The sequence below is a fragment of the Helicobacter pylori genome (assembly GCA_008032955.1).
Classification (GTDB): Bacteria; Campylobacterota; Campylobacteria; order Campylobacterales; family Helicobacteraceae; genus Helicobacter; species Helicobacter pylori_DC.
Genome location: CP032046.1, coordinates 576717 through 1038089 on the forward strand (window position 1 = coordinate 576717; position 461373 = coordinate 1038089).

Genomic DNA, 461373 nt, shown 5'->3' on the forward strand with positions numbered 1-461373 from the left:
TCGCCCATAAAATTGCAGAAAGGCGCGCTAAAAAACCCTTCAAAGACGCTAAGGATTTGAGCGAGTTTTTAAGCTCTTTTTCTAAAAATAAAAAAATCCACCCAGCAACATTAGTGTTTCAAGCTGTTCGCATAGAAGTCAATAGCGAATTAGAAGAATTAAAAGAGTTTTTACAATGCGCTAGAAACCTTAAGGGGGCGATTTTATGCGTGATTTCTTTTCATTCTTTAGAAGACGCTTTAGTGAAAAACGCTTTCAAAGATTACGCCAAAAATTGCATTTGCGATCCTTCAAGTTTCAAATGCGCTTGCTCTAACAATCACGCCTTAGGTGCAATTTTAACCAAAAAACCCATCACTCCAAGCCCAGAAGAAATTAAAAACAACAGGCGTTCACGAAGTGCTAAAATGAGAGTTTTTAAATTCAAACCATGAACAAGTCAATGAGTAAGCCATGAGTATAAAAAACCATTCTTCAAATGAAGAAGAACGCTTTATGCGCATAGAAGAGGACGAAAAGAAAGAATTGTTTGCTGGAACTGCAAATGAAAATTCGCACGGCCTTTCTTTAATGGCTTTAATAGGGGTATTGGTTTTTGGGGGCACGTTTTTAGCTCTGTTAGCGCCTAAAATCTATTTAAGCAATAATATTTATTATATTAGCCGTAAAATCAACACCCTAGAAGATCAAAAACGCCTGCTTTTAGAAGAACAACAAATCCTAAAAAACGAATTAGAAAAAGAGCGTTTTAAATACTATATAGAAAATAGTGAAAATATTGGCGATATTGCGTTTTAATAAAAAAAATGCCAGAAAACATTTTTTAAACTAAATATAAACTAAATATAAACTAAATATAAACTAAATATAAACTAAATATAAAAAAACTTGCGTCAAGCAAGGTCTCTTATAAAGCGCTCTTAGGGGGCATTAAGTGCAAAATATCCCCCTATGCCATGATTTTACTATCAAACAAAGCAACTAAAACCCCTTTTTTTAGAAAAATTAAGGGGGGGGTTAAAGGTTTTGAGTGCCAAGTTTTTATTAAAAATGGCCTAATTAACGCTAAATTAGCCCTAAAACAAACGCTTGTTTTTAAAAATTTGTTTCAATTTAGATGTAAAGACCCCTTTAAACCCTTGATTTTTAGGAAAAACCCCTCTTAAATAGTATAATAGAAATTCCAAAAGCCTATAAAAGTTAATCAAGGAGCAACCATAAAAAATATTCACTTCGCTTTTGTTATTCAGTATATAACACAACACTAACATCAGATAAGGAAATATAGATGAAAAAAACGATTTCAGCGTTGTTTTTATCAGCATGTATAGGGTTATCGTCTGTTCATGCAGATAACGCTTTGATTTTACAAACAGATTTTAGCCTAAAAGACGGGGCCGTCTCGGCGATGAAAGGAGTCGCTTTCAGCGTTGATTCCCATCTCAAAATCTTTGATTTAACGCACGAAATCCCCCCGTATAACATTTGGGAAGGCGCTTACCGCTTGTATCAGACCGCTAGTTATTGGCCAAAAGGCTCGGTATTTGTGAGCGTAGTGGATCCTGGCGTAGGCACTAAGCGTAAATCGGTGGTATTGAAAACTAAAAACGGCCAGTATTTCGTCTCGCCGGATAACGGCACGCTGACTTTGGTGGCGCAAACTTTGGGGATTGATAGCGTGCGTGAAATTGACGAAAAAACTAACCGCTTGAAAGGTTCTGAAAAATCCTATACTTTCCATGGCCGTGATGTGTATGCTTACACTGGGGCGCGTTTGGCTTCTGGGGCGATCACATTCGAGCAGGTCGGGCCTGAGCTTCCCCCAAAAGTCGTTGAAATTCCTTACCAAAAAGCGAAAGCCACAAAAGGGGAAGTGAAAGGCAATATCCCGATTTTGGATATTCAATATGGCAATGTTTGGAGCAATATCAGCGATAAACTGCTCAATCAAGCAGGGATCAAACGCAACGATACAGTGTGTGTAACTATTTTTAAAGATTCTAAGAAACAATACGAAGGGAAAATGCCGTATGTCGCAAGTTTTGGCGATGTTTTAGAAGGCCAGCCGTTGGTCTATTTAAACAGCTTGTTGAACGTTTCCGTGGCGCTGAATAGGGATAATTTCGCGCAAAAATATCAAATTAAATCTGGAGCTGACTGGAATATTGATATAAAGAAGTGCACTAAGTAAAGCGCTTTTTAGAAAATTAAGGGGAGTTAGAGATTTTTAACTATCAAACTTTGATTAACACAGCCTAATTAACGCTAAATTAGCCCTAAAACGAACGCTTGTTTTGAAAATTTTGTTTCAATATGAAACACTAATCCCTTGTAAAAACTTTAAATTGTGAAAAATAAATAAACCATCCCCTTAAATTGTATAATAAAGGCGCTATAAACTAAAAAGAGATAACCATGAGAAAACTATTCATCCCACTTTTATTATTCAGCGCTTTAGAAGCGAACGAGAAAAATGGCTTTTTCATAGAAGCCGGGTTTGAAACTGGGCTATTAGAAGGCACGCAAACGCAAGAAAAAAGACACACCACCACAAAAAACACTTACGCAACTTATAACTATTTACCCACAGATAGCGTTTTAAAAAGAGCGGCTAATTTGTTCACAGACGCTAAATCCATATCACAATTAACATTTTCATCCTTATCCCCTATTAAAGTATTGTATATTGGTGGTAAATTAACTATAGAAAATTTCTTACCTTATAATTTAAGCAATGTTAAACTGAGTTTTACAGACGCTCAAGGCAACACGATTGATCTAGGGGTGATAGAGACTATCCCCAAACACTCTAAGATGGTTTTGCCTGGAGAGGCATTTGATAGCCTAAAAGAGGCGTTTGATAAAATTGGCCCCTATACTTTCTTTCTTCCAAAATTTGAAGCCACTAGCACTTCTGTTTCTGACGCTAACACGCAAAGAGTGTTTGAAACGCTCAATAAGATTAAAACAAATCTGATAATGAAATATAGTAATAAAAATCCAAGCAATTTCAACACTTGTCCTTACAATAATAATGGTAATACCAAAAATGATTGTTGGCAAAATTTCACCCCACAAACCGCAGAAGAATTCACCAATTTAATGTTGAACATGATCGCTGTCTTAGACTCCCAATCTTGGGGCGATGCGATTTTAAACGCTCCTTTTGAATTCACTAACAGCTCAACAGATTGCGATAATAATCCTTCAAAATGCGTAAATCCCGGAGTAAATGGGCGTGTTGATACTAAAGTCGATCAACAATATATACTCAACAAACAAGGTATTATTAATAATTTTAGAAAAAAAATAGAAATTGATGCGGTTGTTTTAAAAGATTCAGGGGTTGTAGGGTTAGCCAATGGATATGGTAATGATGGTGAATATGGCACATTAGGAGTAGTGGCTTCTGCTTTAGATCCTAAAAAACTCTTTGGTAATGACCTTAAGACTATCAATTTAGAGGATTTAAGGACCATTTTGCATGAATTCAGCCACACTAAGGGTTATACTCATAACGGGAACATGACTTACCAAAGGGTGCCAACCGGTCAAAGTGAAAATGGCAAACCAAAAGATTCTGATGGCCTCCCTTATAATGTGTGTTCGCTTTATGGGGGTCAAGGTCAGAGCGCTTTCCCTAGCAACTACCCTAATTCCATCTATCACAATTGCGCGGATGTCCCAGCTGGGTTTCTAGGGGTAACGGCAGCGGTTTGGCAGCAACTCATCAATCAAAACGCTTTACCGATCAACTACGCTAACTTAGGGAGTCAAACAAACTACAATCTAAACGCTAGTTTGAACACGCAAGATTTAGCCAATTCCATGCTCAGCACCATTCAAAAAACCTTTGTCACTTCTAGCGTTACCAACCACTATTTTTCAAGTGCTTCACAGAGTTTTAGAAGCCCTATTTTAGGGGTTAACGCTAAGATAGGCTATCAAAACTACTTTAATGATTTCATAGGGTTGGCTTATTATGGCATCATCAAATACAACTATTCTAAAGCCCTTAATCAAAAAGTCCAGCAATTGAGCTATGGTGGGGGGATAGATTTGTTGTTGGATTTCATCACCACTTACTCCAATAAAAATAGCCCTATAGGCGTTCAAAGAAACTTTTCTTCATCTTTTGGTATCTTTGGGGGGTTAAGGGGCTTGTATAACAGCTATTATGTGTTGAACAAAGTCAAAGGGAGCGGCAATTTAGATGTGGCTACTGGGTTGAATTACCGCTATAAGCATTCTAAATATTCTGTAGGGATTAGCATCCCTTTAGTCCAAAGAAAAGCTAGCGTCGTTTCTAGTGGTAGCGATTACACGAACTCTTTTGTTTTTAATGAAGGGGCTAGCCATTTTAAGGTGTTTTTCAATTACGGGTGGGTGTTTTAGGGTGAGAAAGAAATTGATAAAAATAATATTTTTTTAAATAAAAGCCTTATTTTTGTCTTTTTTTCGTATAATAAGATTTAAGTTAGTATGATAGTGGTGCGTTAAGATTTTTCAATCTTGTGCGATAAAATCAACGCTTCTTAATAAGCTCATAGTTTTAAACATTCAAAATAGTATAAATAAGGAAAGTCATGTATGCGGCTCATCCTATTAAACCCCTAAAAGCCCCTAAACTCAAATCTCAATTTTTAAGGCGTGTGTTTGTGGGTGCGTCTATTAGGCGCTGGAATGACCAAGCATGCCCTTTGGAATTTGTGGAATTAGACAAACAAGCCCATAAAGCGATGATTGCGTATCTGCTCGCTAAAGATTTAAAAGATGGGGGTCATGACTTAGATTTAGATCTTTTGATTAAGTTCTTTTGCTTTGAATTTTTGGAGCGCTTGGTTTTAACCGATATTAAACCCCCTATTTTTTACGCCCTCCAACAAACGCATAGTAAAGAGTTAGCTTCCTATGTCGCGCAAAGTTTGCAAGATGAAATCAGCGCGTATTTTTCTTTAGAGGAACTCAAAGAGTATTTAAGCCACAGACCCCAAATTTTAGAAACTCAAATTTTAGAAAGTGCGCATTTTTATGCGTCTAAGTGGGAGTTTGATATTATTTATCATTTTAACCCCAACATGTATGGCGTGAAAGAAATTAAAGATAAAATTGACAAGCAACTCCACAATAACGAGCATTTGTTTGAAGGGCTTTTTGGGGAAAAAGAAGATCTGAAAAAATTGGTGAGCATGTTTGGGCAGTTGCGTTTCCAAAAGCGCTGGAGTCAGACCCCAAGAGTGCCGCAAACCAGTGTCTTAGGGCATACCTTATGCGTGGCGCTTATGGGGTATTTGTTGAGCTTTGATTTAAAAGCTTGTAAAAGCATGCGGATCAATCATTTTTTGGGCGGGCTTTTCCATGATTTGCCCGAGATTTTAACCCGAGACATTATCACGCCCATCAAACAAAGCGTTGCAGGGCTTGATCATTGCATTAAAGAGATTGAAAAAAAGGAAATGCAAAACAAAGTCTATTCCTTTGTGTCTCTGGGCGTTCAAGAAGATTTGAAATATTTCACCGAAAACGAGTTTAAAAACCGCTACAAAGACAAGTCTAACAAAATCGTTTTCACTAAAGACGCTGAAGAATTATTCACGCTTTATAACAGCGATGAATATCTTGGGGTTTGTGGGGAGCTTTTAAAGGTGTGCGATCATTTGAGCGCGTTTTTAGAAGCTCAAATCTCTCTTTCTCATGGCATTTCTAGCTACGATTTAATCCAAGGAGCTAAAAACCTTTTAGAATTGCGATCCCAAACGGAATTGCTTGATTTAGACTTAGGAAAGTTGTTTAGGGATTTCAAATGATGAACTATAAAGAATTACTAGAATTTAACGATTACGCTATGGATTTGACTATTCGCATGGCTCATCATAGCACCGCTATTGAAAACAATCCTTTGAGCCTTGCTGAAACCATAAGTATTTTAACCACCGAATACATTCCTAGAGAAATGCCCCAAAGAGCTTTCTTTGAAGTGAAAAACTATCAAAACATGCTCTTCTTTCTGTTAGAAAACCTGAATAAAGGACAAAGCGTTGATAGTTTTTTTATAAGAGAGTTGCATGGGATTTTAATGAATTTTTTACTCCCTAATAAGGGGGCTTTCAAAACGACTGATAATACCATTTTAGGAGCTAGTTCTGAAATGACCCCCATTTTCAAGCGTCTATGGCTATGAAAGAATGGTGCTATAATCTCAATCATAAGATGAAGACCTTACAAGATAAAGAAGAAAAACTAAAAGCCATTTTAGAACAACACATTTTGTTTGAAAGGATACACCCTTTTAGGATGGTAATAGTAGGGTGGGCAGAATGCTAATCTTTTATAGCGCTTTAGAGCAAAACTTAATACCATTTGTGATCACTAAAGAGCAAAAAGAGGCTTACATTAAGGCTTTAGACACGCACAATACAGAAAGCTTATACCAACTCGCTAAAGTATCCCAAGAGTTTGAATTCACACGCATACAAGGGCAAATGATACTCAATAAGAATAAGCCCTAAAATCATGGTTTTCAAGCGCGCATCAAATAGAGCCTTTTCCTTTCGCTTGAAGAAGCGATGTTGAGCAGTTGGCGGTATTTGGTGATCGTTCTTCTTACCATTTTCAAATGGAATTTTTCTTCAATGAGTTCTAAAATCTTAGCGTCGCTCAAAGGCTCTTTTTTGTCTTCATTTTTAATCAATTCTAAAAGATAGTCTTTAATCACAGCGTTTGAAGTCTCGCTATTGTCTAAGGCGATGCTAAAGAAATGCTTAATGGGGAAAACCCCCCTTTCGCATGCCAAATATTTATTAGAAATGGCCCTTGAAATCGTGCTTACAGAGTGGTTAAATTCATTGGCTAAATCCAATAATTTTAAAGGGCGTAATTCCTTGCCCTTAAAAAAATCGTATTGATATTCTAAAAGCATCAGGCCGATTTTATAAATCGTGGCTTTTCGTAAATTTAGTGCATCAATCAAATCTTTGGCTTCTTTTAATTTTTCTTTTAAATAATCGCTATCCTTAAAGCGATTTTCTTCTAAACTGATTGTTGGGTAGCTCTCATCGTTCAAACGCACAATCATTTCATTATCCACTTCTAAAATAAAAAGCTCAGGAATGACTTCTATTTCTTTTTCTAAAAACTCAATGGCTGGGGGGTTTTTAAAGGATTTTAAAATCTTTAAAGCCTTTTCATAATAAAAATCTTTAGAAAATTCATGGTGTTTTTCTAAATTTAAAATGATTTTTCGCGTTTCTTCATAAAGCTCGTTATTGTCCAATTCCCTACCCTCTAACTGGAATAAAAAGCCCTCTTTCATGTCTTTAGCGCCAATGCCAGCGGGATTAAGGTAACTAAAACGCTTGCGCACTTTTTCATAAACTTCGCTCTCTACCCCTAAAATCTTAGCCCTTTCTTCAACGCTTTCTTCAAAATACCCTTCACTATCCAGCCCGCTGATAATATCCATAGCGATTTTTTGAGAGGTTTCAGTGGGAAAGAGAGGGGGAATGATTTGAGATTCTAAAGTTTCAAAAAGGCTTTTAGATGCGATTGTAAAATTTTCTAAATGATCGCTGCTCTTTTTAGCGCTAAAACGATCGCTAAAATTTTTAATGCGTTTGTTTTCAATTTTGATTAAAAGGTTATCTAAAGCGTTTTGTTTCAACACTTCTTCTAAATCTTCAAGCTCGCTTTGTAAAATGGGGAGCCACCCTTTTAAAGTAGCGTTTAATTTGTTTTTAGGGCTAAGGTTTGCGCGTAAGATCGCCATGTCTATACCTTAAAATTTTCCCCTAAATAATACTTACGCACCAAAGCGTTTTCATAAATTTCATTAGCGTTCCCACTCGCCAAAAGCGTGCCGCTTTTAATCACATACGCCCTATGGCACACGCTCAAAGTCTCTCGCACATTGTGATCAGTGATCAACACACCAATGTTTAATTCTATCAAGCTTTCAATGATTTTTTGAATGTCAATCACCGCGATCGGATCCACGCCCGCAAAAGGCTCATCTAACAGCACGAATTTAGGGTTTTTCATTAAAGCCCTAGCGATTTCTACGCGCCTTCTTTCTCCCCCACTCAAGCTCATGCCCTTGCGCTCTCTTATGGCTTGGATATTAAAAGCGTCTAGCAAGCTTTCCATTTTTTCTTCGCTCTCTTTAGAGTTTTTAAAAGTGCTCTCTCCTGCTAGGGCCAGATTCTCTTCCACGCTCAATTCTTTAAAAATGCTAGATTCTTGGGGCAAGTAACCTATGCCTAAATTAGAACGCTTGTGTAAAGGGTATTTAGCTAAATTCACATCGTTTAAATAAACGCTCCCCCCACTAGGCTCTAAAAGCCCACATATCATATAAAAGGTGGTGGTTTTACCCGCCCCATTAGGCCCTAAAAGCCCCACCACTTCGCCGCTTTTCACTTCTAAAGAAACATCTGAAACGATTTTGGTTTTTTTAATCTGTTTGTTTAAATGCTCTGCTTTTAAAATATCCATTCAAGAGACCCTTTAAGCGATCTTTATCGTATAAAAACGGCTAGTTGGTTCGGTTTTGATTTCCACAACCTTAATAGCTAAATCGTATTTTTTTAAAATTTTTTCTAATTTTTCATCGCCCCATTCCACAAAATGGATCCCCTTTTCTAACAAACACTCCAACATGCCAAGCTCCAAGCAAGCCTTTAAATCGCGCATGTAAAAATCGTAATGGAACACGCTCTCGCTATAAGCATGCATCAAGCTAAAGGTTGGGGAAGTCGCTTGAATGTCTAAACCCAAATGTTTCAAGCACGCTTGAACTAAGGTCGTTTTACCGCTCCCCACAACGCCTTTTAAAAGCACCACCCCCTTAAAATCATCTTTTAAAATTGCAGCCGCCACTTTGTCTAGCTCGTCTAAATTCGCTCTCATAACAATTCCACGCTTTTGATTTCAAACTCACTCTTAATCTCTTCAATGAGGTTAGAATGGTTAGCCATAAATTCTTGCAAGGCTGTAGGGGCTTCTTTGGGTTGGATTTCTTGAACCTCTTTAGTATCGTTTTCTTGAACCTCTTTTTCTTTAATCTCGTTTTTTTGAACCTCTTTTTCTTTCGTTTCAGCCGTCGTTTCGGTGGTTGGTTTGGGTGAGATTTTTTCCCTTAAAGAAGAGATTTTAAATTCTTTTACCTCTTCTAATGGAGTGCTTTTATTTTCCAAATGATGTTTTAAAGCGATTTTGATATTTTCGCCCTTGCCAAAAACCCCATCAACGATACTTTTTACGATTTTAAATCGTTCTCTTAAAAGCTCTTTATCCTTATCAGCGGCTAAAGACTCCCAAGTCAAGGTTTTAGTCTGGCTGTCAAAATCAATGAAACGGATATTTTTTTCAAACACCGCCCCTAACTCGTAATTGCGCTCATAAACCAATGTTTGAACTTGTTTGAAAAGGTTGTGAAAAATGCGATCTTTAGCTGAAAGCATGGGAGTTTGCGGGGTTTCTGCGTTCTCTTTTTTTCTGTGTTCTCTTTTTTTTCTGTGTTCTCTATTTGTTCTCTTTGTTCTCTTTGTTCTCTTTGTTCTATATTTTTAAATTCTTGTTTAGGGGCGTTAGCGTTTTGGTTTAAGGGCTGAAAAGCACTTTCTTTGGTTTGCTCTAATTCCAAAATCGCATCGTCTAGGGCTTTGAGTTTCAAAGCTTCTTTGAATTTCATTTTCAATAACAACAGCACAAAACTAGCATTTGCCCCTTCTTTTAAAAGGCTGAGACTGCTCATAATGATTTTAAAAAAGCGCTCTATCAAAAGAATGGAATAAGTATCAGGGCTTAATAATTTCGCTTTCAAAAAAAGCATCATTTCTTCTAAAACGCCCTCGGTTTCATAATTTTCTAAAATGGCATAACGCTCTTGCAATCGCGCTTCATCTTGGTTGATTAGGCTTTGGAAAAAATCTTCTAAAACGCTTCGGTCAATCGCTCCTAACATTTCAGCCACTTTGCTTTCTGTGATAGCGTTATCGCAATAATTGATGGCTTGCTCTAAAAGAGTGATCGTGTCCCTCAAACTCCCTTGTCCGCTGTGAGCCAGTTTTTCTAACGCGCTGTTTTCATAGCTCACTTGTTCTTTTTCTAAAATGGTTTTCAAATGAGAAATAACAGAATTTTCAGGGATTTTTTTAAACCTGAAATGCTGGGTGCGGCTGAGTATGGTAGCGGGCAATTTCAAGGCGTCTGTTGTCGCTAAAAGGAATTTCACATGGCTAGGAGGCTCTTCTAAAGTCTTTAAAAGCGCGTTAAACGCTTCAGTGGTGAACATATGCACTTCATCAATGATAAAGATTTTATAACGCCCAAAGCTTGGTTTGTAGCGCGTTTGCTCTATGAGGTTACGGACATCATCAATCCCCCTATTAGACGCCCCATCCATTTCTATAATATCTATATGGTGGTTGTTTAAAGCGCTCTGGCATTGGATGCAAGTATCGCAAGGCACAGCTTTTGGCCCTTCTTCACACATCAAAGCCCTAGCAAAAATCCTAGAAGAGCTGGTTTTGCCTGAACCTCTTAACCCGCTGAATAAATAAGCGTTAGCCAAACGCTGGTTGTCTAGGGCTAAAGAAAGCGTTTTAGCTACGCTCTCTTGACCGACTAGCTCGCTAAAATGTTTGGGGCGGTATTTTAACGCTAAAACTTGCATATTGATTGTAATCCTTAAAACTCATTTAGGAGTATTGTAATGCAAAATGACTTAAAACTAGTCCCTTTTTAGGTTTTGCTCAATAGTGCTAAAAAATCCCTGAATAAAGTAACGCTGAGCGTTCCCATGATAGCGGTTACAAAGAGATTCACCCCCATAAAAATTTTTTGGTTGTTTAAAAGTTTGGAGCCATAGCGTAAGGATAGGGTGCATAACAATAAAAGCCAAGAAAGAGCCGCTGATAAAGTGCCGGCTAAAAAGACAAATTTTTGCACTAAATCAAAAGACAAAGCGCTCGCGCCAATTAAAAACACCATTTCCAAATACACTTGAGGGTTGAGTAAGGTAACGCCTAAAGTGAATAATAAGGTCTTTTTTAAGGATAATTTTTTGGGGGTTTGGACTTGCTTTTTTTTAAAGGTTTGAAAAAGGGTTTTTAAAGCTAAAAAAGCGTAAAATCCGGTAAAAACTGCCCCAAATAAATTCAAAAACAAGCTCAAATAAAGGTTTTTAGCGAAATAAGCCCCCACGCCAAACACGCCCATGCTCATCAACACAATATCGCACATAAAACACAGAGCGCAAATCAAAAACACATAATTCCTAGCCATGCCTCTTTCCACAATAAACAAGGATTGCGCCCCCACCGCCGCGCACAAAGAAATCGCTAAACCAAAACCTTCTATAAAAACCACAAACATCTTGCTTAAATCCTTTCACTCAAAATAAACCAAAAACTACCAACGCCATGCAAACCAATCATTCAAAATGGTATTTTAAAATTTTAGGGTTTAAAACGACCTTTATAAATAAAAGTTAAATGATGACACAATGGCTATATAAAATTAAAAACCCCATTTTTTAACGCTCTTAGAGGTGTTTGAGAATAAATTAAAATTAACATGGTAGAATTCCAAAATTTGCTGTCGTTGTGCGGCAAAAATTTAGACAACAAGGAATTGGGAATGAGAAGGAGTTTGGCTTTTTGCCTATCAGCTTTGCTTGGATTACAGGTTTTAGGCGCTAGAGACTTTTCGCAACTTAAAAACGAGGAGCTTTTAAAATTAGCAGGCACTCTGCCTTCTAATGAGGCGATTGATTATCGCATGGAAGTGTCTAAACGCCTTAAAGCTTTAAAAGCTGAAGACGCTAAGAAATTCCGCGCGAATTTCAGCCGGATCGCTAGGAAGAATCTTTCCAAAATGAGTGAAGAGGATTTCAAAAAAATGCGTGAAGAAGTGCGTAAAGAATTAGAAGAAAAAACCAAAGGTCTAAGTGCTGAAGAAATTAAGGCAAAAGGGCTTAATGTGAGCGTTTGTAGCGGTGATACGAGAAAAGTTTGGTGTAGGGCTGTTAAAAAAAAAGACGAACATTGCTCTCCTAAGTGAGATAAAATTTAATTTAAAAGGATAAAAAATGAAAAAAGCGTTGAAAATACTTTCTGTTAGCGCGTTGCTATTTGTGGCTTTGAACGCCAAAGATTTCAGCAAAACGAGCGATGAAGATTTGGCTAAAATGGCTGGCGTTGTCGCTCCGCAGGATATTGTGGATTACACAAAAGAGTTGAAAAAGCGCATGGAAAAGATGCCTGAAGACAAGAGAAAGGCGTTCCATAAACAATTGCATGAATACGCGACTAAAAACACAGACAACATGACCGTAGCGGATTTTGAAGCCCGCCAAAAAGCCGTTAAAGAAGCGCTTAAAAAAGGCAATATGGAAGACATGGATGATGATTTTGGGTTGAGATCATGCAAGCATGGAAAAAACATAAACACCATAAACATGGTGGTCATGATAAACATGGCAAAGGGCATGGCAAAGAACAAGGCAAAAAAGATCACGATCACAATGATCATGGCGAAAATGAGAAATAAAGCTTAAATTACACCCCTTTCTCTATCAAAGCTTCAAATTCTTTAAGCAGAAATCCTAAACGCTTTTAGCGTTTGGAATAAGTGCGTTCTATTAAGCGTTATCAAAATTCTGTTCCCATTAAACACTGATGATAAAATTCAAAAAATGGTTTCATTATTACAAAAATTAACACTCTAAAGATAAATAGTTAAAAAATAACCCAAAATCCTTTTTTTTTTTTTTTTGAAATCCAATAAATTTATGCTATAATTAAACGCATTGTAAATAAATTCTCATTTTGATACATTTTTACAATAAAACATTACTTTAAGGAACATCTTATGAAAAAAACGAAAAAAACGATTCTGCTTTCTCTAACTCTTGCGGCGTCACTCTTGCATGCTGAAGATAACGGCGTTTTTTTAAGCGTGGGTTATCAAATCGGTGAAGCGGTTCAAAAGGTGAAAAACGCCGACAAGGTGCAAAAGCTTTCAGACTCTTATGAAAAATTAAGCAGACTTTTAACCAACAATGATGGCTCAGGCTCAAAGACAAGCGCGCAAGCGATCAACCAAGCGGTTAATAATTTGAACGAACGCGCAAAAACTTTAGCCGGTGGGACAACCAATTCCCCTGCCTATCAAGCTACGCTTTTGGCGTTGAGATCGGTGTTAGGGCTATGGAATAGCATGGGTTATGCGGTCATATGCGGAGGTTATACCAAAAGTCCAGGCGAAAACAATCAAAAAAATTTCCACTACACCGATGAGAATGGCAACGGCACTACAATCAATTGCGGTGGGAGCACAAATAGTGATGGCACTCATAGTTTTAGTGGCACAAATACATTAAAAGCAGACAAAAATGTTTCTCTATCTATTGAGCAATATGAAAAAATCCATGAAGCTTATCAGATTCTTTCAAAAGCTTTAAAACAAGCTGGGCTTGCTCCTTTAAATAGCAAAGGGGAAAAATTAGAAGCGCATGTAACCACATCAAAGTATCAACAAGATAATCAAACTAAAACGACAACTTCTGTTATTGATACGACTAACGATGCGCAAAATCTTTTGACTCAAGCGCAAACGATTGTCAATACCCTTAAAGATTATTGCCCCATGTTGATAGCGAAATCTAGTAGTGGAAGTAGTGGCCAAGCTACTACAAACACCCCTTCATGGCAAACAACCGGTGGTGGCAAAGATTCATGCACGACTTTTGGTGCGGAGTTTAGTGCCGCTTCAGACATGATTAATAATGCGCAAAAAATCGTTCAAGAAACCCAACAACTCAGCGCCAACCAACCAAAAAATATCACACAACCTCATAATTTCAACCTTAACACCCCTAGCAGTCTTACAGCTTTAGCTCAAAAAATGCTTAAAAACGCGCAATCTCAAGCAGAAATTTTAAAGCTGGCCAATCAAGTGGAGAACGATTTTGACAAACTTTCTTCAGGCCATCTTAAAGACTACATAGGGAAATGCGATGCGAGCGCTATAAGCAGCGCGAATATGACAATGCAAAATCAAAAGAACAATTGGGGGAACGGGTGTGCTGGCGTGGAAGAAACTCAGTCTTTATTAAAAACAAGCGCCGCTGATTTTAACAACCAAACGCCTCAAATCAATCAAGCGCAAAACCTAGCCAACACCCTTATTCAAGAACTTGGCAACAACCCTTTTAGGAATATGGGCATGATCGCTTCTTCAACCACGAATAACGGCGCCTTGAATGGCTTTGGCGTGCAAGCGGGCTATAAGCAATTTTTTGGAGAAAAGAAAAGATGGGGGTTAAGGTATTATGGTTTCTTTGATTACAACCACGCCTATATCAAATCCAATTTCTTTAACTCGGCTTCTGATGTGTGGACTTATGGGGTGGGTAGTGATTTATTGTTTAATTTCATCAACGATAAAAACACCAACTTTTTAGGCAAGAATAACCAGATTTCAGTGGGGCTTTTTGGAGGCATCCAACTGGCAGGGACTTCATGGCTTAATTCTCAATTTGTGAATTTAAAAACCATCAGCAATGTCTATAGCGCTAAAGTGAATACGGCTAACTTCCAATTTTTATTCAATTTAGGCTTGAGAACCAATCTCGCTAGGCCTAAGAAAAAAGATAGCCATCATGCGGCTCAACATGGCATGGAATTGGGCGTGAAAATCCCTACCATTAACACGAATTACTATTCTTTTCTAGACACTAAACTAGAATATAGAAGGCTTTATAGCGTGTATCTCAATTATGTGTTTGCTTACTGAATGGTTTAAACCCTCTTTTTTAAGGGGGTTTAGAAAAATCGCAACATCAAAGCTTTTATCGTTGGTGATAAAATCTACAAAACTAACGGCGCGACAACAAACCCTAACGCCACGCTCAAAAACACGACTAAAACCCCAGGGATCAAAAACGCATGATCAAACACATAACGGCCCATTTTGGTGGTGCCGGTATGATCCATAGCGATCGCTCCTAGTAAAGTGGGGTAAGTGGGTAACACAAACAACGCCGAAACGCTCGCAAACGAAGCCACGATAATATACAAATGCTCGGTATGATTAGCGCTAATGCCTAAGGCGGTGATCACGCTTGGGATGAGCGCTTTAGAGGTGGCAGCCTGCGAATACAAAAGCATGGAAGCCAAAAAGAGCGCTACGGCTAATAAAAACGGGTAATCTGCGATCAAAAAAGAAGCGTATCGCTTGATTTCATCTATATGATTGCTCACAAAAGTATCGCCTAACCACGCCACGCCTAACACGCACACGCACGCTTGCATGCCAGATTTAAACACGCTTGAATGGGCGATTTCATTAGCGTTGATCTTACAAAAAATCACAATGAGAGTCGCCACGCTCAGCATGAAAGACACGATCGCTTGATCTCTGCCTAAAACCACCGGGCTAACAAAAGCGATATTTTTAGAAATCGCACTCGCATAAAAAACGATCGCTACAACCCCACCGATAAAAATCCACAGCGATAATTTCGCGCTTTTTGAGGTTTCTTTTTCTTTTTTCATCATAGGGGGCGAAATTTTGCCCGCTTTCAAGCGTTCTAAATAATGCGGATCGCTGTCTAACTTTAAATTAGTAAAACTCATCACAAACGCTGTGAGCATGCATGCTAAAAAAGTCGTAGGGATCCAAACCATTAAAAGGGTGAGGTAATTTGCCCCTAAAGGCTCTAAAATACCGCTCATAAACACCACCGCCGCGCTCACCGGGCTTGCGGTAATGCCCACTTGACTAGAAACTACCGCTAAGCTTAAAGGCGCTTTGGGCTTGATGTTTTGGCTCTGGCTCACTTCCACAATCACCGGGATCAAAGAAAAAACCGTATGCCCGGTGCCGGCTAGTATCGTTAAAAAATACGCCACGCTTGGCGCGAGGTAGTTGATTTGCTTGGGGTGTTTCCTTAAAATTTTTTCAGCGATTTGGACTAAATAATCTAAGCCCCCCGCTTTTTGCATGGCACTTATAGCGCTAATGACTGCCATGATGATTAAAATCACATCAAAAGGGATTTTGCCCGGATTTAGCCCCAAAAATAAGCATAAAATAAGCACGCCCAAACCCCCCGCATAGCCCACTCCCAAGCCCCCTAGCCTTGCCCCTAAAAAAAGCGAAAAAAGTAACACTACAATTTGGAAAAAGGCATCCACCATTAACCCTTTTTAAATTTATTTTAACAACGATTCACTATACTATAAAATCTTTTAAATTTCAAAAGGTAGTCTATGATGAGAATGTTTTTGAAATTTTTGATTCTTTTACTTTGTTTGAAAGGGCAAGTCATGGCTCAAAATTTACCCACCATTGCTTTACTGGCGACAGGGGGGACGATTGCAGGGAGTGGTGCGAGCGCGAGTTCGGGTAGTTATAAGAGTGGTGAGTTGGGCATCAAAGAGCTTTTGAAGGCTATCCCTAGTCTCAACAAGATTGCTCGCATTCAAGGGGAACAGATTTCTAACATCGGCTCACAAGACATGAATGAAGAAATATGGTTCAAGCTCGCCAAACGCGCCCAAGCATTGCTAGACGATAGCCGTATTCAAGGCGTGGTCATCACGCATGGCACGGACACTTTAGAAGAGAGCGCGTATTTTTTAAACTTGGTTTTACGCTCCACAAAACCGGTCGTGTTGGTAGGAGCGATGCGTAACGCTTCTTCTTTGAGCGCGGATGGCGCTTTGAATTTGTATAACGCGCTGAGCGTAGCGATCGATGAAAAAAGTGCGAATAAGGGCGTGTTGGTGGTGATGGACGATACTATTTTTAGCGCTAGAGAAGCGATTAAAACGCACACCACCCACACTTCCACCTTTAAAGCCTTAAATAGTGGCGCGATAGGGAGCGTGTATTATGGTAAAGTGCGCTATTACATGCAACCTTTAAGAAAACACACGATAGAGAGCGAATTTTCTATTTTAGAGCTAAAAACCCCCTTGCCTAAAGTGGATATTATTTACACGCATGCTGGCATGACCCCCGATTTATTCCAAGCGAGCCTGAAATCGCATGCAAAAGGCGTTGTGATAGCCGGGGTGGGTAATGGGAATGTGAGCGCTGGGTTTTTAAAAGCGATGCAAGAAGCGAGCCAAATGGGGGTGGTTATCGTTCGTTCTAGCAGGGTAGGCAGTGGTGAGGTTACTTCAGGCGAGATTGATGACAAGGCTTATGGCTTTATCACAAGCGATAATTTAAACCCTCAAAAAGCTAGGGTGCTTTTACAACTCGCTTTAACCAAAACAAATAATAAAGAAAAAATCCAAGAAATGTTTGAAGAGTATTAAACGATTCTCTTAGATTACCCAATTATCAAAGATAATTGGGTGATTTGGTTTATTTTGTTTTTGACTTTATTTTCATCAAATATTGATAACTATCAAAATAGATTTGATGAAGCTCCCCCTATTTTAAAAAGGAGATTTTTTAATAAGCAAACACATAATTGAGATACACGCTATAAAGCCTTCGGTATTCTAGCTTAGTGCCTAGAAAAGAATAGTAGTTGGTGTTAATGGTGGGGATTTTAATGCCTAGTTCAATGCCATGTTGCGCGGAATGTTCGCTGTCTTTTTTCTTAGCTGTAGCGAGATTGGTTCTCAAACCCAAATTGAACAAGAATTGGAAATTAGAAGTATTGACTTTCGCGCTGTAAGGGTTATTGAACGCTGTTAAATTCATGTATTGAGAATTAAGCCATGTAGTCCCTGCTAGTTGGATACCACCAAAAAGACCCACAGAAAGCTTGTTGTTCTTTCTTGTGATGCTATCGTTGATAAAATTCACTAACAAATCGCTCCCACCGCCATAAGTCCATACGTCAGAAGACGAGTTAAAAAAGCTGGATTTGATGTAGCCGTGGTTGTAATCAAAGAAACCGTAATACCTTAACCCCCATCTTTTGCTTTCGCCAAAGAATTGTTTATAGCCCACTTGAACGCCAAGCCCGTTCAAAGCGCCGTTATTGTTTTGAGAGCTGATCATGCCCACTTTTTTAAAGGGGTTATTGCTCATCGCCGCTAAAGCTTGGTTAAGATTGGATTGCTGCTCTGGGTTGATTTGGTAGTTGTATTGGCCCGCTGCTGGGGCGTTTTTATCGTAAGGTAGCGTAACAATGTCTTTTGTATTGACTTGGTTATAGGGGAGTTTAGAAATCTCTTGGCTTAGATTATTAGCGTTGCTATAGGCGGTTACAATGTTTGCTTGATTGGATTTTAGGTTATAAACATCTCTAGCCACGCTTAAAGCTGAATCAATCCGATTGCCATAATAACTCACATTGTTTTTAATCGTTTGAATCTCTTGGTTCAAATTCACCTCCTGTCTGTAAGGGTTAGTAGGAGTTTGACCTGCATTGGGTATTTTCAAATAGGCTTTCTCTAAATAACGATACTGTTCTTTAGGGATAGAACTAAAGAGATTGAAAATATCTTGAGCGTAAGAGATGACTTGCTTTTGGTTTTGAGCGAGATTGTAGATGTCTTTAGCGAATTCAGGGTTTGTTTGAGATCCTGTAGCTTGAGCTTGCAAACTAGCAGATAGGGTGTGGTTACTTTGAGAAAGCGTAACCGCTTGTTGCAAGATAGGTATCATCGCCTTGATGTTGTTAAACACCGCATATTGCGTTGGGTAATCAGTGGAATTGATAGCACCGGACGCGTTTGAAACACCACTGATGACGATATTTTTCCACATCATAGCAGTCCTAGTGTTTGCGATTAGATCCATAAGCTGTTGCGCCAAGTTAAGAGCGTTGCTTACGGTTGAGTTTGGCGAGCTTGATGATGAGCCTGTTGTGACGCATCCGGATAAAGCGCAAAGATTGTTCGCTTTAGTGGTAGCGTTTTGTTGGGCCGCTTGGAGATTTTCAGCGAGTTTTTTCATCTTGTCGTAAGTGGTTTGATCCATAGCGCAGTTTTCAATTCCTGTGCAGTTTTTGGTAATCGTTTTAAAAGGAGGGTTACCCTGAACGCTAGCGGGTTGTTTAGTATCCTTATTGACCACAAAAAAAGTGAAGTAGTTCCCCGCATAAAGACTCCAAAAACCCAATACCGAAGTGATAACGGCTTGCACGGCGTTAAAGATGGGCGATTGGGTGGTGCTGTTATAGTTGTTGTTGGTAAAGCTTTTCAAATCGTTTAAAGAGCTATTGACCAGCTCAATGTTGTTGGCGTTTTGAATGCTTTGCTTCAACGAAGCCACTTGATTTAAATACTGACTCAATTGTTCGTATTTGTCGTTCAAATTTTTCAATTCGCCGGTGTTTTTGACCATTTGCACCGCTTCGCCGATTTGATAGCCCACGCCCACAAAAAAGCCGTTGTCTTCAGCGTGGAGCGATGATGCCACAAGCGAGAGAGAGAGAGAGAGTAAAAATCGTTTTTTCATAAAATGTTCCTTAAAGTAATGTTTTTGTTGTAAGAATATCATGAAGTGATAATATATTTACAATTAACCTAATTTTACTATAAATTGATTGGATTTCAAAAAAAAAAAAAAAGATTTTGGAGTATTTTAACCTATTTATCTTTGAAGCGTTGATTTTTGTAACGATAAAATGATCTTTTGGATCTTATCATCAACATTTAATGGGAACGAAGCCACACTAAAACAAGAACGCATAACTGACAAAAACTTCTTTATTCCTAAAAACGCTGAAGTTTTGTCGGATCGTTTGTTGCTGCCACACATTGCTAAAGCCGAAGTTTTTCCAACTTTGCGCGCTCAAGCTGTAATAAGGGATTTTTAGCCCCACATTGAAGCGGTTGTGTTTGCCTATATACAAAGAGCCTCCAAAATTCACAAAAAACCCCCCACCCGCTGCAAAAAATTTATCATCTTGTTGCGTGTTTTGGTTTTGATAACTAGGACTCCATAGCACAGCGTATTCCACCCCACCCCCACCAAACACGCCTATTTTAAAAAACAGCATTTTTTCCGTTTTTAAAGCGAGTTTTAAAAGGGTGTCTATAGGGAGATTGACAAACACGTTCACGTTCAAACCAAACGCTATGAAATGCCCGTTATCAAAAAGGAAGTTTTGAGGGCTTGGGGTTTTTTGCAAATTCAAAGAACTTTGAGCGTTTGAAATAGGATCGTAGGTTTTAATCGCGCTTGGGTTGTAATTCGCTTGGGATAAAAGGGTGTTACCCCCCACTTTTTGACCCAATTGTGCTTTAGCGTATTCTATATCCCCCCACACCCTTAAGCCTAAAATATGGTATTTATCAAAAGCTATTTCATCGCCTATTTGCCCGGTATAAGACAGGTTTTTACCCCCCTTATAATGGGCTTCTAGTTTCTCGCCATAACACACGCTGCTAGGGCAAGTGGGGTTGTCTTTATAGGCTTGTTGCCACATGCTTGTGCGCGTATTAGCCCCTGTGCCTAGCCTAAAACCCAAATAAATGTGGTTTTTCGTTTTAAAAAAAGGCGTTTTTTCAGCGGCATTGCCCCACAAAACCCCCAAACTGGTTAAAAAAATGAACGCTTTCAAACGCTTTTTTGATTCAATTCTACCCATAATGGCACTTCACTTTGTAACGCTTCTTGATTAAAAAATCCCTCTATGCTCTCTCGCATGCTCTTTATTTCTGTAAGGGTATTGACGCAATTACGAAACGCGCTCGCTTGCATCTCGCCCTTAGCGTAAGCATGCAAGTTCTTCCTAAACATCACTACCCCCCTATCCCCATAAAACTCCACCATTTTATCAAAATGTTCTAAAACCAGGTCTTTTTTCACGACTGCGGGTAATTCGGTGGTGTTGTTTCTGATTTGCCAAAATATCCATGGGGCTCTTAAGGCTGCTCGCCCTATCATTAGCCCATCAGCTTGCGTGATTTGCAAGACTTCAAAGGCTTTTTTCACGCTGTCAATTTCGCCATTGGCTATCACAGGCTTTTTTAAAATCTTTTTCATTAAAGCGATGCTTTCATAATCTATTTTGTCTTTTTGATATTTGTCGCTTCGTGTCCTCCCATGCACCACCACATAATCCACCGGCGCGTCATTTAAGGCATGAGCGATTTCTTTGGGGATTTTCTTTTCAAAGCCTAAACGCACTTTCACGCTTGTGATCTTTTTATTCGTGTTTTCTCTGATGATTTTTAAAAGCTTCACCAAGTGGTTTAAATCCTTCAATAGCCCGCTCCCGTTACCATGATTAGCCACTTTAGGGGCAGGACAACCGCAATTAAAATCAATCCCACTCACATGCTCTAAAGCGTTGATTTTCTCCACCGCTTCTTTGACTACGCCCTCTTTAGAGCCTGAAATTTGTGCCATGAAATGATCTTCTAAATGGGATTTTTCCAACATTTTAGAAGTTTTATCAAACGCATACACTAACGAATGCGAGCTCACCATTTCGCTTGTGGTAACATCCACGCCAAATTTTTTCACCACGCTCCTAAAAGGCAAATCCGTATAGCCTGCCAAAGGGGCTAGAAAAAGCCATTTTTTATTCTTAAAGTCCATTCATTCTCATATCAAAGTTTTTTGCTGTATTTTGACACAATCAAGGTTAAAAAGCGCTTTAAAAACTTATCGCTTGATTAAAATGAAGCTCTTTTATAGATCCATTAAACTCTGTTTAAAACGGGTTAAAAAATCATGCGTTGGTTGTTTTAAAAACTCTGCGTATAAAACAGGCCGTAAGCGTTTAGGGATATTCAACCGCCTAGCCCTGTCTTTAAAATCCTTTGGCATGCTTAAAGTTTTTGGGGGTTTAAGGGCGATGAACGCATGCTCTTTGTCGCTTTCAATGATGAATTTTTGAGCGATTTCTAAGCTAAAAAAATGGCGTTTGATTTCTTCTTTTTGAGAAAAGCTCAACACATACCCCTTTTGCTTTAAGATTTTATCCACCATAAACAGCGCGTTTTGCGAACGCTTAAAAAAAGTGATCCCATGCCTTTGTGAAACAGGCATCAAAGGATAAAGCCACTCTTTTTCTTGATCCAAAAATTTAAAACTTTGGATAATGCCCTTAGAATAATGTTGCATCAAGGCGTTAGCGTAATGTTTCCTGAAAAAATTGCGTTTGAATTTTAAAGAAGAATTAGAATCATCTTCAAAAAATTCCCAATCTTTAGCGAGCGTTTTAAGGGTGTCTTTAGGGGTGTAGAGTAAGGGGCGAACAATCGCATAAAACCCTCTTTTTTCATAAGCTTGAAAGCTTAAAAGCGTGTTTAATCCGGCTCCTTTGCTTAGTTGCATCAAAAACCATTCCAGCCTGTCATTCAAATGGTGCGCTAAAATCAAATGCTTGTAAGAATGCTCTTTGATTAGGGTTTCAAAAAAATCATAACGAACTTTTCTCGCTTGCATTTCAAAATTGCGTGCGATTTTTGGGGCGTGATGGATGTAGCATTTTTTATGGTGTGTTTTTGCGAGTGTTTGAGCATGTTGGATGATTTCAAGGCGTTGTTTTTGCGTGTTATAATCCACTAAAGCGATGTCAAAAACGATATTTTCTCCAACTAAAAGAAAAAACAAGCAAGTGGAATCCAACCCACCCGAAAAACCCAATAAATTTTTCCCCTCTCTTAAAGGCTCTAAATAGGGTTTAAAATCTCGCACTGTCAAATCGGTGCTAAACGCATGCTGAATGGGTTGCGCTTTTATGAAGTTTCCTTGTGGGTTAAAACGCCTTTGAGTAAGCTTGCGCCTTCTATGCCTAAAATTTCATTCCTGAGTTTTTCCACTTCATTCAAACCTGGAGCTTTTGTGTGGACGGCTTCGTTGCGGATGTTTTGAATAAGGCTTAGGCTTTTTGAAAAAGGATAATTGATGAATCTTTTTAAGTTTTCTTCTAAATGGCATTGGACTTTTTCGTGTCTGAGTAAAAATTTAACGCTCCCAAGATTGGGCTTTTGAGTGAAAAAATCTTTAAGCGTAAAAGATTTTCCTTGGACTTTATAAGCTAAATCATAAAGGCTGGGATCGTTTTTGCAAGCCTTTAAAAGAACTTGTTTAGCAAAAGTATAAATTTCGTATTCTAAGGTTTTGGAGTATTTGACGATGATGCTGGTAAAATCATTCAAAAGATCGTTTTCGCTTTGTAAAAGCTCTAATTCGGCATGAATGATGTTATTGATGCTGTCAGGGTGTAAGAGGTAAAAAAGCCTTTTGCCAAAAACAAAACGCATGAAATTTTCTTGCATGGTTAAATATTCTTTGCTTTTATACACGCTCAGATAATGCTTTTCATCGCCTAAAAAATAAGAACGCTCTTCTTTTAACTTTACCGGCAAAGGATAGACGTAATTATTCCCATAAATGGCGTAAGTGTGGTTGTTTGGGGCGATGAAATTGGCTAAAAATTGATCCCTTAAAAGGCTAAAATCTTCCCTGGCTAATTCCCTTAAATCGCTGATAACAAAAAAGTCTTCCACTTCCAAATTTTTTTCTTTATAGTAGCTAGGGATCAAACTCTCATCAATCTCTTTAGAAACTTTTATCACCTTAGCGGCAAATAAATTAGCGTAATCGGTCAAAAAAAGCTGCAAAAAATTTTTTTCATTAGTGGCTTTGTAAATCTCTTCTAAGGAGTCGTGCTTTTCTTGATTGTTGAGCTTTGATCGGATTTTACCAAAGCCCACTTGGGATTTTTCCTGTAAAACGCTTAAATGTTGTTGGATGACATCTTGTTGGTAGTAAGGGTTATAAAGGATTAAAAGGTGGTTCATGCCTTGTCTTACTTTAAGATTTCTTTAAGATTTTGCTTGATCTCGTCAGGATTTTGCTCGTATTCTTGGATGAGATCTTTTAAAATTTCAAACAATTCGTTAAAATCTTGCGGGTGCTCTTTTTTAAACTTCACTACCAAATCCAAAGTCTTGCCCGCATTACTTGATGGATCGTTTTCGCCCTCAAGAGCGTTTTTTATATCCCAAATCATATTGGCAATGCGAGTGCTTTGCCCAGGGCTTGAAATGCGTTTGCATATAAAACCTTTGAATGCGTTGGCAAGCTTAAAAGATGCGCAAATTTTAGAAAACATCGCCTTTCCTTATTGAAATATTTAAAATACCGCTTACTAGCCAAAAACTAGCAAGCGTTCTAGCGTTGGCGCATTCGGTATTTTAACACAAATTCAGTTCATTCCTCTTTTAGGCTCAACTTCTATGAAATCTTCGCCCTTGATGAAATCTTCGCCGGTTTGAATCCACTTTTCCAGTCCTTGAGCGCACTCTTGCGTTTTTTTAACATTTTCTTCGCATTCTTGAATGCATTTTTCTAGTTCCAACGCCATTGGGAAACATGTTTGTTTGAATCTGGTTTCATCGTTGATGAGATTCAAGATTTCTTGTTTTTGTCCGTCAAAATTAGATTCCATTTCTCCTTTAGCTTTTTTAAGTTTTTCTATTTTTTGGCTTTCTTTCCAAGAATCCCACACTTCAAAAGCAAGACCGATAAGCGGTAAACCTTTGTTTATGCTGCCTGCCAAGTTTACAGCGCCCCAAGGTTTGAATTTAAAAGCCAAATCTACGCCCACAAATTTTCCCACAGCCGCTATCCCATCTCTAGCCAGTTTGATGTTAGTTGCATTGATAAAACCGCTTTGTTTTAAAAGATCGATTCCAATTTTCCCCAATGCTCCGGCATGCTTTTCAAAAAAACTCATATCGGCGTTAAAACCAGTTTCAATTTTAGTAATTTCATTTACAATCCCTTGCGTTTGTTTTTCAAATTCATTTTTGACTCTTGTTTCCATATTGATATATTCATCGCCTATTTCTCTAATAATAAAATCGTTAAAGGTTTCTAGGCTGGTGCCAGAAAGTTGAAGGATGAGATCGCTAAAATACCTTATTATAAATTCTCTTAAATGAATGCGGGCTTGAGAAATTTCTTTATTTAAATCTTGAATGTCCTTTCGCCTTTTTTCAAGCGTTTTATTCAAATATTCCATTTCTCTATTAATATCTTGCAACGCTTGTTTTGCGGGCGGCATTTGCCTATGGACCACATCTTGAATGACGCTTTTTTTGGCTTCTTCTATAATGGTTAATTTCCCGCCATTTTCTTTAATCTTTTTTTGTGTCGCGTCTTGCAAGGCTTTGATGTGTGAGAGCTTTTGAAACTCTTCTTGATACTTTAGCCAGTGTTCCACCCCCAAATCAAAAGGGTTTGCCGCAACAGCGACAATAATCAAACTTTCTTTTTCTTCTTCGCTTAAAGAAATGAGATCATCCAGTCGGCTTTGGATGTTTTCTTTTTTGATCTTAAATCTTTTGTTGCAATCTTCTTCATCTTCAATATCCGCTTCTTCATCAAAACGGCTGATGACAAATATCGTCCTGGATAAAAGATTGAGCGTCCTAAAAAACCAGTTCAAATCGTCCTTATGGCTTTCTTTGATGGGGTTTGACGGGTTGAGCGCGTATAAAATGAGATGGGCTTCGCTGATATATTTTTTGGTAATATCTTTATAGCGTTCTATTTTGCCGCTATCAGTTATTTTTTCTTTAAACCCAAATAGTCCCGGGGTGTCAACCAGCTCCATTTCATTATCTATATCATAGAATTTAACTGCATCGCTGGATTCTTTGTGGTCTATCTTCATGCTCTCATCCAAGCGATCGATCCACGCTGCCGCTATGGATGTTTTCCCACAAGAAAAACCTCCCACTAAAGCCACTTTCAGTTTTTGACCAGAAACATCTTTCATCGCATTACGGATCTTGTCTTTGAGAGACTCTTCAACCTTAATGCCGTATTTTTCCCTAGTATGGACAAAATCAAGTAATTTTTGAAGAATTTCTTGATTCCTCTTTTGGTTTCTTTTAAATTGTTCTAGCGTTTCATTCATTGCACGTTCCTTTGTTTTTTAATGTGGTTTTGATGCGATTATCTAAGTGCCATAAGTCTTCACCGGCCTTTATTAGCCCTTCCCTCATGCGCTCGTAACAAACAATAAGATCGTTAAAACTGGCTTTTAAATTCTCAATCATTTCAGATGCGCCTTTTTTATAACTTTCAATGCGGCTTTTCACATTCTCTGCAATTTTTTCACAAGCTTCATCTAACTTCTCATCCACTTTTTTTCTTTGTTGGGATTTTTTATAGTCTGAATCAAAAAAACTCCACACTGATTTAACTATCCCAATTGCTCCTAAAACCAATCCTCCAAATAGTGCAAACTCACCTAATCCAGGTGCCGCTAAAAGCAGAGCCAAACCTCCTATTGAAGCGAATAAGCCTATTTTATTAATACCGCTATCAATATTGAAACTAAAATCAAAACCACTATCAAAACCACTATCAATGTTGATGCGATCTAACATTATTAGAGAATCTTTAATCCTCTCTTCAAATTGTTCAATATCTTTTTTCATCTCTTCAATGAATCGTTCCTTGCATTCATTAAAGTGCCGTCCTGTGTTTTTACGCAATTTTTCAGCTCTTTGTTTGTGCTCATTTTCAAAAATTTCTTCACATTCCCCATCTTCAATATTTTTGTTAATATGCACATACATTTTTTCTCTCAAGTCAGATTTAAATTGATCGATTTCGTGGAACGCTGAATTGGTTAAATTTAATATAAATTTTTCTGTAGAACGATCCAGATTATAGCGGGCTTCTTGTTGGTGTTCTTGTGCTTCTTTAATCATTGGATCGATCCGTTTTTTAATCGTGGTTTTTATCGCTTTTTGCAATTGTTCTACCACTTTTAAGGCTTTATTGCAGTTGGATTCTATGATTTTTTTGCGTGAGTTTTCAAGAAGCACTTCGGTTATAAATCCACCTAATTGTTGGAAACGGGATTTATACAATAACCATTCTTCCGTTTTAAAAAAATCTAAAAATTTTTGTTTGTTTTTGTAAAAATCACTCTCTGGCAGCAACGCCGATGAAAGACCATAGAAAGCCATTTGAGCGCTGACTATTTGATGCCCCATGTAGTGTTTGCCTAAAATGTTTTTCATTTCTTTATTTAAAATTTTTAAGCTTTCTTTTTCGCTTCCATCAATAAGCCCATCTTTAAAAGCTCTTGGATTGTTAATCGGTTTGTTGTAAATCGTCCATACCTCTGTTTGCAAATCGAGTTGTTTTTGGATTTTTTCAATCGTCCCTTCTTTTCCCTCTTCTCCTTTTTGCGGAGGAGTGGGCTTTTTGGTAACATAAAAAATAGCATGGGCTTTTTGCGTTGCGTTAGAAATCTGATCAATCACTTTTTGTTCGTCGCCTTCTATCCCTGGAACATCCAGCAAAGTAAAGGTTTTGTTGCCGTGCTTGAGGGTGTAAGATTTGGTTTCTGTAGTGAAATCGCTCCTCCCATCGCCTATGATCGCTCCATCTTGGAATTTTTCTAGCTCCAAAAGAGCATGCCCGCTGCCTCTATGATTTTTCTCTGAATAGAGTTGCCTGAAGCACTCTTGTTGATCCATTTTACTTCGTTCTTTAAAAAACAGCCTCAAGCATTCAATGAGGGTTGATTTCCCCGCATTGGTTTCCCCATAAAAAGCTAAATTTTTCCCACTCTTCATTATTTTTTAAACTTTCAAGCTCTTTTAAACTTTCAGATTCTAATTTTTGAAACACCTTTAACGCTTCTTGGTTGGATTTTTTTAGTCTTTCATTTTCATTATCAGTGTTTTTAAAAATATTTTGGAGATTTTCAATGCTGGCTTTCACATCAAGATAAATGTTTTTCATTTTTGCATGCCTCAAGCGGATTTTTCTCGGGCATTTTAACAAAAAAAACGCAAACCCCCACGCTCCAGCTACGCTATAGCCACACTTTTAGCCTTATGGCTAACTTTTAAAAAGGGCTTAAAACCTTAGCGAGTAAGATATTGTCTTTAAACGCACTAGGCACAATCGTGTAATGCCCGGGTTGTAAAGGGGTGGTTAAGGCGCTGTCATTGATTAAAATTTCCCCATCCACTTCAGGCGCCCACCTGAGATCCCTTGCTTTGTAAAAATACTCGCCCTCTTTATTCTCCACTAACGCCTTAATAGGCTTATTCAACAAAGCCTTAAAAGAATGGTTTTGGTGTTTTAAAGCGATTTTATTCAAGGCTTTAATGCGGGCGTTGATGATTTTTTAGGCACTTTCTCTAAAGAATAGGCATGCGTGTTTTCTTCCGCGCTGAAAGCAAAAATATTCAATCTGTCAAACTGGAACTCGTCTAAAAACGCGCTCAATTCTTCAAATTCGCCCTCATTTTCTTCTGGATGCCCTACAATGATCGTGCTTCTTATAAAGCTTTCCTTAACCTGTTTCATGGCATCTAAAAGCTTTAAATGGTGCGCTTGGCTGGAGTTGCGCCGCATTTTTTTAAGCATGGAGTCGCTGATGTGCTGGATGGGCATGTCAAAATAATTTTGAAAAATAGGCGAGTCTTCAATCGCGCCAATCAGATCTAAAGTGGTGCTAGAGGGGTAGAGGTATAAAATACGCGCGCTCTTTAAGGCTTGCTGTTTGTCAATCGCTCTAATGAGCTGGATCAAGCCGTCTTTTTGCCCCTTATCGTATAAAAATGAGCTAGAATCTTGAGCGATAAAAGTCATATCTTTATAGCCTTTAAGGGCTAGATCTTCTACTTCTTTTAAAATGGAGTCTAATTCCCTGCTTTGCAATTTCCCCTTAAAGCTAGGGATAGCGCAAAAAGAGCATTTTTGGTTGCAACCCTCAGAAATTTTAACATAAGCATGCACGCTCGATCCCGTGATGATGCGCACGTTATAATGCTCGCTTAAAAACACTTGCTCGCTGAACTGGTTTTGTTTTTTAGCGATCAAAATATCAATCTTGTCATAATCCCCCACGCCGGTAAAAATATCCACTTCAGGGATCAACTCTTTGATTTCATCTTTATAGCGCTCGCTCAAGCACCCGCTCGCAATCAAAATCGCCCCCTCTTTTTTGTCTTTGGCGGCGTTGAGAATGGTTTGGATACTCTCTTGTTTAGCGCTTTCAATAAAACCGCAAGTGTTGATCAAAATCACATCAGCGTTTTTAGCGTCATCAGTGAGCGTGTAATTATAAAGCTTGCCTAACATCACCTCTGAATCCACCAGGTTTTTAGAGCAACCTAATGAGATCAGGCAGAGTTGTTTGTTTTCTTTAACTTGCATGTTAATGGCTTTTTAAGTTTTTCAAATCCACTTCCCAAAAGAAATCAATCCATTCGGGAGCGTCTTTTAAAAACGCGTCGGCTTTGTATTTCGCGCTTGTCTTTTGGAACAAACTCGCGCTATAAAACTTTTTATCAGGGTGTTTGTCTTGCAACACTTTAAGTACCGCTTCTAAAGAATTACCGCTATCTACGATTTCATCTACCACCAAAATGGTTTTTAAATGATCTTTAATCGTGGGGGTATTTTCAATTTTTAGGGCGTTTTGTCGGTGGGTGGTGTCATAAGAAATCGCATTGATGCCATAAACTTCCCTTAAATCCCAGTGCAAACTCAAAAAATGCGTCAAAGTCATGCCCCCTCGCATCACGCACACAAGGGCTTCTGGGATACCACAAATTCGCTCCACTTGTTTAGCTAACTCCAGGCTGTCTTTTAAAAAGGCTTCATAAGAATAATGCATTATAGTCCTTAAATTTCGTAATATTGCTTCAAAAAGGTTGTATTCGCCGCACCGTCAAATTCCCTTAAATCCAAATCGTTTAAGGCTAATTCTAGGGCGTTTAAGGCGTAAGCGCTTTTATAAACAGGAATGATCCCCATGTGGTTGATGCGAATGAGCGCGTCTTTATAAGGCTCTTGTCCGCCCGCAAATTGCACCTGGTATTTTTCTTTTAAAAGGTTTCTTAATTCTTTGGCATGCTCGCTAACAATCGTTGTCATGCTCAAGCTCGGGCTTTTAGGGAAAATCTTTAAACCGAGCGCTAAAACGGCTTTTTGAGTGGCTAAAGCGACTCGTTTAGTCTCCTTATAGAGCACTTCAAAGCCCCCTAAATTCCGCACCAATTCAAAATAGCGCTGCAACCCTAAAGTGTGTAAAATAGGAGCGGTGTAGCTCGTGGTGTTATTCCTTTGGTTTTTCAATTCGCTCTTCAAATTGAAATAAAACCCCACATCGCGTTCTTCTATACGCTCAATTGCATTCTGGCTCAATGCGACTAGGCTCATCGCAGGAGGCAGCATGAACGCTTTTTGACTCCCTCCAATGAGTGCATCCACATGCGTTATTTCTAAAGGCTCAACCCCTAAAGCGGTGATCGCATCTACTATCACAAAAACATTCGGGTTAGTTTCTTTGATCGCTTGAGCGATTTTTTCTACAGGGTGTCGTAACCCCCACTAGACTCGCATGCTTGAATGCAAAACGCATCAATGTTGGGGTTGGCTTTAAGCGCGTTTAATATTTTATCCACTTGAGCCGGCGTGTCCCATTCATAGACTAATTCATGAGCTTTGATAGAATGGGCTTTAGCAATCTTGCCAAACCTTTCGCCAAACTTGCCCGCATTAACAAAAAGCAACTCTTTTTGACACAAGGAAAGAACGCTCGCTTCCATAGCCCCCGTCCCGCTGCTGCTTAAAAGCAAAACTTCTTCTAAACCGGTCATTTTTTTTAAATTTTCTCGCACGCTTTGGAAAATCTTTTCAAAATCTTTAGTGCGGTGGTGGGGCATTGGCTGAGAAAAGCTTGATCGCATCTCTTCGCTAATAGCTACAGGGCCTGGAGTGAAAAGCAACATTTTAAAATTAACCTTTAATTTTTAAAGAGAATTTAAAAGGTATCATACTAAAACGCGCTTAAAATTAAGCCTTATTGTTTAAGAAAATCGCTTTTTAATGCAAATAAAATGCTAAAATGCCATGATTTAAAAAGAATTTAAGGCAATGATTGGATAAATTTAGTCTTCGCACGTGTTTTTTAACCCTTTTTTTTAGCGGGTATTCTAAAAAAGCTCCAGGAACGATAGGGAGTTTAGTGGCGTTGTTATTAGGCTTACCTATTTTATTTTTTTCGGCTAACACTTTGTTTTTAGGGGCGATTTTTGTTGGGCTTATCGCTATCGCTCAAATAGACAAGGAAGAAGAAGAGACTAAGAGGCATGACAGCTCTTACATTGTGATAGACGAATTAGTGGGCATGTGGTTGGCGATGGCGATTAGCGGGTTATCGTTAGCGGGCGTGGTTTTGAGTTTTATCTTTTTTAGGATCTATGATATGACTAAGCCCTCACTCATTGGCAAAATAGACAAAGAAGTTAAAGGGGGCTTAGGGGTTGTGGCTGATGACGCTTTAGCGGGTGTTTTAGCCGGATTGAGCGCGTTATTAGTCATCCATATTTTGGGATTTTTCAATATTAAATTTTAATTTTAAGAAAATTCAAAAGCCTTTTTTTAGGTAAATATAGATAGACTTGATTGCAATCGTTTTTAGGGAGTTTGATCGTGGAGTTTTGCGTTTTATTTGGTGGGGCGAGTTTTGAGCATGAAATCAGTATTGTGAGCGCGATCGCGCTTAAAGGAGTGTTAAAAGACAGGATTAAACATTTTATTTTTTTAGATGAAAACCATCATTTTTATTTGATTGAAGAATCCAACATGCATTCAAAATACTTCGCTCAAATCAAAGAAAAAAAATTACCCCCTCTAATCCTCACACACAATGGCTTGCTTAAAAACTCGTTTTTAGGCGCTAAGATAATAGAATTGCCTTTAGTGATCAATCTTGTGCATGGGGGCGATGGCGAAGACGGGAAATTAGCGAGCTTGTTGGAATTTTATCGTATCGCTTTCATAGGCCCCAGGATTGAAGCGAGCGTGCTGAGTTACAACAAATATTTAACCAAACTTTACGCCAAAGATTTAGGGGTAAAGACTTTAGATTATGTTCTTTTGAATGAAAAAAACCGCGCTAACGCCCTGGATTTGATTGGGTTTAATTTCCCTTTCATTGTCAAGCCCAGTAACGCCGGAAGCTCTTTAGGGGTGAGCGTTGTGAAAGAAGAAAAAGAATTGATTTACGCTTTAGACAGCGCGTTTGAATATTCTAAAGAAGTCTTAATAGAGCCTTTCATTCAGGGAGTGAAAGAATACAATTTAGCCGGTTGCAAGATCAAAAAGGATTTTTGTTTTTCTTATATTGAAGAGCCTAACAAACAGGAATTTTTAGATTTCAAACAAAAATATTTGGATTTTTCACGCAATAAAGCCCCTAAAGCGAATCTTTCTAACGCCCTAGAAGAACAATTAAAAGAAAATTTTAAAAAACTCTATAATGATTTGTTTAGTGGCGCGATCATCCGTTGCGATTTTTTTGTCATAGAAAATGAAGTGTATCTTAATGAGATCAACCCCATTCCTGGCAGTTTGGCCCATTATTTGTTTGATGATTTTAAAACAACGCTAGAAAATTTAGCGCAATCGTTACCCAAAACCCCTAAAATCCAAGTTAAAAACTCTTATTTGTTGCAAATCCAAAAGAATAAATGAATGGCTAAACGCAGTATCGCTTATTTGGATAGCGTTTTTGACATTTCCTACACTTTTATAGACCACCATAGCCCTTTAAACGCCTTGTTTTTGCATGGCTGGGGGAGCTCTAAAGAAATCATGCAACAAGCGTTTCAAGGCTGTTTTTTGGATTACAATCATTTGTATGTGGATTTGCCCGGCTTCAATCAAAGCCCTAACGATGAAAAAGTCTTAGAGACTAAAGATTATGCTAATATCATCAATTTATTCTTAAAAAGCGTGGGTAAAAAAGCGCATGTCGTTTTTGGGCATAGCTTTGGAGGGAAAGTAGCGATCTTGTGTGAAAACGAACGGATTGTTTTATTGAGCAGCGCGGGGATCTTAGAGCCAAAACCCTTAAAAGTGCGTTGTAAAATCCTTTTAGCTAAAATCTTTAAAAAATTAGGCTTGAATTTAGGGTTTTTGAGGAGTAAGGACGCTATGGGGCTTAATCAAGCGATGTATGAAACCTTTAAAAAAGTGATTAGCGAAGACTTTAGCGAGCATTTCAAACGATGCGAGAAGGAAGTTTTATTATTTTGGGGTAAAGATGATAAAGCAACCCCCTTAAGCTCCGCTCAAAAAATGCAAACCTTATTGAAAAAGAGCGCGTTATTCGTTTTAGAAGGGGATCATTTCTTTTTTTTAAACCAAGCAAAAGAGATTGAAAAACTAGTGGAGAATTATCATCATGCAAAGTCTTAGTTGGCTGAATTTAGCGTTTCGTTGGCTCTTTATAACAGGGCTTGGCTATTATATGATGACTTTATTGCAATGGTATCATTACAGCGTGTTTAGGATCTTAACCAAGCACCACAAAATGCGTTGGCATGGGATTTATTTTCTCTTGCCTTTAGGGGTGTTTATCCTATCGTATGCTTTCAAAATGCCGTTTGTTTTTGATTTCTTTTGCGGCGTTGTTCAAATGCCCATGCTCATTATCTGGGCCAAACGCAACGACAAGCCTTTAGTTTTCACGCCAAGGGTGAAGCGCTTTTTTATTTTCTTATTACTCTTTTTAATCTTGCATGAAATCTTAAACACAGAATTAGCCCCTTTAAATGGGATTTCGCTCGCACTGGGCTATTTGTGTTTATTTATATTCGTTTTGAGCGCTTCTTTAATCTTTGAAAAAGTCCTATCCAAGCAGTATTTGCAAACCGCTAAAGACAAAATCGCCTCTTTAAAGAATTTAAAAGTCATCGCCATTACCGGAAGCTTTGGGAAAACCAGCACCAAAAATTTCTTGCATCAAATCTTACAAACCACATTCAACGCGCATGCAAGCCCCAAAAGCGTCAACACCCTTTTAGGCATTGCGAACGATATTAACCAGAATTTAGATGATAAGAGCGAAATCTATATCGCTGAAGCCGGGGCAAGGAATAAGGGCGATATTAAAGAAATCACCCGCCTCATTGAACCGCACCTTGTTGTGGTCGCAGAAGTGGGCGAGCAGCATTTAGAATACTTTAAAACTTTAGAAAATATTTGCGAAACTAAAGCGGAATTATTGGATTCCAAGCGCTTAGAAAAAGCCTTTTGTTACTCTGTGGAAAAGATCAAGCCCTATGCCTCTAAAGATAGCCCTTTAATAGATGTTTCTAGCCTGGTTAAAAACATCCAATCCACTTTAAAAGGCACTTCTTTTGAAATGCTTTTAGATAGTGTTTGGGAAAAATTTGAAACGAAGGTTTTAGGCAAATTCAACGCTTATAATATCGCTTCAGCCATTTTAATCGCTAAGCATTTAGGATTAGAAACCGAAAGGATCAAACGGCTTGTTTTAGAACTCAACCCTATCGCCCATCGTTTGCAACTTTTGGAAGTGAATCAAAAAATCATCATAGACGATAGCTTTAATGGGAATTTAAAGGGCATGTTAGAGGGCATTCGTTTAGCGAGCTTGCATGAGGGGCGTAAAGTCATTGTAACACCAGGATTAGTGGAAAGCAATACAGAAAGTAATGAGATTTTAGCCCAAAAAATAGACGGGGTTTTTGATGTCGCTATCATCACAGGGGAGTTGAATTCCAAAACGATTGCTTCCAAATTGAAAACCCCTCAAAAAATCTTACTCAAGGATAAGGCGCAATTGGAAAATATCTTACAAGCCACCACGATTCAAGGCGATTTGATTTTATTCGCTAATGACGCCCCTAATTACATTTAGGAAATGAACATGCAACATTTATACGCTCCTTGGCGCGAAAATTATTTGAAAGAAAAAATTAAGAGTTGTGTCTTTTGTGAGATTTCTCAAAACCCCACAAAAGATCCAGAAAACAGAGTGCTTTATAGAAATAGCGATCTCTTTGTGGTGATGAACGCCTACCCTTATAACCCGGGGCATTTGTTGATCATTCCTCATGAGCATCAAGCGAGCGTGGAACTTTTAGATCTGAATACTTGGCTGAACATGAATATATTAGTGCCTAAAGTGTTAAAAGCGTTGTATGCTTATGGCGCTCAAGGGATCAATGTAGGTTTGAATTTGCACAGAAACGCCGGAGCAGGGATCCCTGAGCATTTGCACATGCATTTAGTGCCTAGGTTTTTAGGCGATAGCAATTTTATAAGCGTTATCGCTCAAACTAGGGTGTGCGGGATTGATTTAAATGAAACCTATCTTACCTTAAAAAACTTATTAGAAAAGGAGCTTGGTTGAAAACAAACGCTTTTAGTTTGGGTGCGCTACAATTGATTTTAATTCATTTTAGGGAGTGTCAGCGATGAAGGCGCGTGGGTTTAAGGCAAAGATGCGTGGGTTTAAGATTTTTTCAGGGAGCGCTCACCCTGCATTTGGCAAAGAAGTGTCAAAGCATTTAGGCTTTCCCTTATCCAAAGCGGTGATTGGGAAATTCAGCGATGGCGAAATCAATATCCAAATCAGCGAATCGGTGCGCGGTAAGGATATTTTTATCATCCAGCCCACTTGCATGCCTGTCAATGACAATTTGATGGAATTGTTAGCCATGGTAGATGCTTTAAGGCGCAGTTCGGCCAATTCTATCACAGCGGTGTTGCCGTATTTTGGCTATGCCAGACAGGACAGAAAAGCGGCTCCACGAGTGCCTATCACGGCTAAAATGGTCGCTAATTTGATGCAAGAAGTGGGGATTGAAAGGATCATTACGATGGATTTGCATGCCGGGCAAATCCAAGGCTTTTTTGATGTGCCGGTAGATAATTTATACGGATCTATCGTCTTTAGAGATTATATCCGCTCTAAAGCGTTAAAAAACCCTGTGATCGCTAGCCCTGATGTGGGTGGGGTTACAAGAGCTAGGTATTTTGCCAATCAAATGGGCTTAGATTTAATCATCGTGGATAAGCGCCGTGAAAAAGCTAATGAAAGCGAAGTGATGAATATTATCGGCTCAGCAAAGGAGCGCGATGTGATTTTAGTGGATGATATGATTGATACCGCAGGCACGATCTGTAAAGCCGCTTTGGCCTTAAAAGAGCAAGGGGCAACTTCTGTCATGGCGTTAGGCACGCATGCGGTTTTGAGTGGGAATGCGATCAAGCGCATTAAAGAAAGCGCGTTAGATGAAGTGGTGATAACTAACTCTATCCCTTTAGTTCAAAAATGCGATAAAATCACCACTTTAAGCGTAGCACCCTTATTTGCGGAAGTGATCAGAAGGATTTATCATAACGAAAGCGTCCAATCGCTTTTCACTTAAAAAAGGAATAAAAAAGCGGGAGTGGTGGATTCTGTAGGACTTGAACCTACGACCAATCGGTTATGAGCCGAGCGCTCTGACCAGCTGAGCTAAGAATCCAAAATTCCCAAAGGATGGTTTGCTATTGTATCCAAAAATATAGCGAAAAGCAAGCAGGTTTTCTAGGATTGCAAACAGGATCATAAAAGTGATAAAACTGCTCCCCCCATAGCTGAATAAAGGCAAGGGAATCCCCACCACAGGGGCTAACCCTAAAGTCATGGCGATATTCACGCTGGAATAAACAAAGATTAAAATAGAAATCCCAAGGGCTACAATCTTTAAAAACCAATCGCTGTTGCTCTCAAACAGATAAAAAAATAAATGCAAACTCAAGCCTATATAAATCGCAAAAAGCAACATAGCCCCTAAAAACCCGAAACGCTCCACGAAGTAAGCGAAGATAAAATCGCTCGTTGCAATAGGCAAGAATTTGAATTTGGTTTGCGTGCAGGCCTCTTTAGATTTGCCTAAAAACCCACCGGAACCTATGGCGATAATGGATTGCATGACATGGTAATTAGGTTTTTCAGAAAGAAAGTCTGCGATGCGCTTTTTTTGGTAATCATGCAAAAAATGATAAGCGATGGGCGAAGCCACTAAAAGAGCGATAAAAAGAGGGAGCCACACCCTAGTCCTTAAACCCACGATAAGTAAAATCCCAAAACCCATGATGAGCACAATAAGAGCCGTGCCTAAATCAGGCTGTTTTAAAATCAAAGCCGCTGGTAAGCAAATGTAAAAACTAAGCTTTAAAAACATGCCCCAATCATAGCCCTTAAAAGGAGGCGGGTTGATTTTAATCAAATGCGCTAATAACAAAAGGATAGCGATTTTCACGGGTTCGCTGGGCTGTAAGGTGATAGAGGTAAAGGGAATGACTAGCCATCGTTGCGCCCCAAGCTTACTCGATCCCATAAAATCCACTAACGCTAATAAAATAACGCACGCCCAATAAAACACAAAGAGCCACCGATCGAGCTTTCTGAAAGGGATAAAAAACACTACCCAAAAGAGAAGAAACCCTATCGCATAATAAACCCCTTGCTTCAAGCTCAAAACCGCGCTGCTCTCAAAAATCAATAAAAAAGAAACCACCAACAAGGGAATAATAAACACAAAAGGCAAAAGATCAAAATGCATCCAAATCCTTTTGTCTAATGCCATGCGTTTTTCATAACCCCTAATCTTATTGCGTTAATTTTTTGATTGTATCCAAGTTGAGATAATTCTCCTTAAAGAGAGAAGTTATCATGCCAACTTCATCAGGCAATTCGACTTCGCCCGTCTCATCATTAAAGCACTTTTCTAGCACTTTCAAATACGCAAACCCAATGCCTTCTGTGATAACAGCAGCGGTTGCGCCCCCTGCAACACTCCCCACAACAGGAATGAATTTAAGGAAACCATTAACGAGCGTTCTCCCCACTTGCGCGACAGCGGTTACGCCTAACAATCCTGCGACCAAACTCGCGCCCACAGATTTATCCAAATCCATCCCAAAAGCGTCATTCATTTTATAGATCATTCCTGCTTGAATGGGCGCAATAGCGAGTGCATCGCTAAAAGGTATGGGGATAAGCCCAGCCGCTCCTGCAGCTCCTGATGCAACATGGATAATGGTTTTACATTCCTCTATCATGGCCTGTTTTCTTTCTTGAATCTTAACTTTTTGAATACTCAAGAAATGCCTTCTCTTATTTTTTTCAGCGTCTGAAAGGTATTTTTTCGTTTCATCTACCAATTCTTCTAAACCTTCAACAGGGACTTTCAACCCCCTAAATGAAAAGGCAACCGAATTGACCCTCACATAGGCTCTGACAAAACCTTTAAACCCCCATTCTTCGCCTATGATCTCTTTAGTTTCTTGGACAAACGCATCGCCGACTTCGGCTTGAGTGTGTGTGAAAACGACAATCGTTGGGATATTCCAACTTTTAGTGAAGCTTAATAACTCTCTCTCTCTCTCTTGAATCCTACCAGAAGTCTCTTTAACGCACAGATACGCCACATCAATGGCTTCTTTTTCGCTAAGCGTTTTAAAAGAATCTTCCATTTCTTTTTTAATGCTTTGCATGGTATCGTGGTAATCTTTACCTTCAATGCCTTTGGTGTCCCATAAAATCAAGCCCTTCTGTTCATCAATGTATTTTTCAAGGTGCTGAGTGATGGGTTTTCCTACGCCTGCTTTAGCGATTTCTTTACCAAAGAGAGCGTTAATGAGCGAGCTTTTACCACTCCCAGTATACCCCATAAGCAAAATATTCATCATTGGTATCTGTGTTGTTTTTTTAATATTGTCATACAATTCATTAAAAATGATTTGAGCCACAAAATGTTGGCTCACCGATTATAGCGTATTCAAATAATGAAATAGGATTTTTTTAAGGTTTTGAGTAGAATAATGGTTTTTAAAAATGCAAAAAAGAGTTTGAATGCAAAAAGTTTTCATTGCCCCTACCCATTACAAACGCATTGATGAATTTTTAGCCAAAGAATTGCAAATTTCTAAAAACCAGGTATTGAATTTGATTAAAGAGGGGTTAGTGTTTTGTCAAAAAAAGGAGGTGAAAAAAGGGGGGCTAGCCTTAAAAGAGGGCGATGCAATCACGCTTTTAACGCCCAAAATCGCGCCCAAACCCTTAAAAAAAGAGCTTGATTTAGAAATAGAAGTCATTTTTGAAGATGAAGATTTGTTGGTGTTGAATAAGCCCCCTAATCTAGTCGTCCATAAAGCCCCAAGCGTGAAAGAGCCTACTTTAGTGGATTGGTTGGAATCTAAAAATTACGAGCTTTCTAATCTTGGCTTAAAAGAGCGCTACGGGATTGTGCATCGTTTGGATAAGGACACGAGCGGAGGGATTGTCATCGCTAAAAACAATTTTACCCATGTTTGTTTGAGCGAGCAACTCAAAACCAAAATGATGGGGCGCTACTATATCGCCTTGCTTTCAACGCCCTTAAAAGAAGAAAAAATGAGCGTGGAATGCTATTTGACAAGAAACCCTAATAACCGCTTAAAAATGATAGCGCTCAAAGCGGCTAAAAAAGAAAAAAGCCGTTATTCTAAAAGCGAATTTACTAGCTTGCTGACTTCTCAAAATGGCATGGATTTGATAGGGGCTAAATTGTTCACCGGGCGCACGCACCAGATCAGAGCGCATTTAGAATATTTGAACAGACACATCATAGGCGATAACCTTTACGGGCTTAATGGGGCGCTTTCTAAAGAAGAAATAAGAATCATGCTGCATGCCTATTTGATAGAGTTCAAACACCCCAGAAGCGAGCAAAAACTGCACTTTAAAGTTCCCCTATTAAAGGATATGTTAGAATATCTTAAAAAAGTTTTTGACAAGGAGAATTTAGATGAGGTCTTGGATGAAGAAAAAATACTTCACGCTTTTATTGCAAAGTAGTGTGGTATTAGCGGTTTTTATAGGGTGTTCTTCTACCAGGAATCATACTTTTTCAGCCCTTAATAATCAAGAAAATACAGATACTAATCTTCCGGTAGTCCATTCCATTAAAACGATTAACGATGTGAGTTCAGTGGGCTTTGAATGGCCTAAAATCGCTGACACTTATGACATTGATGGGTTTATTTTGTATCGTTTGAAAAAAGACTCCAAGCTTAAAAGAATCGCCACGATTAAAAACCCTTATGCGACCCACTATTATGATGAGGGGTTAGAAACAGAGAGTTCCTACACTTACCAATTAGCCACCTACAAGGGCGATAAAATCTCTAACCTTTCAGAACCCATTTTAGTAAAAACCTCCTTTATCAATCCTGTAGAAAGCGTGTTTGCAAGCCTTGAATACCCTAAAAGCGTGAAAGTCTTTTGGAGCCCGCACCCAAATCCCAGCGTTTCAAGATACATCATTCAAAGGCAGAATAAAGACGGCAAATTTTTAAATGTAGGGGCTGTGAAAAACCGCTTATTCGTGGAGTTTTTTGATAAAGATTTAGAGGATGGGAAAAAATACCGCTACCAAGTCATTGCTGAAAATTTCATGGGGGATAAATCCAGGCCTAGCATCATAGTGGAGGGGAAAACCAAAGATTTACCCAAAGAAATCGCTAATGTTAGAGTGAGCCAAAACCTCACACGACACATTGAATTGAGTTGGGATAAATCTTCTCAAGCGGATGTGGTAGCTTATCGCATTTACGCTTCCAATAACCGCAACGATAAATACAAATTCATCGCTCAAACTAATAACACTTCCTATGTGGATAAAATAGAAAAAGACAACCTCACTCGTTATTATAAAGTCGTTGCCGTAGATAAAACGCATCTTGAAGGGGCATTACCCAAAGAGCCTGCAATGGGTGAAACTGCTGATAGGCCCGAAGCCCCTATCATCACTAAAGGGACTATTCAAGACTCTTCAGCTTTCATTCAATGGGAAAATAACCCAAGCGCTAAAATAGCCACTTATGCGGTGTATCGCTTTGAAGCCAATTCTAAAACCCCTTTGCGCTTTGGGAATATCACCAAAAACCAATTCGTGGATAAGGACATGAAAGTGGGTGTGGCTTACCGCTATCAAGTGGTGAGCGTGGATAAAGATGGTTTAGAGTCGCACCCAAGCAAAGAAGTGCGTTTGTTTTTAGAGCGCTAAAAGGGTTTTAATGCCCCATTTTTTAGCCAAATTAGATTCCAAACCTTTAGAATACCCAATAACAAATGGGGATTTTTGTTTTTACAGGGAATTTTTAAGCTTAAAACACCCCACTAAAAGCTGTGTGCATGCGAGTTTTAAGGATGATGTTTTTTTATTGCAAAAAATCCGGCGAGAGGGTGATTTTTTGATCAAAAGCGAAAAAGCGACGCCCTTAAAACGAGAGATTTTAAAACAAGCTTTAAGGATTTATTCGCAATCTTTTGAAGTCATTTCGCATAATTTGCAAGAAAATTCTAAACATGCGAGCGAAAAAAAAGCCCTTGATTTAGAAACTTTTGAAGATTTTATCCAAAAAAATCAAGCCCCTATTTTAGCCGAAATTGGTTTTGGGAGCGGGAGGCATTTGATAGAATTAGCTAAAAACAACCCCACTAAAACATGCTTAGGGATAGAGATTCACACCCCATCTATCGCGCAAGCGTTAAAGCAAATTGAGTTGTTGGATTTGAAAAATCTGCACATCTTGCAAGGCGATGGCCGTTTGGTTTTAGAGAGCATGCCCAATCACAAGTGCGAGAAAATTTTTGTGCATTTCCCTGTGCCATGGAATGAGAAAAAACACCGCCGAGTGCTAAGCGAAAAATTTTTAAATGAAGCTTTAAGGGTTTTAAAACCTAGAGGGTTTTTGGAATTACGCACCGATGATGGCCTTTATTTTGAAGACAGCTTAAAATTAGCCCTAAAAAACCTTAAATGCGAGATAGAAATCAAAAAAAACGCTCAAATCCCGGTGGTCAGCAAGTATGAAGCACGTTGGAATAAACTCAAAAAAGATATTTATGATTTAAGAATTTATTCTTTAGAATCGAATGAAACCCCTTTTGATAACCATGCATTTGATTTTTCTTTTGATACAATAACAATGAGTAAAAAGAGCGTTGGAGCGATTTTAAAAACCCCAAAAATCATCAAAGAAGGGTATTTTGCGCATGTTTGTAATATTTATGAGAATAAGGGGGATTTTTTAGTGGAATTGAGTATGGGGGATTTTGATTGGCCTGTGCGTTTGTTTGTTTTATTGGCAGAAAATCAGATTTTTTACCTCAATAAAAGCCCTTTAAAAACCTTAAACAACCACAAAGCGCATCTTTTGCTCCAAAATATCCTAAGCCAAAAGGGAATTGGATGAGTGTGATCATCGCAGCGAACAATCTGTGCTTGCAATACCAGCAAAACGAACCGGTCATTAAGCATGCTAATTTACGCATCAAACGCAAGGATTTTGTGTTCATTTCAGGGCCTAGCGGGAGCGGTAAAAGCACGCTTTTGCGTTCGTTCTATGGGGATTTAAAACTTTTTAGCGGTAAATTAGAAGTTTGCAATATCAACATGAATAACGCTTCAAAATCAACGATTTTGGATTTGCGTAAAAATATTGGCGTGGTTTTCCAAGATTATAAATTGATCCAAGATTACACGATTGAGCAAAACATCAAACTACCGATGGTGATTTGTGGCGTTAAAAAAGAAGAATGCCACTTGCAGCTAGAAAAACTTTTAGGGCATATTGATTTACGCCATAAGGCTAACCGCTACCCCAAAGAGCTCAGTGGGGGCGAACAACAGCGAGTGGCTATGGCTAGGGCTATGGCGAACTGCCCTGAACTCATTTTAGCCGATGAGCCTACCGGGAATTTAGACGATTATTCTAGCGATAAAATCTGGAGCCTGTTAAGGGGCATGAACACGCAATTAAACGCTACGATCGTGGTGGTTACGCACAAATTCCCTAAAAATTTTAGCGCTTATCACCGAAAATTTTATATAGAAGATGGGGAAGTTTATGAATACTCTTAAAAAGCATTTAGCCTTTATCATTCCCCTAGTAGCGTTATTGTTTAGCTTGGAGTGTGTGTTGTTTATCAATCAAGCCATAGAACAAAAAGAAAAAAAATTGATTGAAGATTATTCAGTCGTGTTAGCCAGCACGCAAAAATTAGGCTTGGAATTGTTGCGCCAAAATTTTAGCGAAATCATAGCGTTAAAAGAAATTGATCCCAATTATTCTTTAGAACCTCTTCAAAAAACTTTAGGTACAGACGGGCTTAAGGAATTAAAAAAAAATTTACCCTTTTTTTATTCTTTACAACTTTCCACATTCCCCACTCAAGAGCGTTTAGAAAACATTAAAGAAAAATTACTCAAAATCCCTGGCGTTCAAAAAGTTGAAGTCTTTGCCAAAACTTACATGCAAGTGTATGATCTCTTGAGTTTTATTAAAGCAGCGGTCTATATCTTTGCGTTAGTGGTCTTTGTCTTATCGGTTTTATTGATGTTTAAGCAAGTCCGCATCTGGATCTATCAATACCATGAGAGGTTAGAGATCATGGATTTATTAGGGGCTTCAGTGTCTTTTAAAAACGGGTTTTTGTATAAAATAGCTTTAATGGATTCTGTAATCGCTAGTTTTTTAGCCCCCATGCTCATGCTCTATACCACTTCGCAAAAAGGTTTTGAAAAAACGATGGATACTTTGGGTATTATAGGAGACGCGTTTGTTTTAAACCATTTTTTATGGGGACTGCTTTTTAGCCTTGTGGTCTCATTTGTTTCTGTTTTACTTGTAGCTTGGAGGACTAGACATGTATAAATTAGGGGTGTTTTTGTTAGCCACCTTACTATCAGCTAACACGCAAAAAGTGAGCGATATTGCTAAAGATATCCAGCATAAAGAAACCCTTTTGAAAAAAACCCATGAAGAAAAAAACCAACTAAACAGCCGTTTGAGTTCTTTAGGCGAAGCGATCCGCTCTAAAGAGCTTCAAAAGGTTGAGATGGAGCGCCAAATGGCCGCCTTAAAAAAGAGTCTTGAAAAAAATCGTAACGAAAGTTTGGCTCAAGAAAAAGTCCTAACCAACTATCGCAAGTCTTTAGATCATTTGCAAAAACAACGATCGTTTTTACAAAAGAGGGTGTTTGATACGCTTTTAGAGGATTTTCTTTTTTCACAAGCCCTAAAGGGGCAGAATTTAGCCTCTTCTAATGATGTGATTTTACAAGTAGCGTTTGAAAACTTGCACCAAAGCACTCTGTCTAAAATGTCGCAACTGAGCCAAGAAGAAAAGGATCTCAATACGCAAGCTTTAAAAGTCAAAAGCAGCATTCAAAAAATCTCATCTGTCATAGATGAGCAAAAAACTCGTGAAGTAACCTTAAAATCCTTGCAAACCGAACAAAATAAGCTCATTTTGAGCATGCAAAAAGATTATGCGATCTATAACCAACGCCTAACCCTTTTAGAAAAAGAGCGCCAGAATTTAAACGCCCTTTTAAAACGCTTGAATATCATCAAACAAAACAGAGAAAATGAAGAAAAAGTCAGTTTGAAAAGATCTTCTCAAGCTTTAGAAGTCAAACAAGTGGCTAGCTCTTATCAAAATATCAACACCACGAGCTATAACGGGCCAAAAACGATCGCCCCTTTGAACGATTATGAAGTGGTGCAAAAATTTGGCCCCTATATTGATCCGGTTTATAATTTAAAAATTTTTAGCGAGTCTATTACGCTGGTGTCAAAAACCCCAAACGCTTTGGTGCGTAATGTTTTGGACGGGAAAATCGTGTTCGCTAAAGAAATCAACATGCTTAAAAAAGTCGTTATCATTGAGCATAAAAACGGCATCCGCACGATTTATTCTCAACTGGATAAAATCGCCCCCACCATTAAAAGCGGCATGCACATCCAAAAAGGCTATGTTTTAGGGCGCATTGAGCAACGCTTGGGTTTTGAAGTTACTATGAGAGAAAAGCACATTAACCCCTTAGAACTCATCGCACGCAATTAAACAAATCATTTTTATTGCCGATATTGGCTAAAGAGCTTATGCAAACAAAGAAATCATTATACTTGTAGGCATGGAAAAATTTGGAGGTTTTTATGGTCAATAAAGTTCAAGGGATTGGGATTCCCACATCTCACACAAGCGTTCAAACAACCCCCACAAAAAAGATCAGTCGCACAAACACTATAAACACTATTGATGAATCTAAGACAACAATAGACCCTGATCAATACAAACCCAAACTAGAATTATTGAGCGAGCGTCTGAATGAAGAAATGAAACGCATTGGCACGGATATTAATTTTAGTTATAACGATACGATTAAAGGGTTAGTGGTTTCAGTCAAAGACGCTAATGGGGATAAGGTGATAAGAGAAATACCCTCTAAAGAAGCCGTGGAGCTTATGCAAAGAATGCGCGATGTGATAGGCATTATCTTTGATAAAAGAGGCTAAACATTAGAGGTAAAACATGGCAATAGGTTCATTAAGCTCATTAGGGCTTGGCAGTAAGGTTTTGAATTACGATGTGATTGACAAGCTTAAGGACGCTGATGAAAAAGCTTTAATCGCCCCACTAGACAAGAAAATGGAGCAAAATGTTGAAAAACAAAAAGCCCTTGTAGAAATTAAAACGCTCCTTTCATCTCTAAAAGGCCCGGTTAAAACGCTTTCAGATTATTCCACTTATATCAGCCGAAAAAGCAATGTTACAGGCGATGCGTTGAGCGCGAGCGTGGGGGCTGGCGTGCCTATTCAAGATATTAAGGTGGATGTGCAAAATTTAGCGCAAGGCGATATTAACGAACTAGGGGCGAAATTTTCTTCAAGAGATGATATTTTTAGCCAAGTGGATACCACGCTCAAATTTTACACGCAAAACAAGGACTACGCCGTTGATATTAAAGCAGGAATGACTTTAGGCGATGTGGCTCAAAGCATCACAGACGCTACCAATGGCGAAGTGATGGGCATTGTGATGAAAACAGGAGGGAATGACCCCTACCAATTAATGGTGAATACCAAAAACACTGGCGAAGACAACCGGGTCTATTTTGGCTCACACCTCCAATCCACGCTCACTAACAAAAACGCCCTTTCTTTAGGGCTTGATGGAGCCGGGAAAAGCGAATTGAGTTTGAATTTAAAGGGGGCTGATGGGAATATGCATGAAGTCCCTATCATGCTAGAGCTCCCTGAAAGCGCTTCTATCAAACAAAAAAACACCGCGATCCAAAAAGCGATGGAGCAGGCTTTAGAAAATGACCCTAATTTTAAAGATTTGATCGCTAATGGGGATATTTCCATAGACACTCTTCATGGAGGGGAATCTTTAATCATTAATGACAGGCGTGGGGGAAACATTGAAATTAAAGGGAGTAAGGCTAAAGAGCTTGGGTTTTTGCAAACCACCGCCCAAGAAAGCGATTTGTTAAAAAGCGCTCGCACGATAAAAGAGGGTAAATTAGAAGGGGTGGTTAGTTTGAATGGCCAAAAACTGGATTTAAAAGCCTTAACCAAAGAGAGCAACACTAGCGAAGAAAACACAGACGCTATCATTCAAGCGATCAACGCTAAAGAAGGCTTGAGTGCGTTTAAGAACGCCGAAGGCAAGCTTGTGATCAATTCTAAAACCGGAATGCTCACCATTAAGGGCGAGGACGCTTTAGGCAAGGCCAGTTTGAAGGATTTGGGTTTGAGCGCTGGCATGGTGCAATCTTATGAAGCTTCGCAAGACACGCTTTTTATGTCTAAGAATTTGCAAAAAGCGAGCGATTCACAATTCACTTATAATGGGGTGAGCATCACGCGCCCCACTAATGAGGTCAATGATGTGATCAGTGGGGTTAATATCACTTTAGAGCAAACCACAGAGCCTAATAAACCTGCCATTATCAGCGTGAGTAGGGACAATCAAGCCATTACAGACAGCCTTAAAGAATTTGTCAAAGCCTATAATGAGCTTATCCCTAAATTAGATGAAGACACGCGCTATGACGCTGACACTAAAATCGCTGGGATTTTTAACGGCGTGGGCGATATTCGTGCCATTAGATCCTCTCTTAATAATGTGTTTTCTTATAGCGTGCATACGGATAATGGGGTAGAAAGTTTGATGAAATACGGGCTTAGTTTAGACGATAAGGGCGTGATGAGTTTGGATGAAGCTAAATTATCAAGCGCATTAAATTCTAACCCTAAAGCGACTCAAGACTTTTTCTATGGGAGCGATAGCAAGGATATGGGGGGCAGAGAAATCCACCAAGAGGGCATTTTTTCTAAATTCAATCAAGTTATCGCTAATCTCATAGACGGAGGGAACGCTAAATTAAAGATTTATGAAGATTCCCTAGACAGAGACGCTAAAAGCCTGACCAAAGACAAAGAAAACGCTCAAGAGCTTTTAAAAACCCGCTACAACATCATGGCGGAGCGTTTTGCGGCTTATGATAGCCAAATCTCTAAAGCGAATCAAAAATTCAATTCCGTGCAAATGATGATCGATCAAGCAGCGGCTAAAAAGAATTAAAAAAACAGAGAGTCATCAATTTTAAAGGATAAAGGAACATTATGCAATACGCTAACGCTTATCAAGCCTACCAGCATAACCGAGTGAGTGTGGAATCCCCAGCAAAACTCATTGAAATGCTTTATGAAGGGATTTTAAGATTTTCTTCGCAAGCCAAACGCTGTATTGAAAATGAAGACATTGAAAAAAAGATTTATTATATTAATAGGGTTACGGATATTTTCACGGAGTTGTTGAATATTTTAGACTATGAAAAAGGGGGGGAAGTGGCCGTGTATCTTACAGGCTTATACACCCATCAAATCAAAGTTTTAACGCAAGCCAATGTGGAAAATGACGCGAGTAAGATTGATTTGGTGTTGAATGTGGCTAGGGGGTTGTTAGAAGCTTGGAGGGAAATCCATTCAGATGAACTCGCCTAATGCGTTATTAGATTCCTTTAAAATCGCTCTTGTTAAAAAAGATTCTAAGCAGGCCTTTTCATTGATAGAGTGCCTTTCTTTAGAGCAAATAAAAAGCTTGGATTTAGATGCGCTTTTAAGCCTTAAGGAAATGATAGCCCAAAGCATTGAACTATTAGAAAAAGAAAAAGAAGAACTGCAATCACAAATGCATAAGGCTAAGAAGATTCAAAAATTTTTGTCTTAGATTTTTTAAACTACGATACAATAAAAGCACTATTTTTATTGAAGGCTAAAGATTGTCTGAACCCATAGATAGATTCACGCGCATAAGGTGGTTGTTTAAAAACGATTTTGAAAAAATCCGCCAACAAAGGGTTTTAATCTGTGGTGTGGGGGGCGTTGGGGGCTTTGCGCTAGACGCTTTGTATCGTGTGGGGATAGGGCAAATCACCATCATTGACAAAGATGTGTTTGATGTTACCAATCAAAACCGCCAGATTGGCTCAGAAAGGATAGGAGAATCTAAAGTGTTGGTGTTGCAAGATCTCTATAAAGGCATTCAAGCTTTGAATTATCGCATAGATGAAGCGTTTTTAAATTCATTTAATTTTAGAGATTATGATTACATTTTAGATTGCATGGACGATTTGCCTATTAAAACAAGCTTAGCGATAAAGTGTCAAAATTTCGCTTACGGGAAGTTTATCAGCTCTATGGGGAGTGCGAAACGCTTGAATCCTAAACACATCCAAGTGGGGAGCGTGTGGGAAAGCTATGGCGATAAATTCGGGCGTAAATTTAGAGATTTTTTAAAAAAAAGCCGCTTTAAAGGGGATTTTAAAGTGGTTTTTAGCCCTGAAGTCCCGCATTGCATAGAGCTTGGGAGTTTTAATGCGGTTACGGCGAGTTTTGGCTTGCAAATAGCGAGTGAAGTCGTGCAAGACATTATCAACAATGAAAGGCAATGAAATGAAAGATTACGAAGACGAATTGGAAGATTTTGAAGAAGAAGAAGAATTAGAGGGCTTTGAAGAAGAAGATGAAGAGTATAATGATTATAAGAATGTCTATGATGATGACGATTATGAAGACTATAACTCTGATTATGAAGAAGAGTGAAAAATGATTTATGCAGGCGTTCTCCAGCATGCTTATTGCGGCTCTAGAAAAAAAACCATAGAGCATACAGCCAACTTGCTTGAACAAGCGCTAAAAAAACACCCTAAGACCAATTTAGTGGTGTTGCAAGAATTGAACCCTTATAGTTATTTTTGCCAGAGCGAAAACCCTAAATTTTTTGATTTGGGCGAGTATTTTGAAGAAGATAAGGCTTTTTTTAGCGCTTTAGCTCAAAAATTTCAAGTGGTGCTTATCGCTTCTTTATTTGAAAAGCGCGCTAAAGGGTTGTATCACAATAGTGCGGTTGTGTTTGAAAAAGATGGATCAATCGCTGGAGTGTATCGCAAAATGCACATTCCTGATGACCCAGGGTTTTATGAAAAATTTTATTTCACGCCGGGGGATTTGGGCTTTGAGCCTATTATTACAAGCGTGGGCAAATTAGGGCTTATGGTGTGCTGGGATCAGTGGTATCCTGAAGCAGCAAGGATCATGGCTTTAAAAGGGGCAGAAATTTTAATCTATCCTAGCGCGATAGGGTTTTTAGAAGAAGATTCTAACGAAGAAAAAAAGCGTCAGCAAAACGCATGGGAGACGATCCAAAGAGGGCATGCGATCGCTAATGGCTTGCCTTTGATTGCGACTAACAGAGTGGGCGTAGAGTTAGATCCTAGCGGCGCGATTAAGGGGGGCATTACTTTTTTTGGCTCTAGTTTTGTGGTGGGGGCTTTGGGCGAATTTTTGGCTAAAGCGAGCGATAAAGAAGAGATTTTGTATGCAGAAATTGATTTAGAACGCACCGAAGAAGTGCGCCGAATGTGGCCGTTTCTAAGAGACAGACGCATTGATTTTTATAACGATTTGTTGAAACGCTATGGGGATTAGAGATTATTTTAGAAAGGATTGACATGGTAGGTGTAATTTTTTGCGCTAAACAAGTGCAAAAGTTCTATCATTTTTGCGCGGTATCTTTATTTTAACAAGGAGCAAAAATGCTAGAAAATAGCTCTATATGGAGCAATCCTGCCTTTGTGGCCATCATTTGCATGTGCGTTCTTAGCCTTTTAAGGCTCAATGTCATGCTTTCTATGATTAGCGCGACTCTCATAGCAGGACTTATGGGAGGGCTTGGAATCACAGAGAGTTTTAATGTAATGATAGACGGCATGAAAGGCAATTTAAACATCGCCTTAAGCTACATCCTTTTAGGGGCTTTGGCGGTAGCGATCGCTAAAAGCAACCTCATTAAAGTCGCTTTGAGTAAGCTGATAGGCTTAATGGATTACAAGCGATCCACTTTTTGTTTTTTGATCGCTTTCATCGCATGCTTTTCGCAAAATTTAGTGCCGGTGCATATCGCTTTTATCCCTATTTTAATCCCCCCTCTTTTGCATTTGATGAACCGGCTAGAATTGGATAGAAGAGCGGTCGCTTGCGCTTTAACCTTTGGCTTGCAAGCCCCCTACTTGGTGCTTCCTGTAGGGTTTGGCTTGATTTTTCAAACCACTATTTTAGAGCAATTAAAAGCTAATGGCGTGAGCACCACCATAGCGCAAATCACGGGAGTGATGTGGATAGCAGGGTTAGCGATGGTCGTTGGGCTACTTTTAGCGGTATTAACGCTATACAAAAAACCCAGGTGCTACCAAGAAAAATCTTTTAATATAGAAGATTACGCCTCGCTTCAATTAAACTACCATGACTATTTGACTTTTATAGGGATTGTCGTGGCGTTTGTGATCCAATTAGCCACCGATTCGATGCCCTTAGCCGCCTTTTTAGCGCTAGCGATCATCTTATTAGGCCGTGGTATTAAGTTTAAAGAAACAGACTCGCTTATGGATGATAGCGTGAAGATGATGGCGTTTATCGCTTTTGTGATGCTAGTGGCTAGCGGGTTTGGAGAAGTGTTGCAAAAAGTGCATGCGATAGAGGGCCTAGTGAATGCGATCACAAGCGTAGTCCAAGGGAAGCTTTTAGGGGCTTTTTTAATGCTTGTTGTAGGGCTTTTTATCACTATGGGGATAGGGACTTCTTTTGGCACTATCCCTATCATCGCTGTGTTTTATGTCCCTTTATGCGCGAAATTAGGTTTTAGCATAGAATCTACGATTTTACTCATCGGCATAGCCGCAGCTTTAGGCGATGCAGGCTCACCGGCTAGCGATAGCACCATGGGGCCCACTTGCGGGCTTAACGCAGACAACCAACACAATCATATCTATGACACATGCGTGCCGACTTTTTTAGTCTATAACCTCCCTTTGATTGTTGTTGGAGTGGTTGGAGCGTTACTATTAGGCTAATTTATCAAGTTAAGAAAATCTTTTCTTTAGCCTTACCCTCTGGAATCAATGCCTTTTTAGATGTGTTGGTGGTCGCACTCTCGGTTTTTTTTGTGGGTAAGATTTCGCACCATCACATTGTGGCTTTAGGGGTGGGTTTGCAATTTTTGATGCTTTTTTATGGCATCAACACGATTTTATACACCGGCACTAACGCCATTCTTTCTAGGCTTGTGGGAGCTAGGGATTTTGCTCAAATCAATAACGCCTTTTCTAGTATTTTCATAGGGGCGCTTGTCATCTGTTTAGGCGTGCTGTTTGCTTCTTATTTTTTGATTGAGCCTTTTTTAAATTGGATGCAATTACAAAATCCTTCGCGCCAATTGACGCAAGATTATTTAGAAGTCTTAGTTATCGCGCTACCGAGTATTTTTTTAAAAAATGTTTTAGTTTCAGCGCTCGCTAGTTTTTCAGACACCCTAACCCCCTTTATTGTCAAAATCATCATGGTCATCGCATGCATTTTTTTGAATCAAGCCTTGATTTTTGGGGATTTTGGTTTTAAAGAAATGGGGATTGTGGGCTCTGCTTTAGCGAATGTGGTTGTCTCTTATTGGGAATTACTCGCGCTTGGTTTTTGGATACAAATTAAAAAAATCCCTTTAAAATTTAAAATAACCTTTCATTTTTCTTTTTTAAAAACCATGTTTAGAGTGGGTTGGCCGGCCGGGTTTGAGCGCTTATTGAGTTTGTTTTCTTTAATCCTCTTATCCAAATTTGTAGCGAGCTATGGGGATAAGGTGTTAGCGGGCATGCAAATAGGCATCAGGGTTGAAACCTTTTCGTTCATGCCCGGATTTGGGTTTATGATTGCAGCGATGGTTTTAACAGGGCAAAATTTAGGAGCGAACAAGCCAAAGATCGCCACAGAATACGCGCATTTGATTTTAAAAATCTCTATGGGTTTAATGGGGGTTTTAGGGATTGTTTTAGTTTTATTCGCTAAAGAATTTGCGAGCCTTTTTTCTCAAGATGAAGAAGTCTTAGAAGTGGCGCGATCTTATTTGATCGCTGTGGGTCTCTCTCAAGCCCCCTTAATTGGGTATTTTGTGCTAGATGGAGTTTTTAGAGGGGCTGGCATTTCTAAAGTCTCACTATACATTAACACCCTAAGCTTATGGGGGTTAAGGATCATGCCTATTTACTTGCTTTTAATTTATCATTTTAAGGTGGAATTTATTTTTGTAGTGATCGCATCAGAAACTTTTTTGCGCTCATTCATCTACTATAAAGTTTTTTCTAAAGGCATTTGGAAAAGGTGCGGGAAAAAGGCTTAATCATTGCTTGAGCGTAGCGGTCGTTTTGAAACGATTTTCTCGCACCACTTGCACGCCCACTTCACCCACATACTGAGCGCTCTCTTCTATTTTTTTAGCGATCTTTCTGGCAATAATAGGCACTTGATTGTCCCTGACTTGGTTGGATTTGACAATCACTCTTAATTCTCGCCCGCTCTCCATCGCATACGCCTTTTCCACCCCATCAAATTCTAACGCGATCTCTTCTAAAGCTTGCATGCGTTTAGCGTATTCTTCATCGCTCTTTCTTCTAGCCCCAGGACGCCCTGCTGAAAGTGCATCAGCCGCACACACGCTCGCGCACTCTACGCTCTTGATCTCTTCATGCCCATGGTGGGCATAAATCGCATTGATCACAACCGGGTCTTCTTTATGGCGCTTGCACACCTCAACCCCTAAATTCACATGGTCTCTCCCAAGCTCTTGGGTGAGTGCTTTACCAATATCATGCAAAATACCCGCTCTTCTGGCGAGCTTTTTATCCCCTCCAAGCTGTTCTGCAATCAAGCCGGCTAAAAGAGCGACTTCTTTAGAATGCTGTAAGGCGTTTTGCCCAAAACTGGAGCGATAACGCATTTTGCCTATTAAAATTTTAAGCTCATCTTCCATAGCCCCAAGCTCTAATTCTAGCGCCACGCTCTCCCCTTCAGAAAGCAATTCTTTTTCCATGTTGCGCGCGACTCTATGATAAACCTCTTCAATCCTGTTAGGCTGGATACGGCCGTCTTCTATTAAAATTTTAAGCGTCTCGCTCGCTACTTCACGCCGATAAAGATTGAAACTGGACAAATACAATTCGCTGCTACCTTCGCTAAATTCTATATCCACCCCACTGACCTTTTTAAACGCTTCAATATTTTTCCCATCTTTGCCTATCACACGACCGATATAATCTGAGCAAGGCAAAGCAATGCGAGTTGTTAAATTCTCTGTCGCATAATTACCCGCAAAACGGGCTGTTGCTTCCGCTAAAATGGCATACGACTTTTTCTTGCCCTCTTCTTTGGCTTCTTTTTCATAACGCTTGATTAACGCGCTTTTTTGGGCTTCTAATTCTTCTTCTAATTGCTCTAAAATCATGCTTTTAATTTCATCTTTAGTATAAGCCATGTAATTGAGCATCGCATCTAGCGCTTTGGCTTGAGCTTCTTTGCAAACAGCGCTCTGTTTTTTAAAATTTTCTTTTTCTTGTTCTAAAATTTGGCGTTCTTTTTCAAGCTCTTGTTTTTCCTTTTCCAAATAGCGTTTTTCATCTCTTACAAATTCTTTGTGCTGCGCTTCTAAATGCTTCAAATGCGCTTCTTTTTTTTCAAAATGGGTTTGAAGTTGCAAATTTTTGTTTTCGTATTGTTTCTGCAATTTGCATTCTCGGCTTTTCATGCGTATCTCTTCAGCTTCCACAAAAGATTTCGCTTGAAACTCCATTAATTTGGCTTTAGCTGAAGCGCCTTTTAAAATGGTTTGCCCTCTAGCATAATAGATCTTTTTCATCACATAATACATGATTAGAGCGGTAATCAAACACGCTACTAAGACTTCTAATGAAATGTAAATTAACCCGCTGCTCATAATGTTTCCTTTTATTATTCTTCATAACGATACGAGCATTCATATAAAGATCCGCTTCAATGTCATAAGCGTTTGTAAGAACACCATTAGCTAGAGCTAATTCCCTACTCACAAACACGATTAAGGGGCGTTTTAGCCGCCTTTTGAATAATTGGGGCAAACTCCTATCATACATGCCTAGCCCAAAACCCACGCGCCTAAAGCTTGTATCCATCCCTAAAATCGGCACGACAATACAATCTAATTCCCGCTTATAATAACGCGACAAACTCGGCTCATCAAACCACCCCAAACGCCTTAAGGGCAACCTAAAGGGCGCGATAGTAAAACCCTCTTTAGAAAAATGAGTGCCTTTTTTGATGCTTTTAGGCAACCACACGCGCTTATTTTTTTGTCTTAACCTAAAAATCAAAGGCCTAATGTCAAGCTCATGCCCTAACGGGCTATACAATAAAATATTTTGATAATCTTTGAGTTTCAAAAATAAAAGCTTGCAAGCCAGTTTATCCTTGACTGCTTTATCTTTGGTCGGTTTAGCCCTTTTCAAGCGTTCTTTACAAAAATCTCTAAAAATCGTTTTAATGGTTATAATCCTTAAATTTTAGACTTACATTATAGTATAATTTTAGGTTATTAGTTACCATTTTATTATTCTTAAGGATGTGTTTATAATGAGAATTAAGGCTTATTTTTTGCGTTTTATCGCGCTGGTTTTGATTGTTTTGTTGGGTTTTAGCGCTTGTAAAAATTCTCAAAAATCTCAAGATTCTCAAAACAATACCACCCAACAAGATAGCCCTAAAACCTACACTGCTATGGATTTGAATAACCAAGAATACACCATTACAGGCGATTTAGATTCTCTAAATATCAGCCCGGATTCCAACACCCCTACCCTATTAGTTTTAAGCACTTTAGATAATTCTTTAAAAGATTACGCCCCCAGCTTTAACATCTTAAAAAAAACTTTTAAAGATCGTTTGAGGGTGCTTATTTTACTCAATAAACCCTATTCAAGCGATGCAATCAAAGATTTTAGCGTGCGTTCTCAAGCTGATTTGATGATTTTAAACTCTAAAGATACCGCTCTTTTTGATCATTTAAAGTATGATATTTTAAACCATTCTTTTAACATGCTCTTATATCACAAACACCAATTGATTAAAATGTATCAAGGGATCGTGCCAATAGAAATGCTCCAATTTGATATTTCCAATTTAAAGGACTGAATTTAATGTTTAATTTTTTCAAAAAAATTGTCAATAAAATTAAGGGTGAAGAGGTTAAAGAAAAAAAGCGTGAAAATATTCCTAAAGAGGAATTAGAAGAAATTTTGATTGGTTTTGACATCCAATACGATTTGATAGAGAACTTGTTACAGCATTTAGGCGATTTAGTTACGCCCAAGCAATTAGAAGTCGCTTTGTTGCGTTTTGTGCGTGGGGAAAGCTACTATGATAAAACCCGCCTAAAGACCATCACCACAAAACCCTTAGTGCATCTCATCGTGGGGGTTAATGGGGCGGGTAAAACCACAACGATCGCTAAATTAGCCAAGCTCTCTTTAAAACAGCATAAAAAAACGCTTCTTGGGGCAGGCGATACCTTTAGAGCGGCCGCAGTCAAACAGCTGCAATTATGGGGTGAAAAGCTTAATATTCAAGTCATTAGCGCCAAAGAAGGGAGCGATCCAAGCTCTCTAGCTTATAACACCATAGAAAGCGCGATCGCTAAAAATATAGATGAAGTTTTTATAGACACCGCCGGGAGGTTACACAACCAGACCAACCTTAAAAACGAGCTTTCTAAAATCGCGCGCACCTGCTCTAAAGTTTTAAAAGACGCCCCCTTTTATAAATTCCTTATTTTAGACGGCACGCAAGGGAGTTCTGGGCTAACGCAAGCGAAAATTTTCCATGAGACTTTGGCGCTAGATGGCGTGATTATGACTAAGCTTGATGGCACTTCTAAAGGCGGAGCGATTTTAAGCGTGCTGTATGAGTTGAAATTACCCATTCTTTATTTAGGAATGGGCGAAAAAGAAGACGATTTGATCGCTTTTGATGAAGAACGCTTTATAGAAGACTTGGTTGATGCGGTGTTTGTGGAACAATAAATTAAAAATTATTGATTAATAATAACCCTAAAACTTATATCCATGTGGTTTGCTTCTTGCAAAGCGTTACAAACCTCTGCGTTTTTGGCATAAAACTCCTTAAGCGGGATGTGGGGATAAAGCTTTTTGCGCGCTTCATCAATCCTGCAAATTAATGGGCGGGATTCATAAATCTTGCACAGATTGGTTTCTGAATCCAAAAACTTGCACACCCCATTGCCCGCATCAAACCCAATAAGCTCAATAATTCCGGTGATATTTTTACAGCAAAGCCCACAAGAGGTGCAAGGGAAGCGATCAGGCTTTTCTTGTGATCCTTTCATCTTTTTATATTCTCACCTTTAAAGCCCTTCATCTTTCAAGCCCCCAAGCGATCCCTTTTCGCAAGTTTTTAAGACCTTTTTGATTGGATTGGATCATCGCCACATCATAATGCCTGCTTTTTTGCCCGCTTTCTAGGGCATTTATCTGATTTCGCATGAGATTGAGGGCGTTTTGTGCTTTTTTATTAAGTTTTTGGTGTTTGTCCATGATAGGCACTTTCAAAAAGCGCTCAAACTAGAGAGCGTTGAAACGGTAACGCAGAACTGATCTTTTTCTTTTTGATTGTAAAGAGAGGTATCGTAGTGATGCTTTTTCATCGTGGCGATGGCGTCTTGAGAAAGCGAGAAGAACAGCGCATCAAGTTTTGCGATCTGCTTAGTGAAAAGATCTGCCATTTTCCTAACGGCTTGAAGATTATCAACTATTACATCTGCTTTTTTGACAGCTACTTCAACTTGAGAGAGATAAGCTTTGGCATCGTCTCGCTTTTTTTCCATTTCATCAGCACTCAAAGCTCCCAAGATAGCGAGTGCAGGTCCGGCTAAAAGCCCCATACTTCCAACTATACCTCCAGTAGCCAAACCAAATCCCACAGAGAAATTTCCCACAGCATTTCCAACGACACCAAAGATATCAAAGGAACTCATCTTGAGATTTTTATCAATAATTTTTAGTGTATCTGACACAGAGAGTTGGATATTTTCCATGCTATCTTTTTTGTTGCTAAGTTCAAATCCTTTTAATTGATTAAAATGGTGCGAAAATTCTGAAATTACTTGATTTCTAATATAACACTTTTTCTCTTCAAATCTCGCAAGAGCAAACTCGCAATCAGAAGCCACAGCTTTAATAACTTCTTCTGCTTCCTCTAGCAAATCATTGTCTTCATTGATATACTTAATATATTCATTGGTCTCTTCGCTGAGAATGTCTGCATCAACTTTTTTTTAACTCCGTATCCTGCTGCCGCTAGGGCTAGCCCTCCTAAAATGAATGGTAATGGCATGTTTTATCTTTTATGTGTTTATGATTTTTTTAAAACTTCTAGATTTTCATCAATGCTTTTTTGAAGCTCAGCACGCATGGTTTTCTTTTGTTCTCTTGATAAATCGCTTGCATCAATAAGATCTTCATGGCGGTAGATAAGGCTGAGCGTTTGACCAATATCAATAATTTCTTCAATAACGCCATCTTCAATCCCATGCGTTCTAGCGGCTTGTGCGAATTTCTCACGATCTCTTTGACTGAAAGAACCACCACTTTCTAACGACTTCAGCACTTTGGTTAAGATCACATTTTGACCCATATCTTTTTGTTCTTCCATGATTTCTCCTTTAAATTTCTATTTTTCCACCATTATTCATGAGTTCCAAAAATTCTTGGGTATTATTAAACAAGGGCTTTTGACCTAGTCTTTCTTGAATCTTATTATTGACTCCTATGGCCAAATCCGCATTTCCTGCATAAAGCACCCTCTCAAGATTATTAAAATTCTCATTAAAGAATTTTACATTCCCATGAAAATATTGCTTAAACACTTCCTTAAATTGATTGCGATAGATCTCTAACAGCCTAATACTTTCACGGCATTCTTTTTCAATCTCTATACGCCTTTGGCGCGCCAATTTAGCCTCTTTTAGAGCATCTCGCAAATTTTCACAGAGAGTTTTGCTCAGTAATGCCCCCACAAAATTTCCAATTATCGCTCCAACTCCAGGAATGGGGTGAATGTTTGACCAACAACTGCCATAGCTTTTGTGCCTAAAATTTTCGTGCCAGTGTGTAACAAACGACAAGAAAGCTCATCATCATCGATCTTTTGAGAACCATAGTCAATGAATATCTTATAACATTCTATGCCAGTTTTTTCTAAGTGCATCACACCTTCTAAGTCTCCATCAAAACTTTGGATTGTTTCGTTTGGACTATTTGAAACCATGTCTTTAAGAAAGGCTGCTCTACCATAGCTAAGAACCACATCCTTTGCATCATTCATGGCTTGATCGAACGCTTCTTTGGAATCCTTGCCATTTCCAACATATTCATATAAATTCATCAATAATAATGGTGCAAATTTTATAAGCATTTTGCTCTCTGTAATATCCACCCCTGCTTCATGAGAGCTTTGTAACGAAATATTTTGCATGTTTTCTAACATGAATTACCCTCTCTTTAGCGGTGTTAATAGGTGAGTTTTAAAAAAAAGCGAGAGATTTTGGGGATTTTAAAAGGTTTAGGGTAGGCTTATAAGTAACCCCCCCCCCCAGAAAAGCTAGAAATAAAAAGACTAGGACTAAAAAACGCTAGGACTTTTTCCATAAAGACCTCCTTATTGTTCAATCCTAGCCACTATAACCAAAAATCCTAAGCAAACCGCTTTATTTTTAATAAAAAGGTTTAAAATAATAAATATTTTCCCTACCCCCCTGTGTAATAAAACGCCCTTGTGGGAGTTTCGCTGTTTTTATCATTCCACATGTTTTTTTCTGGTTTATTGATGACAGATTGCTTTAAAAGCCTTTTTATATTTTTTGTATCCTTATTCATGATCGCTTCTTTAGCGTCTATGGCGTCTTGATAGTATAAACATGGGCAAATCTTGCCATCAGAAGCCAAGCGGATACGATTGCAAGATTGGCAAAAATCATCGCTATGCGGAGCGATAATGCCAAATTGATAGCCATTTTCTAGCGTGTAGATTTTAGAAGACCCTTGTTTGGGTTTTTCTGTCTCCATTATTTTGTATTTTTGAGCGATCAGATCTAAAATTTCTTCCTCTTTCAAGCCTTTAACCAAACTTTTAGCATGCGTATTTTCCATAAATTCAATGTAGCGGATTTGTATGCGCCTGTTTTTCGCGTATTCTAAAAGATCTAAAATTTCATCATCATTAACGCTTTTCATCACAACCGTGTTTAATTTGAGTTTTAAACCCACTTTTAAGGACTCTTCAATCCCTTCTAGCGTGTTTTTAAGAGCGTCTTTTTGAGAGATTTTTAAAACCCTATCGCTTTTTAAAGAATCTAATGAAACATTCACCCGTGATAACCCGGCGTTTTTTAAATCCTTAGCCATTTTTTTGAGTAAAAAACCATTAGTGCTTAAAACTAACGCTACTTCTTTATTGTAAGCGTGCAATTTAGCGATAAACTCGTCTAAACCCTTGCGTAATAGCGGCTCCCCACCCGTGATTCTAATTTTTTTAACGCCCTCATCAATAGCGATTTTAAGAAATTCTAAAACATTATCCAAAGGCAATAATTCTTCATCATCAAAAAAATCTAATGGCGTAGCGGGCATGCAATACTGACACCTGAAATTGCATTGTTTGGTTACAGAAACCCTAATATAGTCAATAACCCTATTAAAACTATCTACTAACACTCCCTTTATCCCTTATGCTCTTTATTTAAGCTTTTAGTGTAACATAATAAACAATGACTTAACAACATTAAACATGGATAAATCTTTTGAAAAACCCTATCATTGATAACATTCCTTGCGTTTTATTAGCTGGGGGCAAAAGCTCTCGTTTTATCATTAATAACATTCAAATCAATAAGGCTCTCATGCCTTTAAAATCGTATTCTAGCCTTTTAGAATACCAATACTCGCGCCTTTTAAAACTTTTCAAACAAGTCATTATCAGCGCTAAAAAATCGTATGAACTAAACGCTCCCTACCTTTTAGAAAAAGAGAGCGATCTTTTTTCACCCCTTTTTGGCATTTATAACGCTTTTTTAACGCTACAAACCCCTTATATTTTTTTTATCGCCATAGATGCGCCTTTAGTGTCCTTTGAAAGCATTAAAACTCTTTGTGGGATTCAAAACTTTAGCGTAGTCTATGCTAAAAGCCCTGCAAAAGAACATTATTTGATTTCTTTGTGGCATCAAAGTATCCTTAACGCCCTTAATTACGCCCTTAAAACGCAAAATTATCGCTTGAGCAATCTTATCAAAAACGCCTCTTCAACCGCTATCCATTTTGATAAAGAAGAAGAATTTTTAAACCTAAACACCCTAAAAGACTATGAATTAGCCGTTCAAATTTTAAAAGAGGGATCAAATGGCTGAAGAAGAAAAAACCGAACTCCCTAGTGCGAAAAAAATCCAAAAAGCCAGAGAAGAAGGCAATGTGCCTAAGAGCATGGAAGTGGTGGGGTTTTTAGGGTTATTGGCCGGGCTAATGAGTATTTTTGTTTTTTTATATGGTGGGTGGATGGTTTTAGCGAAATGTATCGCCATGTGTTGAAAGATTTTTCCCTAGATTTTAATAAAGAAAGCGTTCAAAAGCTGTTTAACCAATTGGCTAAAGACACTTTTTTATTGCTTTTACCTGTTTTAATCATTTTAGTGGTGGTGGCGTTTTTATCTAATGTCTTGCAATTTGGTTGGCTCTTTGCCCCTAAAGTCATTGAGCCTAAATTTTCTAAAATCAACCCTATCAATGGCGTCAAAAACCTTTTTTCTTTAAAAAAGCTCCTTGATGGGAGTTTGATCACTTTAAAAGTTTTTTTAGCTTTTTTCTGGGGTTTTTCATCTTTTCCTTATTTTTAGGGGAATTAAACCATGCGGCTCTTTTGAATTTGCAAGGCCAGTTATTGTGGTTTAAAAGCAAGGCGTTACTGCTCATTTCTTCGCTTTTATTTTTATTCTTTGTCTTGGCTTTTATAGATTTAGTCATCAAACGCCACCAATACACCAACTCTTTAAAAATGACTAAGCAAGAAGTTAAGGACGAATACAAACAGCAAGAAGGAAACCCAGAAATCAAAGCCAAAATCCGCCAAATGATGCTAAAAAACGCCACGAATAAAATGATGCAAGAAATCCCTAAGGCTAATGTCGTGGTTACTAACCCTACCCATTATGCCGTCGCTCTCAAATTTGATGAAGAACACCCTGTGCCGGTGGTGGTGGCTAAAGGCACGGATTATTTAGCCATTAGGATTAAGGGTATCGCTAGAGAGCATGACATAGAAATTATAGAAAATAAAACGCTCGCTAGAGAGCTTTATAGAGATGTGAAATTAAACGCTACCATACCAGAAGAATTGTTTGAAGCCGTGGCGATTGTCTTTGCTCAAGTGGCTAAATTAGAGCAAGAACGCCAGAAACAAAAGATCATTAAACCTCTTTAAGATTTTTTAAACCCGCTTTTAAGCCCCAAAAAAGACACTCAATCAAAGACACTCAAAAAACTTTAACAATCCCTACTTGAGCTTTAAACTTGATGCTCCAAGCGCCTTAAAGTGTTATGAATGTATTCTAAAAGCCACCCTAACAGGCCTAAAAAATAAAAACCCAATCGCATGCCATAATATTCTTTAGTTTGAATGAACATGCTAGAACACAGCACTACCACGCTAAGCCCCACAATCAAAATAAGCGTGTTAGCGTATTCATACAACCCAAAAAGGCGTTTGTGGTAGATTAAAACCAGTATCAATAAAATAAGAGCGAGTGTAAAAAGGGAAAAATCCACGCAATCAGACACGCTTAAAAATCTAAAACTCTGTAAAGAAGAAGCAAAAACCCACACGATGCAAATATTCATAGAGGGCAAGAAAGATTGCTTCATGCTAGCCCCTAAAAAACGCCACAATAAAGTCGCTAACAGCGCAAAATAGAAAAGATAAAGCACGATTAAAGAATCTTTGATAGGAAAATTCCAAGCGTAGAAAGAAAGGCATAATATCCCTATGCAAGCGCATTTTTGGCACGTGAGGGTGAAAGGCTTTAGAATAAGCACAAGCAGATAAATTAAAGAAACGCCTATTAACCCCAAGTAATCTAATTTGACAATGAAATCATAAACATGGTTTTCAAACAAAAAAAACAATTGCGAAAAATCATCGCTGAAATGCGAAAGCAACAAAGTTTCCACATTGAACAAAAACAACAAAAAAAACAATGAAGAAAAAACGACTTTATGCGTGTGTATTTTTTGATAAAAATTCATCTACAACCTAATCATTGCCTAATCATTCTTGCTGAAGAAACTATCAATGCCATCAGCAATGCCCTTAGCCAAGATTTTTTGATACGGTTTGCTTTGGATGCGTTTAGATTCTATCGCATGGGAATTATAACCAATTTCTATTAAAATTGAAGGCATTAAAGCCCCGGCCAACACCCAAAAAGGCCCCTCTCTCACGCCCCCATCCACCACATCAGGGTAATTTTTGCGGACACTTTGGAGCATGCCGTATTGCACATCAATCGCCAGTTTGTTAGAAACAATCAATCGCTGCGTGTTTAATGAATTTAAAAGCAAGCTTTTAGAAAAATAATCCATCAAATTCACATCGTCTTTATTTTCTTGCTCAGCCACTTTCCTAGCCCTTTCGCTCCTTGCGGTGGATAAAAAATAAGTTTCTATGCCATGAGCGTTAGAAGTGGAGCGTTTAGGGATGGAATTGGCATGCACTGAGATGAATAAATCTGCACTTTTTTTGTTGGCCAATTCCGTGCGAGCCACTAAATCAATATAAATGTCCTTATCCCTTGTCAATAAAACGCTATAACCTCTTTTTTTAAGCTCTTTATGCAAAAACTTCACCACTTCTAAAACAATGTCTTTTTCACACACTAAATTCGTGCTCATCGCCCCGCAATCTTTCCCCCCATGCCCGGCGTCTAAAACGATCTTTTTGTGTTTTTTGCGCTTGGTTTTGATGGAAGCATCATTTTTTTCTGCTATAAAGACTTGGTTCTTACTCTCATTTTCCGCTTCTTTTTTAGGAATTTCTTTTTTAGGAATTTCTTTTTTAGGAATTTCTTTTTTAGGAATTTCTTTTTTAGGAATTTCTTTTTTAGGAATTTCTTTTTTAGGAATTTCTTTTTTAGCGCTCCTTTCGTTCCATTGAAAATGCGTGTGTTTTGAGCGCGCATGCTTAGTTGGTGTTTTCTCTTTAACCTCTTTAACCTCTTTTTTAATAGATTTAGGGGCAGGTTTTGGCGCTTGGTGTTTTGGAGTCCGGTGTTTGGGTGGTTTTGGCGCCATTTGATGCCTTATTAAGGGCTTTTTCTCCACGATAGAAACATAGAGCTTGTCTTTAAGGATTTTAACTTCATAAGTCATCTTAGGAGCATGGCTAATGACCACTCGCGCTAATTTAGGGCTAAATTGCGCGATCGTGATAAACGATTGTTTAGAAAATTGGTAATGCTTTTTAGGAATGGTTAAAATGGCTTCTAATTCCAAATAACTCTTGAAATTTTTGAGCGAAACTTCTTTGAATTTTTTAATTTCTTGATTGAACGAGATTTTAACACTGCTAGAGCCAAAAGGCACAATGTTGATAATTTTAAGGGTTGTCGCATAAGCAAAATGCAACCAAAAAAGACATGCAACAACCCCTAACCTCACAAGCACTACAAATTAACCCTCTGTAAGCTCTTTAATCAATTCATGCACGCTGATAATTTTATCCACTCTATAGCCATTAGCCCCGGTAAAATAAAGCCCCTCTTCTCTGTTTCCTAAATAACCGCGCCCCAAGCCATCAGCGATGCAATAGCCCACCTTTTTAGCCTCTTCACCCCTGTTACAAGGCGTTACACAATTGCTCACGCATGCGATTTTGGGCGCGTTACCCTCTTCAATGCGCTTGATCACTCCCGTATTAATAGCCCTAGCCGGATAGCCTACAGGCGATTTAATGAGTAAAATATCTTCTTTTTTGAGCGTGGGCAAAAGATCGGCATACACTTTGGCGTCGCATTCTTTCGTGCCTAAAAAACGAGTCGCCATTTGCACCCCACTCGCTCCAAGACTTAGCATGGTGTCTATATCCTTCCTGTCCCAAATCCCCCCAGCAGCGATAATAGGGATATTCCCCCATTCTTTAGAAGCTTCCACGACTTTAGGCACTAAGTTTTCTAATCGGAATTCTTCTTTGAAACAATCTTCGTATTTAAAGCCCTGATGCCCCCCACTCAAAGGCCCTTCCACAATGAATGCGTCCGGGATTCTTTTATAGCGATCGCTCCATCTTTTACAAAGGATTTTTAAAGCCTTCGCTGAAGAAATAATAGGGATGAGCGCCACATCGCTAAAATCCTTAGCGAATTCAGGCATGTTAGTGGGCAAACCAGCCCCTGTAATAATGATGTTCGCTCCCGCTTCACAAGAGTCCCTTAAAACACGGCCATAGTCATTGATAGCGTATAAAATATTCGCCCCCAAAGGGTTGTTCCCACAAATTTTCCTAGCGTTTGCAAAAATCTCATTCAACGCTTTTTTGGAGTAAAAATTCAAGGCTTCAAAGGGTTTTTTAGCCACAATCCTTTCTACAAAACGCATGTTTTTATAATAACCAGTCCCTACGGCTGAAATCACTCCTAAAGCCCCTTCTTTGGCAACATTTCCAGCTAGTTCATCCCAGCTAATCCCCACACCCATGCCCCTTGAAAGATAGGGAATTTTATGGTGTGCTTACCGATTTTTAGCGGTTTGAGTGTTGATACCATAGCTCTTTCCTTAATATTAGTTAATATTTAATTTCATAAATCTTTTCTTACCAAGCTGTATAACATAATTTCCTTTAACAAAACGATAACTCTCATTTTTTATCACTTCTTGATTAATCTTTACCCCTCCCCCTTGAATATCACGCCTGGCTTGTGAAGTGGATGGGCAAAAGCCAATCTGTTTTAACACATCTAAAATCCCAACCCCTTCATCAAAATCGCTCTCTGATAAAATTTCAGGCAAAAGGTTTGCACTAAACACTTTAGAAAATTGCTCTTTAGCCTTGAATGCTTGATCATTATCATAATAACGAGCCACGATTTCACCAGCGAGATCCTCTTTAACGGCTTTAGGGTGTAAGGTTTGGTGTAAAATACCATGTTTTAAGTCTTCAATTTCTTCTAAAGTCTTAGCGCTCAAAAGGGTATAATAGCGCCACATGAGATCATCGCTCACGCTCATGATCTTCCCAAACATCGCGTTAGGCTCTTCAGTGATCCCCACATAATTCCCCAAGCTTTTACTCATTTTTTGCACCCCATCAAGCCCCTCTAACAAAGGCATGGTGATGACAGACTGCTCTTTATTCAAGCCGTAAGCTCGTTGCAAAAAGCGCCCCACCAACAAATTAAACTTTTGATCATTGCCCCCAAGCTCAATATCCGCACCCATCGCCACTGAATCATAGCCTTGCAACAAAGGGTATAAAAATTCCACGATGCTAATGGGGCGGTTTTCTTTATAGCGTTTAGCAAAATCGTCCCTTTCTAGCATTCTAGCGACTGAAAACTTCGCGCACAATTCTATCATGCCCTTTGTGCCTAAAGTATCCAACCAAGTGGAATTAAAGCACACTTCGGTGTGTTTTTGATCTAAAATTTTATAGATTTGCTCTTCATAAGTTTTAGCGTTTTCTAAGACTTGCTCCCGGTTTAGGGGTTTTCTCGTTTCATTTTTCCCCGTAGGATCGCCTATCATAGCGGTAAAATCCCCAATCAAAAACTTAACCCTAGCCCCATATTGCTGCAACAAAGCCAATTTTTGGATCAATACCGTATGCCCTAAATGCAAATCGGGAGCAGTAGGATCAAACCCGGCTTTAACGATAAAGCGTTCATTGGTTTCATAATATTTCCTAACCAGCTTTTCAATATATTCTAATCCAATGATTTCATTAGCGCCTCTTTTGATCTCTTTTAAGGCCACACTGATTTTTTGTTCCATGTTTATCCCTTAATTAGGCTTATTGTAGTTCATAAGCGTCATCTAGACTGGATAATTCTACAATCCTATCCTGATATTTGCGATTGATTAAAGCCCTCATCCAATCCGCCTTATCCGTGGCTATTTCAAAACTCACTTCGCAATGGCTAGAATATTTGTCCTTATAGCCTAAGTAAGACACGCCCACAATATTGCATTCATTCCTGTTTAAAAAAGTTAACAAACCCGCTAAAACCGACTTTTTTTCGCCTAAATAAAACATCATTTTATAAATCGTTCGATCCCGCTTGTGCCATTCTATATAAACCATAGGCGCTTTAGCGTCCACTTCCGCTATCGCTTTTTTGCAAAATTTATGATGCGCAATCGCCTTTGGATCTTTCAAATCCGTTACAATCGCAATGATTTCATCGCCGTATTTAGGATAACAACAATCATTCAACAACACCTGTTTGATTTCTAAAGCGTTGCTTGAACAAACGCTGAAATGTTCTAATTCCTTACACTGCCACTGCCGGTTTGGGGTTAAAAAATTCAAAACATTGGTTTTAAAACCCAAATACCTTAAACCTCGAGTCCATAAACTCATCTCTTGGTATTCTAAAATCGCATCTTCTTTTAAAGAAAACACCTTATTTTCAATTTCTTCAGTGAGTTTGGCTAAATTCTCAAAGCTTTTCATCGCTTCTGTTAAGGTAATCTCCACCCCGCAATCTGTTAATTTTTCTTCAAAGTTTTTATAATCTTTTAAATCCACATCTTCAAAAACAGAACGCCCAAAAAAAGTCGCTAAAATATTAATCATGCTCTTAGTGTCAATTTCTTTCAAGCGGTTTCTTCTTTGGATGCGCAAATGGTTTTTAGCCTTAGAAGTTTTAAGCTGATCCATCCAAATGAAACGAGGTATTATTTTATCGCCTTTAATGATTTTAACCACATCTCCGCTTCTTAATTCTTGATTGAGTAAGGCTTTTTTACTATTGATATAAGCGTCCGTGGCTTTATCGCCCAAATCGCTATGCACCATGTAAGCGAAATCTAAAGCGATCGCTCCCACCGGTAAGGTGTAAGTGTCCCCATGAGGCGAAAAAACGACAATATCTTCACGATACAAATCGTTCTTAGCGAGTTCGTAAAATTCCTTAGGGTCGTTTTTTAGATCGCTGTCATGGTATTTAAAATTTTGCAACCACCGCATGCCCTCATGATGATCTTCATTATCCACGCCCCCAGCTTTATACTTCCAGTGGGCTGAATTACCATACTCCGCCCCCATATGCATATCAAAGGTGCGGATCTGCACTTCATAAACAGAAGATTCATCAAAAATGGTCGTGTGTATCGTCTTGTAACCATTTTCTTTGGGCAAAGCGATGTAATCTTTAAAACGAGAGACAATGGGTTTGAAATTCAAATGGATAATCCCTAAAACTTTATAGCAATCAATCGGGTTTTTCAATAAAATCCTAATGGCTAACAAGTCCAAAATTTCATCAATATTAACCGCACCCTTTCGTTGCATCTTAAGATAGATAGAATAGGGGCGTTTCACCCTTGTAACGAGTTTAAAATCCGAATGGCTAAACCCGCTATCAAAAAGTTTTTTTTCTAGCTTGCTCGCAAAAGCGTTGAGTTTTAAGAGCAAAGACTGCTTGTTTTTGTGCAAATATTCCTTGATATTTTTATATTCTTCTGGATAAATATAATAAAAGCTCTTATCTTCTAATTCATTTTTGATTGAAGACATGCCCAATCGGCTCGCTATGGGAGCATACACCGCTAGAGTTTCTTTAGAAATACGCACTTGCTTGTCATGAGGCAAGGCGTCTAAGGTGAGCATGTTGTGCAACCTGTCGCTAATTTTTACCACTAAGGCTCTTGGATCTTGTATCGCGCTAATTAAAATCTTTCTAAAAGTGAGCGCTGAAACCACCATTCTGGGATCTTGAGAGCTCACGCCTAACTCTTCTTTCCTGATTTCAGTGATTTTAGTGAGCGCATCCACTAAATTAGCCACATCTTGCCCAAATTCTCGCTCAATCGTTTCAATCTCACAAGGCGTGTCTTCTACTACATCATGCAAAAGTGCAGCGCACACCATCGCCTCATCGCCCCCACAAAACGCTACCAAGCTTGCCACACAAATAGGATGGACAATATAAGGCTCGCCGCTTTTTCGGTATTGCCCCTTATGGCTTTTGGTCGCTAAATTTAGGGCGTTTTCAATTTTGGGCGTGAAATCAATTAAAGTCCTTAAGATTTCAATGCCACCCTTTGGGGTCGTAACTTTTTTAATAACATCCAAAATCCGTAAGAATCCGATATCAACGGATTTATCAATTTCGTTCATCTATCCTGTCTATATCAATTTTCCCTTCAGCGATTTCTCTGATGGCAATATCCACTAACTTATGACGCTTAGGGTCCATATTCACTAAAGTTTTGGCTCCGGCGTTTAATTGCTTCACACGAGCGAAAACTAAATTATCTAGCATGTAGCGGTCGTTCCCAATATTTTTTAAGGCTTGAGCGACTAAACTCTCTGTTCTCTCTTTTTTCAAACTGATCCTTTTATTTTGAACTCTATCCAATTTTAAAGGGCTTATTTTACCATAGAAAACACGCCTTGTTGGTGCTTGATCACTTGCAATAAATTCCCTTTTTTGAACATGTTACACACCACAATGGGGAGCTTATTGTCTTTAGCTAAAGAAATAGCGGTATCGTCCATCACTTCAATATCCCCTATCAAGGCATCGTTATAGCTTAAAGTGTCCAATTTTTTAGCGTCTTTGAATTTGTTAGGGTCTTTGTCATAGATGCCATCCACTTTAGTCGCTTTAATGATTAAATCCGATCCAATTTCAATCGCTCTTAAAGTGGCCGCCGTATCCGTAGTGAAAAACGGGTTTCCCGTGCCAGCGCCAAAAATCACCACCCTACCCTTTTCTAAATGCCTAATCGCTTTTCTGTAAATGTAACTTTCACAAATCTCTTTGATTTCAATCGCGCTCTGCACTCTTGTGTCTAAGCCGATATGCTCTAAAGCTTCTTGCATCGCTACCGCATTAATCACGGTGGCTAACATGCCCATATAATCCCCACTGGTGCGCCTGATAATCCCCCCTTGAGCCGCGCTAACCCCCCTAATGATATTGCCTCCACCAATCACAATACCCACTTCAATATCGTTTTCCACTAAGCTTTTGATCTCTTTAGCGATGTGATCTAACACATGAATGTCAATCCCAAACTGGTTGTCCCCAGCTAACGCTTCCCCAGAAAATTTCACCAAAACCCGTTTGTTTTTTATCTTTGCTTGCATGATCCCTTCTTAATTAATTAATAAAATTTTAATAAAACTTGTGATTGTAACCTAATCTTGCTTAAAAACACCCTTTCTAAATTTTAAGCCTGCATTCTCAGCGAATCGCTAAAACCGCTTGGGTTTTTGAATGCGTTTGAACAACAATTCACGATAGAACGCTTTAAGGCCCGATTGTTCCTTTTTGCCTAAAGTGTAGTAAATTTTTTGCAAGTAGTTTAGAATGTCTTGGCGTTTCAAGTTGGTTTTCAAAGCGGCTTCTTTAAGGATGTAGTAAGGGATTTTTGTTTTTTGATGTTTGAAGGCTAAAGACAAACGCTTGTAAAAATCCTTGTTTTGATAATAGCACAAACGCCCAAAAACAAACGGCAAGCGTTTTTTTTCATACCACAGAGCGGCTAAATCTATAAAATCTTTTTTGGGGTTGGAATAATAAAATTGCAGCGCTTTATTGCCGATTAAAACTTCGCCTTTTAACCCTAACGCTTTAGAGAGGGCGTTTGAAGAAGCGCTTTCTTTATCAAAAGCATTTTCTCTATTTACAACCAACACGCTTAAAACTTCCTTATAAGCGACAATGCCTAAAGAATAAGAACAAAGAGCGAATGGATAGCCAGCGATAGAAGAAATAAACCCCGCATCAATGCGCCTGAATAAAAAACTCTCATTGAGTTTGGAGGGGTAGGTTTTTTTAAGCCGCAAGAATTGCTTGAAATAACAAGGGGTGGGGTAGGATTTGATAAACACATCAAAAGGGAGCATGTTCAAATAATCAATTTTACCAAAACGCACTTAAAATCCTTTTTTGCATCGCATGGTAGCTAAAGTTTCTTACAACTTAACTAAAAGTAAAAAGAGTTTTGTTATCATGGGGCAAATGATTAGGGCATTAGCAAATAATGCTATTCAATAAAGGAGAAATGATGAAAGATTTTTTAGAAGATTATAAAAAAAGCGTTTTAGAAAGAGAAAGTGAGGGTATTCCGCCACTCCCCTTAAGCGCTAAACAAGTAGAAGCTGTCGTTGAGATTTTGATGAAAGATCCCACAAACGCTGCTTTCGCTAAAGAATTACTCATTCACAGAGTGAGCCCTGGGGTTGATGAGGGGGCGAAAGTGAAAGCGGAATTTTTAGCCAAATTGTCTCAAAAAAAACTAGAATGTGCACACATTAGTGCTTTAGAAGCGACCACTCTTTTAGGCACGATGCTTGGGGGGTATAATGTAGAGCCTTTGATTATGGGCTTAGAAAGTCAAGACAAAAACATCGCTAAAGAGAGTGCAAAAGCGTTAAAAACCACTCTTTTAGTCTATGGATCGTTTGATAAAATCGCTGCAATGAGTAAAACTAACGCTCTGGCTAAAGAGGTGTTAGAGTCTTGGGCGAACGCCGAATGGTTTTTGAATAAAGAGCCTTTGAATGAATGCATTGAAGCGTGCGTGTTTAAGATTGATGGCGAAACCAATACCGATGATTTAAGCCCAGCGAGCGATGCTTTCACACGAAGCGATATTCCTTTACACGCCAAAGCCATGCTAAAAAACAGGATTGAAAATTACGAACAACGCATCAAAGCCATTAAAGCTAAAGGCGTTCCTGTAGCGTATGTGGGCGATGTGGTTGGCACAGGAAGCTCTAGAAAAAGCGCGACAAACTCTATCATGTGGTATTTTGGTAAGGACATTCCTTTTGTGCCTAATAAAAGGAGTGGGGGCATTGTGATTGGGGGGGTGATCGCTCCGATTTTCTTTGCGACTTGTGAAGATAGCGGGGCGTTACCTATTGTGGCTGATGTTAAGGATTTAAAAGAGGGCGATAGGATTAAAATCTATCCTTATAAAGGCGAAATCACGCTGAACGATAAAGTGGTTAGCACTTTTAAATTAGAGCCTGAAACTTTATTAGATGAAGTTAGGGCTTCTGGGCGTATCCCTTTAATCATTGGCAGGGGTTTGACTAATAAAGCGCGTAAATTTTTAGGGCTAGGCGAATCGGAAGCGTTTAAAAAGCCAGCCGCTCCTAAAAGCGACGCTAAAGGCTACACTTTAGCCCAAAAAATTGTAGGCCATGCTTGTGGGGTAAAAGGGATCTTGCCTGGTGCTTATTGTGAGCCAAAGGTTACCACCGTGGGCAGTCAAGACACCACAGGGGCGATGACCAGAGATGAGGTTAAAGAATTAGCGAGTTTGAAATTTGATGCACCTTTTGTGTTGCAGAGTTTTTGCCATACCGCCGCTTACCCAAAACCTAGCGATGTGAGTTTACATGCAACCTTGCCTAGCTTTATCACTCAAAGAGGCGGTGTGGCGTTGCATCCGGGCGATGGCGTGATCCATACATGGCTAAATCGCATGGGATTGCCTGACACTTTAGGCACAGGGGGGATAGCCACACCCGTTTTCCTTTAGGCATTAGTTTCCCGGCAGGGAGTGGGTTAGTCGCTTTTGCAGCGGTTACAGGCACGATGCCATTGAACATGCCAGAATCCGTGTTGGTGCGTTTTAAAGGGGAAATGAATCCTGGGATCACCTTAAGGGATTTAGTGAATGCGATCCCTTATTATGCCATTAAAAAAGGGTTACTCACGGTGGAGAAAAAGGGTAAAATCAATGTCTTTAACGGGCGTATTTTAGAAATTGAAGGCTTGCCTGATATTAAAATGGAGCAGGCTTTTGAACTAAGCGATGCGAGCGCAGAAAGGAGCGCGGCAGCTTGCGTGGTGCGTTTGAATAAAGAGCCGATGATTGAATACTTGAAATCCAATATCAAGCTCATTGATGAGATGATTGCGAGCGGTTATGAAGATAAAGAGACTTTGAAAAAACGCCGAGATGCGATGCAAGCTTGGGTGGATAAGCCGGTGTTGTTAGAGCCAGATAGTAACGCCCAATACGCCGCTGTCATTGAAATTGATGTGGCAGAAATCACGGAGCCTATTTTGGCTTGCCCTAATGACCCTGATGATGTCGCTACTTTGAGCGAAGTTTTAGCGGATACGACCGGCAAAAGACCGCACGCTATTGATGAAGTGTTTATTGGCTCTTGCATGACGAATATCGGGCATTTCAGAGCCTTTGGTGAAATCGTTAAAAACGCCCCCCTAGTCAAGCGCGCCTTTGGGTAGTGCCACCCAGTAAAATGGACGAACAAGAGCTTATTAATGAGGGCTATTATGCGATTTTTGGGGCTGCCGGGGCAAGGACTGAAGTCCCAGGCTGTAGCTTGTGCATGGGCAATCAAGCGAGGGTTAGGGATAATGCGGTCGTCTTTTCTACTTCCACGCGCAATTTTGATAATCGTATGGGCAGAGGGGCTAAAGTGTATTTAGGCAGCGCGGAGCTTGGGGCGGCGTGTGCTTTACTAGGGAGAATCCCCACTAAAGAAGAATACATGAATTTAGTGAGCGAAAAGCTAGAAAGCCAAAAAGACAAGATCTATCGCTACATGAACTTTAATTTAATGGAGAATTTCAGGCTCTAGTTTTGTTTTCATTAAAAGGGGCGATCCCTTTTATTTGACTATGGCTGAGTGTTGAGAGAGGATAAAAAAGGAGAGTGGCGATGAAAAAAATCGTTGTGAGTTGGTGTGCAGCATTGGCTTTTTTGAGTGCGGATCCAGTGCAAGCCGATAAAGCGATCAGTAATGCGGATTTGATTAAAGAAATAAGGGATTTAAAAAAAGTCATCAGCGCGCAAAACACTGAGATCAACAATTTAAGAAAAGTGCAAGAAGTGTTGTCTGGGCAATTAGTGGATATGCGTAAGGATATATTAAGCACTAGAGATTATTGCATTAGCTTAAGGCCTTATATCTATAATTGGCGCTAGAGAATCATCAAAACATGAGAGCATGTGCCATTCAATGATGCAATCCTTTAATGGTTGAAAAATTAAAGTTGGGGGGTTTGGTTCTCGCTCTATTTCCTTATAATTGGGATTTTACAGAGTTTGAGTGTTTAAAAGCACGTTTGATCCCCACACGCCTTAAAAAAATCCTCTTGTTGGATTGTAGGGGTAAAATCAGTCTCTTTGTTAGGGTTAAATATTCTATAATAAAATTTTAGGAAATTCAGTTTAAAAGATATTAAAAAATGCTATACGCCTTAAGAAAAAGATTTTTCAAACGCCTTGCGCTGATTGTTTCCACTTTTTGTGCGATAAGTTTGAGCGCCAAAAGCTATCTGTTTTCCCCTTTGCCCCCAGCGCACCAGCAAATCATTAAGACAGAGCCTTGCTCTTTGGAATGCTTGAAAGACTTGATGCTGCAAAATCAAATCTTTTCTTTTGTGTCTCAATACGATGACAATAACCAAGATGAGAGCCTTAAAACTTATTACAAGGACATCTTAAGCAAACTCAACCCCGTATCCATCGCCTCTCAAACCCCAGCTAAAGAAAGCTATGAGCCTAAGATTGAATTAGCGGTTTTACTGCCTAAAAAGGTGGTGGGGCGTTATGCGATTTCGGTGATGAACACCCTTTTAGCGTATTTGAACACCAGAAACAACGATTTTAATATCCAAGTCTTTGACAGCGATGAAGAGAGTCCTGAAAAATTAGAGCAAACCTATAAAGAAATTGAAAAAGAAAAATTCCCTTTTGTGATAGCCTTATTGACTAAAGAGGGCGTGGAAAATTTGCTCCAAAACACCACCATTAGCACCCCTACTTATGTGCCTACGGTGAATAGAGCGCAATTAGAAAATCATGCCGATCGTTCTTTAAGCGAGCGCTTGTATTTTGGGGGGATTGACTATAAAGAGCAATTAGGCATGCTCACGGCTTTCATTAGCCCTAATTCGCCCGTGATTGAATACGATGATGATGGCCTAATAGGCGAACGCTTGAGGCAAATCACGGAGTCTTTAAGTATTGAAGTCAAACACCAAGAAAATATTTCTTACAAACAAGCCACCAGTTTTTCTAAAAATTTTAGAAAAAATGATGCGTTTTTTAAAAATTCTACCTTGATTTTAAACACCCCTACCACTAAAAGCGGTCTAATCCTTTCTCAAATAGGGCTTTTAGCATACAAACCCCTTAAAATCCTTTCCACACAAATCAATTTCAACCCCTCTTTACTCTTACTCACCCAGCCCAAAGACAGAAAAAATTTATTCATTGTCAATGCCTTGCAAAATAGCGATGAAACGCTTATAGAATACGCCTCCTTACTGGAGAGCGATTTAAGGCATGATTGGGTGAATTATTCCAGCGCGATAGGGTTAGAAGTGTTTTTAAACACGCTAGATCCGCATTTTAAAAAATCTTTTCAAGAGAGTTTAGAAGACAATCAAGTCCGTTACCACAATCAAATTTATCAGGCTTTAGGGTATTCTTTTGAGCCAATAAAAAATGGAAGCGAAACAAAAAAAGAATAATATTTAGATAATTATTTGAATACTTTCATTTTTAATAGGTTTTTTAATAAAATTGGAATACGATACGAGCGAAAATTAAACAAAGGTTATTCTGTGTTAAAATTTCAAAAATTACCTCTATTGTTTGTTTCCATTCTTTACAATCAAAGCCCTTTGTTGGCTTTTGATTATAAGTTTAGCGGGGTAGCGGAATCCGTTTCTAAAGTGGGGTTTAACCATTCCAAACTCAATTCCAAAGAAGGCATTTTCCCTACAGCCACTTTTGTAACCGCCACAATCAAGCTTCAAGTTGATTCCAATCTGCTCCCTAAAAACATTGAAAAACACAGCCTAAAAATAGGCGTTGGCGGGATTTTAGGAGCGCTCGCTTACGATTCCACAAAAGCGCTCATAGACCAAGCCACGCATCAAATCTATGGCTCAGAACTTTTTTTCATGATGGGGCGTTGGTGGGGGTATTTAGGCAACGCTCCTTGGAAAGACTCTCGCATAGAATCTGACGCTCACACTCGTAATTATGTGCTGTATAATTCCTATTTGTTTTATTCTTATGGCGATAAATTCCACTTAAAATTAGGGCGTTACCTCTCTAACATGGATTTTATGAGCGGTTATACAGAGGGTTTTGAAGTAGAATATAAAATCAAACCTAAGGTGGCGTTAAAATGGTTCAGCTCTTTTGGGAGGGCGTTGGCTGTGGGGCAATGGATTAGGGATTGGTATGCCCCTATTGTAACTGAAGATAACAGAAAAGATGTTAATGACGGCATCCATGCGGTGCAACTTTATTTTTCTAGCAAACATGTTCAAGCCACGCCCTTTTTTTATTTTTCACCTAAAACTTACGGAGCGCCCGGGATTAAAATCCATATTGATAGCAACCCAAAATTTAAAGGTTTAGGGTTACGATCTCAAACCCTTATCAATGTGATTTTCCCTGTTTATGCTAAAGATTTATACGATGTGTATTGGCGTAACTCTAAGATTGGCGAGTGGGGTGCATCGCTTTTAATCCACCAACGCTTTGACTACAACGAATTTAACTTTGGCTTTGGTTATTATCAAACTTTTGGCAACGCTAACGCAAGGATTGGCTGGTATGGTAACCCGATCCCTTTTGATATAAGAAATAACAGCGTTTATGGTGGGTTTTTTAGTAACGCTATTACCGCAGACGCTGTTTCTGGATATGTCTTTGGTGGGGGGGTGCATAAAGGGTTTTTATGGGGTATTTTAGGCAGATACACTTATGCCACCAGAGCGAGCGAAAGATCCATTAACTTGAACTTGGGTTATAAACGGCATTCTTTTTCAGCGTTGATGTGAATTTAGAATACTATGTGGTCAGCATGCACAACGGCTATAAATTAGACGATCTTATCGGCCCTTTCAACAAAGCCTTTAAGGCTGATGCGCAAGACAGGAGCAACCTTATAGCTAGCGTGAAGTTCTTTTTTTAAACCCTATCAATTAGGCTTGGTAGAATTGAGCCATTGCTTTTGGAAATCAATGGATTTTCTCAATTCGGCTTCTAGTTGGGCTAAAACATCTTTTAAGGGCTTAACATCAATCAAATTATCTTGCTTGAAAGAATCTAGCTGTTTGTCAATTTGCAAAGCGGCATCTAGCGCGTCTTGGGGGAATACCGGATCGCCTAAAGCCTTTTTAATCGCTTCGCCGATTTCAATCGTTTCAGAGCCTTGATGATCTTTTAAGTTAGGATTATTTTCTTTATCCTTAGGCTTAGGCTCTAAAATCAAGCGCAAATGTTTGATTTTTTCATGCAAATCGTTAAGATCTTTTAAGTGATCGGTATTGCGCCCCCTATCAACCGCTTTTTCTAAAAGCTTATCGCTCAGGCTTACCAACTGATCGCTTAATTTAATGCTGTTAGCTTGAGCTTCTGTCACTTCATCAATATCAATCGCTGCTAAAGCGCTCACAAAATAAAAGGGCAACGCCCACCTTCTAAAACGAGAGAAAAACTTCTGCATTTACCTTCCTTAAATACGCTTAAAAATGATACTTTTTAATATGGTGGAGCTGTGGGGAATCGAACCCCAGTCCAAAAATCTTGCCCTAAACACAAACTTCTACAATGCTTAGAAAATTGGTTGGTTTTTTAGCCTTAAAACTAACTCTGGTCCAACTTTCTAAAACCTTGAGGTAGTTTCAAGAGTTCTTGTTTCTTAGTTTAAAAGGCGAACCACCTTTTAAAAGCGTCTAGCTTAAGGTTATGGAGTGATTAAAACGCTAGAAATTCTAATCAGTCCAGCTCCAAAAGGAGATTAACTCACGCAACTTTAGCGTAAGCTGGAGCGTAATCTGTGTTGTTTACAGTTATTTTTGTTGCTGTTTTACAAGCAGCACTTGGCATGCTGTCTGTGCGACAAGAAATCTGTCGAAATCCAAGTCAGCCCCATAATTTTAAAAGCTTGTCTATTTTAGCCAACTTTTGCTAACAAAATGCAATGAGTATTCAAAAATCATTGGCGCACAATATCAATGTTTTCATCTTTAGGCTTAAAAACAAAGGTTTCATTAGCAATGGTGGGGTTAATTTCTGTTTGAGAAAAAGTGATCGTAACAAGATTGTTCATTCCATCTTTAAAATCCAATGAAAAAGGCTTGCCGTCTTTGAAGATCAAACGATAAGTGGTTTTGTTGATAGTCGTTTTAAAAGAGCCGTCATCTTGCTTTTTTAAGCGCTTGAGAATGGTGAAAAAATCCGTCTTGTCTTTTAAGGGCGTGATAGTCGCTTGAAACAAATTAGGCTCATAAATCACCACTTCTTTATCGTTCATGTAAATTTCTTTTTTTAAAGGCTTTTCATAAACCCATAAAGCCCAATTGGGGGCTTTAGCCTTTAAAACCCCGTAATAAACTAAAGGCTTTTCATTTTTTAAAACCTGCTTGAAATTCGCGCTAAAACTTTGCAAATGCTGCAAAACCTCTTCTTCTTTAGAAAGCGTTGAAGGATTTTTAGCGTAAGCAACGCTCATAAAAATCAAAACCATTAAAATCTTTAAAAAAGCTTTCATTATCCAAACCTTAAAACAATCTCTCATCTTTAATAAAACCCTTTATTTTACATGACTTTTATTTTATCCATGCTAAAATGGGATTAAAAACTGACGCTTTAATAAAATAAATAAGATTAAAGCACTCTTAATAAGGTTATTACTACTATGATAAAAGCAATAATTGGAAAAATCATTGGCACCAGAAACGATCGCTGGATCAAACAATACAAAAAAAAAGTCCTAGCCATCAACGCCTTAGAGCCTACTTATGAAAAAATGAGCGATGATGAGCTGCAAAACGCTTTTGAAGAATTAAAAAAACGCGTGCGATCCACAGAAAAAGATTTGCAAGAAAAAACCCTTTTAGAAGTCCTACCAGAAAGTTTTGCAATCACCAGAGAAGCGAGCAAAAGGATCTTAAAGATGCGCCATTTTGATGTGCAACTCATTGGGGGCATGGTCTTAAACGATGGCAAAATCGCTGAAATGAAAACCGGCGAGGGTAAGACTTTAGTCGCTACTTTAGCGGTGGCTTTGAACGCTTTAAAGGGCGAGAGCGTGTATGTAATAACCGTTAATGATTACCTAGCCCATAGGGATTCTAAAGAAATGGAGCCGTTGTATCATTTCTTAGGTTATAGCGTAGGCACGATCACTGCGAGCGTGCGAGACGATGATGAACGCTTGGAAATTTATTCTAAAGACATTGTTTATGGCACTAATAATGAATTTGGCTTTGATTATCTAAGGGATAACATGAAATATTCTTTAGAGCATAAGGTGCAAAAATCCCATGCATTCGCTATTGTTGATGAAGTGGATTCCATTTTGATTGATGAAGCCAGAACCCCTTTAATCATTTCAGGGCCTGTGGATAGGCGCATGGAAAATTACAACAAGGCTGATGAAGTCGCTAAAAGCATGCAAGTGGAAGTGGATTTCACCATAGATGAAAAAAACCGCGCGATTTTAATCACTGAAGAGGGGATTAAAAAAGCCGAAAACCTCTTTGGCGTGGATAATTTATACAAGATTGAAAACGCCGCCTTATCGCACCATTTAGACCAGGCTTTGAAAGCGAATTACCTCTTTTTTATTGATAAAGATTATATTGTAGCCAATAATGAAGTGGTGATTGTGGATGAATTTACCGGCCGCTTATCTGAGGGGAGGCGCTTTAGTGAGGGCTTGCATCAGGCTTTAGAGGCTAAAGAGGGCGTGAGCATTAAAGAAGAGAGCCAAACCTTAGCCGATATTACTTTCCAAAATTATTTCAGGATGTTTTCTAAACTCGCTGGCATGACAGGCACGGCTCAAACCGAAGCCACAGAATTTTTAGAAATCTATAATTTAGAAGTGGTGTCTATCCCTACTAATTTAGCGATCAAGCGCAAAGATTTGAACGATTTGATCTATAAGAGTGAAAAAGAAAAATTTGATGCCGTGATTCTTAAGATTAAAGAATTGCACGATAAGGGACAGCCGGTTTTAGTCGGCACGGCCAGCATTGAAAAGAGTGAAACCTTGCACGCTTTACTCAAAAAAGAACGCATCCCTCACACCGTTTTAAACGCCAAGCAACACACCAAAGAAGCTGAAATCATCAAAGACGCCGGGCTTAAAGGGGCGGTTACGATTGCGACTAACATGGCAGGCAGGGGCGTTGATATTAAACTCACTGATGAAATTAAAGAACTTGGGGGGCTGTATATCATTGGCACTGAAAGGCATGAGAGCCGCAGGATTGACAACCAATTAAGGGGGCGAAGCGGGCGCCAAGGCGATCCGGGAACAAGCCAATTTTATTTGAGTTTAGAAGACAATCTGTTACGCATTTTTGGGAGCGATAGGATTAAGGGGGTGATGGAAAAATTAGGGCTTAAAGACGGCGAACACATTGAATCAAAGCTTGTTACAAGAGCGGTGGAAAACGCGCAAAAAAAAGTGGAGAACTTGCATTTTGAAAGCCGTAAGCATTTGTTGGAATACGATGATGTCGCTAATGAGCAACGAAAAAGCGTGTATAAATTTAGAGATGAATTATTAGATGTCAATTACGATATTAGCGCTAAAATCGCTGAAAACAGAGAATACGCGCTCAATCAAATCTTTTCTAAACTCAAAGCCTTTGACCATCAAAACCTGTCTGAAGAGGAACTTTTAAGGCTTAAAAACATCTTAAAAGAAGATTTTAACGCTCATGTTAGATTAGAAGATTTAAAAAAAGCCTCCCCTATTGAAAATTTTGTCGCTGAAAAATTAAAAAGCGATTATGAAAACAAAATGAAAGTTTTGGATAGCGAACAAAGAAGCCGGATTGAGCGCATCGTGTATTTGCAGATTTTAGACAACGCATGGCGAGAGCACCTTTACACGATGGATAATCTCAAAACCGGTATTAATTTAAGAGGTTATAACCAAAAAGACCCTCTTGTAGAATACAAAAAAGAGAGTTACAACCTTTTCTTAGAACTCATTGAAGACATTAAAATAGAAGCGATCAAAACCTTTTCTAAGATCCAGTTTGAAAATGAGCAAGATTCTAGCGATGCGGAGCGTTATTTGGATAATTTTAGCGAAGAAAGAGAGCATGAGAGCGTAACTTACCGCCATGAAGAAGCCTTAGATGAAGATTTGAATGTGGCCATGAAAGCTTTCGCTAAAACCCCTAAAAGAAACGAGCCTTGCCCTTGTGGGAGCGGCAAAAAATATAAAGATTGTTGCGCTAAAAGCGGGCCTAAAAAGGGCTTATTTGCCAAATAGATCCTTAATCTTTTTCCTTATCAAGCGTTATTTGCGTTTTGATAAAAGCCAGCCTTTTATTAGTATCACTGCTTTGTTAGCTTTTTTTGGCGTGGCGGTTGGCGTGATGGTTTTAATTGTGGCTATGGCGATCATGAACGGCATGAGTAAGGAATTTGAAAAAAAGCTTTTTGTGATGAACTACCCCTTAACGCTCTATACCACAAGCCCTTATGGGATCAGCGAAGAAGTGGTTCAAGCTTTGGAAAAAAAGTTCCCCAATTTGCTTTTTAGCCCCTATTTGCAAACCCAAAGCCTGATTAAAAGCGCGCATTCCATGAATGGTGGCGTGGTGTTTGGGGTTGATTTTTCTAAAGAAAGGCGCATCAATGAAGTTTTAAACGACGCTTTAAAAAACATTAATGAAAACGATCTCTTCAAAAACCCTTTTAATTTGATCGTGGGGAAAAGCTTGAGATACAGCTTGAATTTAGATCTCAATCAAAAAGCCGATTTGTTTTTCACCGAGTTAGAGCCAACCGGTCTCACGCTCTCCCCTATCATGAAACGCTTTACTATCAAAGGCGATTTTGATTCAGGGCTAAAATCCTATGACATGAGCTACATGTATGCTAGCCTTCAAACTATAAGCGCGATCAGGAGGTTACCTTTAGGGCTTTATGATGGGGTGCATGTCTATTCTAAAACGCCCATGAAGGATATTGAAAATTTACGCAACGCTTTAAAAACCATCAACCACCATGGCATAGGCATTGAAGGGTGGTGGCAACAAAACGGGAATTTTTTCTCGGCTATGGAATTAGAAAAAAGAGCGTTATTCATTGTGCTCATGCTCATTATCTTAATGGCGTCTTTGAATATCATCAGCTCGCTTTTAATGGTGGTGATGAACAGGCGTAAAGAAATCGCCCTACTCTTTAGCATGGGGAGCAGTCAAAAAGAAATCCAAAAAACCTTTTTTTATTTGGGTAATATCATTGGTTTAGGCGGTGTGGCGCTTGGGGTGGTTTTAGCGTTTATAAGCATGTATCTTTTAAGCGTGTTCCCTATCATCTCGCTCCCAACAGATGTCTATGGCATCAATACTTTGCCTTTAGATTTGTCTTTAATGGATTTTACGCTCACTCTCATAGGCTCTGTGATTATCGTAGCCCTTTCTTCTTATTACCCGTCTAAAAAAGCTTCTACTATTGACGCTTTAAGCGTGTTAAGGAATGAATAAATTAAAAAATTAAATAATATTGAGATGAAATAAGGCTTTGAGTGTCTGTATTTGACTAACAAAGAAAAATTTTATTCTCAAAATTAAAAAAAACCATAATATTATGCTAGTATTAACGCACGACTTAGTTAAGAATTAACTTTGCAAGTCGGACTTCGTAGCAAAAAGGACGGAAGATGAACAGACTGATTAGATGTTTAAGATCTGTAAGAAAAAATTTTCTTTGAATGGTGTTGGCTTACTCTATTTAGAATTTTTGGTTTATACTAAAGGTTAAACATGAACTACAAAGTTGCATCTGCTAAAAATATCGCAACGCTTCTTTTTTTATTCTCTTCTCAAAGTGAAGCTCTTGATTTGGGTAAAATCGCTAAAATTAAAGCGGGTGCTGAAAGTTTCTCTAAAGTCGGTTTCAATAACAAACCTATCAACACTAATAAAGGGATTTACCCTACCGAAACCTTTATGACGATTATGGCCTACATGCAAGTGGATTTTACGGAGCTCTTGCCCAAAAGCGCTACGGCTAACGGGCACCATTTAGACGGGAGCCTTGGGGGTTGGGGGGGTGCTGTGATTTATGATAGCACTAAGGATTTTATTAACGAAGTTACAGGAAAACCCTATGGGGCTATGACGTGGAACTACGTGGGCTATTGGGGCGGTCTTGTAGGGCAAAAACCATGGGCTAGTTGCGGGTTAGCCACAGGGAATTTGACCCAAGGCCAATACGATAAGATGACTCAAGCTGAAATGACGCAGTTGTCTAATCAAGAAGCTTTAGCGGCTTCCACTTGCGCAAAAACCTATGCCGATCACACCAGAAACTATGTGATTTATAACGCCTACTTGCGCTACAACTACAAGGATATTTTTGAAATTAGGGGCGGGAGGTACGAATCCCCAGCGGATTATATGAGTGGTTACAACCAAGGCTTGGACATGACCTTAAATTTAGGGAATTTCAAATTCTGGTGGTTTAGCTCTTTTGGTCGTGGTTTTGCCTATAATGAGTGGCTTTATAATTTCTATTCGCCTAAAACCTACACTCTTAAAAACGGGCAAACCATAAACCCTGGGGTGCATGCCTTTTATATCATTTGGAATTACAAGGGTTTCAGCATTCAGCCTTTCGTCTATTTTTCACCCTTTAACGAATACGACCCCAACTTTACGATCACTTATGATAGTAACCCCACTTTTACCGGATTAGGGTTTCGCTCTCAAACCGATGTTACCGTGCTTAATCCTTTTTACGCTAAAAGATTTTGGGACACCTATCAATTTGGCATGCCGGCCGGTAAAAACGCGCACAGCTTGATGATCAAACAAAAGTTTGAATGGAATGAATACAATTTTGGTTTTGGGATTTATAAATCCTTTGGGAACGCTAACTGGATGATAGGCTACCATGGTAACCGCTTGGGCTTTGACTTTTGGACGAACACCGTTTATGCCAACACCCTTAACTCTTTGTCTTACATGATGGACGCGAACGCTTTCACCGTGTTTGCCTTTGGCGGTGGGGTGCATAGGAAATTCCTTTGGGGTTTATTAGGGCGTTTGACTTATGGGCCTAGGGCGAACGAACAAGTCTTATCGCTCAACTTGGGCTATAAATTCACTAAAAATTTCTCAGCCGACATTAAATTTGAATATTATAATGTGTTGATGCATCAAGGCTATAAAATGGGGTGGAACGGGCCAAAATTAGACAGCCAGCCTGCCACCGATCAAGACAGGAGTCATATTTTCACCGAAATCGTGTGGAAGCTTTAAAACCTCTTTAAATAACAACCCTTTAAGGGTTTGTTAAAACGCCTAGCAAAAAATAGCCATTAAAAACCACTCTATCGCCTATTTTAGGGCTTGTTTTTAAAAAGCGTTGGAATTTTAAACTTTTTTTATTACGCTACGGGCATTTTTGGCTCCGCTATACTAAAACTTTTTAAAATGGGCTTTTTTGCTTTACGATACTATGATTTTGTATAAATGTAAAGCAAAAACAATAAAATAAATCAAATAAGCCAATGTCAAATAAGGGGCTATAATTTTAATCCTAGTAGCTTCTTGGTTTTTGGTTGCACTTTTATCCATGTTATTGCTTCGCCTAGCTCACTTAAACCTAAACTAATAAGGTAATGGAGTAATCTAATAGCGAACTCGCTTTGTTGAACTCCAAGATACCCAATGTCTCTTAATATTCGCCTATTAGTTTGGCATGCGTTTTGAACTTTTGGTATTCTAGTGCTAGTGAATTGATATTTGATTATGTTGTCAATAAGCAAGGTATCATCTTTAGGGATAGATTTAGCTTCCATGAATAAAGGAATAAACAATAGATACTTATTCGCCACTAAACAATAATCGCCTTTAATGTAGAAATCGCTACACTTAATCGTAATAATCTCACTGCTTCTAATTGGGGTTAAATTGAGTAGCTTAACAAATAAGCGTTCATAGGCACTGAATTGTCTATCTCTTGTCTCCTTTGATAAAGCACCAATAAAATTATTGATATACTCTAGGCTGTTTTCATTCTCTAGTATATCACTGATTACCCTTTTATAACCACTAAACATTTGGCTTACTTTTCTTAACTTAATCTCTCCCTTTTTAATCCTATTTATAAATAGGATTAATAAGTCGGTATCATCGCCTAAATGCTCGTCTATGCCACGCCTTTGTGGGTGGTATTTTCTTAACATTTCTTGTTTTGCTATTTGTAAAAAATCATTGAAGTCTCCAAACGAAACATCGTATTCTGGGTCATCTTTTGAGGCGATCGTATTTAACAGGCTTTGTGTGGGTTCTTTTTCTTGAGAATGTTTTTGGGCTAAAACCTGTCTGATCGTTCGTTCTTGCAATTCACACTCTTGGATTTTTTTTATCGCTTTATTTTTATCCCCTTCTGCCTTAAGCAATTGTTTTTCAATGGAGTTTAAAAAATGTTGCAGTTGCTTTTCATTGTATTGCGAGTAATCTGTAATAACATTTGGCATATTGAACTCCTTTTTAATAAGTGATAGTTAGTGCAACTTGTTTTGATTTTAGTGCAACTTGTCATAACCTTTAGCACTATTTGCATTGATTCTTTGCCCCTCAATCAAAAAATCGCACGCATTACAAACGCTTTTTTATTTTATCTCTCCCCCTTTTCTTGTCGGTAAATATTTCAAATTCTTGTAAAAAACGCCTTTAGCCTTTTTTAACTTCTTTGTGTGGGGTTAGGGGTTTGAAGGTCAGTAGTTTTTCTCGGTAATACTCGTATTGCTTTTTCCTGGCTTTTATTTCAGCCGGGATACCGGCTAATAAATCGGTGGTTAAAGCCAAAAATTGATCCAAAACCTTAACGATCTCTTGTTGGATCTCTAGAGGTGGGATGGGGATTGTTATTTTTGAATAGCGAGAAATCCACTGCCTTGTATGTTCCCCACTGATATTATAGGGAATAGTTTGCATGTAAAAAAAGATAAATCTGATGTTAATTGTAGGATTTTTTGGGAGTAAGATTTTCATAGCGCTTGATTTTACTTTGAAAGGGAAATCAACCCATTGGGTCGCTGTTGTGAAATCATCAAAGATGATAACCGGAGAGCTTTTACTCGCTTGATAAATATTGTCTTTTTCGTTTGTATAACCTAAAATAAAGGTTTTTCCTGCGGTTAAAACGGGGGTAGGATAACTTTTATCAAATTCTTTACTCGTTACGCAATATTTATTGGGTTGATCATACTCTAGCACCTCCCCCAACTTCCTAAACCCCACCCCCTTAGGCGCTAGAGTTTGGAGTAAGGTTTTTAAGCGTTTAGGGTAGGTTTTGGCGCTAATGTTTGCGTCTTTGTGGCTTTGTTTGGTGTCTTTAAAGTCTAAAAGCATGTTTTGGTAATACTGGTATTGCTTTTTTCTCGCTTTTAATTCTGTGTTTAATTCTGTGTTTAATTCTGTGAAAGCGTCCAAAATCGTAACGATCTCTTGTTGGATTTCTAGGGGCGGGATGGGGATGGTTATTTGCATAATGTTATTACTAGAAATGCTATAAGGTATAGCGCTTCTATTTGAAATAGAATATAAATAATTTTGCATGTTTGTTAATACATAATAAAGGTATCTATTGATTAGGGTTTCTTTTGGAATGACAGAAAAACAAACATCATTTGCCCAAAACTTTTGATTTTGCCAATTGACAAATCCGGCAGTTCCGTATTGAGCTATAGTAATTGTATTTTCCTCTCTGTTATATTCATTTAAATATCCCATAAATCCTATTCCACCAGATACAACGGGATATTTTCCTTTATCTAGTATTTCTTTTTTTGTAACCCTTTTACCTCTAATTATTTCACACACCTCCCCCAACTTCCTAAACCCCACCCCCTTAGGCGCTAAAGTGTGGAGTAATCGCTCTATTTTATGCATTTGACCCCTTAAGCTTCTAATTCTTTGATGATTAATTCAAGGCTTTAAGCCCTCATCGCGCGCATGGAGTTGGCTAAGGCTAAAAGCGTAACCCCCACATCGCCAAAGACCGCTTCCCACAAGCTCGCTACCCCCATAAGCCCTAGCACGATAAAAACGGCTTTAATCCCCAAAGCGAACAAGATATTTTGCCAAATGATGCTTTTAGTTTTTTTAGCGATCGCTAAAACTTTCACTAACGAATTTAAGGAGTCGTTAGTGATCACAATGTCTGCGCTTTGCTTGCTCAATTCTGAGCCTTTCCCCATGCCAATCCCCACATCAGCGCTCGCTAGAGTCGGAGCGTCATTGATGCCATCGCCTACAAAAATCGCCGGGGCTTTATAGCGTTCTTTAAAAGTTTTAAACACGCTCGTTTTTTCTTCAGGCAACAAGCTCGCATAATATTCACAGCCTAGAGTTTGAGCGATGCTCTCAGTCGCGCTTTTTCTGTCCCCGCTCAAAATGCAAAAATTTTCTATCCCTTGCGCTTTTAAATCCCTTAAGCACTCTATGGCGTCATCTTTAATCTCATCGCTAATGACGATATAGCCCACATAAGTTTGATTGAAAGCCACATGCACGATCGTGCCGTTTTCTGGGGAAGGGCTGTGCGCGATATGGAATTGATCTAGCATTTTTTCATTCCCTGCGATGATTAAATCCGTATGGCATTGCACTTTAACCCCCATTCCGCTCACTTCTTCGTAATTTTCAATGTCATGCTGGTGCTTATCGTCCTTTAACATTTCTTCGCATGCTTTTTGAATGGATAAAGCGATCGGGTGCGTGGATAAAAGCTGCGAACAAGAAGCGTAATGCAAAACTTCTTCTTTAGAATACCCGTTTTGCGGCACAATATCTACCACTTTAAAAACGCCTTTAGTCAAAGTGCCGGTTTTATCAAAGGCGATGCTTTTAGCTTGGGTAAGCACCTCTAAAACATGCACGCCTTTCATTAAAATACCCTTTCTGCTCGCCGCTCCCACGCCCCCAAAATACCCTAAAGGCACAGAAATCACTAACGCGCAAGGACAGCTCACCATTAAAGCCACAAGCCCCCTATAAATCCACTCATCAAAGCTCCCCATAGAAAACAAGGGCGGTAATATGGCAATCATTAGCGCAATGAATAAAACGCTTGGGGTGTAGTAGCGTGAAAATTTAGTGATGAATTTCTCGGTTTCGCTCTTTTCATTCGTGGCTTGTTGGACCAAATCCACCACTTTAGCGATAGAAGAATCTCTATACATTTTTTCTACTTTAATTTCAAGGACCGCTTTTAAATTCAAGCTCCCCCCTAAAACTTTAGAGCGTTCGCTGACATTAACAGGCATAGACTCCCCACTCAACGCCCTTTCATCTAGCAAGCTTTCGCCCTTAACTACCACGCCATCAACAGGCACTTTTTCGCCAACTTTCACCACCACAATGTCATTGACTTTTAAATCTTCAGGCGCAACGCTCACTAGCGCATCGCCCTTTTTCAAATAAGCCAAATTAGGAGCGACATCCACTAAAGCCTTAAGGGATTTTTTAGAGCGAGCGATAGCGAGTTTTTGCAAAAATTCGCCCGCTGAATAAAACACCATAATAGACACACTCTCTTCATAAGCCCCCACGCAAAAAGCCGCAATAGTCGCAATGAGCATCAAAGCGTTTTCATCAAAAAATTGCCCTTTCCTAAGCCCACGAAACGCCCCTAAAATCACATCTTTACCGCTCACTAGATACACTAAGGCTAGCACCACAAACACCGCTTTTTCAATCAAAGGGCTAGGGTTTAGGTGTAAGATTAAAATCGCGCCTAAAAAGACAGCGATCGTAATGATGAGTGGGGTAAAACTCAAGGGCTTTTCTGCGGCCTCTTTAAAAGACAGGCTCAAATGCGGTTCGTTTTGCTTGATGAAAGCCTTAACTTTTTCAAAATCGCTCGTATCCAAAAACAGCTTACTGGTGCTGAAATTGATTTGAGCTTTTTTCACATAGTCCAGTTTGTTTAAATCCCTTTCTAATTTAGCCGCGCAATCAGGGCAATCCAAATTGTGAATGTGGTATTCTTGCATTTTCTCTCCCTTATAAAAATCCTTTTAAGAAATCTTTCTAAAACTCAGCGCTTTAAGCATGTGAGATTTTTCTATATCCTCGCAAGCGTTTAAATCCGCAATCGTCCTAGCGACTTTTTTGACCTTATTGACAGAACGCATGGACAGATTAAACCTTTCAACCGCCTGCTCTAACAATTTTTGCGCTTCAGTATTTAAAAGGCAAAATCGTTCGATCTGCTCTTCATTAAGCTTACCATTAAAAGTGCTCTGTTTCCTTAACTTTTGCTGTTTGAAAGCTAATAACACTAATTCATGCATCTCTTTTGAAGTCCAAGAATGCGACGGCGTGTCTTTATAATTCCCCTCTTCCATTTGCACAAACAAATCAATCCTGTCCAAAAAAGGCTCGCTCAAGCGGTTTTTATACTGCGTGATTTCTCTGTCTTGGCAACGGCATGCTTTGGTGGCGCTGAGTAAATTCCCGCACAAGCAAGGGTTTTGAGCCCCTACAAATAAAAAAGAGGTGTCGTATTCAATCTTGCTATGCACTCGTGAGATCACTAATTTATTGTTTTCTAAAGGCTCTCTCAAGGCTTCTAAAATATCCTTTTTAAAATGAGGCAATTCATCAAAAAAAAGCATGCCGTTATGCGCTAGCGCGATTTCGCCAGGTTTTGGCTCTCTTAAAGAGCTTGAGCCTAAAATGCTGGATTTTGAAGCGCTTTGGTGAGGGTTTCTAAAACTCCTTAAAGGGTAATAGGCGCTGTCTTGCTCGCTTAAAATGCGTAATTTTGTCGCTTCTAGGATTTCATTCAGGCTTAAGGGAGGCAAGATATAACGCATGCGATTAATGATCATGCTTTTCCCACACCCTGGACTTCCCTCTAAAATCAAGTTATGAAACCCAGCGCTAGCGATCAAAGCGGCTTCTTTAGCGACAGCTTGCCCCTTAACTTCTTTAAAATCTAAGGCATAGGCGTCTGAAAAATAATACTCTTTATCGTTCAATTCTATCGTTTTAAAGGGTAGTTTTTTCGTGTGGGTATCTGCTTTGATTTCAGGGTTTTGCAAGATTTCTAACGCTTCTTTAAAATGCTCCACAAAAAAGCATTGCAAATTAGGAATGAGCGAAAAAAGTTCTTCATTAGCCTTAGGCGCAATGACTTTAGCATGGGGGTGCTTAATGGCAATGTCTAAGAGCATGGGGAAAATGTTAGAATTGGGTTTGATCTTGCCATCAAGCCCTAACTCCCCAAAAGCAAACCATTCTTTAAAAGCCAACTCTTGTTTTTGCAAAGCGATTAAAAGAGCGATAGGCAAATCAAAATGGCTCCCGGATTTAGGCAAATCTGAAGGCGAAAGGTTGATGGTGATTTTTAAAGGCGGGAAAGTGAAATCGTTATTTTGTAAAGCCGATTGGACCCGCTGCTTGGCTTCTTGGATAGAGTTATTAGCCAGGCCTGAAATCACAAACGCCGGCAAAGCCCTTGTGAAAGTCGCTTCCACAGCCACGATTTCAGCCACCCCCCTTTGCATGGTCGCGCAAAATATCGTGTTGATCATGGTTGTTACTTGTGTTTTTGTTTTTTTTGCAGCTCTTTGAGTTCTTTTTCAAATTTCTTACGCTTCAAAATGGATAATTTATCCACGAATAACACGCCGTTGAGGTGATCTATCTCATGCTGAATGGCTACCGCTAAAAGTTCGCTAGCTTCTAAGATTTTCACTTCAGCGAAGCGGTTTTGATACTCTATCTTAACCTTTTCAAAACGCTCCACCTCTTCATAAAACCCCGGCACAGACAAGCACCCTTCCCTATACATTATCGTCCCTTTAGTTTCTATAAACTTAGGGTTAATAATTTCTAGGCAATCCTCTTTGTGTTGCACGCCGTCTTCTTGCGGGAGATTGATAATGAGCATCCTTAAAGGCAAGCCCACTTGAATAGCGGCTAACCCTATCCCCTCACTAGCGATCATAATCTCATGCATGTCGTCTAATTGCTGGTGGAGTTTTGAATCAAAAGAAACGACCTCTTTAGAAATCGTTCTTAAGATTTTAGAAGGGTAATGGATAATCTCTAATAACGCCATGCAATCACTTCACATTTTTCTGCAACACTTTATCAATCAAGCCATACTCTTTAGCTTCTTTAGCGCTCATATAAAAATCCCTGTCCGTGTCTTTAGCGATTTGCTCCAAACTCTGCCCTGAGTTTTGAGCCAAAATAGAATTCATTAAACCTTTAAGCCTAAGGATCTCGTTAGAAATGATTTCAATATCGCTCGCTTGCCCTTGAGCCCCCCTAAAGGCTGGTGGATCATAATCCTTGAATGGGGCAGTGAAAAGCGCTTGCCCTTAGCCCCACAGCTTAGTAAAAACGCCCCCATAGAAGCCGCTTGACCGATGCAAATCGTGGAAACATCAGGGCGGATAAAATTCATCGTATCATAAATGCTAAGACCGCTTGTTATCACCCCACCGGGAGAATTGATATACAAGCCAATGTCTTTTTCAGGGTCTTCAGCTTCCAAAAACAAGAGTTGGGCTACGATAGAAGACGCCACGCTGTCATTAATTTCACCGCTCAATAAAACAATGCGATCCTTTAAAAGGCGCGAGTAAATATCATAGCTGCGCTCCCCACGATCGGTATTCTCTATTACATAAGGAATGTATCCCATCATCTCTCCTTTTTAGCCGTTTAACCCGCTTGAGTTTTTTGAGCGTTGGGCCTCATCTTTTCCAAAATTTCTTGTTGCTCTTTAGGCAGGTTTTTATCCAACAAATAAGCCAACACCCTATCTTCAATCATCGCCATTTTCACCGCCGCTAACATGTTATTTTTGCGGTATTGCTCAATGAGATTTTCTGGGTTTTGCCCTGTCATCATCGCTTCATAATACAAAGTTTGAAAGACTTCATTGTCATGCACGCCAATTTTTTCTTCCTTCGCTAAAGCGTCAATGATAAAAGTGATTTTCACGCTTTTTGTCGCATCATTCCTAAAGCCCTCACGCTTTTCTTTGGCTTTTTCTTGACTTTCTTGTAAGGATTTGACTTCTTCAGCTTGCATGGAATAAAGAGCGTTCCTGAATAACAAATCCATTTCTTGCTCTATGATCGTTTTAGGCAAATCAAAAACAATCTTTTCATCTAAATTTTCAATCAATTTTTCTTTCAGCTCTTCGTTATAGAGCCTGGCTTTATTTTCTAAAAACAACTGCCCTTCAACCCTTTCTTTTAAAAGCTTTAAAGTCGCATTCTCTTCATTGGCTAGCACGATTTTAGCGAGTTCGTCATTGATTTCTAACGCTTCACGCGCTTGAATCTGGTGCAATTTCACTTTAAAAAGGGCTTCTTTGCCGGCTAAATGCTCTGCGTGGTATCCGCTAGGGAAAGTCAAAGAGAATTCTTTTTCTTCGCTAGCTTGCATGCCTAAAAGAGCCTTTTCAAAATCTTCTAGCATTTGCTTACTGCCTAAAATCAAACTGAAATTCTCAGCCTTGCCCCCTTCAAAAGGTGCATTATCTATAAAACCTTCAAAATCAATCGTCAATTTATCGTCGTTTTGAGCTTTTCTTTGAGCGTCAGTGTCCACAAATTTCGCGTAATCTTTAGCGAGCTGTTTCAAACGCTCATTAATTTTTTCTTCATTGGGGATTTCCACTCCCACGCTAGGCACACACTCTTTGATCTTGTCTAAAACAATCGTGGGTTTTAAGCCGATGTCCGCTTCTATTTCAAAATGCGTGTCTTTTTTTTCAAATTTAGTGAGATTGGGGCTGCCGATGAGATCCTTATTTTCAATCCCTAATTCCTTAAAAGCGTTTTTTAAAACCTCTTGAATCATTTCTTCTTGAGCGTCTTGATCAATTTGGGCTTGATAACGGGTTTTCACTAAACTAAGGGGGACTTTACCTCTTCTAAAGCCATCAATTTTAACTTTTTGGGCGATTTTTTGAGCGATTTTATCATAACGCTTTTCTAAATTTTCAATGGAAGGTTTAGCGCTCAAACGGGCGTTAGCGGTGTCAATCTTTTTCACTTCAAGATTCATTTTTTTCCTTAATGGTTAAAAAATTAAATTTTTGTATCATTATAGCTTAATTTGTTTTAATTCTAGTTTATAAAAAGCGGTTTTAATTCTGGTTTTCAAAAATTTAAAAAACTAAAAGTCATAAGTTGAAGTGAGATAGACAGAAATATTGCGCTTGAAATGAAGGGTGTATAAAGGGGTTTTAAAATAATCATTGGTTAAAAAAGGGATGCGTGCACCAAATTCTATCGCCCAATTCTTATACCTTGAAAAGCGGTAACGATACCCCACATTCAACATCACTTGAAACATGTAAGGGTGATAAACGCTCAAAGGATCTTTAGCCCACTTTTTAAAAATCTTTGTTTCATAAAACCAGGTTTCGCCCACGAAATTCATCCCTAAAATCAGCGTCCCAAAAGCGCGTTTGTATAAAAAGTCAGCCCCCACGCCATAAAAAATAGCGTTGATAAAAGTCTCTTTTCTTTGCAACTTTTCTCTATAACTTTTAGGGATTTGCGAACTCTCCCTCAAACTATCGCCTAATACGCCTTTATTTTTAAGAAAAAACCCATAAGCGTAATCCAAAGAAATATAGAAGCGGAAACCATAGCGCTCTTTTTTAGGAAAAAATTGTTTATAGCCATAAATCAAACTGACTTCAGCAAAAGGAATGTCTCGGTATTTTGAATGGTTTTCAAATTTTTCCCTACTCTGTAGCCATGACATTTGCACCACGCTTGTGCCATAATAATGGGAGCTTTTGTCTATGTTAAAAAGTTTTCTTTTGGGCTTTTTAGGCTCAGTGAAACATGGAGGGTGGGTTTTACCCCTTAAACACTTCTTGGCTAAAAACCGCTGGTATCCTAGATCTTCTTCTTTGGCGATCGTATAAGTAACCAGATCATCAGCCCTTAAACACACGCTCAAAAAGAACACTAAAACACCCCCTTTAAGCAGTTTGTTCAAGCGTTCTTTATCTTATGCGTATTTGTTTTTATCGGTTTCTTTTGCCTTTTAATTCCTTGGCGTCTTTTTGATAAGATTCTAAATTCTTTTGAGTGAGCTTTTTGTCTATTTCTTGCATGATATTTGCAAAAATCTTATTCAAAGCGCTCTTGATCGCATCATTAGAATTATCCGTTCCCTTAACCATAGTGCTAACTAACCCTCCGCTATGGCTTGAATGGGTGGTTTTTAAGAATTTTTCTTGAATGTCCAACTCGCTCAAATCCATCGTAAAAGAATCCAAAGATTCCCCACTCATAGGCTCTAGTATGGTAACCTTAATAAACCCAGCCGGGATTAAAACCCCTTCCATTTTATCCAAACCAGTGGAGAATAATAACCCGGGTTCTGATTTTTTCTGTATGGTTCTTTTAGGATCGGGGCGTAAAACAATTTCGCCATTCATAGCAACCGCCAAATACCCTTCTTTTTTTTGCGCAAAAGAAAAATCGTCTTTATCGCTACTATCCACATTGATAACCTTGTAGCCCTGATTTTGCAAGATCTCTTCAACTTTAAGCGTGGTTTGATTCTTGAATTTGTTTTCATACTCTTTAGCAATATTATCGCTGTATTGGAAAGCTGGCCTTAAAAGCAAAATCTTTTCATCTAACGCTTGAACTTTCTCGCTAGCTGGATGGTAATTCAATTTCAAAGCGACTTCATTGGTTTCAATAATATGCGGACTGCACCCCACTAATAAAGCCACCACGCTTGCGCCTAAAAGGCATTTTTTCCATGCAAAATCCTTAAAATGACCATTTGTTTTCATCGTTCTATCCTTGATTGTAATATTTCAGACTTCTATAACAACAAACCCGAAGCAACCAACACGCTTTTGTTGTCAAAATGTTATTTTACCCTAACATCTTTAGATTATTAGTCTTTTTCTATTTTTTAGCGTTATAATCCCCACTTTTGCCTCCACTTTTATGCTCCAACATCACACCGCTAATTGTCATGCTCTTGTCAATGGCTTTCACCATGTCATAAATGGTTAAAAGCCCTATGCTCACACTCATTAACGCTTCCATTTCTACGCCCGTTTTAGCTTGAGTTTTGACTCTCGAATAGAGTTTAAAACTGCAAGTCTCTTTTTCTTCTAAAATATCAATATCCACCCCATTGAGCATGATTGAATGGCACATGGGAATGAGCTCGCTTGTCTTTTTAGCCCCCATGATCCCAGCAATAATAGCAGTCTGTAACACCGGACCCTTTTTAACGCCATGATTGATAATAGCGTCATAAGCCTCTTTATTCATGCTGATACGACCGCTCGCTAAAGCGATTCTTTCAGTGGTTTCCTTATCCCCTATATCCACCATTTTAGGCTGATTTTCTCCATTCAAATGAGTGAGCGGCATTTTTTTATCCTATTGTTTGGGGCGAAACGCTTGAATGTTTTTTTCATTCACTTGCATGTAATTCCCTAAAATCAAATCCACGCAATAAGGAATCGCTGGAAAAACCGCTTCTAAGCATTCTCTAATGCTTTTTGGCTTACCAGGAAGATTAATGATCAAACTCTTATTCCTAATGCCAGCGCTCTGGCGCGATAGAATCGCTGTAGGCACATATTTTAAACTAGTCATTCGCATAAGCTCTCCAAAACCAGGAAGCATTTTTTGGCACACTTTTTCTGTGGCTTCTGGGGTTATGTCTCTTAAAGCAGGGCCTGTGCCTCCTGTCGTAACGACTAGATCGCATTGGTATTCATCGCACATTTTAATCAGCGATTTTTCAATCAAATCCCTTTCATCAGCGACAATTTCATAATGAAATTCTAAAGGATTGAGCAGATATTCGCTCATCACTTCTTGTATCGCTTTCCCGCTTAAATCTTCATAAATCCCTTTTGACGCTCTATCGCTCGCGCTCAAAACGCCTATATGAATCGTTTGCATTTGAACTCCTTTTTAAGCTAAAAGCCCACTCCCTTTTAAAGGGTGGCTTCTTTCTTTAGCGTAAATGCGTTTATTATCAATCAAATCGTATTTCCAAATAGGAGCGTTACGCTTAAAATCTTCAATAAAATTTTCGTATAGTTCTAAAGCATTTTTTCTATTCTTTCCCATTAAAACGCATAAAAATGAGCTTTGTCCTATCAAAACATCGCCCAAGCTGTGCGCCATTTTTAACACCACGCCCAAATCTTTAGCTTTATGGTGCCATTTTTCAAACCAAGTCTTTAATAGCGCTTCATAAATATCAAAACTCAAGCCTTGAATGTTACCCTCTTTTCTCACAATCCCCACAAACACACAAAACGCTCCAAAGTTTTTCGCGCAAGCTTCCTCTTGATAGGCTTTTAAAAGCTCGCTAGTATCTAATGCCCCTTGAATGATTTTTAACACCTAGCCCCCACAAACACACAAAACGCTCCAAAGTTTTTCGCGCAAGCTTCCTCTTGATAGGCTTTTAAAAGCTCGCTAGTATCTAATGCCCCTTGAATGATTTTTAACACCTAGCCCCCACAAACCGGTGGCAACAAACTTACCACATCGCCATCTTTTAAAGGTGTGTTTAAATTGTCTATTAAATGATCATTAAGGGCTATCGCGCAAACGCCCAACCACTCTTTTAGGCCCTCTTTTTCTTGTAAAATCGCTCTTAATTCCTTTAAATCATTCGCTTTGATGAAAAAATTTTCTTCTTTTATGGGTCCAAAAAATCGCACTTCTATCATTATCTTACCCCTATATTGTGCCCTTTAAAGCATGTTTTTAAAATATTTTCAAAATCTCTTTGAAAAGCGCTTTTAGTTTTCACAATAAATGCCCCATTTTGAGCTTTTTGACTTCCAAATACCCTTGATTATGCTCATTAGCGCACACGATCAAGCTCTCCCTTGTTACTTCAGCGTATTTTTCTAAAGCGGCGATTTTTTTAGGGTTATTCGTGAGCAAGCGCATTTTTTTAATATGGTAATATTCTAAAATCTCACCCGCAACACTATAATCCCTTTCATCGTCTTTAAACCCTATCATTTCATTGGCTTGAATGGTATCATAGCCCTTATCTTGCAAAGCGTATGCATTGACTTTATTAAATAGCCCTATCCCACGCCCTTCTTGGCGCAAATAAATCACTAGCCCCCTTCTTTAGAAATCCTTTCTAACGCCATTTGCAACGCCCCTCCGCAATCGCATTTTTGAGAGCCTAGAGCATCACCCGTTAAGCATTCTGAATGCAAACGCACTAAGGGGTTTTGAGAAAAATTAGGGGTGAAAATGACTAAATGATCTTTAGAGCCATTAGAACCCTTTTCTCTAAAACACTGGATATAAAACTCCCCAAATTGAGTGGGTAATTTGGCTTGGTTAGAGACTTCTAATCGTTTCAAGGATACTCCTAAAATTAGTTTTAAAAACGCGTCTTTTAAAAAAAGGTATTCTATCAAAACTCTTTATAATTTTCTTAAATTTTAAGCTCTTAAAATTTGTAAGTCAAATTCAAACCATTGGGGCTTAAATTAGAGCGGATTTCATGTTTATTATAAATCCCTAAAGCTTCCCCAAGCCCTAAATCCCTAATGATAAAACCGATAGGATCCATAAGAGCGATAACTAAACGCCCTAAAAATAAAGAGCCAAAAAGCTTGCCTTCATTGCGTTGGATATAGCGCGTGAGCTGGTAAAACCCTTCCCCTAAAATGGAGCCTAATAAAGGCGTGATCACTAGATCCTGCCAGCTAGGCACTTCCACAAACGCTTCCAAGCCATATTCCCAAAAAAGCGTGGAAGTGATAAAAGAAAAAAACGCTGATGCCATCCAGCCAAACCCAGCCATGCGCGGTTGCATATAATACATAGCCCCAAAATAAGGGTGCAAAATTTCATTGAAAATAAAACTATCGTTGTCCAGTTTTGGCCCCATGCGGACATTTTCAAACCAACTTTTGACGCCAAACTTTTCTTTATCCCAATTCGTTACGCTCTCTGGCATGAGATACAACCCCACAATCCCTATCACCAACGACACGCCCAAAATCCCGATACTTGTGCCTAAATATTTCCAACGGCTATTTGGGGCATAAGGGATCGTATTGCTCTTTTTAAACTTCTTTTTAAAGTGTTGCCAAATAAGATTTTTAGGGCTTCGTTTGAGCGTTTCTTCTAATTGGATGCTGTTAGCGTTTAAAAAACTACAGCCCAACCCCCAAATAACCACGCAAACCATCCAAATCTTTTGGAAGGTTTTTAGGAATATTTTCAATGATATTTTTAGGAATATTTTTAATGAAATCAGCATAAACTCTATTATTACTCTCATCAGGTTGCAAACTTTATTGCTTGACTTAAAAAGAGTTTATTATACCTTAAAAACATTACAACACATTCAATGAAATTGAACAAGCTTTAAAGGCTAATCGTTTCTACAAGCTTAAGCCCAAACCCGCTCAAAGCCTTATACTGCCTGTCTTCACAAGAGCTTAACAGCCTAAAATCCTTTATCCCTAAATTTTTTAACACTAACGCCCCGATCCCAAAATCTTTAACGATATTGTTTTGTTCAGAATGGGTGTTCATAAAGATCAAATAACCCCCTTCGCGCTTTAAATATTCTAACGCTTTAAAAAACACTTCAAACGCGTCAGTCGTCAAAAAATCAAAATCCTCTTTGATAGGGTGGAAACGCACTAAAGGGGCCAAATCATGGGTTTTTGCGCCTTTAAATTTAAAAGCGTAATGGTTTTTTTGCTGGTGGTCTAAAAAAGTGTAGCATTGCGTTTGGTGTTTTAAAAATTCTCTTTCTTCTTGGCAAAACATTTTCAGCAAACTTTCATTTTCCAAACGATAGCTAATCAAATCAGAAACATAGAGGGTTTTAAGATTATGTTTAAGGGCAAAGTCGCTCAAAAATTTATCCCCTCTCCTCGCCATAGATCCGTCTTCTTTCATGATTTCACAAATCACGCTCACGGGTTTTAATCCAGCTAATTTGCACAAATCCACGCTCGCTTCCGTATGGCCCGTGCGCGCTAACACGCCTCCATCTTTTGCAATCAAAGGGAAAATATGCCCCGGGCGCACAAAATCGCTCGGTTTGGTGGTGTCTTTACACAACAATTCAATCGTTAAATGCCTTTCAAAAGCAGAAATCCCGGTTTTGGCTTCTTTAGCGTCAATGGAAACCGTGAAAGCGGTCTCATGGTTAGAATCATTCACGCTAACCATAGGGGTAATTCAAATTTTTTCGCTAAATCTTTGGTTAAAGATACGCAAATCAACCCCCTAGCATGCGTGGCCATGAAATTGATTTTCTCAGGAGTAGAAAAAATCCCGGCTAAAACCAAATCCCCTTCATTTTCTCTGTCTTCATCGTCCATGACAATAAGCATTTCGCCATTTTTATACGCTTCTAAAGCTTCAGTAACTCTTCTTAAGATCATTCTAACTCCCTAGTTTTATTCAATAATATTGAGTTTTATAAAAAAAAGAAATATAGCATGTTTAATAACGATTATTACTTTATTGCTTTATTTAGCAAACCGCATTTAGCAAACCGCTAAGCCTTTAAATCAATTGAATGAAACTCCCCCTATCATGCAAGAAATGCTCAAAGACTTATTCTAATGTTTGCCAATTCTGATTAATTTTGGGCTATACCTAAAAACTTTATCCAAGATTTTAACCGCGCTTTTATGCAAAAAACGGCCAATCCTAATGCTTGAGGGTAATCTTTTAGGCCTTTGTTTTTCTGTGTTGGAATTTTGAGCGTTCATCCCGTCGCAAGCGATCGCAAATTCTTCTAACACATAGTTTTTGACCCCATGCCAATAATGCCTATCCATCACGCAATCTATAGGCATCACCCATTCTTTCGCGCTGTATTTCAATAATTTTTGCGCGGCTTTTGGGGCTAAAACATACCCTTGAGTGCCAATGCCATCTTTAAAATTCAAGATTTGAGAAACCCCTTTAATGGGAGTTTTTTGTTTAGCCACATTTTCTTCTAAATGCATCAAACGGATATAGCCTAATTCGTTGATGTGCTGGCGGCAAAATTCCAGGCTCTCTTTAAAACGCTCTTTTACAATAATATCATCTTCTAAAATACAGATCGCTTCATTGAGTTCTATGCATTTTTGCCACAAGGAATAATGGCTCGCATAGCACCCAAGCTCCCCAAACCCCATCCTCTTCCCGCAATGCTTGATCGCATGAAAGAAATTTTTTAACGCGCAAGGGGGGTGTTTTTTATTTTCACAAAAAGCCAATAAATCTTCAACCATAAAAGAAGGGTGCAAATGCTCTAAAATCAAGGGGTGTAATTGAGTGGGAGAGATTTTAGAATAGATCGCATCAAAGATTTCATAAGAGATCCCTTGAAGTTTAAGGCTCTCTAAAAGGGGGGTTATATGAGTTTCTTTTAAAGAAAAATTTTGACAGGTTTTGGGGCTTAAATGAATAATAAAAACACGCATGTTAGCCTTAATTCTTAATACAAATAAAATCAATATCAAACAGACTTACATTCTAGCGCAAATTTTAGTAAAATACGCACCATGTTAGATGATGTTCCTATTACCATTCAAAAAAGTAAAAAAATCAAAACCCTGAGCTTGAATATCACGCCCTCTTTAGAAGTGATTCTAAAAATGCCCAATTCTTGCTCTCAAGACAGAGCGAGCGCTTTTTTAAAAGAACAAGAATCTTGGCTAAAAAAAACCCTTTCAGCCATGCAAGAAAAACACTCGCTCTTGCACGCTAACCTAGAAAAATATAAAAACAAAATCCTTGTGTTTGATGAGATGAAAAACGCCAACGATTACACCCTAACAGATCTTAAAAAAATCTTAAAAACTTATTTGGAGCAAAAACTCCCTTTGATCGCTCAAAAAATGCAAACTTCATACACCCATTTCAGCATTAGAAACAACGCTAAAGTTTTGGGGAGTTGCTCCTATCATAACCGCTTGAGTTTCGCTCTTTTATTGGTTTGCGCCCAAAAAGAAGCGATTGATTATGTCATCATCCATGAGCTCGCCCACACGATCCACAAAAACCATTCCAAAAATTTCTGGCGTTGCGTAAAAACCTTTTGCCCTAATTACCGCGCTCTAAGAGATCATTTAAAACAAAGGGTTGTTTTTTATACCCAACTGCTCAAGCCATTACAGCCATAAACGTTAAGCCTTAAAAATGATAGCTCACATACGCTGTGATGCTTCTGGGAGGCGCGGCTTCTTTACCATTAGGGCTAGTGCCTATCCCGCTAAACCAATATTTCATGTTAAAAATGTTATTGATTTGCAAGCTCGCATTGACGCTTTGATTTTTGCGTTCCCACAAAACGCTAGAAATTTGCAAATTCCACACCCAATAGTACGGCGTCATGCCCGCTGTTTTGGTGGTGATAGCCCCATTTTTAATCGTGGGCGCGTATTCTGTAAAAGGCACGGTGTTTAACACATCGCTATAAGCACGGCTATAAAAGAAAGAGCTCAACCCAATCGTAGTTTTAGCGTAAGTGTAGCTCGCGTCTAAAATGAATTGGTGCGGGCTGACAAAAGGGAGTTTTTTGCCAAAAATATCTTTTTTAGGCCCTTTAGGATTGGCAGGGTTAGTAACCATCGTATGGCTTGTGATATTAGCGTCTATAAAAGTGTAAGCCGCATGGAAATTAAGCCCCCTAATTGGCGTGTAATACAATTCCAACTCCACGCCTTGCGATCTCGCATTGACCGGCTCTCTGTTGTCCCCATAGCGTCCGGTAAAATAATTATTCGCAAAAATCACAAAATAATTCGCGTTAAAACTCACTTGGTTGTTAAAATAATATCTTGAGCCGCCTTCCATGACATTAAAGATTTGAAAATAATCCGTGCTTGTGCCTGTAAAATTACCAATATTGCTGAATTGGGGCGGGATGTAGCTTCTTTGATAGTTGAAATAAAACAACCAATCCTTAATGGGTTTATAGCCGACATTCACTGCTGGATTCCATTGGTTATAACGATCTTTAATGGTTTTTCCTGTTTGACCTTCTTTAAAAGGGGGAGCGTCTTTTTTTTCATAATTTAAAAAAGTGTATCTCAAGCCAGGCGTGATCGTTAGCATGCCGTTATTGAAATTGATTTCATCGCTGGCATACACAGCGGTATAATTGTTGAAATTATTGAGTGAAGTTCCTGCATCAAACCCACTGCCATTATTAGGCACGCTAGGGTTTTTCCTGGTGGTGGATCGGCGGTATAAATCTTCAGTTAAAAACCGCATTCCCATATTAAAAGTTTGTTTGACTTTACCGGTATTGACAACGAGATTGAGTTTTGGCTCAAAAGCATTCACCACGAAGCGGCGGATATTGTCAAAAAATTGCCAACAAGGGCTATTCGTGTCGCTATAAGAATACAGACCGCAATTAGGGTTAGTCGTGCTAATTTCTCCTTTTCCTTTAAAGGGTAAAATCTTATTTTGACTGCTCATATACACGCTTTGGTATTGGTTAGAAAACCCAAAATCCCTGCTCATGTCATGCGTGAAATAAGTGAATTTAAAATCGCCCCCCACTTTCCTATCCGGATCGCCAAAATAATTTTGATACACGATCCCAAAGCGCTTGGCTCGCCCTCCATCTTGATTGTCAGGGCGCTCGTTGATGAAGCGGTTATAGGCATAATCTTGCGCGCTCAAAGTGCCTGGATGGTAAGAATTGTATTGATAATACTGGTAATAAGCTTTAAAAGTGTTGGTCGCATTAATCTTATAAACCGCATCCAACAAGTAGTTTTGCACCTTTGTGGGGCTGTTTTGCCTGAAACCTTGCCCATTAATCCAATTGCCTTGGGCGCTAATGCCTATATACTTACCCAACATTCCAGCCGTTCGCCCATAAGTGTTAAACAGCATTTGGTTTCCTAAGGTTTGGGCTAAAGGCTTGCCTTTTTCTTTGGGATCTACAAAACCCCCTGTGGATGATCGCCCCCAAAAAGTGATCCTTTCAGCCGCTTGATTTTCCCACTCTTTAGGGATTTCTTTAGTGATGATATTCACCACGCCTCCAAAAGTGTTAGGGCCGTATTGGACGCTCGTGCCACCCTTAATCACGTCAATCCTATCCACTGACTGGAAAGTTACAGGGAAAATCGCCAGTTCAATATTAGAATACGGCGCGCCATAAATGGGGATACCATTGACTAAAATCATGCCCGTATTGCTATGCCCGTTACCTCCTCCACCAAAACCGCGCACCGAAATTTTAGGCAGCACGCCTGTGCCTGTAGCGTCTCTGATTTGAATCCCTGGCACATTTTGCAAGGCGTTTTCAATATTCAAATTACCCGTTTTTTTGAGTTCTTTGTTGGAAATCACCGTGCGAGAGCTTGTGGAATTACGCACTTCTTCGCTTTGATATGAAAGCGGGGCGCTGGAACTGAATTTTTGCTCAGTGGTTGTAACTTTTTTTAAAAAATGGTGCTTATCTTTCGCGCCCACCAAAAAGTTAAAAGACAAAAAAGTCAAAGCACCCAACGCTAAAAAATAAGGGGTTTTTACCCTCAAATAACCATTCATTATGATAACCTTTCTCATTTAATTCAAACCGATGCATACTATAATAATAATTATTATAATTAGCTTAAGAATTGAAAATTAATCTTATTTATTTACAATTCGTTATCAAAACGATTTGAAAAAGGTTTTTAGTGTTTTTTATTTTTTGCAAACAGCTGCTAAGCGTTTTTTAAAAACAGAATGTTACGGGAGTTTTGAATGCGTTATTTATCAATTTGACGAAGAAACCATCACGACCGCTATCGCAAAACCAGCATCATGGCTGATGCTTGCACTCAAGCTTTGGATATTAAAATAATCCATTTTTTCTTTAGAAAGAGTGATTAAGGGAGCGTTTTTAGGGTTTTTAGAAATTTTTATATCCAAAAAGCTCAATTCCTTACCAATGCCTACTTGAAGGGCTTTAGAGCAAGCCTCTTTAAGTGCGAAAAACCCGGCGATACTGCTGGATTTATCCTTGCATAAAACAATCTCACTTGGCGATAAAAAACGCTCTAAAAACTTCATTTCAAAGCGTTTTACGCACTTTTCTATCCTAGCAATAGAAACAATATCTATGCCAATCATTTAAAATTATTGGATGATAAAATCAGTGAAAAAGACATTTTTAATAAAGCCATCAATCAAAAACGAATTCAAATGGCTCTTAATTTCATCTTTAAGCTTGTTTTTGCCCTTGTTAGTAACCACTTCTTCCACGCTTTTAGACGATAGAATTTCTATAATCGTGTCTTTAATCGCTGTGTCCTTAACCTTGACTTCATTTAAAAGCTTTTCATTACTCAATTCTAACGAGATAGAAGCCTTAAGGTAGCGTCTGCCATTTTGAGAGACCAAATTCACCGCAAAAGGCGCATCAATCGCATACAAAGGCCCAAGCACCAAGTATTGCTGGATATTAGAGCCTTCTTTGGCCTCTTGATTTTTGTTCGCCATAGGATTAGCTTGAACTTCTTGGGTGTTTTTAGAAGCGTTTTCTTTAGATTCTTCCTTATTCCCCATAAGCAGCATGATAATCACCCCTACCAATAAAAGCATCACTAACACGCTTCCAATAATGACAAATAAAAGGGCTTTGCTTTTTTTGGGAGGTTGTTGCGCGGTATTTTCTTGTTCTTCTGCCATGCCTATTCCTATTGAAAATAAGTTAAAGTGGTTTTTCCAAATTTTTTCTGTTTGATTATAGCTAAAGTTACAAGACTTTTAGGCATTTCATGCACGCTTTCATGCTCAAAAACCGCTAAAAGATTTTTTGGATTAAAGCGTTTCAATAACATTTCTAAAGCTTGAAAACACTTTTCATAAATCCCTAAAAACCCGCTTGTTTCAAAAGGAGGATCAAAATAAAGGATATTCAAAACGCCATTTTTTAAACACAGCGTGGGCAAAAGCTTGAAAGCGTCATCTAAAAAGGTTTGAATTTCCATTTCCTTTTTTAAGCGGTTTTTAAAGAGGGCAATATTTCTAAAAGCGTGGCATAAGCGCTTTTATTTTGCTCAAAAAACACCGCGCTTTTAGCCCCCCTACTCAACGCCTCTAAACCCATAGAAGCGCTGCCTGAAAACACTTCTATAAAATGCGCTCCTATAATTTCTGCTTGCAAGGTGTTAAAAAACGACTCTCTTACGATCGCTTTGGTGGGGCGCGTGCTAGAAACATTAGGCAAATTCAAGCCTAATCCCTTACAAGCCCCCCCAATAATCTTAAATTTTTTTACTGGCTGATGATTTGGCATAATTTGTGGGTGTATTCTTCTAGCAATTGCTGGATCTTTTGCTCTTTAGAAAATTGGATTTCTTCGCAAGGTTTTTCGCTCGTCTTTAAAGTGCGATAAAAATTTTTTACATCTTCTTTCACGCTCTGTTTAGTGAAAGGCTTTCTTAAGCGCTCTTCTATAAAGCATAGGGGCTTATTGGTTTCTAGCTTTTCATTATCGCTTAAAACAAGATCGCAAACTTCCACAGGAGAAAGACAATCGCTCAAATAAAATTCCAAACTCCTTTGAATCAACAAAGACTTGCAAGAAAGAAAAATTTTCAAAAAACCCCCTTTATCCCATCAATAGGCTTAAATTTTTTCAAATTATAGCAATTCTTTCTTTTAAGCACCAATACTAAATAAATAAATTCAAAAAGTGTTTCATTTTGTAAAAAAAAGAATGTTAAAAATAAAGTTTAATAACATCGTTTTTTTTTTTTTTGTACAATGCTCGGCGAAGGTAAGAGCAAAAGGCATATTATATTTATTCCTTCCTTCTTTACTATAACTTATAATAAACTTTTTCATTAAAATGTCCTGACGCTCTTACCTTCTTACCTTAATTGAGAAAGCAAGTTAGCCTCTCTCAACTTTTCACACAAATTAATCTTGAAAGCTTTAATAGTAAATGCTTTAATATTCTAAAATCCAAGACACCAATCCCCCCCTTTAAAAATACGAAAATACGCAAACTCTTTATTATTTAGATTGTAAAAATGCTTTACATTTTATTTTTTTTTTACAAACTCTAACGCTTTGAAACGCTCCCCCAAGCCCCCAGGGCTAATTAGGGGCTTGATTTTAGCCGCTTCTTTTAAATACCTTTCATAACTCACGCTCTTTGAAAATGTTTCTAACAATCCCATAAGCCCCATATCCAGCAAAGCGTTAGCCTGCGATTTAAAGAATGAAAATTGCGCGTGGTGTTTTTCAAGCAAATTGCGCACCAGAGAAAAATTGACATCATAAGTCAAATCGCTTTGCTGATACAAAGAAGCCAGATGGTTTAAAATATCCTTAAAATCCAGCGCTTGGTGGTTTTTAAAAGCCCTTAAATGCAAGTCCTTTCTCTCTGTTTCATCGCCATAATCAAAGCTCAAAAACACCCAAGAAGAAGCCTCGTTCAATTTTTCTAACAAATTTTTAATGAAAGCCTCTAAAAATAACGGCGCACACCCTTGTTTTAAATTCAAATTTTTAAGAAGTTCTTTAGTGGGTTCATCAATACCGCCCCAAACGCCCTGATGATCATGAGTGATAAAAAGCATTTGATTGTCTTTAATGATCTCGCAAGCGAATGCGTCAAACAATTCATTAGAGATAACAAACGCGCTTTTTTCTTTAAAATCAAGCTCTTCTAAACTGCAACTACTCAAATCCAATTGTGTGGCTTGTTTAAAAATAATTCGTTGGAGTTTTTGCAATTCCTTTAAAGGCTCACAGCTGACAAACTCGCATTTTTCCATTACGCCCACGCTCAAAGCGTTTAAAAAACTGGCTATATCGCTCAAAAAATGCCCATGATGAGAGCCAATTTCTACAATTTTTAAAGGCAAAAATAATTTTTCTTCTTCTAAAAGCCTAATGATATAAAACGCAATAGCACCCCCAAAAAACTTACTCAAAGACACCGAGGTGTAAAAATCCCCTTTTGGACCGATTAGTGCTTTTCTGTAATACCCCTTCTCTCCATAAAGCCACTCTTGCATGTAATTCCCAAACGAACGCACGATTTCCCTTTTATTAAACTCATCTCAACCAACAATAAGAGACCGCTATTCTAGTCAAAATCGCCTTATTTTTGCGCTATGATATTATAATTATAATGACTTTTTAGGCTAGTTTGAAGGGAGTTTAGAGTTTGGAAATTTTAAGGCGAGAGTGCGGGGCGGTGGAAGAAAACGCTTATATTGTGAAGCTTTCTAGTGGGATAGATTTTATCATCGATCCCGGATTTTCTAGCAGCGAATGGGTGTTAGAAAACGCCAAAAACCCTAAGGCGATTTTAATCACGCATGGGCATTATGATCATGTATGGGATAGCGCTCAATTGTCAAAAACCCTTAAAGACACCCCCATTTACGCCCCAAAAGACGATGTTTTTATGCTAGAAAATGATATTTTCCATTTAGGCATGCCGGTTTTTAGCCCCAATTTTAGCGTGCCTTGCAATAAGGGTTGCACCACTTTAGAGATAGCAAACACCACCATTAAATACTGGCATTTTCCCGGACACACGCCCGGTTGTTCCATCATAGAAATAGAAGGGGTGATTTTTAGCGGGGATTTTATTTTTTATCGCAGCATTGGCCGTTATGATTTCCCTTATTCTAATGAAAAAGACATGAAAGAGTCCCTATTAAGGTTTCAAAATTTAGATTTTCCTAAAGACGTAGAGATTTATCCAGGGCATGGGGATAAAACAAGTTTTTTTGCCGAAAGAGAGCATTCTAAAATTTGGGTTTCAAGGATGGCTTAATTGTTAAGCCGGCTAGACAAAGAGCGTTATTTGCGCCATATCATGCTAGAAGATGTGGGCGAAGAAGGCCAATTGAAGCTTTTAAAATCTAGCGTTTTAGTCATTGGAGCCGGGGGGCTTGGATCAGCGGTTTTGATGTATCTGTGTGCTGCTGGGGTAGGAAAAATAGGCATTGTGGATTTTGATGTGGTAGATATGAGTAATTTGCAACGCCAAATCATCCATTCACAGGATTTTTTAAACCAACCTAAAGCCTCTAGCGCGAAAGCGCGCTTAAAACGACTCAATGCGGGTATTGAAATAGAGGCTTTTGAAGAACGCTTTAAGGCTCATAATGCTCTTTCTCTCATAGAACCTTACGATTTTATCATAGACGCTACAGACAATTTCAACGCTAAATTTTTGATTAATGACGCTTGCGTGTTAGCCCAAAAACCCTATTCGCATGCTGGGGTTTTAAAATACAGGGGGCAAAGCATGAGCGTTTTACCCCATAGCGCATGCTTAGCGTGTGTTTTTGATAAGCCCCCTAAAAAGGGATTAAATCCTATTTCAGGGCTTTTTGGGGTCTTACCCGGAGTTTTAGGGTGCATCCAAGCGAGCGAATGCCTTAAATATTTTTAGGGTTTGAAACTTTACTTATAAATACTTTACTTATAGCCGATATTAAAACGATGGATTTTAAAAAAATTCAAGCACCCAAAAACCCTGAATGTAGGGTTTGTGGCACGCATAAAATCACGCATTTACAGGATTATGAAATTTAGATTAAGGGGTAAGTTTTGGATTTATCAACCATACTAGGCTTGGTATTGGCGGTCGCTTCTATTTCGTTAGGCGATATTTTAGAAGATGGTAACCCGTTGCACATTATCCATTTGAGTTCAGTCATTATCATCGTGCCTACTTCGCTTTTTGCCGCCATGACAGGCACGCATGCTCGTTACGTGAAAGCCGCTTACAAAGAAATAAAAATTGTTTTTTTAAACCCTAAAATCAATTTAAACGAAACCATTAAAAATTTAGTGGAATTAGCCACTCTGGCTAGAAAAGATGGGGTGTTGAGTTTAGAGGGGCGAGTGGCGCAAATTGAAGACGATTTCACCCGTAACGGCTTGTCTATGATCATAGATGGCAAGGATTTAAAATCCGTTAAGGAAAGCTTAGAAATCAGCATTGAAGAAATGGAAGAGTATTACCACGGCGCCGCTCATTATTGGGAGACGGCCGGTGAGACCGCTCCTACTATGGGGTTAGTGGGGGCGGTTATGGGGCTTATGTTAGCCTTGCAAAAACTAGATAACCCGGCTGAAATGGCAGCAGGGATCGCTGGGGCATTTACGGCTACTGTTACAGGGATTATGTGTTCTTATGCGATTTTTGGCCCTTTTGGGCATAAGCTCAAGGCTAAGTCTAAAGACATTATCAAAGAAAAAACCGTTCTTTTAGAGGGGATTTTAGGCATCGCTAATGGGGAAAACCCAAGGGATTTAGAAAACAAACTCTTAAACTACATCGCTCCCGGTGAGCCTAAAAAATCTCAATTTGAGGGCTAAAGATGGCTAAGAAAAACAAACCCACCGAATGCCCCGCCGGTGAAAAATGGGCGGTTCCTTATGCGGACTTTTTGTCGTTATTGCTCGCGCTTTTTATCGCTCTTTATGCCATTTCAGCGGTCAATAAATCCAAAGTGGAAGCCTTAAAAACCGAATTTATTAAGATTTTTAATTACGCCCCTAAGCCAGAGGCGATGCAGCCGGTTGTAGTGATCCCCCCTGATTCAGGGAAAGAAGAAGAGCAAATGGCGAGCGAAAGCTCCAAACCGGCTTCGCAAAATACCGAAACAAAAGCCACTATCGCTCGCAAAGGCGAAGGCAGTGTTTTAGAGCAAATTGATCAAGGCTCTATCTTAAAGCTCCCCTCTAGTTTGCTGTTTGAAAACGCCACATCAGATGCTGTCAATCAAGACATGATGCTCTATATTGAACGGATCGCTAAAATCATTCAAAAACTCCCTAAAAGGGTGCATATTAATGTGAGAGGTTTTACAGATAATACGCCTTTAAATAAAACCCGTTTTAAAAGCCATTATGAATTAGCCGCCAATCGCGCTTATAGGGTGATGAAAGTCCTTATACACTACGGCGTGGATCCTAACCAATTGTCTTTTTCTTCTTATGGCTCTACCAACCCTATCGTGCCTAACGACTCCCTAGAGAACAGAATGAAAAACAATCGTGTGGAAATCTTTTTTTCAACCGATGCGAACGATTTGAGTAAGATCCATTCTATTTTAGATGAAGAATTCAATCCCCACAAACAGCAAGAATGAATCGCATGAATAAAAATTATCTTTTAATCTTTTTGTTGTTAGCGAGCCTTATTGCTAGAGAAAAGGACGCTTCTTCAAACCTCTTTGATTTGATTGATAAGGGGATCAACAGAGAACAAGAATTAAAAGAGCAGGAGCAAAAAACACGCTTAAAACTGGCTCAAAGCCCTTTAGTGGCTTTAGAGATTGTCCCCCAAGAAACGCCCTATTTAGAATGGCAAGGGGCTAGGGAGTCGTATTATTTGAAAGTGAGCGCTGTAGTGGAGAGCGTGGTTATTTTAAAGATTGACATCAATCAGGGGCGTTCTTGCTCGCTCTACCCCACGCCTAAAAGCGTTTCTTTAGTGAGGAATCAAAGCGTAGCCTATGAAATTTTATGCGAAAACCAGCCGCTATGGATAGAAGTGAGCACCAATTTAGGCAAACGCACCTTTCAGTTTTAACCTACAACCAACATTAAAGAATGCCTTTAGCATTTTAAAACCCCTTTATTCAAATAAGTTTGGTTATAATGCCAAGCATGGGCGTTTTTAAACAATTGATCAAAGAATTGTATGAATGGTTGCTCCATTCTATAGATGTGGTTACGCAGCATTTAGTTGCAATGGTGGTGAAGTGCCCAACCGCTAAAGACGATTGGGCTTCCTAGGCTGATGTTGCCCATAGGGAGAGTTTGGTTCTCACTCTGTGTCCCTATAGTAGGGATTTTACAGAGTTTGAGCTCCAACGCATTCCCTATAGGTCTCACACATCATATCTCCAAAGGCGTAACTTTGCACACTTCCTACGCTAGATACGAATGTATGGGGATATGATACCATGAATTGGTAGCATTCATCCCAAACACTAAAGATATTTGGGATTTCTGCTAAGGAGTATTAAAAATAAGCATGGTAAAATATTTGGTAAAAGAATTTCATGATCGCTTCATTTACTTTATAGACTTGCTCGTGCAGCATTTTATCATCGTTGTGCTTTCTAGTCTTCTCGTGCTGGTGTTTGGGGTTTTGATTGGGGTTTTTGTGTTTTATAACTCAAAGGCCAGGGCGTTCTTGCTCCCTGTGGTGAATTTCCTCTACACCATCCCATCGCTGGCGTTATTCGCGTTATTCATTCCTGTGATTGGGTGTATGAAAGCTATTACTTCTCATATTTTTTCAAATATTCTATGACTTTCTCTAAAAATTTTGGATTATCTTTAAATCTGCCAAGTCCTGTGTTACAACTATCGCAAATCCACTCTCTGCCCCAACCTGTGTCGTGATTGTGATCGCGTACTAGATTTGCTGTAACGCCAACTATACTTCGCTTTTCACAAATAGGACAGGTAAAAACACTTCCTTTAGGTGGTGCAATTTCATCCATTTTCTTTTTCTCTGTGGAAGATAATTTCACACCATCAATATTTTTTCGGCATTCTCTGCAACTTGGACGAGTAGTTTTTCTACCTTTGGCATCTGTTTGGTTGACTTCAAAGCCATCTATGTTTTTTAAAATATGGCAAATATTACATATCTTTTTATCATAGCCCTTACCTGTCCTATAAATATCTATCACTTCTAGCTCACTAAAATCAACCCTTTTTAACTCATTAAGTCCGATAAATAGCACTATTGCAGTTTTTCCATTGATAGCTCTAATGACACCCACAGAATTTGGTACAATATTACCTAATTGATTTTTTGCGATTACAAAATCATCATTTTTTAGCATACGAATAAGCCTTGTTGATATTGTTGTAATCTTTTTTGGGCTATTTGTATGTATTCTTTGCTTATATCTACGCCTATGAAATTTCTATTGTGCAAAAACGCCATTTTGCAAGTCGTACCCGAGCCACACATAGGATCAAAGACTATATCTCTCTCATTGCTCCAAGATAAAATATGATCAAGTGCTAACTGCTCTGGAAATATAGCCGGGTGATTAAAGGCGATTTTGTCATTTGTGCTACCGCCTAGTCCGACTGCATAATGCCAAATGTTGTTTTTTGTTTTTTCTTTTTTGAGTTCTTTTAGGATCTTATTGTTTTTTGCATCTGCACCTTTATTAGTGACAAGCATTTCCATTCCATTTCTTGCAGTGGGTTCTTTTAATGGATTGAAAGTTTTTGGCTTTCCTTTGGATAAGACAAACATATATTCATACGCATTTGTGTAAGCATTTGAGCGCATAAAGGGCGTATTTTTCTTTGCATAAATCATCACATCGTGCATATTAAATCCTATTTGCTGAAAATACAATGCTTGTCTAAAACTAGTAAGGCTTTTGTTACCGTTTTTGATTTTATCACCCACAATCCAAACAACAACACCACCTCTTTTGATAACCCTAAAAATCTCATTAGCAATGTTCTCAAACGCAAAAGTATAGCCTTGATAATTTCTCAAATTATCATAAGGTGGCGAAGTGAGAATCATATCAATGCTTTCATTTTGTAATTTGTGTTGCATAAAATTCACACAATTATCTACATAAAAATTATTTAGCAATGATTGTATGTTTGGTTTGATTTTAGCGGTCATACTATGAGCCTTTTATCAAAATTACACCATTCTAACATATAAATATTTAAAATGTAGGAAAAATAGGTAGGATTATATTTTTGCAAATTTTTCACAAAAATTTTTGCGATTTTTTATGCGAAAACCAGCCGCTATGGATAGAAGTGAGCACCAATTTAGGCAAACGCACCTTTCAGTTTTAACCTGCAACCAACATTAAAGAATGCCTTTAGCGTTTTAAAACCCCTTTATTCAAATAAGTTTGGTTATAATGCCAAAAATGGGCGTTTTTAAACAATTGATCAAAGAATTGTATGAATGGTTGCTCCATTCTATAGATGTGGTTATCCAGCATTTGGTTGCTATGGCGTTAAAAATAAGCGTGGTAAAATATTTGATAAAAGAATTTCATGATCGCTTCATTTACTTTATAGACTTGCTCGTGCAGCATTTTATCATCGTTGCGCTTTCTAGTCTTCTCGTGCTGGTGTTTGGGGTTTTGATTGGGGTTTTTGTGTTTTATAACTCAAAGGCTAGGGCGTTTTTGCTCCCTGTGGTGAATTTCCTCTACACCATCCCATCGCTGGCGTTATTCGCGTTATTCATTCCTGTGATTGGGGTGGGGTTAAAAAACGCGCTTTTGGTGTTGGTCTTATACGGCTTGTTACCCATTGTCCATAGCACTTATAACGCTTTAAAAGAGGCGCGAGAAGAGGTCATTAAGGCCGCTATTGGGCTAGGGTGTAACCCCAAAGAGTTGTTTTTTAGGGTGCGATTCTTGCTCGCTATCCCCCAAATTTTAGTGGGTTTAAGGATTGCGGTGGTGATGTTAGTGGCGATGGCTGGGATTGGAGCGCTCATTGGGGCTGGGGGCTTAGGGCAGGCGATTTTTAGAGGGCTAAACACGCAAAACACCACGCTTTTAGTGGCTGGCAGTTTGATCATAGCTCTTTTTAGTGTTTTAGCGGATAAATTTGTGAGCGTCTTTCAGCATGAAAACGCTTTGCAACGCCTATTTTCTCAAAACGCCACCCAAAAACAAAAAAGAAGAGTTTATCTTAATTTAGCGGTGTTTCTTTTTTTATTGCTAGCGAGCGCTTTATGGCTCATTCCTAGAAACGCCATAGAAGAAAAGCCCTTAGTCGTAGCGACAAAACCTAGCAGTGAGCAGTATATTTTGGGCGAGATTTTAAGCCTTTTGTTAGAAAAACACCATATCCCTATCAAGCGGGCGTTTGGCATTGGTGGGGGGACGATGAATATCCATCCGGCATTGATTAGGGGCGATTTTGATTTGTATGTGGAATATACTGGCACCGCTTGGGTGAACACGCTCAAAAACCCTTTGACACAAAAAGTGGATTTTAAAACGATTAAAAAGCGTTATGAGAAGGAATTTAATCTTTTGTGGGTGGGGCTTTTGGGCTTTAATAACACCTATTCTTTAGCGATTTCTAAAGAAGACGCTCAAAAATACGCGATTGAAACTTTCAGCGATTTAGCCTTTCATAGCCCCAATTTTGATTTTGGAGCGGAATTTGACTTTTTTGAAAGAGAGGACGCTTTTAAGGGCTTAGTGAAAGCTTATCGCTTTCATTTTAGAAGTTTGCATGAAATGGATATTAATTTGCGTTATAAAAGTTTTGAATCCCATAAGATCAACGCTTTAGATGTCTTCACCACAGACGCTCAAATCAAAGAGCTGGATTTAAAGGTGCTTAAGGATGATAAAGGGTTTTTCCCTAATTATCAGGCCGGTATTGTTATAAGAAAAGAAACTATAAAAAAGTATCCTGAAGCACTAGAAATCTTAGAAAAATTGGATTCAAAAATTAACGATGAGACGATGCAGGATTTAAACTATCAGGTGGAAGTGTTGAAAAAAAGCCCTAAAATCGTAGCTAAAGATTTTTTAGAAAGATTAGGGTTATAAGCATGAAAGAAATCGTCAAAATAGAGAATGTGTCTTTTAACTACCACAATCGCACTGTTTTTAAGGATTTTAATTTAAGCATTGAAAAAGGGGATTTTTTATGCGTTTTAGGGGAGAGCGGGAGCGGTAAAAGCACGCTTTTAGGCTTGATTTTAGGGCTTTTAAAACCCAGTCTGGGGAGCGTTAAAATCTTTAATGAGACCCTTTCAAATAACGCTTTTTTACGCCAAAAAATAGGCTATATCGCTCAAGGCAATTCCTTATTTTCTCATTTAAACGCCATGCAAAACATGACCTTTTGCCTTAATTTACAAGGCATAAACAAACAAGCCGCTCAAAAAGAAGCCAAAGCCTTAGCGTTAAAAATGGGGTTAGACGAGAGCCTTATGGATAAATTCCCCAATGAATTGAGCGGGGGGCAAGCCCAAAGAGTGGGCATTATTAGGGGGATTATCCACAGGCCAGAACTCATTTTATTAGATGAGCCTTTTAGCGCTTTAGATAGTTCCAATCGTAAGAATTTACAGGATCTCATCAAAGAGATACACCAAAATTCTTGCGCTACTTTCATTATGGTAACGCATGATGAGGAAGAGGCGCAAAAGTTAGCCACAAAAACCCTAGAAATCAAAGCCCTTAAACAAGGGCAATGATTTTAAGGCTCGTTTAAAAATTCTGGCGTGGTGTTGTTGGTGGGCGTTTGCATAGAAGAATTAGAGCTGTTTGAAGTTTTTTTAGCGGGTTTTTCATTGAATGGGGGGGCTTTATAGCCGCAAGCTTGAATCGTTATCGCTACAAGTATTAAAAAGCATGTTAAGATCGGTTTATGGAACAAAATATTTCTCCTTACTCATTCAAAAAAAGTCTTATAAAAAGCTTGAAACCCTTTTGAAACTCAAAAAGCTTAAGGTTTTTATGCCTTTAAGTTTACAAGAAAATTTGCTTTTTATCTTCATAAAAGATTCTAAATTGCTTTTTGCGTTTAAAGATCTTTGGGCTTCTAAGGAATTTAACCAACGATTCGCTAAAGAAATCAGCCGTTTTTTAAACACGCAAGGGCATGCTTATGGGTTTGATGAATTTAGCGCGTTAGAAATTTTAGGTTATGTGCCTAAAGACGTGCTGGAAAAAGCCAATTTTTATGCCCCCATTAAAAAACAAGCCCGTTTTTTTCGCCCTAGCGCTTTAGGGTTGTTCCATAACCCCATTAAAGACGCTCGTTTGCATGAATGTTTTGAAAAAGCGCGCGCTTTGATCCACTACCAACGAAGTTTTTTTGAGGAATGAATGGCTGATTTATTGTCCAGTTTGAAAAACCTTTCTCATAGCAGTGGCGTGTATCAATATTTTGATAAAAACCGCCAATTACTCTATATCGGTAAGGCGAAAAATTTAAAAAAGCGCATCAAAAGCTATTTTTCTGTTCGTAATAATGAAATCACGCCCAATCCTCGCGCAAGCTTACGCGTCCAAATGATGGTCAAACAAATCGCTTTTTTAGAAACCATTTTAGTGGAAAACGAGCAAGACGCTTTGATTTTGGAAAATTCTTTGATCAAGCAGCTCAAGCCCAAATACAATATTCTTTTAAGAGATGATAAAACTTACCCTTATATTTACATGGATTTTTCCACTGATTTCCCTATCCCTTTAATCACACGAAAAATTTTAAAACAGCCTGGCGTTAAATATTTTGGCCCTTTTACGAGTGGGGCTAAGGATATTTTGGACAGCTTGTATGAATTGCTCCCGTTAGTTCAAAAGAAAAATTGCATTAAGGATAAAAAGGCATGCATGTTTTATCAAATAGAGCGTTGTAAAGCCCCATGCGAGGATAAAATCACTAAAGAAGAGTATTTAAAAATCGCTAAAGAATGTTTAGAAATGATTGAAAATAAAGACAGGCTCATCAAAGAGCTTGAATTAAAAATGGAGCGCCTTTCTAGTAACTTGCGTTTTGAAGAAGCCCTCATTTACAGGGACAGGATTGCAAAAATCCAAAAAATCGCCCCTTTCACTTGCATGGATTTGGCCAAACTCTACGATTTGGATATTTTTGCTTTTTATGGCGCAAGCAATAAGGCGGTGTTAGTGAAAATGTTTATGCGTGGGGGTAAAATCATTTCTTCTGCGTTTGAAAAAATCCACTCTCTCAACGGGTTTGACACTGATGAAGCGATGAAACAAGCCATTATCAATCATTACCAATCGCATTTGCCTTTGATGCCTGAACAGATCTTATTGAGCGCTTGCTCTAATGAAACGCTTAAAGAATTGCAAGAGTTTATCTCTCATCAATATTCTAAAAAAATCGCTCTTAGCATTCCTAAAAAAGGCGATAAGCTAGCTTTAATAGAAATCGCTATGAAAAACGCTCAAGAGATTTTTAGCCAAGAAAAAACCTCTAATGAAGATCTGATTTTAGAAGAAGCGCGATCGCTTTTCAATTTAGAGTGCGTGCCTTATAGGGTGGAAATCTTTGACACAAGCCACCATTCAAACAGCCAATGCGTGGGGGGAATGGTCGTGTATGAAAACAATGCATTCCAAAAAAACTCTTACCGGCGCTACCATTTAAAAGGCTCTAACGAATACGATCAAATGAGCGAATTGCTCACCAGAAGAGCCTTAGACTTTGCTAAAGAGCCACCGCCTAATTTGTGGGTGATAGATGGAGGGAGAGCGCAATTAAACATCGCTTTAGAAATTTTAAAAAGCAGCGGGAGTTTTGTAGAAGTGATCGCTATTTCTAAAGAAAAAAGGGATTCTAAGGCTTATCGTTCTAAAGGGGGCGCTAAAGACATTATCCATACGCCCAGCAATACTTTTAAATTGCTCCCTAGCGACAAACGCTTGCAGTGGGTGCAAAAATTGCGCGATGAAAGCCACCGGTATGCGATAAACTTCCACAGATCCACTAAACTTAAAAACATGAAACAAATCGCTCTTTTAAAAGAAAAGGGCATAGGAGAAGCCAGCGTGAAAAAATTATTGGATTATTTTGGGAGTTTTGAAGCGATAGAAAAAGCGAGCGAGCAGGAAAAAAACGCCGTTTTAAGAAAACGAAAATAAAGGAAAAACATGAAAAAAAGATTGAATATAGGACTTGTGGGTTTAGGGTGCGTAGGGAGCGCAGTCGCTAAAATCTTACAAGAAAATCAAGAAATCATTAAAGACAGAGCCGGTGTGGGAATTGTGATTAAAAAAGCGGTGGTGCGAGACGTGAAAAAGCACAAAGGTTATGCTTTTGAAATCAGTGATGATTTAGAAAGCTTGATAGAAGATAAAGAGATTGATATTGTCGTGGAGCTTATGGGTGGGGTGGAAGCGCCTTATCTTTTAGCTAAAAAAACTTTAGCCAAGCAAAAAGCCTTCGTTACAGCCAATAAAGCCATGTTAGCGTATCACCGCTATGAATTAGAACAAACCGCTAAAAACACCCCCATAGGCTTTGAAGCGAGCGTGTGTGGGGGTATCCCTATTATCAAGGCTTTAAAAGACGGCTTGAGTGCTAATCATATCCTTTCTTTTAAAGGGATTTTAAACGGCACGAGCAATTACATTTTAAGCCAGATGTTTAAAAATCAAGCGAGCTTTAAGGACGCTTTGAAAGACGCACAGCATTTAGGCTATGCGGAATTGAACCCTGAATTTGACATTAAAGGCATTGATGCGGCGCACAAATTATTGATTTTAGCGTCTTTAGCGTATGGTATTGATGCGAAATTAGAAGAAATCTTGATTGAAGGCATTGAAAAAATAGAGCCAGATGACATGGAATTTGCAAAAGAGTTTGGTTATAGCATTAAACTTTTAGGCATCGCTAAAAAACACCCAGATTGTATTGAATTAAGGGTGCATCCAAGCATGATTAAAAACGAATGCATGCTCTCTAAAGTGGATGGGGTGATGAACGCTATCAGCGTTATAGGGGATAAGGTGGGCGAAACTTTGTATTATGGGGCTGGGGCTGGGGGAGAGCCTACCGCAAGCGCGGTCATTAGCGATATTATAGAAATCGCAAGGAAAAAAAGCTCTCTAATGCTAGGCTTTGAAACCCCTCAAAAACTCCCCCTAAAACCCAAAGAAGAAATCCAATGCGCTTATTATGCACGCTTGTTAGTGAGCGATGAAAAAGGGGTTTTTTCTCAAATTAGCGCGATTTTAGCTAAAAATGATATTTCGCTCAACAATGTCTTACAAAAAGAAATCCCGCATTCCAACAAGGCTAAAATCTTATTTTCCACGCACACCACCAACGAAAAGTCTATGCTGAACGCCCTTAAAGAGCTTGAAAATTTACAAAGCGTGTTGGATACCCCTAAAATGATCCGTTTGGAAAATTGAATGCGTTTTTTGAATAATAAACACAGAGAAAAGGGCTTAAAGGCTGAAGAAGAAGCTTGCGGATTTTTAAAAACGCTGGGTTTTGAAATGGTAGAGAGGAACTTTTTTTCACAATTTGGCGAAATTGATATTATCGCTTTGAAAAAAGGGGTTTTGCATTTCATTGAAGTCAAAAGTGGGGAAAATTTTGATCCCATTTATGCGATCACGCCGAGTAAATTAAGAAAGATGATTAAAACGATCCGCTGTTATTTGTCTCAAAAAGATCCCAATAGCGATTTTTGCATTGACGCTCTTATTGTGAAAAATGGTAAATTTGAGCTTTTAGAAAATATCACTTTTTAGATTTTTATAAAAAATCAATGCGGTTTCATTAACATTCTTAGGATAAGATAGTTCTCGTTAATCAAAATCATAGAATAATTAGGAGTAACCAATGAGTCACTATATTGAATTAACTGAAGAAAATTTTGAAAGCACCATTAAAAAAGGGGTTGCGTTAGTGGATTTTTGGGCGCCATGGTGTGGTCCTTGTAAGATGCTATCCCCTGTGATTGATGAATTAGCTAGCGAATATGAAGGTAAGGCTAAGATTTGTAAAGTCAATACCGATGAGCAAGAAGAATTGAGTGCGAAATTTGGTATTAGAAGCATTCCTACGCTTTTATTCACAAAAGATGGCGAAGTCGTCCATCAGTTGGTGGGCGTGCAAACTAAAGTTGCTTTAAAAGAGCAATTGAACAAACTTCTAGGCTAGTAGCCATGATAGATTGTGCGATTATTGGAGGTGGTCCTGCAGGTTTGAGCGCGGGGCTTTATGCCACTAGAGGCGGTGTTAAAGACGCCGTTTTATTTGAGAAAGGAATGCCTGGAGGGCAAATCACTGGCAGTAGTGAGATTGAAAACTATCCGGGCGTTAAGGAAGTGGTGAGCGGGTTGGATTTCATGCAACCATGGCAAGAGCAATGCTTTCGCTTTGGCTTAAAGCATGAAATGACCGCTATTCAAAGGGTTTCTAAAAAAGGCTCTCATTTTGTTATTTTGGCAGAAGATGGCAAGACCTTTGAAGCTAAGAGCGTGATTATCGCTACCGGTGGTAGCCCTAAACGCACAGGCATCAAGGGTGAGTCAGAATATTGGGGTAAAGGCGTGAGCACTTGTGCGACATGCGATGGTTTCTTTTACAAAAATAAGGAAGTAGCGGTGCTTGGTGGAGGCGATACCGCCGTAGAAGAGGCGATTTATCTAGCCAACATCTGCAAAAAAGTCTATCTCATCCACAGAAGAGATGGTTTTAGGTGTGCACCTATCACTTTAGAGCATGCTAAAAACAATGATAAGATTGAGTTTTTAACCCCTTATGTGGTGGAAGAAATCAAGGGCGATGCTTCTGGCGTATCTTCTTTAAACATTAAAAACACAGCCACTAACGAAAAAAGAGAATTAGTTGTGCCGGGGTTTTTTATTTTTGTGGGTTATGATGTGAATAACGCTGTGTTAAAACAAGAAGACGGCTCTATGCTATGTAAATGCGATGAATACGGCTCTATTGTCGTGGATTTTTCCATGAAAACGGATGTTCAAGGCTTGTTTGCGGCAGGAGATATTCGCATTTTTGCCCCTAAGCAAGTGGTTTGTGCTGCAAGCGATGGCGCTACGGCGGCCTTAAGCGTGATTTCTTATTTAGAACACCATTAAATCAAGCTTATAGCCCTAGATTTAGGGTTATGAGTTCTCGCTTCAAACATTCATTGGATTTTCAAAACTTGTAAGGTATTTTAGTTTTTTGTTTAGTTGCAATGCGATTTCGTTCTCTTGCTTTGTTTTAATTAAATATTGATCACAAAATTTAAAAACGCTCAAAACATTTTTTACAATCAATATAATAAAAGAACTTGTTTAATCAAAAAAGCGCTCCTTAGGGGGTTGTGGGGATTTAGTTGGGGGTTGTAGGGGGGAGAACTATTTTAATACCCCCTATTCTCTTAAGAGTTTTATTGTAAAACAGAGCCTAAAAACGATATACTCTATTAAAAATTATGGGAGTCTAAGCTTTGCGTGTTTTTATCATTTCTTTAAATCAAAAAGTGTGCGATAAATTTGGTTTGGTTTTTAGAGACACCACGACTTTACTCAATAGCATCAATGCCACCCACCACCAAGCGCAAATTTTTGATGCGATTTATTCTAAAACTTTTGAAGGCGGGTTGCACCCCTTAGTGAAAAAGCATTTACACCCTTATTTCATCACGCAAAACATCAAAGACATGGGGATTACAACCAATCTCATCAGTGAGGTTTCTAAGTTTTATTACGCTTTAAAATACCATGCGAAGTTTATGAGCTTGGGGGAGCTTGGGTGCTATGCGAGTCATTATTCCTTGTGGCAAAAATGCATAGAGCTCAATGAAGCGATCTGTATTTTAGAAGACGATATAACCTTGAAAGAGGATTTTAAAGAGGGCTTGGATTTTTTAGAAAAACACATCCAAGAGTTAGGCTATATCCGCTTGATGCATTTGTTGTATGATGCCAGTGTGAAAAGTGAGCCATTGAGCCATAAAAACCACGAGATACAAGAGCACGTGGGAATCATTAAAGCTTATAGTCATGGGGTGGGGACGCAAGGCTATGTGATCACGCCCAAGATTGCCAAAGTTTTTTTGAAACACAGCCGAAAATGGGTTGTTCCTGTGGATACGATAATGGACGCTACTTTTATCCATGGCGTGAAAAATCTGGTGTTACAACCTTTTGTGATCGCTGATGATGAGCAGATCTCTACGATAGCGCGAAAAGAAGAACCCTATAGCCCTAAAATCGCCTTAATGAGAGAACTCCATTTTAAATATTTGAAATATTGGCAGTTTGTATAGTCAATAATAAAAATACTAAAGAGCGTTTTAAAATTTTAGTTGTCCTTGTTTGATTAGAACAAAACCAGTTTTTAATCGCTTTTAAGAATGGATTACAATCTTTAAATGGATTTTAAAAGGGTTTTTAACCCCTTTTAGCTTCTATAAGCAATCTAAATAAGACGCATTAAGAAAATGAAGTGCATCAGAAAATTATTTTCTAATTTTCTAATGCTTTAAGATTAAGACTTTTTAGGATTGGCTTCGGTTACCCTAATCGTTCTGCCCATAAAATCCGTATTATCCAATTTAGCAATCGCTTCGCTAACGCCCTCTTCTTGCATTTCTACAAAGCCAAAACCTTTAGGTTTCTTCGTTTCTCTGTCATAAATCAGCTTGACATTAAAAACTTTGCCAAATTGACTGAAAAGCTCCTTAACTTGCTCACTGGTAGCGCTATAAACCAAATTCCCTACATAAATGTTTTTCAAGATAAAATTCTCCGGTAAAAAAATGACGACACACCCATAAGAATATGAAAAAGTTATAAAAAGTAACACTTCTAAAACCCAAACACATCCAAAACAGAAGTATGGTGGATTTTATCTAATGATTGCTTAAAAAATTATAAAAGCTATTAAAATTGGGTATTGATAATAAAATACGAAAGAGCTTACACGCAAGCGGTAATTTTAAAAAGCACTATTATAAGGATATGGGGAGCATGGTTTCAAAATTACCCCCTATCTTTTAAAAACTTTACCATGAAGCAAAGTTTAAAACACCATATCAAAGCCAAACAAGGACGCTTTATTTAATGCCCTTCATCGGTTAAAACAGCCCCTGCCAGATACACATAAGTAAGGATCATAAAAACAAAAGCTTGTAAAATCCCCATAAAAAACAACACCATAAAGGGCGCTACAGGAACCGCCCAAGGCACTAATAAAAGCATGATGAGCAAGAACATGTCATCGCCCTTGATATTCCCAAACAAACGAAATGATAAAGACACGATCCTAGAAAAATGCGAGATGATCTCAATAGGGAACATGAAAGGGGCGAGCCATTTCACAGGGCCTGCAAAATGAGCGAAATACTTAAAAAAGCCCTGCACTCTAATGCCTTCAAAATGGTAATAAAAAAACACAATCAGTGCTAAAACCAGCGTAAAGCTCCAGCTAGCCGTAGGGGATTCAAAGCCAGGAATGATGCCTATCATGTTGGAAAAAAGACATATAAAGCGATCGTGCCTGCTAGGGGGAAGTATTTGCGAGCCAATTCTTCGCCTATAATATCCTTAGCCACGCTCAAAATCGCGCTAATGATGCTCTCATACACATTCTGCAAACCCATAGGCACCATCTGCATTTTGCGCGACGCGCCAAGCGAAATGAAAAACATCAAAACCGCTGTCAAAACGACAAAAAACCCAGTGATAAAATCATGATTGGAGCTAAAAAAATTAGCAATAGTAAATACTCTGTGTTCCATGAAAAAGTTTCTCTAAGCCTTATTGAAAATTTCCTTAATTGTAGCAATTAAGCTTTAAAAACTCATTAAATCAAGCTTTTTAACGAGTTTTTTAACGATTTGTCTTGTTTTCTTTTAAAATTCACCCATAATAATTAGGGGCTTCTTTGGTAATATCCACGCCATGCACATGGCTTTCTTTTAACCCCGCGCTAGTGATTTCTACAAATTCAGCGTTTTGATACAATTCCAAAATATTCTTCGCCCCCTGATACCCCATAGAAGAGCGTACGCCCCCTACTAATTGGAAAATCATATCCGAAACCCTACCACGATAAGGCACACGCCCTTCAATGCCTTCTGGGACTAGCTTTTCACTCGCCACGCCCTCTTGAAAATACCTATCAGAGCTCCCTTTAGTCATAGCCCCAATGCTACCCATGCCCCTATAGCTTTTATATTGCCTCCCTTGATAGATCATAAAATCCCCTGGAGATTCTTCTGTGCCAGCGAGTAAAGAGCCTATCATCACGCTTGATGCCCCTAAAGCTAGAGCCTTAGCCACATCGCCTGAATAGCGGATCCCTCCATCGGCAATCACAGGAATATCAAATTTAGACGCCACTTCCACGCAATTATCAATCGCGCTCACTTGGGGCATTCCCACCCCGGCCACAATCCTAGTGGTGCAAATGCTTCCTGGCCCAATACCCACTTTAATAGCGTCCGCTCCCGCGCTAATCAAATCGCTTGTAGCCTCTTTAGTCACCACATTCCCCACAATCACATCCACTACCAAGCTTTTTTTAATCTCTTCTAAGGTGTGTAAGATATTGGCTGAATGCCCATGCGCGCTATCTAGCACCAACGCATCCACCCCCGCCTTAACCAGCATTTCAGCCCTATCCAACTGCCCCACTCCAATAGCCGCCCCCACTCTCAACCTCCCAAAATCATCTTTATTAGCCTCAGGGTATTCAATGCGTTTTTGAATGTCCTTGATCGTGATCAAGCCTTTTAAGACATTATCTTTATCCACAATGGGCAATTTTTCAATCTTATGTTTGTGCATCAAATCGCTCGCTTCATCCAAGCTAATGCCCACATGAGCGGTAACTAAAGGCATTTTAGTCATCACATCGCCCACTTTTTTACTCAAATCGGTTTCAAAGCGCACGTCTCTGTTGGTTAAAATCCCAATCAACAACCCCTTATCATCTACCACAGGCACGCCTGAAATCTTGTAATTATCCGTTATGACTTTAGCGTCCGCTAGCGTCCTGTGCGCATGGATAAAAATAGGATCATTAATCACCCCGCTCTCGCTTTTTTTAACCTTAGTGATTTCTTTAACTTGCGTCTGAATATCCATGTTTTTATGCACGATGCCAATACCCCCAAGGCGCGCCATAGCGATAGCGGTTTTATGCTCTGTAACCGTATCCATAGCCGCGCTGATAAAGGGGATATTCAAACTAATGTTTTTGGTCAGGCGAGACTTTAAGCTCACATCTTTAGGTAAAACGCTGGATTTTCTAGGCACCATCAACACATCTTCAAAAGTCAAAGCCCTTTGTAAAATTCTCATTTTCTATCCTTAATCTAATTTTAAATCTAATTCTTGCTCTAAAGCGTAAGAAATATCTAAAAGGCTTTGCTCATCAAAAGCCTTAGCAAGGAATTGCATCCCTATGGGCAAGCCTAAAGGATCTTTAGCGACCGGTAAAGAAAGGGCCGGCAAACCGCTCAAATTCGCCCCAATCGTGTAAATATCGCTCAAATACATTTCTAAGGGGCTTGCATGGTAATTGAATAGATGAGCGGTCGTAGGGGCTACAGGGGTGAAAATCAAATCCGCTTCTTCAAAAATCTTGTTGTATTGCTCTTTGATCATCAAACGCATTTGCTGGGCCTTCAAATAATAAGCGTCATAATACCCACTGCTTAAGACAAAATTCCCTAACATGATGCGCCGTTTCACCTCATCGCCAAAACCTTCACTGCGGCTTTTGAGATACAATTCTTTCAAATCTTTAACATTTTGAGCCCTCCTCCCATAACGCACCCCATCAAATCTGGCCAGATTCGAACTCGCTTCAGCCATGCTGATAATATAATAAATAGAGATTTGATAATGCGAATCCAACATCTTTTTTTCCACAACCTCATGCCCCATTTCTTTCAAGACTTTAAGGGTGTTTTCATAAGCGAGTTGCACTTCATTGCTCGCGTCTTTAATGTGATCCCTTAAGATAGCGATTTTAAAGCGTTTGTCTCTGTTAAGGTTTTTAAAGGTTTGCGTGGGTTTGAGATTCGCGCTCGTGGAGTCCTTGCTATCATACCCGCTAATAGCGTCAAATAAAATAGAAGCGTCTTCTACATTTTGCGTGATAGGCCCGATTTGATCAAAACTAGAGCAATAAGCGATCAAACCATAACGGCTCACCCTCCCATAAGTGGGCTTTAACCCCACGCACCCGCAATAACTCGCCGGCTGCCTGATAGACCCGCCCGTATCGCTCCCTAAAGCCGCCACCGCTAAGCCACCCGCCACGGCTGCTGCGCTCCCTCCACTGCTCCCCCCAGGCACTCTGTTTTTGTCTCGTGGGTTTTTGGTGATCCCATAGCAACTAGACTCTGTGGTGCTTCCCATCGCAAACTCGTCCATGTTAGAAAGCCCAAACCCTGCCATGCTGTTTTGGTGCAAGTTTTCAATCACGCTCGCATGATAAGGGGCGACATAGCCTTCTAAAATCTTACTGGAGCAAGTGATTTCCCACCCCTTAACGCTGATATTGTCTTTAATGAGGATTGGCACCCCCTTAGCGCTAGCGCCATTAAGGCTAGGGGCTTTAATGTAAGCGTTCAAATCTGAAGCTCTAACCTTAGCGTCAATTTCGTTTTTAAGGGTTTCTAATTCATCTTGGGATAAAGAAAGGGCTTGTTTTAAAGTGATCATGTTTTTAGCCTTACAAAAAATTTAATGGTAGTTTAACATGCTTAGGTATAAAACGAGCTTATAAGAGCGTTTTTAAAAAGCGTTCAACCTGCTTATTCAAATCTTTTAAACTGGAGCTGTTGTCTATAATGTAATCGCTCATGGCGCGTTTTTGCTCTATATCCATTTGACAAGCTAAGCGCTGCAAAATTTCAGATTCTTTGAGTTTGTCTCGCTCTAAAAGGCGCTCAATTTGTAAAGCTCTTGGTGCATAGATTAACACCACCTTACTCACAGGATAGCGTTTTTTACCCCCCACTTCAAAAAACAAAGGGATATCTAAAAAATACGCTTGATGATTCTTCTCTAATTCACAGGCTTTTTTAAGCATGCATTCACGGATTAAGGGGTGCAAAAAATCTTCTAGCCATTTTAATTCATTAGGATTTTGAAACACGATCGCGCCAAGTTTTTTTCTGTTTAAAATATCTTTTTCTAAAATATCTGATCCAAAGTGTTGGGCGATTTCTAGCCGATGCTCTTGCAATAATTGGTGGGCGATCTTATCCGCATCTAGGATCTTATAGCCTTGCGATTCTAATATTTTAAGGGTGGTGCTTTTACCAGTGCCTATCCCCCCTGTGAGAGCGATAGCGTTTTTTAAGATCATTTTAAGATTTGATATTGTCTTTAAAGACTTCTTGTAAATTTTTAGGCAAAGCGAATGCGGCCCTATGAATGTCTTCGTTATAGTATCTCACGCTTTTTAGCGCTTCTATTTTTGGCGTCATGAGATCTTTTAAGGGGTGGGTTTTAAAAGAAGCGTAAATATAACCTTTATTGCTCAAAATCCTTAAGGGCGCTACAAAAGGCATGGCAACAGAAAAAACTCCGCCCATGTTTTTAAGGGCGTTTTGCATGCTCACATGCTCTAATAGTGGGTGTTTGGCTACCGAAATAAACACCCCATCTTCTTTAAGCATTCTTTTTAAACCATCTATTTTATGAATATCCGGCTCTTGTAAGCAAAGAATCAAATCGTATTTTTTAATGTCCAAATCTAAGAGTTGTTTAGCGTGCGTGAAATTCTTGTTGTTTTTCACTTCATGGAAATGGGGGAAAAAACTAATGAAGCTATCCAAAATCTTTTCATCCGCTTGCACAAAATCTATACGCGTGTCGTATTTAAAAAGCTGGTGGGCTAATTCCAAATCAAACCCATCCACAATCAAAACTTCTTCAAGCTCTTTCTTGGTGCAACCCCCCATATGAGCGAGCAACTCGCTTTCAATGTGCAAAAAATTCTTGAATAATAATTGGCGGTTAAGCATCGCAATTTCACCAAAATCCTTAGATTTAAAAATCTCTAAGATATTATGCTCGCTTCTAACATCTAATAATTTCGCTTCTATGGTGTATTCTTTACGCAAATACGGCGTGATTTCTTGGGTGATCCACATAAACATTCCTTAGCTTACTTTTTAATAATATCCATGCCTTTGAAACGCTAACATGCTAGCTAAAAAATCTAAATTGTCGTAATAAACGCCCTAACTTTGGCATTCTAAAAAAAGTTCCGTATCGCTCTTAAAGCGCTCTTTTTTAAAATCCAAATCAATACTGATGGCTTTATGCTGGCTGTCTAATTTATCGGTTGAATGCTTTTTTAACACCATTTGACACTTTGAAATCTCAATGGCGTCTAAAGCCTTATCCCCTATCGCCCCTATCGTATAAAAATCATCGCTCTTTTTTTCTAAGAGAAAGGATTCATAAAAGGGCCTTAAACTCAAATCGCTGTCATTGGTGGTATAAACATACGAAGAAATCTTGCCCTTAAATTGCGCGATTTGCGTTTTAGTGTCATTAAAAGTGAAAGTTTGGATCTGGCGATCTTTATCGTTTTGATCTTTTAAAAAACGCTTCAAGGCTTTGGATTGGATTTCTATCAACCATTGATCCCCTTCTTTACTCATCATAATATCCCCATCCTTTAGGGGGTAGAAATTTTGTTGGGAATATTCAATGAGTTTTGGATCTTTTGTTTTTCTTTTCGGTTTGTAAAGGAACGGGTTTTTTGTATCGTTATTGGCAGTGTTGTTATTAGACTCATTTTGGTATAAGGGCGGGTTTTTTGTATCGTTGTCGCTTGGCTCATTCAATAAAATCACAGAAGTTTCAGGGTTAAAAGAATTGTCTTCATCTTTAGTCAGTTGGAAAAAAGCGTTTCTTTCCTCTATAGGCTGATACACCATGTTTTGTAAAAAAATCGTTTCGCTAAAGACTTCATAATCCGAATCCACATAGCTGGGGCGTTTAGAGCCGTCATTTTCTTGCTCTTGGGCTTTTTTTTGCAATTTGATAAAGCTCTCTTGCGAGCAAGCTAAAAAGCATACTAAAATCATTATTACCACGCCTATTTTTTTGACTAAAAACAATGCCAGACCCTTATTTAAGCTTTAAATAACTATAATATTGTAATCTAATTTTGATTAAATTGAAGCGATAAAAAAGATGAATACAAGCCATAAAACTTTAAAAACCATTGCGATTTTAGGCCAGCCTAATGTGGGGAAAAGCTCACTATTTAACCGCCTGGCTAGAGAAAGGATCGCTATCACTTCAGATTTTGCAGGCACTACACGAGACATTAACAAACGAAAAATCGCATTGAACGGTCATGAAGTGGAATTGTTAGACACAGGGGGCATGGCTAAAGACGCTCTTTTGTCTAAAGAAATCAAAGCCCTTAATTTAAAAGCCGCTCAAATGAGCGATTTGATTTTATACGTTGTGGATGGCAAGTCTATCCCTAGCGATGAAGATCTTAAGCTTTTTAGAGAGGTTTTTAAAACCAACCCTAACTGCTTTTTAGTGATCAATAAAATTGATAACGACAAAGAAAGAGAGCGAGCTTATGCGTTTTCTTCTTTTGGCATGCCAAAGAGTTTTAATATCTCCGTTTCGCACAATAGGGGCATTAGCGCATTAATTGATGCGGTATTGAACGCGCTGAATTTAAACCAAATCATAGAGCAAGATTTGGATGCGGATATTTTAGAGAGCTTAGAAGCCTCTAATAACGCTTTAGAAGAAAATAAAGAAGAAGAAATCATTCAAGTAGGCATCATTGGGAGGGTGAATGTGGGCAAAAGCTCGCTTTTAAACGCGCTCACGAAAAAAGAAAGGAGTCTTGTCTCTAGCGTGGCTGGCACGACTATTGACCCCATAGATGAAACCATCCTCATAGGCGATCAAAAAATCTGCTTTGTGGATACCGCTGGCATCAGGCATAGGGGTAAAATTTTAGGCATTGAAAAATACGCCCTAGAACGCACGCAAAAAGCCTTAGAAAAATCCCACATCGTGCTTTTAGTTTTAGACGTGAGCGCTCCTTTTGTGGAATTAGACGAAAAAATTAGCTCTTTAGCGGATAAACACTCTTTAGGCATCATTCTTATTCTAAACAAATGGGACATCCGCTACGCCCCTTATGAAGAGATCATGGCGGCTTTGAAAAGGAAATTCCGCTTTTTAGAATACGCCCCTGTGATCACAACCAGCTGCTTAAAAGCGCGCCATATAGATGAAATCAAGCATAAAATCATAGAAGTCTATGAGTGTTTTTCCAAACGCATTCCCACAAGCTCACTCAATAGTGTAATCGCTCAAGCCACCCAAAAACACCCCTTGCCAAGCGATGGAGGGAAATTAGTGAAAGTGTATTACGCCACGCAATTTGCCACCAAACCCCCTCAAATCTCTCTTATAATGAATCGCCCTAAAGCCTTGCATTTCAGTTACAAACGCTATTTGATCAACACCTTAAGGAAAGAATTTAATTTTTTAGGCACGCCTTTAATCCTTAACGCTAAAGATAAAAAGAGTGCCCAACAAAATTAAATTTTTTATGCGTTAAACCCCCTTAAAAAAGCGTTTTTGCTTGATTTATCTTTAGGATTTGATTATAATTACCGCTCAATCAGTCAGGCTAAGCACTAAATCGCTTGGTTTTGGCATCTATTAGAAAAGGGGTTATCCACATGAACAAAGCGGAATTTATTGATTTGGTTAAAGAAGCGGGTAAATACAGCAGCAAAAGAGAAGCCGAAGAAGCGATCAGTGCCTTTACTCTAGCAGTAGAAACAGCTTTAAGCAAGGGTGAGAGCGTGGAATTGATTGGTTTTGGCAAATTTGAAACCGCAGAGCAAAAAGGCAAAGAGGGTAAAGTTCCAGGAAGCGATAAAACTTATAAAACCGAAGACAAACGAGTACCTAAATTCAAACCCGGCAAAATCCTTAAACAAAAAGTTGAAGAAGGCAAGTAAATTTGATCCACTCAGCAAGGGGCTTATCAATAAAGTTTCTTGCTTTCTTATGTCCTTGTAGCTCAGCTGGATAGAGCGTATGATTCCTAATCGTAAGGTCGTGGGTTCGAATCCCGCCAAGGACACCACTCGCACTATTTCTACTACCATAGGGATTTAAAATAGTCGTTGTTTGTGTTTTTGATGAAAAAGGTTGGTAATTAAAAGAACTTAAAAACTCTTTTTGAATCATTTTAAAAATTTAACCTTATCCTTAAAAAGCACTCAAAAAAATATTTTATTTTTCATCTTATTTAAAAATATTCAAAGCATTTTTTACAATTAAAAAGATCTTGCAAAAAGCAAGCGATAACCTCTTAAAAAAGCGCTCTTTAAGGGGGTTTTAGTTGTGGGTTGTAGGGGAGGATTTTTCAAAATGCCCCCTATCCTATTAAGAAAATGGGTTTAAAAATCAAACTTAAAAAATGAGTTTTATCGTAAAATAAAACCTCAAAACGATACAATCAAGCCATTAAAATCCCTTTTTTAAAAAATTGAGTGATCCCTATTAAAAATTTTAGGAAAGCCAAAAAATAAATCATAACCCCCTAGACTTTAAACTTAAAGCTCACTAGCCTTATAAGATTAGTTAAGAATATCCGCATGACAAATCCATTCAAAAATGATATAATAGACTTGATGAACTCATTTTAAGGAAATGCCCATGCGTTTGCACTCTGCCTTTTTTGGTATTAATTCGTTACTTGTCGCCACTCTTTTGATAAGCGGTTGCAGTCTCTTTAAAAAGCGTAACACTAACGCCCAGCTAATCCCCCCTTCAGCTAATGGCTTGCAAGCCCCCATTTATCCTCCAACCAATTTCACCCCCAGAAAGAGCATTCAGCCTCTCCCAAGCCCACGCTTTGAGAATAACAATCAGCCCATCATTAGCTCTAACCCCACTAACGCTATCCCTAACACCCCCATTCTCACGCCTAATAATGTCATTGAATTGAACGCAGTGGGCATGGGTGTGGCTCCAGAATCCACCATTTCGCCCTCTCAAGCCTTGGCTTTGGCCAAGCGGGCGGCTATTGTTGATGGCTACCGCCAATTGGGTGAAAAAATGTATGGTATTAGGGTGAACGCTCAAGACACCGTCAAAGACATGGTTTTACAAAATTCCGTGATTAAAACGAGAGTCAATGCTCTCATTCGTAACGCTGAAATCACTGAGACCATCTATAAAGACGGTTTGTGTCAAGTGAGCATGGAGCTTAAATTAGACGGCAGGATTTGGTATCGTATTTTGAGCGGAGCGAGAGGATAAACTCTCTTACTCTGTAATCATGCGGTATTTTAGAAGCGCTTTTTTATTATTTTTCATGACGCTTTTTTTTGTCTCTTGCTCTAAGCACCCTTTTTCTAAGCAAACCCCCAAAACTAGGGAGCAAATCAGACAAGAAGAAGCCAATAAAAAAGAGAAGAGACTTTGAACGCCTTGCGCCAATTCAGGCTCATTTACATTAACACGCCGGTTTTTCGCTTTTATGATTACGGCACGATCAAAACCGATAAAGACCACAATACTGAAGTAACCCTTTATAAGCTCAGCCAAAAAGTGGGCGATATTTACATGACTAAACGGAGCATTTGTTTTAGCCAAAAATGTTCGGCCAAATGGATTGCTGCAAGGGATTTGTTTGGCAAGGTGAGCTATGGGGATTTGTTTGATGATATTGTTTTAGGGAGGGATATTTTTAAAGGTTTAGGCAAGCGCCACCTAACCCCTGAATATGTGATCCAAAGGTTTCAAAAAAGCGGGGAAATTATCCTTTATGAAAGAAAAAATGGCCTGATTTCTTTCCAGAATTTGACTCAAAAAATTGCTATTAGGATTGAACCCTATGAGCCTTCTTTGCAAGATTTAGAAGATAATGAAAACGCTGACAGCGAGCTCCAATGAAAAACTTTTCCCCACTTTGTTATTTTAAAAAGCTCAAAAAACGCCATTTAATCGCTTTGAGTTTGCCCTTGCTTTCTTATGCCAATGGCTTTAAAATCCAAGAGCAAAGTTTGAATGGCACGGCTTTAGGCTCGGCGTATGTCGCTGGGGCTAGGGGCGCTGACGCTTCCTTTTATAACCCGGCGAATATGGGCTTTACTAACGATTGGGGTGAAAACAGAAGCGAATTTGAAATGACCACCACCGTGATTAACATTCCGGCCTTTAGCTTTAAAGTCCCTACGACTAATCAAGGCTTGTATTCAGTGACGAGCTTAGAAATTGATAAAAGCCAACAAAATATTTTAGGCATCATCAACACTATAGGGCTTGGCAATATCCTTAAAGCGCTTGGCAACACGGCCGCTACCAATGGCTTGCAACAAGCTTTCAATCGTGTTCAAGGGCTTATGAATCTAACCAATCAAAAAGTCGTAACCCTCGCTTCATCGCCTGATGCTCAAATCGTGAATGGCTGGACGGGAACGACTAATTTTGTTTTACCCAAATTCTTTTATAAAACGCACACGCATAACGGCTTCACTTTTGGGGGGAGTTTTACCGCTCCTAGCGGGTTGGGCATGAAATGGAATGGTAAAGGGGGGAATTTTTGCATGATGTTTTCATCATGATGGTAGAGCTTGCCCCTAGCATGAGCTACACTATCAATAAGCGCTTTTCTGTGGGCGTGGGCTTAAGGGGGCTTTATGCGACCGGGAGCTTTAATAACACCGTTTATGTGCCTTTAGAGGGCGCTTCGGTTTTGAGCGCGGATCAAATTTTAAATTTACCCAACAATGTTTTTGCCGATCAAGTGCCAAGCAACATGATGGCTTTATTAGGCAATATTGGCTACCAACCGGCGCTTAATTGCCAAAAAGCCGGTGGGGATATGAGCGATCAAAGCTGTCAAGAGTTTTATAACGGCTTGAAAAAAATCATGGGCTATAGCGGTTTAGTGAAAGCGAGCGCGAATCTTTATGGCACGACTCAAGTCGTGCAAAAATCTAACGGGCAAGGCATATCGGGGGCTATAGAGTGGGTTCGAGTTTGCGTATCTTTGATCATGGCATGTTTTCTGTGGTGTATAATTCTTCAGTTACATTCAACATGAAGGGCGCTCTAGTGGCTGTCACAGAGCTTGGCCCTTCTTTAGGGAGCGTTTTGACTAAAGGCAGCTTGAACATCAATGTTTCACTCCCCCAAACCCTAAGCCTAGCCTACGCCCACCAATTTTTTAAAGACCATTTAAGAATAGAGGGGGTGTTTGAGCGCACCTTTTGGAGTCAAGGGAATAAATTTTTAGTAACCCCTGATTTTGCAAACGCCACTTACAAGGGCTTGAGCGGAACGGTGGCTTCACTAGACTCTGAGACGCTTAAAAAAATGGTAGGCTTAGCGAATTTTAAAAGCGTGATGAACATGGGGGCTGGCTGGAGGGACACCAACACCTTTAGATTAGGGGTAACTTACATGGGCAAAAGCTTGCGTTTAATGGGCGCTATTGATTATGATCAAGCTCCAAGCCCCCAAGATGCGATAGGCATTCCGGATTCTAATGGCTATACCGTGGCTTTTGGGACTAAATACAATTTTAGGGGCTTTGATTTAGGCGTAGCGGGGAGTTTCACTTTTAAAAGCAACCGCTCCAGTTTGTATCAATCCCCAAACATTGGGCAATTGAGAATCTTTAGCGCCTCTTTAGGCTATCGCTGGTAAAACATGCTAGACAATCAAACGATTTTAATCACCGGTGGCACTGGGAGTTTTGGCAAACGCTTTGCGCGTAAAGTTTTAGGCACCACCAACGCTAAAAAAATCATTATTTATAGCCGAGATGAATTAAAGCAAAGCGAAATGGCAATGGAATTTAATGATCCTAGGATGCGTTTTTTTATCGGCGATGTGAGGGATTTAGAGCGCTTGAATTACGCTTTAGAGGGCGTAAATATTTGTATCCATGCCGCCGCGCTCAAGCATGTGCCCATCGCTGAATACAACCCCCTAGAATGCATTAAAACCAATATCATGGGCGCGAGCAATGTGATTAACGCATGCCTAAAAAACGAAGTGAGCCAGGTCATCGCCCTAAGCACCGATAAAGCCGCTAACCCCATTAACCTCTACGGCGCGACAAAATTGTGCAGCGACAAGCTCTTTGTGAGCACGAATAACTTCAAAGGCTCTTCTCAAACGCAATTTAGCGTGGTGCGTTATGGTAATGTGGTGGGGAGTCGTGGGAGCGTGGTGCCGTTTTTTAAAAAATTAGTCCAAAACAAAGCGAGTGAAATCCCCATTACAGATATTCGCATGACACGATTTTGGATCACCTTAGATGAGGGGGTTTCTTTTGTGCTTAAAAGCTTGAAAAGAATGCATGGGGGTGAAATTTTTGTGCCTAAAATCCCCAGCATGAAAATGACTGATCTCGCTAAAGCCCTAGCCCCCAATACCCCTACTAAAATCATAGGCATTCGCCCGGGCGAAAAACTCCATGAAGTAATGATCCCTAAAGATGAAAGCCATTTAGCCCTAGAATTTGAAGACTTTTTTATTATTCAGCCCACCATAAGCTTCCAAACGCCTAAAGATTACACGCTCACCAAACTCCACGAAAAAGGCCAAAAAGTCGCCCCCGATTTTGAATACAGCAGCCATAATAATAACCAATGGCTAGAGCCTGATGATTTGTTAAAATTATTATGAATTTTTTAGAAGATTTATTTTACCCCTTAAGATTGTTAGAAAACAAGCGCGTTTTATTGCTCGTGAGCGGATCTATTGCGGCGTATAAATCCCTAGAATTAACGCGTTTGTTGTTTAAAAGCGGGGCTAGTATCCAAGTGGTGATGAGTAAGGGAGCGAAAAAATTCATCAAGCCCTTAAGCTTTGAAGCTTTGAGCCACCATAAAGTCCTGCATGATCGTAATGAAAAATGGTATTACAACCACCAAAACAAATTGCACCATAACCACATCGCATGCGCTGCTAGCACTGATTTACTCATCTTTGCCCCTTTAAGCGCTAACAGCCTGTCTAAAATCGCTCACGCTTTAGCGGATAATACCATCAGCGCAACTTTTTTAGCTTGCGCTTCCCCTAAAATCCTAGCCCCTAGCATGAACACTAACATGCTCAATTCCCCTATCACTCAAAGTAATTTAAAACGCTTGAAAGATTCCAACCATATTATTTTAGACACCCAAAACGCCCTTTTGGCATGCGATGCTAAAGGCGACGGGGCGATGGCTGAGCCTTTAGAAATCCTTTTTAAAGCCGCTCAAACGCTCCTAAAAGACGCTTATTTTGAAAACAGAGAAGTCATAATCATGGGCGGCGCAAGTATAGAAAAGATTGACAGCGTTAGAATTATTAGCAATCTTTCTAGTGGGATTCAAGCGATCGCTTTGGCCCTAGCGTTATATTTTAAGGGAGCGAAAGTGACTTTGATTGCATCAAGCTTCCCCACTCCTTTGCCTAAAGAAATCACAAGCGTTTTAGTCAGCGACACCGCTTCTTATGAAAACGCCTTAAATAACGCCGCTAAAAACTTGCAAAAACATGCCTTAAAACCCCTACTCTTCAATTTAGCCGCCATTAGCGATTATTTGCCTAAAACTTCTTTTAACCATAAGCTTAAAAAAAGCGAACTGGGCGAAACCCTAAACATTGAATGCGTTCAAAATAAGGATTTACTGGCTTCTGTCAATCCTAATCAATTCGTTAAAATTGGTTTTAAAGCCGAAGACGATCAACAAAACGCTATCAAAAACGCTCAAAATCTTTTAAAACCTTTTCAAGATAACGGCAAGGATTGCTCTGTGGTTGCTTTGAATCTCATTAAAGATTCACGCCCTTTTGGCTCATTAGAGAATGAATTGTGGCTTTTTAGCCATAAAAAAACCCAAAAAATCCCTTCTATGAATAAATTAGAAGCGAGTTTTAAAATCCTTGATTTTATCAAAGACAACGCCCTTTAATGCTAGAAGCCCTAAACGCCCTAAACCAGCTTAACGTCCTTCATTCCAAAAACGCCACGCACCATTTTAACGCCACTTTACCCATTCTTTTAAAAGTGCTAGAAAAACAAGATAAAGATCTTTTTCTTTTGCAAGTGGGTAATAAAATTATCCCCACCAAAAGCGAACAGGAATTGAAAATCAATCAGCCTTATTTTGCGACTATGCAAAAAAATCAGCTGGGCGATATTGTGCTTAAAAATTTAGTGCCTGCCCCAAAAATCTTAGACGCATTAGACGATTTGCCCGCCCTTGAAATGAATAAATTAAAAGAAATATTGAGCGCCAAAGACAACACCCCTTTAAAAGAATACAAAGAGTTTTTGAGCGAAAAATTAGTCCATGCTAAAAGCTCGCAAGAGTTTTTGAATACAGCCAACATGCTTTTAAGCTTGCAATCGCAGGTTTTAAGCTTTGTGGTTGAAAACGAACGCAAAAAAGCCTTTTTGCAAGTGAAAGCCAAAAAACAAAGCGTTGATTTTTACGCTCTGTATCCTAACTTGGGCGAAATTGGCGGCGTTATTTATCTAAAAGAAAAAGAAAAACAACTTTTTTTAAAAACCACCCTCCAAAGGACCAAAGAGGTTTTAAAAGAGGCTCAAAACACCCTTTTAGGCTTTTCTTTTGTGGAAATTGTGTGCGAAAAAACCCCCATGCTTTTTGCCTTTGAAGAGCGTTTATTGGACACGCTAGGGTAGAAAAATTTTCATTGCAAAATTTTAGAATTTCTCATGCATTGTTTAAGAGTTTTCCAACCGCTAAGGCTTTATCTTTGGCTTGCGTGATCGCGCTAATGACTGCGATACCGCTGAATTTTTGCAATTTTGAAGCGTTATCTGTCGTGATGCCCCCAATCGCTATGAGGGGTTTTTTCACCCCGCTATCGTGTATTTTTTTTAAAAGATTGACGCCTACAACTTCTTTAGCGTCTTTTTTAGATGGTGTGGGGAAAATAGGGCCTACCCCTAAATAGGCTACGCCGTCTAAATGGCGCGCTTTTAGGGCTTGCTCTAAAGTATTGACGCTCAAACCTATAAATTGGTGCTTTTGGCATAAAGTTACTACCTCTTCTATAGCCATGTCCTCTTGCCCCACATGCACGCCATCAGCCTTTAATTCTAGCGCGAGTCGCACCTCATCATTAATAATAAAAGGCGCGCCGTATTTTTGGCATAATTTTTGACACTCTAGGGCTAATCGTTTGATTTCAACAGGATCTTGTAAGGCTAAATCGCCTTTTTGACGGAATTGAAACGCTGTGATTTTAGATTGTAAGGCTAATTCTAAAGTGTCTAAAAGCGCGTTTGTCCTATCGCCTTTTATGTGGTAGAAATCTTGCGAACCAGCCACAAACATGAGTTTCAAACAATCCGCATCAAACATGCTTTTTAATGCTCCACAAATTCAAAGGCCCATGCCCATGCCCAATGTTTAAGGGGTTTTGAATGATGATAGTTAAAAGCTCTTTAGCCTTTGTGATAGCGTTTTTTAAATCCAGCCCTTGAGCGAGTAAGCCCACAATCAAGCTAGACAGAGTACAACCCGTGCCATGCGTGTTTTTGGTGTTGAATCGCTTGGCGTTTAAGACAAATTCAGCGTCTTCTAAAAACACCCAATCGTTGCTAAACTCCCCTTGAAAATGCTCTGTATGCCCCCCTTTAATCACAGCGTTTTTAACGCCTAAATCCCTTAAAACACCCATCGCTTTTGAAGCGCTTTCATCGTCTCGCGCTTGAACGCCTGTGAGCGCATAGACTTCAGGGAGGTTAGGGGTTAGTAAATTGGTTTTGGGTAAAAGGCGTTTTTTTAAGCTTAAAATCGCCTCTTCTTCTAAAAGCAAAGCCCCATTCTTTGCCACCATCACCGGATCTAAAACGCACAACCCAAAATCGCATGTTTTTAAAGTGTCCGCCACGCATTCAATGATTTGAGCGTTGCATAACGCCCCCATTTTGAACGCCTTGATAGAAAAATCATCTCTAATGGCTAGGATTTGCGCTTTCACGCTCTCAACGCTCAATGGATACACCCCATGCACGCCCTGTGTGTTTTGCGCGGTGATGCAAGTGATCACGCTTGTCCCAAACACGCCCAAAGTTTGAAACGCTTTCAAATCGGCCTGTATCCCAGCGCCCCCACCGCTATCGCTACCAGCAATGCTTAAAACTTGCGGATAAACTTTCACAACTCTTCCTTAATAAGGCTATTTTCTAACTCTATGGGCAAGCTTAGAGCGTCTAAAAAATAAAACAAGAACGAACCATTGGAGCCGTTATTTTCTAACGCTTTTTTTTGTGCATTAAAAGCGGCTTGTTTATAGAAAGCGCAAAGTTGCACCATAGAATCTAAGGGGTCTTTTTTCAAACTCAAAAAGCTCGCGCACGCTGTGGCATGCAAACACCCAGCCCCTGTAATTGCAGTCAAATACTCGCTCCCCCCAGTAATACTCAAAACTTTTTCCCCATCGCTCACGTAATCTGTTTTGCCCGTCATCACCGCTATCACAGAATACTTTTGAGCCGCTCGTTTGACAATTTCTATAGGCGTGGCGGAATGCTTGGAATCTAACCCCTTACTTTCGCAAGAAATACCCACTAAAGAGCCTAATTCGGCAGCATTGCCCCTAAGCACGCTAATCCCTTCGCTTTCTAAAAACTCTAAACTTGTGTTATAGCGCAAAGCGCTCGCTGAACACCCCACAGGATCTAACACGATGGGTTTATTCAAAGCCTTGTAACGTTTGATCGCCTCTTTAGCGCATAAAATGGTGCGTTCATTGAGGGTGCCAATATTAATAGCGAGCGCGTCAGAAATTTTTGCTAAATCGGACATTTCAGCGATCGCATCGCTCATTAAAGGCGATGCCCCTAAAGCTAACAAACCATTAGCCACAAATTGCGCCACCACATAATTGGTGATATTATGCACTAAAGGGCGTTTTTGGCGTAATTCCTTTAACATAACGAACCTCCTTAAATTTTTTTTATTTTATACAAAAAATCCATTGAGCGGCGCTGTTTTTGAAATTTAATATAAAAGCGTTCAACAATGAACTATTTTTCATTCACCTCATCTTTTTTGACCCCATTTTTCTTAAATACAGCACTAGTGAGATCACAAAAGCAGTGGAAAAAACGAGAAAGGCTTGCGGCGACTTTTTCTTTCACCTCTTGATAGTGCGAATTTTTGCCAAATCTGGAGGGTTTTTCTTCAATGATTTCAGGGAATTTTGTCCCGCTGAAATTGATTTCACCCCCACTAAAGGCATGCTGCATGAACGAATAGGCTTTTTCTTCATTCAAGCGGTTTTCTTTTATGATATTTTGGAATTCCTCTTCTCTTTTTTGGTGGATATAGTTTTGAAAATACGCATGGACTTCTTCATCTTTGTTGTATTTGTCAATGAAACCCATGATCAAATCTTTTTTATTCCTTAATTCTATGCTGGAGTTAAGGATCGGCTCTATTTTAGTTTTAACGCCTTGAATTTCTAGATCAGGCTCTTTAGCGTATTTTTCAATCAAGTTTAAAATGTAGTCAATATTGACTTCCACTTGCTTGATGAGTTCAATTTCAAAAATCAAATCGTCGTTAATCTCTTCTTTATCCCTCCCTTTTTCTGATCTCATTGCATCGTAAAAATCAAGGTATTTGCTTTGATAGTCTTGAAAATCCCTTGGGTTGATGTGATCGTCTTTGTTGAAATTTTCAAAGCTGTTTAAAATATTTTCCAATTTCAAAATCTTGCCAAAAAGCTTGATGAAATCCTTTTTCTGGCTTTCTGAAATGATTGGCTCTTTTAGGGGAAACTCGGTCAAAAGCCTTTTGATCAGGCGCTCATAGCCCTCGTATTCTTTATGATTATCCGCATAGCCTTTCAAATAATCTTCATATTTTCTTAATAGCGCAATAGACCTAGCGTCCTTGTTGCCAAAAAGCATGAGCGCGTCATTCAAATCCTGCTCCAAATCCCTAAAACACACGATATTCCCATGCGTTTTAACGCTATCTAAAATGCGGTTTGCGCGCGAGAAAGCCTGGATTAGCCCATGGTATTTGAGGTTTTTATCCATCCAAAGGGTGTTGAGCCTTGTAGCGTCAAACCCGGTCAAAAACATATTAACCACCATTAAAAGATCGATTTCACGATCCTTTACTTTTTGAGAAAGATCCTTATAATAGCTTTGGAATTTTTGATCCGAAGTGTCAAAAGAAGTTTTAAACATTCCATTATAATCCGCAATCGCGCCCTCTAAAAAATCCCTTGAGCTTTTGTCTAGCCCGTTAGCGCTTTCATTGTTTTCATCTTCTAGCGCTTCAAGTTCTTCATTAGCGCTATAGCTAAAAATGGTAGCGATTTTAAGGTCGTGTTTTTCTTCTTTAAAAGCCCGGTAGTATTTTTTCAGCGCTTCTATACCAGAGCATGCCAGAATGGAATTGAATTTTTTATTTTTAGTGGCTTGATTGAAACGCTCTAAAATGCATTTAGTAATTTCTTTGATCCTCCTAGTATCCAAAAGGGCGTTTTTTTCATCAACCGCTCTAACCTTGTTATCTATAATGCCCTCTTTAGCTTTAATGGTGTTGTGGTATTCCACTCTAAAGGGTAAAACATTTTTATCCCTGATCGCATCAATAATGGTGTATTGGTGGAGGCATTCCCCAAATTTCTGCTCTGTCGTGCCTAAAGGGTTGTTTTTATCGCAGTTCTGTGCAAAAATGGGCGTGCCTGTGAACCCGAAAAGGTGGTATTTTTTAAACGCTTTAGTGATGGCTTGATGCATTGAACCTAGCTGACTCCTGTGGCATTCATCAAAAATCATCACAACTTCTTCATTAAAGATCGCATGCCCTTTAAGGTGGGATTTAACGAATTTGTCTAATTTTTGGATCGTGGTGATAATGATTTTAGCGTTAGGGTTTTCAAGCTGTTCTTTTAAAATCTTGGTGCTTGTGTTGGAATTGGCGCAATCTTTTTGGAATTTATCGTATTCTTTCATGGTTTGATAGTCTAAATCCTTCCTGTCCACCACAAACAAAACTTTTGAAACGCTCTCTAATTCTTTAGCCAACGTTGCGCTTTTAAAGCTCGTTAAGGTTTTACCGCTCCCTGTCGTGTGCCAGATATAGCCTTGACTTTTCTTATAAGTTTTACTATTTTGCGCGGCTTTGATTTTTTCTAAAATCCTTTCAGTTGCCACGATTTGATAAGGCCGCATCACCAATAAAACCTCATCGCTTGTGAAAACGCAATAGCGCGTTAAAACATTCAAAAGGCTGCGCTTTGCAAAAAACGACTTGGCAAAATCCATTAAATCCTCAATATTACGATTCTTGCTGTCCGCCCAATAATTCGTGAATTCAAAAGTATCGGCTTTATGGTTTTTTTCCAGCTGGGCTATTCTTGTGGTGTTTGAATAGTATTTAGAGCTCGTGCCGTTACTGATAACAAAAATCTGCACGAAATCAAAAAGCCCATCTTCTGCGCTAAAACTATCCCTTTTATAGCGCTTGATTTGATTGAACGCCTCTCTAATCGCCACGCCTCTTCTTTTCAATTCCACATGCACTAAAGGCAAGCCATTCACAAGGACGCTCACGTCATAGCGGTTCTCATATTTCCCCCCTTTATTGCTGTATTGCTGAATCACTTGCAGAGCGTTTTTATGGATATTTTTCTTATCAATGATTTTAATGTTTTTGGTTTTTCCATTCTCAAGGGTGAGATTAAAAATCGGATCTTCTTGGATTTTTCTCGTTTTAGCCTTATAATCATCGTTTTTATTAGCGATGAATTGAGAATAAAGAATCTCCCATTCCTTAGGCGTGAAATGATGATTATTAAGCTTTTCTAACTGCTCTTTTAAATTGTCTTTTAATTCTTGTTCTTTGTGGATTTTTTTAAATTCATAGCCTTGTTTTTGTAAAAGCTTGATAAACGCCCTTTCTAGCTCTGCTTCGCTCTCATAAGCGCTTTTTTTTCATTATCGCTATGATACTCAGCCATCACGGTGCTTTCATTGCTTTCTGCAATAATCTCATAATTCATGCCATTCCTTTTAAAAAATATTTCAAATTCTTTTTATAAGGGGATAGGGGGGTATTTTGCGATAATACCCCCCTTAACCCCCTTAAGATCCCCCTAACCCAAGAAGACCGCTTTTTTTCAAGAGGCTATCGCTTGCTTACGCAAGCTCTTTGTTATTTAGTGGAGTTAGGGGTTTGAAAGTCAGTAATTTTTCTCGGTAATACTCGTATTGCTTTTTCCTGGCTTTTATTTCAGCCGGGATACCGGCTAATAAATCGGTGGTTAAAGCCAAAAATTGATCCAAAACCTTAACGATCTCTTGTTGGATCTCTAGAGGTGGGATGGGGATTGTTATTTTTTTTAAATTTTCTTGGTTGATTTTTGGCGGAGTTCCAGCAACACAATAGCTAACATCTATCGTTTGTAAATAAAAATACAAAAACTTTAATTTTAGTTCATTTTTTGTTTGAAGCACATGAGCATGATTGTTCACCCATATTTTTCCGCTTGCCCAATTCACAACAGGAGTATTATCCTTATTGATAACGCTCCCATCTTCACCAACTAGCACAAAATCCCCATCAAAAATATAGCTATCAATATAATCTTGAATTCCATTTGCTCCATAATAAGGATAAATTCCCGGATTTCTTTTATTTTTCGCAATTGGGATACGCCGATTATCTAAAATTTCACACACCTCCCCCAATTTCCTAAACTCCACCCCCTTAGGCGCTAAAGTGTGGAGTAATCGCTCTATTTTATGCATTTGACCCCCTTTAAGCTTCTAGCTCTTTAATAATAAGATCAAGGCGGTTCCTTAAAGCGCTCTGTTTTTCCACGATTTGAGAAATTTCACCATTAAGCGCCTTGATGTCAATGATTTCTTTCGTGTCTTCTTGCTCCACATAGCGGTTCACCGAAAGGTTGTAATCGTTTTCTTGGATTTTCTCTATATTGGCTAGAGCCGCAAAATGCTTGATCGCTTTCCTTTCAATATAGGTTTGCAAAATCTTTTCTCGGTTGCGCTCTTTGAGTTTGTTTTTCTTACCCTCTTTGAGGAATTCCTTACTCGCATCAATAAAAAGCGTGGTGTCGTCTTTTTTGTTTTTCTTAAGCACTAAAATGCAAGTGGCGATATTCGTTCCAAAAAAGAGGTTTTCAGGTAAAGCGATCACGCAGTCAATGAAATTCTCTTTCACTAAATACTCTCTGATTTTCTTTTCGGCACCGCCTCTATAAAGCACCCCGGGAAATTCCACGATCGCAGCAGTGCCGCTATTGGATAAATAAGAAAGCATGTGCATGGTGAAGGCGAGATCGGCGGCGTTTTTGGGCGCTAGCACGCCGGCTTTGCTAAAACGCTCGTCATTGATTAAAATAGGGTTGTTATCGCCCACCCATTTAGTGGAATAGGGAGGGTTGGAAACGATCGCATCAAAAGGCTCATCGTCTTCATGCTTGGGGTCTAAAAGCGTGTCCCCTAGCGCGATGTGGAATTTAGAATAATTGATATCATGCAAAAACATGTTGATGCGGCAGAGGTTGTAAGTGGTCAAATTGATTTCTTGCCCAAAATAGCCTTTTGAGACGTTTTTATCGCCTAGCACTTTAGAAAATTGTAAGAGTAAGCTCCCGCTCCCACAGCATGGGTCATAAACTTTATTGACACTCTCTTGGTTGTGCAGGGCGATTTTAGCGAGCAGTTCGCTCACTTCTTGGGGGGTGAAAAATTCCCCTCCGCTTTTGCCGGCGTTGCTCGCATACATCGCCATTAAATATTCATAAGCGTCGCCAAAAACATCGATCCCGCTTTGTTGGTAGTCGCCTAATTGCATGCCCCCTATGGCTTGAAGGATTTTAGTCAATTTTTCCACCCTATTTTGATGAGAGCTCCCTAACTTGTTGCTATTGACGTCTAAATCCGCAAACAAGCCTTTGACGTTTTCTTCTGATGGAGTGTTAAGGCTGGATTTTTCTATTTCGTTAAAAATATTTTGTAAGGTTACATTGAGATCTTCGTTATTAGGCGCGTTTTTTAGCACGTTACAAAATAAAGCGCTTGGCGGGATGAAAAAGCCTTTTTCTTCAATAAGGTGTTCTCTTGCGCGCTCGGCCTCTTCATCGCTTAATGAAGCGTAATCAAAACTCGGATTGCGCTTTCGCTCTTCTTTATTGATGTAATCAGTCATGTTTTCTGAAATGTAGCGGTAAAAAAGAATGCCTAAAACGTATTGCTTGAAATCCCAGCCATCCACTGAGCCTCTCAATTCGTTCGCCACTTTCCAAATGGTGTTGTGCAATTCGTTGCGCTCTAATGACGCTTGGTTATTGTTTGGGTTGTTTTCCATGATATAAGCCCCTTTTTTGTGTTTTGATTGGCGGTTTTGTTTGGCGTTGGGCGCGCACCCTTTAAAGGCTTCATTATAGCAAAGAATATTATTTTTTTATCCAACTAGCGCGAAAAACTCCGTCCTTTAGGGCGGAGATGTAAGCGTTTAGCTGTTGGGCTATTTGAACATTGTTTCACCTAGATCCATTCGCTTTTTAGCGCGTTCTACTTAAAAATCAAAGTTAGCTAATTTAATGCGGTGTTTCTTGCTCTTGTATGTATTGCTTAATCATCTCTAAAGGCACGCCCCCACAACTCCCAGCGAAATAACTAGGCGACCATAAATGCTTCCCCCACAAACTAGCTTCAACGCTTTTGAAATGGTGTTGTCTAGTCAAACGACTGCTAACGCCTTTTAAAGAATTGACTAACTTACTCACGCTCACTTTTGGAGGGTAGTTGATAAGCAAATGCACATGATCGCTCCCCCCATCAAATTCTACCAATTCGCTCTCAAAGTCCTTACACACTTTGGCAAACACCGATCCTAAAAAATCTATCACTTCCTTATTGAACGCTGAACGCCTGTATTTAGTAACAAATACCAAATGCACATGCATTAAAAAACACAATGTCTTCCGTGTCTCATATCATCAATTTTTTTCATAGACCTATTTTAACAAAAAGATGTTAAAATACTTCTATGAAAGTCAATAAGGGTTTTAAATTCCGCTTGTATCCCACTAAAGAACAACAGGATAAATTGCAACACTCTTTTTTTGTCTATAATCAAGCTTATAATATTGGCTTGAATTTACTGCAAGAGCAATATGAAACCAACAAAGATTCACCTCCCAAAGAAAGAAAGTGGAAAAAATCAAGCGAGTTAGATCATGCGATTAAACACCACTTGAACGCTAGGGGGTTAAGCTTTAGTAGTGTGATAGCCAACAATCACGCATAAATGTTGAAAGGGCTTTAAAAGATGCTTTTAAAGTTAAAAACAGGGGCTTTCCTAAATTCAAAAACTCTAAATTCGCCAAACAATCTTTTTCGTGGAACAATCAAGGTTTCTCTATCAAAGAAAGCGATGATGAACGCTTTAAGATATTCACTTTAATGAAAATGCCCTTAATGATGCGCATGCATAGAAACTTCCCTCCTAATTTTAAAGTGAAACAAATTAGTATCTCTTGCAGCCACAGAAAGTATTTCGTTAGCTTTAGCGTGGAATACCAACAAGACATTACTCCCATCAAAAACCCTAAAAATGGTGTGGGGCTAGATTTGAATATCCTTGATATAGCTTGTTCTTGTGGGGTGAATAATCACAAAAAACTAACGGATTTTAAGCGATACCCAATAGACATGAAAGAATTACTAGGGATAGAAATAGATGAAGAGTTGGACACTAAACGACTCATCCCTACTTATTCCAAATTGTATTCTTTAAAAAAATACTTTAAAAAATTTAAAAGATTGCAAAGAAAACAAAGCCGTAGGGTGTTAAAGTCTAAACAAAACAAAACCAAATTAGGAGGTAATTTTTACAAAACCCAAAAGAAATTAAACCAAGCCTTTGACAAGTCTAGTCATCAAAAAACAGACAGATACCATAAAATCACAAGCGAACTTTCAAAGCAATTTGAATTGATAGTAGTTGAAGATTTGCAAGTAAAAAACATGACTAAAAGAGCTAAACTCAAAAACGTTAAACAAAAGAGTGGGCTTAATCAATCTATCTTAAACGCTTCATTCTATCAAATCATCTCTTTTTTAGACTACAAACAACAGCATAATGGCAAATTGTTAGTGAAAGTTCCCCCACAATATACGAGTAAAACTTGCCATTGTTGTGGGAATATCAACCACAAGCTTAAATTAAATCATAGGCAGTATTGGTGTTTAGAATGCGGGTATAGAGAACACAGAGACATCAACGCTGCGAACAATATTTTAAGCAAAGGGTTAAGTCTTTTTGGGGTAGGAAATATCCATGCAGACTTTAAAGAACAAAGCCTTTCGTGTTAGTGTCCATTAGGGCGCTTTAGTTAGGAAGCTCCTTGCTTTAGCAAGGGGTGGTTTCACTCCTTGCGTTTTCCATGCGTTTGTGGGGTAAATAAGCTATAATCGCCTTTTTAAAAGTCATTTTTTAAAGGGGTTTGAATGGTATTTGACAGAACAATCAGCGTAAGAGAAAAATTTGTGGGGTAAATAAGCTATAATCGCCTTTTTAAAAGTCATTTTTTAAAGGGGTTTGAATGGTATTTGACAGAACAATCAGCGTAAGAGAAAAAAAAGCGGCTAAAACGCTTGGGATTATTGGGATCGTCTTTTTTATTTTGTTTGGCATCGTAATAAGCGGGGTGGCTTTTCAAAAAGAGTGGGTGCAACAATTGGATTTGTTTTTTATAGACTTGATCCGCAACCCAGCCCCCATTCAAAAAAGCACGTGGCTTTCTTTCGTGTTTTTTAGCACATGGTTTGCGCAAAGCAAGCTCACCACTCCTATAGCCTTACTCATTGGCTTGTGGTTTGGGTTTCAAAAACGCATCGCTTTGGGGGTGTGGTTTTTCTTTAGCATCTTATTGGGTGAATTCACCTTAAAATCTCTTAAGCTTTTAGTGGCGCGCCCACGGCCTGTAACCAATGGCGAATTGGTTTTTGCGCATGGCTTTAGTTTCCCTAGCGGGCATGCTTTAGCTTCAGCGCTTTTTTACGGCTCTTTGGCGTTGTTGTTATGCTATTCTAACGCAAACAATCGCACCAAAACTATCGGCGCTATCATTTTACTTTTTTGGATTGTTTTAATGGCGTATGATAGGGTTTATTTAGGGGTGCATTACCCTAGCGATGTTTTAGGAGGGTTTTTGTTAGGGATTGCTTGGTCGTGTTGCTCTTTAGCACTTTATTTGGGGTTTTTGAAACGCCCTTATAAAGCCGCTTAAAGCGTTTTTTAAAATCTCGTTTTTTAAAAAGAAAGCGATGGGTTAGGGTATAGCTCCTCTTTCTTTTTAACCTCATCAAATTCATCTTTATAGCGGTGTTGGTAATTTGGGTCATAATCCACGACGCTCTTTAAAAAACCGCTGAATTTTGGATTTTTCTCGCTAAGCTCTAAAGCCACGGTGTAATCAATTTTTTCTTTGTATTTAGCGTTCAATAAAATAGCGCTTTTGTCCTCATCAGTTCTCAAATCAATCACGCCAATCCCAAAACTCGCATGCAAACGCTTCAACAAATCCATGAGTTTGGGATTATGCGTATCAATATGATGGCCCACTAAATACCCCTCATTAGCCCACGAGCTATTAGAAATCGCTTGAAAATAACACTCCCTGCAATTATTCACGCTGATTTCTTTTTTCAATTCAAAGCTCACCAGTTTAACGGGCAAAGTGTCAAATTTCTTAGAAAAAGCGATTAAATTTTCATTAGACAATTCAGCGTGCAAAAACCTAACCCCCACCATGTCCGGATAAAGCCACCTGTCCATGCCTTTTGACGATTTTGAACTCTCTTCATGAAAAATGGTTTTCGTGTAGCATTTCAAATTTTCATTATTAATAGCCATGTAGGTTAAAAAGGGGTGCAAATCCCTTTCATGCATGATTTTATTATGCACGATTTTAACGCTTGAAACGCCGGGCTTTTCAATGTTTAAAACCGGCTCTTTAGCCGCGCTTTTTAAAGCGATTAAAACCGGCTTTTCTTGCACCTTAAAAAAGGGTAGTTCTTCGCCCTTGTTTAAGGCGGTATAAATAAGGGAGCTAACACTCTGGTGTGGAGTTTTGCCCCCATAATCAAACATGTTTGTAATCTCGCCTTTTTCAAAAAGCTCTTTGGCTTTATCATACACTTCAGTAGGGCTAATCGGCCCTGTGATCTCTAAAACGCTTTGAACGATTTCAATGTCTTGCGGTTTCATTTTTTGCTCGCTAAATACTCTTCATAACTGCCTTTAAAATCAATGATTGAAGCGCCTTTAGGGCTTGGGACTAATTCAATAATCCTGTTAGCATACGCATCAATAAGCTCTCTGTCATGGCTTATGCAAATCAGCGCCCCATCAAATTTAAAGAGCGCTTCACCTAGTGCGATAATCGCTTCTAAATCTAGGTGGTTGGTTGGCTCATCTAAGACTAAAAAATTCCCCCCCTCTAGCATGAGCTTGGATAAAACCATTCGGTGCTTTTCGCCCCCACTTAAAGCGTTCACGCACTTTTCTTGCTCTTCGCCATTAAACAGCATCCTCCCTAAAGCGTTCCTAACCTCAGCGCTTTCAATCTTTTTATTGAAATTAAAAAGCCATTGATACAAGGTCTCTTCGCCGCTAATTTCTTCGCTCACGTTTTGAGGGAAATAGCCTTTTGAAACGGTCGCTCCCCATTTCACCACGCCCTTATCAGGCTTTAACTCTTCTACTAGAATTTTACAAAGCGTGGATTTACCCACGCCGTTTGGCCCTATGAGAGCGATTTTATCTTTAGGCATCACTTTCAGGCTCACTTGATTTAAAACCATTTGCCCATCATAACTTTTAGAGACATTTTCGCACTCTAAGGCTTCATTCCCAATGGTGCGTTTGGGTTTAAAAATAATGCTAGGATCCCTCCTGCTGGATACCGCTAAGCTTTGAATGTCTAATTTATCCAGTTGTTTTTGGCGGCTTGTGGCTTGCTTGGCTTTAGAAGCGTTAGCGCTAAAACGAGCGATGAATTTTTCTAGCTCTTCTTTTTCTTTGAGTTTTTTATTGCGTTCGGCCTCTTGCTGTTTAATAATCAGAGTGGAAGCGATATACCAATCGTCATAATTCCCGCTAAATTCGCGCACGCTGTGAAAATCCAAATCCAAAATATGCGTGCATACCGCATTTAAAAAATGCCTATCATGGCTAATGACTACCATCGTGCCTTCATGGCGTTTGAGGTTGTTTTCTAGCCATTCAATGGCGTTTAAATCCAGGTTGTTCGTAGGCTCATCTAAAAGCAAAATATCCGGTTTAGGGAACAAGACTTGAGCGAGAAGGATTTTAAATTTATCGCTGCTTGGCAGGGTTTTCATCAGATCGTTGTGTTTAGAGCTAGGAATGCCTAAATCTTCTAGGATTTTTTCAATCGCCACCTCGCATTCATACATGGGATCTTCTTCCACGCAAATGGTTTCTAACTCCCCTAATCTGGCATTCACTTTATCATCGCTCAAATCGCCTTCAATGTATAAGCGCTCTTTTTCTTTGATAGCGTCATACAAACGCTTATTGCCTATCAAAACCGCATCTTTAAGGCTCAAATCTTCAAAAGCGTATTGATCCTGCCCTAAAACCCCCATTTTCATGCCGCTTGTGATGATGACTTCCCCACTGCTGCAATCAATGCTCTTGCTTAAAATCTTTAAAAAAGTGGACTTTCCTGCGCCATTAGCCCCAATCAGTCCGTAGCGTTTGTTTTTATCCAGCTTGATATTCACGTTTTCAAACAATTTTTTAGTCGCATAGCGTTGCGTTAAGTTGATGGTTTGCAACATCTTATGATTTCCTTATTTTTGTGATTAGATTATAGAAAGTTTATTGTAGCGTTTTCTTTGCAATATTGTATCCCTTGCTTATTGTGGTTATTCATAAGGCCTTTGACGCCCAAAATTTGATCGAGCCTATATCATTCCCTCTTGATTTTTTATTCAAATTAAGGTAAAAATAATGCTCGTGTTTTACTATTATGAATATCAAAAGGATCGTATCATTGAAAGTGTTTGATTACGAAGACGTCCAACTCATTCCTAATAAATGCATCGTGAATAGCCGTTCAGAGTGCGATACGACCGTTATTCTAGGCAAACATGCGTTTAAAATGCCCATAGTCCCAGCCAACATGCAAACAATCATCAACGAATCGATCGCAGAATTTCTAGCAAAAAATGGCTATTTCTATATCATGCATCGCTTTGATGGAGCAAAAAGAATCCCGTTTGTCAAAAAGATGAAGGAACGCCAATTAATTAGTTCGATCAGCGTTGGGGTGAAAAAGGAGGAATGTCTTTTTGTAGAAGAGTTGGCCAAGCAAGGATTAGCGCCAGACTATATCACGATCGATATTGCGCATGGCCATTCAAATTCTGTCATTGAAATGATCCAACGCATCAAAACGCGTTTGCCCGAAACTTTTGTGATTGCCGGGAACGTTGGCACGCCAGAAGCGGTCCGTGAATTAGAGAACGCCGGCGCTGACGCTACGAAAGTCGGTATCGGGCCTGGGAAAGTGTGTATCACTAAAATCAAAACAGGCTTTGGCACGGGTGGTTGGCAACTAGCGGCTCTTAGGTGGTGCGCTAAAGCGGCAAGAAAGCCCATTATTGCAGATGGCGGCATTCGCACGCATGGGGATATTGCAAAATCCATACGCTTTGGCGCGACAATGGTGATGATTGGCTCGCTTTTTGCAGGGCATGAAGAATCATCTGGAGAAACAAAAATAGAAAATGGTGTCGCATACAAAGAATATTTCGGTTCGGCATCAGAGTTCCAAAAAGGTGAAAAGAAAAATGTTGAAGGTAAGAAAATTTGGATCCAACATAAAGGATCGTTAAAAGACACGCTGGTTGAAATGCATCAAGATTTGCAATCTTCAATCTCCTATGCAGGCGGGAGAGACCTTGAAGCGATCCGGAAAGTGGATTACGTGATTGTGAAAAATTCAATTTTCAATGGGGACACGATCTAAAAAAGATCAATGAAACAATAAAGCTAATTTTTACGAGCGAAATGCCTTTCAATGCAATCGCATAAGATGTGGATCATAAGAATGTGCATTTCTTGGATTCGTGGGGTGTCACCACTAGGGACGATCAACGCTATATCGCTTAAAGGCTTCATTTTCCCCCCATCACGCCCCGCTAAGCTAAGCGTTTTCATCCCTAAATCTTTGGCTTTTTCATAAGCTTTCAGGACATTTTTGGAATTACCGCTTGTAGAAATCCCTATTAAAACATCTTCTTTATTCCCTAGCGCTTCCACTTGTCTGGCGAACACTTCTTCATAACCATAATCGTTCGCAATGGCGGTGAGAGCTGAGGTATCGGTATTAAGGCTTATCGCACTCAAGCCTTTCCTTTCTAATTTATAGCGCCCGGTCAATTCAGCGGCAAAATGCTGCGCGTCGCTCGCGCTCCCCCCATTACCGCAAATAAGGATTTTCCCTTGATTTTCTAAAGTTTCTATCAAAAGATGAACGCTTTGCTTTAACGCTTCTTGCAAACTTTCTAAACTTTTTTCTAACGCTTCCTTATGGGCTAAAAATTCTTTTTGGATTAAATCATCAATCATTATGTGTCCTTTTAATTTTTTCTATGATAGCGCTTGTGGAATAACCTTCTTCAAATTCTATCAAACGGGTTTCTTTAGCCAACTCGCTCCCTATGACTTCTTTATTGAGGTAGTCCGCTCCCTTGACTAAAATATCAGGCTTTAGGGCTTGAATCAATTTTATGGGCGTGTCTTCTTCAAACACCACAACATAATCCACGCAAGACAAACTCGCTAAAAGGAACGCTCTGTCTTTTTCGCTCACTATGGGGCGTCTATCCCCCTTAAGCCTTTTAATGGAACTATCGCTATTTAACCCCACAACAAGAATATCCCCTAAAGCTTTAGCCTTTTGCAAATAACTCGCATGCCCTTTATGGAGGAGGTCAAAACAGCCATTGGTGAAAACGATTTTTTGCTGGTTGTGTTCTAAAGTTTCTAACAGCTTTTCTAAAGGGAGGATTTTAGGGTGCGTTTGGTTCAAAATCAAAGCGATTTCTTCCAAACTCGCTAACGCGCTCCCCATTTTACCCACCACCACCGCCGCAGCCGCATTGGCAAACTCGCAAGCATCTTTTAGGCTCATCGATTCTAATAAAGAGAGCGTTAAAGACGCTATCACCGTATCGCCTGCCCCCGTGACATCATAAACTTCTTTAGCGATAGTGGGGCAATTGACTAACTCGCCTTTTTCCAAAAAAGCGATGCCTTGTTCGCTCAAAGTTACTAAAGGCATGGCGATTTGATAAGTTTCTTGTAAAATTTGGAGCGCTTTTGATAAATTCGCATGGCTGTCTAATTTCAAATGGAGCGCTTGCTCTAATTCAGCGCGATTAGGCGTGATCAAACTCGCATGGGAATATTTGCTATAATCCTTTCCTTTAGGGTCGCATAAAATGAGCTTGTGGTGTTGGTTAGCTAGCGTGATGATGGTTTGAGTGAGTTCAAAATCCAACACGCCCTTATTGTAATCTGAAAGGATCACGCCGTCTATTTCTTGGATTTTTTCTGCGATAAAATCTAAAAGATTCTTTCTTAAATCAGCGTTTAAGGGGTCTTTGATTTCCTTATCCACGCGCGCGATTTGCTGGTTTTGCGCGATGATGCGCGTTTTAAGCGTGGTGCAACGGGTTTTATCTATCAAAATACCTGAAGCGTCAATCCCTCTTGCTTTTAAAGCGCTAATAAAATGCTTGCCCTCTAAATCATCGCCCACTACCCCACATAAAAAAACTTTGGCTTTCAAAGAGATAAGGTTATTAGCCACATTGGCCGCTCCGCCTAAATTCTTGCTCTCTTTTTTGACTTCTAAAACAGGCACAGGGGCTTCAGGAGAAAGCCGTTCGCTCTTCCCCCACAAATAATAATCAGCGATCAGATCGCCTATGACTAAAATTTTTTCATGCGCGTTGTTCTTTAAAAATCGCATGGATATGGGGCAAATAATCTTTAATACCGCTTTCTAAATCGTATAAAGGGGTGTAATCTAAATCCAAAATAGTGGGTTCAATGTGCGCTTGGGTGTGCTTTTGGAAAAAAGTATAAGGGTTTTTAATATAGCTCACTTTAAAATCCCCTAAATGCTCTTTTAAAATGCTAACGATTTCATTATAACTCCTGGCTTGTGAATAACCCACATTATAAACCCCGCTTTTTTGAGCCTTCATCGCTTTCACATTCGCTTGGATCACATCTTCAATATAGACAAAATCCCTTAACTGCTCGCCAAATTCAAAAAGCTTGACTTCCTTAAACGCCATCGCGCTTAAAGCGAGCTGCAAAACCATGGAAGCGGTTTTTTCTTTATAAAATTCCCTAGGCCCATAGACATTGAAATACCTTAAGCCCACTTGAATGTTATCGCTTGAATGAGAAAGGACAAATTCGTCCATGCAAAGTTTGGAAAAGCCATAAATGTTTTCAGGGCTTTCGTTTGAGCCTACTATATTGGGGGCTTTGGTGTTGCCATAAACGCCCGCTGAAGAAGCGTAAATCACTTTAGCTTTTTTTGATCGAGCGATTTCTAAAAGGTTTAAAAAAGCCTGATAGTTGGTTTTCATCACTAATTCTTGATTGAGCATGGTCGTATCAGAGACAGCCGCTTGGTGGAACAAATAATCAAAATGCAACTTTTCTAAACGCCTTAAATCTAAAGGATTATTAATATCAGCGGTAATCACTTCGCCCTTAAAACCGATCAAATTCTTAAAATGCCCTAAAGAACTCGGGCGGTTGTTGTTTAAAAGCGTGTTGTTACGAAACTTATCCAAAATTACCACTTTAGCCTTAGGGTGGTTCTCTTGAAAATAAAAGGCTAGATTACTGCCCACAAAGCCAGCCCCACCGGTGATTAAAATCGTTTGATTTTCCAATCCATCATCAATATAACGCATTACTATCCTTATTTAATCCAATCAATCATCTCTTTAAGATTTTTACATTGTATCCAAGAATGAGGAGTTTTTAAAGGGTTTTGAGTGAGCAAAAGGTTATTTTTAACTTTAGCGTTCAAGCCGGCTAACATGTCGCTCTCCTTATCGCCTATCATGAAAGATTGATCCAAGCAAATTTGATGCTCTTTAGCGGCTTGTAAAATCAAAAAGGGCTTTGGCTTCCTGCAAGCGCAATTTTCTTCTGGGGCGTGCCTGCAAAAATAGACGCCGTCTAAATTAAAACCTAACTCTTTGAGCAAGCTTTCTTGGAGGTATTCGGTAAGGTTTTCAAAATCTTTAAGGGTGTAATAGCCTCGGTTGATCCCGGATTGGTTGGTGATTAAAAGCAGTTTGTAGCCTAAAGATTTCGCATGCTTTAATAATTCAAAAATCCCTTTTTGGAACTCAAAATCTTCTTTTTGACTCACATAGCCTTTATCAATATTGATAATGCCGTCTCTGTCCAAAAAAAGGGCTTTGTTAGTGGCGCTCATGCATTCGCTTGTGATCGTGTTGGGTGGTTTCGCTTGAATGATGCATCGCATGGGGGTTTTGGTGGTTAATGAGCATGATCCCCATATAAAGAATATAAAGCCCAAAAACCCCCATTAAACCTTTAGACAAAAGATTGAAAAATTTCCTGTAAGAAATAGAAATTTTGCTTAAAAAAACCCCCATTAAAAACAACGGCACGCTGGTGCCAAGCCCAAAAGAAAGGCCTAGCATCGCTCCCATAAACGCGCTATGACTAAGAATCACGCTCGCTAAAAACGAATACACCATCATGCAAGGTAAAAACCCGTTCAACACGCCCAAAAAATACAGCCCTAGAATGTTTTGAGATTGCAAGGTTTTTTTCATCAAAAAAGAGATGAAAGGGATTTGAAAGCTTAATTTTTCCACTTTAGCCCCCAAGAGCGCTAAACCGATCAAGATAATCCCCATGCTGATGAATAAAACACCCCTAAAACCCATGTTCACGCTAAGACTACGCCCTAAACCTGCCGTTATAGCCCCTAAGAGCATGTAAGTGCTGATCCTCCCCACATTATAAAGGGCATGGCAAGTGAGCTGGTAAGAAAAGCTTGTAACTTTAGAAAATCTTATTTGACTAAACGTGCTCACAATCCCCCCACACATGCCCACACAATGCCCTAAAGACATGCTCAAGGCGGCTAAAAACATGCCCAAAAAACTCAAATTGTGCATCATTTGCATTCTAGTATCCCTGCTTTTTTAAGAGTGATTTCCATCCCATCAAAAACCAAACGCTCCTTGCAAACAGAATGAGGTAAAAACGCGCTCAAATACTTCGCATCGCCCCCACAAAGATAGATTTTTTGATTTTTGGCTAAATGCTGGATACAAGAGATGATACTCAAAATCATGCCGTAATTCACAGCGTCTCTAGTGTTTTTGGGTAAAACTTCTAAAGAATCTAAGGCTTTGAAAGGTTGCTCTAAGATTTTAGCGCTTTTTTTATACGCATGAATATATTGGGCTAAACCGGGTAAAATACACCCTCCTAAATGCTTGCCCTCTTTGACTAAATCTATCGTAATCGCACTCCCAGCATCCACTATAACCCCATTAGCCACCGCTAAACACGCCATTTGCCGGTCTATCCCAAGCCCTACATAGTCGGTTTCTAAATGAAAAAATCTTGCAATATTTTTAGCGTTAGGGTAACAATTCAAAAGGGCTTTTTCATTTTCTTCATTCACGCTAATGTAAAAAATTTCCTTTTGAATACCCAAACGCTTTAAATCTTCTTTAGCGCTTGAAAAGAGTTGGTAGTTTTGTGCGAAATGGATGCGCGTGTTGCCTATATCGCATAAAACCAGGTTTTTCAAATCTGTAAAAGATTGCCTAGCTGGCATGGGCCTACTTCTTATTCATTTCTAAAGCTTTTTTTCTTTCTTCAAGCTCTTTTTCATCTCTTTCTTGATGCTCTCTCGCTCTTTGTTCAAATTCTCTCGCTCTTTGTTCGGCTTTGGCCTTTTTCTTTTCTTCTTTCAAGCGGCGTTTTTCTTCTTTAGGGCTGAGTTTTGGCGCCTCTTTAAAAGCGTTACCCTCTTTTGAAACAGAAGCGTTTTTGTTTTCGCTTCGTTGGATAGCGTTATTTTGATTGTTAATAGGCTCCATAGCGCGTTGGTTGGCTTTAACTTCATCCTCTTCAAACCCGCTATTTCTTGGCTTAATTTTGTTTTCTTCTAAAGGTTTTTCTTTGACTTTATGCCTTTCTTGCAAATAAATAGGAGCGTTCCCTTTTTCGCCTTTTTGAGATTTTTCAGATGCAGGTTTTTCCACAACGGGATAAAGCTTGGGCTTAAAATCATTATAATCTAAATAGTAGCGATCATAATACACCCGATTTTTATCATAAAACACCCCTTTATCCAAACGATTGGATGAAAAAAACTTAAAACTGCCTATAGTTGGCGTTTTATAGACATTATACGAATTAAAATCATTCAAATCCACTTCTATCACATACCCGCGTTTTTCTAAAGAATACAATTTATTATGGTTTAATACAATGGTATTGAGCGAAGCAAAGGGCAGTTTCACGCTGTTTAATTCCCTCAAACTCTTATCCATTTGCAAAATCTGCCCGTCTAGCGTGAGCACATATAAAGTCCCCTTATCATAAAGCAAATCTATAATATCCCCATCATAGTTGAACTCTTGACCGCTCACGACTGAGAGTATTCTTTTCCCTGTAGAAGCGATCATGTTATTGCCATCTACGATAAGATAAGTGATATTGTTAAAAAACTTATCGCTGCTGATAACAATGTTTCTAATAGGCGTAGGGGTTCCATGCACATAATCCACGACCAACAAGCGCCCATCTAGCATAGGGAATACCACGACCGTATCCATAAAAATAGGCATCGCCATTAAAGAATTGATCGTGGCGCTTGGGGAACCTTTCTCACTAAAAAGCAATTTTTGAGAAGTGATGTCGTATAAATTCGCTGAATTGTCCGCTAACACCACCGCTAAAAGATTCCCTTTAACGCTCGCGCTCAAGGCAAAAGTCTCCAAAGGAATAACGATAGATTGTTGGCTGGCGTTAGGGTTATTGCTAATCAATTCCACTTGATGACAGACTTTATCTTGGACTTCCGCTTCAACGCCCTTTAATTTCAATTCCGTTTCTTCAGTCTTAGCCACCTTGCTTTTGCTTGTTTTTTTATCAATCTTATTCAAACAATCTTGCGCAAGGATGAAAAACCCCTGACTCTCATTTAAAAAACTGCTTTCATAATTGAAATTCTTACCGATTCTTAGCTGCGTTAAACCTTTATCGCCTATAACCGCTCCATTTTTCAAAATGGCTCCATAACGATTAGACGAAACGATACTTTCTTGCAAATGGTTAGGGAAATACGCTTCGCCTTTAACTTGGTGTTTAGCGGGTTTGAAGTATTTTCTCATGTTACAGCCGCTAAAGGCAATTAGGGCTATGAGTAAGATTAAAAATGGTTTATTCATCAAATCAATGCGTTCCTTGAATGGTTTCTTTCTTTAGATTGGTTGGTTTGGAAGGGTTTTGCTGAATATCTTCTAACATTCCATAGTGTTTTAAAACAGAGATTATAGCATAGAGTGAAGAACTTAGAGGGATAGTGGATAAACTTTGATGCGCTTTTTTGATCGCGTCTTTAGAATTTTCCTCATACAACAAGTTCACTTCTTGTAAAGCGCTCATTTCTTTAAGAATGGGGCTTTTTTCAAGTAGGTTTTTATCTCTAGAGAGCGATGCGTAAGAATATTGTGCAAAAGTTTTAACGACTTCATTAGAAGATTGCGAAAGCCTTTTAAACTCGTTTGCATCGTTTCTCTCACTCGCTCTGGCGAACTGATACAAGTCATACAACTCTGGGGCGACTTCTTTCAATCTTTTTTGCAAGGCTATATTATTAGGGCTCTCTAGCACTTCATTATAAATTTGAGTGATCCGCTCTCTCGTTTGCTCATGCTTATAATCTTGCAATTTTGTATCCCCTAAATAAGCGATAAAAGCCACCACGATAAACAACAACACCCACTTGTAGCGTTTGAAAAACTTTTCTAATCTAAACACCCCCTCTAAAAGCTTTTCATCGCTTTTGAATTCGTTTTTAACTTGCTCTAAATTTTCCTTAATATTCATGCCTTGCTCACTCCTGTGCTGCCAAACCCCCCGCTACCCCTTGAAGTTTCATCTAATTGTTCGCATTCTATAAATTCGGCTTTATAAGTTTTTTGAACCACCCCTTGAGCGATCCTATCCCCTACTTGAACTTTAAAATCTTTATCGCTCAAATTCGCTAAAATGACCTTAATTTCGCCCCTATAATCATTATCCACCGTGCCAGGAGAATTCAACACCATCACCTGATGATTCAAAGCCAAACCGCTACGGGTGCGCACTTGCAATTCATACCCCACTTCTAAAGACAAACAAATCCCTATTTTCACCAACCCCACGCTATGAGATTTGATCGTTACTTCTTCTACAGCGTGCAAATCAAAGCCTGAAGAACCCTCGGTTTGGTATTCAGGGGTAAGGGCGTTTGGGTGGATTTTTTGGATTTTAATTTTCATCAAAACAAATCTCTTTATAGTAAATGTCTAAAATCTCAAAATCGCTCTCACCATTGGGTAATTGAATGCTCACCATATCGCCCTTGCTCTTACCGATCAAACTCTTAGCGATCGGCGAACCAAAAGAGATTAACCCTTTAGCCGGATCGCTCTCCACGCTCCCTACTATCGTGTAAGAAAACTCTTTATCGTTGTCTAAATTAAGGATTTTAATCGTGCTGCCAAAACTCACTTTATTATGGGCTAAAGCACTCGGATCAATCACTTGAGCGTTAGCGACAATCTCGCTTAAATCCACGATCCTCGCTTCAATGAAGCGTTGTTTTTCTTTAGCGGCATGGTATTCAGCGTTTTCTTTCAAATCCCCATGCCCTCTAGCAATATCAATTTCTTTCACAATATTAGGCCGTTCCACCTCTTTTAATTGCTTTAATTCCGCACAAATCTTATTGTATCCATGCATACTCATAGGTTCTTTATTCATTTAATCTCCTAAGCTTATTCAGTAGAGATTATAGTAAAAATTAAGTTAAATTCAGCAAAAAAGCCATCTCTTCGGCGACTTTTCTCGCGCTCCCATGTTTTAAATATTCCCTTAATCTCAAACTTTCTTTAAAATAGCGCTCTCTATCCATTTCTTTATACGCTTTTAACAAACCCTCTACGCTCAAAAAATGCTGGATTAATTCCGGGTGCAATTGGCTCTCCCCAAGCCCAGGAGTTTCATCATTTAAGGCGTTATAAAAAATATTCGCTAAACCTATATAATGCAAATTGACAAACATTCTAGCGATCAAAAAATCCATCGTTTTAGCCCTATACGCCAACACAAAAGGCGTGCCAATCAAGGCGGCCTCTAAAGTCGCCGTGCCGCTGCAAATGAACGCAAACTCCGCTTCAAACAAACTCTTATGCGCATCATAAGAAATTTCAAATAGTTTGATGTCTTCTCCATAAAAAGCTTTCAAATCCAACCCCTTAAAGAAACTCGGCACGACTAACACACGCCTTTTAAACCCTTCGTTTTGTTCTAAAATTTGAGCCGCTTTGACAAACAAAGGGAACATTTTAGCGATTTCGCTTTTTCGACTCCCTGGCATAAACACCAGAGTTTCGCCCTTAATATCTTTTTTATAATATTTAATTTCATCTAATAAAGGGTGTCCCACATATTGGGCTTTTTTTTGGTAATAGCCCACTTCAAAAGGCAAAATCGCCCCCAAAAAATCGCAGTATTTTTCAAGGCTTTTAGTGCGCCATTTTTTCCATGCCCAAACTTGCGGTAAAATATAATACATGATTTTTTTATGCGGATCTTGTTTTTTGATTTTTTTGGCTAGGGGGATATTGAAAGAAGAAGAATCCATTAAAAGCACCAAGTCCGCTTGTTTGGCTAATTGGACCATTTCTTTATGGGCTTTGAGTAAAAACCCCAAACGGCCTATCACATCTCTAAAACCCATGACAGAAAATTCCCTAGGGCTATAGAGCGCGTCTTCCCCTTCAAACACCCCAATGAAACGATAATCTTTGGGTAAATTGTGCCGTAACTCCTCTAAATGAACATTAGAACTCGCTTCTAAAGCGCTCACTAAAATCGTGGGCATTATTTGTCTTTCAAAAGGTTTTGGACTTGATAGAGCTTGATTTCTTTATGCAAATCCCTCAATTCAATTTTGAGCAACGAATTTTCAAAATCTTTTTTAGAGAGATGGTTTTTTAAAAGCCTGTTTTCGCGCAAAACGCTGCGGTATTGCAAGTAAATCCCTTCATCAAACACGCGCTTGCTTGGTTTTGCCATGATAACCTGATTATCACTAGTGAAAACCTCCAACTCTTCAAGGGCTTTAGGGAAAATCCATTCTTCTTCTGTATTTTGTGTTTCTTTGTTTAAGCGGGAGTTTTCTTTTTCTGATTTTTTTTGATAGATTTCTTGTTTCAAACCTTTTAAAACGCTCTTTTTCTTACGCAAGATTTCTTGGACCTGCTTCAATTCCAAACGGATTTTTTTTAAAACTTCTCTAGTGTCTTTAATTTCTTGCTGGTAAGCGTTCAATTCTTCTTGCATCGGTTTTTATTCCGCTAACATTTCTAAAGACAACAAACGCATTTCATTGCCTTGAGTGATAATGACATTCTTGCTGTGGCATTTCTCACACACCCCATAATCTAGGGCGTTAGGCTTAAAAACATGCGAACAATCCTTGCATTCTAATTCAACCTTTTCATCTACAATGTCTAAAATAGCGTCTTTACACACCAAAGATTCTTCTCTAAAAGTCTCAAACGCGCTCACAAACAAGCTCTTATCCATAGCACTTCTTTCGCCAATACCAACCACGACTCTTTCAATCTTATGGGCTTGATTTTTCTTCGCATGCTCTTCGCAAAGAGCGATTAAAGAAGAAACGACCGAGTATTCATGCATACTAAACCTTAATCTCTAAATTAGCCCCTATTATATTGTATTAGAGTAATCCTTTGGTTTATTGCTTGAGATTCAACAGGGTGTTAAGGATTTGATCGGATGTGGTTACCGCTTTAGAGTTCGCTTGAAATCCCCTTTGAACCACAATCAAATTCGTTAAACTCCGGCTCAAATCCACATTACTAGATTCTAATTTAGATCCTGAAATTGAACCCCTACGCCCCGTATTAGCCGCACCGATTAAGGCTTGCCCTGAGTTTCCGGTTTGAGAAAAGACATTTCCGCCTAAAGCCTGTAAGCCCGCATCGTTAGCGAAATTCGCTAAAGCCACTTGAGCGAGCGCTAAAGTCCTACCATTACTGAACGCTCCTAAAAGCACCCCGTCTGAATCAAAGCGGACATCCATCAAATCGCCCGCTTGATAGCCGTTTTGCTCAATCGCATAAGTTTCAGAAATCTTATCCACGCTCGTTAGCCCGTCAAAACTCCCTGAGGAACCAAAGGCTAAATTGATGCGTTGGGGAGCATCAGCACCATTTTTAGGATCAAATTGCAAAAGAGGCGGGTTCATGCCTGCAAGCGATCCGTCGTTATTAAAATGCAAACGGCCTCCTTCAAACACATTAGGCCTAGCCGCTGACCCCCCTACTAATTCCCCAGGCTCAGGCACGATCACTCTAAAATTCCATTCCGCTCCCCCACTCCTATAAAACTCAATGCGCATGGCGTGTTTAGTGCCTAAGCTGTCTATCACATCAATGCTTGTCGCATGGGTAGCGTGGGTGAATTTAGAACTGCTCGCTGACGCCCCTCCTTCAATCAAAGAAGCGGTATTAAGCCCTTTCATCGCGTTTTTAAACAAAACATTGTTCGTTACGCTGTCTGAAGAATACCCGCTCACAAAGATATTGAGATTTTCTTTAATGACATTTTTATTGTCTTTATTATTGATTTCAAACATGCCGTATTGATTGACAGTAACCCCTATAGAAGCGGCTGAGTCCTGGTAATTGTCCGCTAAACTAGGATCTTTAACGATATTAGCGTCATGCTGGATTAAGGCGCGCAAGTCTTCAGTGGTCCTAAACTGCCCAATATCCGCATTAGGGCTGATAGAATGCGTATAACTATATTTGAAAGCCGTTACATCTTTATCGCCGTCTAAAAAGTTAGCGAACGCTCCGGTCCCGGCTTGAGTAACCACAATGTTTTTAAGCTTTTCATCGCCGTCTAATTCATTGGTGTTTTCCAAACGCAATTGCTTGCCGTCCAAATAAGCTTCAATCCCTGTTTGGCTTTTGACCGCATTGATCGCATTTTTCGCTGCCACTAAGCTTGAAGTCCTGCTCACCGCTGAATCGTTCGTGAAAGAAATCTTAACCCCATTCAATTCAAGCGTGCTGTTTTCTGCAGAAGGGAGGATGTCTTTAACCATTTTCGCACTCTTATAGCTCACCCAAATCCCTTGGTTTTCATTCAATAAAAGAGCGTCGCCATCTTCATTGTATAAAGATCCCATGTCTTCGGCGACTTGAGCTAGATTCGTGCCTGAATCATACACCGGATTAATGCCATCTGAAGGGGTTTTGGCTGAAGAATCCAAAGCGAATATCGCCGCTGTTTGATCGGCATGCCTTCCAGCGTTTAAATTCGCCCTCATAGAAATGCGGTTACTCGCTCTAGCAGGCATCACCATTCCAGGATCAATCCTAATGTTTTCTAAAGGGCCGGTGTTATCCACTTTTAAAGCGTCCGTATCGCTCCCTTTATTGCCGGTATCGCTCCCGTTTCTCACCCACCCTTGCACCACAAGCCCACCGGTGGTAACCAAACTCCCTTGCGAGTCAAAAAGAAACTCCCCATCTCTAGTGAAATTGCGCGTGATCCCCCTATCAGGGCTAATGATAAAGAAGCCATCGCCTTGAATCGCTAGATCGGTTTTGACATCTGTGTTTTGGATATTGCCTTGTGAAAAGATTTTAGTCGTCGCATCCACGCCTACCCCAAGCCCCACAGAAAAGTCATTCTGCCCTGCCAACCCATTTTTATAGGGCGCGGTAGCGATGAGTTTGACTTGAGAGAGCATATCCACAAAAGAAGCCCTAGAATATTTAAACCCAGTGGTATTCACATTCGCAATATTATTACTCTCAATATCCAAAGCGATTTGGTGGGCTTGCATCCCATTGACACCAGACCATAAAGATCTAAGCATGGTTATCCTTTAATTTAAAGAAATTCAATCTATGCAAAATAAAGCAAAAGTTGTTCCTAAATGGCTTTTTAGAATGATTGGTTGCGGATTTTAAAGTTTTATTGATAAAAAAAGATCAGTCAAATTCATGAGAGGATAGGGGGTTTTGTAACACTACCCCCTATAACGCTTTTTAAAGCTTATCGCTCAAATTTAGAGTTTAACTCGCTTTAGTGCAAAATCGCGCATTCATGATCTTGAATCTCTTCGGCTGAAGCGCGATTTAAAGTCAATGGGTTAAATTGTGTCGCTAACAAGACAAAAGAGTTATCGCTTTGTTGCACCACCGCCAAGCCATAGTCTCCCATGCGTTTATGCGCGTTAGGCACTTCTTTATTAAGCATGATAAATGGGCTTTTTTGCGCTAATTCACTCTCTGTTACCCGACGCGCCAAATATTTATGCCCGTTCAAGCCACCTGATAATGGCGACCAACGGCTGTTGATTTTTTTTAGGTTATTATCCAGCTGTTTGCGCGCATCAAGGCTAATGCAAGAGATATGGATATGAAAATGGTTTTGTGATCGCCCTTTTTTAGAGTTAATCGTCAAAGAAATTGCGCTATCAGGAATGGGTTTGCCGTATTTTTTACTCATAAAATTGCGCACTTGCCATGATAAGTAAAAAAGTTAGGCGTAGAAGGATCAAGCAGCAAAGGGCTTTCAATACCGCTAATGTGGGTTGTTGGCATCAACAAATATTGCAACGGGCCGTTAATATCTTTTAAAACCACATAACCGGCATCGGGTTTGATTTCTATGCATGGCGAAGGATTCTGACTTTTCTCATAATTAGGCAGACATTTCTCAAAAACAATCTTACGCAACACATTCGGATCTTTGGCGTTTAAACTCATAACAGCGATAGCTACCACCGCTAAAAAAAGAAAGCCCATTTTTTTCATCTTTTTTGCTCCTTGTTTTTAATGAGAGTTTTTACAAACCCTCTTGTTATTTTTCTACAATAGTGGTTAAAAGCTTTAATTATTATGATTATTTTAACGAATTTTAACTTATTAGTAACTTTTAGTAACCTATTTCTAAAAAGAGCTTTTTGAATACCAACGAAAAAAACTTAAATTGATAATATTAAAAAAGCTAAAAGAATTTTTTAAAATATTAAATAGCTTGTGCTAATCAAGCGATAATTTTTCGCCATGCGATCTTAGGGGGTTGGTGCTTATCAAATTAAAGCGTTTTATAACCTTGCTTTAGGTAATATCATCAACCTAATACCACAATAAGGACGATCATCATGCAAGATTTACCCCCATGCCCTAAATGCAACGACGCCTACACCTACCATGATGGCACGCAGTTCGTTTGCTCTAGCTGTTTGTATGAATGGAATGAAAATGAAGTTAGTAATGAAAGATTAATCGTTAAAGATTGCCACAATAATCTTTTACAAAATGGGGACTCGGTCATTCTCATTAAGGATTTAAAGGTTAAAGGTTCATCTTTAGTGCTTAAAAAAGGCACCAAAATCAAAAACATCAAACTTGTCAATAGCGATCACAATGTGGATTGTAAAATAGAAGGACAGAGTTTGTCTTTAAAATCTGAATTCCTTAAAAAAGCTTAGGAAATACAAAAGCTTAAAAATAAGAAAGTTTAAGGACTTTCTAGCCCTATAAAAACAACTATTTTTTAGAAAAAATCAACTTATCCAATTTGAAAAAAATCACCGCTCCAATGGTTTGCCCCAAGAAAAGATTGAGCCACAACGGAAAATTGAAATAATAAAAAACCTCCATAAAAGGCAACATCACCAACGCGCTCAACATCCATCTAAGCCAATAAACCAAAAACAGCTTGGAAGCGTATTCTGCACCAAGTTTCTTAAAAAATTCTCGCATAAGACAACCCTTTCAAATCCTTTTTGCAAACCCTCCTAAAAAGGAAAGCTCACCATCAAGGAATATTCCTAAATCTCATGCCTTTAGACAATCGTATAGGACACTCTTTTTTCAAATAACTTGCTCTCATAGTTATTCAAATCCCTACCATCTACAAGGGCAAAAGCATCGCCAAAAGTCGCCAATAAGGCAGAATCTAACTGCATGTCTTTATGGCGATTCAATGGGATAAAGACTTCCTTGTGATTATTTTGAAAATCAAACGCTAGAAATGAATCTTTCAAATACACTTCCACTCTAGGAGCGTTTTTCACCACGCTGTTTTGACCTAGTTTCAAGCCTTGCACTTCAGCGCTTTTAATCCCGCACGCATGACATAAGGACACAAACATGCTCTCTTGTGAAATGGTTGCAAACCAAGGCAAACTATCTCGTTTAGGTAAATTTTCTTTACCCTCTAAAGCCTTTTGTCTCTTGGGCATCTCATGCTTGATGAACGCATAAAAGTTACGGACGCTTTCTTTAGGGGTTGTTCCCTTGAGCTGGTTGGCAATGTTAGCCACGCTCGCATCGTCTCTTTCATAACGCCCCATTGCTACAAAATCGCTCGTTTCAAACAAACGCTCATTCAATTGATAGCTAGCGATCTCATAAGACAAATGGACTTGCTTTTTTTGAGCGCTTTTTAAAAAATCCACTTGCAAATAAGGCACTCCAAAATTGAGCATGCTTTTATAGCTGGCATGGTTGCCTTGTAAATGCACATTGCTCGCTACAACACTCGGCATGGGAATGAAAAGTGAAGTGTGTTCTGCAGAATCAAAATCAATGCTGTATTGAGCTTCTATTTTATATTTTTTTGCAACACTCCCTTTGCTTTCTTCTGCTTGCAAAATCTGTGCTCCTAAAACAGCACCTGTAGCGCCTAAAGCAGTCGTTTTAATAAAATCCCTTCGTTTCATAACTATAACTCTTTATTGTAATTTTTAAATTCGTTGAATGAATGAAAAAATAGGACACACCACCAAAGGATTGATGAGTATCCAAAAACCTAAATTTTGAAAGACAAAGCGTTCCTAAAAATAAGAACGCTTAAAGAAAAGGGTTACTTTTTCTTTTTTGTGTGGTGCATGTCTTTTCCATGCATGTCTTTCATCATTTTTTGGTGTTTTTCAAGAGCTTTTTTAACTCCCTCAGCGTATTTGGGGTCAGCTTTCTTGAAATGCTCCAATTGTTTATCCACAATTTCCTTATGGGTAACATGAGCTAAAGACTCTCCAATAGTGTCATGCAACCTTTCTTTTTCATCAGCTGGCAATGAGCGGTAGTAATCACCTGGTTGGGTGTAGTAATCACTATCCTCAGCTCTGTAATCCCAATTCCACACTTCAAACTCTTTCTCAATATGAGCTAAGTTGAACTTAGGATCCCTAGTGCTCTTATCTTCTTTATAACCCGGCAATGAGCTAGGCGTATAGTTTTGTAAAGAGCCGTAGTACCCATTTTGCATGTAACCATCTCTGCTAGAAGAGTGGAATGGGCATCTTGGTTTATTAACCGGTATTTGAGGATAATTAACCCCTAAGCGGTAGCGGTGTGTGTCTCCATAAGAGAATAAGCGCCCTTGTAACATCCTATCAGGGCTATAGCCAATTCCAGGAACGACATTAGCCGGAGAGAATGCCGCTTGCTCCACTTCTGCGAAGTAGTTTTCAGGATTTTTATTCAACTCTACAATGCCCACTTCCATCAACGGATAATCTTGGAGATACCAGATTTTAGTAACATCAAACGGATGGAATCGATACTTCTTAGCGTCTTCTTCTGGCATCACTTGAATGCTTAATTTCCATTTTGGGAAATCCCCTCTAGCGATCGCATTGAATAAATCCCTTTGATTGGAATCTGGATCATGCTTTCTGATTTCTGCGGCTTCTTCATTAGTCAAGTGCTTAACGCCTTGCATGGTTTCAAAGTGGAATTTCACCCAAAAGCGTTCACCTTTAGCATTGATAAGACTGAAAGTGTGGCTGCCAAAACCATCCATGTGGCGGAAAGATTTAGGGATCCCTCTATCGCTCATAACCCATGTTACTTGATACAAGCTTTCAGGAACATTACTCCAAAAATCCCATACCATGTCATGGTTAGGCAAATTGGTTTGAGGATCTCGTTTTTGAGTGTGGATGAAATCAGGGAATTTGATCGCATCACGGATAAAGAAAACGGGTGTGTTGTTCCCTACTAAATCCCAATTACCTTCTTCAGTGTAATACTTCATCGCAAAACCTCTAGGGTCTCTTACCGCATCCGCACTGCCTCTTTCACCAGCCACAGTAGAAAATCTGAAAAAGCATTCTGTTTTTTTGCCTACTTTAGAGAAAATTTTCGCTTTAGTGTATTTAGTGATGTCTTTAGTCACGGTGAAAGTGCCATAAGCTCCGCTTCCTTTAGCATGCACTACCCTTTCAGGAATCCTTTCTCGATCAAACGCCGCTAACTTTTCCAAAAACCAAGTGCTTTGCAATAAAACAGGACCTCTAGGGCCGGCCGTAATCACATTGTTGTCATCCCAAACGGGAACGCCAAAAGCAGTGGTTTGTTTCACATCTTTATTAACCATCTTTTTTCCTTTATTCCTTTATTTTAAATCTTCGTAATCTAGCACTAAACCGATTACTTGTGGTGATTATTACATAATTTGTTATACAAAGACTAACAAGATTCAATTTCCTTAAAAAATCTTTTTTTTAAGAATAAAAAACCCCCTTAAGTATTTCTATTTGTAACAATTAATGAAAATTAAGAAAGATTAAAAACAAAATTTTATTTTTAATCTGGTTTTAATAATAATTATCATACTATTCTTTCTCAATGCATTGACGGATTTTGTTTTTTTTTTTTTTATTTTTTGAATTTTCAGATTAAGGAGAGTTGTTTGATGTTTTTAAGATCATACCCAAAGCTTAGATACGCTTTATGTTTCCCCCTACTCGCTGATACTTGCTATAGCGAGGAGCACACTTTAAATAAGGTTACCACCCAAGCTAAAAGGATTTTCACTTACAACAATGAGTTTAAAGTAACTTCTAAAGAATTGGATCAACGCCAAAGCAATGAAGTCAAGGACTTGTTTAGGACTAACCCTGATGTGAATGTGGGCGGAGGGAGCGTGATGGGGCAGAAAATCTATGTGAGAGGCATTGAAGACAGGCTTTTAAGGGTTACGGTGGATGGGGCTGCGCAAAATGGCAATATCTACCACCACCAAGGCAACACCGTGATTGACCCTGGCATGCTCAAAAGCGTGGAAGTTACCAAAGGTGCGGCGAATGCGAGTGCAGGGCCAGGAGCGATTGCAGGAGTGATTAAAATGGAGACTAAAGGAGCGGCTGATTTTATCCCTAGGGGGAAAAATTATGCAGCCAGTGGGGCGGTGAGTTTTTATACCAATTTTGGCGATCGAGAGACTTTTAGATCGGCTTATCAAAGCGCGCATTTTGATATTATCGCTTACTACACGCACCAAAACATCTTCTATTATAGAAGCGGCGCTACAGCGATGAAAAACCTTTTCAAACCCACACAAGCCGATAAAGAGCCAGGAACCCCTAGCGAGCAAAACAACGCTTTAGTTAAAATGAATGGTTATTTGAGCGATAGAGACACGCTCACTTTCAGCTGGAACATGACACGAGATAACGCTACACGCCCTTTAAGGAGTAACGCTATAGGGTTAGCCTATCCTTGTGAAGCCCCCTTTAGTCCTGATAGTTCTCAAGGGTGTCCTAATGTGTTGGATAGTTTCACAAGATACATGTATCACTCCGTCAATACCGCCAACAATCTTTCCTTACAATACAAAAGGGAAGCGGGAAATTCTTTTGGCGACCCACGATTAGATTTTACCCTTTATACGAGCATCAGGAACGCTCAGTTTGATCCCCTATTTGATCCTAATGGCGTTTATGCTAAATTCCCTACTTCTCAAGCTACTGCATGGGAAAAAGAAAATTACCCATGCGTTGAAGGCGGGTATTGCACCCCAAGCTTTTCTGATGTGGATAAACCAAGCTCACAGCCTAGAAATTTATTTTTAAACAATACCGGCTTAAACCTTAAAGTCGCGCATGTGATTGATGAAGCCACAGACAGCCTTTTTGAATACGGATTCAATTACCAAAATTTAAGCGTTTTTGACGCTCGCATCCCTAAATCAGAATTATACAGGCCTAATCAAGTCTATACTGATGATAAAGGGCAAAAACAAATCGCTTGCAGCCTTGTGGATAATAACCCCAATGACCCTACTTTATGCCAAAGAGGGAAAGCGAACGGGAATATTTATGGAGGCTATGTGCAAGCGAATTATTCGCCTCATAAAATCATCACTTTTGGAGCCGGGGTAAGATGGGATGCATACACGCTTTATGATAAAGACTGGAACCACCGCTACACTCAAGGCTTTAGCCCTAGCGCGGCCCTTGTGCTAAGCCCCATTGAGCCTTTATCTTTAAAAATCACTTATTCTCAAGTTACAAGGGGGGTTATGCCAGGAGATGGCGTGTATATGCGCCAAAACGATTTACGATACGCCAAAAATATCAAGCCTGAAGTGGGCTCTAACGCTGAATTTAATATTGATTATTCAAGTCAGTATTTTAGCGGGAGGGCTGCGGCGTTCTATCAGGCTTTGGATAATTTCATCTCCCAATACGCGCAAAATTTGATTGTAACCAATTTAAATCAAGCGATTAGGATTTATGGCTATGAAGTGGGTGGGACTTTTAGATACAAGGGCGTGAGCTTGAATGTGGGGATCTCGCGCACTTGGCCCACCACCAGGGGGTATTTAATGGCGGATAGCTATGAGCTTGCCGCAAGCACCGGTAATGTTTTTATCATCAAATTGGATTACACCATCCCCAAAACAGGGATCAATCTTGCATGGCTTAGCCGCTTTGTTACCGGTTTAGATTATTGCGGGTTTGATATTTACTTGCCTGATTACGGGACGGCTGAGAAACCCAAAACCCCTACCGATTTAGCCAAATGCGGATCCCAATTAGGGTTAGTGCATATGCATAAACCGGGCTATGGCGTGAGTAATTTTTATATCAATTGGAGTCCTAAAACCAAAAGCCGCTGGAAAGGTTTGCTGCTTTCGGCGGTGTTTAATAATGTTTTCAACAAATTCTATGTGGATCAAACAAGCCCCTATGTCATGAGCCCGGATATGCCAGGCACTGACGCTGTTAAAAGAGCGATCGCAGAGCCTGGTTTTAACGCGCGCTTTGAAGTGGCTTACAAATGGTAGTTAATGGAGCTTTAAGCGTTGCGCATGCGTGATAGCAACGGCTATCGCATCGCTAATATCCAAAGGCTTGATTTCGCTTGTGATATTAAGCAAGCGTTTGACCATAAAAGCTACTTGTTCTTTAGCGGCTTTCCCGTTACCGGTTAGGGCTTTTTTGACTTGCAAGGGCGTGTATTCGCTAAAATTACCAATCCTTTCTAAAATCTTTAAGGACAACGCCCCCCTGAATTGCGCGAGCTTGATCACGCTTTTAGGATTATACGCAAAGAAAATGTCTTCAATCGCTACTTCATTGACTTCGTAACGATCCAATAAGCAATCTAAGGCTTCTATCAAGTCTAAAATCTGTTCTTGCAAGCGTGTCGTGGTGATATTAATGAACCCGGCCGTGATTAAAGAAAGCTTGTTAGAAGTGTGAGAAATGATAGCATACCCGCATTTCCTACTGCCTGGGTCTATTCCTAAAATACGCATCAATCATTCCTATTATTTAATTGCAAGGTTTAAAAAACGCTATTATTATATCCATGTTTCTTGTTAGTGCAAAATACAAGATTGCATTAAAAACTTTTAAAAGATTAGCCTATATATAAGGGAGCAATAAATGAAAGCAAACACAATCATATTAGTGGATTGGGAGAATTTCAGGCGCGATATTAAACAAACAAAATGCGTTAATTACAATATCGCTTTAGATGTGATCGTTACTATCAGAGCTTTTTTACTAGATGATGAATGGATCAGTCGCATTTACTTTTATACCACCCCACCTTTTGATTTTGAACATGCGTTATGGGATAAGAGGAATGACACCCTCCAAAATGAAAAAAATCCGGGAACAGAAATGAAAATCTTCACAAGCAACGACATTGAAGAGATCTTACAAAGCAGTGAAGCGACTAAATGGGAGAAGATTTATAGCGATGTGGAAAATTTCCAACACGATCTAGCTTCATTGGATCAAGTGGAATTGAGATTGGGGAGGACTAAGTTAAACGCAATAAGAGTGGAGTTTGATGGGAGTTATAAGGCGTTATTAGAACAAAAGCAGGTGGATATGCTCATGGGTCTTGATATTCAAAGAATAGCCTTTAAAAAAATAGCCGATAGGATTCTTATATTTTCAAAAGATACGGATTTAATCCCAGCACTCAAATTAGCCAGAGATGAGGGGCTAAGGGTGGATATTGCCGATTTGTCTAACCGATTGTCTCTTCTTAGCCAGGATTTGAAATACAATTCGGATAAAGTGAGGAAATTGAGCAGTAACGAAGTCAAAGACAAGCTTTTTTCCATCAGAGAAAATCTCACTAAAACCAATTGGGCTTTAAACTAAACCATAAAAAGGGTTATTTCATTTTTATAGAGTTTTAAAAATCATTTTTTAAAAACTCAATTATTGGCATTTGATCAGAACAAGGCCAGAATTTTTAAAGGGGTTTTTAGGCTTATCTTTCTCATACTGACCGGGTAGGTTTGGGTAGTTTATTGCCTTGCTTATTCTTTTGTGGTAGGATTGGGGTTATCAAGGTTTAGGGGATTAGTATCTTTCCCCTTGTAATTTGGCGCTAAAGGCGACTCAATTAGCCCATTCCTTGTTTTATCTGCTTCAAACCTTGTAATAACCCACTCACTCTTTAATCATTCGCCTTATCCATTATCGTTCTCGCTTCTTCTATGATTTGGTTATAACTTTCGCTCGTTTTCATTTCTTACTCCTTGACTTATTTAATTTTTTGTTTTATAGTTTCAACGCAAGATCACTCATTGCTTTTTAGCATTTTCAGCTATCTTGCGGAATGAAAGAGTGGATAATGTCCGCCTTGTCAATCTCTGCTTTAACATCATTTTTTGTTTGCATTCATTCTCCTTACACTCTCAAAGATTTAAGCCGTTGTTTTGCTTTATTGTGGTTTTTGTGGTAGCACTCTTACAGACATCGCTATAGGAACTCAACCTATGGTTGCCCCTTAGAGGGTTTGGTGTCTTGTAACGCTTTTCGTATTATTCTTAAAACTTTAATTTATATATCGTTTTTAAAGCTAATCCATTTTCACTCCTTGACTTGTTAGATCTTTTTGTTGTAATATCATAACATCAATTAATGGGCTAGAGAATATTTTCTAACCCATACTAAAAACACTTTGAGTGTGCCAAGAGACCCTGACACATAAGACGCAAGGGCTTGTGTATGGTCAAGGTGAGGCTTTTTAATGCTTTTCATTCCTTACTCCTTGTGTTTAATTTTTTATGTTAAAGTTTCAAAACACATTAGCTTTATCAAATATGTCTAGCACTCAGCTCATAACTGATGGTCAATTGCTATTCTGAGATTTTGCTAATGTTTTTCTATGGGCTACACTATCCTTATAATTTCGTTTTATGCTTCGTTTTTAGTATTAATTCATACTTTTCGGCGTTGGCTTGCTCTAAAGGGCTTAAATGGGTAGCGTTTTGTGTGGTTTCGTTCTCTAATTCTCTATTTTTTAATAAATCCTCTTGATCTGTTAGCGGTTTTTGTGTAGTATTCTCTGTAGCACCACCATGGGAACTCGACCTATGGCTGAACCTTTGCCTTAGCATTGAGTCCGGTGCTTGAAAACTTCTTATAAGCGTTGTTATTCTTATAATCTCCGTTACTCTTAAACATTGTTTTTAAAACTAATTCACTATTTCTATTAACCGCTTGCTCCACGACTACCGCATAGCCGTTGATTTGTTTAAACGCCGTTATATTTTCTTTATTTCCTTTTCCTATGGCTCTAATAATTTCATCAGCACTATTAACAATATCTCTATAATTAGCTATGTCTTCGTAAGTAATAGGGCTTTCACCATTTTTGACATTAACAGAATTAACGCCATGCCTTTTGAGTATGTGAGCGATAGCATCATGATCTAAACTCGCTCTTATGTTTTCAGGGTGCTTAAAGTTAGCGTCTTTTAAAAGTTCTAATTCTTTGTTAGAGGCTTTTTCTATAATCATTTTTTTGTTATTTTTGTGTAAAAATTCAACGATTTCAGAGTTTAGGTTATTCACTCCAAAAGTGATCGCATCTCTCCCGCTTGTAGGGATTTCTGCGTTATTTAATAGCTCTTTGATTTGCTCGTTAGTGAGTTTTTGATTAGAAAAATCAAACGCTTTCTCTTTGATTTCTTCGCTGGCTTGCTTGACGCCGTTATTAAGCTCTTCAATGATTTTAAGCGTGTTGTTGGAAAATTTAGCGTTTTGTGCGCTTAGTTCTCTTACTAGGGTTTTAGCGAGCGGATACTAAAAACCTTTTTTAAGAGCGCAGTTGTTGTAAGGCTTCTTTAATCGCTACTTCTATGCTGAGATTGGGTTTTAGGGTTTTTAAGACTTGGTTGATTTCGGTGCTTTTAAAGCCCAAACTCTCTAGGGCTAAAAAGACTTCATTGCGTGCAGGTCTGTTTTCATCTTGAATGAAAAAGCCAATCAAATCCACCATGATCTTATCAGCGAGCTTTTTGCCAATGCTTGGGACTTGCTGGAGTCTTTTGACTTCTTTGGTGGCGATAATGCTTTCAAATTCGTTCGGCGAAAAGCTTGAAAGAATGGCTAAAGCGATACGCCCCCCTACCCCATTGATTTTCAAAAGCCTTTCAAAAAGGATTTTTTCGCCCTCTTCTAAAAACCCGTATAAAAGATGCGCATCTTCTTTGATCACTTGCAAGATTTTCAAACGCGCTTTTTGGCCCGCTTGAAGCAAGGCAGAAGTTCGCATAGAAACTTGCACCCCATAAACAACCCCTTGCACTTCTATATGCACTTCTAAAGCGGAAATTTTTTCCACAACCCCTATCAAACCCACTATCATTTTTATCCCTTTTTTATTTCTTGTTCTAGCCTTTTATCGCACTTTTAGGGACTTTTTTGATTTTATGATCTTCATAGATCACATTCACGCTTTCATTATGGCTTAACATGGCGGTTGAATTGCTCACTTTGGGGTAATTGCGATGGTAAATCACAATATTTTCTTGCTTGAAAGGGTTTTTAGTCGTAATGCTTGCATGCTGGAAGCTGTTTTCTATGCTGATGAGTTTAGCGTAGCATTCGTTATTGATTTTTTGCAATTCTAACATTTGAGCTTTTAAGATTTTCAAACGCTTTAAAGCAAACATAAACTCGCTATAAGCGTCTTTCACGCTTTCTTGTTGCATTAAAGATCGTTTGATTTCTTCAGTGGCGTTTTTAAGCTTTTCCATGATGGCTTGATGGTTTTTGACTAAATGGTTTAAGGACTGGTGCTGAGCGATGATTTTTTTAGATTTTAACCCTAACGCATTGAGTTTTTGTTTAGCGATCTTCAATTCTTCTTGGTTTTCTCGCCCCCCAAAAGCGTAAAAAATAAAGCGGTTGCCATTGCCATCCACCTCATCAATCCAACATTGCTTGGAAAAATACAGCTTGTTGTCGCTTTTGAGCTTTTCTAAAGCGATTTCTTTCGCATAGACCACGCTCCCTGCGCTCGCTTCCACTTTAACGCTATTGGCATACACTTTAGCGCGCTCCAAATACTTGCACTCAAACTCTTTAGCGTAGCACACCCCCTTATGGTTAGTGATACGCGCCTGATTGGCATAGACATAGCTTTCAGGGTGGATTTGCCCCTCTATAGTGATTTCTTTGGCCACTAAGATCACATTCTTGCCCACATTGCCCTTAATATTAATCGCACTCGCTTCTAAAATGAGGTTAGAATCGATCGCATCGCTCAATTCGTCTTTAGCTTGGATCTCTAAAGCTAACCCGCTCTCCACTCCCCCTAAAAGATTAGGCGTTTCAATGGACTTGATCCCGTTTTTAAAGATAAAATTTTGCTTAGAAACCAAACGCCCCTTTTCCATTTTAACCCCTTGTAAGGCTTTGGAGTAATACACTAAGGCGTTATCTTCTTCTCTTTCTTCAAAAGCGTTTTTGTCATGCCCTATAGGGGTGGGCGAATGGGCAACTTTAGGCAATTCAATATAAAGGCCTTTAAGATTACGGCCGTCTCTGCCTTGTTTGGGGCAATTCACGCAAGCGACTTTTTGGTTTTCTTTAGCGATATAGTAATTTTCTTTAACAAACGATTCTTCTTGATCGCTTAAAAAAATGGTATGGGTTGGAAGGTATTCTTCTTCTAATAAAAAATGGGATTGTTCTTCTACATTAGGGATAAAGGTTAAAGAAGCGTATAAAATAAAGCGCTTGTTTTGGGCTTCTTTTTGATATTTTCTTAATTCTGTTTTTAAATTTTCATACATTTGTGAAAGGTGGCGAAACACCACACCTTGAAAGGCTAAACACTCTTTAATATATGCAAACATTTCTTGGTAATGCTCTTCAGTGTCTAGGACAATAAAACACTCGTCTAAAATAATTTCTATTTTGCTTAAATCTTCATCCACTTCCACTTCAAAAAAGCGTTTATAAACGTTTGATTTGATTTTAATATCATGGGTTTGATAAAGGGTTAGCTCTTTTTTTTCATAGTATTCCTCTTCTTCTAATTGCTGCAATTCCCCACCAAAAGCCTCGCTAAAATCGTCTTTAGCGCTGTTTTTGATAAAAATAGAAGTTTTTAAAATCTCAAACCATAGATCTTCTGTTTGTAATTTATTTTCAGCGGCCACTTTTTTTAATTCTTTTTGAATGTCTTTGCACCGCTCAACTTTTATAGGGGCAAAACGCTCCAAGCTCATTTTTTAATCCTTAAATGGTATAATATAAGAATTTGAAAAAAGAAATATGCTAACAAAAAAACACTGAAAATTAGGTAATAAATACAACCAGTATGCTAAAAAAAATATTTTTAACGAATAGCTTAGGGATTTTATGCTCTAGGATTTTTGGCTTTTTGCGGGATTTGATGATGGCCAATATTCTAGGGGCTGGGGTGTATAGCGATATTTTCTTTGTGGCTTTCAAATTGCCTAATTTATTCAGGCGTATTTTTGCGGAGGGCTCTTTTTCTCAAAGCTTTTTACCAAGCTTCATACGAAGTTCCATTAAAGGGAGCTTTGCGAGTTTGGTGGGGCTTATTTTTTGTGGCGTTTTATTCATGTGGTGCTTATTAGTGGCACTCAATCCCTTATGGCTAACCAAACTCCTAGCTTACGGCTTTGATGAAGAAACGCTCAAACTATGTGCCCCCATTGTAGCGATCAATTTTTGGTATCTTTTATTGGTGTTTATCACCACTTTTTTAGGCGCGCTTTTACAATACAAACACAGCTTTTTTGCCAGCGCTTATAGCGCAAGCTTACTCAATTTATGCATGATTTTAGCCCTTTTTATTTCTAAAGAAAAAACGCATTTAGAAGCGTTGTATTATTTGAGCTACGGCGTGCTTTTAGGGGGCGTGGCTCAAATCTTATTACACTTTTATCCTTTAATAAAATTAGGCTTATGGGATTTATTATTTAAGGGGTTGTTGAGCTTTAAAACTAAAAACGCGCTCAAAAAAGAATATCGTTTGAATAGGGTTAAAAAGGATCTGAAAGGGTTTTTCAAGCAGTTTTTCCCCAGCGTTTTAGGCAATTCTAGCGCTCAGATCGCTTCTTTTTTAGACACCACAATCGCCTCTTTTTTAGCGAGCGGGAGCGTGTCTTATTTGTATTACGCTAATAGAGTCTTCCAGCTCCCTTTAGCCTTATTTGCTATCGCTATCTCTAGTGCCCTTTTCCCCAGCATTGCGATCGCTATTAAAAACAATCAGCAGGATTTAGTCTTACAACGCTTGCAAAAGGCGTGGTTTTTTTTGGTGGGGGTTTTGCTTTTTTGCAGCATTGGGGGGATCATGCTAAGCAAAGAAATCACCGAGCTTTTATTTGAAAGGGGTCAGTTTAGCCCTAAAGACACCTTAATCACTTCGCAAGTCTTTTCGCTCTATCTTTTAGGCTTGCTCCCTTTTGGGCTAACTAAACTCTTTTCTTTGTGGCTTTATGCGAAATTAGAGCAAAAAAAAGCGGCTAAAATCTCTTTAACTTCGCTTTTTTTAGGTTTAACGGCTTCTTTGAGTTTAATGCCTTTGTTAGGGGTTTTAGGCTTGGCGTTAGCGAATAGCTTGAGCGGGCTGTTTTTATTTGTTTTAACAATAAAAGCGTTTGGCTTTCAGTCATTCTTGGGTATAATCAAGAATTTAAAATCATGGCTTGTAATCCTTTTCCTCGCTTGCGTGGAAATCTTATTACTCTTAGCGTTCAAATCGTGGGTTACGCATTTATATTTATTTTATTATTTTCAAGGTTTTTAAATGTTCATTTATGATACCAAATTAAAACAAAAAGTCCCTTTTGAGCCTTTAGTCCACAATAAGGCGAATATTTATGTGTGCGGGCCTACGGTGTATGATGACGCTCATTTAGGGCATGCCAGGAGCGCGATTGCTTTTGATTTGTTGAGGCGCACGCTTGAATTGAGCGGCTATGAAGTGATGCTAGTAAGGAATTTCACGGATATTGACGATAAAATCATCAACAAAGCCCTAAAAGAAAACAAAAGCATTCAAGAATTAAGCAGCATTTACATTGAATCTTACACGAGGGATTTGAACGCTTTGAACGTGAAACAACCCAGCCTAGAGCCTAAAGCGAGCGAGTATTTAGACGCTATGGTGCGCATGATTGAAACGCTTTTAGAAAAAAATTTCGCTTATCAGGTCTCTAATGGGGATATTTATTTAGACACGAGCAAGGATAAAGATTACGGCTCTTTGAGCATGCATAATAGCAGTGTGGAATTTAGCCGTATCGGTTTGGTGCAAGAAAAACGGCTTGAGCAGGATTTTGTGTTGTGGAAAAGCTATAAGGGGGATAATGATGTGGGCTTTGATAGCCCTTTAGGCAAAGGGCGCCCCGGCTGGCATATAGAATGCTCTAGCATGGTTTTTGAAACTTTAGCGCTCGCTAACGCCCCTTATCAAATTGATATTCATGCAGGCGGAGCGGATTTGTTATTCCCCCACCATGAAAATGAAGCGTGCCAAACCCGTTGCGCCTTTGGCGTGGAGCTTGCCAAATACTGGATGCATAACGGCTTTGTGAATATCAATAACGAAAAAATGTCTAAAAGTTTAGGGAATAGCTTTTTCATTAAAGACGCTCTCAAAAACTATGATGGCGAAATTTTGCGCAATTACTTACTAGGGGTGCATTATCGCTCTGTTTTGAATTTCAATGAAGAAGACTTGTTAGTGAGTAAAAAACGCTTGGATAAAATCTATCGCTTAAAACAGCGCGTTTTAGGGACTTTGGGAGGAATAAACCCAAATTTTAAAAAAGAAATTTTAGAGTGCATGCAAGATGATTTAAACGTTTCTAAAGCGTTGAGCGTTTTAGAAAGCATGCTTTCTTCTACGAATGAAAAACTGGATCAAAACCCTAAAAACAAGGCTTTAAAGGGCGAAATTTTAGCGAATTTGAAATTTGTAGAAGAACTGCTTGGCATCGGGTTTAAAGACCCTAGCGCCTATTTCCAATTAGGCGTGAGCGAGAGCGAAAAACAAGAAATTGAAAACAAGATAGAAGAAAGAAAACGCGCCAAAGAACAAAAAGATTTTTTAAAAGCCGATAGCATCAGAGAAGAGCTTTTACAACAAAAAATCGCTTTGATGGACACCCCACAAGGCACGATTTGGGAGAAGCTTTTTTAAACGCCTCCAATTTTACCTTTTTACACGCTCTAGCCACAAATTCTAGCCATGTTGCTTTTTAATCTTGTTAAGTTTTATGTTCATTTACCTTAATTTGATAAAAGTTTAACATTGGTTGTAGATACTATATATTTATAGCCTTAATCGTAAATGCAACAGAAATTTTCAAGTCGCACCCTTTGTGCAAAAATCGTTTTACAAAAAGAAAGGAAGAAAATGGAAATACAACAAACACACCGCAAAATGAATCGCCCTTTAGTTTCTCTCGCTTTAGTAGGAGCATTGGTCAGCATCACACCGCAACAAAGTCATGCCGCCTTTTTCACAACCGTGATCATTCCAGCCATTGTTGGGGGTATCGCTACAGGCACTGCTGTAGGAACGGTCTCAGGGCTTCTTAGTTGGGGACTCAAACAAGCCGAAGAAGCCAATAAAACCCCAGATAAACCCGATAAAGTTTGGCGCATTCAAGCAGGAAAAGGCTTTAATGAATTCCCTAACAAGGAATACGACTTATACAGATCCCTTTTATCCAGTAAGATTGATGGAGGCTGGGATTGGGGGAATGCCGCTAGGCATTATTGGGTCAAAGGCGGGCAGCAGAACAAGCTTGAAGTGGATATGAAAGACGCTGTAGGGACTTATACCTTATCAGGGCTTAGAAACTTTACTGGTGGGGATTTAGATGTCAATATGCAAAAAGCCACTTTACGCTTGGGCCAATTCAATGGCAATTCTTTCACAAGCTATAAGGATAGCGCTGATCGCACCACGAGAGTGAATTTCAACGCTAAAAATATTTCAATTGATAATTTTGTAGAAATCAACAATCGTGTGGGTTCTGGAGCCGGGAGGAAAGCCAGCTCTACGGTTTTGACTTTGCAAGCTTCAGAAGGGATCACTAGCAGTAAAAACGCTGAAATTTCTCTTTATGATGGTGCCACGCTCAATTTGGCTTCAAACAGCGTTAAATTAAATGGTAATGTGTGGATGGGCCGTTTGCAATACGTGGGCGCGTATTTGGCCCCTTCATACAGCACGATAAACACTTCAAAAGTGACAGGGGAAGTGAATTTTAACCATCTCACTGTGGGCGATAAAAACGCCGCTCAAGCAGGCATTATCGCTAGTAACAAGACTCATATTGGCACACTGGATTTGTGGCAAAGCGCAGGGCTAAACATTATCGCCCCTCCAGAAGGCGGTTATAAAAATCAAACTAATAATACCCCTTCTCAAAGTGGTGCTAAAAACGACAAAAATGAAAGCGCTAAAAACGACAAGCAAGAGATCAGTCAAAATAACAATAGCAACACTCAGGTCATTAACCCACCCAATAACACGCAAAAAACAGAAATTCAACCCACGCAAGTCATTGATGGGCCTTTTGCGGGTGGCAAAGACACGGTTGTCAATATTGATCGCATCAACACTAACGCTGATGGCACGATTAGAGTGGGAGGGTTTAAAGCTTCTCTTACCACCAATGCGGCTCATTTGCATATCGGCAAAGGCGGTGTCAATCTGTCCAATCAAGCGAGCGGGCGCTCTCTTTTAGTGGAAAATCTAACTGGGAATATCACCGTTGATGGGCCTTTAAGAGTGAATAATCAAGTGGGTGGCTATGCTTTGGCAGGATCAAGCGCGAATTTTGAGTTTAAGGCTGGCACTGATACCAAAAACGGCACAGCCACTTTTAATAACGATATTAGTTTGGGAAGATTTGTGAATTTAAAGGTGGATGCTCATACAGCTAATTTTAAAGGTATTGATACGGGTAATGGTGGTTTCAACACCTTAGATTTTAGTGGTGTTACAGGTAAGGTCAATATCAACAAGCTCATTACGGCTTCCACTAATGTGGCCGTTAAAAACTTCAACATTAATGAATTGATTGTTAAAACCAATGGGGTGAGTGTGGGGGAATACACTCATTTTAGCGAAGATATAGGCAGTCAATCGCGCATCAATACCGTGCGTTTGGAAACTGGCACTAGGTCAATCTTTTCTGGGGGTGTCAAATTTAAAAGCGGTGAAAAACTGGTTATAGATGAGTTTTACTATAGCCCTTGGAATTATTTTGACGCTAGGAATATTAAAAATGTTGAAATCACCAGAAAATTCGCTTCTTCAACCCCAGAAAACCCTTGGGGCACATCAAAACTTATGTTTAATAATCTAACCCTGGGTCAAAATGCGGTCATGGACTATAGTCAATTTTCAAATTTAACCATCCAAGGGGATTTTATCAACAATCAAGGCACTATCAACTATCTGGTCCGAGGCGGGAAAGTGGCAACCTTAAATGTAGGCAATGCAGCAGCTATGATGTTTAATAATGATATAGACAGCGCGACCGGATTTTACAAACCGCTCATCAAGATTAACAGCGCTCAAGATCTCATTAAAAATACAGAGCATGTTTTATTGAAAGCGAAAATCATTGGTTATGGTAATGTTTCTACAGGTACTAATGGCATTAGTAATGTTAATCTAGAAGAGCAATTCAAAGAGCGCCTAGCCCTTTATAACAACAATAACCGCATGGATACTTGTGTGGTGCGAAATACTGATGACATTAAAGCATGCGGTATGGCTATCGGCAATCAAAGCATGGTGAACAACCCTGACAATTACAAGTATCTTATCGGTAAGGCATGGAGAAATATAGGCATCAGTAAAACGGCTAACGGCTCTAAAATTTCGGTGTATTATTTAGGCAATTCTACGCCTACTGAGAATGGTGGCAATACCACCAACTTACCCACCAACACCACTAACAACGCGCGTTCTGCTAACTACGCCCTCGTGAAGAACGCTCCTTTCGCTCACAGCGCCACTCCTAATTTAGTCGCTATCAATCAGCATGATTTTGGCACCATTGAGAGCGTGTTTGAATTGGCTAACCGCTCTAAAGATATTGACACGCTTTATACTCATTCAGGCGCGCAAGGCAGGGATCTCTTGCAAACCTTATTGATTGATAGCCATGATGCGGGTTATGCCAGACAAATGATTGATAACACAAGCACCGGTGAAATCACCAAGCAATTGAATGCGGCCACTGACGCTTTAAACAATGTAGCCAGTTTAGAGCATAAAACCAGCGGCTTACAAACTTTGAGCTTGAGCAATGCGATGATTTTAAATTCTCGTTTAGTCAATCTCTCTAGGAGACACACCAACCATATTAACTCGTTCGCTCAACGCTTACAAGCTTTAAAAGGCCAAAGATTCGCTTCTTTAGAGAGCGCGGCAGAAGTGTTGTATCAATTTGCCCCTAAATATGAAAAACCCACCAATGTTTGGGCTAACGCTATTGGGGGAGCGAGCTTGAATAATGGCTCTAACGCTTCATTATATGGCACAAGCGCCGGCGTAGACGCTTACCTTAATGGGAATGTAGAAGCCATTGTGGGCGGTTTTGGAAGCTATGGTTATAGCTCTTTTAGCAATCAAGCGAACTCTCTTAACTCTGGGGCCAATAACACTAATTTTGGCGTGTATAGCCGTATTTTTGCTAACCAGCATGAATTTGACTTTGAAGCTCAAGGGGCGCTAGGGAGCGATCAATCAAGCTTGAATTTCAAAAGCGCTCTATTGCAAGATTTGAATCAAAGCTATAATTACTTAGCCTATAGCGCCACAGCAAGAGCGAGCTATGGTTATGACTTCGCGTTTTTTAGGAACGCTTTAGTGTTAAAACCAAGCGTGGGTGTGAGCTATAACCATTTAGGTTCAACCAACTTTAAAAGCAACAGCACCAATCAAGTGGCTTTGAAAAATGGCTCTAGCAGTCAGCATTTATTCAACGCTAGCGCTAATGTAGAAGCGCGCTATTATTATGGGGACACTTCATACTTCTACATGAATGCTGGAGTTTTACAAGAGTTCGCTAACTTTGGTTCTAGCAATGCGGTGTCTTTAAACACCTTTAAAGTCAATGCCGCTCGCAACCCTTTAAATACCCATGCCAGAGTGATGATGGGTGGGGAATTGCAATTGGCTAAAGAAGTGTTTTTGAATTTGGGCGTGGTTTATTTGCACAATTTGATTTCCAATATAGGCCATTTCGCTTCCAATTTAGGAATGAGGTATAGTTTCTAATACCATTCTAAAACCCATGCTTTTGGCATGGGGCTTAAGAAATCTTACAAAACCCCTACAACGCATACACGACAAGCTTATTATCATGCCAGATCGCTTCTAGGGGCGTGTCATAGAGTGCGCTTAAATTGTGCGAAGTCATAGCGATTGGCGTGGAAGCTTGCAAAAAAAGTTTTTTATCTTTGAGCATGACCACATGCGTGGAGTGCCTGGCAACCAAATTGGGATCATGGATATTGACTAAAACGCTCAATTCTCGCTTCTTCATCTCATCTTTAATCGCATCAAAAAAAAGGGCTTGGTTTTTTAAATCTAACGCGCTCGTAGGCTCATCTAGTAATAATAAGGGCGTTCTTTGCAACAAACTTCTGGCTAAAAGCACCATTTGCCTTTGACCGCCGGACAAATCATTGATGCCTTGATCTTTTAAGGACTCTAAATCCAAACGCTCTAAAACGCTCGTGGCTTCTTTAATGTGCTTAGCTTTAGGCATAGCGAATAGATTCAAATGCGTCGCCTTCCCCATTAAAACAAAATCCAACACGCTGAAATTAAACGCATAATATTCCACTTGGGGGATATAAGCGATTAGTTTGGCTTTTTCATAAGGCTTTAAGGGTAAAATATCTTTGTTGCACGCTTTAATTTCGGTTTCTTCTAAAGGCTTCAAAAGCCCTAAAAGGCATTTTAAAAGCGTGGTTTTACCCGAGCCATTAGGCGCTAAAATGCTGGTGATGCTGTTTTTTGGCACGCTAAAACTCAACTTGTCTAAAATGAGTTTTTGAGAATATTTAAAGGATAGGTTTTTAACTTCTAAAACCATCACACCCCCTAGTTCTAAACAAAAGACACAAGAAGAAAGGCGCTCCTAAAACGCTTGTCGCAATGCCCACCGGTAAATCATAGGGGGTAATGGTTTTAGCCACCACATCCGCTAAAAGCAAGAAAAACGCCCCCATTAACAAAGAGCTTAAAAGCAGTTTTTGTAAATTCGCCCCAAAAAACAACCTAGCCACATGCGGAATGACTAACCCAATCCAGCCAATCGTGCCGGACACGCTCACCGCTAAAGCGCTCGCAACGCTCACGCACACCAAACAAAGCGATCGCAATAACACCGGGTTAATCCCCAAACTCAAACTTTGCGCATCGCTCAAGCTCAATAAATTAATGCGCCACCTTAACAAAAAAAGCGGGATAAAGCCTAAGGATAGCCCTATGAAAGCGATCAGGCAATCCTTATAACTGCTCAAAGACAAGCTCCCTAAAAGCCACACGACAATCGCTTGCGCTTTTTGGGGGATCACAAAGAATTTGATCGCTCCAGCTAAAGCGCTTAAAAACGCGCTCAACACCACCCCTGAAAGCACCAACGAAAGGACGGAATTACCCAAAACCCTATTCATCGCCAAAACAGCAAGGCTGGCTAAAATCGCCCCAAAAAACGCTAAAATCGCAATGTTGGATTCAAAAATTGATATCGCCATCGCCACGCCTAGCATCGCCCCGCTAGAAATCCCTAGTAAAAAAGGATCCACTAAGGGGTTTCTAAAGATCGTTTGCATCACCACCCCACTCCCGGACAAACTCGCCCCCACTAAGAGCGCTAAAATCACTCGTGGTAGTCGTATTTCTAAAATAATAATACTTAAAGAGCTCAGTTCTTCATTATGCAAAAAGTGGTTTTTCACATTAAGGCACACTTCTTGCCATTCTTCAAAGCTCAAGGACTCCCCTCCAAACAAAAGCACCACCACCGCTAAAATCACGCAAGCTAAGGCAATATGATAGGTTTTAAGCATCACGCTTCCTTTTAAGAACGATTAATCTGAACAAAGAATCATACCAGCTACTCGGGAGGATTCTATACAACGCTAACAATAATTGGGTTTTTAAGCCGATCAAATAGCGGGCCTTGATTTTTTGACTCATGCTAAGAAAAACGATTTTTTGCGCCACGGCTTTAGGGCTTAGGGCTTTTTGATACACGCCAGAATAAAAGCTTTTAGCCGCATTCACCTCTAATGCATAAAGGCTATCTTTTCGCTCATCATTTTCAAAAGCGGTTCTTTCCCAGTTGCTTTTCACCGGGCCTGGCTCAATCAAACACACTTGAACGTTAAAGGGTTTAAGCTCTAAACGCAAGGCATCGCTATAAGCTTCTAGGGCATGCTTACTCGCGCTGTAATGGCCTAAAAAGAGCATGCTCACACGCCCCGCTATGGAAGAAAGGTTAAAAATCTTAGAATGGGGCTTGTTTTTTAATAAGGGCAAACAAAACTGCACCACTTCACAAAGGGCGAAAAAATTCACGCTAAATTGCTTTTTAACCTCTTCAATGGGCGTGTCTTCTACGCTCCCAAACACCCCATAACCGGCGGAATTGATCAAAACGTCGCAATGATTTTCTTTAGCGCTGATGTTTGAAAACACTTCTTTTAAAGCGTTAGAATCGCTCACATCAATATCAACGCACTCGCACAACGCATGGTTTAAGGCCACGCACAAAGTCGCATGCCTAGAGAGTGCATAGACTTTATACCCTTGATCTAACAGCATTAACGCGCACTCCAACCCAATCCCAGAACTCGCCCCAGTGATAACCGCCACCTTTTGGCTTTCTTTTTTCTCTCCAACGCCCATTATCTAACGCTAACCCTCTTATTATTTTTCTAATTCCTCTAATATTCACTCAATATTACTTAATTTTTACTAATATATAGTTCTTGGAATGTTTTTTACAAAAGACATTTTTAACACCAATTTTAATTAAGGAGAAGCAATGCCTCAAATACAATCATCGCATTCTAGCCATTTTGATTTCACTATAGACACAGCGGATCGCACTAAATTATTGATGAGCTATTTAGTCGTGCCTACAACCGCTAATTTCAACAACGTCATGCATGGGGGGAATTATTGAATTTATTGGATAAAGTGGCTTACGTGTGCTCAACTCGTTATTGCGCTAAAGGAACGGTCACTTTAAGCGTGGATGGGGTTACTTTCAAATACCCCATTCCTGTAGGGAATTTGCTCACTTTTTTAGCCAGCATCAATTATGTGGGCAACACCTCGTGCGAAGTGGGGATTAAGGTTTTGAGCGAAGATATTAAAACTCGTGAAATCACGCACACCAATTCATGCTATTTCACGATGGTGGCTGTGGAAAATGGCAAACCCACCCCCATGCCCAAATACGAGCCTAAAACAGAGGTTGAAATCCGTCGCTATGAAGGGGCTTTGAAGCGTAAAGAAATGCGCACAAGAGGGTATTTAAAAAGCGGGAAACACGAGAATATTTAAAAAATAAAAAAGCGTGAGCGGTGTTTTAACCCTAAATTTTATCCCTAAAAAGGGGGGTAGTTGGTTTGAGCGGTTGGTTTGAGCGTTATAAGTTGTGTGGGTGGGTTAAAACAGCTCGTTATGACTGCCTAGTCTTACTAAAAAAGCGTTGCTTTCCACTCCATAAGTGCCAAGAATTTTAAAAATTCGGCTAAACGCCAGGATTTCACAATCTCAGTGAAATCGCTAAAGTCCTCTACCTTAAACGCTCTAATACCCCTAACAGACTTTTTAAACCACTCAATTTGAGAGAGTTTATTGATCGCTTTATAGACTTGCGCTAGAGTGTTTTCTTTAGAATAATTAACATAAACGCTCCCTTGAGTGTTTTCAAACCCTAATAGCTCTAATTCTTGCCTTAAATCATCATAGGCTTTATTGTAGGGTTCTCCGTATTCTTTTTTTAAAATCTCAATCTTTAAATCAAACGCTAGAGCATACATTTTCAAAACCTTTATTATTTTCTCTTTTTAACTCGTTTGTAAGATCATCTAAACTATCAATTTGAGTGAGATTAACCCCATTTAACGCTTCTCTCATGGCTTGTTGCGTTTCAAGGTTTGGGATCTTGCGCCCCAAACAACAATCTCTTTTATCATCAAAAGCTTGGCTGATTTTTTGCAAGAGTTCATTTAATGCGTCTATTTTATCCTTAAAGTTTTGATCCCTTTTTTCCAATTCTTTAGCCATTTTTTCTTTAAAAGAAACTCTATCATTTTGCATCTTTTTGATTTTTCGCTCTAATTGATGGATTAAATTAAAAAGCTGTTTTTCGCTGTATTGGGTGTAGTCTTTTTCTGCGGTAGTGTTTGGCATGCTTTATTCCTTTTTTAAAAATATCAGCTCATTATAGCGCAAGCGATAGAGCGGTATTAAAAAGCTAGAAATCAAAACTTAAAGATTGAAAAGCGGATTGGGAAGTTAATGAAAAAATTAAAGATCAAAAACTTAAAGATTGAAAAGCGGATTGAAAAATCAGTGAAAAGATTAAAAGATCTTTTAGTAAAAAATTTTAAAAAAGTTTAAAAGAATAAAAGTTCTGTGAGTGAAAAATAATCGTTTTAGATTTGATTTTATTATAAAACTCATTTTATTAAAGTTTCGTTTTATTCTCTTAAAGAGATAGGAAGCATTTGAAACTATTCTCCCCCTTTTAATTTAAACCACCCTAAAGAAGCACTTTTTAAGAGATTGTCGCTTGAATTAGCGTCAAGTTTCATACTAACTAATCATCAAAAACGCTAAAAATGATTTTTCATCAAACCCCCAAAAAAAGAGGATTCAAAACAAAGAGTTCAAAAAAGAAACCCCTTAAAAAAAGAAGCCCTCCTAAAACAAAGAGTTTAAAACAAAGGGTTCTCCCCTAAAAAGGGAGCTTCAAAACAAAGAGTTTAAAACAAAGGGTTCTCCCCTAAAAAGGGAGCTTCAAAACAAAGGAATTTAAAACAAAAGGAGTTCAAAAAATCAAAAAAAAACCCCCCAAAAAACAAAGAGAGTTCAAAACAAAGGGTTCAAAAAAAGAAATCCCTTAAAAAGAAGCCCCCCTAAAACAAAGGGTTCAAAAAAAAAAGAGGGTTCAAAAATGAAACCCCCAAAAAAAGGGAGTTTCACAAAGGGTTTTTAGCTTCTAGTAAGCGAACACGTAATTCAAATACACGCTATAAAGCCTGCGGTATTTGAGTTCAGCCCCCATAAAGGAATAATAGTTCGTGTTGATGGTAGGGATTTTAAGCCCTAGTTCAATGCCGTGTTGGGCCACATGATCGCTGCCTTTTTTCTTAGATCTAGCTAAATTCATCCTCACTCCCATGTTGAATAAGAATTGGAAATTCGCCACGTTCAATTTAGCGTTATAGACGTTATTCACGGTGGCTAAATTCACGTATTCAGAATTAAGCCATGAAGTGCCCGCTAACGCAATGCCTCCAAAAAGCCCCACAGAAAGCTTGTTGTTTTTGCCTAAGAAATTGGTGGCTTTATCGTTGATGAAGTTATAGAGAGCGTCCGCTCCAAAACCATAAGTCCACACGTCAGAAGCCGAGTTGAAGAAGCTGGATTTGATGAACGCATGGTTGTAATCAAAAAAGCCGTAATACCTAGCGCCCCATCTTCTTTTTTGGCCAAAGAATTGTTTGTAGCCTACTTGAATACCGATCCCATTCATCGCGCCGTTGTTGGTTTGAGAGCTAACGATGCCCAATTTCCTAAAGGGGTTTCGCCCTAGTTCTTGGTTGATGGTTTGGACTTGGTTATAAGCACTTTGATTGAGGTAGTAATTGGTTTCTATGCCTTGCGGGCTATAGGGGTTATTCTTTTTGCTCACCACATTTTGCAAAGATTGAGCGTTAGGGACTTTGGAGAGCGCGGTGGTGATGCTGTTATAAGTGTTGCCCAATTCATTGTATCGGGATTTGAAATGCACTAGAGTGTCAGCGATGTTTTCTGCTTGCTGTATTTGCTGTTCTTGAGTGCCAAAATGAGCGATGCTGTTGGTTAAATTCGTTAGGGTTTGTTCCACATAGGCGCAACCGGAAGCGAAAGTTTGAGTGGTAACCGTGCCAGAAGGTGAACCTTGTGTGCCACCAGTGCCAGCTGTTGAGGGGTTGTTGCATGTGGCTAAAAAGCCTGTAACAAAATTTTTAAAAGTCCCGCTAAGCCTCTCAGGGTTGATGGCTTGCCCCACTTGTTCGGCTAGATTGAGCATCTTGGCTTGGGCTTGCGCGTTAGCGAGCATGCCTTGAGCGAAGCTAGCGTCTGTGAAAGGGTTGAAAGGCTTGCCGTTATTACCACCCACTTGATCGGATTGCTCATTGCTAGTAATGACGCTCGTTTGGTTGACCAGATCTTGCGCGTCCGTGATCATCTTTTGGATCGCGCTGATTTCTTGTGAAAAAGCGCCGCATAATTTGTTAGAGGACCACTCCCATTTTGGGCCATTAGGTCGGTTAGCAGGCGCGTGGAAATACGGGCATGCTTCGTTGATGGTGTTGATGAGCGTGCTCGCTTGCGCTAAGAGCGCTTGAGCGCTATCAGGCACTCCGCTCAATTCGTTAGTGATTTCGGTGTAGGAGACACCTAATGTATTACCTGGTGCTTTAAAATCAACGACTTTTGAACTGATCGTGGTGTTCACTTGTTTGCCGTCTATGGTTTGGGTTTTAGTTGCTGTTCCGCCGTTTCGTTTGTTGTCATTTATTCCAAATAATGACGGATCGCAGTTGTTATTCCCTTCCCCTGAGCATGTGTAAGTATACTTTACTTTGACCGTTCCGTTGTTTTCTTTGAGCGCGGGTAAGCCTTTCTTTAACGCCGTTTGGAGGATCTGATAGGCTTCGTTAAGCTTTTTAAAATTCTTAATACTCATAGGGCCGTAGTATCCAGGCATATACCTGTTCAAAGAGCAAGTGATGGAAGTGGATCGATACCCTGGCTCGTTGTTGAAGATGGTCGTGGAAGAGGTGCTTTTTGCGCCATGAGCGTTACCTCCGCATTGCGTCACATAGCCCACGACATTCCAAAACCCCACCGCCGCGTTGATCGCTAAAAGCACGGCTTGATACGCTGGGGAGTTGGCTTTATCGCCGATCAAATTCTTCGCGCTCGCGCCCAAATCGTTACGCACCCCATTGATCGCGCTCGGATCAGCGGACAATTTGATCAGGGTGTTTAGGTTGCTGTATCGGGTCAAAAGGTTGTTCAAACTTTCATAACGATCTGAAAGATCTTGAATGCCTTTGGTGTTTTTCACCATTTGAGCGGCCTCACCGATCTGATAGCCAACGCTTGTGTAAAAGCCGTCGTCTTCAGCGCTCAAAGTGGAAACTAAAAGCGAGCCTAAAGTTAATGAAAGGATGTGTTTTTTCATGTTTTCTCCTTTTTAGATTGGATTTAGTAGATTTCATACATTCAATAAAATGTATTTGGAGCATTATAGCATAAAAGCGTTTTTTTTTTTTTTTTGTAGTTTTGAAAAAATTGTGTCATTTTTTTGCTTTTGACGCTTTTTGTTTCATTTGGTGGTGTGGTTTGGTGGTGCGATCTGAAAGATTGGTTGCGGAGAATGGATTTGAACCACTGACCTTTGGGTTATGAGCCCAACGAGCTACCGGACTGCTCTACTCCGCGACACGCTAATAAAGGAAAAATGGCTGGGGTGCAAGGATTCGAACCTCGGAATGCCAGGACCAAAACCTGGTGCCTTACCGCTTGGCGACACCCCAACAACATATAACAAAATAAAGAAAGCATTATACAAAAGCTTTTTAAAAAAGTCAAGCTAAAACGCTATAATCCCATCATGGAAAATGGATTTAACCCCTTGATTTATAAACGCTATCTGAAAAAGAAAGAAACCTTTTTGCTGTTTAAAAGAATCGGCCAAATGTCTGCGTTTAAAAATTTAAAGCTCCAGCTCAAGCGAAGAGAGGTGATCAATCGTTATGTCGCTGGAATTTTAGGGGATTTAAAGCATGGGTTTAGATACGCCAAAATTGAACACCAAATCCTAAAAATCTATTTCACGCACCCGAGTTTCTTGAAAGCTTTTGAAACAGAAAAAGACCATTACACCAACAACCTAAAAACCCGTTTCAAAGAAACGCAAAAAACCCTAAAAGCCTTGAATTACCCTTTTGATTTTAAAATAATCCAAGCGAGCGTGAAAAAAAGGGCTTATGAAAAACCGGTTGCAAAAAAAGAAAAACCCCCTAAAAAACCGGTTAGCGTGGATGTCAATTGCGAAGGTTTGAGCGATTTCACTAAAAAGCAATTTTTAAAGCTCAAACGCGCTTGTAACGATAATACGCCGCGCACGCCCCCTCAGAGCTGACCATGCAACTGCCGATTGGGTTTTGTGGGGTGCAAGTTTTGGCAAATAGCGGGCAGTCTAGGGGTTTAGCGATGCCTTTTAAAATCTCCCCGCACTTGCATGCCTTGTTTTCTTTAGAGGTTTTGTGGCTTAAGTGTTCTTTAAAGACTTTTTCAGCGTCATAAGAGGCGAATGCTTCTTTGAGTTTGAGAGCGGAATGTTTGATATTCCCTAAGCCTCTCCATTCAAAATTTTCCCTAACTTCCATGCATGCATTGACTAACTCTTGCGCTTTTGTATTCCCTTCATAGCTCACCGCTCGTTTGTATTGGATTTCTAGCTTGGCTTCTTTGTTTAAGGCTTGTTTAAGAAGCATCAGCACGCTTTCTAATATATCCACCGGCTCAAAACCGCTCACGATAATGGGGAGTTTAAAGCGATCCACTAAAGGGGCGTAGATTTGAGCGCCGTTCATCACGCTCACATGGCTAGGGGCTAAAAGAGCGTTGATCTGGCATGCTGGATCTTTTAAAATCGCGCTCACGCTTGGAGGCACTAAAATGTGGTTGATGTGGAAAAAAAGATTTTTTAATTTTTCTTTTTTGGCGTTCAGTAAAACGCTCGCTGTCATGGGCGTTGTGGTTTCAAAACCGATCGCAATATAAATGACTTTTTTATGCGGGTTTTCTTTAGCGATCTCTAAAGCTTGCATGGGCGAATACAAAAAGCGCGCATCTAGCCCCTTTTCTCTGGCTTGTATCAAGCTCCCATAGCTCCCTGGGACTTTCATCATATCCCCTAAACTTAAGATGATGCTATCTTTAATCATAGCGAGTTCATAAGCTTCATCAAGGCGCACTCTTGGCATCACGCATACCGGACACCCTGGCCCATGCACAAACTCTAAATTGTTAGGCATCAAATCTAAAAGCCCGTATTTCATGAGAGAATGCGTATGCCCTCCGCACACTTCCATGATGACTAATTTTTTTGTGAGTTTGGAAGCGAGTTTTTTGATTGCATTAGAGAGCACTAAAAGGGTTTGCTTGTCCCTAAAGGGCGAAATGAGGTGATCAACGCTCATTGTTATTATTCATGCGTTTCGTTCATTTTGGCGATCATTTCTTGATAAAGCTCAATGGATTCTAGGGCTTCTTTTTCATCAATCTTACTCATCACATAGCCGATGTGGAGCAACACATAATCGCCCACTTTAACGGACTCGCCCATTAAATCCAAGCTCGCCTCTCTTTGAACGCCCAAAGTCTCCAAAAGCGCCACATTATCGTTAATGGCTATGACTTTAGAGGGGATCGCTAAACACATTAAAACGAATGCGTGGATTGGTAATTTTCACGCTTTTTTTCTAAAAGGAAATTTTTAAAATCTTCCAAACTTTTAGGGTCTTTAGAGCTCATTAAAAAAATAGGCGCTTCAGGCTTTAATTTTTGCATGTCTTCTTTGACTTGAGAAACCCTGAAATTAAACACTTCAATCATGTCCGCTTTACTGATAATGACCGCATCCGCGCACATAAACATCGTAGGATATTTTAGCACCTTATCATCGCCCTCTGGAACGGAGAGTAAAACGATATTCATCGCCGCCCCTAGATTATAGCTTGAAGGGCAAACCAGATTCCCCACGTTTTCAATGATTAAAAAATCGCTTTTTTCTAACGCTCCCTCATCTTTTAATAAATCAAACGCCCCCTCAATCATGCTCGCTTCCAAATGGCACGCTTCACCGGTGGTGATCTGATGCGCGCTCACGCCTTTTTTACGCAATCTGTCCGCATCTCTGTTGGTTTGCAAATCGCCCTCTACCACGCAAAACTTGAAGTCTTTAAAATCCGCTAGATTTTCTAGCATCGTGGTTTTACCGCTACCGGGAGAACTCATGAAATTCAACACATACAGCCCTTCTTTTAAATAGCGTTCTTTCATTTCAGCGGCTTTAATGTCGTTCTTGCTCAAAATCTTTTCCACGATTTTGACATCTTTTTTACTCAAATTAGGGTTATTTTGTAAAGATTCTTTTCGTTGTTCGCTCATGTTTTTCCTTTCTTTTAAAATTTTCGTATCGTAGCGCGCTTAATTAAACGGCTATGATTTAACGACTTCTTTTATCTTCTTGGCTCATCTTTTTAGATCAAAAACATGCTTTACCCTAACCCCTTATCGTCGCTGTCGTTTTTATCTTTTAACACTAATTTAATGATCCTCCATATGATGATTAATAAAATGATGGTTAAAAGCAAATACCAAACATTGATAAAAACGGCTTTCATCATTTGATTTTCCTTATTTTTTACTCAAAGACAATCTGATAACGCTATTTTCTAAAGCGTCCAAACGATGCGAAACTTGGGCTTCCAGGCTGATTAACGCTCCCTTTGGCATTTCTATTTTTTTATCTCCCACTTCAAAAACGATTTTACCCTCTAAAACCTGCACGCTGATAGCTCCCGGGGCCTTGTGTTTGTCTATGATCGCTCCTTTGGGCATGCAAATGCGCATTTCCTTATTGGAAGAATTTTCACTCAACGCTTCAATGTGGAGCTTTTCAAAATGAACGCCCTCTAAAAAATGAACCATTTTCATCAAAAACTCCTAGTGTGATATTTTCTTAATTTAGAACTTAATTTAAGAAAGCTAATTTTTTACCCAAAAATTTCTTATAGATTTCTTAAACAATTCTTTATTCTGTTTTTTCCAAAACCTTTTTGGTTTGTAAAGCGATTTCTAGCTCTTCATCAGTAGGGATTCGTAAAATTTGGACTTTAGTATCAGGCTGGCTTAAATTCACCAACCCACTGCCCGGATTGTCGTTCGTGGGCTTGTGTAAAGCGATCCCTAAATTTTCTAAGCCTTCACACACGCTCTCTCTTAAAGCCGAATAATTTTCCCCTAATCCCCATGTAAAGAGGATCGCATCTACTTTTTTTAAGACTACTTAAGACTACCATGTAAGCCCCAATATACTTTTTAATGCGATAAGCGCACATTTCAAAAGCGAGCTTGGCTTCTTTATCGCCTTTTTCTTTCCTGACTTCTATGTTTCTCATTATCCCCACAAATGCCTTTCAAACCGCTTTCATAATTTAAAATCTTCATCACTTCTTCTAAGCTCTTATTTGCGCATTGTGCGATGTATTCCACCACAGTGGGGTCAATATCCCCACACCTTGTACCCATAATCAAGCCCTCTAGTGGGGTTAGCCCCATAGAAGTGTCCACGCTTTTACCCTTTTGAATGGCTGCTGCACTTGAGCCGTTCCCTAAATGCAAACTGATAGCGTTAAATTCCTCATAAGCGATATTCAAAAATTTCGCCGCTTCTTTAGCCACATAATGGTGTGAAGTCCCATGGAAACCATAACGGCGGATTTGATACTTTTCATACAATTCATAAGGCAACGCATACATGTAAGCGTAACTGGGCATAGTGGCATGGAATGCGGTGTCAAAAACAGCGATTTGAGGGATATGGGGGTGCGCTTTTTGGACAAATTCAATACCGGCCAAATTCGCCGGGTTGTGCAAGGGGGCTAAAATAGAAAGATTGCCAATTTCTCGCATGACTTTTTCATCCACTAAAACCGGGGCATGGAATTTATCCCCCCTTGAACCACACGATGCCCTATAGCGTCAATTTGATTGAAATCTTTGATGATCCCCATTTTCGTTAAATTCTCACGAATCATTAAAAGCCCGCTCGCATGATCTTTAATCACAAGCTTTTCTTTTAATTCTTGATCGTTATGGTGCAAATGCGATTTGATTTTCAACTGCCCTATTTCTTCGCCGATTTTTTCGGCTAAACCGCTCGCTAAGGGCTTGTTTTCTTTCATGTCAAACAACTTAAACTTAATAGACGAACTGCCCAGATTCAACACTAAAATTTCCATCATTTCTCCTAATCAATTAATCTTGCGCTTGAATGGCGCTAATCAAAGCGGTGTTGATAATATCTTACACTAAAGCGCCCCTACTCAAATCGTTAATGGGCTTGTTCAAGCCTTGTAAGATAGGCCCTATCGCCACGGCTTTAGCGCTTCGTTGCACCGCTTTATAAGCGATATTCCCAGCGTTTAAATCCGGGAAAATAAAAACGCTAGCTTGCCCGGCCACTTGGCTGTTAGGCCTTTTTTTCTTGGCTACGCCTTTATCTATGGAAGCGTCAAATTGCAAAGGACCATCAATTTCTAATTGGGGATCTAATTTTTGTGCGATTGTTAGGGCTTCTTTGATTTTGTCTATCATTTCGCCTTGAGCGGAATTTCCTGTCGCATAAGAAAGCAAGGCCACTTTAGGCACGATATTGAATTGCTTGGCGCTCTGCGCGGAAGTGGTAGCAATCTCGGCTAATTCTTTAGGGCTAGGGTTAGGGATAATCGTGCAATCCCCAAAAACGAACACTTGAGTGTCCAAACACATTAAAAACACGCTTGAAACCAGGCTCACGCCGGGCTTAGTCTTAATGATTTGTAAAGCGGGTCTAATGGTCTCAGCTGTGATTGACCCCAGAAACCATGGCATGCGCGTATCCTAAATGCACGAGCATGGTCGCAAAATAAGTTTTATCCAACGCTAATCGCTCAGCTTCTTGCTGATTCAAGCCCTTTGATTTTCGCAATTCATACAAATGATTAGCGAATTCTTCCCTATAATGCGAAGTGTTGGGATCAATGATTTCTATATTTTCTAAATTCAAGTTTAAGTTTTTCGCTTGGGAATTAATGGCCTCTTTATCGCCTAATAAGATCAATCCTACCGCACCCATAGCGTTCAAACGATGCACGGCTTTTAAAATCCTTTCATCTTCGCTCTCGGGTAAAACGACTTTTTTAATCTGCCTTTTAGCCTTTTTTCCAAACCCATTTGAAAGGCTAAAGGGGTAATAATCTCGCTTTTTGTTTGCAACACGCTTTCCATCACGCTCGCTTCTAATGTGCATTGTTGCTTGCAAAGAGACGCGCTTAAAAAATGTGGTTTTTCAAGCATCTCACCCGCAAATAGCCCTAAAGCGAAAGGGGCTTCTTTTTTGAGAATATGAGAATGCATGGCTTTCAAATATTCCAAACTCGTTTGCGCGACAGCCACCATAGGAGCGTTTAAATGCTTGGCTAAAATGGTGTTTAAATCTAACAGAGCGTTTAAGAAAAACTTCGGCGCATACCCCAAATTAATGACAAAATCATGCGTGGATTGTAATTCATCATAGCGTTTGAGAATCGTTTCAAATAGTAACTCTTCTTGAGCGGTGCTCACAAGCTCTAAAGCCTTTTGTTTGTCTATGGCGCTATGGATCTCTAAAGAGCTTAGACCCTCGCACCCCCCCAAGCCCTCGCACTCCCCACTAATGGGCGAAAATAAGGCGATTTTTTGATAGCGCGGTTTTAGCGCTTTTAAAAGACTCTTACAAGCAACCCCTAAAACTTCGGTATCCTCTGGGTAAATCCATAAACTTTGCATGCCAATCTCCCTAAAATCATCGTTTTTATTCAATTGTAGCAAAATTTAATTAAACCTAAACGAAACCATAGTTTTGTAAAAAGGCTTTTAGCATTTTTTAGATTTGATCATTCATCTTAAGGAACTCTTTTTGCTTGACTCCTACCATGTAAAATAAAAGAGTTGTTTTAAAGGATAGTCATGCCATCTCCTGTTAATCCCATTCACACCAACACAAACGCTTTAAATGGCGGGGCGAAAAACGAAGTTAAAGACGCCAAAAACGCCCCTAAAAGCGCATCAAAGGATTTCAGCAAGATCTTAAACCAAAAGATCTCTAAAGACAAAACCGCCCCTAAAGAATTATCAAGCTCTAGCACTTTAAAAACCACGCCTAAAGACGCTAAAGCGCTTGAAAAAACCCCTACCCTACCCCACCAACACGCTCAAAATCTCGCCAAAAACCAACAAGCCCCTACCCTAAAAGATTGGCTCAACCACCCAAAAACCCACCCAACAGCCCCACATGAGGCCCAACATGAAACCCATGAAGCTAATGAAACTAACCCCAAAACCCCTAACGAAACTTTAAACAAGAATGAAAAAAAGCCTAACGAAGTTGCTTCTAACGCTCATCAAACAAACTTGCCTAATAAAAACCCTATAACCCCTAACCACGCTAACAACACTAATAAAACCCCCACCACCCCTACCCATAGCGCCAAAGATCCAAAAACCCTTAAAGACATCCAAACGCTCAGCCAAAAACATGACCTAAACGCCAGCAACATTCAAGCGGCCACGACCCTAGAAAATAAAAACCCCTTAAATGCGAGCGATCAGCTCGCTTTGAAAACAACGCAAACGCCCACTAACCACACCCTTGCAAAGAACGACTCTAAAAACACCGCTAACCTTTCTAGCGTTTTGCAATCTTTAGAAAAAAAAGAACCGCCAAATAAAGAACACGCAAACCCCCATAATGAAAAAAAAATGCCCCCTTTAAAGGAAGCTTTAGAAATGAACGCCATTAAGAGGGATAAAACGCTTTCTAAAAAAAAGCCAGAAAAAACCCCCATTCACGCTAAAACCCAGACCACAGCCCAAGCCACAACGCCAGAAAATGCCCTTAAAATCCCTCTTAAAACGCCCCCTTTAATGCCTTTAATAGGAGCTAACCCCCCTAACGATAATATTCCAACGCCATTAGAAAAAGAAGAAAAAACTAAAGAAATAAGCGACAATAAAGAAAAAGCTAAAGAAACTAGTAGCAGCGCTCAAAGCGCGCAAAACACCCAAGCTAGCGATAAGACAAGCGACAATAAAAGCATCGCCCCTAAAGAAACGATCAAGCATTTCACCCAACAATTAAAACAAGAAATCCAAGAATACAAACCCCCCATGAGCAAGATCTCTATGGATTTATTCCCTAAGGAATTGGGCAAGGTTGAAGTAACCATTCAAAAAGTGGGTAAAAACCTTAAAGTGAGCGTGATTTCTCACAATAACAGCTTGCAAACCTTTTTGGACAACCAACAAGATCTTAAAAACAGCTTGAACGCTTTAGGCTTTGAAGGGGTGGATTTGAGCTTTTCGCAAGATTTTTCTAAAGAGCAACAAGCCCCCAAAGATCAACCAAAAGAGCCATTTAAAGAACAGGAATTAACCCCCTTAAAAGAAAACGCCCTAAAAAGCTACCAAGAGAACACAGACCATGAAAACCAAGAAACGAGCATGCAAATCACTCTTTATGCGTGATTTTAAGCGAGTTTGCTCTATAATTAAGACATCTTTAATAAGGAAGAGATCATGGCCATTGATTTAGCAGAAGTTACAGGAGCTAAAGCCGCGCAAGAAAGGAAAAAAGAACAGCCCACCATCGCTAACGGGTTGGATAAAAACGCTTTCATGAAACTCTTTTTAGAGCAATTGAAAAATCAAGACCCCACCGCTCCTATGGAAACGGATAAAATCATCACCCAAACCGCGCAACTCACGCAAGTGGAAATGCAAGAAGAAAACAAAAAAACCATGCAAGAAGTCGCTAGCGCGATGAAATCCAATAAAGAAACTAACGAATCTTTAAAAGACTTTCAAGGCACTTTAAAAGACACCATGGAAAACCTGAACAAGGGCATGGACGATAGCTTAAAGGCTAATAACGCTTTAAGGGAAGTAACAGCACTCAATTCTGTGAGCATGATAGGCAAAATCGCTGAAACCGATGTGAGCGGGGCGAATTTTGACGGCAACAACAAGCTTTCTTTTTCGCTCTTTTTTGATGAAAAAATTGACGCTTCTAAAGGAGTGCCAGCGATTCAAATCTTAAATGAAAATAATGAATTAGTCAAAACGATTTCCTTAAAAGATTATAATGGGCAAAAAGGGTATATCAATTTTGAATGGGACGGCACAAACGAAAAGGGCGAAAAAGTCCCTAAAGGCAATTACAAAATCAAGGCTGAATACAATTTAGACTCTCAAAGCAAGCAGTATTTACAAACGCGCATTGGTAGGGGCGAAGTGGAGAGCGTGATTTTTGATAAAGGCAAGCCCATGCTGAGAATGGGCGAAATGATTTTACCCATAGACAGCGCAATAGAGTTTTACAAACCGGATCAGAAACCGATTGATCAAAAACTCTCTGATCAAAAAGCCCTTGAACAGAAAATCTCTGAGCAAAAACCGCTTGATCAAAAACTCTCGGATCAAAAACTCTCTGAACAAAAACCGCAAGAACCGCTTGATCAAAAATTCTCGGATCAGAAGCCTCAAAAACTCTCTGATCAAAAACCCCAAACTCCCCCTAAAGAGACAGCATGAACGACACCTTATTAAACGCTTATAGCGGGATCAAGACCCACCAGTTTGGTATTGACAGCCTTTCCAATAATATCGCCAATGTCAATACTTTAGGCTATCGCTCCAATGATCCGGAGTTTAAGACCTTGTTTTCTTCGCATTTAGACGCTTTGAACGCCAAATCCGTTGTGGCTAACGACCGAAATTACGGCGTTACAGGCTCAGGCAATGTCCTTTCTAATAAGGACGGCGAATACATGCCAAGTGAGGGGGAATTCCACATGGCGTATCAAGGGAAGGGCTGGTTTGTGATAGGGCCCAATAAAAATGGGGAAATGACCATTAATAAAGACGGCTTTAGCAAAAAACAGGATAATTTTCTCACGCGTGCCGGCAATTTCGCACGAGACGCCGATGGCTATTTAGTAACCCCTGAGGGCTATTATGTCTATGGTATTGATTTGAAAAAGATCAAAGACGGCACGCTCAATTCCACCGCTAGAGATGAAGACATTGAAAAATTGCATGGCAACACCCTTTCGCCCTTACAAATCCCCCAGGATTTGACTTACCAGCCCGTGCTTAGCACGAAAGTGAATATCAGCGTGAATCTAAACCCTAAAGATCATTTAAAAGGCGTGCAAGATTTTTTCTTAAACGATAAGGGCGAAATCATTAAAGAGCGTTTTTTAAACCAGGACATTAACGCTTTAGCGAATAACGATAACGAGCCAATAGACGCGATCACGAATCGCAAATTGAATGTGAGTATCCAAAAAGAAGATGGCAAAAAAGAGGATTTTGTTTTCACTTATGGGGACGCTGAAAAAGGCGAAAACCAATTCAAAACTTTAGGCGATTTGCAAAAACTCCTTAAAGAAAAAACCGGGCTAGACTTAAACCTCATCAAAAGCGAAAAAGACGCCAAAAGCCCCCCCCTTTTATTAGAGATCGCTAATCCTAGCCAAACGCCTATCACCTTTAGCTTGAGCGGGGGCATTGCGGATAAATTGGGCTTGAAAGCGGACGGAATGGAACTGAAAAAGGGCATTAGCAGGGATTCAGTAGCGATCAAAATCCCTTATTACAGCACAGAAGTGGATATTTATGATAAAGCCGGGGATAAATACTTGCTCCAAAGCGAATATTACATGACCAATTCCAACGATCCCACATCAAGCCCCACGAGTAAAAGGAAAAACCAAACTTGGGAAGTGAAAAGCTACATCGTAGATCCCAAAAACAAAACCCCTATCAATGATCCCACTTGGGAAATTGTCGGCTTTGATTCAGCCACGCATAAAATGAAATCCGCTCCCATGACTTTGGATTTTAAAGGCAATAAGCTCACCTATTCTTTAGATAAAAGCGAAAACCATGATTCTAGCGATTTGTCTTATCAAGACTCTAAACTCTTAGAAGCGAGTCAAGACGGCAAGCCTAGGGGCATTTTTAGAGACATGCGCATTGAAGAAAATGGCGTGATTTCTCTAGCCTTTAGTAACGGGGTGGTAGAGCCGGTCGCTCGCATCGGTATTTTAGCTTTCACTAACGATCAAGGCTTAAGGAAAATCGGCGGTAATCTCTATGAAATGCAAGAAGGCACCATTAATGGCGAAAACAGACCCCTAAGCGGTAACCCCATTTTAGGGTGGGACGAAGAGGGCAAGCTCAAGTTTGGGAAAATCAGGCATAAATATTTAGAAACGAGCAACGTGAATGCCGGGAACGCCCTAACCAATCTCATTTTAATGCAAAGAGGCTATTCCATGAACGCTAGGGCCTTTGGCGCGGGCGATGACATGATTAAAGAAGCCATTAGCTTGAAAAAATAAAAGGCTGAAATAAGGAGTATGGTAAAATATCCTTTTTAATAAGGATATTTAATGATACCCACACAGCTTAATGAAATTGCAGAATTTTTAAAAACAAACCCTTATCATTTGTCGCAACCCTTACAGGATGGGCGATTGAATTCATCGGTCAATGAAGAAGAAATTTTAAATACTATTAAGGATTATTTTCCTATCCAACTGCCAAAAGCTAGAGAGTGGTGGGATTTTAGTTTTGAAGAAAACGATATTTTTTATCCTGTTAATATTAAAACCACCACCACAAAAACCGCTGACAATCTTAATTGCAAATTAGGGATTTACTATGCATTATGCGGCTTATTACCGGAATTTAATAACGAAATCGCATGGTAAAATACTTCCAAAAACTTCACAAAGACTTAGGCACAAACACCGATAGGGATTATTATTTTTTGATTATCAACAAAAACGATCCTAAAGATATTTTTATCAATTCCTTAAAAGGCATTCAAACTCTTCAGCCAAATGGCAATAACTTGCCCTTCCAATGCAAGTGGGACAACAACAGAGAAATCGTTCAAAGAAACTTTATTGAAAGTAAAAACTTCATCTTAAGCGCTTTAGCCAAAAGCGTTAAGTTACGAGCTAATATTTATTTAACATTCAAAGAAGTTTTTGGAGAATTTTTTGAATAATTTAGATATTAAAACTTTAGGGCAGGTTTTCACCCCTAAAAATATAGTGGATTTCATGCTCACTCTAAAGCACAATCATGGGAGTGTTTTAGAACCGAGTGCGGGCGATGGGAGTTTTTTAAAGCGCTTAAAAAAGGCTGTAGGGATTGAAATCGATCCTAAAATCTGCCCTAAAAATGCCCTTTGCATGGACTTTTTTGACTACCCTTTAGAAAATCAATTTGACACCATTATCGGTAACCCGCCCTATGTCAAGCACAAGGATATTGCGCCAAGCACGAAAGAAAAACTCCATTACAGCCTTTTTGATGAAAGGAGTAATCTCTACTTGTTCTTCATAGAAAAAGCGATCAAGCATTTAAAGCCTAAAGGCGAATTGATTTTCATCACCCCAAGGGATTTTTTAAAATCCACTTCTAGCGTGAAATTAAACGAATGGATTCACAAAGAAGGCACGATAACGCATTTTTTTGAATTAGGCGATCAAAAGATTTTCCCAAACGCCATGCCCAATTGCGTGATTTTTCGTTTTTGTAAGGGTGATTTCAGTAGAATCACCAACGATGGTTTGCAATTTGTGTGCAAAAAAGGCATTTTGTATTTCCTCAACCAATCTTACACGCAAAAATTAAGCGAGATTTTTAAGGTTAAAGTGGGGGCAGTGAGCGGGTGCGATAAGATTTTTAAAAATGAAAAATACGGGAATTTAGAATTTGTCACCTCAATCACGAAAAGAACCAATGTTTTAGAAAAAATGGTTTTTGTCAATAAACCTAATGATTATTTACTCCAGCATAAAGATAGCTTGATGCAAAGAAAGATTAAAAAATTCAATGAAGATAATTGGTTTGAGTGGGGGAGAATGCATCACATATCCCCTAAAAAACGCATTTATGTCAATACTAAAACGTGCCAAAAAAACCCCTTTTTTATCCACCAATGCCCAAATTATGACGGCTCTATTTTAGCGCTATTCCCTTATAACCAAAACTTAGATTTACAAAACCTCTGCGATAAACTCAACGCTATCAACTGGCAAGAATTGGGCTTTGTGTGCGATGGGCGTTTTTTGTTTTCGCAACGCTCTTTAGAAAACGCTCTTTTGCCTAAAGACTTTTTAAACTAGGATAAAACTTGTTAGAAACCTTACAATTAAACCCTGAGCAACTAAAAGCGGCCAAGGCTTTGAAAGGGTATAATTTAGTGATTGCGAGCGCTGGCACAGGGAAGACTTCTACGATTGTGGGGCGCATTTTATACTTGCTTGATAACGGCATCAAGCCTGAAGAAATCTTGCTTTTGACTTTCACCAATAAAGCGAGTAATGAAATGATCGCCAGGGTGGCTAAATATTTTAAATTAAGCTCCAAAATTGAAGCGGGCACTTTCCATGCGGTGGCGTATCGCTATTTAAAAGAGCATTACCCTAATTTAAGCCTGAAGCAACCTAAGGAATTGAGAAAACTTTTAGAAAGCATTGTGGACACTAAAAACGCGCTAACAGATGACGATAAAAAGCCCTACACTTCGCAGCATTTATACGCCCTCTATTCGCTTTACACTAACGCTCTAAAACAAGAAGATTTTAGCGCATGGCTTTCTAGTAAAAACCCTGAACACACGCCATACGCCGCCTTTTATGAAAACATTTTAGAAGAGTTTGAAAACACTAAAAAAAAGCATGATTATATTGACTATAACGACTTACTGCTGCTCTTTAAAAAAGCGATGCTAGAAAGACCTAGCCCTTATAAAGAAGTGCTTTGTGATGAATTTCAAGACACTAACCCCTTACAAGAATCCATTTTAGACGCTATCAACCCTCCTAGTTTGTTTTGCGTGGGCGATTACGATCAGAGCATTTACGCTTTTAACGGGGCGGATATTTCTATCATTTCTAATTTCACTCAAAAATACAAAAACGCCCGAGTTTTCACGCTCACCAAAAACTACCGCTCTTCTAAAGAGATTTTAGATCTCGCCAATCAAGTGATACAGCATAACGAGCGCATTTACCCTAAAAATTTAGAAGTGGTGAAATCAGGGAAATTCAATAAACCCACGCTTTTAAATTACAACGACAATATTGTGCAATGCCAAGACATCGCTAAACGCATTGTGATGCGAAAAAATTTTAAAGAAGTGGCAGTGATTTTTAGGAATAACGCCAGCGCGGATCAATTAGAAGCCGCCTTAAGATCCCACAACGTGCCAAGCAAAAGAAAAGGGAGCGCGAGTTTTTTTGAATCCAAAGAAGTGGCGTTAGCGTTAGATATTTGCGCGCTCATCTTTAACCCTAAAGACATTATGGCAGCGATTCACATTTTAAGCTATATCAGCGATATTGGCTCTAACACCGCTAAAGACATTCATGAAGCCTTAATGCTTTTAGGCAATGGCGATCTCAAATCAGCCTTAATTCAGCCTAATCAAGAAGCCAAAATTTACACCAAGAAAAAAGAAATCACCTCTATGGGGCTTTTTGAAGAAATTTTTGCTTTAGAAAACAGCTCAAGGTTTAACAGCGTGATAGATAAGGCGTTTTATTCGCACCCGGTGTTGATGCACCCTAAAATCTCGCTCAATGGGGCTAAAATGCTCAGCGATTTTTTCACTCTTTATACCAAAGCCCCTACCCATTCCCCTAGCGCTTTAATCAAGCACATTATAGAAAGCGCGTTTTTTCAAACCTTTAAAACACGCCTTTTAAAAGAGCGATCCAAAAATAAGGACGGCTCTTACAACGAGTTTAAAAAACTCCAAGCGCAAAAACGCTTCAATGAAAAAATGGACTTGCTGAGTTCTTTGGCGAAAAATTACCAAAATTTAGGGCGTTTTTTAAACGGCACTTTAATAGGCTCTAGTGAAGCCACGCAAGGCTGTGGCGTGAATCTATTGAGCGTGCATGCTTCTAAAGGCTTAGAGTTTAAAGACGTTTATATTATAGATTTAATGGAGGGCCGTTTCCCTAACCACAAGCTCATGAATACCGGTGGGGGCATTGAAGAAGAGCGGCGGCTTTTTTATGTCGCTATCACTAGGGCTAAAGAAAATTTATGGCTTTCTTATGCGAAAAACGAATTGAGGGAAAACGCCAAACCCAAAGAGCATAAGCCTTCGGTGTTTTTGTATGAAGCGGGGCTTTTGAAGCTTGATTCAAAATAAAATTGGTTTTTGTATTGTTTGTTTAAGCAGAAAATGATATGATCATAGCGATAGTTAAGCCCCTAAGAGCTAGGAACTCTTAAGAGCCTGTTTTTAATAAAGTGGCAGTGTCAAGATAACCACTAAAACTATCGCTATAAAAATAATTTTCCAAAAACGAATTTCATGGTAGTGCCTCCTAACGGAGTGCCACCCACTACAATCTCCCAACCCATTAGATCAGAAACAACTAATTGCTCCAAATTCGCTTAACACTAGAATTACTGCCATGTCATATCATTGGAGTATTATAGTATTATAATGGGATTTTTATGAGATGTAAGAAAAATACAAAAAACGCTAGCAACCATAGATTTAACTCTAGCTTGCACTAGAGCCAAAATTTTAGTATAATGGTGTCGCTAGGACCATTAAAACTATGATCACTAATAGTAATTTCATAGTTGGTTATCTCCTTTCGGGGTAACCACCCACTATCACCCCAAACCCTAACATGCTCCAAATTTTCACAACAAAAGAGATAACTTAAAATGACTATTTGCGTTGGCGTGATTTTACATTAAAAAGCCTAGAAAGATGTTGAAAGTGTGTTTTTTATGATCAATAATCAAAGAGATTAACGCTAGTCAAAAAAAAGAAAACGCTAGCAACCATAGATTTTAGACTCTAGCTTGCGCTAGAGCCAAAATTTTAGTATAATGGTGTCGCTAGGACCATTAAAACTATGATCACTAATAGTAATTTCATAGTTGGTTATCTCCTTTCGGGGTAACCACCCACTATCACCCCAAACCCTAACATGCTCCAAATTTTCACAACAAAAGAGATAACTTAAAATGACTATTTGCGTTGGCGTGATTTTACATTAAAAAGCCTAGAAATGCCAAAAAGCGTTTTTAAAAACCCCCAAAAATTTAAGGCTAATCCCCCTAAGATCCCGTTTTTTTTTTTTTTTGTAAAAAGCGCTCCAATTGTTGTAACTTTATTTCCTTTATAAGGGGTCTTTAAGGGGGTTTTTAAGGTTAGTTTAATTTTCATTATGTGAAAATATCACAATTACATTTGACAATTTGTATTACTAAACATTATTTACAAGCTCTGATGTAACTAAATCCCAAATTTAAACTCAATCAAGGAGCATCCCATTGATAAGGAAAATTATGATAAAGAAAAATAGAACGCTGTTTCTTAGTCTAGCCCTTTGCGCTAGCATAAGTTATGCCGAAGACGATGGAGGGTTTTTCACCGTCGGTTATCAGCTCGGGCAAGTCATGCAAGATGTCCAAAACCCAGGCGGCGCTAAGGCCGACGAACTCGCCAGAGAGCTTAACGCTGATGTAACGAACAACATTTTAAACAACAACACCGGAGGCAATGTCGCAGGGGCGTTGAGTAACGCTTTCTCCCAATACCTTTATTCGCTTTTAGGGGCGTATCCCACGAAACTCAATAGTAACGATGTGTCTGCGAACGCTCTTTTAAGTGGTGCGGTAGGCAGTGGGACTTGCGCGGCTGCAGGGACGGCTAATAGCAGCTCTCTTGATAACAGTCAAAGCGCTTGTACCGCTGCGGGCTATTACTGGCTCCCCAGCTTGACTGACAAGATTTTAAGCACGATCGGCAGCCAGACCAACTACGGCACGAACACCAATTTCCCCAACATGCAACAACAGCTCACCTACTTGAACGCGGGGAATGTGTTTTTTAATGCGATGAATAAGGCTTTAGTAGCTAATAATGGAACTGCTACTAGTGGCACTAGCGGTGCGACTGGTTCAGATGGTCAAACTTACTCCACGCAAGCTATCCAATACCTTCAAAACCAACAAAATATCTTAAATAACGCAGCGAACTTGCTCAAGCAAGATGAATTGCTCTTAGAAGCTTTCAACTCTGCCGTAGCCGCTAACATTGGGAATAAGGAATTCAATTCAGCCGCTTTTACAGGTTTGGTGCAAGGCATTATTGATCAATCTCAATTGGTTTATAACGAGCTCACTAAAAACACCATTAGCGGGAGCGCGGTTAATAATGCTGGGATAAACCCCAACCAAGCTAACGCTGTGAATGTGCGCGCTAGTCAGCTCCCTAACGCTCTTTATAACGCGCAAGTAACTTTGGATAAAATCAACGCGCTCAACAATCAGGTCAGAAGCATGCCCTACTTGCCTCAATTCAGAGCCGGTAACAGCCGTGCGACGAATATCATGAACGGGTTTTACACCAAAATAGGCTACAAGCAATTCTTTGGGAAGAAAAGGAATATCGGTTTGCGTTATTATGGTTTCTTTTCTTATAACGGGGCGAGCGTGGGCTTTAGATCCACTCAAAACAGCGTAGGGTTATACACTTATGGGGTGGGAACTGATGTGTTGTATAACATCTTTAGCCGCTCCTATCAAAACCGCTCTGTGGATATGGGCTTTTTTAGCGGTATCCAATTAGCCGGCGAAACCGTCCAATCCACGCTCAGAGATGACCCCAACGTGAAATTGCATGGGAAAATCAATAACACGCACTTCCAGTTCCTCTTTGACTTTGGGATGAGGATGAACTTCGGTAAGTTGGACGGGAAATCCAACCGCCACAACCAGCACACGGTGGAATTTGGCGTGGTGGTGCCTACGATTTATAACACTTATTACAAATCAGCAGGGACTACCGTGAAGTATTTCCGTCCTTATAGCGTTTATTGGTCTTATGGGTATTCATTCTAAGAAAGGGGGGAAGAGACAAACATGAAACAAAATTTAAAGCCATTCAAAATGATTAAGGAAAATTTAATGACACAATCTCAAAAAGTAAGATTCTTAGCCCCTTTAAGCCTAGCGTTAAGCTTGAGCTTCAATCCAGTGGGCGCTGAAGAAGATGGGGGCTTTATGACCTTTGGGTATGAATTAGGTCAGGTGGTCCAACAAGTGAAAAACCCGGGCAAAATCAAAGCCGAAGAATTAGCCGGCTTGTTAAACTCTAATACGACAAACAACACCAATATCAATATTGCAGGCACAGGAGGCAATGTCGCTGGGACTTTGGGCAACCTCTTTATGAACCAATTAGACAATTTGATTGATTTGTATCCCACTTTGAACACTAGCAATATCCATCAATGTGGCGCTACTAATAATGGTAGTAGTAGTGCGACCGCAGCCGCTACTACTAGCAATAGCCCTTGTTTCCAAGGTAACCTGGCTCTTTATAAAGAAATGGTTGGCTCTATCAAAGCTTTGAGTCAAAACATCAGCAAGAATATCTTTCAAGGCAACAACAACACCACGAGCGCTAATCTCTCCAACCAGCTCAGTGAGCTTAACACCGCTAGCGTTTATTTGACTTACATGAACTCGTTCTTAAACGCCAATAACCAAGCGGGTGGGATTTTTCAAAACAACACTGATCAAGCTTATGGGAATGGGGTTACCGCTCAACAAATCGCTTATATCCTAAAGCAAGCTTCAATCACTATGGGGCCAAGCGGTGATAGTGGGGCTGCCGCAGCGTTTTTGGACGCCGCTTTAGCGCAACATGTTTTCAACTCCGCTAACGCCGGGAATGATTTGAGCGCTAAGGAATTCACTAGCTTGGTGCAAAACATCGTCAATAATTCTCAAAACGCTTTAACGCTAGCCAACAACGCTAACATCAGCAATTCAACAGGCTATCAAGTGAGCTATGGCGGGAATATTGATCAAGCGCGCTCTACCCAACTGTTAAACAACACCACAAACACTTTGGCTAAAGTTAGCGCTTTGAATAACGAGCTTAAAGCTAACCCATGGCTTGGGAATTTCGCTGCCGGTAACAGCTCTCAAGTGAATGCGTTTAACGGGTTTATCACTAAAATCGGTTATAAGCAATTCTTTGGAGAAAACAAGAATGTGGGCTTACGCTACTACGGCTTCTTCAGTTATAACGGCGCGGGCGTGGGTAATGGCCCCACTTACAATCAAGTCAATTTGCTCACTTATGGGGTGGGGACTGATGTGCTTTACAATGTGTTTAGCCGCTCTTTTGGTAGCCGAAGTCTTAATGCGGGCTTCTTTGGGGGGATCCAACTCGCAGGGGACACTTATATCAGCACGCTAAGAAACAGCCCTCAGCTTGCGAACAGGCCTACAGCGACGAAATTCCAATTCTTGTTTGATGTGGGCTTACGCATGAACTTTGGTATCTTGAAAAAAGACTTGAAAAGCCATAACCAACATTCTATAGAAATCGGTGTGCAAATCCCCACGATTTACAACACTTATTATAAAGCTGGCGGCGCTGAAGTGAAATACTTCCGCCCTTATAGCGTGTATTGGGTCTATGGCTACGCCTTCTAAAAAAGCTCAAGGCCTTTTATAGGCTTTGATTGAACCCTTTAACCCCCACTTCAAGAACAACATAAATATTTATCAAATAATCAAATAGTGGGATTACCCCCTAAAAACGCTTAAAAAATTTGTTTGCACAAGCTCTTTTTATGTTTATTTTAAAATACGCCTTGGAGTGTTTTTAACTTGCTGCGATTAGGCTTTGATTTAACCCTTTAACCCCCACTTCAAGAACAACATAAATATTTATCAAATAATCAAATAGTAGTGGGATTAACCCCCCTAATAACGCTTTATTAAAAGCTACCACTCACAAAAAGCTTAACGCTCAAGGCTTATTGAGATTTTAAAACGCTTGATTAAAAAACTTTTAAAAGCTTTAGCGCTTCAAAACTCTTTTATATTTAAAACCACCCAAGCAGAAATCCCAATCGTCTTTAGCGGTTTGGCACTTCACAACGCTTGATTAAAAACTTTTAAAAGCTTTAGCGCTTCAAAATTTTTATACTTAGAAAAACAACCCAAACCCTTATCAAATGATCTAATAAGGATTAACCCCCTAAGAACGCTTTAATGGTGAAAGCAATCAAACGCTAAAGGCGTTTAGGGTTTCTGTGGTTTAAAACTTTGTTTTATCGTTTTAAATTTTATGGTAAAACCCATTTTTTAAGGGGATAAGGGGCATTTTGAAACCCCCCACAACCCCCCAAAAAACTAAATCCCCCTAATCTCTAGGAAACGCTTTTAAAAAACGAGCTGTGCAAAATCTTTTATACTTAGATTAAATGCCTTGGAGTGTTTTTAACTTGCTGCGGTTTGATTGAAAATCAAAACTTCAGCGTGAGGTTGGTCATCATGTAACTTCTGTCTTGGTAATTGGCACTAAAATCGCCATCAGGGTTATTGAACTTGGGCGCTCCAAAATACCCTGCTTGATACCCTTTATTGATCCTAGCCCCATAATAAGTGATCCTAAAGTTAAGGAGAACCGATTCAGTGAACGCATAGCTCGCATTGAATTGCAAAGAATATTCATTAGCCCTCCCCACTTGCCCTAGTGCATTTTTATTTGCATGAGAGACGCGCCCAAAAACATGCCATGCAAAACGCTTATGGATCCCTCCAACAGAAGTGTAAAAAGTGAAAGTGTTAGCGTTAGTGATTGCATCAGCCAGCCCATCATAAGCCGTATTATCCCAAAAATCATAGCCAATCATTCCGGCATGCCTAGTCGTTACGGAGATTTCATTACTGATATAGGAAGTGTTATTACCCCTTGGCATCGTGTGAGAGCCTAAAAAAGCGTCTGAATTGCCAAAGGTGTTATAAAAGCCAATGGACCAGTTGAAATTATCCCACCAAAAAACCTGGCGGATATTTAAAGTAACGCCATTCCTCCCTAACAACGAGCCATGAGGCGTGCTGTCTTCTAAACTATAAGTGTTTGTCTCTGGGTTATACCACCCCCTATAGTATAAAGGAAAGGTTGTCATTATCATGCTTTGAGAGCGAAAGCCCACATTTTCAAAATTCCTATTCGTGTCATAGACTAGTTTAAAACCGGGAGCGTTATAAGTCTTAGGCGCAAAATAATAAAAAAATTGAGCGTCTAATCCTTTATAAGAATAAGTCGTGGTGATCCCATGCCAGCCGTAATTGATGAAATCGTTGCTGTTACTGGGATTGCCTCCCTTTTTCAAATAAGGCACTGTCGCAAAAAACTCATAAATCCAAGAGTTGAACGCCAAACCTCTCCCAAAAGAACTCCACCACCAAAACCTTAATTTTTGCGTCTCAGTCTTATAGGGCTGATAATACACTTCCCACCCCTGATTCGAACCGCTCATAAAATCAATATTCGCTTCATAGCGCCCCGCCTTAAACCCAAAAACATCTTTGTAATCGTATCGTAAAAAAGCGGTATCCACCACATAAGGCCTTGCATGATAGCTCGCCGATTGGGAAGTCCCCGCATAAGCAGGGCCAAGATACTTATTAAAAAAGTATCCATGATAGCCCCCAATGAAATTCTCCACAATTGAGCCAAAAACCTTCCCGTTAGCTTGGTTAATATAATACTTAGTCTTATCATAAGGAATGGCTGCAATCGCCCCACCCAAAGAAACAGAGAGCCTGTGGTTTTCAGTGCCTTTAGGGAGTAAATTGACTTTGACTTGCGCTAAAGTTACAATATCTATAAAACTTTCAGTAGGATAAATCCCTTTTTTAGTATTGATTTGAGAATTGTTAAAACCAATTTTAGAAAAGCTCTCCACACGACCACTAAACCGATAATCAAAAGCTTCTACAGGACACAATAAAAACGATAAAAGCGATAAAGAAGAAGTCAGAAAATACTTTTCTTGCCTCATTAAACTCTCCCTAATTTTAATTGTATGATCTTTTTTGTTGAGATTATAATTATAATCAAAAAAAAAAAAAAACAGCATAAAGTTAAAATATTGATTAAAACCCACAACCTTATTTTACAAAAAATAACCCTTTATTGTAAATTGGTTTAAAATTAAAGGATTAAAATCATATATTTGTTACTTCTAAAGAATGTTTTATTTTTGATTGGACTCATTACGCATGAAATCCTCGCTTCTTTTAGCCCTCCTTTTTTGTTTTTGTGCGGGCGTTTTTATTTCTTCACTTCTTTAATCGCTTCAAAGAAAATAGCCCCCACGCGCTCAAATTTTAAAACTTATAGGAAATTTCAAATCTAGCGTTAAAGCCAGGCTCTGCCATGCCCCTTGCGTATTTGTCTTGATTGGGTTCATCAGGGCTCATCACCGGGCTTGCTTGATCAATATATTGTTGGTTAAAAACATTGTTAAACACCGCATTCAGGCTCAACCCTTTGAGTTTTTTATAAGTGGGCTTGTAAGTGATAAAGAAACTGCTCACCCCATAGCCGGGCTTATGCACATGAAAAATCCCGGGGGTTTTAGGGCAATTGCTAGGCCGTCTGTCAATATCCGTAGGGCCGTTACGATAAGGGCTATAAGAGCAATAACTCAAATCCGTAACAAAGCGTGAAAGCCAAGTGATGCTAAGACCGGTGCGTGGGATCGTATAGCTTGCCGTTAAAATAAACACATTGCCGGTTGTGGCCGCCAATTCATACACATCAGCGATCAAACGCCCCTTTAAAGAAGGCCATGATCGCGCCACGCTCAAGCCTAAAGAAAAGCCCTTGTATTTAGCTGTCCCTGAAACTTCATAACCAGGCACATAAATAATATCTTGTGCGGGCAAGTTGGTGACAAAAAGCGTTGAAGAAAATTGATTGATGTAATTAGAAATCAATTGGACAAAACCAGCAGCTCTAAAATCAAAATACTGACTGCTGTATTCGGTGTTAAATTCCGCATTCTGCCCAATTTCTGGCTTTAAATTGCGGTTGTAGCGCAAATTATCTTGACGCATCCACACCAAGCCTCCAGGCATAGGGCCTCTGGTTACATACGCGTAAGAAAGCCTGAAATTCAAATTTTCTAAAGGCGAGACGTTTAAAGCCGCGCTAGGGCTAAACCCTTGGGTTATGTGCAATTGCCAGTCTTTATCCACTAAAGTATAGACATCGTAACGAGTCCCTGCCCCTAAAGTTACCATAGGATGCAAGGTGTAATTCGCTTGCGCATACACCCCAACCACATTCGCCGTAGCGCCATTTCGTTGGCAGCGCCCGTTCATGTTAGGATCATTAGGTCCTGTAACTCTTAAGCATGCGTCAGGGGCATCGCCGGGCTTGACTAATTCGCTATTAGGGATCGCTTTATCAAAAGTGGTTAAATTCTGGTAATTCAACCCGTATTCCAAAAGATTGTCATTCTTGTGGTCTATGGTGTGGATCACGTTCGCATTAAACCCAGAATTGATGATGAATAAATTTTTATTAGCGACCACAGAACCCCCTCCAAGGCTTTTAAAAGTGATGGAGCAAGTTTGTTTAGTAGCGTCATAAATGCCCCCTTGCGCCACGCATTGATTTTCTTCACCGAGTTTTGGGTTTGGGGTGAAAGGAATGATAGCCGCTATATCGTTAGGCCTAAAAAGCGGGTCAATTTGGACATTCCTAATACTCGTATAGCCATTGATTTTTAATTTAGGATCGCCAAAACGACTCCCCCCTTCTCTTTCATAATTCAAGCTCACGTTATGCACTAAATTGACGCTATAAGTTTTAAACAAACTGGCGTCATTTTCAAACAAACAATCGCTAGGGTTTTTCTCGTTAGGGAAAGCGTTAAAATCACCGCAAGAATAGGGTAAAAAAGTGCCTGTAAAATTCGCTCTTAAAGGGCGGTTAGCGTTATCTCTGGTCATGTTATAACTGAGCGTTAAGATATCCCTTTCGCTCAAATAACCATTGATCTTAGCCATCACATTGTTTTGCTCGCTAGGGCTTGCTGTAACTTTATTCTCCGCTTTAGGGTCAAAAAGATTTTTCATCGCATTATCCCCATCACGATAATAAAAATATTTTGGTGCGTGTAATACAAAAGCGCATCAAAATGATGGTTACGATAAGCGCCCATAATGGTTTCCCTGTCCCCAAAATTGGTTAAAAAAGTTGCAGCCCCACTTATGGCATAGTCTTTACCTTTAGGGATAAAATCGCCAGCACTCCTAGTCTCCATTTTGATCGCGCCAATCAAAGCCATAGGCCCCGCGCTCGCTTGAGCCGCCCCTTTAGTAACCACCACGCTTTTGAGCATTCCAGGATCAATAATCGTATTGCCTTGATGCCCATAGCTTGCACCCATTTGCGCCGCGCCATCCACCGTAACCCGAGCCAATCTGTCTTCAATACCGCGCACATAAATTTTTTGCGCTATCACCGCGCCTCCGCCCACATTGATATTGGGGTTTCTTCTAAACATGTCGCTGATTTGGTTGGCTTGCCTTCTTTCTAATTCTTTACTTGAAATGGTTGTCTGGTTGTTGTAATTAAAGATTTTAGCCGCTTGAGTGGTAACTTTGCCTAGAGTGTGTTGGGCGTTCTTATCTTTTTTCTTTCTGTCTTTTTTTCTTCTTTTTCTTCTTCTTTAGCCTCCAATTCAAACATTCCTAATAAGGACAAAAAAATAGAAAAACTACAATACTTTCTAAAACGCTTGTCATTCATTCTTAAAATCCTAAATATTATAATAATTTCTCTTAAAAAACAAAGGTGTTATTATAATCAAAAAAATATTACAATCGCCTTAAAAGAGCTAGCCATTTTTGATAAACAAATGATAAACTTTTAGAAAAATCCCACAAAAACCCCTTTCAAAACGCGCAGAATGCGAAAGGTCTTTTCTACCTCACCCTCACTTTTTTATCTTTATAAAGCTTGAATATTTTAGAGCTAGCGCTTTCAAACAAACCCCTTTCATCGCTCACAATGACATCAGCGAGATTGGAAGCGATCTCTTTATCATAAGCGCATTGGGTGAGGTTGGCTGAGGTGCTATAGAGCGTTTTAAAACGCTTTAAAAAATCCCCATGCCTGCCTTTAACCACACGAACGGCCTTGGAATTAGGGTAAATAAAAGTGGTTTTAGCGCTTCTTCTAATGAGGTTTTTAAAAGCGTTGGGCGCGCGCACTAGGCTCTTTAAAGTGGTAAAATCAGCGCTTTCTATTAAAACGCTTTGGTTTTTAGGGCGGCCTTTTAAGGCGTTGAGTTTTTCGCTGTCTTTAGAGAGTAGCCCGATAGTGGTATCGCTTTGAGCCAGATACACTAACGCCATCAAACTACTTTAAATAATCTTGTAAGGCTAACAACTCGTCTTCTTTAGAGCTTTCTTCTAACGCCAAAATCAAGACTTCTATCGCGCTTAAAGTCGTGAAATAACTCACATGGTTTTTAAGCACAGAAGCGCGTATGAGTTTGGCGTCATCTTGAGATTTGTGATCGCTAGTGTTGATAGCCATGCTGATTTCCCCATTCATCATCAAATCCATGATATTGGGACGGCCCTCAGAGATTTTAAGCACTTTTAAAGACTCCACCCCGGCTTTTTCCAAAGCCTTATGCGTGCCTTCTGTAGCGCACAATTCAAAGCCTAACTGAACCAAGCGCTTCATTAAAACGCATGCTTCTTCTTTATCCTTATCCTTAATAGAAACAAAAATAAGCCCCTTGTTTTTAATGGGGTTAAAGCAAGCCGTTTGAGCCTTGAAAAAAGCCAACCCTAAAGATCTAGCAATCCCCATCACTTCACCGGTGCTTTTCATCTCAGGCCCCAAAATCAAATCCGATCCATAAAGTTTATTAAAAGGGAAAACCGCTTCTTTTAAAGCCACAAAATGGGGCATTTTAGGCTTATAAACGCCTTTAGAATATCCCACGATATTTTTTTTATCATAGAACTTCAAGGCTTCTTTCAAATCTTCTAACACCATAACCCTAGTCGCTACTTTCGCTAAAGGAACGCCTAAAGCCTTACTTAAAAAAGGCACAGTTCGGCTGGCTCTGGGATTGACTTCAATCAAATAGAGCGAATTTTGATGCACAGCAAATTGGATATTCAATAGCCCTACTACGCCTAAATGCAGAGCGATTTTCGCGCTCACTCGCTCAATTTCATCTAAAATTTTAGGGCTTAGAGTGGAAGGGATAAAGCACGCCGAATCACCTGAATGGATTCCGGCTTCTTCAATGTGCTGTAAAATGCCGGCAATATAGACCTCTTTTTTATCGCAAATAGCATCCACATCTAATTCCACCGCTTTTTCTAAAAACTTATCAATAAGGAGCGGATTTTTAGGGCTAATCTCTAAAGCATGCGTAACGCTTTCTAAATAATGGCGCAATTCTTCAATATTTTCTAAAATTTGCATGTGTTGGCCGCCTAGCACATAACTAGGGCGCACGATAATGGGGAAACCAATCACATTAGCGATACTATAGGCTTCATCAATGCTCTTAGCCATGCCGTTTTCAGGCTGCTTGATGTCAAGCTCTTTTAAAAAGAGGGAAAATTTTTCCCTGTCTTCAGCAATATCAATCACTTTAAAAGGAGTGCCAATAATGGGGGCTTGCATTTTGGCTAGATCTTTAGCGAGTTTTAAAGGGGTTTGTCCCCCAAAATGCACGATAATGCCATCCACTCGCTCCCTTTGAATGATGCTCTTCACGCATTCAAAATGAATGGGTTCAAAATAGAGCGTATCACTGGTATCATAATCTGTGCTAACCGTTTCTGGATTGCAATTGAGCATGACGCTTTTAATGTTTAAATCTTTCAAAGCAAAGCTCGCATGCACGCAACAATAATCAAATTCAATGCCTTGACCGATGCGGTTAGGCCCAGAGCCTATGATTAGGATTTTCTTTTCTTGTTTTTCTTGTTTGTTTTCAATAGGGGGCAAAGGATTAGGGGCATAAGTGGAATACAAATAAGGCGTGAGCGATAAAAACTCCGCCGCGCAAGTGTCCACCTCTTCAAAATGGGGCGCGATTTGTAAATGCATTCTAGCTAATTCCACTTCAAAAGGGCTGACCTCTAAATTTTCATTTTCTTTGATTTTAGCGGCAATCCTGGCATCGCTAAAGCCTAAATTTTTAAGCCCTCTTAATTTTTTGGCATCCGTTAAAACGCTAGAATTGATGCCCTCTTCTGCTTTGACTAGCTTTTGAATTTGAGATAAAAACCACCTGTCAATCTGGCATAATTCAAACACTTCATCAACGCTAACGCCGAGCCTGAACGCATCAGCGATATAGAGCAAGCGCTTGGGATTGGGCCGGCGGATTTCCTTTTTGATCGCTTCTAAATCTTTGCTTAACGATTCAAACCCTAGCCAATTATTTTCCAAAGAGCATAACGCTTTTTGTAAGGCTTCTAAGAAATTCCCCCCTATCGCCATCACTTCGCCAATGCTTTTCATAGAAGTCCCTAAAGTGCTAGAAACACCGGCAAATTTTTCAAACGCAAAGCGAGGGATTTTCACCACGATATAATCCAAACTAGGTTCAAAACTCGCCGGGGTGTTGGTAATATCGTTTTTGATTTCATCTAAGCTAAAACCCACCGCAAGCATGGTAGCCACTTTTGCAATAGGAAACCCGGTCGCTTTTGAAGCTAGAGCGGAGCTGCGGCTCACCCGTGGGTTCATTTCAATCACAACCATTCTTAAAGTCTCTGGGTGGATCGCAAATTGCACATTACTCCCGCCCGTATCCACGCCAATTTCTCTCAAAATCGCAAAGCTCGCATCGCGCATGCGTTGGTATTCTTTATCGGTTAAGGTTAGGCTTGGAGCGATCGTGATGCTATCGCCGGTATGAACGCCCATGGGGTCAATATTTTCAATGCAGCACACAATGATGCAATTATCCTTGCTGTCTCGTATGACCTCCATTTCGTATTCTTTCCACCCCAACAAGGACTCTTCAATCAAAATTTCATTAATGGGCGAAGCGTCTAGGGCGTTTTTAGCCAATTCTTGAAACTCTTCAATATTATAAGCGACCCCACTCCCCCCACCAGCCAGCGTGAAACTCGCTCTAATAATAGCTGGAAAGCCAATTTCACTAATGGCTTCTAGGGCTTCTAACTCGCTATAAGCGTAACGCCCTTTAGGCAAATCCATCCCGATTTTTAACATCGCTTCTTTGAAAGCCTGCCTGTCTTCGCCTTTTTTAATCGCTTCAATCTTAGCCCCCAAAAGCTCCACGCCTTCTAACATGCCCTTTTGGTGCATTTGCATGACCGCATTCAAAGCGGTTTGCCCGCCCATTGTGGGTAAAATAGCGTCAATCTTTTCTTTTTTGATGATAGCGGCGATATTTTCTGGGGTGATGGGTTGGATATAAGTTTGATGAGAAAATTCAGGGTCAGTCATCACGGTGGCCGGGTTAGAATTGATTAAGATCACTCTATAACCTAAAGATTTTAAGGTTTTACAACTTTGAGTCCCTGAGTAGTCAAACTCACAAGCTTGCCCGATCACAATAGGGCCTGAGCCTATCAGTAGAATGTTGGAAATATCGGTGCGTTTAGGCATAACCAATCCTTAAAAAAAGAATATAAAACGAAGCGTTATCAATATTTTAAAATATTTTTTATTAGGTTTTTGCGTGGTATCCCCCCCTATTTTTTCAAACTATTTGTCTCTGTCTGAAAAAATACCAATGATTTGCAAGATAGAAATGAAGACATTCAAAAAGTCTAAATACAAGCTCACCGCCGCATCAATGGGGCTATCATACATGCCTTTAACGATGTTTTGAGTGTCATAAGCGATATAAAGACTGAATAAAATCGTGCTCGCTCCCGCAATGACAACCTGGAACATGGGGCTACCCAAAAACAAGTTAATGAGCGAACACACCACCACCACAATCAAAGCGATAAAGAGCATTTTACCCATATTCGCTAGATCGTTTTTAGTCTTAAGGGCATACACGCTCATCAAACCAAAAACAATGGTTGTCATGCCCAAAGCTTGCCAAACCGCCCCTAAACCAGCTTTTGCAATCACCATGCCCAACAAAGGCACTAAAGTAACCCCTGATAATGAAGTGAAAGCAAACAACATGAATAAATTCAATCCGGGTTTAGATTTAGAAAACATCAAACCAAAAAACGTCGCAATTTCAGCGATAAAAAATACCCATTTATACTGCACTACGGCTTGAAAATTCATTAAACCCAGTAACGCCCCAATAGTCGCTAGTAACAAACTGCCCGCAAAGAACTTGTAAGTCGTTTTAACAAAACTCACCAGCTCGCTTTCATGCAACACAGAATCTTCTGCATACGCGTTACGAGAATTCGCTCTGTCATACAATGCCATGTTTTACTCCTTGAAATTCAACTCAATAAACAATTTTAATTAACCCTATAGCTAGGTTCAATATAATAGCGCAAAATGTAGTAAAATACCAAACAAAACCCCCCTAAAAATTGAAATTGAAGTCTGAAAATAGGATAATAGTTACGATGAAAATTTTTATCAATGGATTTGGTCGCATTGGGAGATGCGTTTTAAGAGCGATTTTAGAGCGCAATGATACAAACCCTAACTTAGAAGTGATAGGCATCAATGACCCCGCTAATTGGGAAATTCTCGCTTATCTTTTAGAGCATGACAGCGCGCATGGATTGCTCAATAAGGAGGTGCGTTACTCTAATGGTAAGCTTATTATCGGCTCGTTAGAAATCCCTGTTTTTAATAGCATCAAAGACTTGAAGGGCGTGGGTGTTATCATAGAGTGTTCAGGGAAGTTTTTAGAGCCTAAAACGCTAGAAAATTACCTTTTGCTTGGGGCTAAAAAGGTGTTGTTATCCGCTCCCTTTATGGGCGAATACGATGAAAAACAATACCCTACTTTGGTGTATGGGGTCAATCATTCTCTCTATCAAAACCAAGCCATTGTTTCTAACGCCTCTTGTACGACTAACGCTATCGCACCCATTTGCGCGATTTTAGACAAAGCTTTTAGCATTAAAGAGGGCATGCTAACGACCATTCATAGCTACACGAGCGATCAAAAACTCATTGATTTGGCCCATCCTTTGGATAAACGGCGCTCCAGAGCGGCCGCAAGCAACATTATCCCCACCACCACTAAAGCCGCCCTAGCCTTGCATAAAGTTTTACCCAATCTCAAAAATAAAATGCATGGGCATAGCGTTAGAGTGCCTAGCCTTGATGTTTCCATGATAGATTTGAGTTTGTTTTTAGAAAAAAAGGCCTTTAAAGATCCGATCAATGATTTATTGATTGAAGCTTCCAAAGGGACTTTAAAAGGCGTGTTAGAGATAGATTTAAAAGAAAGGGTGAGTTCTGATTTCATTTCTAACCCTAATAGCGTTATCATTGCGCCTGATTTGACTTTCACGCTAGAGAATATGGTCAAAATCATGGGGTGGTATGATAACGAATGGGGGTATTCTAATCGTTTGGTGGATATGGCGCAATTCATGTATCATTATTGAGTCATTTTGCGAATCTTTTTGAGTTTGTTTAACATCAAATTGTATAATGTGGGATTTAATAAAAACGATTGGAGTTTTAAATGGCGTTTAAAAAGGCCAGATTGATTTCCAGGTTTATTTCAAAGGGATCTTTCAAATTGAATAAGATCTCAAAGAAAATTTTCACATTGAATCAAATCTTAAAGCGTGAAAAGCCCTTAAAACGCCATAAAAAAACAAAATCTATTGAAAAGCTCTCTAATCGCAACAAATCTTTTTTAAAAGCTTCGGTTTTATTGATAGGAGCGTTAGGGGGTTATCCCACCTAAGGGCTAACGAATGCCGTTATTGGTCATGGTCGTCTTGGAATTATCAAGACAATATTGAAAGCGGCCCTAATTCACCCACGCACAACTCCTATTGTCTTTTTAGCAGCACCCAAGGCTCTAGGACTTATTATTTAAACACTCTTACCACTTATAGCGCTGGTGGGGCTAGTTTCACGCAGAAATTCAATAACGGCACGCTTGATATAGGGGGAATATCCGCTTTGGAGGCACAGGTATTAATGGGGGTGATGTAGGGTATATCACAGGCACTTATGACGCTCAAACGATGAATTTTAATTCTAGCCATTTAACAACCGGAAACTCATACGCTGATGGCGGTGGGGCCACGCTCAATTTTAATGCGGCCAATAATATCACTATCAATCAAGCGAGTTTTGATAACAGCCATGCAGGGATACAAAAATCTTACATGAATTTTAAAGGCTCTAATATCAAGGTCAGTGGCTCTAGCTTTAAAGATGATACTGATGGGGGCTTTAGTTTCAGCGGTAATAACAATAATAGCGTTATCTCTTTCAATCAAACGAATTTCAATCAAGGGACTTACCGCTTTAATAGTGCTCAATCTGCTTTTAATAACAGTGCTTTCAATCAAGGCACTTATAATTTTAATGGCAACGCTAGCTTTAATAACAACACCTTCAATCAAGGCACTTATAGCTTTAATACGAATAAGGTGAGTTTCTCAGGCATTAACACTTTGAATTCAAGTTCGCCTTTTGCTAGCCTTAAAGGTAGCGTGTCCTTTGGTTCTGATGCAATTTTTAACCTCAATCAAACCCTTAATAATAATCAAACCTATGACATTCTCACTACAAACGGAGCGATCCAATATGGGGTTTATCAAAGCTATTTGTGGGATCTAATCAACTATAAGGGCGATAAAGCCATTAGTCATGTTGAAGTGGGCAATAACACTTATGATGTAACCTTTGATATTAATGGGCAAGATGAAACCTTACAAGAAACCTTTAACAACCAATCCATCATTACCCAATTTTTAGGAGACGATTTACAACAACAAGCCCAACAAACCTATCAAGAGGATGTAGCTAATTCCCAAAACGCTTTGAATAATGTTACTAGCGACAACACGATCGCAAATAATGATACAAGCTACACTCAAAGCAAAAATACTACTGTCGCTAAAGACGCTCAAGGTTTAGAAAACACTAACCAACAAATCGCTCAAGATGAACAAGCGTTACAAGGAGATTTAGACAAGCTCAAACAATTAGCCAACTCCCCAACAGGCTTTAGTGAACAAGCTTTTAATCAAGCTCAAAAACAAGAACAACAAGATGAACAAACCTTACAAAATGATGAAAACGCTTTTAATACTAAACAAGAGGGATTGAAACAAGCGATACAACAAGCGCAAGCCCAACAACAAAAACAAGAACAACAACAAGCCCAACAAACCTATCAAGAGGATGTAGCTAATTCCCAAAACGCTTTGAATAATGTTACTAGCGACAACACGATCGCAAATAATGATACAAGCTACACTCAAAGCAAAAATACTACTGTCGCTAAAGACGCTCAAGGTTTAGAAAACACTAACCAACAAATCGCTCAAGATGAACAAGCGTTACAAGGAGATTTAGACAAGCTCAAACAATTAGCCAACTCCCCAACAGGCTTTAGTGAACAAGCTTTTAATCAAGCTCAAAAACAAGAACAACAAGATGAACAAACCTTACAAAATGATGAAAACGCTTTTAATACTAAACAAGAGGGATTGAAACAAGCGATAGCTAACGCTAAGCCTACAAGCCCCACACCAAGCCATGCACCCACTCCTACAAAACACACAGTGCAAAACACTCCCCCTAATAAAGTTTCACCAACGCCCACACCCCCTACTCAAAATTTACCCACAACGAATGTGTGGAATGGAGTTTATAACCTCCAAAATCAAACTTACTCAAACAAAGGCATTTATTATATCGATCCTAACCTTTCAGGACAGAGCGGTCAAAGCGGCAACACGCTCAGCACTTATACAGCTAATTTGTTTGGAAGAAGTTTTGGCGTTAATATCCAAAATGGCACTTTGATCATAGGGAATAATACAGAGAGCGTGAATGATAACGGCTTGATTTGGATAGGGCATGGAGGCTTTGGCTATATCACGGGAACTTTTAATGCGGCTAACATTTACTTGACCAATAATTTTAAAACCGGTGAAGGCGTTTCAAATTCAGATGGTGGGGGAGCGAACATCACCTTTAAAGCAAGCGATAATATCACTATGGATGGCTTGAATTATAATGACGCTGAAACCGTTACTAAAATGATTCAAACGGGGGCCAGTCAGCATTCCTATGCCGTTTTTGACGCTACAAACAATATCAGCGTGACTGATTCCAGTTTTAGCGATATGACTTGGGGGAAATTCAGTTTCACGGCTAAGAACATTTCGTTTTCTAACGCTTCGTTCAGCGGCTTTACAAACCCTGGAGGATCAAGCGTTATTAGCGCTAACGCTTCTAATTCTTTAAGCTTTATCAATTCTCGTTTGAATGGTGGGGCAGTTTATAATTTGCAGGCTAATAGCCTTATTTTCAATAACACGCAAGCGGTTTTCAATGTCTTGTATTCTAGGGGGACAAGCAATTTTAACGCTACGACACAGCTTTTAGGCAACACGAATTTTACGCTCAGTTCTCAAAGTTTGCTGAACTTTAATGGCGATACAACCTTGCAAAACAACGCCAATATCACGCTTGGCAATAAAAGTCAAGCCGCTTTTAAAAATTCTTTAACGCTTGATAATAATTCTAATTTGAGTTTAGACAATCAAAGCGTTTTGAATGCGAATGGCACGAGCGCTTTTAACAATCAAGCGAGTCTCAATATCTATAACGGGAGTCAAGCGACCTTTAGTAGCCTCTTTTTTAATGGCGGGATACTCAGTCTTAACGCTAGTAGCAAGCTCAACGCTTCTAGCGCTAGTTTTTCAAACAACACCACTATTAATTTAGACGATAGCGTTTTGAATGCGAATAACACAAGCTCTTTAAACGCTAATATCAATTTTCAAGGCGCAAGCCAGGCTGATTTTGGAGGCAACACGACTATTGATACAGCAAGCTTTAATTTTGACAGCGCAAGCTCATTGAGTTTTAATAATCTCACGGCTAATGGGGCGTTGAATTTTAATGGTTATGCGCCCTCTTTGACTAAGGCTTTAATGAGCGTTAGCGGGCAGTTTGTTTTAGGGAATAATGGGGATATTAATTTATCTGACATCAATATTTTTGACAACATTACAAAATCTGTAACTTACAACATCCTAAACGCTCAAAAAGGGATTACTGGCATTAGTGGGGCTAATGGCTATGAAAAAATCCTTTTTTATGGCATGAAAATCCAAAACGCTACCTATAGCGATAATAACAACATTCAAACTTGGTCGTTTATAAACCCTCTCAATTCTTCTCAAATCATTCAAGAGAGCATTAAAAATGGGGATCTAACCATAGAAGTTTTAAATAACCCAAACTCGGCTTCTAACACTATTTTCAATATCGCTCCTGAGCTTTATAATTACCAAGCTTCTAAGCAAAATCCTACCGATTATAGCTATGATTATAGCGACAATCAAGCAGGCACTTATTACTTGACAAGCAACATTAAAGGCCTTTTCACCCCTAAAGGCTCTCAAACTCCTCAAGCCCCAGGCACTTATAGCCCGTTCAACCAGCCTTTGAGTAGTTTAAATATCTACAATAAGGGTTTTTCTAGTGAAAATTTAAAAACGCTTTTAGGGATCCTTTCTCAAAATTCCGCTACCTTAAAAGAAATGATTGAATCCAACCAATTAGACAATATCACTAACATCAATGAAGTGTTGCAACTCTTAGACAAGATTAAAATCACCCAAGCGCAAAAGCAAGCGCTCCTAGAAACGATCAACCATTTGACTGACAACATCAATCAAACCTTTAATAATGGGAATCTCGTTATAGGCGCTACTCAAGATAATATTACAAACTCTACTAGCTCTATATGGTTTGGGGGCAATGGCTATAGCAGTCCTTGCGCGCTAGATAGCGCCACTTGTTCTTCTTTTAGAAACACTTACTTGGGGCAATTATTAGGCTCAACTTCCCCCTATTTAGGCTACATTAACGCTGATTTTAAAGCTAAAAGCATTTATATCACTGGAACGCTTGGAAGTGGTAACGCTTTTGAAAGTGGAGGGAGCGCGGATGTAACCTTTCAAAGCGCTAATAACTTAGTGTTGAATAAAGCTAATATAGAAGCTCAAGCCACAGACAATATCTTTAATCTTTTGGGCCAAAAAGGGATTGATAAAATCTTTAATCAAGGGAATTTAGCGAATGTTCTCAGTCAAGTGGCTATGGAAAAAATCAAGCAAGCCGGCGGTTTAGGGAACTTTATAGAAAACGCTCTAAGCCCTTTGAGTAAGGAATTACCCGCTAGCTTGCAAGATGAAACCTTAGGCCAACTTATAGGTCAAAATAATTTAGATGATTTATTGAATAATAGCGGAGTCATGAATGCAATCCAAAATATTATCAGTAAAAAACTAAGCATTTTTGGCAATTTTGTTACCCCATCCATCATAGAAAACTACCTTGCTAAGCAGTCTTTAAAAAGCATGCTAGACGATAAAGGGCTTTTGAATTTCATCGGTGGGTATATAGACGCTTCTGAATTAAGCTCTATTTTAAGCGTGGTTTTAAAAGATATTACTAACCCCCTACAAGCTTGCAAAAAGACATTGGTGTGGTAGCGAACGGCTTGTTGAACGAGTTTTTAGGACAAGATGTCGTTAAAAAGCTAGAAAGTCAAGGATTAGTGAATGATATCATTAATGATGTTATTTCTCAAGGCGGGTTGAGCGGCGTTTATAATCAAGGTTTAGGGAGCGTGTTGCCGCCCTCTTTACAAAACGCGCTCAAAGAAAACGATTTAGGCGCTCTTTTATCGCCTAGAGGCTTGCATGATTTTGGCAAAAAGGGTATTTTAACTTTTTAAGCAATGGCTATGTTTTTGTCAATAACAGCTCTTTTAGCAACGCCACAGGGGGCAGTTTGAATTTTGTCGCCAACAAGTCTATTATCTTTAATGGCGATAATACGATTGACTTTAGCAAGTATCAAGGCGCATTGATTTTTGCTTCTAATGGTGTTTCTAATATCAATATCACCACCCTAAACGCCACTAATGGCTTAAGCCTTAATGCGGGTTTGAATAACGTGAGCGTTCAAAAAGGGGAAATTTGTGTCAATTTAGCCAATTGCCCCACAACCAAAAACAGCTCTTCTACAAACTCTAGCGTAACCCCCACTAATGAGTCTTTAAGCGTGCGCGCTAACAACTTCACTTTCTTAGGCGTCATCGCTTCTAATGGGGCTATTGATTTGTCTCAAGTAACAAATAATAGCGTTATAGGCACGCTCAATCTTAATGAAAACGCAACCTTGCAAGCCAATAATTTAACCATCACTAACGCTTTTAACAACGCCTCTAACTCTACAGCTAACATTAATGGTAATTTCACCTTAAACCAACAAGCGACTTTAAGCACTAACGCTAGTGGTTTGAATGTCATGGGGAATTTTAATAGCTATGGCGACTTGGTGTTTAACCTCAGCCATTCAGTTAGCCATGCCATTATCAACGCTCAAGGCGCAGCGACAATTATGGCTAATAACAATAACCCCTTAATCCAATTCAACACTTCTTCAAAAGAAACAGGCACTTACACGCTCATTGATAGCGCTAAGGCCATTTATTATGGGTATAACGACCAAATCACAGGAGGCAGCAGTTTAGATAATTACCTTAAGCTTTACACGCTCATTGACATTAATGGCAAGCGCATGGTGATGACTGATAACGGCTTAACTTATAACGGGCAAGCCGTGAGCATTAAAGATGGCGGTTTAATTGTAGGCTTTAAAGATTCTCAAAATCAATACATTTACACTTCCATTCTTTATAATAAAGTGAAAATCGCTGTTTCTAATGATCCTATCAACAACCTACAAGCCCCCACTTTAAAACAATATATCGCTCAAATTCAGGGCGTTCAAAGCGTGGATAGCATTGATCAAGCTGGAGGCACTCAAGCGATTAATTGGCTCAATAAAATCTTTGAAACTAAGGGAAGTCCTTTATTCGCTCCCTATTATTTAGAAAGCCATTCCACAAAAGATTTAACCACGATCGCTGGAGACATTGCTAACACTTTAGAAGTCATCGCTAACCCTGATTTTAAAAATGACGCCACCAATATTTTACAGATCAACACCTACACGCAACAAATGAGCCGTTTAGCCAAGCTCTCTGACACTTCAACCTTTGCTAGCACTGATTTCCATGAGCGTTTAGAAGCCCTTAAAAACAAGCGATTCGCTGATGCGATCCCTAACGCTATGGATGTGATTTTAAAATACTCTCAAAGAAACAGAGTTAAAAATAATGTGTGGGCGACAGGAGTTGGAGGGGCTAGTTTTATTAATGGAGGCACTGGGACTTTATATGGTATTAATATAGGGTATGACAGGTTTATTAAGGGCGTGATTGTTGGGGGTTATGCCGCTTATGGGTATAGCGGGTTTCATGCAAACATCACTCAATCAGGCTCTAGCAATGTCAATATGGGTGTTTATAGCCGAGCCTTTATCAAAAGAAGCGAATTAACGATGAGCTTGAATGAGACTTGGGGATACAATAAGACTTTCATCAACTCTTATGACTCCCTGCTCTCAATCATCAATCAGTCTTACAAATACGACACCTGGACGACTGACGCTAAAATCAATTATGGCTATGATTTCATGTTTAAAGATAAAAGCGTTATTTTTAAACCTCAAATAGGCTTAGCCTATTATTACATTGGTTTGTCTGGTTTAAGGGGCATTATGGATGATCCTATTTATAACCAATTCAGAGCCAATGCTGACCCTAATAAAAAATCCGTTCTAACGATTAATTTTGCCCTAGAAAGCCGGCACTACTTCAACAAAAACTCTTATTATTTTGTGATTGCGGATGTGGGCAGAGATTTATTCATCAATTCTATGGGGGATAAAATGGTGCGTTTCATCGGTAATAACACCCTAAGCTATAGAGATGGCGGCAGATACAACACTTTTGCTAGCATTATCACAGGCGGGGAGATAAGGCTATTCAAAACCTTTTATGTGAATGCGGGCATTGGGGCTAGGTTTGGGCTTGATTATAAAGATATTAATATTACCGGAAATATTGGTATGCGCTATGCTTTTTAATGGTATCATTAAACTTATTTTTAACAAGCCTAATTCATAGCAGGATCAACCATGCAATTTCCAAAAGCCTTATTTTCTTTACCCTTATTATTTTTATCTTATTGTATCGCTGAAGAAAATGGGGCGTATGCGAGCGTGGGTTTTGAATATTCCATTAGTCATGCTGTTGAGCATAATAACCCCTTTTTGAATCAAGAACGCATCCAAACGATTTCTAACGCTCAAAACAAAATCTATAAACTCAATCAAGTTGAAAATGAAATCAAAGGCATGCCAAAAACCTTTGCATATATTAATAACGCTTTAAAAAACAATGCTAAACTAACCCCCACTGAAATGCAAGCCGAACAATACTACCTCCAATCCACCCTTCAAAATATTGGAAAAATAATGATGCTTAGCGGGGGCGTTGCGTCTAACCTTAAACTAGCCCAAGCGTTAGAAAAAATGCAAGAACCCGTTACTAACCCTTTAGAATTAGCAGAAAACTTAAAAAATTTAGAATTACAATTCGCTCAATCTCAAAACAACATGCTTTCTTCTTTGTCTTCTCAAATCGCTCAAATTTCAAATTCTTTGAATGCGCTTGATCCCAGCTCTTATTCTAAAAATGTTTCAAGCATGTATGGGGTAGGTTTGAGCGTAGGGTATAAGCATTTCTTTACCAAGAAAAAAAATCAAGGGTTTCGTTATTACTTGTTCTATGACTATGGTTACACTAACTTTGGTTTTGTGGGTAATGGCTTTGATGGTTTGGGCAAAATGAATAACCATCTCTATGGGCTTGGAATAGACTATCTGTATAATTTCATTGATAATTCACAAAAACATTCTAGCGTGGGTTTTTATGCAGGCTTTGCTTTAGCGGGGAGTTCGTGGGTGGGGAGTGGTTTGAGCATGTGGGTGAGTGAAACGGATTTTATCAACAATTATTTGACCAATTATCAAGCTAAAATGCACACGAGTTTTTTCCAGATCCCTTTGAATTTTGGGGTTCGTGTGAATGTGGATAGGCATAACGGCTTTGAAATGGGCTTAAAAATCCCTTTAGCGATCAACTCCTTTTATGAAACGCATGGCAAAGGGTTAAATACCTCTCTCTTTTTTAAACGCCTTGTGGTGTTTAATGTGAGTTATGTTTATAGTTTTTAGGGGGTTAGAAAATAAGCACCCCTTAAATGTTATCGCAACCTTTGAATTTTAAAGATTTAGTTTTTTTGCCTCAAATGATGGACGCTCTCGCCCCCAAGACCATAATTATTAGAATCCACCTCATCTATAATGACCACAATAGAAGCCTTATTTTTGTTTAACACCTTAACCATCAAATCTGAAACCCCTTCAATCAATTGCTGTTTTTGCTCGTTTGTTGGCCCTCCATTTTCTGGCACAAGTTTGATATTGATAAACGGCATAGTATTCCTTTAATTTGAGATGACGCATTATAGCGCTTTTATTTAAACGCTCTATTAGCGCCTTTCATATTAAACCCTCTTTTAAAAAACAATAAAAGCCCTTTTAGTGGCTTTCAAGTCAAGTTAAGTTTGATATACTAACAAAATGAATACTTATAAAAACAGCTTGAATCACTTTTTAAATTTAGTGGATTGTTTAGAAAAAATCCCCAATGTGGGTAAAAAATCCGCCTTTAAAATGGCGTATCATTTGGGTTTAGAAAACCCCTATCTGGCGCTCAAGATCACGCACGCTTTAGAGAACGCCCTAGAAAACCTTAAAACATGTGCATCTTGTAACGCGCTCAGTGAGAGTGAGGTTTGTGAGATTTGCTCTGATGAGAGCCGGCAAAATTCTCAGCTTTGCATGGTTTTACACCCAAGAGATGTGTTTATTTTAGAAGATTTAAAGGATTTTTTAGGGCGCTATTATGTGTTAAATTCTATAGAAGAAGTGGATTTTAACGCCCTAGAAAAACGCCTGATTGAAGAAAACATTAAAGAAATCATTTTTGCTTTCCCTCCCACTTTGGCTAATGATTCTTTAATGCTTTATATTGAAGATAAATTGCAGCATTTCCACCTCACTTTCACTAAAATCGCTCAAGGCGTGCCTACTGGAGTGAATTTTGAAAACATTGACTCAGTTTCGCTCTCAAGGGCGTTTAATTCAAGGATTAAAGCATGAATTTAAATTTTATGCCCCTATTGCATGCTTATAACCATGCGAGCATTGATTTTCATTTCAATTCTAGCGCTAGGGATTTTTGCGTGCATGAAGTGCCTTTGTATGAATTTAGCAACACAGGCGAACATGCCGTTATTCAAGTGAGAAAAAGCGGTTTAAGCACTTTAGAAATGCTTCAAATTTTTTCTCAAATTTTAGGGGTAAGAATCGCTGAATTGGGTTATGCCGGCTTGAAAGATAAAAACGCGCTGACGATTCAATTCATCTCACTCCCTAAAAAATACGCCCCTTTATTAGAAAAAAATACGAATAACTTTCAAGAAAAAAACCTTAAAATCCTGTCTTTGAATTACCATCATAATAAAATCAAATTAGGGCATTTGAAAGGGAATCGCTTTTTTATGCGTTTTAAAAAAATGACCCCCCTGAACGCTCAAAAGACTGAACAGGTTTTAGAACAAATCGCGCAGTTTGGCATGCCTAATTATTTTGGAGCGCAACGCTTTGGGAAGTTCAATGACAACCACCAAGAGGGTTTAAAAATCTTGCAAAATCAAACGAAATTCGCCCATCAAAAATTAAACGCTTTTTTAATTTCAAGCTATCAAAGTTATTTGTTTAACGCACTTTTAAGCAAACGATTAGAAATCAGTAAAATCATTAGCGCTTTTAGCGTCAAAGAAAATTTAGAATTTTTTAAACAAAAAAATTTAAGCGTTAATTCAAACGCCCTAAAAGCCCTTAAAAACCAAGCCCACCCCTTTAAAATCTTAGAAGGCGATGTGATGCGCCATTACCCTTATGGGAAATTTTTTGACGCTTTAGAATTAGAAAAAGAAAGCGAAAGGTTTTTGAAAAAAGAAGCTGCGCCTACGGGGTTACTAGATGGCAAAAAAGCTCTTTATGCAAAAAATTTGAGTTTTGAAATTGAAAAAGAATTCCAGCATAACCTTTTAAATAGCCATGCTAAAACGCTAGGATCCAGGCGGTTTTTTTGGGTGTTTGCAGAAAATGTAACTTCCCAATATATCAAAGAAAAAGCGCAATTTGAATTGGGATTTTACTTGCCTAAAGGGAGTTATGCGAGCGCGTTGCTCAAAGAAATCAAGCATGAGAAAGGAGAAAATAATGACGAATTTTGAAAAGATTATCGTGCAAAACAGGATCAAAACGAACGCGGTTTTAGCCACTTATTGCGTGATTTTTGCTTTTATTGGGTTGTTGGTGGATGTCATTAGAATTAATGCTAATGATTTAGGCATAGCCCTTTTTAAACTCATCACTTTTCAAATTTTTCCTACGATCACCATTATCATGTTTTTAGCGGCTTTTGTCATTATTGTTATTTGTATCCAAAATTTTAGCTCTATCATGTTAAGCGGTGATGAATACAAGCTTATTGACACAAGCAAGGTTTTAAGCTCTAAAGAAAATCAAATCCATCGCCTTTTATTAGAACTTTTAGAAGAGGCTAAGCTTCATTTTGAGCCTAAGCTTTATATCATTAACGCCCCTTACATGAACGCTTTTGCGAGCGGGTGGGATGAATCTAATTCTCTTATCGCTCTTACAAGCGCTTTAATAGAGAGGTTGGATAGAGATGAATTGAAAGCCGTGATCGCTCATGAGCTCAGCCACATACGGCACAATGACATCCGCTTGACCATGTGCGTGGGGATTTTAAGCAATATCATGCTGTTAGTGGCTAATTTTAGCGTGTATTTTTTCATGGGGAATCGCAAGAATAGTGGGGCGAATTTAGCCCGAATGATTTTATTGGGTTTACAGATCATTTTGCCTTTTTTAACGCTTATTTTGCAAATGTATTTGAGCCGCACACGAGAATACATGGCCGATAGCGGGGCGGCGTTTTTAATGCATGACAATAAGCCCATGATCAGAGCCTTACAAAAAATTTCTAACGATTACACCAATAACGATTATAAAGAAATAGATAAAAATAGCACCCGATCAGCGGCTTATCTTTTTAACGCTGAAATGTTTAGCACCCACCCTAGCGTTAAAAATCGTATCCAATCTCTATCAAGGCGTTTTGTTTAAATGGAAAATTTTTTCAACCAATTTTTTGAAAATATCGGCGAAGATAAGAATAGAGAAGGCTTGAAAGAGACGCCTAAAAGGGTTCAAGAATTATGGAAATTCTTGTATAAAGGCTATAAAGAAGACCCTAGAGTGGCTTTAAAAAGCGCGTATTTTCAAGGCGTTTGCGATGAAATGATAGTGGCTCAAAATATTGAATTTTACTCCACTTGCGAACACCATTTGCTCCCTTTTTTGGGGAATATTAGCGTAGGATATATCCCTAAAGAAAAGATTGTAGGCATTAGCGCGATCGCCAAACTCATTGAAATTTATAGCAAACGCTTGCAGATCCAAGAAAGGCTGACCACTCAAATTGCAGAAACCTTTGATGAAATCATAGAGCCAAGGGGCGTGATCGTGGTTTGTGAAGCCAAGCATTTGTGCATGAGCATGCAAGGGGTGCAAAAGCAAAATGCGATCATTAAAACAAGTGTGTTAAGAGGCCTCTTCAAAAAAGACCCTAAAACCAGAGCTGAATTTATGCAACTCTTAAAATCTTAGGTTATAATTCTATACATGAATAACCCTAATTTATCCTTTTATTATAATGAGTGCGAGCGTTTTGAAAGCTTTTTAAACCACCATCATTTACACCTTGAAAGCTTCCACCCTTATTTGGAAAAAGCCTTTTTTGAAATGGTGCTCAATGGAGGCAAAAGGTTCCGCCCCAAGCTTTTTTTAGCCGTGCTTTGCTCTTTAGTGGGTCAAAAAGATTATTCTAACCAACAAACAGAATATTTTAAAATCGCTTTAAGCATTGAATGCTTGCACACTTATTCGCTCATCCATGACGATTTGCCATGCATGGATAACGCCGCTTTAAGGAGAAACCACCCCACTTTACACGCTAAATACGATGAAACCACAGCCGTTTTAATCGGCGATGCGCTCAACACCTACTCTTTTGAATTGCTTTCAAACGCTTTATTAGAAAGCCCTATCATTGTGGAATTAGCCAAAATCTTAAGCGCTAATGGGGGGATTAAGGGCATGATCTTAGGGCAGGCTTTGGATTGCTATTTTGAAAACACGCCCTTAAATTTAGAACAGCTCACTTTCTTACACGAGCATAAAACCGCTAAATTGATTAGCGCAAGCCTGATGATGGGGCTTGTTGCAAGCGGTATTAAAAATGAAGAGCTTTTAAAATGGCTTCAGGATTTTGGGTTAAAAATGGGTCTTTGTTTTCAAGTGCTAGATGATATTATAGACGTTACACAAGATGAAGAAGAAAGCGGTAAAACCACTCATTTAGACGGCGCTAAAAACAGCTTTGTGAATTTGTTAGGGCTAAAAAAGGCAAACGATTACGCCCACACTTTAAAAACAGAGATTTTAAACGATTTAAATCTACTAAAACCCACTTATCCTTTATTGCAAGAAAATTTAAACGCATTATTGAACACTCTATTTAAAGGCAAGACATGAAAAAATTTTACTCACCAATGATGATGGCTACCATGCAAAAGGCATTAAAGCTTTAGAACAAGCTTTAGAAGAAATGGCAGAAATTTATGTGGTCGCCCCCAAGCATGAAAAAAGCGCATGCTCGCAATGCATCACTATCACTGCGCCTTTAAGAGCGGAGAAAATTAAGGGCAAAGAAGGCCGGCATTATAGGATTGATGATGGCACGCCAAGCGATTGCGTGTATCTGGCGATCAATGAGCTTTTTAAACATGTTTGTTTTGATTTGGTGATTTCAGGGATCAATCTTGGCTCTAACATGGGCGAAGACACGATTTATTCGGGAACGGTGGCCGGAGCGATTGAAGGCACGATCCAGGGCGTGCCTTCCATTGCGATTTCTCAAATCCTTTCTAACAAAAACAAAAACACTCCCTTAAGTTTTGATCTAGCTCAAAAGATCATCCAGGATTTAGTCCAAAATGTTTTCACCAAAGGCTACCCCTTAAAGGGGCGCAAACTCCTGAATGTGAATGTCCCTAATTGCTCCTTACAAGAATATAAGGGCGAACGCATCACCCCTAAGGGCTATAGGCTGTATAAAAAAGAAGTGCATAAGTGTACAGACCCCAAGAATGAAAGCTATTTTTGGCTAGGGCTACACCCCTTAGAATGGCAAAAGCGCGAAAATGAAGACAGACTCTCTGATTTTGACGCTATTGCTTCAAACCATGCCTCTATCACGCCTTTAAATTTAGATTTAACCAGTTATGATGATCTAAAAAGCTTGGAATCTTGGCATGAGGGAATGTTAAAGTGAGTAAAAATCACCGCTTGGCTTTTTTAGGGCTAATTGTTGGGGTGTTTTTTTCTTTAATGCATGCCAGCACCGCCTGCACATGGGGTATTATTCAGAAGTTACAGGGGATTATTTGTTCAACTATAATTCCACTATCGTGGTGGCTTATGACAGAAGCGATGCGATGACTTCTTATTATATCAATGTGATTGTTTATGAATTGCAAAAATTAGGCTTTTATAACGTCTTCACGCAAGCGGAATTCCCACTAGATAAAGCCAAAAATGTGATCTATGCGCGCATTGTCCGTAATATCTCGGCTGTGCCGTTCTACCAATACAATTACCAACTGATTGATCAAGTCAATAAGCCTTGTTATTTTCTTGGGGGGCAGTTTTATTGCTCCCAAACCCCTACGGATTATTACGCTATCAATGGCTTTAGCGAGCAAATTTTAATGAGCACTAATTCGCATTTTATTTTGGATTGGTATGATGTGGTGTTGCAAAAACGGGTTTTATATGTGGATGGGAGCGTGAGCGGGAGAACTTGCGGCTATCAGATGCTTTATAGGGATTTGATTAAAAGCACGATCAAACGCATTGATTTTAACCGCCCTGAACGCTACTACTACAATTTAAGACTGCCCCTTTATCAGCCATGTTATAGGCAATGAAATGGTTATCAGGCGATTGTATAAATTTTGCGCTAGCCATGTGGTGCGCAATTGCTCTTCTTTAAAATGCGCTCAAAATATCCATGGGCATAATTATGAAGTGGAGGTTTTTATTGAAACCAACCGCTTAGATAGTGCGAACATGGCATTAGATTTTGGACTGATGCAACAAGAAATGCAAGTTTTCATTGAGTCGTTTGATCATGCCCATCATTTTTGGGATAAAGAAAGCGTTGAGTTCCAGCGTTTTATAGAAAATCATTGCACGCGTTATGTGAAATGCTCGTTTAATTTGAGTGCGGAGAGTTACGCCCTCATGTTTTTATACTACCTGACAAGGATTTTACAAAAAAGCGTTTTTTCTAATGATGAAGGGGAGTTAAAAATCTCTAGCGTGCGCGTGCATGAGACTAAAAACGGCTATGCGGAGAGCTTTTTAAAAGATTTAGAAAACCCACACTTTAAATCTTTAGTGCATGATCATTGCGTCTCTTTTTCACAAGGCATTCAAAATTTGTGGCATGATAAGGACTTTTTCCATAAAATCATTAGCGATGAAGAAAAATGCTTTTTTCATGCTAAGCCCTTACACCAAATCCCATGAAACTCCCGGTCGTTGAGAGCTTTTTTTCCTTACAAGGTGAAGGAGAAAGGATAGGCAAGCCCAGTCTTTTTTTACGCTTAGGGGGGTGTAACCTTTCATGCAAGGGCTTTAATTGTAAAACCCCATTCAATGATGAAATTCTAACAGGTTGCGATAGCTTGTATGCGGTGCATCCTAAATTCAAAACATCTTGGGATTATTACAATGAGCCTGAATCTTTGATTGAACGATTAGAGGATTTAGCCCCTAATTATAAGGATTTTGATTTCATTCTTACAGGCGGGGAGCCAAGCTTGTATTTTAATAACCCTATTTTATTGAGCGTTTTAGAGCATTTCCACCATAAAAAAATCCCTTTATTTGTAGAGAGTAATGGCTCTATTTTTTTTGAATTTAGCCCTATTTTAAAAGAATTGCATTTCACCCTAAGCGTCAAACTCTCTTTTTCTTTGGAGCAAGAAAGCAAGCGGATCAACCTTAAAGCCCTACAAAATATCTTAAATAACGCTAAAAGTGCACATTTTAAATTTGTCCTGGATAGCCAAAACGCCGCTCAATCTATCGCAGAGATTCAAAGCCTTTTGAAACAACTCTCCTTAAAAAATAATGAAATCTTTTTAATGCCCTTAGGCACAACCAATAACGAGCTAGACAAAAACCTAAAAACCCTAGCCCCCTAGCCATAAAGCATGGTTTTAGGCTGAGCGATAGGCTCCATATCCGCTTGTGGGATAATCAAAAAGGGTTTTAAAAAGTTAATCATGACCATCAAAGTTTTTTCGCCCAAATACCCCACTGAATTAGAAGAATTTTATGCTAAGCGCATCGCTGACAACCCTTTAGGGTTTATCCAACGCTTGGATCTTTTGCCCAGTATTAGCGGGTTCGTTCAAAAACTGCGCGAGCATGGCGGGGAATTTTTTGGAATGAGAAAGGATAAAAAGCTCATTGGGATCTGCGGGCTTAATCGTATCAATCAAACAGAAGCCGAGCTGTGCAAATTCCACATGGATAGCACTTATCAATCTCAAGGGCTAGGTCAAAAACTCTATGAGAGCGTGGAGCGATACGCTTTTATTAAAGGCTATACTAAAATCTCTCTGCATGTGAGCAAGAGTCAAATCAAGGCATGCAACCTCTATCAAAAGCTGGGTTTTGTGCGCATCAAAGAAGAGGATTGCGTGGTGGAGTTGGGCGAAGAGGCTTTGATTTTCCCTACTCTTTTTATGGAAAAGATTCTGTCTTGATTGGTGCATCCATTTGACACATGCCCAAGCGATGACTTTAACTATCAAACTTTGATTAACACAGCCTAATTAACGCTAAATTAGCCCTAAAACGAACGCTTGTTTTGAAAATTTTGTTTCAATATGAAACACTAATCCCTTGTAAAAACTTTAAATTGTGAAAAATAAATAAACCATCCCCTTAAATTGTATAATAAAGGCGCTATAAACTAAAAAGAGATAACCATGAGAAAACTATTCATCCCACTTTTATTATTCAGCGCTTTAGAAGCGAACGAGAAAAATGGCTTTTTCATAGAAGCCGGGTTTGAAACTGGGCTATTAGAAGGCACGCAAACGCAAGAAAAAAGACACACCACCACAAAAAACACTTACGCAACTTATAACTATTTACCCACAGATAGCGTTTTAAAAAGAGCGGCTAATTTGTTCACAGACGCTAAATCCATATCACAATTAACATTTTCATCCTTATCCCCTATTAAAGTATTGTATATTGGTGGTAAATTAACTATAGAAAATTTCTTACCTTATAATTTAAGCAATGTTAAACTGAGTTTTACAGACGCTCAAGGCAACACGATTGATCTAGGGGTGATAGAGACTATCCCCAAACACTCTAAGATGGTTTTGCCTGGAGAGGCATTTGATAGCCTAAAAGAGGCGTTTGATAAAATTGGCCCCTATACTTTCTTTCTTCCAAAATTTGAAGCCACTAGCACTTCTGTTTCTGACGCTAACACGCAAAGAGTGTTTGAAACGCTCAATAAGATTAAAACAAATCTGATAATGAAATATAGTAATAAAAATCCAAGCAATTTCAACACTTGTCCTTACAATAATAATGGTAATACCAAAAATGATTGTTGGCAAAATTTCACCCCACAAACCGCAGAAGAATTCACCAATTTAATGTTGAACATGATCGCTGTCTTAGACTCCCAATCTTGGGGCGATGCGATTTTAAACGCTCCTTTTGAATTCACTAACAGCTCAACAGATTGCGATAATAATCCTTCAAAATGCGTAAATCCCGGAGTAAATGGGCGTGTTGATACTAAAGTCGATCAACAATATATACTCAACAAACAAGGTATTATTAATAATTTTAGAAAAAAAATAGAAATTGATGCGGTTGTTTTAAAAGATTCAGGGGTTGTAGGGTTAGCCAATGGATATGGTAATGATGGTGAATATGGCACATTAGGAGTAGTGGCTTCTGCTTTAGATCCTAAAAAACTCTTTGGTAATGACCTTAAGACTATCAATTTAGAGGATTTAAGGACCATTTTGCATGAATTCAGCCACACTAAGGGTTATACTCATAACGGGAACATGACTTACCAAAGGGTGCCAACCGGTCAAAGTGAAAATGGCAAACCAAAAGATTCTGATGGCCTCCCTTATAATGTGTGTTCGCTTTATGGGGGTCAAGGTCAGAGCGCTTTCCCTAGCAACTACCCTAATTCCATCTATCACAATTGCGCGGATGTCCCAGCTGGGTTTCTAGGGGTAACGGCAGCGGTTTGGCAGCAACTCATCAATCAAAACGCTTTACCGATCAACTACGCTAACTTAGGGAGTCAAACAAACTACAATCTAAACGCTAGTTTGAACACGCAAGATTTAGCCAATTCCATGCTCAGCACCATTCAAAAAACCTTTGTCACTTCTAGCGTTACCAACCACTATTTTTCAAGTGCTTCACAGAGTTTTAGAAGCCCTATTTTAGGGGTTAACGCTAAGATAGGCTATCAAAACTACTTTAATGATTTCATAGGGTTGGCTTATTATGGCATCATCAAATACAACTATTCTAAAGCCCTTAATCAAAAAGTCCAGCAATTGAGCTATGGTGGGGGGATAGATTTGTTGTTGGATTTCATCACCACTTACTCCAATAAAAATAGCCCTATAGGCGTTCAAAGAAACTTTTCTTCATCTTTTGGTATCTTTGGGGGGTTAAGGGGCTTGTATAACAGCTATTATGTGTTGAACAAAGTCAAAGGGAGCGGCAATTTAGATGTGGCTACTGGGTTGAATTACCGCTATAAGCATTCTAAATATTCTGTAGGGATTAGCATCCCTTTAGTCCAAAGAAAAGCTAGCGTCGTTTCTAGTGGTAGCGATTACACGAACTCTTTTGTTTTTAATGAAGGGGCTAGCCATTTTAAGGTGTTTTTCAATTACGGGTGGGTGTTTTAGGGTGAGAATATTAGAGAGCTTGATTTTAATCAAGCGATAATCTCATTGCGATGCACTTCATAGGGAGCTAGGGGGGGTTTTAATGAGATTGCAGAGGGGAATATAATATCCCCCCACCCCATTAAGAGTTTTACAACAAAATGAAATCTAAAACGATAAGTTTAAAAATTTTTGAATGTTAAGAATTCCATTGCCACCAAAATCCACCAACACTAAGCGTTAAACCCTTACAACAAATAGCGCTAAAACACCCCATTAAAACTTAAATAATAACGCTTCCTTTTTTAGCTTTTTCTCTTTTTTCCACGAAATTCTTCTATATTTTTAATTCTAGGGTCAATATGATTTTTTTAAAATATGGTTTAATGAAAATCGGCTCAATCTTGGTTGAATGATTCAAAAGTTTGCGCTTCTTTCATGCTGTGGGCGACACTTCGTGTTGGGGGTTAGATTTGTTGTAAATTGGCGCCATTAAAAGCGATACGATAAAAGCGATTAAAGCAACCACAAAAATATAAAAGCTCAAACCATAACTTTGCAAGCTTTCAGGCGCTGCTATGGCTTTTGCGTTTAACCAGCTTGAAAGTTGAGGGGTAAAGCCAGCGGTTATAGCATAGGCTATGTTATAAGCGAAGGAAATCCCACTAAAACGGATTTTGGCACTAAACACATCGCTCATAAAAATGGGGCAAAAATTCATAATACCCGCGCAAAAGCACGCTAAAAAGTATAAAACTATGGTATTTACTAAACTTGGCGCGTTAGAATAAAATTCTTTAAAGAATAAAAAGCCAAAAAAGGCAAAGGCTACACTAAAAGCCATGCAAACTTTGTGCGGTTTGATTTTATCGGCTAAAAACCCGGTTAAAATAATAGAACTTACAATACCAACAAGTCCTAAAATTTGAAAATAGGTTTTTTCAAACGGAGTGAAATTAAAATTAGGATGCGTAAGGGTAAAATTGGGAACAAAAAGGATAAAAATCAAAATACAAGCGGTTAAAACCCAAGTGATAAGCATGGAGATTGATATACCAAAGAGAGAGTTTTTAAACACCTCTTTAAGCGGGAATTTGACTAAGGCATCGTCCTGCTTCATTTGCTGAAAAACAGGAGTTTCTTCTAAAAAGCGTCTCAAATACACAGAAATGATACCAAAAATCCCTCCAAGCCCAAAGGCAACCCTCCAAGCCCAATCTTCAACAACAGGCTTGTCAAAAACCATATAAATCCCAATATAAACCAAACTCCCAAGCAAAATCCCAGAAACTACGGAAGCGGTTAAAAAACCGATATAAGTGTTTTTTTGGCCTTGCGGAGCATGTTCATGGACAAAAACCCAAGCGCCAGGCAATTCACCACCCACAGCAACGCCTTGACAAATCCTAACAAGCACCAAAAAAACAGGAGCTATGTAACCAAGATAATGAGCGTTTTTAGGGGTAAGCCCCATGCTATCCACGCCAAAACCCACCAAATCATTAAAAGTTGGCATCAAAGCTAGCGCAAAGGTTGGGATTACCATTAATAAAATAGAGAGCATGAACATGTTTTTACGGCCGAATTTATCCCCAAAGTGGGCCATCACTATGCCACCAAGTGGGCGCGCCAGATAACCTGCGGCAAAGATACCATAAGTGTTGATTTCAGACCAGATAGGGCTAAGCGTGTTCGGGAAAAAGTGTTTGGCAATGATGCTTGTAAAAAATACAAAGATGATAAAATCGTAAAATTCTAAAGCCCCACCAAGCGAAGACAATCCTAAGATTTTTATCTCTTTTCTGCCTAAATATTTCATTAATTACCCTTTCAATTATCCTTTCACTAAGGCTATCGCCCTATTTTAAATTTTTCATTTTGAAACTAAGATTGATAAAATTAATATAGCTACCTTACACCTTAAAGGAATTTTTTTAGATAATAAGCAGTAAATGAAATTTATTAGCACTCAAAAAGCGGGCTATTCTATCTTTTTTATCATTAAACACCACTTAAACGAGTTTAAATTTTGTTTACTTATTCTGTTAAAACGCTTTACTTGATTCTATCAGCCAAAAAAACACTCCTATTAAGACTTGGGTAATAACGCTTCCTTTAATGTTTTAATGATAGCTTCTTCTCTTTTTTCACGAAATTCCTTTATATTTTCCCACTCTAATTTTAAATTAGGATCAATATAATTTCTTTTTTTATACTCTTCTATGGCTTGTTGATTATCTTTATATTCTTCTTTGAGCCACACCTCATGGTCTTTATCCTTTTTAGCAATATTCTCTGCACCTTCTAAAAGCTGGAGATTAAATAAATAATTCCCACACTTATAGAAATCTTTATCCAATTTTTTATTTTCCTTTTTAAACTTGGACTTTGGATAAATATGGTCTATATGAAAAGTGGTGGTTTTGTAGTTCAGGTGTGGGTATAAGATTTGTAAAATAGGAAAGACTAAAGCATGGCTACTAGAACACATCATTTCTTCTATCGCATCGTTAGTGATTTTTAAAGGGCTTGTTTGGTGTTTGGCTAAATTGTGGTTGAATGATTCAAAGGTTTTCACATCCTTCATGCTATTGGCTATGTTGTTTAATTTTGTATCCGTTGAAGGAGTGAAAGCATAGCACAAATGTTAGTCTTAAGAGCCTACCAAGAGCCACGCTTGAGAATATTATGCATGCGTGAAACACAAAACACCATAGCCGACAGCGTTAAATCTATATTAGAGAAATGGATACATTCACTAGATTTAAGCGATGAATTTAGGATTAAAACCGATAAGATAGAAGCTAAAAATGGAAGCACCTTTTTATTCAAAGGCATGCAAGAATACAACGCAGGAAACATTAAATCCATAGCCGACATTAACATTACTTGGATTGAAGAGGCGCAATATTTTAGCGAGCGTTCATGGGAGTTATTAGTGCCTAGCGTGATAAGAGCCAAGACCCCCAAGATTATATTATCGCTAAACCCTACAACCGCAGATGACATTGTCTATAAGACCTTTATAGGCAACATCCCACCACCTAAAAGCTATGTTAAATGCATCAATTACTACGATAACCCTTTTTTTAAAAATAGCGCCCTAGACGAAAAAAGAAAACACGATGAAAAAACGATGCCCTACACCGAGTATCAGCACACATGGTTAGGTGCGTTACGAACCAAGAGTGATATAAGCATTTTTAAAAACATAGATTTCAGGTGTGATGAGGTTTATTTAAGATATAATTATATACAGCTATTAATCGCATGCGACCCCGCCACGACTAATAAAGACTATTCTAACGAATATGGCGTGGTGGTAATGGGATTAAAACATGACGGCGTAATCCATTTGATAGAGCATCTAACTAATACAAAAAACATTGACAAATATAACTAATTTATGATAAAATAGCCACATAATTAAATTAAGGAAAGCTTGTGTATTCGCCTGCTAAGTTTGCTAGTATGATAGGTAAATCTGTTAGGACTTTACAACGATGGGATTTAGAGGGTGTTTTTGTCGCTCATCGTAATCAAAAAAATAGGCGTTTTTACACGCATGATCAATACTTAGAATATCTAGGTATTAAAGCTAGTGAAGATAAAGCAAAGATAGTGGTTTATGCTAGAGTGTCTAGCGCTAATCAAAAACAAGATTTGCAAAATCAAATTGAAGCCTTAGAAAAATTTTGTCTTGCCAATGGCTATGCGGTGAGTGAATGGTGTAATGAGATAGGGAGTGGGTTAAACTATAAGAGAAAGATTTTTAACCGAATTTTGGAAGAAATTGAAATGGGAAAAATCTCTAAATTGGTTATCGCTCATAAAGATAGGTTTGTGCGTTTTGGTTTTGAATATTTTGAAAGCTTTGCTCAAACTCATGGCTGTGAAATTATTATAATGAATCAGATCTCTTTAAGCCCTGAAGCTGAGATGACACAAGATTTATTGAGCATTATCCATTGTTTTAGTTCTAGGCTTTATGGCTTAAGAAAATACAACAAAGAAATTAAAGAACATCTTAAAAATCAAGAATGATGCTAGTTACAAGAATACTCTATGCCAAAAATATCAATAAAGGTAAGTTAAAAGCGTTAAACGAACAAGCCCAAATTTTAGGAAAATTGCGTTCTCAAATATGGCAAGAATATGGGGCTTTAAAATGTTTGAATACGAGCGATAGAAAAATTAGAGATTTATGGGTTAAGGAAAAAAGGGAATTTAAAGTTTTAGCTAACGCTTGGAAAGAGACTTTAAGAGATAGCTTCAATAACATCAAGCTCTATTTGGAAGCGGCTAAAACTTCTATTAAAAAAGACATATTCAAACACTATAAAACCAAAGAAGAGCAAAAAGAAGCCTTTATCCAATTAAAAAAAGATGAATGGCTAAAAGATCATTTTTTACACAGAAAAATGAGAAAAGCTTTCAAGCATGGTAAAAATTCTGTTTTCAATCAAATCATTGTCCGCAGCGATGACTACAAAGTTTTTGAATTGAACAATCAATGTTGGATCTCTATACCCTCTTTAATCAAAAACAAAAGGATTAAAATCCCTTTAAATACCACAATGGAATACAAACCTAGTGGCACTTTAAGACTGATTATAAAAAACAAGGTAGTGGAAGTTCATAGTTCTTATGAAAAAACAGATAATCGCACTTGTGGGAATGAAATAATAGGCATTGATAAGGGTTATAGTGAAGTCTTTGTAACAAGCACTAACGAATTTTTAGGGAAGGATTTAGGTAAAATCCTCACCCAATACAGCGACAAACTAAAAGTCAAATACCAACGAAGAAACAAGTTATTGGCGCTGATGAAAAAAGCTCAAAAAAACAATCAACTTGAAAAAGCTAATCGTATTTTTAAAAACAATCTAGGCAAAATTAAGCAAAACAAAGAAGATCATAAAGTCAAACAAAGATTAAAAACCCTTATTTACAACGCTTGCCATCAAGTAGTGGATAAGGCAAAGGTGGTTGTGTGTGAAGATTTAAAAGAAAACTTTTCAAAAAACACAAGCTATGGCAAAAACACTAACAGAAGACTCAATTCTTGGGTTAAAGGTTTAATAGCAGACGCTTTAAAAAATGTAATAGCGTGCAGAGGTTCTGCATTGCATTTAGTCAATCCTGCATACACTTCGCAATGCGATAGCTTTTGTAACAACCTTTTATTAGGGCGTCGCAAAAGCAATACTTTTTACCTATTTAATGGGGGAACTATTCAGGCTGACTATAATGCTGCTAGAAACATTTTAGCGAGATACTTTGACAAAGAAATTAAAAAGAATACACCTTTTAATGCGGTTAAAGAAATCTTACTAAAACGGACTGATAGCTATCGCTTGACTACTGTGCAAGCAAGGCTTTAGTTGCAAATGAAAAACTTCATTTATCAACAAAGTGCGAATTACTTTAATACATGGGCATTTGTCTATGTTTTAAGGAACAGGATGCTAGCGGTAATTATAGCCCTAATGAGTTTTGTCAAAGAGTGAGTGAATTGTATCGGCGCTATAAAGCCGAAATGGTGGTGATAGAAACTAACAATGGGGGCGACTTTTTAACACATTCTTTGGTGAAGTAAGGGATAATGTATGATTGATATTGTGCGTATTCTTTTTCAAACGCTTCTAATTGCGCGAGATTGATTAGCCTTTTTTGTTGGTATTGTTGTTTTTCATAAGCGTTAGTTTTGTCTTTGCATTGTTCTTGCAGCTCTGGGTTATGGAAATCAGAGCAGCTAAAACGACGCTCTTGTTTTTGAATGATGGGCGTTAAAAGAGTGTTTAAATAGGCATCGTTTCTTTTAAAGCACTTATCTTTTAAGCCTTCATTAGTGAAATCACCGCATTGATATTGATCAATCTTTTTAGTGATAATCGGTTCAATAAGCTCTTCTTGAGCCTTTAAGCATTGCTCTATTCCATTGTATTTTTTAGGGAAAGACCCCATTTCTTTTTGGCAATCGTATTTTGGGTTATTTTTAGCTTTAGTCAAATGGTCGTTTAAGATTTGCTTATCTAAAAACGCGCACCCGCTCACGCCTAATCCCATTAAACATGCTAAGCTCAACGCTCTCAATTTTAAAAGTCTTGTTTTTTCCATTTAAGTTCCTTGGTATGAAAATTGATATGAAAACACAATAAAATCACAACTTGCTCGCCTTATCTAAAAGCATTTGCTTCATTTCTTTTTTCTTGTGTTCTAAATAAAAAACAATAGCGTCTTGAACAAACACGCTTTTATTTTCCCTGAACGCTCCAAATTCATTCAAATACTCTTCTACGCTATGCATCACTTTCTCTGAAATATAGAGCGTGTGGGCTTTTTTCCTGTCTTCTTTTTCATGTTGGTTTGTTTCATGCTTGTTGGCATTCTCAAAGCGATTTTCTAAATCGCTTAGCCTGTCTTTTTTAGTGTTTTTAAATTCCATATTTATCCTTTAAAGTAGATTGTTTTTAATATCATAACACAATTAAGCGTTATTTAGAATTAAATTATAAATTCTATCATTTTCATTTTTTGCCCCCTAAATACCCGCTCAATTCATCATAGAATTGAGATCATTCGTTTTTAGCCTTATTGTCATTGTATTCCATCACACCCATACCTTCACTCACTGAACGCTTATAAGCTATCCTTTCGCTTAATAGATTATCCATTAAAAACACGCTTTCATTAGCGTTATTTTGGTTGATGAAATCAATGAGGGCTTTTTTCTCTTTAAGAGTGGGGATAGTAGGGATGCGATTCATCACAATACAAGCTTTCAAATTTTCATTCAACGCTTGGATGTCTCTAATCCTTTCTAGCATGTCTAATAACACTGCTGTGTCTAGTTGGCTTGGCGTGGTGGGTATTAGCACCCAATCGCTCAATAGCATAGCCCTTTGGCTTTCTTTGGAATGTTCGCCTTTAGTGTCAATAAGGATGTATTCGTATTTATCCGTCATCTGTTTTAAGGTGTCTGTGATATTACCTGTGCGATTAAAGAGCGTGAAATTAGGCAAACTTGTTTCACTCCTAATATTGTTAAACACTTCCAAACTCTTTTGGCTATCAGTGTCTAATGCGGCAATATCTTTCTTGTCTAGCAATAATTGAACGCACAAGTTCAAGCATAAAGTGGATTTACCGCTCCCTCCTTTTTCGTTAGCTATGGTGATTATCATCGCTTATTCCTTTAGAATTTTGTTAAATATATTTTAAATATAAATAGCTTAAAAGTATATAAAATAGAAAAACTTAATACTATATTATTGTAAATAGTTATGTTATCTGTTAGTTCTTTTTAAAATGGTTAGTAAAATTTTATTAGTGGTGGTTTTTTAGGGTGTTTTTTAAAAGGGAAAAATTTAGAGAAAAAGAATATTAAAAGGCGTTACGCCAAATTCAATAACATTATTTAAACACATGTTATTGAAAGCATTAGTGAAACTCACATCCCCATGTCGTAATCATCATTGACCGCTTTTTTCATTGGGTTATACGCTTCTTGGTTGGCTTATTCCTCCTTGTTGTGGTGTGAAGCGCTAAAAATAGACCCTTTATTTTTGAACAATCGCATCATTCAATGTCTTTCAAAAGAGCGTTTTTAAAAGCTTTAATGGCGCTTTCACCCACCAATTCAGCGATACGATAACGCGCGATCAAAAAGTCTAATAATTTTTCGCTTCTTTCTTTGATTTGCGCGACTCCAAAAGAAGCGTTTTTAGCCACTTCTTTTTCACTATAAGAGCCTTTAAGGTATGCCTTTCTTTTTTCCTCAAAAGGCTTGTTGCTTAAAGAGCTGTTAGCGTTTTTAGGGATTAAGAGCAAGTTCCCTAAAGCATGCACGACATGGGGATTTTTAGCCCAACTTTTTTCTTTAGCGCTATAGCCTTGATCGGGTTTTTGGGGCAGGATATGCTCAATGCTTTCTATACTGCTATCAAAATTCAGAGTCGTTTCAGGGTTATGGTGCAACTCGTATTCATACAGCAAGTAATTCAGCGCCTTGTCCCACCGATACCATTTTTCAGTATTCTTTTTAGAATGGATACTCTCTTCAAGCAATTCCAAGCCGCTATGCTTTCCCTTGAAAAAATTCTTTTCTAGCGTTGGAAGATCTTCAATGGTTATTTTATCTTCCTAAAATCTACACGCTTGAATCGCTTTGAAGGCTAATCCAATCCATTCATTTTTAGCCGTATTCTTGCCAGCAACCCCATAGATTAAAAACCCAAAACGCTCTAAATATTCTAATAGGTCTTCCAACTCTTTGGTGGTATAATGCCGTTCATCGCCACTTCTTACAGCAAGCTGTATGGTTAAAAGAGAGAGCAATAAGGGCAGAAAAGCGTTTTCGCTCAAAGCGTTTAAGCGCCGCATTTTGTCTAGTAAGCCGCGCATTTTAGGCGTGATTTCAATCCTAAGCTCTTCATCATCAAGCGTGTGCAAGAAATACCAAACATTAGAAGAATAAGAAAGATAAAGTAACAAATCATTTATTTTTTCATATTCATCATATGATGAGTGGTATCTTTTATGAGCGTTAAACTCCATTTCCAATAATCTCTTTTTAAAATCCCCTTTCTCGCCATAATAATACGCCACAAAATGCTTTAAAAACCTCTCTAAATTATCATCTTCAAAGGATCTCAAATCGTAATAAATGATCGTGTAGGTGTCATTGATTTCTTTTTGAAGCGTTTCTAATTTTTGTCCATTACAAATCTTGTGCGCTACAAAATGCAAGCGGTTTTTTAACAATTCTAAAGTGGATAGATCCTTGCCACGATTGTTGATTGTTTCAAAAGAGCTGAACGGATCGATTCGGTTATCATTCAATTCCACTACGCTAAAAAGCATTTTCTTTATAAGGGCATCAAACATTTTTTCAAGCGTTCCAACAGGCGTCTCGCTGATTTTTTCTTTAAAAAACGCATGAGCGTCAATCAAATTTTTAGCGTAAAAAGAAGTTTGAAACCTTTCTAAATCTTTTTCTTCTTCCATGATCGCCCTAAAAGCTTCATTTAAACCATAATACTTATAGGACAGAACGGGTTCGAGATTCATTGAAGAATACTTTGGGTCTTTGTTTTGGGTGGTTTTGGCTAAAAGGTCTAATAAAATCAGGCTTGTAGCCAATCGTTGCTGGCCGTCTATGATTTCAAAAGCGCTATCTTCAAGCTCATTTTCAAGCCCTCTTAAGGTTAAGCTGTGCATGTAATGGAATTTATCTCCCAGTTTGGACACATGCTCTAAATCGTTCCAAAAATCCTTTAATTGCCTTTCTTGCCATGCATACCCCCTTTGATAGCTGGGGATTTCAAACACGCCTTTTTCAACCACTCCGTCTAAATTTAACAATTCCATCAAAATCCTTTCATAAGTTTATGGGTAAAAACCCATAACCCCTTAACTCTTTCTCTTAATCAATTTCATTGAATTGTTAAGTCGTGGGGAATTTGTAAGACACCATGCGTTTTTATTGACTAATTCTTCGTATTCTTGGCTCCCTTTTTGAGCGCAAACACCATAAATCACTAACGATCCCCCATCATCAACTTCAAAGTGATCAATTTTTAGAGCAAAAACACTGCGTTGGATTTTAACCCCTTCAATATTTGATTTCTCATACACAATAGCAACAGCATAATCTGCTTGACGCACTTTCTCAAAATCTTTATGTTCAGCTACTTTGTCCATTCAATAGGATCTCTAGAGATCATGCTTGCTTTATTGATTTGCGTTTTCACGACATAAGGGAGTGGATCTTGTATTTCATTGATCTTGTCTGATTCTTCAGCAAGATTGTTTGTTGCAATATCGCCATTATCTAAGATGCTAAATAAATTCGGTTGTGGGTTTTTAGCTTTCTTTTTTTGCATGTGTAGTCCTTTAGAATAGGTTTTTACTATTAGGACATAAGTTCAGTAACTAAAACATACGGGTTTTTAGAATAAAAATCTTTAAAAAACCCGTATTGTTTAGTTTTTAAAAATATGGTTATATTTAAAAAATTTTTATTTTTAGGGGTTTTATATGAACCAAAATACAGAGCAAGTATCACAAAACAAGGGACTAAATGAGTTTGAGAGAGCTAAGATTTATTACACAAAAAAAGTTGCAGACAATCTCTTATTTATAGCAAACCCAAGCAATAAAGTGGAAGCGCCTTATAAAAGTGGTGCTAAATTAGAAAAGATGGGTATTAGTAAAGATGACTACAAACAGAATATAGCTCAAAATAGCCGTAATTTTTGCGCTTACTCAGGCGCTCCTTATAACAATGTAAATGATTTTAACCTTGATTTAGAAAAGGCTATACATAATCATAATTCAAGCGCGTGGATAGGACTTAGTGATGCTGCAATTAAACTAGAAATAGGGAAACTTGCCAATGAAGAACCACAAAAAGCCAATGAACTTAAAAACGCTTTAAGAGAAATTAAAAACAATGAGCCTTGCGTGGAAGTTATGTTCATTAAACACTCAAAAGATAAAATTCTAAGAAATGAAAACAACGAGATTATTTATGCAAAAAACAATCAAGGCGAATACATTCTAAATGCTAAGGGTGAAAAAATCCCCTTGTATGAAACTCAAGAAAAAACTAACTCAATGGGTGAGACTTATTTTGAAAGGGTGCAAGAAAAGTGCGAACCTTATGTGAAAATTGAAAGGCTATATAATTTAGAAGTGTTTTCTAAATATTTAAGCGAGCAACAAATGGATAATTTTGTTGAAACCCTAAAACCGCTTAATAACGCTCATTTTGAAAAATCTACAAACGCTATGTTAAGACTAGAGCATGACAGAGATTATCCTATGGAAAAACGAGCCACCTCTAATCTTGTATTAAAAGATGTCAAAGATAGGATTTTCAACGACATAGATAAAAATAATGTTTTTAGTGATGAACAAAAAAGCGCTTATAAAAACAATATTGATAAATTGTTTGAGACTATCAATGACTATTGTGCGACTAAAAATGAAAAATACCAGCAAATCTTTTTTGAAAATCAAAAACAGAACCAAACACAAAAGCAAGTAGAGCAATACTCTACAATGGAGTTTTAAATGTTATTTGATAGTTTATTTTCCATCAATGAGCAGCAAAAAGCAAAAGCTTGGAGTGATTTTTTTAAAGAGCTAAAAAAAGACATGAAAGAAATTTATAATAAATTTGGAGGCAATGCAGAATGGACAACTTTTCTAACTAGGTTTTCTAATGATTTAAGCCGTGCGTCTAATTATGCGGAATTTGAAACTTTACAATCTATCTATTCTAAAGAGCTTGAAGAGTTACAACAAACAATCACAACAGACAAAACGCAACAGCAACTTTTAGAACAAGATAATATTGATTTTGGATTACAAAGCGCTTTACAAAATGACTTAAAAGATTTAGACCATTATTTAAGTAACAATAAAAACAAAGACGATGAAGAACAAGCCATTCAAAAGTCTTTTGAACAAGATTTAGATGATTTACAAAATGATGAACCTAATTTGGAGATAAAAAAGTCTATCAACGAGCAAGACGATAAAGATTATCAAAATAAAGAACAATTAAACACAGAAATAAAGGAAAATATTAGGGAAAATTCTAAAAACTCTCATTTGATACCTATAACAAATTTAAAGAATTTTTTACATAACAGAAGAGAAAATTTTAAGGCTACACAACAAGATTTACCTAGTGAAAAACAAAAAAAATACTCTGATAAATTATTCAAAAAAGAGCTTTTAGAATACGCTAAACACACTATGAGTGCTAAAGAATTGCAAGTTTTAGCCATGCTGGTTAATAAAAAACCAAGCGCTATGAAGACAAAGCACAAAGAATTTTTACATGAAGTTTTAATGACAGCTTTAATCAATAATAAAAATTTAAAAGAAAATGATCCCATAAAACTTGCCCTAACCTACAATATTAAAAATTCAAAAACCAATCAAACTCCTTATAGCATTTTTAACAATCAAAAAGAAAATCATATTCCCCCACTCAATGAAGAGCAACATAAAATCTTACAAAACGCTATTGCTAATAACGAAGTGGATAAAAGAGCTTTGGGTGTTTGGAAGTTTAATAGCGAAAATCAAAATAATTTAACTCAAAATAATGCTAATGTTAATGAAATGGTTAAAAATACTACTAATGATGATCTAATTAAAGACAATAGTATTAAACAAAATAACATTATTGAAAATAATAATGTAAAAAATAACAATGATTTGTCTTTTTTAGATGATGAACCTGTTGATTTTAATCAAGGTAATCATTCTGTTGATTTTAATAGTAAAAAATCTGTAAAAAATAACACTGAGAAAAAGCCATTAAGTCCCAAACTACAAGCTTTTGAAAATAAATCAAAGCAAAACATACAAAACGCATTAACAAAGTCTAAAGAATTAAAAAATAATCAAAGATTAGCAAATGATGGCGTGTCTATACCTATGGAGATGAGTTTTTAAACACAAGTTAGTCAAGTGATTAAAGTTTTTAATGGGATTGAAATAAAGGAGCAAAAACAAATGAAAACTTATTCATATAACCATTTTTTATTTTTCTGCTTTATTCTAGGAGCGTTTTTGTTAGGTTTGCTCAGTCCAGCCTATGCTTTGAGTGTTATCACCACTAAAGAAATTGACGCTAATTTGCCTAATGGGGCGATAGAAAGCAGGGTGGTGTTAGGCAAGAGAGTGTTTAAAGTAGAAGCTCATGGGTTTTATTTTAGAAACAATGCAACTAACAGCATAGATATAGAAATCACCAGTCTTTTAAGAGACAATCAATCGTTTCCTTTGACTAGCCCTGCTAGAACTAGTTTAAAGATACCTCCTAACGCCAAGATTAAAAAATCCACTCTCCTTGTTTTAAAAGGTGAGAACGCTGAAGAAGTGGCTAAGATTTTAGGCGTTAGCAAAGAAGAATACCAAAAGCTAGAAAACATCGCTCAAACTAACGCGACCAATGACCCTATGTATGCCAACACGCCTTTTAGTAATGGCTCTGATAGTTCCGCTTACGATAACAATCCTAATAGCCCTAGCAATAACGCTATCAATGGTAAAGATGGTGCAAATGGGAGTAATGGCTATGGGATAAATGGCAACGATGGGATAAATGGGAGCAGTGGGAGTAATGGTGCAAATGGAAATAATTCAAATCATAATGCAGTGGGCAGTGGTATTGATACAGATGGCGTGTTAGGTGTGGATGGAGTGAATGGATCTAACTCTTCAAGCGGTGGCTCTGTAGGGGGTTATGAGAATAATTTCACTAACCATGGCTCTACTAACAATAACACAGGAGGGTATGACAATTTTAATAATAATAGCTCAAGTGGTGGGGGGTTAGGGAATGGGGGGTTTTTCCCTATTCCTTTTGGTAATGGAGACACAAACAATTCCAATAATCCTACTAACACCACTAGCCCAACTAATGGCAGTAGTTCTAATAGCGCCATTAATCCTAACTCGCAAGAAAACAATTACTCCAGCCAGTATTGTAAAGCGCCTGAATTAAGCCCCAACAACACGATGAAACTAGATGTTATCGCTAAAGATGGCTCTTGTATTTCTATGAACGCTTTAAGAGATGACACTAAATGCGCTTATAGATACGATTTTGAAGCCGGTAAAGCCATCAAGCAAACGCAATACTACTATGTAGATAGGGAAAACAAAACGCAAAATATCGGTGGTTGTGTGGATTTGCAAGGCGCTCAATACGCCATGCAACTTTACAAAGATGACAGCAAATGCGCCTTACAAACCACGAGTGATAAAGGTTATGGTATGGGGAAAACGCAAACCTTTCAAACTGAAATCGTGTTTCGTGGGATGGACAATTTAATCCATGTCGCTGTGCCTTGCAGCGATTATGCAAGGGTGCAAGACAGGATTGTTAGGTATGAAAAAAACGATAAAACCCAAACCTTAACGCCCATAGTAGATCAATATTATAATGATCCTAGCAATCCTAACAAGCAAGAGATTTTAAATCGTGGGATTGCGACCCAATTAAGCTCACAATATCAAGAATTTGCATGCGGTCAATGGGAATACAATGACGCTAAATTAGAAGCCAAAAGACCTACAATGCTAAAAAGCTATAACAAGCTTAATGGCGAATGGGTAGAAGTTACGCCCTGTAATTTTGAAGCAGGGATTAAAAGCGGTGCGGTTGTTAGCCCTTATGTGATGGGTGTGGCTAGCTCTAAAGTCTTAAGCGATATTACTACAAGCCATTATTTTAGGATAGAAAGGAAAAATTATGGTGAGAGAGAACAATGCCAAAAACCTTATGGAGTCAATCGTTGCCAACCGCAATATTTCCATACTGATCCTAGCATCACCGATTGGAACGCCACTTACAAAACCACTACCACTCAAACCACTCAACCTTATTTACGCCCAGCCCAAGATAATGAAAGCCCCACAACCTATAATCTTATCACCACTCACACCACCATCAACAGGACTCAAAGCGTTTTGAAAAACGAATTGCATTTGAGTAATGATTATTTGAAGTATGTAGAAATTTATCAAGGCTATTACAAAGATAATGATCTTAAACAATCGCAAGGCTATATTGATTGGTCTAACTACTACCTTAATCAGAATGAAGGCTTTTGCTCTCAATACAGCATTTGGAGTGAAAGCACAAAGATTGGTAAGAATTGGTATCATTGGCATGATAATAAAATCTCTTGCGCTCAAAGACTGATTTACAGGCCTTTTTAAGGATAAGGCATGAAAGCGTTAAAGACTTTTTTAAAAAAATCCTTTATTTTGTTGTTGGTGGTTGCTTTAAACCACTTAAACGCTGTGGCTATGATTGTGGATAATCCTACGCAGAATATCTGGCAACAAGCAAAAGACGCTATAGACAAGTCTCGCTTTGTTCAACAGGTCAATCACTGGGCAGAACAAATCAAAAGATACCAAGAGATGATAGAAAAAGCTCAAACCACCATTAACCAACTAAATAAAGTGAATGATATTTTACTGAAAACCAATCAGTTTATGAATGGCTCTATTTTAAATATCCCTAACCCTATGGGTTTAGTAGAAAATGCAACTCAAATTGCCAAGAATGTAAAATCAAACGCTCTCGCCCTACAAGAAAGCGCTAAAAACTACAATCTAGCCGAAAAATTTTTATTACGAAATATTGCTAGCAAATGCCCTGAATTAGATATGAGCAAAATTAACCCAAAAACAAAAGAGATTTTTTTCTCTGATAAGGGAAAAGAAAAGAGTGCTGCTAGACAGGCTTTAGAAAATTTAGCTAATGCGCTTGGAAACACACAAATTACAACCACTCAAGATATAACAACAAGTTTAAGTGGTAGGGTCTTAGCAGACTTTATTTGCAAAACAAAAGAGCAAGAACTTTTAGGGATAAAAAAGCAACAATACCTAGCTCAAGCACAAACTTGTCTAATATCAAAAAATTTTCAGTGCTATGGAGATTTTTTATCTCAATCAAAACAAATTGATTTAGAAATATTTAAAGAAGCTCAAGCTAGAACCTTTAAACTTTTTTCATCTTTACAGAACAGGGGTGCAAGTTTTACACAAGAACTTTCCGTTAAAAATCCTATTTATGCGAAAGAAGGGTATTGCTCTAAACAAAATATTGATGGTAAGGATTATTGTTTTAGTAATACACTTGAAATTGAGCGATTGATAAACACTTTTGAGAAAGACAATGGCTCATATATAGAAAGGCTTAAAGGAGCAACAAATCAAGAAACTAAAGCAAAAATCTATGCAGACTTTAAACAAAAATTTGAAATGTTAAACACACAAATTTTACTTAATATTGCCAATAACCTAAATTTTATGAATCAAACCCTGTCTCTTATGGCAAGTGCCTATTCAGACACTTATTATAAACAACAAAATATCATTATGCCATCATTTTTAAACCCTCCTGAAAGCGTTAAAAAAGAGTTTTTAGAAATAAATAAAAAGACAAGTCAAGCTTTTAAAGCAAATTTAAATAAATTTGGACTACCCACTTCACAATTGCCTGATGTTGAAAAATCTTTTATGATGACACAAGGTGGGAATATAGCAACAGAAAAGTTTCAACAAATGAAAAACAATATTACACAAGGATGGGATGAATAATGCCTTATTTGGTTTGGGGTGGTATTTCTCTTGCTATTGGTATTATTTCTTATTTCATACCAGCTGATAATCTCAATGTGGCTACTGATGGGCTTTATAGTAGTATTATAGGCGTATTTCAAAATTTCACCAATGAATTTAAAGACAAATACAACAATATTGCAAAAACAATCGCACCTGCTATGGTTTCTATAGGAACAATACTTATTTTTGCATATTCTTTAAAAAAATACAAAAATAATGAATTTTTTGAAATCAAAACTTTCACGCAATTTGCTTTTTTTCTTGCTCTTCTATCCTTAATGCACTTTGCTTTGAATAGTCCTAAAAAATTCCATTCATATGTAGAGTTTTTTGTAGAAGCGCCTGCAGTCATTCTTAATAACGCCATTGAAGAAACAACAAAAACTTTTTACAAAAAAGCTCAACAACAATCAAATCAATCCCAAAATAAAACAAATCAAAGTTTTATAAGTTTTAATGGGAATATACAAGGAATTATTAAAAATCAAACCAAGCAACTTTTTGCTTTTTATGAAAGCTTTAGAGAAAATAATGCAGGTTTTAGCAAACCATTTGTTTTTATTATGCAGTCTCTATCTTTTGTGGCTATTGTGTTTTTTCAAATCCTACTTATATTTAAAACAATTTATCTTATTTGTATTATTTTTATAGAAAAAACTTTTTATTTGCTATGCTTTATTTTTATGACGCCTTGTTTATTTTTTAAACAAACTCAAGGATTTTTCTTTTCTTACATTAAAAAAGTCTTTTCTCTAACCTTTTATGCGCCTCTTGTGTTTTTATTTGCCATGCTAAACTCTATTGGGCTAGAATTATTTAAACCTACTCAAAATATCATAGAAACTATCGGCATTATTATCATTTCAGCGATTACTTCAGCTTTAATTAGCAATATTCCAAATATTATCAATACCATTTTTGGAACACAAGGTGGTTCGGTTGATCTAGCTAACTTCTTAAAAGCTGGATCGCAAAGTTTTTTAAGCTTTGCTAGTAATGTAGGTAGTGCAGTAAGCGGTGGTGTTAAAGGCGCTTCTGTAGGAACTAGCAATTTTCTTGTAAAAACAGAAGGTGCAATAGGCAATGCTGTAAATAACATTAAAAACAGAGCCTCTCAGCCTGAAAACATAAGAACTTCGGTTGGTTTTGTTAATGTTGGTTCTAAAGCAACGAGATAAACTGCAAAAAAAACATCAAAAAACAACCCTTTAAAGAACTTTTGAATGAGGAATTAATCATCTTTCACTCACTCAACAAATTATCAAAAATGCTTGCTACTTGTTTATTATATTCTTGTGCGGTGTGAATGTAGATTTTTGTGGAGCTTAAGGACTGATGCCCTAACGCTCTTGAAGTCAAAACAATATCCCTACTCTCAGCATAGACTAAAGTGGCAAAACTATGCCTAAATAGGTGCAATCCTGTGCCATATTGTTTAAAATTTTCAATACCACTCAACATAAAAATCTTCAACACAAAATTACTGATTGAACAATGCTTTTGAGTATAGTTAGACAGAGACTTCTTAAATATAAAACGCCCATTAAAACTACTCAATCGTTTGCTATCACCTAACCACTCATCTAAAGATTTTTCTAGCATTTCTCGTTTAATGAACGCTTTTCGCTCTTTATTGTTTTTGCCTTTTATAAGCAAGATATAATGCTCTTTTTCTAAAACAATATTTCTCAATTCTAAATTAAAAACCTCAGATTTTCTCAAACCACCCAAAATAATTAAGAGCAAAATACACTTATTTCTCTTTTCATAACTGCTTCTAGTTCTATAGTTTATAAGAGTATATATAAAAGATTTTAAATCTTTTGAATTTAGATGCTTAGGCAAATTATCCTTGTGTTTAGCGAAGGCTATATTTTTAAGACTAAAATAAAATTCATAATATTTAGTCCTATCCAAGTAATCAAAAAATTGCCTAATATACATCACATATTTCGCCATTGAATTAATCTTTCTTTGTTTAGCTAACTCAAATAAAAAATTCACAAGCATTTCTTCATTGAGCAGTCTCAATCGCTTAACTTTCAAATGCTTGCAAAAATAGTCAAAGAACAAAAACAATACACGCATCATCAAAATATGCTTTGTGCCTTGATTATAAATTGCATGACATAATTTTTCCAAATCTTTAATATTTTCACATTTTTCTAATTCTATTGACAAAAATCTCATTTTTGTAAAATCCCTTACCCCATTAAAAACAACCATACGCTTAAATTTAAAAACAATAAAATCCCTAATCCCTACAAATAACTCCCTTTGACTTCTAGCGAGTGCGTTATTGTCATTTGATTTTTTCATAAAAGTCCTCTTAATATTAAATTTTTTTAATAGAAATTAAAAAGAATGTAATTTATAAAAAATCAATAATAAGGAGCCTATTTATAAAAAAGAATAAAAAGATATATATAATTAATAATTGTATTATATATAAATCTCTCTCCCCCTATTAATAATAAAATTGTAAAGAAAAATTTTTCCGATTTTATTTTATAAACAAAACTTTCAAAATTTATGGTAGAATACAGAAATAGTTTTTAAAAAGTTAGCATTAGAAAATTAAGAAGCTTAGAGCTAGCTAAATAATTACATTCTTTAATCAATCCTAATTTTTTCAAGCATTCTAACACAAAATAAAAATTTTACATGATTTTATTTCACACATAAACGCGCTCCAAGCGTTTGGACAAAGTGCTAATGACTTCATAAGGAATGGTGTTTAAAAGCGTGGCGATTTCGCTTGCGTCATTAGCTTTAGCGCTTTTATCCCCAAACAAAATGACCTCATCGCCCTCTTTAGCTTCAATACCATTGAGTTTGATAAAGCACTGATCCATGCACACCTTGCCAATAAGAGGGGCTAATTGGTTATTGATCGCTACTTGAATGCGATTGCCCAAATCGCGCACCAACCCGTCCGCATACCCTAGAGCTAAAACGCCCACTAAAGTCTCTTCATTGGTGTAAAAATGCTCGCCGTAGCCAATAAATTCGCCTTTTTTGACTCGTTTGATTTGAACAATTTGGGCTTTCAGGCTGATAACATTTTTTAATATCGTTTGAGACGACTCTTTCATTTCATTAGAAGGGTAAAAACCATAGAGCATGATGCCTGGGCGATAGAGATTTAAAAAGCGGTTTTCATTCCCATTACACAAAGAAAGGATACCGGCGGAATTATAAGCATGGCGGTATTGAAACTCTATTTTTTGATCCAAAAGCTGCTCTAAAAAAGCGTTAAAGGCTTTCATTTGGTTTTTAGCATGGGTTTTAATCTTAGCATCAGCGTTGCTTAAATGCGTGAATATCCCTTCCACTTCCAAGCCCTTTAAAGCGCGGATTTTTTTAATGATTTCTATGCTTTTAAAATTAGGCTCCAAGCCCAAGCGGTGCATGCCGGTATCAATTTTGAGATGAATTTTTAAACGTTTTTTGGCTTTTAAAGCCATTTGAGAAAAAACTTCCGCTTGTTCAAGGCTAAAAACCATAGCGCTCAAATCGTTATCAACTAGCATGGAAGCGTTAGCGTTAGGGCTATAACCTAAAATCAAAATGGGGGTTTTAGAAAAATGAGAGCGCAATTCTAAAGCTTCATCTAAGGTCGCTACCCCTAAATAATTAGCCCCTTCTTGTAAAAAAATTTCGCTCGCTTTTAATGCCCCCGCCCCATAAGCGTTCGCCTTAACAACCGCCATGACACAAGCGTCTTTAGGGACAATGCTTTTGACTGCATGAAAATTATGCCTTAAAGAAGCGGTATTCACTTCTACAAAACTCGCCCTTTTTAACATGTTGTCTTACTTGTTAGAATGCTTGCTAAAATACCAACGAGTTTCAGAATAAACCACTTTATGCAATAAGATTAAAGCGATTAAATTAGGGATAGCCATAAGCCCGTTAGAAAGATCCGCTAAATTCCACACAAAATCAATTTTAGCCATAGCCCCTACCATCACGCTCGCTAAAAAAATCAAGCGGTAATATTTCACTTTTTTTCCACCAAAGGCGTACTCAGCGCATTTTTCCCCATAATAAGCCCAGCCAATGATCGTAGAGTAAGCAAAAAAGATCATGGTCAAAAAAATCACCACCGTCCCTAATGAGCCTAGAAAATATTCCGTGCTTTTTAGAGTGAGCAAATTAGCGCTCAATTTCTCCCCATTAGGGAGCAAGGTGTTGTATTCTGGTGCCATTAAAATCACGCTCGCCGTCGCCGAACACACCACTAAAGTCACGATAAAAGTTTGGAGCATGGACACTAGGGCTTGACGCACCGGGTGGTGTGTTTGAGCGCTCGCGGCAATAATGGCTGAGCTCCCTAACCCCGCTTCATTAGAATACAATCCCCTAGCCACGCCCGTTTTTATCATTGTCGCTACCAACGCGCCACTCGCTCCGCCCACAACGGGTTTAGGGTTAAAAGCTTCTTCAAAAATGAGTTTGATCGCTTGAACGGCTAAATCAAAATGGCTAACAATAATATAAATAATAGCGATCAAATACAAAAGTACCATGACAGGAGCCAGGTAAGAAGTGAATTTACCAATGGATTTGATCCCCCTATGACAATAACAGCGGTTAAAAGGGTAAGCAATAAGCCTGAAACCCAATTAGGCAAGTTCGCTTGTTCGCTCAAAATGGAAGAAACCGCATTGGATTGCGTCATGTTACCGGTGCCAATGCTCGCAATAATCGTAAAAATCGCAAACGCCATGGCGAGTTTGGGCATGTTAAGGCCGTTTTTGATGTAATACATGGGCCCTCCATTGTATCCAAACGCCCCTTTTTCCCTGTATTTCACCGCTAAAATCCCCTCAGAATACTTAGTCGCCATGCCAACTAGCCCAGTAACCCACATCCAAAACACCGCTCCTGGCCCTGCGATGCTGATAGCGGTCGCTACGCCTACGATACTCCCAATGCCTACGGTTGCTCCTAAAGAAAGCATGAGGGCGGAAAATTGCGAAATATCGCCCTTAGATTGGGACTCTTTGTCAAAAAGGATTTTGATCGCATAAAAGATTTTACTGAATTGCAAACCCCTAAGATAGAAGGTTAAAAACAAGCCGGTGCCTACTAATAAAATTTGCATGGGAATCCCCCACACCAAATTAGATAATAAACGCACCACCGAATCAATCGTTTCCATAAAAACTCCTCAATAAACTAGGGTTTAAAAAAGAAATTCCTTAATCCCTAAAAAATGCGGAAAAAAGCATAATATCGGCATTTTTTTCATTCGCTCCGTCTTGGCTCAAATTGGCGATGATTTTACCAATGGCCGGGCCAAAAGTGATGCCAAGCCACCCCAGCCCTGTCGCATGGATTAAGTTTTTATAGCGTTTGTCATAGCCCAAATAAGGAATATCATTAGGGGTTAAGGGCCTGAAACCGCACCATTCTATGGCGTCTTTCATTTCAAAAGGCTGCGTGAAAGCGGCTAAATTCTTTTTCATGTTAGCGATTTGCTTTTTATCAATGAGGGCGTTGTTGGTGTTTAATTCTAATTTAGAGGTGATCCTTACAGTGTCTCTTCGTGGGGTCATTGCCATGAAAATATCCGCAAATAAGGAAGAAGTCTTGGGTTTTAATTCTTCAGGCATTTTAAAGGTGATGCTATAGCCTTTAGCCCCCATCATTAAAAAATCGTTCTTGGTTTTTTAATGAGAGTGGGGTTAGCCCCAGTGGCTAGAATGATTGTTTCTGCTTGGATTTTTTCCTTGTGCGTGATAACGCCATCAATGAGGTTGTTTTTAAACTCAAAATCAACCACTTCTTCATTATAAAGGAACTCCACGCCCGCGTTTTGCAAATATTCTTGTAAAGAGCGCATCACTTCGCCCGGATCCACATGCGCGTTTTCGGTCAAAAGCACGCTCCCACAGATATTGTCATTAGCGATAGGCATGTATTCTTTGGTTTCTTTCACATTTAAAATCTTATAAGCACCGCTGTTATCGCAAGTTTTAATCTTTTTTTCAAAACTTTCTTCTAAAGTGTAGATCATCAAAAGCCCGTCTTCTTTATACCAAAAGTCCATGCCGTCTTTTAGCATTTGATGATACATATCAACACTCAGCCACCCGTAGCGTTCAAATAACGCCATGGTGCGGTGCGTGGATTTGGCGTTCGCGCTTGTCATAAACTTTAAAATCCATTGATAGAGCTTTAAATTAAGCCCAAAATGGAATTTTAAAGGGGCTTGGTTTTTGAGCATGAGCTTTAGGGTGTCTAACACCACACCAGGGCATGAGAGTGGGGCTTTTTTAAACGCAGAAATGAGCCCAGCATTCCCAAAAGAAGTGCCATTTGTGCCATCGCTTTTTTCAATCACGCAAACCTTATGCCCTAACTTGTGCATAGAATACGCACAAGAAAGCCCTACAATCCCACCGCCGATTACCACGACTTCTTTTTTCATGCTGATAACCCCTTTAATAAGATCACTTAATGGCTATCGCTTCAATTTCTACTAAAGCGTCTTTAGGCAGTTTAGCCACTTGAAAAGTCGCTCTAGCCGGATAAGGCTCTGTAAAATAGCTCCCATAAATTTCATTCACCACAGCAAAATCGTCTAAACTTTTCAATAAAATAGTCGTTTTAACCACGCTATCCATCCCTAAATTAGCTTCTTTTAAAATCGCTTTGATATTTTCCATGGATTGCATGGTTTGGGAATGAATGTCCGCGCCTTTAAATTCGCCGGTAGTTGCATTAATGCCTAATTGCCCAGAGACAAAAACAAGATCGTTAGTGGCGATAGCTTGAGAGTAAGGGCCTATAGCCTTTGGGGCTAGCGTTGAATGGATGACTTCTTTCATGATTGAAACTCCTATGATGATGTGTTATGTCAGCTATTATTATGCAATCAAATTAAAAAGAAATAAAAAACGAGCGCAAAACGCCATGAATTTTCATCTTATTATAAGGTATTGTATATTTTTTACCCATATTTAGAAACTCTTGAACGGGTTTTGTTTGAATGGAAACTCAAAACATTATCGTTCATTTTTTAAATAAAAGGGATTTTGGCTGTTTTGATTGGTTTTAAAATCAGTTTTGAAATTTTTCATAAGCCCTTGACTTTTATTGTTGAGTTTAGATACAATAACAATCGTCTTTTTGAATAAAGAGTGCGGGAATAGCTCAGTGGTAGAGCACGACCTTGCCAAGGTCGGGGCCGCGGGTTCGATCCCCGTTTCCCGCTCCATATTTTAATTTAACTTCTAGAGCATGGTTTCTATTTAGTTTGCCCAGGTGGTGGAATTGGTAGACACAAGGGACTTAAAATCCCTCGGTAGCAATACCGTGCCGGTTCAAGTCCGGCTTTGGGCACCATTTTTGAGTGCGATTTGATTTTATTTTTTGAATACGCTAGTGTTAAAATTTAAGGCGACATAGCCAAGTGGTAAGGCATGAGTCTGCAAAACTTTGATCCCCCGGTTCGAATCCGGGTGTCGCCTCCATTTATTGTAGTCATTTAGGGACTTTTGCAAGGGACTTTTATAAAAATAGCGGGAGATGGCTGAGTGGTTGAAAGCGGCGGTCTTGAAAACCGTTGAGGGTCATACCTCCGGGGGTTCGAATCCCTCTCTCCCGGCCACTTGATTGAAATCCTTTAAGCGATCGGTTTTGGCAAATTCATCTCTTCTTTTAACAAAGAATTTTGTGAATATTGATTGTCTCTTTTAATTGAAATTTAAGGATTGATTTAAAGGATTTTATTCGGTGGGATTGTCAGCGTTAAGCCTTATTGTTCCTCTTAGCGTTATTTTAATGGTGGTTTTCACTAAAAGAGTCGCGCTCTCGTTATTTACAGGCATTTTAGTGAGCGCTGTTTTAATGCATTCGTTGCACCTTTCCCAACTCGTAGAATATATTTATCATAAAATCACTTCCGTTTTTTACACTTATGAGCCAGAAAAAGGGTTTCATTTCAATCTTTCCAACCTCTATGTTTTTGGGTTTTTAATCTTTTTAGGCGTCTTAAGCCAGGTGATTTTAAAATCCGGTAGCGTGCAGAACTTTGTCAAAAAAGCTAAAAAATACTCAAAAAACGCCAAAACCCCCGAATTTATCGCCTTTTTTTCAGGCATCATTATTTTTGTAGATGATTATTTTAACGCCCTAACCGTGGGGCAAATCTCAAAATCTTTAAACGACGCTCATAACTCCACACGAGAGCGCTTGGCCTATATCATAGACTCCACTTCAGCGCCGGTGTGTTTGTTAGTCCCTATTTCTAGCTGGGGGGCATATATCATGGGGATCATGAATAACGACAGCTCGCCCTTATTGAAAGATAGTTTTTCGGTGCTTGTGCAAAGTTTGAGCAGTAATTATTATGCGATTTTTGCGCTCATTGCGGTGTTTCTCACCATTTTATGGCAAATCAACCTCCCTAGCATGAGGAAGTATCAAAACATAGGCGTGAAGGATTTTTATAGCGAACAAGAAGAAAGCTCTCCAAAACTAGCCCCCTTGAGTTTGTTGCCTCTTTCTATTTTATTATTGATTGTGTCCATTTCATCATTGATTTTTTATACAGGAGTGATCTTAAAAAACACTGATGCGAGTTTTTCGCTCTTTTATGGAGGGCTGTTTTCGCTCATTGTTACTTATCTTTTGGCTTATAGGTTTTTAGAAAAAGGGAGTTTTTTAAAACTCATGTTTGATGGCTTTAAAAGTGTGGGGCCAGCGATACTAGTCTTAACGCTCGCTTGGGCTATTGGGCCTGTGATTAGAGACGACGCTCAAACGGGGCTTTACTTGGCGCAAGTGAGCAAGGGATTTTTAAATAGTGGGGGAGGCGTGTATATGCCTTTAATCTTTTTTTTAATCTCTGGGTTTATCGCCTTTTCTACCGGCACAAGCTGGGGAGCGTTTGCGATCATGCTGCCCATTGGAGCGGGCATGGCTAATGAAAGCGATATTATTTTGATTGTTTCAGCGATTCTCTCAGGGGCGGTTTATGGCGATCACACAAGCCCCATTTCTGACACGACTATATTATCGGCTACGGGGGCAGGGTGTTCGGTGCAAAGCCATTTCATCACGCAACTCCCTTATGCGACTATTGCGATGCTTTGCAGCGCGGTGAGTTTAGGGGTGGCAAGTTTTATGTATTCGCGCTCGCTCGCTTTTTTAATCGGTGTGGCTTTGCTTGTGGGGGTGTTTTATCTTTTAAAAAGGTTGTATGGTGAAAACTAAAAACTTAAAAATTAAAATAAGGTTTTGGCGATCCCTATTGGATTAAAAAAGAGTCTTATCTCATTATCAATCAATTTAAAAAAATTATTCAAAAATAACCATCAATTATAAAAATCTTCACAATTCTCTAAATCGTAACGCTTTTTAAAAAAATACATTTTTTTTAATTTTTTAATCAACCATTAAGGTGTTTTAGGTTAGATTTCCTTATCTGTTAAACATACGGATAATGTTATATCTTAAGGAAAGAAAATGGGGTTAGGACACTAATAAGTTTAGGGATTTTGTTGAGCGTTTTGAGTGGCGATGATCTGAGATTGTATTCAAAACCTTTAGTCTATTCAGCTGGAAGTGGGATTATTGGGATTGATATTGACAAACGGACATTCTATAAACGAGCGTTCGTTTTCACGATGAAATCGTTGTTCGGTGAAAACTTGCTTCTGTTTGTCAAATTGAAGCATTCTGCGTTAATGAGCAAACACATGAAAGGGCCTTTGGAAAACCGCCACCACCATTCTTTCACTAAAAATTATGAAAAAGCGGTTAATGGTTGTCAAAAGTATTTCCATATCAAATTGCCTGAAGGCGCTCCTAGCAACTTCAAATCAGGTTCATACATGGCCACTATGGTGGTGCGTTTTTAAAGCGTTATTTGGGGTATTCTTTAATACCCTTATCGTCTTTTATCGTCTTTTAAAATATCATCTTTTAAAAGCACAAATTTATTTTTTAGCCCTTTTTTAAATCTTCTTAAAACTCTTTTGTTGTAGTAATGAATGAAGTATTTTTAAAATACGGATAAAATTCATAAAAGAAAAATAAAAAGGCTCTGTTTTCATCAAATACAGGTTACTAAAACTTTTTATGGTGGGTTAAAGCGTATTTTTGGCTTTAATTGTTTCTTTTAGGATTAGTTTCATCAAGGTTTAAAGCATTAGCGTCTTTTCTCTTGTCATTTGGCGTTAAAAGCGATCCAATTAGCCCATTTCTTGAATTTTTTGCAACCATCTATTTTTATCTGCCCTAAAAACATGAAGCCAAACAAACCCCCTACAAAAACGCTTCTAATTTATAAGCTTTTTTATGCTCTTGTTTCAAATCCATGTAAGCGTTTAAAAGCATGTATTCTTCAAAAGATAAAACCGCTAGATGCTCCTTAGCGAGATCGTTCATTTCTAATTCTAACAACACGAATAAAAAGGCTTTTTGCGCTTTATCGTCTTCTTGGCTTAAAATCTCAAAAAACTGGAACCATTGATCGGGGACAAGAAATTTTTGCGCTTTTTGGGCGAGCTTTAAATAATCATTCTTGTCATAACCCACCTTTTTGCAAAGCTCTGAAATTTTTAAAGTGTCTGTGTTTAAAGATTTTTCAAAAAAGGCTTTTAAAAAAGACTTCACGCACTCTTTGTCCAAGTTATCTTGCATCGCATTCAAAGCCTTTAAAACCTCTTTTTTGCTGCCTTTTTGGGCGATTTCTATAAAAGCGTAGCGGCGTAATTCCAAAGGGATTTGCGCGTTTGTTAAAACTTCAAAGGCGTTTTTTAAATCGTTATGAATGAAAGCCTTCAAGCGTTTAGAAAAATAAGCATGCTCATAGGCCAGAGAGTGCTTAGCGTGATCTTTAGGCTCAAGGGTGTTATTTTCTATATTGTGGTAATGCTTAAAAAGGTTATCCACTTTTTCGCACCCGCTATTTGGCGTGTTTAAATCAGCCTTTAAATCATAGCGGGCTAAGATTTGAGAGAGATTTTTAGCGAGATCGCTTTTAAATTTCGTTTTTAAAAAAGTCTTTTGAGTGTCTTGGGATAGGATTTGTTTGAGCAATTTGTCAAAATCCCTTTTTTCATGGTATAAGCGGATTTTATGGCTGAGATTGTGCTTGAATAAAAAAACCCATGAAAAAAAAGCGAACATGCCCAAAACGCCCATAAGCCATACCGCAATGGGAAAATTAAAGCTGTAGCTCCCTAAATTAAAGGCGTAAGCTTGCGGATCAATACTATAAACAAACACACCAAAACCCACAATGAACAAAAATGTAAAAATAATATAAAAACGCATGTGTACCTCCTATTTATGGTATGGATGCTTAAAAATAATGCTCAAAGCCCTATAAATTTGCTCGCATAAGACAATTTTAGCCACTTCATGGCTAAAAGTCATCTCGCTCAAACTCCAAGCTTGACAATCCTTTAAAAAATTTTCTTCAAACCCATACGCTCCAGCGATAAAAAAATTAATATTAAGATGATTTTCTAACATTTTACTAAACGCAAAACTATCGCCCCTTTGAGCTTTAGGATGTAAGGCAATATTTTTGCCTTAGGGTTTAAATACGGCTCAAAGGCTAGAGAGTAGCTTTTTTGAGCGAGTTCTCTAGAGATTTTTTGAGCGTTGGCGGTATTTTTAGGGAATAAATCCACTAATTCCAGCTCGCAATCAAATCGCTTGCATTGCTTTTGATAGATTTTCACTAACTCTAAAGGCGAACTTTTAGCGATAGAATACACCACGCAACGCATCAATGTTAAAACTTTAAAAAATCTTTGAAGTCTTATGCATCATCATAGCGATGAGATCGCTCAAAGTTTTTTTCAAATCCTTCCTATGCACAATCATATCAATCAAGCCATGCTCTAATAAAAATTCCGCCGTTTGAAAGCCCTCAGGCAAATCCGCCCCTATGGTTTGTTTAATCACCCTAGGCCCTGCAAAACCTATCATCGCTCCAGGCTCTGCGATGATGAGATCCCCTAAAAAAGCAAAAGACGCGCTAACGCCCCCATAAGTGGGATCGCTTAAGAGCGAAATGAAAGGGAGTTTGGCCTCACTCAATCGGTTCAAAGCCGCACTCGTTTTAGCCATTTGCATGAGCGAATAAGTGGATTCTTGCATCCTAGCCCCCCACTCGCTGAAACAATCAGTAACGCTTCTTTTTTGGCTACCGCGCGATTGATCGCTCTTACGATCTTTTCGCCTTCCACAGAGCCTAAACTCCCCCCCATAAAGCTAAAATCAAACACCACGATTTGCAAAGGCATGCGGTTGATTTTAGCCTCACCGCTGATCACTGAGCTTGGGCGGTTAGTCCTTTTTTCGTATTTTTTAATGCGTTGTTTATAGCTCTCTTTATCCACGAAATTTAAAGGGTCATTAGGCCGTAAATGCTTGTCAAACTCTTCAAAACTCCCCACATCGCATAGAAATTCAATCCTTTCAGCCGCTTTCATGCGGAAATGGTAATGGCATTTCAAACACACGCTGTATTTACCAAACACTTCTTTATGATACATTAACGCATAACATTTAGGGCATTTCACCCAATGGCTTGGCTGTTCTTCCTTACTTGGTGCTGTCCGCAATTTATTGATCTTAAAATTTTTAAAGAAATCTGCAAATCCCATGTTTTTCCTTAATTTTGCAGTTTTATTAGGATTGTATCCAAGTTTTGCTTATAATAAAACAAAATTAGTTCAAGAGTAGTGATGCAAGGGTTTCTTTTACAAACACAAAGCATAAGAGATGAAGATTTGATCGTGCGCGTTTTAACCAAAAACCAGCTCAAAACCCTCTATCGTTTCTATGGCAAACGCCACAGCGTGCTGAATGTGGGGCGTAAAATTGATTTTGAAGAAGAAAACGATGATAAATTTTTACCCAAGTTAAGGAATATTTTGCATTTAGGCTATATTTGGGAAAGGGAAATGGAACGCTTGTTTTTTGGCAACGCTTTTGCGCTCTCTTGTTTAGGCATTTAGAGGGCGTGCATTCTTTGGATAGCATCTATTTTGACACTTTAGATGATGGGGCTAGCAAACTCTCCAAACAGCACCCTTTAAGAGTGGTTTTAGAAATGTATGCAGTCCTTTTGAATTTTGAAGGGCGCTTGCAAAGTTACAATTCTTGTTTTTTATGCGATGCAAAATTAGAGCGTTCTGTCGCTTTAGCGCAAGGGTTTATTTTAGCGCACCCCTCTTGCTTGAAAGCTAAAAGCTTAGATTTAGAAAAAATCCAAGCTTTTTTTCGCACTCAAAGCACGATTGATTTAGAAACAGAAGAAGTGGAAGAATTGTGGCGCACGCTGAATTTAGGGTTTTGAAAGGTTAAAGATGAAATTTAAATTTTTGAATATGGATAATGAGAGCGGTTTTATTTTGATTGAAAAAGAATTGAAACGATTGAAAATCACCGCTCAAGTCAAAGAAGATGGCATTGAATTAAAAGGCGAGAATATAGAGCGCGCGAGAATTTATCTTCAAACGCTTTTTAATTCTAATATTGTGGAATTAGACGATAACAAAAAAAGCGCAAACGCTGTAATAGAGCGCTTGAAATCTTTAGATTTAAAAATGGCGGTGGCTGAAAGCTGCTCTGGGGGTTATTATCGCATGCATTCACTTCCATTAGCGGGGCTTCAGCGGTTTTTATGGGGGGTATTGTGTGTTACAATGAAGAGGTTAAGCGCGAATTATTGAAAGTCAATGCCGCGACTTTAAAAGTCTTTGGGGTTTATAGCGAAGAATGCGTGAAAGAAATGCTATTAGGGGTGTTTTTAAATTTTAAAGTGGATTTAGTGCTGGCGATCAGTGGGGTGGCTGGCCCTAATGGGGGAGTAAGGCTAATCCGGTAGGCACGATTTATATTGGTGCGCAAAAGTTAGGATCTCAAGCTTTCATTGATCGCTGTTTTTTTGAAGGGGACAGAGAAAGCATTCAAAATAAAAGCGTAGAGCATGCCCTAAACATGCTCGCTAGAATGCTATAAAACTACCTTAACGCGCAAACGCTACCAAACTCTTTTTGAGCGACCTTAGCGATGTAAGCGATTTCATTATCGTTAAGGTTTTCAACGCTCGCTTTTAAATACCTTTTGATTTGATCAATCTGGCAACCCACTAGCTTGATTTTCACCACAGCCACCTCCGATTTTAAATTCGTATAGGTGTAGGCTACTTGGATCTTAGTCGCTAGGTAATTATAGATAGCGTAGCTGATATTCGTAACCGTTTGCTCGGACTCATGGAATTGCTCCATGAAGCGTTTTTTATACTTCAACATGATTTCATGAAAAACCACAATCAAGCTCAATTTAGCGTTTAAAGTCGCTTGCTCAATCCCTAAATATTTATTATTAACAGGGATATACGCCACGCCCATTTCTTCGTAGGGGACTTTAGGGTCTTCAAAAACCCAAGCAGGCGCATCAGATAGTTCTGATTTCATGCCCTTTAAATCAGAGACTAAAATCCCATCATCTCTTAAAAGACTCTTAGCGCTTAATGAAACGCTTGAAAACACCCCTAAAAGAGCGATTAAAACCATTCTTTTAAACAAAATGCCACTCCTTAAACTTTAATTTAGGTTTGATTATAGTTAAAAAGTTTTTGATTTTGTTTAATCACAACCAAGTAATCGTATCAACTTTTGATTTTCTTGATTTTTGGCTCGCTTCTGCCACCCTCTTACCCAATGCGATCAAACATGCGATTTTAGGCTTATTGATACGCTCTTCTAAAATCTCGCCCACTTTTAAAGGATCAAAGCCACCAATAATGCAACTATCCAATCCCATTAAGCTCATGCCCATGCAAATTTGCCCCACAGCGATATAACATTGCTCTAAAATATAGCTTTCTAATTTTTGCATGCTGTGGTTGAATCTTGTGCCAAGCATTTGAGCAAAAGAGGGAAGCACCCTGGATCTATAAGGTTCATCATAAAGGTTTTGCATGTAATGACCAGTGGGTAACAACTCGCTAGGTCTTAAAGGGCATACCACCATTAACGCTGAAGCGCTTTTAATCATTTCTTCATTAAAATAGCTGTGTGCTGCAATTTGTTTTTTTACATCCTTATTAATAACCATCACAAAATGCCATGGCTGCGTGTTGTAAGAGCTTGGCGATAGCCTAGCGATTTCAGCGATTTCTTCTAATTCTTCGCTAGAAAACTCATAACGGCTATCAAACATCTTGCAAGAATAGCGCTCATTTAGTAATTGTCTTCTTTTTTCTTGATCCAAAAATCTCATTGATTTTCCTTTATTTTTTTAGAATTTTTCGTAGCATACAATAAAATCCCTAACGAAACAATTACCATAAGCAAGCTTAAAATCTGCCCCATGCTCAAATTCAAAAAATAAACCCCCAATTGGCTGTCTGGCTCCCTGTAAAACTCCGCAATAAAGCGCATCAAGGAATACCCCAAGCCATAAACCACGATGAGCAACCCATGCGTTTTGGTGTGTTTTTTAGCCCACATTACCATTAAAAACACGACAACCCCCTCTAAAAACGCTTCAATCAATTGGCTGGGATAACGCAATTGATTATCCACCATGATGCCTATGATTTGCCCTAAATGGCTGTCTTTGGGGACGATTCTCCCAAAAAGCTCCTGGTTTAAAAAATTCCCAATCCTCCCAAAAACATACCCTAAAGGCAGGCTGATCGCAATCAAATCCAAATAAATCAAAAGCTTTTTCAAATCCTTACGGCTATAAAGATACGAAGCGATCAAAAACCCCACCAACCCCCCATGATAGCTCATCCCACGAATGCCTACAAAATCCCCATGGCTATCAAAAGGGTTAAAGATTTGCCAAAAATGCGTCAAATAATAGCCAGAGTTAGGCTCATAAATAAGAACGTATCCTATCCTTGCCCCTAGCACAATGCCAAGCTCCGCCCATAGAAAATAACTCTCAAATTCTTTCCTTTCAATGGGGAATCGCTTGGGGTCTTTTTGAATCATTCTCAACGCCATGTAAAAAGCGATAACAATCGCGCACGCATACGCCAAACCATACCAATGCACTTCAATACCGCCAAGACTAAAAGCGATAGGGTTAAATCGTTCATAAATCGTATTCCAAGCGTTCATGATCAATCCTTAAATTTCAAATTCTTTAGGGGGGATCGCTTCAAATTCATACCCTAGTAGCGCAATTTTATGCGCATGGAGCATCAAGCGTTTGGCGGAGTGTTGGCTATCGCCATAGATTGTATCGCCTATAATAGGGTGGTTGATATGCTTTAAGTGGACTCTGATTTGGTGGGTTCTTCCGGTTTTGATCCCCACTTTTAAAAGGGTTTTTTTGTTGATGATTTTTAAAGGCGTGATGATCGTAACCGCTTCTTGCCCTTTTTTAGAGATCTTACTGAAAGCTTTAGTGGTCTTAATCGTAAGAATGGGAGCGTTAATTTCTCGCTCTTCTTCTATAATCCCTTGAACGAGAGCTAAATACTCTTTTTTAACCGCCCTGTCTTTAAAAGCCTTTTTAGCTTTTAAGTGGAATTCTGAATTTTCTTTCACCAATAAAATCACCCCACTTGTTTCTTTATCCAAGCGGTGCAACAAAACCCAACCTTTGAAAAAAGAAACCAGATCATAGCTCTCTATAAAGGGGGGTTTAAAAAGGGCTAGAATGTTTTCATCTTCAAAAATCACGCCGGGTTTTTCAACCTTTTGGACGCTAAAGCGCGTGTTTTTGGGGAGTTCTTTTCTGGCGATGCTCAATTTCTGCCCCCCTATGCTCACTAACCCTGAGTCGATCAAAGCTTTGGCTTTTTTATGCGAAATGTTTTCTTGAACGCTCAATAATTTGTAGGCTTTTTCCATGTTTATCCTTTATTTTTTTAATGTTTAATGAATGCGAGCAATTCGTTTAAATCATGCCCGTTTTCCAAAAAACGTGCCACGCCCAAATTTTTGTAATCTAAAAGAGCGTCTAACAAATCCTCTTTTGGAACGATTTTATAAGGCTTGATTAATTCAAACAACGCCACCTGGTTGAAAAGATGCTCCCCTGTGATTAGGCGCGTATTAAAAAACGCCGGCTCTAAAGGGTTATGCCCCCCCATTTTGACAAACGAACCCCCTAAAATGACAATGTCTGCGATCGCATAGAAGTTATTCAATTCCCCTAACCTATCCACTAACAAAATATCGCATTCCACAAAACCCTTTGAAGAAAAACACTCCAAACTAAAAGGCGTCGTTTTTAAAGCATCTTGCAACAAATTCCGCACGCTTTTAAAACGCTCCGGGTGGCGCGGCACAACAATCAGTCTTGCGTTTTTATGCGTCTTTTTGAACTCCAAAAACGCTTTTAACCCTAATTTCTCTTCACCCTCATGCGTGCTGGCTAAAACAATGTTTAAAGCGCTTGGGTTTTTAGGGTAAAACGAAGTGATCACAGGCTTTGAAAAACGCTTGATATTCAAAAAATCCACCACTTTTTTTGCCCCTAGATTCAATAAGCGCTTTTTATCCTCCTTGCTTTGCACTAAAATCAAGTCAATGCGTTTGAATAAAAGCGCATAAAAGAAAGAAAAACGCTGATACTTGGGGTAAGAGCGAACGCTGATGCGAGCGTTAATGAGCATGGTTTTTGCCCCTAGTTTTTGAGCCGTATCAAACACATTAAACCACAATTCCGCTTCTGTAACCACCAAAGTTTTCAAGCGTTTTAAGTTTTTTTTCCATGCGAATAATAGGGTTTCAAAAGGCAGGTAACGCACTTCTATATGTTGAGAATGCTGATAAGTTTGAGCGGCTAATTCAAAGCCGGTATGGGTGGTAACGCTGATTAAAATCGGCTCTTTTAAAGCTTGAATGATCGGCTCTAAGGATTTGACCTCCCCATAAGAGCATGCATGAAACCAAAAAACCGGCTCGCTTCTTAAAAAATTGTCTTTGAGAAAAAAACGAGCCTTTAAAGAATGGCGGTATTTTTCTTTAAAACTCAAAAGCAAGATGAAAGGTGCACCAAAAAGATGCCCCAAAGTCAAACATAAAAGGTAGAAAAACTTAAACAATCAAACGGATTCTTGGCTTTCTTCTTGGCTTTCTTTTGGTTGGCTTTCTTTTAGAGGTTGAGCGTTACTTTCATGCACGCCCTCAGCGTATAAAATACGCCCGCAATACGGGCAAGTGATCATGTCCCCACTCGTTAGCACTTCAGTATAAATTTTATCGTTCAACCGAATAAAACAACCCCCACAAGCCTGCTTTTTGATCGTTACGATGCTCGTGTTTTTCGCCCATCTCCTGATCCTTTCATAAAAGCTATAGATTTTAGGCTCGGTTTTTTCCACGAGTTCTTCTTTCTTTTTGAAGATAACTTGTTGGGTTTCTTTGATGTTTTTGATTTCGTTTTCCACTAAGTTTTCCAATTCCAGTGCTAATTTTTCAAGCTCTAGCATTTCTTTTTTCAAAACTTCTTGTTTTTCGCTTTTGTGCTTGATTTCATTTTGCAGGTTTTCAATTTCTCTGTTGGCTTGACTGGATCGTTCTTTAGCAATATCTTCTTCAATGTTTAAAGAGCGCAATTCCCTTTCGGATTTGATCTCGCTCATTCTCTTTTGGATACTGGCGATTTTAGCGTTCGTGTCTTGTAAGGTTTGCTCGTTTTTAGAAACCTGTAATTTTAGGGCTAATTTTTCTTCTTCTAAATTCAAAATCGCTTTATTTTTAGCTTCTTTATCATTCAAGGCCTTATCTAAGTCTTTTCGTTTTTCTCTGATCAACGGCTCTAAGGAGTCAATTTCTTTATCCAAATGCGAAATTTCAATCAATTGTTTGAGGTGGGTGTTCATCGCTTTCCTTTAAATGATTTGCAAGGGGTTTTTAAAATTCTCTATTGTAACCAAATAATCAAAAGAATGCAAAATTTCAGCCACAATGAGTGCAAAACCCCTTTCGCTATAATAATGCGTGGCGTCAATCAAGCTTATCCCTAAAGATTGAGCGATCATAGCGTCATGGTATTTCACATCTCCTGTAATCAAACAGCTTTGCACTTTTAAAGAATGTAGCATGGACGCCCCCGATCCGCACACAAACGCTAAATCTTTAATCATTTGAGAACTTTTGACACACGCTAATTGTCCCACCCCTAAAGACGATTTGATTTTTTCTAACAGCGCATCAAATTCTATATTAGCGTTTTCTTTCACTAACATAAGGCCTTTTTCCATCAAGCCATCAAACCCTAAAAGCGTGCACGCGAAATGCTTATTTAAATGCGTTTTGTCAAAATTCGTGTGCATGCTGATGACTGAAATGTTTTTTTGGATTAAGGTTTTTAAAATATTCCCCGGATAAGCCTCATAATTTAGCGTTTTTAAGGGCTTGAAAATTAAAGGGTGGTGCGTGATGATTAGGGCGTTTTGTGGGGCGTTTAGAGCGATTTTAGGCGTGATTTCTAAGCATGCGATAATCTCGCTAAATTCATGGTTTTCACTCCCCACATTCAACCCGCTATTATCCCATGATTCTTGGAGTTCAAAAGGCGAAAGGCGATTCAAAACTTCCAACACTTCCCTAACTAACGCCATTTTAAGCCTTTGAGAGAGCGTTTTTTAGGCGCTCTTCTCTTTCTTCTTCTTGCTCTTTATAAAGAACGGCGCACCCTTTGGCTAAATCCCTGATTTGTAAAATATAATTTTGCCTTTCAGCCACCGAAATCGCTTTTCTGGCGTCTAAAATATTGAAAAAATGCGAGCATAGCATCACGAAATCATAAGCCGGCAAGGGGAGCTTGTTTTTTAAGCAATGCAAGGCTTCGGCTTGGGCGTTTTTAAACATTTCTAATAGCCTTGTTACGCTCGCTATTTCAAAATGATACTTGCTAAATTCGTATTCGCTTTCTAAATGCACTTGCACGTAACGAACGCTTTCATTATCCTTTTTAGCCCATTCAATCTCTAGGATATTTTCCACTTTTTGGACATACATTGCCAATCTTTCTAAGCCGTAAGTGATTTCCACAGGGATAGGGTTACAAGGAATGCCCCCCACTTGCTGGAAATAAGTGAATTGCGTAACCTCCATGCCATCAAGCCACACTTCCCAGCCAAGCCCCCATGCCCCTAAAGTCGGACTCTCCCAATTGTCTTCTACAAATCGTATGTCATGCTCATTAAGGTTTATCCCTAACACTTCTAAGCTTTTTAAATAGAGTTCTTGGATATTAGAAGGGCTTGGCTTGATGACTACTTGGAATTGGTAATAACTCCCCAAGCGGTTAGGGTTTTCCCCATAGCGCCCATCAGTAGGCCTTCTAGAGGGCGCGACATACGCCACATTCCACGGCTTTTTATCCAAGCTCCTTAAAAGCGTGGCCGGATGGAATGTCCCCGCTCCTGCAGGAATATCATAAGGCTGGATCACCAAACAGCCTTGATCTTTCCAATACTCTTGTAATTTTAATAATAAACTTGAAAAATCTTGCATGCTCTCTTTCCTTTTAAGCGCGTCTGATCAAATCGTTCATGCTCTCTAGCACACTCTTACCCTTTAAAAGCAAGGCTAGTTCGCTCGCAATGGGCGTATAAATGCCATATTTTCTAGCGATTTCCACAATGGCGTTGGTCGTTTTCACCCCTTCAGCCACTTCGCCCAATTCTTCTAAAACCACCTCTAAAGGCTTGTTTTGGGCTAGCCCCAAACCCACACGATAATTCCTGGATAAAATGGAATTAGCGGTTAAAAACAAATCCCCAGCCCCAGAAAGCCCTAAAAAAGTCTCTGTCTTGCCCCCAAAGAACGCCCCAAAGCGTTGCATTTCCACCAAACCTCTAGACAATAAACTCGCTTTAGCGCTATTGCCTAATTTCAAGCCATCACAAACCCCCCCCGCAATGGCTATCACATTTTTATACGCACCAGCGATTTCACCCCCTATGATGTCTTGTTGGGCGTAGGCTCTGATAAAAGAGGGGGTTTTATTGGCAAATTCTAGCGCTAAAGCCTGATTATTGGAATGGATGACTAACGCGCAAGGCAAGCCCTGAATGATTTCAGCCGCAAAACTCGGGCCCGCTAAAAAACACAAAGAATTAGGATCGATAAAATCCTTTGCGATCTCGCTCACAAACGCCTTATTTAACACCTCTATCCCTTTAGAGGCGATTAAAACCTTAGCGTTTTTGGGTAAAGAAGCGTTTTGAAACCATTCTCTCAAGTGCTGCACGCTAATAGCGATGACATAGAGCGCTGCTTTTAAGCCTCTTTGTAAATCCACTTGCTCTATGGGGGCAGAACCTTTAGAAATCAAGGCGTCATTGAGCTTTTTTAACGGCTCGTTTAGATCCCGCCTTGAAATGATTTTGACTTCATTCTTTTCTCCAAAAGCAAAGGCTAAAGCCCTCCCCCACGCCCCGCCACCAAATACTGCAATTTCCATTAAATTCCTAATCTCATTGATTGTAAAACTCACCATTTTACAATAATAAGTTTAAAATAGCCCTTACATTCAAAACGCTGTCTTTGATTAAAAATAGGGTAGTAAAAATCAGAAATCTCTTTCACGCTCTGATCTAAATCACCGCCGTTTTGTTCTCCTCCACTCCCGCAAATCGTTTTGAAGCTCCTCATTGTTTAAGGACTCTTGATAATATTCTTCGTTTGTTTCCTTATATTCTTTAAGTATTGACAAATTTGCTAAAGAATAGTCTAGTTGGATCAATTCATTATCTTCATCCATCCAATCTCTACATTCTTGGATTTCTTCTTGGCTCAAATCATACCAATCTAAACGAAACATGCACCAATCCCTAAAATACAGCACCATTTCTTTGATTTCTTCAAACTCTCGGCGGTTTATTTCTTCCAGTGTGTTTTTTAAATCCCTCCACTCCCGCAAATCGTTTTGAAGCTCCTCATTGTTTAAGGACTCTTGATAGTCTTCGTTTTCTTTTTCTTTAAATTCCCTAAGCGTTTGCAAATTTTCTAAAGAGTAGTGCAGTTGAAGAAAATCATTAAAATAATCTGTTCTCTCTTCTTCTCTTTAGATCTCTCCTTCACTCAATTCAAGCCAATCCAAGTAAAACAAAGCACGATCCCTAAAATACAGCGCCATTTTTTTGATCTCTTCAAACTCCCGGTAGTTTGCTTCGTCGTTCTCTTCGTCTTCGTTTTGTTCTTTGTATTTTTCCCAAGTGAAAGCGCTCACACGATCAAAAACCTTATCAATGCTTTCTTTAAACAAGTCAATCACTCCGTTCAATTGCGCTAAATTCTCTCTTTTAGATTCTTCTTGCTCAGAAAATTCTTTTTTGAGCGAATGAATTTTATTAAAGGTAGCATCTTTGAAATCATCAAAGCCTTTTTGCATCAAATCCAGTTTGACAGAATGCAAAGTCTTTTGGTAGCGTTTGAATTTGTTAGCGTCTTGATTAATAGCCTTTTCATACATCCGATGCACCTCGTATAAAGATTCTAAAATTTCGTTTTGTTTCTCGCTCCTTTGATTCAACTTCATTAGAAATTCCTCAAGCGAGTCAAAAACGGGGCTTTTTTCGCTGAACTCTTTAATTTCTTGATACCTTGTAGCGCTATAAGCGCAAATCCCTAAAAACTCAATGCCATGATCTTTTAAAGTCTCTTTAATTTTAATAGCGACTTCTTCTAACTGGCTTTTTGCACGCCTATCAGCCCTACTCAATACGATAAAAACCTGCTTGCCTTCTTTATATAATTCTTGCAAATATTCTAAATCATTTTTGTGAATCTCCCCACTCTTGCAACTAATGAACCATAAAATGCGTTTAGCGTGCTTTAGGGATTCTTTAGAGGCTTGTTTGTCCCCATCCGTATAGCCTTGCTTGGCGGAGTTAAAACCAGGCGTGTCTATGAAGCATAAAAATTCAAAAGGCGCACTAGGAGCGCTCAAAAGCATGAAAGGCATGATTTCTTTCAAATTAAAGCCAAGGGATTCTAAAAACTGATGGTCAAACTTAAGATGTGGCAATTCCACCATGCCCCCATTTTGAGAAAACCCCATTAAAACTTCTTTTTTACCCTTTAGGCAATAAGTGGGGATAGCTGTGGTGGGATTCATGTCTTCAGGGAGTTTTAATTTCAAGCCCAACAAGTTGTTTAAAAAAGTGGATTTGCCCGCACTAAACCCTCCCCCCACCGCAACGATGGTTTTTTGGAACAAACTAGGGTAGCTCGCTACTAATTGCAATTCTTTTTGGATTTCTTGGAGCATCAGTAACGCTATTTCCTTTTCTTTGAGCGAATCCACGCCGCTAGCGAACTCTAAAAACTCGTTGTCTAAGATTTGCTGGTATTCTTCTAGCCCTTCATTGTTTGTTTTAGCGTTTAAAATACGAGCGATTAGATCGTAGCGTTCTTTTAACCCCTCTGTATTGTGGTGGTTTTTAGCCGCACTAAATTGGTCATTAAAAAATTAATGCTCATTAGATCTCCTTTAAAGCCTTGATTTGAGCGTCTAATTGAGCGATGGATTGAACTTTATTTTGCGCTTGATTGTGCAAGTTTTGCATGTCTTTTTGGAGTTTTGAAAGCACCCCATTAGCAAAATCTTGTTCTCCTAGATCCTCTCTTAAACCTTGGATATAGCCTTTCACATCTTTTTTAGCCTCAGCTTCAAAATTCCTCACATAATTCCCCACGCTTTGTATGAAAGCATTAGCTTCATCGCCTTTTAAAAAGCCCGTTTTCCCCCTTATCTCGCCAGGAAGCTTATCGGCATAATCAAACTCTTTAAATTCAATGGAATCTAAAACAGTATCCACGCTTTTTTTGAAAGCCATCTCATCAATCAAATCATCAGAGATGATTTCGCGCAATTGAGAAAAGACTTCAGCGTAGAGTTCTTTTTTGAAAACGACTTTAAAAGAATCAGCGCTTCTGTTTAAGGCTTCTTCACAGCTTTCATGCATCTCTTTCAAATAATCAAGCACCGCTCCGGCTTTAATCACTGCTCTTGTGCGTTCTACTTAATCATAGCCCGCATCATCATCAGTCCAAAACAAAAAATTCCTTTTAAAGCTCCCCCAAGCACCGCCTTGCTTCACTCTTTCAGTGTAACGCTCTACTCCCTCTTCTTCTTCAGCGCCCACTTTGGCCGTTTGGATAGCTTTCTTCAACGTTTCTTCCAAGCCACCTCTAATATTGTTGAGGAAATGCAAGATAAATTCTTCATACGCTTCCCTAAACTTCATTTCAATGTTACCAGAGAGGTTTTGATAAGCCCTTATTTGCTCTTTGATAGCGCTAATGTCAGCGTTTTTAACCCTCTTTTTTTCTTCTTCTAAATCTTGCAACAACTGCGTTATCAATTTATGGAGGTTGTTTGCTTGGCTCTCTGCGTAATTTTGCAATTTTTGAGACATGATTTTTTCTTTCTCTTGGGCAGCTTTTTTAAACGCTCTTCAATCGCGCCCATGTTGCTTAAAAAGAGTAAGCTTTCTTTAGACTTATCATCGCTATCAAAAGCGTCAGGGTAAGAATCTCTTAAATTCCGTAAGGCATTGTGATACTCTTGTGTTTTTTGGTTTCTTTCCCAAGAAGCTTGGTTGTTGAAATCTTTATGCATGCTAAAGCAAACCCCTGAAGCCAAAATAACGCCATTTTTGATTGCTTTTTCAAAAACCTCTCGTTGGTTGGGGTAGTTTTGAATCAACGCTTCCATGATATTATTTAATTGAGATGAAAGGGTTTTTTGCGCGTTTTCAAAGGCTGTAGGGAGGTGTTGGTTGGATTTTTCCACTTCACTCATAGAAAGAACAGCGCTGTCGGCTTGGCTTGCCACGAAATAAATTTCTTGAAGGCCTTCTTTATGAGAAACCCTATCAAACAAACTCATATCGCTATCCGTTAAAAACTGACCAGAAGGGCTTACAATAAACACCACATCGCAATCTTTTAATAAGGCTTTGGTGCGCTCTTCTCTAGAAGCGATCGGATCATTCACTCCCGGGGTGTCAATCACTTCCAAATCTTTAAGGTTGGGGTTATTCAAAGAAATTTGCACCGCTTTAGTGTAGGGCATATACTTCCCGTTCGCGCCCACGAATTGGAGCAACTTTTGATTCAGCTCTTGTAGGCTGTTGGCTTGAATGCGCGAATCCAAGTTTTTCGTATTGAGCGATCCGCTTTTTTTCATTTTTTCGCATTGATCGTAGGATGAAACGAGTTTTTCGTCCCCTTTTAATTTATCTTTAGCGATCCTTTCAGCCCTTTTCACTATTTCTTCATCGCTTAAAATATTCTCTTTGGGTGCTGCTTCAGTGTTTTTGTTTCTGCCAAGCACTTTGTTGCCAACATTCCTAACTCTCTCTTTAGTCCTATTTGCCAAACTCTGTTTTTCTTTTTGCTTTTTGACTTCTTCTTCAACAATCCTGTTAAACTCCCTTACATACCTTTCATGTTCGTTTTCAAGCTCTAAAATATCCTTTGGGCTATAAAACTCCACTTCAGCGCTCAGATTTTGAGCGTATTTTAAAATGGTAAGGCTAGCGGTCATGGGCGTTGCCGCTTTGGGTAAAACCTCTACACCCTCAAAAATCAAAGCGTTTAAGAGCGAGCTTTTGCCCGCTTTCACGCGCCCGATGATACCGACTTTAAGATCCCTATCTTCAGCCTGCATTTCTTTTAGCGTTTTCTCTAACTCTTCGGTTTTGATCACAGCGTTTTCGCTCATAAAAGGCCTCGCTTTTTCTTGTAAGCCTTGTTCTTTTAGCGTTTTTTCAATTAAAGCGCTTTTTTTGATGAGTTCTTGCGCGTTCATTATTAATCCTTTAAATATTGTTGTTCTAAATCGCTTAAAGCGTTGATCTTGTTTTCTAAGATTTGTTTTTGATTTTCTAAATCGTTTAAGTGTTTTTCTTTTTCCTTTTGAGCGAGCGCAATTTCTTGTTTTTTATGCGTGATTTCTAATTCGCACCGATCTTTTAAACCTTTTAGGGAATTTTCCAAGCATTCATTAAACAAGCCCGGTAAAACTTTTTTAAGCTTGTATTGAACCTCTGGTATCACTTTGACTTCAATCAGATTTTCTAACTTCGCCCGCTCTTTTTCTTCATTTCTAAAGAATGAAGCGATGATATTAGGCAGTAATGTCAATAAATCTTTTAAAAGAGGTTTTAACCCTTGTAAGATCAGCGCGAAAGGTCTTGTAACCGGGTTCTTGGCTAAAATCACGCTTAAAGCGTTGATCCCTAATTCAAGGCCATGCTCTGAATTCACAGACAAATCGCTAGAAAGCCGCGTGTTGTTCAGGCTTTCAAATTCCACGCAAAAATCTTTTGAAAAAGAAAGGTTGATCTTTTCAATCTCTAATTTAGCGTTTTTGATCAAGCTTTGTTGCATGATGCTTTCTATTTCGCTATTGAACTCGTTAGGCTTGTTGATTAAAGAGGCTAAATAGGATTTTTGCTCCCTGACCTCTTCTATGACTTTTTTAACCATAGAATTTACAGCCACGCTAGAATACTCTTCTTCTAAATTAGCCCTTAATTTTTCATAGGTTTTTTCAATGTCTTTAACGCTCAAATCCAAAGCTTATATTTCTTCTAACGCCTTTTCTTTAGAATAATCAAAGCTTTCAATCACGCTTTTTAGGCTGTTTTGTAACTAGGAATTTAAAAACTTCAATCGTTTCAAATACAAAGCGCTAAAAAGCTTTTCAGCGTCTATTGTATCCGCTACCTCTAAAAGAGCGTTATTGTCTTTATTAGAATAAATAAGATGCGTTGTCAAATCAAGGTGATCTTGGATTTGCTCTTGAATGTAGTGAGAAATTTCTCCCACTTGCGAAGGCGTTCTTAAATTCGTTTTACCCAAAATAAAGCTAAGGCCTTTGTCAAACTCTAAAAGGGTTTTTAATTCCCTAACCATGCGTTTAGTGAGACTGCCCTCTTCTACGCTTGTGAGAATGACAAAATGCACGCCTCTTTCTAAATATTCCAAAATGGCATGGGTGTGGCTTGAAATGGGGCTATCAAAGCCTGGCATATCCACAAACACTAAAGGAGCACTGTTTTTCAAAGCTTCATTATTCAAATAAACCTTAAGGTAGGAATACTTCGCCGCATTGTCTTTAATCGCTTCAAAACTTTGCTCATTCAGTTCAAAACTCTCTGTTTTTTCATCATTGTTTGAAAAAGCCTCTATGCGTTCATTAGCGCTATAGTGCAACTCAGTGGCTAAAGAAGTCTCTGGCGTGATACCGGTAGGCAAAACGCTGCTGCCTAAAAAGCGGTTTAATAGTGTGCTTTTCCCTGCGCTAAAATTCCCCACAACGGGTATCACAAGCTGTTGTTTTTGAATGCTTGCTAAAAGAGTAGAGCATTCTGTTTTATCGATCTTTACTTCTTTTAAAACTTCTAAAACCTGTTCTAAAAACTCCATAAAATTCGTCTGTGCGTATAAAATCATTACCAATCCTTTAAAATTAAAAATTAAAATCTAAATCAGACGCAAAAATCCCTAAAAAAACAGATAGGGTTTATATGGGTATGGGTTTATATGGGGGTGAAAAGATAAAACGGCTGACTAGAGAGAGAGAGAGAGCGGATTTTTAAGAATAATCATCATTACAAACTCCTAGCACCATTTAATGGTGTGTATTATACTTGATTTTTACGGGTTAGAGTTAATACGACAAAATGAATGATTTTTGATTGCGTCAAATAGCGTGAGATCCTCTTGTCTTGTTTGTCAAAACTCGCAAGAGCTATGCTTATAAAACGATTTTAATAGCCGGCATCAAATCGTTGTTTTCTTCTATTTTTAACATTCTGACATCTTTAACACAAACCGCAAAACATGGTATTTGTTTGGCTAAAATTTGCACCGTAGCGACACAAGTAACAGCGTTGATAGTCTCATCACCAAAATACACGCTACCTTGTTGCCATTTAAAGCCGTATTGTTCCATGAATTTACGAATATCAGAATAAACTTTTGACAGATCCATCCCGTTTTCATTCAAGCAATTCGTGTCAAGATCAAAAGTTACAGCATACATCTTAGCTCCTTTATTGGTGTTATAGCATGTTTTTACTTATAATTTCGTTTGGTTAATGCATGCATTTTACAACCCATGCGTTTGAGAATAAAACAATTTCATGTCTTTAGAAGCGAACTGATTTTTTAAATCTTTTGCTAGAGGTAAAGCGACTTCCTCGCTTAAAAAAAGCTTGAATTTAGCGTAGTCTTTACGCCCGCTCACCTGCTCTTTTTGGCTTAAAAGCAGCGAAGAAGCGGCGTATTTATAGCATTCCACATAAAAAAATCATCAAAGCCTTTTTCAAACAAATAATCTATTAAAGCGTCTTTCAAACAAATATCAATATAAATTTCTAAAGCTAGCATGCGAAATCCTTTAACTCAAACGATTTTAATCTTTTTAGCGATGAGCATGAACATGGGCGGTAATAAGAGTAAGGTTAAAGCGCTTGAGGTAACCAAGCCTCCAAGCACCACGATCGCTAAAGGTTTTTGGACTTCTGATCCCACGCTATGAGAAAATAATAAAGGTATTAAACCCAAACCGGCAATGCAAGCGGTCATTAAAACCGGCCTCAAACGCCTTTTAGCGCCCAATAAAACGCATTCTTCTACGCTTTTTCCTTGCAAGAGAAGCTCTTTAAAATAGCCTATCATCACCACGCCGTTTAAAACCGCAATCCCAAAAAGAGCGATAAAGCCCACGCTCGCTGGTACTGAAATATACTCCCCCACCGCAAACAACGCAATAAGCCCTCCGGTAACCGCGAAAGGGATATTCAAAAGAATGAGCAAGGCTAAAGGAATGCTTTTAAAAGTAAAGAAAAGAATGAAAAAAATCGCTAAGATGCTTAAAGGGATAACGGTAGAAAGCCTTTTATTGGCCCGTTGCTGGTTTTCAAACTGCCCCCCATAAGTGATATAGTAGCTAGGGGGGAGCTTGATGTTTTGAGCGATGACTTTTTTAGCCTCTTCTACGAAAGAATTTAAATCGCGCCCCACCACATTGCTGCGAACCACGCTCATGCGCCTTGAATTTTCGCGCACGATAGAAACAGGGCCATCCACTTCTTCAATTTTGGCGATAGAAGTGATAGGCACTAAAACGCCATATTTTGAAGTCAAGGCCAAACTTTTAATCTTTGTGATAGAGCTTGCAAAATCGCTCTCTTGGCGGATCATCACTGGCGTGCGTGAAATCCCTGTAGGGATCACATCCACGATCAAACCCTCTAAAGCGGATTTTAAAAACTTGGAAAATTCATCGCTAGTGATCCCCACATCCGCCATCGATTCTTTATTGGGCGTTACATACAAGTAATTCACGCCCTCATTGAGCGTGGTTAAAACCTCACTAGATCCTTTAATCCCTTTTAAGACTTGCGCGATTTGAAAGCTCAACTCGTTTAAGGCGCTAATATCATCTCCAAAAATCTTAACCGCTAAATCCCCCTAACCCCTGTAAGCATTTCAGAAATCCGCATTTCAATGGGTTGGGTGAAAGAAAAGTTAATCCCCTTAAAGTCTTTTAAAGAATCCATGATTTTTTCTAATAATTCATCTTTGGTTTTTACGCTCCATTCTTTTTTAGGGATAAAAGAAATAAAAGTATCGGTTTGATTCAAGCCCCCTAAATCCAACCCCAATTCATCGCTCCCTGTGCGCGCGACAATGCTTTTAACTTCCTTGACATGCTTTTTAATCGTGCTCTCAATGTTTAACATGAGATCCCTAGATTGATCTAAAGAAATAGAGGGGGTGGTTTCCACGCTCAAAACCACATCGCCCTCATCTAAAGCGGGCATGAAATTCTTTCCCACAAAAGGGAATAAAGAAAGGCTTGCGATCAAAAAAACAAACGCTCCTAAAATCACTTTTTTAGGGTTGTGTACAAAAAATTCCAATAAAGGGGCGTAGATTCTGTTTAAAAATCTCGTTAAAAAGGTTTCGCTATGGGGCGTGGCTTTTAAAACAAGAGAGCTCACTACAGGAATGATCGTGATAGATAGAACTAAAGTGCCTAAAAGCGCATACACAATGCTTTGCGCTAAAGGCCTAAACATCTTACCCTCTAAACCCTGTAAGGTCAAAATCGGCACAAAAAACACAATGATGATCACCACCCCGCTCACCACTGAAACAGCGATTTCTTTGCATGAGCGATAAATCGCATGGAGTTTAGTGGTTTTAGTGTTAGCGCTCAATTTTTCAAAAGCGTTTTCCACCACCACCACGGCTGAGTCAATGAGCATGCCTATAGCGATAACCAACCCCCCTAAACTCATCAAGTTTAAAGTCAGATCGCTAAGTTTGATAAAAATAAACGCCACAGACAAGCTTAAAGGTAAAATCACCCCCACAGCCACGCTCGCCCTCAAATTCCCTAAAAATAAAAAGAGCGTGATGATGATTAAAACAACGGCTTCAATGAGGGTTTTAGAAACGGTGGCAATGGCTTTTTGCGTGAATTCTGAGCGATCATAAAAAACATTAATGGAAACGCCGCTCGGTAAAAAGGGTTTTAATTCCTCTAACTTTTGATACACTTGAGTGATGATTTCTTTGGTGTTAGCGTCTTTTAAAGAAAGCACCAAGCCCTCTGTGGTCTCGCCCACGCCATCTTTAGTAACAAACCCCAAGCGGGTGCGAGACTGGCTGATGACTTTTGCAAAATCCTTAATGTGCAAATGCCCCAAATTCGTGGAAACGGTGATTTTGCCAATGTCTTCCAAACTCAAAGAAGCGGTTTGGATTTTGACTAAAAAAGTCTCGCCATCCCTATCCACGCGCCCCGCTCCGCTGTTTCTTAAATTCACTCTTAAGGCTTCTTCCAAATCAGAAATGCTTATCCCAAGCCTCGCCATGTCGTTAAAATCCGGCACCACCACAAACGCTCTGCTAAAGCCTCCAATAGAATTGACATCCGCCACGCCGCTAATCATTCTTAATTGCGGGCGGATCACAAAATCTAAAAGCTGTCGTTTTTCTATTTCAGTGATATTGCCATCAATGGTGAACATAAAAATATCCGATAAGGGCGTAACAATGGGCGCCATGCCCCCCTCAACCCCAACGGGTAAATCTTTCATCACGCTGCTCAAGCGTTCATTAACAATGTTTCTCGCTAAATAAATATCCACGCTGTCATCAAAATCTATCGTGATGTCTGAAATAGAATATTTTGAAATACTTCTTAAAGATTTTTGCCCTTTTAGCCCTAAAAGCTCCAATTCTAAAGGGCGCACGATGTTGTTTTCCATTTCTTCAGGGCTAGAGCCGGGGAGTTTTAAAATGATTTTAACTTGAGTGGGCGAAATATCTGGGAAAGCGTCTACTGGCGTGTTGATAAAACTATAAGTCCCAAAAAACAAAACAAGAATCGCGCCAACAATCACGATTATTCGCTGGCGTAAGGAAAATTCAATAATGGAAGCGAGCATTATTCTTCCCCTAAATTATTAATCATGCCTTTTAACCCTATCAATGACCCCACTGCCACGCTGTCATTGGGGTGTAAATTTTGAGCGTTCACGATAAAAATCTTGCTGCGCTCTTCTAAAACTTGAACCACCACAGGCCTAAAACCTTTAGGCGTTCTCACAAACACTAAGTAATCTTTCCCGTTTCTGATTAAAGCGTTTGAAGGGATTAAAACGGAGTCTTTGGGTTGTGAGCCTTGAATATACATTTCTACCATTTCCCCCACATGGTAATTGCCCTCATCTAATAAAGCGGTGGCTAAAATCGTGTTAGAGCCTTTGTCTAACACCACCGAAACGCTTTGGATCTTTCCGATTTTTTCCCCCTCTTCATTATAGACCGGCGAATCCCTTTTAATGGTTTTAGAAACGCCTACAGGCAATTTGATTTGAGCGATCAAATCATCGCTTTTTGAAATACGCACATAGCTGGTGAAAGCCAAAATCTTCTCGCCCACATTTTTAGGCGCTAACGCTAAAAGACCGCTGTCTCTAGCCACAATCCTAAAACCATACTGCCCTTTAGGGTTTTTGGGATCCACGCCAAAGCTTTTAAACGCGCTCTCTAATTGTTCTACCTTCAAGCCCATTTCCTGGCTGACTAAAAAGCTATTTTGATACTCCCTTTTAGGGATCACCCCGGCCCTATAAAGCTCTAAATCTTTTTTAGTGATATCTTTAGCGATTTTTAATTTATTTTGATTGTTTTGCAATTCAAAATACAAATTGCTCAAATCAATAGAGCTCACTTCACAGATCGCATCTCCAGCCTTCACCTGCTCGCCCTCTCTTTTATAAACAGCGACCACAGACGCATCAAAACTCAAGCTCTGCACCACAGAGCTTTTGCTGTCAAAATCAATATAAGCGTTAAAAGGAAGCCCTTTACTGAAAATCTCTTTATCTAATTTAATCACCTTTAACCCCATGGGTTGCAAGTTTTTTTCTTCTAAAACAATTTCTGGATACTCTTTGGCCTTTAAAGAAACACCCAAAACGCCCATTAACATAAGCCACCATAACGCCCGCCTCAATGCAATTCTCCTAATCTGGTCAAGCTCTCCCCTAAAGTCTCTTCTAAAAGCGCGCTAATATCAATGTATTCAATCTTGGCTTCTGCTAGAGCGATGAGAGCGTCCATGTAAGAATTTTGATAAATCAAGTATTCAAAAAGCCCGATTTTTTGGGCTTCATAAGCGATGCGCCCCATTTCCATCAAACGCTTCTTATTGGCAATGGCTTCTTTTTGGGTTTCAATGTATGCTTCTTTAGTTTTGAGCTGGTTTAAGTAGGAGTTGGCGTTGATTCGTATGTTTCGTTTCATCACTTCATTTTGCGCGAGCGTCCCGCTTTGCAAATCCAAGAATTTACGCTTTTGATAGATATTTTTAGGCGTTACCGGCAAAGGGATACGCACTTCTATAGAAAGATTAGTGGAAGAGTTATAGCTTTCAGAGCCAATCCCGAATTCAAATGCATTAAACACGTCTCTATTAGCCAATTTCGCATTCACCTGATAATCTTTAGCCGTCAAATCCAAAATATCCACATACAACGAGCGATCCAATTTAAACTTTAAAGCTTCAGGTTCTAAGTGCACGTATTCAAAATCCAAACCGATCACCTTGACATCATGCAAATGGTCTAAATAAGTGTCAAAATGCGCCCCCTCTTTGACCGGCTCCACAATCGCTAGCATCGTGTCTAGCATTTTTTCTAAATCTATGAGTTTGGTTTCCACATTGGTTTTAGCGAGTTTGGATTCCAAATAAGAGTTATTGAAGTTGATATAATCTTTTTCGCTCATGCTGCCGGCTTTAACTTTTTCTTTAGCGATTTTGAGCTGCGAATAAAAGTTCGCTTCTCGTTGCACATACACCTGATATTTTTCTTTAGTCATCACATAAGTCAAATAAAGGCGTTTAGCGCCAATAAAAGCGAGATTTTTATTTAATTGATAGCTTTTATCGTATTGAATGGTTTTAATAGAAAGGCTTTTGGATAAAAGCGAACTCACCCATGGGAGCTTGGGTCTTACCACTAAAAGGGTTCTGGGCTGCGCTTCTATGATGCCTTGGAAGTTTTTCACCATAGAGGTTTCATTCTCAATGTAAGGGAAATCCCAAGCGTTCACGGAGCGTTGATCATTCAAACGGCTTTTAAAATCGGCTTTTTTGCCGATCAACTCCATTGAATTAATTTCTACTTCTTTAAAAAACTCTTGTAGGGTAAAGATTTTCGCGCTAAGCATGCCCGCACTAAACATGCTCATTAAAAAAGTTACCCCCAAATAAAAACGCTGGACTTTGCGTTTGACAGAATTAAATCGCAATTTCTTTAATATCCCCAATCTCTAAGAAACTTTGATACACGCCCCACAAGAAATTTTTACGATTTTTTTGGATTTCTATATCTTTATCCATCACTAGCACGCTTTTAAAATATTCTTCTAAAGGCGCATGCAAACCAAAATAAGCCTCTATTTTGCTATCCAAACTCTCAAAAGCGCTCGTTTTGATCGCATTGAACGCTTCAAAAAGGGCATGCTCTTGCGATTCTTTGAAAAGACTCGTAGAAAACCCGCTTGATTCGTTAGGGTTTCTGTCTTTATTGATATTGGCTAGGCGTTTGAAAGCGCTAAAAAGCAACTCTTTTTTTTGAGCGTTCTTAGGATCGTCTAAAAAGCGTTTTAAGGCTTTGACTTTTTGAATGATTTTAACAATATCTCGCTCATTGGTGTTTAACACGCTCCTTATAATAGAGGGGTTACAATCTATTAAATTATGAAAGCGCTCCAGTAAAAACTTCTCTAAAACCTCTAAATCAAAGCTTTGATAAACGCCCACTTTTTCAAAGAGGTTTTTTAAATCCGCTTTTAAATCAAAACCTAACCCGTAATGCACGATGATTTTCAATAGCCCAAAACTCAAACGCCTTAAAGCAAAAGGATCTTTAGATCCGCTAGGGATTTTACCCGCACTAAAAAGAGAAAACAGGCTGTCTAATTTCAAGCTCAAAGCCACGATCGCGCTAAAAACACTAGAGGGCAAGGGGGCGTTTTCGCTTGCGGGCAGATACTGCTCTTTCAAGCTCAAAGCGACTAACTCGTTTTCATTTTGTTTTAAAGCGTAGTAATAGCCCATGATCCCTTGAAGCTCGCTAAATTCATACACCACTTCACTGAGTAAATCCGCCTTAGCGATTTTAACGGCTCGGCTAACCAATTCAAGGGCTTTTTCTAAAGGCATGTCTAAAGATGAAATATATTTTTGCGTCAAATATTGAGCGATGGTTGATTCGCGCTCCATTTTATCTTTTAAAGTCCCTAAACCTTGCACAAAAACCACGCTCTCTAAAGGGGCGTTATCTAAAGGCTTTTTGAGATCGTTTTCATAAAAGAAAACCGCATCGCTCAAACGGGCTTTTAAAACCTTTTGATTGCCTAAAATGATTTTTTGCTTGTCTTTATTGATAGCGTTACTCACCACAATAAAGCCGTTGTGTAATGTTGGGCTCTCTTCTTGGCTTTTTTGACAAAAGGTTGCAAAATAGCGTTGGTTTTCTTTCATGGAAGTGATAATGATTTCACTGGGTAATTTTAAAAACGCCTTGTCAAACTCCCCTAAAAGCGCACTGGGGTATTCCGTGATCGCTACAACTTCATCTAATAAATCCCTATCTATTTCCACGATGATGTGGTGCTTTGTTTCTAGCTCTTTAATTTCTTGTAAGATTTTCGCTTCGCGCTTTTTAGGGTCTAAAATGACATGGTTTTTTTCTAAAACTTCAAAATACGCTTTAGGGCTATCCACTTCAATAAAATCAAAACCCTCTTGTCGGTGCGCTTTGGTGGCTTGCTTGGTTTTAAAGCCATACTCTTTAACTTCAATATCGTTAAAATTTTCCCCATTAAACAACACGCAAATATTATGAATGGGCCTGATAAAGCTTTTTTCCACATTGCCCCAACGCATGGACTTCCCAAAATTCAAACCCTCTAAAAACTCTAACACAATGGGCATGATTAAGTCTTTTGTAGGCTGTTTGGCGTGGATTTTAGCGTGATAAAGCACTTCTTTATTGTTTTTAAACGCGGTTTGGAAATGCTGGTGATCTTTTAGTCCTAATTTTTGATAAAACCCTAAACCTAGAGCGTTCAGCCCTTGCGTTTTATCTTGATGATTGCATGCGATTTTAACGGGAGGGCCAAAAAATTCCTCTTTAGTTTCTTGCGTTAAAAGAGGAAAGTCTTTAACGAACAAACACAAGCGCCTAGGGGTGTAAAAAACCTCTATATTTCCCACTTCTAAAGCGCGTTTTTGAAAAAGATCGTGGAGTTTTTTAGGCATTTCTTTATATTCATTCAATAACGCTTGTGCGGGCAATTCTTCAACTAAAATCTCTACTAACAATTCATCTGAATGCAAAATCTCAATTCTCCCTAAAAAACAAAATCACTTTTAAGACTAAATCATGTTAGAATTATACTTGAATTTATTTTTAGTTTAGTTTATTTTTTAAATACAAAAGGTAGGCGTTTTGAAACATTTGACCCCACTCACTCACACCCTTTTTAAAGCCTTATGGTTAGGCGTAGCCTTAAGTGCATCTTTAAGCTTAGTTGCAGCAGAAAACCCCACTAAAACAGAGCCTAAGCCCGCTAAAGGGGTTAAAAACAAGCCCAAATCGCCCGTTACTAAAGTCATGATGACCAATTGCGATAATCTTAAAGATTTTAACGCTAAGCAAAAAGAAGTCTTAAAAGCCGCCTATCAATTCGGCTCTAAAGAAAATTTAGGCTATGAAATGGCAGGCATTGCGTGGAAAGAATCATGCGCAGGGACTTATAAAATCAATTTTTCGGATCCGAGCGCGGGCATTTACCATGCGTATATCCCTAGCGTTTTAAAAAGCTATGGGCATAATAACAGCCCCTTTTTGCGTAATGTGATGGGGGAATTGCTCATTAAAGACGATGCGTTTGCTTCTGAAGTGGCCCTAAAAGAGTTACTCTATTGGAAAACGCGCTACCACGACAATCTAAAAGACATGATCAAGTCTTACAATAAAGGCAGTCGTTGGGAAAAAAACGAGAAAGCTAACGCTGATGCTGAAAAATATTATGAAGAGATACAAGATAAAATCAGGCGTTTGAAAGAATCTAAAATCTTTGACTCGCAGTCCAGTAATGATCAAGAATTGCAAAAAAGTGCTAATAGTAACTTGGATCTAGACCCTATTGGCAACGCCATGCCCCAAACTTTAGCTAAAACAGAGACCAAAGAAACTCAAATAGAGGAAACTCAAACGCAAAAATCTCAAGAAATGAAAGAGGCAACTAGCGAGCAAATAACCAACAAGCCAGAAAAAGAAAAAGATAAACCCATGTATTTGGCTCAAATCAATAGCGCTGATTTCACACCCGCTAAAAAAAGCCCCAAAAAACCGGCTAAAGTGAGTCCAAAACGCTCCCCCAAAAATAATATAAATAATACTAAAAGCAACGCTAAAACCGCTTCCAAAAATTCCAAAAATAAAGAAGTGTGCAAAAATTGCTCTCCAGGGCAAAGGAACGCGATTTTAGCTAACCATATCACCATCATGCAAGAGCTTTAAAAAGTCCTAAAAATGGCGCAAAAAACTCTTTTGATTATCACTGATGGCATTGGGTATCGTAAAGATAGCGATCATAACGCATTCTTTCATGCTAAAAAACCCACTTATGACTTGATGTTTAAAACCTTGCCTTATAGCCTGATTGATACGCATGGCTTGAGCGTGGGCTTACCTGAAGGGCAAATGGGAAATTCTGAAGTGGGGCATATGTGCATTGGGGCTGGTAGGGTGCTCTATCAGGATTTAGTCAAAATTTCTTTAAGCCTTCAAAACGATGACTTAAAAAACAACCCCGCTTTTTTAAACACGATCCAAAAAAGCCCTGTGGTGCATCTTATGGGTTTGATGAGCGATGGAGGCGTGCATTCACACATTGAGCATTTTATCGCTCTGGCTTTAGAGTGTGAAAAATCCCATAAAAAAGTCTGTCTGCATTTAATCACCGATGGGCGCGATGTCGCTCCTAAAAGCGCTTTAACTTATTTAAAACAAATGCAAAATATCTGCAATGAAAACATTCAAATCGCTACCATAGGTGGCCGTTTTTATGCGATGGATAGGGATAATCGCTTTGAAAGGATTGAGCTTGCGTATCATAGTTTAATGGGGCTTCATCACACGCCTTTAAGCCCTAGCGAGTATATCCAAAGCCAATACGATAAAAATATTACCGATGAATTTATCATGCCCGCTTGTTTTAAAAATTATTGTGGCATGCAAGATGATGAAAGCTTTATTTTTATCAATTTCAGGAACGATAGGGCTAGAGAAATCGTGAGCGCTTTGGGTCAAAAGGAATTTAGCGGCTTTAAGCGTCAAGCTTTTAAAAAACTCCATATCGCTACCATGACGCCTTATGATAACACTTTCCCCTACCCTGTTTTATTCCCTAAAGAAAGCGTTCAAAACACGCTCGCTGAAGTGGTGTCTCAACACAACCTGACCCAAAGCCATATCGCTGAGACTGAAAAATACGCGCATGTAACCTTTTTCATCAATGGCGGAGTGGAGACGCCTTTTAAAAATGAAAACCGGGTGCTTATCCAAAGCCCTAAAGTTACCACCTATGACTTAAAGCCTGAAATGAGTGCTAAAGAAGTAACCCTTGCGGTGTTGGAGCAAATGAGATTAGGCACGGATTTGATCATTGTGAATTTTGCTAATGGCGACATGGTGGGGCATACAGGGAATTTTGAAGCGAGCATTAAAGCGGTAGAAGCGGTGGATGCATGCTTAGGGGAAATCCTTTCACTGGCTAAAGAATTGGATTACGCCATGCTTTTAACAAGCGATCATGGGAATTGCGAACGCATGAAAGATGAAAACCAAAACCCCTTAACCAACCACACCGCCGGGAGCGTGTATTGTTTTGTTTTAGGGAATGGAGTCAAATCCATTAAAAATGGGGCGTTAAACAATATCGCTAGCAGCGTGTTAAAGCTCATGGGCATTAAAGCCCCAGCAACGATGGACGAACCCCTATTTTAAACTAAAGGAAAAGAATGCAAATTGATGATAAACTATTGCAACGCTTGGAAAAATTGAGCATGCTAGAGATTAAAGACGAGCATAAAGAGAGCGTTAAAGGCCATTTAGCGGAGGTTTTAGGCTTTGTAGAAAACATCTTCGCTTTAGAAACTCATGCACTAAAAACGGATACAGAGCTATGCACCCCCTTAAGAGAAGACGAACCCAAAAGCCAACCTAACATTGCCAAAGAGATTTTAAGCCGAAACAAACACAGCCAAGATCATTACTTCGTTGTGCCTAAAATCATTGAATAGGTTTTATATCAAGTTAAAAGCTTGATTTTTGAAATCAAACAGACAGAAAAAAGCTATCGCTTGACTGAAATTAAGCTTTTTACTATTTTATTTTTAAAAGCGCTTTCAGCCTTTTTTTAACTCATCAAGAATTTCCACTAGCCTTGCAACCGCCTTTTTGACTTCTTCATGCGTGATAATATAAGGGGGCATGAGATAAATGGTGTTGTTTAAAGGGCGCAACAACAAGCCTTTTTTTAGAGCTTTTTTAAAAACCGCCAAACTCAAACGCTCTTTGGTTTGAATAAAGACTTCAAAGGCAAAAACCATGCCCAAATGCCTTAGATTAGACACCACTTGTTGCTCTATCAAGGGTTTTAACGCGTTTTGGAGCGCGTTAAAAATAAACTCGCTCAAAGCCTTGTTTTTTTCAATAACATTTTCTTTTTCAAAAATATCCAGCGTGGCGTTCGCGCATGTGCATGCTAGGGCGTTTCCTGTGTAGCTGTGCGAATGCAAAAACGCTTTATTTTCTTCATAGGGGGCGTAAAATTGGTTATAGATTTCATTATGCGTTAATAGCGCGCTTAAAGGCAAATACCCCCACTAATCCCCTTAGACAAACATAAAAAATCAGGCTCGATCCCGCATTGCTCATAAGCAAACATGCTCCCTGTGCGCCCAAACCCGGTAGCGATTTCATCAAAAATAATGTGGATGTTTTTTTGCTTGCACCATAAAACGGCTTGTTTTAAATACTTCGCGCTATAAATATGCATATTCCCCGCGCATTGCAAAAGCGGCTCTGCAATGAAGGCGCAAATTTCTTCACCATGCTCATCTAACAAACGCTTTAAAGCGTTCAAACTATTTTCTATTTCATTGTCGTTTTTAGGCACGGGCGTGATGAGATTCTTGAGCAATAAGGGGGTGTAAGTGTCTTTATAAAGTTTCACATCGCCCACGCTTAACGCTCCCAAAGTCTCGCCATGATAAGAATTAGAAAGCGATAAAAAAAGCTTTTTAGGGTGCGTTTGATTCTTTAAAAAATGGGCGTGATAGCTCATTTTCAAAGCGATTTCAACACAAGATGAGCCGTTATCCGCATAAAAGCATTTGTCCATGCTAGTGAGTTGGCAGAGCCTTTGAGAGAGCGTGATGATAGGCTTATGGCTAAAAGAGGCCAAAAGGACATGCTCTAGATCATCAATTTGATTTTTGAGCTGTTGGCTGATATAGGCGTTATTATGCCCAAAAAGATTCACCCACCATGAGCTGATTAAATCCATGTAGGCGTTATCATTAAAATCATAGAGGTAAATCCCTTGAGCTTTTTTAATGGGGATAATGGGGAAATTTTGATGCTCTTGCATTTGCGAGCAAGGGTGCCAAAGGTATTCTAAATCCAAAGCGGCCAGATTTTCTTGAAAATTCATGTTAAAAACTCTCTATAATAAGGATAATTTTAATAACCTTTGGTTAAAATAGGGTTATTTAATTTTACTATAAGGTTGTTTAAACCTGAATTTCACATTTTTGATTTTTTAAAGGGATTAGAGTTCTTATGATTGAATGGATGCAAAATCATAGAAAGTATTTAGTGGTTACAATATGGATAAGCACGATCGCTTTTATTGCTGCCGGGATGATAGGCTGGGGGCAATACAGCTTTTCTTTAGATAGCGATAGCGCTGCCAAAGTGGGACAGATTAAGATTTCTCAAGAAGAATTAGCCCAAGAATACCGCCGCCTTAAAGACGCTTATGCTGAGTCTATCCCTGATTTTAAAGAACTCACCGAAGATCAAATCAAAGCCATGCATTTGGAAAAAAGCGCGCTAGATTCGCTCATCAATCAAGCTTTATTGAGGAATTTCGCTTTAGATTTAGGGCTTGGCGCTACGAAACAAGAAGTGGCCAAAGAGATCAGAAAAACGAGCGTTTTTCAAAAAGATGGCGTTTTTGATGAAGAATTGTATAAAAATATCTTAAAACAAAGCCATTACCGCCCCAAACACTTTGAAGAAAGCGTTGAAAAGCTTTTGATTATCCAAAAAATCAGCGCTCTATTCCCCAAAACCACCACCCCTTTGGAGCAATCCAGTCTATCGCTTTGGGCAAAATTGCAAGACAAATTAGACATTCTTATCCTAAACCCTGATGATGTTAAAATCTCTCTTAATGAAGAAGAGATGAAAAAATATTATGAAAACCATAGAAAGGATTTTAAAAAGCCCACAAGCTTTAAAACACGCTCTTTATATTTTGACGCTAGTTTAGAAAAAACTGATTTGAAAGAGTTGGAGGAATACTACCATAAAAACAAGGTGTCTTATTTGGACAAAGAAGGGAAATTGCAGGATTTTAAAAGCGTTCAAGAGCAAGTCAAGCATGATTTAAGCATGCAAAAAGCGAATGAAAAAGCTTTAAGGAGCTATATCGCTCTAAAAAAAGCGAACGCAAAAAACTACACCACGCAAGATTTTGAAGAAAACAACTCCCCCTATACTGCTGAAATCACGCAAAAACTCACCGCTCTCAAGCCCCTTGAAGTCCTAAAACCAGAGCCTTTTAAAGATGGTTTTATCGTGGTGCAGCTCATCTCTCAAATTAAAGACGAATTGCAAAATTTTGATGAAGCCAAAAGCGCTCTTAAAACCCGTTTGACTCAAGAAAAAACCCTTATGGCGTTGCAAACTTTAGCTAAAGAAAAACTTAAGGATTTTAAAGGGAAAAGCGTGGGCTATGTAAGCCCTAATTTTGGAGGCACTATTAATGAACTTAACCAAGAAGAGAGCACGAAATTTATCAACGCCCTTTTTAACCGCCAGGAAAAAAAGGGGTTTGTAACCATAGGTAATAAAGTGGTGCTTTATCAAATCACAGAACAAAATTTCAACCACCCCTTTAGTGCAGAAGAAAGCCAATACATGCAGCGTTTAGTTAATAACACTAAAACGGATTTTTTTGATAAAGCGTTGATAGAAGAATTGAAAAAACGCTATAAGATAGTCAAATACATTCAATAATGCAAGGGGAAATCATGGAACATAAAGAAATCGTTATAGGGGTTGATATAGGCTCTAGAAAGATTTGTGCCATAGTGGCTGAATTTAAAGACGGGATTTTACGCATCATTGGCACCGCTCATCAAGACTCCAAAGAAATCAATTCAAAAGCCATCAAAAGAGGGCGTATCAATAGCCTTGCTCACGCTTCTAACGCCATTAAAGAAGTGATTAATAGTGCTAAAAAAATGGCAGGTTTGAACGCTGATGAAGACAAGAATAACCCCATCTCCTTTAGAGAATCGTATTACCCTAAAACTAAGGCGATCGTTTCTTTTTCTGGGGCTTATACTGAAAGCATTAGAGATATCACCGGTGTGGCCAGTACCAAAGACAATGTGGTTACTATAGATGAAATCAATCGCGCTATCAATAACGCATGCGCTAAAGCAGGCTTGGATAACGACAAACATATTTTGCATGCCCTCCCCTATCGCTTCACTTTAGACAAACAAGAAGTGAATGACCCTTTAGGGATGAGCGGGACTCGCTTGGAAGTCTTTATCCACATTGTCTATACAGAAAAAAACAACATTGAAAATTTAGAAAAAATCATGATCCAATCTGGAGTGGAGATTGAAAACATCGTGATCAATTCTTATGCAGCCTCGATTGCCACCTTGTCTAATGATGAAAGGGAGTTGGGCGTGGCTTGCGTGGATATGGGCGGAGAGACATGCAACCTTACGATTTATAGCGGCAATTCCATACGCTATAACAAATACTTACCCATAGGCTCTCACCATTTAACCACGGATTTATCGCACATGCTCAACACCCCATTCCCTTACGCTGAAGAAGTTAAGATCAAATATGGGGATCTTTCTTTTGAAAACGGAGAAGAAACGCCCTCTCAAAGCGTCCAAATCCCTACCACTGGCTCTGATGGCCATGAAAGCCATATTGTGCCGCTTAGTGAAATCCAAACTATCATGAGGGAAAGGGCTTTAGAAACTTTTAAGATCATCCACAGGAGCATTCAAGATAGCGGCTTAGAAGAGCATTTGGGCGGAGGCGTTGTGTTAACCGGTGGGATGGCTTTAATGAAAGGGATCAAAGAATTAGCCAGAACCCATTTCACTAATTACCCGGTGCGTTTGGCGGCCCCTGTGGAAAAATACAATATCATGGGCATGTTTGAAGACTTGAAAGATCCTCGCTTTTCAGTCGTGGTTGGCTTGATTTTATACAAAGCAGGGGGGCATACCAATTATGAAAGAGACTCTAAAGGGGTTATCCGCTACCATGAAAGCGATGATTACACAAGAACAGCCCATCAATCAAGCCCTACCCCCCATATCCATTCATCGCCCACAGAAAGGAATTTGAGCGATTTAAAAACCCCTAACGCTCCTTTAAACACCGCTAAAAACGATGATTTCTTGCCTATAAAACCCACCGAACAAAAAGGTTTTTTTAAAAGTTTCCTTGATAAGATTTCTAAAATCTTTTAAGATACAGCCATTTCTTTATGCGATAAAAACGCCTTGATAGTTAAGAAGCCAGAAAACATGGTATAATCCTTTAGCTATTTATCAAAGTTTAAGATTTGCAAAAATCGTATCTCAAGGAGAATGTGGCTATGGTTCATCAATCAGAGATGGAAAATTATAATATTGGTCAAGCGAGCATTGAAGAAGTAAGCGATCCAGCTTATAAAGGGGCTAAGATTGTCGTCATCGGTGTTGGAGGTGGGGGGTCTAACATGATCAAACACTTGGTTGAATACGGCGTGCATCAAGATGTTACCCCCATTGCAACGAACACTGATGGCCAACACCTCAAAAACAATCCCGCTCCGGTTAAAATCCTTTTAGGCAAAGAGTCTACTGGAGGTTTAGGTGCTGGAGGGGTTCCTGATATTGGTAGGAAAGCCGCTGAAGAAAGCGCTAATGAAATTAGAGAAGCGATTAAGGACGCCAAATTAGTCATTGTCTCTACAGGGCTTGGAGGAGGGACTGGGACTGGAGCCACCCCTACTATCGTTAAAATCGCAAAAGAAGTGGGAGCGCTCACGATTGCTATCGTTACCAAGCCTTTCAAATACGAAGGATCTCAAAAAAGCAAGAAAGCCGAAGAGGGGTTAAAGGAATTGGAGCAATCTAGCGATTCTATTTTGGTTATCCCTAATGATAAAATTCTTTTGACCATGAAAAAAAACGCCAGCACAAAAGAATGCTATAAAGAAGTTGATGATGTCTTGGTTAGAGCTGTGAGCGGTATTTCTACGATCATCACTAAGCCCGGTGATATTAATGTTGATTTTTCCGATTTAAAAAGCGCTCTTGGTTTTAAAGGCTTTGCGTTAATGGGTATTGGTGAGGCCACTGGCGAAGAATCCGCTAAATTAGCGGTGGAAAATGCGATCCAATCGCCTCTTCTTGATGACGCTTCTATTGATGGGGCTAAGAGCATTATTGTCTTTTTTGAGCACCACCCTGATTATCCTATGTATGCTTATTCTCAAGCTTGCATATCTATTCAAGAACGAGCCAATCAAGATGTTGATGTTAAGTTTGGCCAACACACGAGCGAGAGTATCCCCATTGATCATGTGCGCGTTACTATCATTGCAACCGGTGCTGAAAGAAACAGCGGTGGAGCGGGTTTGGAATCTATCGCTACGCCCTCTCAGCCTGTGGTGAAACAAACAAGAAAAGTGGGTAATAGCGATTTTTTAAGAATCCCCACTGAAGAAGAACTATCCACACCCACAGCCATAAGGATCCAACAAGATTGATTGCAGATCTCGCTTTTCTCCCCTATTTTTATAGGGCTATAATAAAGCGGTTTGTTGGGTTTGCTCTCATTCATTTTTAGAATAAAATTAAGAAGCTTTGATTTTAAAACTTTGATTTTTCGTTATGCTGATTTTTAGAGCGTTTAGAGAGATTTTAAAGTGCTTAAAGGGGAATATCCCAAAGCACCCCTTGGTTAATGAAACGCTAGAAACCCATTTGGCAAAAACCAAGAGCTTTGTTTTTCATGCTTGCGTAAATTCATAAACTCCGTTATAGATTTGGGAAGTCAATGCATTTTTAATTTGATTGAGTTCTGCATTCTTAAGGACGGATTTGGGGGACTTCAATGACTAGCTGATTGAAATCCTCACCGCTTTATCAATCTCAAAGATAAAATCATAGCACTTATTCAAGCTGTTATAAGTGGTGTCTTTAATCAAAGCATAAACTAGGTCTATGTTTTCTGTTTGTCTTATCGCTAATAAGGTGTCGTGGGATAATTTCGCGCTCACATTGATGAACTGATTTAAAAGGTCTTGTTCGTTAATGGAACAATACCCAGCGTTAGTATCAAATTGATTAGTTTTAAGGGGTTTGGGTTTGTATGTGTTATCTAGAACGCTATCCATAGTAAAGGAAGCGTTCAAGTCGTAGGAGTATCCAGGAACCCACTTGCTCCAATTTTCCCAACCACCCCTAGTTCCTCTTATTTTTCTCTGCCCGTTCTCTATCAAATTGGCTTTTAATTTAGCAAGAACACTGTTAGCGGTATTACCTTGAGATAAGGCTTTATAGCCACCAAACCCAAATCTGCTTGTTTTTCCATCAGCTTTTATTTTACGCATAAACTCCGTGAAAGCAATCAAAAAGTCAAGGTTTGACTGACCATTAGGTAAGGCTTCATCAGCGATAGAGTTCCTAAATTTAGGGTCTTTTAATTCAGCAAAGGGTTCTCCAAGTCTTGTTTTTTTCCATCAAGCATCAAGTAGGGGTAATGGGTGGTGCATATTAAAGTGAATACAGCCCCACGCTTATCTTTATGGCTGTTGATAATAATGCTGTCTTGGTTGAACTCCCTACCCAAATTCACTATGATGTCTTTGAATTGATTTTTATTATGGAATGGTTTGAGTTCAAAACAAATGAAGCTAGTTTCTATGTTAGCTTGTGGCATACCTGCTTCTCTGTAATAACCTTTAACAATTTTGTATCCTATGTAGCCCTTGTATAGGTCTAGCTTTTTTCTCAACCACTTGGTTCTTTTTTCGTTATCAGTGTTAGTGAGCATAAAGGGTTTTAAAAGGGTTTCAACTTCCTCTTTTTTCTCGCCCTCTGTTGTCGCATTCAGTTCTAAAATCTTGGTGGCTTCTTTTAATCCATAATCCGCAATAATGGCTTTATCGTTATAAGTTCTATAACCAGAGATAACTGCTACTGGGCAGTTTAGCATCCGATCGCATAATCGGCTCATAGATAAAGCGGTGGTATTCATTTTTTGAGCCATAGTCAAATCATCATAATGCACTAGGTTATTTCTTTTTGACCTTGTGTTTAAAACGGCTCTTAACGCTGACTTTTTCTTATCATACTCTTTTAGCTGGGCTGATAGGGGTTGGTTAGAATTGACAGAGATTTTAAAGAGAGGTAGTTGGCTTCTAGCTTCCTTGCATTCCTTAAAGGCGGGCATCAATGAGAGATGATAACGAGTTAGAATGGATAGGGTTTTTTTCGCTATTAAGCTAACTTGGTGCGTTTAGAATTATTAGCACCGATGAAAAGGTTTTTAAAATCGCTTGACATGGGTTATCCTTTAAAATCAACCATCATAACCAACGCGTCTCACGCCAATCACTTAGAAGAGTCTTGTTTGTTGATAGAAATATCTAGCTTGTTGAAAGGGATTTCAATGTGGTTAGCGTCTAGGGCGTTTTTGATGCGTTCAATGAGTTCGCTCCTCACATTAAAGATCCCATCTTCAATCTTTGCCCAAACCCTAATGGTGAAATTCAGCGAACTTTGTCCAAAATCCGTGATCCCAATAAAAGTGGGCATGTTTTTATCAATTTTTTCCATTGAGTCAATAACATCTTTTATAGTCTTATGCACCAGTTCAATATCGCTCTCATACCCTACCCCACAAACCCATTCAATGCGCCGACACGCCGTATTATTGCTATTAATAATATTAGAATTGGCGACACTTCTATTGGGTAAAACCGCCAAACGTCCGTCATGCAAGCGTAAAGAAGTGTTAAAAAAATTAAGTGCTTCTACTTTGCCCTCTAGACCAGAGATTTCAATGATGTCTCCTTTTTTGAACGGGTGCAAGATGATAAGGATTATCCCTCCGGCAATGCTTGAAAGGTAATCTTTTAAAGCCAACGCCACAGCGATCCCCACCGTTCCTAAAACAGTGATAATGGAGGTGGTTTGCACGCCTAGCGTGCTGAGCGCGATGATTGTAGTAATGATAAGGATTAAGATAAAAGTAACCTGCGCGACAAAATTCGCCAAAATCTCATCCTTTTTGGATAAAAGTTTCATGGTTTTGTTCCGTAAGAAAAACGAAAAATAAAAACCTATACAAAAGACAATGACAGCCTTGATTAAGATTATCCCAAAATGCTTTGCCTGCGGGAAAAAATCCACTAACAGCGTTTTAATCTCATCCATAAATCTTTCCTTGCAAATCACAAAATCGCTAAAAGAGACAAGATAACTTACCCTTATGTAGCTAATTTTGACATGTTAGCATGTTTAGGACTAACCTTATTACCACAACTCAAACGCTCAATCCAGTATTAGCGATAAATTCAGTGGCTTTTAAGATGCTGTCTAATGAAAAAGGGTTTTTGAGTGTTGAACCTAGAGATTACTTTACGCACACCCCCTACTTGATGGCTACCACTTACTATATGGCAATGGTTTTTCCCTAGCTTGGCTTTAATGGATTTTATCGTTACTCTATCAACAGATACCGCTCTATAAGATTTTCGCATAAAGGCTATGGTGTGTTTAAAAGTCTCTGAGTAATTCTTTAAGAATTTAGGGGAGTTGGGGCTTTCTCAATTTTGGTCAATATTGATGTGGTTAGCAATCTTAATTTTTTGACCCCTTTTATAAGGCTTATAGCCTTCACCCTTCCTTTTTCTCAAAGAATGCGGATTTTAAAGGGTAGTGAAATACAACCACGCTTCAGAGCTGTTGCTAGTAGAATACACCACGCTATCTTGTTCGTATTGGTATCCTAACTCTCTAACAATTGTCAATAAATCCGCACCTAATGCGTAGATAAGAAAGCTAGGTTCTTTACTGCCTTGATAAACGCCATTGACTTTAATATAACCGATTTTTGGGTATAGCTTTTTAATATCAGCTTCTCATTCCTTGTTTCTTTGGACATTCTCTGCATCGCTCATTAGGTATTTAGAAAGGATAGTACCAACAGACCCACTTATAATAATCCACAATCATATCAGCGGCGGTATCAAACCCGTAATCTTGCCATAAGCTCAACTTAAACTCTCTGTTAGCTGAAAGACAACCACACTTATATAGGTGTTTATACAACCTAGGAAAGGAGCGGTTATGCTGTATTTTTCTTTTTTAGTCAGCTCATCAAACGCCTTTAAGTTAGGGTTATTCATAGCTTCACTTAAAGTCGTTTTTAAAGTCGGTTTGATTTTGTAAGTTTTCATAGCATTGATGAGACTTTGACTGACTTTATCGCTTGTAATGTTGAAATTTTTCATGGGTTAGTTCCTAGAACGCTATCCAACCTGAACGCCTTTTTCATATCCACATAACCGGAAAGTGCCTATTACCCCACCCGTTGTGCTAGTTTTCATTCTATTAGCGTCAAGTTTGGCTTTTAAACTCTGTAAGGTGTTTTCGGCTATTTGTGTGGGTTTATAGAAAAAGAACTTCTTTCCGTGTATTTTTGAATAAGCACTTTGGAATGATTTAGTGCTAGGGTTCATATCTTTACCAAAACTGACAAGCTCTGATTTTCCTATTAACTGACCGAATTTACATTTCCTGTGTATTTTGCCAGAGAAGCCATAAGCCTCAACCCCATCAAGGTTTGGTGTGGTGCAAATAAGACTAAATCTAGCATAAACCTTACCGCTTTCTTCTGTTATCTTAGGACACCACGCAATGCTGTCTTGCTCGAATTTGTTTCCTAATTTGATGAGTTCTGCTCTTAAATCAAAGCGATGGTCTTTGAGCGTATAGACAAAAAAGAAACTTCATTACTAGGAATATCGCTAGCTTTTTCTTGGCAAGAACCTTGAATAGTAATAAATCCCACTTCAGGGTATAACGCTCTTAAGAGAGACTTGAGGTGTTTAGTCCGCTTCATATTGGTTTCTCTAGTATAATTCCCCATGAATACTGAAACAATTCCGCATTGACCCTCTATCATATGTTCATAAACCCTAGATAGACCCGCAGCGCTCAAGTCAGCCCTTTCTGCTTCTGTGAAAGCTATTGTTCTTTTTAAGTTAGGGTTACTCGCTCTCAATTTAGCGAATTTTTCAGCCGTCCCATAATGATTAATTCAGGTTCAGTGCCATTCTTTAACTCTGACTTTTTAACATTTTAAAACCACTAGACATTGACTACCTTTTCAAATTTATTTATTATAGTTGTTATCTTACACTAATTATATAGGGATAAAAACCCAAGAAACTAAAAATAGTGATACTATATAAAACAAAGTAAAACATACCAATGCGTGTTATCAAACCATTAAAAACAATAAAAAAAACTTAAACAAAATAAGCAAGCAAAAACCTTTAAATAAAACAATAAAACCCCAAAAAAACCTAAACTAAAAAATTTAAAAACAAAAGAAATAAAAAAGCAACAGAAAAATAAAGCACTAAAATATAATCAATAATAAAATTAAATAAAAAGCAAGATTGAAAAACATTTCCCTATCCCTGCACCGACCTACATTCCCACTCTTGAAAAGAGCAGTATTATCAGCGATGAAGAGCTTGACTTCCAGGTTCGGAATGGTTAACTGGGTAGTTCCTCTTCTCTAAAGGCACAAGGAAAAGGGAGCTAAAGATAAAACACATTTACCCTTAACTCCCCTTTCTCTTTATAGGGAGCTGTTTTTTAACAAAGAAGATCGTTAATAGCCTTTAACTTTAAACCATTGAGATGGTATCTCATTCCTCATTAAAGTTCAATCCTATAAAAGTCTTTATAAAACTCCAACTCTCTTACACTCAGTAAGGCAGTGGTAACTTATTCGCGCTCTATTGTCGTTATCTTATACAAAAAGCAAAAAACAAGCCAAACGCTCTATTAGTAGTAGTCAGCTAAACGCATTACTGCACTTACACATCTACCCTATCAAGCACATAGTCTTTGTGCGAGCTTCAGGGAAAGTTCATCTTGGAGTTGGCTTCCTGCTTAGATGCTTTCAGCAGTTATCACATCCGTGTGTAGCTACCCAGCGATGCTCTTGGCAGAACAACTGGTGCACCAGTGACACGTCCATCCCGGTCCTCTCGTACTAGGGACAGCTCTCCTCAACTTTCCTACGCCCACGGCAGATAGGGACCGAACTGTCTCACGACGTTCTGAACCCAGCTCGCGTACCGCTTTAAATGGCGAACAGCCATACCCTTGGGACCTGCTCCAGCCCCAGGATGCGATGAGCCGACATCGAGGTGCCAAACCTCCCCGTCGATGTGAGCTCTTGGGGGAGATCAGCCTGTTATCCCCGGGGTACCTTTTATCCTTTGAGCGATGGCCCTTCCACACAGAACCACCGGATCACTATGACCGACTTTCGTCTCTGCTTGACTTGTATGTCTTACAGTCAGGCTGGCTTGTGCCATTACACTCAACTTGCGATTTCCAACCGCAATGAGCCAACCTTTGCAAGCCTCCGTTACTTTTTAGGAGGCGACCGCCCCAGTCAAACTACCCACCAAGCATTGTCCTGCCTGTGGATAACACAGGCCAGTTAGCTAACAGAAACATCAAGGGTGGTATCTCAAGGATGGCTCCATAAGAGCCAAAGCCCTTACTTCAAAGCCTCCCACCTATCCTGCGCATGATATTCCCATTAGCAGTGCTAAGTTGTAGTAAAGGTCCACGGGGTCTTTCCGTCTTGCCGCGGGTAGGAGGAATTTTCACCTCCACTACAATTTCACTGAATCTCTGGTTGAGACAGCTCCCATCTCGTTACGCCATTCATGCAGGTCGGTATTTAACCGACAAGGAATTTCGCTACCTTAGGACCGTTATAGTTACGGCCGCCGTTTACTCGGGCTTCAATTCAACGCTTCATCTTGCGACTGACGCATCCTCTTAACCTTCGAGCACCGGGCAGGCGTCACACCTTATACTTCCTCTTACGAGTTGGCAAAGTGCTGTGTTTTTGGTAAACAGTCGGGAGGGACTCTTTGCTGAGACCACATCGCTGTGGCACACCTTATCGCGAACTTACGGTGCTAGTTTGCAGAGTTCCTTAACCAGAGTTCTTTCACGCGCCTTAGAATACTCATCTCATCTACCTGTGTCGGTTTGCGGTACGGACGACTATGGATATGCTTAGAGGCTTTTCTTGGCACGACGGTATCAGCGATTCTCCCTTTGTCCTAAAAGGACTCAAAGAGCCTGTTTGGGTTTCAAATACAGAGGTGGATTTGCCTTCCCTCCAATCTACACCCTTAGACTAGCGCTTCCATCAGCTAGCTCGCTTAACCCTATGCGTCCCCCCATCACGCTCCATAGTCGGTATTGGAATATTAACCAATTTGCCATCACCTACCCCTTTCGGACTCGGCTTAGGACCCGACTAACCCTACGATGACGACCATCGCGTAGGAAACCTTAGATTTACGGCGGATACAATTCTCATATATCTTATCGTTACTCATTCCTGCATGCTCACTTCATACCGCTCCAGCACTCCTTACCGGTATACCTTCAACGCTGGTATGAACGCTCTTCTACCACTGTGTCAAACACAATCTACAAATTCGGTGTCTATCTTAGCCCCGTTATATTTTCAGCGCATGACCACTAGACCAGTGAGCTGTTACGCTTTCTTTAAAGGATGGCTGCTTCTAAGCCAACCTCCTGGTTGTTTGAGTAGCCACACATCTTTTTCCACTCAGAATAGAACTTAGGGACCTTATTTGGTAGTCTGGGTTGTTCCCCTTTTGACGATTGATTTTATCACCCACCGCCTGACTCCCAAGATACGATAAAAGGTATTCGAAGTTTGATAGGGTTTGGTACCGCGGCGAGCAGCCCTAGCCCAATCAGAGCTCTACCCCCTTTTATTATCACTTGAGGCTATACCTAAATATATTTCGAAGAGAACCAGCTATCACTAAGTTTGTTTGGCCTTTCACCCCTATCCACAGCTCATCCCAACCCGTTTCAATGGGTACGAGTTCAGTCCTCCACGCGCTATTACACGCGTTTCAACTTGGCCATGGATAGATCACTTAGCTTCGGGTCTGCAGCATCTGACTTGATCGCCCTATTAAGACTCGCTTTCGCTACGGCTTCGCATTCGCTTAACCTTGCCAGATACCACAACTCGCAGGATCATTATGCAAAAGGCAGTCCATCACCCTGATAAATCATAGGGCTCTGAATGATTGTAAGCAGATGGTTTCAGGTTCTATTTCACTCCGCTCACTGCGGTTCTTTTCACCTTTCCCTCACGGTACTTGTTCGCTATCGCTCAAAGAGTAGTATTTAGGGTTGGAGAGTGGTCTCCCCGGCTTCAACCTGGATTTCTCGTGTCCTGGCCTACTCTGGATCCTGCTACCTAAAAACGCCTTGTCGCATACAAGGCTATCACTTTCTATGGCTTACCTTTCCAGGTAACTCTGCTAAAGCGTTCTCTTGGACGTTGCAGTCCTCAACCCCGAATGCAAGCACTCGGTTTGCCCTTTTCCCCGTTCGCTCGCCACTACTTAGGGAATCTCGTTGATTTCTTTTCCTCTAGTTACTGAGATGTTTCACTTCACTAGGTTCGCTCTCTATAATTAGAGTAACTAATATCTCTATTAGTTGGGTTGCCCCATTCGGACATCTACGCATCAAAGCTCCTTGACAGCTCCGCATAGCTTATCGCAGTCTAGTACGTCCTTCATCGCCTCTCTTTGGCAAGGCATCCGCCATCTGCTCTTAAAAGCTTGTTTTAAATTTTAAAATATCCTTTAAAACCCGCCCTTTTATAATGAATAACGACAATTGCACGAATATTCTTCAGCGCTACCACTGCCTTAATGAATATAAGACAGAGTTATTGTAGTTTTACTTTACTTTTACATAGGCTATTAACAATGTTAAATCAAATAACTTCGTTTTTCTTTAAAAACTTGCTATAATCACTCTCAAATATTAAACCCTTTAAGAAGACTAAAAATGCTTGATCCCTAATCTTTTTTAATCGCCAAGTTTAATCAGCTGGTGGGCTTTTATATTTTTATATTTTATAATTAAAGCCTTTAGCTTTTATAACTTGCTTGAGTTTGAATTAAAGAACTTTTTAAAGCTTGTCTTTAAAAACGAAATGTAATTATAGACATCTAATGCTTAAAGTTTGCTTAAAGTTTTTGGAATGTGAAAGAAAATTTAGAGTTTGAAAGAAATTTTAGAGTTTGAAAGAAATTTTAGAGTTTGAAAGAAAATTGAGAGTTGGAAAGGAATTTTAGAGTTTGGAAGGAATGGATAAAAGTTATTGGAAATGATTGGGGAGTGATTGGAATTAGGGGGTAGCAAAATAAAGCTTTAAGATAAAAACACATTATTATAAAATAAGATAAAAACACATCATCATTAAATCAAATCAAACACATCATAAAATTAAATAAAATGCATCATTAAAAAATAAAACATATCATTATAATAAGATAAAGACACATCATTATTAAATAAAACACATCGTTATAATAAGATAAAATGCATCATTAAAAAATAAAAACGCATCATTAACCATTGATTAAATACCACTAGATACAACACTCCAAGTCATCTTTTTTTCAAAAAAGGGGTAGAAATGGCATTCAATCATTCAATCATTCAATCATTCAATCATTCAATCATTCAATCATTCAATCATTCAATCATTCAATCATTCAATCATTCTGTCAAGCAATCAAGCAACGCTACCATACTTTTATCGCTTTTACCAAAACCGATTTAAAAATCCCCTATTTTTTATTATTCCCCCTTTCATTAACCCTTTTATTCCCCCTTTCATTAACCCGCACCGCAATCTTTTTAAAAAATTTGATTCCATAAGCCCCATTTTTAAACCAGTGGGGCTTACAGAGTTAAATTCAAAGGAGAAGACGATGACTCAGTTAGAAGATTTAAAAGTGCATGAAAAATATAATTTGTTGTTGTGCTTGTTTAAAAGTGGATACTACAATGATCCGGAAAATAGGGCAGAAAATAAGCCTTTTAAACAAGCTTGTGAGGAATGCACTTTGACTTTTTTTCGCCCAAGAATGGACAAAGTAGCTGAACATAAAGATTTTGAGAAAGTGCGTCAAGCAGATTATGCTGTTGCTATTGTGTATGAGAAATCAAATATTGAAGGGGTTAAAATCCAACGCAGTGTTTTTGCTCTAAAAATTGATCACTTTGAAGTTGATGATGGGGGATCGTTAGTGATTTATGGTGTTTGCGCTCAAAAAGGGAGCCAAGAATACGAAGAATTAGTCAATAAAAACGCATGGTGTCTTACAAATTCCCCACGACTTAACAATTCAATGAAATTGATTAAGAGAAAGAGTTAAGGGGTTATGGGTTTTTACCCATAAACTTATGAAAGGATTTTGATGGAATTGTTAAATTTAGACGGAGTGGTTGAAAAAGGCGTGTTTGAAATCCCCAGCTATCAAAGGGGGTATGCATGGCAAGAAAGGCAATTAAAGGATTTTTGGAACGATTTAGAGCATGTGTCCAAACTGGGAGATAAATTCCATTACATGCACAGCTTAACCTTAAGAGGGCTTGAAAATGAGCTTGAAGATAGCGCTTTTGAAATCATAGACGGCCAGCAACGATTGGCTACAAGCCTGATTTTATTAGACCTTTTAGCCAAAACCACCCAAAACAAAGACCCAAAGTATTCTTCAATGAATCTCGAACCCGTTCTGTCCTATAAGTATTATGGTTTAAATGAAGCTTTTAGGGCGATCATGGAAGAAGAAAAAGATTTAGAAAGGTTTCAAACTTCTTTTTACGCTAAAAATTTGATTGACGCTCATGCGTTTTTTAAAGAAAAAATCAGCGAGACGCCTGTTGGAACGCTTGAAAAAATGTTTGATGCCCTTATAAAGAAAATGCTTTTTAGCGTAGTGGAATTGAATGATAACCGAATCGATCCGTTCAGCTCTTTTGAAACAATCAACAATCGTGGCAAGGATCTATCCACTTTAGAATTGTTAAAAAACCGCTTGCATTTTGTAGCGCACAAGATTTGTAATGGACAAAAATTAGAAACGCTTCAAAAAGAAATCAATGACACCTACACGATCATTTATTACGATTTGAGATCCTTTGAAGATGATAATTTAGAGAGGTTTTTAAAGCATTTTGTGGCGTATTATTATGGCGAGAAAGGGGATTTTAAAAAGAGATTATTGGAAATGGAGTTTAACGCTCATAAAAGATACCACTCATCATATGATGAATATGAAAAAATAAATGATTTGTTACTTTATCTTTCTTATTCTTCTAATGTTTGGTATTTCTTGCACACGCTTGATGATGAAGAGCTTAGGATTGAAATCACGCCTAAAATGCGCGGCTTACTAGACAAAATGCGGCGCTTAAACGCTTTGAGCGAAAACGCTTTTCTGCCCTTATTGCTCTCTCTTTTAACCATACAGCTTGCTGTAAGAAGTGGCGATGAACGGCATTATACCACCAAAGAGTTGGAAGACCTATTAGAATATTTAGAGCGTTTTGGGTTTTTAATCTATGGGGTTGCTGGCAAGAATACGGCTAAAAATGAATGGATTGGATTAGCCTTCAAAGCGATTCAAGCGTGTAGATTTTAGGAAGATAAAATAACCATTGAAGATCTTCCAACGCTAGAAAAGAATTTTTTCAAGGGAAAGCATAGCGGCTTGGAATTGCTTGAAGAGAGTATCCATTCTAAAAAGAATACTGAAAAATGGTATCGGTGGGACAAGGCGCTGAATTACTTGCTGTATGAATACGAGTTGCACCATAACCCTGAAACGACTCTGAATTTTGATAGCAGTATAGAAAGCATTGAGCATATCCTGCCCCAAAAACCCGATCAAGGCTATAGCGCTAAAGAAAAAAGTTGGGCTAAAAATCCCCATGTCGTGCATGCTTTAGGGAACTTGCTCTTAATCCCTAAAAACGCTAACAGCTCTTTAAGCAACAAGCCTTTTGAGGAAAAAAGAAAGGCATACCTTAAAGGCTCTTATAGTGAAAAAGAAGTGGCTAAAAACGCTTCTTTTGGAGTCGCGCAAATCAAAGAAAGAAGCGAAAAATTATTAGACTTTTTGATCGCGCGTTATCGTATCGCTGAATTGGTGGGTGAAAGCGCCATTAAAGCTTTTAAAAACGCTCTTTTGAAAGACATTGAATGATGCGATTGTTCAAAAATAAAGGGTCTATTTTTAGCGCTTCACACCACAACAAGGAGGAATAAGCCATGCCAAAAAGATAAAAACCACCAAAAAACATTGAACGACCGATTATAGCGGGATTTAAAACAAATTTTACCAAGGAGTATTTTATAGGTTTTCAAAACGAAAATCAGTTAAAAGTAGGGGCGTTAGTCAAAGCCACGATCAACGACAAAGTGGTGGAGGCTAAAGTCATTAGCATTGGGTTCAATCGTGTAACCTTAAGGAGCGAAAAAGGCAACGAAGCCGCATACGCTTTCAATAGCGACAAATTCTTAAAGTGGTTCAATAAAGTTCCATTGACCGAGCATATGAGACTTCACGCTAAAAATGAAAAAAGCGCTGATGATTTGTTGAAAGGGATTAAAGTGGTAACTAGCGGACCGAGTGTCAAGGATAGGACTTCTACTCCTAAAGAGCCTAAAGAAAAAGAGGACAAGTATAAACTCTCTTTCGGGTTTGAGGAAAAAAGCGAGTCTAGTTTCTCGGTGGTAGCTAAAGACTATTTCCTTACTGATAGAAAAAGCAGGATTGGTGCGTTATTGACCCCTATGTTTTATCAAGGAAAAGGACATCAAGCTTCTGCTATCATTCTTACCGCTTTATCGTGTGCGGAGGGCTTAAATAAGCATAGCGACCTTGAGTAGGCTAAAATGCTTGAAAATCGTAATGTTGAAAATTGTTATTACGACACTTTTGATAATATGAATTTAGGCAATTTGACACTCTTTTGTAAGCTTATTAAGTTGTATGCGAGAGGTGATGAGGAGGCACAAGATTTAGGAGGTATTTGGGCTGAAATGTTACCTACTAATAAAGAGGAGGCGTTGTTTATCGCTCAACTCTTATGCGATGGTGGTATCAATAAGTATGATTTAAGTTGTGCGGGCTTAACTCCTAACTTATTAGCCGATAATCTTTGGTCTTATGGACTACGAGATGAGGACTATGATGATGAGGGTAATGTTATCGAGCCTGAAAATGAAAACGAGAGCGAGGCTAAAAATTTAGAAAACTAACCCCCCCTTACTCTCTTGTGAGGGGTCTCCTTTTTTTAATCTCTCTTTTAATTCTTCTTGTATCTTTATTTTTCAAATGTTGCTTGGCGTTTCTTGTATCTTTATTTTAGCTATAATCCATTTATAGCGTTCTTTTAAGAAATCGTGCGCAAATACCCGTTTTCGCTCAGCATGACATACAAGCGCCCCATGATTTCTTTCTTTTCTTCCATGTCCAGTTGGTTGTTGTCTTCAATTTTTTGTTTTAAAAGGCGCTCGATCTCTTTGGTGTCATAGTCTAAATCGTCTAGCACATCTAAAATCGTTTGGGCTTCGCAAATATCTTCCACTTCATAATCGCCTTTTTCATCAAAAACCACACTAAATTCCGTAGGGTGTGTGAATAAATTGTGTTTCATGCCTAAAACTTCTTGATACGCTCCCACTAAAAAGAACGCTAAAAAGTATTCTTCTTCATCTATGTCTATATCATGCAAAAACAAGGGTTTGGTGGAATCAAAAGCGATTTCCCCATCGCTATCGCAAGTAATATCCCACAAGCTCGCGCTCCTGGTGGGCTTTTCGTCTAATTTATTCAAGGGCATGACCGGGAAATTCTGCTTCAAGCCCCAATAATCCGGCAAGCTTTGGAAAAACGAGCAATTCAATAAATAGCGCTCTTGGACCTGCTCTTGAATGCGTAAAATATCGTTATGATCCTTAACATAAAGCAATTGCACCGCTTTTTTGACGATCAAATGGGCTAAAACTTCAGTGTTGCTCCTGTCAATCAAATCAATATAGCCTAGATCAAAAAGCGTGAATAGCGACTCGGTGTGATCAAAACTATCATGCAAGTATTCAATGGCGTTTTTTTCATTGATATTAGCGAGCAAGTCTAGCATTTCATCAATCAAGGGGGGGTTATTACTTTCTTTGATTTTTAGGGATTTTTCATTGTATTCATGCGAAAACAATTCTAACACCGGGGCCACCAAAACGGCATGGTTAGCAGAAATATAACGGCCTGATTCAATGAAAATATCCGGCTCGATTTCTTGCTTATTTTTCACAATTTCCCTCAATAAAAACACCACATCAGCGCTGAATTCTTCTAAAGTGTAGTTCTTGTCTTGGTGGTGCTTGTGTTGGGTGTATTCTACGGCTAACCCCCCTCCAATATTCACGCTATTAAGATTTTTAGCGCCCATTTTACGCAATTCTGCATACAAGTTTCCCGCTTCTCTTAAAGCCTTTTTTAAGGGCGAAATATCGCTGATTTGAGAGCCTATGTGGAAATGTATCATGTGGAAATGCTCTAGTAAGTCGTTTTCTTCTAAAAGGCGTATCGCTTCTAAAACTTCAGTGCTGCTAAGGCCAAATTTAGAATTGATCCCCCCACTCTTTGCCCAAACGCCAGTGCCAGCGCTGTGCAAACGGATGCGAATACCAATTTTAGGGCAGGCTACAAAATCGTTTTGTTTAGCCACGGCGATAATGGTTTTTAGCTCATTCAAACCCTCAATCGTTAAAGTGATCTCATGCTGCATGCTTTTAGCGATAAAGCCAAGCTCAATCATTTCCTTGTCTTTAAAGCCATTCACGGTGATAGGGGCTGTGGGGTTAGTGTAGCTCATCGCAATGATGAGCTCAGACTTGCTCCCGGCTTCTAAACCATAATCCAAGCCCTTAGCCCCCTGCACTAAAGGCAAAACAAACGAGGGCATTTGATTGACCTTTAAAGGGAAAACCGCCTTAAAAGCCCCGCTGTATTGATACTCTTTAATCGCTGAAGAAAACGCATCAAACAGGCTTTTGATTTGTTTTTGCACCAAATGGGGGAATCGCACCAACAAAGGCCCTCTATAGCCCTTATCGCGCACGCTTTGAACGATTTCTAAAAGCGAGGGGTTTTTGCCATGACAAACTTTAACCAAGCCTTTTTCTATCTTAAATTCGTTATTGCTCCAAAAATTAATCCCATAATCATGGACTTCTTGCATTTTCTATCCTTTTATCACGATAAGGTTTTAAAGAGGTTGGGGTTGTTTTTAAAATCTTTGATCGCTTCTTCATAAACCTTTTCAATTTGAATGACTGAATTTTCTAAAGTGTAGTTTAAAGCGCTTTTAGCGTATTCGTTTTGCATTCTTTCTCTTTCAAGCTTGTTTTCTAACCACCAGTCTATTTTAGCGCTCAAATCTTTAGCGTTATTAGGCTCAAATAGCGATCGCTCATCTAGAGCGAATTGCCTGGTTGCGCTTAAAGGGCTATTAGCGATAACAGGCACAACCCCCACGCTAATGGCTTCCAAACACGCAATCGCTTCGCTTTCCACATTGGCCGTGTGCACATAAAGGGTGCAAGTTTTTAAAATCTCTAACAATTCATTAGAATTGACAAACCCAAACTCCGTTTTTACGCCTAGTTTTTGGGCTAGAAGTTTGATTTTTTTCTCATCAGGCCCTTTGCCTTTGAGTAATAATACAATGTCTTGTTTGTATCGGCTTAAAGCAACCGCTTTAATGAGAACGCTTTGATTTTTTTCATTAGAATAGCGCCCTACCATAGCGATTTTAAAGGGCGTGGTGTCAAAAAGGCTTTTTTGCGGGTGTTCAAATTTAAACATGGGATCAAAGCCGTTAGAGATAGCGTATTTTTTCCCTCCATAGTTGTATTTTTCTAATTCTTCTACAATGAATTTTGACGGGCAATGGATATGGTGGATATAGCGGTAATGCGAAGATTTAAACCACGAAAAAAGCATCATGTTAAACCAAGAAAATTGCCCCAATTTCATGTTATAAGAAATATGCTCTGGCTGTAAATGGAAAGAGCCAATATAAGGCACTTGCATTTCTCGTGCGATTTTTACGGCTGTTTTTTCTAGCAAAAAAGGCAAATAAGTATGGATCATATCCGCTCCCTTAAAAGCCTTTCTTAAGATTTTTTCATCGGGTTTAGCAAAAAGAATGTGTTGTTTGTGTGAGATTTCTGTAACTAGGGGGATGTAGCGCTCTTTAAGGTTGTAATACCCTTCTTCTTCACTCCCTAAATTATCCACATAAGGGGCGACCACTCTCATAACATGCCCTCTTTTTTTCAGCGCTTCAAAAAAACGAAACGCTGTCATAGAAGTGCCATTACTGGTGTCTTTAAAGCTATCCACGACTAAAACAATAACCATTTAACTACTCTTCTTTAAAATTGAATTTAAAAGGCTTTTTATCAAACACCACGATTTCTATCATTCCCTCTAAAACCTGAATGTCTAACACAAACGCCTCTATTTTTATTTCAGCTTTTTTCACGCCATCTTGAATCACTTGCGCTTTAATGAGCGCTTCTTGATTCAATTCTAGGGGGGCGTAAAAATTGATGTTATTAGAAACCACCACGCTGTGCCTTTTATTCAGTGCACACAAGGCCGCATAATTGCACGCAATAAGCACAAACCCGGCATGCACAAAATTTTCTTCATACACCATGCTTTCATTGCCCTTGAAACGCGCATGGGCTATATCTTTTTCTAAAACGACTAGTTCAGTGCCAACGCTTGGTTTGAAATTCTTACAAGTCTCTAAAGAGTCATAATCCACACGAACGACTGATTCTTGCACTATCTTATCCTTTATTTAACGCTTGCTTGGTTTAAGCATTTTAAAATACCCTCTCAAAGGAGCGTCATACCCCTCTAAAGTTTTAGAGTGATCCGTTTTATCCAAAAAATCTTCCAAACTCTGCCCCAAAATAAAATCCGTTTTACGCTGTTCTTTAGGCGTGGTCTTTGAAACGCTAAGAATCTCAAAATTTTCAAACCCTACCCTTTCGCACCACCCTTTTAAAGCGCTAACGCTAGGGATAAAATAAACGTTTTTCATTTTAGCGTAAGTTTTTTTAGGGCAAAGGGCGATGTCTAGGGGCGAATCAATAATAAGTGTATCCAACACTAGCTCCCCTTTTATCTTTAAAGCATGATACAAGGCTTTTAAAGCTTCTAGCGGGCTTTTTCTGTGGTATAACACCCCTAAGCAAAAAATGACATCAAAAGCGTTAGGGTATTTTTCATGCAAATCCTCTACCCCCAAAGACTCGTAAATGATTTTTTTTTCTTTATCAAAAAAGGGGGCTAAAAATTCAAATTGTTTTTTGACTAAAACGCCCGGATCAAACCCCACCAAACTTTTAGGCTTATGTTCTAGCATCTTAAACAAGTAATAGCCGTTATTGCAACCCACATCAGCCACTATTTTGTCTTTTAAAGAAGTGGCGTTTTTGATTAGATCCCATTTAATAGAGCTATCCCATTCGCTATCAATCTTGATTTGAGAAATTTCAAAAGGGCCTTTACGCCATGGCCTTAACGCCATGATTTCTTCTAAAAGGGTTTTTGGATTGGACTTATCGTTACAAATCAGCATGACTTACCATAGCGTGGGGGTTTTTTTAAAAAGGGGGGGGTTTAAAAGGGATTCTAAATGATAGGAGCTAATCCCATAAATAAAAGCGAAATTAAACGCTAGATTTTTTAATTGCTCTTTAAGGTTGTTATGAGTGGTGTAACAATAAGGGTTATTTTTTTCAAAGAAAGCCACGCTGTTTTTACGACAAAACACGACAATTTTCCCCCACGATAAAGTCTCAAGGGCTTTTTGAAGCATCATTTCAAACAATTCTTTTGACGCCTCAGCAACAACCACCCTTGCCGTTGTGCCATAGGGGGCTATTTCTAAATTTTTATTCACAAAAAAGGGTTTGCAATGATCTAAAGGGTATTCTTTTTTACCTAAAAGGTTCAAATCAAATTCAATTTGTAATTTCTCGCACAATTGAATCACCCTTTTTAAAGGCTCTAAAAAGATGCATGGCATTTTGAATTCGTATTCTTGTTTTTCATAGACTAAAGTGCTGCAAAAAAACGATTGGTTGAGAACGATTAAACGGCTTTCTTTTAAATCTTCCTTTAAATCTTCTCTCAAGTGCTCTTGCTTATAAAACAAATGGAGCCACTCCAATTTATCAAAAAAGGCTATTTTACACCCCTCTATAATAAATAGATCTTCAAGGCTCTCTTTCAAGCACCACGCAAAATTGCTCACCATGATTTTAGAAGCGATCTCTAATTCTATGGGGCTTAATAACGCTCCAACCACGCGCTCATTCAATAAGCAAAATTTAAACAAATGGTTCAAAGAATGCTCTATATCTTTAAGCTTGATCCATGCCACATCCCTATCGCTTAAAGGGTATTCTCCTGCGTATAAAATCCCATAAGCCCCTAACTCTAAAGCTTTAGGAATGAGAGCATGATCTTTAGCGACAAATAAAGAGCCTTTTTGGACTTTGTTTAAAGACAAAACAATAGAATTAAAATAGCTGATTGAGGGCGTGTTTTGCAATTCGCCCAAACTCAATTCTACGGCTTCATTCACCCCTAATCGCATTTAGCTGATCAAACTTCCTGCAATTTTTTCTCTAGTAGGGCTAATTAAGGCTAGATTATCGCTATCTCGCACCGCTAAAATCATGCCCTCACTCATTTCGCCCATGAGCTTGGCGGGTTTTAAATTAGCCACCACGCACACCATTTGCCCCACCAAACTTTCAGGCTCATAATCCAAAGCGATCCCTGAGATGATCTGCCTCAAACGATTTTCGCCTAAATCCACTTTTAAACGCAGTAATTTATTGGATTTTTCAATCCTTTGAGCTTCTTTGATAAGCCCCACTTTGATCTCTACTTTCTTGAAATCCTCAATACTGATATAGTTTTCTTGTGTTGGTGGGGCTTTTTCTTTTTCTGCTTGTGTTGGTGGGGCTTTTTCCACTTTTTCCATTTTACAAAATAAAGGCTCGGTGTCTTGTAGAACCATATCTTGTAATTTTTTAGCCTTAAAAAAGCGTTCGTAATTATTGGGCGTGATTTCTACACGAAAAGCGCTCGCTAATTTCATAGCGCTCTTTGGCATGAACGCATAGAGCAAGAAACTTGATTGCAACAGCGCGTTTGCGATCAAGCTCAATAAGGCTTCTAGTTTTTCTGATTCGTTGTTTTTGTGCAAGACCCACGGCTCTTCTTTAGCGATGAGTTTGTTTAAAAAATCATAAACGCCAAACAATTCTTCTAAAGCTTTATGCAATTGCATTTTAGGCACAAAAGAATTAGCGTTATCTAAAATTTGATGCGCTTTTTCTAGCTCTTTAGAATAATAAGCGGTGATTTTGGCGCTTTTTAGAGAATAATTGAAATATTTTTTAGCCATGCCTAGCAAGCGATTCAACAAATTCCCCAAATCGTTATTCAAATTCGCGTTGATCCTTTCTACTAACGCTTTTTTAGAAAAATCCCCATCTTGCCCAAAAGGCACTTCACGCAATAAAAAATAGCGTAATTCTTCAATCCCATACTCCATAGCGAGCTTTTGAGCGTCTAAAACATTACCCAAGCTCTTACTCATTTTCACGCCCTCTATCGTCCACCACCCATGCACGCAAAGCTGTTTGAATAGGGGCAAATTCAAACTCATCAAAAAAGCCGGCCAATAAATGGCATGGAAGCGTAAAATATCCTTACCCACAATATGCCTAGCACATTCAAAATGCGCCATTTTATTGTCTAAACCGTTCAAATACCCTAACGCGCTCGCATAATTCAATAAAGCGTCCAGCCAAACATACACCACATGTTTAGGATCGTTCATTTTTTTAGGCAAAGGAATGCCCCATTCAAAGCTCGTGCGCGTGATAGACAGATCCAATAAACCCTGCTCAATAAAAGAAGTTACTTCATTTTTACGATAAATAGGCAAAATCGTTTCAGGATTTTTAGCGTAAAACTCCAATAAAGGCTTCTCATATGCGCTCAATCTGAAAAAATAACTCTCTTCTTCTAAAAGCGTGGTTTCTCTCAAGCAATCAGGGCATAAGACTTTATCACTCGTGTTGTCCGCTTTAGAAATCGCGCAATAACTCTCACAGCTCACGCAATAATACCCACTATAAGTGCCTTTATAAATATCCCCTTTTTCAAACATGATTTCAAAGGCGTTTTGCACGCATTTTTGATGCTCGCTGTCTGTGGTGCGGATAAAACCATCATAATCCAAATTGAAAAAATCCCACTGGTTTTTAAAAATCGCGCTAATGCTATCGGCGTAAGCTTTGGGGCTTTGATTCCTTAGTCTCGCGCTTTGTTCGATCTTTTGCCCATGCTCATCGGTGCCGGTTAAAAAAAAGACTTCTTCGCCTTGGAGCGTGTAATACTTCTTTAAAGTGTCCGCAATCAAAGTCGTATAAGCATGGCCAATATGAGGGATGTCATTCACATAATAAATGGGGGTTGTGATCAGTGATTTTTGCATCTTTATAATCGTGTTACCTTAAATTTGTTTAAATCTCTTAATTTTAACATGCTTTTAAAAATTTAGAGAATAGAGGTTGAATTCATGCTTATTCATGGGGTGTTTTTAGCTTAAAATTCATTATAATTAACGCTCAAAAAATTGAAAAATGAGTTAAGGAATAGACAGATGATTTCAAAATTTTTGCTCAAAAGCATGTTCAAGCAGTGGAAAAACGGCGATTATCAGGTCGTTTTTTGGGACAATAGCGTTTATAGGAATGGTGAACATTTGCCTAAATTCACCCTTAAAATCCATCGCCCCCTAAAATTTAGCGACATTAAAAAAGACATGTCTTTGACGATTGCTGAGGCTTATATGGACGGCGTGATTGATATTGAAGGCTCTATGGATGAGGTGATGCACTCTTTGTATTTGCAAACCAATTATGAGCATTTGCACAAGCATGATAGCGCTAAAGCCGTTCAAAAACCCCTTAAAGAAAGCTCCAACATTTCTAAACATTACGATTTAGGGAATGACTTTTATTCTATCTGGCTGGATGAAACCTTAAGCTATTCATGCGCTTATTTCAAAAAAGACGATGACACCCTCCACGCCGCCCAACTCCAAAAATTAGATCACACTTTAAAAAAACTCCACCTAAAACCTGGCGAAAAACTGCTGGATATAGGCTGTGGTTGGGGCTATCTCTCTGTAAAAGCTGCACAAGAATACGGGGCGGAAGTGATGGGGATCACCATTTCTAGCGAGCAATACAAACAGGCTAACAAACGAGTCCAAGAACTAGGGTTAGAGGATAAAGTAACGATCAAATTATTGAATTACCAGGATTTAGATGGGCGCTTATACCGCTTTGATAAAGTGGTGAGCGTGGGCATGTTTGAGCATGTGGGTAAGGATAATTTGCCCTTTTATTTCAAAAAAGTTAAAGAAGTGTTAAAGAGAGGTGGGATGTTTTTGCTCCACTCCATTTTATGCTGTTTTGAAGGCAAGACTAACGCATGGGTGGATAAATACATCTTCCCGGGTGGCTACTTGCCCTCTTTAAGAGAAGTGATGAGCGTGATGAGCGAATGCGACTTCCACTTGCTCATGGCTGAAAGCTTACGCATCCATTACGCCAAGACTTTAGACATTTGGCGAGATAACTTCAACCACAATCTAGACCAAGTGAAAAGACTCGGCTATGACGAAAGATTTATCCGCATGTGGGATCTGTATTTAAGGACTTGCGCTTCCGCTTTCAGGGTGGGGAGCGCGGATTTATTCCAATTGCTCTTAACCAACAGCGTGGATAACACTTTCCCCTTAACCAAAGAATACATCTACCAATAATTTTAGATTTTAGCCCCTTCTTTTAGGCTAACTTCTGGCAAACTCTCCACATACAAGCTCTGTGATGGGAAAGCAAAACTCAAATGGTGCTTTTCTACAATCCCCATGATTTTTAGCATCACGTCTTCTTTGACTTCTAGCCACTCTTCCCAAACCACTGTTTTAGAAAAGCAATACACTAAAATATTAATAGAGCTGTCCGCAAACTGATCTAAAAAGACAAACAGATTGTTTTTATACCCTAAAAAATCGTCAATAGAAACAATATCTTTTTTAAACATGTAGCGGTAATCGCTCGCGTTTTGCAAAGCACTATCGGCTCCATTGGCGATTTTAGGGTGGTTTTCTAACATTTCTTTAATGTCTTTCACGCAAAGCTGTAAAGCACTTTGGCTAGAGCTATAGGTTAAGCCTATTTCCATTTTAATACGCCTCCCCACTTTACGACGGCTCCAATTCCTGATGGGTTTTCCGGCTAATTCTGAATTAGGCACGGACAAAAGAGCGTTATCAAAAGCCCTAATTGTGGTGCGCCTTAACCCCATTTCCACCACCGTGCCTTCCACTTCACCGCACACGATCCAATCCCCTTGAGAAAACGAATTGTCTAACAATAAAATAACAGAAGCAAAAAAATTCGCCAACACGTCTTTAACCGCCAAAGCCACCGCTAACCCCCCAATCCCTAAAGAAGCGATAATGGCTGAAACGTTAAACCCTAGTTGTTTCAAAACCCCTAAAAGCGCGACAATAAAAATCAAAAAATACACGACTTTTAAGATCAAGTTGATCACTTCTTTTCTAAAATTGTGCGTGCTTTTGGTAGCCATATTCGTAACCAACGCTTCCCCATAGCCTTTAAAAAGTGCTATCACTAACCATGCTAAAAGCATGATATACACCGCGCCCACCCACATAGAAACTTTAGGGGGCGATGCGTTAGGGTAGTAGAAAATGTCTAAAGCCACATCGCAACTGAATAGGGCTAAAAAGACAGAAACCGGCGAAACAATGCTGCTTTGCACATTGACATGCATTTTTTATTGCGTTGCATGATTTCAAAAATACGATCTAATAATAAGGCTAAAAGCCAAGTGATCAATTTCCTTAAACCCAGCAATAAGGCTAAAATCATCAAAGCCAGCACGATCTTACTCACTTGCAAGCTATGGGTTGTGAAAGGCAAAACCTTGCTGATTTTGTTTAACACAAAATCCATATTCACTTCCATGATCAAGTTTTTAGGAAGCACTTCTTTAGGGTGGTTTTTAATGTAACGCAAGACTTCGGTATAAGTGTTCAAACGCAATTCATAATCGCTAAACATCTGCTCTAATTCATGCATTTTGACATTGCCTAAATTTTTAGGGAAAGTGTAGAGTTTGAATTGCCCTAAACGCAAAAGGAAAGCATCGCTGATACTTTCCACATCTTTTTGTTCGCTAAAAATATCAATACTGCTCCTGATTTTATCTATAAAACGATACAAAATTTCATCTATCAACAAAATATCTAAAGACAATCTATCTTTCATGAAAGTGTAGAAATCATCGCCCTTAATGCTTTTAGACAAACGCTTTTTGATTTTTTCTTGCTCTTTTAAATTTTGATTGATATCAATCCCGATCTTATCCCTTTCATTCAACACTTTAGAAGTCAAACTTTTAATCAAGTCGTTCTTTTGGGTGTTATACAGAGAGACTTCAGCGCTTCTTTCAGGGTTTTTTTTGTAAGTTTCAATGACTTGATTGAGTTGGTTGATTTGATTGAAAATCAAAAACAAATCCACCGCATCTGTTTCATGCTCTTCAACCGCTCTCAAAGGATTTAAAAAGAGCGATAATACCAATACCCACCACAATAATAAACGCATGCGAAACCCCACTCAAACAAGATAAAATTTTTCTCACAATTTCTAGCGATTATACCAAAAATCAGAAACGCTTCGCCCCATAAAGTTACCCATGCAATTTGAAAACGCTTTTTATTTATCCCTAAAAAGCGGGCTTTAGCTCAATTGTGAGCCTCTTTTTAGATCGCTATATCCTTGATGCGATGCTTTGAGTATTTTTACATTTTACAATTAAAATACAGCCTTAATTTTTAACAAATCTTGCTTTATTTAATATTTTTATAGTAGGATTTCGCATAGACCATAGTCAAAAAGCTTTCCCTGTTCGGTGCAATAAAGTCACGCATAATGTACATGTCTTTTATTCTTACATATTTCTCATTTTTTAGATTTTTGTAACCGCTTTTATTAAATGTTTTCATGTAAGATTTGTGTTTTAGGAGTTTCCAACCCTACTTCTTGTCATTGGGCTATTTTGATGATCAATCTTTAGAAGAAAAAACCATAAAAATGTAGTATCCTATGCCTACAAGAAAAACAAGAATTAAGAAAATGAGCAATCCCCACTCTAAAGAATCCATAATTCCTCTTTAAAAAATGTCAAAAGTGGTGCGCTTGGCAGGACTCGAACCTGCGACCTACGGCTTAGAAGGCTGTTGCTCTATCCAGCTGAGCTACAAGCGCATTATATGGTATTAATGTCAGGTGGTACGCCCGAAGGGAGTCGAACCCCTAACCCCCAGATCCGAAGTCTGGTGCTCTATCCAATTGAGCTACGAACGCTTACAATTCAAATAAAGGAATGACTAACATAAACTCGGTAAAACGCTTATTTTATGAGATGGGGTGGAAGATGGGAATTGAACCCACGACCCTCAGGACCACAATCTGATGCTCTAACCGACTGAGCTACTCCCACCATTCAACGAAAGGAAGCGATATTCTACCAAAGAATTTTAAACAGAACAACAAATTACGCAAAAAGTGGTCGGGGCGAAAGGATTCGAACCTTCGACCCCTTGGTCCCAAACCAAGTGCGCTAACCAGACTGCGCTACGCCCCGAAATTTTCACATGAAGCGTTATTATAGCTGAATTTTCTAATTTTTGAGCGTAATTTTTCAAAAATACCGCTAAAAATCAAAATTGACGCTCAAAAAACACCTAATCCAACTCCCCCACCCTTTTAAAAGCTGCTTTTTTAAAAACAGCTCTCAATGATTTTTAAGCTTTTTGTTTCTTAAAAACTACTTTCGTTTTTTCATTTCACTAGAAACTTTTTCATAACGTTCCATGTGTTTTTTGCTTAACTCTTTAGTGATATGCACCATCACTTTGTGATAGGCTTGATTCATGATTTTTTTAATGGCTTGATCATGGTCGGTTTCCTTAATCCTATGCACAAAAGTTTTGGGGACAAAACCTCCAGAATTGGTGCGCCGCAATTCCACTCTTTCAATCACAGCCTTAATCTTTGAAACATCAATACCAAAACTATGGATAATGTCTTCACTTTTTGGCTCAACAAAATTCAAATTCAAATACCCTGAAGACATGTCTATCACTTTTTCTTCATTAAGCGCATCGCTCTCTTCTACAATATCTTCCAAAATAGCCACATTCCCATCCATGCGTAAAACGAGCAACGCTTTTTCTTTGATGTCTTGAGGGATTTCGCTAACATCTTTAAATTGCGAAACGCTATAGCCCTTTCTCTCTAAAAAACTACTCAGTTGGAGGAACAAAGACTTCTCAAACTCTTTTTGATAATTTTCAGGGATAACTTTATTAGCCTCTATCTTAGGATCGATTAAGACAACTAAATGGCCATTTTTAGGCTCTTGCTTGCCTTTAATAGGATAGTGGAAATGCAACTCCACTGACTCGCCCATATTATTGTGCTGCTGCTTCATAGGCATTCCATCAGCTAGAGCCGTATAAAACGCCCCACTCGCTAGTAACGATCCTAAAACGATTGCCAAACTACCTTTTTTCATTAAATTCCTTTCTTTCTTTTTATTTAAAATCAATTCCTAATCTTACCCAAAAAATCCCACTTTTAGCGCTATTTTTTAAGATAATCATTCCCATTCAATCGTTCCTGGCGGCTTAGAGGTAATATCATACACCACCCTATTGATACCGCTCACTTCATTAGTGATGCGGTTAGAAACCTTTTCTAAAAAAGAATGCTCTAAAAATGAAAAGCTCGCTGTCATGCCATCACTCGCGTTTACCGCTCTTAAGCAAATAGCGTTTTCATAAGTGCGATTATCCCCCATCACCCCCACAGAATTGACATTCAACAGCACGCAAAAAGCTTGCCAAACCTTGTCATACAAATTGGCTTTTTTAAGCTCCTCTATAAAAATAAAATCCGCTTCTTGCAAGCGCTTGATTTTATCCTCACTAACCTCGCCTAAAATCCTTACAGCAAGTCCAGGCCCTGGAAAGGGGTGGCGCATTAAAAAATCCTGGCTAACGCCTAATTCTTTACCTAACGATCGCACCTCATCTTTAAACAATTCCCTTAAAGGCTCTATGAGTTTAAAATCCATCCATTCAGGCAGTCCGCCCACATTATGGTGGGTTTTGATCACTTTTGAAGGCCCTTTAACGCTCACGGATTCAATCACATCAGGGTATAAAGTGCCTTGGGCTAAAAATTCAATTTTGCCTTTTAAATGGTGCTTTTTGGCTTCTTTTTCAAACACTTCAATAAAGGTTTCGCCGATGATTTTTCGCTTCAATTCAGGCTCGCTCACGCCCTTTAATTTAGACAAAAAGATTTCTTTAGCGTCTATCGTGTTTAAAGGGATTTGCAAGTCTTTAAACATCGCTTGCACCCTTTCTTTTTCATTTTTACGCAACAAGCCATGATCCACAAAAACAGCGATCAAATTATCCTTAATGGCTCTGTGCAATAGCGTAGCGACCACCGTAGAATCCACGCCCCCACTCACCGCGCACAACACCTTAGCGTTAGCGATTTTTTCTTTCAACCTTACAATTTCTCTTTGAGCGAAATGCTGCATCCCCCAAGTTTTTTCACAGCCGCAAACTAAAAGGGCAAAATTTTCTAAAATCTTACCCCCTTCTTCGCTTTGAACGACTTCTGGGTGGAATTGCAAGCCAAAAATCTTAGCGCTTTCAATCGCGCAATGGGGGGAATTAGGGCTTTTTGCAAGGGTAGTGAAGCCTTTAGGCAATTCTATGACTTTATCCATATGACTCATCCACACAAGGCTTTTAATTTTCACGCCTTCAAAAATCACAGAATCTTGAGCGATTTCTAAAACAGCCTTACCAAATTCCTGCTCATTCGCACCAGCCACTACCCCCCCAAAAAATCCACCAAATACTGCATGCCGTAGCAAATCCCTAAAATCGGCACATTCAAATCAAAGATTTTCTCGTTAGGCTTGTAAGCGTCTTTAGCATACACGCTCGCTGGCCCCCCACTCAAAATCAAACCTTTAGGGGCTTTTTTTTGAATGTTTTCTACGCTTTCAAAAAAAGGGACTATTTCTGTATAAATCCCGCTCTCTCTCAATCTTCTAGCAATCAGCTGTGTGTATTGGCTCCCAAAATCTAATACTAAAATCATCTCTCATTCTTTATTTTTGTGGGATCTGTGTTTTATTGTATTGATTTTTGTAATTCACCCTATAGCTTTCAGCCAACTCAGGCGCTTTTTGCACAAACCAGCGTTCTAATTTTTCTAGTTCGTATCTGTAATTTCCACCTTTTGAGCAATATTGAGAATCAATCAGCGAAAACACATAGAGCGTCTTATTTTCTTTAGATTGGAATAAAAACTCCTTATAGAATAGCGCTTTTTTAGGCATGCCACTCATCAGAGTCTCAGACAATAAAAAAGCGTCAAAATCACAAAGCACTTTTTTACTCAATTTGTTGCTTTTGGTAACCACAAAAATGATCTCTTTTTTCATGTCTTGTTTAAAAGCTAATGAAAGCACATTCAAAAAGGGCGGAGTCAAACTTTTATCCACCCTAACCTTAAAAGCTTTAGAATCCCCTAATAAGACCCCCATAAATAAAACCAACCCCACGCAACATTTCAAACTCGTTTGAAAAATATTCATCTTTTATCCTTTAAGTGTCAATATTGAAAACAGAAATTAAACGCATTGATTGGGTATTATAATATAAAAATTGAGAATTACGCTTTAGCTTGGCTAGTAGTCAAGTCTTTAGTTATTAAGTCTTTATTGGGTAAAAACACTCTCATGCTAGTATTTTCACTCCGTTTAAGCCCCAATGATGCTTGGTGTTGAAATAGAATGATAGGGTTTGACTAATTCATACCTTCTAAGTCTTCTGATATTGACTAAAGCGGTATTGGCTGAAATGGCTTGTGTCATGCTGCTTGTAGGGCGCGAAGAAGTGAGCGTATTCACACTCCCTGCATTGCACCTTGGGTTTCTAGTATTCACATCTTCTGGGTCATACCATGCCCCTTTTTGGATACTCAAAACCCCTTGACGGATATTCTTAGTTACAAACGCCCCTGCTAACAACCTCCCCTAGCGTTAAACACTTCTACAATTTCACCATGCCTAATGCCTAATTTATTAGCGTCTAGTTCGTTGATCATTACAGGCTCTCTGCCTTGAATTTTATACACATTCCTAACCCAAGTGTTATCAAGCTGTGAATTAACACGGTATTTTGGGTGCGGAGAGATTAAATGGAACGGATAAATCTCAGCCATTTTAGAGCCTAGCCACTCAGCTGGCTCAAACCAAGTGGGATGCCCTTTAAAATCAGCCAGTTTAAAATCCGTGCATTTTTGAGAAAAAATTTGAATTTTCCCGCTCTCTGTATCCAGCTTATTATTAATAGGGTCTTGCCTGAATTTCGCATGACGCACAAACTTTCTCGCATTTTCAGGGATTTCAAACTCCACAAAGCCATCCCTCCAAAACTGATCAAACGATTTCAAAGTAGGGCCATCGCTTTTTTCATAAAGACCCTTAATCCATTCCATGTAACTCTTAGATTCAGTGAATCGCTGCTCTGTTTCATTGCCCCCAACGCGTAAAGCAAGCTGTCTGAAAATCTCATAATCGTCTTTGGATTCATAAACAGGCTCTACCACCTTACGCATGGCATAAACCACATTCTTAGAATAACTCCCTCCAAAAGTAATATCATCTCTTTCCATAGTGCTAGTGGAAGCAAAGACAATATCAGCGAATTTCGCCGTAGGCGTCCACCAAGGCTCATGCACGATCACGCAATCTAAGGTCCTTAAAGTGCGAATCAGCTCGTTTGTATCAGCTTCATGCCCTAACAAATCCGCCCCACAATTATAAATCATTTTGATTTTAGGTAATTTGAGTTTTTTACCCATAAAATCAATTTCTTTATCCGGATTCAAAATCGCTTCAGAAATTCTAGATGCTGGAATAACGCTTTTTACAGAATTATGCCCTTGCGAAATCATAGGAACAATTCTTGCCCCTGAGCTCGCTTGAGCGTTTCCTCCATAATGCATAGAAAAGCCAAAGCCCCCACCCGATAAGCCCACTTGACCAATCATGCTGGCTAAAACAATTAACGCCCAATCCAGTTGCTCGCCATGCTGAGCTCTTTGCATGGCCCAATTACCCGCTAAAAAAGTGCGCTTAGAGACAAATAAATCCGCTAATTCTTTGATTTTTTCTGCACTCACTCCAGTGATTTGAGACGCCCATTCTAAAGTTTTAGGCGCATTATCGCTCTCTCCTAGCAAATAGGGTAAAAATTTATCAAAACCATCAGTGTATTTAGCGATAAACGCTTTATCGTATTGATTGCTTGTATAAAGATAATGCATCATGCCTAGCATTAACGCTACATCAGTATTAGGGCGAATGGGTATCCATTCAGCGTTAAAGGCTTGAGCGGTTTCGGTATAAATGGGATCAATACTAATGAATTTAATACCGGCTCTTTTATACTTAGGGTAGTAGCTGTCATTGACATGGTTTGGCACAAAATAATCAATGCGGTTGCACTTGAATAAATCCGCCCCCCACATGACATACACCTTACAATTTTTAATCATCTCTTCATGCGTGGTTTGTTGCGAATAAACTTCCATATCCCCTACAATCATAGGGTTTATTCTTGCAGCCGCGCCATTGCCATATTCCCCATCAGTGCCAATAGCCCCCCCTAAAGTCGTATTAAAAAAACGCCATGCTAGATTATTACAACGATGCAAGCTACCCGCATGCCCCCAACCACCATAACTGGCATTAAAGATGTTTTCTTTAGGGATTTCTTTAAGCTTTTTAGCCGCTAAATCCAATGCCACGTCCCAGCTCACGCGCACAAACTCTTCTCTCCCGCGCAATTCTTTGTGATTTTTTTTGTTTTCTAAGAAGCTCTTACGCACGCAAGGATACTTCACCCTACTATCTGAATACACCCTATCTGCCATCGCTTTTAACATCATGGTAGGGTTATAATCGCTCTTTTGGGGGACAATATCTTTAATCACTCCATTTTGAACCTTTGCGATAAAGGGGCCAAAATGCGTTGCATGCGGAATGGATTCCACTTTTTCAAAACTATTAATGGCTTTTAAAACATTAACGCTAGCGAGCGCGATTGGGATTTTTGTTAGGATACTCCTGCGTGAAATGGACATGGTTCTCCTTCAAGCTTGCATTCTGTTAAAACACCCCAAATTCTAACATAGATTCACCTAAAATTACCGCTAATGATCCCTCAAAGCATGGGCGTTAATTGAAAACTACTTTTTATTCACGCTGCTCATGTCAGCGACTTTCCCCCACATCAAGCGGTATTTCCTCTTCATGAATTCAATTTCTTCTCTCGCTTGATTGAGTTCATCTCGCAAAAGATCAATGGTTTTTTTATCTTCTTCATAGACTTCTTGCATAGAGATTAAAGCGTCTTTTAAAAACATGTTTTCATTTTTAAAGGCTGAAATCGTTTCATCTTTAGCGCCAATGACTTTATCATGCAAATTTAAAATCGTGTTAATGGTCTTTTCCACGAACACAGGCTCTAAAGAGCGCCCGTTCATATCCATAGAAATCAAATTATTTTCTACCTTTTTGATTAGAGCGTTTGTCCCGCTGCTCGCATCAATTAAGAGCTTGTTGTGGCTTATTTTGCTCTTGATTTTACCAAGATTCACTAATTCCAAAATCCTTTCTTTAGGAAGCCCTGAAAGGCGGCTAAATTCTTCTAATTCAAGCCATGCTAAAGTGCTCAAATCTTCTAAAACCACCGGCTCTTTAGACTCTTTTTCTTTATCCTCTACTTCTTGCTCATTTTGTTGTGTCGCTTGCGCTTTGTTCAAATCTAAAATATCCAAATTTTTCCTTAAAAATAGTTTTAGCTTAACGCAATTTTTTAACCGCTTTTTTCAAGCTGTCTAGCAAATAATCAATATCGTTTATGGAGTGCGTGAAGTGCAAGCTCACTCTAAGCCATCCGGGTTTAGCGTTAAAATCGCTTGACTTTTGAGCGTTAAGATTCAATAAATCATGCCCATAAGGCCCCGCGCAAGAGCAACCTGCACGGGTCTCAATAGCGTATTCATAGCTTAAAACCCTCGCTAAATCATAGGGCGAAATCCCCCCAATATTAAAAGCCACTACCCCCACACGACTCGCTGTTAAATTCCCATAAATATTAATAGCGGGCAAGTCTTTTAAGCCATGCATAAGCACTCTTAAAAGGTTGTTTTCTTTCTTGTGGATAAAATCCAAACCGCATTCATCTCTTAATTGATACGCTAGAGCACTCCTGTAAAATTGCAACAACCCTGGCGTGCCAAATTCTTCCCTCAAAGGCAATTCATCAATAAATTCATGCCGTGTGCAATTAGCGTATTTAATCACGCCCCCTGCGCTAAAACTCGGGGCGATTTGCGTGTCAATCAAATCTTTAGAAATGCCTAAAAGACCGCACCCTCCAATACCCCCTAAAAGCTTATGAGGCGCATAAAAACCGGTTTGGTACTCGCAATCTTTAGGGTTGGCATGCGCGCTAAAATTCGCTAAATCCAAAGCCAAAGTAGCCCTATATTTCTTGCACAATGATGAAACTTCTTTTAAGGGCGTGAGCAGTCCGGTTACGTTAGAAGCCGCGCTCATAGAAACCAGGCTGTTAGGGGATTTTTTTAAAGTTTGCTCTAAAATTTCTAAATCCAATAAGCCATGTTCATTCAAAGGGATACGCACCACTTCACACAAGCCTTCACGCCAGCTAATCTCATTAGAATGATGCTCATAAGGCCCTACAATCACACGCTTTAAAGCCATATCTTTCAAATACGGCTCTAAATTTTTCTTCGTTTTTGAAGGGATACACACCCCTAAAATTTCTTGAAATTTCTTAATCGCTGAGCTCGCCCCATACCCTGCGCTCAAGACGCAATGATTATCGCTCAAATTTAAAGAACGCTTCAACTTTTCTTGGCACTCTTTTAAAAGCATGCCCATTAAAATCGCATGTTTAGAAGCGACAGAATGAGCGTTCGCGTAATAAGGCAGTAAGGATTTCACGCGCTTTTCCACTAAAACGCTCGCTAAACCTGAAGCCCCCCAGTCAAAATAAGACACCCCTTTTTTTAAAATAATGCTGGATTTAACCTGCTCTAAAGGACTCTCGTTAGGGTTGAGTAAGGGGGCAAAACTCCTGTTTAAAAACGCTTGCACGAAACACCACCAACGCTTTTAATGTTTGTCTCCGCTTAAAATATGAAAATGCAAATGCATCACCTCTTGCCCGGCGTTTTTACCCACATTGGTTAAAAGCTTGTAACCCTCTTCTTTGATGCCTAATTTTTCCACCACTTCAAAAATAAAACTTGTCATTTGCGCCATAAGCTCTGGGGTGATGCCATTAAAATCCTGAATGCTTTGCTTAGGGATCACTAACGCATGCACTTTCGCTTTAGGGTTAATGTCATAAAAGGATAAAAAACGCTCGTTTTCTAAAATCTTAGAACAAGGGATTTCGCCTTGGATTATTTTTTCAAACACATTCATGCTTTTTTGCTCCCTTTTAAGGTTTTTCTTTTATTAAAGTTGTATTATAGCTTTTTAAAAATAAAATATAAGGATCATTATTGCACACCTTAATAGAGCGATTAGAAAAGGTTACTAATAGCAAAGAGTTAGAAGAAGTGCGTTTGAATGCTTTGGGTAAAAAAGGGGTTTTTGCGGATAAATTCAACCAGCTCAAAAATCTAAACGGCGAAGAAAAAAACGCCTTTGCTAAAGAAATCCACCATTATAAACAAGCGTTTGAAAAGGCCTTTGAATGGAAAAAAAAGGCTATTTTAGAGCTTGAATTAGAAGAACGCTTGAAAAAAGAAAAAATTGATGTGAGCTTGTTTAACGCTATCAAAACAAGCTCTTCTCACCCTTTAAATCACACTAAAAATAAAATCATTGAATTTTTCACCCCATTAGGATACAAGCTTGAAATCGGCTCTTTAGTGGAAGATGATTTCCATAATTTCAGCGCTTTAAACTTGCCTCCTTACCACCCTGCAAGAGACATGCAAGACACTTTTTATTTTAAAGATCACAAGCTTTTAAGGACCCACACTTCGCCCGTTCAAATCCACACCATGCAAGAACAAACCCCACCCATTAAAATGATCTGTTTAGGCGAAACCTTTAGGCGCGATTATGATTTGACCCACACGCCCATGTTCCATCAAATTGAAGGGCTTGTCGTGGATCAAAAAGGGAATATCCGTTTCACGCACTTAAAGGGCGTGATCGAAGACTTTTTGCATTATTTCTTTGGCGGCGTGAAATTAAGGTGGCGTTCTAGCTTTTTCCCTTTCACAGAGCCAAGCGCTGAAGTGGATATTAGTTGCGTGTTTTGCAAGCAGGAAGGCTGTAGGGTTTGCTCGCACACGGGCTGGTTAGAAGTGTTAGGTTGTGGCATGGTCAATAATGCGGTGTTTGAAGCCATAGGGTATGAGAATGTGAGCGGGTTTGCCTTTGGCATGGGGATTGAAAGATTGGCCATGCTGACTTGTCAAATCAATGATTTACGCAGTTTCTTTGAAACTGATTTGAGAGTGTTGGAGAGTTTTTAATGAAACTAAGCGTCAATGATTTGAATGTTTTTGTCAATACGCCTAAAGATATAGCCAAACTCTGTGAGGATTTGAGCTGCTTAGGCTTAGAAGTGGAAAGCTGTATCCCTTGTATCGCTCCTAAAAATGTGGTTGTGGGTAAAGTTTTAGAAAAAGCCCCCCACAAAAACGCTGAAAAACTCAGCGTGTGTCAAGTGGATATTGGCAAAGAAGTGTTGCCAGTCGTGTGCGGGGCTAAAAATGTCGCGCCAAACCAATTTGCGCCAGTCGCTCTCAAAGGAGCGATCATAGGCTCAACCACAATCGCTAAAACCGAGCTTAGGGGGGTAGAAAGCCATGGCATGATTTGCTCTAGCATTGAATTAGGCTTCCCTAAAATCAATGATGGCATCTTGGAATTAGATGAGAGCGTTGGGGAGTTGGTTTTAGGGAAGGAATTACATGAATACGCCCCTTTCAACACGCATGTTTTAGAAATTTCATTGACCCCCAATCGTGGGGATTGCTTGAGCGTTTTAGGTATTGCTAGAGAGATTAGCGCCTTTTATCACACGCCCCTAAAACCCATTAAGGCTCTAAATTTTACGCCAACAAGCGATTTGATCACGCTTAGTGCGGGTGAAAATATTGAATCGCATCTAGCTTATTATTTGATTTGCAACCATTCATTAAAAACCCCTTTAAATATCAAGCTTTCGCTCGCTCATAACAATGCCTTAAGCGAGAACGATCTGAACAATTTCATAGAATTTAGCGCGCATTTTAGTGGGGTAATATTGAACGCTTATAGCCTGAATAAAACCCCTATGGATTTGAGCGTGAAAAACGATGAAAACAACCTTGAAAGCGTTTATATCAACCATCAAAAACGCTCCACTATCGCTATCAAGCATCAAGATCAAAAAGATTTGAGCGAGTGTTTGCTTTTAGAGGCGAGTTATACCGATCCTGTAAGCCTGTCTTTAAAATTACACGCTCTAAAAGACAAAACGCTTCAAAAAGACAACGCCCTTATTTATAGGAGCGCTAGAGGGAGCAACCCTAATCTATCAGACGGCCTGAATTTTTTAAGCACTCATTTAAAAGCCACGATTTTAGAAAGCAAACAAACCAAGCATTCTTTAAAAGATCACGCCCTTAAATTCCAGCTTGAAGACATCACCGAAATTTTGGGACTTGCTGTAGAAGAAGAAAAAATTCAAGGCATTTTAAAAAGTTTAGGTTTTAAAGTTAGCATAAAAGTGTCAAACTCAAAACCCCAAGTTTTAGAGGTTATCGTTCCCAATTTCAGGCATGACATTAAAACGATCCAAGATATTGCTGAAGAAATCTTGCGCTTTGTAGGGATTGATAATTTGATCTCAAAGCCCCTTGATTGCGTCAGTAGCAAAAATTCAAACCCCCATTATGACACGCACCGCTTTTTTGAAAACCTTAAACACAAGGCTCTCGCTTGCGGTTTTAAAGAAGTCATTCATTATGTGTTTTATTCTAAAGAAAAGCAGCAAAAACTAGGCTTTGAAGTTTTAGAAGATCCCCTAGAATTGCAAAACCCTATCACAACGGAGTTAAACACCCTAAGAACGAGCCTTGTTTGCGGGCTTTTAGACGCCAGTTTAAGGAATAAGAATTTAGGGTTTAAAAGCATAGCCCTTTATGAAAAGGGGAGCGTGTATAACTCTAAAAGAGAAGAAACCCAAAAACTAGGCTTTTTAGCGAGCGGCTTGCAAAAAAAAGAAAGTTACCCTGATGCTAAGGGCAAGGCTTGGGATTTTTACTCTTTTGCCGAATGCGTTTCAAAAGTTATAGGGGATTTTAGCTTGGAAAAACTAACCACTCAAACCCCTATTAACCACCCTTACCAGAGCGCTAAAATCATTCAAAATCATGAAATCATAGGCGTAATCGCTAAAATCCACCCCAAAGTGATCCAGGAATTGGATTTGTTTGAAAGCTATTACGCTGAGATAGACGCTTCTAAACTCAAACGCCATGCCATGCTGTTAAAGCCCTTTAGCATTTACCCTAGCAGTGTGAGGGATTTGACTCTCATCATTGATGAAAATACCGCTTTTAGCAAGATTAAAAAAGCCCTAAAAGACGCTCAAATCCCTAATTTAAGCGAGGTTCTACCCCTTGATATTTTTAAAGAAAGCGATAACACCATAGCCTTAAGCGTGCGTTGCGTGATCCATTCTTTAGAAAAAACCCTGAATGATGAAGAGGTCAATTCAGCCGTGCAAAAAGCACTTGAAATTTTAGAAAAAGAATTTAACGCCCGCCTTAAGGGATAATATAAAGGATAATATGTGATAGAGCTTGACATTAACGCTAGCGATAAATCGCTCTCACACAGAGCCGTTATTTTTAGCTTGCTCGCTCAAAAGCCTTGTGTTGTGCGGAATTTTTTAATGGGAGAAGATTGTTTAAGCTCTTTAGAAATCGCTCAAAATTTAGGGGCTAAAGTGGAAAATACCGCCAAAAATTCTTTTAAAATCACGCCCCCAACGGCTATAAAAGAGCCTAATAAGATTTTAAATTGCAACAATTCTGGCACCAGTATGCGTTTATACAGCGGGCTTTTAAGCGCTCAAAAAGGCCTTTTTGTTTTAAGCGGGGACAATTCCCTAAACTCACGCCCCATGAAAAGAATCATTGAGCCTTTAAAAGCTTTTGGGGCAAGGATTTTAGGGAGAGAGGATAACCATTTCGCCCCCTTAGTGATCTTAGGGAATCCTTTAAAAGCTTGTCATTATGAAAGCCCTATCGCTTCAGCTCAAGTCAAAAGCGCTTTTATTTTAAGCGCTTTGCAAGCTCAAGGCGTAAGCGTTTATAAAGAAAGCGAGCTTAGCCGTAACCACACAGAAATCATGCTTAAAAGTTTGGGAGCTGACATTCAAAATCAAGACGGCGTTTTAAAAATTTCACCCCTAGAAAAACCCCTAGAAGCTTTTGATTTTACTATAGCTAATGATCCGTCTAGTGCGTTTTTTTTCGCTCTCGCTTGTGCGATTACGCCAAAAAGCCGCCTTCTTTTAAAAAATGTCTTGCTCAACCCCACTCGCATAGAAGCTTTTGAAGTTTTGAAAAAAATGGGCGCTTCCATAGAGTATGCGATTCAATCCAAAGATTTAGAAATCATTGGCGATATTTATATAGAACATGCCCCTTTAAAAGCGATCGCTATTAATCAAAATACCGCTAGCCTTATTGATGAAATCCCTGCTTTAAGCATCGCTATGCTTTTTGCAAAAGGCAAAAGCATGGTTAAAAACGCTAAAGATTTACGAGCCAAAGAAAGCGATAGGATTAAAGCGGTTGTTTCTAATCTCAAGGCTTTAGGGATTGAGTGCGAAGAGTTTGAAGACGGGTTTTATATAGAGGGATTAGAAGATATAAGCCCATTAAAACAGCATTTTTCTAAGATTAAACCCCCCCTTATCAAAAGCTTCAATGATCACAGGATTGCGATGAGTTTTGCTGTTTTAACTTTAGCACTGCCTTTAGAAATTGATAATTTAGAATGCGCAAACATTTCTTTCCCGCAATTCAAACGCTTGCTCAATCTATTCAAAAAAGGGAGTTTTAATGGAAATTAAAATGGCTAAGGATTATGGTTTTTGTTTTGGCGTCAAAAGAGCGATACAAATCGCTGAAAAAAATCAAAACAGCTTGATTTTTGGCTCGCTCATCCATAACGCTAAAGAAATCAATCGTTTGGAAAAAAACTTCAATGTGAAAATTGAAGAAGACCCTAAAAAAATCCCTAAAAATAAGAGCGTGATCATAAGAACCCATGGCATTCCTAAGCAGGATTTAGAATACTTGAAAAATAAGGGGGTCAAAATCACTGATGCGACTTGCCCGTATGTGATCAAACCTCAGCAAATTGTGGAATCCATGAGCAAAGAAGGGTATCAAATCGTGCTTTTTGGGGATATTAACCACCCTGAAGTCAAGGGCGTGATCAGCTATGCCACTAACCAAGCTCTAGTCATCAATTCGTTAGAAGAATTGCAAGAAAAAAAATTGCAACGAAAAGTGGCTTTAGTTTCTCAAACCACCAAACAAACCCCAAAACTCTTGCAAATCGCTTCCTATTTGGTGGAAAGATGCACTGAAGTGCGTATTTTTAACACGATTTGTAACGCCACTTCCTACAACCAAAAAGCCGCTTTGGATTTGAGTAAGGAAGTGGATATTATGATAGTCGTGGGTGGTAAAACTTCCTCAAACACCAAACAGCTCTTAAGCATCGCCAAACAGCATTGCAAAGACAGCTACTTGGTAGAAGATGAAAACGAATTAGAGTTGGCGTGGTTTAAGGATAAAAAATTGTGTGGGATTACCGCTGGGGCTTCCACGCCGGACTGGATTATAGAAAATGTCAAGCAAAAAATCAGCACGATTTAACACATTTTGAAAATTTTCTTTAAAAAAACCGCTAATTGTTAGTTTTTAAACGATTTTGTAAGCTAAAAAAGGATACAATACCCTTAAGGATTTTATATTTATTTTATAGTAAGGCAGTCAATGAGCAAGATAGCAGATGATCAGAACTTTAATGACGAGGAGGAAAACTTCGCAAAACTCTTTAAAAAAGAATTAGAAAAAGAAGAAACCCTAGAAAAAGGCACTATCAAAGAAGGGCTAATCGTTTCCATCAATGAGAATGATGGTTATGCCATGGTGAGCGTGGGCGGTAAGACAGAAGGCCGTTTGGCTTTGAGTGAGATCACCGATGAAAAGGGGCAGTTGCTGTATCAAAAAAATGACCCCATTATCGTGCATGTGTCCGAGAAAGGTGAACACCCTAGCGTTTCCTACAAAAAGGCCATTTCCCAACAAAAGATTCAGGCTAAAATTGAAGAATTGGGCGAAAACTATGAAAATGCCATTATTGAAGGCAAGATTGTAGGCAAGAATAAAGGGGGCTATATTGTGGAGTCTCAAGGCGTGGAGTATTTCCTCTCCCGCTCGCACTCTTCTTTAAAGAATGACGCAAACCATATCGGCAAACGCATTAAAGCGTGTATCATTCGTGTGGATAAGGAAAACCATTCTATCAATATTTCTCGCAAACGATTCTTTGAAGTCAATGACAAACGACAGCTTGAGGTTTCTAAAGAATTGTTAGAAGCTAAAGAGTCGGTGTTAGGGGTTGTGAGGCAGATCACCCCTTTTGGCATTTTTGTAGAAGCTAAGGGGATTGAGGGCTTGGTTCATTATTCTGAAATCAGCCATAAAGGGCCAGTAAACCCTGAAAAATACTACAAAGAGGGCGATGAAGTCTATGTCAAAGCTATCGCTTATGATGCAGAAAAAAGACGCCTTTCACTCTCCATAAAAGCGACCATAGAAGACCCATGGGAAGAGATCCAAGACAAACTAAAACCCGGATACGCCATTAAGGTGGTGGTGAGCAATATTGAACATTACGGGGTGTTTGTGGATATTGGTAATGATATTGAAGGCTTTTTGCATGTTTCTGAAATCTCTTGGGATAAAAATGTCAGCCACCCTAGCCATTACTTGAGCGTGGGGCAGGAGATTGATGTGAAGATCATTGACATTGATCCTAAAAACCGCCGCTTAAGGGTTTCTTTAAAACAACTCACTAACAGGCCTTTTGATGTTTTTGAATCCAAACACCAGGTAGGGGATGTTTTAGAAGGCAAAGTGGCGACTTTAACGGATTTTGGGGCGTTTTTGAATCTAGGTGGGGTGGATGGTTTGCTCCACAATCACGATGCTTTTTGGGATAAAGATAAAAAATGCAAAGACCACTATAAAATTAGCGATGTGATCAAAGTGAAAATCCTTAAAATCAACAAAAAAGATAAAAAGATTTCTTTGAGCGCGAAGCACTTGGTGACTTCCCCTACAGAAGAATTCGCTCAAAAGCATAAAACAGACAGCGTGATTCAAGGCAAAGTGGTGAGCATTAAGGATTTTGGCGTTTTCATTCATGCTGATGGCATTGATGTGCTGATCAAAAATGAAGATTTGAACCCCTTGAAAAAAGATGAAATCAGAATGGGGCAGGAAATCACTTGCGTGGTTGTTGCGATTGAAAAATCTAACAACAAGGTGCGTGCTTCTGTGCATAGGTTAGAGCGCAAAAAAGAAAAAGAAGAATTGCAAGCTTTTAACACGAGCGATGATAAAATGACTTTAGGGGATATTCTTAAAGAAAAACTCTAAAGAGCGATTTTAAAAGCATGAGAATGGCATGAGATTTAAGGGTGTTGTTGCTTTTATTTCCCTAACTGTCGCTCTTGGCGTTTTAGCCTATTTGTTTTTAAGCGTTAAAAAAGAAATGCCCGTTGCTTCTCATGCGATCTCTCAAACACATGCGATCTCTCAAACCAATGAAAAAAGCCATGAAATCAACCTAGAAGAAAGCCCTAATAATCCTAATACCCCTAACGATGAAAAAGCCCCCCATAACGAAGAAGATCATAATAACACCCTTTCTCAAAACCTTGATGCGCAAGAAGTCATCAATTACCCCGTTATTGAGCATCATTTTGAAATCCCTTTTGAAGAAAAAAAAAGGGAGTATTCAAAGCTTATCATTAAGGATTTAAAGGACTATCAATGGTGGTGTTTAAAAGAAATCCTCAAAAAAGAACAAATTGATTACGCTTACGATAACACCAAAAACCAACCCAACCTCATCATCTATTTAGATGAAAATAAAAAAGAACGCTTGCTGGCTGATTTAGACTATTATAAAATACGCTATCATGCTGTTTTTTAAATTCAAAGGATAAAAATGTATCAAGTAGCCATTTGCGACCCCATCCATGCTAAAGGCATTCAAATTTTAGAAGCCCAAAAAGACATTGTCTTGCATGATTATTCCAAATGCCCTAAAAAGGAGCTTTTAGAAAAACTCGTCCACATGGATGCACTCATCACGCGCAGCATGACCCCTATCACAAGCGATTTTTTAAAGCCCTTAACACACTTAAAATCCATCGTAAGAGCGGGCGTGGGAGTGGATAATATTGATTTAGAAAGTTGCTCTCAAAAAGGCATTGTGGTGATGAATATCCCTACCGCTAACACGATTGCCGCTGTGGAATTAACCATGGCGCATTTGATCAATGCGGTGCGCTCGTTCCCTTGCGCGAACGATCAAATCAAACACCAACGGCTATGGAAAAGAGAAGATTGGTATGGCACGGAATTGAAAAATAAAAAGCTGGGCATCATTGGTTTTGGGAATATTGGCTCTAGGGTGGGCATTAGAGCTAAAGCCTTTGAAATGGAGGTTCTAGCCTATGATCCTTATATCCCTTCTTCAAAAGCCACTGATTTAGGGGTCATTTACACAAAAAATTTTGAAGATATTTTGCAATGCGATATGATCACTATCCACACCCCTAAAAACAAAGAAACCATTAACATGATAGGCACTAAAGAGATTGAACGCATGAAAAAAGGGGTTATTTTGATCAATTGCGCTAGGGGGGGCTTTATAATGAAGACGCCCTTTATGAAGCTTTAGAAACCAAAAAAGTGCGTTGGCTTGGCATTGATGTCTTTTCTAAAGAGCCTGGCATTCATAACAAGCTTTTAGACTTGCCTAATGTGTATGCGACCCCCCATATTGGCGCGAACACTTTAGAATCCCAAGAAGAAATTTCCAAACAAGCCGCTCAAGGGGTTATGGAGTCTTTAAGAGGTTCAAGCCATCCGCATGCTTTGAATTTACCCATGCAAGCTTTTGATGCAAGCGCTAAAGCCTACTTGAATTTAGCGCAAAAATTGGGTTATTTTTCCAGTCAAATCCATAAGGGCGTGTGCCAAAAAATTGAACTCAGTCTTTGTGGGGAGATCAACCAATTTAAAGACGCTCTTGTAGCCTTTATGTTAGTGGGGGTGTTAAAACCTGTTGTAGGGGATAAAATCAATTACATTAACGCCCCCTTTGTGGCCAAAGAAAGAGGCATTGAGATTAAGGTTAGCCTTAAAGAAAGCGCTTCGCCCTATAAAAACATGCTCTCTTTAACTCTAAATGCGGCTAATGGTTCAATCAGCGTGAGCGGCACGGTGTTTGAAGAAGATATTTTAAAACTCACTGAGATTGATGGGTTTCATATTGATATAGAGCCAAAGGGTAAAATGCTTTTATTCAGGAATACGGATATTCCAGGCGTTATTGGGAGTGTGGGGAATGCGTTCGCTAGGCATGGTATTAACATCGCTGATTTTCGTTTGGGGCGTAACACGCAAAAAGAAGCTTTAGCGCTCATCATTGTAGATGAAGAAGTTTCTTTGGAAGTTTTAGAAGAGCTTAAAAACATTCCTGCATGCTTAAGCGTTCATTATGTGGTTATTTAAGGTAGTTGGATGCGAGATTTTTTAAAGCTTTTAAAAAAGCATGATGAATTAGAGATCATTGACACCCCCCTTGAAGTGGATTTGGAAATCGCTCATCTAGCCTATATAGAAGCGAAAAAACCTAATGGAGGCAAAGCCCTTTTATTCACGCAACCCATAAGAAAAGAGCATGACCAGATCAAAACCTTTGACATGCCGGTTTTGATGAACGCTTTTGGTTCTTTCAAACGCTTGGATCTTTTGTTAAAAACCCCCATAGAAAGCCTGCAGCAACGCATGCAAGCGTTCTTACACTTTAGTGCTCCTAAAAATTTCACTGAGAGTTTGAAAGTCTTAAAAGATTTATGGGATTTAAGACACATTTTCCCTAAAAAAACCACTCGCCCTAAAGATCTCATCATCAAGCAAGACAAAGAAGTCAATTTGTGGGATCTACCCGTTTTAAAAACTTGGGAAAAAGATGGCGGGGCTTTTATCACTATGGGGCAAGTCTATACCCAAAGCCTGGATCATAAAAAAAAGAATTTGGGCATGTATCGTTTGCAAGTTTATGATAAAAACCATTTAGGCTTGCATTGGCAAATCCATAAAGACTCCCAACTCTTTTTCCACGAATACGCTAAGGCTAAAGTCAAAATGCCTGTCAGTATCGCCATTGGTGGGGATTTGCTCTACACATGGTGCGCGACAGCCCCCTTACCTTATGGGGTTTATGAACTCATGCTCTATGGGTTTATGAGAGGAAAAAAAGCGCAAGTAATGCCATGCTTGAGTAATTCTTTGAGCGTGCCAAGGGATTGTGATATTGTGATAGAAGGGTTTGTGGATTGCGAAAAATTAGAGCTTGAAGGGCCTTTTGGGGATCACACTGGCTATTATACCCCCATTGAGTCTTACCCTGTTTTAGAAGTCAAAACCATTAGCTATAAAAAAGATTCCATTTACTTAGCCACTGTGGTGGGTAAGCCCCCTTTAGAAGACAAATACATGGGGTATTTGACTGAGCGTTTGTTCTTGCCCTTGCTTCAAATGAACGCCCCCAATCTGATAGATTATTATATGCCAGAAAATGGGGTGTTTCATAATTTGATTTTAGCCAAAATACACACGCGCTATAACGCTCATGCCAAACAAGTCATGCATGCTTTTTGGGGTGTGGGGCAGATGAGTTTTGTCAAACATGCGATTTTTGTCAATGAAGACGCTCCCAATCTAAGAGATACCAACGCTATCATTGAGTATGTATTAGAAAATTTTTCTAAAGAAAAAATTCTCATCTCTCAAGGCATATGCGACGCTTTAGATCATGCAAGCCCTGAATACGCTATGGGGGGGAAACTCGGTATTGATGCGACCTCTAAAAGCAACACCCCCCACCCCACGCTTTTAAACGATAACGCCTTATTGGCGCTTTTACAAGATAAAATGCCAAATATCGTTCTTTTGAAGCAATATTACCCGCACACCCGTAACCCCATTTGCGTAATCAGCGTGGAAAAGAAAGACAAAAGCGTCATTGAATTGGCTAAAAATTTGCTCGCTTTTGAAGAATATTTACGCATTGTCATCTTTGTAGAGCATACCAGCAACGATTTAAACAACCCTTACATGCTGTTATGGCGCATCGTTAATAACATTGATGCGCAACGCGATATTCTTACCTCTAAACATTGTTTTTTTATAGACGCTACCAATAAGGGCGTTATGGATAAACATTTTAGAGAATGGCCTACAGAAACCAATTGCTCCATGGAAGTCATAGAGGGTTTGAAAAAGAAAGGGCTTTTAAAAGATTTTGAAACTTTAAATCAAAAATTCCACCTCACGCATTCTTTTAGCACGCATAAAGAAGATCTATAAAGAAGAGCTATGACAGATTATAGCCAAAGGATTGATACCCTCATCGCAAAAATAGAAAAGGCTCGCATCGCCTATTCAAGGCACCACATTGTAAAAATCGTGGCTGTTTCAAAAAACGCTTCCTTAGAAGCCATTCAACATTACTATAACTGCTCTCAAAGGGCTTTTGGAGAAAATAAAGTTCAAGATTTAAAAATTAAAATGCATTCTTTAGAGCATTTACCCCTTGAATGGCACATGATAGGCTCTTTGCAAGAAAATAAAATCAATGCGCTTTTGAGTTTAAAACCCGCTCTTTTGCATTCTTTAGACTCCTTAAAACTCGCTTTGAAAATAGAAAAGCGTTGCGAAATGTTGGGCGTCAATTTAAACGCTCTTTTACAGGTTAATAGCGCGTATGAGGAAAGTAAAAGCGGGGTAATGCCTGAAGAAACGCTAGAAGTTTATTCTCAAATCAGTGAAACTTGCAAGCACCTCAAGCTTAAGGGGCTTATGTGTATAGGGGCTCATGCTGATGATGAAAAGGAAATTGAAAAATCCTTTATTACCACCAAAAAGCTTTTTGACCGATTAAAGAATGCGAGCGTTCTTTCAATGGGCATGAGCGATGATTTTGAATTGGCGATTGCTTGCGGGGCTAATCTTTTAAGGATTGGCTCTTTTTTATTTAAAGAGTAAGATGCTAGAATCTTATGCGCTTAAAAGTGGGGCTGTTTTTATCTCTGATGCGCATTTTTTGCCTAAAAGCCCTCATTTGATCAATACGCTTAAAGAACTTTTAAGCGCCAAACCCCCACAAGTCTTTTTCATGGGCGATATTTTCCATGTTCTTGTGGGCTATTTACCCCTAGATAAAGAGCAGCAAAAAATCATTGATCTAATCCATGCGTTAAGCGAAATTTCACAAGTCTTTTATTTTGAAGGCAATCATGATTTTTCCATGCGTTTTGTGTTCAATTCTAAAGTGGTGGTTTTTGAGCGCCAAAACCAGCCCGTATTATTCCAACATGATAACAAACGCTTTTTACTAGCCCATGGGGATTTATTCATCACTAAAGCGTATGAATTTTACATCACGCAACTCACTTCCACTTGGGCCAGATTTTTTATAACTTTTTTAAATTTATTAAGTTTTAAAACCTTATACCCTTTTTTGAAAAAACGCATCTATCAAAAACCCATCCGCCTTTGGGAATTAGAGCCAAAAGAGTTGCAATCTTTTATTGAAAAGCGCCTAAAAGCCTATCAAAACTATATTAAAGATCTCAACATTGATAGCATTGACGGCATTATAGAGGGGCATTTTCATCTCAAAAGCGGTGTAAAAATCCCCTTGAATGCGCCGATTTATTGCCCACTGCCTTCCTTTTATTACGAACAAAGTCTTTTTAAGGTATCATCAAGCATTTTAGAACCATCTCAAGATAAGGACGCCTAAATCATGGCAGAAAAAACAGCTAACGATTTAAAACTAAGCGAGATAGAACTCGTGGATTTTCGTATTTATGGCATGCAAGAGGGCGTCCCTTATGAGGGGATTTATGGCATTAATGTGGCTAAAGTCCAAGAAATCATCCCCATGCCTACCCTTTTTGAATACCCCACTAATCTAGATTACATCATCGGCGTGTTTGATTTGCGCTCCACGATCATTCCGCTTATAGACTTGGCTAAATGGATAGGGATTGTCCCGGATAAAAGCAAGGAAAACGAAAAAATCGTCATTATCACTGAATTTAACAACATTAAAATGGGCTTTTTAGTCCATTCGGCTAGGCGTATCAGGCGCATTAGCTGGAAAGATGTGGAGCCTGCATCCTTTAGCGCCTCTAATAGTATCAACAGAGAAAATATCACCGGTACCACGCGCATTGAAAACGACAAAACCCTACTCATTTTGGATTTAGAAAGCATTTTAGACGATTTAAAGCTTAATGAAGACGCTAAAAGCACTAAGGAAGCCACCCCCAAACAGCATTTTGAAGGCGAAGTGTTGTTTTTAGACGATAGCAGAACGGCGAGAAAAACCTTAAAAAACCATTTGAGTAAATTGGGTTTTAGCATCACGGAAGCTGTGGATGGGGAAGACGGGTTGAACAAATTAGAAATGTTATTCAAAAAATACGGGGACGATTTGAGAAAGCATTTGAAATTCATTATTTCAGATGTTGAAATGCCTAAAATGGATGGCTATCATTTCTTATTCAAGCTCCAAAAAGACCCTAGGTTTGCTTATATTCCTGTGATTTTTAATTCTTCTATTTGCGATAATTACAGCGCTGAAAGGGCTAAAGAAATGGGGGCTGTAGCGTATTTAGTCAAGTTTGACGCAGAGAAATTCACCGAAGAAATTTCTAAGATTTTAGACAAGAATGCGTAATTCTTTTTATAAAATTGTAAAATACTCTTATCTCAAACGCTAAAAAGGGGTTTTAAATGGATGATTTGCAAGAAATAATGGAAGACTTTTTGATTGAAGCCTTTGAAATGAACGAGCAGTTGGATCAGGATTTAGTGGAATTAGAGCATAACCCTGAAGATTTGGACTTGCTCAATCGCATTTTTAGAGTCGCCCACACCATTAAAGGCTCTAGCTCGTTTTTGAATCTTAATATCCTCACGCACCTCACGCACAACATGGAAGATGTCTTAAATCGTGCCAGAAAGGGCGAAATTAAAATCACGCCGGATATTATGGATGTCGTGTTGCGCTCCATTGATTTGATGAAAACCTTACTCGTAACGATTAGAGATACCGGATCAGATACTAATAACGGCAAGGAAAACGAGATTGAAGAAGCGGTCAAACAGCTTCAAGCTATCACAAGCCAAAATCTAGAGGGCGCTAAAGAAACTTTAGGGGCTAAAGAAACCCCAAAAGAAGAAGCGAAAGAAGAAATTAAAGAAAAAGCGAAAGAAGAAAATAAAGAAAACAAGGCAAAAACCCCTACTGCAGAAAATCCCGCAAGCGATAACCCGCTAGCCGATGAGCCGGATTTGGATTATGCTAACATGAGCGCTGAAGAAGTGGAAGCGGAAATTGAACGCCTGCTTAACAAGCGCCAAGAGGCCGATAAAGAACGAAGAGCCCAAAAAAAACAAGAAGATCAAGCCAAACCTAAACAAGAAGTTACCCCAACAAAAGAAGACCCCAAAACAGAAACCCAAAAAGCCCCTAAAACAGAAACTAAAGCTAAGGCTAAAGCCGATACTGAAGAAAATAAAGCCCCCTCTATTGGCGTGGAGCAAACCGTTAGAGTGGATGTGCGCCGCTTGGATCACTTAATGAATCTAATCGGTGAGCTTGTTTTAGGAAAGAATCGCTTGATCAGGATTTATAGCGATGTGGAAGAACGCTATGATGGGGAAAAGTTTTTAGAGGAATTAAACCAGGTGGTTTCTTCTATTTCAGCGGTAACGACAGACTTGCAGCTTGCGGTGATGAAAACCCGGATGCAACCAGTGGGCAAAGTGTTCAATAAATTCCCTCGCATGGTAAGGGATTTGAGCCGGGAATTAGGCAAGAGCATTGAATTAATCATTGAGGGCGAAGAAACCGAATTAGACAAATCCATTGTAGAAGAGATTGGCGATCCGCTCATTCACATTATCCGCAACTCATGCGATCATGGGATTGAGCCTTTAGAAGAAAGAAGAAGGCTTAACAAGCCTGAAACCGGTAAAGTGCAATTGAGCGCGTATAATGAGGGCAATCACATTGTGATCAAAATCTCTGATGATGGCAAGGGATTAGATCCTGTGATGCTTAAAGAAAAAGCGATTGAAAAAGGGGTGATTAGCGAAAGAGACGCTGAAGGCATGAGCGATAGGGAAGCGTTTAATCTCATTTTCAAGCCAGGCTTTTCTACCGCAAAAGTCGTTTCCAATGTCTCAGGCAGAGGCGTGGGCATGGATGTGGTGAAAACCAATATTGAAAAGCTCAATGGGATCATTGAAATTGATTCAGAAGTGGGGGTAGGCACGACTCAAAAGCTTAAAATCCCTCTCACTTTGGCTATCATTCAAGCTTTACTCGTGGGCGTTCAAGAAGAATATTACGCTATCCCGCTTTCTTCAGTTTTAGAAACCGTGCGCATCAGCCAGGATGAAATCTACACCGTTGATGGCAAGAGCGTGTTGCGCTTGAGAGATGAGGTGCTTTCTTTGGTGCGCCTTTCTGATATTTTTAAAGTGGATGCTATTTTGGAATCCAAATCAGATGTGTATGTGGTCATCATTGGCTTAGCCGATCAAAAAATTGGCGTGATCGTGGATTATTTGATCGGTCAAGAAGAAGTGGTCATTAAATCTTTAGGTTACTACCTTAAAAACACTAGAGGCATTGCCGGCGCTACGGTGAGAGGCGATGGGAAAATCACCCTTATTGTAGATGTGGGGGCGATGATGGATATGGCAAAAAGCATCAAGGTCAATATCGCTACCTTGATGAATGAATCCGAAAACACCAAGAGCAAAAATTCTCCTAGCGATTATATTGTCTTAGCGATTGATGACAGCAGCACGGACAGAGCGATTATCCGCAAATGTTTAAAACCATTAGGCATCACGCTTTTAGAAGCCACTAACGGGTTAGAAGGCTTAGAAATGCTTAAAAATGGCGATAAGATTCCGGACGCTATTTTAGTGGATATTGAAATGCCTAAAATGGACGGCTACACTTTCGCTTCTGAAGTGCGTAAATACAATAAATTTAAAAACCTGCCTTTGATCGCAGTAACCAGTCGGGTAACTAAAACCGATAGGATGCGCGGCGTTGAATCCGGCATGACTGAATACATCACCAAACCTTATAGCGGTGAGTATTTAACCACCGTAGTGAAGCGCAGTATTAAATTAGAAGGAGACCAATCGTGAGCAACCAATTAAAAGATTTATTTGAAAGACAAAAAGAAGCTAGTGCAGGCTCTAAACAAGAAGACAATGAAGAGGTTTTGCAATTCATTGGCTTTATTATTGGCGATGAAGAATACGCCATTCCCATTTTGAATATTTTAGAAATCGTCAAACCCATTGGTTACACGCGAGTCCCTGAAACCCCAAACTATGTGCTTGGCGTGTTCAACTTAAGGGGTAATGTCTTCCCGTTGATTAGCCTGCGTTTAAAATTCGGGTTGAAAGCTGAAAAGCAAAACAAAGACACTCGTTATTTGGTGGTGCGCCATAACGATCAGATCGCTGGGTTTTTCATTGATCGCTTAACTGAAGCCATTCGCATCAAGCAAACGGATATTGATCCGGTGCCAGAGACTTTGAGCGATAACAATAATTTAACTTATGGCATTGGGAAACAAAACGATAGACTCGTAACCATTTTAAGAGTGGAAGAAATCTTAAAGAAAGACTTCTAAAAATTTTAGTTTATCCATAGCCCCTATGGGCTTTGAGAAAGACTTATTCCGTTAAAAAGCTTGATTAAAATCAAGCGATAATGTTTGATTAAAATAGGATCTTTTTTAATCTTTTCTTTTAAAAACAGCGTGAAACTTTTTTAAACGGATTAAAAAGAACCCCTTATTTTTAGTCTTTGTTGCCAACACTTTTTAACAAGTGGGGCTTTTGCATTGAGACTTACTAGATTGTAGCCCCCTCCTTTTAAGGATTTCCTATTCCAACACTTTTAAAAGCGCTTCATAATCAGGCTCTTCTAAAATGTTTTGAACGATTTCTTTATAGATAACCACTCCCTTATCATCAAGAACAAACACTGATCGAGCGAGTAAGCCTTGCAAAGAGCCTTTGCCTAACAGCACGCCGTAATTTTCCCCAAAAGCCTTATACCTAAAATCGCTTAAGATTCTTAAGTCCTTAATGCCTTCAGTGCCGCAAATTTGTCCTTGAGAAAAAGGTAAGTCCATAGAAATAACGCTAAAACTCACAGAAGGCAATTTGCTAGCTTGCTCATTGAAGTGTTTGGCTTGGAGCAAACAAACCGATCCAGTTAAACTAGGAAGCGCGCTAACGACTTGAAAACGCACGCCTGGCTTCAATAAACTGACTTCTTGCAAATCGCCATTGACCAATTTCACATCAGGGGCTTTATCGCCCACTTTTAAGGCTTTCCCTTCTAATTGGTATGTCTCTTCTTTAAAAGTAACTTTTTGCATGGTTAAATCCTTTCTAATTGAATTGCTATATTGCGTTAGAATAATAGTCAATTAAAATTAACTTTTAAAAAATTTAGAAAGAATTTGTTTAAAAAGTCGTTTTCATTTTAAAAAACCCCTTAAAATCTACAAAATTTGCATAACGATCCATTTTTAAGAAAAAATTTACCAAAAAGTATTAAAAAATGATTACAATACGGCTATCTGATCACAAGGAGAAAACATGTTTACATTACGAGAGTTGCCTTTTGCTAAAGACAGCATGGGAGATTTTTTAAGCCCTGTAGCGTTTGATTTCCACCATGGGAAACACCATCAAGCTTATGTGAATAATTTGAATAACTTAATCAAAGGCACGGATTTTGAGAAAAGTTCTTTGTTCGCTATTTTGACAAAATCTAGCGGAGGCGTGTTTAATAACGCCGCTCAAATTTATAACCACGATTTTTATTGGGATTGCCTAAGCCCCAAAGCGACTGCTTTAAGCGATGAGTTAAAAGGGGCTTTAGAAAAAGATTTTGGCTCACTAGAAAAATTTAAAGAAGACTTCATTAAGAGTGCGACCACTCTGTTTGGCTCTGGTTGGAATTGGGCAGCGTATAATTTAGACACTCAAAAAATTGAAATCATTCAAACCAGCAACGCACAAACCCCGGTTACGGATAAAAAAGTGCCGCTTTTAGTGGTAGATGTGTGGGAGCATGCTTATTACATTGATCACAAAAACGCGCGCCCTGTGTATTTGGAAAAATTCTATGGGCATATCAATTGGCATTTTGTTTCTCAATGCTATGAGTGGGCGAAAAAAGAAGGCTTAGGCTCAGTGGATTATTACATCAATGAGTTGGTGCATAAAAAAGCTTAAGCGTTACGGCTATTGTGGTTTAAAGATTTTTAAACCACGCTTCTTTTTTGAATGAAAGACACTCTGTTTAATCAATCCCTAAACAAACGCTTTTGTTTTGATGAGAAAGTCGCCCATGTTTTTGATGACATGCTGGAGCGTTCCATTCCTTACTATCATGAAATGTTGGATTTGGGGGCGTATTTTATCGCTCAAAATTTAAAAGAAAATCTCAATGCTAAGCCCTTGCCTAAGCCCTTGATTTATGATTTAGGTTGTTCTACCGGAAACTTTTTTATTGCGCTTAACCAACAAATCCAACAAGATATTGAGCTTGTAGGGATTGACAATTCCATGCCCATGCTCAAAAAAGCGCAAGAAAAATTAAAAGATTTTAACAATGCCCGTTTTGAATGCATGGATTTTTTAGAGGTTGAGTTTAGAGAAGCGAGCGCGTTTTCATTGCTTTTTGTGTTGCAATTTGTCCGCCCCATGCAAAGAGAGGTGTTGCTCAAAAAGATTTATAACAGCCTTGCGTTGAATGGGGTTTTATTGGTGGGCGAAAAGATCATGAGCGAAGATCGGATATTGGACAAGCAAATGATAGAGCTATACTACCTTTATAAACAAAATCAAGGCTATAGCCACAATGAAATCGCTTTCAAAAGGGAAGCGTTAGAAAATGTGCTTGTGCCTTATAGTCTAAAAGAAAATATCGCGCTTTTAGAAAGCGTGGGGTTTAAGCATGTGGAAGCGGTGTTTAAATGGGTGAATTTCACGCTGTTAGTCGCCAGAAAAACTTGAGTTTTTTAAAGAATATAGAAAGCTTGAGTTTTTTAAATAATATATAAAACATGAGTTTTTAAAAAATATCCATAGGATCCATGTTTACGCTGCAAGGGATATTAGGGGCGGTTTTTAAAAACGCATGCACGCTTTTGATTAGGCTTAAAGGGTTTTTGGAACGCAATAAAATCAGGTAGCGGTAAGAAGAGGCGATTTTTTCAATGGGGGCTTTAAAGCTGGAGAGCGTTACGCCCTTTTCTAAACACAAAGAAAGGGTTTGAGAGGCTTTTAGGCTCAATTGTTGGGCCTTTTCTTCGTTTTTATGCTTAAACTCCAACAAACACAGCCTTGAAAAAGGCGGGTAGAGTTCGCACCTTTCTTGCAATTCGTATTGTAAAAAATCTTCATAATCTTCTAAGAAATTTTTTAATAGATCGGTTTCGGTGCTTTGAATGAACACTTGGCCAGAAATTTGCCTAGCGCTCCTCCCAGCGATTTGATAGAGTAACGACACGCCTTCTTCTAAAGCCCTATAACTATTGGATTTGATGATATTGTCTATGCCTAAAACAACCGCTAAACTCACTTTAGCGTAATCATGCCCCTTGCTTATCATTTGAGTGCCGATTAAGATATTGGTTTTTTGAGCGTTGAAATCGTTTAAAATATTGTGGAGTTTTTTGGGCGTGCTGGTGTGATCTTTATCTAAGATCGCTATTTTAGCGCCTTTCAAAAGGCCTTCTAACTCGTTCAACACTTGCATGGTGCCTATCCTTTTACCCACTAAAACTTCGCTTTGGCATGCGTTGCAAATTTTAGGGATAGGGCTTGAAAAATGGCAATAATGGCACATGAGTTTGTTGGTTTTTAAATGCAAACTCATATTCACGCTGCAAAAGGGGCATTGAACGCTTTTGTAGCAATTTTGGCACAGCAAGGTTTTAAAATTAGCCCTTGTAGGCACAAAAATAATGGCTTGCTCGTTTTTGTCTATCACTTGTTGCAGCGCTTCTAGGAGTTTGGGCGTGATAAAACGCTCGGTTTTTTCAAAAATAATGTTTTTTTGCGTGGGGGTGTAGCGCCCCTTTAAACGCACTAAAGCCTTATCTTTAAAGCGTTTATAACTACTCAAACTTGGCGTAGCAGAGCCTAAAATCACTTGAATAGGGAATTTATGGGATAAATACAAGCATAAATCCCTAGCATTATACATAGGGCTTTGATGGGATTTATAAGAAAAGTCATGCTCTTCATCTACAATGATTAAACCCAGCTCTTTAAGGGGTAAAAACAACGCGCTTCGTGTGCCTACCACTAATTTGATTTCTTGCGAATAAAGCTTTTCTAAAAATTGCTTTTTTTGATTTTGAGAGAGTTTGCTATGCCACAAGCCTAAATTTTCTTTAAAGACCCTTTTAAGGCGTTGTTGCATTTGAGGGGTGAGGGCGATTTCTGGCACTAACAATAAAGCGCTTTTTTCTTGCTCTAAAATTTGAGCGATTGAATGCATATAAATCTCGGTTTTACCGCTACCCGTATCGCCAAAGAGCAAGCTTGCTGGATGTTTTTGCAATTCTTTTAAAGCGTTGGTTTGCGTTTGGCTTAATATATTAAGAACAGGCTCAATTTTTTCTAACCCCACTAAATCGCATTCTTTAAAAGGGGCAAAAAGGCTTAAGACTGAAGAAAGATTAGCCGAGTAATATTGAGCGATAAAAATAGCGAGCTCCATTTGAAAAGGGAGTAAAAAATAAGGGGTTTTTTCTAGCTCTAGGCATTCAAAAGAGGGTTTTGAAACTTCTTCAAGAACGACGCCCAAAAGCGTTTTATTCCTTAAAGGGATATTGACTAACGCCCCTTTAAGGTGTCGCTCTTTAGAAAAGTAAGTTAAAGGAGGGGTTTTATTTTTTAAAGGAGCGATCAAGTGATAGAACATGATGAGATTTTTTCTAAAAGCTTTTGGAGTTCATTGTGCAAATACTCGTTTTGACAACTTTCATGCAAATAATCCTTTAAAAGCTCTAAGGCGTTTAATTCTTGGTTATGGAAACGCTCCTTTAGGGTGCGTTTCATCTCATCGCTAAAGGTGTTGTTGAGAGAGATTTTATAGCGTTTGCCCAAATAAGTGATTTCTAAGCTATCGTTTTCTAAAGACATGTTTTTAATGGTTTATGACAATAAATCAGAGATTTTGTCATAAAGACCTTGAATACCCTTATCTTTAGCGCTCAATTCATCGTATAAAATAGCGATTTGAATGTCTTTTTCTTCATTTTGCGCATTCAGCGTGGTGTTTGCTTGGCGTAGAGCGTTCAACTCTTCTTCTTGTTTTTGGATTTTTTCAATCAACTCATCAATTTTAGCGCCCAACTGGTTTAATAAACTTAAAGATTGCATCATAAGCCTTTCATGGTTTTTAAAAGTTATTATATCAAAGCTATTAAATTATCGCAAAATACCCCTATCCCCTTAAATAAAGTAACTAAAACCCCATGTTTTAAACAATTCTTATGGCGGTATTTGGTATTTTTGATTACCATAAAGCAACAAGATAGAAAGCTTGACATAGGAGTGGTAAATGCAAAAAAGTATATTAAAAATAACTCTGTTGTTGGTTTTCCTCTTTTTAAGAAACGCTGTTGGTTTAGAGGATAAAAAAGCGGATCCTAAAAGCGTTCAAAATACGCCCAAAAATTTACCCCCTATCCAATTAAGGCTCAATGAAGTCCATGAAGAACTTATAGAGATGTTAGAAAATATGGGGAAAGGCACGCAGTATGAGTTCCCTAAAATCAAAGAAATCCTAGAACAAAGCGAAGAAGAATGGCTCAAAGTCGCCCATGAAGAATGCGTGGCGTTGGTTATGTTAATAAGCCCTAAAGCTTCTATTGAAAGTAGCCCGATTTATAGGAATTGCTATGAAGCTTATGTGAAGCAAAGAATCCATGATTTATATGATTTTTATAAAGAAAGCAAAAAGGTGAAAAGAAAAATCAAAAAAGCCCATAAGCAAGAGACCGCTATTAATCAATCCCATCCCTTAAAAAAAGAACCGCCTAAAAGCGAGAATAAAAAGAGCTTAGTAAAACCTAGCTTAAAAGATGCGAGTGTCCCTAAAGGGTATTACTTGCAAATTGGGGCTTTTTTGAACGCGCCCAGTAAGGATTTTTTGCAAACGCTCAAAACTTTCCCTTACCAAATAAAGAAAAAAGACTCCCTCACGCATTATTTGATTGGCCCTTATAAAACGAAAGAAGAAGCCCTAAAACAGCTTGAAAATGCAACTAAAAGCTTTAAAAATAAGCCCGTGTTGGTGGAAAAATAGTTTTATTGGATTTTGTGAAACCACCCCTTGCTAAAGCAAGGAGCTTCCTAACTAAAGCGCCCTAATGGACACTAACACGAAAGGCTTTGTTCTTTAAAGTCTGCATGGATATTTCCTACCCCAAAAAGACTTAACCCTTTGCTTAAAATATGGTCTTATTATCAAAAATAGGCTCTTGTTGTGTAGCTTCCATGTTCGCTGTTCCTTAAAACATAGACAAATGCCCATGTATTAAAGTAATTCGCACTTTGTTGATAAATGAAGTTTTTCATTTGCAACTAAAGCCTTGCTTGCACAGTAGTCAAGCGATAGCTATCAGTCCGTTTTAGTAAGATTTCTTTAACCGCATTAAAAGGTGTATTCTTTTTAATTTCTTTGTCAAAGTATCTCGCTAAAATGTTTCTAGCAGCATTATAGTCAGCCTGAATAGTTCCCCCATTAAATAGGTAAAAAGTATTGCTTTTGCGACGCCCTAATAAAAGGTTGTTACAAAAGCTATCGCATTGCGAAGTGTATGCAGGATTGACTAAATGCAATGCAGAACCTCTGCACGCTATTACATTTTTTAAAGCGTCTGCTATTAAACCTTTAACCCAAGAATTGAGTCTTCTGTTAGTGTTTTTGCCATAGCTTGTGTTTTTTGAAAAGTTTTCTTTTAAATCTTCACACACAACCACCTTTGCCTTATCCACTACTTGATGGCAAGCGTTGTAAATAAGGGTTTTTAATCTTTGTTTGACTTTATGATCTTCTTTGTTTTGCTTAATTTTGCCTAGATTGTTTTTAAAAATACGATTAGCTTTTTCAAGTTGATTGTTTTTTTGAGCTTTTTTCATCAGCGCCAATAACTTGTTTCTTCGTTGGTATTTGACTTTTAGTTTGTCGCTGTATTGGGTGAGGATTTTACCTAAATCCTTCCCTAAAAATTCGTTAGTGCTTGTTACAAAGACTTCACTATAACCCTTATCAATGCCTATTATTTCATTCCCACAAGTGCGATTATCTGTTTTTTCATAAGAACTATGAACTTCCACTACCTTGTTTTTTATAATCAGTCTTAAAGTGCCACTAGGTTTGTATTCCATTGTGGTATTTAAAGGGATTTTAATCCTTTTGTTTTTGATTAAAGAGGGTATAGAGATCCAACATTGATTGTTCAATTCAAAAACTTTGTAGTCATCGCTGCGGACAATGATTTGATTGAAAACAGAATTTTTACCATGCTTGAAAGCTTTTCTCATTTTTCTGTGTAAAAAATGATCTTTTAGCCATTCATCTTTTTTTAATTGGATAAAGGCTTCTTTTTGCTCTTCTTTGGTTTTATAGTGTTTGAATATGTCTTTTTTAATAGAAGTTTTAGCCGCTTCCAAATAGAGCTTGATGTTATTGAAGCTATCTCTTAAAGTCTCTTTCCAAGCGTTAGCTAAAACTTTAAATTCCCTTTTTTCCTTAACCCATAAATCTCTAATTTTTCTATCGCTCGTATTCAAACATTTTAAAGCCCCATATTCTTGCCATATTTGAGAACGCAATTTTCCTAAAATTTGGGCTTGTTCGTTTAACGCTTTTAACTTACCTTTATTGATATTTTTGGCATAGAGTATTCTTGTAACTAGCATCATTCTTGATTTTTAAGATGTTCTTTAATTTCTTTGTTGTATTTTCTTAAGCCATAAAGCCTAGAACTAAAACAATGGATAATGCTCAATAAATCTTGTGTCATCTCAGCTTCAGGGCTTAAAGAGATCTGATTCATTATAATAATTTCACAGCCATGAGTTTGAGCAAAGCTTTCAAAATATTCAAAACCAAAACGCACAAACCTATCTTTATGAGCGATAACCAATTTAGAGATTTTTCCCATTTCAATTTCTTCCAAAATTCGGTTAAAAATCTTTCTCTTATAGTTTAACCCACTCCCTATCTCATTACACCATTCACTCACCGCATAGCCATTGGCAAGACAAAATTTTTCTAAGGCTTCAATTTGATTTTGCAAATCTTGTTTTTGATTAGCGCTAGACACTCTAGCATAAACCACTATCTTTGCTTTATCTTCACTAGCTTTAATACCTAGATATTCTAAGTATTGATCATGCGTGTAAAAACGCCTATTTTTTTGATTACGATGAGCGACAAAAACACCCTCTAAATCCCATCGTTGTAAAGTCCTAACAGATTTACCTATCATACTAGCAAACTTAGCAGGCGAATACACAAGCTTTCCTTAATTTAATTATGTGGCTATTTTATCATAAATTAGTTATATTTGTCAATGTTTTTTGTATTAGTTAGATGCTCCTTTGTTTTTTTGTCTTAAAAGTTTCTATTCCTTTCAAGCAATATAATTATAATATAATTTAGCTTAATGCTTGCTTAAATTATTCTATGATAATACCATTCTCTGTTAAAAAATCTAGGTTATCCATAAGTAAATAATGCTCTTTGGCGACTTCTAAAGGGATGCGGAATTGCTTTGTTTCTCTGTCGTAATGGGTGAGGATAGTTAGCGTGTTCATTTCTAGGTCGTTAAATGAAAGAATGCGTGCGTAATCGTGGTCGATTAAGGCTTCTAATAGCATTTTAATTCTATGGTCTGCTCCGCTTCTAACCTGCTTATAATTGATAATAGTAGGGCTGATAAATTTAGAATTAAAAGTAAAGCGCTGACAATCCCACTCAATTAAAGCCTTAAAAAACAAGGGGGCCTCGTATAATAATGCTTCTGTGAAACCACCCCTTGCTAAAGCAAGGAGCTTCCTAACTAAAGCGCCCTAATGGACACTAACACGAAAGGCTTTGTTCTTTAAAGTCTGCATGGATATTTCCTACCCCAAAAAGACTTAACCCTTTGCTTAAAATATTGTTCGCAGCGTTGATGTCTCTGTGTTCTCTATACCCGCATTCTAAACACCAATACTGCCTATGATTTAATTTAAGCTTGTGGTTGATATTCCCACAACAATGGCAAGTTTTACTCGTATATTGTGGGGGAACTTTCACTAACAATTTGCCATTATGCTGTTGTTTGTAGTCTAAAAAAGAGATGATTTGATAGAATGAAGCGTTTAAGATAGATTGATTAAGCCCACTCTTTTGTTTAACGTTTTTGAGTTTAGCTCTTTTAGTCATGTTTTTTACTTGCAAATCTTCAACTACTATCAATTCAAATTGCTTTGAAAGTTCGCTTGTGATTTTATGGTATCTGTCTGTTTTTTGATGACTAGACTTGTCAAAGGCTTGGTTTAATTTCTTTTGGGTTTTGTAAAAATTACCTCCTAATTTGGTTTTGTTTTGTTTAGACTTTAACACCCTACGGCTTTGTTTTCTTTGCAATCTTTTAAATTTTTTAAAGTATTTTTTTAAAGAATACAATTTGGAATAAGTAGGGATGAGTCGTTTAGTGTCCAACTCTTCATCTATTTCTATCCCTAGTAATTCTTTCATGTCTATTGGGTATCGCTTAAAATCCGTTAGTTTTTTGTGATTATTCACCCCACAAGAACAAGCTATATCAAGGATATTCAAATCTAGCCCCACACCATTTTTAGGGTTTTTGATGGGAGTAATGTCTTGTTGGTATTCCACGCTAAAGCTAACGAAATACTTTCTGTGGCTGCAAGAGATACTAATTTGTTTCACTTTAAAATTAGGAGGGAAGTTTCTATGCATGCGCATCATTAAGGGCATTTTCATTAAAGTGAATATCTTAAAGCGTTCATCATCGCTTTCTTTGATAGAGAAACCTTGATTGTTCCACGAAAAAGATTGTTTGGCGAATTTAGAGTTTTTGAATTTAGGAAAGCCCCTGTTTTTAACTTTAAAAGCATCTTTTAAAGCCCTTTCAACATTTATGCGTGATTGTTGGCTATCACACTACTAAAGCTTAACCCCCTAGCGTTCAAGTGGTGTTTAATCGCATGATCTAACTCGCTTGATTTTTTCCACTTTCTTTCTTTGGGAGGTGAATCTTTGTTGGTTTCATATTGCTCTTGCAGTAAATTCAAGCCAATATTATAAGCTTGATTATAGACAAAAAAAGAGTGTTGCAATTTATCCTGTTGTTCTTTAGTGGGATACAAGCGGAATTTAAAACCCTTATTGACTTTCATAGAAGTATTTTAACATCTTTTTGTTAAAATAGGTCTATGAAAAAAATTGATGATATGAGACACGGAAGACATTGTGTTTTTTAATGCATGTGCATTTGGTATTTGTTACTAAATACAGGCGTTCAGCGTTCAATAAGGAAGTGATAGATTTTTTAGGATCGGTGTTTGCCAAAGTGTGTAAGGACTTTGAGAGCGAATTGGTAGAATTTGATGGGGGGAGCGATCATGTGCATTTGCTTATCAACTACCCTCCAAAAGTGAGCGTGAGTAAGTTAGTCAATTCTTTAAAAGGCGTTAGCAGTCGTTTGACTAGACAACACCATTTCAAAAGCGTTGAAGCTAGTTTGTGGGGGAAGCATTTATGGTCGCCTAGTTATTTCGCTGGGAGTTGTGGGGGCGTGCCTTTAGAGATGATTAAGCAATACATACAAGAGCAAGAAACACCGCATTAAATTAGCTAACTTTGATTTTTAAGTAGAACGCGCTAAAAAGCGAATGGATCTAGGTGAAACAATGTTCAAATAGCCCAACAGCTAAACGCTTACATCTCCGCCCTAAAGGACGGAGTTTTTCGCGCTAGTTGGATAAAGCCACATGGCTATCAGCGCGATAAACAAACTCGCACTCAAAAACACATAGCCTATCATTTTATAAAGGGGGATAAAATTTTTTTGAATTTCTTCTTCTGCGATAATGATTTTAGAAACCCCTAAGCGGTTAGTTGGGGCACTGTCTGTGAGGTAAAAGCCCTGTTTTTTAAGCACAAAATAAGGGGTTTTGATCAAGGCGTCATTTTTAAAAGAGGCCACAAACGCCCCAATATTAGAAAACTTGACTTTGTTGTCTTCATCTAATAAGACAAAGGGGGTGTTTTTGAATCGTTCTTCTAAGATTTTTAAAGGCTCTAAAGAAGAGGCATTATCCAACTCTAAAAGGCTTTTAGCGATCGCATCAGCGGTGTATTGCATGCGTATTTGGGTGTTTTCTAAGAGGTTATTTTTCGCATAAAAGAAAAATAACGCTAACAAAACCCCCACTAAAAGCAAGGTAGAAAGGGCATAAACGATTAAAAAACGCTTTTTAAAAGAATAGGGCATGACAGACCTTTTTATTGATAGCGGGTTGGATAACACAGCTTTTTTACGATTGGATTAAAAACGCTCAAAAACAACCCCTTTTTTCTACCATACTTATTTAATTTTATGGTAAATTTTTGAAAAATTGTTATAATTCCTACACTTTTATTGGCAAATTGATTAAGAAAGGGGTTTAGAACATGCTTGACATATGGATAGATATGATAATTTGTATTTTTTATTTGCTCTTTTTTACGACTCCTTACATTGTGGGCGATATTTTGCAATTGAAATTTATCCGTCAAAAGCTCTGCGAGAAGCCTGTTTTACTCCCACAAAAGGATTATGAAGAAGCGGGAAATTATGCCATTAGGAAAATGCAATTATCCATTATTTCTCAAATTTTAGACGGGATCATCTTTGCTGGTTGGGTCTTTTTTGGTTTGACGCATTTAGAAGATCTCACGCATTATTTAAACCTTCCTGAAACGCTAGGCTACTTGGTGTTTGCTTTGTTGTTTTTAGCGATTCAAAGCGTTTTAGCTTTACCCATTAGCTACTACACCACCATGCATTTGGATAAAGAATTTGGCTTTTCTAAGGTGAGCTTGTCGTTGTTTTTCAAGGATTTTTTCAAAGGGTTATCGCTCACTTTAGGCGTGGGGTTGTTGTTGATTTACACTCTTATTATGATCATTGAACATGTGGAGCATTGGGAGATTAGCTCGTTTTTTGTCGTGTTTGTTTTTATGATCTTGGCTAATCTTTTTTACCCTAAAATCGCCCAGCTTTTCAACCAATTCACCCCCTTGAATAACCGGGATTTAGAGAGTCAAATTGAGAGCATGATGGATAAGGTGGGTTTTAAATCCGAAGGCATTTTTGTGATGGACGCTAGCAAAAGGGATGGGCGTTTGAATGCGTATTTTGGGGGCTTGGGCAAAAACAAGCGGGTGGTGTTGTTTGACACTTTGATCTCTAAAGTTGGGACAGAAGGGCTTTTAGCCATTTTAGGGCATGAATTAGGGCATTTTAAAAATAAGGATTTGTTGAAAAGTTTAGGGATTATGGGAGGCTTGCTCGCTCTTGTTTTTGCTTTGATCGCTCATTTGCCACCGATCGTTTTTGAAGGCTTTAATGTCTCACAAACGCCAGCGAGTTTGATTACGATTTTACTCTTGTTTTTGCCGGTGTTTTCCTTTTACGCCATGCCTTTGATCGGGTTTTTTAGCCGAAAGAACGAATACAATGCGGACAAGTTTGGGGCGAGTTTAAGCTCTAAAGAGACTTTAGCCAAAGCGTTAGTGTCCATTGTGAATGAAAATAAAGCGTTCCCCTATTCGCACCCTTTTTATGTTTTCTTGCATTTCACGCACCCGCCCTTATTAGAACGCCTAAAAGCTTTGGATTATGAAATTGAATGACCCTTTCACAAGCCCTAAACAAAACCAAAAAAGAATTATCGCAAAAAGGCTTTAGGGGGGGTTAGAGTCTGAAATTTTATTAGGCTTTGTCTTGCAAAAAGAGAGGGTTTTTTTGCACACGCATGAGCATTTGGAATTAAACCACGAAGAAGAGGTGCACTTTTTTGAATTGGTAGGAAAGCGATTGAATGACTGCCCCATAGAGTATTTATTAGGAAGCTGTGATTTTTATGGGCACTCTTTTTTTGTGAATGAGCATGTTTTAATCCCACGGCCTGAAACCGAGATTTTAGTCCAAAAAGCCCTTGATATTATTTCTCAATACCATTTAAAAGAAATAGGCGAAATCGGCATAGGGAGTGGTTGCGTGTCTGTGAGTTTGGCTTTAGAAAATCCTAAGCTTTGTATTTATGCGAGCGATATTTCACCCAAAGCTTTAGAAGTGGCGTTAAAAAACATTGAACGCTTTAATTTAAAAGAGCGTGTTTTTTTAAAACAAACGCACCTTTGGGATCATATGCCAACGATAGAAATGCTTGTCTCTAACCCGCCCTATATCGCTAGAGATTATCCTTTAGAAAAATCCGTCCTTAAAGAACCGCATGAAGCCCTTTTTGGGGGGGTTAAAGGCGATGAAATCTTAAAAGAAATCGTTTTTTTAGCCGCTGGATTAAAAATCCCTTTTTTGGTTTGTGAAATGGGGTATGACCAGTTAAAAAGCTTGAAAGAATGCTTGGAATTTTGCGGTTATGATGCAGAGTTTTACAAGGATTTGAGCGGCTTTGATAGAGGGTTTGTGGGCGTTTTAAAAAGTTTTTTAAGATAAATTAAAACTTAATTACCCTTTTAGTGTTACAATAAAAACACTTAAAACAATAAAGGATGCCGCTCATGTATGTTGAAAAAATTCTCCAATCTTTACAGAAAAAATACCCTTATCAAAAAGAGTTCCATCAAGCCGTCTATGAAGCTATCACTTCCTTAAAACCCCTTTTAGACAGCGATAAAAGCTATGAAAAGCATGCGGTTTTAGAGCGTTTGATTGAGCCTGAAAGGGAGATTTTTTTTAGGGTGTGTTGGCTGGATGATAACCATCAAATCCAAGTCAATCGGGGGTGTAGGGTTGAATTCAATTCGGCTATTGGCCCTTATAAGGGGGGTTTGAGATTCCACCCTAGCGTGAATGAAAGCGTGATCAAGTTTTTAGGCTTTGAGCAAGTGTTGAAAAATTCGCTCACCACTTTGGCTATGGGGGGCGCTAAGGGGGGAGCGATTTTGACCCTAAAGGGAAGAGCGAGCATGAGATCATGCGTTTTTGCCAGGCGTTCATGAATGAATTGTACCGCCACATTGGAGCCACGACTGATGTGCCAGCTGGGGATATTGGAGTGGGCGAAAGAGAGATTGGCTATCTGTTTGGGCAATATAAAAAATTAGTCAATCGTTTTGAGGGCGTATTGACCGGTAAGGGACTCACTTATGGGGGGAGCTTGTGCAGAAAAGAAGCTACCGGCTATGGGTGCGTGTATTTTGCTGAAGAAATGCTGCAAGAAAGGAACAGCTCTTTAGAGGGTAAGGTTTGCAGCGTTTCTGGGAGCGGTAATGTCGCTATTTATACCATTGAAAAACTGCTTCAAATAGGAGCCAAACCGGTAACGGCGAGCGATTCTAATGGCATGATTTATGATAAAGACGGCATTGATTTAGAGCTTTTGAAAGAGATTAAAGAGGTGCGTCGTGGGAGGATCAAAGAATACGCTTTAGAAAAAACTAGCGCGAAATACACGCCCACAGAAAATTACCCCAAAGGGGGGAATGCCGTATGGCATGTGCCTTGTTTTGCGGCTTTTCCTAGCGCGACTGAGAATGAATTGAGCGTTTTAGACGCTAAAACCCTCCTTTCTAATGGGTGTAAATGCGTGGCTGAAGGGGCGAACATGCCCTCAAGCAATGAAGCGATTGAATTGTTTTTACAGGCTAAGATTTCTTATGGTATAGGCAAGGCGGCTAATGCTGGGGGGGTGAGCGTGAGCGGCTTGGAAATGGCGCAAAACGCGAGCATGCACCCTTGGAGTTTTGAAGTGGTGGATGCGAAATTACACCACATCATGAAAGAGATTTATAAAAATGTCTCTCAAACCGCTAAAGAGTTTAAAGACCCTACTAATTTTGTTTTAGGGGCTAATATCGCTGGTTTTAGAAAAGTGGCGTCTGCGATGATAGCGCAAGGGGTTTGATTTACCCCCAATTTTACAAACCCAGTTTTTTAACCCATCTCCTTATGGCGCGTAACAACGGTAAGGATTTTTGATAAATTTTGCGATAGATTTTAAAAGTGGTGTTTTGAGAGAGTTCCAATAAAGGTGAAGCGTTTTGTAAAAGGCGCTCATAATTAACCCTCAAATCATCATAATTAACCCTCAAATCATCATAATTAACCCTCAAATCATCATAATTAACCCTCAAATCATCAATAGTCGCTAAAGGCTCATTCAAATCACGATAGAAAACAAAAGGGTTATCGTGATAAATCGTGTCGTTTTCTAAAATCGTTTTAAAAAAATCCAGGATTTTTTTAAAACTCAAATTTTGGTAAAAGTAAGCTTTCCCATCAAGGGTGTTTAAAGGGTTTTCATAGAGCATGTCTAAATAAGCGTTTGGGTGCGTGTGCAAGTATCTCACATAATCAATCGCTTCATCAAAATCTTTAAAATCATGCACATTCACAAAACTTTTAGGGTTAAAATCTTTCGCCACGCTAGGACTCCCCCAATAAATAGGAATAGTATGGCTGAAATAAGCGTCAATGATTTTTTCAGTAACATAGCCATAGCCTTGAGTGTTTTCAAAACACAGATTGAATTTGTATTGGCTTAAAAACTCGCTCTTGTTTTTGACATTATAGCCTAAAGTGTTTTTCACGCTCCCTCCCCCAATAACTGGCTCAATAGCGTTTAAAGCGTCATAGAAGGCGTTCCTTATAGGAGCGTTAGGGTTGCTTGCGACAAAACTCGCAAACCCTCTTTTCAAAGGATCGCTCTCATTATTCACTACTGCGCATAAATGAGGGTGGTTTTCTTTAAAATGATGGGAGGGTTTTTTTAAAGCATAAAGGCTGTCAGATTTGATCTTGTAGGGCGCGGTGGTGTCATTCACGCTCTCGGCTTTATGGTGTAGTCTATCATAATATAAAGGCATTCTCAAATAACGGTCTCTAAAATCCAATTCATCAAAGCCTATGGCGTAATCAAAGAGGTTGAAATTAGGGACTTCGTTTTCACCGGTGTAAAACACCCTTTTAGCGTTTTGATAGGATAAGATTTTTCTGGCTGAGCCAATAGGACTGCCAAAGACGAGATCTGAGGGTTTGTTGGGATTGCTGTGCAGAATGATTTTGTAGCGTTGGCTTAAGATGAAATACAGAGTGCTCTTTTTAAATTCTTCAGCGCCTCCCCACCAATTCGCCACAGCGATTTTTAGGGGGGGAGGAGATTTAGAGGTAATTTTTTTTTAATTGGAGCGCTTTCTATAAAGGCGTCTAGTAAGGGTTGGAACATTTTTACCCTTTAAACCAATTTAGGCAAACTCAAATGGCGTTTGAAATACGCCAAGATCACAAGGATAAAAGGTATCGCTACCAAAAAGTATAAAAAAGTAGGGATCGGCAAAGGATCGCCTGCAGCATAGCTGTGCAAGCCAGAAAGGTAGTAATTCACGCCAAAATAAGTCATTAAAACCGAATAAAACCCTAGCACGCTGCTGCTCGCTAAAATAAAGGGCCAATTTTGAGAGCCTAAAAAACGCAAATGCAAGATCAAAGCATAGACGCAAATAGAAATCAACGCCCAAGTTTCTTTAGGGTCCCACCCCCAATAGCGCCCCCAAGATTCATTCGCCCACACCCCGCCTAAGAAATTCCCGGCTGTGAGCATGAACAGGCCTAAAATCATGCTCATTTCATTGATAGCGCTAATGGAAAGGATGGTTTTGTCCAAATTGAAACGCCCTTGTTTGCGCAAAATAAACAAAACCAAACTTAAAATCCCTAGCACAAAACACAAGCCCAAAAAGCCATAACTGGCGGTGATGACAGAGACATGGATATTGAGCCAATAGGATTTTAACACCGGCACTAAATGGCCAATTTGAGGGTCCATAAAGCCTAAATGAGCCACAAAGAGTGCGATACCGGCTAAAAAGCTAGAAGCCGATAGCGCGAGTTTGGAGCGTAAAATAAACCCTGCGATAACAGAAGCCCATGCGATATAGAGCATGGACTCATAAGCGTTGCTCCAAGGCGAATGCCCGCTCACGTACCAGCGCAAGATTAATCCCACAGAATGAGCGAGCATGCAAAGCAAGATAGCCATATAAAGGATTTTAGTCAGCCAAATATTTGGAATCGTGTTTTTAACCAAAGAGGTGATCACAACGATAAAAAGCAACAACCCAAGAAGGATATAAGGCAAGGTCAGGCTGTTAAAAAAATTGGTGTGGTTTAAAAAAATTTCAGAATCCACTTTAGAAGAAGATAAATAGAGGTTTTTGGCATGCTCTTGCTGATAGACGCTCAAATCTTTTAGGGTTTTTTCTACTTTATCCCATTGGTTGGTTTTTAAAGCGTCATCAAACCCGCTAAAAATATTTTTTAAAAACGCCGTTGCCACGCTTGAAATTTCTTTATTGGGGCTGTTGATCGCTTCAATGGGCGAGAGCCAAGCAGTGGTTTTATCGCTAGGGAAAATGCGTAAAAATTGAGCGCTAAAAAGCGTATAAACTAAATTGATTCGTTCATCTACTTTTAACACATCTTTATCCAACTCGTTGCGCGCATTAGGGGATTTTTGATTGACTTCTTCAACCAGATTTTTTAATTTATACCCACGGCTATCAAAAACATCTCTAAAAGCGATACGGCTTTCATCTAAAGGCGTGCCAATAAGCTTTTTTAAGGCTTTATTAGAAGTGTAAATCATCTTAACGCTACGCCAATCATTGGGGAAAAACATGATCCCTAAAAGCACCTGCATGGCGTTTAGCCCTTGAAAATCATCTTTTTTTAAAATCTTATGGATGTATTCAATGCTAATAGTGTCTAAAGGTTTGATACGCCCATCAAAATCCTGGACTTGAAGCCTTTGAAAGGCTTTCAAATGGTCTTTGGAATACTCTCTTAAATGTTTCAAACGCTCTAAAATTGCACTTTTAGAATCTTCTTTATTAGCGGGATTTTCTACGCTTTGTCGCTCAATTTTAGCGCTTTTGCCCCCATGCATGTCAATTTGGCCTTCATTGGCGAACGAAGAAGTAAAAGGGCTGATTAAAATTAAAGCGAGCAAGAAACTAGCAACTTGTTGGGATTTTAAAAAGCGTGAAAGCTTTAAAAAACGCCCATTTTTATCCAAAAGCAACCACAAAGCCCCTAAAATAAGCATCGCATACCCTAAATAAGTGGGGATTTTACCCGGGTCTTTATTGACAGAAAGGATCGTGCCTTTTTCATCCATGTCATAAGAAGATTGGAAAAAGCGATAACCTTCATAATCTAAAACATGGTTCATGAAAATCCTATAAGGCTTGATTAAGGTGTTATCCAATTTCAAAACTTCCACTTCTGAAGCGTAAGATGAAGGGCTCATAGAGCCGGCGTAGCGCTCTAATTCAAAACGCTTCAGTTTGATTTGGAAAGGCAATCCAATGTAAGCGGATCCAAAACTCAAAGAGAGCTTGTCGTCTTTAAACATCTCGCTTTCTTCTATGCCTTCATTCCTGTTGTTTTTAATGAGGTTGAATTTGCGGCTCACGCCGTTATAAGTCGCCTTTAACACTAAAATCGTGGCATCATCTTTTTAATGGCGTTTTGCTTGTAAATCTCTAAAGGTTCTAAAATCAAAGGCTTGTGATCTAAAGTGGCATGAATGGGTTTTAATCGTTTGGAATAATAAAAAGTTAAAGGCGTTTTTAAAGAAAGTTTTTTTTCGTCATTTAGGGCGATATTAAGGTAAGTGTCCGCGCTTTCAAAAGAGCTTTGTGCACTATTTTCTCGCACATGCATAAGCCCTTCCACGCCAAAAAAGCGCGTGATCGCTGCCCCTAAAATGATTAAAATCAAGGAGCTGTGGAAAAAAAGGCTGGCGTATCTTTTGCGCTTCAAAGCTTTAGAATTAATGAATGTGCCTATTAAAACCACCAACAAATATGCATGCAAGAAATTGAACCAAGGGGTGTTATACACAATCGCCTTACTCGCGCTCGTGCCGTAATCGTTTTCTATAAAAGTGGCTATCGCACACGCACAAGCGTAGAGTGCGATTAAAGGGATAGCGACCCAAAAAGAAGCCAGCAAAAAAGAAAGCAGGCTTTTAAGGCTTTTCATGCATTTTCCTAGCTTGATTTGTTTCTAGAAAGGTTGGTTTTATACTTGATGTAAGCCTTTAATTTTTTAGTGAGATCCTCATCGTTTTTTGCGTCTTGATACTTCCCATCGCCGATAAATTCTAACACGGCTAAAAATTGCGTAGAGGGCATATAGCCGGGCAATTCATAGATGGTTTTGCCGGTTTTATCGGATAAAACAATCGTAGGGGTGGATTGGACGGCATAAATTTGCGCTAATTCTTCTGTGGACATTTTGATTTCTTTTTCATCATTTTTATCCTTATCGCCGACTTTAAAATCATGCTCTTTGGAGTAGCTGATATTGACATAGTAAGCGCTAAAATGCTCTTTAACATAGTCGCGCAATTCTTTGACATTTTTGAGATCTTTTTTAAACCTTTCGCAATAGGAGCAACCATTACGGCCAAAAACTAAAAGCATGTATTTGTCATTGGGGCTAATAGACTTATTGTCTAAAAAAACATCTTCTAAACCGGTGTAACTCTTTTTGTCTATATTGTCTCGCTCATCGTTCAATTCTTTGGAGCTTTGAGAGCCAGAGCTTAAAAGATTTTCATCTAACTTTTCTTTATTGTTGGATTTGCAAGCGCTTAAAAACAGCGAAATCAATAATAAAACGCTTAAAAATTTCTTGGAAACATAAGAAAGTGAAAACATGTAATAACCTTTATTTTTTAATAGATTTGAAAACTCGGTATTTTACTATAATAATCGTTTTTATGCAAATTTCACTCACTTTTAAGGTTTTTAACTAATCCAATGATAAATTTTGCAAACTCTATAGAATCGTTTAAGCATGGGCAAACTAAATATTCCTTAACCGCTAAGCGCTCTGCCATTAAGCGGTATTGCATGTCTAATTCATAAAGCGTTTCAGAATTGTCAATCGTGAAAGCTAAAGGGTAGATAATGATATTAGACTTGCGGTGCTTTTCTATCAACTCTTCAGTGCTTGGCTCTAGCCATTTCATAGGCCCTAGCTTGGATTGGTAAGAGAGTAAAACTTCTTTAAAAGGGATATTTTTTTGTTGCATCAACTCTTTTAACAAACTCACATGGTGTTCGCATTCTTGCTGGTAAGTATCGCCGGCATCAACAATGCTTTTAGGCAATCCATGGACGGAAAAGATTAGGACAAAATCCTGGCTTTTGCGGTTGTTTAGGGTGCTTAAAATCGTGCTTAAAATGATTTCATTAAGCTTTTTGTCAGCATAAAAGCGTTCTATCACTCGCACCTTGGGGCGGAAAGTTTCTAAGGATTTGAGAGCGCTAAAAGCGTCATTGAAACTAGAAAGGGTGGTCGTGCTAGAATATTGCGGATACATGGAAAAAAACACCAGGCTTTCTATTTCTTTTAAGGCTAAATCTTGCAAAACCATAGACGCATAAGGGGGGTATAACGCATCGCATAAGTGTAAAAACGAGAAGGATCCAATTCGTTCAAACGCTCTGTAAGGGCGAATGTGATAGGCGTTAAAGGGGATTTGCCTCCTAATTTTTCATAGATTTTTTTGGATTTTTCTATGCGGCTATTGACGATCATTTTACCCACCATTTTACGCATGAAATTATTTTTAATGGTAAGGATAAAGGGGTCATCAAACATGTTTTTTAAAAACACCCCCACTTCATAAAGGCTGTTAGGCCCTCCCATATTCAAAAGAATAACCGCTTCTTTGGGGGATTTTGTGGCGTTATTTTCTAAATTATTATGCTTTTCATTGATCAAATTCATTAGTGCATGCTAAAATAAAACGATTAATAAAAAATAAATCGTTAGAAAGAAGTTAATGTTAGAGATGAGTTTGCAAGCATTAAATACACAAGATTCTTCTGTAATGGCTCAATCCTTGCTTGTCCATGCCTTTTTTGCCGCCTTGCTTGCCCTAGCCTTTATGATCAATCTTTACACCCTTTTTAAAGAAAGGAATTTTATCCAATTGAACAAAAAAATCTATCTTGTCATGCCAGCGATTTACATTCTTTTAAGCATCGCTCTTTTGAGCGGGGTTTTTATTTGGGCGATGCAGCAATTTGAATTTTCTTTTAGCGCTGTTGTCATGCTTTTAGGGTTATTGTTGATGCTGATAGCAGAAATTAAACGCCATAAAAGCGTGAAATTCGCTATCACCAAAAAAGAAAGGATGGAAGCCTATATCAAAAAAGCTAAAATCCTGTATTTTTTAGAAACGATTCTTATTGTTGTGTTAATGGGCATTTGAATGCGTTTTGTCTACCACCCTTTAGCCAAAGAGCCTACTTTAAAAATAGAAGGCGAGAGTTATATCCATTTATACCGCTCAAGGCGCATCAAAAGCGCGAGTCGTTTGGATTTAAGGAATTTAAAAGACGGCTTTTTATACACCTATGAGCATGCAGAAATCGCTAAAAAACACGCCTTTTTAAGGCTAGTGGGCACGCAACCATTAGAGATTATGGCTAATAAAAAAACGCATTTGATTTTAAGCGTGATTGAAATCAAAAGCGTTGAAAAAATTTTGCCTTTTTTAAATCAGTTAGGCGTGAGCAAGTTGAGTTTGTTCTATGCGGATTTTAGCCAGCGTAATGAAAAAATAGATAGCGCCAAATTAGAGCGCTTTCAAAAGATTTTGATCCATTCTTGCGAGCAATGCGGTCGCAGCGCTTTAATGGAATTGGAAGCGTTTCCAAGCACCAAAGAGGTATTAAACGCCTACCCTAAAGCGAGCGTTTTAGATTTTAACGGCGAAACCTTACCCGCAAGCACGGATTTTGAAAAGGGTATTATCATAGGGCCTGAAGGGGGCTTTAGCGAGCAAGAAAGGGAGTGTTTTAAAGAGCGTGAAATTTATCGCATCCCGTTAGATATGGTGCTAAAATCTGAGAGTGCATGCGTGTTTGTGGCGAGTATTGCGCAAGTTTAGGGGGTATCTCAAAAGTTTTAAAAATAAAATTTTAAAAAATTAAGATCTTAATTTTTTGCTAAAAAGCTTGAGTTAAAGCCAATTTTTAACCCCTAAAATACCCACCCATAATTAAAAAACACTTTAAAATGGCTGCCCCCTTCATTCAAAACAACAGAGTTCGCATAGATGCCATTATTAGAAGCGATTTTAATACCGCTTTGGATTAAAGGAACGCTAATGCCTATGGAATATTTAGAATGCTTGTAGCGGTAATTAAACCCGGTTACTATATCTAAATTACCGCTTCCTTTGACTTGATTGAAAACATAGTAGCTATTGTATAAGCCCCTTAACCCCCCAAACACCCCAAAAGAGGAAGCAAAAACTTTTTTAGTGGGATTGCCTTGCTTTTTATTAGCATAAGTGGTGATGAAATCAAACAACACATCCATTCCCCCACCATAGCTTAATTGCTGGATTTTTTCGTTATTGGTTTGAGCATAGTTGTATTTGATGATGCCGTAATAGGCTAACCCTATGTAGTCATTGAAATAATGTTGGTAGCCTATTTTAACATTGGCCCCTAAAATAGGGCTTCTAAAATTCTTACTTGAATAGCGGTAAGTGGTGGTGGAAGTGGTGGAAAAATTTTGCGCGATCGCGCTGACCATAGAGGTTGCAAAATTTTGCACGTTCAACCCAGCGTTTAAATAGTTGGCTTGGCTGCTCAAATTAGCGAAATTAATGGGCAGGGCGTTTTGATTGATGAGCTGTTGCCAAACAGCGGTAGTAACCCCTATAAGCCCAGCGGGGACTTGAGCACAATTGGTGTAGATGGAATTGGGGTAATTGCCCGCTGTATAGACTTGGTGGTTGTCCTTATAAAAAGAACATACATCATAGGTGTAACCATCCTGATCTTTTACTTCTTTTCCGTTTGTAAATTTTAGTTCTTCTTTCCCATTGACTAACTCTTCTTTTCCACCCTCACATTCTTGTATGGCTCCGCCGTTTTCTTGACACAAACGCACCCTTTGATAAGTCATGTTCCCATTATGCGTATAGCCTTTAGTGTGGCTAAATTCATGGATAATGTCTCTTAATTCCACAATATCAACTTTGTTCAAAGTTTTACCAAACAATTTTTCAGGATTTAAGGCAGAAGCTTCTATCCCCAGATTACCATCATTATCATCAAGTTCATACCCTAGCCCTACAAACCCTGATTTTAGGATATTCACTTCAAGATTGATCGTTCTTCTAAACGCATCTATAACGGATTGTGGGGTTAGCACGTATTTTTCATAGATGGGAGCGACACGCCCGTTATTGAAAGGATTCACGCACTTAGGAAAGTCAGAGCCGCACTCTGATGAGCTGTTAGAAAATTGGAAAGGAGCGTTTAAAACGGCTTCTTCCCACGATTTGGAGTCAAACACCGCAATCATATCCAACATTAAATTGGTCAATTCTTCTGCGGTTTGTGGGGTGAAATCTGACACACAATCATGGCAATTACCTTTAAAATTGTTAGTATCGGCGTTTTCATAACTCATCGTTACATTGGTCGTGATTTGACTGAGCTTTTGAAACAAACTCTGCGTGTTAGCATCAGAAAATTGTGTGGCAGTGGCTTGAAGTTGTTGGTAATTAAAGCTATCAGCTTGTTCAAATTCTGAATCATTAAACAAGCTTGCAGGCAGAATGATTTGAGAATCCTTAGGGATAGTCTCTATCACGCCTAAATTAACTACCTTGCCTTGAGCGTCTTTAAAACTCAGTTCAACATTGTTTAAATTGTAAGGCAGAAAGTTTTGTATGGTTACGCTCCCATTAACCATATTCGCATACACAGGGCTTTGAGAATAAAAAGTTAAGCCATTTTCTATATTGTCCGTGGTGAATAGTTCGGTTGCTTTTTCTAAAATGGTGCTTTGGGGTATATAGTATCTCCCATAGACGCTTTGGGGGGTGGCTGTATCGCTTTTGTTTTGTTCTTTGGGTTGCTCTTTAGTTTGTGGGTGGGTTAGGGGTTTTCATAGACTTTTTGGGTGTTTTGAGCTGTTGTTTCTTCTTTAGTTTGCGTTCCTTCTAATAACCCGGTTTCAAACCCGGCTTCTATAAAAAAGCCGTCTTTTTGGTGTTTTTGAAAGGCTTCTAAAGGGTTGAATAAGCCTATTAAAGACAAACAAATCGTTCTGCTAACGAGTTTTAGCATGATAATTTCCTAAATGGTTTAGCGTTTTGTTCTCAAAGAGTTTGTAACTCAATCAAACTGAATTTTCGTATTATAATATATTTTTGAGAAATTGCGGTATTGTTTGTATTAAAAAATAAACAACGCCCAAAGGATAAGCGCTTTTATCTTTCTTCAAATCACTTTAAAATTTTAGGCAAAGTGATGCCCACTTGCCCTTGATACTTACCGCCTCTGTCTTTATAGCTTTGCTCGCACACTTCATCGCCTTGTAAAAACACCACTTGCGCAATCCCCTCATTGGCATAGACTTTAGCCGGTAAATTAGTAGTGTTAGAAATTTCAATCGTGATATAGCCTTCAAATTCCGGCTCAAAAGGCGTAACATTCACGATAATCCCGCACCTGGCGTAAGTGCTTTTGCCTAAACAAATCGCTAAGGTATCTTTAGGCATTTTAAAATATTCTATCGTATGGGCTAGGGCGAACGCGTTAGCGGGCAAGATAAAAAAACCCTCTTTACTCGCATCAATTTTGGTTGCGTTGTTAGGGTCAAAGTTTTTAGGGTCAATTAAAGCGTTTTTGTTATCAAAAAGCATGAACTCACTCCCCACTCTAATATCATACCCATAACTGCTCAAACCATAGCTGATCACATTCTTACCGACTTGCTTTTCGCAAAAAGGGCTAATCATGCCATGCTCTAAACTCATTTTTTTAATCCAAGAATCCGCTTTCAATCCCATATACACAAAGCCTTTAAAGTTTGTTAATAATTATGTTATTATAACAATAATTTTTTGCTAAAAACGCTTAGTAAGATTATGTGTTTGTGGCATATTTTAAAATAATATTAAGGAATAGATCGTTATGAACCTTTCTGAAATTGAAGAGTTGATCAAAGAATTTAAAGCTTCTGATTTAGGGCATTTGAAATTAAAGCATGAGCATTTTGAGTTGGTTTTGGATAAAGAATCCGCTTATGCGAAAAAAAATGCGCTAAATCCCGCTCATTCTCAAGCCTCCATTCAAGCCCCCATCATGGTAGAAGCGAGCATGCCAAGCGCTCAAACCCCTGTGCCTATGGTATGCACCCCTATTGTGGATAAAAAAGAAGATTTCGTGCTTTCGCCTATGGTAGGCACTTTTTATCATGCGCCCTCCCCTGGGGCTGAGCCTTATGTCAAAGCCGGCGATACGCTTAAAAAAGGGCAAATCGTGGGAATTGTAGAAGCGATGAAAATCATGAATGAAATTGAAGTGGAATACCCTTGCAAGGTGGTTTCTGTTGAAGTGGGAGACGCTCAGCCGGTAGAATACGGCACGAAACTCATCAAAGTGGAAAAGCTTTAAAACCCATGAATAAAGGAAATAAAAAGGTAGAAAAAAAAGAGCTTTCGCGCATTTTGATCGCTAATAGAGGCGAGATCGCTTTAAGAGCGATCCAAACCATTCAAGAAATGGGTAAAGAATCCATAGCCATTTATTCTATCGCTGACAAGGACGCCCACTACCTCAATACGGCTAGCGCAAAAGTGTGTATAGGGGGGCCAAATCCAGCGAGAGTTACTTGAATATCCCGGCCATTATTAGTGCGGCGGAATTGTTTGAAGCGGATGCGATTTTCCCCGGGTATGGGTTTTTGAGTGAAAACCAGAATTTTGTAGAGATTTGCTCGCACCATTCTTTGGAATTTATTGGTCCGAGTGCGAAAGTCATGGCTTTAATGAGCGATAAATCCAAAGCCAAAAGCGTGATGAAAGAAGCCAGCATGCCTGTGATTGAGGGCAGTGAAGGGCTGCTTAAAAGCTATCAAGAAGCTGAAGAAATCGCTGATAAAATCGGCTACCCTGTTATCATTAAAGCGGCCGCTGGTGGGGGCGGGAGAGGGATGCGTGTCGTAGAAGATAAATCCAAATTAAAAAATCTTTATTTAGCCGCCGAAACGGAAGCTTTGAGCGCGTTTGGCGATGGGAGCGTGTATTTAGAAAAATTCATCAACAAGCCTAAGCACATTGAAGTCCAAATTCTAGCCGACAAGCATGGCAATGTCATTCATGTGGGCGAAAGGGATTGCTCGGTGCAAAGACGCCAGCAAAAGCTCATTGAAGAAACCCCAGCAGTGGTTTTAGAAGAGGGCGTGCGTGAGCGTTTGCTAGAAACAGCGATCAAGGCCGCTAAATACATCGGCTATGTGGGGGCTGGGACTTTTGAATTTTTGCTTGATTCTAACATGAAAGATTTTTATTTCATGGAGATGAACACTCGTTTGCAAGTGGAACACACCATTAGCGAAATGGTGAGTGGGTTAAATCTCATTGAGTGGATGATTAAAATCGCTCAAGGCGAAAAATTGCCCAAGCAAGAAAGCTTTTCTCTCAAAGGGCATGCGATAGAATGCCGAATCACTGCAGAAGATCCTAAAAAATTCTACCCAAGCCCGGGCAAAATCACCGAATGGATCGCTCCTGGTGGGGTGAACGTGCGCCTTGATTCGCACGCGCATGCCAATTATGTCGTGCCTACGCACTATGATTCTATGATTGGCAAGCTCATTGTGTGGGGTGAAAACAGAGAAAGAGCGATCGCTAAGATGAAAAGGGCTTTAAAGGAATTTAAGGTAGAAGGCATTAAAACGACCATTCCTTTCCACCTTGAAATGCTTGAAAATGCGGATTTCAGGCAAGCAAAAATCCACACGAAGTATTTAGAAGAAAATTTTTAAGTTTTAAGGATTTTCTTAAGCAATGATTTAAGGGTTTTAAGCGATCAGAAGGAATCGGCAGTGAAGTGCCCAACCGCTAAAGACGATTGGGCTTCCTAGGCTGATGTTGCCCATAGGGAGAGTTTGGTTCTCACTCTGTGTCCCTATAGTAGGGATTTTACAGAGTTTGAGCTCCAACGCATTCCCTATAGGTCTCACACATCATATCTCCAAAGGCGTAACTTTGCACACTTCCTACGCTAGATACGAATGTATGGGGATATGATACCATGAATTGGTAGCATTCATCCCAACCGCTAAAGACGATTGGGATTTCTGCTTTGGGTGGTTAAATTTTATAATTTTGTAGTAAAGTTTTTTCATGCAAACCTTGTTTAAAGAAGTTACCCCTAAACGCTATGTCAATGGCAATGAGATGAAAGAAAATTCTAGCAATGTTCTAGATCAGTATTTCACTAAGCCTAGTGTGGCTTTAAAATGCTTCCAAAAAGCTTGTGAAGTTATTAAAAAATACGAAAAGCTAGATGACTTTATTTTTTTAGAACCAAGTGCAGGCGATGGGGTGTTTTATGACTTGTTTCCTAAAGATAGACGCATTGGTATAGACATTGAACCTAAAAGAGATGGTTTTATTCAATGCGATTTTTTAAATTATAAATTGCCCACGCATCAAAAAGTGATTTGCTTGGGCAACCCTCCTTTTGGGCATCGTGGGGTTATGGCGTTAGAATTTATCAACCATGCTAGAAATTGTGATTTTGTGTGTTTTATCCTACCCATGTTCTTTGAAAGTCAAGGAAAAGGCTCTATTAAATATCGTGTGAAAGGTTTAAATCTGCTTTATAGCGAACGCTTAGAAAAAAATGCGTTTATAGACTTTAAAAATAAAGAAGTGGATGTGCATTGTGTGTTTCAAATTTGGAGCAAAAAGTATCAAAATAAAAAAAGTGAATTTTCTTGGTATAAGAATCGCCATAAAGAACCCTTTGGCGAATATATCAAGGTTTTCACGGTTTCATTGGCTAAAAACAGAGAATGCGGTAAAGAGTGGATTTTTAATCAAAAAGCGTCTTTTTACATTTCATCAACTTTTTATAAAAGCACACAAATTGTAGAGAACTTTGAGGAAGTTAAGTATCAATCTGGTATTGCTGTGGTATTTACTAGCGCTGACAAGGTTTTAAACGCTAAATTAAAAAAACTATTCAAAGAGATTGATTGGACAAAATACGCAAGTTTAGCGACTAATTCTTGCTATCATTTAGGAAAAAGCCATATTTTTCAAGCCCTACATGATCATTTGGATAGTTTAAAGGATAATTGATGGATTTGGAACAAACTTTTTTAAAAATTATTGAAAAAAAACATAAAGAATTGAATTTAGGGCAAGATTACAACGCTATTTTTTCAAAAATTAGAGATTTTGAAGCCAACGCTATAGGGCAGATTGGCGAAGAGTTTTTAAAAAGTGCGCTTAACGCTATAGATGAAGTGATCAATGATGGCATTATTCATGATGAATACGATATTATGACAAAAAGCGGTGTGTCTTTTGAGGTCAAAACAGCGCGAAAAGGCAGAACCAACAACACTTTTCAGTTCAATGGTATAAACCCACGATACAACTATGATTTTTTGATTTGCTTAGGAGTGTGCGAAGACCAATTACTTTATAGAATTTTTAAAAAAGATGAAATCCATTACGTTCATAAAGAAAGAAAATACTTTATGAAACAAAATGAGTTCAAAAAGCAATTGGTGCCAATGAATCCTGATAATCAAGTCAATTATAAGCTCACTCTCAATCTTAAAGAACTGAAAGAAATTACAAACCTCATCAAAGAGTTAGAAAGGGTTTTAGGGTTAGATTAATATTTTTAGATAGAATTGGGTGGAATAAAATGTTTTTAGGAATAGAGTTTGCTTATCTTGTCTTTAAGAAAGTCCAATGAAGTGGAGGATAAGATGTCTAAGATTTCAAATCATTATAACCCGTCTTTGATGGTAAGGGATTACCATACTCAAAGGGTTGGTTCGCACGCAAGAAAAGAAGAAAATAAGGAAATTCAAAATCTTTCAGAGAATGATGAAAAAATCAAATTAGCCAAACAAGCTAAGCAGGATAACCTAGCCATAGGAGATTTAGAAAGCCGCCTTAAAAGCTTAAAGGGCATGGATAAAGACGCTAAAGAATTGGTGGGTATTTCTAAATCTTACGCTCATAACAATGAAAAAGATCGAAGCGATTTTGAGCGTTTTAAAAGCCGTTTGGACAAAGCGATTGATTCTTTCAATCAAAATTTGGATAATGGCGCGGCTAGTTTGAAACTCCCTAGCAATATTGATATTGACGACACGAAGGCTTTGGAAAAATTTTCAAAATCATTAGAAAGTGAGAAAGAAAACATTCAAAACTCTTTGCACCAGTGGAAAAAACAGCTCGCTGAAACGAATCATTTAAACAAGGAATACAACACCTTAGATAAAACAAGATTGAACGCTCAAAAATTCCAAGATGTACATGACACAAGCAAGATCACCCCATCTCGCTTGCAAGACTTACTCGCTTGAAAGAGTTTGCTTATAGCGAGCCTTGTTTAGACGAAGAAGATAAAAAGGCTGTTTTAGAGGTTTTAAATTCCAAACAGATCACCCAGGGCAAACGCTCTCTTTTATTTGAAGAAGCTTTGTGCGAGTTTTTGGGTGTTAAGCATGCACTGGTGTTTAATAGCGCGACTTCAGCCCTTTTAACGCTCTATAGGAATTTTAGCGATTTTAACGCTGATTGCAATGAAATAATCACCACCCCTATAAGCTTTGTAGCGACGGCTAACATGCTCTTAGAAAGCGGCTATAAACCCGTATTTGCCGAAGTTAAAAACGATGGCAATATAGATGAATTGGCCCTAGAAAAGCTCATTAACGAAAGAACCAAAGCCATAGTGAGTGTGGATTATGCCGGTAAAAGCGTGGAAATAGAAAGCATTCAAAAGCTTTGCAAAAAGCATTCTTTGAGTTTTCTTTCTGACAGCTCGCATGCTCTAGGGAGCGAATATCAAAACAAAAAAGTAGGAAGCTTTGCGTTAGCGAGCGTGTTTAGTTTCCATGCCATTAAGCCTATCACTACGGCTGAAGGGGGAGCGGTCGTTACTAATAATAGCGAATTGCATGAAAAAATGAAATCGTTTCGCTCTCATGGCATGATCAAAAAAGATTTTTTTGAAGGCGAAGTCAAAAGCGTAGGGTATAATTTCCGCTTGAATGAAATCCAAAGCGCTTTGGGTTTGAGCCAGCTTAAAAAAGCCCCCTTTTTAATGCAAAAAAGAGAAGAAGCCGCTCTAGTTTATGACAGGATTTTTAAAGATAACCCTTATTTCACCCCTTTACACCCCTTGTTAAAAGATAAAAGCTCTAACCACCTTTATCCTATTTTAATGCACCAAAAATTTTTTATATTTAAAAAACTCATTTTAGAAAATTTGCACAAGCTTGGCATTTTAGCCCAAGTGCATTACAAGCCCATTTACCAATACCAATTGTATCAACAGCTCTTCAATACAGCCCCGTTAAAAAGTGCAGAAGATTTTTATAACGCTGAAATTTCCTTGCCTTGTCATGCGAATTTAAATTTAGAGAGCGTTCAAAACATCGCTCATAGCGTTTTAAAAACTTTTGAAAGTTTTAATAGAATAAGTTCCATTTAGGGCTTCAAATCTTAATCATTAAGAATGGTGCGGAAGAAAGGAATCGAACCTTCATGCCTTGCGGCGCTAGATCCTAAGTCTAGTGCGTCTACCAATTTCGCCACTTCCGCACACCGCACGCCATCGCATGCACATAAGAGTAGAAAATAAAGAAGCAGTATTTTAGCTTTTTAATCCTTTAAAAATACTGAAAAATTGAAGTTTTTTAAAATTTGGAGTTTTTTCTGGCTTTAGGGAGTTTTAAATTCTTTTAAGGTATTCTAACAAGACTATATCAGATAGTTTTAAGGAAATTAAGGAACACAATGGAAGTTTCACGCAAGAAAATTTACAACCCCGATTCTACAGAAAGTGTGAATGAAAGAAAGATTTTTGGGGGTAATCCTACAAGCATGTTTGATTTGAATAAAATCAAGTATCAATGGGCGGATCATTTGTGGAAAACGATGCTCGCTAACACCTGGTTTGCTGAAGAAGTGAGCATGAATGATGACAAAAGAGATTATTTGAAATTAAGCGCAGAAGAAAAGATCGGCTATGACAGAGCTTTAGCGCAACTCATTTTTATGGACAGCTTGCAAACCAATAATTTAATTGACAATGTCAATCCCTTTATCACCAGTCCCGAAATCAATTTGTGTTTGGTGCGTCAAGCTTATGAAGAAGCCTTACACAGCCATGCGTATGCGGTGATGGTAGAAAGCATTAGCGCCAATACTGAAGAAATTTATGACATGTGGCGTAACGATATGCAATTAAAAAGCAAGAACGATTATATTGCGCAAGTGTATATGGAATTAGCCAAAAACCCTACAGAAGAAAACATCCTCAAAGCGCTTTTTGCTAACCAGATTTTAGAGGGGATTTATTTTTATAGCGGGTTTAGCTATTTTTACACTTTGGCTAGGAGCGGTAAAATGCTAGGATCAGCACAAATGATTCGTTTTATCCAAAGAGATGAGGTAACGCATTTGATTTTATTCCAAAACATGATCAACGCTTTAAGGAATGAAAGAGCGGATCTATTCACGCCAAAATTGATTAACGAAGTCATAGGAATGTTTAAAAAAGCGGTAGAAATTGAAGCCTCATGGGGGGATTATATCACGCAAGGCAAGATTTTAGGGCTCACTTCAAGCTTGATTGAGCAATACATCCAGTTTTTAGCGGATAGCCGTTTGAGTAAGGTGGGTATCGCTAAAGTTTATGGCGTCCAACACCCCATTAAATGGGTAGAAAGCTTTTCAAGTTTCAATGAACAGCGCTCTAATTTCTTTGAAGCTAGGGTGAGCAATTACGCTAAAGGGAGCGTGAGTTTTGATGATTTTTAAGGGGCTTGTTTGAATAGTATTAAAAACCATTTGATGTGTGAAGAAATCCACAAGCGTTTTCATTTGCACCCCAAAGTGAGAAAGGCTATGGAGAGCATTGAAAGGGAGGTTTTTGTGCCAGCCCCTTTTAAACATTTTGCCTACACTTTAAACGCGCTTTCTATGCAAGCGCAACAATACATCTCTTCGCCCCTAACCGTGGCCAAAATGACGCAATATTTAGAAATCGATCATGTGGATAGCGTGCTAGAAATTGGCTGCGGGAGCGGCTATCAAGCGGCGGTGCTGTCTCAAATTTTCAGGCGCGTTTTTAGCGTTGAAAGGATTGAAAGCCTGTATTTAGAAGCGCGTTTGCGCCTTAAAAATCTCGGTTTAGACAACGTTCATGTTAAATTCGCTGATGGGAACAAGGGCTGGGATCAATACGCCCCCTATGATAGGATTTTATTCTCTGCTTGCGCTAAAAATATCCCGCAAGCGCTTATTGATCAGCTTGAAGAAGGCGGGATATTAGTCGCACCCATTCAAGAAAACAACGAGCAAGTGATCAAACGCTTTGTGAAGCAAAATAACGCCTTGCACGTCCAAAAAGTGTTAGAAAAATGCTCGTTTGTGCCTGTCATAGATGGGGTGCAATAAAGATTAAGGCATGATCAAACACTATCTTTTCATGGCGGTTTCGCAAGTCTTTTTCTCTTTCTTTTTAGTGCTGTTTTTTATCTCTTCTATCGTGCTATTAATCAGTATCGCAAGCGTAACGCTCGTGATTAAAGTGAGCTTTTTAGATCTAGTGCAACTCTTTTTGTATTCCTTGCCAGGAACCATTTTTTTTATTTTACCGATCACTTTTTTTGCGGCTTGCGCTTTAGGGCTTTCAAGGCTTAGCTATGACCATGAATTGTTAGTGTTTTTCTCTTTAGGGGTTTCGCCCAAAACAATGACTAAAGCGTTTGTGCCTTTAAGTCTGTTAGTGAGCGCGATTTTATTGGTGTTTTCGCTTATTTTAATCCCCACTTCTAAGAGCGCTTATTACGGGTTTTTGCGTCAAAAAAAAGACAAGATTGATATTAACATCAGAGCGGGTGAATTCGGGCAAAAATTAGGCGATTGGCTCGTGTATGTGGATAAAGCTGAAAACAATTCCTATGATAATTTAGTGCTTTTTTCCAATAAAAGCCTCTCTCAAGAAAGCTTCATTTTGGCTCAAAAAGGCAATACCAACAATCAAAACGGCGTGTTTGAATTGAATTTATACAAAGGGCATGCGTATTTCACTCAAGGCGATAAAATGCGTAAAGTTGATTTTGAAGAATTGCATTTGCGCAACAAGCTCAAGTCTTTCAATTCTAATGATGCGGCTTATTTGCAAGGCACGGATTATTTAGGTTATTGGAAAAAAGCCTTTGGTAAAAACGCTAATAAAAATCAAAAACGCCGTTTTTCTCAAGCGATTTTAGTTTCCTTATTCCCTTTAGCGAGCGTGTTTTTAATCCCCTTATTTGGCATCGCCAACCCACGATTCAAAACGAATTGGAGTTATTTTTATGTCCTTGGAGCGGTTGGGGTTTATTTTTTAATGGTGCATGTGATTTCTACGGATTTGTTTTTGATGACCTTTTTCTTCCCCTTTATTTGGGCGTTTATTTCTTATTTATTGTTTAGAAAATTCATTTTAAAGCGTTATTGAATGCGTTGTTTTAAGGCCACTATCGCTTATGATGGGGCGTATTTTTTAGGTTATGCCAAACAGCCCAACAAACTCGGCGTTCAGGATAAAATAGAGGGCGCCTTAAATGCGCTAGGGATTAAAAGCGTTGTGGTTGCGGCTGGGCGCACGGATAAAGGCGTGCATGCGAACAACCAAACGCTGTCTTTTCACGCTCCAAAACACTGGAGCGCTGATAAATTATTTTATTATCTAGCCCCTAAACTCGCCCCGCATATTGTCTTAAAAAAACTAGAAGAAAAAAACTTTCATGCGCGTTTTGACGCTCAAAAAAGAGCGTATCGTTACCTTTTGACGAAGAATTTAAAAACGCCTTTTTTAGCGCCTTATATCGCTTGTGGGGATTATGGCTCACTAGATTTATTAAACACCGCTTTAAAGCAATTCACAGGCAAGCATGATTTTTCCATGTTTAAAAAAGAAGGCGGGGCTACAACCAATCCTAAACGCGCTATTTTTAACGCTTTTGCTTATACAGCCTTTATCATGGGGCATGAGTGCGTGGTGTTTAAAATCATTGGCGATGCGTTTTTACGCTCTAGCGTGCGTTTGATCATTCAAGCATGCGTTCAATACTCCTTAGAAAAAATCACGCTCGCTGAAATTGAAATGCAAATCCATAACCTCAAAGCCACCATAAGAACGCCCATAATGGCTAATGGCTTGTATTTACACAGGGTGTATTATTGAAATCTCAAAAGGTGTTCTTCCCAATCTAGAGCACTTTTGATAATGGTGTCTAGATTGTCATAAAGGGGTTTGAAGGTGGTGTTTTGTAAGATTTTAGCGTTATTGGCAATAAGGCTTGCTGGATCGCCCTGTCGTTTGTCTAAAATTTCCACTAAAAAATCGTTGTTTGAGATTTCCTTAACCTTATTAATCACTTCTTTCACGCTATGGCCTTGATTGTAGCCGACATTATAGATCTCGCTCTTATTTTTTTCTAAAAGAGTGTGATAGCTCGCTAAATGCGCGTTAGCCAAATCATCTACATGGATATAATCCCTAATGCAAGTGCCGTCTCTTGTGGGGTAGTTAGTGCCAAAAATCCCCATTTTTTTCCTTTTCCCCACCGCGCATTCGCATGCGATTTTGATCAAATGCGTGGCGTTGAGCGTGCGCTGCCCCAAAGTGTAGGGGGTAGTATAATCATTGTGCATGCATGCCCCAGCCACATTGAAATAGCGCAAGATAACGCATTTAAAATCCGCTATTTTAGAAGTGTCTAACAAGATTCTTTCGCTCATCATTTTAGACGCTCCATAAGGATTAATGGGGTTTAAGGGGCTTTCTTCATTCAAGCTTGAACTAGATTCGCCATAAACCACGGCCGTAGAAGAAAAAATAAAACGCTTGATTGCATGTTTTAAGCAAAGTTTGACAAGCTCTAAAGTGTTGAGCGTGTTGTTGGTGTAGTATTCTAAAGGCAAACGCGTGGATTCTTCTACTGAGATTTTAGCCCCAAAGTGCAAAATAGCTTCAATGGGGTCTTTTAGTTGCTGCTTATTCAAAAACGCGTCTAATTTGTGCGTTTCATTCAAATTCGCTTGAATAAACACAACCCTATTAGGGTAGTAACGCTCTAACGCTTTGAGGTGCTCTAAAAAACCGGTGCTTAAGTCATCTACAATAATGATGTTTTCTTTGGTTTTTTCTAAAAACGCCCTTGCGGTATGCGAACCTATATAACCGCACGCTCCTGTGAGTAATAATGCCATAAAACCCCTTTTAAAATGAAAAAATAACAACTATTATAACATCTTAATCCCATTTATCATTTAAGGACTTCTTAAGAAAATTTAATCTATAATTTCATCTTTATTGGCTTTAAGGGCTTATAGCTCAGGTGGTTAGAGCACACCCCTGATAAGGGTGAGGTCGGAGGTTCAACTCCTCCTAAGCCCACCATTTTTTACCATCTTTGGGGAATTAGCTCAGCTGGGAGAGCGCCTGCTTTGCACGCAGGAGGTCAGCGGTTCGATCCCGCTATTCTCCACCATTGTTTTCTCCTTAAATTTTTTCTTTTTATCAGTCGTGTCTTGGTTGAGAAATCCTAAACGATTGGATCGTCCTTGTTTAACGCCGCAAATCTTTTAACTCAAAGCTCCTTGATGAAAGATTAAATTAAATTGAGATTTTTTGTTATAAAAATTCTTATTACCGCTCGTTAAGGCTTTATAAAAAATATTAGAAACCCTTACAAAACAAGCTAATATATTCCATTCAATTTATTTCAAGGACAAACAAACATGAAAAAATTTCTTTATGCCCTACTCATGCTTCTTTTAATCGGCCTTTTAACGGCCTATCTTATCCTTTTTACAGAATGGGGGAATAAAATCATCGCTTCGTATATAGAGAAAAAAATCAACCCGAACGAGCGCTACTTGAGCGTTAAAACCTTTAAATTAAAATTCAACTCTTTGGATTTTAAAGCTCAAGCTAACGATGATTCCACGCTCATTCTTAAGGGGGATTTCTCGCTTTTAAAGCAAAGCGTAAATTTGAATTACCATATAGATATTAAAGATTTACGCTCTTTCAAAGAATGGATACCCTACCCTTTAAGGGGGGCTATTGTTACTTCTGGGAATATCAAAGGGCATAGAAAAGCCCTTGTGATTCAAGGCGTCTCTAATGTGGCTCAATCCCACACTGCCTACAACGCCCTTTTAGATGATTTCAAGCTTTCTCGCTTAAATTTGAACGCACAAGACGCCAATTTAGAAGATTTGCTTTATTTAATCAATCGCCCCGCTTATGCGAACGCAAGAGTGTCCTTACAGGCGGATTTTAACTCTCTAAAGCCTTTAGAAGGGCATTTGATCCTAACAGCTAATAACGCTTTAATCAATAACGCCCTAATGAATCAAATTTTTCATTTAAACCTTAAAGACACGCTCGTTTTCAACCTCTCGCACTCAAGCGATTTTAAAGAAAACAAAGCCATCAGCGATACCACCCTAACTAGCCCTTTAGCCAATTTCACAGCCCTAAAAAGCGAATATCTTTTCTCTGTTTTAAAACTCAACGCCCCCTACACTTTAGAAATACCCAATTTAGCCAAACTCCAAAACATGATCAACCACCCCTTAAAAGGGAGCTTGACTTTAAAAGGCGATATAGAGCAAAGCCCCAAACTCTTAAAAGTCAGCGGCCATTCAAATTTACTAGACGGCGCGCTAGATTTCACGCTTTTAAATAAAGATTTGAAAGCCCGTTTTTCCAATATTTCCACTTTAAAAACCTTAGATTTATTCTATTACCCTAAATTTTTCCAATCCATTGCAGACGCTAACTTGGATTATGACCTTATCTCTAAGCAAGGCGTGTTGAAAGCCAATCTCAAAAACGCAAGATTCCTCAAAAATGCATTCAGCGATTTCCTCTATTCCATTTCCCAATTTGATATTACTAAAGAAATCTATAACGATGCCAATCTGGTAAGCCAAATCAACCAGCAACGCCTGCTTTCTGATCTCAGCTTAAAAAGCCCAAAAACCCAATTGAAAATCCATAACGGCTTATTGGATTTAAACACCAAGCAAATGGACATGCTCATGGATGCAGAAATTTTAAAATTCATTTTTAAAATGAAACTTCAAGGTAACATGCACCAGCCAAAATTTTCCCTCATTTTAAATGAGAAAGCCATCCAACAAAACCTACAACAAGGCTTGAAAGAAATCTTAAAAAATGACACCCTTAAAAAAGGTTTAGATCATTTGCTTAAAGATGATAAGCTCAAAGAAAAGCTTGAAAAAGGGCTTAAGGGGCTTTTTTAAAATTTTAAAGGACAGAAATGGCGCACATTTTAGTTAGCGGGGCGACTTCAGGGTTTGGGTTAGAAATCGCTAAGGCGTTTTTACAAAAAAACCATGTGGTTTTTGGCACAGGGAGGCGAAAAGAGAATTTGCAAGAATTGCAGCTCGCTTACCCTAAGCATTTCATTCCCCTGTGTTTTGATCTTCAAAACAAGCTTGAAACTAAGCGGGCGATAGAGGCTATTTTTTCCATGAAGGATCGCATTGACGCTCTGATTAATAACGCCGGCTTAGCGCTAGGCTTGAACAAGGCTTATGAATGCGAGTTAGACGACTGGGAAATCATGATAGATACGAATATCAAGGGGTTGTTGTATCTCACTCGTTTGATCTTGCCCTCTATGATAGAGCATGACCAAGGGACTATCATCAACCTTGGCTCTATCGCTGGCACTTACCCCTATCCTGGTGGGAATGTCTATGGAGCGAGCAAGGCGTTTGTGAAACAATTTTCTTTAAATTTGCGAGCGGATTTGGCTGGCACTAACATTAGAGTGAGCAATGTTGAACCCGGTTTGTGCGGCGAAACCGAATTCAGCATGGTGCGTTTTAAAGGCGATAAAATCAAAGCCCAATCCGTCTATGAAAACACCCTTTACCTCAAACCACAGGATATTGCTAACATCGTGCTATGGATTTACGAACAACCCTCGCATGTCAATATCAACCGCATAGAAATCATGCCCACAAGCCAAACTTTCGCTCCCCTACCCACCCATAAAAACCCTTAAGGGGTTTAAAGAATAAATTTAAACTTTAACAACTCTTTAAGTTTCAAAAAAAGGGGATTTTGGTTGTTTAAACTCATTATCTTAAGGGGATAGGAAGTATTTTAAAATTATTCCCCCTAAAACCTCCTTTTAAAATCCCCCTAACCCCCCAAAAGTTCGCTTTTTAAAGCCGTTTGATCAAGCCTTATTCAAACTAAACTTTGATTTTGAGCTGCTTGAGAATATCGCATGCCCCTTTAGCGCCTAATTTACAGCCTTTTTTAAAGTTTTCTATGGCTTGCTTTTCATTCCTTGCTATACCTTCGCCATTGTATTGCATGGCCCCTAAATTGAAACACCCTCCGCCATTTTCCAACTCGCATGCCTTAGAATAACGAGCGAGAGCCTCTTTAAAATTCTTCGCCACGCCTTCGCCATGATGATACATGTTCCCTGCGTTAAAACACCCTGGGCTGTCTTTTAAGTCGCAAGCTTTGTCATACGAAGCGAGCGCTTTTTTCAAATCCTTAGGCGTGCCTCTGCCTGCATCATACAAGCTCCCTAATATCGTGCAACCATCGCCATCGTTCAAATCGCACGCTTTGGTGAAATATTCCACCGCTTTTTTAAAATCCCTAGTAACCACTTTACCATCATGATAGATCCCTCCTAAGCTCGCGCACCCTTCAGCGTATTTCAAATCGCACGCTTTAGAATAGTATTGCAAGGCTTTGTTGGTGTTTTGGGACACGCCTTGCCCGCTATAATATAAGTTCCCTAGCAAATGACACCCATTGCTGTAATTTAAATCGCAAGCTTTAGCGTAAAATTGAGCGGCTTTTTTCAAGTTTTTTTCCACCCCATGCCCTTGATAATAAAGCACCCCTAAATTAAAACACCCACTATTTTCTTTCAACTCGCAAGCTTTTTCAAAATATTTCTTAGCCTGAGTGAAATCCTGCTCTTTGTAGCTCTTTGCCCCCAAACCCACAAGCTCTTTAGGGTCTTGCTCTGCCATTAGCCCCCTAAACACAACGCACCCAAGCACAAAACCCTAAAAAAGGACTTTTTGACATTTTCTAACATGATGTATCTCCTTATTAAAAATTTTATTATAGTGTTATTAAGCAAATACAAAACGCCATGATCTCTTTGTTATCTTAAAGCTAACGCTCGCTTGCAAATTTCTGTGATCTTATCCCACTCTTTGTTTTGAATTAAATCTTTAGGGGTGAGCCAACTCCCCCCCACGCACACAACGTTTTCTAAATTCAAATAAGAACGCATGTTATCCACGCTAATCCCCCCAGTAGGGCAAAATTTTACCCCTTTAAAAGGGCCATTAAAAGCGTTTAAAAGTTTAACGCCCCCACAATACTCTGCCGGGAAAAATTTCAAAGCGTTATAGCCCCATTCTAAAGCCTGCATGACTTCACTGCTGCTAGAAACCCCAGGTATTAGGGGCATGCCTTTTTTCTTTGCGTGTTCTAAAAGCTTTATCGTAAGACCCGGGCTAATCAAAAACTCTGCCCCCCTATTTTGCGCTTGCTCTAATTGAGTGGGATTGAGTATCGTGCCAGCGCCCACGCGCATTTTTGGCACATTCTTAGCGATAAGCTCTATGGCCTCTAAAGCACAACTGGAGCGCAAAGTAACTTCTATGATTGGAATACCCCCCTCTATCAGGCTTTGCGCTAAAGGCACAGCGTCTTTTATATTCTCAATCACTACCACAGGGACAATGGGGCTGATTTGTAAAATCTCTATTATTTTATCTTGCATTTTATCTCCTTTATATTTTTATACCTTTATGCCAAAACTCATGCCGCCCTCTTCAGCGGTATTGGCATTCAATCTCAAGCTTGTAAATAATTCCCTACCCAGCCCAAAAGTAGGCTTTTCTAAATTTTCTAAGGTTTCTAAAAACAAGGGGTTGATGCCTCTCTTTTCAAAACCCTTTTCAAGCACATTCAAGGCGTTATTAGGAGCGTCTAATTCTATCAAATCGCCATCTTTAATCTTAATGATCGCCCCGTTTAACGCCCCCTCAGGGCTTAAATGGATCGCGCTAGGCACTTTCCCGCTCGCCCCGCTCATGCGCCCATCCGTAACGAGCGCGACCTTATAGCCCATATCTTGTAAAGCCCCTAAATTCGTGGTGAGTTTGTGCAATTCTGGCATGCCATTAGACTTGGGTCCTTGGAAAGGCAAGACAGCGACAAAATCCCTTTCTAATTCTTTATTTTTAAAGCGTTCTAAAAATTCGCTTTGGGTTTTAAAAACAATCGCTCTAGCCTTAACTTTCCTGTGCTCATCTTTAATGGCTGAGATTTTAATCACGGCCCGCCCCAAATTACCTTTTAAGATTTTAAGCCCCCATTAGCGGCAAAAGGCTCACTAATAGGGCGTAAAATGTCCGTATTCAGGCTATGATTGATGGCGTCTTTATACACCAAATGGTCGTTTTCTAAAAAGGGGGTTTTGGTGTAATTTTGCATGCCTTTTTGCGTTTCTGTATCCATAATCGTATGCGTGTCTTCAAATAAAAGCCCCTCTTTTAGCAATTCTTTGATCACAAACGCTAAGCCCCCACACGCTTCAAAAGCGTTCACATCCGCTGATCCGTTAGGATAGACTTTAGCTAAAAGGGGTATGAGGTTAGAGACTGCGTCAAAATCGTCCCAATTGAGGATCACCCCACAAGATCTAGCGATAGCGATCAAATGCAAAGTGTGGTTAGTAGAACCTCCGGTTGCCATTAAGCCTATAAGAGCGTTAAGAATGCTTTTTTCATCAATGAGTTTGGCTAAAGGCAGGACTTTCCCGCTCGCTAATCTTTTGGCGCTCTCTTCTACCAAAACCTTTCGTAAAGGGTTGTTAGGGTTGATAAAGCTAGAATTAGCCACATGCAACCCCATAAACTCCATCATCATTTGATTGGAATTAGCCGTGCCATAAAAAGTGCAAGTGCCCACGTCATGATAGCTTTGCATTTCCACTTTTAAAAGCTCTTCTCTGTTGATCTTTCCCATTGCAAAATCTTGGCGCGCTTTGGCTTTTTTATAATTTTCTATCCCGCTCACCATAGGCCCGCTTGGCACAAACACGCTCGCTAAATTCCCAAAGCTTAACGCCCCTATGAGCAAGCCTGGCACGATTTTATCGCACACGCCCAAAAAAAACGCCCCATCAAAAACATTATGGCTTAACCCTACGGCGGTGCTTAGTGCGATCACGTCTCTACTAAACAAACTCAATTCCATGCCCTCATAACCTTGCGTGATACCATCACACATCGCTGGCACCCCACTAGCGACGCTCGCATAGGCGTTATGCTCTTGCAACTCTTTTTTAATCAGATCAGGGTAATTTTTAAAAGGTTGGTGGGCTGAAAGCATGTCGTTATAAGCCGTGATAATCGCAAAATGCTTTCTTTTATGCGAACCTAAAGGCATTTTTAAATGCTCTGGCATGCTCGCTGTAACATGGGCAATATTCGCGCAACCCAAGCTCTCAATCTTGGGCTGGTTTTTAGGGTTAAAGATATTTTCTAAATAAAGTTCTCTGGTTTTTTTGCTACGCTCTGTAATTTTTTCTTTGATTTGTTCTAAAGAATGCTTAGGCATGAACACCCCTTCAATTAAGATTTAATATATAATAATAACTTAAAAACACTCTAAAAGGGTTATTGATGCTGGATTTTGATTTGGTTCTTTTTGGCGCGACTGGGGATTTGGCCATGCGAAAGCTATTCATTTCGCTCTATGAAATTTATACCCATTATGGTTTTAAAAACGATTCTAGAATTATCGCATCGGGGCGTAAGGAGCTGTCTAATGAAGAGTTTTTAACGCTCCTTTGTGAAAAGACACAACTGCATTCAAGAGAAAAGGGTAAGGAATTTTTAGCCCATATCAGTTATTTGCGCGTTCGTTTGGATAACCCTAAAGACTTTGAAGAATTGAGTAAAATCGCTACAAAAATAAGCCCTTGATCTTCTACTTTTCTATCTCCCCTAGTTTTTTTGCAACGACCGCTCAAAATTTAGCCCAAAACACGCTCAATCACGCTAACACTCGTTTGATTTTAGAAAAACCCTTAGGGCATAACTTAAAGACTTGTCAAGAGATTTTTCAAAGCATTAGTGCTTTTTTCAAAGAAGAACAAATTTTTAGAATCGATCATTATTTAGGGAAAAAGGGCGTTCAAAACATCCTTGAATTGCGCTTAAATAACCCTATCTTAAACATTTTATGGGATCAAATCAGCGCGGTTGAAATCTGCGTGTATGAGACTTTGGGGGTGGAAGAAAGGGGCGAATTTTACGATAAAATCGGGGCTTTAAGGGATATGGTTCAAAACCATCTCTTGCAAGTTTTATCCCTTATCGCTACAGATTTACCCAACGATTTAAAGGACTTAAGGAAAGAAAAAATCAAAGTTTTAAAAACCTTACAACCCCCCAAAGATTTCAAAAAACAGGTTATTCGGGCCCAATATCAAGGCTATAGGAATGAAAATAAGGTCAATAAAGAGAGCCAGACAGAGACTTTTGTCGCTATTAAAGCCTTTTTGGATACGCCTAAATTTAAAGGCGTGCCTTTCTACCTTAAGCACGCTAAAAAAATGCCCCACAACCAAGCGAGCGTGAAAATCCATTTTAACGCAGTCAATACGCTGGAATTTTTCCTCTCTCAAGATAAAATCACCCTCACCCTAAAAGACAATCAAAACCCCCTTATTTTAGAAACCCACAACAAACAAGAATTTTTACAGCCCTACGCTAAATTGCTCTATGATGCGATACAAAATAACCACAACAATTTCGCTCACCAATTGGAATTAGAAGCGTCATGGGTTTTTATTGACACGCTCATAGAGGGTTTTATCAATAACGCCACGCCCTTATATTCCTATGAAAGCCACAATCTCAACGAATCAGAATTTTTAAAACCACTCTATCAATAAAGGGATTTCATGGGTTATCAATTGTTTGAATTTGAAAATTTAGAAGATTGCCACAGGGCTTTAATAGAGCGTTTTAAAGAATTTTTTAACGCCGCCTTAAAAAAGCATCATCAAGTTTCTATCGCTTTTTCTGGGGGGCGTTCGCCCATTAGCTTGTTGCAAAAATTAAGCGTTTTGGATCTCAAATGGCATGAGTGTTTAATCAGTTTGGTAGATGAACGCATTATAGACACAAGCCACAAGGATAGCAACACTAAATTATTGCATGACTACTTGTTGCAAAATAACGCCTTAAACGCTTCTTTCACCCCGCTTTTGCCCAAAAAGATTTCTGGCGATACAAACGAACTTTTAGATTTTGCTAACCAGCATTTCAAACAGCCCCATTTAGCCATTTTGGGCATGGGGACTGACGGGCATACGGCTAGCCTTTTTCCTGAAACGAGCGCTTTTTTAAACGAAGAAAAAGAAAATATCGTTTTGACTAAGCCCGCTAACGCTCCTTATGAACGCTTAAGCATGTCTATCAACGCCTTAGAAAATTGCGAAAAACTTTTCTTGAGTATTAGCGGAGTAGAAAAAAGGGGGGTTTTAGAAAAGGCTTTAAAAGAAAACGCCCCCTATTCTCTGCCGATTGCTCGGATTTTACATTCTCAAAAAGTTACCACGGAGGTGTTTTATGCCAAAAACTGAAACTTACCCAAGACTATTAGCCGATATTGGCGGCACAAACGCGCGCTTTGGTTTGGAAGTCGCCCCACGACAGATTGAATGCGTTGAAGTCTTGCCATGCGAAGATTTTGAAAGCTTGAGCGATGCGGTGCGGTTTTACCTTTCTAAATGCAAAGAAAGCCTTAAACTGCGCCCTATTTATGGCTCTTTTGCTGTGGCTACGCCCATCATGGGGGATTTTGTCCAAATGACTAACAACCACTGGACTTTTTCTATTGAAACGACACGGCAATGTTTGAATTTAAAAAAACTGCTTGTCATCAATGATTTTGTCGCGCAAGCCTATGCCATTAGCGCGATGCAAGAAAACGATCTAGCCCAAATAGGCGGAATCAAGTGCGAAATCAACGCCCCTAAAGCGATTTTAGGGCCAGGAACGGGGCTTGGGGTAAGCACTCTTATCCAAAATAGCGATGGCTCTTTGAAAGTCTTGCCCGGTGAAGGAGGGCATGTGAGCTTTGCCCCTTTTGATGATTTAGAAATTTTAGTGTGGCAATACGCCCGCTCTAAATTCAACCATGTGAGTGCGGAAAGGTTTTTGAGCGGGAGTGGTTTGGTGCTGATTTATGAAGCCCTGTCTAAACGCAAAGGTTTAGAAAAAGTGGCGAAATTGAGCAAGGCTGAATTAACCCCACAAATCATTAGCGAACGCGCTTTGAATGGGGATTACCCTATATGCCGATTGACCTTGGACACTTTTTGCTCCATGCTTGGCACGCTCGCTGCTGATGTGGCCCTCACTTTGGGGGCTAGAGGGGGCGTGTATTTGTGTGGGGGGATTATCCCACGATTCATTGATTATTTTAAAACTTCGCCCTTTAGAGCGCGTTTTGAAACGAAAGGGCGCATGGGAGCGTTTCTCGCTTCTATCCCTGTGCATGTCGTGATGAAAAAAACTCCCGGACTTGATGGGGCGGGCATTGCGTTAGAGAATTACTTACTGCATGATAAAATATAGCAGCGTTAAGTATAGAAGCGGCTTATACAAGGGGTGTGTTTGAGCACGCCAAACAACGATACCATATAGCCAATAACTATCAAATTAGTTAAACCTATAGAAACATAAGCAAACCATAAAAACGATACAATAACGGTATTTTAATCAAACAAGGAGTTTTAATGAGAGTTCCATCTAAAGGTTTTGCTATTTTTTCTAAAGACGGGCATTTCAAACCCCATGATTTTAGCCGCCATGCTGTAGGCCCTAAAGATGTGCTGATTGACATTCTTTATGCAGGGATTTGCCATAGCGATATTCATAGCGCTTATAGCGAATGGAAAGAAGGCATTTATCCTATGGTTCCTGGGCATGAAATTGTTGGGGTCATCAAAGAAGTGGGTAAGGAAGTTAAGAAATTTAAGGTTGGCGATGTGGTGGGCGTTGGCTGTTTTGTCAATTCATGCAAAACATGTAAGCCCTGTAAAGAACACCAAGAGCAATTTTGCGCCAAAGTGGTATTTACTTATGATTGTTTGGATTATTTCCATGACAATGAACCCCACATGGGCGGATACTCTAATAATATTGTCGTGGATGAAAACTATGTGATTAGCGTGGATAAAAACGCTCCTTTAGAAAAAGTGGCCCCCTTGCTTTGTGCGGGCATCACCACTTATTCGCCCTTAAAATTTTCTAAGGTTACTAAAGGCACAAAAGTTGGTGTCGCTGGGTTTGGCGGGCTAGGAGGCATGGCGGTTAAATACGCTGTGGCTATGGGGGCTGAAGTGAGCGTTTTTGCAAGAAACGATCACAAAAAGCAAGACGCTTTAAATATGGGGGTTAAACATTTCTACACAGACCCTAAACAATGCAAAGAAGAATTGGACTTTATCATTTCAACCATTCCTACCCATTATGATCTAAAAGACTACCTCAAGCTTTTAACTTATAGCGGCGAATTAGCTCTTGTGGGACTCCCCCCTGTAGAAGTCGCCCCAGTGCTTAGCGTTTTTGATTTTATCTATTTAAGCAATCGCAAGGTTTATGGCTCATTGATTGGGGGCATTAAAGAAACCCAAGAAATGATGGATTTTTCTATCAAACACAATATTTACCCTGAAGTGGATTTGATTTTAGGTAAGGATATTGACACGGCTTATCACAACCTAACCCATGGGAAAGCGAAATTCCGCTATGTGATTGACATGAAAAAATCGTTTGATTAAAGGCTTTTTACTCTAGCTCTTTTTTAAGAGCTTGAGTTGGATTAGGATTTTTTTGGCTAGTGCATGGAGTTTTAAAATTTTAAGGGTTTTACTAATAAGGCTCTTGAGTGGTATTGAAATGCAGTATTTGAATAGTCTTCGCCTTGCGTTTTTAGGAATCTCATGAATGTGTAAAAAATAATGTTTTAAAAAGGTCTTGAGTGCGTCATGGGCAATCTGTTCTTCTACTTTCCATAAAGGAAAGTAGTAATGATAAGAGGCAATGCCATGGTAGTAATGCCATTTTTCTCCACCTATCTCCCCACCCCCTGTGATCAAATAAGACCAATCGCTCATAAAAGGGGTTTTAGCCAAAGCGTTCAGCCACAAATCCGCTTTCAAACCAAAAGGATATGTCCAAGGCTTGATTTGAAAATAAGGATGAGAGTCATATTGTATAACGATAGGTTCTCTTAGGGCTTGTTTAATGGTGTTATGATAAATTGCATTGGCCACGCCCTTTAAATGCTCTTCAGAAAGACTATAATAGTGTGGGAAAATGCAATACTCTATTTTTAATGGTGCGATCTTTGATCGACAAAATTCTGTCAATTGCGGTTCTTTATCTATTTTTTGCGCGCGTATGATTTCTAATATTTTTTTACAAAATTGATTTTTTCGCTGGTAAGTTAAGTTGCAATAAAAAAAGCCTTCATACGGGTATATTTTGTCATAAACCCCATAAAAATAATTCTCATCATCTTCTTTAATGTTTAAGAAATCAGCGCTAAATTCATTGCAAAAGATCACATCCACATCGCTCCACACCATTTTAGAATATTTGGGGAATAAATCCGCTAAAAAATACTTCACTAACACCATTTTAGAAAAACGCTTGGTGAAATCCTCATCAAAAGGGTTAGGGATAGTGTCTAAAAAAGGTTCAATATCTTTTATTTCTAAAACAGCAAATTCTTTAAAAGGCTCTGTGATTTGGTTAAGTTTTGCTTTATCTTCTTCATTCAAGCCTACCACTAAAGCGTGTAGGGTGTAACGGATTTTTTTATTAGCCTTAGCGATGCTTTCTAGCAAGGAATAAATGCATGCGCCCGCAGGAATAAGGTAATTCTTATCAAAAGCGAAAGCGATAGGAATATGAAAATCTTGTTCTTTAAATGAATGGCTTGAAGCTGAAGTCATAAAAAATGAAACACCCTTTTTTAATGGCTATTTTATCCAAAAAAAAAAAAACCGAACTTGAAAGGGTTCTGTTTTTTGGTTTTATGCTGTTTTTAAAGCAAATTAATTTAAAAAAGGTTTTAACCCCTTTACTCTAGCCCTTTTTCAAGAGTTTGAGTTGGATTAAGATTTTTTTAACAATCCCATGAAGCCCTAAAACTCTAAGGATCTTACTAACCGCCCTTTTAGCTAACGCTTTAGGCATCAAAAACCCAAAATAAATAAGCTTATTGAAAAATTTTTTCACTAAACCACAAATTAATGCAAAAATCCTTAAATGGATTTTCCTTTCTTTAAACACAACAAAGAAATACGATTTGAAAAACAAATACGGGGTTTTAAAAACAATGTCTTTTGAAGATTTTACTGAAGAAAAATAATGCTGCTCAGCCATTTTTGTGGTGTAAAAGCTCTCATTGGTGTGCATTTTCTTAGTGTAATCGCTCATAAAAGGGGTTTTAGCCAAAGCGTTCAGCCACAAATCCGCTTTCAAACCAAAAGGGTAATCCCAAGGCTTCACCGCCCCCCACCAAGCGTCATAGTGGATAATGGTAGGGTTTTCTCGCGCCTCTAAAATGGTTTTCTTGTAATTCTCGTTTAAATACGCGTTAGAAAAATCTTTAATGGTGTAATAATAAGGGAAAACGCAATACTCAATCCCTAAAGCCTTCATGTTAGGCCAACACCATTTCGTGAAATCCAACTCCCCTTTAGCCTCATTCCCCTTTAAAAGATCATGCATTCTTAAGGTGAAATTCTTCTTGCGCTGGTAATCTAAATTGCAAAACAAAAACCCTTCCATCATGTGGTGCTTTTCAACTTCTAAAACCCCATAAAAATAATTCTCATCATCTTCTTTAATGTTTAAGAAATCAGCGCTAAATTCATTGCAAAAGATCACATCCACATCGCTCCACACCATTTTAGAATATTTGGGGAATAAATCCGCTAAAAAATACTTCACTAACACCATTTTAGAAAAACGCTTGGTGAAATCCTCATCAAAAGGGTTAGGGATAGTGTCTAAAAAAGGTTCAATATCTTTTATTTCTAAAACAGCAAATTCTTTAAAAGGCTCTGTGATTTGGTTAAGTTTTGCTTTATCTTCTTCATTCAAGCCTACCACTAAAGCGTGTAGGGTGTAACGGATTTTTTATTAGCCTTAGCGATGCTTTCTAGCAAGGAATAAATGCATGCGCCCGCAGGAATAAGGTAATTCTTATCAAAAGCGAAAGCGATAGGAATATGAAAATCTTGTTCTTTAAATGAATGGCTTGAAGCTGAAGTCATAAAAAATGAAACACCCTTTTTTAATGGCTATTTTATCCAAAAAAAAAAAAACCGAACTTGAAAGGGTTCTGTTTTTTGGTTTTATGCTGTTTTTAAAGCAAATTAATTTAAAAAAGGTTTTAACCCCTTTACTCTAGCCCTTTTTCAAGAGTTTGAGTTGGATTAAGATTTTTTTAACAATCCCATGAAGCCCTAAAACTCTAAGGATCTTACTAACCGCCCTTTTAGCTAACGCTTTAGGCATCAAAAACCCAAAATAAATAAGCTTATTGAAAAATTTTTTCACTAAACCACAAATTAATGCAAAAATCCTTAAATGGATTTTCCTTTCTTTAAACACAACAAAGAAATACGATTTGAAAAACAAATACGGGGTTTTAAAAACAATGTCTTTTGAAGATTTTACTGAAGAAAAATAATGCTGCTCAGCCATTTTTGTGGTGTAAAAGCTCTCATTGGTGTGCATTTTCTTAGTGTAATCGCTCATAAAAGGGGTTTTAGCCAAAGCGTTCAGCCACAAATCCGCTTTCAAACCAAAAGGGTAATCCCAAGGCTTCACCGCCCCCCACCAAGCGTCATAGTGGATAATGGTAGGGTTTTCTCGCGCCTCTAAAATGGTTTTCTTGTAATTCTCGTTTAAATACGCGTTAGAAAAATCTTTAATGGTGTAATAATAAGGGAAAACGCAATACTCAATCCCTAAAGCCTTCATGTTAGGCCAACACCATTTCGTGAAATCCAACTCCCCTTTAGCCTCATTCCCCTTTAAAAGATCATGCATTCTTAAGGTGAAATTCTTCTTGCGCTGGTAATCTAAATTGCAAAACAAAAACCCTTCCATCATGTGGTGCTTTTCAACTTCTAAAACCCCATAAAAATAATTCTCATCATCTTCTTTAATGTTTAAGAAATCAGCGCTAAATTCATTGCAAAAGATCACATCCACATCGCTCCACACCATTTTAGAATATTTGGGGAATAAATCCGCTAAAAAATACTTCACTAACACCATTTTAGAAAAACGCTTGGTGAAATCCTCATCAAAAGGGTTAGGGATAGTGTCTAAAAAAGGTTCAATATCTTTTATTTCTAAAACAGCAAATTCTTTAAAAGGCTCTGTGATTTGGTTAAGTTTTGCTTTATCTTCTTCATTCAAGCCTACCACTAAAGCGTGTAGGGTGTAACGGATTTTTTTATTAGCCTTAGCGATGCTTTCTAGCAAGGAATAAATGCATGCGCCCGCAGGAATAAGGTAATTCTTATCAAAAGCGAAAGCGATAGGAATATGAAAATCTTGTTCTTTAAATGAATGGCTTGAAGCTGAAGTCATAAAAAATGAAACACCCTTTTTTAATGGCTATTTTATCCAAAAAAAAAAAAACCGAACTTGAAAGGGTTCTGTTTTTTGGTTTTATGCTGTTTTTAAAGCAAATTAATTTAAAATTTTATCTTATTTTTGCCACCATTTTTAAAAGGCGTTGATGAAAGGGGCTGTATTTTAGTTTGATTTTCTTAAAAAAATCTCTTTGCGCGTTGTTAATTTCAAGTTTTTTAATAGTGCCTTTAATGAAAGCGGCTAGTTTTGTCTATGACTTGAAGTTCATGAGCTTTAATTTCAATTTAGTGGCCCCAAATAACAACCCCTATTGGAATAGCCTAACCAAAATGCAAGGGCGTCTCATGCCTCAAATCGGCGTCCAATTAGACAAAAGACAGGCTTTGATGTTTGGGGCGTGGTTCATTCAAAATTTGCACACGCATTATAGCTACTTCCCTTATTCGTGGGGGGTTACCATGTATTACCAATACATAGGGAAAAATTTGAGGTTTTTTTTAGGCATTGTGCCGCGAAGCTATCAAATAGGGCATTACCCTTTAAGCGCTTTTAAAAAACTTTTTTGGTTTATAGACCCTACTTTTAGGGGAGGAGCGTTCCAATTCAAACCAGCTTATGATCCTAACCGCTGGTGGAATGGGTGGTTTGAGGGCGTTGTGGATTGGTATGGGGGGCGTAATTGGAACAACCAGCCCAAAAAGAAAAATTACGATTTTGATCAATTCTTGTATTTTGTTTCTTCAGAATTTCAGTTTCTTAAAGGGTATTTAGGTTTGGGGGGGCAACTTGTCATTTTCCATAACGCCAGCCCTCATAGCATGGGAGATAACTACCCTTATGGCGGGAATTCCTACTTAAAACCAGGCGATGCAACCCCACAATGGCCTAATGGCTACCCCTATTTCAGCCAAAAAGATAACCCACAAGGCGGAGAAATAGGGAAATACTCTAACCCTACCATTTTAGACAGGGTTTATTACCACGCTTATTTAAAAGCGGATTTTAAAAATCTCATGCCTTATATGGATAATATTTTCATGACCTTTGGCACGCAGTCGTCTCAAACCCATTATTGCGTGCGTTATGCTAGCGAGTGTAAAAACGCCCGATTTTATAACAGCTTTGGGGGGGAATTTTACGCTCAAGCGCAATACAAGGGCTTTGGGATTTTTAACAGATACTATTTTTCCAACAAACCCCAAATGCACTTTTATGCCACTTATGGCCAATCCCTTTATACCGGGTTGCCATGGTATAGGGCCCCTAATTTTGACATGATAGGGCTTTATTATGTTTATAAAAATAAATGGGTGAGCGTGCGAGCGGATGCGTTTTTTAACTTTTTAGGTGGGGGCGATGGGTATCATTTGTATGGGAAAGGGGGCAAGTGGATCACCACTTATCAGCAATTCTTAACCCTAACCATAGACACACGAGAGTTAATTGATTTTGTCAAATCTAAAACCTCTAAATAACTATATCTAAAAATTATAGATATAATTGAAATAAGCGACCGGTAAGCGGTGCCATAAAGTAGTCGCACTCAAGCCATCAATAATTTCAGTTCTTTTGTTAGGAATGAAAGGGAATTTCAACCCGAAAGTGATTTCATTGTGTAAAAAGCCAAAACGAAAGCCCACTTTCACAAGCAATTGGAAAAGCGAATTTTCTTTGCCTAAATTTTGAGCGATAACCCCATGCATAGCCCCTCCTGGCATGTAAGTCGCCCCAGCGATACCTAAGCCAAACTCTAACCCTAAAAACATCTTTTGCGAATTGAAAGCGTCCCACAAACCGCTAAATTCTAAACCATAGGTAGAAATATAGGATTTGTGAGAAGAAAAGGTCTGATCATAAAACAACCCGTAACGAAAACCCACATGCTCTACAGCTTGCGTTTTAGCCACAAATTTCCCCCCTAACACCACACCAAAGCCATTGCCGGTCATAAAATACGATTTATCTACAGACTCGGTGCTAAAAGATGTGTTGATCGCGCTAAGTTGATACCCAACCCCTAAATAAAATGTGTTCCTGTCCGCTAATTTAGGTTTTTTTGATTTTTCATCAAGCTCTGCCTCTGTGGCTTGAAGCGATGATAATAATGCCATGCCCATCAATATTTTAACCATTGTTTTATTTGTTTCATTCATAACCCAACTCCTTATGTTATCCTGGCCCACATTTGCCCCATACAGACTAAAATCAAATCGCACCTTAAATAATAACAAAGTTTAAAATAAATATTAGTGATTTTTATTAAGAACGCCTATCTTTTTAGAATAAATAGCCATAAAATAGCCATAATTCTTGTGGGTATGCCCCCATTTTCCTATAAAAATTCCTAAAAAGATATTGTTATAAGACACATTAATAGTTTTTTTTGTATAATCTTAGGCTAAATTCAATTTATCTTATACGATATTAAGGAGACATATTACCATGTTTCAAATTAGATGGCATGCACGAGCGGGTCAAGGTGCTATCACCGGCGCTAAAGGGCTGGCTGATGTGATTTCAAAAACAGGCAAAGAAGTGCAAGCGTTCGCTTCCTATGGTTCAGCTAAAAGGGGGGCTGCTATGATGGCTTATAACCGCATTGATGATGAGCCTATTTTAAACCATGAACGCTTCATGCAGCCTGATTATGTGCTGGTGATTGATCCGGGTTTGGTTTTCATTGAAAATATCTTCGCTAATGAAAAAGAAGACACGACCTATATCATCACCAGCTATCTTAACAAAGAAGAATTGTTTGAAAAAAAACCTGAATTAAAAACCCGTAAGGTGTTTTTAGTGGATTGTTTAAAAATCTCTATGGAAACCTTAAAACGCCCCATCCCTAACACGCCCATGCTAGGGGCGTTAATGAAAGTGTCTGGCATGCTTGAAATCGGGGCTTTTAAAGAAGCTTTTAAGAAAGTTTTGGGCAAAAAACTCACGCAAGAAGTCATTGACGCTAACATGCTCGCTATCCAAAGAGCTTATGAAGAAGTTCAATAACATTAAGGAACAAAGATGAAAGATTGGAATGAATTTGAAATGGGAGCGGTGCTCTTCCCTTTTGAAAAAAACGCGCAAAGCGAAATAGAAAAACACAATGATGAGCGCCATTACACCGAGCAAAGCTACTTCACCACTTCAGTGGCTCATTGGCGCGTGGCTAAGCCTGTGCATAACAATAATATTTGCATCAACTGCTTTAATTGTTGGGTTTATTGCCCAGATGCTGCTATTCTTTCAAGAGAGGGCAAGTTAAAAGGCGTGGATTATTCTCATTGTAAAGGCTGTGGCGTGTGCGTGGATGTCTGCCCCACCAACCCTAAATCGCTATGGATGTTTGAAGAACAAATTGATCCTGCTAGCGCTCTTGCTCAATGGCCACAAAAACAAGAAAAGAAAAAATCGTAAGGAAAAAATATGGCAAGAAGTATTGAATTGCAAGAGATAGAAGTGTGGGATGGCAATACCGCTAGCTCCAACGCTTTAAGACAGGCTCAAATTGATGTCGTCGCAGCCTATCCTATCACCCCATCAACGCCCATTGTGCAAAATTACGGCTCGTTTAAGGATAATGGCTATATTGATGGCGAATTTGTTTTAGTGGAATCTGAACATGCCGCCATGAGCGCATGCGTGGGAGCTGCAGCAGCTGGTGGAAGAGTTAGCACTGCGACTAGCTCTCAAGGTTTGGCGTTAATGGTAGAGGTTTTATACCAGGCTTCTGGCATGCGTTTGCCTATCGTTTTGAATTTAGTCAATCGCGCTTTAGCAGCCCCTTTGAATATCCATGGCGATCATTCTGATATGTATTTAAGCAGGGATTCTGGCTGGATAAGTTTATGCACATGCAACCCCCAAGAAGCTTATGATTTCACTTTAATGGCGTTTAGAATCGCAGAGCATCAAAAGGTGCGCGTGCCCACTATTGTCAATCAAGATGGCTTTTTATGCTCGCACACCGTGCAAAATGTCCGCCCTTTGAGCGATGCAGTGGCTTACCAATTCGTAGGCGAATACCAAACCAAGCATTCCCTTTTGGATTTTGATAAGCCGGTAAGCTATGGCGCACAAGCTGAAGAAGAATGGCATTATGAGCATAAAGCCCAACTCCACCATGCGATCATGAGTGCGTCTTCTGTGATTGAAGAAGTGTTTAATGATTTCGCTAAACTCACAGGCAGGCAATACCATTTGACTAAAACTTTCCAGCTAGAAGACGCTGAAATCGCTATCTTTGCGTTAGGCACTACTTATGAATCCGCGATCGTAGCGGCTAAAGAAATGCGTAAAAAAGGCATTAAGGCTGGCGTAGCCACTATCCATTCCTTACGCCCCTTCCCCTATGAAAAATTGGGGCAGGATTTGAAAAACCTTAAAGCTTTAGCGATTTTAGACAAGAGCTCTCCAGCGGGCGCTATGGGGGCGATGTTTAATGAAGTAACGAGCGCGGTGTATCAAACGCAAGGGACTAAACACCCCGTGGTGTCTAACTACATTTATGGTTTAGGCGAAAGGGACATGACGATCGCGCATTTATGCGAGATTTTTGAAGAAATCAATGAAGACGCTCTTAAAGGCACGCTCACGCACCCTACCCAACAATTCGTAGGCTTGCACGGCCCTAAAATGAGCTTTTTTTAAAAAGGAAATATCATGGTAAAAGAAGTCAAAACACTCAAAGGTTTTAGCCAAAGCGCTGAAAAATTCCAAGGCTCGCACTTGCTTTGTCCGGGTTGTGGGCATGGCATTATTGTGCGCGAAGTTTTAAACGCTGTAGATGGGCCTATTGTTTTAGGCAATTCTACCGGTTGTTTAGAGGTATGCTCGGCGGTGTATCCGCACACTTCATGGGATGTGCCTTGGATTCATATTGGCTTTGAAAATGGCTCTACGGCGATTTCAGGGGTGGAAGCGATGTATAAAGCGCTAGTGAATAAGGGCCGCTATCAAGGTCAAAAACCAAAATTTGTGGCGTTTGGAGGCGATGGGGCTAGTTATGATATTGGTTTTCAATTCATCAGCGGTTGCATGGAAAGAGGGCATGACATGACTTACATTTGCTTGGATAATGAAAACTACGCCAATACCGGCGGTCAAAGAAGCGGATCTACGCCATTAGGGGCTAGCACTTCTACCACGCCATCAGGATCGGTTAGCTTTGGTAAAAAAGAAAAGAAAAAAGACATCGTCAATATCATGGCAAGCCATGGAGTCCCTTATGTGGCACAGCTCTCCCCTAACAAATGGAAAGACATGAACAAAAAGATTAAAACTGCGCTAGACACTGAAGGGCCTTGCTTCATCAACGCTCTTAGCCCATGCACGACTGAATGGAAATTTGAATCCAATAAAACCATTGAATTAGCGGATATGGCTGTGGATAGCTTGATGTTCCCCTTGTTTGAAGTCTTTAATGGTAGGGAATTGAAAATCACTTACCGCCCAAGAAATATCATTCCTGTAAGGGATTATTTAGCGGCTCAAAAGCGTTTCAAACACCTTTTCAAAAAGGAAAACGAACACATCATTGAAGAATTGCAAAAAGATGTGAATGAGCGTTGGGAATACTTGCAACGCAGAGAAGAAGCTAAAGTATAACTCTTAATTTGAAATCAAGGGGCTTTCTTACGCCTTGTGCGATTTCCCCCTTGATTCTTTAAACCCCTTTAAAGTAACATGATCCCATTTTGATTTAAGGATTGTCGGTGTTAGAACGCTATGCGAATGAAGAAATGAAAGCCCTATGGAATGAGCAAACCAAATTTGAAACTTATTTGGAAGTGGAAAAAGCTGTCGTTAGGGCGTGGAACAAGCTTGGGCAAATCCAAGATAGCGATTGTGAAAAAATCTGCTTAAAAGCGGCATTCAACCTTGAACGCATCAAAGAAATTGAAAAAACCACTAAGCATGATTTAATCGCTTTCACTACTTGCGTGGCTGAAAGCTTGGGCGAAGAGTCCCGCTTTTTTCATTATGGGATCACTTCTAGCGATTGCATTGATACGGCTATGGCGTTATTGATGACCAAAAGCTTAAAACTCATTCAAAAAGGCGTTAAAAACCTCTATGAAACCCTTAAAAACAGGGCTTTAGAGCATCAAGACACGCTAATGGTGGGCAGAAGCCATGGGGTGTTTGGCGAACCCATCACCTTTGGTCTAGTTTTAGCTCTTTTTGCTGATGAAATCAAACGGCATTTAAAAGCCCTGGATTTAACGATGGAATTTATCAGCGTGGGAGCGATCAGTGGGGCTATGGGGAATTTCGCGCACGCCCCTTTAGAATTAGAAGAATTAGCGTGCGAATTTTTAGGCTTAAAAACCGCCAATATCAGCAATCAAGTCATTCAAAGAGACCGCTACGCCAGGCTTGCATGCGATCTGGCTCTTTTGGCGAGCAGTTGTGAAAAAATCGCTGTCAATATCCGCCATTTGCAACGCAGTGAAGTCTATGAAGTGGAAGAAGCTTTTTCAACAGGGCAAAAGGGAAGCTCTGCGATGCCTCATAAAAGAAACCCCATATTGAGCGAGAATATCACCGGGCTTTGCAGGGTGATTCGCTCTTTTACGACCCCTATGCTAGAAAATGTCGCCTTATGGCATGAAAGGGACATGAGCCATAGCTCTGTGGAGCGTTTTGCCTTGCCTGATCTGTTTATCACTAGCGATTTTATGCTCAGCCGTTTGAATAGCGTGATTGGAAATTTGGTGGTTTATCCTAAAAACATGCTTAAAAATTTAGCTTTGAGTGGGGGGCTAGTCTTTTCGCAACGGGTGTTATTGGAATTGCCTAAAAAAGGTTTGAGCAGAGAAGAAAGCTATTCTATCGTGCAAGAAAATGCGATGAAAATATGGGAGGTTTTGCAACAAGGCGCTTTTAAAAACGCTGATGAAAATTTGTTTTTAAACGCCCTACTCAATGATGAACGCTTGAAAAAATATTTGAGCGAGGACGAAATCAAAGCATGTTTTGATTACAGCTATTACACTAAAAATGTGGGAGCGATTTTTAAAAGGGTGTTTGAATAAGGCGCGTTTTTACAAAAACAAAACTATAAAATAAGCGGTAAAAATTGAAGTTTTAAGGGGTTTTTTGAAACGAGCGTTATACTTAGTTTTAGGGCTTTCTTATGCCTTGCATGCGGATAGTTTTAAAGATGTTTTGACTAAAGGGGATTACACTTTTTTTAATAAAAAGGTGGTTTCGCCCATTAAACGCTATGCGGATAGATCGGCGTTTTATCTGGGGCTTGGGTATCAGTTGGGGAGCATTCAGCACAACTACAGCAACTTGAATTTATCCCAACGATTCAATAAAAGTCAGATTATTTTCAGCGATAGTCTAAGCCCTGTTTTTAAAAATTCGTATGTGTCTAATGGCCTTGGCGTTCAAGTGGGCTATAAGTGGGTGGGTAAGCATGAAGAGACGAAGTGGTTTGGATTTAGGTGGGGGCTGTTTTATGATTTGAGCGCTTCTCTTTATAGCTCTCAAGAATCGCAATCTATCATCATTTCCACTTATGGCACTTATATGGATTTATTGCTTAACGCCTATAATGGGGATAAGTTTTTTGCCGGGTTCAATCTGGGGATCGCTTTTGCTGGAGTGTATGATAAATTGAGCGATGCGTTATTGTATCAAGTGCTTCTTTTAGACACTTTTGGCGGGAAAGTGAATTTAAACGGCTTCCAGTTTTTGGTGGATTTAGGGGTTCGTTTGGGGAATAAGCGCAACCAATTTGGCTTTGGGATTAAAGTCCCTACTTATTATTTTAACCATTATTATTCCATGAATAACATTAGCAATAATAGTGGAGATGTCCTAAAGGTTTTACGATTTTTAGAATACGGGATCAACAGCTTATTATACCAAGTTGATTTCAGGCGCAATTACTCGGTTTATTTCAACTACACTTATAGTTTTTAAGCGATAGCGTTTAAAGCGTTCTTAATTGAGCGATTTCGTCTCTCAAACGCATCGCTTCTTCAAAATCCAAATTTTTCGCGCATTCTCGCATTTTTTTATCCAATTCTTTAATGATTTTTTCCCTTTCACTTTTAGGCATTTTGTCCTTTTTTAAGGCTTTAGCGATTTTAATCTCATCGTCTCTTAATTTCAATTCCTCTTCTAAAGCACGAGTAACGGTTTTAGGGGTGATGTTATGGATTTTATTGAACTCTTCTTGCTTGGTGCGTCTGTAACTCGTGATCTCAAAGGCTTTTTGCATGCTTTGAGTGATCTTTTTAGCGTATAGTAAAACCTTGCCGTTAGCGTTTCTAGCGGCTCGCCCCATGGTTTGAATGAGGCTTGTTTCGCTCCTTAAAAACCCCTCTTTATCCGCATCCATGATCGCTACTAAAGAGACTTCAGGCAAATCCAACCCCTCTCTTAAAAGATTGATCCCTATTAAAATGTCAAATTCTTTAAGCCTTAAAGAGCGGATAATGTGATTCCTTTCAATCGCATCAATTTCACTATGCATGTAACGCACTTTCAAGCCCCATTCAGCATAATATTTACACAATTCTTCTGCCATTTTTTTAGTGAGCGTGGTGATGAGCACCCTTTCACCTCTAGCCACCACTGACTTGATTTCATCAAATAAATCCTGGACTTGCTTATCGCTGTCTCGCACTTCAAATTTGGGGTCTAAAAGCCCTGTAGGGCGAATGATTTGCTCAGCGACATTCTTTTGAGAAAGCTCTAATTCTAGTTTATTGGGCGTAGCGGACACAAAAAGGAATTGGCAATTTTTATGGATAAATTCATCAAATTTTAAAGGGCGGTTGTCCAAAGCGCTAGGCAATCTAAAACCATATTCCACTAAAACGCTTTTCCTGCTCATATCCCCTGCATACATCCCCCCAAACTGCGGCAAACTCACATGGCTTTCATCTACAATGACTAAAAACTCCCGCTCAAAAATCCCTAAATAATCAAACAAACAAAAGGGCGTTTCATTGGGGGCTTTGCCTGTAAAATGGCGCGCGTAATTTTCAATGCCCTTACACACACCGGTCGCGCTAATCATTTCTAAATCATGCTCGGTGCGTTGTTTGAGGCGGTTGTATTCAAGCATTTTATCCTGCTCTTTAAAAAATTTCAATCTTAAAGCGAGTTCATCTTCAATGCTTTTAATGGCTAAATTCAACCTCTCACTCCCTACGGCAAACTGACTGGCCGCATAAAGCATGACAGAATCCAAGCGCTTGATTTCATTTCTTTCTAAAGCGTCAAAGACAGCAATCCTTTCTATCTCATCGCCAAAAAATTCAATCCTGATAAATTCAGCGTCATTATAAGCGGGGAAAATATCCACGCATTCCCCAGTCGCTCTAAAGCTCCCCCTATCAAACACCACTTCATTACGGCTATAACCCATTTCCACTAGCTTTAACAAAAAGCCCTTGTAAGCGCGCTTCTCGCCCACTTTGATTTTTTCCATGACTTTTAGATATTCTTCAGGGTTACCCAAACCATAATTAGCCGAAACGCTCGCTATCACAATCACATCGTCATAACCTAAAAGCGAGGTGGTTGTGCTCAATCTTAAACGCTCCAAGTCATCGTTAATAGAGCTGTCTTTTTCAATGAATAAATCCCTTCTAGGGATATAGCTCTCAGGCTGGTAGTAATCAAAGTGGGAGATAAAATACTCCACCCTATTATGCGGGAAAAACGCCTTAAACTCGCTATAGAGCTGCGCGCATAAAGTCTTATTATGGCTCATGATCAAAGTGGGTTTATTGGTTTGAGCGATGACATTAGCCATCGTGTAAGTCTTACCGCTCCCTGTAACCCCCACTAGAGTTTGATAATGGTTGTTATTTTTCAAGCTTTTCGTTAAAGCTTCTATGGCTTGGGGCTGATCGCCTGCTGGTGGGTAAGGGCTTTTTAAATCAAATAAAGGCATCTTTAAAACTCGCATTTTTTAGGGGTATTATAGTGGTTTTTAACACGCCTTATTCAATCTCAAAAAAATCAATGTTTTGATAATGATCGTGTTTTTCGCTTCGGTGATCTCGCTTGTGGCTTGTTGCTTTTGTTGCGTGATGTTGTTTAAAACTTCTTGCTTATTGGTGTTTATTTCATTGTTAGCGTTCGTTTTAGCTTCGTTAATGTTAGTTATCGCTTGCGTTTTGTTGGTATTGATTTCATTGTTAGCGATCGTTTTAGCTTGGTTTATTGCTTCAAGGCTTTCGGTTTTGTTCGTGTTAATTTGATTTGTAGCGCTATCTCTAGCCTGGTTTAAAAAGATTTGATAACTCGTTAAAAGCTTTGTAGTGGTTTCTATGATTTGATTTTCTAGCTTTTTAATCTCGCTTTTGATGTTTTCAGTATTAGCGTTTAAGGTAGCCGTTACTTCTTGCTCGTTGGCTCGCATGCTCGTATTAAACTCGCTAAAAAAGCCCTCGTATTCTTTCATTTTGTTTTTTAAGCTCTCGCCGGCGTTACTCAGCCATTCAATAGAGTTTCTCAAACTGCTATCAATTTCGTTCGTATTCTTGAAAAAATCCAAACTCAAAAGCACCTCTAAAATCCTAACGATCCCTTTAAGGCTTAATTCCACTTGATCAGTAAAAAGACTATTAGAATTTAAAGCGTTTTGTAGTTGCTTTAAAAGCTCGTTAGTGATTTCTTTCACTTCAGGCTGCTCGGTGATTTCTAAAGCGCTATTAGGCAAATTAGGGTAATTGATCATTTTATTCCTTTTTTAATCGTGTTTGTGGTAGGATTAGGTTCTGTGAGTTTAGGGGTTCCCAAACCTACCCCTTGTAATTGAGCCATAAGGAGGATCGGTGGCTCACCCTCACTATTATAAATTTCATAACTGCTTATCACCCACTTATTCTCTAGCTTTTGATTATCCCACTTATCATTAAGTCCTACTCGCATGCCGTTGTATTCAATAGCCATTCTGCCGTTATTATCAACCTTAACGCCTTTCTCTATAACTTCCGGTATCGTTTTAGCTATATTTAGGGCGTATTCTTTGGCTTGTTGTTCGTTTAATCCTTGGTTTTTGGCTTGTTTCTCTCGGCGTTTCAAAATGTGTTCTAACCCGTAATCTTTATTACCCCAAACTAAATCAATATCCCCTAAACCTTCCTTATAAAACGCTCCCGCTACAAAACCTTTTTTAGTTTCTAATAGCTTGCTAATCGCTCCTAAGCCATCGCCCTTAAACTCGCTATAATTGTGTCCCCACTCGCTAGGCGTTTCAAGTTTTTGTTTTTTAATCCCTTTCTCGCTCTCTTTTTGCATGTCCTTTATAGCTTCTATCAAGCGCTTTAAGGTAGGGTTATTTTCGTTCGATTCTCTATTGACCATTAAAAGGTAATGTGCAAAGTCGTAAATATCAATATCTTTAAACTCTTTACTATCAGGGTTAAACATGTCCTTAGTAACGTCTGCGATCTTAAATTCTTTCAAGCCTTTTTTAATGTTATCGCTTCTTAAGGCTTCAAATAACGCTTTGCTCGGATCATCAAACCTCGCGAACCTGGCGATCGCACCTCCTAAAATCTCGCTGATGTCGCTTGTGCTTTGTTCGCTCTTTTCAAACATCTCTAAAGAACTCGTTTTATAGAATTTCTCGCTCAAATCTTTCAGGCTTTCGCTCGTGCTTTGGTAATTCTTTAAATTAGCAAAACTGCGATCCATGATATCGCTTAGATAAGCGTTTAAACTCACCTTAGGAAAATTCATGTCATGGATTAGATTGTGAAAACTCCCAGCGTTATCTACAAACATTTTTTTAACCTTTTCATAGCTTTTAATGTCGTTAGAAAATTCTTTCTGCCAACGGTTTAATAATTCTATCCCTTGCGTTTTGGTCCTTGGCATGTTATACATAAGCAACGCTAAATTACTATCTCCCACATTAGGATGAGTGGCTTTGTCAAAATTAAGGTTTTTAGCAACGATATTTTTTAACGAATAAATGCTATCAGCGTCTAATTTGTTGTCTAATTCTTTTAATTTCGCTTCATAGTGGCTTAAAACCACTATCGCATGATCGCTTTCGCTGTTGAATCTTCCTTGATTAGATGAAGCCGCTAAATTGTTGATCTCGGTATTATTTAGTCGGTTGTGTGGCACTCTCACTAACAATTCGTCAGGCTTTAAGTCTATGTGATAGTATTCCTGGATCGCTTTGTGGTAAATGTAACGGCTTTTAGGCGTGAAGTTTAGCATGCCTTGGACTCTGTGGTTCCCTGCGATCACTTGTCCGTCATGTAGAATGATCGGTAAATCTTCAAACCCTCCGCTCCCAAATATCTTTTTAGGATCAAAATTTTCAGCAATGCTTTTAATCTGTTCTTCGTTCATGTCGGTGCGTTTTTGCGTCCCGCCTGTACTAAAACTTGGTTTTAAATCTTTGGCTTTGACGATCGCATAGTCCAGATCGTAAATCTCTCGTTCGTTTAGCCTTACTCTACTTTTGGGGATCTGCACTTGGATTTCTGTAGGGATATCCTCTCCTACTTCTATTTTAGTCTGGCTTTCAATGTTGCCTGCATTGCCTCGCTCGTGTTCTAATTTCTTTTTTAACGCTTCTTTACGCTTATTTTCTTGATCTTTAGCTTTTAAAAATTCCTGTTCGCTTTGTTCTTGCTCTCTTTGTAACTTGGCAAGCTTTTCGGCTTCTGCTTGTTCTAGTGGGCTTAATTTTGTAGCGTCTTTGGTGGTTTCGTTTAAATTTTCGCTTGTTTTTAATAAATCCTCTTGATCTGTTAGCGGTTTTTGGGTAGGATTAGGTTCTACGGAGTTTAAGGGCAGAATCTCGCTCTTTGTGATTAGTGGAGATGTATATAAACTTTCACTATTCTCCAACTTCTCATATCCTGTTATAATCCAATGATTAGGTAATTTTTCTCCTTTCCAATTATCTTTTAAACCTACTCTTATATTTTGGTATTCAATAGCTACTCTTCCGTTTCGTTCAACCTTAATGCCTTTGTCAATAACTTCCGGTATCGTTTTAATCACGCTTAAGGCGTATTCTTTAGCTTCTGTTTCGTTTAGTCCATTGTTAAGCGCTTGCTCTTCTCGGCGTTTTAAGATGTGCTCTAACCCGTAATCTTTATTCCCCCAAACAAAATCAATCCCTCCTAAATCATCCCTATAAGCTGCGCCTGCGACTTGCCCGTTTTTCTCTTGTAATAATTTCTCTAACGCTTCCTTAGGCTTTAAGGCAAACTCGGGGTAATTAGTGCCAAACTCTTTGAGTGGGGTTATAGCGTGTTGTAAATCGCTCGCTTTCTTGCTTAACTCTTCGCTGGCTTGTTTGACGCCGTTAGTAAGCTCTTCAATGATTTTAAGCGTGTTGTTAGTGAATTGTGAGTTTTTAGCGCTTAGTTCTAACTGCTTAGTGAAATCACTTATACTGTGGCTTCTTTCTAGCGCTCTTTTAATGTGATACTTTAAGGCGGCTCCTGCGGTGGCTTCGTTTAGGGCTTTGGGTAATTTAATCCCTAAAATGCGATCGGGCGCGTTTCTATATAGCGTTCCTAATGTGAATTTAGTCCATTGGTATTTTAACGCTCCGCTTAGAGTGGTGGCTAAACCTTGGCTTAAATTTTTAGTAGTGGCTGGCTTTAGGCTTTCGGCGATCTTAGCGTCGTTTTTAAAAAGCTTATGAAAACCGCTCGCTATTGTTTGGAGTTTGTAATTTTAGGGATTTGTTAAGACAAGGGGAATATTTAGGCGAGACAAACAAAGCAAAGTTATAGCAAGCAATGTTTTTTGGCTAAAGTTTTTAATATAAAGCCGCTTAGTCATGAAAAATGCAATATCTTTAATCTATCGCTTCAAATCAATTGTTCAAAAAACACGCTACTTAGCATCAAATAAAAAATCCTTGAATCAAGCCCAAGTTTGAGAATTATCGGCTTGAAGTATTCTTTTTCTTACAATTTTTATCAATGTCAAAATCGCATGCTTTTTGCATGTATTCTTCAGCTTTTTGTTTATCTTTTTCCACGCCTAACCCATACCGATAAGACTCTGATAACCCTTCATAAGCCCTAGAAGAACTCATATCAGCCGCCATTTTATAATAGACAATAGCCTTATCTTTGTCTGGCTCAATACCCAATTGATCATTCCCACTATAATAAATATCCCCTAAAAGGATATAAGCTTCTACATTACCCTTATGCATCGCTTTTCTAAAGCACTCTGTCGCTTTCGCATAGTTGCTTGGAACGCCCCTACCCTCCATATACATGATGCCTAAGTTTATATAGGCGTTAGTATAGCCTTTCTCTGTAGCTATTCTAAAATACTCCACGGCTTTCTTTTCATCTTTAGGAACGCCCCTACCCTCTTTATACATCACGCCTAAATTGTTATACCCTCTAGGTATATCATTATCAACCGCTTTTTGAAAATATTCAGCCGCTTTCTTGTAATCTTTAGGCACACCCCTACCATTTTCATACATGATCCCTAAAAGAACATAAGCAAGCGGCTCGCCATTTTTAATAGCGCTCTTATAAAAAGAAGCCGCTCGCTCGTATTCCTTATTATTATAGGCTTCCTCCCCTTTATAAATATAATTCCTTTTTTGTTCAAGGTGTTCTGCACCAAGAGTGCTAAATAAACATAAACTTGCCAAACAAATCTTCAAAGCTAATTTGCTTGCGTATCCCATTGTTACTCCTCTGCTTTAATAAGATCAAACATAATGTCAATAGCTACCAATCTCAAAAAAGAAACTGCATGCGTTCTAAAACTAGCAAACATTCTCAAACCCCATTCTGCATACACCATTTAGATCTAATATCGTTTCTTGTAATGAGAAATTTTACACTATTTTTATGAATTTTAAAACTAAATTTAAGATTTTCTCGCTAAAAAGTCCCCCTCCATCCCAAAAAATAAGGCTAAATAGGATTAAAAACCCATATATAACAAAGAATTAAAATTCTTTCCTTGGATCCGTTGATCCATAGAAAACGCTCCCTTTAGTTTTAGGCAAAACTTGGATCGCATTCACATCACCCATGACCGGCTTAGTAACGATTTGATAGCCCATTTTAGTGAGGTTATTTTTCACATCAGCGGGCATGCCAAACTTTTCAATCCTTAATTCATCAGGCAACCATTGCATGTGGAATCTAGGGGCTGAGACCGCTTCAGAAATATTCATATTGTAATCAATGACATTGGAAATCACTTGCAACACTGTAGTGATAATCCTAGACCCTCCAGGGCTTCCCACCACCAAAAAAACCTTATTGTTTTTCAACACAATCGTAGGCGACATGGAGCTTAAAGGGCGCTTATTGGCTTCAATCGCATTCGCATCGCCCCCTACTAAACCATAGAGATTAGGATTCCCAGGCTTGATGGAAAAATCATCCATTTCGTTGTTCAATAAAAACCCTGCCCCATCAATACTAGCAGCGCTCCCATAAGAAGCGTTAATGGTGTAAGTAACGCTGACTGCATTCCCCCACCTGTCCGCTACAGAATAATGCGTGGTATTGCTCCCCTCATGCAACTGCCCCATTCCTGGTTTGATTTGAGAGCTTGGCGTAACCGTATCTGGCTGGATAGCGTCAAAAATCTTTTTGGCATACGCCTTATTGATGAGTTTATCCACCGGCACCGAAACAAAATCAGCGTCTCCCATATAAACCGATCTATCCGCATAAGCTTGACGCATCGCTTCTGCAGCGATATGGATATTCTTAGAAGCCCCATACCCAAGGGTGCTTAAATCCGCATTTTCCATGACATTTAAAATCTGGATCAAATGCGTGCCTCCTGAACTTGGCGGCGACATAGAAATGATCTTATACCCACGATAACTCCCTACCACGGGTTTGCGCCATTTCACATTGTAACTGGCTAAATCCTCTTTAGTGATAATCCCCCCATTTTTTTTCATGTCTTTCTCAATCAGATCAGCGACTTGCCCTTGATAAAAGCCTTTAGCGCCTAGCGTTTTGATTTGATTCAAAGTCTTGGCTAAATCTTTTTGGACAAACAAGTCCCCTTCTTGATAATCAAGGTGCCCTTTTTTAAAAAAATACTTTTTGCTAGAACTGTATTTTAAAAACCGCTCCCTCGCTTCTTTTAGAGTTTCTGCTTGTCTTTGTGAAATCGCATAACCATTTTCAGCCAATTTAATGGCAGGATCAATGAGTTGCGATAGTTTTTTGGTGCCGTATTTTTTAAGCATCGCTTCCATGCCCGCCACCGTTCCAGGAACCCCAGCCGCCAAATAGCCATCTTCGCTGAGTTTAGGGACTACATTGCCTTGCTTGTCTAAAAACATGTCCTTAGTGGCTTTTAAGGGGGCTTTTTCTCTAAAATCTAACGCAACATTTTCACCATTAGCCAAATGGATAACCGCAAAACCTCCACCACCAATATTGCCTGCTGCCGGATGGACTACTGCTAGAGCAAAACCTATCGCTACCGCCGCATCAATCGCATTACCCCCATCTTCTAAAACCTTTTGCCCAATTTCAGTGGCTAGCGGGTGGCTAGAAAGGGCTAACCCCACTTTAGTGTTTTTAATAGGGGGGTAACTCGCTGCACTCAAAGGGCTTAACAAACCCAAAAAGAGCGCTATCACGCCCAAGCCAATCGTTTTTAAAAAACTCCGTCTCATCTGTTTTCCTTTCAATCAACAATAATCGTTATTATAACACAAGCTTTACAAAACACCCTCTCGCTCATAGCTTATATGATGCTATTAATTGTTTGAGTGCTGGCTATAAAAAAGGCTCAAAAATGAGTTTTAAAATAAATAGAGTTTAAAAAATAAGTTAAATAAGGCTTATTTGATCAAAACGCTATGGGTAGAAAACTTATTGTTTAATCCCCAATAAAGTGTCTATCATCCGATCAATAGCGGTAATGACTTTAGCGTTAGCCGCATAGCCGCTTTGAAACTTGATTAAATTCACCATTTCTTCATCCACGCTCACTTGCGAAATAGAGAGTTGCTCTTTTTTAATGGTTTCTAGCATGCTTTGTTTGGTGTCCAAAATACGCCCTGATTTTTCAGCGTCCGTGTTGATTTTACCGGTTAAAAATTGATAAAACTCGCTGATTTTCATTGGTTTAATGTCAAACTTGTCGTTATAAAAATCCACGCTGTCGTATTGCAATTGCTGCATCATGTTCGCCACATCAAAATTCCCGTTAATGGGGGCAAGCCATGGGCGGATAGTGGTAGGCTCTTTTTTGTATTCCTTATTCAAGCTGATATTAGAAGCGTCATCGCCTTGAAAAAAAGGGTTGAGTTTTAACGCTCCCATAAAATTCGTGCCGTTATCTTTCATAGAGACAAACAACCCTTGCGAAGCGTTTTTAGGCTGGATGACAAACTTTTTAGTCTCATTGTTAAAGCTCGCTGTGAAATAATCATCAAAATCGTTTTCGGTGTTATTGTCCTGATTGTCATCAGTGTTAGCGTTAATGGCTTGGATAATATCGTTCATGGTTGTAATGGGCGTGATAGCAATGGTTTTTCTGGCGATTTCTTTACCATCGGTGTTGTAAGCGATTAAATCAAACGAGCCGTTTTTGATATTGTAGTTCGTGTCTTTAAAGGCTTCATCGCTGTTAAACTCCACAGGCTCGCCTTCAATATGATGACTCGCGCTTTGAGCGTAAATCGCATTAGTGGATTCTATCAAGCCCCTAGCAAAAGAATCCAACAAATCAATATAATCTTGCAATTTGCCCTTTAAAGTCCCGTTAGAGCCGTCATTATACACATTCAATAACGCCCCCACTTTCCCTTGATTGAGCTTGTCAGTAATATTAGTGAGCTTAAAATCATCGCTTTGAAAATAGATTTGGTTCAAACCCCCTTTATTTTCGGATTCTTTAACCACTAAAGGATGGAAAATAGAACCATCAATGATATTGAACCCATGCCCAATATTAAGGTTATAGCTCTCATCAAAATCCGCTGAGTCTTTATCTGTGAGCGAATGAGTTTTAATGCTGCTTTTAAAAACATTCCCCCCTAAAAGCTCTCGCAAATGGAATTCCAACTCATCTCGCTTATCCCTTAATTCATTCGCATGCTTTAAGCTCTTATTGTTTTCCACTTCTTTGATGCGTTTGTTGATTTCAGCGATTTGAGAACCCAGACTATTGACTTCTTTAATCACGCTTTTTAATTCTTCACTCGCTTTATACTGTAAGGTCGTTAATCTTTCTCTAGTGTCTTTAATGTTGTGCGTTAAAGCTTCTGTTTTTTGAGCGAGAGCCTGTTTTTGAGCGGAGTCTTTGGCGTTTTTAGACAATTCTTTCCATGAATTAAAATAATCTTGCAAATCCGTAAAAAGGCTCGCTTCATCAATGTCCGGAAAATACGCACTCGCTTCTTTTAAATGCGAAAACTCTGTATCGTAATAAGTGTTTTCGTAATTAGCCTTCGTGTAACGAGAAAAAACAAACTCATCATGCACCCTTTCAATGGCTTCTACATCCACGCCCATATTCACGTTTTTAGTGCCATACATATAAGCCGCTTGAGGCTTTGCGATCACGCGTTGGCGGCTATAAAATTCATCGCTAGCGTTAGAAATGTTATTCCCAGTAACATCCACCATGCTCTGATGGGCTTGTAGGCCCGTGTAAGAAGTGTTGAGTGAAGATAAAATCCCGCCCATTTTACGCCTGCACTCTTAAAAAATGGCTCCCCACATGCCTAGAGCCTTTATAGTCGCAAGTGTCATGGGGAATGATTTGTTGGATGAGCGAAGAATAAAACTCAGAAACCGCAAACGCCATGCGCGAATAGATCAAGTTTTTTCTTTCAAAACAAGCAAGGATTCTCGCATTTGGTTTAAAAAATCGCTCGTTTTTTCGTCTAACAATTCACTCATTTCTTTATTAGGGAATTGATTTTTTAAAGACAGCATTTGCGCATCTATATTTGCTTTTTCTTTTTCAAAAGCTTGAATCGCTAGCTGTTTTTGATGGTTTCTTTCAAAAATTTCGGCGTGTTTAGCGAGCTTAATGTCTCTTATATCGCGCTCGGTTAAATCAATCAATTCTTTCAATTGGTTTAGCGCGTTTTCTAAATGAGAATGTAAAACGACCATAACAAATCCTTTAGCTCTTGTTTCAGTGATACTCAAGCAAATACTATGCCGTTTTATTTTGGATTTTTCGGTTTGTTGTAAAACTCATTTTCTTAAGGGGATAGGGGGTGTTTTGAAATCATTCTCCCCTTAAAACTCCCTTATTAAATCGCCTTTAACATTTGTTTGGCGATAGCGGCAATCACATTCACGCTCATGGCATTCCCCGCTTGGGATAACAAATGGCTTTCTTTAAAATTAGGGTTGTCTTTAATCTTAGCGATCAAATCTCTAGGAAATCCTTGTAAAAGCAGGCTTTCAATAGCGTTTAATCTTTTGATTTTGCCTTTTTGGGTATAAAACAAGCCATGCCGAGAAGTCCTTAAAGTAGGAAAAACATTAAAATACAACCTTAAATCAGATTGTCTTGTGTCTAAAACGGCGTTTTCTAAAGCTAAGATATTCTCTAAAAAAACCCGGTTATGGTTGTATGGGTTGTGCAAGTATCTTTGAAAAATAGCGTTACTCACATCCAAATAACACTCATTATCTGCGTCTAAAAAATCTTCAAAATAATAGTCATTGGCTAAACCTAAAGGGAAATGAAATGGGTGTTTCAAATCCTTCCTAAACCCTACGATATAAAGGCGTTCTCTCTTTTGGGCTAATTGGAAATCAGCACTGTTTAACATTTGATAATGAGTTGTATAGCCCGCTTCTTGCAAGGCTTTGATAATGGTTTTAAAAGTTTCTTGTTGCTTATGACTAATCAAGCCCTTAACGTTTTCAAGCAAGAAACATTTGGGCTGTTTGACTTTTAAGATACGAATAAGCCCATAAATAATAGTCCCTCTTTCATCTTCAAGCCCTTTCCTTTTGCCATTGATAGAAAAAGCCTGACAAGGAAACCCGCTAATGAGCGCATCAAAATCGGGTAAATCATTAGGGTTGATCCGCATTAAATCCCCAAAATTATGGGTATCCTTAAAAAACAATTCATAAGTCCTAAGAGCTTCATGATTGATTTCTGCATGCCCTACGCATTTCAAATGGCACCGCTCCAAGCCCAAACGACCTCCACCAATGCCAGAGCAAAAATCCATAAAAGTTAAAATCCCCAATCAATCATTCCTAACACACGACTAAAAACGCACCCTATTTAAAAGAGCGACAAACGCATTTCAAAATACAAAAAAACTAAACTTCAGTGAAAGACGAAACGACAGCGAGAATAACCCCCCTAGAAATGAAGCCCTTAAACCCCCTAGCTTATCCCCAATAAATCCTGTGCCATTTTGTGAGAAGTCTCATGCAAATTGATCTTATACTGGTTATTTTCAATAGCTTGCTTGATTTCAGCCACCCTATCAAGAGCGGCTTCATTGTTTTCAACTTTTTCATTCTTTTCCACACGCTTGTAATTCCCCAAAGATTGCACTAGAGTGAGCGAAGAGACGGCGTTAATCATCTTAAAATCCTTTAATCTAATATCCAATTCATTTGATTACAGCAAGTATCGGCAAAAAAGAAAAAAAGTTAATGGATTTTTGAAATCTGTTTTTGCAATTCCTTACCAAATTTCTTGGTGGTAGTAATGGGTTTTTTTCCGGTTTCTGCCACAGAGCCAAAAGATTGCGATTGTAAATTTTTAAACATAAAAAACATCAAAAAAATTAAAATATAACAAAATAAAAAAAAGCAAATAGTGGGGAATAGCCAATTCTTGAGGTTAGAACTATTCATGACCTTGCCTTTTTAAACATGCCTATACCTCACTACCCATGCGAACATGAGCAACCACAGCCCCCACCTTTCTTTCTGCCATGACCCCCATGACCGCCACAGCAACCTGTCCCACTATCATGGTGTGAAGCTAGAATCTCTTCTTCACTCACTTCCCTAAAGCCTAAAACCTTGAAACGAAACGCTAAAGTTTTCCCGGCTAACGGGTGGTTATAATCCACCATCACATGCGTGTTGCTAAAGTCTTTGATAGTGGCTTGAATGGTTTGATTGTCTTCAGTTTGCCCAAAAACGCTCATGCCTTTTTCTAATTCAATGCCTTCAAATTGATCCCTAGGGACTTCTTGCAAATAACCGCTTTCATAAACCCCATAAGCTTCTTCTGGGGCGATAACAACCTCTTCCCACTCGCCAATTCGAGCCTTTAATACCGCCTTTTCTAACCCTACTATGATTTGATTAGCGCCTATGATAAACTCTAAAGGCTCTTTAGAAATATTGCTGTCTAGCACATCGCTAGAGCCTTGCTCCCTCACTTCATATTCAATCAAAGCGGCTTGTTTGATTGATTCTAAATCATGGTTTTGCATGGTGGTGTTTCTCCTTGTTTTCTAAGATTTTTTGCGCCATTTTAGCTTGTTCGCTTGAAGGATACAAGCGTTGCAAAGTGTTTAAAAATTTATAATAGTTTTGATCGTCTTTGATTTTTTTAAACGACCATGCCGTATGCCACAAAAGCACAGGCATGTAAGACGCTTTTTGATTTAAAAGAGCACTTTCTTTGTAATATTTGATCGCTTCTCTATACCTCTTTTCCCCATAAGCCACTTCTCCAAGTGCATAACGCACATAATAAAGTCTGTAACTATTGGCTTCTAACCACAACAAACGCTCTTTGGCTTCTGCATAGGATTTGTTTCTAAAAAAAGACAGGGCTTCTTGAAAGATCTCTTTTTGCTTGGACAGATCTTTATCAAACTCAACTTTCGCCTTTTCTTGGGTTTTTTTCTCTTGATTTTTTGAGGCTTCGGCTTTTAAAGAGGGGTTTTTATTGGCCGGAACGCTTGATTTGAGCGGCTTTTCAGCTTTTTCCTCTTGTTCTTTGAGGGCTTTTTGGATTAAGGCGATTTGTGAAACCAAATCCTGGCTTAACTTGGTCAATAATTCACTCATCTCTTTGTTTTGCTTGTCTAACTGCTGGATAGCTTGCTGGTTAGCGTGAATCTCATTCCTCAAATCCTCTAAAGTTTGCGATTGTTGCTTTAATGTGTTAGCTTGCACTTCTTGAGAGGCTTTTAAGGCTCGCAAGGATTCTTCTTGGGAAAGGATAGCGTTATTGAGATCTTTAATCTTATTAGCCTGCCCCTCATAAACGCTTCTCAAACCCTCTTGAGCTTGAGTGTTAGCCTCTACTTGCGAATGGATTTTGGTCAAAATATTAGAAAAATTCTTACTATTGACTTGCAACTGCTTGAGTTCTTTTTTGGTGGCTCCGCTTTGCAAATCAAACGCTGAAGGCTCCCCATTGAGAAAAAAGGGAGCGACAAAAGGGATAAAAAAAAGCCTTTTCATCCTAGAATTACTTCACTAATTTGACATCCACTCTTCTGTTTTCTTTGTAACATTCTCTAGTTTTTTGGGCGCATTTGGGTTTGGTTTCACCAAAACTGATGGTTTTGATCATATCTTTTTCTACCCCCTTAATGACTAAAGCGTTTTTCACGCTCAAAGTCCTTTTAACGCCAAGCGCTTGGTTGTATTCGCTAGAGCCAAATTCATCGGTATTGCCTTCCAAAAGCACTTGCATGTGGTTTTCTTTAGCTTTTTGCACGATCTCATCTAAAGTCTCTTGATCGGATTCTTTGATCTCATACTTGTCAAAATCAAAATAAATAGAAGCGATGATAGTCCCACTCTCAACAGCCGGTTTTTCTTCAACCACTGGAGCTGGCTCTTGTTTAGGCTCTTCTTTCTCTGGAGCTGGTTCTGTAGTAACAGGTGCAGTCTGAACCGTTTTAGCGCTCACATCACCAGCCACAGTCTTATTATCCATTTTATGACTACAGCCAGCTACCAATAAAAAGCTACCAAGAAACTAAATACAGAAGATCTCTTCATTATAAATTCTCCAAGAATCAAATTTTAATAAGTGTAAATATTAACTCACATTCGCTTAATTTAACCTTACCAATCAAAGGCTTGTATTTTCACATTCTTTAAAGGGAATAAAAAACTCTGATTATAGTCTAGCAAAATAAGCCCCATGGCGTATTCTTGGGGTGTCTTTTTGATATACATGATATTTCTCCCATCCGTAGAAAAACGAGGCATCTGGTTAGAGCCATTCACGGTAAGCCTGCGGATATATTTGCTGTTTAGAGTGATCAGATTCAAATTAAACACCGTTTTGCCAAATTCATTAAGGTTTTCTCGGCTCACATACACAATACTATCTTTATAAGCGTCAATGGATTCATTGCTTCTTCCTTCATAAAGGAGTTGCTCCGCGCTTTCTTTTAACCCCAATTTCTTCATGTAGATGTTAGGATAACCGGATCTATCCGAAACAAAAGCCATAGACTTGTCATCTTCTAAAAACACTCCTGAGACATCTATCCCAGGATAGCGCGTTATTTTAGTTTTAGTTTTTTTATGCGTGTCATACAAATACACATCCGGTTGGCCATAAGGGGCTAAAGACATTAAAATTTTAGAGCCATCAGAACTCACGCTAGAGACCACAGCCATTCCTTGAGAGCTAGCGATATTCTCATGAGTGGCTTTTTGAATGTTGTATTTTAAAATCATGGGCGTTCTTTCGCCATACTGCGTGTAATAAAACTCTGTCTGCTCAGCGTTCGCCCATTTGGGGAAAATATTGAGTCGGTTATTTTTGATGATTTCTTTTTGATAACGCATCGTATAATCCGCTAGTGCGATATTTGTGATTCCTGGTCCAATGTATTTAGAAAAAACAATCAGGCGCTTCATCCAAGCGATAGAAGGGGCTTTTAAATAATCATTCACCACAATGGCCATGTTGTGCGCTGCAAAAGGGTATAGATCTAAACTTACAATAGGGTAGTCAAAAGTCTTTTTGAGCGTTTCTGTATCCACATCATAAAGTTTTAATCGTGAAATTTTATTGCCGTTTTCTACCGCCACGCTCACCAACGCTACAAGTTGGAATTTTTTATCCTTGAGTTCTGCGTAATTGATAGCGCCTTGATCCTTGTTTTGAGAAACATCAAAATGCTGGCTAGTCTTTAAATCATTCGCCAAGACTTCATGCAATTTTAAAGCGTAATTGGCATCGTTATCTATAGAGTAGCGCACTTCAATCTTAGGAAGTTTTTGAATGGTTTTAATAATATCTAGTGTTTTATCTGTTGCAAAAAGCCCTATAGCGCTTATTAAAAAAAGCCATAAATACCTCATTGTTCTTCCTTAGTGGTGAAATTAACTTGAATAGAAATCATGTTTCCTCCCGGGTATGGGGGAAAATCCACTTTCTTTAAATCATTTAAAAGGGTCATCACACTCTTGTTATAATCCTTAAAATCAGAGTAGCTAAGAATGGTATAATCAAACTCCCCATCTTTAGTGATCATAATCAGAGCGCTCACTGAAGCCTTGTGATAAAAAACCCCTTTCCAACCTTTATATAAAATCTGATAGATTTGAGCATACCACTCTTGATAAGCCTTTTCATCAACCCCATCTTGTTTAGGGATTTGCAAATCTAAAGTTTTGTTTTTAACGCTTTCTAGTTTTTGCGCGAATTGATCCAAATTCTGTTGCAAACCTTTCAACATCTCTTGATTTTTTTGGTTTTTTCTTAAACGTTGCTGTTCTTTTAAACGCCTTTGTTCTTCTTGTTCATTTTTTTGCTCGTCTTTTTGGGCGTTTTTGTCTGTCTTTTCTTGAAAATCATTGAGTGAAGAAAAAATATCTTCAAGGCTTTCTTCAGGCTCTTCTTTGGGTTCTTCTTTAGGCTCTAAAAAATCGCCCTGTTTTTCCGTTACTTTTTCAATTTTTTCATTCTTTTTCTCGCTTGGCAGATCTTCTAAATTCAAGTCAATGGTTTGTTCGTCCTTTTTATTTAAATCTAAAAGAATTTTCTCCGCTTCTTTATTGTGCCTTTCTAGCAACAAGCCATATAATAACAAAGCATAGAGCAAGAACGCTAAAAAGCCAGAAACAACAAAGATCGCACTCTTACTCATGCAAATTAGCCCTATTCTTTAAGGACTTGTGATTAAAGAAACTTTTAAAAAACCCGCTTCTTTAATCGTTTTTAACAAATAAATCACTTTGTCATAAGTCAATCGCTTGTCCGCACGGATACTAACCCTAGTGTCTTTATCGTATTTCTTAGAAAGCAAGTTAAAAGTATCCGGGAAAGAGTTGTATTCATAGGTTTGACTATCTATATAGATTTTTGCGTCTTTATCCATGCGGATCTCTATCATTTTATCTTGAGTGGCTCTAGCAGTTTTTGAACCAGAAGGCAAAGCAATCTCTTCTTTATAAGTGAGAGTGGGCGTCGTTACCATAAGAATAGCCAATAAAACAAGCATCACGTCCACTAAGGGCGTGATATTGAGTTCTGGTTTGTCCTCATCCCAATAGTTATCGTAATTCATAAAAACCTTCTAACTCCCTATTTAAGATATTTATAAAATCCCCTTAAAAGCTTTATTTTTTAGAAGACAAAATATCCACTTGCATCTGCACATAAACCGATAAATCATACACCTTGCGCTTTAAAATCAAGTAAAAAGAATAGGCTGGAATGGCTGCTAAAATCCCTGCAGCGGTGGCGATAAGAGCCTTAGAAATAATGGGCGCGATCACCCCAAAAGAAGCTTGACCTAACGCGCCCAAATTGTTAAACGCTTCTAAAATTTCAACTACCGTCCCAAACAAACCAATAAAGGGGGCTGTAGAAGAGATGATGCTCAACACCACTAAACCGGTCGTGCTTTGCTTAAGAACTTGATGTTTCCAAGCCTGCAACAATTCATTAGAATACCTTTTGGTCTCATCATTTCTTTTTTTATTAAACATGAAATGCTCTGGAGCGTCTTGCGCCCCATTAAGAATGTTAGACAAAGATTGCATCTCGCGCTTGAGTTCAATCTTTAACACAATGCTTTTATACAAAAAGACCCATAAAGTCATCACCAAATAAAGCGAAATCCAAACTAAAACAAGCGTGGTAACAAACCCGCTCTTATTGAAAAAATAAACGATTGAATCTAACATGATTATCCCCCTTAAAGAGACTCAATCTTAGCCAGCACGCTAGAGACCGCTAACCTGTCAGAGCTTGCGTCCTCTAAAAGCTTTTTAGCCCTAGAGATAGCATCGTCTCTGTCGTCTGATTCTTTTTTAATAAAGACTGCCCCATCGGCTAAAATATCCACCCGTTCATTAGTGACTTCTGCATAGCCCCAATTGATCGCAATGTGCTCTTTTTGGTTTTCGGTTTCAATCTCAACCACTCCCGCTTGAAGCAAGGTGATCATGTTGCTATGCCCATAAAGCACCCCAAATTCCCCTTCAACTCCTGGAAACACAACGCTTTTAACCTCTCCTGTATAAACTTCCCCCTCAGGAACCACCACACTAATTTTCAACAAAGCCATCACAAAACCCTCAGGAATTTTTCATGTTTTTAGCTTTTTCTAAAACCTCTTGAATGCTGCCCACCATGTAAAACGCGTTCTCAGGAATATGATCGTATTTACCTTCTAAAATCCCTCCAAAGCCCTCTAAAGTCTCTTGGAGAGTCACATACTTACCGGGACTTCCCGTAAACACTTCAGCCACAAAAAACGGCTGGGATAAAAACTTCTCAATTTTTCTGGCCCTCTCAACCGTTTTTTTATCCTCTTCGCTCAATTCGTCCAATCCCAAAATCGCAATAATGTCTTGCAAATCCTTGTATTTTTGCAAAACTTGCTGGATACCGGTGGCGATTTCATAGTGCTTCTCGCCAATCATTTGAGGGCTTAAAATCCTTGAAGTGGAATCCAAGGGATCAACTGCTGGATAAATCCCTTTTTCAGCGATCTTTCTATTCAACACCGTAGTCGCATCCAAATGCGCAAACACCGAAGCAGGGGCTGGGTCAGTCAAGTCGTCTGCTGGCACATACACCGCTTGAACGGAAGTGATAGAGCCATTTTTAGTGGAAGCGATGCGCTCTTGAAGTTTCCCCATTTCCCCAGCTAGCGTGGGCTGATACCCCACGGCTGAAGGGATGCGGCCTAATAGCGCGCTCATTTCCGCACCGCTTTGAGCGTATCTAAAGATGTTATCAATGAACATCAACACATCTAAGCCCTTTTCATCACGAAAATACTCCGCCATCGTCAAGCCGGTGAATGCGATGCGGTTCCTTGCGCCTGGTGGCTCATTCATTTGTCCATAGCACAGCGCAACTTTGTCTAAAACGCCCCCTTCTTTCATCTCAAAATACAGATCATTCCCCTCTCTGGTGCGCTCCCCCACACCTGCAAACACCGAATACCCGTTATGCTTATAAGCCACATTGTGGATAAGCTCCATAATGATCACCGTTTTCCCTACGCCAGCCCCACCAAACAAGCCCACTTTACCGCCCTTAGAATAAGGTGCGAGCAAGTCAATGACTTTAATACCGGTTTCAAACATTTCTGTCTTGGTGCTTTGTTGTTCAAAACTAGGGGCTTTCCTGTGAATGGGCCAAGTCAAGGACGGCTTAAGAGATTCTAAATTGTCAATGCTCTCTCCCACAACATTAAAAATACGCCCTAACACTTCTTCGCCCACAGGCACTTCAATCATTTTGCCGCGAGCCTTGACAGCTTGGTTACGCACTAAGCCTTCTGTCATATCCATAGCAATCGCTCGCACCCGATTACCGCCCAAATGGGCTGCCACCTCTAAAACTAAAGATTTTTGAACGCCATTGACTTCAAAATTAATGTCTAACGCTTCAAAAATCGCCGGTAGATAGGATTCAAACTCCACATCTACCACAGGGCCTAAAACCTGAATGATTTTGCCTTCCATCGCTTTCATCGCTCCTTATTTAATGTAATTTTTATTTTAGGGCTTCTACGCCAGCATTGATTTCCACTAGCTCGGTCGTAATCGCCTCTTGTCTGGCTTTATTATAAGAAATGGTTAAAGTTTTAACCAAATCTTTAGCATTATTTGTCGCTGTATCCATAGCCTGCATTCTAGCGCTATGCTCTGCGGCTAAAGAATCAATCAAAGCATAGTATAAACTATACTCTACATATTTTTCTGCTAAAGAGTCTAAAATTTCATCTTCACTCCCGCTTGGCTCACTGGTAATGGTCTCTTGCGTCTCACTAGGCTGGGGGTTTTGGTGGATGATTTTATACCCAATAGGCAAAATTGTTTTGACTCTTATTTCTTGGCTGATCATGTTTTTAAAGCCATTATGAATGATAATCACCTTATCGGTTTTCCCACTCAAATAATCCTCTACCACTTTTTTCATGAATTCTTGAGCGCGTTCATAATTAGGCATAGAACTCAAATTATTGATCTTGTCTAAAACCTCTATCCCATTAAAACTAAAATACTCATTGCCCTTTTTACCAATACCGCGCAAACGCACTTTAATGTCTTTTTCTTTGTATTCATTCGTGCATGCTAAAACTTTTTTAATGGTATTGGTGTTAAAACCCCCACAAAGCCCCTTATCGGCTGTGATAAAAATAATATCCACTTTTTTGATTTCAAGTCTTTCTAGTTCCCTAAAATACTTGCTTTGAATGTCTTCAATCCCTTGATTTTTCATCTTAGATAACACATCATCAAACACAGCGTCTAGTTTCAAGGCATACGCTCTGGAATTTCTTGCAACTTCTTCGGCTTTTCTTAGCTTGGAAGTGGAAACGAGTTTCATTGCATGCGTGATTTTTTGCGTGTTTTTAACGCTTCCAATTTTCTTTCTAATATCTCTTAAATTCGCCATATTCTAGCCGTCTCCTACTCGCTATAAGTGAGCTTAAATTCCTCTAAGACTTTTCTTAGCATGGCTTCTAAATCCTTATCTAGCACTTTTTTAGTGTGAATTTCTTCTAAAACTTGAGGGTATTTTGCTTCCAAGAAAGGGTGCAGTTGCTCTTCAAAATCCACGACTTTTTTCACGCTCACGCTATCTAAAAAGCCCTTAGCCCCAGCATAAATAATGACCACTTGCTTTTCAATAGGCAAGGGCGAATAAGGGGCTTGTTTCAGCACTTCTACCATGCGTTGCCCCCTTTCTAATTGCTTTTTACTCGCTTCATCTAAATCAGAAGCGAATTGCGTGAAGGCTTGCAGCTCTCTGTATTGCGCTAGATCCAAGCGTAAAGTCCCTGAAACCTGCTTGGTCGCTTTGATTTGAGCGGCCCCTCCAACCCTTGAAACCGATAAGCCCACATTGATAGCCGGGCGAATCCCTGAATAAAACAAATCCGTTTCTAAGAAAATTTGCCCGTCTGTAATAGAAATGATATTCGTAGGGATATAGGCTGAAACATCGCCCGCTTGAGTTTCCACAATAGGGAGTGCGGTCAAAGAGCCTGCACCTTTTTCATCGCAAAGTTTAGCCGCTCTTTCTAAAAGCCGTGAGTGGATATAAAACACATCTCCAGGAAAAGCCTCCCTACCTGGGGGTCTTCTTAAAATCAAAGAAATTTCTCTGTAAGCGACAGCATGCTTACTCAAATCATCATAAATGATTAGGGCATGGCGGGCATGATCTCTAAAGTATTCCCCCATAGCCACACCTGAATAAGGGGCTAAATATTGCATCGCAGCTGAATCTGAAGCCGAAGCGTTGATCACGACGCTGTATTCCATCGCTCCGTATTCTTCTAATTTGCGGACCACTTGCGCGACAGTGGATTCCTTTTGCCCAATAGCCACATAGATACAGATCACATTTTGCCCTTTTTGGTTAATGATCGCATCGATCGCTACGGTGGTTTTACCGGTTTGTTTGTCCCCAATGATCAATTCCCTTTGCCCGCGCCCAATAGGCACCAACGCATCAATGGCTTTAATGCCTGTTTGCAAAGGCTCATGCACCGATTTTCTGTCCATAATGCCCGGGGCTTTTTGCTCGATGAGACTAAACTCATTCGTTTCTATCTCACCCTTGCCATCAATAGGCTCACCCAAAGCGTTCAACACACGCCCCACAACCGCATCGCCCACAGGAACTTTCATCAAACTCTTCGTGCGCTTAACGCTAGTCCCCTCTTTAATATTGTTGCCAAAACCAAACACAATCACGCCAACGCTATCTTCTTCTAAATTAGCCGCAACGCCTTTATCCCCTGTTTCAAACTCCAGCACTTCATACGACATCACACCATTTAAGCCATAAACCTTAGCCACACCATCAGCGTATGAAACGACTTTTCCTACTTCAGCCATATCGCAATCAAGTTCAAAATTCTTGATTTTTTCTTCAATAACCGAGCTGATTTCTTCCAATTTTAGTTGGGACATTATCTTTATCTCCTTAGATTGATTAAATAGATTGAATAACCTGTTTTTCTATTTTCTTTAAAATATCTTCTTTAGAAAAGCCTATTTCTAAATCTAGGCTTGAAACGCTCAAAGAAACCCCTTTTTTAGACCAAGTGTCTTGAGCGATTTCTACGGGAGCGTTAAAACGCGCTTGCAATTTTTGTTGCACGGATTCTAGTTCATCATTTTCAAGCTTTTCTGGGACTAAAAGCGTGGCTTCTAAAGTCTTTTTAGAATCAAAAGACAGCTCTTCAGTGATTAGTTCCAACACATCAAGCCTGTTATTTTTTAACACCACTTCCATTACAGGCTTTAAAACTGAACATGCTTTTATAGAAGTTATTTTTTCTAAGATTTCAAACACAACCTCTTTTTTAACTTTTAAAGAAACATGGGCTAACACCCGGTTGAGTTTGTGCAATTTTATGGCTTCTGCCACATTTTTAAGCCCCATAATGATTTCTTCCAATAACGCTAAATCGCCTTTAGTGTGGTTTTTCAACGCTTTAGTATAATGATTAGCGATCACTTTTAAATCTTGCATTTAAAGCCTTTGTTTCAAAATATTCACGCAATCTTGTGCATTGAAAGAGACTTTTTTGCTCTCTCTTAGATCTTTAAAAACGCTTTCAACCAGCTCTCTTTTGATCTTTTTAACTTCTAAATCCATCAACGCCTTAGAATTTTTGATCAAATTTTCCACATCCATTTTGGTTTGCAATTCGTATTTTTGCGTGATCGTGTAAGCTTCTTTATTCGCATCAGAAATGATTAGTTCCGCTTTTTCTTTGGCTTGCTCTAATTCTTTTAAGAGTTTTTTCTTATTTTCTTTACTCACCTTGAGTTGGGCTTGAATCTCTTCTAAGCGTTTGGAGATTTCAAGGCTTTTGGAGCGTAAAAATGAACGCAGTTTTTTAGCCAGAAAATACCACAAAATCCCCGCAAATAAGAGGAAATTTAAAGAACGCTCTATAATATCTGTTTGTGAAATATCCAATCCAGTAGCGCACAAAGGGCTTAAAAGGATCAAAAACCCTAACACCATTTTAACTAACACCATCCATCAACTCCCTAAACCCATAGCCACACGCTTGTTTAATGCGTCTTCAAATACCGGCATTTGCACTTGCAACTGCTCTTTTAGTACTTGCTTTTCATTTTGCAACTGCTTTGCGAACGCTTCAAACTCTTGATTGAGTTCGTTCTCTTTTTGCTTGATCACAGCGTCATAGGACTCTGCAGCTTTTTGAATCGCTTCTGCTATCATTTCCCTACGCTTTTCGGCCGCTTCTTTAAGAAGAGTCTCAATTTGATGGCGGATCTCCACGCTTTGGGTGTTATCCGTTTTGATTTTAGCCAAGCTATCCTTTATCTCTGCCTGTCTGTTATCCATAAAAGCCAACAAAGGCCTATACACCCAAACATTCATCGCCCACAACAATAACACAAACACCACAAAAACGACCGCCATTAAATAGGGGTTAACCGATATATTCATAACCTATTTCTTTCCTAAAATCCTATAAAATATTTGAAACTTTGTTATAAAAACATTAACTCTATCTTAACAAAAAATCGCTTAAAATTTGAGAATATCTAAGCGTTAAGACATCATTTTTTTCATAAAAGCCTCTAAAAGAGAATTTTCATAACATCGTAAAACGATTTTATTCCCTTTCAAAGTGGCTTTAAGCTTGTAATGATTCCACAAACTTTGATTAAAGCGTTCTAATTCATCTTCAGCGATGAGCGTTTGGGTTTCCTTGAAACCATGTTTTTTATTTTCAAAATTTGCGTTTATTTTAAAATCACGCGCTAAATCTTCTGTCTGGCGCACGCTGAGTTTTTGCCCTATAATGGAATTTAAGATCAATTCTTGTTTTTCTTCATCCAAACCCACCAAAACTTTTGCATGCCCTGAAGTGATTTTTTCTTCTAAAAGAGCGTTTTGAACCTTAGAAGAAAGCGTCAATAAACGCATGATATTAGCCACATGGGCTCGGGATTTTTTAACGATTTTAGAGAGCTCTTCTTGGGTCATTTGATAGCTTTCAAGCAATTCTTTATAAGATCTAGCCAACTCTAAAGGGTTTAAATCTTCTCGCTGGATATTTTCAATCAAAGCGACTTCACGCATTTTTTCTTGCTCAATATCCACAACAATCGCTTTAATCGTGGGCATTTTAGCCAATTTGCTCGCTCTTAAGCGCCTTTCACCGGCGATCAAATGGTAACGCCCGTTCTCACTCACCACTAAAACCGGTTGCAACAAACCATGTTCTTTAATGGATTGCGCTAATTCTTCTAAAGAATCTTCGCTAAAGACCTTTCTGGGCTGGTAAGGATTAGGCATCACCTCATCAATACCAAGCTCCACAACCCGATTCGCTCTTTCATATAGCCCCTGCTCATACACTTCATTGATTTCAGGGAAAATATCCGCTAAACCCCTACCCAACACTTTATTTTTTGCCATCACTACCCCTGAAGAATGCTTTGAGCTAATTTTTGATAAGCGATACTGCCATTAGATTTAATATCATAGAGCAAGATGGGCTTACCAAAACTAGGCGATTCCGCTAGTTTCACGCTTTTAGGGATCATAATATACTCTCCTGTAGTTGAATCTCTAAAAAACTCTGAGTCAAAATACTTGAACAATTCCGCTAAAACCCCTTTTGTCAAATTGAGTTGAGGGACATGCATCGTGGGTAAAAAACCTCTGATTTTAAGCTTAGGGTTCGTGCTTTTTTGCAGCATTCTAATGGTGTTAAGCAATAATTTAGTGCCTTCAAGGGCAAAAAACTCGCATTGGATAGGAATAATCACTGAATGGGCTGCTGAAAGCGAATTGATCGTGAGAGGCCCTAGAGCTGGCGGGGAATCAATAATGATATAATCATAAAGCCCTACCACGCTCTCTAAAGCGTTTTTGAGCATGAGCTCGCCTCGTTTATTCTCATCTTGGCTGTCATAAAAGGTTTTTTCAAACCCGGCTAAACCCAAATTAGAAGGCACTAGATCCAAAAAAGGCATTTGGGTTTTTAAGATCACTTGAGAAATTTGCTTACGGCCAATCAACACATGATAAATATCATAATCAATTTTATCGCGCCTAAAACCCAAGCTTGAAGTGGCGTTGGCTTGAGGGTCAAAATCAATCAGCAAGATTTTTTTTTCATGCACTGCTAAAGAAGCCGCTAAATTAACCGCCGTTGTCGTTTTGCCCACACCCCCTTTTTGATTGGCCACTGCAATGATTTCACTCATCATACTCACATCCTATCATAAATCTTACCTTTAATACAAACACGGCCGTCTTCTAACAATTCCGCATCTTTCAAACTCATCGCTTCGCCGCAATCATTATGGAAGCTAAAAGAGTTGCTTCTATGAAATTCTAACGCATACTTACTTAAAACTTCCCCCCAAAAAAGATTTTCTTCTATTTTTTTTAAAAAGCCCTCTATAATCCAATCATCGCTTACGCCAATATCTAAACATGCCCATTTCTGTGAAACCCTATTCACGCCAATGCCGCACACCCGCATGTCTTTATAAACATTAACCAACACACCCCCTATTTTTTGATCCCCTACATACAAATCGTTAGGCCATTTAAGCCAGGTTTGAGAACCTAAATCTTTTAAAACTTCTTTGAATAAAAACCCTAAATACAAAGCGCTCGCTTGCAAGGGTAAATCTTTAGGCAAATCGCTTGCGTTTAAAGCGAGCGAAAAAGTCAAAGCGCTTTTTGCGCCCTCCCAAATATTCCCCCTACTGCCTATCCCGGCGCTTTGGTTTTTAGCCACGATCAAAATGGGGGCTTTGAGTCCATCGTTTTTAAGTTTTTCTAAAAGATAGGTTTGCGTGGAAGGCAGGCTATCAAAAACTCTTTTTTCACATTTTCTCATGTTAAAATACCGCCCGCTTTCAAACGCTTGCCATTCAAATAATCCTTCGCTTTCAAAGGCTTTTTACCCACCGCTTGCAACCTTGCTATACGCACGCTCCCCTTCAAACAGCCCACAAGAATGCCTTTTTCATCAATTTCTAAAATCTCGCCTTCCTTGTGGCTCTTTTCATTCTCCACCAACTCCACTCCTAAAAGTTTAAGGCTATTTTCTAAAAAGATTTCTGGCCAACTCTTAAACGCAAGCGATTTTAAAAACAAGCTTTTAGCGTCTTTAAAACCCACTAAACCATCGGCTTTGGTGATTTTTTTACAAAAACTAGCCTGCGCGTGATCTTGGGGCTTTCTTGTGATGGAAGAGAAATTTTTGAGCGTTGAAAGGAGTAAGGTTGCCCCCATATGCGCTAATTTTAAACTTAAAGCGTCTAAATCCAAGTATTCTTCTCTCAAAAAAGAAGCGCTCTCTAAAATATCCCCGCTATCTAGCCCCACATCCATAAGCATGGTGCTTATGCCATAAATCTTATCGTCATTGAGTATCATCTCATGAATGGGCGAAGCCCCCCTGTATTTAGGCAATAACGACGCATGCACATTGATGCAAGGAGCGATTGATAAAACCTCTTTAGGCAAAATCTTACCATAAGCCACCACCACGATAAAATCCGGTTTTAGATCTTTTAAGATTTGAACTTCAGGCTCTTTCAAACTTTGTGGTTGGAAAATGGGGATATTTAAATGATTTTCTAGAATGTATGTTTTAGTCTCTGGGGCTTTCAATTCCTTTTGACGCCCAAAAGGTTTATCCATCTGCGTGAATAGCCCCACCACCTCGATCTCTTTATCTTTAACTAACGCCCTTAAGATCACTTCAGCAAACCCCGGCGTTCCCATAAATACGATGCGCATGTTACCAACCCTTAATTTTTATCTTTTGTAATACCATACTTTCTTTCTCTATTCTTAAAAGCTTCTTCGCCCCCCTCTAATTTCAATAAATCATCTCTATATGCATCGCTCTCAATCATAAAAGACTGTGCAACTATCTTATTATTCTCATTTTTTAACTGAATAATTAGCTCTGCATCAGCGTTCAAAACAAAATTAGCGTTATGGGTGGCAAAAATAATTTGTCTTTTTTGTTTCTACTTTTTAATTAAAGCAACTAAATAATTAGCGATTAAAGCACTATCCAAGTGCGCTTCTGGCTCATCAATAATGATGGGGTTATTCCCTAAAGATAAAAGGACAACCAATACAGCCGTGCATTTTTGCCCAAAGGACGTTTCGTTTAAAGCTCTTTTGTCATAACGGACTTTAAAAATTTTATATTTTTCAACATTCCTTAAATGTTTGAGAATGAGAAGCCGATAGATTTGAAAATGAATTTCTCTATCAAATATATCCTTCAAGGTTTCATAAAATGCCGCTTTTTTATTGTCAATTGAGTTATAAAGCTCTTCTATAAATTCTGCGTGTTGCATACCTGTAACATTTTTTAATTCAATTTCTTTTAAATATTCCTTGATTTTTGATTGGTGTCTTTGGGTATTAAAACCCTTATCCACCAACTTATCAAAATCCTCAAAAACCTCTTCAAAAATATCTTCATTCAAACGATATTCTATGGTAATTGGTTTCACTTCTTTGTGATTTTTTGAAATTTCTTCAAAAGCCGAATTGATTTTGCTTAATTTCTCATTGATTTGATCTTTAAATTCTTCAATATTTTTATCAATATCTCCATAAGAAAAATTCTCTATTTTGTTAGCAATTTCTTTTATTTCATGCTCTAAACCATTAATATCCATTTTTATGTTTGCCAAATGGTAGTTAGCGTTTCTAATATCTCCTATACTTTCATCGCTCACGCCTTTTTCTTTAAGAAATTCCCCAATCTCTTGGAGTAATGTCTGGTGTTCTGATTCTAGCTTTTCTATATTCTCTTCATCGCTTTTGAAATGCCCGTTTTCTATATCTGCATCTATCTCTTCAAGTTTCTTGCAAATATCTTGTTTGAGCTGGTTATAGACCTTATCATAGCTATTCTTTTCTTCCATGTTTTCTTTTGATTCAAAATTCACAACCCGTTTTAATTCTTTAATAAAAGTCCAAAATCCCTCTTTAGATTGTTCTAAATCAATTAGCGCTTTGCGTTTTTTTTGCAATTTGTCTTTTTTGTCCAAATAGTTTTTATCTGTAAAAGTGTTTATAATGCTTTGGTATTTCTTTCTTATTTTCTCGCTCTCTTTTAGTTGTTCTTCTAGCTTATTCTTTTCTTGCCAATATCTAATTTGCTCATCAAATTTTTCAATGCTTTCTTTGATTTGCTTTTCTAACTCCTTAAGTTTTCCACCTGACTTGCTATCTATTCGGTTAAAAATAGCCTCTGTGAATTTTGAAACATTAGTTGCAAATTCTTCCACTTCATTTTGAGCCAAATACTCTATGTTATCCGCTATGTCTATGCTTGACTGTATTTTTAAAGACTTTTGAATTGTTTCAAGCCTTAAGCCTTTAACAAAACTTTTATTTTTAATTGCTGAGGCTATCAATTGCAATAAAGTGCTTTTACCGCTCCCTCTACCCCCTATCACACAAGTAAAGTTCGGACTAAAAAATAGCGTTTCATTAAATCCTGCATAACAAAAAGGAGTATCATCTTGTTCATTGGTGGTTTTTACTTCTTCATCAAAGTTTAACCCTACACTATCTATCTTATACAAAGGGTCTTGAGGTTTCTCTTCACCAATGCTCACTCTTGTTTCTGGCTCATAAATAATTTGTTTTAACCCCTCAAAGGTTTTTTCAGCCTTTATCCAAGTGTATTTTTTCCCTATTTGCTCCTCTTCGTGGGCATCGCTGCTCTGTATGAGAGGTTTGTTATATTCAAGCCAATATTCTCTATCCTTTTTAAGGTTTTCTTGCTTATCTGATGAGTGGATTAAAAAATGCACTTTTTTAACTATTTTTTCATAATTACTGCTACTGCGAGAACTGCCATGCCCTCTTGATAAAAACCCTAATAAATACTTTCCTCTCAATTTTAAAGACTCTTTCTCTAAACATTCCAACAATTGATCAAAATTAACTACCGCTTTATCAAAATCATCTTTTTCTAAATCTGCAAGTTTTTTCTCAGTTCCACCAACATTGGCATCTGCATTCCTTAAAAAATTGTCTATTTCTTGTTGTGTAACCTTATCTGAAAAAATAATATGGAAATCCAAACACTGATCTTCCTTATTTTGATAATCCAACCTAACTTCTAAATTATAAAAAACCTTAATACCCCTCTTTTCTATTTTTTCTTTTAATTCAAATTCTTTCTCATTAAACTTAAAATAGTTCGTTAATCCAATGCAATCAATCTTGCTATCGCATAGTTTTTGTATAAACTTCTCTTCAGAACATTTATATTCCTTATTTAAATTTGTATATGGCGTATGCGCATGCAAATCCCATTTATGCCAACTTGAACCTTTACTATGATCTTTATTGCCCATATTTTCTCCTAATATAATACTATCTCAAAAGCGCACCATAAAAACTAATCTTCTAAATCTTCCCCATCATACCCAAGCTCCAACGCCTTCACTTGCCCTATCGCATTACCCATAATGCCCTTGATAGAGCCATACATGTTAATCGTGCCCTCAAACACTTTTTCCATTTGCTTTTCCCTGCTTTTCCAAATCCTAGCCATCGCGCGTTTTTCGTTTTCTAAATCCGCTCTCAATTGCTCAAACCCCTCTATAATCGCACTCACTTGCATGGAAAATTCAGAGCTTGTCAAATAATGATAGAGCAGATTCACTTTATCGCCCTTATTTTCCTGACTTTTTTTAGCCAAACTCACTTGAATAACCCCCTCTCTTAACACCGCGCTCAACCCCTTAAACTCTTCAAACGAACACACCCACACCCCTTCAAATAACCCCATTCTCTCCATCTCTTTAGGCAGCACTTCACTCACAATGACCCCCACATCAGCCCCAATCTCTCGCATGTCGCTTTTAAGCTTTTCCACCCAAGCCTTTTGAAATTCTTTGGTGCGTTTGCTCTCATAATAAATTTTCCCGCAATTTTGAAACTCCCTAGCATGCACCACTTGAATGCAATCGCCCCCTCTTTGCCCTTTTTTGATTTCTTCAATGCAATCTAAGGGGAATTTTTGCCTCAAAAACTCTTCAATCGCCAATTCTTGCACCTCGCCTTGGAATTGCTGCGAGCTTAATTCAGCCTTTCTTTGAGCGTTTTTCAACTCGTTTCTTAACATTTCTAATTGCTCTTCTTGCTGCTTGAATTTCAATTCATTTTTTTCATGCAAGGCTTTTTCTATTCTTTCTCTCTCCGTTTCCAATTTCTCATTCAATTTTTTTTCATTCTCCGCTTTCAATCGGCTCTCTGCTTCGTTATTTTCTCTTTTTAGCCTTTCAATTTCCGCTTCTTTCTGGTGCAATTTCTGGACTTGTTTGGACTTCTCATCTAATTCTTTTTGCAACAATTCCAAGCCCTTTTGTTGCTCTAAAAAAGCGTTTTTTCTGGCTTCTTCAATGATTTTAGCCCTTTCATCTTGCAAGACTAGCGCGCTCGCTTGTTTGACTGCATCATCAAATTTGGCCTTTTGTTCCTTCTCTTGCTCTTTTAAGGCCTCTTCTTTTTGCTCTAAAGCTTTGAAATGGCTCTGATACTGCGCTCTTTTTTCCTTCACTTCTTTTTCAAACGCTTTTTGCTGGGCTAAAAACTTATTTTGATTTTCTCGCTCAATCTGTTTGTATAGCACTTCACTCACATTAATTGGCGCTTGACACTTGGGGCATTTAAAAGGAATGGTCTGATTTTCTTGCATGATTTTCCTTTAAGATTTGATTTTTTATATTTTATAACAGAATGGGATCAATTTAACTTAACAGGTTTTATCCAATAAGTTCAGTAAAATAGGGCTTTAAATAAGGAGTTATTAACATGGATATTTATTATAAAAACAGATATAATAAAGGGCATGAGCAACGAGAAAAACGCCCTTATTTTGTCATCTATGAAGGTAAGGACTTTTTCTTAGCGTTCCCACAAACAACAAAAAATAAAAAAGGCAAAAAATACCCTTCGCATAAAAACAACATTATAAATGAAGAAATTGAGGTAATGATCGATCAGTTGCAAGTTGTCCCAAAGTGCAAGTTTTAGAGAATAATACAATGGGAAGAAGTCTTGCATCAGCATTACAAAAGGCGTCTATCCCCAGACCCGCATCAGCACATAGAGCACCGCTCATCAATCATTTTTTAGAATAAGTTATTTTACAAAGCCAATCTGATGAAAACAAAAGTATAAAACCAATTGCTTTTTGAAGTCTTATCAAACTCAACCCACATAATAGAGATCCCTTATTAAAACCCTACAGCGCATTTATTGCACTTTCTTGTGCTCAATTCCATTATTCAAGCATGTGCCTAGTTGCCCCTATGAAAACGATTCTATTATTTTTAAATTATTGCATTACATTGATTTTCAAGCACGCAATTTTGAACGCCAACCACTTGTTCAATTAGATCCGAAAGAAATTAAAACCCAAATCCTTGAGCGTTTAAAACTCTAAAATACAGGGCGTTAAAAAATCAAAAATAATCCCCACCCCCTTATGATTTTCACTATAAAATAAAGCTTCAAACTATAAAAATAAGGTTTTAAACATCAATGCTTGATGAGAACGGAGTTTTCAAATCCAAACGCATTCAATTACAATCAGATCAGACCCACTAAAAACACCAAAAGCAAAACTCAAACACAAGAAAAACAAAGCAAAACAACAAAAGCCATAAGCAGTAAAAAACAAAATCAAGCGATTAAAATCATTAAACATTAAACAACAAGAAGCAATAAATCTAAACAAAAGAATTAAGAAAGCTCAACGCTAAATCCAACACAAGCAAACTAAACACATTAAACATTAAATATAAAGACACTAACAACTAAAAATATAAGCATTAAGAAATAACAAACAATAAGCAAGCAAATATTAAAAACAATCAAGAAGTAAAAAAGAAAGAATAAGCTCAATCTTTCAAAACTAAGCAAAAGAAGTTCTTTTGTCAGGTAATACTCTTTGGCTTTTAACAAGCGAATGTTAAAAGCTTTTCTCTAGAAAGGAGGTGATCCAACCGCAGGTTCACCTACGGTTACCTTGTTACGACTTCACCCCAGTCGCTGTGTGTGCCGTGGGCAGTAGCCAATTTAGCATCCTGACTTAAGGCAAACACAACTCCCATGGTGTGACGGGCGGTGAGTACAAGACCCGGGAACGTATTCACCGCAACATGGCTGATTTGCGATTACTAGCGATTCCAGCTTCATGCAGGCGAGTTGCAGCCTACAATCCGAACTGAGAGGTGTTTTGAAGATTGGCTCCACTTCGCAGTATTGCTTCTCTTTGTGCACCCCATTGTAGCACGTGTGTAGCCCTAGGCGTAAGGGCCATGATGACTTGACGTCGTCCCCACCTTCCTCCTCCTTACGGAGGCAGTATCCTTAGAGTTCTCAGCATAACCTGTTAGCAACTAAGAAAGGGGGTTGCGCTCGTTGCGGGACTTAACCCAACATCTCACGACACGAGCTGACGACAGCCGTGCAGCACCTGTTTTCAAGGTCTAGCAAGCCAGACACTCCACTATTTCTAGCGGATTCTCTCAATGTCAAGCCTAGGTAAGGTTCTTCGTGTATCTTCGAATTAAACCACATGCTCCACCGCTTGTGCGGGTCCCCGTCTATTCCTTTGAGTTTTAATCTTGCGACCGTACTCCCCAGGCGGGATGCTTAATGCGTTAGCTGCATTACTGGAGAGACTAAGCCCTCCAACAACTAGCATCCATCGTTTAGGGCGTGGACTACCAGGGTATCTAATCCTGTTTGCTCCCCACGCTTTCGCGCAATCAGCGTCAGTAATGTTCCAGCAGGTCGCCTTCGCAATGAGTATTCCTCTTGATCTCTACGGATTTTACCCCTACACCAAGAATTCCACCTACCTCTCCCACACTCTAGAATAGTAGTTTCAAATGCAGTTCTATGGTTAAGCCATAGGATTTCACACCTGACTGACTATCCCGCCTACGCGCTCTTTACGCCCAGTGATTCCGAGTAACGCTTGCACCCTCCGTATTACCGCGGCTGCTGGCACGGAGTTAGCCGGTGCTTATTCGTTAGATACCGTCATTATCTTCTCTAACAAAAGGAGTTTACAATCCTAAAACCTTCATCCTCCACGCGGCGTTGCTGCTTCAGGGTTTCCCCCATTGAGCAATATTCCCTACTGCTGCCTCCCGTAGGAGTCTGGACCGTGTCTCAGTTCCAGTGTGTCCGTTCACCCTCTCAGGCCGGATACCCGTCATAGCCTTGGTAAGCCATTACCTTACCAACAAGCTGATAGGACATAGGCTGATCTCTTAGCGATAAATCTTTCCCCCGTAGGGAGTATCTGGTATTAATCATCGTTTCCAATGGCTATCCCAAACTAAGAGGCACATGACCTATGCGTTACTCACCCGTGCGCCACTAATCAGCATTCTAGCAAGCTAGAAGCTTCATCGTTCGACTTGCATGTATTAGGCACGCCGCCAGCGTTCACTCTGAGCCAGGATCAAACTCTCCATAAAAGTGTTTGTCCTAAAGCTCTTTTTGTTTTTTTGATAGGCTATCATTATTTCTAACAATAGCTTTAGCGTATCACAAGAACTCGTTTTATACTTTATTGAATAAAACGGGTTGTGTTCTTAAGTATTACAACAACAAAACAGAAAGAAACTTTTTAAAAAGGTTTAGCTAAACGCTAACCTGAATAAAATACTCTCATGCCATTCAGTCATCAATCATAATGATATAATCATCATAATCAATGAAATTGATTGGCACTGGTTGGATAAGAATTTCTTATAAAAGAATGAAAGTTATAAAAAACCCTCACTATTTATAATAAGTCATCCTTAAAATAATTTAGAATATCCCTTTAAAAAGAACTTCTATCAATTTGCTTAGTTTTCAAAGATCGTTTGCTTTTAATCAGCTATCCTTGTAAGGTATCAAGCGGCTTTTTAAAAGCCCTTGCTGAAACAAGGAAATGAAAGTATAGTCATAAAAAGCTTAAGGTTTGCTTAAACTATAAAAATTTTTGACAGAGTAAGTTAAAATTTTAAAACGATTGGGTTTGAGAAATCTAAATACCGCCAAAAACACGCACGCATTCCCCATAAAACCACTATTATAAGCGCTAATTTATCTCTGTTTTCAAAAATCACTCCATAATAGAGAGCAAAAAATGAAATCATGGATTTAGAAAAAATCCGCTTAAGCTAACCCTTTTAAATTGGGTGCTTTTTTGTCCCCTTGGTGGGGGGATCGTGTTAGTTCTTCTTAAAGAGTTGGTCTTTAAATGGGTTGTTAAAAGGCTCGTTGGGGGAAAAGTTCTTTTTCTTGGGGGTGTACTGATTTTTTGGCAAGTTACCTACAATTTCAGCGACACTGCGCTCTCTCACATTGCAAGACTTCTTCAAGTCTGAAGGGACAGAATTGGGGCTTTCTTGAATGTTGGCGATGAAGACTTCAAAGCCTTTCTCCCAAGCGGCTTCTAACACAGGCACAAAATCGGTATCCTTGCTGAACAGCACAACACACCCTAGTGGTTTGGTGCAATATAGCTTGGTAATATCGTGTGCCAACAGCGCATCAATTTGTTTTTGACGCAACTTTAACTTCGGTATGGGAATTTTGGGTTCTAGACCATAGACTTCTTCGTCTTCGAACTCATATACGAATTCGGGCATTACCCGCCCGACTCGTAATTTCACTTGATTTTGTTGGGCGATCGCATGGTTGAAAGATTGGATAATCCCTGATTTACGCACTTTTTTCTCATATTCTTTAGGATTCTTCTCTTTATACTCCTCAAGTTCTTCTTTTTTATCGCTCTTGATTCTAGGTTCAACTTCTGTGAAAGGCTCAGATACATAAAAATAGATCCGCTTCAATTCCTCTTCAGGCTCCAAAAACGAACGGATTAGCGCTAAGAGTTGCTCAGGGTTGTTGAAATTAAAATTAGGCTCTTTTAAACGCTCATCCGTTTCTTGGATTGCTTTCAAATCGGCGAGAAGATTTTCCCAATCCACAAAAATCGTGGTTTCAGTTTTTTCCATGCTTTCTCCCAAAATATGAATTTTGCCATAAGGGTTGAGTATAGCATGGGGATTTAAACATGCCTTGTTTTTTAAAATAAAATAAAGGTTCTGTTCTCATCAAACAGACACTCAAAGCCTTAATTAATTTCTTTCATTTTTTAAAAACTTTATAGTAAAACTTTCTTGAGAATATAGGGGGATATTTCGCGCTTTAATACTTTCAAACCCTTTAAATCCCCTAATCCAATCGCTTTTTTTAAGGAGTTATCATTCAACTTGCGTCAGGCTTTTTGTATTTTGATGGTAAAAAACGCTTTTTAACCTTTTTTAAAATTTGACAACCAACGCTCCATTAAAAACAGAGCCAAAAATTCAGTTTAACAAACAGCAAGCTAGAAAAGAAGCGGTTAAAGCTTTGCCTTGAAAAAAAACGAACGCTAACGCTAAAAAGAGTTTAGAGTTTTAAAAAAGTCGGTGGTAAAACTAAAAAGGGATTAAAAAACTCTTTTTCAAGCCAATCCAATCCATTTAAAAAGTTCTACGCTAATTTTAAGAGAAGCGGTTAAAAAACGGATTTCAACCCCTAAAGAGCGTTCTACCCATCAGCATGATGGATAAAAGAATCTTAACAGAAATTAATGGCGGACTTCTTTAATCCTTGCTGCCTTACCTCTCCTATCGCGCAAGTAGTAGAGCTTCGCGCGACGCACCCTACCCACACGCAACACCTCAACGCTCGCCAAACTTTCACTATAAAAAGGGAAAATTTTCTCCACGCCGATATTGTTAGCCCCTATTTTACGCACGCAAAAAGTCTTATCCACGCCATTGCCTCTAATCGCAATGCACACGCCTTCAAAATACTGAGTTCGTGTTTTTTCGCCTTCTTTAATGGTGATACCAAGCTTCAAAGTATCGCCGGCCTTAAATACTGGCATGGTCTTGTCTTTTAATTGAGCGTCTTCAAACTGCTGGATGTAGCGGTTTTTCATGTGTTTTCCTTAATGTCAATTTCATGATTTGTGCTGTTTGAATAAATCAAGGCGGTAGAATTTCGTCCTTAATTTTGACAAATCAAGTTTTAGTTGCTTGATTTTAGCATGATTTCCTTTAGAATATTCTAAAGGAGCAGGGATTTTATTGATTTCTTTGGATTTAAAAACAGCGTTAGCGAAATTAGGGGCCTCCAAATAATGGTTTTCAAAGCTCTCATTTTCTAAAGATTGGGCGTTACCCAAAACCCCTTGAATGTAGCGAGCGATACTATCTATCAAGCACAACGCCCCAAGCTCGCCCCCTGTTAAAATAAAATCGCCTATACAAAAAACCTCATCAGCACCCAATTCAATAGAGCGTTCATCAAAGCCCTCATAACGCCCGCACACCAAAACGACATGCTTTTTTTGAGCCAAACGCATCGCATCTATTTGCTTGAAAGGCTTGCCCACCGCGCTTAAAAAAATCGTGTGTTTAGGGTTTTTAACAGAGTGGAGCGCGTTTTCTACCATCTCAGGGTCTAAAATCTGCCCCGCACCCCCACCAATGAGCGTGTGATCCGCTTTTTGATATTTATTAGCACTAAAATCTCTGAGGTTTAATACTTCTAATTCAAAAAGGTTTTTTTCTAACGCTCTTTTTAAAATAGAATCTTCAAAATAAGGCAAGATGAGTTGCGGGAAAAGGGTCAAAACGCTGAATTTCACTCAACTATTCTCTAAAAGCGTTTTAGCGTTATGGGTGGTTATTTTTTTGTCTTGCAAAAGGATTTCTTGGATATAAAAATCCCTATAAGGGATTAAAAAAATCTTAGCCAAACCTTTTTCAACCAAGTTAAGCGTGGTTTCAACCATGAAATAATCTGTTTGAGAAATCCTTTGGATTTCTATGACTTTTCCTAGAATCTCGTTTCCTTCCACCACGCTAAGCCCTATTAAATCGCAATAAAAAAACTCGCCCTCTTTTAAAACGCAGAGTTTCTTGCTCTCTTCTTCACTCATAAAAAGCCCTAAATTAGTCAGCTCTTTAGCCTTTTCGAGCGTGTGGATAGTTTCTAAAAATAACAGATTTTTAGCATGTTCATAAGAATGGATTGTATATTCTTTAAAAGAAGAAGCGCGAGAGAAAGCGTTGATTGGAGCGACGCTCACCTTAACGCCCTTTTTTAAGCACTCCGGAAAATCGCTCTCTAAATGAAGTTTTAACCCCCCATTAAGCCCCACGCTTTTACCAATTCTACCCACTAAAAGCATGAAAAAAATTCAAGGCGTTTGATCGCCTAAAGCATGGGGATTTTTATCACCATTTTTATCATTACTGGCAAAAACAACGATTTTATAAGAAAACCCATCTTTGGCTTTCACGCCGGAAACGAACGCCTTAATCGCACTCACCATTTTACCTTCTTTACCAATCACATGCCCCATGTCTGATGGGTGGGTATAAATCGTGATTTGTTTGACTTTATCTTCTAAAAGCGTGTACTCCACGCTCAAAGCTTGCGGAAAAGAAACAACCTTTTTTAAATATTTTTCTAAAAAAGTTGCCACGCAATACGAATAGTCCTTACATTCAGCTTGAGAAAAAGGCGTGTTCAAAGGATCTGATTCGCGCATTTAGCCTCACAAAACCTTAGGCTTTTTGAGAAAGTTTTTCCACCCTCTCGCTCATTTTAGCCCCCACGCCTTTCCAGTAATTCAAGCGCTCCTTATCAATTTTAATATCTTTAGGCTCGCTTAAAGGGTTGTAATACCCAATGGATTCAATCCAGCCTCCATCCCTTCTTTTCCTAGAATCGGTTACCACCACTCTGTAAAAAGGCTTTTTCTTTCTCCCGATACGAGTGAGTCTAATGACTGTCATTACAAAAATCTCCTAAAATATTCGTATTAAATTTGAGATTATACAACAAAAGCGCCCAAAACATGCTTAAAAGTTAGCGCATTTTAGGGGGCGTTTGATTTTTAGCCTGACTCATTAGATTCATCAAATCGCTAATACCCTTTTTATTGGTTAAGCGTTTCGCCATTTTGCTCGCCTGATCAAAGCGTTTGATAATGCGGTTGATTTCAGACACTTCTAAGCCGCTCCCTAAAGCGATCCTTTTTCTTCGGCTGCCGTTTAAAATTTCGGGGTTTTCTCGCTCTTTTTTGGTCATGGAATTGACCATAGCCTTGATTTTTTTCACCTCTAAAGAGCTTTCTAAATCCGTGTCTTTTAACGCGTTTGCCATATTCCCTAAACCTGGAATCATAGAGATCAGAGAACTCATAGAGCCTAATTTTTTCACCTTTTCAATCTGGTTTAAAAAATCATTGAAAGTGAATTGCCCTTTTTTGAGCTTTTTGCTTAAATCTTTGGCTTCATTAGGGTTTAAAACGCTGGCGGTTTTTTCAGCGAGCGAGACAATATCTCCAGCCCCCATCAAACGCCCCACAATCCTTTCAGGCACAAACACGTCTAAATCAGGGATTTTTTCCCCGCTCCCAATAAAACGCAAGGGTAAGCCTAATTGGTAAGTGATGCCTAAGGCGATACCCCCTTTAGAATCGCTATCAAATTTGCTTAACACCACCCCACTCACGCCTATTTCTTCATTAAAGGTGTTCGCGCTTTTGACCCCATCTTGCCCGCTCAACGCGTCTGCGACATACAGCACTTCATGGGGGTTTAAGATCCCTTTGACTTCTTTTAATTCTTGCATAAGCTCTTTATCAATGGCTAAACGCCCCGCGCTATCCACGAGTAAAACATCAAATTGCGCTTCTTTAGCCCTTTTTAAAGCGTTGTTGGCGATTTCTTTCACGCTTTTATTTTCTTCATGAAACACTTCCACGCCCACCTGTTCGCCCAAAACCTTTAATTGCTCCACTGCCGCTAAGCGTTGCAAATCGCATGCGCATAAAAGCACTTTTTTATTTTTGGTTTTTAAATAATGAGCGAGTTTAGCGGTGGTGGTTGTCTTACCGCTCCCTTGCAAACCGGCCATTAAAACCACGGTGGGGGGCGTTTGAGCGAAAGTGAAACCACTGCTCCCTTTAGCGCTTAAAATTTCTAACAAACTCTTTTCTAAAGCGTCTAAAAATTGCTGCTTACCAATGCCATTAAGTTTAGTTTGACTTTCCACTTTTTTGAGCAATTCTCTAGCGACTTTATGATGCACATCATTTTTCAAAAGCGTTTTTTTCAATTCATCTAACGCACGATCTAGCGCTTTTTCATCATCTTGAAAGCGGATTTTATTGAGCGCGTTTTTAAACCCATCGCTTAACGCTTGAAACATTTTCTATCCTTTGATTATGGTTGTTCTAACAAGTCCAATTCTTGCTTAATTTTACTTTCTTTTTCTAAAAGCGTTTTTAAACTCTCTTTGGCTTTTTCTAGCACGCTTTTAGGCGCGTTTTTGACAAAATTTTCATTGTGCAAATTGAGTTTTAGTTTTTCTTTTTCCAGTTTTTCTAGCTGCTTTTTTAAACGAGCAATGAGCGGGCTTAAATCAAGATTTTCTAAATTTGCATAAGTTTGGCAAAATTCCCCCACATCGCTCACGCTTTTTAAAGGCTTATAAGTTATCACGCTGACTTTTTCTAATTTCGCTAATTTTTGGGCGTAAGTTTGCAAACGCTCTGTGTTTTCTATTTTTTCCCTTAATCCCACGCTCGCTTCTTTTAAAACAATCGGTGGGGTTTCTAGCATGATTTTCAAACGCCTTAAAGACACGATGCAATCTTTGATCACTTCAAATTCATGCTCTAATTTTTCATCTTGCGCCAAATCTTTAGGGTAAGGCATGACCATGATAGATTCAGTGTTTTCTAGATCCGTGTTACTGAGCTTGTGGTATAAAGACTCGCTGATAAAGGGCATGAAAGGGTGCAAGAGTTTTAAAGCCTCTTTTAACACGCTCCCTAATTCGTCTATCGCTTCACTTTCCACTTTAGAAAATTCAATGAACCAATCGCAAAATTCCCCCCACAAAAAGCGGTATAACAAAGTCGTCGCATCATTAAAACGATAATTATCTAAAGCGTTACGAACCTCTTTAGTAACAAGATTCAAGCGCGATTTCGCATAACGCCCCAAAGGCGTTTGGTATTCGTTCAAATGTTCTCTGTCTTTGAAAGCTTCTTGTTTGAGTTTCAAATAACTCACCGCATTGAAAAGCTTGTTGGCAAAATTCTTGTTATTTTCTAAATGCGTAGTGGAAAGCTTGATGTCCCTACCCGTAGCGCACAAATTGGCTAAAGTGAAGCGCAGGCTATCTGCACCGTATTTTTCTATCATCTCTAAAGGATCTATCACATTACCTTTAGATTTGCTCATTTTTTCACCCTTTTCGTCCCTAACCAAGGCGTGCAGATAAATATCTTTAAAGGGCAATTCGCCTAAAAGCGACTCGCTGCAAAAAAGCATTCTGGCCACCCAAAAAAAGAGGATGTCAAACCCGGTAATGAGCGTGGTGTTAGGGTAGAAATCTTTCAAATCGTTTTCATTAAACAAACCGCTTTTTTCTTGCCCCCACCCCAAAGTAGAGAACGCCCATAGCCCTGAACTAAACCATGTGTCTAACACATCTTTATCTTGCTCTAATTTTTCACTCTTACAAGTAGGGCAATTTAAAGGGGTATCAAGGCTTACGAACTGGTGGTTATTCTCGCAAGTAAACACCGGTATTTGATGCCCCCAAAACAATTGCCTGCTGATACACCAAGGGCGTAATTCCCTCATCCAAGCGTTATAATTATTGATCCAATTAGAAGGGTAGAATCGCGCTAAACTTTGTTGGATTTTTTCAATAGAACTTTGAGCGATTTCAGGCTTGACAAACCATTGCTTAGACACATAAGGTTCTACCACGTTATGACAACGATAGCAATGCCCCACTTGATGCGTGTGCTCTTCTATCTTTTCCAATAAGGCGTTTTCTTTTAATCTTTCTACGACCTTATCTCTAGCTTCTAATCGTTCTAAATTTTCAAACTCCCCGCAATGCGCGTTTAAAATCCCCTTTTCATCAAAGATTTTAATCATTTCCAAATGGTGGCGTTTGCCCACTTCATAATCGTTAAAATCATGCCCAGGGGTAACTTTCACACACCCTGTGCCAAACTCCATTTCCACATGTGCATCAGCGATAATAGGGATTGTGCGATTGATTAAAGGCAGTATCGCTTTTTGCCCCACCAGATGCTTGTATCTTTCATCGTTAGGATTGACCATAAGCGCGCTATCGCCAAACAAAGTTTCAGGGCGTGTGGTAGCCACCACTAAATAATCTTTTTGATTTTCTAAATAATATCTAATATAATACAACGCCCCCTTACGCTCTTCATACTCCACTTCAATATCGCTCAACGCCCCATCTTTAGTGCACCAATTCACCATGTAGTTATCTTGAATAATGAGACCTTGTTCATACCATTTCAAAAACGCCATTTTGACCGCTCTTTGCAAGCCCTTATCCATCGTGAAACGAGTCCTAGAAAAGGCCGCGCTCACGCCTAAATGCTTCATTTGCTCTAAAATCGCTCCTCCGCTCTTTTCTTTCCACTCCCACACTTTTTGGATAAATTTTTCACGCCCTAAATCCTCTTTTTTAATCCCTTGATTTAAAAGCTGCTTTTCTACAACATTTTGCGTCGCAATGCCGGCGTGATCAAGCCCTGGCTGATACAAGGTCTTATACCCGTCCATGCGCTTATAACGCGCTAAAATATCTTGCAAGCTTAAAGTTAAAGCATGCCCTATGTGTAAAATACCGGTCACATTAGGAGGGGGCATCATCAAGCAAAATCGTTTGCCTTTTTCTTGGATTTTTTCATTGCCATTGATTTCAAAATACCCCCTATGAGAGCAAATTTCATAAATCTTTTTTTCTATTTCTTTAGGTTGGTAAGTGGTGGGTTCTTGTTTCATTATTTTCCTAAATTTTCCTAAATTTTCCTAAATTATCTTAAAATAGAGCGTTCTTTCAAAAATGGTTGGTTTTTGGAACGCCTTTTGCTTTTACGCTTTTAATTGTTGCGTATTTTTTCAAAATTATACAACAAAGCATTTAAATTAAAAAGGATAGTCCAGTGAATTACTTTTTAAAAGCCCCTATTTTAGGATTTGAGCATATTAGTGAAGTGCGTTTGGAAAAAATTGATTCCTTATTCAGCCGATTGGTTAGTCAAACGAACTCGCCCATGGCGTTGGATATGGTTTTAGTGAATCCCTATTGTTTGAGGAAATACAGCTTTGTGATACCCAAATACATAGAATTACTGCTAGAATTAGATTCTCATTCCAAAGTAGAGGTGTATTGCGTGGTCGTGTTGCAAAAAAATTTAGAAGATTCTATGGTTAATTTCTTAGCCCCCTTAGTGTTTAATTCCAAAAATGGCTTTGGCGCTCAAGTGGCGCTTTCTATGATGGATTATCCGGATTTTGGCTTTAGGGATCCTTTGAAAAGCTTTGTGGTTAAAGAAAGAGAACGAGCTTAAGGATTTTTAGCATGAAATTCGCTCTTACAGGGGGAGGCACAGGGGGGCATCTCTCTATCGCTAAAGCCTTAGCCATAGAATTAGAAAAACAAGGCATAGAGGCTATTTATTTAGGCTCCACTTATGGGCAAGATAGAGAATGGTTTGAAAACAGCCCCCTGTTTAGCGAACGCTATTTTTTCAACACGCAAGGCGTGGTCAATAAAAGCTTTTTTAAAAAAATAGGCTCTTTATTCTTGCAAGCTAAAGCCGCTTTTAAGGCTAAAGAAATTTTAAAAAAACACCAGATCACGCACACCATTAGCGTGGGAGGGTTTAGTGCAGGGCCGGCGAGTTTTGCAAGCTTGCTCAATCACATACCCCTTTATATCCATGAACAAAATGCGATTAAAGGCTCTCTTAACCGCTACCTTTCCCCCAAAGCTAAAGCGGTGTTTTCAAGCTATGCGTTTAAAGATAAGGGTCATCATGTTTTAACCTCCTATCCCGTGCAAAACGCTTTTTTTGATTTCGCTAGGACTCGAACTGAAATCAAGCATATCTTATTTTTAGGCGGTTCGCAAGGGGCAAAAGCGATCAATGAGTTTGCGTTATTAAACGCTCCTAAACTCACCAAACAAGGGATTAAAATCACGCACATTTGCGGTCCCAATTCTTATGAACAAGTGCGTTTTTTTTACCAGGAATTAGGGCTGTTGGACAAGGTAGAATTGTTCGCTTTCCACAACAACATCACAGAAGTCATGCATAGAGCGGATTTGTGTGTGAGCAGAGCCGGAGCGAGTAGCGTGTGGGAATTGTGCTCCAATGGCTTACCCACGATTTTTATCCCCTACCCTTTTGCGAGCAATAACCACCAGTATTACAATGTCTTAGAATTTGAAAAAGAAAACCTATGCTATGTTGTGCCTCAAAATGAATTGTTACCCAAAAAGCTCTTTGAAGTCATTAGAAAGCTCAACCAAAAAGACGATCAAGGCAATAAAAACCTAACCACTATCAGCGCCAAATTGCAACAAAAAATCGCTAAAGACGGCGCAAAAACCATTATTGAAAGGATCTTAAGCGCTTAAAATAGCCCATTAATAGCCCATTTAATCAACAATTAAGCGACCAACCACTAAACTTAAGCGATAAATAAGATAAAATTTAGGATAGCTCAAATCTTTTAAAAAGAAAAGGATAACCCCTTGCAAAACTTTGTTTTTAATAAAAAATGGCTTATCTGTTCTAGCCTACTCCCCTTATTTTTTCTCAATCCCTTAGTGGCAGAAGATGATGGGTTTTTTATGGGGGTGAGTTATCAAACTTCTCTAGCCGTTCAAAGGGTGGATAATTCAGGGCTTAATGCTAGTCAAGACGCATCCACTTACATCCGCCAAAACGCTATCGCTCTAGAATCTGCAGCAGTGCCTTTAGCCTATTATTTAGAAGCGATGGGCCAACAAACCAGAGTTTTAATGCAAATGCTCTGCCCTGATCCTTCTAAAAGATGTTTGCTCTATGCAGGGGGCTATCAAAACGGGCAAAATAATAATGGCGATACAGGCAACAACCCCCCAAGAGGCAATGTCAATGCCACTTTTGATATGCAATCTCTAGTCAATAATTTAAACAAGCTCACCCAACTCATCGGCGAGACTTTAATCCGTAACCCTGAAAACCTTCCTAACGCCAAAGTCTTTAATGTCAAATTTGGCAATCAAAGCACCGTTATTGCATTGCCTGAGGGTCTAGCCGATGTTATGAACGCTCTCAATGACGATATTACCACCGCTTTAACCACGCTCTGGTATAACCAAACCTTAACGAATAAATCTTTTAATAGCGGTAATTCCGTGAATTTTAGCCCTGAAGTCTTGCAACACCTTTTACAAGACGGCTTAGCCACAGCAAGCAACAATCAAACCATTTGCAGCACTCAAAACCAATGCACCGCTACCAATGAAGCTAAATCTATCGCTCAAAACGCCCAAAACATCTTCCAGGCTTTAATGCAAGCAGGGATTTTAGGGGGCTTAGCGAACGAAAAGCAATTTGGCTTCACTTACAACAAAGCCCCTAATGGCAGCGATTCCCAACAAGGCTACCAAAGCTTTAGCGGCCCGGGTTATTACACTAAAAATGACAGCACCACGCAAGCACCCTTAAAAGAATTACCCGCTGGAGCGACAATTGGATCAGGCAATGGCCAATACACCTACCACCCTAGCTCGGCAGTCTATTATTTAGCCGATAGCATCATCGCTAATGGCATCACCGCTTCTATGATTTTTTCAGGCATGCAAAATTTCGCCAATAAAGCCGCTAAACTGACAGGCACTTCAAGCTATAACCAGATGCAAGATGCGATCAACTATGGGGAAAGCTTGCTCAATAACACCGTATCGTATGGGGATTTCATCACCAATTGGGTCGCCCCCTATTTGGATTTAAATAACAAAGGTTTGAATTTCTTGCCTAACTATGGGGGGCAATTGAATGGTGCTAACAGTCAAACCCCACAATTAACCCCACAACAAGCCCAACAAGAACAAAAAGTCATCATGAACCAACTAGAGCAAGCCACAAACGCCCCCACCCCCGCACAAATAGACAGGATCTTAGCCAACCCCTATTCCCCCACGGCAAAAACTTTAATGGCTTATGGGCTTTATCGCTCTAAAGCAGTGATTGGCGGGGTGATTGATGAAATGCAAACTAAAGTGAATCAAGTCTATCAAATGGGCTTTGCTAGGAATTTTTTGGAGCATAACTCTAATTCTAATAACATGAACGGCTTTGGCGTGAAAATAGGCTATAAGCAATTCTTTGGCAAAAAGCGCATGTTTGGGCTTAGGTATTATGGCTTTTATGATTTTGGTTACGCTCAATTTGGCTCAAACCCCTCTTTAGTGAAAGCCACTCTCTCTAGCTATGGAGCAGGCACAGACTTTCTTTATAATGTTTTTACCCGAAAAAGGGGGACTGAAGCGATAGATATAGGTTTTTTTGCCGGCATCCAACTGGCAGGGCAAACCTGGAAAACGAATTTTTTAGATCAAGTGGATGGCAACCATCTTAAACCTAAGGACACTTCTTTCCAATTCCTTTTTGATTTAGGGATAAGGACTAATTTTTCCAAAATCGCTCATCAAAAAAGATCTCGTTTTTCTCAAGGGGTAGAATTTGGCCTTAAAATACCGGTGCTTTATCACACCTATTACCAATCAGAAGGCGTTACAGCGAAGTATAGAAGAGCCTTTAGTTTTTATGTGGGCTACAACATAGGCTTTTGATTAAACAAAATAAGGGAAAAATATGATAAAAAAAGCTAGAAAATTCATACCATTCTTTTTAATTGGCTCTCTCTTAGCTGAAGACAATGGCTGGTATATGTCTGTAGGCTATCAAATCGGTGGCACGCAACAATTCATCAATAACAAACAACTTTTAGAAAATCAAAACATCATCAACAGCGTAACCCAAAGCGCGATCAATATTGCAGGGCCTACTACCGGTTTAATCACTTTAAGCTCTCAAAGCGTCATTGACGCTTTAGGCTATGGCGTGAGTAACACGGTGGGCAACCAATTAGAGGGCATTTCTAATATCCTAAATCAAATTGGCAAAAGAAAAGACTTTTATTCTAGCCGTCAAATCTCTAGCATTTCCCAACAAATCATAGGGTTTAAAGGAAGCTCTGATCCCTTAAAAGCCCACTCTTCACAAATCACAGCCAAACTCCTTTCCAACACCCAAAGCGCATTTGATCAGGGCATCGCGCTAAGCACTAGCATCATTAGCTCTATCAATAGCCTTAATCCCAGCAACAACACCAAAGAAGTCAAAGCCCAGCTCCAAAACACCGCGCAATCCATGGCAGAATTATTGCAACAAATTGAACACAGCATCACTAAAACCACTAGCACCACTTATGTGCAATCCTTACTCTCCAATCTAACCGATGCGGTGAATGCCTCTAGCAATAATACCGCTTATGTGAGCGCTCTTGTTAACGCTTTAAACACTTTAGGGGTGGGGGTTTTCCCCACCACAACCTCAACGCATGTGGTGTTAAACCCACCGGGACAAGTCGTATTCTATCCAGCTAATTCCATTTTAGGCTCTACTTCTTCAAACAGCAACAACCAACAACAATACAACAACACCCTTTTAATGAACACTTTACAAGGGACATTAAGCGCTAATAATCAAATTAACCCCAATGGTTGCGCCAATCAAGTCCAGTGTTTGGAGCAATTTATCCAAAATTTAAACCCTTTAACCACAACCCCCACTTCAAACAACCAAGCCAACCAAAAAGTCCAAGCCATCGCTCAAAAGCTTCAAAGTATTGCTATCAACGCTTTAGACAACAATGCGATCAACAACACCACCTATAATTTAAACAACTTGCACAACGCTTTGAATTTCCAAGCCTATGAAAGCACGATAACACAATACAATAACGCTTTAAAACAAATTTCTTGGATCAGTTTTAGCGAGCCTAAAAACCTGCTCAAAAACACTTCCAATAACTACCAAATCGGCACCGTTACCAACGCTCAAGGGCAAAATATCAGCGCCTATGATTGCATGACCGCTACCGGAAGCCTTTCTAGCGATGCTTCTAGCGGGATTTCATGCTCAGCCACAAGCTCTACAAGCTCCACAAATGGCTCTACAAACAGTTTTGACAATTCTTTAGTCGCTACCTCCAAAATCCAAACCATCAACGGCAAAGAGCAGATCGGCGTGAATTCTTTCAACTTGGTTTCTCAAGTGTGGAGCGTTTATAATTCTTTAAAAACTTCAGAAGAAAATTTGCAAAAAAACGCCAAGATATTATGCGCTAATGGATCATCATCTGGGACAAGCTCATGCGGCAACTCTAGGGGTTTGAGTATCAGCGGGAACGCCCAATTGCAAAACATTTTAAGCTCTACTAATGGGACTAACACTACCGCTCAAGCTAAAAGCAACGCTCCCAAACTGAAAGCGATGGTGGTTGTGAATAACGAAGAAGAAGCTAAAACAACCAATTTAGCTCAAAGCAGTGGGACGACCACTCAATCTCCTAACAGCACGGTGATGGGAGCTTTAAACACCGTATTGCAAAATGTCAGCAATTTCCAACAAAGCATTCAAAGCGCTTTTCAAAACCAAGAAAGTAATATCCAAGCATGGGCGAATGCGATTTATAACACTAATGGGAGTCAGTCGCAAGAGATGACTCCTAACAATAACCAAAATTTACGCATCCAATTAAGAGCGAATTTCTACCAGCTCATCAATACCATTAACCAACAAGTGCCTACAGACATGAACACTTTAATTAATCAAAGCCAGCAAAACCAACAAACAAGCGGAGCAATAAATAACAATCCATGCGCAAATGGAATGGATGGGAGTAATAATACCAATTGGTGCTATCAGCAGTGGTCCGATTCTAAGGCTTATTACAGCGGGTTGCAAAGCGCTTTAGGGTACACGACAAGTGCAACAACTCAAAGCGGCAATGGCATAAACAATACCACCTACAACGTCCAACAAATCACGCTCACTAGTAATGGTTTGCTCAATCAAATTATCACAAATCTTAAGGGCGTTAATGGTAATGGTGGAAATAATGGGGGAAGCAGTGGAGGCGGAAATGGCACTAGTCAAATCACTACAGCCTACCAGATGCTCACAGATGCTAGTGATGGGAAATTAGGGACTTATACTAATAACGCCTACCAAACATGCACCAACGGAGCGAATGGAAATAGCAGTAATTGCTACACCCCCAACAAACAACAAAGCGCCACCACCGCAAACACAGCCACCGCAACCGACAGCAATTTACAAAAAGTCTATAATGACGCCCAAAAAATAGCCAACATTATCGCCAGCTCTGGGAATAATAAAGGCGTTGAAAACGGCTTAAAACAATTCTTTGAAGCGTTAAAAAGTAATAGCAGTAGTCTCAGTAATTTGTGTAGTGGTAGTAGCGGTAGTAATGGTAGTAGTAATTGCACCGGTGAGCTTATCAACCTTTTAGGGGCAATCCCCACCAATGGGGTGAGCGATACGAACAATTTAATCCATTTGATCACCGAATTCATCAAAACCGCCGGGTTTATCCAAAATAATGATAATAGTGTATCTACTAGTCTTACAAGCGCTTTTCAAGCGATTACGAGCGCTATTTCTCAAGGGTTTCAAGCCTTGCAAAACGATATTAGCCCTAATGCGATTTTAACCTTGCTCCAAGAAATCACTTCTAACACCACCACCATTCAGTCATTCTCGCAAACCTTACGGCAGCTTTTAGGGGATAAAACCTTCTTTATGGTGCAACAAAAACTCATTGATGCGATGATTAATGCTAGAAATCAGGTTCAAAACGCGCAAAATCAAGCCAATAACTACGGCTCCCAACCCGTTTTAAGCCAGTATGCGGCCGCTAAAAGCACCCAATACGGCATGAGCAATGGCTTAGGGGTTGGCATAGGCTATAAATACTTCTTTGGTAAGGCTAGGAAATTGGGCCTTAGGCATTATTTTTTCTTTGATTACGGCTTTAGTGAAATAGGCCTAGCCAATCAAAGCGTGAAAGCAAATATCTTTGCTTATGGGGTAGGCACGGATTTTTTATGGAACTTGTTTAGGAGGACTTACAACACTAAGGCGTTGAATTTTGGGCTGTTTGCTGGGGTCCAACTGGGCGGTGCGACTTGGCTTAGCTCTTTAAGGCAACAAATCATTGACAATTGGGGGAACGCCAATGACATCCATTCAACGAATTTTCAAGTGGCGCTGAATTTTGGGGTGCGCACCAACTTCGCGGAGTTTAAGCGTTTTGCTAAGAAATTCCACAATCAAGGGGTTATAAGCCAAAAGAGCGTGGAATTTGGGATCAAAGTGCCTCTCATCAATCAAGCGTATTTGAGAAGCGCTGGGGCTGATGTGAGCTACAGGAGGCTTTATACTTTCTATATCAATTACATCATGGGGTTTTAAAAAAGGGGTGCATCAATGGAAATCTTACAATTCATCGGCTATGGGAATATGGCTCAAGCGATCTTAGGAGGCTCTCATGAAATTTTATCCAAGCGTTTTATTTTAGAAATTACCGGAAAAAACCCTGAAAAAATCGCCCCTTTTTTACAAGAAAAAAACATTCAAGCGCGCATCATTCCCTATAAAAACGCTATTGATATACACCAAAAATTCGTGTTTTTACTTTTTAAGCCTTATAACCTTAAGGATTTTAATTATCAAGGGCAGGCTAAAAGCGTTTTGAGCGCGTTAGCCGGGGTAAATTTTGAAACTTTAAGCAATGCGATTGATTCTTTACATTACTTAAAATGCATGCCTAATATTGCGAGCAAGTTCGCCCTATCTTCTACGGCGGTGTGTGAAAAATCGGTTGCGCCTTCAATAAGCGAGAAAGCTTTGAATATTATTGAGAGTTTTGGGAATTGCGTGCGAGTGGGTAATGAAGAGCAGGTGGATGCCAGTATAGCGACCAATGGGAGTGCACTCGCTTTTTTAAGCTTGGTAGCGAGCAGTTTGAAAGATGCCGGCATTAGAGAGGGCTTGAACGCTAGAGATTCTTTAGAATTGGTGGAAATGAGTTTTAAAGGCTTTGCCAAGCTGTTAGAAAAAGAACGCCCTGAGATGATTATAGAGCAAATTTGCACCCCTAAAGGTGCAACGATTGAAGGCTTGAGCGTTTTAGAAAAAAAGGGGGTTAGGGGAGCGTTTATAAAAGCATGCCACGAAAGCGTGAAAAAAATGCGCCTCTAAAAATTACACTCTTAAAAAATCAGCGCGATGCATTTAGACAGACAGAGTTTAGAAAAAGCCAAGCATTTGATCCAAAGCGGTCTGATTGACACCATAGAAGTAGGCACGATCAAGGGCTTGCAAGAAATCCATCGGTTTTTGTTTGAAGGGCTGTATGAATTTGCCGGGAAAATCAGGGATAAAAATATTTCTAAAGGGAATTTCAGGTTCGCTAACTGCTTGTATTTGGATTTGATTTTACCCAGAATTGAGAGCATGCCGCAAAATAATTTCAATCAAATCATAGAAAAATATGTGGAAATGAATATCGCTCACCCTTTTTTGGAGGGTAATGGCAGAGCCACAAGGATATGGCTTGATTTGTTGCTTAAAAAGGAATTGAAAAAAATCGTGCTTTGGGATAGGATTGATAAAGCCGCTTATTTGAGTGCAATGGAAAGGAGTCCTGTGAATGATTTGGAAATCAAAACGCTTTTAAAAAAGCATTTGAGTTCTAATATCAACGATCCCTTAACTTTCATTAAAGGCATCACACAGTCATATTATTATGAAGGGCTTTGAAAAAATACTAAAATCATTTTTTATAATCCAATACGAAAGAGTTTGACGCCAGTCAAGAGATAGTTTTTTATAATGCGATCTTAGGGGATTAGTGGGATTTAGTTGGGGGTTGCAGGAGGAAATGTTTTACCTCCTATCCCCCTTTACTATAAAATAAAATTTAAAGTATAAGACAAAATAATTAAAGCCCCATTTTAAAAGAAATTAAAAACTTTATTTGTCAGCATTAAAGCAATCTAAAACTAATCTTGCGTCCGTTCAATCAAACTCAAAGGCAAGTCAAAAGCTTTAATGAGTTCGCTCTCTTTTTGGCGTTGTTCACCCTTATCTTTTTCATGGTCATAGCCCAACAAGTGCAACACCCCATGAATGAATAAAAGAGCGATCTCCTCTTCTAGTCTATGCCCTAATTTCAGGGCGTTAGTTTGAGCTAATGGCGCATTAATCACCACGCTCCCTAAAGGGGTGTGAGGGATCGCTTCTAAAGGGAAGCTCAAAACATCGGTAGCGTAATCGCAGTTCCTTAAATCCCTGTTGATTTCTCGCATGGTTTCACCGCTCACCAAAACAAGCTCAATGATTTGAGTGGGGGCTAAAAAATTTGCGATTTTTTCTAATAATAAAAAGTCTGATTTTAGCGGGGTTTGGTTGTCTATTTCTAGCATCAATAAGATATAAAAAGAAGTTTAAAAAAGCCCTAAAATTTAGGGCTTAAAAGATTAAGCGAAAGAACCTTTAACTTGTTCTACCCATTTTGAAATCCTCTCATCAGTGAGATCGTCTTGATTGTCTTCATCGATCACAAGACCCACGAATTTACCGCCTTCTACCGCTTTAGAAGCTTCAAAATGATAACCATCGGTTGAAGTTTGCCCTACCACTTTGCCGGCTTTAGCTTTTTCATAAATGTGGAAAATGCCTTCTGCGAAAGTTTCGCTGTAAGTGTCTTGATCGCCCAAGCCTACAAGTCCAATGGTTTTATTCGCAAAGTCGCTCGCTTCTAGTGTGCCTAAAAAGTCTTCCCAATCTGTTTGCAAATCGCCCGCACCGGCTGTTGGAGCGACTAAAATAACCTTTGCAAAGCTATTGAATTGCTCTTTAGAAGCTTTAGCCACATCAATCACTTCCGCATTACCAATAGCCTTGCTGATTTTTTCAGCGATAGCTTCAGCGTTCCCACTGTCTGTCCCAAAAAAGATACCAATTTTTCCCATATTCTCAATCCTTGTGTTTAAAGATATTAACGCATCCGCTTTTAGCGAATGCTTGTGGGCGTAGTTTAGCGCATTTAATTAAACATCTTGCTTAAAAACCCATTTTGCACGAATATCGTTTCAATAAAAACCATATTAAAAGCGCTATAAGAACAAAACTTATGACAAAAAACGAAGTGTAATGAGAAAGCCTTTCATACAGCGTTTTCACCCAATCGCTCGCTTTAAAAGAAACGCTCCCCACGATTAGCGCCCACAAAAAACTGGACAAAACATTAAGCCATAAAAACCTTTTTAAAGGGTATTTGCTAAAACCAATTGCCAAAGGCATAACGCTTTTAATCCCATACAAATATTTATTGACAAAAATCATTAAAAAAGCGTAGCGTTTCACCCACAAACTCGCCAAAGCAAGCTTTCTTCTATGCTTTTGGAAATACTTTAAAAACTCTCTTTTTTGATAGCGGGCAAAAACTACAAGAGCCCCACTCCCTACCATATTCCCTAAAAAAGCGACAAGAATGGTTATTTTTATATCTAAAGCGTGCGTGGTAGCGCTCAAAATAGAAGCGATGACAATCCCCACATACCCACCCCCCAAAGAATACAAAAACAAAATAAGATAACCCCACTCCTTAAAACCCTCTTGAAAACGCAACAACGCTTCTTGCATAAAAACCCTCTTTTGATTCGTTTTTATTTTCATGTTATCCAAACTTATTCAACCTATTGGTGATTTAAACGCTATCTTTTAGTATAATGACAGCATTATCTTAATAACCTAAAAGATATAGAGATGAATACAGAAATTTTAACCATCATGTTAGTTGTCTCAGTGCTTATGGGATTGGTAGGCTTAATAGCGTTTTTATGGGGGGTTAAAAGCGGTCAGTTTGACGATGAAAAACGCATGCTTGAAAGCGTGTTGTATGACAGCGCGAGCGATTTGAACGAAGCGATTTTACAAGAAAAACGCCAAAAGAATTAAAAAATTAAAATAAAAGGATAGGAATGGACCAAGAAATTTTAGATGTGTTGATAGTGGGTGCAGGGCCTGGGGGCATTGCCACGGCCGTAGAATGCGAAATAGCCGGCGTTAAAAAAGTGCTTTTATGCGAAAAAACCGAAAGCCATTCAGGCATGTTGGAAAAGTTTTATAAAGCCGGTAAAAGGATTGATAAAGATTATAAAAAGCAAGTCGTAGAGCTTAAAGGGCATATCCCTTTTAAAGACAGCTTTAAAGAAGAGACTTTAGAGAATTTCACTAGTCTTTTAAAAGAGCATCGCATCACGCCAAGCTATAAAACCGATATTGAGAGCGTGAAAAAAGAAGGCGAATACTTTAAAATCACCACCACTTCTAACACAACCTATCATGCTAAATTTGTGGTGGTTGCGATCGGGAAAATGGGCCAGCCAAACCGCCCTACTACTTACAAAATCCCTGTTGCGCTCTCTAAACAAGTGGTTTTTAGCATCAATGATTGTAAGGAAAATGAAAAAACCCTTGTGATCGGCGGAGGCAATTCAGCGGTGGAATACGCCATTGCTTTGTGCAAAACCACCCCTACCACCCTCAATTACCGCAAAAAAGAATTCAGCCGCATCAATGAAGACAACGCTAAAAACTTGCAAGAAGTCCTAGACAACAACACGCTTAAAAGCAAGCTTGGAGTGGATATTGAAAGCCTAGAAGAAGATGGGGCTCAGATTAAGGTTAACTTCACCGATAACACGAGCGAGAGTTTTGATCGCTTGCTGTATGCGATCGGCGGCTCTACCCCTTTAGAATTTTTTAAACGCTGTTCTTTAGAATTAGATCCTAGCACCAATATCCCTGTAGTGAAAGAAAATTTAGAGAGCAACAATATCCCTAATTTGTTCATCGTGGGCGATATTTTATTCAAATCAGGAGCGAGCATCGCTACCGCTTTAAACCATGGCTATGATGTTGCTATAGAAATCGCTAAAAGGTTACAATCTTAAAGCAAATTCACTCATCAAACGGCTTAGCCTTATACAAAAAGAAAAAGAGAATGAGAAGCGTTAGGGCAAAATGCATGGTGATGATAGTTAGGGGCGAGAAGTAACGCAGTTCCAAACTGCTGAGCGATAAGATTAGCACAGAGACCACGCGCACACAGCTTGATAAAAGCGATGAGAGCGATGAAATGTTGTTTTTAGAAACAAATTTGGAGAATTGATACCCCAAGCAATAACTCATGTAAGTGAAAAACGCCACCATGAGTGCATACACCCCTATGAAACAATAAGGGATATTGCTAAGCAATAAGGGGCTAACGCCTAGCAACACCAAAATCGAACTCAAGGCGATTTTTTGGCTGTAATTTTTGGCTTTTAAAAAATGAATGAGGATAGAAATCACTTGAAAAGCGATA

355 protein-coding genes, 15 tRNA genes, 3 rRNA genes, 1 other RNA gene and 82 pseudogenes (2 of these 456 running past the window's edge) are annotated in these 461373 nt (G+C 38.9%); 192 read left to right on the top strand and 264 right to left on the bottom strand.

Features of this window, described 5'->3' with window-relative positions; genetic code table 11:
* From rsmH to D2C72_02750, 3 genes are all read left to right on the top strand, one after another.
* Positions 1-434: the final stretch of a 16S rRNA (cytosine(1402)-N(4))-methyltransferase gene (gene rsmH / locus D2C72_02740; GenBank protein ID QEF43325.1), read on the top strand. Its footprint begins 493 nt before the window's first position; the window shows 434 of its 927 coding nt (coding positions 494-927); the start codon falls outside the window, past its left edge; its stop codon occupies positions 432-434.
* Between the two features lie 19 nt (positions 435-453).
* Positions 454-798: a hypothetical protein gene (locus D2C72_02745; protein QEF43326.1), complete on the top strand. Its 345-nt coding sequence runs from the start codon at positions 454-456 to the stop codon at positions 796-798.
* A 158-nt stretch (positions 799-956) separates the two neighbouring features.
* Entirely contained in the window at positions 957-1166 is a 210-nt protein-coding gene (locus D2C72_02750) for a hypothetical protein (GenBank protein ID QEF44172.1), read from the top strand.
* On the opposite strand, the gene D2C72_02755 is transcribed toward D2C72_02750, so the two are convergent.
* The gene (locus D2C72_02755) at positions 1077-1271 is read right to left on the bottom strand and encodes a hypothetical protein (GenBank protein ID QEF43327.1); all 195 of its coding nucleotides are present in this window, start codon (positions 1269-1271) and stop codon (positions 1077-1079) included. The genes D2C72_02750 and D2C72_02755 overlap by 90 nt on opposite strands.
* A 17-nt stretch (positions 1272-1288) precedes the next feature.
* Between D2C72_02755 and D2C72_02760 the strand changes: the two genes are divergently transcribed.
* The 5 genes and pseudogenes from D2C72_02760 (at position 1289) to D2C72_02780 (ending at position 6509) form a co-directional block, all read left to right on the top strand.
* Complete coding sequence (locus D2C72_02760; GenBank protein QEF43328.1) at positions 1289-2191, top strand: acetolactate synthase; 903 nt, start codon at positions 1289-1291, stop codon at positions 2189-2191.
* Positions 2192-2415: 224 nt separating this feature from the next.
* On the top strand, positions 2416-4395 hold the full coding sequence (locus tag D2C72_02765; protein QEF43329.1) for a hypothetical protein: 1980 nt from the start codon (positions 2416-2418) through the stop codon (positions 4393-4395).
* Between the two features lie 191 nt (positions 4396-4586).
* Complete coding sequence (locus D2C72_02770; protein QEF43330.1) at positions 4587-5807, top strand: HD family hydrolase; 1221 nt, start codon at positions 4587-4589, stop codon at positions 5805-5807.
* Positions 5807-6181: a Fic family protein gene (locus D2C72_02775; GenBank protein ID QEF44173.1), complete on the top strand. Its 375-nt coding sequence runs from the start codon at positions 5807-5809 to the stop codon at positions 6179-6181. The genes D2C72_02770 and D2C72_02775 overlap by 1 nt, the downstream gene beginning before the upstream one ends.
* Positions 6178-6509 (top strand): annotated as a pseudogene (locus D2C72_02780) (Fic family protein). The gene D2C72_02775 and the pseudogene D2C72_02780 overlap by 4 nt, the downstream one beginning before the upstream one ends.
* Positions 6510-6520: 11 nt before the next feature.
* On the opposite strand, the gene D2C72_02785 reads toward D2C72_02780, so the two are convergent.
* The 5 genes and pseudogenes from D2C72_02785 to D2C72_02805 form a co-directional block, all read right to left on the bottom strand.
* On the bottom strand, positions 6521-7765 hold the full coding sequence (locus D2C72_02785) for an RNA polymerase factor sigma-54 (protein ID QEF43331.1): 1245 nt from the start codon (positions 7763-7765) through the stop codon (positions 6521-6523).
* Positions 7766-7767: 2 nt separating this feature from the next.
* A complete protein-coding gene (lptB, locus tag D2C72_02790; GenBank protein ID QEF43332.1) occupies positions 7768-8490 on the bottom strand; it encodes an LPS export ABC transporter ATP-binding protein in 723 nt (240 codons plus the stop codon).
* Positions 8491-8502: 12 nt separating this feature from the next.
* Positions 8503-8904 carry a tRNA (adenosine(37)-N6)-threonylcarbamoyltransferase complex ATPase subunit type 1 TsaE gene (gene tsaE / locus D2C72_02795; GenBank protein ID QEF43333.1) on the bottom strand — a complete coding sequence of 134 codons (402 nt, stop codon included), beginning with the start codon at positions 8902-8904 and terminating at the stop codon, positions 8503-8505.
* Positions 8901-10672: pseudogene (locus D2C72_02800) on the bottom strand (DNA polymerase III subunit gamma/tau). The gene tsaE and the pseudogene D2C72_02800 overlap by 4 nt, the downstream one beginning before the upstream one ends.
* 68 nt (positions 10673-10740) lie before the next feature.
* Positions 10741-11373, bottom strand: a complete 633-nt coding sequence (locus D2C72_02805; protein QEF43334.1) for an amino acid transporter — start codon at positions 11371-11373, stop codon at positions 10741-10743.
* Between the two features lie 264 nt (positions 11374-11637).
* On the opposite strand from D2C72_02805, the gene D2C72_02810 reads away from it, so the two are divergent.
* From D2C72_02810 to D2C72_02820, 3 genes and pseudogenes are all read left to right on the top strand, one after another.
* Positions 11638-12060, top strand: a complete 423-nt coding sequence (locus tag D2C72_02810; protein ID QEF43335.1) for a DUF1104 domain-containing protein — start codon at positions 11638-11640, stop codon at positions 12058-12060.
* Between the two features lie 28 nt (positions 12061-12088).
* A pseudogene (locus D2C72_02815) lies at positions 12089-12549 on the top strand (DUF1104 domain-containing protein).
* Between the two features lie 321 nt (positions 12550-12870).
* Positions 12871-14796 carry an outer membrane protein gene (locus tag D2C72_02820; GenBank protein ID QEF43336.1) on the top strand — a complete coding sequence of 642 codons (1926 nt, stop codon included), beginning with the start codon at positions 12871-12873 and terminating at the stop codon, positions 14794-14796.
* A gap of 74 nt (positions 14797-14870) precedes the next feature.
* Here D2C72_02820 and D2C72_02825 read toward each other — a convergent pair whose 3' ends face one another.
* A complete protein-coding gene (locus D2C72_02825) occupies positions 14871-16202 on the bottom strand; it encodes an anaerobic C4-dicarboxylate transporter (GenBank protein QEF43337.1) in 1332 nt (443 codons plus the stop codon).
* A gap of 75 nt (positions 16203-16277) precedes the next feature.
* Between D2C72_02825 and D2C72_02830 the strand changes: the two genes are divergently transcribed.
* Entirely contained in the window at positions 16278-17330 is a 1053-nt protein-coding gene (locus D2C72_02830; protein QEF44174.1) for a type II asparaginase, read from the top strand.
* A 139-nt stretch (positions 17331-17469) separates the two neighbouring features.
* Here D2C72_02830 and D2C72_02835 read toward each other — a convergent pair whose 3' ends face one another.
* The 11 genes and pseudogenes from D2C72_02835 to D2C72_02885 form a co-directional block, all read right to left on the bottom strand.
* Positions 17470-19431, bottom strand: a complete 1962-nt coding sequence (locus D2C72_02835; protein ID QEF43338.1) for an outer membrane protein — start codon at positions 19429-19431, stop codon at positions 17470-17472.
* Between the two features lie 217 nt (positions 19432-19648).
* Entirely contained in the window at positions 19649-20566 is a 918-nt protein-coding gene (locus D2C72_02840; protein ID QEF43339.1) for an outer membrane beta-barrel protein, read from the bottom strand.
* Positions 20536-21522 carry a tRNA-dihydrouridine synthase gene (locus tag D2C72_02845; GenBank protein QEF43340.1) on the bottom strand — a complete coding sequence of 329 codons (987 nt, stop codon included), beginning with the start codon at positions 21520-21522 and terminating at the stop codon, positions 20536-20538. Before D2C72_02845 ends, D2C72_02840 begins: the two co-directional genes overlap by 31 nt.
* 93 nt (positions 21523-21615) lie before the next feature.
* Positions 21616-22626, bottom strand: a complete 1011-nt coding sequence (gene tilS, locus D2C72_02850) for a tRNA lysidine(34) synthetase TilS (protein QEF44175.1) — start codon at positions 22624-22626, stop codon at positions 21616-21618.
* Between the two features lie 41 nt (positions 22627-22667).
* Positions 22668-23735: an ATP-binding protein gene (locus tag D2C72_02855; protein ID QEF43341.1), complete on the bottom strand. Its 1068-nt coding sequence runs from the start codon at positions 23733-23735 to the stop codon at positions 22668-22670.
* A gap of 8 nt (positions 23736-23743) precedes the next feature.
* The gene (locus tag D2C72_02860) at positions 23744-24049 is read right to left on the bottom strand and encodes a hypothetical protein (protein QEF43342.1); all 306 of its coding nucleotides are present in this window, start codon (positions 24047-24049) and stop codon (positions 23744-23746) included.
* 93 nt (positions 24050-24142) lie between these two features.
* Complete coding sequence (locus D2C72_02865; GenBank protein QEF43343.1) at positions 24143-25861, bottom strand: labile enterotoxin output A; 1719 nt, start codon at positions 25859-25861, stop codon at positions 24143-24145.
* A pseudogene (locus D2C72_02870) lies at positions 25854-27708 on the bottom strand (hypothetical protein). The gene D2C72_02865 and the pseudogene D2C72_02870 overlap by 8 nt, the downstream one beginning before the upstream one ends.
* A 106-nt stretch (positions 27709-27814) precedes the next feature.
* Positions 27815-29133 (bottom strand): annotated as a pseudogene (gene rimO, locus D2C72_02875) (30S ribosomal protein S12 methylthiotransferase RimO).
* Position 29134: 1 nt separating this feature from the next.
* Positions 29135-29596 (bottom strand): phosphoribosyltransferase, encoded by a 462-nt coding sequence (locus tag D2C72_02880; GenBank protein ID QEF43344.1) that lies wholly within the window; start codon positions 29594-29596, stop codon positions 29135-29137.
* An 8-nt stretch (positions 29597-29604) separates the two neighbouring features.
* Positions 29605-30713, bottom strand: a pseudogene (locus D2C72_02885) (alanine--glyoxylate aminotransferase family protein).
* Between the two features lie 149 nt (positions 30714-30862).
* Here D2C72_02885 and D2C72_02890 point away from each other — a divergent pair.
* The 6 genes from D2C72_02890 to D2C72_02915 all read left to right on the top strand — a co-directional run bounded on the left by D2C72_02890 (position 30863) and on the right by D2C72_02915 (position 36170).
* Complete coding sequence (locus D2C72_02890) at positions 30863-31339, top strand: phosphatidylglycerophosphatase A (GenBank protein ID QEF43345.1); 477 nt, start codon at positions 30863-30865, stop codon at positions 31337-31339.
* A gap of 77 nt (positions 31340-31416) precedes the next feature.
* Complete coding sequence (locus D2C72_02895; protein QEF44176.1) at positions 31417-32460, top strand: D-alanine--D-alanine ligase; 1044 nt, start codon at positions 31417-31419, stop codon at positions 32458-32460.
* Positions 32461-33186 (top strand): alpha/beta hydrolase, encoded by a 726-nt coding sequence (locus D2C72_02900; protein ID QEF43346.1) that lies wholly within the window; start codon positions 32461-32463, stop codon positions 33184-33186. It begins immediately after the preceding gene.
* Complete coding sequence (locus D2C72_02905; protein ID QEF43347.1) at positions 33173-34654, top strand: UDP-N-acetylmuramoyl-tripeptide--D-alanyl-D-alanine ligase; 1482 nt, start codon at positions 33173-33175, stop codon at positions 34652-34654. The genes D2C72_02900 and D2C72_02905 overlap by 14 nt, the downstream gene beginning before the upstream one ends.
* A 9-nt stretch (positions 34655-34663) precedes the next feature.
* Positions 34664-35149, top strand: coding sequence for an HIT domain-containing protein (locus D2C72_02910; GenBank protein QEF43348.1), 486 nt, complete (start codon positions 34664-34666; stop codon positions 35147-35149).
* Positions 35150-35213: 64 nt separating this feature from the next.
* Positions 35214-36170, top strand: a complete 957-nt coding sequence (locus D2C72_02915; GenBank protein ID QEF43349.1) for a ribose-phosphate pyrophosphokinase — start codon at positions 35214-35216, stop codon at positions 36168-36170.
* 22 nt (positions 36171-36192) lie between these two features.
* On the opposite strand, the gene D2C72_02920 is transcribed toward D2C72_02915, so the two are convergent.
* From D2C72_02920 to D2C72_02930, 3 genes are all read right to left on the bottom strand, one after another.
* Positions 36193-36269, bottom strand: a tRNA-Met gene (locus D2C72_02920).
* The gene (locus D2C72_02925; GenBank protein QEF44177.1) at positions 36231-37376 is read right to left on the bottom strand and encodes a rod shape-determining protein RodA; all 1146 of its coding nucleotides are present in this window, start codon (positions 37374-37376) and stop codon (positions 36231-36233) included. Before D2C72_02925 ends, D2C72_02920 begins: the two co-directional genes overlap by 39 nt.
* 22 nt (positions 37377-37398) lie before the next feature.
* Positions 37399-38478 carry a DUF697 domain-containing protein gene (locus D2C72_02930; GenBank protein ID QEF44178.1) on the bottom strand — a complete coding sequence of 360 codons (1080 nt, stop codon included), beginning with the start codon at positions 38476-38478 and terminating at the stop codon, positions 37399-37401.
* A 166-nt stretch (positions 38479-38644) separates the two neighbouring features.
* Here D2C72_02930 and D2C72_02935 point away from each other — a divergent pair, with 166 nt between their 5' ends.
* The 15 genes and pseudogenes from D2C72_02935 to D2C72_03005 all read left to right on the top strand — a co-directional run bounded on the left by D2C72_02935 (position 38645) and on the right by D2C72_03005 (position 52357).
* Positions 38645-39628 carry an RluA family pseudouridine synthase gene (locus D2C72_02935; protein QEF43350.1) on the top strand — a complete coding sequence of 328 codons (984 nt, stop codon included), beginning with the start codon at positions 38645-38647 and terminating at the stop codon, positions 39626-39628.
* The gene (locus D2C72_02940; protein QEF43351.1) at positions 39579-40838 is read left to right on the top strand and encodes a fibronectin type III domain-containing protein; all 1260 of its coding nucleotides are present in this window, start codon (positions 39579-39581) and stop codon (positions 40836-40838) included. Before D2C72_02935 ends, D2C72_02940 begins: the two co-directional genes overlap by 50 nt.
* A 10-nt stretch (positions 40839-40848) precedes the next feature.
* The gene (gene trmB / locus D2C72_02945) at positions 40849-42030 is read left to right on the top strand and encodes a tRNA (guanosine(46)-N7)-methyltransferase TrmB (protein ID QEF43352.1); all 1182 of its coding nucleotides are present in this window, start codon (positions 40849-40851) and stop codon (positions 42028-42030) included.
* Positions 42027-42698, top strand: coding sequence for an ABC transporter ATP-binding protein (locus D2C72_02950; GenBank protein ID QEF43353.1), 672 nt, complete (start codon positions 42027-42029; stop codon positions 42696-42698). The genes trmB and D2C72_02950 overlap by 4 nt, the downstream gene beginning before the upstream one ends.
* Positions 42685-43491, top strand: coding sequence for an ABC transporter permease (locus tag D2C72_02955; protein QEF43354.1), 807 nt, complete (start codon positions 42685-42687; stop codon positions 43489-43491). Before D2C72_02950 ends, D2C72_02955 begins: the two co-directional genes overlap by 14 nt.
* The gene (locus D2C72_02960; GenBank protein QEF43355.1) at positions 43484-44686 is read left to right on the top strand and encodes a M23 family peptidase; all 1203 of its coding nucleotides are present in this window, start codon (positions 43484-43486) and stop codon (positions 44684-44686) included. The genes D2C72_02955 and D2C72_02960 overlap by 8 nt, the downstream gene beginning before the upstream one ends.
* A 92-nt stretch (positions 44687-44778) precedes the next feature.
* Positions 44779-45138 (top strand): flagellar biosynthesis protein FlaG, encoded by a 360-nt coding sequence (locus tag D2C72_02965; GenBank protein QEF43356.1) that lies wholly within the window; start codon positions 44779-44781, stop codon positions 45136-45138.
* Positions 45139-45154: 16 nt separating this feature from the next.
* A pseudogene (gene fliD, locus D2C72_02970) lies at positions 45155-47180 on the top strand (flagellar filament capping protein FliD).
* Positions 47181-47253: 73 nt separating this feature from the next.
* Positions 47254-47634 (top strand): flagella export chaperone FliS, encoded by a 381-nt coding sequence (gene fliS / locus D2C72_02975; GenBank protein ID QEF43357.1) that lies wholly within the window; start codon positions 47254-47256, stop codon positions 47632-47634.
* Positions 47621-47860, top strand: a complete 240-nt coding sequence (locus tag D2C72_02980) for a hypothetical protein (protein ID QEF43358.1) — start codon at positions 47621-47623, stop codon at positions 47858-47860. Before fliS ends, D2C72_02980 begins: the two co-directional genes overlap by 14 nt.
* Positions 47861-47951: 91 nt before the next feature.
* Positions 47952-48584: a tRNA threonylcarbamoyladenosine dehydratase gene (locus tag D2C72_02985; protein ID QEF44179.1), complete on the top strand. Its 633-nt coding sequence runs from the start codon at positions 47952-47954 to the stop codon at positions 48582-48584.
* A gap of 1 nt (position 48585) precedes the next feature.
* Positions 48586-48735 (top strand): hypothetical protein, encoded by a 150-nt coding sequence (locus tag D2C72_02990; protein QEF43359.1) that lies wholly within the window; start codon positions 48586-48588, stop codon positions 48733-48735.
* 3 nt (positions 48736-48738) lie between these two features.
* Positions 48739-49620, top strand: a complete 882-nt coding sequence (locus D2C72_02995) for a carbon-nitrogen hydrolase (protein QEF43360.1) — start codon at positions 48739-48741, stop codon at positions 49618-49620.
* Positions 49621-49727: 107 nt separating this feature from the next.
* Entirely contained in the window at positions 49728-51041 is a 1314-nt protein-coding gene (locus D2C72_03000) for a sodium:proton antiporter (GenBank protein QEF43361.1), read from the top strand.
* Between the two features lie 44 nt (positions 51042-51085).
* On the top strand, positions 51086-52357 hold the full coding sequence (locus D2C72_03005) for an MATE family efflux transporter (protein QEF43362.1): 1272 nt from the start codon (positions 51086-51088) through the stop codon (positions 52355-52357).
* Here the strand turns inward: D2C72_03005 and rny are convergent, their stop codons facing one another.
* On the bottom strand, positions 52358-53947 hold the full coding sequence (rny, locus tag D2C72_03010) for a ribonuclease Y (protein ID QEF43363.1): 1590 nt from the start codon (positions 53945-53947) through the stop codon (positions 52358-52360).
* On the bottom strand, positions 53847-54521 hold the full coding sequence (locus D2C72_03015) for a 5-formyltetrahydrofolate cyclo-ligase (protein QEF43364.1): 675 nt from the start codon (positions 54519-54521) through the stop codon (positions 53847-53849). Before D2C72_03015 ends, rny begins: the two co-directional genes overlap by 101 nt.
* 97 nt (positions 54522-54618) lie before the next feature.
* On the opposite strand from D2C72_03015, the gene D2C72_03020 reads away from it, so the two are divergent.
* Positions 54619-55176, top strand: a complete 558-nt coding sequence (locus D2C72_03020; protein ID QEF43365.1) for a hypothetical protein — start codon at positions 54619-54621, stop codon at positions 55174-55176.
* Between the two features lie 5 nt (positions 55177-55181).
* Positions 55182-56063, top strand: coding sequence for a signal recognition particle-docking protein FtsY (ftsY, locus tag D2C72_03025; GenBank protein ID QEF43366.1), 882 nt, complete (start codon positions 55182-55184; stop codon positions 56061-56063).
* Positions 56064-56071: 8 nt separating this feature from the next.
* Here ftsY and D2C72_03030 read toward each other — a convergent pair.
* From D2C72_03030 to moaA, 5 genes and pseudogenes are all read right to left on the bottom strand, one after another.
* A pseudogene (locus tag D2C72_03030) lies at positions 56072-57393 on the bottom strand (YkgJ family cysteine cluster protein).
* An 18-nt stretch (positions 57394-57411) separates the two neighbouring features.
* Complete coding sequence (locus D2C72_03035; GenBank protein QEF43367.1) at positions 57412-57711, bottom strand: hypothetical protein; 300 nt, start codon at positions 57709-57711, stop codon at positions 57412-57414.
* A gap of 10 nt (positions 57712-57721) precedes the next feature.
* Positions 57722-58545: pseudogene (locus tag D2C72_03040) on the bottom strand (hypothetical protein).
* A gap of 171 nt (positions 58546-58716) precedes the next feature.
* Positions 58717-58858: pseudogene (locus D2C72_03045) on the bottom strand (zinc ABC transporter substrate-binding protein).
* The gene (gene moaA, locus D2C72_03050; GenBank protein QEF43368.1) at positions 58806-59771 is read right to left on the bottom strand and encodes a GTP 3',8-cyclase MoaA; all 966 of its coding nucleotides are present in this window, start codon (positions 59769-59771) and stop codon (positions 58806-58808) included. The pseudogene D2C72_03045 and the gene moaA overlap by 53 nt, the downstream one beginning before the upstream one ends.
* 86 nt (positions 59772-59857) lie before the next feature.
* On the opposite strand from moaA, the gene mobA reads away from it, so the two are divergent.
* Complete coding sequence (gene mobA / locus D2C72_03055) at positions 59858-60463, top strand: molybdenum cofactor guanylyltransferase MobA (GenBank protein ID QEF43369.1); 606 nt, start codon at positions 59858-59860, stop codon at positions 60461-60463.
* A pseudogene (flhB, locus tag D2C72_03060) lies at positions 60456-61530 on the top strand (flagellar biosynthesis protein FlhB). Before mobA ends, flhB begins: the two are co-directional and overlap by 8 nt.
* A gap of 83 nt (positions 61531-61613) precedes the next feature.
* Here flhB and D2C72_03065 read toward each other — a convergent pair.
* From D2C72_03065 to D2C72_03100, 8 genes are all read right to left on the bottom strand, one after another.
* On the bottom strand, positions 61614-62351 hold the full coding sequence (locus tag D2C72_03065) for a hypothetical protein (protein ID QEF43370.1): 738 nt from the start codon (positions 62349-62351) through the stop codon (positions 61614-61616).
* An 18-nt stretch (positions 62352-62369) separates the two neighbouring features.
* On the bottom strand, positions 62370-63767 hold the full coding sequence (locus D2C72_03070; protein QEF43371.1) for an N-acetylmuramoyl-L-alanine amidase: 1398 nt from the start codon (positions 63765-63767) through the stop codon (positions 62370-62372).
* Between the two features lie 6 nt (positions 63768-63773).
* Positions 63774-64796: a nitronate monooxygenase gene (locus D2C72_03075; GenBank protein ID QEF43372.1), complete on the bottom strand. Its 1023-nt coding sequence runs from the start codon at positions 64794-64796 to the stop codon at positions 63774-63776.
* Positions 64797-64880: 84 nt separating this feature from the next.
* A complete protein-coding gene (locus D2C72_03080; protein QEF43373.1) occupies positions 64881-66089 on the bottom strand; it encodes a tyrosine--tRNA ligase in 1209 nt (402 codons plus the stop codon).
* Between the two features lie 19 nt (positions 66090-66108).
* The gene (locus tag D2C72_03085) at positions 66109-68439 is read right to left on the bottom strand and encodes a RelA/SpoT family protein (GenBank protein ID QEF43374.1); all 2331 of its coding nucleotides are present in this window, start codon (positions 68437-68439) and stop codon (positions 66109-66111) included.
* Positions 68426-68680, bottom strand: coding sequence for a DNA-directed RNA polymerase subunit omega (locus D2C72_03090; GenBank protein ID QEF43375.1), 255 nt, complete (start codon positions 68678-68680; stop codon positions 68426-68428). The genes D2C72_03085 and D2C72_03090 overlap by 14 nt, the downstream gene beginning before the upstream one ends.
* 11 nt (positions 68681-68691) lie before the next feature.
* Entirely contained in the window at positions 68692-69414 is a 723-nt protein-coding gene (locus D2C72_03095; protein QEF43376.1) for a UMP kinase, read from the bottom strand.
* Between the two features lie 108 nt (positions 69415-69522).
* On the bottom strand, positions 69523-70206 hold the full coding sequence (locus tag D2C72_03100) for a menaquinone biosynthesis protein (GenBank protein ID QEF43377.1): 684 nt from the start codon (positions 70204-70206) through the stop codon (positions 69523-69525).
* 128 nt (positions 70207-70334) lie between these two features.
* Between D2C72_03100 and acnB the strand changes: the two are divergent.
* The 5 genes and pseudogenes from acnB to D2C72_03125 all read left to right on the top strand — a co-directional run bounded on the left by acnB (position 70335) and on the right by D2C72_03125 (position 76254).
* Positions 70335-72894, top strand: a pseudogene (acnB, locus tag D2C72_03105) (bifunctional aconitate hydratase 2/2-methylisocitrate dehydratase).
* 74 nt (positions 72895-72968) lie between these two features.
* Positions 72969-73241: a hypothetical protein gene (locus D2C72_03110; protein QEF43378.1), complete on the top strand. Its 273-nt coding sequence runs from the start codon at positions 72969-72971 to the stop codon at positions 73239-73241.
* Between the two features lie 50 nt (positions 73242-73291).
* Positions 73292-73477 (top strand): hypothetical protein, encoded by a 186-nt coding sequence (locus D2C72_03115; protein QEF43379.1) that lies wholly within the window; start codon positions 73292-73294, stop codon positions 73475-73477.
* A gap of 27 nt (positions 73478-73504) precedes the next feature.
* A complete protein-coding gene (locus D2C72_03120) occupies positions 73505-74794 on the top strand; it encodes an IS701 family transposase (GenBank protein QEF43380.1) in 1290 nt (429 codons plus the stop codon).
* A 93-nt stretch (positions 74795-74887) separates the two neighbouring features.
* Positions 74888-76254: pseudogene (locus D2C72_03125) on the top strand (outer membrane family protein).
* A 6-nt stretch (positions 76255-76260) separates the two neighbouring features.
* Here D2C72_03125 and D2C72_03130 read toward each other — a convergent pair.
* The 3 genes from D2C72_03130 to lolA form a co-directional block, all read right to left on the bottom strand.
* Entirely contained in the window at positions 76261-76788 is a 528-nt protein-coding gene (locus tag D2C72_03130) for a hypothetical protein (protein QEF43381.1), read from the bottom strand.
* Between the two features lie 41 nt (positions 76789-76829).
* Positions 76830-77215: a transfer-messenger RNA gene (gene ssrA / locus D2C72_03135) on the bottom strand.
* A gap of 65 nt (positions 77216-77280) precedes the next feature.
* Positions 77281-77835, bottom strand: a complete 555-nt coding sequence (gene lolA, locus D2C72_03140) for an outer membrane lipoprotein chaperone LolA (GenBank protein ID QEF44180.1) — start codon at positions 77833-77835, stop codon at positions 77281-77283.
* A gap of 147 nt (positions 77836-77982) precedes the next feature.
* Between lolA and secA the strand changes: the two genes are divergently transcribed.
* The 3 genes from secA to hofF all read left to right on the top strand — a co-directional run bounded on the left by secA (position 77983) and on the right by hofF (position 83581).
* Positions 77983-80580 (top strand): preprotein translocase subunit SecA, encoded by a 2598-nt coding sequence (gene secA, locus D2C72_03145; protein ID QEF43382.1) that lies wholly within the window; start codon positions 77983-77985, stop codon positions 80578-80580.
* Positions 80570-81802 (top strand): ABC transporter permease, encoded by a 1233-nt coding sequence (locus tag D2C72_03150; GenBank protein QEF43383.1) that lies wholly within the window; start codon positions 80570-80572, stop codon positions 81800-81802. Before secA ends, D2C72_03150 begins: the two co-directional genes overlap by 11 nt.
* Before the next feature lie 279 nt (positions 81803-82081).
* Positions 82082-83581, top strand: coding sequence for an outer membrane beta-barrel protein HofF (hofF, locus tag D2C72_03155; protein QEF43384.1), 1500 nt, complete (start codon positions 82082-82084; stop codon positions 83579-83581).
* 266 nt (positions 83582-83847) lie between these two features.
* Here the strand turns inward: hofF and D2C72_03160 are convergent, their stop codons facing one another.
* The 18 genes and pseudogenes from D2C72_03160 to D2C72_03245 all read right to left on the bottom strand — a co-directional run bounded on the left by D2C72_03160 (position 83848) and on the right by D2C72_03245 (position 99785).
* Entirely contained in the window at positions 83848-84804 is a 957-nt protein-coding gene (locus D2C72_03160) for a hypothetical protein (GenBank protein ID QEF43385.1), read from the bottom strand.
* A 196-nt stretch (positions 84805-85000) separates the two neighbouring features.
* Positions 85001-86221 carry a restriction endonuclease subunit S gene (locus tag D2C72_03165; GenBank protein QEF43386.1) on the bottom strand — a complete coding sequence of 407 codons (1221 nt, stop codon included), beginning with the start codon at positions 86219-86221 and terminating at the stop codon, positions 85001-85003.
* A gap of 44 nt (positions 86222-86265) precedes the next feature.
* Positions 86266-88326 carry a cadmium-translocating P-type ATPase gene (gene cadA / locus D2C72_03170; protein QEF43387.1) on the bottom strand — a complete coding sequence of 687 codons (2061 nt, stop codon included), beginning with the start codon at positions 88324-88326 and terminating at the stop codon, positions 86266-86268.
* Positions 88327-88350: 24 nt separating this feature from the next.
* Entirely contained in the window at positions 88351-89871 is a 1521-nt protein-coding gene (locus D2C72_03175; protein ID QEF43388.1) for an ATP-binding protein, read from the bottom strand.
* A gap of 5 nt (positions 89872-89876) precedes the next feature.
* On the bottom strand, positions 89877-90401 hold the full coding sequence (locus D2C72_03180) for a peptide deformylase (GenBank protein ID QEF43389.1): 525 nt from the start codon (positions 90399-90401) through the stop codon (positions 89877-89879).
* 4 nt (positions 90402-90405) lie between these two features.
* Positions 90406-90995, bottom strand: a pseudogene (clpP, locus tag D2C72_03185) (ATP-dependent Clp endopeptidase proteolytic subunit ClpP).
* A 17-nt stretch (positions 90996-91012) separates the two neighbouring features.
* Positions 91013-92368, bottom strand: a complete 1356-nt coding sequence (locus tag D2C72_03190) for a trigger factor (protein ID QEF43390.1) — start codon at positions 92366-92368, stop codon at positions 91013-91015.
* 111 nt (positions 92369-92479) lie between these two features.
* Positions 92480-93316 (bottom strand): outer membrane protein, encoded by an 837-nt coding sequence (locus D2C72_03195; protein QEF43391.1) that lies wholly within the window; start codon positions 93314-93316, stop codon positions 92480-92482.
* Between the two features lie 28 nt (positions 93317-93344).
* Positions 93345-94127 (bottom strand): neuraminyllactose-binding hemagglutinin, encoded by a 783-nt coding sequence (locus D2C72_03200; GenBank protein QEF43392.1) that lies wholly within the window; start codon positions 94125-94127, stop codon positions 93345-93347.
* Between the two features lie 118 nt (positions 94128-94245).
* Positions 94246-94722 (bottom strand): cyclic pyranopterin monophosphate synthase MoaC, encoded by a 477-nt coding sequence (gene moaC, locus D2C72_03205; protein ID QEF43393.1) that lies wholly within the window; start codon positions 94720-94722, stop codon positions 94246-94248.
* 9 nt (positions 94723-94731) lie between these two features.
* The gene (locus tag D2C72_03210) at positions 94732-95262 is read right to left on the bottom strand and encodes a molybdopterin adenylyltransferase (protein ID QEF43394.1); all 531 of its coding nucleotides are present in this window, start codon (positions 95260-95262) and stop codon (positions 94732-94734) included.
* Between the two features lie 12 nt (positions 95263-95274).
* Positions 95275-95712, bottom strand: coding sequence for a molybdenum cofactor biosynthesis protein MoaE (locus D2C72_03215; GenBank protein QEF43395.1), 438 nt, complete (start codon positions 95710-95712; stop codon positions 95275-95277).
* A 5-nt stretch (positions 95713-95717) separates the two neighbouring features.
* A pseudogene (locus tag D2C72_03220) lies at positions 95718-95822 on the bottom strand (molybdenum cofactor biosynthesis protein MoaE).
* A complete protein-coding gene (locus D2C72_03225; protein QEF43396.1) occupies positions 95823-96047 on the bottom strand; it encodes a molybdopterin synthase sulfur carrier subunit in 225 nt (74 codons plus the stop codon).
* A gap of 76 nt (positions 96048-96123) precedes the next feature.
* Positions 96124-96701 (bottom strand): annotated as a pseudogene (gene ribA / locus D2C72_03230) (GTP cyclohydrolase II).
* An 89-nt stretch (positions 96702-96790) separates the two neighbouring features.
* Positions 96791-97630: a DUF3943 domain-containing protein gene (locus tag D2C72_03235; GenBank protein QEF43397.1), complete on the bottom strand. Its 840-nt coding sequence runs from the start codon at positions 97628-97630 to the stop codon at positions 96791-96793.
* Positions 97631-97716: 86 nt separating this feature from the next.
* A pseudogene (locus D2C72_03240) lies at positions 97717-98750 on the bottom strand (bifunctional 3,4-dihydroxy-2-butanone 4-phosphate synthase/GTP cyclohydrolase II).
* A 180-nt stretch (positions 98751-98930) separates the two neighbouring features.
* Positions 98931-99785: a glycosyltransferase family 25 protein gene (locus tag D2C72_03245; protein ID QEF43398.1), complete on the bottom strand. Its 855-nt coding sequence runs from the start codon at positions 99783-99785 to the stop codon at positions 98931-98933.
* A gap of 81 nt (positions 99786-99866) precedes the next feature.
* On the opposite strand from D2C72_03245, the gene D2C72_03250 reads away from it, so the two are divergent.
* Positions 99867-100487, top strand: coding sequence for a M48 family peptidase (locus D2C72_03250; protein ID QEF43399.1), 621 nt, complete (start codon positions 99867-99869; stop codon positions 100485-100487).
* 10 nt (positions 100488-100497) lie between these two features.
* Here the strand turns inward: D2C72_03250 and D2C72_03255 are convergent, their stop codons facing one another.
* Positions 100498-102894 carry a ligand-gated channel gene (locus D2C72_03255; GenBank protein ID QEF43400.1) on the bottom strand — a complete coding sequence of 799 codons (2397 nt, stop codon included), beginning with the start codon at positions 102892-102894 and terminating at the stop codon, positions 100498-100500.
* Between the two features lie 97 nt (positions 102895-102991).
* Between D2C72_03255 and D2C72_03260 the strand changes: the two genes are divergently transcribed.
* Positions 102992-103174: a hypothetical protein gene (locus D2C72_03260; GenBank protein ID QEF43401.1), complete on the top strand. Its 183-nt coding sequence runs from the start codon at positions 102992-102994 to the stop codon at positions 103172-103174.
* Here D2C72_03260 and D2C72_03265 read toward each other — a convergent pair.
* The 5 genes and pseudogenes from D2C72_03265 to D2C72_03285 all read right to left on the bottom strand — a co-directional run bounded on the left by D2C72_03265 (position 103087) and on the right by D2C72_03285 (position 106364).
* On the bottom strand, positions 103087-103443 hold the full coding sequence (locus D2C72_03265) for a holo-ACP synthase (protein QEF43402.1): 357 nt from the start codon (positions 103441-103443) through the stop codon (positions 103087-103089). The genes D2C72_03260 and D2C72_03265 overlap by 88 nt on opposite strands.
* 6 nt (positions 103444-103449) lie before the next feature.
* A complete protein-coding gene (gene fliL, locus D2C72_03270; GenBank protein QEF43403.1) occupies positions 103450-104001 on the bottom strand; it encodes a flagellar basal body-associated protein FliL in 552 nt (183 codons plus the stop codon).
* 8 nt (positions 104002-104009) lie between these two features.
* Positions 104010-104611: pseudogene (gene rsmD / locus D2C72_03275) on the bottom strand (16S rRNA (guanine(966)-N(2))-methyltransferase RsmD).
* Positions 104590-104916 (bottom strand): dihydroneopterin aldolase, encoded by a 327-nt coding sequence (locus D2C72_03280; GenBank protein ID QEF43404.1) that lies wholly within the window; start codon positions 104914-104916, stop codon positions 104590-104592. The pseudogene rsmD and the gene D2C72_03280 overlap by 22 nt, the downstream one beginning before the upstream one ends.
* 446 nt (positions 104917-105362) lie before the next feature.
* The gene (locus D2C72_03285; protein QEF43405.1) at positions 105363-106364 is read right to left on the bottom strand and encodes a class I SAM-dependent methyltransferase; all 1002 of its coding nucleotides are present in this window, start codon (positions 106362-106364) and stop codon (positions 105363-105365) included.
* Positions 106365-106495: 131 nt separating this feature from the next.
* Between D2C72_03285 and D2C72_03290 the strand changes: the two genes are divergently transcribed.
* From D2C72_03290 to D2C72_03320, 7 genes and pseudogenes are all read left to right on the top strand, one after another.
* Entirely contained in the window at positions 106496-107113 is a 618-nt protein-coding gene (locus D2C72_03290) for an MBL fold metallo-hydrolase (GenBank protein ID QEF43406.1), read from the top strand.
* Positions 107114-107880: pseudogene (locus tag D2C72_03295) on the top strand (HesA/MoeB/ThiF family protein). It abuts the gene before it with no gap.
* A gap of 15 nt (positions 107881-107895) precedes the next feature.
* The gene (locus D2C72_03300) at positions 107896-108669 is read left to right on the top strand and encodes a motility protein A (GenBank protein QEF43407.1); all 774 of its coding nucleotides are present in this window, start codon (positions 107896-107898) and stop codon (positions 108667-108669) included.
* Between the two features lie 2 nt (positions 108670-108671).
* Positions 108672-109445, top strand: a complete 774-nt coding sequence (gene motB / locus D2C72_03305; protein ID QEF43408.1) for a flagellar motor protein MotB — start codon at positions 108672-108674, stop codon at positions 109443-109445.
* Positions 109442-109888 (top strand): hypothetical protein, encoded by a 447-nt coding sequence (locus D2C72_03310; GenBank protein ID QEF43409.1) that lies wholly within the window; start codon positions 109442-109444, stop codon positions 109886-109888. Before motB ends, D2C72_03310 begins: the two co-directional genes overlap by 4 nt.
* Positions 109889-109956: 68 nt before the next feature.
* Positions 109957-110094 (top strand): osmoprotection protein, encoded by a 138-nt coding sequence (locus D2C72_03315; protein QEF43410.1) that lies wholly within the window; start codon positions 109957-109959, stop codon positions 110092-110094.
* A gap of 241 nt (positions 110095-110335) precedes the next feature.
* The gene (locus D2C72_03320) at positions 110336-110617 is read left to right on the top strand and encodes an osmoprotection binding protein (protein QEF43411.1); all 282 of its coding nucleotides are present in this window, start codon (positions 110336-110338) and stop codon (positions 110615-110617) included.
* Here D2C72_03320 and D2C72_03325 read toward each other — a convergent pair.
* On the bottom strand, positions 110586-111158 hold the full coding sequence (locus D2C72_03325; GenBank protein QEF43412.1) for an endonuclease: 573 nt from the start codon (positions 111156-111158) through the stop codon (positions 110586-110588). The genes D2C72_03320 and D2C72_03325 overlap by 32 nt on opposite strands.
* The gene (locus D2C72_03330; GenBank protein QEF43413.1) at positions 111152-111970 is read right to left on the bottom strand and encodes a site-specific DNA-methyltransferase; all 819 of its coding nucleotides are present in this window, start codon (positions 111968-111970) and stop codon (positions 111152-111154) included. Before D2C72_03330 ends, D2C72_03325 begins: the two co-directional genes overlap by 7 nt.
* Before the next feature lie 250 nt (positions 111971-112220).
* On the opposite strand from D2C72_03330, the gene D2C72_03335 reads away from it, so the two are divergent.
* Positions 112221-113882 carry an ABC transporter permease subunit gene (locus tag D2C72_03335; GenBank protein QEF43414.1) on the top strand — a complete coding sequence of 554 codons (1662 nt, stop codon included), beginning with the start codon at positions 112221-112223 and terminating at the stop codon, positions 113880-113882.
* 2 nt (positions 113883-113884) lie between these two features.
* Positions 113885-114535, top strand: a complete 651-nt coding sequence (locus D2C72_03340; protein ID QEF43415.1) for an ATP-binding cassette domain-containing protein — start codon at positions 113885-113887, stop codon at positions 114533-114535.
* A gap of 2 nt (positions 114536-114537) precedes the next feature.
* Here the strand turns inward: D2C72_03340 and D2C72_03345 are convergent, their stop codons facing one another.
* On the bottom strand, positions 114538-114717 hold the full coding sequence (locus tag D2C72_03345; GenBank protein QEF43416.1) for a hypothetical protein: 180 nt from the start codon (positions 114715-114717) through the stop codon (positions 114538-114540).
* Here D2C72_03345 and D2C72_03350 point away from each other — a divergent pair.
* The 7 genes from D2C72_03350 (at position 114693) to D2C72_03380 (ending at position 121105) form a co-directional block, all read left to right on the top strand.
* Positions 114693-115169: a hypothetical protein gene (locus D2C72_03350; GenBank protein QEF43417.1), complete on the top strand. Its 477-nt coding sequence runs from the start codon at positions 114693-114695 to the stop codon at positions 115167-115169. The two genes, D2C72_03345 and D2C72_03350, sit on opposite strands and share 25 nt — an antisense overlap.
* On the top strand, positions 115170-116954 hold the full coding sequence (gene uvrC, locus D2C72_03355) for an excinuclease ABC subunit UvrC (protein ID QEF43418.1): 1785 nt from the start codon (positions 115170-115172) through the stop codon (positions 116952-116954).
* 9 nt (positions 116955-116963) lie between these two features.
* Complete coding sequence (locus D2C72_03360) at positions 116964-118229, top strand: homoserine dehydrogenase (GenBank protein QEF43419.1); 1266 nt, start codon at positions 116964-116966, stop codon at positions 118227-118229.
* On the top strand, positions 118230-118574 hold the full coding sequence (locus D2C72_03365) for a YraN family protein (GenBank protein ID QEF43420.1): 345 nt from the start codon (positions 118230-118232) through the stop codon (positions 118572-118574). It begins immediately after the preceding gene.
* 91 nt (positions 118575-118665) lie between these two features.
* On the top strand, positions 118666-118986 hold the full coding sequence (locus D2C72_03370; GenBank protein QEF43421.1) for a thiol reductase thioredoxin: 321 nt from the start codon (positions 118666-118668) through the stop codon (positions 118984-118986).
* Between the two features lie 5 nt (positions 118987-118991).
* On the top strand, positions 118992-119927 hold the full coding sequence (gene trxB / locus D2C72_03375; protein ID QEF43422.1) for a thioredoxin-disulfide reductase: 936 nt from the start codon (positions 118992-118994) through the stop codon (positions 119925-119927).
* A 356-nt stretch (positions 119928-120283) separates the two neighbouring features.
* The gene (locus D2C72_03380; GenBank protein QEF43423.1) at positions 120284-121105 is read left to right on the top strand and encodes a glycosyltransferase family 25 protein; all 822 of its coding nucleotides are present in this window, start codon (positions 120284-120286) and stop codon (positions 121103-121105) included.
* A 221-nt stretch (positions 121106-121326) separates the two neighbouring features.
* On the opposite strand, the gene D2C72_03385 is transcribed toward D2C72_03380, so the two are convergent.
* From D2C72_03385 to D2C72_03415, 7 genes and pseudogenes are all read right to left on the bottom strand, one after another.
* Positions 121327-121575 carry an RNA-binding protein gene (locus tag D2C72_03385; GenBank protein ID QEF44181.1) on the bottom strand — a complete coding sequence of 83 codons (249 nt, stop codon included), beginning with the start codon at positions 121573-121575 and terminating at the stop codon, positions 121327-121329.
* A 323-nt stretch (positions 121576-121898) separates the two neighbouring features.
* Positions 121899-122578, bottom strand: a pseudogene (locus D2C72_03390) (F0F1 ATP synthase subunit A).
* Between the two features lie 121 nt (positions 122579-122699).
* Positions 122700-124145, bottom strand: a complete 1446-nt coding sequence (locus D2C72_03395; protein ID QEF43424.1) for an IMP dehydrogenase — start codon at positions 124143-124145, stop codon at positions 122700-122702.
* Positions 124146-124154: 9 nt separating this feature from the next.
* Entirely contained in the window at positions 124155-125516 is a 1362-nt protein-coding gene (gatA, locus tag D2C72_03400; protein QEF43425.1) for an Asp-tRNA(Asn)/Glu-tRNA(Gln) amidotransferase GatCAB subunit A, read from the bottom strand.
* 58 nt (positions 125517-125574) lie between these two features.
* Positions 125575-126165 (bottom strand): dephospho-CoA kinase, encoded by a 591-nt coding sequence (locus D2C72_03405; GenBank protein QEF43426.1) that lies wholly within the window; start codon positions 126163-126165, stop codon positions 125575-125577.
* 1 nt (position 126166) lies between these two features.
* Positions 126167-126955: a spermidine synthase gene (gene speE / locus D2C72_03410; protein QEF43427.1), complete on the bottom strand. Its 789-nt coding sequence runs from the start codon at positions 126953-126955 to the stop codon at positions 126167-126169.
* A gap of 90 nt (positions 126956-127045) precedes the next feature.
* A complete protein-coding gene (locus D2C72_03415) occupies positions 127046-127933 on the bottom strand; it encodes a hypothetical protein (GenBank protein ID QEF43428.1) in 888 nt (295 codons plus the stop codon).
* Positions 127934-128009: 76 nt separating this feature from the next.
* Here D2C72_03415 and der point away from each other — a divergent pair, with 76 nt between their 5' ends.
* From der to D2C72_03465, 10 genes and pseudogenes are all read left to right on the top strand, one after another.
* Positions 128010-129398: a ribosome biogenesis GTPase Der gene (gene der, locus D2C72_03420; GenBank protein QEF43429.1), complete on the top strand. Its 1389-nt coding sequence runs from the start codon at positions 128010-128012 to the stop codon at positions 129396-129398.
* Between the two features lie 140 nt (positions 129399-129538).
* Positions 129539-129823 (top strand): HU family DNA-binding protein, encoded by a 285-nt coding sequence (locus D2C72_03425; GenBank protein ID QEF43430.1) that lies wholly within the window; start codon positions 129539-129541, stop codon positions 129821-129823.
* 51 nt (positions 129824-129874) lie between these two features.
* Positions 129875-129951: transfer RNA gene (locus D2C72_03430), tRNA-Arg, on the top strand.
* A gap of 575 nt (positions 129952-130526) precedes the next feature.
* The gene (locus tag D2C72_03435) at positions 130527-131132 is read left to right on the top strand and encodes a hypothetical protein (protein QEF43431.1); all 606 of its coding nucleotides are present in this window, start codon (positions 130527-130529) and stop codon (positions 131130-131132) included.
* A 162-nt stretch (positions 131133-131294) separates the two neighbouring features.
* Positions 131295-131768, top strand: a complete 474-nt coding sequence (locus D2C72_03440) for a hypothetical protein (GenBank protein ID QEF43432.1) — start codon at positions 131295-131297, stop codon at positions 131766-131768.
* Entirely contained in the window at positions 131765-132439 is a 675-nt protein-coding gene (locus D2C72_03445; protein QEF43433.1) for an outer membrane transport family protein, read from the top strand. The genes D2C72_03440 and D2C72_03445 overlap by 4 nt, the downstream gene beginning before the upstream one ends.
* Positions 132436-133526 (top strand): annotated as a pseudogene (locus D2C72_03450) (hypothetical protein). Before D2C72_03445 ends, D2C72_03450 begins: the two are co-directional and overlap by 4 nt.
* Positions 133527-133529: 3 nt before the next feature.
* Positions 133530-134513: a UDP-N-acetylglucosamine 4,6-dehydratase (inverting) gene (gene pseB, locus D2C72_03455; protein ID QEF43434.1), complete on the top strand. Its 984-nt coding sequence runs from the start codon at positions 133530-133532 to the stop codon at positions 134511-134513.
* Positions 134510-135787, top strand: a complete 1278-nt coding sequence (coaBC, locus tag D2C72_03460) for a bifunctional phosphopantothenoylcysteine decarboxylase/phosphopantothenate--cysteine ligase CoaBC (GenBank protein ID QEF43435.1) — start codon at positions 134510-134512, stop codon at positions 135785-135787. The genes pseB and coaBC overlap by 4 nt, the downstream gene beginning before the upstream one ends.
* The gene (locus D2C72_03465) at positions 135787-136524 is read left to right on the top strand and encodes a hypothetical protein (protein ID QEF43436.1); all 738 of its coding nucleotides are present in this window, start codon (positions 135787-135789) and stop codon (positions 136522-136524) included. Before coaBC ends, D2C72_03465 begins: the two co-directional genes overlap by 1 nt.
* 31 nt (positions 136525-136555) lie before the next feature.
* Here D2C72_03465 and D2C72_03470 read toward each other — a convergent pair whose 3' ends face one another.
* The 8 genes and pseudogenes from D2C72_03470 to tnpA (D2C72_03505) form a co-directional block, all read right to left on the bottom strand.
* Complete coding sequence (locus tag D2C72_03470; protein QEF43437.1) at positions 136556-137209, bottom strand: thiamine phosphate synthase; 654 nt, start codon at positions 137207-137209, stop codon at positions 136556-136558.
* Complete coding sequence (gene thiD / locus D2C72_03475; protein QEF43438.1) at positions 137202-138011, bottom strand: bifunctional hydroxymethylpyrimidine kinase/phosphomethylpyrimidine kinase; 810 nt, start codon at positions 138009-138011, stop codon at positions 137202-137204. Before thiD ends, D2C72_03470 begins: the two co-directional genes overlap by 8 nt.
* Positions 138008-138787, bottom strand: a complete 780-nt coding sequence (gene thiM, locus D2C72_03480) for a hydroxyethylthiazole kinase (protein ID QEF43439.1) — start codon at positions 138785-138787, stop codon at positions 138008-138010. The genes thiD and thiM overlap by 4 nt, the downstream gene beginning before the upstream one ends.
* Positions 138788-138879: 92 nt before the next feature.
* Entirely contained in the window at positions 138880-141762 is a 2883-nt protein-coding gene (locus tag D2C72_03485; protein ID QEF44182.1) for a type I restriction endonuclease subunit R, read from the bottom strand.
* 249 nt (positions 141763-142011) lie between these two features.
* Positions 142012-142623, bottom strand: coding sequence for a restriction endonuclease subunit S (locus D2C72_03490; protein ID QEF43440.1), 612 nt, complete (start codon positions 142621-142623; stop codon positions 142012-142014).
* A gap of 10 nt (positions 142624-142633) precedes the next feature.
* The gene (locus tag D2C72_03495; GenBank protein QEF43441.1) at positions 142634-144205 is read right to left on the bottom strand and encodes a type I restriction-modification system subunit M; all 1572 of its coding nucleotides are present in this window, start codon (positions 144203-144205) and stop codon (positions 142634-142636) included.
* Positions 144169-144384: pseudogene (locus tag D2C72_03500) on the bottom strand (hypothetical protein). The gene D2C72_03495 and the pseudogene D2C72_03500 overlap by 37 nt, the downstream one beginning before the upstream one ends.
* Before the next feature lie 53 nt (positions 144385-144437).
* Complete coding sequence (gene tnpA, locus D2C72_03505) at positions 144438-144818, bottom strand: IS200/IS605 family transposase (protein ID QEF43442.1); 381 nt, start codon at positions 144816-144818, stop codon at positions 144438-144440.
* 71 nt (positions 144819-144889) lie between these two features.
* Between tnpA (D2C72_03505) and D2C72_03510 the strand changes: the two are divergent.
* Positions 144890-146217, top strand: a pseudogene (locus D2C72_03510) (transposase).
* 230 nt (positions 146218-146447) lie between these two features.
* Entirely contained in the window at positions 146448-147134 is a 687-nt protein-coding gene (locus tag D2C72_03515; GenBank protein QEF43443.1) for a PAP2 family protein, read from the top strand.
* Between the two features lie 23 nt (positions 147135-147157).
* Here D2C72_03515 and D2C72_03520 read toward each other — a convergent pair whose 3' ends face one another.
* Positions 147158-148114, bottom strand: a complete 957-nt coding sequence (locus D2C72_03520; protein QEF43444.1) for an HrgA protein — start codon at positions 148112-148114, stop codon at positions 147158-147160.
* Positions 148111-149712: an ATP-binding cassette domain-containing protein gene (locus D2C72_03525; GenBank protein QEF43445.1), complete on the bottom strand. Its 1602-nt coding sequence runs from the start codon at positions 149710-149712 to the stop codon at positions 148111-148113. Before D2C72_03525 ends, D2C72_03520 begins: the two co-directional genes overlap by 4 nt.
* 191 nt (positions 149713-149903) lie before the next feature.
* Here D2C72_03525 and D2C72_03530 point away from each other — a divergent pair, with 191 nt between their 5' ends.
* On the top strand, positions 149904-150905 hold the full coding sequence (locus D2C72_03530; GenBank protein QEF43446.1) for a GMP reductase: 1002 nt from the start codon (positions 149904-149906) through the stop codon (positions 150903-150905).
* 23 nt (positions 150906-150928) lie between these two features.
* Here the strand turns inward: D2C72_03530 and gmhA are convergent, their stop codons facing one another.
* From gmhA to D2C72_03605, 15 genes and pseudogenes are all read right to left on the bottom strand, one after another.
* Complete coding sequence (gmhA, locus tag D2C72_03535) at positions 150929-151507, bottom strand: D-sedoheptulose 7-phosphate isomerase (protein QEF43447.1); 579 nt, start codon at positions 151505-151507, stop codon at positions 150929-150931.
* Complete coding sequence (gene rfaE1, locus D2C72_03540; GenBank protein QEF43448.1) at positions 151500-152915, bottom strand: D-glycero-beta-D-manno-heptose-7-phosphate kinase; 1416 nt, start codon at positions 152913-152915, stop codon at positions 151500-151502. Before rfaE1 ends, gmhA begins: the two co-directional genes overlap by 8 nt.
* The gene (gene rfaD / locus D2C72_03545; protein QEF43449.1) at positions 152887-153879 is read right to left on the bottom strand and encodes an ADP-glyceromanno-heptose 6-epimerase; all 993 of its coding nucleotides are present in this window, start codon (positions 153877-153879) and stop codon (positions 152887-152889) included. The genes rfaE1 and rfaD overlap by 29 nt, the downstream gene beginning before the upstream one ends.
* Before the next feature lie 8 nt (positions 153880-153887).
* Entirely contained in the window at positions 153888-154412 is a 525-nt protein-coding gene (gene gmhB / locus D2C72_03550; protein ID QEF43450.1) for a D-glycero-beta-D-manno-heptose 1,7-bisphosphate 7-phosphatase, read from the bottom strand.
* Positions 154399-155136 carry a sulfite exporter TauE/SafE family protein gene (locus D2C72_03555; GenBank protein ID QEF43451.1) on the bottom strand — a complete coding sequence of 246 codons (738 nt, stop codon included), beginning with the start codon at positions 155134-155136 and terminating at the stop codon, positions 154399-154401. The genes gmhB and D2C72_03555 overlap by 14 nt, the downstream gene beginning before the upstream one ends.
* Entirely contained in the window at positions 155127-155798 is a 672-nt protein-coding gene (locus tag D2C72_03560) for a type III pantothenate kinase (protein ID QEF43452.1), read from the bottom strand. The genes D2C72_03555 and D2C72_03560 overlap by 10 nt, the downstream gene beginning before the upstream one ends.
* A gap of 4 nt (positions 155799-155802) precedes the next feature.
* Positions 155803-157419: a plasmid stabilization protein gene (locus D2C72_03565; GenBank protein ID QEF43453.1), complete on the bottom strand. Its 1617-nt coding sequence runs from the start codon at positions 157417-157419 to the stop codon at positions 155803-155805.
* Positions 157420-157423: 4 nt separating this feature from the next.
* On the bottom strand, positions 157424-158080 hold the full coding sequence (locus tag D2C72_03570; GenBank protein ID QEF43454.1) for a hypothetical protein: 657 nt from the start codon (positions 158078-158080) through the stop codon (positions 157424-157426).
* Positions 158077-158514, bottom strand: a complete 438-nt coding sequence (locus D2C72_03575; GenBank protein QEF43455.1) for a dUTP diphosphatase — start codon at positions 158512-158514, stop codon at positions 158077-158079. Before D2C72_03575 ends, D2C72_03570 begins: the two co-directional genes overlap by 4 nt.
* Positions 158504-158998 (bottom strand): transcription elongation factor GreA, encoded by a 495-nt coding sequence (greA, locus tag D2C72_03580; GenBank protein QEF43456.1) that lies wholly within the window; start codon positions 158996-158998, stop codon positions 158504-158506. Before greA ends, D2C72_03575 begins: the two co-directional genes overlap by 11 nt.
* A gap of 40 nt (positions 158999-159038) precedes the next feature.
* A complete protein-coding gene (locus D2C72_03585) occupies positions 159039-160121 on the bottom strand; it encodes a lipid-A-disaccharide synthase (GenBank protein QEF43457.1) in 1083 nt (360 codons plus the stop codon).
* Positions 160121-160582 carry a hypothetical protein gene (locus tag D2C72_03590; GenBank protein QEF43458.1) on the bottom strand — a complete coding sequence of 154 codons (462 nt, stop codon included), beginning with the start codon at positions 160580-160582 and terminating at the stop codon, positions 160121-160123. Before D2C72_03590 ends, D2C72_03585 begins: the two co-directional genes overlap by 1 nt.
* A gap of 6 nt (positions 160583-160588) precedes the next feature.
* Positions 160589-160942, bottom strand: a complete 354-nt coding sequence (gene hypA / locus D2C72_03595) for a hydrogenase/urease nickel incorporation protein HypA (protein QEF43459.1) — start codon at positions 160940-160942, stop codon at positions 160589-160591.
* Positions 160943-161000: 58 nt separating this feature from the next.
* The gene (gene flgE / locus D2C72_03600) at positions 161001-163157 is read right to left on the bottom strand and encodes a flagellar hook protein FlgE (protein ID QEF43460.1); all 2157 of its coding nucleotides are present in this window, start codon (positions 163155-163157) and stop codon (positions 161001-161003) included.
* A gap of 209 nt (positions 163158-163366) precedes the next feature.
* Positions 163367-164100, bottom strand: a pseudogene (locus D2C72_03605) (CDP-diacylglycerol diphosphatase).
* Positions 164101-164450: 350 nt separating this feature from the next.
* Between D2C72_03605 and D2C72_03610 the strand changes: the two are divergent.
* Positions 164451-164780: an alkylphosphonate utilization protein gene (locus D2C72_03610; protein ID QEF43461.1), complete on the top strand. Its 330-nt coding sequence runs from the start codon at positions 164451-164453 to the stop codon at positions 164778-164780.
* Between the two features lie 58 nt (positions 164781-164838).
* Here D2C72_03610 and D2C72_03615 read toward each other — a convergent pair whose 3' ends face one another.
* From D2C72_03615 to D2C72_03625, 3 genes are all read right to left on the bottom strand, one after another.
* Positions 164839-165054 (bottom strand): hypothetical protein, encoded by a 216-nt coding sequence (locus D2C72_03615; GenBank protein QEF43462.1) that lies wholly within the window; start codon positions 165052-165054, stop codon positions 164839-164841.
* A gap of 83 nt (positions 165055-165137) precedes the next feature.
* Entirely contained in the window at positions 165138-166016 is an 879-nt protein-coding gene (locus D2C72_03620) for a twin-arginine translocation signal domain-containing protein (protein ID QEF43463.1), read from the bottom strand.
* Between the two features lie 143 nt (positions 166017-166159).
* Positions 166160-167677 (bottom strand): catalase, encoded by a 1518-nt coding sequence (locus D2C72_03625; GenBank protein QEF43464.1) that lies wholly within the window; start codon positions 167675-167677, stop codon positions 166160-166162.
* Between the two features lie 318 nt (positions 167678-167995).
* Between D2C72_03625 and D2C72_03630 the strand changes: the two genes are divergently transcribed.
* Positions 167996-170371, top strand: coding sequence for a TonB-dependent receptor (locus D2C72_03630; GenBank protein ID QEF43465.1), 2376 nt, complete (start codon positions 167996-167998; stop codon positions 170369-170371).
* Here the strand turns inward: D2C72_03630 and ruvC are convergent, their stop codons facing one another.
* On the bottom strand, positions 170372-170845 hold the full coding sequence (gene ruvC / locus D2C72_03635; GenBank protein ID QEF43466.1) for a crossover junction endodeoxyribonuclease RuvC: 474 nt from the start codon (positions 170843-170845) through the stop codon (positions 170372-170374).
* A gap of 130 nt (positions 170846-170975) precedes the next feature.
* On the opposite strand from ruvC, the gene D2C72_03640 reads away from it, so the two are divergent.
* Positions 170976-171707 (top strand): NYN domain-containing protein, encoded by a 732-nt coding sequence (locus tag D2C72_03640; GenBank protein QEF43467.1) that lies wholly within the window; start codon positions 170976-170978, stop codon positions 171705-171707.
* A gap of 706 nt (positions 171708-172413) precedes the next feature.
* On the opposite strand, the pseudogene D2C72_03645 reads toward D2C72_03640, so the two are convergent.
* The 4 genes and pseudogenes from D2C72_03645 to D2C72_03660 form a co-directional block, all read right to left on the bottom strand.
* Positions 172414-172595, bottom strand: a pseudogene (locus D2C72_03645) (hypothetical protein).
* 143 nt (positions 172596-172738) lie between these two features.
* Positions 172739-173570 (bottom strand): annotated as a pseudogene (locus tag D2C72_03650) (DUF3519 domain-containing protein).
* A gap of 85 nt (positions 173571-173655) precedes the next feature.
* Positions 173656-174207 carry a Holliday junction branch migration protein RuvA gene (gene ruvA / locus D2C72_03655; protein ID QEF43468.1) on the bottom strand — a complete coding sequence of 184 codons (552 nt, stop codon included), beginning with the start codon at positions 174205-174207 and terminating at the stop codon, positions 173656-173658.
* A 25-nt stretch (positions 174208-174232) separates the two neighbouring features.
* Positions 174233-176077, bottom strand: a complete 1845-nt coding sequence (locus D2C72_03660; protein QEF43469.1) for a DUF342 domain-containing protein — start codon at positions 176075-176077, stop codon at positions 174233-174235.
* 92 nt (positions 176078-176169) lie between these two features.
* On the opposite strand from D2C72_03660, the gene murJ reads away from it, so the two are divergent.
* The 3 genes from murJ (at position 176170) to vacA (ending at position 183135) form a co-directional block, all read left to right on the top strand.
* Positions 176170-177630: a murein biosynthesis integral membrane protein MurJ gene (gene murJ, locus D2C72_03665; protein QEF43470.1), complete on the top strand. Its 1461-nt coding sequence runs from the start codon at positions 176170-176172 to the stop codon at positions 177628-177630.
* Positions 177631-179028 carry a cysteine--tRNA ligase gene (gene cysS / locus D2C72_03670; protein ID QEF43471.1) on the top strand — a complete coding sequence of 466 codons (1398 nt, stop codon included), beginning with the start codon at positions 177631-177633 and terminating at the stop codon, positions 179026-179028.
* A 216-nt stretch (positions 179029-179244) separates the two neighbouring features.
* Positions 179245-183135 carry an autotransporter vacuolating cytotoxin VacA gene (vacA, locus tag D2C72_03675; protein QEF43472.1) on the top strand — a complete coding sequence of 1297 codons (3891 nt, stop codon included), beginning with the start codon at positions 179245-179247 and terminating at the stop codon, positions 183133-183135.
* 55 nt (positions 183136-183190) lie between these two features.
* Here vacA and D2C72_03680 read toward each other — a convergent pair whose 3' ends face one another.
* The 3 genes from D2C72_03680 to D2C72_03690 are packed head-to-tail and all read right to left on the bottom strand — an operon-like array spanning position 183191 to position 185778.
* A complete protein-coding gene (locus D2C72_03680; protein ID QEF43473.1) occupies positions 183191-183958 on the bottom strand; it encodes an iron chelating transport ATP-binding protein in 768 nt (255 codons plus the stop codon).
* Positions 183942-184937 (bottom strand): iron ABC transporter permease, encoded by a 996-nt coding sequence (locus D2C72_03685; GenBank protein QEF43474.1) that lies wholly within the window; start codon positions 184935-184937, stop codon positions 183942-183944. The genes D2C72_03680 and D2C72_03685 overlap by 17 nt, the downstream gene beginning before the upstream one ends.
* A complete protein-coding gene (locus D2C72_03690) occupies positions 184930-185778 on the bottom strand; it encodes an SDR family oxidoreductase (GenBank protein ID QEF43475.1) in 849 nt (282 codons plus the stop codon). Before D2C72_03690 ends, D2C72_03685 begins: the two co-directional genes overlap by 8 nt.
* A gap of 139 nt (positions 185779-185917) precedes the next feature.
* Here D2C72_03690 and D2C72_03695 point away from each other — a divergent pair.
* A pseudogene (locus tag D2C72_03695) lies at positions 185918-186441 on the top strand (acyl-CoA thioesterase).
* A gap of 137 nt (positions 186442-186578) precedes the next feature.
* Here D2C72_03695 and D2C72_03700 read toward each other — a convergent pair.
* The 5 genes from D2C72_03700 to D2C72_03720 all read right to left on the bottom strand — a co-directional run bounded on the left by D2C72_03700 (position 186579) and on the right by D2C72_03720 (position 190700).
* The gene (locus tag D2C72_03700) at positions 186579-186923 is read right to left on the bottom strand and encodes a virulence associated protein VapD (protein QEF43476.1); all 345 of its coding nucleotides are present in this window, start codon (positions 186921-186923) and stop codon (positions 186579-186581) included.
* Positions 186904-187296, bottom strand: a complete 393-nt coding sequence (locus D2C72_03705; protein QEF43477.1) for a hypothetical protein — start codon at positions 187294-187296, stop codon at positions 186904-186906. The genes D2C72_03700 and D2C72_03705 overlap by 20 nt, the downstream gene beginning before the upstream one ends.
* Positions 187297-188107: 811 nt before the next feature.
* Positions 188108-190345, bottom strand: a complete 2238-nt coding sequence (locus tag D2C72_03710) for an outer membrane protein (GenBank protein QEF43478.1) — start codon at positions 190343-190345, stop codon at positions 188108-188110.
* A 183-nt stretch (positions 190346-190528) separates the two neighbouring features.
* Positions 190529-190605, bottom strand: a tRNA-Met gene (locus D2C72_03715).
* Between the two features lie 20 nt (positions 190606-190625).
* A tRNA-Gln gene (locus D2C72_03720) sits at positions 190626-190700 on the bottom strand.
* Between D2C72_03720 and D2C72_03725 the strand changes: the two are divergent.
* Positions 190656-191308 (top strand): annotated as a pseudogene (locus tag D2C72_03725) (hypothetical protein). The gene D2C72_03720 and the pseudogene D2C72_03725 overlap by 45 nt on opposite strands.
* Here D2C72_03725 and hypD read toward each other — a convergent pair.
* The 8 genes and pseudogenes from hypD to D2C72_03765 form a co-directional block, all read right to left on the bottom strand.
* Positions 191259-192371 carry a hydrogenase formation protein HypD gene (gene hypD, locus D2C72_03730; protein QEF43479.1) on the bottom strand — a complete coding sequence of 371 codons (1113 nt, stop codon included), beginning with the start codon at positions 192369-192371 and terminating at the stop codon, positions 191259-191261. The pseudogene D2C72_03725 and the gene hypD overlap by 50 nt on opposite strands.
* Positions 192372-192376: 5 nt before the next feature.
* Positions 192377-192613: a HypC/HybG/HupF family hydrogenase formation chaperone gene (hypC, locus tag D2C72_03735; protein ID QEF43480.1), complete on the bottom strand. Its 237-nt coding sequence runs from the start codon at positions 192611-192613 to the stop codon at positions 192377-192379.
* The gene (locus D2C72_03740; GenBank protein ID QEF43481.1) at positions 192613-193341 is read right to left on the bottom strand and encodes a hydrogenase/urease nickel incorporation protein HypB; all 729 of its coding nucleotides are present in this window, start codon (positions 193339-193341) and stop codon (positions 192613-192615) included. The genes hypC and D2C72_03740 overlap by 1 nt, the downstream gene beginning before the upstream one ends.
* A gap of 110 nt (positions 193342-193451) precedes the next feature.
* On the bottom strand, positions 193452-193580 hold the full coding sequence (locus D2C72_03745; GenBank protein QEF43482.1) for a hypothetical protein: 129 nt from the start codon (positions 193578-193580) through the stop codon (positions 193452-193454).
* Positions 193581-193590: 10 nt separating this feature from the next.
* Entirely contained in the window at positions 193591-193890 is a 300-nt protein-coding gene (locus D2C72_03750; GenBank protein ID QEF43483.1) for a cupin domain-containing protein, read from the bottom strand.
* Between the two features lie 97 nt (positions 193891-193987).
* Positions 193988-195197, bottom strand: a pseudogene (locus D2C72_03755) (acetate kinase).
* A gap of 64 nt (positions 195198-195261) precedes the next feature.
* A complete protein-coding gene (locus D2C72_03760; protein ID QEF43484.1) occupies positions 195262-195828 on the bottom strand; it encodes a phosphate acetyltransferase in 567 nt (188 codons plus the stop codon).
* A pseudogene (locus D2C72_03765) lies at positions 195797-196806 on the bottom strand (phosphate acetyltransferase). Before D2C72_03765 ends, D2C72_03760 begins: the two are co-directional and overlap by 32 nt.
* A gap of 138 nt (positions 196807-196944) precedes the next feature.
* Between D2C72_03765 and D2C72_03770 the strand changes: the two are divergent.
* From D2C72_03770 to D2C72_03795, 6 genes and pseudogenes are all read left to right on the top strand, one after another.
* Positions 196945-198501 (top strand): flagellar hook-length control protein FliK, encoded by a 1557-nt coding sequence (locus D2C72_03770; GenBank protein ID QEF43485.1) that lies wholly within the window; start codon positions 196945-196947, stop codon positions 198499-198501.
* A gap of 51 nt (positions 198502-198552) precedes the next feature.
* The gene (flgD, locus tag D2C72_03775) at positions 198553-199566 is read left to right on the top strand and encodes a flagellar hook assembly protein FlgD (GenBank protein QEF43486.1); all 1014 of its coding nucleotides are present in this window, start codon (positions 198553-198555) and stop codon (positions 199564-199566) included.
* Positions 199563-201380 carry a flagellar hook protein FlgE gene (locus D2C72_03780; GenBank protein QEF43487.1) on the top strand — a complete coding sequence of 606 codons (1818 nt, stop codon included), beginning with the start codon at positions 199563-199565 and terminating at the stop codon, positions 201378-201380. Before flgD ends, D2C72_03780 begins: the two co-directional genes overlap by 4 nt.
* Positions 201381-201431: 51 nt before the next feature.
* A pseudogene (locus D2C72_03785) lies at positions 201432-202054 on the top strand (restriction endonuclease).
* Entirely contained in the window at positions 202047-203180 is a 1134-nt protein-coding gene (locus D2C72_03790; GenBank protein ID QEF44183.1) for a class I SAM-dependent methyltransferase, read from the top strand. Before D2C72_03785 ends, D2C72_03790 begins: the two are co-directional and overlap by 8 nt.
* Before the next feature lie 8 nt (positions 203181-203188).
* Complete coding sequence (locus D2C72_03795; protein ID QEF43488.1) at positions 203189-205219, top strand: ATP-dependent helicase; 2031 nt, start codon at positions 203189-203191, stop codon at positions 205217-205219.
* Positions 205220-206059: 840 nt separating this feature from the next.
* Here the strand turns inward: D2C72_03795 and D2C72_03800 are convergent.
* On the bottom strand, positions 206060-206257 hold the full coding sequence (locus D2C72_03800; GenBank protein ID QEF43489.1) for a hypothetical protein: 198 nt from the start codon (positions 206255-206257) through the stop codon (positions 206060-206062).
* Between the two features lie 122 nt (positions 206258-206379).
* Here D2C72_03800 and D2C72_03805 point away from each other — a divergent pair, with 122 nt between their 5' ends.
* A complete protein-coding gene (locus D2C72_03805; GenBank protein ID QEF43490.1) occupies positions 206380-207936 on the top strand; it encodes an outer membrane protein in 1557 nt (518 codons plus the stop codon).
* 21 nt (positions 207937-207957) lie between these two features.
* On the top strand, positions 207958-209544 hold the full coding sequence (locus D2C72_03810; GenBank protein QEF43491.1) for an outer membrane protein: 1587 nt from the start codon (positions 207958-207960) through the stop codon (positions 209542-209544).
* Positions 209545-210362: 818 nt separating this feature from the next.
* On the opposite strand, the gene hofG is transcribed toward D2C72_03810, so the two are convergent.
* Complete coding sequence (gene hofG, locus D2C72_03815) at positions 210363-211907, bottom strand: outer membrane beta-barrel protein HofG (GenBank protein ID QEF44184.1); 1545 nt, start codon at positions 211905-211907, stop codon at positions 210363-210365.
* Positions 211908-212081: 174 nt separating this feature from the next.
* On the opposite strand from hofG, the gene D2C72_03820 reads away from it, so the two are divergent.
* Complete coding sequence (locus tag D2C72_03820; protein QEF43492.1) at positions 212082-212264, top strand: hypothetical protein; 183 nt, start codon at positions 212082-212084, stop codon at positions 212262-212264.
* A gap of 1711 nt (positions 212265-213975) precedes the next feature.
* Here the strand turns inward: D2C72_03820 and D2C72_03825 are convergent.
* From D2C72_03825 to D2C72_03840, 4 genes and pseudogenes are all read right to left on the bottom strand, one after another.
* Positions 213976-214669 (bottom strand): annotated as a pseudogene (locus tag D2C72_03825) (TonB-dependent receptor plug domain protein).
* A gap of 176 nt (positions 214670-214845) precedes the next feature.
* Positions 214846-215277: a Sua5 YciO YrdC YwlC family protein gene (locus D2C72_03830; protein ID QEF43493.1), complete on the bottom strand. Its 432-nt coding sequence runs from the start codon at positions 215275-215277 to the stop codon at positions 214846-214848.
* A gap of 4 nt (positions 215278-215281) precedes the next feature.
* Positions 215282-218539: a carbamoyl-phosphate synthase large subunit gene (locus D2C72_03835; protein ID QEF43494.1), complete on the bottom strand. Its 3258-nt coding sequence runs from the start codon at positions 218537-218539 to the stop codon at positions 215282-215284.
* Between the two features lie 99 nt (positions 218540-218638).
* Complete coding sequence (locus D2C72_03840; GenBank protein ID QEF43495.1) at positions 218639-219331, bottom strand: Bax inhibitor-1/YccA family protein; 693 nt, start codon at positions 219329-219331, stop codon at positions 218639-218641.
* Between the two features lie 146 nt (positions 219332-219477).
* On the opposite strand from D2C72_03840, the gene gap reads away from it, so the two are divergent.
* The 3 genes and pseudogenes from gap (at position 219478) to D2C72_03855 (ending at position 229228) form a co-directional block, all read left to right on the top strand.
* Positions 219478-220476 carry a type I glyceraldehyde-3-phosphate dehydrogenase gene (gap, locus tag D2C72_03845; protein ID QEF43496.1) on the top strand — a complete coding sequence of 333 codons (999 nt, stop codon included), beginning with the start codon at positions 219478-219480 and terminating at the stop codon, positions 220474-220476.
* An 80-nt stretch (positions 220477-220556) separates the two neighbouring features.
* Positions 220557-228076: pseudogene (locus tag D2C72_03850) on the top strand (toxin).
* 51 nt (positions 228077-228127) lie between these two features.
* A complete protein-coding gene (locus D2C72_03855) occupies positions 228128-229228 on the top strand; it encodes an outer membrane protein (protein QEF43497.1) in 1101 nt (366 codons plus the stop codon).
* A 56-nt stretch (positions 229229-229284) separates the two neighbouring features.
* On the opposite strand, the gene D2C72_03860 is transcribed toward D2C72_03855, so the two are convergent.
* A complete protein-coding gene (locus D2C72_03860) occupies positions 229285-229491 on the bottom strand; it encodes a tautomerase (protein ID QEF43498.1) in 207 nt (68 codons plus the stop codon).
* Positions 229492-229636: 145 nt separating this feature from the next.
* On the opposite strand from D2C72_03860, the gene recR reads away from it, so the two are divergent.
* The 11 genes and pseudogenes from recR (at position 229637) to D2C72_03915 (ending at position 239259) form a co-directional block, all read left to right on the top strand.
* Positions 229637-230218: a recombination protein RecR gene (gene recR / locus D2C72_03865; protein ID QEF43499.1), complete on the top strand. Its 582-nt coding sequence runs from the start codon at positions 229637-229639 to the stop codon at positions 230216-230218.
* Positions 230215-231360, top strand: coding sequence for a tRNA pseudouridine(13) synthase TruD (gene truD, locus D2C72_03870; GenBank protein QEF43500.1), 1146 nt, complete (start codon positions 230215-230217; stop codon positions 231358-231360). The genes recR and truD overlap by 4 nt, the downstream gene beginning before the upstream one ends.
* Positions 231299-232279, top strand: a complete 981-nt coding sequence (gene htpX, locus D2C72_03875; GenBank protein ID QEF43501.1) for a zinc metalloprotease HtpX — start codon at positions 231299-231301, stop codon at positions 232277-232279. Before truD ends, htpX begins: the two co-directional genes overlap by 62 nt.
* Entirely contained in the window at positions 232280-232822 is a 543-nt protein-coding gene (gene folE, locus D2C72_03880; GenBank protein ID QEF43502.1) for a GTP cyclohydrolase I FolE, read from the top strand.
* Between the two features lie 15 nt (positions 232823-232837).
* Positions 232838-233749 carry a polyprenyl synthetase family protein gene (locus D2C72_03885; protein QEF43503.1) on the top strand — a complete coding sequence of 304 codons (912 nt, stop codon included), beginning with the start codon at positions 232838-232840 and terminating at the stop codon, positions 233747-233749.
* Between the two features lie 4 nt (positions 233750-233753).
* Positions 233754-234548, top strand: coding sequence for a 5'/3'-nucleotidase SurE (gene surE, locus D2C72_03890; protein QEF43504.1), 795 nt, complete (start codon positions 233754-233756; stop codon positions 234546-234548).
* Positions 234545-235203, top strand: a pseudogene (locus tag D2C72_03895) (hypothetical protein). Before surE ends, D2C72_03895 begins: the two are co-directional and overlap by 4 nt.
* A gap of 1 nt (position 235204) precedes the next feature.
* Positions 235205-235807: a 6-pyruvoyl tetrahydropterin synthase family protein gene (locus D2C72_03900; protein ID QEF43505.1), complete on the top strand. Its 603-nt coding sequence runs from the start codon at positions 235205-235207 to the stop codon at positions 235805-235807.
* Positions 235804-236558 (top strand): annotated as a pseudogene (locus D2C72_03905) (7-carboxy-7-deazaguanine synthase QueE). Before D2C72_03900 ends, D2C72_03905 begins: the two are co-directional and overlap by 4 nt.
* 10 nt (positions 236559-236568) lie before the next feature.
* Complete coding sequence (locus D2C72_03910) at positions 236569-237054, top strand: GNAT family N-acetyltransferase (protein ID QEF43506.1); 486 nt, start codon at positions 236569-236571, stop codon at positions 237052-237054.
* 225 nt (positions 237055-237279) lie between these two features.
* Positions 237280-239259: a hypothetical protein gene (locus D2C72_03915; GenBank protein QEF43507.1), complete on the top strand. Its 1980-nt coding sequence runs from the start codon at positions 237280-237282 to the stop codon at positions 239257-239259.
* 415 nt (positions 239260-239674) lie between these two features.
* On the opposite strand, the gene D2C72_03920 is transcribed toward D2C72_03915, so the two are convergent.
* Complete coding sequence (locus D2C72_03920) at positions 239675-241057, bottom strand: MFS transporter (GenBank protein QEF43508.1); 1383 nt, start codon at positions 241055-241057, stop codon at positions 239675-239677.
* 270 nt (positions 241058-241327) lie between these two features.
* A pseudogene (locus D2C72_03925) lies at positions 241328-241870 on the bottom strand (DUF262 domain-containing protein).
* Between the two features lie 12 nt (positions 241871-241882).
* Between D2C72_03925 and D2C72_03930 the strand changes: the two are divergent.
* From D2C72_03930 to D2C72_03945, 4 genes and pseudogenes are all read left to right on the top strand, one after another.
* Positions 241883-242602: pseudogene (locus D2C72_03930) on the top strand (PBSX family phage terminase large subunit).
* A gap of 80 nt (positions 242603-242682) precedes the next feature.
* Entirely contained in the window at positions 242683-243282 is a 600-nt protein-coding gene (locus D2C72_03935; GenBank protein QEF43509.1) for an IS607 family transposase, read from the top strand.
* Entirely contained in the window at positions 243279-244622 is a 1344-nt protein-coding gene (locus D2C72_03940) for a transposase (protein QEF43510.1), read from the top strand. Before D2C72_03935 ends, D2C72_03940 begins: the two co-directional genes overlap by 4 nt.
* A gap of 77 nt (positions 244623-244699) precedes the next feature.
* Positions 244700-244828, top strand: a pseudogene (locus D2C72_03945) (PBSX family phage terminase large subunit).
* Here the strand turns inward: D2C72_03945 and D2C72_03950 are convergent.
* From D2C72_03950 to D2C72_03975, 6 genes and pseudogenes are all read right to left on the bottom strand, one after another.
* Positions 244804-245358, bottom strand: a pseudogene (locus D2C72_03950) (hypothetical protein). The pseudogenes D2C72_03945 and D2C72_03950 overlap by 25 nt on opposite strands.
* 43 nt (positions 245359-245401) lie before the next feature.
* The gene (locus D2C72_03955) at positions 245402-245686 is read right to left on the bottom strand and encodes a hypothetical protein (GenBank protein ID QEF43511.1); all 285 of its coding nucleotides are present in this window, start codon (positions 245684-245686) and stop codon (positions 245402-245404) included.
* Positions 245687-245816: 130 nt separating this feature from the next.
* Entirely contained in the window at positions 245817-246425 is a 609-nt protein-coding gene (locus D2C72_03960; GenBank protein ID QEF43512.1) for a ParA family protein, read from the bottom strand.
* 394 nt (positions 246426-246819) lie between these two features.
* A pseudogene (locus D2C72_03965) lies at positions 246820-248610 on the bottom strand (DUF262 domain-containing protein).
* 42 nt (positions 248611-248652) lie between these two features.
* Positions 248653-248943: pseudogene (locus D2C72_03970) on the bottom strand (hypothetical protein).
* Positions 248944-249073: 130 nt separating this feature from the next.
* A pseudogene (locus D2C72_03975) lies at positions 249074-249148 on the bottom strand (DNA methylase).
* 131 nt (positions 249149-249279) lie between these two features.
* Between D2C72_03975 and D2C72_03980 the strand changes: the two are divergent.
* Genes D2C72_03980 through D2C72_04000 form a run of 5 tightly spaced genes read left to right on the top strand, consistent with a single transcriptional unit; the run spans position 249280 to position 256586 of the window.
* Positions 249280-250317 carry a hypothetical protein gene (locus tag D2C72_03980; protein QEF43513.1) on the top strand — a complete coding sequence of 346 codons (1038 nt, stop codon included), beginning with the start codon at positions 249280-249282 and terminating at the stop codon, positions 250315-250317.
* A complete protein-coding gene (locus D2C72_03985; GenBank protein ID QEF43514.1) occupies positions 250318-251715 on the top strand; it encodes a hypothetical protein in 1398 nt (465 codons plus the stop codon).
* 60 nt (positions 251716-251775) lie between these two features.
* On the top strand, positions 251776-253989 hold the full coding sequence (locus D2C72_03990) for a competence protein (GenBank protein QEF43515.1): 2214 nt from the start codon (positions 251776-251778) through the stop codon (positions 253987-253989).
* Positions 253990-253998: 9 nt separating this feature from the next.
* Positions 253999-255384: a hypothetical protein gene (locus D2C72_03995; protein ID QEF43516.1), complete on the top strand. Its 1386-nt coding sequence runs from the start codon at positions 253999-254001 to the stop codon at positions 255382-255384.
* Positions 255384-256586: a hypothetical protein gene (locus tag D2C72_04000; GenBank protein QEF43517.1), complete on the top strand. Its 1203-nt coding sequence runs from the start codon at positions 255384-255386 to the stop codon at positions 256584-256586. The genes D2C72_03995 and D2C72_04000 overlap by 1 nt, the downstream gene beginning before the upstream one ends.
* A gap of 64 nt (positions 256587-256650) precedes the next feature.
* Here the strand turns inward: D2C72_04000 and D2C72_04005 are convergent, their stop codons facing one another.
* From D2C72_04005 to D2C72_04025, 5 genes and pseudogenes are all read right to left on the bottom strand, one after another.
* Positions 256651-257727: a site-specific integrase gene (locus D2C72_04005; protein ID QEF43518.1), complete on the bottom strand. Its 1077-nt coding sequence runs from the start codon at positions 257725-257727 to the stop codon at positions 256651-256653.
* Positions 257728-258083: 356 nt separating this feature from the next.
* Positions 258084-259217, bottom strand: a complete 1134-nt coding sequence (gene alr / locus D2C72_04010; GenBank protein QEF43519.1) for an alanine racemase — start codon at positions 259215-259217, stop codon at positions 258084-258086.
* A gap of 6 nt (positions 259218-259223) precedes the next feature.
* Positions 259224-260575 (bottom strand): annotated as a pseudogene (locus D2C72_04015) (amino acid carrier protein).
* 40 nt (positions 260576-260615) lie between these two features.
* Positions 260616-261847, bottom strand: a pseudogene (locus D2C72_04020) (FAD-binding oxidoreductase).
* A gap of 22 nt (positions 261848-261869) precedes the next feature.
* Positions 261870-262247, bottom strand: coding sequence for a RidA family protein (locus tag D2C72_04025; GenBank protein QEF43520.1), 378 nt, complete (start codon positions 262245-262247; stop codon positions 261870-261872).
* A 314-nt stretch (positions 262248-262561) separates the two neighbouring features.
* Between D2C72_04025 and D2C72_04030 the strand changes: the two genes are divergently transcribed.
* The 6 genes from D2C72_04030 (at position 262562) to D2C72_04055 (ending at position 265283) form a co-directional block, all read left to right on the top strand.
* A tRNA-Gly gene (locus tag D2C72_04030) sits at positions 262562-262636 on the top strand.
* A gap of 41 nt (positions 262637-262677) precedes the next feature.
* Positions 262678-262764 (top strand) — tRNA-Leu (locus tag D2C72_04035).
* A gap of 53 nt (positions 262765-262817) precedes the next feature.
* Positions 262818-262892: transfer RNA gene (locus tag D2C72_04040), tRNA-Cys, on the top strand.
* Between the two features lie 49 nt (positions 262893-262941).
* A tRNA-Ser gene (locus tag D2C72_04045) sits at positions 262942-263029 on the top strand.
* Between the two features lie 125 nt (positions 263030-263154).
* A complete protein-coding gene (locus D2C72_04050) occupies positions 263155-264636 on the top strand; it encodes a Na+/H+ antiporter NhaC family protein (protein ID QEF43521.1) in 1482 nt (493 codons plus the stop codon).
* 284 nt (positions 264637-264920) lie between these two features.
* Positions 264921-265283, top strand: a complete 363-nt coding sequence (locus D2C72_04055) for a hypothetical protein (GenBank protein QEF43522.1) — start codon at positions 264921-264923, stop codon at positions 265281-265283.
* A gap of 406 nt (positions 265284-265689) precedes the next feature.
* Here D2C72_04055 and D2C72_04060 read toward each other — a convergent pair whose 3' ends face one another.
* From D2C72_04060 to accD, 3 genes and pseudogenes are all read right to left on the bottom strand, one after another.
* A complete protein-coding gene (locus tag D2C72_04060; GenBank protein ID QEF43523.1) occupies positions 265690-266703 on the bottom strand; it encodes a LapA family protein in 1014 nt (337 codons plus the stop codon).
* A 9-nt stretch (positions 266704-266712) separates the two neighbouring features.
* A pseudogene (rlmH, locus tag D2C72_04065) lies at positions 266713-267164 on the bottom strand (23S rRNA (pseudouridine(1915)-N(3))-methyltransferase RlmH).
* Between the two features lie 13 nt (positions 267165-267177).
* Positions 267178-268046, bottom strand: a pseudogene (accD, locus tag D2C72_04070) (acetyl-CoA carboxylase, carboxyltransferase subunit beta).
* 78 nt (positions 268047-268124) lie between these two features.
* Between accD and recO the strand changes: the two are divergent.
* Both recO and D2C72_04080 read left to right on the top strand, forming a co-directional pair.
* Positions 268125-268741 (top strand): annotated as a pseudogene (recO, locus tag D2C72_04075) (recombination protein RecO).
* Between the two features lie 10 nt (positions 268742-268751).
* Positions 268752-269406, top strand: a pseudogene (locus D2C72_04080) (nicotinamide-nucleotide amidohydrolase family protein).
* 2 nt (positions 269407-269408) lie between these two features.
* Here the strand turns inward: D2C72_04080 and D2C72_04085 are convergent.
* The 19 genes and pseudogenes from D2C72_04085 to D2C72_04175 form a co-directional block, all read right to left on the bottom strand.
* Positions 269409-269975 (bottom strand): hypothetical protein, encoded by a 567-nt coding sequence (locus D2C72_04085; protein QEF43524.1) that lies wholly within the window; start codon positions 269973-269975, stop codon positions 269409-269411.
* A 64-nt stretch (positions 269976-270039) separates the two neighbouring features.
* Positions 270040-270672 carry an NAD(P)H-dependent oxidoreductase gene (locus tag D2C72_04090; GenBank protein QEF43525.1) on the bottom strand — a complete coding sequence of 211 codons (633 nt, stop codon included), beginning with the start codon at positions 270670-270672 and terminating at the stop codon, positions 270040-270042.
* Positions 270669-271523, bottom strand: coding sequence for a prolipoprotein diacylglyceryl transferase (locus tag D2C72_04095; protein ID QEF43526.1), 855 nt, complete (start codon positions 271521-271523; stop codon positions 270669-270671). The genes D2C72_04090 and D2C72_04095 overlap by 4 nt, the downstream gene beginning before the upstream one ends.
* Before the next feature lie 9 nt (positions 271524-271532).
* Positions 271533-272261 carry an RluA family pseudouridine synthase gene (locus tag D2C72_04100; GenBank protein ID QEF43527.1) on the bottom strand — a complete coding sequence of 243 codons (729 nt, stop codon included), beginning with the start codon at positions 272259-272261 and terminating at the stop codon, positions 271533-271535.
* 17 nt (positions 272262-272278) lie between these two features.
* A complete protein-coding gene (locus D2C72_04105) occupies positions 272279-273460 on the bottom strand; it encodes a 3-deoxy-D-manno-octulosonic acid transferase (protein ID QEF43528.1) in 1182 nt (393 codons plus the stop codon).
* The gene (locus tag D2C72_04110) at positions 273461-274240 is read right to left on the bottom strand and encodes a hypothetical protein (protein QEF43529.1); all 780 of its coding nucleotides are present in this window, start codon (positions 274238-274240) and stop codon (positions 273461-273463) included.
* Positions 274241-274249: 9 nt separating this feature from the next.
* Positions 274250-274981, bottom strand: a complete 732-nt coding sequence (locus D2C72_04115) for a Nif3-like dinuclear metal center hexameric protein (GenBank protein ID QEF43530.1) — start codon at positions 274979-274981, stop codon at positions 274250-274252.
* A gap of 1 nt (position 274982) precedes the next feature.
* Positions 274983-275879 carry a glycine--tRNA ligase subunit alpha gene (glyQ, locus tag D2C72_04120; protein QEF43531.1) on the bottom strand — a complete coding sequence of 299 codons (897 nt, stop codon included), beginning with the start codon at positions 275877-275879 and terminating at the stop codon, positions 274983-274985.
* A gap of 13 nt (positions 275880-275892) precedes the next feature.
* Positions 275893-276831 (bottom strand): glycerol-3-phosphate dehydrogenase (NAD(P)(+)), encoded by a 939-nt coding sequence (locus D2C72_04125; GenBank protein ID QEF43532.1) that lies wholly within the window; start codon positions 276829-276831, stop codon positions 275893-275895.
* A 138-nt stretch (positions 276832-276969) separates the two neighbouring features.
* Positions 276970-278676, bottom strand: a pseudogene (locus D2C72_04130) (ATPase).
* Between the two features lie 175 nt (positions 278677-278851).
* A pseudogene (locus D2C72_04135) lies at positions 278852-279472 on the bottom strand (hypothetical protein).
* A gap of 260 nt (positions 279473-279732) precedes the next feature.
* Positions 279733-281187, bottom strand: a complete 1455-nt coding sequence (locus D2C72_04140) for an ATP/GTP-binding protein (protein QEF43533.1) — start codon at positions 281185-281187, stop codon at positions 279733-279735.
* Between the two features lie 2 nt (positions 281188-281189).
* A pseudogene (locus D2C72_04145) lies at positions 281190-282836 on the bottom strand (GTPase).
* A gap of 304 nt (positions 282837-283140) precedes the next feature.
* Positions 283141-283428, bottom strand: a complete 288-nt coding sequence (locus D2C72_04150; protein QEF43534.1) for a virulence factor — start codon at positions 283426-283428, stop codon at positions 283141-283143.
* A 66-nt stretch (positions 283429-283494) separates the two neighbouring features.
* Positions 283495-283775: pseudogene (locus D2C72_04155) on the bottom strand (DUF3240 domain-containing protein).
* Positions 283776-283790: 15 nt separating this feature from the next.
* Positions 283791-286852 (bottom strand): annotated as a pseudogene (locus D2C72_04160) (efflux RND transporter permease subunit).
* Complete coding sequence (locus tag D2C72_04165) at positions 286849-287922, bottom strand: sodium:proton antiporter (GenBank protein QEF43535.1); 1074 nt, start codon at positions 287920-287922, stop codon at positions 286849-286851. Before D2C72_04165 ends, D2C72_04160 begins: the two are co-directional and overlap by 4 nt.
* On the bottom strand, positions 287919-289160 hold the full coding sequence (locus D2C72_04170; protein ID QEF44185.1) for a hypothetical protein: 1242 nt from the start codon (positions 289158-289160) through the stop codon (positions 287919-287921). The genes D2C72_04165 and D2C72_04170 overlap by 4 nt, the downstream gene beginning before the upstream one ends.
* 49 nt (positions 289161-289209) lie before the next feature.
* Positions 289210-291315: a glycine--tRNA ligase subunit beta gene (locus D2C72_04175; GenBank protein QEF43536.1), complete on the bottom strand. Its 2106-nt coding sequence runs from the start codon at positions 291313-291315 to the stop codon at positions 289210-289212.
* 112 nt (positions 291316-291427) lie between these two features.
* On the opposite strand from D2C72_04175, the gene D2C72_04180 reads away from it, so the two are divergent.
* Genes D2C72_04180 through gatC form a run of 3 tightly spaced genes read left to right on the top strand, consistent with a single transcriptional unit; the run spans position 291428 to position 294288 of the window.
* Complete coding sequence (locus tag D2C72_04180) at positions 291428-292504, top strand: hypothetical protein (protein ID QEF43537.1); 1077 nt, start codon at positions 291428-291430, stop codon at positions 292502-292504.
* Between the two features lie 12 nt (positions 292505-292516).
* Positions 292517-293992, top strand: coding sequence for a 2,3-bisphosphoglycerate-independent phosphoglycerate mutase (locus D2C72_04185; GenBank protein ID QEF43538.1), 1476 nt, complete (start codon positions 292517-292519; stop codon positions 293990-293992).
* A gap of 14 nt (positions 293993-294006) precedes the next feature.
* Positions 294007-294288, top strand: a complete 282-nt coding sequence (gene gatC, locus D2C72_04190) for an Asp-tRNA(Asn)/Glu-tRNA(Gln) amidotransferase subunit GatC (protein QEF43539.1) — start codon at positions 294007-294009, stop codon at positions 294286-294288.
* A gap of 105 nt (positions 294289-294393) precedes the next feature.
* On the opposite strand, the pseudogene D2C72_04195 reads toward gatC, so the two are convergent.
* A pseudogene (locus tag D2C72_04195) lies at positions 294394-295703 on the bottom strand (adenosylmethionine--8-amino-7-oxononanoate transaminase).
* A gap of 128 nt (positions 295704-295831) precedes the next feature.
* On the opposite strand from D2C72_04195, the gene D2C72_04200 reads away from it, so the two are divergent.
* The 3 genes from D2C72_04200 (at position 295832) to ftsZ (ending at position 300074) form a co-directional block, all read left to right on the top strand.
* Positions 295832-297295 (top strand): peptidylprolyl isomerase, encoded by a 1464-nt coding sequence (locus D2C72_04200; GenBank protein ID QEF43540.1) that lies wholly within the window; start codon positions 295832-295834, stop codon positions 297293-297295.
* 14 nt (positions 297296-297309) lie between these two features.
* A complete protein-coding gene (ftsA, locus tag D2C72_04205) occupies positions 297310-298788 on the top strand; it encodes a cell division protein FtsA (protein QEF43541.1) in 1479 nt (492 codons plus the stop codon).
* 128 nt (positions 298789-298916) lie between these two features.
* Positions 298917-300074: a cell division protein FtsZ gene (gene ftsZ, locus D2C72_04210; GenBank protein QEF43542.1), complete on the top strand. Its 1158-nt coding sequence runs from the start codon at positions 298917-298919 to the stop codon at positions 300072-300074.
* A gap of 351 nt (positions 300075-300425) precedes the next feature.
* On the opposite strand, the pseudogene D2C72_04215 reads toward ftsZ, so the two are convergent.
* From D2C72_04215 to D2C72_04260, 10 genes and pseudogenes are all read right to left on the bottom strand, one after another.
* Positions 300426-301249 (bottom strand): annotated as a pseudogene (locus D2C72_04215) (hypothetical protein).
* Positions 301231-301762, bottom strand: a pseudogene (locus D2C72_04220) (hypothetical protein). Before D2C72_04220 ends, D2C72_04215 begins: the two co-directional pseudogenes overlap by 19 nt.
* Before the next feature lie 161 nt (positions 301763-301923).
* Positions 301924-302748: a mechanosensitive ion channel family protein gene (locus tag D2C72_04225; protein QEF43543.1), complete on the bottom strand. Its 825-nt coding sequence runs from the start codon at positions 302746-302748 to the stop codon at positions 301924-301926.
* Positions 302749-302888: 140 nt separating this feature from the next.
* The gene (locus tag D2C72_04230) at positions 302889-303074 is read right to left on the bottom strand and encodes a hypothetical protein (protein QEF43544.1); all 186 of its coding nucleotides are present in this window, start codon (positions 303072-303074) and stop codon (positions 302889-302891) included.
* 168 nt (positions 303075-303242) lie between these two features.
* Positions 303243-303494: pseudogene (locus D2C72_04235) on the bottom strand (hypothetical protein).
* 93 nt (positions 303495-303587) lie between these two features.
* On the bottom strand, positions 303588-303827 hold the full coding sequence (locus tag D2C72_04240) for a hypothetical protein (protein ID QEF43545.1): 240 nt from the start codon (positions 303825-303827) through the stop codon (positions 303588-303590).
* Positions 303828-303845: 18 nt separating this feature from the next.
* Positions 303846-304217: a hypothetical protein gene (locus D2C72_04245; protein ID QEF43546.1), complete on the bottom strand. Its 372-nt coding sequence runs from the start codon at positions 304215-304217 to the stop codon at positions 303846-303848.
* Between the two features lie 231 nt (positions 304218-304448).
* A pseudogene (locus D2C72_04250) lies at positions 304449-304677 on the bottom strand (hypothetical protein).
* 341 nt (positions 304678-305018) lie between these two features.
* A 5S ribosomal RNA gene (rrf, locus tag D2C72_04255) occupies positions 305019-305136 on the bottom strand.
* A 237-nt stretch (positions 305137-305373) separates the two neighbouring features.
* Positions 305374-308262, bottom strand: a 23S ribosomal RNA gene (locus D2C72_04260).
* Between the two features lie 816 nt (positions 308263-309078).
* On the opposite strand from D2C72_04260, the gene D2C72_04265 reads away from it, so the two are divergent.
* The 4 genes and pseudogenes from D2C72_04265 to D2C72_04280 all read left to right on the top strand — a co-directional run bounded on the left by D2C72_04265 (position 309079) and on the right by D2C72_04280 (position 312757).
* A complete protein-coding gene (locus D2C72_04265; protein QEF44186.1) occupies positions 309079-309366 on the top strand; it encodes a hypothetical protein in 288 nt (95 codons plus the stop codon).
* Positions 309367-309419: 53 nt separating this feature from the next.
* Complete coding sequence (locus D2C72_04270; GenBank protein QEF43547.1) at positions 309420-309866, top strand: hypothetical protein; 447 nt, start codon at positions 309420-309422, stop codon at positions 309864-309866.
* Positions 309867-309908: 42 nt separating this feature from the next.
* Positions 309909-311699 (top strand): annotated as a pseudogene (locus tag D2C72_04275) (DUF262 domain-containing protein).
* Between the two features lie 149 nt (positions 311700-311848).
* Positions 311849-312757, top strand: a pseudogene (locus tag D2C72_04280) (hypothetical protein).
* A 134-nt stretch (positions 312758-312891) separates the two neighbouring features.
* Here the strand turns inward: D2C72_04280 and speA are convergent.
* The 6 genes from speA to D2C72_04310 are packed head-to-tail and all read right to left on the bottom strand — an operon-like array spanning position 312892 to position 320097.
* A complete protein-coding gene (gene speA, locus D2C72_04285) occupies positions 312892-314739 on the bottom strand; it encodes an arginine decarboxylase (GenBank protein ID QEF43548.1) in 1848 nt (615 codons plus the stop codon).
* Between the two features lie 14 nt (positions 314740-314753).
* Positions 314754-315923: a glycosyltransferase family 4 protein gene (locus tag D2C72_04290; GenBank protein ID QEF43549.1), complete on the bottom strand. Its 1170-nt coding sequence runs from the start codon at positions 315921-315923 to the stop codon at positions 314754-314756.
* Positions 315924-315927: 4 nt separating this feature from the next.
* Entirely contained in the window at positions 315928-316356 is a 429-nt protein-coding gene (locus tag D2C72_04295) for a PaaI family thioesterase (protein ID QEF43550.1), read from the bottom strand.
* Positions 316357-316371: 15 nt separating this feature from the next.
* Positions 316372-317157, bottom strand: a complete 786-nt coding sequence (gene cmoB, locus D2C72_04300) for a tRNA 5-methoxyuridine(34)/uridine 5-oxyacetic acid(34) synthase CmoB (protein QEF43551.1) — start codon at positions 317155-317157, stop codon at positions 316372-316374.
* A gap of 3 nt (positions 317158-317160) precedes the next feature.
* Positions 317161-318180: a ferrochelatase gene (locus D2C72_04305; GenBank protein QEF43552.1), complete on the bottom strand. Its 1020-nt coding sequence runs from the start codon at positions 318178-318180 to the stop codon at positions 317161-317163.
* Positions 318181-320097: a methionine--tRNA ligase gene (locus D2C72_04310; GenBank protein QEF43553.1), complete on the bottom strand. Its 1917-nt coding sequence runs from the start codon at positions 320095-320097 to the stop codon at positions 318181-318183.
* 168 nt (positions 320098-320265) lie between these two features.
* Between D2C72_04310 and D2C72_04315 the strand changes: the two genes are divergently transcribed.
* Positions 320266-321435, top strand: coding sequence for a class I SAM-dependent methyltransferase (locus D2C72_04315; GenBank protein ID QEF43554.1), 1170 nt, complete (start codon positions 320266-320268; stop codon positions 321433-321435).
* 2 nt (positions 321436-321437) lie between these two features.
* On the opposite strand, the pseudogene D2C72_04320 reads toward D2C72_04315, so the two are convergent.
* The 14 genes and pseudogenes from D2C72_04320 to D2C72_04385 form a co-directional block, all read right to left on the bottom strand.
* Positions 321438-323308, bottom strand: a pseudogene (locus tag D2C72_04320) (mechanosensitive ion channel family protein).
* A 245-nt stretch (positions 323309-323553) separates the two neighbouring features.
* Positions 323554-323773 (bottom strand): annotated as a pseudogene (locus D2C72_04325) (hypothetical protein).
* A gap of 121 nt (positions 323774-323894) precedes the next feature.
* Positions 323895-323971, bottom strand: a tRNA-Arg gene (locus D2C72_04330).
* Positions 323972-323993: 22 nt separating this feature from the next.
* Positions 323994-324070, bottom strand: a tRNA-Arg gene (locus D2C72_04335).
* 59 nt (positions 324071-324129) lie between these two features.
* Positions 324130-324206 (bottom strand) — tRNA-His (locus D2C72_04340).
* 66 nt (positions 324207-324272) lie between these two features.
* Positions 324273-324350, bottom strand: a tRNA-Pro gene (locus D2C72_04345).
* A gap of 183 nt (positions 324351-324533) precedes the next feature.
* A complete protein-coding gene (locus tag D2C72_04350; GenBank protein ID QEF44187.1) occupies positions 324534-325283 on the bottom strand; it encodes a 4-hydroxyphenylacetate catabolism regulator HpaA in 750 nt (249 codons plus the stop codon).
* Between the two features lie 84 nt (positions 325284-325367).
* Positions 325368-326621 carry a glutamine-hydrolyzing GMP synthase gene (locus D2C72_04355; GenBank protein QEF43555.1) on the bottom strand — a complete coding sequence of 418 codons (1254 nt, stop codon included), beginning with the start codon at positions 326619-326621 and terminating at the stop codon, positions 325368-325370.
* Positions 326621-326893 (bottom strand): hypothetical protein, encoded by a 273-nt coding sequence (locus D2C72_04360; GenBank protein QEF43556.1) that lies wholly within the window; start codon positions 326891-326893, stop codon positions 326621-326623. Before D2C72_04360 ends, D2C72_04355 begins: the two co-directional genes overlap by 1 nt.
* Before the next feature lie 10 nt (positions 326894-326903).
* On the bottom strand, positions 326904-327392 hold the full coding sequence (locus tag D2C72_04365; GenBank protein QEF43557.1) for a hypothetical protein: 489 nt from the start codon (positions 327390-327392) through the stop codon (positions 326904-326906).
* A 165-nt stretch (positions 327393-327557) separates the two neighbouring features.
* Positions 327558-329947, bottom strand: a pseudogene (locus D2C72_04370) (molybdopterin guanine dinucleotide-containing S/N-oxide reductase).
* 105 nt (positions 329948-330052) lie between these two features.
* On the bottom strand, positions 330053-330643 hold the full coding sequence (locus D2C72_04375) for a DUF3972 domain-containing protein (GenBank protein ID QEF43558.1): 591 nt from the start codon (positions 330641-330643) through the stop codon (positions 330053-330055).
* A gap of 25 nt (positions 330644-330668) precedes the next feature.
* Positions 330669-331991, bottom strand: a complete 1323-nt coding sequence (locus D2C72_04380) for an aminotransferase class V-fold PLP-dependent enzyme (GenBank protein QEF43559.1) — start codon at positions 331989-331991, stop codon at positions 330669-330671.
* Between the two features lie 18 nt (positions 331992-332009).
* Positions 332010-332324 carry a histidine triad nucleotide-binding protein gene (locus D2C72_04385; protein QEF43560.1) on the bottom strand — a complete coding sequence of 105 codons (315 nt, stop codon included), beginning with the start codon at positions 332322-332324 and terminating at the stop codon, positions 332010-332012.
* An 80-nt stretch (positions 332325-332404) separates the two neighbouring features.
* On the opposite strand from D2C72_04385, the gene D2C72_04390 reads away from it, so the two are divergent.
* From D2C72_04390 to D2C72_04450, 13 genes and pseudogenes are all read left to right on the top strand, one after another.
* Entirely contained in the window at positions 332405-333391 is a 987-nt protein-coding gene (locus D2C72_04390; protein QEF43561.1) for a phenylalanine--tRNA ligase subunit alpha, read from the top strand.
* Positions 333391-335685 (top strand): phenylalanine--tRNA ligase subunit beta, encoded by a 2295-nt coding sequence (locus tag D2C72_04395; protein QEF43562.1) that lies wholly within the window; start codon positions 333391-333393, stop codon positions 335683-335685. Before D2C72_04390 ends, D2C72_04395 begins: the two co-directional genes overlap by 1 nt.
* A gap of 15 nt (positions 335686-335700) precedes the next feature.
* A complete protein-coding gene (gene aroA / locus D2C72_04400; GenBank protein QEF43563.1) occupies positions 335701-336990 on the top strand; it encodes a 3-phosphoshikimate 1-carboxyvinyltransferase in 1290 nt (429 codons plus the stop codon).
* The gene (locus D2C72_04405; protein ID QEF43564.1) at positions 336980-337804 is read left to right on the top strand and encodes a 4-hydroxy-3-methylbut-2-enyl diphosphate reductase; all 825 of its coding nucleotides are present in this window, start codon (positions 336980-336982) and stop codon (positions 337802-337804) included. The genes aroA and D2C72_04405 overlap by 11 nt, the downstream gene beginning before the upstream one ends.
* A 120-nt stretch (positions 337805-337924) precedes the next feature.
* A complete protein-coding gene (locus tag D2C72_04410; protein QEF43565.1) occupies positions 337925-339595 on the top strand; it encodes a 30S ribosomal protein S1 in 1671 nt (556 codons plus the stop codon).
* Positions 339596-339623: 28 nt separating this feature from the next.
* Positions 339624-340154 carry a hypothetical protein gene (locus tag D2C72_04415; GenBank protein QEF43566.1) on the top strand — a complete coding sequence of 177 codons (531 nt, stop codon included), beginning with the start codon at positions 339624-339626 and terminating at the stop codon, positions 340152-340154.
* A 15-nt stretch (positions 340155-340169) separates the two neighbouring features.
* Positions 340170-341743 (top strand): annotated as a pseudogene (locus D2C72_04420) (phosphoglycerate dehydrogenase).
* Between the two features lie 9 nt (positions 341744-341752).
* Positions 341753-343603, top strand: a complete 1851-nt coding sequence (locus tag D2C72_04425) for a menaquinone biosynthesis decarboxylase (GenBank protein ID QEF43567.1) — start codon at positions 341753-341755, stop codon at positions 343601-343603.
* 9 nt (positions 343604-343612) lie between these two features.
* Positions 343613-344281 (top strand): YggS family pyridoxal phosphate-dependent enzyme, encoded by a 669-nt coding sequence (locus tag D2C72_04430; GenBank protein QEF43568.1) that lies wholly within the window; start codon positions 343613-343615, stop codon positions 344279-344281.
* 1 nt (position 344282) lies between these two features.
* Complete coding sequence (locus D2C72_04435; protein ID QEF43569.1) at positions 344283-345041, top strand: UDP-2,3-diacylglucosamine diphosphatase; 759 nt, start codon at positions 344283-344285, stop codon at positions 345039-345041.
* A gap of 3 nt (positions 345042-345044) precedes the next feature.
* Positions 345045-345983, top strand: a complete 939-nt coding sequence (locus tag D2C72_04440; GenBank protein QEF43570.1) for a chemotaxis signal transduction protein CheV — start codon at positions 345045-345047, stop codon at positions 345981-345983.
* 56 nt (positions 345984-346039) lie between these two features.
* Positions 346040-348478 carry a hybrid sensor histidine kinase/response regulator gene (locus D2C72_04445; GenBank protein ID QEF43571.1) on the top strand — a complete coding sequence of 813 codons (2439 nt, stop codon included), beginning with the start codon at positions 346040-346042 and terminating at the stop codon, positions 348476-348478.
* On the top strand, positions 348475-348972 hold the full coding sequence (locus D2C72_04450; GenBank protein QEF43572.1) for a chemotaxis protein CheW: 498 nt from the start codon (positions 348475-348477) through the stop codon (positions 348970-348972). The genes D2C72_04445 and D2C72_04450 overlap by 4 nt, the downstream gene beginning before the upstream one ends.
* A 255-nt stretch (positions 348973-349227) precedes the next feature.
* On the opposite strand, the gene D2C72_04455 is transcribed toward D2C72_04450, so the two are convergent.
* Positions 349228-349728, bottom strand: coding sequence for a thiol peroxidase (locus D2C72_04455; GenBank protein ID QEF43573.1), 501 nt, complete (start codon positions 349726-349728; stop codon positions 349228-349230).
* A 223-nt stretch (positions 349729-349951) separates the two neighbouring features.
* Here D2C72_04455 and D2C72_04460 point away from each other — a divergent pair, with 223 nt between their 5' ends.
* Entirely contained in the window at positions 349952-350593 is a 642-nt protein-coding gene (locus D2C72_04460; GenBank protein QEF43574.1) for a superoxide dismutase, read from the top strand.
* A 51-nt stretch (positions 350594-350644) separates the two neighbouring features.
* Positions 350645-351376 (top strand): carboxy-S-adenosyl-L-methionine synthase CmoA, encoded by a 732-nt coding sequence (cmoA, locus tag D2C72_04465; protein QEF43575.1) that lies wholly within the window; start codon positions 350645-350647, stop codon positions 351374-351376.
* Positions 351377-351434: 58 nt separating this feature from the next.
* On the opposite strand, the gene D2C72_04470 is transcribed toward cmoA, so the two are convergent.
* From D2C72_04470 to D2C72_04480, 3 genes are read right to left on the bottom strand one after another with little or no spacing between them, the layout of a single operon-like run.
* Entirely contained in the window at positions 351435-353294 is a 1860-nt protein-coding gene (locus D2C72_04470) for a primosomal protein N' (GenBank protein QEF43576.1), read from the bottom strand.
* A complete protein-coding gene (locus D2C72_04475; protein ID QEF43577.1) occupies positions 353279-353515 on the bottom strand; it encodes a hypothetical protein in 237 nt (78 codons plus the stop codon). The genes D2C72_04470 and D2C72_04475 overlap by 16 nt, the downstream gene beginning before the upstream one ends.
* Positions 353516-353527: 12 nt before the next feature.
* Positions 353528-353758: a DUF904 domain-containing protein gene (locus tag D2C72_04480; GenBank protein ID QEF43578.1), complete on the bottom strand. Its 231-nt coding sequence runs from the start codon at positions 353756-353758 to the stop codon at positions 353528-353530.
* Between the two features lie 178 nt (positions 353759-353936).
* On the opposite strand from D2C72_04480, the gene D2C72_04485 reads away from it, so the two are divergent.
* The gene (locus D2C72_04485) at positions 353937-354683 is read left to right on the top strand and encodes an SPOR domain-containing protein (GenBank protein ID QEF43579.1); all 747 of its coding nucleotides are present in this window, start codon (positions 353937-353939) and stop codon (positions 354681-354683) included.
* Between the two features lie 71 nt (positions 354684-354754).
* Here the strand turns inward: D2C72_04485 and D2C72_04490 are convergent.
* The 5 genes and pseudogenes from D2C72_04490 to D2C72_04510 form a co-directional block, all read right to left on the bottom strand.
* Positions 354755-354838: pseudogene (locus D2C72_04490) on the bottom strand (transposase).
* Positions 354839-354961: 123 nt separating this feature from the next.
* Entirely contained in the window at positions 354962-356305 is a 1344-nt protein-coding gene (locus tag D2C72_04495) for a transposase (GenBank protein ID QEF43580.1), read from the bottom strand.
* A complete protein-coding gene (locus tag D2C72_04500) occupies positions 356302-356901 on the bottom strand; it encodes an IS607 family transposase (protein QEF43581.1) in 600 nt (199 codons plus the stop codon). Before D2C72_04500 ends, D2C72_04495 begins: the two co-directional genes overlap by 4 nt.
* Before the next feature lie 163 nt (positions 356902-357064).
* Positions 357065-357385: a hypothetical protein gene (locus D2C72_04505; GenBank protein QEF43582.1), complete on the bottom strand. Its 321-nt coding sequence runs from the start codon at positions 357383-357385 to the stop codon at positions 357065-357067.
* A gap of 82 nt (positions 357386-357467) precedes the next feature.
* Positions 357468-358795: pseudogene (locus D2C72_04510) on the bottom strand (transposase).
* Between the two features lie 71 nt (positions 358796-358866).
* Between D2C72_04510 and tnpA (D2C72_04515) the strand changes: the two are divergent.
* Positions 358867-359247 (top strand): IS200/IS605 family transposase, encoded by a 381-nt coding sequence (gene tnpA, locus D2C72_04515; GenBank protein QEF43583.1) that lies wholly within the window; start codon positions 358867-358869, stop codon positions 359245-359247.
* Between the two features lie 102 nt (positions 359248-359349).
* Here the strand turns inward: tnpA (D2C72_04515) and D2C72_04520 are convergent, their stop codons facing one another.
* On the bottom strand, positions 359350-359892 hold the full coding sequence (locus tag D2C72_04520) for a hypothetical protein (GenBank protein QEF43584.1): 543 nt from the start codon (positions 359890-359892) through the stop codon (positions 359350-359352).
* 179 nt (positions 359893-360071) lie between these two features.
* Here D2C72_04520 and D2C72_04525 point away from each other — a divergent pair, with 179 nt between their 5' ends.
* The 3 genes and pseudogenes from D2C72_04525 (at position 360072) to D2C72_04535 (ending at position 363532) form a co-directional block, all read left to right on the top strand.
* Entirely contained in the window at positions 360072-361295 is a 1224-nt protein-coding gene (locus tag D2C72_04525; GenBank protein QEF43585.1) for a M48 family peptidase, read from the top strand.
* Positions 361292-362121 (top strand): annotated as a pseudogene (prmC, locus tag D2C72_04530) (peptide chain release factor N(5)-glutamine methyltransferase). The gene D2C72_04525 and the pseudogene prmC overlap by 4 nt, the downstream one beginning before the upstream one ends.
* A gap of 65 nt (positions 362122-362186) precedes the next feature.
* Positions 362187-363532 (top strand): annotated as a pseudogene (locus D2C72_04535) (NADP-specific glutamate dehydrogenase).
* Positions 363533-363545: 13 nt separating this feature from the next.
* Here the strand turns inward: D2C72_04535 and D2C72_04540 are convergent.
* The 4 genes and pseudogenes from D2C72_04540 to D2C72_04555 form a co-directional block, all read right to left on the bottom strand.
* Positions 363546-364852, bottom strand: a pseudogene (locus D2C72_04540) (fucosyltransferase).
* A gap of 9 nt (positions 364853-364861) precedes the next feature.
* Positions 364862-367671, bottom strand: a pseudogene (locus tag D2C72_04545) (cytochrome C biogenesis protein).
* Between the two features lie 8 nt (positions 367672-367679).
* Positions 367680-368351: a thiol:disulfide interchange protein gene (locus D2C72_04550; protein QEF43586.1), complete on the bottom strand. Its 672-nt coding sequence runs from the start codon at positions 368349-368351 to the stop codon at positions 367680-367682.
* Positions 368352-368422: 71 nt separating this feature from the next.
* Positions 368423-369429, bottom strand: a pseudogene (locus D2C72_04555) (ferrochelatase).
* Between the two features lie 55 nt (positions 369430-369484).
* Here D2C72_04555 and D2C72_04560 point away from each other — a divergent pair.
* Positions 369485-369916 (top strand): hypothetical protein, encoded by a 432-nt coding sequence (locus tag D2C72_04560; protein QEF43587.1) that lies wholly within the window; start codon positions 369485-369487, stop codon positions 369914-369916.
* Positions 369917-370597 carry a 16S rRNA (uracil(1498)-N(3))-methyltransferase gene (locus D2C72_04565; protein ID QEF43588.1) on the top strand — a complete coding sequence of 227 codons (681 nt, stop codon included), beginning with the start codon at positions 369917-369919 and terminating at the stop codon, positions 370595-370597.
* Between the two features lie 92 nt (positions 370598-370689).
* Here the strand turns inward: D2C72_04565 and D2C72_04570 are convergent.
* Positions 370690-372797, bottom strand: a pseudogene (locus D2C72_04570) (hypothetical protein).
* A gap of 158 nt (positions 372798-372955) precedes the next feature.
* Entirely contained in the window at positions 372956-373522 is a 567-nt protein-coding gene (locus D2C72_04575) for a dCTP deaminase (protein ID QEF43589.1), read from the bottom strand.
* Between the two features lie 124 nt (positions 373523-373646).
* Here D2C72_04575 and accB point away from each other — a divergent pair, with 124 nt between their 5' ends.
* From accB to pseC, 6 genes and pseudogenes are all read left to right on the top strand, one after another.
* Positions 373647-374129 (top strand): acetyl-CoA carboxylase biotin carboxyl carrier protein, encoded by a 483-nt coding sequence (gene accB / locus D2C72_04580; GenBank protein QEF43590.1) that lies wholly within the window; start codon positions 373647-373649, stop codon positions 374127-374129.
* Positions 374130-374134: 5 nt separating this feature from the next.
* Positions 374135-375501 (top strand): annotated as a pseudogene (locus tag D2C72_04585) (acetyl-CoA carboxylase biotin carboxylase subunit).
* A 361-nt stretch (positions 375502-375862) separates the two neighbouring features.
* Positions 375863-376825, top strand: coding sequence for an SAM-dependent methyltransferase (locus D2C72_04590; protein ID QEF43591.1), 963 nt, complete (start codon positions 375863-375865; stop codon positions 376823-376825).
* Positions 376825-377373, top strand: coding sequence for a restriction endonuclease (locus tag D2C72_04595; GenBank protein ID QEF43592.1), 549 nt, complete (start codon positions 376825-376827; stop codon positions 377371-377373). Before D2C72_04590 ends, D2C72_04595 begins: the two co-directional genes overlap by 1 nt.
* 93 nt (positions 377374-377466) lie before the next feature.
* On the top strand, positions 377467-378072 hold the full coding sequence (locus D2C72_04600; protein ID QEF44188.1) for a Laminin subunit alpha-2 precursor: 606 nt from the start codon (positions 377467-377469) through the stop codon (positions 378070-378072).
* The gene (pseC, locus tag D2C72_04605) at positions 378069-379205 is read left to right on the top strand and encodes a UDP-4-amino-4,6-dideoxy-N-acetyl-beta-L-altrosamine transaminase (protein ID QEF43593.1); all 1137 of its coding nucleotides are present in this window, start codon (positions 378069-378071) and stop codon (positions 379203-379205) included. The genes D2C72_04600 and pseC overlap by 4 nt, the downstream gene beginning before the upstream one ends.
* Before the next feature lie 25 nt (positions 379206-379230).
* Here pseC and D2C72_04610 read toward each other — a convergent pair.
* A tRNA-Leu gene (locus D2C72_04610) sits at positions 379231-379315 on the bottom strand.
* A 195-nt stretch (positions 379316-379510) separates the two neighbouring features.
* Between D2C72_04610 and D2C72_04615 the strand changes: the two genes are divergently transcribed.
* From D2C72_04615 to truA, 4 genes are read left to right on the top strand one after another with little or no spacing between them, the layout of a single operon-like run.
* The gene (locus tag D2C72_04615; GenBank protein QEF43594.1) at positions 379511-380536 is read left to right on the top strand and encodes a ribonucleotide-diphosphate reductase subunit beta; all 1026 of its coding nucleotides are present in this window, start codon (positions 379511-379513) and stop codon (positions 380534-380536) included.
* Positions 380537-380545: 9 nt separating this feature from the next.
* Positions 380546-381175: a protein-L-isoaspartate O-methyltransferase gene (gene pcm, locus D2C72_04620; protein ID QEF43595.1), complete on the top strand. Its 630-nt coding sequence runs from the start codon at positions 380546-380548 to the stop codon at positions 381173-381175.
* Between the two features lie 10 nt (positions 381176-381185).
* On the top strand, positions 381186-382223 hold the full coding sequence (locus D2C72_04625; protein ID QEF43596.1) for an LptF/LptG family permease: 1038 nt from the start codon (positions 381186-381188) through the stop codon (positions 382221-382223).
* Positions 382224-382952 carry a tRNA pseudouridine(38-40) synthase TruA gene (gene truA, locus D2C72_04630; protein ID QEF43597.1) on the top strand — a complete coding sequence of 243 codons (729 nt, stop codon included), beginning with the start codon at positions 382224-382226 and terminating at the stop codon, positions 382950-382952. It abuts the gene before it with no gap.
* On the opposite strand, the gene galE is transcribed toward truA, so the two are convergent.
* The gene (gene galE, locus D2C72_04635) at positions 382946-383980 is read right to left on the bottom strand and encodes a UDP-glucose 4-epimerase GalE (protein QEF43598.1); all 1035 of its coding nucleotides are present in this window, start codon (positions 383978-383980) and stop codon (positions 382946-382948) included. The genes truA and galE overlap by 7 nt on opposite strands.
* Before the next feature lie 113 nt (positions 383981-384093).
* Here galE and D2C72_04640 point away from each other — a divergent pair.
* The 4 genes from D2C72_04640 to D2C72_04655 all read left to right on the top strand — a co-directional run bounded on the left by D2C72_04640 (position 384094) and on the right by D2C72_04655 (position 386817).
* Positions 384094-384170: transfer RNA gene (locus D2C72_04640), tRNA-Ile, on the top strand.
* 15 nt (positions 384171-384185) lie between these two features.
* A tRNA-Ala gene (locus D2C72_04645) sits at positions 384186-384261 on the top strand.
* A 250-nt stretch (positions 384262-384511) separates the two neighbouring features.
* Positions 384512-386047, top strand: coding sequence for a hypothetical protein (locus D2C72_04650; protein ID QEF43599.1), 1536 nt, complete (start codon positions 384512-384514; stop codon positions 386045-386047).
* 17 nt (positions 386048-386064) lie between these two features.
* Positions 386065-386817, top strand: coding sequence for an SDR family oxidoreductase (locus D2C72_04655; protein QEF43600.1), 753 nt, complete (start codon positions 386065-386067; stop codon positions 386815-386817).
* A 193-nt stretch (positions 386818-387010) separates the two neighbouring features.
* Here D2C72_04655 and hcpC read toward each other — a convergent pair.
* From hcpC to edd, 3 genes and pseudogenes are all read right to left on the bottom strand, one after another.
* Positions 387011-387882 (bottom strand): annotated as a pseudogene (hcpC, locus tag D2C72_04660) (Sel1-like repeat protein HcpC).
* A gap of 69 nt (positions 387883-387951) precedes the next feature.
* Positions 387952-388578 (bottom strand): bifunctional 4-hydroxy-2-oxoglutarate aldolase/2-dehydro-3-deoxy-phosphogluconate aldolase, encoded by a 627-nt coding sequence (gene eda / locus D2C72_04665; protein QEF43601.1) that lies wholly within the window; start codon positions 388576-388578, stop codon positions 387952-387954.
* 18 nt (positions 388579-388596) lie between these two features.
* Positions 388597-390422: pseudogene (edd, locus tag D2C72_04670) on the bottom strand (phosphogluconate dehydratase).
* A 65-nt stretch (positions 390423-390487) separates the two neighbouring features.
* On the opposite strand from edd, the pseudogene D2C72_04675 reads away from it, so the two are divergent.
* The 4 genes and pseudogenes from D2C72_04675 (at position 390488) to D2C72_04690 (ending at position 394662) form a co-directional block, all read left to right on the top strand.
* A pseudogene (locus D2C72_04675) lies at positions 390488-391764 on the top strand (glucose-6-phosphate dehydrogenase).
* Positions 391765-391773: 9 nt separating this feature from the next.
* Positions 391774-392457 (top strand): 6-phosphogluconolactonase, encoded by a 684-nt coding sequence (gene pgl / locus D2C72_04680; protein QEF43602.1) that lies wholly within the window; start codon positions 391774-391776, stop codon positions 392455-392457.
* Positions 392444-393454 (top strand): glucokinase, encoded by a 1011-nt coding sequence (locus D2C72_04685; GenBank protein QEF43603.1) that lies wholly within the window; start codon positions 392444-392446, stop codon positions 393452-393454. The genes pgl and D2C72_04685 overlap by 14 nt, the downstream gene beginning before the upstream one ends.
* Positions 393455-393615: 161 nt before the next feature.
* Entirely contained in the window at positions 393616-394662 is a 1047-nt protein-coding gene (locus D2C72_04690; protein ID QEF43604.1) for an NAD(P)-dependent alcohol dehydrogenase, read from the top strand.
* Positions 394663-394674: 12 nt separating this feature from the next.
* Here the strand turns inward: D2C72_04690 and D2C72_04695 are convergent, their stop codons facing one another.
* From D2C72_04695 to D2C72_04705, 3 genes and pseudogenes are all read right to left on the bottom strand, one after another.
* The gene (locus D2C72_04695) at positions 394675-395841 is read right to left on the bottom strand and encodes a glycosyltransferase family 8 protein (GenBank protein QEF43605.1); all 1167 of its coding nucleotides are present in this window, start codon (positions 395839-395841) and stop codon (positions 394675-394677) included.
* 133 nt (positions 395842-395974) lie between these two features.
* A pseudogene (locus D2C72_04700) lies at positions 395975-397170 on the bottom strand (glycosyltransferase family 8 protein).
* Positions 397171-397303: 133 nt separating this feature from the next.
* Entirely contained in the window at positions 397304-398500 is a 1197-nt protein-coding gene (locus tag D2C72_04705; protein QEF43606.1) for a glycosyltransferase family 8 protein, read from the bottom strand.
* Between the two features lie 173 nt (positions 398501-398673).
* On the opposite strand from D2C72_04705, the gene D2C72_04710 reads away from it, so the two are divergent.
* The gene (locus D2C72_04710) at positions 398674-399981 is read left to right on the top strand and encodes a hypothetical protein (GenBank protein QEF43607.1); all 1308 of its coding nucleotides are present in this window, start codon (positions 398674-398676) and stop codon (positions 399979-399981) included.
* Positions 399982-399987: 6 nt separating this feature from the next.
* Here D2C72_04710 and D2C72_04715 read toward each other — a convergent pair whose 3' ends face one another.
* Positions 399988-400659: an outer membrane protein gene (locus D2C72_04715; GenBank protein QEF43608.1), complete on the bottom strand. Its 672-nt coding sequence runs from the start codon at positions 400657-400659 to the stop codon at positions 399988-399990.
* 289 nt (positions 400660-400948) lie between these two features.
* Between D2C72_04715 and D2C72_04720 the strand changes: the two genes are divergently transcribed.
* The 6 genes from D2C72_04720 to D2C72_04745 all read left to right on the top strand — a co-directional run bounded on the left by D2C72_04720 (position 400949) and on the right by D2C72_04745 (position 406435).
* Positions 400949-401509, top strand: a complete 561-nt coding sequence (locus D2C72_04720; protein ID QEF43609.1) for a pyruvate flavodoxin oxidoreductase subunit gamma — start codon at positions 400949-400951, stop codon at positions 401507-401509.
* A gap of 15 nt (positions 401510-401524) precedes the next feature.
* Positions 401525-401917, top strand: coding sequence for a 4Fe-4S dicluster domain-containing protein (locus D2C72_04725; GenBank protein ID QEF43610.1), 393 nt, complete (start codon positions 401525-401527; stop codon positions 401915-401917).
* 9 nt (positions 401918-401926) lie between these two features.
* Positions 401927-403150: a 2-oxoacid:ferredoxin oxidoreductase subunit alpha gene (locus D2C72_04730; GenBank protein QEF43611.1), complete on the top strand. Its 1224-nt coding sequence runs from the start codon at positions 401927-401929 to the stop codon at positions 403148-403150.
* 12 nt (positions 403151-403162) lie between these two features.
* The gene (locus D2C72_04735) at positions 403163-404107 is read left to right on the top strand and encodes a pyruvate ferredoxin oxidoreductase (protein ID QEF43612.1); all 945 of its coding nucleotides are present in this window, start codon (positions 403163-403165) and stop codon (positions 404105-404107) included.
* A 107-nt stretch (positions 404108-404214) separates the two neighbouring features.
* The gene (locus D2C72_04740; protein ID QEF43613.1) at positions 404215-405537 is read left to right on the top strand and encodes an adenylosuccinate lyase; all 1323 of its coding nucleotides are present in this window, start codon (positions 404215-404217) and stop codon (positions 405535-405537) included.
* A 64-nt stretch (positions 405538-405601) separates the two neighbouring features.
* On the top strand, positions 405602-406435 hold the full coding sequence (locus tag D2C72_04745; protein ID QEF43614.1) for an outer membrane protein: 834 nt from the start codon (positions 405602-405604) through the stop codon (positions 406433-406435).
* A 10-nt stretch (positions 406436-406445) separates the two neighbouring features.
* On the opposite strand, the gene uvrB is transcribed toward D2C72_04745, so the two are convergent.
* From uvrB to D2C72_04760, 3 genes are read right to left on the bottom strand one after another with little or no spacing between them, the layout of a single operon-like run.
* Positions 406446-408422: an excinuclease ABC subunit B gene (gene uvrB / locus D2C72_04750; protein ID QEF44189.1), complete on the bottom strand. Its 1977-nt coding sequence runs from the start codon at positions 408420-408422 to the stop codon at positions 406446-406448.
* 39 nt (positions 408423-408461) lie between these two features.
* On the bottom strand, positions 408462-409211 hold the full coding sequence (locus tag D2C72_04755; protein ID QEF43615.1) for a hypothetical protein: 750 nt from the start codon (positions 409209-409211) through the stop codon (positions 408462-408464).
* Positions 409208-411985 (bottom strand): DUF3519 domain-containing protein, encoded by a 2778-nt coding sequence (locus tag D2C72_04760; GenBank protein QEF43616.1) that lies wholly within the window; start codon positions 411983-411985, stop codon positions 409208-409210. The genes D2C72_04755 and D2C72_04760 overlap by 4 nt, the downstream gene beginning before the upstream one ends.
* Here D2C72_04760 and D2C72_04765 point away from each other — a divergent pair.
* Positions 411954-412154: a hypothetical protein gene (locus tag D2C72_04765; protein ID QEF43617.1), complete on the top strand. Its 201-nt coding sequence runs from the start codon at positions 411954-411956 to the stop codon at positions 412152-412154. The two genes, D2C72_04760 and D2C72_04765, sit on opposite strands and share 32 nt — an antisense overlap.
* Positions 412155-412397: 243 nt before the next feature.
* On the opposite strand, the gene D2C72_04770 is transcribed toward D2C72_04765, so the two are convergent.
* Positions 412398-413168, bottom strand: coding sequence for an HP1117 family Sel1-like repeat protein (locus tag D2C72_04770; protein ID QEF43618.1), 771 nt, complete (start codon positions 413166-413168; stop codon positions 412398-412400).
* 68 nt (positions 413169-413236) lie between these two features.
* Here D2C72_04770 and D2C72_04775 point away from each other — a divergent pair.
* A pseudogene (locus D2C72_04775) lies at positions 413237-413439 on the top strand (hypothetical protein).
* On the opposite strand, the gene ggt reads toward D2C72_04775, so the two are convergent.
* The 36 genes and pseudogenes from ggt to valS form a co-directional block, all read right to left on the bottom strand.
* Complete coding sequence (ggt, locus tag D2C72_04780; protein QEF43619.1) at positions 413436-415139, bottom strand: gamma-glutamyltransferase; 1704 nt, start codon at positions 415137-415139, stop codon at positions 413436-413438. The pseudogene D2C72_04775 and the gene ggt sit on opposite strands and share 4 nt — an antisense overlap.
* A 199-nt stretch (positions 415140-415338) precedes the next feature.
* Positions 415339-417159, bottom strand: coding sequence for a flagellar hook-associated protein FlgK (gene flgK / locus D2C72_04785; protein QEF43620.1), 1821 nt, complete (start codon positions 417157-417159; stop codon positions 415339-415341).
* Position 417160: 1 nt separating this feature from the next.
* Positions 417161-417594 (bottom strand): annotated as a pseudogene (locus D2C72_04790) (hypothetical protein).
* Between the two features lie 143 nt (positions 417595-417737).
* Positions 417738-418676, bottom strand: a complete 939-nt coding sequence (locus D2C72_04795) for a DNA cytosine methyltransferase (GenBank protein QEF44190.1) — start codon at positions 418674-418676, stop codon at positions 417738-417740.
* 161 nt (positions 418677-418837) lie between these two features.
* Complete coding sequence (locus D2C72_04800; GenBank protein ID QEF43621.1) at positions 418838-419068, bottom strand: flagellar biosynthesis anti-sigma factor FlgM; 231 nt, start codon at positions 419066-419068, stop codon at positions 418838-418840.
* A gap of 41 nt (positions 419069-419109) precedes the next feature.
* Entirely contained in the window at positions 419110-419316 is a 207-nt protein-coding gene (locus D2C72_04805; protein ID QEF43622.1) for a hypothetical protein, read from the bottom strand.
* A 32-nt stretch (positions 419317-419348) separates the two neighbouring features.
* Positions 419349-419906, bottom strand: a complete 558-nt coding sequence (locus D2C72_04810) for a peptidylprolyl isomerase (protein ID QEF43623.1) — start codon at positions 419904-419906, stop codon at positions 419349-419351.
* On the bottom strand, positions 419893-420888 hold the full coding sequence (locus D2C72_04815; GenBank protein ID QEF43624.1) for a hypothetical protein: 996 nt from the start codon (positions 420886-420888) through the stop codon (positions 419893-419895). Before D2C72_04815 ends, D2C72_04810 begins: the two co-directional genes overlap by 14 nt.
* Positions 420889-420895: 7 nt before the next feature.
* Positions 420896-421369, bottom strand: a complete 474-nt coding sequence (locus D2C72_04820; GenBank protein ID QEF43625.1) for an OmpA family protein — start codon at positions 421367-421369, stop codon at positions 420896-420898.
* Positions 421370-421500: 131 nt separating this feature from the next.
* Positions 421501-422754: a Tol-Pal system protein TolB gene (tolB, locus tag D2C72_04825; protein ID QEF43626.1), complete on the bottom strand. Its 1254-nt coding sequence runs from the start codon at positions 422752-422754 to the stop codon at positions 421501-421503.
* Positions 422751-423542: a TonB C-terminal domain-containing protein gene (locus D2C72_04830; protein QEF43627.1), complete on the bottom strand. Its 792-nt coding sequence runs from the start codon at positions 423540-423542 to the stop codon at positions 422751-422753. The genes tolB and D2C72_04830 overlap by 4 nt, the downstream gene beginning before the upstream one ends.
* An 18-nt stretch (positions 423543-423560) precedes the next feature.
* Positions 423561-423962, bottom strand: coding sequence for an ExbD/TolR family protein (locus D2C72_04835; GenBank protein QEF43628.1), 402 nt, complete (start codon positions 423960-423962; stop codon positions 423561-423563).
* A 52-nt stretch (positions 423963-424014) separates the two neighbouring features.
* Complete coding sequence (locus D2C72_04840) at positions 424015-424584, bottom strand: MotA/TolQ/ExbB proton channel family protein (protein QEF43629.1); 570 nt, start codon at positions 424582-424584, stop codon at positions 424015-424017.
* A gap of 11 nt (positions 424585-424595) precedes the next feature.
* Positions 424596-424970 (bottom strand): F0F1 ATP synthase subunit epsilon, encoded by a 375-nt coding sequence (locus tag D2C72_04845; protein QEF43630.1) that lies wholly within the window; start codon positions 424968-424970, stop codon positions 424596-424598.
* 7 nt (positions 424971-424977) lie between these two features.
* Complete coding sequence (atpD, locus tag D2C72_04850; protein ID QEF43631.1) at positions 424978-426387, bottom strand: F0F1 ATP synthase subunit beta; 1410 nt, start codon at positions 426385-426387, stop codon at positions 424978-424980.
* 22 nt (positions 426388-426409) lie between these two features.
* On the bottom strand, positions 426410-427315 hold the full coding sequence (locus tag D2C72_04855; protein ID QEF43632.1) for an ATP synthase subunit gamma: 906 nt from the start codon (positions 427313-427315) through the stop codon (positions 426410-426412).
* A gap of 14 nt (positions 427316-427329) precedes the next feature.
* Positions 427330-428841 (bottom strand): ATP synthase subunit alpha, encoded by a 1512-nt coding sequence (locus tag D2C72_04860; GenBank protein QEF43633.1) that lies wholly within the window; start codon positions 428839-428841, stop codon positions 427330-427332.
* 22 nt (positions 428842-428863) lie between these two features.
* Positions 428864-429406, bottom strand: a complete 543-nt coding sequence (locus tag D2C72_04865) for an ATP F0F1 synthase subunit delta (protein ID QEF43634.1) — start codon at positions 429404-429406, stop codon at positions 428864-428866.
* Positions 429407-429922, bottom strand: a complete 516-nt coding sequence (locus D2C72_04870; GenBank protein QEF43635.1) for a F0F1 ATP synthase subunit B — start codon at positions 429920-429922, stop codon at positions 429407-429409.
* 3 nt (positions 429923-429925) lie between these two features.
* Positions 429926-430360, bottom strand: coding sequence for an ATP F0F1 synthase subunit B' (locus tag D2C72_04875; GenBank protein QEF43636.1), 435 nt, complete (start codon positions 430358-430360; stop codon positions 429926-429928).
* Between the two features lie 105 nt (positions 430361-430465).
* Positions 430466-431338 carry a ParB/RepB/Spo0J family partition protein gene (locus D2C72_04880; protein ID QEF43637.1) on the bottom strand — a complete coding sequence of 291 codons (873 nt, stop codon included), beginning with the start codon at positions 431336-431338 and terminating at the stop codon, positions 430466-430468.
* A gap of 2 nt (positions 431339-431340) precedes the next feature.
* Positions 431341-432135 carry a ParA family protein gene (locus tag D2C72_04885; protein QEF43638.1) on the bottom strand — a complete coding sequence of 265 codons (795 nt, stop codon included), beginning with the start codon at positions 432133-432135 and terminating at the stop codon, positions 431341-431343.
* A 2-nt stretch (positions 432136-432137) separates the two neighbouring features.
* Entirely contained in the window at positions 432138-432776 is a 639-nt protein-coding gene (locus D2C72_04890) for a biotin--[acetyl-CoA-carboxylase] ligase (protein QEF43639.1), read from the bottom strand.
* The gene (locus tag D2C72_04895) at positions 432773-433684 is read right to left on the bottom strand and encodes a methionyl-tRNA formyltransferase (protein QEF43640.1); all 912 of its coding nucleotides are present in this window, start codon (positions 433682-433684) and stop codon (positions 432773-432775) included. Before D2C72_04895 ends, D2C72_04890 begins: the two co-directional genes overlap by 4 nt.
* An 11-nt stretch (positions 433685-433695) precedes the next feature.
* Positions 433696-436281: pseudogene (locus tag D2C72_04900) on the bottom strand (ATPase).
* A 44-nt stretch (positions 436282-436325) separates the two neighbouring features.
* Positions 436326-437627, bottom strand: a complete 1302-nt coding sequence (locus tag D2C72_04905) for a DUF2130 domain-containing protein (GenBank protein ID QEF43641.1) — start codon at positions 437625-437627, stop codon at positions 436326-436328.
* A gap of 1291 nt (positions 437628-438918) precedes the next feature.
* A 16S ribosomal RNA gene (locus D2C72_04910) occupies positions 438919-440427 on the bottom strand.
* Positions 440428-440911: 484 nt separating this feature from the next.
* Positions 440912-441096 (bottom strand): annotated as a pseudogene (locus tag D2C72_04915) (hypothetical protein).
* Between the two features lie 75 nt (positions 441097-441171).
* Positions 441172-441960 (bottom strand): NYN domain-containing protein, encoded by a 789-nt coding sequence (locus D2C72_04920; protein ID QEF43642.1) that lies wholly within the window; start codon positions 441958-441960, stop codon positions 441172-441174.
* Between the two features lie 617 nt (positions 441961-442577).
* A complete protein-coding gene (gene rplS / locus D2C72_04925) occupies positions 442578-442934 on the bottom strand; it encodes a 50S ribosomal protein L19 (protein QEF43643.1) in 357 nt (118 codons plus the stop codon).
* Positions 442935-442955: 21 nt separating this feature from the next.
* Positions 442956-443645: a tRNA (guanosine(37)-N1)-methyltransferase TrmD gene (gene trmD / locus D2C72_04930; protein QEF43644.1), complete on the bottom strand. Its 690-nt coding sequence runs from the start codon at positions 443643-443645 to the stop codon at positions 442956-442958.
* Positions 443646-444200, bottom strand: a complete 555-nt coding sequence (gene rimM, locus D2C72_04935) for a ribosome maturation factor RimM (protein ID QEF43645.1) — start codon at positions 444198-444200, stop codon at positions 443646-443648.
* On the bottom strand, positions 444201-444554 hold the full coding sequence (locus D2C72_04940) for a KH domain-containing protein (protein ID QEF43646.1): 354 nt from the start codon (positions 444552-444554) through the stop codon (positions 444201-444203).
* A 16-nt stretch (positions 444555-444570) separates the two neighbouring features.
* The gene (locus tag D2C72_04945; GenBank protein ID QEF43647.1) at positions 444571-444801 is read right to left on the bottom strand and encodes a 30S ribosomal protein S16; all 231 of its coding nucleotides are present in this window, start codon (positions 444799-444801) and stop codon (positions 444571-444573) included.
* Between the two features lie 73 nt (positions 444802-444874).
* Positions 444875-446221: a signal recognition particle protein gene (gene ffh / locus D2C72_04950; GenBank protein ID QEF43648.1), complete on the bottom strand. Its 1347-nt coding sequence runs from the start codon at positions 446219-446221 to the stop codon at positions 444875-444877.
* A 14-nt stretch (positions 446222-446235) separates the two neighbouring features.
* Positions 446236-448854: a valine--tRNA ligase gene (gene valS, locus D2C72_04955; protein QEF43649.1), complete on the bottom strand. Its 2619-nt coding sequence runs from the start codon at positions 448852-448854 to the stop codon at positions 446236-446238.
* 161 nt (positions 448855-449015) lie between these two features.
* Here valS and fliW point away from each other — a divergent pair, with 161 nt between their 5' ends.
* The 6 genes from fliW to D2C72_04985 all read left to right on the top strand — a co-directional run bounded on the left by fliW (position 449016) and on the right by D2C72_04985 (position 457760).
* On the top strand, positions 449016-449423 hold the full coding sequence (gene fliW / locus D2C72_04960) for a flagellar assembly protein FliW (GenBank protein ID QEF43650.1): 408 nt from the start codon (positions 449016-449018) through the stop codon (positions 449421-449423).
* An 11-nt stretch (positions 449424-449434) separates the two neighbouring features.
* Positions 449435-450496, top strand: a complete 1062-nt coding sequence (murG, locus tag D2C72_04965; GenBank protein QEF43651.1) for an undecaprenyldiphospho-muramoylpentapeptide beta-N-acetylglucosaminyltransferase — start codon at positions 449435-449437, stop codon at positions 450494-450496.
* Between the two features lie 117 nt (positions 450497-450613).
* Positions 450614-452701 carry an outer membrane protein gene (locus D2C72_04970; GenBank protein QEF43652.1) on the top strand — a complete coding sequence of 696 codons (2088 nt, stop codon included), beginning with the start codon at positions 450614-450616 and terminating at the stop codon, positions 452699-452701.
* Positions 452702-452723: 22 nt separating this feature from the next.
* Positions 452724-456410 carry an outer membrane protein gene (locus tag D2C72_04975; protein QEF43653.1) on the top strand — a complete coding sequence of 1229 codons (3687 nt, stop codon included), beginning with the start codon at positions 452724-452726 and terminating at the stop codon, positions 456408-456410.
* Between the two features lie 15 nt (positions 456411-456425).
* Complete coding sequence (locus tag D2C72_04980) at positions 456426-457199, top strand: pyrroline-5-carboxylate reductase (protein ID QEF43654.1); 774 nt, start codon at positions 456426-456428, stop codon at positions 457197-457199.
* A 27-nt stretch (positions 457200-457226) separates the two neighbouring features.
* Complete coding sequence (locus tag D2C72_04985; GenBank protein ID QEF43655.1) at positions 457227-457760, top strand: adenosine monophosphate-protein transferase; 534 nt, start codon at positions 457227-457229, stop codon at positions 457758-457760.
* Between the two features lie 242 nt (positions 457761-458002).
* On the opposite strand, the gene ybeY is transcribed toward D2C72_04985, so the two are convergent.
* The 3 genes from ybeY to D2C72_05000 all read right to left on the bottom strand — a co-directional run bounded on the left by ybeY (position 458003) and on the right by D2C72_05000 (position 459680).
* Positions 458003-458425, bottom strand: a complete 423-nt coding sequence (gene ybeY / locus D2C72_04990; protein QEF43656.1) for an rRNA maturation RNase YbeY — start codon at positions 458423-458425, stop codon at positions 458003-458005.
* 54 nt (positions 458426-458479) lie between these two features.
* Positions 458480-458974, bottom strand: a complete 495-nt coding sequence (locus D2C72_04995; GenBank protein ID QEF43657.1) for a flavodoxin — start codon at positions 458972-458974, stop codon at positions 458480-458482.
* A 91-nt stretch (positions 458975-459065) separates the two neighbouring features.
* Positions 459066-459680, bottom strand: coding sequence for a DedA family protein (locus tag D2C72_05000; protein ID QEF44191.1), 615 nt, complete (start codon positions 459678-459680; stop codon positions 459066-459068).
* Positions 459681-459770: 90 nt separating this feature from the next.
* On the opposite strand from D2C72_05000, the gene ccoS reads away from it, so the two are divergent.
* Positions 459771-459962: a cbb3-type cytochrome oxidase assembly protein CcoS gene (ccoS, locus tag D2C72_05005; GenBank protein QEF43658.1), complete on the top strand. Its 192-nt coding sequence runs from the start codon at positions 459771-459773 to the stop codon at positions 459960-459962.
* A gap of 23 nt (positions 459963-459985) precedes the next feature.
* Positions 459986-460960, top strand: a complete 975-nt coding sequence (locus D2C72_05010; protein QEF43659.1) for an NAD(P)/FAD-dependent oxidoreductase — start codon at positions 459986-459988, stop codon at positions 460958-460960.
* A 7-nt stretch (positions 460961-460967) separates the two neighbouring features.
* Here the strand turns inward: D2C72_05010 and D2C72_05015 are convergent.
* Positions 460968-461373: pseudogene (locus D2C72_05015) on the bottom strand (MFS transporter); it runs 754 nt beyond the window's last position.

Bases quoted from the DNA above. Each gene is read 5' to 3' on its own strand.
- D2C72_02840 (QEF43339.1), bottom strand. From the start codon at position 20,566: ATGGGTAGAATTGAATCAAAAAAGCGTTTGAAAGCGTTCATTTTTTTA.
- ffh (QEF43648.1), bottom strand. From the start codon at position 446,221: ATGTTTCAAGCGTTAAGCGATGGGTTTAAAAACGCGCTCAATAAAATC.
- D2C72_04865 (QEF43634.1), bottom strand. From the start codon at position 429,406: ATGCAAGATTTAAAAGTGATCGCTAATCATTATACTAAAGCGTTGAAA.
- D2C72_04435 (QEF43569.1), top strand. From the start codon at position 344,283: ATGCTAGAATCTTATGCGCTTAAAAGTGGGGCTGTTTTTATCTCTGAT.
- D2C72_03940 (QEF43510.1), top strand. From the start codon at position 243,279: ATGATGCTAGTTACAAGAATACTCTATGCCAAAAATATCAATAAAGGT.
- D2C72_04550 (QEF43586.1), bottom strand. From the start codon at position 368,351: ATGTTTTCACTTTCTTATGTTTCCAAGAAATTTTTAAGCGTTTTATTA.
- D2C72_04840 (QEF43629.1), bottom strand. From the start codon at position 424,584: ATGTTAGATTCAATCGTTTATTTTTTCAATAAGAGCGGGTTTGTTACC.
- cmoB (QEF43551.1), bottom strand. From the start codon at position 317,157: ATGCTGATTTGTAACGATAAGTCCAATCCAAAAACCCTTTTAGAAGAA.
- D2C72_03075 (QEF43372.1), bottom strand. From the start codon at position 64,796: ATGGGTGTGGGGATTAGCTGGGATGAACTAGCTGGAAATGTTGCCAAA.
- rny (QEF43363.1), bottom strand. From the start codon at position 53,947: ATGAGCAGCGGGTTAATTTACATTTCATTAGAAGTCTTAGTAGCGTGT.
- D2C72_04095 (QEF43526.1), bottom strand. From the start codon at position 271,523: ATGAACGCTTGGAATACGATTTATGAACGATTTAACCCTATCGCTTTT.
- D2C72_03985 (QEF43514.1), top strand. From the start codon at position 250,318: ATGTTATTTGATAGTTTATTTTCCATCAATGAGCAGCAAAAAGCAAAA.
- rfaE1 (QEF43448.1), bottom strand. From the start codon at position 152,915: ATGCGATTTTTAAAGAACAACGCGCATGAAAAAATTTTAGTCATAGGC.
- D2C72_03370 (QEF43421.1), top strand. From the start codon at position 118,666: ATGAGTCACTATATTGAATTAACTGAAGAAAATTTTGAAAGCACCATT.
- D2C72_03980 (QEF43513.1), top strand. From the start codon at position 249,280: ATGAACCAAAATACAGAGCAAGTATCACAAAACAAGGGACTAAATGAG.
- D2C72_04460 (QEF43574.1), top strand. From the start codon at position 349,952: ATGTTTACATTACGAGAGTTGCCTTTTGCTAAAGACAGCATGGGAGAT.
- D2C72_03515 (QEF43443.1), top strand. From the start codon at position 146,448: ATGGTATTTGACAGAACAATCAGCGTAAGAGAAAAAAAAGCGGCTAAA.
- D2C72_03425 (QEF43430.1), top strand. From the start codon at position 129,539: ATGAACAAAGCGGAATTTATTGATTTGGTTAAAGAAGCGGGTAAATAC.
- D2C72_04360 (QEF43556.1), bottom strand. From the start codon at position 326,893: ATGATTTTAGTATTAGATTTTGGGAGCCAATACACACAGCTGATTGCT.
- D2C72_02745 (QEF43326.1), top strand. From the start codon at position 454: ATGAGTATAAAAAACCATTCTTCAAATGAAGAAGAACGCTTTATGCGC.
- murJ (QEF43470.1), top strand. From the start codon at position 176,170: ATGCTAAAAAAAATATTTTTAACGAATAGCTTAGGGATTTTATGCTCT.
- D2C72_03000 (QEF43361.1), top strand. From the start codon at position 49,728: ATGCTAGAAAATAGCTCTATATGGAGCAATCCTGCCTTTGTGGCCATC.
- D2C72_04975 (QEF43653.1), top strand. From the start codon at position 452,724: ATGATAAAAAAAGCTAGAAAATTCATACCATTCTTTTTAATTGGCTCT.
- D2C72_04305 (QEF43552.1), bottom strand. From the start codon at position 318,180: ATGCGATTAGGGGTGAATGAAGCCGTAGAATTGAGTTTGGGCGAATTG.
- D2C72_02760 (QEF43328.1), top strand. From the start codon at position 1,289: ATGAAAAAAACGATTTCAGCGTTGTTTTTATCAGCATGTATAGGGTTA.
- D2C72_04880 (QEF43637.1), bottom strand. From the start codon at position 431,338: ATGGCAAAAAATAAAGTGTTGGGTAGGGGTTTAGCGGATATTTTCCCT.
- D2C72_02925 (QEF44177.1), bottom strand. From the start codon at position 37,376: ATGGCATTAGACAAAAGGATTTGGATGCATTTTGATCTTTTGCCTTTT.
- lptB (QEF43332.1), bottom strand. From the start codon at position 8,490: ATGGATATTTTAAAAGCAGAGCATTTAAACAAACAGATTAAAAAAACC.
- D2C72_02860 (QEF43342.1), bottom strand. From the start codon at position 24,049: ATGTTTTCTAAAATTTGCGCATCTTTTAAGCTTGCCAACGCATTCAAA.
- truA (QEF43597.1), top strand. From the start codon at position 382,224: ATGCGTTGTTTTAAGGCCACTATCGCTTATGATGGGGCGTATTTTTTA.
- D2C72_03330 (QEF43413.1), bottom strand. From the start codon at position 111,970: ATGACCGCTAAAATCAAACCAAACATACAATCATTGCTAAATAATTTT.
- D2C72_04870 (QEF43635.1), bottom strand. From the start codon at position 429,922: ATGGTGTTAGTTAAAATGGTGTTAGGGTTTTTGATCCTTTTAAGCCCT.
- D2C72_02805 (QEF43334.1), bottom strand. From the start codon at position 11,373: ATGTTTGTGGTTTTTATAGAAGGTTTTGGTTTAGCGATTTCTTTGTGC.
- D2C72_03590 (QEF43458.1), bottom strand. From the start codon at position 160,582: ATGCAAGAAGAATTGAACGCTTACCAGCAAGAAATTAAAGACACTAGA.
- D2C72_04140 (QEF43533.1), bottom strand. From the start codon at position 281,187: ATGAACGCGCAAGAACTCATCAAAAAAAGCGCTTTAATTGAAAAAACG.
- trmB (QEF43352.1), top strand. From the start codon at position 40,849: ATGCCCCATTTTTTAGCCAAATTAGATTCCAAACCTTTAGAATACCCA.
- D2C72_03780 (QEF43487.1), top strand. From the start codon at position 199,563: ATGAACGACACCTTATTAAACGCTTATAGCGGGATCAAGACCCACCAG.
- D2C72_04240 (QEF43545.1), bottom strand. From the start codon at position 303,827: ATGAAAAATTTCAACATTACAAGCGATAAAGTCAGTCAAAGTCTCATC.
- D2C72_04905 (QEF43641.1), bottom strand. From the start codon at position 437,627: ATGCAAGAAAATCAGACCATTCCTTTTAAATGCCCCAAGTGTCAAGCG.
- D2C72_03175 (QEF43388.1), bottom strand. From the start codon at position 89,871: ATGATCAACACGATATTTTGCGCGACCATGCAAAGGGGGGTGGCTGAA.
- D2C72_03690 (QEF43475.1), bottom strand. From the start codon at position 185,778: ATGGGCGTTGGAGAGAAAAAAGAAAGCCAAAAGGTGGCGGTTATCACT.
- flgE (QEF43460.1), bottom strand. From the start codon at position 163,157: ATGCTTAGATCTTTATGGTCTGGTGTCAATGGGATGCAAGCCCACCAA.
- D2C72_03990 (QEF43515.1), top strand. From the start codon at position 251,776: ATGAAAACTTATTCATATAACCATTTTTTATTTTTCTGCTTTATTCTA.
- D2C72_03120 (QEF43380.1), top strand. From the start codon at position 73,505: ATGCTATACGCCTTAAGAAAAAGATTTTTCAAACGCCTTGCGCTGATT.
- D2C72_04025 (QEF43520.1), bottom strand. From the start codon at position 262,247: ATGAAAGAAGTCATCCATTCAACGCTAGCCCCAAAGGCTATAGGCCCT.
- D2C72_04690 (QEF43604.1), top strand. From the start codon at position 393,616: ATGAGAGTTCCATCTAAAGGTTTTGCTATTTTTTCTAAAGACGGGCAT.
- D2C72_03320 (QEF43411.1), top strand. From the start codon at position 110,336: ATGGTAAAATATTTGGTAAAAGAATTTCATGATCGCTTCATTTACTTT.
- D2C72_03555 (QEF43451.1), bottom strand. From the start codon at position 155,136: ATGCAAATGATGCACAATTTGAGTTTTTTGGGCATGTTTTTAGCCGCC.
- motB (QEF43408.1), top strand. From the start codon at position 108,672: ATGGCTAAGAAAAACAAACCCACCGAATGCCCCGCCGGTGAAAAATGG.
- hypD (QEF43479.1), bottom strand. From the start codon at position 192,371: ATGAGCGTTGATCACCTCATTTCGCCCTTTAGGGACAAGCAAACCCTT.
- D2C72_04725 (QEF43610.1), top strand. From the start codon at position 401,525: ATGAAAGATTGGAATGAATTTGAAATGGGAGCGGTGCTCTTCCCTTTT.
- D2C72_02940 (QEF43351.1), top strand. From the start codon at position 39,579: ATGAGGTCTTGGATGAAGAAAAAATACTTCACGCTTTTATTGCAAAGT.
- D2C72_05010 (QEF43659.1), top strand. From the start codon at position 459,986: ATGGACCAAGAAATTTTAGATGTGTTGATAGTGGGTGCAGGGCCTGGG.
- D2C72_04485 (QEF43579.1), top strand. From the start codon at position 353,937: ATGCAAAAAAGTATATTAAAAATAACTCTGTTGTTGGTTTTCCTCTTT.
- D2C72_03910 (QEF43506.1), top strand. From the start codon at position 236,569: ATGACCATCAAAGTTTTTTCGCCCAAATACCCCACTGAATTAGAAGAA.
- D2C72_03165 (QEF43386.1), bottom strand. From the start codon at position 86,221: ATGCATAAAATAGAGCGATTACTCCACACTTTAGCGCCTAAGGGGGTG.
- D2C72_04810 (QEF43623.1), bottom strand. From the start codon at position 419,906: ATGCAAAACCATGATTTAGAATCAATCAAACAAGCCGCTTTGATTGAA.
- D2C72_03210 (QEF43394.1), bottom strand. From the start codon at position 95,262: ATGCAAACGATTCATATAGGCGTTTTGAGCGCGAGCGATAGAGCGTCA.
- D2C72_03805 (QEF43490.1), top strand. From the start codon at position 206,380: ATGATAAAGAAAAATAGAACGCTGTTTCTTAGTCTAGCCCTTTGCGCT.
- D2C72_03365 (QEF43420.1), top strand. From the start codon at position 118,230: ATGCGTTTTTTGAATAATAAACACAGAGAAAAGGGCTTAAAGGCTGAA.
- D2C72_04200 (QEF43540.1), top strand. From the start codon at position 295,832: ATGATTGAATGGATGCAAAATCATAGAAAGTATTTAGTGGTTACAATA.
- fliS (QEF43357.1), top strand. From the start codon at position 47,254: ATGCAATACGCTAACGCTTATCAAGCCTACCAGCATAACCGAGTGAGT.
- D2C72_04520 (QEF43584.1), bottom strand. From the start codon at position 359,892: ATGCCCTATTCTTTTAAAAAGCGTTTTTTAATCGTTTATGCCCTTTCT.
- D2C72_02900 (QEF43346.1), top strand. From the start codon at position 32,461: ATGGCTAAACGCAGTATCGCTTATTTGGATAGCGTTTTTGACATTTCC.
- D2C72_04440 (QEF43570.1), top strand. From the start codon at position 345,045: ATGGCAGAAAAAACAGCTAACGATTTAAAACTAAGCGAGATAGAACTC.
- uvrC (QEF43418.1), top strand. From the start codon at position 115,170: ATGGCTGATTTATTGTCCAGTTTGAAAAACCTTTCTCATAGCAGTGGC.
- flgD (QEF43486.1), top strand. From the start codon at position 198,553: ATGGCCATTGATTTAGCAGAAGTTACAGGAGCTAAAGCCGCGCAAGAA.
- D2C72_03245 (QEF43398.1), bottom strand. From the start codon at position 99,785: ATGCGTGTTTTTATTATTCATTTAAGCCCCAAAACCTGTCAAAATTTT.
- tsaE (QEF43333.1), bottom strand. From the start codon at position 8,904: ATGAGAGCGAATTTAGACGAGCTAGACAAAGTGGCGGCTGCAATTTTA.
- D2C72_03160 (QEF43385.1), bottom strand. From the start codon at position 84,804: ATGCCAAATGTTATTACAGATTACTCGCAATACAATGAAAAGCAACTG.
- valS (QEF43649.1), bottom strand. From the start codon at position 448,854: ATGAAACAAGAACCCACCACTTACCAACCTAAAGAAATAGAAAAAAAG.
- D2C72_02755 (QEF43327.1), bottom strand. From the start codon at position 1,271: ATGTTAGTGTTGTGTTATATACTGAATAACAAAAGCGAAGTGAATATT.
- D2C72_04410 (QEF43565.1), top strand. From the start codon at position 337,925: ATGAGCAAGATAGCAGATGATCAGAACTTTAATGACGAGGAGGAAAAC.
- D2C72_03435 (QEF43431.1), top strand. From the start codon at position 130,527: ATGCGTTTGCACTCTGCCTTTTTTGGTATTAATTCGTTACTTGTCGCC.
- D2C72_04230 (QEF43544.1), bottom strand. From the start codon at position 303,074: ATGCGAAAATCTTATAGAGCGGTATCTGTTGATAGAGTAACGATAAAA.
- D2C72_04365 (QEF43557.1), bottom strand. From the start codon at position 327,392: ATGAATATTTTTCAAACGAGTTTGAAATGTTGCGTGGGGTTGGTTTTA.
- D2C72_03685 (QEF43474.1), bottom strand. From the start codon at position 184,937: ATGCTTAAAACCTATCATATTGCCTTAGCTTGCGTGATTTTAGCGGTG.
- D2C72_03250 (QEF43399.1), top strand. From the start codon at position 99,867: ATGTTAGATGATGTTCCTATTACCATTCAAAAAAGTAAAAAAATCAAA.
- ruvA (QEF43468.1), bottom strand. From the start codon at position 174,207: ATGATAGTGGGTTTGATAGGGGTTGTGGAAAAAATTTCCGCTTTAGAA.
- gatA (QEF43425.1), bottom strand. From the start codon at position 125,516: ATGATCACTTTAAAACAAGCCCTTTCTTTATCCCAAGATGAATTAGAA.
- D2C72_04350 (QEF44187.1), bottom strand. From the start codon at position 325,283: ATGAAAAAAGGTAGTTTGGCAATCGTTTTAGGATCGTTACTAGCGAGT.
- D2C72_03360 (QEF43419.1), top strand. From the start codon at position 116,964: ATGAAAAAAAGATTGAATATAGGACTTGTGGGTTTAGGGTGCGTAGGG.
- D2C72_02915 (QEF43349.1), top strand. From the start codon at position 35,214: ATGAAGGCGCGTGGGTTTAAGGCAAAGATGCGTGGGTTTAAGATTTTT.
- ftsA (QEF43541.1), top strand. From the start codon at position 297,310: ATGGAACATAAAGAAATCGTTATAGGGGTTGATATAGGCTCTAGAAAG.
- D2C72_04705 (QEF43606.1), bottom strand. From the start codon at position 398,500: ATGACTTCAGCTTCAAGCCATTCATTTAAAGAACAAGATTTTCATATT.
- D2C72_04115 (QEF43530.1), bottom strand. From the start codon at position 274,981: ATGGCGTTAGTTAGGGAAGTGTTGGAAGTTTTGAATCGCCTTTCGCCT.
- D2C72_04100 (QEF43527.1), bottom strand. From the start codon at position 272,261: ATGGAAAAAGCCTACAAATTATTGAGCGTTCAAGAAAACATTTCGCAT.
- D2C72_02910 (QEF43348.1), top strand. From the start codon at position 34,664: ATGCAACATTTATACGCTCCTTGGCGCGAAAATTATTTGAAAGAAAAA.
- D2C72_03020 (QEF43365.1), top strand. From the start codon at position 54,619: ATGAGAATTAAGGCTTATTTTTTGCGTTTTATCGCGCTGGTTTTGATT.
- D2C72_03495 (QEF43441.1), bottom strand. From the start codon at position 144,205: ATGGAAAACAACCCAAACAATAACCAAGCGTCATTAGAGCGCAACGAA.
- ftsZ (QEF43542.1), top strand. From the start codon at position 298,917: ATGGTTCATCAATCAGAGATGGAAAATTATAATATTGGTCAAGCGAGC.
- ccoS (QEF43658.1), top strand. From the start codon at position 459,771: ATGAATACAGAAATTTTAACCATCATGTTAGTTGTCTCAGTGCTTATG.
- D2C72_02905 (QEF43347.1), top strand. From the start codon at position 33,173: ATGCAAAGTCTTAGTTGGCTGAATTTAGCGTTTCGTTGGCTCTTTATA.
- ggt (QEF43619.1), bottom strand. From the start codon at position 415,139: ATGAGACGGAGTTTTTTAAAAACGATTGGCTTGGGCGTGATAGCGCTC.
- D2C72_05000 (QEF44191.1), bottom strand. From the start codon at position 459,680: ATGAAAATAAAAACGAATCAAAAGAGGGTTTTTATGCAAGAAGCGTTG.
- D2C72_04290 (QEF43549.1), bottom strand. From the start codon at position 315,923: ATGGTTATTGTTTTAGTCGTGGATAGCTTTAAAGACACCAGTAATGGC.
- truD (QEF43500.1), top strand. From the start codon at position 230,215: ATGAATTTAAATTTTATGCCCCTATTGCATGCTTATAACCATGCGAGC.
- D2C72_03860 (QEF43498.1), bottom strand. From the start codon at position 229,491: ATGCCGTTTATCAATATCAAACTTGTGCCAGAAAATGGAGGGCCAACA.
- D2C72_03065 (QEF43370.1), bottom strand. From the start codon at position 62,351: ATGAATTTTTATCAAAAAATACACACGCATAAAGTCGTTTTTTCTTCA.
- D2C72_03520 (QEF43444.1), bottom strand. From the start codon at position 148,114: ATGAAACCGCAAGACATTGAAATCGTTCAAAGCGTTTTAGAGATCACA.
- D2C72_03680 (QEF43473.1), bottom strand. From the start codon at position 183,958: ATGGTTTTAGAAGTTAAAAACCTATCCTTTAAATATTCTCAAAAACTC.
- D2C72_04805 (QEF43622.1), bottom strand. From the start codon at position 419,316: ATGAATAGTTCTAACCTCAAGAATTGGCTATTCCCCACTATTTGCTTT.
- D2C72_04685 (QEF43603.1), top strand. From the start codon at position 392,444: ATGCCAAAAACTGAAACTTACCCAAGACTATTAGCCGATATTGGCGGC.
- pgl (QEF43602.1), top strand. From the start codon at position 391,774: ATGGGTTATCAATTGTTTGAATTTGAAAATTTAGAAGATTGCCACAGG.
- D2C72_04860 (QEF43633.1), bottom strand. From the start codon at position 428,841: ATGTCCCAACTAAAATTGGAAGAAATCAGCTCGGTTATTGAAGAAAAA.
- D2C72_04885 (QEF43638.1), bottom strand. From the start codon at position 432,135: ATGATGAGTGAAATCATTGCAGTGGCCAATCAAAAAGGGGGTGTGGGC.
- D2C72_04445 (QEF43571.1), top strand. From the start codon at position 346,040: ATGGATGATTTGCAAGAAATAATGGAAGACTTTTTGATTGAAGCCTTT.
- D2C72_02750 (QEF44172.1), top strand. From the start codon at position 957: ATGATTTTACTATCAAACAAAGCAACTAAAACCCCTTTTTTTAGAAAA.
- D2C72_02865 (QEF43343.1), bottom strand. From the start codon at position 25,861: ATGAATGAAACGCTAGAACAATTTAAAAGAAACCAAAAGAGGAATCAA.
- D2C72_04415 (QEF43566.1), top strand. From the start codon at position 339,624: ATGAGATTTAAGGGTGTTGTTGCTTTTATTTCCCTAACTGTCGCTCTT.
- der (QEF43429.1), top strand. From the start codon at position 128,010: ATGAATACAAGCCATAAAACTTTAAAAACCATTGCGATTTTAGGCCAG.
- recR (QEF43499.1), top strand. From the start codon at position 229,637: ATGAATACTTATAAAAACAGCTTGAATCACTTTTTAAATTTAGTGGAT.
- D2C72_03835 (QEF43494.1), bottom strand. From the start codon at position 218,539: ATGCCTAAACGCACCGATATTTCCAACATTCTACTGATAGGCTCAGGC.
- D2C72_02830 (QEF44174.1), top strand. From the start codon at position 16,278: ATGAGAATGTTTTTGAAATTTTTGATTCTTTTACTTTGTTTGAAAGGG.
- thiM (QEF43439.1), bottom strand. From the start codon at position 138,787: ATGTTAAAGGAATTACGCCAAAAACGCCCTTTAGTGCATAATATCACC.
- D2C72_04715 (QEF43608.1), bottom strand. From the start codon at position 400,659: ATGAATGAAACAAATAAAACAATGGTTAAAATATTGATGGGCATGGCA.
- D2C72_02930 (QEF44178.1), bottom strand. From the start codon at position 38,478: ATGAATATTTTGCTTATGGGGTATACTGGGAGTGGTAAAAGCTCGCTC.
- D2C72_04835 (QEF43628.1), bottom strand. From the start codon at position 423,962: ATGAATTACGATAACTATTGGGATGAGGACAAACCAGAACTCAATATC.
- D2C72_03885 (QEF43503.1), top strand. From the start codon at position 232,838: ATGAATAACCCTAATTTATCCTTTTATTATAATGAGTGCGAGCGTTTT.
- D2C72_02825 (QEF43337.1), bottom strand. From the start codon at position 16,202: ATGGTGGATGCCTTTTTCCAAATTGTAGTGTTACTTTTTTCGCTTTTT.
- D2C72_03525 (QEF43445.1), bottom strand. From the start codon at position 149,712: ATGTTGCAAACCATCAACTTAACGCAACGCTATGCGACTAAAAAATTG.
- D2C72_04565 (QEF43588.1), top strand. From the start codon at position 369,917: ATGCGTTTTGTCTACCACCCTTTAGCCAAAGAGCCTACTTTAAAAATA.
- gmhB (QEF43450.1), bottom strand. From the start codon at position 154,412: ATGAGCGCCACTAACAAAGCCCTTTTTTTGGACAGAGACGGCATTATC.
- uvrB (QEF44189.1), bottom strand. From the start codon at position 408,422: ATGCCTTTATTTGATTTAAAAAGCCCTTACCCACCAGCAGGCGATCAG.
- pseB (QEF43434.1), top strand. From the start codon at position 133,530: ATGCTAGACAATCAAACGATTTTAATCACCGGTGGCACTGGGAGTTTT.
- D2C72_04995 (QEF43657.1), bottom strand. From the start codon at position 458,974: ATGGGAAAAATTGGTATCTTTTTTGGGACAGACAGTGGGAACGCTGAA.
- D2C72_02820 (QEF43336.1), top strand. From the start codon at position 12,871: ATGAAAAAAACGAAAAAAACGATTCTGCTTTCTCTAACTCTTGCGGCG.
- D2C72_04185 (QEF43538.1), top strand. From the start codon at position 292,517: ATGGCGCAAAAAACTCTTTTGATTATCACTGATGGCATTGGGTATCGT.
- D2C72_04650 (QEF43599.1), top strand. From the start codon at position 384,512: ATGAAAAAATTTCTTTATGCCCTACTCATGCTTCTTTTAATCGGCCTT.
- D2C72_03200 (QEF43392.1), bottom strand. From the start codon at position 94,127: ATGAAAACAAATGGTCATTTTAAGGATTTTGCATGGAAAAAATGCCTT.
- speE (QEF43427.1), bottom strand. From the start codon at position 126,955: ATGTGGATCACCCAAGAAATCACGCCGTATTTGCGTAAAGAATACACC.
- D2C72_03315 (QEF43410.1), top strand. From the start codon at position 109,957: ATGCCAAGCATGGGCGTTTTTAAACAATTGATCAAAGAATTGTATGAA.
- D2C72_04945 (QEF43647.1), bottom strand. From the start codon at position 444,801: ATGACAGTCATTAGACTCACTCGTATCGGGAGAAAGAAAAAGCCTTTT.
- D2C72_03085 (QEF43374.1), bottom strand. From the start codon at position 68,439: ATGAACGAAATTGATAAATCCGTTGATATCGGATTCTTACGGATTTTG.
- D2C72_03465 (QEF43436.1), top strand. From the start codon at position 135,787: ATGCTAGAAGCCCTAAACGCCCTAAACCAGCTTAACGTCCTTCATTCC.
- D2C72_04695 (QEF43605.1), bottom strand. From the start codon at position 395,841: ATGACTTCAGCTTCAAGCCATTCATTTAAAGAACAAGATTTTCATATT.
- D2C72_04470 (QEF43576.1), bottom strand. From the start codon at position 353,294: ATGTTCTATCACTTGATCGCTCCTTTAAAAAATAAAACCCCTCCTTTA.
- D2C72_03560 (QEF43452.1), bottom strand. From the start codon at position 155,798: ATGCCAGCTAGGCAATCTTTTACAGATTTGAAAAACCTGGTTTTATGC.
- hypA (QEF43459.1), bottom strand. From the start codon at position 160,942: ATGCATGAATACTCGGTCGTTTCTTCTTTAATCGCTCTTTGCGAAGAG.
- murG (QEF43651.1), top strand. From the start codon at position 449,435: ATGAAATTCGCTCTTACAGGGGGAGGCACAGGGGGGCATCTCTCTATC.
- D2C72_03660 (QEF43469.1), bottom strand. From the start codon at position 176,077: ATGAGCTTGGAGCGTTTTGCCCCTATAAAAGTTGAGCGGTGCAAAGAC.
- D2C72_03490 (QEF43440.1), bottom strand. From the start codon at position 142,623: ATGCATAAAATAGAGCGATTACTCCACACTTTAGCGCCTAAGGGGGTG.
- D2C72_03800 (QEF43489.1), bottom strand. From the start codon at position 206,257: ATGAAAATTAAACTAACCTTAAAAACCCCCTTAAAGACCCCTTATAAA.
- D2C72_04525 (QEF43585.1), top strand. From the start codon at position 360,072: ATGCTTGACATATGGATAGATATGATAATTTGTATTTTTTATTTGCTC.
- D2C72_03325 (QEF43412.1), bottom strand. From the start codon at position 111,158: ATGCTAAAAAATGATGATTTTGTAATCGCAAAAAATCAATTAGGTAAT.
- D2C72_04875 (QEF43636.1), bottom strand. From the start codon at position 430,360: ATGAATATATCGGTTAACCCCTATTTAATGGCGGTCGTTTTTGTGGTG.
- D2C72_03190 (QEF43390.1), bottom strand. From the start codon at position 92,368: ATGAATCTTGAAGTGAAAAAGATTGACACCGCTAACGCCCGTTTGAGC.
- D2C72_03335 (QEF43414.1), top strand. From the start codon at position 112,221: ATGCCAAAAATGGGCGTTTTTAAACAATTGATCAAAGAATTGTATGAA.
- D2C72_03405 (QEF43426.1), bottom strand. From the start codon at position 126,165: ATGATCTTAAAAAACGCTATCGCTCTCACAGGGGGGATAGGCACTGGT.
- D2C72_03395 (QEF43424.1), bottom strand. From the start codon at position 124,145: ATGAGAATTTTACAAAGGGCTTTGACTTTTGAAGATGTGTTGATGGTG.
- D2C72_02965 (QEF43356.1), top strand. From the start codon at position 44,779: ATGGTCAATAAAGTTCAAGGGATTGGGATTCCCACATCTCACACAAGC.
- D2C72_03920 (QEF43508.1), bottom strand. From the start codon at position 241,057: ATGAAATATTTAGGCAGAAAAGAGATAAAAATCTTAGGATTGTCTTCG.
- speA (QEF43548.1), bottom strand. From the start codon at position 314,739: ATGCAAGAAGTCCATGATTATGGGATTAATTTTTGGAGCAATAACGAA.
- D2C72_04720 (QEF43609.1), top strand. From the start codon at position 400,949: ATGTTTCAAATTAGATGGCATGCACGAGCGGGTCAAGGTGCTATCACC.
- D2C72_03255 (QEF43400.1), bottom strand. From the start codon at position 102,894: ATGAGAAAGGTTATCATAATGAATGGTTATTTGAGGGTAAAAACCCCT.
- D2C72_03180 (QEF43389.1), bottom strand. From the start codon at position 90,401: ATGGCGTTATTAGAGATTATCCATTACCCTTCTAAAATCTTAAGAACG.
- D2C72_04455 (QEF43573.1), bottom strand. From the start codon at position 349,728: ATGCAAAAAGTTACTTTTAAAGAAGAGACATACCAATTAGAAGGGAAA.
- D2C72_03995 (QEF43516.1), top strand. From the start codon at position 253,999: ATGAAAGCGTTAAAGACTTTTTTAAAAAAATCCTTTATTTTGTTGTTG.
- D2C72_03565 (QEF43453.1), bottom strand. From the start codon at position 157,419: ATGAATAAACCATTTTTAATCTTACTCATAGCCCTAATTGCCTTTAGC.
- D2C72_02880 (QEF43344.1), bottom strand. From the start codon at position 29,596: ATGCATTATTCTTATGAAGCCTTTTTAAAAGACAGCCTGGAGTTAGCT.
- glyQ (QEF43531.1), bottom strand. From the start codon at position 275,879: ATGCAAGATTTTTCAAGTTTATTATTAAAATTACAAGAGTATTGGAAA.
- hofG (QEF44184.1), bottom strand. From the start codon at position 211,907: ATGAGGCAAGAAAAGTATTTTCTGACTTCTTCTTTATCGCTTTTATCG.
- D2C72_03750 (QEF43483.1), bottom strand. From the start codon at position 193,890: ATGAAAATGGTTCATTTTTTAGAGGGCGTTCATTTTGAAAAGCTCCAC.
- D2C72_03625 (QEF43464.1), bottom strand. From the start codon at position 167,677: ATGGTTAATAAAGATGTGAAACAAACCACTGCTTTTGGCGTTCCCGTT.
- D2C72_04590 (QEF43591.1), top strand. From the start codon at position 375,863: ATGCAAACCTTGTTTAAAGAAGTTACCCCTAAACGCTATGTCAATGGC.
- D2C72_03855 (QEF43497.1), top strand. From the start codon at position 228,128: ATGCAATTTCCAAAAGCCTTATTTTCTTTACCCTTATTATTTTTATCT.
- D2C72_04310 (QEF43553.1), bottom strand. From the start codon at position 320,097: ATGCAAAAATCACTGATCACAACCCCCATTTATTATGTGAATGACATC.
- D2C72_03265 (QEF43402.1), bottom strand. From the start codon at position 103,443: ATGATTGGCATAGATATTGTTTCTATTGCTAGGATAGAAAAGTGCGTA.
- moaC (QEF43393.1), bottom strand. From the start codon at position 94,722: ATGCCGCTCACTCATTTGAATGGAGAAAATCAGCCTAAAATGGTGGAT.
- D2C72_03745 (QEF43482.1), bottom strand. From the start codon at position 193,580: ATGATGAAAGCCGTTTTTATCAATGTTTGGTATTTGCTTTTAACCATC.
- D2C72_04830 (QEF43627.1), bottom strand. From the start codon at position 423,542: ATGAGTAAGAGTGCGATCTTTGTTGTTTCTGGCTTTTTAGCGTTCTTG.
- galE (QEF43598.1), bottom strand. From the start codon at position 383,980: ATGGCATTATTACTCACAGGAGCGTGCGGTTATATAGGTTCGCATACC.
- hypC (QEF43480.1), bottom strand. From the start codon at position 192,613: ATGTGTTTAGCGATCCCCTCTAAAGTCATAGCCATTAACGATAATGTG.
- rfaD (QEF43449.1), bottom strand. From the start codon at position 153,879: ATGCGTTATATTGATGATGGATTGGAAAATCAAACGATTTTAATCACC.
- D2C72_04480 (QEF43578.1), bottom strand. From the start codon at position 353,758: ATGATGCAATCTTTAAGTTTATTAAACCAGTTGGGCGCTAAAATTGAT.
- D2C72_03615 (QEF43462.1), bottom strand. From the start codon at position 165,054: ATGCGAGAATTTTTTAAGAAACTTGGTGCAGAATACGCTTCCAAGCTG.
- D2C72_04895 (QEF43640.1), bottom strand. From the start codon at position 433,684: ATGCGCATCGTATTTATGGGAACGCCGGGGTTTGCTGAAGTGATCTTA.
- alr (QEF43519.1), bottom strand. From the start codon at position 259,217: ATGTTAAAAAGGGCGAGTTTTGTAGAAGTGAATACCGCTTCTTTAAGG.
- D2C72_03350 (QEF43417.1), top strand. From the start codon at position 114,693: ATGTTAAGATCGGTTTATGGAACAAAATATTTCTCCTTACTCATTCAA.
- D2C72_04920 (QEF43642.1), bottom strand. From the start codon at position 441,960: ATGGAAAAAACTGAAACCACGATTTTTGTGGATTGGGAAAATCTTCTC.
- greA (QEF43456.1), bottom strand. From the start codon at position 158,998: ATGAATAAAGAACCTATGAGTATGCATGGATACAATAAGATTTGTGCG.
- D2C72_03585 (QEF43457.1), bottom strand. From the start codon at position 160,121: ATGCCCACGATTTTAGTGAGCGCTTTAGAAGCGAGTTCTAATGTTCAT.
- D2C72_04795 (QEF44190.1), bottom strand. From the start codon at position 418,676: ATGGATTTTTGCTCTGGCATTGGTGGAGGTCGTTTGGGCTTGGAGCGG.
- D2C72_03960 (QEF43512.1), bottom strand. From the start codon at position 246,425: ATGATAATCACCATAGCTAACGAAAAAGGAGGGAGCGGTAAATCCACT.
- D2C72_03810 (QEF43491.1), top strand. From the start codon at position 207,958: ATGAAACAAAATTTAAAGCCATTCAAAATGATTAAGGAAAATTTAATG.
- gap (QEF43496.1), top strand. From the start codon at position 219,478: ATGAAAATTTTTATCAATGGATTTGGTCGCATTGGGAGATGCGTTTTA.
- D2C72_04820 (QEF43625.1), bottom strand. From the start codon at position 421,369: ATGGATAATAAGACTGTGGCTGGTGATGTGAGCGCTAAAACGGTTCAG.
- D2C72_02980 (QEF43358.1), top strand. From the start codon at position 47,621: ATGAACTCGCCTAATGCGTTATTAGATTCCTTTAAAATCGCTCTTGTT.
- D2C72_03445 (QEF43433.1), top strand. From the start codon at position 131,765: ATGAAAAACTTTTCCCCACTTTGTTATTTTAAAAAGCTCAAAAAACGC.
- ruvC (QEF43466.1), bottom strand. From the start codon at position 170,845: ATGCGTATTTTAGGAATAGACCCAGGCAGTAGGAAATGCGGGTATGCT.
- flgK (QEF43620.1), bottom strand. From the start codon at position 417,159: ATGGGCGGGATTTTATCTTCACTCAACACTTCTTACACGGGCCTACAA.
- D2C72_04755 (QEF43615.1), bottom strand. From the start codon at position 409,211: ATGATCAATTACCCTAATTTGCCTAATAGCGCTTTAGAAATCACCGAG.
- D2C72_03955 (QEF43511.1), bottom strand. From the start codon at position 245,686: ATGGAATTTAAAAACACTAAAAAAGACAGGCTAAGCGATTTAGAAAAT.
- D2C72_04405 (QEF43564.1), top strand. From the start codon at position 336,980: ATGGAAATTAAAATGGCTAAGGATTATGGTTTTTGTTTTGGCGTCAAA.
- D2C72_04425 (QEF43567.1), top strand. From the start codon at position 341,753: ATGCGAGATTTTTTAAAGCTTTTAAAAAAGCATGATGAATTAGAGATC.
- D2C72_03760 (QEF43484.1), bottom strand. From the start codon at position 195,828: ATGCCATGGTTTCTGGGGTCAATCACAGCTGAGACCATTAGACCCGCT.
- D2C72_03700 (QEF43476.1), bottom strand. From the start codon at position 186,923: ATGTATGCTCTAGCGTTTGATTTAAAGATTGAGATTTTAAAAAAAGAA.
- D2C72_02950 (QEF43353.1), top strand. From the start codon at position 42,027: ATGAGTGTGATCATCGCAGCGAACAATCTGTGCTTGCAATACCAGCAA.
- D2C72_02785 (QEF43331.1), bottom strand. From the start codon at position 7,765: ATGGCGATCTTACGCGCAAACCTTAGCCCTAAAAACAAATTAAACGCT.
- gmhA (QEF43447.1), bottom strand. From the start codon at position 151,507: ATGATTGATGATTTAATCCAAAAAGAATTTTTAGCCCATAAGGAAGCG.
- D2C72_04980 (QEF43654.1), top strand. From the start codon at position 456,426: ATGGAAATCTTACAATTCATCGGCTATGGGAATATGGCTCAAGCGATC.
- D2C72_04735 (QEF43612.1), top strand. From the start codon at position 403,163: ATGGTAAAAGAAGTCAAAACACTCAAAGGTTTTAGCCAAAGCGCTGAA.
- D2C72_02855 (QEF43341.1), bottom strand. From the start codon at position 23,735: ATGAACCACCTTTTAATCCTTTATAACCCTTACTACCAACAAGATGTC.
- hofF (QEF43384.1), top strand. From the start codon at position 82,082: ATGAACTACAAAGTTGCATCTGCTAAAAATATCGCAACGCTTCTTTTT.
- D2C72_04495 (QEF43580.1), bottom strand. From the start codon at position 356,305: ATGATGCTAGTTACAAGAATACTCTATGCCAAAAATATCAATAAAGGT.
- D2C72_04170 (QEF44185.1), bottom strand. From the start codon at position 289,160: ATGAGCATGTTTAGTGCGGGCATGCTTAGCGCGAAAATCTTTACCCTA.
- gatC (QEF43539.1), top strand. From the start codon at position 294,007: ATGCAAATTGATGATAAACTATTGCAACGCTTGGAAAAATTGAGCATG.
- lolA (QEF44180.1), bottom strand. From the start codon at position 77,835: ATGAAAGCTTTTTTAAAGATTTTAATGGTTTTGATTTTTATGAGCGTT.
- D2C72_03770 (QEF43485.1), top strand. From the start codon at position 196,945: ATGCCATCTCCTGTTAATCCCATTCACACCAACACAAACGCTTTAAAT.
- D2C72_04110 (QEF43529.1), bottom strand. From the start codon at position 274,240: ATGAACACCCACCTCAAACAATTGATTGAAATTTCGCATTTGGATAAA.
- D2C72_02775 (QEF44173.1), top strand. From the start codon at position 5,807: ATGAACTATAAAGAATTACTAGAATTTAACGATTACGCTATGGATTTG.
- D2C72_04600 (QEF44188.1), top strand. From the start codon at position 377,467: ATGTCTAAGATTTCAAATCATTATAACCCGTCTTTGATGGTAAGGGAT.
- D2C72_03530 (QEF43446.1), top strand. From the start codon at position 149,904: ATGAATATCAAAAGGATCGTATCATTGAAAGTGTTTGATTACGAAGAC.
- eda (QEF43601.1), bottom strand. From the start codon at position 388,578: ATGCAAGATAAAATAATAGAGATTTTACAAATCAGCCCCATTGTCCCT.
- D2C72_04000 (QEF43517.1), top strand. From the start codon at position 255,384: ATGCCTTATTTGGTTTGGGGTGGTATTTCTCTTGCTATTGGTATTATT.
- D2C72_03570 (QEF43454.1), bottom strand. From the start codon at position 158,080: ATGAATATTAAGGAAAATTTAGAGCAAGTTAAAAACGAATTCAAAAGC.
- ftsY (QEF43366.1), top strand. From the start codon at position 55,182: ATGTTTAATTTTTTCAAAAAAATTGTCAATAAAATTAAGGGTGAAGAG.
- D2C72_03130 (QEF43381.1), bottom strand. From the start codon at position 76,788: ATGCAGAAGTTTTTCTCTCGTTTTAGAAGGTGGGCGTTGCCCTTTTAT.
- D2C72_02955 (QEF43354.1), top strand. From the start codon at position 42,685: ATGAATACTCTTAAAAAGCATTTAGCCTTTATCATTCCCCTAGTAGCG.
- D2C72_03830 (QEF43493.1), bottom strand. From the start codon at position 215,277: ATGGCGTTAGTGTATCTGGCTCAAAGCGATACCACTATCGGGCTACTC.
- D2C72_02835 (QEF43338.1), bottom strand. From the start codon at position 19,431: ATGAAAAAACGATTTTTACTCTCTCTCTCTCTCTCGCTTGTGGCATCA.
- D2C72_03915 (QEF43507.1), top strand. From the start codon at position 237,280: ATGAGAAAACTATTCATCCCACTTTTATTATTCAGCGCTTTAGAAGCG.
- coaBC (QEF43435.1), top strand. From the start codon at position 134,510: ATGAATTTTTTAGAAGATTTATTTTACCCCTTAAGATTGTTAGAAAAC.
- D2C72_04855 (QEF43632.1), bottom strand. From the start codon at position 427,315: ATGGCGAATTTAAGAGATATTAGAAAGAAAATTGGAAGCGTTAAAAAC.
- D2C72_03470 (QEF43437.1), bottom strand. From the start codon at position 137,209: ATGTTTGATGCGGATTGTTTGAAACTCATGTTTGTGGCTGGTTCGCAA.
- D2C72_02960 (QEF43355.1), top strand. From the start codon at position 43,484: ATGTATAAATTAGGGGTGTTTTTGTTAGCCACCTTACTATCAGCTAAC.
- D2C72_04475 (QEF43577.1), bottom strand. From the start codon at position 353,515: ATGTCTTTAGAAAACGATAGCTTAGAAATCACTTATTTGGGCAAACGC.
- D2C72_04575 (QEF43589.1), bottom strand. From the start codon at position 373,522: ATGGGATTGAAAGCGGATTCTTGGATTAAAAAAATGAGTTTAGAGCAT.
- D2C72_03035 (QEF43367.1), bottom strand. From the start codon at position 57,711: ATGGAAGAACAAAAAGATATGGGTCAAAATGTGATCTTAACCAAAGTG.
- D2C72_02770 (QEF43330.1), top strand. From the start codon at position 4,587: ATGTATGCGGCTCATCCTATTAAACCCCTAAAAGCCCCTAAACTCAAA.
- D2C72_03740 (QEF43481.1), bottom strand. From the start codon at position 193,341: ATGAGCGAACAACGAAAAGAATCTTTACAAAATAACCCTAATTTGAGT.
- D2C72_04655 (QEF43600.1), top strand. From the start codon at position 386,065: ATGGCGCACATTTTAGTTAGCGGGGCGACTTCAGGGTTTGGGTTAGAA.
- D2C72_04125 (QEF43532.1), bottom strand. From the start codon at position 276,831: ATGGAAATTGCAGTATTTGGTGGCGGGGCGTGGGGGAGGGCTTTAGCC.
- D2C72_03340 (QEF43415.1), top strand. From the start codon at position 113,885: ATGAAAGAAATCGTCAAAATAGAGAATGTGTCTTTTAACTACCACAAT.
- tolB (QEF43626.1), bottom strand. From the start codon at position 422,754: ATGAGGTATTTATGGCTTTTTTTAATAAGCGCTATAGGGCTTTTTGCA.
- cmoA (QEF43575.1), top strand. From the start codon at position 350,645: ATGAAAGACACTCTGTTTAATCAATCCCTAAACAAACGCTTTTGTTTT.
- D2C72_04395 (QEF43562.1), top strand. From the start codon at position 333,391: ATGAAACTAAGCGTCAATGATTTGAATGTTTTTGTCAATACGCCTAAA.
- D2C72_03900 (QEF43505.1), top strand. From the start codon at position 235,205: ATGGTTATCAGGCGATTGTATAAATTTTGCGCTAGCCATGTGGTGCGC.
- D2C72_02765 (QEF43329.1), top strand. From the start codon at position 2,416: ATGAGAAAACTATTCATCCCACTTTTATTATTCAGCGCTTTAGAAGCG.
- D2C72_04730 (QEF43611.1), top strand. From the start codon at position 401,927: ATGGCAAGAAGTATTGAATTGCAAGAGATAGAAGTGTGGGATGGCAAT.
- D2C72_04060 (QEF43523.1), bottom strand. From the start codon at position 266,703: ATGCGTTTTTATATTATTTTTACATTTTTGTTCATTGTGGGTTTTGGT.
- D2C72_03705 (QEF43477.1), bottom strand. From the start codon at position 187,296: ATGCCAAACACTACCGCAGAAAAAGACTACACCCAATACAGCGAAAAA.
- D2C72_03115 (QEF43379.1), top strand. From the start codon at position 73,292: ATGGTTGAAAAATTAAAGTTGGGGGGTTTGGTTCTCGCTCTATTTCCT.
- D2C72_02995 (QEF43360.1), top strand. From the start codon at position 48,739: ATGATTTATGCAGGCGTTCTCCAGCATGCTTATTGCGGCTCTAGAAAA.
- D2C72_03095 (QEF43376.1), bottom strand. From the start codon at position 69,414: ATGCAAGCAAAGATAAAAAACAAACGGGTTTTGGTGAAATTTTCTGGG.
- trxB (QEF43422.1), top strand. From the start codon at position 118,992: ATGATAGATTGTGCGATTATTGGAGGTGGTCCTGCAGGTTTGAGCGCG.
- D2C72_04385 (QEF43560.1), bottom strand. From the start codon at position 332,324: ATGAATGTGTTTGAAAAAATAATCCAAGGCGAAATCCCTTGTTCTAAG.
- D2C72_03610 (QEF43461.1), top strand. From the start codon at position 164,451: ATGCAAGATTTACCCCCATGCCCTAAATGCAACGACGCCTACACCTAC.
- accB (QEF43590.1), top strand. From the start codon at position 373,647: ATGAACCTTTCTGAAATTGAAGAGTTGATCAAAGAATTTAAAGCTTCT.
- D2C72_04985 (QEF43655.1), top strand. From the start codon at position 457,227: ATGCATTTAGACAGACAGAGTTTAGAAAAAGCCAAGCATTTGATCCAA.
- D2C72_04090 (QEF43525.1), bottom strand. From the start codon at position 270,672: ATGAGATTTTTGGATCAAGAAAAAAGAAGACAATTACTAAATGAGCGC.
- D2C72_02845 (QEF43340.1), bottom strand. From the start codon at position 21,522: ATGGACTTTAAGAATAAAAAATGGCTTTTTCTAGCCCCTTTGGCAGGC.
- folE (QEF43502.1), top strand. From the start codon at position 232,280: ATGGAAAATTTTTTCAACCAATTTTTTGAAAATATCGGCGAAGATAAG.
- D2C72_04770 (QEF43618.1), bottom strand. From the start codon at position 413,168: ATGGGATACGCAAGCAAATTAGCTTTGAAGATTTGTTTGGCAAGTTTA.
- secA (QEF43382.1), top strand. From the start codon at position 77,983: ATGATAAAAGCAATAATTGGAAAAATCATTGGCACCAGAAACGATCGC.
- cysS (QEF43471.1), top strand. From the start codon at position 177,631: ATGTTCATTTATGATACCAAATTAAAACAAAAAGTCCCTTTTGAGCCT.
- D2C72_04315 (QEF43554.1), top strand. From the start codon at position 320,266: ATGATTTCAAAATTTTTGCTCAAAAGCATGTTCAAGCAGTGGAAAAAC.
- D2C72_04940 (QEF43646.1), bottom strand. From the start codon at position 444,554: ATGCGCGAATCAGATCCTTTGAACACGCCTTTTTCTCAAGCTGAATGT.
- D2C72_02935 (QEF43350.1), top strand. From the start codon at position 38,645: ATGCAAAAAGTTTTCATTGCCCCTACCCATTACAAACGCATTGATGAA.
- D2C72_03575 (QEF43455.1), bottom strand. From the start codon at position 158,514: ATGAAAATTAAAATCCAAAAAATCCACCCAAACGCCCTTACCCCTGAA.
- D2C72_04625 (QEF43596.1), top strand. From the start codon at position 381,186: ATGATCAAACACTATCTTTTCATGGCGGTTTCGCAAGTCTTTTTCTCT.
- D2C72_03710 (QEF43478.1), bottom strand. From the start codon at position 190,345: ATGAAAAAACACATCCTTTCATTAACTTTAGGCTCGCTTTTAGTTTCC.
- D2C72_02990 (QEF43359.1), top strand. From the start codon at position 48,586: ATGAAAGATTACGAAGACGAATTGGAAGATTTTGAAGAAGAAGAAGAA.
- D2C72_04225 (QEF43543.1), bottom strand. From the start codon at position 302,748: ATGGATGAGATTAAAACGCTGTTAGTGGATTTTTTCCCGCAGGCAAAG.
- D2C72_04595 (QEF43592.1), top strand. From the start codon at position 376,825: ATGGATTTGGAACAAACTTTTTTAAAAATTATTGAAAAAAAACATAAA.
- D2C72_03235 (QEF43397.1), bottom strand. From the start codon at position 97,630: ATGAGAGTAATAATAGAGTTTATGCTGATTTCATTAAAAATATTCCTA.
- D2C72_04430 (QEF43568.1), top strand. From the start codon at position 343,613: ATGACAGATTATAGCCAAAGGATTGATACCCTCATCGCAAAAATAGAA.
- ybeY (QEF43656.1), bottom strand. From the start codon at position 458,425: ATGCTAGAAATAGACAACCAAACCCCGCTAAAATCAGACTTTTTATTA.
- D2C72_04890 (QEF43639.1), bottom strand. From the start codon at position 432,776: ATGAGAAAATGTGAAAAAAGAGTTTTTGATAGCCTGCCTTCCACGCAA.
- D2C72_04005 (QEF43518.1), bottom strand. From the start codon at position 257,727: ATGAAAAAATCAAATGACAATAACGCACTCGCTAGAAGTCAAAGGGAG.
- D2C72_04560 (QEF43587.1), top strand. From the start codon at position 369,485: ATGTTAGAGATGAGTTTGCAAGCATTAAATACACAAGATTCTTCTGTA.
- D2C72_04815 (QEF43624.1), bottom strand. From the start codon at position 420,888: ATGAAAAGGCTTTTTTTTATCCCTTTTGTCGCTCCCTTTTTTCTCAAT.
- D2C72_03310 (QEF43409.1), top strand. From the start codon at position 109,442: ATGAATCGCATGAATAAAAATTATCTTTTAATCTTTTTGTTGTTAGCG.
- D2C72_04270 (QEF43547.1), top strand. From the start codon at position 309,420: ATGACTCAGTTAGAAGATTTAAAAGTGCATGAAAAATATAATTTGTTG.
- D2C72_03630 (QEF43465.1), top strand. From the start codon at position 167,996: ATGTTTTTAAGATCATACCCAAAGCTTAGATACGCTTTATGTTTCCCC.
- atpD (QEF43631.1), bottom strand. From the start codon at position 426,387: ATGAAAGCGATGGAAGGCAAAATCATTCAGGTTTTAGGCCCTGTGGTA.
- D2C72_03620 (QEF43463.1), bottom strand. From the start codon at position 166,016: ATGAAACGAAGGGATTTTATTAAAACGACTGCTTTAGGCGCTACAGGT.
- D2C72_03080 (QEF43373.1), bottom strand. From the start codon at position 66,089: ATGGAACAAAAAATCAGTGTGGCCTTAAAAGAGATCAAAAGAGGCGCT.
- fliL (QEF43403.1), bottom strand. From the start codon at position 104,001: ATGGCAGAAGAACAAGAAAATACCGCGCAACAACCTCCCAAAAAAAGC.
- D2C72_04150 (QEF43534.1), bottom strand. From the start codon at position 283,428: ATGTATGCTGTAACTTTTGATCTTGACACGAATTGCTTGAATGAAAAC.
- D2C72_04615 (QEF43594.1), top strand. From the start codon at position 379,511: ATGGAAGTTTCACGCAAGAAAATTTACAACCCCGATTCTACAGAAAGT.
- D2C72_03640 (QEF43467.1), top strand. From the start codon at position 170,976: ATGAAAGCAAACACAATCATATTAGTGGATTGGGAGAATTTCAGGCGC.
- cadA (QEF43387.1), bottom strand. From the start codon at position 88,326: ATGCAAGAATACCACATTCACAATTTGGATTGCCCTGATTGCGCGGCT.
- D2C72_02810 (QEF43335.1), top strand. From the start codon at position 11,638: ATGAGAAGGAGTTTGGCTTTTTGCCTATCAGCTTTGCTTGGATTACAG.
- htpX (QEF43501.1), top strand. From the start codon at position 231,299: ATGCGAGCGCGTTGCTCAAAGAAATCAAGCATGAGAAAGGAGAAAATA.
- vacA (QEF43472.1), top strand. From the start codon at position 179,245: ATGGAAATACAACAAACACACCGCAAAATGAATCGCCCTTTAGTTTCT.
- rplS (QEF43643.1), bottom strand. From the start codon at position 442,934: ATGAAAAACCGCTACATCCAGCAGTTTGAAGACGCTCAATTAAAAGAC.
- D2C72_03840 (QEF43495.1), bottom strand. From the start codon at position 219,331: ATGGCATTGTATGACAGAGCGAATTCTCGTAACGCGTATGCAGAAGAT.